Annotated in this window: 378 protein-coding genes, 1 tRNA gene and 1 pseudogene (2 of these 380 cut by a window edge); 231 read left to right on the top strand and 149 right to left on the bottom strand. The window is 46.9% G+C overall.

The annotated features are described in order from the left end of the window. Nucleotides 1–4, bottom strand: the start of a protein-coding gene (locus tag DF182_RS04000) for a LytS family sensor histidine kinase (RefSeq protein WP_147243341.1). It extends 956 nt beyond the left edge of the window; the window shows 4 of its 960 coding nt (coding positions 1–4); its start codon is at nucleotides 2–4; its stop codon lies beyond the left edge, outside the window. A gap of 311 nt (nucleotides 5–315) precedes the next feature. Here DF182_RS04000 and DF182_RS03995 point away from each other — a divergent pair, with 311 nt between their 5' ends. From DF182_RS03995 to DF182_RS03955, 9 genes are all read left to right on the top strand, one after another. Then, nucleotides 316–3,372 carry a SusC/RagA family TonB-linked outer membrane protein gene (locus DF182_RS03995; protein ID WP_161964040.1) on the top strand — a complete coding sequence of 1,019 codons (3,057 nt, stop codon included), beginning with the start codon at nucleotides 316–318 and terminating at the stop codon, nucleotides 3,370–3,372. Between the two features lie 12 nt (nucleotides 3,373–3,384). Continuing rightward, complete coding sequence (locus DF182_RS03990; RefSeq protein WP_113614378.1) at nucleotides 3,385–4,728, top strand: RagB/SusD family nutrient uptake outer membrane protein; 1,344 nt, start codon at nucleotides 3,385–3,387, stop codon at nucleotides 4,726–4,728. A gap of 38 nt (nucleotides 4,729–4,766) precedes the next feature. After that, a complete protein-coding gene (locus DF182_RS03985) occupies nucleotides 4,767–6,002 on the top strand; it encodes a TlpA family protein disulfide reductase (protein ID WP_113614377.1) in 1,236 nt (411 codons plus the stop codon). Nucleotides 6,003–6,019: 17 nt separating this feature from the next. Beyond that, nucleotides 6,020–7,189, top strand: a complete 1,170-nt coding sequence (locus tag DF182_RS03980; protein WP_113614376.1) for a TlpA disulfide reductase family protein — start codon at nucleotides 6,020–6,022, stop codon at nucleotides 7,187–7,189. A gap of 222 nt (nucleotides 7,190–7,411) precedes the next feature. Continuing rightward, the gene (locus tag DF182_RS03975) at nucleotides 7,412–8,017 is read left to right on the top strand and encodes an RNA polymerase sigma factor (protein ID WP_113614375.1); all 606 of its coding nucleotides are present in this window, start codon (nucleotides 7,412–7,414) and stop codon (nucleotides 8,015–8,017) included. A 120-nt stretch (nucleotides 8,018–8,137) separates the two neighbouring features. Further along, entirely contained in the window at nucleotides 8,138–9,334 is a 1,197-nt protein-coding gene (locus DF182_RS03970; RefSeq protein WP_113614374.1) for a FecR family protein, read from the top strand. 119 nt (nucleotides 9,335–9,453) lie between these two features. Beyond that, nucleotides 9,454–12,831 (top strand): SusC/RagA family TonB-linked outer membrane protein, encoded by a 3,378-nt coding sequence (locus DF182_RS03965; RefSeq protein WP_113614373.1) that lies wholly within the window; start codon nucleotides 9,454–9,456, stop codon nucleotides 12,829–12,831. Nucleotides 12,832–12,842: 11 nt separating this feature from the next. Continuing rightward, entirely contained in the window at nucleotides 12,843–14,378 is a 1,536-nt protein-coding gene (locus DF182_RS03960) for a SusD/RagB family nutrient-binding outer membrane lipoprotein (protein WP_113614372.1), read from the top strand. A 7-nt stretch (nucleotides 14,379–14,385) separates the two neighbouring features. Then, nucleotides 14,386–15,420 carry an endonuclease/exonuclease/phosphatase family protein gene (locus tag DF182_RS03955; RefSeq protein WP_113614371.1) on the top strand — a complete coding sequence of 345 codons (1,035 nt, stop codon included), beginning with the start codon at nucleotides 14,386–14,388 and terminating at the stop codon, nucleotides 15,418–15,420. Nucleotides 15,421–15,452: 32 nt separating this feature from the next. On the opposite strand, the gene DF182_RS03950 is transcribed toward DF182_RS03955, so the two are convergent. Both DF182_RS03950 and DF182_RS03945 read right to left on the bottom strand, forming a co-directional pair. Continuing rightward, entirely contained in the window at nucleotides 15,453–15,869 is a 417-nt protein-coding gene (locus DF182_RS03950; protein ID WP_113614370.1) for a nuclear transport factor 2 family protein, read from the bottom strand. 101 nt (nucleotides 15,870–15,970) lie between these two features. Further along, nucleotides 15,971–16,651, bottom strand: a complete 681-nt coding sequence (locus DF182_RS03945) for a GNAT family N-acetyltransferase (protein ID WP_113614369.1) — start codon at nucleotides 16,649–16,651, stop codon at nucleotides 15,971–15,973. Nucleotides 16,652–16,772: 121 nt separating this feature from the next. Between DF182_RS03945 and DF182_RS03940 the strand changes: the two genes are divergently transcribed. Then, entirely contained in the window at nucleotides 16,773–17,333 is a 561-nt protein-coding gene (locus tag DF182_RS03940) for a peroxiredoxin (RefSeq protein ID WP_113614368.1), read from the top strand. Nucleotides 17,334–17,363: 30 nt separating this feature from the next. Beyond that, nucleotides 17,364–17,768 carry an NUDIX hydrolase gene (locus DF182_RS03935; protein WP_113614367.1) on the top strand — a complete coding sequence of 135 codons (405 nt, stop codon included), beginning with the start codon at nucleotides 17,364–17,366 and terminating at the stop codon, nucleotides 17,766–17,768. Nucleotides 17,769–17,808: 40 nt separating this feature from the next. On the opposite strand, the gene DF182_RS03930 is transcribed toward DF182_RS03935, so the two are convergent. Continuing rightward, nucleotides 17,809–18,531, bottom strand: a complete 723-nt coding sequence (locus DF182_RS03930; RefSeq protein WP_113614366.1) for a hypothetical protein — start codon at nucleotides 18,529–18,531, stop codon at nucleotides 17,809–17,811. 56 nt (nucleotides 18,532–18,587) lie between these two features. Further along, the gene (locus DF182_RS03925) at nucleotides 18,588–19,538 is read right to left on the bottom strand and encodes a helix-turn-helix transcriptional regulator (protein ID WP_113614365.1); all 951 of its coding nucleotides are present in this window, start codon (nucleotides 19,536–19,538) and stop codon (nucleotides 18,588–18,590) included. Nucleotides 19,539–19,684: 146 nt separating this feature from the next. Here DF182_RS03925 and DF182_RS03920 point away from each other — a divergent pair, with 146 nt between their 5' ends. Continuing rightward, the gene (locus DF182_RS03920; RefSeq protein WP_113614364.1) at nucleotides 19,685–20,509 is read left to right on the top strand and encodes a siderophore-interacting protein; all 825 of its coding nucleotides are present in this window, start codon (nucleotides 19,685–19,687) and stop codon (nucleotides 20,507–20,509) included. Nucleotides 20,510–20,529: 20 nt separating this feature from the next. On the opposite strand, the gene DF182_RS03915 is transcribed toward DF182_RS03920, so the two are convergent. The 6 genes from DF182_RS03915 to DF182_RS03890 all read right to left on the bottom strand — a co-directional run bounded on the left by DF182_RS03915 (nucleotide 20,530) and on the right by DF182_RS03890 (nucleotide 27,085). Next, nucleotides 20,530–21,282: a metallophosphoesterase family protein gene (locus DF182_RS03915; RefSeq protein WP_113614363.1), complete on the bottom strand. Its 753-nt coding sequence runs from the start codon at nucleotides 21,280–21,282 to the stop codon at nucleotides 20,530–20,532. Nucleotides 21,283–21,428: 146 nt separating this feature from the next. Beyond that, nucleotides 21,429–22,193 (bottom strand): glycosyltransferase family 2 protein, encoded by a 765-nt coding sequence (locus DF182_RS03910; protein WP_113614362.1) that lies wholly within the window; start codon nucleotides 22,191–22,193, stop codon nucleotides 21,429–21,431. Continuing rightward, nucleotides 22,162–23,454, bottom strand: coding sequence for a hypothetical protein (locus tag DF182_RS03905; protein ID WP_147243340.1), 1,293 nt, complete (start codon nucleotides 23,452–23,454; stop codon nucleotides 22,162–22,164). Before DF182_RS03905 ends, DF182_RS03910 begins: the two co-directional genes overlap by 32 nt. Then, nucleotides 23,447–24,508, bottom strand: a complete 1,062-nt coding sequence (locus DF182_RS03900; protein ID WP_113614360.1) for an NAD-dependent epimerase/dehydratase family protein — start codon at nucleotides 24,506–24,508, stop codon at nucleotides 23,447–23,449. Before DF182_RS03900 ends, DF182_RS03905 begins: the two co-directional genes overlap by 8 nt. An 8-nt stretch (nucleotides 24,509–24,516) precedes the next feature. Continuing rightward, entirely contained in the window at nucleotides 24,517–25,578 is a 1,062-nt protein-coding gene (locus DF182_RS03895) for an NAD-dependent epimerase/dehydratase family protein (RefSeq protein ID WP_113614359.1), read from the bottom strand. Nucleotides 25,579–26,107: 529 nt separating this feature from the next. Next, the gene (locus tag DF182_RS03890) at nucleotides 26,108–27,085 is read right to left on the bottom strand and encodes a 3-keto-disaccharide hydrolase (RefSeq protein WP_113614358.1); all 978 of its coding nucleotides are present in this window, start codon (nucleotides 27,083–27,085) and stop codon (nucleotides 26,108–26,110) included. A gap of 163 nt (nucleotides 27,086–27,248) precedes the next feature. Between DF182_RS03890 and DF182_RS03885 the strand changes: the two genes are divergently transcribed. From DF182_RS03885 to DF182_RS03875, 3 genes are read left to right on the top strand one after another with little or no spacing between them, the layout of a single operon-like run. Next, the gene (locus tag DF182_RS03885) at nucleotides 27,249–27,998 is read left to right on the top strand and encodes a hypothetical protein (protein ID WP_113614357.1); all 750 of its coding nucleotides are present in this window, start codon (nucleotides 27,249–27,251) and stop codon (nucleotides 27,996–27,998) included. Between the two features lie 54 nt (nucleotides 27,999–28,052). Beyond that, nucleotides 28,053–29,153 (top strand): Kelch repeat-containing protein, encoded by a 1,101-nt coding sequence (locus DF182_RS03880; protein WP_161964039.1) that lies wholly within the window; start codon nucleotides 28,053–28,055, stop codon nucleotides 29,151–29,153. A gap of 47 nt (nucleotides 29,154–29,200) precedes the next feature. Beyond that, nucleotides 29,201–30,034, top strand: coding sequence for a helix-turn-helix domain-containing protein (locus tag DF182_RS03875; protein WP_113614355.1), 834 nt, complete (start codon nucleotides 29,201–29,203; stop codon nucleotides 30,032–30,034). An 11-nt stretch (nucleotides 30,035–30,045) separates the two neighbouring features. Here DF182_RS03875 and DF182_RS03870 read toward each other — a convergent pair whose 3' ends face one another. From DF182_RS03870 to DF182_RS03845, 6 genes are all read right to left on the bottom strand, one after another. After that, a complete protein-coding gene (locus DF182_RS03870; RefSeq protein WP_113614354.1) occupies nucleotides 30,046–31,377 on the bottom strand; it encodes a hypothetical protein in 1,332 nt (443 codons plus the stop codon). Between the two features lie 368 nt (nucleotides 31,378–31,745). Further along, the gene (locus DF182_RS03865; protein ID WP_113614353.1) at nucleotides 31,746–32,204 is read right to left on the bottom strand and encodes a copper resistance protein NlpE N-terminal domain-containing protein; all 459 of its coding nucleotides are present in this window, start codon (nucleotides 32,202–32,204) and stop codon (nucleotides 31,746–31,748) included. A gap of 83 nt (nucleotides 32,205–32,287) precedes the next feature. Next, nucleotides 32,288–32,620 (bottom strand): DMT family transporter, encoded by a 333-nt coding sequence (locus DF182_RS03860; RefSeq protein WP_211327125.1) that lies wholly within the window; start codon nucleotides 32,618–32,620, stop codon nucleotides 32,288–32,290. Nucleotides 32,621–32,699: 79 nt separating this feature from the next. Further along, nucleotides 32,700–33,791: a Kelch repeat-containing protein gene (locus DF182_RS03855; RefSeq protein WP_161964038.1), complete on the bottom strand. Its 1,092-nt coding sequence runs from the start codon at nucleotides 33,789–33,791 to the stop codon at nucleotides 32,700–32,702. Between the two features lie 209 nt (nucleotides 33,792–34,000). Continuing rightward, the gene (locus DF182_RS03850) at nucleotides 34,001–35,623 is read right to left on the bottom strand and encodes a flavin monoamine oxidase family protein (protein ID WP_113614351.1); all 1,623 of its coding nucleotides are present in this window, start codon (nucleotides 35,621–35,623) and stop codon (nucleotides 34,001–34,003) included. 30 nt (nucleotides 35,624–35,653) lie between these two features. Further along, complete coding sequence (locus DF182_RS03845) at nucleotides 35,654–37,612, bottom strand: thiamine pyrophosphate-binding protein (RefSeq protein WP_113614350.1); 1,959 nt, start codon at nucleotides 37,610–37,612, stop codon at nucleotides 35,654–35,656. Nucleotides 37,613–38,394: 782 nt separating this feature from the next. Here DF182_RS03845 and DF182_RS03835 point away from each other — a divergent pair. Both DF182_RS03835 and xth read left to right on the top strand, forming a co-directional pair. Continuing rightward, a complete protein-coding gene (locus tag DF182_RS03835) occupies nucleotides 38,395–38,877 on the top strand; it encodes a hypothetical protein (RefSeq protein ID WP_147243339.1) in 483 nt (160 codons plus the stop codon). A gap of 72 nt (nucleotides 38,878–38,949) precedes the next feature. Next, entirely contained in the window at nucleotides 38,950–39,726 is a 777-nt protein-coding gene (gene xth, locus DF182_RS03830) for an exodeoxyribonuclease III (RefSeq protein ID WP_113614348.1), read from the top strand. Between the two features lie 16 nt (nucleotides 39,727–39,742). Here xth and DF182_RS03825 read toward each other — a convergent pair whose 3' ends face one another. Both DF182_RS03825 and DF182_RS03820 read right to left on the bottom strand, forming a co-directional pair. Beyond that, nucleotides 39,743–40,318, bottom strand: coding sequence for a thioredoxin family protein (locus DF182_RS03825; RefSeq protein ID WP_113614347.1), 576 nt, complete (start codon nucleotides 40,316–40,318; stop codon nucleotides 39,743–39,745). A 12-nt stretch (nucleotides 40,319–40,330) separates the two neighbouring features. Beyond that, entirely contained in the window at nucleotides 40,331–40,936 is a 606-nt protein-coding gene (locus tag DF182_RS03820; protein ID WP_211327048.1) for a 5'-methylthioadenosine/S-adenosylhomocysteine nucleosidase family protein, read from the bottom strand. Nucleotides 40,937–41,129: 193 nt separating this feature from the next. On the opposite strand from DF182_RS03820, the gene DF182_RS03815 reads away from it, so the two are divergent. Next, on the top strand, nucleotides 41,130–41,564 hold the full coding sequence (locus tag DF182_RS03815; RefSeq protein ID WP_113614346.1) for an SRPBCC family protein: 435 nt from the start codon (nucleotides 41,130–41,132) through the stop codon (nucleotides 41,562–41,564). On the opposite strand, the gene DF182_RS03810 is transcribed toward DF182_RS03815, so the two are convergent. Then, entirely contained in the window at nucleotides 41,561–41,917 is a 357-nt protein-coding gene (locus DF182_RS03810) for a winged helix-turn-helix transcriptional regulator (RefSeq protein WP_113614345.1), read from the bottom strand. The genes DF182_RS03815 and DF182_RS03810 overlap by 4 nt on opposite strands. A gap of 94 nt (nucleotides 41,918–42,011) precedes the next feature. On the opposite strand from DF182_RS03810, the gene DF182_RS03805 reads away from it, so the two are divergent. The 5 genes from DF182_RS03805 to DF182_RS03785 all read left to right on the top strand — a co-directional run bounded on the left by DF182_RS03805 (nucleotide 42,012) and on the right by DF182_RS03785 (nucleotide 49,149). Then, a complete protein-coding gene (locus DF182_RS03805) occupies nucleotides 42,012–42,428 on the top strand; it encodes a putative quinol monooxygenase (RefSeq protein ID WP_211327047.1) in 417 nt (138 codons plus the stop codon). Nucleotides 42,429–42,498: 70 nt separating this feature from the next. Then, the gene (locus DF182_RS03800; RefSeq protein ID WP_113614344.1) at nucleotides 42,499–42,798 is read left to right on the top strand and encodes a hypothetical protein; all 300 of its coding nucleotides are present in this window, start codon (nucleotides 42,499–42,501) and stop codon (nucleotides 42,796–42,798) included. Nucleotides 42,799–43,083: 285 nt separating this feature from the next. Next, the gene (gene asnA, locus DF182_RS03795) at nucleotides 43,084–44,064 is read left to right on the top strand and encodes an aspartate--ammonia ligase (protein ID WP_113614343.1); all 981 of its coding nucleotides are present in this window, start codon (nucleotides 43,084–43,086) and stop codon (nucleotides 44,062–44,064) included. A 340-nt stretch (nucleotides 44,065–44,404) separates the two neighbouring features. Beyond that, the gene (locus DF182_RS03790) at nucleotides 44,405–47,500 is read left to right on the top strand and encodes a SusC/RagA family TonB-linked outer membrane protein (protein ID WP_113614342.1); all 3,096 of its coding nucleotides are present in this window, start codon (nucleotides 44,405–44,407) and stop codon (nucleotides 47,498–47,500) included. An 11-nt stretch (nucleotides 47,501–47,511) separates the two neighbouring features. Continuing rightward, entirely contained in the window at nucleotides 47,512–49,149 is a 1,638-nt protein-coding gene (locus DF182_RS03785) for a SusD/RagB family nutrient-binding outer membrane lipoprotein (protein WP_113614341.1), read from the top strand. Nucleotides 49,150–49,212: 63 nt separating this feature from the next. On the opposite strand, the gene DF182_RS03780 is transcribed toward DF182_RS03785, so the two are convergent. Genes DF182_RS03780 through DF182_RS03770 form a run of 3 tightly spaced genes read right to left on the bottom strand, consistent with a single transcriptional unit; the run spans nucleotide 49,213 to nucleotide 51,351 of the window. After that, nucleotides 49,213–49,968 carry a tRNA(His) guanylyltransferase Thg1 family protein gene (locus DF182_RS03780; protein ID WP_113614340.1) on the bottom strand — a complete coding sequence of 252 codons (756 nt, stop codon included), beginning with the start codon at nucleotides 49,966–49,968 and terminating at the stop codon, nucleotides 49,213–49,215. Then, nucleotides 49,958–50,404 carry an ATP-binding protein gene (locus tag DF182_RS03775; protein ID WP_113616764.1) on the bottom strand — a complete coding sequence of 149 codons (447 nt, stop codon included), beginning with the start codon at nucleotides 50,402–50,404 and terminating at the stop codon, nucleotides 49,958–49,960. Before DF182_RS03775 ends, DF182_RS03780 begins: the two co-directional genes overlap by 11 nt. A gap of 50 nt (nucleotides 50,405–50,454) precedes the next feature. Further along, a complete protein-coding gene (locus DF182_RS03770) occupies nucleotides 50,455–51,351 on the bottom strand; it encodes an alpha/beta fold hydrolase (RefSeq protein ID WP_113614339.1) in 897 nt (298 codons plus the stop codon). Between the two features lie 224 nt (nucleotides 51,352–51,575). Here DF182_RS03770 and DF182_RS03765 point away from each other — a divergent pair, with 224 nt between their 5' ends. The 3 genes from DF182_RS03765 (at nucleotide 51,576) to DF182_RS03755 (ending at nucleotide 54,462) form a co-directional block, all read left to right on the top strand. Further along, nucleotides 51,576–52,652 carry a hypothetical protein gene (locus tag DF182_RS03765; RefSeq protein WP_147243338.1) on the top strand — a complete coding sequence of 359 codons (1,077 nt, stop codon included), beginning with the start codon at nucleotides 51,576–51,578 and terminating at the stop codon, nucleotides 52,650–52,652. 80 nt (nucleotides 52,653–52,732) lie between these two features. Next, the gene (locus DF182_RS03760; protein ID WP_147243337.1) at nucleotides 52,733–53,761 is read left to right on the top strand and encodes a sensor histidine kinase; all 1,029 of its coding nucleotides are present in this window, start codon (nucleotides 52,733–52,735) and stop codon (nucleotides 53,759–53,761) included. Beyond that, nucleotides 53,758–54,462, top strand: coding sequence for a LytR/AlgR family response regulator transcription factor (locus DF182_RS03755; protein WP_113614336.1), 705 nt, complete (start codon nucleotides 53,758–53,760; stop codon nucleotides 54,460–54,462). Before DF182_RS03760 ends, DF182_RS03755 begins: the two co-directional genes overlap by 4 nt. Nucleotides 54,463–54,465: 3 nt before the next feature. Here the strand turns inward: DF182_RS03755 and DF182_RS03750 are convergent, their stop codons facing one another. Continuing rightward, nucleotides 54,466–55,377, bottom strand: coding sequence for a serine hydrolase (locus DF182_RS03750; protein ID WP_113614335.1), 912 nt, complete (start codon nucleotides 55,375–55,377; stop codon nucleotides 54,466–54,468). A 333-nt stretch (nucleotides 55,378–55,710) separates the two neighbouring features. Between DF182_RS03750 and DF182_RS03745 the strand changes: the two genes are divergently transcribed. The 8 genes from DF182_RS03745 to DF182_RS03705 all read left to right on the top strand — a co-directional run bounded on the left by DF182_RS03745 (nucleotide 55,711) and on the right by DF182_RS03705 (nucleotide 70,875). Then, nucleotides 55,711–56,292 carry a hypothetical protein gene (locus DF182_RS03745; protein WP_113614334.1) on the top strand — a complete coding sequence of 194 codons (582 nt, stop codon included), beginning with the start codon at nucleotides 55,711–55,713 and terminating at the stop codon, nucleotides 56,290–56,292. A gap of 212 nt (nucleotides 56,293–56,504) precedes the next feature. Next, nucleotides 56,505–57,443, top strand: a complete 939-nt coding sequence (locus tag DF182_RS03735; RefSeq protein ID WP_113614332.1) for a hypothetical protein — start codon at nucleotides 56,505–56,507, stop codon at nucleotides 57,441–57,443. A gap of 25 nt (nucleotides 57,444–57,468) precedes the next feature. Continuing rightward, the gene (locus DF182_RS03730) at nucleotides 57,469–58,749 is read left to right on the top strand and encodes a MutS-related protein (RefSeq protein WP_113614331.1); all 1,281 of its coding nucleotides are present in this window, start codon (nucleotides 57,469–57,471) and stop codon (nucleotides 58,747–58,749) included. Between the two features lie 10 nt (nucleotides 58,750–58,759). Beyond that, on the top strand, nucleotides 58,760–59,536 hold the full coding sequence (locus DF182_RS03725) for an alpha/beta fold hydrolase (RefSeq protein WP_113614330.1): 777 nt from the start codon (nucleotides 58,760–58,762) through the stop codon (nucleotides 59,534–59,536). Nucleotides 59,537–59,807: 271 nt separating this feature from the next. Then, entirely contained in the window at nucleotides 59,808–65,138 is a 5,331-nt protein-coding gene (locus DF182_RS03720) for a hypothetical protein (protein ID WP_113614329.1), read from the top strand. 60 nt (nucleotides 65,139–65,198) lie between these two features. Then, entirely contained in the window at nucleotides 65,199–69,128 is a 3,930-nt protein-coding gene (locus tag DF182_RS03715) for an RHS repeat domain-containing protein (protein ID WP_113614328.1), read from the top strand. 104 nt (nucleotides 69,129–69,232) lie between these two features. Beyond that, nucleotides 69,233–69,718, top strand: a complete 486-nt coding sequence (locus DF182_RS03710; protein WP_113614327.1) for a type II secretion system protein — start codon at nucleotides 69,233–69,235, stop codon at nucleotides 69,716–69,718. 8 nt (nucleotides 69,719–69,726) lie between these two features. Next, complete coding sequence (locus DF182_RS03705; protein WP_161964037.1) at nucleotides 69,727–70,875, top strand: type II secretion system F family protein; 1,149 nt, start codon at nucleotides 69,727–69,729, stop codon at nucleotides 70,873–70,875. A gap of 11 nt (nucleotides 70,876–70,886) precedes the next feature. Here DF182_RS03705 and DF182_RS03700 read toward each other — a convergent pair whose 3' ends face one another. From DF182_RS03700 to DF182_RS03640, 13 genes are all read right to left on the bottom strand, one after another. Further along, nucleotides 70,887–71,360, bottom strand: a complete 474-nt coding sequence (locus DF182_RS03700; protein ID WP_113614325.1) for a hypothetical protein — start codon at nucleotides 71,358–71,360, stop codon at nucleotides 70,887–70,889. Nucleotides 71,361–71,362: 2 nt separating this feature from the next. Continuing rightward, entirely contained in the window at nucleotides 71,363–72,316 is a 954-nt protein-coding gene (locus tag DF182_RS03695) for a fibronectin type III domain-containing protein (protein ID WP_113614324.1), read from the bottom strand. Then, nucleotides 72,300–72,863, bottom strand: a complete 564-nt coding sequence (locus DF182_RS03690; protein WP_113614323.1) for a hypothetical protein — start codon at nucleotides 72,861–72,863, stop codon at nucleotides 72,300–72,302. Before DF182_RS03690 ends, DF182_RS03695 begins: the two co-directional genes overlap by 17 nt. After that, a complete protein-coding gene (locus tag DF182_RS03685) occupies nucleotides 72,860–74,071 on the bottom strand; it encodes a hypothetical protein (protein ID WP_147243335.1) in 1,212 nt (403 codons plus the stop codon). Before DF182_RS03685 ends, DF182_RS03690 begins: the two co-directional genes overlap by 4 nt. A 3-nt stretch (nucleotides 74,072–74,074) precedes the next feature. After that, the gene (locus tag DF182_RS03680; protein ID WP_113614321.1) at nucleotides 74,075–75,955 is read right to left on the bottom strand and encodes a secretin and TonB N-terminal domain-containing protein; all 1,881 of its coding nucleotides are present in this window, start codon (nucleotides 75,953–75,955) and stop codon (nucleotides 74,075–74,077) included. Between the two features lie 76 nt (nucleotides 75,956–76,031). Beyond that, nucleotides 76,032–77,456: a GspE/PulE family protein gene (locus DF182_RS03675; protein WP_113614320.1), complete on the bottom strand. Its 1,425-nt coding sequence runs from the start codon at nucleotides 77,454–77,456 to the stop codon at nucleotides 76,032–76,034. Next, entirely contained in the window at nucleotides 77,446–77,985 is a 540-nt protein-coding gene (locus DF182_RS03670; RefSeq protein ID WP_113614319.1) for a hypothetical protein, read from the bottom strand. The genes DF182_RS03675 and DF182_RS03670 overlap by 11 nt, the downstream gene beginning before the upstream one ends. 6 nt (nucleotides 77,986–77,991) lie before the next feature. Beyond that, the gene (locus tag DF182_RS03665) at nucleotides 77,992–78,408 is read right to left on the bottom strand and encodes a type IV pilin protein (protein WP_113616763.1); all 417 of its coding nucleotides are present in this window, start codon (nucleotides 78,406–78,408) and stop codon (nucleotides 77,992–77,994) included. A 33-nt stretch (nucleotides 78,409–78,441) separates the two neighbouring features. After that, nucleotides 78,442–78,801, bottom strand: coding sequence for a hypothetical protein (locus DF182_RS03660; protein ID WP_113614318.1), 360 nt, complete (start codon nucleotides 78,799–78,801; stop codon nucleotides 78,442–78,444). After that, a complete protein-coding gene (locus tag DF182_RS03655; RefSeq protein ID WP_113614317.1) occupies nucleotides 78,789–80,030 on the bottom strand; it encodes a hypothetical protein in 1,242 nt (413 codons plus the stop codon). Before DF182_RS03655 ends, DF182_RS03660 begins: the two co-directional genes overlap by 13 nt. Then, nucleotides 80,030–80,602, bottom strand: coding sequence for a toxin-antitoxin system YwqK family antitoxin (locus DF182_RS03650; protein WP_113614316.1), 573 nt, complete (start codon nucleotides 80,600–80,602; stop codon nucleotides 80,030–80,032). The genes DF182_RS03655 and DF182_RS03650 overlap by 1 nt, the downstream gene beginning before the upstream one ends. 33 nt (nucleotides 80,603–80,635) lie before the next feature. Next, entirely contained in the window at nucleotides 80,636–81,277 is a 642-nt protein-coding gene (locus tag DF182_RS03645; protein ID WP_113614315.1) for a hypothetical protein, read from the bottom strand. Nucleotides 81,278–81,296: 19 nt separating this feature from the next. After that, complete coding sequence (locus DF182_RS03640; protein ID WP_113614314.1) at nucleotides 81,297–81,839, bottom strand: OmpH family outer membrane protein; 543 nt, start codon at nucleotides 81,837–81,839, stop codon at nucleotides 81,297–81,299. 160 nt (nucleotides 81,840–81,999) lie between these two features. On the opposite strand from DF182_RS03640, the gene DF182_RS03635 reads away from it, so the two are divergent. Then, a complete protein-coding gene (locus tag DF182_RS03635; protein ID WP_147243334.1) occupies nucleotides 82,000–83,103 on the top strand; it encodes a hypothetical protein in 1,104 nt (367 codons plus the stop codon). Between the two features lie 114 nt (nucleotides 83,104–83,217). On the opposite strand, the gene DF182_RS03630 is transcribed toward DF182_RS03635, so the two are convergent. Further along, the gene (locus tag DF182_RS03630; RefSeq protein WP_113614312.1) at nucleotides 83,218–83,583 is read right to left on the bottom strand and encodes a hypothetical protein; all 366 of its coding nucleotides are present in this window, start codon (nucleotides 83,581–83,583) and stop codon (nucleotides 83,218–83,220) included. A gap of 690 nt (nucleotides 83,584–84,273) precedes the next feature. Between DF182_RS03630 and DF182_RS03620 the strand changes: the two genes are divergently transcribed. Both DF182_RS03620 and DF182_RS03615 read left to right on the top strand, forming a co-directional pair. Then, the gene (locus tag DF182_RS03620) at nucleotides 84,274–84,546 is read left to right on the top strand and encodes a DUF4242 domain-containing protein (protein WP_113614310.1); all 273 of its coding nucleotides are present in this window, start codon (nucleotides 84,274–84,276) and stop codon (nucleotides 84,544–84,546) included. Nucleotides 84,547–84,675: 129 nt separating this feature from the next. Continuing rightward, the gene (locus DF182_RS03615; RefSeq protein ID WP_113614309.1) at nucleotides 84,676–85,560 is read left to right on the top strand and encodes an alpha/beta hydrolase family protein; all 885 of its coding nucleotides are present in this window, start codon (nucleotides 84,676–84,678) and stop codon (nucleotides 85,558–85,560) included. A gap of 159 nt (nucleotides 85,561–85,719) precedes the next feature. Here the strand turns inward: DF182_RS03615 and DF182_RS03610 are convergent, their stop codons facing one another. The 4 genes from DF182_RS03610 to pxpB are packed head-to-tail and all read right to left on the bottom strand — an operon-like array spanning nucleotide 85,720 to nucleotide 89,318. Next, nucleotides 85,720–86,895 (bottom strand): NRAMP family divalent metal transporter, encoded by a 1,176-nt coding sequence (locus DF182_RS03610; protein ID WP_245957365.1) that lies wholly within the window; start codon nucleotides 86,893–86,895, stop codon nucleotides 85,720–85,722. Further along, nucleotides 86,892–87,632, bottom strand: a complete 741-nt coding sequence (locus DF182_RS03605; RefSeq protein WP_113614307.1) for a 5-oxoprolinase subunit PxpA — start codon at nucleotides 87,630–87,632, stop codon at nucleotides 86,892–86,894. Before DF182_RS03605 ends, DF182_RS03610 begins: the two co-directional genes overlap by 4 nt. Further along, complete coding sequence (locus DF182_RS03600) at nucleotides 87,619–88,611, bottom strand: 5-oxoprolinase subunit C family protein (protein WP_113614306.1); 993 nt, start codon at nucleotides 88,609–88,611, stop codon at nucleotides 87,619–87,621. The genes DF182_RS03605 and DF182_RS03600 overlap by 14 nt, the downstream gene beginning before the upstream one ends. Then, entirely contained in the window at nucleotides 88,608–89,318 is a 711-nt protein-coding gene (pxpB, locus tag DF182_RS03595; protein ID WP_113614305.1) for a 5-oxoprolinase subunit PxpB, read from the bottom strand. Before pxpB ends, DF182_RS03600 begins: the two co-directional genes overlap by 4 nt. 281 nt (nucleotides 89,319–89,599) lie before the next feature. Here pxpB and DF182_RS03590 point away from each other — a divergent pair, with 281 nt between their 5' ends. The 16 genes from DF182_RS03590 (at nucleotide 89,600) to DF182_RS03515 (ending at nucleotide 103,234) form a co-directional block, all read left to right on the top strand. Next, a complete protein-coding gene (locus DF182_RS03590) occupies nucleotides 89,600–90,034 on the top strand; it encodes an RrF2 family transcriptional regulator (RefSeq protein ID WP_113614304.1) in 435 nt (144 codons plus the stop codon). Between the two features lie 105 nt (nucleotides 90,035–90,139). Continuing rightward, the gene (locus DF182_RS03585; protein WP_113614303.1) at nucleotides 90,140–90,580 is read left to right on the top strand and encodes a c-type cytochrome; all 441 of its coding nucleotides are present in this window, start codon (nucleotides 90,140–90,142) and stop codon (nucleotides 90,578–90,580) included. Between the two features lie 8 nt (nucleotides 90,581–90,588). Further along, a complete protein-coding gene (locus DF182_RS03580; protein WP_113614302.1) occupies nucleotides 90,589–91,926 on the top strand; it encodes a cbb3-type cytochrome c oxidase subunit I in 1,338 nt (445 codons plus the stop codon). A 43-nt stretch (nucleotides 91,927–91,969) separates the two neighbouring features. Then, nucleotides 91,970–93,421: a copper-containing nitrite reductase gene (gene nirK / locus DF182_RS03575; protein WP_113614301.1), complete on the top strand. Its 1,452-nt coding sequence runs from the start codon at nucleotides 91,970–91,972 to the stop codon at nucleotides 93,419–93,421. Between the two features lie 22 nt (nucleotides 93,422–93,443). Further along, nucleotides 93,444–94,298 carry a formylglycine-generating enzyme family protein gene (locus tag DF182_RS03570; RefSeq protein WP_211327046.1) on the top strand — a complete coding sequence of 285 codons (855 nt, stop codon included), beginning with the start codon at nucleotides 93,444–93,446 and terminating at the stop codon, nucleotides 94,296–94,298. 12 nt (nucleotides 94,299–94,310) lie between these two features. Beyond that, nucleotides 94,311–94,916, top strand: coding sequence for an SCO family protein (locus DF182_RS03565; protein WP_211327045.1), 606 nt, complete (start codon nucleotides 94,311–94,313; stop codon nucleotides 94,914–94,916). Next, on the top strand, nucleotides 94,909–96,174 hold the full coding sequence (locus tag DF182_RS03560; RefSeq protein WP_113614299.1) for an alginate export family protein: 1,266 nt from the start codon (nucleotides 94,909–94,911) through the stop codon (nucleotides 96,172–96,174). The genes DF182_RS03565 and DF182_RS03560 overlap by 8 nt, the downstream gene beginning before the upstream one ends. Before the next feature lies 1 nt (nucleotide 96,175). Then, entirely contained in the window at nucleotides 96,176–96,979 is an 804-nt protein-coding gene (locus DF182_RS03555) for a CbbQ/NirQ/NorQ/GpvN family protein (protein WP_211327044.1), read from the top strand. A 1-nt stretch (nucleotide 96,980) separates the two neighbouring features. Then, on the top strand, nucleotides 96,981–98,741 hold the full coding sequence (locus DF182_RS03550) for a nitric oxide reductase activation protein NorD (RefSeq protein WP_113614298.1): 1,761 nt from the start codon (nucleotides 96,981–96,983) through the stop codon (nucleotides 98,739–98,741). Next, the gene (locus DF182_RS03545) at nucleotides 98,716–99,321 is read left to right on the top strand and encodes a cytochrome c oxidase subunit 3 (RefSeq protein ID WP_211327043.1); all 606 of its coding nucleotides are present in this window, start codon (nucleotides 98,716–98,718) and stop codon (nucleotides 99,319–99,321) included. Before DF182_RS03550 ends, DF182_RS03545 begins: the two co-directional genes overlap by 26 nt. 9 nt (nucleotides 99,322–99,330) lie before the next feature. After that, nucleotides 99,331–99,564, top strand: coding sequence for a hypothetical protein (locus DF182_RS03540; protein ID WP_113614297.1), 234 nt, complete (start codon nucleotides 99,331–99,333; stop codon nucleotides 99,562–99,564). Between the two features lie 121 nt (nucleotides 99,565–99,685). After that, the gene (locus tag DF182_RS03535) at nucleotides 99,686–100,162 is read left to right on the top strand and encodes a hemerythrin domain-containing protein (protein WP_113614296.1); all 477 of its coding nucleotides are present in this window, start codon (nucleotides 99,686–99,688) and stop codon (nucleotides 100,160–100,162) included. Beyond that, nucleotides 100,159–100,953, top strand: coding sequence for a DUF2249 domain-containing protein (locus tag DF182_RS03530; protein ID WP_113614295.1), 795 nt, complete (start codon nucleotides 100,159–100,161; stop codon nucleotides 100,951–100,953). The genes DF182_RS03535 and DF182_RS03530 overlap by 4 nt, the downstream gene beginning before the upstream one ends. 6 nt (nucleotides 100,954–100,959) lie before the next feature. Next, nucleotides 100,960–102,246 carry a hypothetical protein gene (locus DF182_RS03525; RefSeq protein ID WP_113614294.1) on the top strand — a complete coding sequence of 429 codons (1,287 nt, stop codon included), beginning with the start codon at nucleotides 100,960–100,962 and terminating at the stop codon, nucleotides 102,244–102,246. Further along, entirely contained in the window at nucleotides 102,213–102,542 is a 330-nt protein-coding gene (locus DF182_RS03520; protein ID WP_211327042.1) for a metal-sulfur cluster assembly factor, read from the top strand. Before DF182_RS03525 ends, DF182_RS03520 begins: the two co-directional genes overlap by 34 nt. A gap of 32 nt (nucleotides 102,543–102,574) precedes the next feature. Beyond that, complete coding sequence (locus tag DF182_RS03515; protein ID WP_113614292.1) at nucleotides 102,575–103,234, top strand: Crp/Fnr family transcriptional regulator; 660 nt, start codon at nucleotides 102,575–102,577, stop codon at nucleotides 103,232–103,234. 26 nt (nucleotides 103,235–103,260) lie between these two features. Here the strand turns inward: DF182_RS03515 and DF182_RS03510 are convergent, their stop codons facing one another. Further along, a complete protein-coding gene (locus tag DF182_RS03510) occupies nucleotides 103,261–103,719 on the bottom strand; it encodes an OsmC family protein (protein ID WP_113614291.1) in 459 nt (152 codons plus the stop codon). Nucleotides 103,720–103,913: 194 nt separating this feature from the next. On the opposite strand from DF182_RS03510, the gene DF182_RS03505 reads away from it, so the two are divergent. Then, a complete protein-coding gene (locus tag DF182_RS03505; protein ID WP_113614290.1) occupies nucleotides 103,914–107,084 on the top strand; it encodes an HD domain-containing protein in 3,171 nt (1,056 codons plus the stop codon). A gap of 52 nt (nucleotides 107,085–107,136) precedes the next feature. Here the strand turns inward: DF182_RS03505 and DF182_RS03500 are convergent, their stop codons facing one another. Next, nucleotides 107,137–107,661, bottom strand: a complete 525-nt coding sequence (locus DF182_RS03500) for an SRPBCC family protein (RefSeq protein ID WP_113616759.1) — start codon at nucleotides 107,659–107,661, stop codon at nucleotides 107,137–107,139. Between the two features lie 112 nt (nucleotides 107,662–107,773). Then, nucleotides 107,774–108,340 (bottom strand): Crp/Fnr family transcriptional regulator, encoded by a 567-nt coding sequence (locus tag DF182_RS03495; RefSeq protein ID WP_113614289.1) that lies wholly within the window; start codon nucleotides 108,338–108,340, stop codon nucleotides 107,774–107,776. A gap of 125 nt (nucleotides 108,341–108,465) precedes the next feature. On the opposite strand from DF182_RS03495, the gene DF182_RS32925 reads away from it, so the two are divergent. The 4 genes from DF182_RS32925 (at nucleotide 108,466) to DF182_RS03480 (ending at nucleotide 111,022) form a co-directional block, all read left to right on the top strand. Further along, the gene (locus DF182_RS32925) at nucleotides 108,466–108,633 is read left to right on the top strand and encodes a DUF3885 domain-containing protein (protein WP_449384898.1); all 168 of its coding nucleotides are present in this window, start codon (nucleotides 108,466–108,468) and stop codon (nucleotides 108,631–108,633) included. Between the two features lie 155 nt (nucleotides 108,634–108,788). Continuing rightward, nucleotides 108,789–109,325: a hypothetical protein gene (locus tag DF182_RS03490; RefSeq protein WP_113614288.1), complete on the top strand. Its 537-nt coding sequence runs from the start codon at nucleotides 108,789–108,791 to the stop codon at nucleotides 109,323–109,325. Nucleotides 109,326–109,546: 221 nt separating this feature from the next. After that, nucleotides 109,547–110,245: a hypothetical protein gene (locus tag DF182_RS03485; RefSeq protein ID WP_113614287.1), complete on the top strand. Its 699-nt coding sequence runs from the start codon at nucleotides 109,547–109,549 to the stop codon at nucleotides 110,243–110,245. 210 nt (nucleotides 110,246–110,455) lie between these two features. Further along, nucleotides 110,456–111,022 (top strand): hypothetical protein, encoded by a 567-nt coding sequence (locus DF182_RS03480; RefSeq protein WP_113614286.1) that lies wholly within the window; start codon nucleotides 110,456–110,458, stop codon nucleotides 111,020–111,022. Nucleotides 111,023–111,113: 91 nt separating this feature from the next. Here the strand turns inward: DF182_RS03480 and DF182_RS03475 are convergent, their stop codons facing one another. After that, nucleotides 111,114–111,983: an alpha/beta hydrolase gene (locus DF182_RS03475; RefSeq protein WP_113614285.1), complete on the bottom strand. Its 870-nt coding sequence runs from the start codon at nucleotides 111,981–111,983 to the stop codon at nucleotides 111,114–111,116. A gap of 116 nt (nucleotides 111,984–112,099) precedes the next feature. On the opposite strand from DF182_RS03475, the gene DF182_RS03470 reads away from it, so the two are divergent. Then, entirely contained in the window at nucleotides 112,100–112,456 is a 357-nt protein-coding gene (locus DF182_RS03470) for a winged helix-turn-helix transcriptional regulator (RefSeq protein WP_113614284.1), read from the top strand. Nucleotides 112,457–112,920: 464 nt separating this feature from the next. Next, nucleotides 112,921–113,460 (top strand): hypothetical protein, encoded by a 540-nt coding sequence (locus tag DF182_RS03465; protein ID WP_113614283.1) that lies wholly within the window; start codon nucleotides 112,921–112,923, stop codon nucleotides 113,458–113,460. A gap of 289 nt (nucleotides 113,461–113,749) precedes the next feature. On the opposite strand, the gene DF182_RS03460 is transcribed toward DF182_RS03465, so the two are convergent. Beyond that, entirely contained in the window at nucleotides 113,750–115,192 is a 1,443-nt protein-coding gene (locus DF182_RS03460; protein WP_262511094.1) for a glycosyltransferase family 39 protein, read from the bottom strand. A gap of 308 nt (nucleotides 115,193–115,500) precedes the next feature. Further along, nucleotides 115,501–116,634 (bottom strand): hypothetical protein, encoded by a 1,134-nt coding sequence (locus DF182_RS03455; RefSeq protein WP_113614281.1) that lies wholly within the window; start codon nucleotides 116,632–116,634, stop codon nucleotides 115,501–115,503. 406 nt (nucleotides 116,635–117,040) lie between these two features. On the opposite strand from DF182_RS03455, the gene DF182_RS03450 reads away from it, so the two are divergent. Next, nucleotides 117,041–117,322 carry a hypothetical protein gene (locus tag DF182_RS03450; protein ID WP_113614280.1) on the top strand — a complete coding sequence of 94 codons (282 nt, stop codon included), beginning with the start codon at nucleotides 117,041–117,043 and terminating at the stop codon, nucleotides 117,320–117,322. A 250-nt stretch (nucleotides 117,323–117,572) separates the two neighbouring features. On the opposite strand, the gene DF182_RS03445 is transcribed toward DF182_RS03450, so the two are convergent. Beyond that, nucleotides 117,573–117,646 (bottom strand) — tRNA-Pro (locus DF182_RS03445). A 173-nt stretch (nucleotides 117,647–117,819) separates the two neighbouring features. Between DF182_RS03445 and DF182_RS03440 the strand changes: the two genes are divergently transcribed. Together DF182_RS03440 and DF182_RS03435 are read left to right on the top strand one after the other, a co-directional pair. Continuing rightward, nucleotides 117,820–118,857 (top strand): aldo/keto reductase, encoded by a 1,038-nt coding sequence (locus DF182_RS03440; RefSeq protein WP_113614279.1) that lies wholly within the window; start codon nucleotides 117,820–117,822, stop codon nucleotides 118,855–118,857. Nucleotides 118,858–119,267: 410 nt separating this feature from the next. Next, nucleotides 119,268–119,783 (top strand): RNA polymerase sigma factor, encoded by a 516-nt coding sequence (locus DF182_RS03435; protein ID WP_113614278.1) that lies wholly within the window; start codon nucleotides 119,268–119,270, stop codon nucleotides 119,781–119,783. Between the two features lie 365 nt (nucleotides 119,784–120,148). Here DF182_RS03435 and DF182_RS03430 read toward each other — a convergent pair whose 3' ends face one another. After that, entirely contained in the window at nucleotides 120,149–121,048 is a 900-nt protein-coding gene (locus DF182_RS03430) for a helix-turn-helix domain-containing protein (protein WP_161964036.1), read from the bottom strand. Nucleotides 121,049–121,148: 100 nt separating this feature from the next. Here DF182_RS03430 and def point away from each other — a divergent pair, with 100 nt between their 5' ends. Both def and DF182_RS03420 read left to right on the top strand, forming a co-directional pair. Further along, nucleotides 121,149–121,721 (top strand): peptide deformylase, encoded by a 573-nt coding sequence (gene def, locus DF182_RS03425; protein ID WP_113616758.1) that lies wholly within the window; start codon nucleotides 121,149–121,151, stop codon nucleotides 121,719–121,721. A gap of 15 nt (nucleotides 121,722–121,736) precedes the next feature. Further along, entirely contained in the window at nucleotides 121,737–122,246 is a 510-nt protein-coding gene (locus tag DF182_RS03420; protein ID WP_113614276.1) for a hypothetical protein, read from the top strand. On the opposite strand, the gene DF182_RS03415 is transcribed toward DF182_RS03420, so the two are convergent. Continuing rightward, nucleotides 122,243–122,695, bottom strand: a complete 453-nt coding sequence (locus DF182_RS03415) for a hypothetical protein (RefSeq protein WP_113614275.1) — start codon at nucleotides 122,693–122,695, stop codon at nucleotides 122,243–122,245. The two genes, DF182_RS03420 and DF182_RS03415, sit on opposite strands and share 4 nt — an antisense overlap. 86 nt (nucleotides 122,696–122,781) lie before the next feature. Here DF182_RS03415 and DF182_RS03410 point away from each other — a divergent pair, with 86 nt between their 5' ends. From DF182_RS03410 to DF182_RS03395, 4 genes are all read left to right on the top strand, one after another. Next, the gene (locus tag DF182_RS03410) at nucleotides 122,782–123,708 is read left to right on the top strand and encodes a LytR/AlgR family response regulator transcription factor (protein ID WP_113614274.1); all 927 of its coding nucleotides are present in this window, start codon (nucleotides 122,782–122,784) and stop codon (nucleotides 123,706–123,708) included. Nucleotides 123,709–123,868: 160 nt separating this feature from the next. Continuing rightward, a complete protein-coding gene (locus tag DF182_RS03405; RefSeq protein ID WP_113614273.1) occupies nucleotides 123,869–126,619 on the top strand; it encodes a carboxypeptidase-like regulatory domain-containing protein in 2,751 nt (916 codons plus the stop codon). Nucleotides 126,620–126,643: 24 nt separating this feature from the next. After that, nucleotides 126,644–127,933, top strand: coding sequence for a parallel beta-helix domain-containing protein (locus DF182_RS03400; protein WP_113614272.1), 1,290 nt, complete (start codon nucleotides 126,644–126,646; stop codon nucleotides 127,931–127,933). A 32-nt stretch (nucleotides 127,934–127,965) separates the two neighbouring features. Beyond that, nucleotides 127,966–129,018 (top strand): SO2930 family diheme c-type cytochrome, encoded by a 1,053-nt coding sequence (locus tag DF182_RS03395; RefSeq protein ID WP_113614271.1) that lies wholly within the window; start codon nucleotides 127,966–127,968, stop codon nucleotides 129,016–129,018. A gap of 52 nt (nucleotides 129,019–129,070) precedes the next feature. Here DF182_RS03395 and DF182_RS03390 read toward each other — a convergent pair whose 3' ends face one another. Then, nucleotides 129,071–129,532: a YybH family protein gene (locus DF182_RS03390; RefSeq protein ID WP_113614270.1), complete on the bottom strand. Its 462-nt coding sequence runs from the start codon at nucleotides 129,530–129,532 to the stop codon at nucleotides 129,071–129,073. A 115-nt stretch (nucleotides 129,533–129,647) separates the two neighbouring features. On the opposite strand from DF182_RS03390, the gene DF182_RS03385 reads away from it, so the two are divergent. The 4 genes from DF182_RS03385 to DF182_RS03370 all read left to right on the top strand — a co-directional run bounded on the left by DF182_RS03385 (nucleotide 129,648) and on the right by DF182_RS03370 (nucleotide 134,504). Continuing rightward, entirely contained in the window at nucleotides 129,648–130,490 is an 843-nt protein-coding gene (locus tag DF182_RS03385; RefSeq protein WP_211327041.1) for an NAD(P)H-binding protein, read from the top strand. 283 nt (nucleotides 130,491–130,773) lie between these two features. Further along, nucleotides 130,774–133,158, top strand: coding sequence for a TonB-dependent receptor (locus DF182_RS03380; protein WP_245957364.1), 2,385 nt, complete (start codon nucleotides 130,774–130,776; stop codon nucleotides 133,156–133,158). A gap of 136 nt (nucleotides 133,159–133,294) precedes the next feature. Then, on the top strand, nucleotides 133,295–133,969 hold the full coding sequence (locus DF182_RS03375) for a hypothetical protein (RefSeq protein ID WP_147243331.1): 675 nt from the start codon (nucleotides 133,295–133,297) through the stop codon (nucleotides 133,967–133,969). Between the two features lies 1 nt (nucleotide 133,970). Next, on the top strand, nucleotides 133,971–134,504 hold the full coding sequence (locus DF182_RS03370; RefSeq protein ID WP_113614268.1) for a hypothetical protein: 534 nt from the start codon (nucleotides 133,971–133,973) through the stop codon (nucleotides 134,502–134,504). A 44-nt stretch (nucleotides 134,505–134,548) separates the two neighbouring features. Here the strand turns inward: DF182_RS03370 and DF182_RS03365 are convergent, their stop codons facing one another. From DF182_RS03365 to DF182_RS03355, 3 genes are all read right to left on the bottom strand, one after another. Next, nucleotides 134,549–136,033 (bottom strand): S8 family serine peptidase, encoded by a 1,485-nt coding sequence (locus tag DF182_RS03365; RefSeq protein ID WP_113614267.1) that lies wholly within the window; start codon nucleotides 136,031–136,033, stop codon nucleotides 134,549–134,551. 337 nt (nucleotides 136,034–136,370) lie between these two features. Beyond that, nucleotides 136,371–137,318 (bottom strand): DUF6268 family outer membrane beta-barrel protein, encoded by a 948-nt coding sequence (locus DF182_RS03360; RefSeq protein ID WP_113614266.1) that lies wholly within the window; start codon nucleotides 137,316–137,318, stop codon nucleotides 136,371–136,373. Nucleotides 137,319–137,359: 41 nt separating this feature from the next. After that, nucleotides 137,360–137,848 (bottom strand): hypothetical protein, encoded by a 489-nt coding sequence (locus tag DF182_RS03355; protein WP_113614265.1) that lies wholly within the window; start codon nucleotides 137,846–137,848, stop codon nucleotides 137,360–137,362. A gap of 44 nt (nucleotides 137,849–137,892) precedes the next feature. Between DF182_RS03355 and DF182_RS03350 the strand changes: the two genes are divergently transcribed. Further along, on the top strand, nucleotides 137,893–138,834 hold the full coding sequence (locus tag DF182_RS03350) for a DUF6528 family protein (protein ID WP_147243330.1): 942 nt from the start codon (nucleotides 137,893–137,895) through the stop codon (nucleotides 138,832–138,834). A gap of 21 nt (nucleotides 138,835–138,855) precedes the next feature. Continuing rightward, nucleotides 138,856–140,184 (top strand): DEAD/DEAH box helicase, encoded by a 1,329-nt coding sequence (locus DF182_RS03345; RefSeq protein ID WP_113614263.1) that lies wholly within the window; start codon nucleotides 138,856–138,858, stop codon nucleotides 140,182–140,184. 50 nt (nucleotides 140,185–140,234) lie between these two features. Here the strand turns inward: DF182_RS03345 and DF182_RS03340 are convergent, their stop codons facing one another. From DF182_RS03340 to pepE, 3 genes are read right to left on the bottom strand one after another with little or no spacing between them, the layout of a single operon-like run. Continuing rightward, nucleotides 140,235–140,573 carry a hypothetical protein gene (locus tag DF182_RS03340; protein WP_113614262.1) on the bottom strand — a complete coding sequence of 113 codons (339 nt, stop codon included), beginning with the start codon at nucleotides 140,571–140,573 and terminating at the stop codon, nucleotides 140,235–140,237. Next, entirely contained in the window at nucleotides 140,570–141,157 is a 588-nt protein-coding gene (locus DF182_RS03335; protein ID WP_113614261.1) for a TetR/AcrR family transcriptional regulator, read from the bottom strand. Before DF182_RS03335 ends, DF182_RS03340 begins: the two co-directional genes overlap by 4 nt. Nucleotides 141,158–141,190: 33 nt before the next feature. After that, nucleotides 141,191–141,904, bottom strand: coding sequence for a dipeptidase PepE (gene pepE / locus DF182_RS03330; RefSeq protein ID WP_113614260.1), 714 nt, complete (start codon nucleotides 141,902–141,904; stop codon nucleotides 141,191–141,193). Between the two features lie 154 nt (nucleotides 141,905–142,058). On the opposite strand from pepE, the gene DF182_RS03325 reads away from it, so the two are divergent. After that, complete coding sequence (locus DF182_RS03325) at nucleotides 142,059–143,216, top strand: aldose epimerase family protein (RefSeq protein WP_113614259.1); 1,158 nt, start codon at nucleotides 142,059–142,061, stop codon at nucleotides 143,214–143,216. A gap of 42 nt (nucleotides 143,217–143,258) precedes the next feature. Here the strand turns inward: DF182_RS03325 and DF182_RS03320 are convergent, their stop codons facing one another. Further along, nucleotides 143,259–144,734 (bottom strand): RagB/SusD family nutrient uptake outer membrane protein, encoded by a 1,476-nt coding sequence (locus DF182_RS03320; RefSeq protein WP_113614258.1) that lies wholly within the window; start codon nucleotides 144,732–144,734, stop codon nucleotides 143,259–143,261. 11 nt (nucleotides 144,735–144,745) lie between these two features. Then, a complete protein-coding gene (locus DF182_RS03315) occupies nucleotides 144,746–147,814 on the bottom strand; it encodes a SusC/RagA family TonB-linked outer membrane protein (RefSeq protein ID WP_113614257.1) in 3,069 nt (1,022 codons plus the stop codon). A 773-nt stretch (nucleotides 147,815–148,587) separates the two neighbouring features. Between DF182_RS03315 and DF182_RS03310 the strand changes: the two genes are divergently transcribed. Continuing rightward, nucleotides 148,588–149,631, top strand: a complete 1,044-nt coding sequence (locus DF182_RS03310) for a hypothetical protein (RefSeq protein ID WP_113614256.1) — start codon at nucleotides 148,588–148,590, stop codon at nucleotides 149,629–149,631. A gap of 65 nt (nucleotides 149,632–149,696) precedes the next feature. Here the strand turns inward: DF182_RS03310 and DF182_RS03305 are convergent, their stop codons facing one another. Next, nucleotides 149,697–150,320 carry a DUF4159 domain-containing protein gene (locus DF182_RS03305; protein ID WP_113614255.1) on the bottom strand — a complete coding sequence of 208 codons (624 nt, stop codon included), beginning with the start codon at nucleotides 150,318–150,320 and terminating at the stop codon, nucleotides 149,697–149,699. A gap of 151 nt (nucleotides 150,321–150,471) precedes the next feature. On the opposite strand from DF182_RS03305, the gene DF182_RS03300 reads away from it, so the two are divergent. The 9 genes from DF182_RS03300 to DF182_RS03260 all read left to right on the top strand — a co-directional run bounded on the left by DF182_RS03300 (nucleotide 150,472) and on the right by DF182_RS03260 (nucleotide 163,655). Beyond that, a complete protein-coding gene (locus DF182_RS03300) occupies nucleotides 150,472–151,455 on the top strand; it encodes an AAA family ATPase (protein WP_211327040.1) in 984 nt (327 codons plus the stop codon). Nucleotides 151,456–151,459: 4 nt separating this feature from the next. Continuing rightward, nucleotides 151,460–152,344: a DUF58 domain-containing protein gene (locus tag DF182_RS03295; protein ID WP_211327039.1), complete on the top strand. Its 885-nt coding sequence runs from the start codon at nucleotides 151,460–151,462 to the stop codon at nucleotides 152,342–152,344. Between the two features lie 2 nt (nucleotides 152,345–152,346). After that, nucleotides 152,347–153,675, top strand: coding sequence for a BatA domain-containing protein (locus tag DF182_RS03290; RefSeq protein ID WP_262511070.1), 1,329 nt, complete (start codon nucleotides 152,347–152,349; stop codon nucleotides 153,673–153,675). Further along, nucleotides 153,668–155,809 carry a DUF4175 family protein gene (locus tag DF182_RS03285; RefSeq protein ID WP_113614252.1) on the top strand — a complete coding sequence of 714 codons (2,142 nt, stop codon included), beginning with the start codon at nucleotides 153,668–153,670 and terminating at the stop codon, nucleotides 155,807–155,809. The genes DF182_RS03290 and DF182_RS03285 overlap by 8 nt, the downstream gene beginning before the upstream one ends. Then, a complete protein-coding gene (locus DF182_RS03280; RefSeq protein WP_113614251.1) occupies nucleotides 155,806–157,254 on the top strand; it encodes a hypothetical protein in 1,449 nt (482 codons plus the stop codon). Before DF182_RS03285 ends, DF182_RS03280 begins: the two co-directional genes overlap by 4 nt. Nucleotides 157,255–157,438: 184 nt before the next feature. Further along, a complete protein-coding gene (locus DF182_RS03275; protein WP_211327038.1) occupies nucleotides 157,439–159,076 on the top strand; it encodes a TldD/PmbA family protein in 1,638 nt (545 codons plus the stop codon). 10 nt (nucleotides 159,077–159,086) lie between these two features. Beyond that, nucleotides 159,087–160,421: a TldD/PmbA family protein gene (locus tag DF182_RS03270; RefSeq protein ID WP_113614250.1), complete on the top strand. Its 1,335-nt coding sequence runs from the start codon at nucleotides 159,087–159,089 to the stop codon at nucleotides 160,419–160,421. Nucleotides 160,422–160,679: 258 nt separating this feature from the next. After that, on the top strand, nucleotides 160,680–162,314 hold the full coding sequence (locus DF182_RS03265) for a TldD/PmbA family protein (RefSeq protein ID WP_113614249.1): 1,635 nt from the start codon (nucleotides 160,680–160,682) through the stop codon (nucleotides 162,312–162,314). A 3-nt stretch (nucleotides 162,315–162,317) separates the two neighbouring features. Next, the gene (locus DF182_RS03260; RefSeq protein ID WP_113614248.1) at nucleotides 162,318–163,655 is read left to right on the top strand and encodes a TldD/PmbA family protein; all 1,338 of its coding nucleotides are present in this window, start codon (nucleotides 162,318–162,320) and stop codon (nucleotides 163,653–163,655) included. A 62-nt stretch (nucleotides 163,656–163,717) separates the two neighbouring features. On the opposite strand, the gene DF182_RS03255 is transcribed toward DF182_RS03260, so the two are convergent. Further along, complete coding sequence (locus tag DF182_RS03255; protein WP_245957363.1) at nucleotides 163,718–164,131, bottom strand: hypothetical protein; 414 nt, start codon at nucleotides 164,129–164,131, stop codon at nucleotides 163,718–163,720. Nucleotides 164,132–164,230: 99 nt separating this feature from the next. Here DF182_RS03255 and DF182_RS03250 point away from each other — a divergent pair, with 99 nt between their 5' ends. The 3 genes from DF182_RS03250 to DF182_RS03240 are packed head-to-tail and all read left to right on the top strand — an operon-like array spanning nucleotide 164,231 to nucleotide 166,420. Then, nucleotides 164,231–165,049: an alpha/beta hydrolase gene (locus DF182_RS03250; protein ID WP_161964035.1), complete on the top strand. Its 819-nt coding sequence runs from the start codon at nucleotides 164,231–164,233 to the stop codon at nucleotides 165,047–165,049. A 60-nt stretch (nucleotides 165,050–165,109) separates the two neighbouring features. Further along, the gene (locus DF182_RS03245) at nucleotides 165,110–165,466 is read left to right on the top strand and encodes a hypothetical protein (RefSeq protein ID WP_113614246.1); all 357 of its coding nucleotides are present in this window, start codon (nucleotides 165,110–165,112) and stop codon (nucleotides 165,464–165,466) included. A gap of 3 nt (nucleotides 165,467–165,469) precedes the next feature. Then, nucleotides 165,470–166,420 (top strand): hypothetical protein, encoded by a 951-nt coding sequence (locus tag DF182_RS03240; protein WP_147243329.1) that lies wholly within the window; start codon nucleotides 165,470–165,472, stop codon nucleotides 166,418–166,420. Nucleotides 166,421–166,664: 244 nt separating this feature from the next. Here the strand turns inward: DF182_RS03240 and DF182_RS03235 are convergent, their stop codons facing one another. Continuing rightward, nucleotides 166,665–167,381 carry a 3-ketoacyl-ACP reductase gene (locus DF182_RS03235; protein WP_113614244.1) on the bottom strand — a complete coding sequence of 239 codons (717 nt, stop codon included), beginning with the start codon at nucleotides 167,379–167,381 and terminating at the stop codon, nucleotides 166,665–166,667. 91 nt (nucleotides 167,382–167,472) lie between these two features. On the opposite strand from DF182_RS03235, the gene DF182_RS03230 reads away from it, so the two are divergent. Both DF182_RS03230 and DF182_RS03225 read left to right on the top strand, forming a co-directional pair. After that, entirely contained in the window at nucleotides 167,473–168,342 is an 870-nt protein-coding gene (locus DF182_RS03230; protein WP_113614243.1) for an aldose 1-epimerase family protein, read from the top strand. Nucleotides 168,343–168,350: 8 nt separating this feature from the next. After that, the gene (locus DF182_RS03225; RefSeq protein ID WP_113614242.1) at nucleotides 168,351–169,034 is read left to right on the top strand and encodes a hypothetical protein; all 684 of its coding nucleotides are present in this window, start codon (nucleotides 168,351–168,353) and stop codon (nucleotides 169,032–169,034) included. A 41-nt stretch (nucleotides 169,035–169,075) separates the two neighbouring features. Here the strand turns inward: DF182_RS03225 and DF182_RS03220 are convergent, their stop codons facing one another. The 5 genes from DF182_RS03220 to DF182_RS03200 all read right to left on the bottom strand — a co-directional run bounded on the left by DF182_RS03220 (nucleotide 169,076) and on the right by DF182_RS03200 (nucleotide 176,110). Next, a complete protein-coding gene (locus DF182_RS03220) occupies nucleotides 169,076–169,585 on the bottom strand; it encodes an outer membrane beta-barrel protein (protein WP_113614241.1) in 510 nt (169 codons plus the stop codon). 84 nt (nucleotides 169,586–169,669) lie between these two features. Beyond that, a complete protein-coding gene (locus DF182_RS03215) occupies nucleotides 169,670–172,783 on the bottom strand; it encodes an efflux RND transporter permease subunit (RefSeq protein WP_113614240.1) in 3,114 nt (1,037 codons plus the stop codon). Between the two features lie 11 nt (nucleotides 172,784–172,794). Further along, the gene (locus DF182_RS03210; RefSeq protein ID WP_113614239.1) at nucleotides 172,795–173,844 is read right to left on the bottom strand and encodes an efflux RND transporter periplasmic adaptor subunit; all 1,050 of its coding nucleotides are present in this window, start codon (nucleotides 173,842–173,844) and stop codon (nucleotides 172,795–172,797) included. Nucleotides 173,845–173,858: 14 nt separating this feature from the next. After that, on the bottom strand, nucleotides 173,859–175,304 hold the full coding sequence (locus DF182_RS03205) for a TolC family protein (protein WP_113614238.1): 1,446 nt from the start codon (nucleotides 175,302–175,304) through the stop codon (nucleotides 173,859–173,861). 191 nt (nucleotides 175,305–175,495) lie between these two features. Next, nucleotides 175,496–176,110, bottom strand: coding sequence for a TetR/AcrR family transcriptional regulator (locus tag DF182_RS03200; RefSeq protein ID WP_161964034.1), 615 nt, complete (start codon nucleotides 176,108–176,110; stop codon nucleotides 175,496–175,498). A gap of 408 nt (nucleotides 176,111–176,518) precedes the next feature. Between DF182_RS03200 and DF182_RS03195 the strand changes: the two genes are divergently transcribed. From DF182_RS03195 to DF182_RS03180, 4 genes are read left to right on the top strand one after another with little or no spacing between them, the layout of a single operon-like run. Beyond that, nucleotides 176,519–179,509, top strand: coding sequence for a response regulator (locus tag DF182_RS03195; RefSeq protein WP_147243328.1), 2,991 nt, complete (start codon nucleotides 176,519–176,521; stop codon nucleotides 179,507–179,509). A 23-nt stretch (nucleotides 179,510–179,532) separates the two neighbouring features. Beyond that, entirely contained in the window at nucleotides 179,533–180,354 is an 822-nt protein-coding gene (locus DF182_RS03190; RefSeq protein ID WP_113614235.1) for a CheR family methyltransferase, read from the top strand. A gap of 4 nt (nucleotides 180,355–180,358) precedes the next feature. Then, entirely contained in the window at nucleotides 180,359–180,946 is a 588-nt protein-coding gene (locus DF182_RS03185; protein WP_245957362.1) for a chemotaxis protein CheB, read from the top strand. Then, nucleotides 180,936–182,039: a sensor histidine kinase gene (locus tag DF182_RS03180; RefSeq protein ID WP_113614233.1), complete on the top strand. Its 1,104-nt coding sequence runs from the start codon at nucleotides 180,936–180,938 to the stop codon at nucleotides 182,037–182,039. Before DF182_RS03185 ends, DF182_RS03180 begins: the two co-directional genes overlap by 11 nt. A gap of 3 nt (nucleotides 182,040–182,042) precedes the next feature. Here the strand turns inward: DF182_RS03180 and DF182_RS03175 are convergent, their stop codons facing one another. From DF182_RS03175 to DF182_RS03165, 3 genes are all read right to left on the bottom strand, one after another. Next, nucleotides 182,043–182,888: a hypothetical protein gene (locus tag DF182_RS03175; RefSeq protein WP_147243327.1), complete on the bottom strand. Its 846-nt coding sequence runs from the start codon at nucleotides 182,886–182,888 to the stop codon at nucleotides 182,043–182,045. 19 nt (nucleotides 182,889–182,907) lie between these two features. Then, complete coding sequence (locus DF182_RS03170; protein ID WP_113614231.1) at nucleotides 182,908–183,708, bottom strand: alpha/beta fold hydrolase; 801 nt, start codon at nucleotides 183,706–183,708, stop codon at nucleotides 182,908–182,910. Nucleotides 183,709–183,829: 121 nt separating this feature from the next. After that, nucleotides 183,830–184,822: a YncE family protein gene (locus DF182_RS03165; protein WP_113614230.1), complete on the bottom strand. Its 993-nt coding sequence runs from the start codon at nucleotides 184,820–184,822 to the stop codon at nucleotides 183,830–183,832. 73 nt (nucleotides 184,823–184,895) lie between these two features. Here DF182_RS03165 and DF182_RS03160 point away from each other — a divergent pair, with 73 nt between their 5' ends. Both DF182_RS03160 and DF182_RS03155 read left to right on the top strand, forming a co-directional pair. After that, nucleotides 184,896–185,546: an HAD family hydrolase gene (locus tag DF182_RS03160; RefSeq protein WP_113614229.1), complete on the top strand. Its 651-nt coding sequence runs from the start codon at nucleotides 184,896–184,898 to the stop codon at nucleotides 185,544–185,546. 81 nt (nucleotides 185,547–185,627) lie between these two features. Continuing rightward, on the top strand, nucleotides 185,628–186,332 hold the full coding sequence (locus DF182_RS03155; protein ID WP_113614228.1) for an NUDIX hydrolase: 705 nt from the start codon (nucleotides 185,628–185,630) through the stop codon (nucleotides 186,330–186,332). 116 nt (nucleotides 186,333–186,448) lie between these two features. On the opposite strand, the gene DF182_RS03150 is transcribed toward DF182_RS03155, so the two are convergent. Continuing rightward, on the bottom strand, nucleotides 186,449–188,290 hold the full coding sequence (locus DF182_RS03150; RefSeq protein ID WP_161964033.1) for an alkaline phosphatase: 1,842 nt from the start codon (nucleotides 188,288–188,290) through the stop codon (nucleotides 186,449–186,451). 137 nt (nucleotides 188,291–188,427) lie between these two features. Next, nucleotides 188,428–188,973 carry an RBBP9/YdeN family alpha/beta hydrolase gene (locus DF182_RS03145; RefSeq protein WP_113616752.1) on the bottom strand — a complete coding sequence of 182 codons (546 nt, stop codon included), beginning with the start codon at nucleotides 188,971–188,973 and terminating at the stop codon, nucleotides 188,428–188,430. A 543-nt stretch (nucleotides 188,974–189,516) separates the two neighbouring features. Between DF182_RS03145 and DF182_RS03140 the strand changes: the two genes are divergently transcribed. Continuing rightward, a complete protein-coding gene (locus tag DF182_RS03140) occupies nucleotides 189,517–190,317 on the top strand; it encodes a DUF4350 domain-containing protein (RefSeq protein ID WP_113614226.1) in 801 nt (266 codons plus the stop codon). Here the strand turns inward: DF182_RS03140 and queG are convergent. Continuing rightward, a complete protein-coding gene (gene queG, locus DF182_RS03135) occupies nucleotides 190,314–191,237 on the bottom strand; it encodes a tRNA epoxyqueuosine(34) reductase QueG (protein ID WP_113614225.1) in 924 nt (307 codons plus the stop codon). The genes DF182_RS03140 and queG overlap by 4 nt on opposite strands. 76 nt (nucleotides 191,238–191,313) lie before the next feature. On the opposite strand from queG, the gene DF182_RS03130 reads away from it, so the two are divergent. The 8 genes from DF182_RS03130 to DF182_RS03095 all read left to right on the top strand — a co-directional run bounded on the left by DF182_RS03130 (nucleotide 191,314) and on the right by DF182_RS03095 (nucleotide 209,529). Continuing rightward, nucleotides 191,314–193,326, top strand: a complete 2,013-nt coding sequence (locus tag DF182_RS03130; RefSeq protein ID WP_113614224.1) for a transglutaminase domain-containing protein — start codon at nucleotides 191,314–191,316, stop codon at nucleotides 193,324–193,326. Between the two features lie 3 nt (nucleotides 193,327–193,329). Continuing rightward, the gene (locus DF182_RS03125) at nucleotides 193,330–195,237 is read left to right on the top strand and encodes a DUF3857 domain-containing protein (RefSeq protein ID WP_113614223.1); all 1,908 of its coding nucleotides are present in this window, start codon (nucleotides 193,330–193,332) and stop codon (nucleotides 195,235–195,237) included. A 183-nt stretch (nucleotides 195,238–195,420) separates the two neighbouring features. After that, nucleotides 195,421–198,684: a hypothetical protein gene (locus DF182_RS03120; protein WP_147243326.1), complete on the top strand. Its 3,264-nt coding sequence runs from the start codon at nucleotides 195,421–195,423 to the stop codon at nucleotides 198,682–198,684. Nucleotides 198,685–198,705: 21 nt separating this feature from the next. Continuing rightward, nucleotides 198,706–202,329, top strand: a complete 3,624-nt coding sequence (locus DF182_RS03115; RefSeq protein ID WP_113614221.1) for a DUF6443 domain-containing protein — start codon at nucleotides 198,706–198,708, stop codon at nucleotides 202,327–202,329. A gap of 801 nt (nucleotides 202,330–203,130) precedes the next feature. Then, complete coding sequence (locus DF182_RS03110) at nucleotides 203,131–206,298, top strand: SusC/RagA family TonB-linked outer membrane protein (RefSeq protein ID WP_113614220.1); 3,168 nt, start codon at nucleotides 203,131–203,133, stop codon at nucleotides 206,296–206,298. Nucleotides 206,299–206,317: 19 nt separating this feature from the next. Then, nucleotides 206,318–207,823 carry a RagB/SusD family nutrient uptake outer membrane protein gene (locus DF182_RS03105; RefSeq protein ID WP_113614219.1) on the top strand — a complete coding sequence of 502 codons (1,506 nt, stop codon included), beginning with the start codon at nucleotides 206,318–206,320 and terminating at the stop codon, nucleotides 207,821–207,823. Nucleotides 207,824–207,841: 18 nt separating this feature from the next. Then, on the top strand, nucleotides 207,842–208,534 hold the full coding sequence (locus tag DF182_RS03100; protein WP_113614218.1) for a fasciclin domain-containing protein: 693 nt from the start codon (nucleotides 207,842–207,844) through the stop codon (nucleotides 208,532–208,534). Nucleotides 208,535–208,542: 8 nt separating this feature from the next. Continuing rightward, a complete protein-coding gene (locus tag DF182_RS03095) occupies nucleotides 208,543–209,529 on the top strand; it encodes a DUF5007 domain-containing protein (protein WP_113614217.1) in 987 nt (328 codons plus the stop codon). A gap of 132 nt (nucleotides 209,530–209,661) precedes the next feature. Here the strand turns inward: DF182_RS03095 and DF182_RS03090 are convergent, their stop codons facing one another. Then, entirely contained in the window at nucleotides 209,662–210,942 is a 1,281-nt protein-coding gene (locus DF182_RS03090) for an OmpA family protein (RefSeq protein WP_161964032.1), read from the bottom strand. A gap of 506 nt (nucleotides 210,943–211,448) precedes the next feature. On the opposite strand from DF182_RS03090, the gene DF182_RS03085 reads away from it, so the two are divergent. From DF182_RS03085 to DF182_RS03070, 4 genes are read left to right on the top strand one after another with little or no spacing between them, the layout of a single operon-like run. Beyond that, nucleotides 211,449–212,552: a porin gene (locus DF182_RS03085; RefSeq protein ID WP_211327037.1), complete on the top strand. Its 1,104-nt coding sequence runs from the start codon at nucleotides 211,449–211,451 to the stop codon at nucleotides 212,550–212,552. Nucleotides 212,553–212,590: 38 nt separating this feature from the next. After that, nucleotides 212,591–213,796: a quaternary amine ABC transporter ATP-binding protein gene (locus DF182_RS03080; protein ID WP_245957361.1), complete on the top strand. Its 1,206-nt coding sequence runs from the start codon at nucleotides 212,591–212,593 to the stop codon at nucleotides 213,794–213,796. Between the two features lie 12 nt (nucleotides 213,797–213,808). Beyond that, entirely contained in the window at nucleotides 213,809–214,639 is an 831-nt protein-coding gene (locus DF182_RS03075) for an ABC transporter permease (protein ID WP_113614214.1), read from the top strand. 10 nt (nucleotides 214,640–214,649) lie between these two features. After that, a complete protein-coding gene (locus DF182_RS03070; RefSeq protein ID WP_211327036.1) occupies nucleotides 214,650–215,495 on the top strand; it encodes a glycine betaine ABC transporter substrate-binding protein in 846 nt (281 codons plus the stop codon). A gap of 50 nt (nucleotides 215,496–215,545) precedes the next feature. Here the strand turns inward: DF182_RS03070 and DF182_RS03065 are convergent, their stop codons facing one another. Then, a complete protein-coding gene (locus tag DF182_RS03065; RefSeq protein WP_113614213.1) occupies nucleotides 215,546–217,879 on the bottom strand; it encodes a PDZ domain-containing protein in 2,334 nt (777 codons plus the stop codon). 188 nt (nucleotides 217,880–218,067) lie between these two features. On the opposite strand from DF182_RS03065, the gene clpB reads away from it, so the two are divergent. Both clpB and DF182_RS03055 read left to right on the top strand, forming a co-directional pair. Continuing rightward, complete coding sequence (gene clpB, locus DF182_RS03060) at nucleotides 218,068–220,665, top strand: ATP-dependent chaperone ClpB (protein ID WP_113614212.1); 2,598 nt, start codon at nucleotides 218,068–218,070, stop codon at nucleotides 220,663–220,665. Between the two features lie 141 nt (nucleotides 220,666–220,806). Continuing rightward, entirely contained in the window at nucleotides 220,807–221,259 is a 453-nt protein-coding gene (locus tag DF182_RS03055; protein ID WP_245957360.1) for a nucleoside deaminase, read from the top strand. An 81-nt stretch (nucleotides 221,260–221,340) separates the two neighbouring features. On the opposite strand, the gene DF182_RS03050 is transcribed toward DF182_RS03055, so the two are convergent. The 4 genes from DF182_RS03050 to DF182_RS03035 form a co-directional block, all read right to left on the bottom strand. Next, entirely contained in the window at nucleotides 221,341–221,694 is a 354-nt protein-coding gene (locus tag DF182_RS03050; protein ID WP_113614210.1) for an anti-sigma factor family protein, read from the bottom strand. Nucleotides 221,695–221,711: 17 nt separating this feature from the next. Then, a complete protein-coding gene (locus tag DF182_RS03045; protein WP_113614209.1) occupies nucleotides 221,712–222,290 on the bottom strand; it encodes an RNA polymerase sigma factor in 579 nt (192 codons plus the stop codon). Between the two features lie 138 nt (nucleotides 222,291–222,428). After that, on the bottom strand, nucleotides 222,429–223,571 hold the full coding sequence (locus tag DF182_RS03040; protein WP_113614208.1) for a tetratricopeptide repeat protein: 1,143 nt from the start codon (nucleotides 223,569–223,571) through the stop codon (nucleotides 222,429–222,431). Next, nucleotides 223,564–224,133: a sigma-70 RNA polymerase sigma factor region 4 domain-containing protein gene (locus tag DF182_RS03035; RefSeq protein WP_113614207.1), complete on the bottom strand. Its 570-nt coding sequence runs from the start codon at nucleotides 224,131–224,133 to the stop codon at nucleotides 223,564–223,566. Before DF182_RS03035 ends, DF182_RS03040 begins: the two co-directional genes overlap by 8 nt. Nucleotides 224,134–224,224: 91 nt before the next feature. Here DF182_RS03035 and DF182_RS03030 point away from each other — a divergent pair, with 91 nt between their 5' ends. Further along, on the top strand, nucleotides 224,225–225,004 hold the full coding sequence (locus tag DF182_RS03030; RefSeq protein WP_113614206.1) for a C40 family peptidase: 780 nt from the start codon (nucleotides 224,225–224,227) through the stop codon (nucleotides 225,002–225,004). 45 nt (nucleotides 225,005–225,049) lie between these two features. Here DF182_RS03030 and DF182_RS03025 read toward each other — a convergent pair whose 3' ends face one another. The 4 genes from DF182_RS03025 to purE form a co-directional block, all read right to left on the bottom strand. Beyond that, a complete protein-coding gene (locus DF182_RS03025) occupies nucleotides 225,050–225,589 on the bottom strand; it encodes an inorganic diphosphatase (RefSeq protein WP_211327035.1) in 540 nt (179 codons plus the stop codon). Between the two features lie 232 nt (nucleotides 225,590–225,821). Next, nucleotides 225,822–226,301: a DUF4878 domain-containing protein gene (locus DF182_RS03020; protein ID WP_113614204.1), complete on the bottom strand. Its 480-nt coding sequence runs from the start codon at nucleotides 226,299–226,301 to the stop codon at nucleotides 225,822–225,824. A gap of 243 nt (nucleotides 226,302–226,544) precedes the next feature. Beyond that, nucleotides 226,545–227,504 carry a PhoH family protein gene (locus DF182_RS03015; protein WP_113614203.1) on the bottom strand — a complete coding sequence of 320 codons (960 nt, stop codon included), beginning with the start codon at nucleotides 227,502–227,504 and terminating at the stop codon, nucleotides 226,545–226,547. 97 nt (nucleotides 227,505–227,601) lie between these two features. Further along, nucleotides 227,602–228,057, bottom strand: a complete 456-nt coding sequence (gene purE / locus DF182_RS03010; protein WP_113614202.1) for a 5-(carboxyamino)imidazole ribonucleotide mutase — start codon at nucleotides 228,055–228,057, stop codon at nucleotides 227,602–227,604. 298 nt (nucleotides 228,058–228,355) lie between these two features. Here purE and DF182_RS03005 point away from each other — a divergent pair, with 298 nt between their 5' ends. Next, a complete protein-coding gene (locus tag DF182_RS03005) occupies nucleotides 228,356–230,992 on the top strand; it encodes a PAS domain-containing protein (protein WP_161964031.1) in 2,637 nt (878 codons plus the stop codon). An 8-nt stretch (nucleotides 230,993–231,000) separates the two neighbouring features. Beyond that, the gene (locus DF182_RS03000) at nucleotides 231,001–231,390 is read left to right on the top strand and encodes a response regulator (protein ID WP_113614200.1); all 390 of its coding nucleotides are present in this window, start codon (nucleotides 231,001–231,003) and stop codon (nucleotides 231,388–231,390) included. Here DF182_RS03000 and rpe read toward each other — a convergent pair. The 6 genes from rpe to DF182_RS02970 form a co-directional block, all read right to left on the bottom strand. Then, entirely contained in the window at nucleotides 231,371–232,036 is a 666-nt protein-coding gene (gene rpe, locus DF182_RS02995) for a ribulose-phosphate 3-epimerase (RefSeq protein ID WP_113614199.1), read from the bottom strand. The genes DF182_RS03000 and rpe overlap by 20 nt on opposite strands. 65 nt (nucleotides 232,037–232,101) lie before the next feature. Further along, entirely contained in the window at nucleotides 232,102–233,118 is a 1,017-nt protein-coding gene (locus DF182_RS02990; RefSeq protein ID WP_113614198.1) for a tetratricopeptide repeat protein, read from the bottom strand. A 23-nt stretch (nucleotides 233,119–233,141) separates the two neighbouring features. Continuing rightward, entirely contained in the window at nucleotides 233,142–234,437 is a 1,296-nt protein-coding gene (gene thrC, locus DF182_RS02985) for a threonine synthase (protein ID WP_113614197.1), read from the bottom strand. An 18-nt stretch (nucleotides 234,438–234,455) separates the two neighbouring features. Further along, nucleotides 234,456–235,382, bottom strand: coding sequence for a homoserine kinase (locus DF182_RS02980; protein WP_113614196.1), 927 nt, complete (start codon nucleotides 235,380–235,382; stop codon nucleotides 234,456–234,458). Nucleotides 235,383–235,476: 94 nt separating this feature from the next. After that, a complete protein-coding gene (gene thrA / locus DF182_RS02975) occupies nucleotides 235,477–237,921 on the bottom strand; it encodes a bifunctional aspartate kinase/homoserine dehydrogenase I (RefSeq protein ID WP_113614195.1) in 2,445 nt (814 codons plus the stop codon). Between the two features lie 480 nt (nucleotides 237,922–238,401). After that, entirely contained in the window at nucleotides 238,402–239,259 is an 858-nt protein-coding gene (locus DF182_RS02970; RefSeq protein ID WP_113614194.1) for a hypothetical protein, read from the bottom strand. A gap of 418 nt (nucleotides 239,260–239,677) precedes the next feature. Between DF182_RS02970 and DF182_RS02960 the strand changes: the two genes are divergently transcribed. The 22 genes from DF182_RS02960 to DF182_RS02850 all read left to right on the top strand — a co-directional run bounded on the left by DF182_RS02960 (nucleotide 239,678) and on the right by DF182_RS02850 (nucleotide 265,976). Then, nucleotides 239,678–240,835: a homogentisate 1,2-dioxygenase gene (locus tag DF182_RS02960; protein ID WP_113614192.1), complete on the top strand. Its 1,158-nt coding sequence runs from the start codon at nucleotides 239,678–239,680 to the stop codon at nucleotides 240,833–240,835. A gap of 90 nt (nucleotides 240,836–240,925) precedes the next feature. Then, nucleotides 240,926–242,056: a 4-hydroxyphenylpyruvate dioxygenase gene (gene hppD, locus DF182_RS02955; protein WP_113614191.1), complete on the top strand. Its 1,131-nt coding sequence runs from the start codon at nucleotides 240,926–240,928 to the stop codon at nucleotides 242,054–242,056. A gap of 343 nt (nucleotides 242,057–242,399) precedes the next feature. Further along, nucleotides 242,400–243,218, top strand: a complete 819-nt coding sequence (locus DF182_RS02950; RefSeq protein ID WP_113614190.1) for a hypothetical protein — start codon at nucleotides 242,400–242,402, stop codon at nucleotides 243,216–243,218. A gap of 278 nt (nucleotides 243,219–243,496) precedes the next feature. Next, nucleotides 243,497–244,246 (top strand): L,D-transpeptidase family protein, encoded by a 750-nt coding sequence (locus DF182_RS02940; protein WP_113614188.1) that lies wholly within the window; start codon nucleotides 243,497–243,499, stop codon nucleotides 244,244–244,246. A 181-nt stretch (nucleotides 244,247–244,427) separates the two neighbouring features. Further along, entirely contained in the window at nucleotides 244,428–245,003 is a 576-nt protein-coding gene (locus tag DF182_RS02935; RefSeq protein WP_113614187.1) for a gluconate 2-dehydrogenase subunit 3 family protein, read from the top strand. Nucleotides 245,004–245,079: 76 nt separating this feature from the next. Further along, nucleotides 245,080–246,777, top strand: a complete 1,698-nt coding sequence (locus DF182_RS02930; protein WP_113614186.1) for a GMC oxidoreductase — start codon at nucleotides 245,080–245,082, stop codon at nucleotides 246,775–246,777. A 160-nt stretch (nucleotides 246,778–246,937) separates the two neighbouring features. Beyond that, complete coding sequence (locus tag DF182_RS02925; RefSeq protein WP_113614185.1) at nucleotides 246,938–248,635, top strand: GMC oxidoreductase; 1,698 nt, start codon at nucleotides 246,938–246,940, stop codon at nucleotides 248,633–248,635. A gap of 118 nt (nucleotides 248,636–248,753) precedes the next feature. After that, on the top strand, nucleotides 248,754–250,562 hold the full coding sequence (locus DF182_RS02920) for a glycoside hydrolase family 35 protein (protein WP_113614184.1): 1,809 nt from the start codon (nucleotides 248,754–248,756) through the stop codon (nucleotides 250,560–250,562). 137 nt (nucleotides 250,563–250,699) lie between these two features. Then, entirely contained in the window at nucleotides 250,700–251,143 is a 444-nt protein-coding gene (locus DF182_RS02915) for a CBS domain-containing protein (RefSeq protein ID WP_113614183.1), read from the top strand. 221 nt (nucleotides 251,144–251,364) lie between these two features. Continuing rightward, complete coding sequence (locus DF182_RS02910) at nucleotides 251,365–251,841, top strand: NADH-quinone oxidoreductase subunit A (protein ID WP_113614182.1); 477 nt, start codon at nucleotides 251,365–251,367, stop codon at nucleotides 251,839–251,841. Nucleotides 251,842–251,887: 46 nt separating this feature from the next. Next, nucleotides 251,888–252,526, top strand: coding sequence for an NADH-quinone oxidoreductase subunit B (locus DF182_RS02905; RefSeq protein WP_113614181.1), 639 nt, complete (start codon nucleotides 251,888–251,890; stop codon nucleotides 252,524–252,526). An 85-nt stretch (nucleotides 252,527–252,611) separates the two neighbouring features. After that, on the top strand, nucleotides 252,612–254,357 hold the full coding sequence (gene nuoC / locus DF182_RS02900) for an NADH-quinone oxidoreductase subunit C/D (RefSeq protein ID WP_113614180.1): 1,746 nt from the start codon (nucleotides 252,612–252,614) through the stop codon (nucleotides 254,355–254,357). Between the two features lie 20 nt (nucleotides 254,358–254,377). Continuing rightward, on the top strand, nucleotides 254,378–254,842 hold the full coding sequence (gene nuoE / locus DF182_RS02895) for an NADH-quinone oxidoreductase subunit NuoE (protein ID WP_113614179.1): 465 nt from the start codon (nucleotides 254,378–254,380) through the stop codon (nucleotides 254,840–254,842). A gap of 19 nt (nucleotides 254,843–254,861) precedes the next feature. Then, nucleotides 254,862–256,142, top strand: coding sequence for an NADH-quinone oxidoreductase subunit NuoF (gene nuoF, locus DF182_RS02890; RefSeq protein WP_113614178.1), 1,281 nt, complete (start codon nucleotides 254,862–254,864; stop codon nucleotides 256,140–256,142). Beyond that, complete coding sequence (nuoG, locus tag DF182_RS02885) at nucleotides 256,123–258,813, top strand: NADH-quinone oxidoreductase subunit NuoG (RefSeq protein ID WP_113614177.1); 2,691 nt, start codon at nucleotides 256,123–256,125, stop codon at nucleotides 258,811–258,813. The genes nuoF and nuoG overlap by 20 nt, the downstream gene beginning before the upstream one ends. A gap of 4 nt (nucleotides 258,814–258,817) precedes the next feature. Further along, nucleotides 258,818–259,768, top strand: a complete 951-nt coding sequence (nuoH, locus tag DF182_RS02880; protein ID WP_113614176.1) for an NADH-quinone oxidoreductase subunit NuoH — start codon at nucleotides 258,818–258,820, stop codon at nucleotides 259,766–259,768. A 10-nt stretch (nucleotides 259,769–259,778) separates the two neighbouring features. After that, on the top strand, nucleotides 259,779–260,294 hold the full coding sequence (nuoI, locus tag DF182_RS02875; RefSeq protein ID WP_113614175.1) for an NADH-quinone oxidoreductase subunit NuoI: 516 nt from the start codon (nucleotides 259,779–259,781) through the stop codon (nucleotides 260,292–260,294). 10 nt (nucleotides 260,295–260,304) lie between these two features. Beyond that, nucleotides 260,305–260,835, top strand: coding sequence for an NADH-quinone oxidoreductase subunit J (gene nuoJ / locus DF182_RS02870; RefSeq protein ID WP_113614174.1), 531 nt, complete (start codon nucleotides 260,305–260,307; stop codon nucleotides 260,833–260,835). Continuing rightward, nucleotides 260,832–261,140, top strand: coding sequence for an NADH-quinone oxidoreductase subunit NuoK (gene nuoK / locus DF182_RS02865; RefSeq protein WP_113614173.1), 309 nt, complete (start codon nucleotides 260,832–260,834; stop codon nucleotides 261,138–261,140). The genes nuoJ and nuoK overlap by 4 nt, the downstream gene beginning before the upstream one ends. 35 nt (nucleotides 261,141–261,175) lie before the next feature. Continuing rightward, nucleotides 261,176–263,068 carry an NADH-quinone oxidoreductase subunit L gene (gene nuoL / locus DF182_RS02860; RefSeq protein ID WP_113614172.1) on the top strand — a complete coding sequence of 631 codons (1,893 nt, stop codon included), beginning with the start codon at nucleotides 261,176–261,178 and terminating at the stop codon, nucleotides 263,066–263,068. Nucleotides 263,069–263,095: 27 nt separating this feature from the next. Next, nucleotides 263,096–264,547 carry an NADH-quinone oxidoreductase subunit M gene (nuoM, locus tag DF182_RS02855; RefSeq protein ID WP_113614171.1) on the top strand — a complete coding sequence of 484 codons (1,452 nt, stop codon included), beginning with the start codon at nucleotides 263,096–263,098 and terminating at the stop codon, nucleotides 264,545–264,547. Continuing rightward, the gene (locus DF182_RS02850) at nucleotides 264,534–265,976 is read left to right on the top strand and encodes an NADH-quinone oxidoreductase subunit N (RefSeq protein WP_113614170.1); all 1,443 of its coding nucleotides are present in this window, start codon (nucleotides 264,534–264,536) and stop codon (nucleotides 265,974–265,976) included. The genes nuoM and DF182_RS02850 overlap by 14 nt, the downstream gene beginning before the upstream one ends. On the opposite strand, the gene DF182_RS02845 is transcribed toward DF182_RS02850, so the two are convergent. Both DF182_RS02845 and DF182_RS02835 read right to left on the bottom strand, forming a co-directional pair. Then, complete coding sequence (locus tag DF182_RS02845; protein WP_113614169.1) at nucleotides 265,973–268,414, bottom strand: outer membrane beta-barrel protein; 2,442 nt, start codon at nucleotides 268,412–268,414, stop codon at nucleotides 265,973–265,975. The genes DF182_RS02850 and DF182_RS02845 overlap by 4 nt on opposite strands. 553 nt (nucleotides 268,415–268,967) lie before the next feature. Beyond that, nucleotides 268,968–270,236: an aspartate kinase gene (locus DF182_RS02835; RefSeq protein ID WP_113614167.1), complete on the bottom strand. Its 1,269-nt coding sequence runs from the start codon at nucleotides 270,234–270,236 to the stop codon at nucleotides 268,968–268,970. Between the two features lie 144 nt (nucleotides 270,237–270,380). Between DF182_RS02835 and fbp the strand changes: the two genes are divergently transcribed. From fbp to DF182_RS02810, 5 genes are all read left to right on the top strand, one after another. After that, nucleotides 270,381–271,391, top strand: a complete 1,011-nt coding sequence (fbp, locus tag DF182_RS02830) for a class 1 fructose-bisphosphatase (RefSeq protein ID WP_113614166.1) — start codon at nucleotides 270,381–270,383, stop codon at nucleotides 271,389–271,391. A gap of 166 nt (nucleotides 271,392–271,557) precedes the next feature. Continuing rightward, nucleotides 271,558–272,049, top strand: a complete 492-nt coding sequence (locus DF182_RS02825) for a CAP domain-containing protein (protein WP_113614165.1) — start codon at nucleotides 271,558–271,560, stop codon at nucleotides 272,047–272,049. A gap of 166 nt (nucleotides 272,050–272,215) precedes the next feature. Then, nucleotides 272,216–272,980: an ABC transporter ATP-binding protein gene (locus DF182_RS02820; RefSeq protein WP_113614164.1), complete on the top strand. Its 765-nt coding sequence runs from the start codon at nucleotides 272,216–272,218 to the stop codon at nucleotides 272,978–272,980. A 13-nt stretch (nucleotides 272,981–272,993) separates the two neighbouring features. Further along, nucleotides 272,994–273,521 (top strand): YfiT family bacillithiol transferase, encoded by a 528-nt coding sequence (locus DF182_RS02815; protein WP_113614163.1) that lies wholly within the window; start codon nucleotides 272,994–272,996, stop codon nucleotides 273,519–273,521. 9 nt (nucleotides 273,522–273,530) lie between these two features. Then, nucleotides 273,531–274,088, top strand: coding sequence for an NUDIX hydrolase (locus DF182_RS02810; RefSeq protein WP_245957359.1), 558 nt, complete (start codon nucleotides 273,531–273,533; stop codon nucleotides 274,086–274,088). Here the strand turns inward: DF182_RS02810 and DF182_RS02805 are convergent, their stop codons facing one another. The 3 genes from DF182_RS02805 to DF182_RS02795 all read right to left on the bottom strand — a co-directional run bounded on the left by DF182_RS02805 (nucleotide 274,089) and on the right by DF182_RS02795 (nucleotide 277,873). Beyond that, complete coding sequence (locus tag DF182_RS02805) at nucleotides 274,089–275,378, bottom strand: bifunctional folylpolyglutamate synthase/dihydrofolate synthase (RefSeq protein ID WP_113614161.1); 1,290 nt, start codon at nucleotides 275,376–275,378, stop codon at nucleotides 274,089–274,091. 9 nt (nucleotides 275,379–275,387) lie between these two features. Beyond that, nucleotides 275,388–276,818, bottom strand: a complete 1,431-nt coding sequence (locus DF182_RS02800; RefSeq protein WP_113614160.1) for a DUF5723 family protein — start codon at nucleotides 276,816–276,818, stop codon at nucleotides 275,388–275,390. A gap of 164 nt (nucleotides 276,819–276,982) precedes the next feature. Then, the gene (locus DF182_RS02795) at nucleotides 276,983–277,873 is read right to left on the bottom strand and encodes a hypothetical protein (RefSeq protein ID WP_113614159.1); all 891 of its coding nucleotides are present in this window, start codon (nucleotides 277,871–277,873) and stop codon (nucleotides 276,983–276,985) included. Nucleotides 277,874–278,013: 140 nt separating this feature from the next. Between DF182_RS02795 and DF182_RS02790 the strand changes: the two genes are divergently transcribed. Together DF182_RS02790 and DF182_RS02785 are read left to right on the top strand one after the other, a co-directional pair. Further along, nucleotides 278,014–279,243 carry an MDR family MFS transporter gene (locus DF182_RS02790; RefSeq protein ID WP_113614158.1) on the top strand — a complete coding sequence of 410 codons (1,230 nt, stop codon included), beginning with the start codon at nucleotides 278,014–278,016 and terminating at the stop codon, nucleotides 279,241–279,243. 68 nt (nucleotides 279,244–279,311) lie between these two features. Further along, on the top strand, nucleotides 279,312–280,241 hold the full coding sequence (locus DF182_RS02785; protein WP_113614157.1) for an AraC family transcriptional regulator: 930 nt from the start codon (nucleotides 279,312–279,314) through the stop codon (nucleotides 280,239–280,241). 2 nt (nucleotides 280,242–280,243) lie between these two features. On the opposite strand, the gene DF182_RS02780 is transcribed toward DF182_RS02785, so the two are convergent. The 3 genes from DF182_RS02780 to DF182_RS02770 all read right to left on the bottom strand — a co-directional run bounded on the left by DF182_RS02780 (nucleotide 280,244) and on the right by DF182_RS02770 (nucleotide 283,239). After that, a complete protein-coding gene (locus DF182_RS02780; protein WP_113614156.1) occupies nucleotides 280,244–281,539 on the bottom strand; it encodes a radical SAM protein in 1,296 nt (431 codons plus the stop codon). A 64-nt stretch (nucleotides 281,540–281,603) separates the two neighbouring features. Continuing rightward, nucleotides 281,604–282,191 carry a hypothetical protein gene (locus DF182_RS02775; RefSeq protein WP_113614155.1) on the bottom strand — a complete coding sequence of 196 codons (588 nt, stop codon included), beginning with the start codon at nucleotides 282,189–282,191 and terminating at the stop codon, nucleotides 281,604–281,606. Nucleotides 282,192–282,195: 4 nt separating this feature from the next. Beyond that, complete coding sequence (locus DF182_RS02770; protein WP_113614154.1) at nucleotides 282,196–283,239, bottom strand: agmatinase family protein; 1,044 nt, start codon at nucleotides 283,237–283,239, stop codon at nucleotides 282,196–282,198. Between the two features lie 236 nt (nucleotides 283,240–283,475). Here DF182_RS02770 and DF182_RS02765 point away from each other — a divergent pair, with 236 nt between their 5' ends. From DF182_RS02765 to DF182_RS02680, 18 genes are all read left to right on the top strand, one after another. Next, nucleotides 283,476–283,874 (top strand): cytochrome c maturation protein CcmE domain-containing protein, encoded by a 399-nt coding sequence (locus DF182_RS02765; protein WP_113614153.1) that lies wholly within the window; start codon nucleotides 283,476–283,478, stop codon nucleotides 283,872–283,874. Between the two features lie 105 nt (nucleotides 283,875–283,979). After that, nucleotides 283,980–286,508 carry a cytochrome c biogenesis protein CcsA gene (gene ccsA / locus DF182_RS02760; RefSeq protein ID WP_113614152.1) on the top strand — a complete coding sequence of 843 codons (2,529 nt, stop codon included), beginning with the start codon at nucleotides 283,980–283,982 and terminating at the stop codon, nucleotides 286,506–286,508. 62 nt (nucleotides 286,509–286,570) lie between these two features. Beyond that, complete coding sequence (locus DF182_RS02755) at nucleotides 286,571–287,572, top strand: alpha/beta hydrolase (RefSeq protein ID WP_113614151.1); 1,002 nt, start codon at nucleotides 286,571–286,573, stop codon at nucleotides 287,570–287,572. Nucleotides 287,573–287,637: 65 nt separating this feature from the next. Next, on the top strand, nucleotides 287,638–288,285 hold the full coding sequence (locus tag DF182_RS02750) for a DUF4294 domain-containing protein (protein WP_245957358.1): 648 nt from the start codon (nucleotides 287,638–287,640) through the stop codon (nucleotides 288,283–288,285). Between the two features lie 17 nt (nucleotides 288,286–288,302). Then, on the top strand, nucleotides 288,303–288,800 hold the full coding sequence (locus tag DF182_RS02745; protein ID WP_113614149.1) for a hypothetical protein: 498 nt from the start codon (nucleotides 288,303–288,305) through the stop codon (nucleotides 288,798–288,800). Between the two features lie 48 nt (nucleotides 288,801–288,848). Then, nucleotides 288,849–289,577, top strand: a complete 729-nt coding sequence (gene bshB1, locus DF182_RS02740) for a bacillithiol biosynthesis deacetylase BshB1 (RefSeq protein ID WP_113614148.1) — start codon at nucleotides 288,849–288,851, stop codon at nucleotides 289,575–289,577. Between the two features lie 912 nt (nucleotides 289,578–290,489). Beyond that, complete coding sequence (locus tag DF182_RS02735) at nucleotides 290,490–291,044, top strand: peroxiredoxin (RefSeq protein ID WP_113614147.1); 555 nt, start codon at nucleotides 290,490–290,492, stop codon at nucleotides 291,042–291,044. A gap of 74 nt (nucleotides 291,045–291,118) precedes the next feature. Beyond that, nucleotides 291,119–291,706, top strand: coding sequence for a carboxymuconolactone decarboxylase family protein (locus tag DF182_RS02730; RefSeq protein ID WP_113614146.1), 588 nt, complete (start codon nucleotides 291,119–291,121; stop codon nucleotides 291,704–291,706). 205 nt (nucleotides 291,707–291,911) lie between these two features. Further along, on the top strand, nucleotides 291,912–292,148 hold the full coding sequence (gene rpmB, locus DF182_RS02725) for a 50S ribosomal protein L28 (RefSeq protein WP_113614145.1): 237 nt from the start codon (nucleotides 291,912–291,914) through the stop codon (nucleotides 292,146–292,148). A 30-nt stretch (nucleotides 292,149–292,178) separates the two neighbouring features. Then, nucleotides 292,179–292,361, top strand: a complete 183-nt coding sequence (gene rpmG, locus DF182_RS02720) for a 50S ribosomal protein L33 (RefSeq protein ID WP_089896023.1) — start codon at nucleotides 292,179–292,181, stop codon at nucleotides 292,359–292,361. A gap of 70 nt (nucleotides 292,362–292,431) precedes the next feature. Next, complete coding sequence (locus DF182_RS02715; protein WP_113614144.1) at nucleotides 292,432–292,605, top strand: DUF4295 family protein; 174 nt, start codon at nucleotides 292,432–292,434, stop codon at nucleotides 292,603–292,605. Nucleotides 292,606–292,843: 238 nt separating this feature from the next. Beyond that, nucleotides 292,844–293,806, top strand: coding sequence for a signal recognition particle-docking protein FtsY (ftsY, locus tag DF182_RS02710; RefSeq protein WP_113614143.1), 963 nt, complete (start codon nucleotides 292,844–292,846; stop codon nucleotides 293,804–293,806). 213 nt (nucleotides 293,807–294,019) lie between these two features. Beyond that, entirely contained in the window at nucleotides 294,020–294,898 is an 879-nt protein-coding gene (locus tag DF182_RS02705) for a cupin-like domain-containing protein (RefSeq protein ID WP_113614142.1), read from the top strand. Nucleotides 294,899–295,146: 248 nt separating this feature from the next. Beyond that, a complete protein-coding gene (gene rimO, locus DF182_RS02700) occupies nucleotides 295,147–296,454 on the top strand; it encodes a 30S ribosomal protein S12 methylthiotransferase RimO (protein ID WP_113614141.1) in 1,308 nt (435 codons plus the stop codon). Between the two features lie 79 nt (nucleotides 296,455–296,533). After that, nucleotides 296,534–298,303, top strand: a complete 1,770-nt coding sequence (locus DF182_RS02695) for a DEAD/DEAH box helicase (RefSeq protein ID WP_113614140.1) — start codon at nucleotides 296,534–296,536, stop codon at nucleotides 298,301–298,303. Between the two features lie 143 nt (nucleotides 298,304–298,446). Further along, the gene (gene glgB, locus DF182_RS02690) at nucleotides 298,447–300,387 is read left to right on the top strand and encodes a 1,4-alpha-glucan branching protein GlgB (protein ID WP_113614139.1); all 1,941 of its coding nucleotides are present in this window, start codon (nucleotides 298,447–298,449) and stop codon (nucleotides 300,385–300,387) included. Nucleotides 300,388–300,689: 302 nt separating this feature from the next. After that, nucleotides 300,690–301,595: a DUF4382 domain-containing protein gene (locus tag DF182_RS02685; RefSeq protein ID WP_113614138.1), complete on the top strand. Its 906-nt coding sequence runs from the start codon at nucleotides 300,690–300,692 to the stop codon at nucleotides 301,593–301,595. 115 nt (nucleotides 301,596–301,710) lie between these two features. Continuing rightward, nucleotides 301,711–302,310 (top strand): toxin-antitoxin system YwqK family antitoxin, encoded by a 600-nt coding sequence (locus DF182_RS02680; RefSeq protein WP_113614137.1) that lies wholly within the window; start codon nucleotides 301,711–301,713, stop codon nucleotides 302,308–302,310. A 1,109-nt stretch (nucleotides 302,311–303,419) separates the two neighbouring features. On the opposite strand, the gene DF182_RS02675 is transcribed toward DF182_RS02680, so the two are convergent. Together DF182_RS02675 and DF182_RS02670 are read right to left on the bottom strand one after the other, a co-directional pair. Next, nucleotides 303,420–305,822 carry a glycoside hydrolase family 31 protein gene (locus DF182_RS02675; protein ID WP_113614136.1) on the bottom strand — a complete coding sequence of 801 codons (2,403 nt, stop codon included), beginning with the start codon at nucleotides 305,820–305,822 and terminating at the stop codon, nucleotides 303,420–303,422. Nucleotides 305,823–306,061: 239 nt separating this feature from the next. Further along, nucleotides 306,062–306,937, bottom strand: coding sequence for a WD40/YVTN/BNR-like repeat-containing protein (locus DF182_RS02670; protein ID WP_147243325.1), 876 nt, complete (start codon nucleotides 306,935–306,937; stop codon nucleotides 306,062–306,064). Nucleotides 306,938–307,309: 372 nt separating this feature from the next. Here DF182_RS02670 and DF182_RS02665 point away from each other — a divergent pair, with 372 nt between their 5' ends. From DF182_RS02665 to DF182_RS02655, 3 genes are read left to right on the top strand one after another with little or no spacing between them, the layout of a single operon-like run. Beyond that, complete coding sequence (locus DF182_RS02665) at nucleotides 307,310–308,563, top strand: ligand-binding sensor domain-containing protein (protein ID WP_147243324.1); 1,254 nt, start codon at nucleotides 307,310–307,312, stop codon at nucleotides 308,561–308,563. Then, nucleotides 308,526–310,418, top strand: a complete 1,893-nt coding sequence (locus DF182_RS02660) for a sensor histidine kinase (protein ID WP_113614133.1) — start codon at nucleotides 308,526–308,528, stop codon at nucleotides 310,416–310,418. Before DF182_RS02665 ends, DF182_RS02660 begins: the two co-directional genes overlap by 38 nt. Nucleotides 310,419–310,465: 47 nt before the next feature. Further along, on the top strand, nucleotides 310,466–311,134 hold the full coding sequence (locus tag DF182_RS02655; RefSeq protein ID WP_113614132.1) for a response regulator transcription factor: 669 nt from the start codon (nucleotides 310,466–310,468) through the stop codon (nucleotides 311,132–311,134). 268 nt (nucleotides 311,135–311,402) lie between these two features. On the opposite strand, the gene DF182_RS32265 is transcribed toward DF182_RS02655, so the two are convergent. Beyond that, a complete protein-coding gene (locus DF182_RS32265; RefSeq protein ID WP_153259993.1) occupies nucleotides 311,403–311,552 on the bottom strand; it encodes a hypothetical protein in 150 nt (49 codons plus the stop codon). Between the two features lie 328 nt (nucleotides 311,553–311,880). On the opposite strand from DF182_RS32265, the gene DF182_RS02650 reads away from it, so the two are divergent. The 4 genes from DF182_RS02650 to DF182_RS02635 are packed head-to-tail and all read left to right on the top strand — an operon-like array spanning nucleotide 311,881 to nucleotide 317,671. Further along, nucleotides 311,881–313,788 (top strand): DNA topoisomerase IV subunit B, encoded by a 1,908-nt coding sequence (locus DF182_RS02650; RefSeq protein WP_113614131.1) that lies wholly within the window; start codon nucleotides 311,881–311,883, stop codon nucleotides 313,786–313,788. A 45-nt stretch (nucleotides 313,789–313,833) separates the two neighbouring features. Next, the gene (locus DF182_RS02645) at nucleotides 313,834–314,721 is read left to right on the top strand and encodes a DUF1835 domain-containing protein (RefSeq protein ID WP_113614130.1); all 888 of its coding nucleotides are present in this window, start codon (nucleotides 313,834–313,836) and stop codon (nucleotides 314,719–314,721) included. Further along, the gene (locus DF182_RS02640; RefSeq protein WP_113614129.1) at nucleotides 314,718–315,119 is read left to right on the top strand and encodes a hypothetical protein; all 402 of its coding nucleotides are present in this window, start codon (nucleotides 314,718–314,720) and stop codon (nucleotides 315,117–315,119) included. The genes DF182_RS02645 and DF182_RS02640 overlap by 4 nt, the downstream gene beginning before the upstream one ends. A gap of 20 nt (nucleotides 315,120–315,139) precedes the next feature. Further along, on the top strand, nucleotides 315,140–317,671 hold the full coding sequence (locus DF182_RS02635) for a DNA gyrase/topoisomerase IV subunit A (protein WP_245957357.1): 2,532 nt from the start codon (nucleotides 315,140–315,142) through the stop codon (nucleotides 317,669–317,671). A gap of 48 nt (nucleotides 317,672–317,719) precedes the next feature. Here DF182_RS02635 and DF182_RS02630 read toward each other — a convergent pair whose 3' ends face one another. Genes DF182_RS02630 through DF182_RS02590 form a run of 9 tightly spaced genes read right to left on the bottom strand, consistent with a single transcriptional unit; the run spans nucleotide 317,720 to nucleotide 325,545 of the window. Further along, the gene (locus tag DF182_RS02630; RefSeq protein ID WP_147243323.1) at nucleotides 317,720–318,709 is read right to left on the bottom strand and encodes a hypothetical protein; all 990 of its coding nucleotides are present in this window, start codon (nucleotides 318,707–318,709) and stop codon (nucleotides 317,720–317,722) included. 26 nt (nucleotides 318,710–318,735) lie between these two features. Then, nucleotides 318,736–319,257, bottom strand: coding sequence for a D-glycero-alpha-D-manno-heptose-1,7-bisphosphate 7-phosphatase (locus DF182_RS02625; RefSeq protein WP_113614126.1), 522 nt, complete (start codon nucleotides 319,255–319,257; stop codon nucleotides 318,736–318,738). 2 nt (nucleotides 319,258–319,259) lie between these two features. After that, entirely contained in the window at nucleotides 319,260–319,958 is a 699-nt protein-coding gene (locus DF182_RS02620) for a nucleotidyltransferase family protein (protein WP_113614125.1), read from the bottom strand. Continuing rightward, nucleotides 319,955–320,533, bottom strand: a complete 579-nt coding sequence (locus DF182_RS02615) for a D-sedoheptulose-7-phosphate isomerase (RefSeq protein ID WP_113614124.1) — start codon at nucleotides 320,531–320,533, stop codon at nucleotides 319,955–319,957. Before DF182_RS02615 ends, DF182_RS02620 begins: the two co-directional genes overlap by 4 nt. 17 nt (nucleotides 320,534–320,550) lie before the next feature. Beyond that, entirely contained in the window at nucleotides 320,551–321,576 is a 1,026-nt protein-coding gene (locus DF182_RS02610) for a GHMP family kinase ATP-binding protein (RefSeq protein ID WP_113614123.1), read from the bottom strand. A 42-nt stretch (nucleotides 321,577–321,618) separates the two neighbouring features. Then, nucleotides 321,619–322,755, bottom strand: a complete 1,137-nt coding sequence (locus tag DF182_RS02605; RefSeq protein ID WP_113614122.1) for a glycosyltransferase — start codon at nucleotides 322,753–322,755, stop codon at nucleotides 321,619–321,621. Nucleotides 322,756–322,774: 19 nt separating this feature from the next. Next, nucleotides 322,775–323,722 carry a glycosyltransferase family 2 protein gene (locus DF182_RS02600; RefSeq protein ID WP_113614121.1) on the bottom strand — a complete coding sequence of 316 codons (948 nt, stop codon included), beginning with the start codon at nucleotides 323,720–323,722 and terminating at the stop codon, nucleotides 322,775–322,777. A 15-nt stretch (nucleotides 323,723–323,737) separates the two neighbouring features. Further along, nucleotides 323,738–324,274 (bottom strand): DUF4199 domain-containing protein, encoded by a 537-nt coding sequence (locus DF182_RS02595; protein WP_113614120.1) that lies wholly within the window; start codon nucleotides 324,272–324,274, stop codon nucleotides 323,738–323,740. A 5-nt stretch (nucleotides 324,275–324,279) separates the two neighbouring features. Next, on the bottom strand, nucleotides 324,280–325,545 hold the full coding sequence (locus tag DF182_RS02590; protein WP_113614119.1) for a dihydroorotase: 1,266 nt from the start codon (nucleotides 325,543–325,545) through the stop codon (nucleotides 324,280–324,282). A 165-nt stretch (nucleotides 325,546–325,710) separates the two neighbouring features. Here DF182_RS02590 and DF182_RS02585 point away from each other — a divergent pair, with 165 nt between their 5' ends. Further along, nucleotides 325,711–326,658, top strand: a complete 948-nt coding sequence (locus tag DF182_RS02585; protein ID WP_113614118.1) for a hypothetical protein — start codon at nucleotides 325,711–325,713, stop codon at nucleotides 326,656–326,658. Between the two features lie 91 nt (nucleotides 326,659–326,749). Then, on the top strand, nucleotides 326,750–328,924 hold the full coding sequence (locus DF182_RS02580) for a S9 family peptidase (protein WP_211327034.1): 2,175 nt from the start codon (nucleotides 326,750–326,752) through the stop codon (nucleotides 328,922–328,924). Between the two features lie 92 nt (nucleotides 328,925–329,016). Here DF182_RS02580 and DF182_RS02575 read toward each other — a convergent pair whose 3' ends face one another. The 4 genes from DF182_RS02575 to DF182_RS02560 form a co-directional block, all read right to left on the bottom strand. After that, nucleotides 329,017–329,685: a DUF1349 domain-containing protein gene (locus DF182_RS02575; protein ID WP_161964030.1), complete on the bottom strand. Its 669-nt coding sequence runs from the start codon at nucleotides 329,683–329,685 to the stop codon at nucleotides 329,017–329,019. 139 nt (nucleotides 329,686–329,824) lie between these two features. Next, entirely contained in the window at nucleotides 329,825–330,256 is a 432-nt protein-coding gene (locus DF182_RS02570) for a hypothetical protein (protein ID WP_113614115.1), read from the bottom strand. Between the two features lie 237 nt (nucleotides 330,257–330,493). Then, entirely contained in the window at nucleotides 330,494–331,585 is a 1,092-nt protein-coding gene (locus DF182_RS02565) for an SGNH/GDSL hydrolase family protein (RefSeq protein ID WP_113614114.1), read from the bottom strand. 264 nt (nucleotides 331,586–331,849) lie between these two features. Then, nucleotides 331,850–332,875, bottom strand: a complete 1,026-nt coding sequence (locus DF182_RS02560; RefSeq protein WP_113614113.1) for a LacI family DNA-binding transcriptional regulator — start codon at nucleotides 332,873–332,875, stop codon at nucleotides 331,850–331,852. Nucleotides 332,876–333,160: 285 nt separating this feature from the next. Here DF182_RS02560 and DF182_RS02555 point away from each other — a divergent pair, with 285 nt between their 5' ends. After that, on the top strand, nucleotides 333,161–334,021 hold the full coding sequence (locus DF182_RS02555; RefSeq protein WP_113614112.1) for an OmpA/MotB family protein: 861 nt from the start codon (nucleotides 333,161–333,163) through the stop codon (nucleotides 334,019–334,021). A 95-nt stretch (nucleotides 334,022–334,116) separates the two neighbouring features. Further along, nucleotides 334,117–335,037, top strand: a complete 921-nt coding sequence (locus DF182_RS02550) for a DsbA family protein (RefSeq protein ID WP_113614111.1) — start codon at nucleotides 334,117–334,119, stop codon at nucleotides 335,035–335,037. Here DF182_RS02550 and DF182_RS02545 read toward each other — a convergent pair. After that, a complete protein-coding gene (locus DF182_RS02545; RefSeq protein WP_147243322.1) occupies nucleotides 335,022–337,727 on the bottom strand; it encodes a carboxypeptidase-like regulatory domain-containing protein in 2,706 nt (901 codons plus the stop codon). The genes DF182_RS02550 and DF182_RS02545 overlap by 16 nt on opposite strands. Before the next feature lie 282 nt (nucleotides 337,728–338,009). Between DF182_RS02545 and DF182_RS02540 the strand changes: the two genes are divergently transcribed. Together DF182_RS02540 and DF182_RS02535 are read left to right on the top strand one after the other, a co-directional pair. Continuing rightward, a complete protein-coding gene (locus DF182_RS02540; protein ID WP_113614109.1) occupies nucleotides 338,010–338,459 on the top strand; it encodes a DUF2867 domain-containing protein in 450 nt (149 codons plus the stop codon). An 11-nt stretch (nucleotides 338,460–338,470) separates the two neighbouring features. Continuing rightward, nucleotides 338,471–338,947 carry a DinB family protein gene (locus DF182_RS02535; RefSeq protein ID WP_113614108.1) on the top strand — a complete coding sequence of 159 codons (477 nt, stop codon included), beginning with the start codon at nucleotides 338,471–338,473 and terminating at the stop codon, nucleotides 338,945–338,947. A 2-nt stretch (nucleotides 338,948–338,949) separates the two neighbouring features. On the opposite strand, the gene DF182_RS02530 is transcribed toward DF182_RS02535, so the two are convergent. Genes DF182_RS02530 through DF182_RS02510 form a run of 5 tightly spaced genes read right to left on the bottom strand, consistent with a single transcriptional unit; the run spans nucleotide 338,950 to nucleotide 345,082 of the window. Further along, nucleotides 338,950–339,945, bottom strand: coding sequence for an L-histidine N(alpha)-methyltransferase (locus DF182_RS02530; protein ID WP_245957356.1), 996 nt, complete (start codon nucleotides 339,943–339,945; stop codon nucleotides 338,950–338,952). Between the two features lie 33 nt (nucleotides 339,946–339,978). Further along, nucleotides 339,979–341,127, bottom strand: coding sequence for an ergothioneine biosynthesis protein EgtB (egtB, locus tag DF182_RS02525; RefSeq protein ID WP_113614107.1), 1,149 nt, complete (start codon nucleotides 341,125–341,127; stop codon nucleotides 339,979–339,981). 11 nt (nucleotides 341,128–341,138) lie between these two features. Continuing rightward, the gene (locus DF182_RS02520) at nucleotides 341,139–342,707 is read right to left on the bottom strand and encodes an ABC transporter permease/substrate-binding protein (RefSeq protein ID WP_113614106.1); all 1,569 of its coding nucleotides are present in this window, start codon (nucleotides 342,705–342,707) and stop codon (nucleotides 341,139–341,141) included. Then, the gene (locus DF182_RS02515) at nucleotides 342,694–343,656 is read right to left on the bottom strand and encodes an ABC transporter ATP-binding protein (protein WP_113614105.1); all 963 of its coding nucleotides are present in this window, start codon (nucleotides 343,654–343,656) and stop codon (nucleotides 342,694–342,696) included. The genes DF182_RS02520 and DF182_RS02515 overlap by 14 nt, the downstream gene beginning before the upstream one ends. Nucleotides 343,657–343,702: 46 nt before the next feature. Then, nucleotides 343,703–345,082, bottom strand: a complete 1,380-nt coding sequence (locus tag DF182_RS02510; protein ID WP_113614104.1) for a mercuric reductase — start codon at nucleotides 345,080–345,082, stop codon at nucleotides 343,703–343,705. Nucleotides 345,083–345,336: 254 nt separating this feature from the next. On the opposite strand from DF182_RS02510, the gene dusB reads away from it, so the two are divergent. Then, the gene (dusB, locus tag DF182_RS02505) at nucleotides 345,337–346,374 is read left to right on the top strand and encodes a tRNA dihydrouridine synthase DusB (RefSeq protein WP_113614103.1); all 1,038 of its coding nucleotides are present in this window, start codon (nucleotides 345,337–345,339) and stop codon (nucleotides 346,372–346,374) included. Nucleotides 346,375–346,458: 84 nt separating this feature from the next. Further along, nucleotides 346,459–347,013, top strand: a complete 555-nt coding sequence (locus tag DF182_RS02500; RefSeq protein WP_113614102.1) for a nuclear transport factor 2 family protein — start codon at nucleotides 346,459–346,461, stop codon at nucleotides 347,011–347,013. Nucleotides 347,014–347,116: 103 nt separating this feature from the next. Here DF182_RS02500 and fusA read toward each other — a convergent pair whose 3' ends face one another. Further along, on the bottom strand, nucleotides 347,117–349,171 hold the full coding sequence (fusA, locus tag DF182_RS02495) for an elongation factor G (RefSeq protein WP_113614101.1): 2,055 nt from the start codon (nucleotides 349,169–349,171) through the stop codon (nucleotides 347,117–347,119). Between the two features lie 544 nt (nucleotides 349,172–349,715). On the opposite strand from fusA, the gene DF182_RS02490 reads away from it, so the two are divergent. From DF182_RS02490 to DF182_RS02470, 5 genes are all read left to right on the top strand, one after another. Then, a complete protein-coding gene (locus tag DF182_RS02490; protein WP_113614100.1) occupies nucleotides 349,716–350,549 on the top strand; it encodes an aldo/keto reductase in 834 nt (277 codons plus the stop codon). Between the two features lie 125 nt (nucleotides 350,550–350,674). Next, nucleotides 350,675–351,328 (top strand): FadR/GntR family transcriptional regulator, encoded by a 654-nt coding sequence (locus tag DF182_RS02485; protein ID WP_113614099.1) that lies wholly within the window; start codon nucleotides 350,675–350,677, stop codon nucleotides 351,326–351,328. 46 nt (nucleotides 351,329–351,374) lie between these two features. Continuing rightward, the gene (locus tag DF182_RS02480; RefSeq protein WP_113614098.1) at nucleotides 351,375–352,208 is read left to right on the top strand and encodes a sulfite exporter TauE/SafE family protein; all 834 of its coding nucleotides are present in this window, start codon (nucleotides 351,375–351,377) and stop codon (nucleotides 352,206–352,208) included. Between the two features lie 9 nt (nucleotides 352,209–352,217). Further along, entirely contained in the window at nucleotides 352,218–352,613 is a 396-nt protein-coding gene (locus DF182_RS02475; RefSeq protein WP_113614097.1) for a DUF1634 domain-containing protein, read from the top strand. A gap of 145 nt (nucleotides 352,614–352,758) precedes the next feature. Continuing rightward, complete coding sequence (locus tag DF182_RS02470) at nucleotides 352,759–354,915, top strand: glycoside hydrolase family 3 N-terminal domain-containing protein (RefSeq protein ID WP_113614096.1); 2,157 nt, start codon at nucleotides 352,759–352,761, stop codon at nucleotides 354,913–354,915. Between the two features lie 79 nt (nucleotides 354,916–354,994). Here DF182_RS02470 and DF182_RS02465 read toward each other — a convergent pair whose 3' ends face one another. The 5 genes from DF182_RS02465 to DF182_RS02445 form a co-directional block, all read right to left on the bottom strand. Continuing rightward, nucleotides 354,995–356,230: a cation:proton antiporter gene (locus tag DF182_RS02465; RefSeq protein WP_113614095.1), complete on the bottom strand. Its 1,236-nt coding sequence runs from the start codon at nucleotides 356,228–356,230 to the stop codon at nucleotides 354,995–354,997. Nucleotides 356,231–356,350: 120 nt separating this feature from the next. Next, nucleotides 356,351–356,692 (bottom strand): TfoX/Sxy family protein, encoded by a 342-nt coding sequence (locus DF182_RS02460; RefSeq protein ID WP_113614094.1) that lies wholly within the window; start codon nucleotides 356,690–356,692, stop codon nucleotides 356,351–356,353. A gap of 39 nt (nucleotides 356,693–356,731) precedes the next feature. Next, entirely contained in the window at nucleotides 356,732–357,805 is a 1,074-nt protein-coding gene (locus tag DF182_RS02455; protein WP_113614093.1) for a serine hydrolase domain-containing protein, read from the bottom strand. Between the two features lie 110 nt (nucleotides 357,806–357,915). Further along, nucleotides 357,916–358,923, bottom strand: a complete 1,008-nt coding sequence (locus DF182_RS02450; RefSeq protein ID WP_113614092.1) for a hypothetical protein — start codon at nucleotides 358,921–358,923, stop codon at nucleotides 357,916–357,918. A gap of 444 nt (nucleotides 358,924–359,367) precedes the next feature. Then, on the bottom strand, nucleotides 359,368–360,609 hold the full coding sequence (locus DF182_RS02445) for a multidrug effflux MFS transporter (protein ID WP_113614091.1): 1,242 nt from the start codon (nucleotides 360,607–360,609) through the stop codon (nucleotides 359,368–359,370). A 204-nt stretch (nucleotides 360,610–360,813) separates the two neighbouring features. Between DF182_RS02445 and DF182_RS02440 the strand changes: the two genes are divergently transcribed. Then, a complete protein-coding gene (locus tag DF182_RS02440) occupies nucleotides 360,814–364,434 on the top strand; it encodes a T9SS type B sorting domain-containing protein (RefSeq protein ID WP_113614090.1) in 3,621 nt (1,206 codons plus the stop codon). 76 nt (nucleotides 364,435–364,510) lie between these two features. Here DF182_RS02440 and DF182_RS02435 read toward each other — a convergent pair whose 3' ends face one another. Further along, a complete protein-coding gene (locus DF182_RS02435) occupies nucleotides 364,511–366,013 on the bottom strand; it encodes a succinate CoA transferase (RefSeq protein ID WP_113614089.1) in 1,503 nt (500 codons plus the stop codon). A gap of 194 nt (nucleotides 366,014–366,207) precedes the next feature. Here DF182_RS02435 and DF182_RS02430 point away from each other — a divergent pair, with 194 nt between their 5' ends. The 3 genes from DF182_RS02430 (at nucleotide 366,208) to DF182_RS02420 (ending at nucleotide 369,617) form a co-directional block, all read left to right on the top strand. Further along, entirely contained in the window at nucleotides 366,208–366,621 is a 414-nt protein-coding gene (locus tag DF182_RS02430) for a hypothetical protein (RefSeq protein WP_147243321.1), read from the top strand. A gap of 279 nt (nucleotides 366,622–366,900) precedes the next feature. Beyond that, the gene (locus DF182_RS02425) at nucleotides 366,901–368,325 is read left to right on the top strand and encodes a DNA/RNA non-specific endonuclease (protein WP_113614087.1); all 1,425 of its coding nucleotides are present in this window, start codon (nucleotides 366,901–366,903) and stop codon (nucleotides 368,323–368,325) included. Nucleotides 368,326–368,822: 497 nt separating this feature from the next. After that, nucleotides 368,823–369,617: a glycosyltransferase family 2 protein gene (locus tag DF182_RS02420; protein WP_211327033.1), complete on the top strand. Its 795-nt coding sequence runs from the start codon at nucleotides 368,823–368,825 to the stop codon at nucleotides 369,615–369,617. Here DF182_RS02420 and DF182_RS02415 read toward each other — a convergent pair. From DF182_RS02415 to DF182_RS02400, 4 genes are all read right to left on the bottom strand, one after another. Continuing rightward, nucleotides 369,573–370,697, bottom strand: a complete 1,125-nt coding sequence (locus DF182_RS02415) for a glycosyltransferase family 2 protein (protein WP_113614086.1) — start codon at nucleotides 370,695–370,697, stop codon at nucleotides 369,573–369,575. The genes DF182_RS02420 and DF182_RS02415 overlap by 45 nt on opposite strands. 48 nt (nucleotides 370,698–370,745) lie before the next feature. Further along, nucleotides 370,746–372,590: an ABC transporter ATP-binding protein gene (locus DF182_RS02410; RefSeq protein WP_113614085.1), complete on the bottom strand. Its 1,845-nt coding sequence runs from the start codon at nucleotides 372,588–372,590 to the stop codon at nucleotides 370,746–370,748. A gap of 204 nt (nucleotides 372,591–372,794) precedes the next feature. Further along, nucleotides 372,795–374,066, bottom strand: coding sequence for a hypothetical protein (locus DF182_RS02405; protein ID WP_113614084.1), 1,272 nt, complete (start codon nucleotides 374,064–374,066; stop codon nucleotides 372,795–372,797). Nucleotides 374,067–374,149: 83 nt separating this feature from the next. Next, complete coding sequence (locus DF182_RS02400; RefSeq protein WP_245957354.1) at nucleotides 374,150–375,673, bottom strand: sulfatase family protein; 1,524 nt, start codon at nucleotides 375,671–375,673, stop codon at nucleotides 374,150–374,152. Between the two features lie 170 nt (nucleotides 375,674–375,843). Here DF182_RS02400 and DF182_RS02395 point away from each other — a divergent pair, with 170 nt between their 5' ends. Together DF182_RS02395 and DF182_RS02390 are read left to right on the top strand one after the other, a co-directional pair. Beyond that, nucleotides 375,844–376,281, top strand: a complete 438-nt coding sequence (locus DF182_RS02395) for a hypothetical protein (protein ID WP_113614082.1) — start codon at nucleotides 375,844–375,846, stop codon at nucleotides 376,279–376,281. An 8-nt stretch (nucleotides 376,282–376,289) separates the two neighbouring features. Then, nucleotides 376,290–376,670, top strand: a complete 381-nt coding sequence (locus tag DF182_RS02390) for a hypothetical protein (protein WP_147243320.1) — start codon at nucleotides 376,290–376,292, stop codon at nucleotides 376,668–376,670. Nucleotides 376,671–376,862: 192 nt separating this feature from the next. Here DF182_RS02390 and DF182_RS02385 read toward each other — a convergent pair whose 3' ends face one another. Further along, the gene (locus tag DF182_RS02385; RefSeq protein ID WP_113614080.1) at nucleotides 376,863–377,339 is read right to left on the bottom strand and encodes a group II truncated hemoglobin; all 477 of its coding nucleotides are present in this window, start codon (nucleotides 377,337–377,339) and stop codon (nucleotides 376,863–376,865) included. A gap of 23 nt (nucleotides 377,340–377,362) precedes the next feature. Then, nucleotides 377,363–377,731 carry an antibiotic biosynthesis monooxygenase family protein gene (locus tag DF182_RS02380; protein ID WP_211327032.1) on the bottom strand — a complete coding sequence of 123 codons (369 nt, stop codon included), beginning with the start codon at nucleotides 377,729–377,731 and terminating at the stop codon, nucleotides 377,363–377,365. 85 nt (nucleotides 377,732–377,816) lie between these two features. Between DF182_RS02380 and DF182_RS02375 the strand changes: the two genes are divergently transcribed. The 13 genes from DF182_RS02375 (at nucleotide 377,817) to DF182_RS02315 (ending at nucleotide 393,089) form a co-directional block, all read left to right on the top strand. Then, entirely contained in the window at nucleotides 377,817–378,182 is a 366-nt protein-coding gene (locus DF182_RS02375; RefSeq protein WP_113614079.1) for a winged helix-turn-helix transcriptional regulator, read from the top strand. Nucleotides 378,183–378,309: 127 nt separating this feature from the next. Further along, nucleotides 378,310–378,639: an ArsR/SmtB family transcription factor gene (locus DF182_RS02370; RefSeq protein WP_113614078.1), complete on the top strand. Its 330-nt coding sequence runs from the start codon at nucleotides 378,310–378,312 to the stop codon at nucleotides 378,637–378,639. 25 nt (nucleotides 378,640–378,664) lie between these two features. Further along, nucleotides 378,665–379,096, top strand: a complete 432-nt coding sequence (locus DF182_RS02365) for an SRPBCC family protein (RefSeq protein WP_113614077.1) — start codon at nucleotides 378,665–378,667, stop codon at nucleotides 379,094–379,096. A 209-nt stretch (nucleotides 379,097–379,305) separates the two neighbouring features. Continuing rightward, nucleotides 379,306–379,884, top strand: a complete 579-nt coding sequence (locus DF182_RS02360; RefSeq protein WP_113614076.1) for a TlpA family protein disulfide reductase — start codon at nucleotides 379,306–379,308, stop codon at nucleotides 379,882–379,884. A 95-nt stretch (nucleotides 379,885–379,979) separates the two neighbouring features. After that, a complete protein-coding gene (locus DF182_RS02355; protein ID WP_113614075.1) occupies nucleotides 379,980–380,618 on the top strand; it encodes a GntR family transcriptional regulator in 639 nt (212 codons plus the stop codon). Nucleotides 380,619–380,982: 364 nt separating this feature from the next. Next, on the top strand, nucleotides 380,983–384,057 hold the full coding sequence (locus DF182_RS02350) for a SusC/RagA family TonB-linked outer membrane protein (RefSeq protein ID WP_113614074.1): 3,075 nt from the start codon (nucleotides 380,983–380,985) through the stop codon (nucleotides 384,055–384,057). Between the two features lie 18 nt (nucleotides 384,058–384,075). Further along, nucleotides 384,076–385,542 (top strand): RagB/SusD family nutrient uptake outer membrane protein, encoded by a 1,467-nt coding sequence (locus tag DF182_RS02345; protein WP_113614073.1) that lies wholly within the window; start codon nucleotides 384,076–384,078, stop codon nucleotides 385,540–385,542. Nucleotides 385,543–385,576: 34 nt separating this feature from the next. Beyond that, nucleotides 385,577–386,827, top strand: a complete 1,251-nt coding sequence (locus DF182_RS02340) for a glycosyl hydrolase family 28-related protein (protein ID WP_113614072.1) — start codon at nucleotides 385,577–385,579, stop codon at nucleotides 386,825–386,827. Nucleotides 386,828–386,874: 47 nt separating this feature from the next. Further along, nucleotides 386,875–388,200, top strand: a complete 1,326-nt coding sequence (locus DF182_RS02335; RefSeq protein ID WP_245957353.1) for an aspartate aminotransferase family protein — start codon at nucleotides 386,875–386,877, stop codon at nucleotides 388,198–388,200. Then, the gene (gene dgoD, locus DF182_RS02330; protein ID WP_113614071.1) at nucleotides 388,197–389,375 is read left to right on the top strand and encodes a galactonate dehydratase; all 1,179 of its coding nucleotides are present in this window, start codon (nucleotides 388,197–388,199) and stop codon (nucleotides 389,373–389,375) included. Before DF182_RS02335 ends, dgoD begins: the two co-directional genes overlap by 4 nt. Nucleotides 389,376–389,385: 10 nt before the next feature. Next, a complete protein-coding gene (locus DF182_RS02325; RefSeq protein WP_113616745.1) occupies nucleotides 389,386–390,150 on the top strand; it encodes an SDR family NAD(P)-dependent oxidoreductase in 765 nt (254 codons plus the stop codon). 12 nt (nucleotides 390,151–390,162) lie between these two features. Further along, nucleotides 390,163–391,521 (top strand): neutral/alkaline non-lysosomal ceramidase N-terminal domain-containing protein, encoded by a 1,359-nt coding sequence (locus DF182_RS02320; RefSeq protein ID WP_113614070.1) that lies wholly within the window; start codon nucleotides 390,163–390,165, stop codon nucleotides 391,519–391,521. Beyond that, entirely contained in the window at nucleotides 391,518–393,089 is a 1,572-nt protein-coding gene (locus DF182_RS02315; protein WP_113614069.1) for an SLC5 family protein, read from the top strand. Before DF182_RS02320 ends, DF182_RS02315 begins: the two co-directional genes overlap by 4 nt. Before the next feature lie 75 nt (nucleotides 393,090–393,164). Here DF182_RS02315 and DF182_RS02310 read toward each other — a convergent pair whose 3' ends face one another. Genes DF182_RS02310 through DF182_RS02295 form a run of 4 tightly spaced genes read right to left on the bottom strand, consistent with a single transcriptional unit; the run spans nucleotide 393,165 to nucleotide 398,530 of the window. After that, complete coding sequence (locus DF182_RS02310) at nucleotides 393,165–394,268, bottom strand: LacI family DNA-binding transcriptional regulator (protein WP_113614068.1); 1,104 nt, start codon at nucleotides 394,266–394,268, stop codon at nucleotides 393,165–393,167. A 34-nt stretch (nucleotides 394,269–394,302) separates the two neighbouring features. Continuing rightward, on the bottom strand, nucleotides 394,303–395,679 hold the full coding sequence (locus DF182_RS02305) for a putative oxidoreductase C-terminal domain-containing protein (RefSeq protein ID WP_211327030.1): 1,377 nt from the start codon (nucleotides 395,677–395,679) through the stop codon (nucleotides 394,303–394,305). Nucleotides 395,680–395,697: 18 nt separating this feature from the next. Then, nucleotides 395,698–397,239, bottom strand: coding sequence for a PQQ-dependent sugar dehydrogenase (locus tag DF182_RS02300; protein ID WP_113614066.1), 1,542 nt, complete (start codon nucleotides 397,237–397,239; stop codon nucleotides 395,698–395,700). 25 nt (nucleotides 397,240–397,264) lie between these two features. Next, the gene (locus tag DF182_RS02295) at nucleotides 397,265–398,530 is read right to left on the bottom strand and encodes an Nramp family divalent metal transporter (protein ID WP_245957352.1); all 1,266 of its coding nucleotides are present in this window, start codon (nucleotides 398,528–398,530) and stop codon (nucleotides 397,265–397,267) included. A gap of 353 nt (nucleotides 398,531–398,883) precedes the next feature. Here DF182_RS02295 and DF182_RS02285 point away from each other — a divergent pair, with 353 nt between their 5' ends. The 9 genes and pseudogenes from DF182_RS02285 to DF182_RS02250 all read left to right on the top strand — a co-directional run bounded on the left by DF182_RS02285 (nucleotide 398,884) and on the right by DF182_RS02250 (nucleotide 407,905). Further along, nucleotides 398,884–399,894, top strand: a complete 1,011-nt coding sequence (locus DF182_RS02285) for a Gfo/Idh/MocA family protein (RefSeq protein ID WP_113614063.1) — start codon at nucleotides 398,884–398,886, stop codon at nucleotides 399,892–399,894. 37 nt (nucleotides 399,895–399,931) lie between these two features. After that, nucleotides 399,932–400,417, top strand: a pseudogene (locus DF182_RS32825) (Gfo/Idh/MocA family oxidoreductase); the annotation flags it as partial. A gap of 6 nt (nucleotides 400,418–400,423) precedes the next feature. After that, a complete protein-coding gene (locus DF182_RS32820; RefSeq protein WP_394337283.1) occupies nucleotides 400,424–401,272 on the top strand; it encodes a Gfo/Idh/MocA family protein in 849 nt (282 codons plus the stop codon). Nucleotides 401,273–401,298: 26 nt separating this feature from the next. Next, nucleotides 401,299–402,633: a sugar MFS transporter gene (locus DF182_RS02275; protein WP_113614061.1), complete on the top strand. Its 1,335-nt coding sequence runs from the start codon at nucleotides 401,299–401,301 to the stop codon at nucleotides 402,631–402,633. Further along, entirely contained in the window at nucleotides 402,614–403,813 is a 1,200-nt protein-coding gene (gene nagA, locus DF182_RS02270) for an N-acetylglucosamine-6-phosphate deacetylase (protein ID WP_113614060.1), read from the top strand. Before DF182_RS02275 ends, nagA begins: the two co-directional genes overlap by 20 nt. Before the next feature lie 16 nt (nucleotides 403,814–403,829). Beyond that, nucleotides 403,830–404,612, top strand: a complete 783-nt coding sequence (locus tag DF182_RS02265) for a glucosamine-6-phosphate deaminase (protein WP_113614059.1) — start codon at nucleotides 403,830–403,832, stop codon at nucleotides 404,610–404,612. Nucleotides 404,613–404,619: 7 nt separating this feature from the next. Further along, nucleotides 404,620–405,639, top strand: a complete 1,020-nt coding sequence (locus tag DF182_RS02260) for an NAD-dependent epimerase/dehydratase family protein (protein ID WP_113614058.1) — start codon at nucleotides 404,620–404,622, stop codon at nucleotides 405,637–405,639. A gap of 21 nt (nucleotides 405,640–405,660) precedes the next feature. Continuing rightward, nucleotides 405,661–406,725: a dihydrodipicolinate synthase family protein gene (locus DF182_RS02255; protein WP_113614057.1), complete on the top strand. Its 1,065-nt coding sequence runs from the start codon at nucleotides 405,661–405,663 to the stop codon at nucleotides 406,723–406,725. Beyond that, nucleotides 406,718–407,905, top strand: coding sequence for a M20 metallopeptidase family protein (locus DF182_RS02250; protein ID WP_113614056.1), 1,188 nt, complete (start codon nucleotides 406,718–406,720; stop codon nucleotides 407,903–407,905). The genes DF182_RS02255 and DF182_RS02250 overlap by 8 nt, the downstream gene beginning before the upstream one ends. Here the strand turns inward: DF182_RS02250 and DF182_RS02245 are convergent. Then, the gene (locus DF182_RS02245) at nucleotides 407,902–409,500 is read right to left on the bottom strand and encodes an ABC-F family ATP-binding cassette domain-containing protein (protein WP_113614055.1); all 1,599 of its coding nucleotides are present in this window, start codon (nucleotides 409,498–409,500) and stop codon (nucleotides 407,902–407,904) included. The two genes, DF182_RS02250 and DF182_RS02245, sit on opposite strands and share 4 nt — an antisense overlap. A 249-nt stretch (nucleotides 409,501–409,749) precedes the next feature. After that, the gene (locus DF182_RS02240) at nucleotides 409,750–411,057 is read right to left on the bottom strand and encodes a sensor histidine kinase (protein WP_113614054.1); all 1,308 of its coding nucleotides are present in this window, start codon (nucleotides 411,055–411,057) and stop codon (nucleotides 409,750–409,752) included. A gap of 150 nt (nucleotides 411,058–411,207) precedes the next feature. Here DF182_RS02240 and DF182_RS02235 point away from each other — a divergent pair, with 150 nt between their 5' ends. The 3 genes from DF182_RS02235 (at nucleotide 411,208) to DF182_RS02225 (ending at nucleotide 415,721) form a co-directional block, all read left to right on the top strand. Then, a complete protein-coding gene (locus DF182_RS02235) occupies nucleotides 411,208–412,422 on the top strand; it encodes an MFS transporter (RefSeq protein ID WP_113614053.1) in 1,215 nt (404 codons plus the stop codon). 73 nt (nucleotides 412,423–412,495) lie between these two features. Then, a complete protein-coding gene (locus DF182_RS02230) occupies nucleotides 412,496–415,150 on the top strand; it encodes a PAS domain S-box protein (RefSeq protein ID WP_113614052.1) in 2,655 nt (884 codons plus the stop codon). A 97-nt stretch (nucleotides 415,151–415,247) separates the two neighbouring features. Beyond that, nucleotides 415,248–415,721 (top strand): inorganic diphosphatase, encoded by a 474-nt coding sequence (locus DF182_RS02225; protein WP_113614051.1) that lies wholly within the window; start codon nucleotides 415,248–415,250, stop codon nucleotides 415,719–415,721. Here DF182_RS02225 and DF182_RS02220 read toward each other — a convergent pair whose 3' ends face one another. The 7 genes from DF182_RS02220 to DF182_RS02190 form a co-directional block, all read right to left on the bottom strand. Then, nucleotides 415,722–416,129: a response regulator gene (locus tag DF182_RS02220; protein WP_113614050.1), complete on the bottom strand. Its 408-nt coding sequence runs from the start codon at nucleotides 416,127–416,129 to the stop codon at nucleotides 415,722–415,724. 243 nt (nucleotides 416,130–416,372) lie between these two features. Beyond that, nucleotides 416,373–418,592: a glycosyl hydrolase family 8 gene (locus tag DF182_RS02215; protein ID WP_113614049.1), complete on the bottom strand. Its 2,220-nt coding sequence runs from the start codon at nucleotides 418,590–418,592 to the stop codon at nucleotides 416,373–416,375. 293 nt (nucleotides 418,593–418,885) lie between these two features. Next, the gene (locus DF182_RS02210; RefSeq protein WP_113614048.1) at nucleotides 418,886–419,833 is read right to left on the bottom strand and encodes an endo-beta-N-acetylglucosaminidase H; all 948 of its coding nucleotides are present in this window, start codon (nucleotides 419,831–419,833) and stop codon (nucleotides 418,886–418,888) included. 262 nt (nucleotides 419,834–420,095) lie between these two features. Continuing rightward, nucleotides 420,096–421,730, bottom strand: a complete 1,635-nt coding sequence (locus tag DF182_RS02205; protein ID WP_113616744.1) for a SusD/RagB family nutrient-binding outer membrane lipoprotein — start codon at nucleotides 421,728–421,730, stop codon at nucleotides 420,096–420,098. 30 nt (nucleotides 421,731–421,760) lie between these two features. Beyond that, nucleotides 421,761–425,108, bottom strand: coding sequence for a SusC/RagA family TonB-linked outer membrane protein (locus DF182_RS02200; RefSeq protein ID WP_245957351.1), 3,348 nt, complete (start codon nucleotides 425,106–425,108; stop codon nucleotides 421,761–421,763). Between the two features lie 183 nt (nucleotides 425,109–425,291). After that, entirely contained in the window at nucleotides 425,292–426,485 is a 1,194-nt protein-coding gene (locus tag DF182_RS02195; protein ID WP_113614047.1) for a FecR family protein, read from the bottom strand. Nucleotides 426,486–426,585: 100 nt separating this feature from the next. Continuing rightward, nucleotides 426,586–427,182: an RNA polymerase sigma factor gene (locus DF182_RS02190; RefSeq protein ID WP_147243319.1), complete on the bottom strand. Its 597-nt coding sequence runs from the start codon at nucleotides 427,180–427,182 to the stop codon at nucleotides 426,586–426,588. Nucleotides 427,183–427,346: 164 nt separating this feature from the next. Here DF182_RS02190 and DF182_RS02185 point away from each other — a divergent pair, with 164 nt between their 5' ends. From DF182_RS02185 to DF182_RS02170, 4 genes are read left to right on the top strand one after another with little or no spacing between them, the layout of a single operon-like run. Next, complete coding sequence (locus tag DF182_RS02185) at nucleotides 427,347–427,892, top strand: hypothetical protein (protein ID WP_113614045.1); 546 nt, start codon at nucleotides 427,347–427,349, stop codon at nucleotides 427,890–427,892. A 2-nt stretch (nucleotides 427,893–427,894) separates the two neighbouring features. After that, the gene (locus tag DF182_RS02180) at nucleotides 427,895–428,875 is read left to right on the top strand and encodes an HAD family hydrolase (RefSeq protein ID WP_113614044.1); all 981 of its coding nucleotides are present in this window, start codon (nucleotides 427,895–427,897) and stop codon (nucleotides 428,873–428,875) included. 40 nt (nucleotides 428,876–428,915) lie between these two features. Next, nucleotides 428,916–429,761: a HipA family kinase gene (locus DF182_RS02175; RefSeq protein ID WP_245957350.1), complete on the top strand. Its 846-nt coding sequence runs from the start codon at nucleotides 428,916–428,918 to the stop codon at nucleotides 429,759–429,761. Then, nucleotides 429,739–430,122, top strand: coding sequence for a DUF3037 domain-containing protein (locus DF182_RS02170; protein ID WP_113614043.1), 384 nt, complete (start codon nucleotides 429,739–429,741; stop codon nucleotides 430,120–430,122). Before DF182_RS02175 ends, DF182_RS02170 begins: the two co-directional genes overlap by 23 nt. An 11-nt stretch (nucleotides 430,123–430,133) precedes the next feature. Here the strand turns inward: DF182_RS02170 and DF182_RS02165 are convergent, their stop codons facing one another. Continuing rightward, a complete protein-coding gene (locus tag DF182_RS02165; protein ID WP_113614042.1) occupies nucleotides 430,134–431,654 on the bottom strand; it encodes a DUF6630 family protein in 1,521 nt (506 codons plus the stop codon). Between the two features lie 81 nt (nucleotides 431,655–431,735). On the opposite strand from DF182_RS02165, the gene DF182_RS02160 reads away from it, so the two are divergent. The 11 genes from DF182_RS02160 to DF182_RS02110 all read left to right on the top strand — a co-directional run bounded on the left by DF182_RS02160 (nucleotide 431,736) and on the right by DF182_RS02110 (nucleotide 450,498). Further along, nucleotides 431,736–432,452, top strand: coding sequence for an SGNH/GDSL hydrolase family protein (locus tag DF182_RS02160; RefSeq protein ID WP_113614041.1), 717 nt, complete (start codon nucleotides 431,736–431,738; stop codon nucleotides 432,450–432,452). Between the two features lie 249 nt (nucleotides 432,453–432,701). Then, nucleotides 432,702–433,019: a hypothetical protein gene (locus DF182_RS02155; RefSeq protein ID WP_113614040.1), complete on the top strand. Its 318-nt coding sequence runs from the start codon at nucleotides 432,702–432,704 to the stop codon at nucleotides 433,017–433,019. 103 nt (nucleotides 433,020–433,122) lie between these two features. Further along, complete coding sequence (locus DF182_RS02150) at nucleotides 433,123–436,203, top strand: SusC/RagA family TonB-linked outer membrane protein (protein ID WP_113614039.1); 3,081 nt, start codon at nucleotides 433,123–433,125, stop codon at nucleotides 436,201–436,203. Nucleotides 436,204–436,206: 3 nt separating this feature from the next. After that, nucleotides 436,207–437,901 carry a RagB/SusD family nutrient uptake outer membrane protein gene (locus DF182_RS02145; protein ID WP_113614038.1) on the top strand — a complete coding sequence of 565 codons (1,695 nt, stop codon included), beginning with the start codon at nucleotides 436,207–436,209 and terminating at the stop codon, nucleotides 437,899–437,901. Nucleotides 437,902–438,050: 149 nt separating this feature from the next. Further along, the gene (locus tag DF182_RS02140; protein WP_113614037.1) at nucleotides 438,051–439,775 is read left to right on the top strand and encodes an FAD-dependent oxidoreductase; all 1,725 of its coding nucleotides are present in this window, start codon (nucleotides 438,051–438,053) and stop codon (nucleotides 439,773–439,775) included. A 159-nt stretch (nucleotides 439,776–439,934) separates the two neighbouring features. Beyond that, nucleotides 439,935–440,528, top strand: a complete 594-nt coding sequence (locus tag DF182_RS02135) for an RNA polymerase sigma factor (protein WP_113614036.1) — start codon at nucleotides 439,935–439,937, stop codon at nucleotides 440,526–440,528. A 69-nt stretch (nucleotides 440,529–440,597) separates the two neighbouring features. After that, a complete protein-coding gene (locus DF182_RS02130; protein ID WP_113614035.1) occupies nucleotides 440,598–441,764 on the top strand; it encodes a FecR family protein in 1,167 nt (388 codons plus the stop codon). A gap of 316 nt (nucleotides 441,765–442,080) precedes the next feature. Then, complete coding sequence (locus DF182_RS02125; RefSeq protein ID WP_161964029.1) at nucleotides 442,081–445,332, top strand: TonB-dependent receptor; 3,252 nt, start codon at nucleotides 442,081–442,083, stop codon at nucleotides 445,330–445,332. Between the two features lie 18 nt (nucleotides 445,333–445,350). Beyond that, on the top strand, nucleotides 445,351–446,937 hold the full coding sequence (locus tag DF182_RS02120; RefSeq protein ID WP_211327029.1) for a RagB/SusD family nutrient uptake outer membrane protein: 1,587 nt from the start codon (nucleotides 445,351–445,353) through the stop codon (nucleotides 446,935–446,937). Between the two features lie 46 nt (nucleotides 446,938–446,983). Next, on the top strand, nucleotides 446,984–449,044 hold the full coding sequence (locus DF182_RS02115) for a glycoside hydrolase family 2 protein (RefSeq protein WP_113614032.1): 2,061 nt from the start codon (nucleotides 446,984–446,986) through the stop codon (nucleotides 449,042–449,044). Between the two features lie 14 nt (nucleotides 449,045–449,058). Beyond that, on the top strand, nucleotides 449,059–450,498 hold the full coding sequence (locus tag DF182_RS02110; RefSeq protein ID WP_211327028.1) for an alpha-L-fucosidase: 1,440 nt from the start codon (nucleotides 449,059–449,061) through the stop codon (nucleotides 450,496–450,498). 109 nt (nucleotides 450,499–450,607) lie between these two features. On the opposite strand, the gene DF182_RS02105 is transcribed toward DF182_RS02110, so the two are convergent. After that, entirely contained in the window at nucleotides 450,608–451,600 is a 993-nt protein-coding gene (locus DF182_RS02105) for a S1C family serine protease (RefSeq protein ID WP_113614031.1), read from the bottom strand. A gap of 107 nt (nucleotides 451,601–451,707) precedes the next feature. After that, entirely contained in the window at nucleotides 451,708–452,112 is a 405-nt protein-coding gene (locus tag DF182_RS02100; protein WP_113614030.1) for a VOC family protein, read from the bottom strand. A 236-nt stretch (nucleotides 452,113–452,348) separates the two neighbouring features. Here DF182_RS02100 and DF182_RS02095 point away from each other — a divergent pair, with 236 nt between their 5' ends. From DF182_RS02095 to DF182_RS02085, 3 genes are all read left to right on the top strand, one after another. Further along, nucleotides 452,349–453,512, top strand: coding sequence for a sialidase family protein (locus DF182_RS02095; protein ID WP_113614029.1), 1,164 nt, complete (start codon nucleotides 452,349–452,351; stop codon nucleotides 453,510–453,512). A gap of 359 nt (nucleotides 453,513–453,871) precedes the next feature. Continuing rightward, nucleotides 453,872–457,147, top strand: coding sequence for a hypothetical protein (locus tag DF182_RS02090; protein ID WP_113614028.1), 3,276 nt, complete (start codon nucleotides 453,872–453,874; stop codon nucleotides 457,145–457,147). A gap of 38 nt (nucleotides 457,148–457,185) precedes the next feature. Continuing rightward, nucleotides 457,186–461,373, top strand: the 5' portion of a protein-coding gene (locus DF182_RS02085) for a DUF6443 domain-containing protein (RefSeq protein ID WP_113614027.1). It continues 213 nt past the right edge of the window; only the first 4,188 of its 4,401 coding nucleotides appear in the window; its start codon is at nucleotides 457,186–457,188; its stop codon lies beyond the right edge, outside the window.

Genomic DNA, 461,373 nt, shown 5'->3' with positions numbered 1-461,373 from the left:
GCATATGTTAACCGGTGCTGAAGATAGTATATGCCTGTTTTTTTTCTGCATAAAGTGAAAGCTATTTTTTTCATCCCTGTAAAGTGCCGGTTGGTACTTTTAAAAAGAACGTTGATACCTGTTAAATCCTTACTGCTGGCTGAAATGATGTCGTTGGCCCGGGAAGTGGTTCATCCCTGTAAAAGGCGGGAATATACATTTACGTGCCTGGTATGTCCATTATCCGGAGTGAAATATAGTGCGATCCCTATTTTGGCAATATTATCGGAGGACAATACAGTAACCATCGTAAAAATCAACCAACCAACCATTAGTATGAGAAAGTCTGTGTTATTTATCCTTTTATGCATGTCCGGTGTATCCGCCTATGCGCAACAGGTGTTAAAAGGGACGGTGAAGGATGCCACCTCCCGGCAACCGGTCCCGGGAGCGACCGTTAAAGTAGTGGGAAAAACCACGGGTGTGACCACCAACGAAAAAGGAGAGTTTCAGATCGATGTGCCAGCCAATGCACAGTTGCAGATCTCTTCCGTAGGATTTGAAAATGTAACGATCGCCGCCAAATTGATACAGGCAGGGCCGATATTGATGCAGATTAGATTGATGGATATGAAGGAAGCAGTGGTAGTAGGCTATGGTACCCAACAGAAACGTAATGTGACGAATTCTATTTCAACGGTGAAAAGTACAGAGCTGACGGCAGAGAAAAACATTGCCAGTGACTTCGGAAAAGCCTTGCAGGGAAGGGTTCCGGGCGTATACATCGCTTCCCGTGAAGGTACTCCCGGCAATGCGGCCAGCATTATGATACGGGGCGCGCAGTCAGTGAGCGCGGTAGCTACCAACCCGCTCATCGTGATCGACGGACTGGTGGTAGATGGTAACACCATCTCTATCAACAGTATCAATCCCCAGGACATAGAATCCGTGGAAGTGCTGAAAGATGCTGCGTCCGCAGCTATCTATGGCGCCAGAGGATCTACCGGCGTGATCATCATCACTACCAAAAAAGGAAGGGCCAACAGCAAACCCACACTGAATGTGAATATGTACACCGGTGTGAATAATGTGCCTACTTCCCGTCATATGATGAACACCGCGGAATATGCCAGTGCTTTCGATGATTCACGTAACAACCGTATCGGTGATATTGATAACAAACTGGCTAATCCCGGTAATCTCACCGCCGGACAGATCAAACAGCTGAACGATGAAAAGACCGTGCTGAAAAACCAGCTGGCAGGCTTTAATGTGGCCGACCGCAGCATCGACTGGCTGGACAGGATCAAACATAAAAATGCGCCTGTAAATAATCTGCAGGCCAGTATGAGCGGTGGTGGCGATAGAAACAACTATTATATGTCACTCGGCCGCTATGCTGAAACAGCTTCCATGGGTTCCGGAAGATATGAACGTATCACCGGCCGTCTGGACGTGACCCAGCAGGTGAACAACTGGCTGAAAGTAAACGGCAACATCAATATAACACAAGGTGTCAACAAAGACATGTCTAATCCTATCATTGCTGCGATGAGTGCACGTCCTGATACACCGGAAGATCCTATCATCCTGCCTGATGGCATGCTGGGTTATTATATCGGCATTCAGCAACATCCGCTGGGCGCTATGATGGACAATAAAAACAAAAACAAAACAAACATATACCTGGGAAGCCTTTCAGCTGACCTTCAGTTAATGAAGGAGTTATCTTTCCGCTCTGCTTTCAACGCTACCAAATACAATGGACTGAGCATTAACTTTATGCCACCTACCGGATATCAGGGTTATTTTAATAACGGTGTGTTCAAAACTACAGGTACTGATAACTTCTCCTATAACTTCGATAACTATTTTACCTACAATAAAAGAATCAGCAAGCTGGGTATCAATGCCACGCTGGGTTATACCTATTACAGTAATGAACTGAATTCTTTTGGTTATGAGCTGTATGGTTTCCCCAAAATTGACAATATCACCGGCGGTGGCGCTGCTGCTACTTATGGCAGTACTGCCAATATCGGCAGTATGAATACCAATAACAGGGAAATATCAGACGCTTATTTTTTTCGTACAGGTTTGGATTGGGAGGGTAAATACCTGCTGAATGCTTCCATCCGCCGTGATGGCTCTTCCAAGCTGGCGAAAGATAACCGTTACAGCTGGTTCCCTTCTGTTTCTGCCGGCTGGGATATGTCCAGAGAAAGTTTTTTGAGTGATGTGAAAGTTGTCAATCAGCTGAAACTGCGCACCAGTTATGGTATGAGCGGCAATATGCGTCCGCTGGGATACTTCGACTCACGTAACCTGATGAAAGCTACTTCCTATGTGGGCAATCAGGCACTGATCCTGAATACGATAGTGGGCAATCCCAGTATCCGCTGGGAGCGAACCAAACAGCTGGATGCTGGTGTGGATGTGGCTTTGCTGAATAACCGCATCACTTTCACCGCCGATTATTACAATAAAACTACCGACGGACTGATGACCAGCAACGATGTGTCCTGGATCTATGGCGCCGGTAATATGCCTGATAACATCGGCAGCATCCGCAACTACGGCGTGGACCTGCAGCTGGCCGTAAGCAGCCGCCAGGGCGCTACCATTGGCTGGAGAGTGAGCACCAATATGAACATCAACCGCAACAAGATCCTGTCTATGAAAGACTCCACCGCTCTTTTCGGAGCGCTGGTGTTTGGCGGTCCTCAGTCCAGATCTAAAGTAGGACAGCCGGTAGGTTCCGTGATGCTGTTTGAATCGCAGGGTGTAGATCCTCAAACAGGTGATATGATTTATACTGACCGCAACAAAGACGGTAGATGGGATTCCAACGACTATGTATCTGTTCCGATTGCACTACCCACTTTTACAGGAGGTACCACCCTCACGCTGTCGTATAAACGTTTTACGCTGGATGCCCTGTTTACCTATGTGGTGGGCAACAAGGTATATGACTATTATGAACAGACGCTACGCAACTACAGCCTGGATTATACCGGCGCGATGCCTAATAAATTTGATAATCTGGCCAACCGCTGGAAAAAACCGGGTGATGTATCTGATGTACCCAGAGCTATTACAGGTGTGCATGGAGCGGGCCAGACAGCTGACTGGAACAGTAAACCATCCACGCAGTTTATTACCGATGCTTCGTATATGCGACTGCGTAATATTTCCCTCGCTTATGTAGTACCGGCGGCTGTGTTGCAGAAAGCAAAAATCAACCAGGTACGCGTATATGCTTCGATGGAAAATGTGTTTACCATCACCAAATACAAGGGCTTTGATCCGGAAGCTGTGTCCAATACAGGTATCGTTTCTACCAATCTGCCCAATCCGCGCGCTGCTGTAATTGGTATCGACCTGACCTTCTAATTGAAAAACATCATGAAAAAATATTCTTTATTTCATATAGCCGTTGCCGGTATTACAATTTTTTCTTCCTGCAGTAAAAATCTGGATGACGTGCAACCCAATACGCAGGTGACTTTTGACCAGATTAACCGCAGCAATCTGCCACTGGTACTTAATGGGGCCAAACTGGCACTCACCAACAATGCCCTGTACCAGATTTTTGGATTGCAGGATGTTATGAGCGATGATTTTCAGTCGATTGCCTATGTGACCTACGAAGGCAACAATGTACCTTCCACGGATAATTCACTGACTTTCGCCTACAAACAGCCCTACCAGTGTATTGCCAATGCTAACATGGCTATCGGCTTTGCAACACAACAACCTGCGGGTGACAGCCTGATAACTACCAATATGGGGGAAGCTTACCTGCTGCGTGCCTATTCCTATATGCTGCTCACCGAAATGTTCGGAGATGTGGTGATTGTAAAAGGAGGGGAGAATCCCAAAGCACATCCGGTACGGAATGCGGTAAGTGAAGTGCGGCAGCTGATAGAATCCGACCTGAAAGCTGCTGCTGGTGCTCTTCCGGATTATGCCGGGCAGTCAACGATGGGTTCTAAACAAGCGGCACAGCTGTTGCTCGCAAGACTGTACCTCAACACCGGCCGTAATGATGAAGCGCTTTCCATGGCCAATGCAGTGATCAATTCCAACAAATTAAAGCTGCAGTCCAATTTTGGCGATATTTTCAAAGCTACCGTCAACAGTCCGGAGGCGCTGTATAAAATCAATGAAATATCTACCAATAACTCCACGCTTTATGGCCTGCCCAGCACTTTCGGATCAGGGAAATACGGAACAGTAGTGAGAGCCGGTTCCGGCAATACCTGGGTAGACAGTATGCTGGTGAAAACATATGAAGCCAGTGATATACGCAGAGCTTATTTCCTGCGCAACAAAGGTGGCTCCATCCTGGATACCGTGTATTTCGTGACCAAGTTTCCGGAAGAAGTTACACCTTCCTATCCGATCTGCCGTTACAGCGAAGCATTTCTGATTGTGGCGGAAGCCAATGCCCGTAAAGGTGTGGTGGACCTAACTACGTATAACCAGCTCCGTTCGGCCCGCAAAACAAGCATCCGCAACAGTGCTGATTTTGCTGATGCACCCGCATTTCTGGCAGAGATAGAAATGGAACGCAGAAGGGAGTTTTTGGGTGAAAGGCTGCGCTGGAGCGATATGCAGCGCTTCGGTAAGATGAACAGCTGGTTACAGTCTTTCGGTCAGCCTGCATCTCATGTGCTGCTGCCTATTCCCAGCAGAGAGTTTCCTATTAATCCAAATCTGACACAAAACCCTGATTACAGCAAGTAATCAGGCGGAAATCATAACTATAAAAACAAAACAACAACATGAGAAAAGTATTATGCAGAACAGGTGTGGCCTTAGCTCTGCTGGTAACTCCGGCAGTGCTGAAAGCACAACAGAATAAACCGGTAAAATCCATTACGGTACAGGGAACGGTGCAGTTCACCGATCCTAAGTCCGAAAAACAAATGGTATGGCTCTCCAAAGACAACTTCAAAGGAAAACCTGTGGTGGTGGACTCCGCGGTTGTGGGTAAAGACAATACTTTCAGTTTTAGAATAAAACAAGACCACCAGGGCGTATACATCATCAACGCTATGAACTGGGACAGGGCTACCTTCTGGAGCGATGCAGATGTGAAGGTGGATATGAGAGGTTACGATACAGCCCTTTATAAAGTGAAAATACCACATTACAACTATGTGGAAGGATCTTACGATAACAACTTCATCAATCTGTCTGTACTCAATAATGAATTGTCTTATCGTCGTTTGATAGATGAGTACAACATGGAGTATTATGCCAAAAAAGCAACAGATACTACCTGGTACCACTATATGCAAAGCACAAAGCGGTACAATCCTATGAAGGAAGATAACAAGCAGCGGGAAGAAATACTGATACGTGCCTATAGCGACCGCCCTGTAATGGTATATGCACTCCGTGGTATGGCCAGCACAGAAAATACAGCCCAGTATGAGAAAGCGATGAAGATGCTGGAAACGTTGATTACCCGCTATCCCTGGCTCACAGAAGCACAGCAGCTGAAGCAGACCATCCTCACCAACAGGGCACAGGCCATGAAACTGAAAACCGGAGAGCCGATGCCTTCTGTTAAATACCCGAGTGCTCAGGGTTCTCTGGAAGGTTTGGAAAAATACAAAGGAAAATATCTGCTGGTGGATTTCTGGGCCAGCTGGTGTGGTCCCTGCCGTCAGGCCATCCCTAAAGTAAAAGAACTGTACACTGCCTATAAAGACAAAGGTTTTGAAGTGGTGAGCATCTCGATTGATACAGATAAAAATGCCTGGAAAAAAGCGATGGCCGATGAAAAGATGCCATGGGAGCAACTGTTGAGCGATGATAAAGATAAAACCATGGAGCAGTTCCAGTTTTCCGGTATTCCTACCATGTATCTGGTGGATAGAGAAGGTAAGATCGTAGAACGTTTAACCGGTTACACAGATGAGGCAGAAGCAAAGGTAAAAGCTGCGATTTCTCAGGGCACGAAAGCCGCACCCGTTAAAAGCACCACGTCTGTTCCAATGACAGGCTTCTAAAAATCAATACACCAACCATGATAAAAAAAACAATGATTGCAGCCTGCAGCTTATTGCTGGCTGCAACAATGCAGACCATCGGTCAGCAGAAAACATTTAAGGTAACCGCTGAAGTGAAGGGGCAGGATACTTATAACCTGGCCATCAGCCGCCTGTCTGATGGTAAGCGGATAGTGGATACGGCTATCTCTCGAGCGGGAGAACATTTTGTTTTTAGCGGCAGTGTAACTGAGCCCGTGGTGGGCACACTGACTTCTTCACATCCGGCTGCCAGATTTGAAGTGGTTAAAGGAGGTATGTTTATGCCTGCTCCTTCACTGGATTTTATTATCACCGGTGGAGAAATCACCATCTCTGCCAATGCAGAAGAACTTTATAAAGGCACTGTAAAAGGTGGTAAAGAAAATAAAGAGCTGGATGAATTGCATAAGCTGGAAGAGCCGCTGGTAGCCAAAGAGTGGGAGTTACGAAGAAAATCGATGGGCCTGCGCAAAGACACCGTGGCACTTAAAGCAGTATTGGCAGAGAATACCAAAGTAAAAGCAGCGTTGATGGCTATGCGTAAGCAGTTTATCGAAAAGCATCCTAAATCATTTGTCAGCATGATGCTGCTCAGCCGGATGAATGGTGATTATGAGGCCACTGCTTATGAGCAGGCTTACAATAAACTGGCGGATACCTACAAAGAAACTTATATCGGCAAATACGTAGCTTCCCGCATCTCCGGCGCCAAGGCTACAACAGAAGGCGCCAAAGCGATCGGCTTTACCAAAATAGACAATCACGGTCAGCCGTTCACGTTATCCTCCCTCAAAGGAAAATATGTATTGCTCGACTTCTGGGGTAGCTGGTGCGGGCCTTGCAGGGCCAGTCATCCGCATCTGAAAGCAGTGTATGAAAAATACAAAGACAAAGGATTGGAAATAGTAGGTATCGCTGAAGAAAAAACAGATGATCTGGAAACGGCTAAAAAAAGTTGGTTGAAGGCGATCGAATCAGATGGTATGACCTGGATTCAGGTACTCAACAACTACGACAAAAAAACATCTAACATGGTGATGGCCTATGGGATTGACGGTTTTCCCACCAAAATATTACTCGACAAAGAAGGTAAGGTACTGTTCAAACTCGTTGGTGACGGCGGGGATGAACTCGATCAGAAACTAAAATCGGTGTTTGGTTTGTAGAAATGAGAGCCCAGGGCTCTAGCCTTGGGCTAATTATCGATTTGTTAACTCCCGCCCCCACATCCTCGTAACTGCCTGTAAGACGCTTTAAGGCGCCATCATTATCTTTGGGTTAATTATGGCCGGTTTTGTCATTTTCCCCGGTAATTCTTTTCAATTTTGAATTTTATTACTATTTTTCATTGACAGTGAACAGCGGCCTATTGGTGTTAAAGCAGTTACATGCAGGTAAGAGAGAAAATCAGGACAGATGAACAGTGCTTTGCATTATTACAGCAAGGCAATAGTGATGCGTTTTATTACCTTATCCGCGTCTATTTCCCTATTTTCTGCGAAATATCCCGGAAAATGGTACAGGATGCACATGCAGCGCAGGACATCACCCACAATATATTTATAAAGATCTGGGAATCTTCTTCCCGTTTCACCGATTTTGATGCTATTAAGAAGTTTCTGTATGTATCAGTAAAGAATGCTTCGCTCAACTATCTGCGGAGCAAGCAGCGGGAAAAAGTCCGCCATGAGACATTTATGTATTATCAGGAGGACAATATGCTGGCCGATACCGGCGAGATCATTCATGCCGAACTGATGGCGGCCGTGCGGCGCGCGATAGAGCAGTTGCCCGATAAAATGCGGCGCGTATTTATATTAAGTTACGTAGAACAACTAAGCAATGAAGAAGTAGCCGACCGGCTACAACTCTCCAACCAGACAGTCCGGAACCAGAAAAGCCGCGCACTCCTTATTCTCAGAAGTATTTTGAAAGACTACACGGTGGCTCAGATACTGGCCGCAGCCGCCCTACTGTCGGACCTCCGCTCCTGACGGTGATAACCATATCTGTCCTTACATTTCCCTGTTGATTTATTTTTTTTAAAAAAAGTTTTTAAAAGGCTGGTACAAATGCCTGTTGATGGTGTTTACAGTTAAAGCCGTTTTATTTTGATGATGGATGATGAACAGATAAGGGAGGCGTTTGAGATAGCGAAACTGATCAGCAGTGAACAGCTCACCGCAGAAGAAGCCACCAGGCTGGAAGCGTGGAAAAGCCGCTCTGCAGCACACCGGCAGTTGGTAACGGAAAGTATAGCCGCACCCGTAGTCCGGGAAGGTTTGTTGCAGCTGGAAACATATGACACGCACCAGATTGCAGCTGATCTGTTTGAAGCAGCCGGTATTGGAGCGGATAAACTACCAGGCCGTAAAGGCAGACTGGTACGCCTGCGTACCTGGTGGGCCGCTGCTGGTATGTTATTGCTGATGGCGGGTGCAGGCTACTGGTGGACACAACATCGTGTATCTTCCACAACCCTGGCTGTCAACAATGTAAGTACTTTGATACCAGGTAGCAACAAGGCCAGACTGGTGTTGCCGGGAGGGGAGGAGGTTGTGCTGGACAGTACCGGCAATGGTTTGCTTACACTGCAGGGCAATGTACAGGTGCATAAATCGGCTAACGGACAACTCACCTATGAAGGTAACAACGGAGAAGAGATACAGTATCATACCCTTGTAACACCCCGCGGTGGCCGTTTCCAGCTTACGCTGGCTGATGGTACTAAGGTGGTGCTCAATGCTGCCTCTTCCATCCGGTTTCCGGTGGCATTCTCCGGTAGTACCCGCAGCGTAAGCATTACAGGCGAAGCCTATTTTGAAGTGGCTGCCAACAAAAACAAACCTTTCATAGTGGATGCCGCTGGCTCCAGCATAAAAGTACTGGGCACACATTTTAATATTATGGCTTACGAAGATGAGCCCGTTATGAAAACTACCCTGGTGCAAGGCGCCGTGCTGGTAGAGAAAAACACACAACAGGTAAAGATCGTTCCTGGTCAGCAGGCTACGCTACATAGCGGCAGCGACGTCATTACAGTAGGCAATGCCAATCTGGAAGAAGTCCTTGCATGGACCCGCGATGAATTTATTTTCAAATCACAGAACATCCGCAACATCATGCGCCAGATAGCCAGATGGTATGATGCGGATATAGAATACCAGGGTGATGTAGCTGATATCAGCTTCTCCGGTGGCATGTCCCGTCATGAAGGGATACAACACCTGCTGGAACTGCTGGAAGCGGATGGCCGGCTTCGGTTCACAGCCACCGGCAAAAAAATCATCATCTCCCGGAAAGCTAAATGACATATTTATAAATCGAGCGAACATGAAAGAACCATAAACACCTATTGTACAAGCGGACTATTGGGTCCAACTACCAAATCGAATCGGGTCATCTAACACTTTACTAAAGATTATTACTTATGAAAAAAAATGTTGCCGGCACTCCCCGCCGCAGTGACAGCGTATTGCCGGGCAGTAAGCTGTTGTTGAAACTCTTCGCCTTACTGTTGCTTTGCCTGAGCCTACAGGTGAATGCAGGCGTAGCTGCCCAGAAAGTAAGCCTTAAAGCCTCCAACATCTCGTTGGAAGAGGTGTTTGGCGTGATAAAAAAACAAACAGGTTTTTATGTGCTCTATAATCCTGACTTATTAAAAGGTATCGCACCGGTAACGATAGACGCGCAGGACCAACCACTCAGCAATTTCCTCGATGTATGTCTGGCCAACAAACCACTGGCCTACGAGATTAAATACAACACCGTCGTTATAAAACCCCGTCCTGCCCGGAATACCGCCCGCAACCTGCTTGAAACCGCACCTGCAACTAAAGATATCAGCGGAAGGATCACCGACGAAAAAGGGATGGGCATACCCGGTGTATCCGTTTCCGTTAAAGGCACTCAAAAAGGTATCATCACCGGCGGCGACGGACAGTTTCATCTGGTGGCCAATCCCGGCGATGTGCTGGTAGTCCGTATGATGGGCTATGAAACACAGGAAGTGACAGTTGGCAGCGACGCCAGCATCAGCGTCACCATCAAAGAATCTGCTACCAGTCTGCAACAGGTAGTGGTAACAGCACTCGGTATTAAAAGAGAAGAAAAATCACTGGGATACGCTGTACAAAAAGTAAAAGGTAGTTCCCTGAATACTGTAAAACCAGTAGATGTTGCGACTTCTCTCACTGGTAAAGTAGCTGGTCTGAATGTAAAAAACAGTACTGAATTCAACGAAGCTCCCACGCTGCAACTGAGAGGCGGCAACGCTCTCCTGGTAATAGACGGGGTACCTTATGGTAACATGTCCCTGCGTGATATCGCCCCGGATGATATCGAATCCATTGACGTCCTGAAAGGTGCTACTGCTTCGGCACTGTATGGTTCCCGCGGTGGCAACGGCGCCATCATGGTCACCACCAAAAGAGGCAATAAGGAAGGCGGACTGGATATTGCTGTCAACAGCAGCAATATGTTCACTGCCGGCTTCCTGGCTTTCCCGAAAGTACAAAACAGCTACAGCTCCGGTACCGGCGGAAAATACGCAGTAGGTGATTATGTATGGGGAGATAAAATGGACATCGGCCGCACCGCCAGCCAGTACAACCCTTCCACCTATCAGTTTGAAGATGCACCACTGGTATCAAAAGGAAAAAATAACCTCAACAATTTCCTCCAGCAAAGTTTTGTCCTCAATAATAATATCAGTGTATCACAGTCCGGTAAGTTCGGCAGCTACCGCGCTTCTCTGACACATGTGTACAACCAGGGGCAGTATCCCAATACCAAACTGAATAAGATCACTGCCAGCATCGCAGGTGATATGCATGCCGGTAACTTTAATATGAACGGTGGCATCAGCTACAACCGGCGCTTTTATCCCAATAACGTGGGAACAGGCTATGGCGGCGGCGGTTATATGTACAACCTCGTCGTATGGACCGGTGCTGAATATGATGTGAGAGACTACAAAAACTACTGGATAGCCGGTAAAGAAAACATCCGCCAGAACTGGATGGAAAACAACTGGTACGACAACCCTTATTTCATCGCCAATGAAATACTGCATGGCAACACTTATGATATCACCAACGGTTATATCAATGCCAACTATCAGATAAAACCCTGGCTGAAAGCCACTTTGCGCAACAGCTTTGATGCCTACAGCAACACCGATACCTGGAGAAACGCCATCAGCGCCGTAGGCGGATGGAACAAAAAAGGGTATTACTCTACCAGCAAAGGTACCGGCTTCAGTACCAACCACGACCTGATCCTCTCCGGTAATGGTAAGATCGGCAACTTCGGCATCGATGCACTTGCCGGCGGTGCCCTCTACTATTATCAAACCGATGTGCTCAATGCCAATACACAAAACGGTATCACTATTCCCGGCTTTTACTCCATTCTTGCTTCTGTTGACCCCGCCTTTGTGGGTGTGTCTTCCTCCAAAAAACAGGTGAACAGCTTGTATGCCAAGGCTACACTGTCTTACAAAAGCCTGCTGTTCGTAGACGTGACCGGCCGTAACGACTGGTCTTCCACCTTATCCGCTGCCAACCGTTCTTATTTCTATCCTTCTGTGGCTTCCAGCCTGGTGCTTTCTGAGTTTATCCCTATGCCCAAATGGATGGACCTGGCCAAGGTGCGCGGCTCCTGGACCAAAACAAAAAGTGATCCGGCCGTTTTTGAAATCAACAACACCTATGGTATCAAAACCAACGTGTGGAACAGCCTTAACTCAGCCGCCTTTCCAACCACCATCAGAAGCAGCGACCTGTTGCCACAAACGGTGCGTACCTATGAATTCGGTCTGGCTGCCGGTTTCCTGAAAAATCGTATACACGTAGACGTGACCCGTTACAACCAGCTTAACTACAACCGTCTCGTCAGCTCTACTGTCAGCAGCGCTTCCGGCTTTGGCTCGGTACTGGTTAACAGCCAGGAACAAATACTGCGCAAAGGCGTGGAGATCACTGTAGACGGTACTGTTATCAATAAAAAAGATTTCGGCTGGGATGTGCAGATCAACTGGGCTACCGACAGAAGATACTATGCCAAACTGGACCCTATCTATTCTTCACAGAAACCATGGGTACAGGAAGGTGCACGCTACGACTGGATCAGCATTAACGACTGGTCCAGATCCCCTGATGGACAGATGATCATGCAGAATGGATTCCCCATTAGGAATACGTATGAAACCGTGTTGGGTTATTCCGATCCTAACTGGATCTGGGGTATGACCAACAATTTCCGTTATAAGACTTTTACTTTCAGCTTTTCCTTTGATGGAAGAGTAGGCGGTACTTCTTACTCCAATACCACACAGGCCCTGTGGAACTCGGGTGCCAGCAAGGAAAGCGATAACTTCTGGCGCTATGATGAAGTAGTGAATGGTAACAAGTCTTACGTGGCTCAGGGTGTAGTTGTTACCGGTGGTACCGTGGAAAGAGATGCTACCGGCAAAATCCTCAGCGATACCAGGACTTTTGCTCCCAATACACAGCAGGTATCTTACGAATCCTATATCAAACGTTATCACTCCAACGCCTATACGGGCGCACCACAGAACTACTTTTTACAAACATTCTTCAAGTTGCGTGAAGTGGCGCTCAGTTATGGTTTGCCGGCTAAAGTGAGCAAACGGCTGGGTATCCGGAATGCATCTGTTGGTTTTGTAGGACAGAATGTGCTGCTGTGGACGAAAGAATTTAAAAATGCAGATCCGGACAAAGGATCAGATAACCTGAACTCACCATCTGTGCGTTATCTGGGTTTCAACGTAAAAGTTAATATCTAAAAAATAACGGAATGAAAGCAATATATACTACCCTGTTTGCAGCAGCGGCCTACCTGGCGGTAACACCTGCCTGCAGCAAGTTTGATGCGATCAATACCAATCCAAACGCCACCAGCAGTGTGACGCCTTCGCTACTGGCCACCAATCTGATTTTGGATATCACCGGCTCCAGCGCCAGCAAAAGTTTTGTGACGCCGTATATGGTCAGCAAACATATCGCCTGGGGCGAACTGGCGCAAAGCGAACAATATAACAGCTTCGGCCGTACGTCGCTGGGCGGTATGCAGGTACTGACCAACGTGCAGAAGATGATCAGCCAGGCTGCTCCTGCAGATAAAAATGCCTACACCGGCCTGGGCCTGTTTATCAAAGCCTACAAACTGTACTACCTGTCTATGTCATTGGGAGATATTCCCTATTCTGATGCATTGAATGGCGAAACCGGTAATGTACGCCCCAAATATGACGAACAGAAAAAGGTGATGCAGCAGGTATTAGCCGACCTGGAGAATGCAGACAAACTGTTGTCTGCCGCTGGTAATTTCTCAGGAGATCCTACGCAGCTGGGCGGTTCAGCCGACCTGTGGCGCAGGGTGATCAACTCCTTCCGCCTGAAGGTACTCATCAGTCTTTCTAAAAAAGTAACGGATCCCGATCTACGGATAAAAGAACAATTTGCGCAGATTGCTACCACCAGCCCTCTGCTACGCAGTAATGCCGACAACCTGCAGACTGTATATTCCAACAAAGCCGGACAGATCTATCCGTATAACAACACCCTTTTTAAGGGAACAGCCTACGGCATGATCTCCAGCGTGATCATCGATACACTGAAAAAACTCAATGACTACCGACTGTTTTATTATGCCGCTCCTTCCGCCTATGCCATCAAAACAGAAGGGAAAAAAGCCGATGACTGGAATGCCTATCCCGGTACCGATCCTACACCTGAGTTTTCTACTATTGCTAAAATCTATACTGCCGGTAAACACTGTGCGTATAACCTTCGTTATACCGACAATGCACCTGGTGAGCCGGTGATCCGCATTGGTTATGCAGAACAGAACTTCATCCTGGCAGAAGCCGCCGTGCTGGGCTGGACCAGCGGTAGTGCCAAAACCTTTTATGAAGAAGGGGTAAAAGCAGCGATGAACTTTGTTGCCACCAACACACCTGATGATATACGTTATCATAGCGGCAGAAAGATCACTGCAGACTATATCAATAATACCTATCTTACCGGCACAGATGTTGGTTTTGCTACCACGGCAGATATGCAGCTGAAACAGATTTATGTGCAGAAGTATATCCTGTATTTTATGCAGCATCCCTGGGACGCGTATTATGAATGCCGGCGTACCGGTTATCCGGTACTGCCTGTGAATCCGGCTACCAGCCTCAATCAGGACGATAAAACGCAGATGCCTGTACGTTGGATGTATCCTCAGGATGAATACGACTACAACCAGGTGAACCTGAAAGAAGCCCTGCAACGGCAATACGGTGGTGCTGACAAAACCAATAATATCATGTGGATACTGAAATAACCCGCATATGTTGAACAGACTTATTATTATAACAGGACTGCTACTGTTGTTGATAGGCCGTGTAACGGCAAAGGATATACGTTTATCTGTTTTGCAGTTAAACATCTGGCAGGAAGGTACGATGGTGCCGGGAGGCTATGAGGCCATCGCCGAACAGATCAGCGCGCTGTCACCGGATTTTGTAACGCTGAGCGAAGTGCGCAACTACCGCAACACCCGCTTCTGTGACCGTCTGACAGCCACCCTCCGCGAGAAAGGTAAAACCTACTATTCCTTTTATAGTCAGGGTGCGGGCCTGTTGAGCCGTTATCCTATTATTGACAGTGCGGTGATCTTCACAGAAGGTGGCAGCATCTGCAAACTCACGGCAAAAGTAGGGGACAGGGAAGTGGCGGTATATTCCGCCCACCTGGACTATCTCAACTATGCCGTGTATCTGCCCAGAGGCTATGATGGCGTTACCTGGAAGAAGTTGCAGGCTCCCTGTACCAATCTGGATACTATCATGGCTTCCAACGTGGCCTCTAAAAGGGATGAAGGTATAGCCGCTTTTCTGCAGGCAACCACACATGATCTTGCGCAGCAACGCCTGGTATTCCTCGGTGGTGATTTTAACGAGGCCAGTCATCTCGACTGGACCGTTGCCACCAAAGATCTCTTCGATCATCATGGTATGATCGTACCCTGGACCTGCTCCCGTATGTTGTACGACGGAGGTTTCAGAGACAGCTACCGTACCATCTATCCACATCCGGAAAAGAACCCCGGCTTTACTTTCCCGGCAGACAATACAGCCGTAGAAGTGAAAAAGCTGGCCTGGGCGCCGGATGCCGATGAACGCGAACGAATCGACTTCATATATTTTTATCCGGATAAAGAACTTTCATTGCAACAAAGTACAGTGGTAGGCCCTTCAGGCAGCATTGTGCGTAACCGGCGGGAAGCGGATAAAAGCAATGACCGTTTTCTGTTGCCGGTAGGTACCTGGCCTACAGATCATCAAGGTGTGCTCAGTGTTTTTAATCTCAGAAATACGCGGTAGATGATATCATTTACTGTAAAGAACAAAGCGTCTCAAATTTTTGAGACGCTTTGTTCTTTGGTAGAACCTAATGCTACCACCAATCCATATCCTTCTTCCAGCAAACGGTATTTGGTAATCAGGTTATCCTCCACTGTAATTTCTGTAAAAAATAAAGATTCATATATCTGATCCGTTTGCAGCATTTTCACCTTAAAACGGCCGGAGGTTAGTGTAACGTTGCCCTGGGTAATCAAATGGAAAATTTCACCTGATATGGGAGTTGTATGTTGCCATAACATTGTATAAAACTGTGCCACGTCTGCCTTTGTGGAACGCCTGCCCAGCCATGGCGCCAGCGTTTCATTTCCAGGGATGTACCAGTCTATATTATCTGCAAACAAGGGTAAAATATCATCGAGATTTCTTTTTGCCAGTGCATTGAAAAAGTTATTTACAATCGTTCCCATTGTTTTTTTATGCAAAACTCTGAATTATTCACAGGTAACGTTTACCAATACACGCCAAGTTGTTACCATTAGCCGCCACTAACAGAAAAAGTCTTTCATCTTCACTTAGCATCCTGATATGTTTCATCTGCTGGGATAACCGCCGTCGTATACGGTGAATACAACTGCCAGCCGAGTGTTTCATACAGTGCTTTTCCTGCAGAAGTAGCTACCAGTATCCCTTTATTTTTTCCCATGGAGATGCCTTGTGCTGTGAGAGCATTCATTACAGCGCTGCCCAGGCCGCGACGCTGATGGGCGGGGTCGGTGGCGATACGGTCATAAATGATGTAGTCATCTACGATCACCATATGGCCGGTGGCGGCGACCGTTTCTTCAGCGGTGTATATGGATGCTGTGATAACGGAAGTCTCTGTCTGAATGTTCAGTCTGTATCCATCCGGTAAATGCAGGCGCGGAGGGCTGTCTGGCAGATGGTTGGTCATCATGAAACCGGGAGGCTGTATGATCCAGCGAGGCGGCAGATGCGGTTGTATTGCAGTAGCGGGAGCACATACTTTCAGGAAAATATAAGGCTCAGTGATGGTCTGTGCGAGGTGTAATAATCCTGCGGAGATCGCCGGGAAAACATAACGTATCTGCTGGTCGGCCCAGCCAACGTCTACGCGGAAGCCGTCATAGTCGGGAACCGGAAGGCCTACTCCTTTCGCCAGGGACCAGCCTTTCAACCATGTTTCCACCAGGGAAGGGTTAGCATGTTGGGATGATGAATGTATTGTCATGGGTGTAATAAAGGTAATTAATCCCCAGCTGCTATGTATATCTGTTATAGTGAAATATTCATTTTCTGTATCTGTTGCAGTTGGGCAATACGGGATAGTTTTGTCTTATAAACGAATAACCATGCAAACAGATCTTACCTATTTACCGCCCAATCTGCCGGAACCGGTGGATGACGGGGCTTGCGACCACCTCCGTGGAATGCGGATGCCGGATATAGTGCTGCGCTCTACAGCCGGAGCGATGGTATCGCTGAGTAATATCCCCGGCTGGCTGGTCATTTATTGTTACCCGATGACAGGGCCGGCACATGTGCCTTTGCCTCCCGGTTGGGATGAAATCCCCGGTGCCAGAGGCTGTACACCACAGGCCTGTTCTTTTCGGGATCATTATCAGGAGCTGCAGCAGTTGGATGCCACTGTTTTCGGGATGAGTACGCAAACGGCCGCCACCCAGGAGACAGAAAAGGAACGGATACATCTGCCGTTTGACCTGCTGAGTGATGAACAGCTGGTGTTCAGCAGCGCGTTGCAACTGCCTATGCATTACGTGGAAGACCTGGTGCTGATAAAACGGGTGACCCTCATCTTTAAAGATGGACAGCTGCAGCAATATTTTTATCCGGTATTTCCACCAGACAAAAATATTGATGCGGTACTGGCCTACCTGAAAGAACAGCAGTAGTCATCGACTGTTTTTGATTATTTTTGCGGCATGAACTATATAGATTGTGTTGGCCTGATTGTAGTTGAAAACAGAGAATTATTACTGGCTTTCAGTAAAAATAAAGGTGCCTGGTATCTGCCGGGAGGAAAAGTGGATAAAGGGGAAACGTCGCTGCTGGCCTTACAGCGGGAGATAAAAGAAGAACTGAACATGGAGCTGGAAGCAGAGAGCCTGCAATGGTATTATCATATCACGGCACCTGCTTTTGGTGAAAAAGACCTGCTGATGCGGCAGGATTGTTTCCGGCACCAGTTGAAACAAATACCGCAGCCTTCTGCAGAAATAGGAGCGGTGCGTTATTTCAGCCTGGAAAGCTATCGTAAGGAACAACACCAGGTACATGGGGTACTGCTCGCCTTTGAAAAACTGCAACAGGATGGTTTGGTTGACTAACCAACAACACCTTCCGGCATGCCGGAAGGTGTTGCCGTTATTAAGGTTTGATGCTATTGGCTTCCAGCTGTGCTACTTTGGCTCCCAGCTTGTCCATTTGTTTTTGTTGCTGAATGATATAAAGGGTCAGCTCTTCCACTTTCTCCAATAATTTACGGTTCATCTCACCGAGGTCTATTCCTTCTTTTTCTACTACAGTGGCTGCTGGTATGTTAGGCAGATGTTTGTTTTCCAGAATGAACTTTTCGAGTGACTGAAGAGATGGCAGATGGTATTGGTCTCCGAAAACATAGTCAGGCCAGTTGCTGATATTTTTAACGACTACTTTTTGTGCAAGCATAGTGCCGTTCACGGCCAGTTTAGCGCCGCCGGTTCTGTCGGTGCCGATGGATACATTTCCCTGCTGATCAATGCGCAGGCCATCATAATTATCAGCCCACGGAGTAATCACAAAGCTACCTTTGTTATCTAGGCCTCCGGAGTATACAATGCCCTGGTCACCGGGGTGCATCATCTGGGAATAGTTACCCCCACCAAAACTGCTTCCTATTAATATAAAATGACCATTATTGTTATACAGTGCCAGATTAGGATCTGGTGTAGAGACAGCCTTAATGGTGAAAGAGCCTGTACCTACTACATCCAGTTTACGGTTGGGTGTAGTGGTGCCAATGCCTACATAACCATCAGCAGGAAATGTATTGGTTTGGGCATAGGATTGAATAGCGGCCATGGTTAACAAAGCCAGGAAAACTTTTTTCATAAGGTATACAGTACATATTTGATGAAGTATGAAGATATGTGTTTAGCGGTAATAATTTATTTCTTCATCAGTTGTGCTGGTGTATATCCCCAAAATTTCCGGAAGGCGGCGGCAAAGTTTTTATTGTGCTCAAACCCGCAGTACATCGCTACTTCAGTGATATCCATTTTAAGATCCAGCAACATTCGTTTTGCATCCTGCATTCTTTTCTGGTGAAGATATCCGAAAACGGTGGTGCCAAAAAGTTCCCGGAAACCTTTCTTGAGTTTAAATTCATTGATACCGGCTTTATGGGCCAGGTCTATAAGCGAACAGGGAGTGCTGATATGTTGTTCCAGTATCTCCCTGGCATAATGGATTTTCTCGATGTCGTGTGATGGTAAACTGCAGACGGTTTTACATAAAGCAGAAGAAGCCTGTTCCAGTTGCAGCATTAATAGGTCCAGTATCCTGGATTCCAGGTATATGCGTCTTAATGCAGCTTTTTTATCACAATGCAGCATATCACGGATGGTCAGCTGCATCGCAGGTGTAATCGGCAGTTGCGGGCCGATGCTGTTAAAAATATCAGGGAGGCCAACGCTGCCGGCCAGTCTGGTGAAATAGGATCTGGTAAGCTGTATCTCCAGAACAGACAGCTTTTCATTCCCCTTCGGATAAATATATTCGATCGGGTTAGTACCGGCATCCAGTATAGCATGATGCCCGCTCTGCAGGGTGTTGTAATAACGTCCCATCCGGGTTTGTACACTGCCCTGCAACATATATTGCAGTTCTATCATAGGAGATTCGAAGCCTCCTATCACTTTTACAGGGGCAGATACCTCATAGCAGCCTCTGTTGATCAGTATATGATCAAACCATTCCTGCCCGAAACGAAAACAAAAGCCGGGCTGCCGGGCTATCGTATCCCTGGAGGCAAGGCCTTCGGCTACGATATAGTTGTCCGGATAGTCCAGGGCTACAATCAGCTCCTGGTCTTCTTTTTTTCTCAACACATATTGCATGCCTTTTCTGTTTTTGTCACATGGTAAAAGTAGTACATTGAAAAAACTGACTTTGCTCGAAAAAGGAAAAAATCCTTTTCCCAGTATGATTGATCCTTTTAGCAGTCATTTCCGCAAGCGGGAATAACCACCTTTGAAGGAAAAACATGAAGAAAGACAGCCGAAACGGCTATGCCGCCAATGCGGTATTGGTATTAAAAGAAAAAATTTATCTCACACCGCACTATATCCGCGCTACGTTTCATTGTGATGAGGTGGCGCTTTTCCGGGAATCAACGGTAGGTGTCAACAATAAAATCTTCATCCCGCCGGTGGGTGTAAATGATATTCATTTTCCTGAATTTGATTTTGAGGCTGGGAAATGGCTGCTGCCACCACCGGACGTTTGTCCGGCTATACGAACATATACTCATCGGGGCATTGATATCGTCCGTAAAGAGCTGGTGATCGACTTTGTAGCGCATGGTGATAACGGGCCGGCTTCCGCATGGATTATGTATGCGCAGCCGGGTGACAGGATAGGGGTATCCATGTGGACGGCTGCTACTGAACTATATGCACCGGCCGATTGGTATCTGCTGGCCGGCGATGCCACCGCCATTCCTGTATTGAGCGTGATTCTTGAAACACTGCCGGCAAGGGCCCGGGGACGTCTGGTGCTGGAAGTGTCTTCGCAGGACGAGGAGCAGCCGCTGTACACCTGTTCTCAGGTGCATATACAATGGATTCACAATGCGCATCCTGAAAAGGGTAGTCGTCTGCCGTCAGTGGTGCGTTTGTTGCCTATCCCTGAAGATGTTTCCCGTTATGCTTATGTGGCCGCTGAATTCACGGCTGTGAAGGAGATCCGGCAGTACCTGCGGAAGGAACAGCAATGGACACACGAAGAGCTCAATGCTTATGCCTACTGGAAAGCCGGAGTTTCGGAAGAGGGCTCCCAGATGGCCCGCAGGGCGGAAGCGCAGCTTTGAAGACGCTTCAGCTGCTTCGATCAGGAAACGGGCAGGGCAGTAGACAGGAAGTCTGCATAAAAATCAGGTACGGCACTTTTTCGTATAGCCTGTACCGTTTGCATGATATCGTATTCTACTTTGCGGATGTTGGCCGTTAATAGTTCTGCCAGCGTAGATGCGTGGTTGTTATGAATGGTTAACTGCAGATAGGCGGCCTTTCCGTGGGCTTCCCGGGTTCTGCCTACGGAACCGGTATTGATAACCAGTTGTTGCCCGTTGTTAATGCTGCGGATATAAGGGAGATGGGTATGGCCGATGATGAGCACGTTGGCACTGAAGGCATCCATCATCTCCACAAGGGCTGCTTCGGGATGTGTTTCGTAGAGATAGGTTTCGTTGCTGTGGGGGCTGCCGTGGGCGAGGAGGATATTGAGGTGGGCAAATCTGAGTTGCAGCAGAGAGGGCAGTGACTGCAGGAAATGCCTGTTTTCCGCGGTGATGGTGTTTTTGGTAAGCTGGATGGTGTCAGCGCGGGCGGCTTGTTCGGCCGGACTGTGTTTGGCCAGGGGGAATACAGGTAGGTCAAACGCGATCCGTTCGTCGTGGTTGCCCATGATAGTAGGGATGCGCAGGGAACGTATTTTTTGTATTACTTCATTAGGCCAGGGAGCGGCGTCTGTGAGGTCCCCCAGGCAGTAAACCTGATCTGCACCGAAGCGGGAAATGTCTGCCAGCACGGCCTCCAGGGCGGGCAGGTTGGCATGTATGTCACTGATAATGGCCATCTTCATCGTTCTTCAATTTTATCTGACAAAAGTAAAAAGGGCAGGAAAACAACAGTGGTATAAATCGTAATAATAGTGGTAAAAATAATATAGCCCTGGAGAAAAAAATCCCCCTGCGTTGCTGCAGGGGGATGGTATCATGTGTAGTGATCTTATGCTCGTTTGGCCATGGTGACCTTTTTAGCGTCGGCTTTTTTATAGTCTCCCCTGGAGAAGAATTTTTCTATCAGGCAGTACATGAGAATAAAAAAGTAACGGCTGCCCATTTCCTTGATCTTCAGTTTGGACTCTCCGTGTTTGCGGTTGTGCCAGCTATTGGGTACAATCGCATAGGAATAGCCTCTTACGATGGCTTTCAGCGGGAGTTCCAGCGTCAGGTTGAAGTGATGGGACAACAGCGGTTGCAGGCCCTGAATGGTTTCCTTCCGGTATATTTTAAAGGCGTTGGTACAATCGTTGTATTTGAGGGCGAACGTGTATTTCACGATCGCGTTGGCCATACGGTTGATGATCTTCTTCACGAAAGGATAGTCCACTACTTTGCCTCCGTTACTCCAGCGGGTACCGAATACGCAGTCATAACCTTCCATCAGTTTGTGATAGAACTTCAGCAGGTCATCAGGGGAATCGGAGAGGTCGGCCATCATGATGGCCACACAATCACCGGAAAACCGCGCCAGGCCATAACGGATGGCATTACCAAAACCACCGGGGCCGTCGTTGTTGTAATATACCAGCGTGTCCATTTCGGTGCTCATCCTGGCGAGGATGGCCTCCGTCGTGTCTCTGGAATGATCGTTCACAACTACGATCTCGTGGTCGATACGGTTTTCCTTCAGTTTGGCATATAGCGTACTGATTGTTTCCTCTATACTTCCCTCTTCGTTATGCGCGGGAATGACTATACTCAGTTTCATCTATATGAACGGTATTTTTTTGTTGTTCTTTAAAAAGATTAATCAACACAGCCGTATAGGATATAACCATGGCCAGCGAGAACAGCGAGTCCATAAACTCCGCCTGTGACGGTACCACTTTGCCCATCAAACGGCTTACTATTCCCAGTATGATATAAATGAGTCCGATGCGGATGCCATGTAACGGATAGCGGGTGCCGATGATGGTCACCACACATAAAAAGCCGATGTTCATCCTGTCAAGAGAACCGGCATTGAGCATGAGGTCTACAAACAGCATCAGCGCGCTGCAGCTGATCATCACCATGCCGATCTTCTTTTTGTACGCCGCTACCAGGTTAATCAGGATGAATATTACGAGCCCTGCTTTACGGATCAGCTCCCAGTGATCAGGAGCCAGGCGGTAACCCAACACCCATACGGCACTGTGCACCGGTACGCTGTCTATATTGGTGGACAGACGGGTATTCATCATGGAAAACACTTCCGGCATATAGGGCAGGAACCATACGAGGCAGGCGGCTACCGACAGCAGCACGTACAGTATTCCTTTTCTGATTTGCGTTTTATCGTAGAACGGAACACCTCTGTCGAGTATCTCAAAAAGGCAGAGTGGCGCGATAAATGCGCCCAGCCCTTTAAAGGCAACAGACATACCCAGTAATACGGCGCTAAGCAGCAAACGTTTTTCCCGTGCAAAATAAAAGGCGCCCAGCATCAGCAGGATCTGCAGCCCTTTTTCTTCAGGAATAATAGCGCCCCAATGTAGCAGGACAGGATTGAAGATACCAAGCCCCCCGATCAGTGCGATCCGGTACCAGGTGTTTTCTACCTTCCAGTATTTAAGGATGATCTGTGCAATGAGCACTGCCAGGAGCGAATCAAAAAAGACAAACACCAGCCGGTATAAGAGTCCGTTGGCAGTAGAAAAAGAATCGATAGCGCCGTAGAATAGCAGCGACAGCGGCAGGTTGCTGCTGGCATAGTCGTCCCAGCGTTTCTGGTCTGCGTCTACATAATCGTGATAAGCCACACTATCGGTGCGGAGTGCGTGCCGTACATCTACTTTATCCTGATGATTGTAAGGGTTGATACCGTGACTCACCAGCTGTCCACCATCCATATAAATGGATATGTCGATGTCCTTCGCTTTGCCGGGTGTTTTGACAATCAGAAACACTCTCGCGGCCATTGCCAGGAGAAAAACGACCAGGAGGCTGGTCGTTGCTGTGTTCAGTAACCTTTTTATTTTATTATACACGTTTGGTCATTTCAGTGAATATCTGATGGAGTGTGCTTTCCAGGTCGTATTTATAAGACCATTCCGGGTAGTCTGCCTGGAATTTTGATACATCGCTGATGTACCAGATATGGTCACCGATACGGTTGGTAGGACTATAGCTGTAGTTCATCTTTTTACCGGCGATGGTTTCGCACATCTGGATGGCTTCCAGCATAGAGCAGTTGGAGAAGCGGCTTCCACCGGCATTATAGCAGGCGCCTTGTTTAGGCTGCTGATAATAATGCCAGAACATGTTCACCAGGTCGTAGCTGTGGATATTGTCACGCACCTGTTTACCGTTGTAGCCATATATCGTGTAGGCGTTGCCGGTAATGGCGCATTTCATCAGATAGGAGAGGAAGCCGTGGAGCTGTGTTCCGGAGTGGTTGGGGCCGGTCAGGCATCCACCTCTGAAAACGCCTACGTTCATACCGAAGTAGTTGCCATACTCCTGGGCCATAATATCAGCGGCTGTTTTGGAGGCACCGAAGAGGGAGTGTTTGGTATGGTCGATGCTCATTTTCTCATCGATACCTTTGGCATGATAAGGGTGGGAGGCATCAATTTCCCAGCGTGTTTCCAGTTCTACCAGTGGCAGGTAGTTGGGGTTGTCTCCATATACCTTGTTGGTAGAGGTGAAGATAAACACGGCATTAGGGCAATGCTGACGGGTGGATTCCAGCAGATTGAGGGTGCCGTTGGCGTTCACGCTGAAGTCGGTGAAAGGCTCACGGGCGGCCCAGTCGTGGCTGGGCTGTGCAGCCGCATGTATGATCAGGGCGATGTCCTGGTTATATTCTTTGAAAATTTTTTCTACTTCGTTGTAATCTCTGATATCTACAGACAGGTGTTTATAGTTGGGCAGGTTTTTCTCCAGGCGAAGGGTATTCCAGCTGGTGGCGGCATCTTCACCGAAGAAATACTGACGCATATTGTTGTCGATACCGATGATCAGATCAAATTTATCGGAGAAGAAGGTAGCTGCTTCGCTGCCGATAAGCCCGCCGGCGCCTGTGATGATGGCAATTTTCATAAATGTGATTAAAGAATGTGTTTAAGATGGTTTTCATTTGTTCTCAGCCAGTTCAGAATATCGGTGATGAGCTGTTCTTTGGTGGCCATTGGCTTCCAGCCTGTCATTTGTTTGATCCGGGTGCTATCGGTGATAAACGTTTTGATATCTGCCGGTCTGGTTTCGGGCACCTGCTGAATCGGTACTTTGTTACCGGTGATCTCCTGGCAGAGTGCTGTCAGTTCAAGCAGCGAGGTGCTTGTTTCGCGGCCGCCGCCTACGTTGAGGCATTCGCCATCTACCTGGTCCATGTGATGGATCTGATAGTCGATACAGTTAAAGAGATCTGCTACGTGCAGTACATCGCGTGTTTGTTTGCCGGTGCCACCAAAGCCGATATAGCTGAGCGGCTGTTTCCAGAAGTGGCGGGCTACCCAGAGGCCTACTACGCCCTGATCGGATTTGCCCATCTGCCACGGGCCGGAAAGCAGGCCGCAACGGTTGATAACGGTCCGTATCCCATAAAACTGCCGGTATTCCTGGATAAAGTATTCAGCAGACAGTTTGGTGCAACCATACAGGGAGCGGTAACCATCCAGCGGAAAATCTTCAGCCAGGCCTTCAGGACCTACGCCCTGTATAATCTGTTCCTGCGATATTTCAAACCGGGTATCGGTTTCAAAGGTCGCTATTTTTTCAATCTGGTTAATGGGATAGATACGGCTGGTAGAAAGGAAGATAAAATCAGCCTTGTTTTTGGCTGCGAGGTTCAGACAGTTGATAGCGCCTACCAGGTTGGTGTTGATCAGATAGTCAGGGGCAGAAGTGATGCCCGCCAGTACGGAGGGTTCTGCTGAGGCTTCAATAATCAGGTCAAGCGCAGGCAGCTGGTTAAGGTCTTCTGCAGAACGGATATCTCCGTGAACAAACTCCACGCCTGCTTCCTTTAATCTTACCAGGTTCAGCTCAGAACCTCTTCTTTTCAGGTTATCCAGCACATAGAGCTTATACGCAGGATATTTCTCTTTTAACGCTATGGCCAGATAAGATCCTACGAATCCGGCCCCACCTGTAATCAGGATACTTCTCATCGATGTGTTTAATAAATGATTGATTGCCGGAACCAACCGGTCCTGCAGTACAGATCCGTTGCTGCAGGCATGGCAGTCCCCGCGGTATTTTTATTATACTACTGTACACTGATACAATAGTATATGCTTTAGTGTTAGTCGTTGGTTTGCAGATGCATTCAGGTTCATGGGACAAGGGGACATTCACAATTTTTTGTTGCAGATGATCGCCTCATGTTGACTCGTCATACTCGAAAATTGATATAATTACCGGGTTTTTAAATAATTTTTAAAAATTGGTGGTAAAGATAACAAGTTGTTTGTTACAATACCTTTCCGTTTTTGTTTTACTTTTTCACACTAGATAAGTTTGTTGGATAAAATCGGTAAGGTGGTATTGGAAAAACGTGTATGGGAGAGGGTTATACAGAAGAGCGCAGCAGGAGGAAGCGTAAAAACGGGTTGGAGCGGCAAAAAAAGCGGTGGGAGATAAATTATCATGAGCCGGACAGACAGGTTTGGGGCCTGCCTGTCCGGATAGGTAATAGTTTTATTTAGCAGGTGTGATTACCAGCTTACGGAACTCGATAGGACCGTGGTCGCCCTGGATATAGATAGGGCCTGGTTCTCCTTCACGGCTGTCGAGTGCGCCGCCGGTAATGCCGGGGATTTCCTGGTTGCTGATCACTGTTTTACCATTCACCACTACTGTCACCATTCTGCCGATGAGGGTGATATCGTAGGTCTGCCACCTATCAGGGCCGAGGGCTGCAATTTCACTCGGTGTCAGGAAGCCATAGATACCGCTGAACAGCACACTGGAAGGATGTGCGTCGGCGGGACTGTCTTCAATCTGCACCTCATGACGGCCTCTCAGATAGATGCCGCTGTTGCTGCCTTTCTGATATCTGAACTCAGCATGCAGCTTAAAGTCCGTAAAGGTCTGTTCGGAGATCAGGTTGGCGCCTGAATGCGGGCTGGTGAGGACACCATCTTTCACGATCCATTGGTTTTTATCGTTGCTGGGTTTCCAGCCGCTGAGGTCTTTGCCGTTAAACAGGTTAATCGGTTTGCCCCATACCGGCGCGCTGGTTCTTTTCAGATAAGGAGCTTTTACCCCTTTCCAGTTGTATTTTTTACCCTCGCTGGTGGTGATGGTGCCCTGAATACCGGTATCGGTCAGTTCGCCTTCAATGAGGAAGTCCTGGCTACCGCCTTCCCACTGGGGCGGAATCGAAAAACTGAATTTGCCGTTGTCAAAGTTCACTTTGGCTACCGGACGGGCAGAGCCGGAAGTGCCTACAAAATAACCCACGAGGGTACGAAATCCTGACAGCTTTACTTCCAGCCAGGAGGGTGCGGATTTGCCGTTTTCATCAATCGTGATGTCCCAGCGCCCGATCAGCGCTTTGGGATCAGCAGTTGCCTGCGTGGTGCCGGAGAGTGGCCGGCCGGTTGAAAATACAGGGGCCGTGGTGCCCATTGTCAATAAACAACTCATTCCAAATACCAGGATGTTTCTGCGCATATGTATCATATTTTTCTGCTACTATAAGCATGTTGAGAGAAAACAAGATAAAAGCTTATTTACTGTTATACAAATAATAAAAAATAACAATGTTTTTCCTGCGATTTTTTACTATTCTGTTTTAGGCAGATGATCAAACTTTGCTCTAACAAAAGTTTTTTTTATGCAAAAGTGGACTGTCAGAGCGGTATGGTCTGTAGGATGCTGGCTGGCCATGTGGCCTGGAATGAGGGCAATAGCACAGGAACATAGACCTCCGGAGAAGATCGTTTTTGATTACATCGTCACACAAACACAAACAGATACGGAGACAGGCAACACTACTTACTCCAACTACTATTTTACCAAAGATGGCAAATATGCGGCTATCAGCGGGCAGTCAGACATCAGCCTGGTGATATACGAAAAAGACCAGCCCAGCTGGATAGTAGATGATCACCGGCATACCATCACCGCCTATACGCTGCCAACTATGATGGGTGGCTTCGCTGGCATTGCCGGCGCCGGTGGGGCTGGCGGCAGGCATAAAATATCCCTTCGCCCATCTGGTCAAACAAAAAAAATATGCGGCCTGCCGGCAGTAGGATACGTGGCCGGCGACCAGGGAGGCCAAACTGTCAACTTCTGGTATGTGCAGCTCAACTTCGACCCCGGCCTGATCTACAAAATGGGTATGGGCAGTTATATGGGTAAAAAAATGGAAGGTCGCCAGCTGCCAGGCAATGACAATTCTCCCTTGGCCGTAGTGCTTAAAAACAAAAATTATTTTCTCGCAGAAGTCAGCGATGGCAGTAAAAAAGCAATAGAGACAACCAAAATAGATAAGTCGAATTTTGTGTTCATTTCTACCGGCTATAAAGTAAAGGACATGAGTTACAAGAGCCTGGGTGAAATGCTGAAAAATGCCGAGTAGTACATTTCCCCCAAAACAAAGGCTAGCCTTTGCCTTCAAAAATATATGCTTTATATGAATATAATAAACAGGCAGCATGGTTATGCTGCTTTGCTGATGATTCCGCTGGCGTTCGGCCTTTTATCCTGCAGCAAACATAAAGATGCCACCCCAACCCCGCAGACACTTACTTTCCAGCAGACAATATCTCTCCCGCAGTCCCGTGTTTATGGCAGCGGAGGAGCAATAGGGTCTAAGTTTGTCTTCGCCGGAGGAACATCCAACAATACCATCCAGAAAAGTGTGGACATCTATGATGTGCAAACCGGAGCCTGGACCCAGTCCAATCTGAGCCTTGGCCGGTGGATGATGACCAGTGTACAGACAGACAACGAAATACTGTTTGCCGGCGGCCTTACTACCAGCTCCTATACCAGTATCAGCGGGGTAGTGGATATTTTCAACCCCGGCAGTGGTACCTGGTCGCAAGCGACTTTACCTACTCCCCGTGCCAGCATGGCTGCAGCCAGCGCAGGGCGTAAGGTTTTCCTGGGCGGTGGTGCCGGCGCCAACATGGTTTTCAGCCAGGCGCTGGATATCTACGACCGGAACAGTAATACATGGACCAGTACTAACCTGATGGTTGCTCACCTTTCAGGTGCGGCGGCAGCTGCGGGCAACAAAGTAATGTTTGCCGGCGGCTACGGAGGTACGGCTGCGAGTCCGGTTATCAGTAATATGGTAGACGTATACGATCTGAACACAGGTAAGCTGACTACTGCCACACTTAGCAAGGGCAGGATAGCGCTGGCTGGTGTTGCATCGGGGTCCAGAATGTTTTTTGCCGGAGGGCTGGAAGCCCCGCAAACCAATATCGCTTCCGATGTGGTAGACGTATATGATGCTGCCGCAGACCAATGGAGTGTGATGCACCTGAGTGCGGCCCGTTGTAATATCGGTACGGCTGTTATCGGGACACTGGTCGTATTTGCAGGAGGCGATACAGGGGTAAAGACATTTGATACCATCGATATCTATAATACACAAACCAACACCTGGAGTACCGCCAGGCTTAGCAGTCCGCAAACATATTGTACGCTGGGAGTATGCAACCGGCAATTGATAGTGGCCGGCGCACAAAGCAAGACTGCAGACGTATTTCTGCTGTCCAATTAATCCCGAAAAGCCTTATCTTTAAAGGGCTACCGCTATAACATTACTTTATGGTCGTCACATATGCAAGCCCGCCAGCGCCGCCATTACAACGTTTCATCAAACGTTATTGTCTCAGAGAGATAGATACAGCAGGGGCGGACCTGCTCAAACCTCTTTTTGCAGATGATAACTCTATCCTGGCATTGTCACTAACGGACACGCCTGTATGGTATCATACACCCACTGCCTCAAGACTGGTGGATCTGAGAGACCGGCACCTGTTTGGGTTACAAACGGCTTTTAATGGCTATCAGGTCTTTAATGGTAAATATAAACTGTTGTGTATTGAGTTTAATGCCAACGGTTTTTTTTCGCTTTTTCATGTGCCGATGACCTATGTGAGAAATAACCTGTGGCGTTTTGATGATGTGGTAGGGCAGGACTTTTTTTACCTGAGTGAGCAGTTGTATGGGATGCAGGATTTTTCGGAGATAGTATCGCTCATGGATATATTTTTTATGCAGGCATTCACCCGTACAAAGGCGCCAGGTAAATATACCGCGCAGATAGCCTGGGCTTATCGTCAGCTGGTGGGCAATTATGCTACAGAGGTTCGTTCGCTGGCCGGGATGGTGAATATGAGTCTGCGGAATTTCGAGCAGCAGTTTACAGCGCAGATAGGGATGACTCCTGTATTGTTGAAGAGAATCAAAAGATTTCATGGCGCTGTGGCGTTGAAAGCACAAAACCCTGATCAGTCATGGACTTCCATCGCCTATGACTGTAATTATTTTGATCAGATGCACCTGATCAAGGATTTTAAAGTATTTAGTAGTATGTCCCCGAAAACTTTTTTCCGGCAGATGCCACCACCACGGGAGCGGGTGGTATTGGTCGGATAATCGCTTCTTATTTACTTCACTACAAACTGCAGGCGTTTGCTGAATACGCCCATGGTGGAAACACCTTGCACTACACAAACAAATACGCCGGGCAGATCATCAGAGCGGAAGGAGAAACTGGCGTGACCTTCCTGGTCGGTGTTGATTAGATAGTTCCAGTACAGGGTGGTGTTATAGTCAGGGATGGCGGAGGTGTCTGATGCTGTTCTGAATTCTGGCGGCTGGTATACCGGTTTTATCTTTTTTACATAGCCGGGTTCCTGTCCGTGAGGGGGCTGTTTTGTTTTGGTGGCGGCTGTTTGGGGGGCTGGTACCGTGTGCATCTCCATTTCTTCGCTGGTAAATATCTCGCTGTCTTCCATGTCTCCAAGGGTACAGGAGTAGTTGACCTGAGCCAGCTGATGGTTGATTCTTTCTACATCATTCAGAAAATTTATTTTAAACTCAGATGGATTGCCTTTCACAATGCTGAGAATTACGTCTGGCTGTCCGGGGGTACTGATGAGTTGGTAGGAGTTGAGTCCGAAAATACCGTCTTTATTGGTTTTCAGGGTGATCATCTCATTGTTTTTCATGAGTAGCAGGGGGATAGGTTTCTTTACTTTTTTGGATCCTTTGGTAACGAAACCACTGACGGGATTGAGTTCCTGCTGGGCAGTGGAGAGGTCTACCTGTCCGGGGAGTTTGTACTGATCGATGTAATAGTAGTGGCAGATATCCCAGTGGTTTTGTCTGCGGAGTCTTTTTTCGCATACGCAGGTTACGGAGAAGAGGCCCTGTATGGCTTTGCCGGCGGTGTCGGTGAGTTCTATTTTGCAGTTGATAACACTTCTTTTGTTATAGGTAGCGGAATCGGTGGTGAGATTGATTTTAAGGCCTGCATTCGGAATTTTGGCGGTGGTAGAGCGAAGGCTGTCAGCCGGTGTTTTTTTGATTTTATAGGAGGGCTGGTTGGGTTTGCGGATAGAAATCCATTGCTGGAATTCCTGTTCGTGGCTGTCGATGATGTAGTTGTTGGTATAGCCAACGAGTGCGTAATCGCCGGCAGGGAGGCTGTCAGGTAGTTCCAGCATACCTTTGCAGATGGCCCTGTCGAAGGCAAAGCGTTCGTATAGCACTGGTTTGTGCGTATTCTCATTGATCAGCGTGACAAATAGCGTGTGGTAGGGCAGGCTGTCTGTAGCCTGGATATTGAGCAGGTAGCCGGTAAACCATATTTTTTCTGCCGGCATATAGATGTGTTTGTCGGTGTGTATATACAGGCCGGTAGAGTTGATCTCTCTGTTTTGTGCAAAGCTGTGCAAGCTCATGATGGCAGCCAGCAGGAGGAGTGCGTTTCTCATAATGGTTTGGTTAGAGTAGAACAATACAGATTATCAGTTTCCGGTGAGTGAAAGAGACCTGCAAAGTTGAGTTACTTCGGGCGCTCTGTTATTAATACAATACTACAGCCTAAGATGTTGTATCCTGTTATATTTTCTGTAAAAATGATGCATTAACGGACGCATAACATAGGTGGTTTTTCTGATGAGCTCACTTTAAAAAATGCTTGTGCAGGAAATGATCGTTCAGCTATGCCATTCGTTTGATCGCAGGCATCAATATTAGCCCAGGGCTTCAGCCCTGGGAATAAAAAGGAGGCTGTATCAACATGGATACAGCCTCCGGGTTTATTGAGTGAATGAAGTTTAATGTGTTAGCAGCAGTTGTTTTACTTCCTGCGTAAATTGTATTCCGGCCCGGAAGTCATCGGGGTTTGCATACTGCGGTCATGCATCTGGATAGTATTGTCATCAACAATCGTAAAAGTGGTGCCTCTGTCTGCCAGGTTTCTGTAAGCGAGGGCAATTTCCTTTGACTGGCTGTTATAGCTCCATTTGCCGATATTCTCCATTTCATGTTCCGGTTTGCCTTCTTTGGAAAGGTAGGCCTCTTTCAGGCTGAAAGTGGAGTCGGCATTAAAGGTGATGGAAACCTCGCGTTTGGTGGCGCCACCGGGGATGGTCCCATTGAATACGCCGGCATTAAATGCGGCTGTTTCCATAGCTGGTGCAGGTGTGTTGGCCATAGCGTTGGGTTCTTCTTTTTGGGTGTTCTTGCCTCCGTTACAGGCAAGTATCATAGCGGCTGCAACAATACAGAAAGTGGCAATAAAGCTTACTTTTTTCATACAGCTGTGTTTTAAGGAGATGAGTAATTGTAATGTTAACAGCCGTACAAAGCGGTTTGTTGTCCGGATCAAACGATTTTATACTAGTGAACAGATGATTTGGAAAATACATTCACAATAATGACTCCTGCAATAATAAACAGCAAACCAATGATAGCCGGAGTGTCCAGCTTTTGTTTGAAGACTACCAGGCCGATGATGGATACCAGTACAATACCCAGGCCCGACCAGATAGCATAAGCTATACCTAAGGGGATCTGTTTTAAAGTAACACTTAAACAATAAAAAGCAACGCTATACCCCAGTACCACCAGCACAGAAGGCCATAGGCGGGTGAAGCCCTCCGATGCTTTCAGTGCTGAAGTGGCAATCACTTCCGCCACAATGGCGATGAATAACAATAAATATTTCATCAGCATTTCATTTGCAGCTAAAATACTGGTAACACTGCTGAAATAAAATTTTTTATCTGATGAAAAAAGGGGTGCAGGAATATTAATTTGAAAGCGTGTATACTTCCATGTTATTATATGCATTACCTTGTTTATCCACTCCTCCGGTGACATAGAGGTTGTTGCCATCTACTGCCAGTGAGAACCCCGAACGAAGTGTGTTTAAACGGATAGCAGACCAGGTATTGGTTTGTGTATCGAAAATATCAATGACATCGGAGATGACACTTCCTGCTTTGCCCCCGGCAAATATCAGCAGTCTTCCTACAGTGGCACTGGCAATATTACTGCGGGCCAGGCTAAGATGGGCAAATGTCCATTGTTGGGTACCCGGATCGTAAATATCCACCAGATCAGTGATATCGTTTCCCAGCGTACCACCGGCGAAGTATATCTTGTTACCGCCAGCGGCGCCGGCCATACCTGATCGCGGTTGCGATAGTTTTAAGGTACTCCAGGTATAGTTGTTGAGATCATAAACATCCACTGCATCAGACAGACCACTTGCGGTGTTGCCACCGGCAAAGTACATTTTACCGCCGGAAACAGCGGAGCCAATAATCGCTCTGGCTACACTCAGTTTGGCGGTGCCCCAGGTTTGAGTGCCGGCATCAAAAATATCAACAGCATTGGTAGGGCTGCTTGTGGTGTATCCACCCGCCACAACGACTTTGCCATTGAATGCAGCAATGCCCGGAAGGTAATGCTGAGCACTTAATATTGTTTTGTAATTACTGGTGGTGCCATCAAACCATTCGGCAATGTTGGACATTGACATCGCTCCAATAACACCGCCGGCAAACACGGCAGTGTTATTGGCTGAAACAGCCTTCAGATCTCTTCGGGCAATGATTTTCCGGGATGACCAGGTATTGCTGGTAAAGTCAAGTACGTCTACGGTATTGTCATCGGTTTGAGCAGGGGTGGAACCACCACCGATATATAGTTTGCCACCGGCTACTGTGCTGGCATGCTGCCACCTGGCGGTAGGTATAGCTAAAGTGTTTTTGTACTGAAGCGTAACCGTTGTAGCGGGAGGCGGGGGAGGCGGAGGGGTAGGATCGTTTTTACTTTTACTGCAGGCACAAAAAACAAGACCTGTAACACAAAAGGCAAGGTATGATAAACGTTTCATGGTAATGATGCTTGATAGAACGGAAGTATTATCCACCCTACAAAGTTTGCACATTACAGCTCTCAGAAATAGTAAAAAAACGCAGATGATTGGAAAAAGGGTGTGGGTAAAATAAGAAGGGCTGACCGGGTTGAAAATGCCTGAAGGCAGTATCAACTGATGGTCAGCCCGGTTGTATCCGGTGTCAGGGTGTATTCCCGGAGATCAGTTTATTTTACCATAACTGGTACTGACTGTTCAATCAGCTTTTTCAGCACGATATCAGCCGTCTGCAGTGCGCCTTCTACCCAGCCCTGGGCGTCGGAGTAGGCTTCTCCGCAGATATACATCGGACAGTCAGTGAGCGGATGGGCGATTTTGTCTCTCACCTCCCAGCTTTTAACGCCGATATTCCAGCTGTTCCAGCCGCCACCAAATGGATCTTCACCCCAGTCGCGGTAAGCGGCACTTTTTACCAGCGGGGTACGTTCTATGTCGTGCACCTGGGCGAGCTGACGGGATAGTTCTTCCACCATCCTTCTGGGGGCGGCATACGTGGTCCAGTCCTGGTTCAGACCAAACATGGCCAGTCCCTTGCGGACGCCCAGTTTGTCGTCTTTGCCGACATAAGGATCTGTCAGGGTTTTGGCTCTGCCGATACGCCATGCAAGCGAACGTTGTGCACGGAGACCATCCCAGAAACCGGTATTGTCGCCATCATCGTAACTGGCAAGCAGCATGGCTTTTCCCTGTGTTACAGGCTCTCCGTTGTCTGCGGGCCAGTAATAGGTTTGCCTTACGGGGATGTCAGTTACAGTGCGGCCTGCCACTATCGGAGGATATGGTGGGGCACTCACGATCTCTGTCCACCAGGGGGTGTCGTAGGTGCTGAAGAGTTTGAACAAGGCCCTGCCGGTAACGCTGGCGATCAATGGCTTTATCTCTTGCAGTTTGGGGCAGTTGGGCGCCAGCAGGTCGAGCGAACGCCGGGGCATGGCCAGGATCAGCTCTTTGGCGATAACGGTCTCCTGACCGAAGTACAGCTCGAAGTAGCCGTCTTTCCACTCAAAGCCTTCCAGCTTTTTGTTGAGGGTAATGGTGCCACCCATCTCTTCAAACAGCCGTGCCAGTGTGATCGGCACCTGTTGAAAACCATTGGTAAAGCCTTTGTACACAGGAGAAACACCAAAGTCAGACAGGTACCAGGGGATGGCGTCGGCAGCATTCCAGTTGACCAGTGTAGAGTCGTAGCCGCCGGCATCCAGGTTAAACTGATAACCTTCGCTGCTCATCACCATATACAACAGGTTCCAGAAGCCCCATTGGTAAAGAGGTACGCCATCATATTTGGCGGTCTTTACCATCTCGCGCCGTTCTGCATCAGTGGCTTCCACAATGCCAGGAACAGCTTTTTCGATGGCGTCTACGATAATGGCGCCAGGGGTCTTGCCGTATTCACCTTCAGGCAACACGTAAGGTACCTTTGAAGGGTCTTTGGTGAAGTCTTCCAGGCGCAGATATATGCCGCGGAGATAGGCGATATTTTGTGGTTCGTCTACCGGGAAGGGATACAGCGTGATCTGTTCTGCTGCCGGCAGTTTGCTGTTCAGCACATTGATCAGGGCTTTAATACGGGGTTGTACATCTTCGAGTATGCGCATACCACCCAGTTCTGCGATCATGTTGTCGATGCCCGGAGGCCTTACAGACAGCAGCCGGCCACCGATGTGGTCAGAGCCTTCAAAAACGGCGATCTTTTTTTTGTCGCCATATTTCTCTTTCAGTTTCCAGGCGCTGTATACGCCGGAAACGCCGCCGCCAATGATAGCGATATCCAGTTTTTCGTTTGTCATAGGACTATTTTTATTTGTTATAAGAAGGATTTAAAAAATAGCAGGCATATTGGCGGGCACATGACCGTTGCCATTTGTCCTGCTTGCAGCCTCTTTGGCTAACTGGGCGGTAAGGCCATCGCTGTGGAAAACGTCGAGAGCGGGCTGCATAAAATAGTGTTTGTTGATCTCTGCTTCCCGGACAATTTTGGAGGTATCCGTAGGGGTTACCGGCGTATCCTGAGCGATGCGCATATCCAGTATGTAAGAGGTCTTGTTGTTTAACACATGGTCGACCGCTTTTTCGATAGCTGCTTTCACATTACCGGGTGTCTCCACTTTTTCACCGCTTTGACCACCGAAAGCCTGTGCCAGGCTTACGTAGTTGATGATAGGTGCATCCAGCCGCAGATAGGAAGGGTCCATGGTTTTGGGATGCCAGTGATAACCGATCGCTTCTCCATAGGCAGACACCACCTGTTGCAGTCCTACTTGCAGGGTGTGGTATTCATGGTTGTTGGTGATGATGTAGAGGATAGGCAGTTGTTCGTGTGCGGCGGTCCACCATGTTTGCGGATAAAACAGCGCAGAGCCGTCGCCTACGGCATTGATGACCAGTTGTGGTGTGATGCCCTGAACGGTGGTTTGTTCCAGCTTGATACCGATGGAGGCCGGCATAGACCATCCCAACGAACCGCCAGCTACGCAGTAATAGCTGATAGGTTTGGCGCCGGTGGTGCCCAGAGGCAGATAATACTGGAAAGGAGCGCCGTCAGAAACAGCTTCATGCACATACACGTATTTGTCTACCAGGCCGCGTTTTTCGATCGCCTCTTTAAGGGCGCTGGCGATCACTACGCTCCATATTTTTTCTTCTTTCATGGCACTTTGCAGGTAAGCTTCCCATTTGCCGGCACGTTCGGCATCCATATCTTTCATTGCCTGGTTTCTTTGGGCCGCGCCCTGCGGAGGTTTGGCTTTCACGTATTTGTTCAGGATAGGCAGGGTAGTTTTGACATCGCCGAAGATGGCGGCTTCGCCGTAATAGTTTTTAGCGATGTCCCAGGTGTTGTTGGTGAGATATATCTGTTTGAGGTTTTCGGGGAAGAGGGGACCATCGGAATATTTGAAGACGGCCAGCTGTGCCTGTGCACCGAAGCCTACGAGAAAGGCCAGGTCGTGTTTTTTGAAGATGTCCTGTATGGCGCCCTGGCTACCGGGTAGTTCTCCCTGCCAGTGGTAGTCATTGTTAGGGAAATTGGCCACACTACTGAATGTCTGTAATACAACAGGTGCGCCGGTCAGCTCGGCGAGCTCTTGTAGTTCAGGCCATGCGTCTGCATAACCTACGGCATCACCGGCTACAATAACCGGGCTTTGGCTGGCAGCAAACAGCTCTGCAGCCTGACGGATGGTGGCATCGTCGCCGGTAAAATGAGGGGAGATACGGGTGACACCTTTTACCTTGTCGGTATCCTTGATGGCCACCATCGTGAAGTCCCAGGGGATGGAAATAAATACCGGACCGTTAGGCGGTGCCATCGCTTCTTTAAAAGCCCTTTGTAATACCATTGGTATTTCGGCAGGGGTACGTACTTCATGCGCCCATTTGGTATACTCACGGGCCAGTTCTACCAGATTGGAGGCAAGCAAAGGTTCTTGCGTCACCAGTTCGTTTTGTTGCTGGCAACAAAGTATTACCAATGGCATTTCAGAGCGATGGGCATTGAACAGGTTGCCAATGCTGTGAGCAATACCGGGGGTGACGTGAACTACCAGTACGCCGGGTTTACCGGTCATACGGGCAGATCCCATTGCCGCACCGATGGCAATGTTCTCGTGCAGGCATTCGATGTATTTTACACCGTTGGCCTCGTAGCTGGTACCGTCGATGATAGGGATTTCATTGGTACCGGGCACACCAAAGATGTAATGGATGCCCAGATCCTTCAGAATGTCGAACACGTAGTCCCGTGTCCAACGAGTCACGTTGGAGGAAGTTTTAGCCATAAGTAAAATGATGGTTTGGAGTTACAGAATTGACTTTTATTTCAAGCATGGAAACCTTGCTGATGTGCAGATCCCGGGATAAGCTTATCCCTGTTTAAATAACTGGAAATGGCGCCTCCTTCACCGGAAATATCATGGATCCAGGGTTTAAAAGTTCAAAATAGAGATAGTAACCGTTGCCCGTGCTTATGGTTTTATTTTGAGAGAACTCAGCAGGCGGAACACCCGCTGCTAACAAATGTTAATGCTTGTGATAGTAATGGGAAAATAGTTAGTTATCCTGATGAAATCAGTTTTACTAAGATAATTATATTTTTTCAACAGCCAATTTTTTCTTGGAGGGATTTTAATAGCAGCATCAGTCCTGTTGTGTAGGTGGGATATTTGATGCTGCCGCAAATAAAATACACAACCGTCAGCTGTTAATGGCTGTAGCTGCCGATGGTGTTTTTTGCATTCATAAAAATAACGGCAGGCATTGGTCAGCATAAGCTCATTTTTGCTGTGTCCGCAAATGCGGACAGGTGATATTACCTATTAATTGCATGCATGTAAAACCGTGTATGTGTAGATGTTTAAAGATAAAAACATATATGATTGATGAGTTTTTATTAAATTAGTGTCACCTATACTAGTATGTCAACAATGAAAACCGCTACAGTAGCTCTGATTGCTCACTTATTTTCACTCGCTGCATTCGCACAAAAAGATACAGCCAACGGTTTAAAAGGACTTGCAGCTGAAAGGAAATCTATTGCCACCGGTAAAATTAATGTTAGGTTATGTTATCAGATAAACGTAAACGGATATACGCTTTTTTAGTATTGTCAGCCGTGATGCTGACAGCCTGTGTTACTAATCATTCTGCCTCCAGCCGTGAGCGGAACGGTAGCGGGTTTTCTATCCCCACGGGTGTTAAAAAAGGCAGGAGGTTGATTCATCCTTCTATTCTTTTTAATGAAGCCATGCGTGAATACAGGGTCTCCAGGAAATCATTTCCTGCCACACTGCAACAGTTCGAGTATTCGGGCGATAAGGCCAGAAAAGCGGTGAAAGATATGCGGGAGTCTGGCTTTCTATCCCTGGAGATAGGTTATTCGCTGCTCGACTCTATGGAGATATTTTTTATACATAAACCGGTATATACCCAGCGTGTAGGCAAAACAGATCTGAGCGTCGACGCCAGAGGGGTGTTTATCTATACCGCGAAAGATTCTTCTGTAATGAGTATCACTAAACTGGAAAGAGGTTTGTTTGTTCGTTGAGAATACGTGTGTGCCACACCGTATTGATATTTTTAGTTAAATTGAAGGTGTAATCAACAGACAGACCATACTATGAAAATAGCCACCTATAATGTTAACGGGATCAATGCCCGCCTGCCGGTACTACTGCGCTGGTTGAAGGAAAGTGCGCCGGATGTGGCCTGCCTGCAGGAGCTGAAAGCCCCGCAGGAAAAATTCCCTGAAAACGAAATAAGGGAAGCAGGATATGATGTGATCTGGCATGGCCAGAAAAGCTGGAATGGTGTTGCTATTCTGTCGCGCGTAGGCACGCCACAGGAGGTTAGAAGAACATTGCCGGGAGATGAAGAAGATGTAAACAGTCGTTATATAGAAGCTAATGTCAACGGTGTATTAATCGGCTGTTTATACCTGCCTAATGGCAACCCTGCGCCGGGTCCTAAATTCGATTATAAGCTGGGCTGGTTTCAACGGCTTACGGACCACGCAAAACAGCTGCTGGAGCAGAAAGTGCCTGTGGTACTCACCGGTGATTACAATGTAATGCCAACCGATCTGGATGTATATAAGCCTGAGCGCTGGGTGGATGATGCGCTTTTCAGGCCGGAAGTAAGGGCCGCCTTCCACGCGCTGGTAGCACAGGGCTGGACAGACGCCGTCCGCAAGCTGCATCCGGGAGAAACGATCTACACTTTCTGGGACTATTTCCGTAATGCTTACGGACGGGATGCCGGCCTGCGGATTGATCATTTTCTGTTGAGTCCTGAACTGGACAAACGACTGACCGCCGCCGGCGTAGACCGCCATGTAAGGGGATGGGACAAATCCAGCGACCATGCTCCGGTATGGGTGGAGCTGAAAGACAAATAATAAAAGCTGCCTATCATCAGGCGACGCTGGTGCTGCAGGTGCTGTTGATAACGCTCAGAAGCTCCTGCTGCAGACTGCGGCCTTTATCTTCATTATACCACTGCTGCAGTTCAATTTTCATTTGTTCAAAATTTGCATTAGCAGCTTTGAGCTGGTCATACAGGGCCTGACAGCCTGCTGGTCTGGGCCCCCAAACGGCCAAGTCATTGTTTTCATTATCACGGATGACCAGTTTGGGAATGGACTTGCCGCCATTGGTCAGATATTGTTCTATCAGGAAAGGAGGAGTGTCACGCAGCTGAATGTCCAGCTGGATAAGTGGATTCAGCTCCGCGATCTTATAGAGGAAGGGCACGATGTGTGATGCATCGCCGCACCAGGGCTCGGTGATAACGATCCACTGCTGTGGTTCTGTAATATTTTTTACAGCGGAGATGATCTCCTCGTTGAGCACACCGGTTTTTAACCAGCGTTGTTGTCTCGACCAGTTGAGTTTTGTATAATTGAGATAGTCGGGATTGTTATAGGGAGCTGCTGGGTTGGCATCTTGCAGGATACTTTCAAAGACCTGCTGATAAGTTGTAAAATTCATCTGCACACAATTTTATTGTTGAAGGCCTGAAATGATTTTTCTGAAGGCGGCGGCAGCGTTATGTACCTGTACCAGCCATTCTTCGGCTGCAGTACCGTCGGCGCCGTCTGTGATATATTTCAGACACAGAAAAGGTATATTTTCCTTCATAGCCACCAGGGCGAGGGAATAGGCTTCCATATCGATTACGTTGTAATCGGAAGTGATATGGCCTGTTTCGAAGTTGTCGCCGGTGCCACAGATACCTTCCTGAAAGCCATGCAGCTGCAGGCCGTAGTTCAGTACTGGCTCGTGGCCGGAGAATGGTGTTTCATATTTACGGTAGCCCAAACCGGTAACGTCCATATCGCGCTGTATAAACCGGGTACAGCATACCACTTCACCGCGGTTAAAGGTGTTGCTGCCGGCAGAACCCAGGTTAACAATCAGTCCGGGTCTTTCTTCCTGGATCTTTTTAGTCAGGCTGAAAGTGGCATTTACTTTCCCGATACCAGCGATCAGCGTGTTATCGTTGTTAAATTCTTCCGCTGCTTCAGATTCCAGTGCAAAAACAAAAAGCGGTTGCTGTTTCATCAGGCCGGTGATCATTGTTAAATCTGCGAGAGGTCCATTGCTCATACGTATATTACAGTTGTGTTTGGTGGTATTAAGATGCCGCAAAATTACGTTAAAATGATGGATTGGCGCGGGTTTTTTGGTTACCTGTAAGATACTGCCTTTGTCAGCCGGTATAGTTATTTTCTATACGTACTATGCTTAAAATCGATAGGGTTATGAAATAATATAGATAGATATTGATATAAAAAACAAGATGTCTGATACTGTCCATAAAACCGTGGAAATACATGCTGCTGCCTCAAAAGTCTGGGCTTTCCTGACACAGCCGGACAAGATTAATTTATGGATGATGGATACGCCAACGGATATTCAGTCTGCCTGGGAAGTGGGCAGTCCGCTGGTGTTTAAAGGCGACCTGCATGGCATACCCTACGAAAATAAAGGTGTTATTCTGCAGTATGAGCCGGAAGTACTGCTGGCATATACGCACTGGAGCTCGCTGTCGCAGCGGCCGGATGAACCCGCGCATTATGGTGTGGTTACTTTCCGGCTGACAACCCATGGTGTAATCACGACGCTTGAGTTTACACAAACCAATGCCGGCGCTTATGCTACGGAGCGGCATATCAACTTTTACTGGACAACGGCATTGGGTCTGATCAAAAAACTAAATGAAAAAGCCGACTAAAGGCGGGATTTATGTCTTTCTCCCCATGCTTCCAGTTGTTTGAAAATGGGTATCAGTTCCATGCCACTTTCAGTAAGTTCATATTCCACGCGTGGTGGTACTTCAGGGTAAACGGTACGTATCACCAGCTGGTCTTCTTCCATCTTCCGCAGTTGCAGGGCAAGCATCCGTTCAGTAACCTGAGGGATACGTTTTTTCAATTCTCCGAAGCGAAGTTTTCCATTGGACAGATGGCAACAGATGGCTAATGTCCACTGTCCACTGAGCAGGTTGATGGCATATATTTCGGGACATATATCTCCCAGGCTGTTTTTGTTGGCGAAGTGGGTAGAGCTTTCCTTTATTTTACGCATACTTACACAACTGTTAGTATCATACAATTGCGTGCTAAGATACAAAATAGCGAATGATGGCTTTACATTTGTCCTGTCTTCAAAAAAAACAAAAATGTATAAACGTATCGTATGGGCCATGGCCCTTCTGACAGGAATATTCAGCATGCAGGAACATGCTTTTGCCAACAATAACGGAAAAGACTATATGATAACATCTGCAACAGATTCTACAGCCACTATCAGTTTGTATGGTTTTCTGCGGCCTAAAAAGGAATATGCAGCAGTGCTTCGTCAGGAATTGCTGGCGCTGGTGGCACCCAGCCGTGCCGAAACCGGCAACATCGTGTATAATATCCATGAAGAAAAGGACGGTGCCTTTTTTATATATGAGATATGGCGTTCACAGGAAGATCTGGACAAACATATGCAGCTGCCGTTGTTAAAACAGTTTATGAGTAAGGTCGGCACTTATCTGGCGGCTGATGTGCAGGCCTATCACGGACAATTAATCACGCCTGTTAAGAAATAGATGTCGTTGTCGGTTTTATTCTATTTTCCGGGAGTGCAGGGAACTAATTTTGGTAAAAAGATTATTATTTATGAAACACCTGATTATACTTTTTACCCTGATGATTTTCGCTGCTGTTGTTAATGCTACTCCCCGCCCGGTGCCGGAAGAAGATAAAGAAAAAGCCCTGCTGGTGCTGCAAACCAAATGTAATGTCTGCCATATTCGCAATAACCCTTTCCGTATTTTCAATAGCAGGAACATGGAAAGAAATGCCAGTGCTATTTATACACAGGTGTTTGTTAAAGGACGTATGCCTAAAGGGGATGATATAAAGCTGACTGAAGTGGAAAAAGAAACATTGAAGAAGTGGGTTGCAGGAAATATATAGAATGAACATAGTTGTTAAAAATTTTAAAAAACCTGACTTAGTCAGGTTTTTTATTTGTTATTTATTATATATGAAATGAATTGATTTTTAGATAATTAATTTATTTTAACAAGATCTGTATAGATAAATAGACAAAATTTGTTAAGTTTTACCTCTTTTCATCAAACGTATTTGACTTTTTATTGAAAAAATTTTCTCTGGTGTGTTATTTTGTTAGTGAATATTTATAGTTTTGCATTAAACATTGAAATTTATCCAAAACAATCTTTCATAAAGAGAATAAAAATGATCACAGTCACTACGAAAACAAACGATGTATTACATCTGGAAAAGGGCATAGCCCTGATAAAGGAGTTTTTCCCGGTACAATTGGGCCGGCTGCTTTCACTGACGAAAGTATCGGCTCCGCTGTTCGTTAAGTCCGGTACTGGATTCAACGATGATCTCAACGGTATTGAAAAACCGGTGAAGTTCAATCTGAAAGACATCCCATACCCGGTAGAAATTGTGCAGTCTCTTGCCAAATGGAAGAGGATGCGTTTGCACCAACTGGGTATGGAAGCAGGGCAGGGTATTGTTACCGATATGCGCGCTATCCGTCCGGATGAAGTAGTATCACCTATTCACAGTTTTTATGTAGACCAGTGGGACTGGGAGAAACATATTCAGGCTTCTGACAGACGCATCAGCTATCTGAAAGACACGGTAGAACGGATTTATCAGGCTATCCTGGACACTAACGCCCTGTTACAGGAACAACACGAGAGCGTGCTGGAACTGCCTGCATCTGTTTATTTCATTGATAGTGAGGCCTTATTGAAACGTTATCCTGGCCTGACTTCCAAAGAAAGAGAAAACAGGATCGCGAAAGAATACGGTGCTGTATTTATCATGGGCATCGGCGGCCCGTTGTCTGATAAGGCTGTTCATGATGACCGTGCCCCGGACTATGATGATTGGTCTACTGCCAATGAAGAAGGTTTCTTTGGACTTAACGGAGACCTGATTCTGTGGAACCCGGCGATGGACAGTGCACTGGAACTGTCTTCCATGGGTATCCGGGTTGATGCTGAGTCTCTGAAAGCACAGCTGGCCCTGAAAGATTGTGAGCATAGAAGTGAGCTGGAGTTTCACACGAATGTGTTAAACAGCGTGTATCCGTTAAGTATAGGTGGTGGTATCGGGCAATCCCGTCTTTGTATGTTCCTCTTACAAAGGAAACATATTTCGGAAGTACAGTCAGGTATCTGGCCTGAATCAAAATAATATATCATACCATAATCAGAAAAGTAGCCCGGGACTTCAGTCCTGGGCTATTTTTTTGATTGAATATTGAACAACAAAAATGAAAATTGTTTGAAAACCCGCGAATTTACTATTGTTCCATAGCCTCATTTACAATTATCTTTAGCTTTGCAAAAAATATGTCCAACTAAAATCTAAAAGCTAAAAAAATTTAGTAACCTGTACAATCCCGTCGGAGATGGAAATCTGCTGTTGTAGCCGAATTGCCATAGTCGCCTTTTTCAAGTCTGTAATGTAAATATGAAATCTATATCTAAACGCGTGTATCAACCAAATTTCCAGATCAATTAAAACGAAAAACATGAGAAAACTTCTCTGGTTATCAGCGATTTTTTCGCTGGTAACGTTGCTGTCTTCCGGGCTGGCCTATGGCCAGGAGCCTAAAACAGCTACCGGTACTGTGCTGGCCGAAGACGGCACCCCTATGCCGGGAGTAACAGTCAGAATCAAAGGCAGTAACCGTAACGCACAAACGGATGTAACAGGTAAGTTCCGTATTCAGGTCAAACCAGGAGAGAGCCTCGATTTCTCTTTCATTGGTTATGAAAACCAGAGCGTAAAAGTGGGAGAGCGTATTGTCTTCAACATTAGCATGCATTCTTCTTCCAGTGCATTGGAACAGGTGGTAGTAACGGCTATGGGCATCAAAAAAGAAAAAAAGGCCCTGGGCTATGCCGTACAGGACATCAAATCGGTAGAACTGCTCAAAAACAAAGATGCGAACCTGGTCAATTCCCTCAATGGTAAGATCGCCGGTTTGAACATCACCAATTCCGGTGGCGCGCCCGGATCTTCAGCTGCTATCATCATCCGTGGTGGTACTTCTCTGGAACGTGATAACCAGCCGCTTTTTGTAATTGACGGAATGCCGATGGACAACTCTACCGGACAAGGTGATAACAGTGCTTTTGATGGATCTGTCAACTTAGCAACTACCAATGGTAACCGCGCCATGGATATCAACCCGGAAGATATTGAATCTATCTCTGTGCTGAAAGGTCCTGCTGCTGCGGCTTTATACGGTCTGCGTGCTGCTGCCGGTGCTATTATCATCACTACCAAAAAAGGTACAGCAGGGTTGGTTACAGGCTCTGTCACCAGCCGTTATATGAACAACTGGGTGAACAGGCTGCCTAAACAACAGGGTGTTTATAAACAAGGTACTTATTATAAAGGCGCGCTGAACAAACAAACCAGCCTATCCTGGGGTGATAAATTTCAGCCGGGCGAAGAAGTCTTTGATAATATGGGCAACTTCTTCCAGCATGCCAGCGCATTTGATAACAGCTTCACTGTTTCCGGTGGTACCCAAAACGGTAACTTCTTTCTCTCTGGTTCCAACCTCAACCAGGGCGGCGTAGTACCTACTACCAACTACAATCGTTCTACACTCAGGTTTAATGGCGAACAGAAAATCGGCATCTTCACCTTTGGTCTGAATGCTTCCTATGCGACAAGCACCACCCAGAAAACCCTTACCGGTACTGGTTTGTGGAGCTCTGGTGGTACTGGCTACATGGAAAGTATCATGGCCTGGCCCCGTAATGACGATATGCGTGTATGGCTCAATCCCGATGGTACCAAACACCGGCTGCTTCCGGATATTGACCTGGATGCCGATATTGACAACCCTTACTGGGTGATCAACCGTATGCCGCAATCAGATAAAACCAACCGTTTAATTGGTTCCGCTTACGCGAATGTAAAACTCACCAGCTGGCTGGACGCTACCTACCGACTGGGTGTTGATAACTATACCACTCAGTTCGAGAACCTCGTTACTCCGGGTTCCAGTGTTAAAGTGGCCTGGCAGAAAGGTATGCTGTCGCAGACAGACCGGAATTACAACTACGTAAATTCCAATCTGATGCTCAATTTCCACAAGACTTTTCATAAGGATTGGGATGCAAACCTGATCCTGGGTACTACTTCGGAAGATACCTATATCAAATCCAATTCGGCCAGAGCAGAAAGTTTTTTGCTGCCTGATTTCTACGCCCTGAATAATGCAGACAGGAAAAATCAATACATCTCCCAGGCTGTTTCCCGTAAACGGCTGGCAGGCTTTTATGGAGATCTGCGTCTGTCCTACAGAAACATCTTTTACCTGAGTGTTACCGGTCGTAATGATATCTCATCTACGCTGCCGGTACAAAACAGGTCTTTCTTCTATTCTTCCTACAGCGGCAGCTTTGTATTTACAGAACTGTTGCCTAAAAGTGATATCCTGAGCTTTGGAAAGATACGTGCTTCCAGAGCACAGGTAGGTAAAGATGCTTCTCCATATCTCACCCAAACTTATCTGGAGGCGCCACAACTCACGATTGGCGGTGGTTTCCGTAATGGTGTGTCCCGTGGTAATCCCAACCTGAAACCGGAAAAAACTACTTCCAGTGAGTTCGGTGCAGAACTGCAGTTCCTGAGAGGCAGACTGGGACTGGATGTTGCGTACTATAAAAACGTAAGTACCAATCAGATCGTTACCCCGCGTGTAAGTAACGCTACCGGCTATATCCTGAACTCCGTTAATGCCGGAGAGATTGAAAACAAGGGTATTGAGATCAGCATTAATGCCAATCCGGTGAAGAAAAAATACTTCAACTGGAATGTTACCTTGAATATGTCCAGCAATAAGGGTACGGTAAGACAGTTGCCCGGCTCTCTTTCCGTGCTGTACGTGACTGATGCGCAGGTCGCCAATGCCAAGGCTGCTTCCTTTGATGGAGGTAATTTCCTGGGTATCAGCGGACAGAAATGGCTGACAGATGAAAATGGCAACGTGCTGCTGGACTGGAATACCGGCTTACCAACAGTGAGCGTGTCTACTACTACGTATATTGGTAACCGTGAGCCAAAACTGCTGGGTGGTTTGAACAACAACTTTACCTACAAGCAGTTTAACTTCTCCTTCCTGTGGGATTTCCGTGTTGGTGGAGATGTTTATAACGGTACCGACTATTTGCTGACGATGTATGGTCTGAGTGCGAGAACACTCAACAGAGGAGAAGATATTACGCTGACAGGAGTAGCTAAAAATCCTGCTACCGCTAAATATGAGCCGGTAACCAAAACGGTTAAGGCTACCGAACAATTCTATACCGATTATTACCTGAAAAACGCACCATTCTTTATTGAAAAGGTTAACTGGCTGCGCCTGCGTTCTGTCTCTCTTTCCTATGCGCTTCCAAAATCAGCGCTGCACCGGACTCCCTGGTTGAAAGAAGCTACGATCACAGCATCCGGCAGTAATCTGCTGCTCTTCACCAACTATTCCGGTATGGACCCTGAAACCAGTGCTGCGGGTGCTGGTTCTGCTGGGGCTGGTTCTTCAGGCATTGACTATGCCGGTGTGCCTGCCACCTCCGGATTTGCAATTGGTCTTAACCTTAAATTCTAAATGCTACGGAAATGAAAAAAGTTATTTGTCTCATAAGTTTATCACTTGCACTCAGCTCCTGCAAAAAATGGGTGGACATCAATGACAATCCCAGTTATGGTAACTCAACGGTACCTTCTGCAGACCAGCGCCTCCCGTCTATATTAGCCCAGTTTTCTGATACCTACGAAAGTACCGGTACACGCACAGCTTACCTCGGTCAGCAGCTGGCTACGGTGGTTGCTAGTGGAGGCAACAACTACAACCTTACTGCCTGGGTAACGAATGCTTCCAATATAGGCTGGCCCTGGCAGGCATGGTATGTGAATACCGCTGTGAACATAGCGCCGATGATCGCTGCTGCGGAAAAAGTACAGGCCTATCACTATATCGGTGTAGGAAAGATTATCAAAGCCTGGGGATTTGGAACGCTGGCAGATGTATATGGTATGCTGCCTTACGATGAATTTGATAATCCTGCCACCTTTGTACCGAAGTTTGACCAGGGTGATTATATCCAGGGAAAAGTGCTGGGGCTGTTGGATGAGGCGATCGCAGACCTGCAGAAAACGCAGGGACCTACTGCTCCGGCACTGTCCAAAGGAGATATTCTTAATAATGGAAATGTTGATAACTGGTTAAGGCTGGCTTATGGCCTGAAAGCCCGTTTTATGCTCCATGGTTCCCGGCTGGCCGGATTTAATGCCCAGGCCGTGCTGGATGCTGTTGCCAAAGGCCCGCAAACAGAAGCCCAGAGCTCTGTGATGCAGTATGTGGATGAAGGTCCGGATGTGCCGGCAGCCAACAAGGAAGCTTTACAATACACTAATACAAGTACTTCTGCCAGAATCACCAAACTGTATATCGATTACCTGACCAACAATTATACCGGTGCACCTACAGGAGCCAGTAACCTGGAAGACCCGCGTATAGATTTGCTGATACCCAGTCAGGCCGATGATGCCGGAGTACTGCGTCGTACACAGGGTGTAGATATGTCATCCGACTTTGTTAAAAAAGGCCCTTCCGCTTATAGCTATAATGCCACTACCAACAGCTTTAGCAGCGCGGATCACATTTATGTGATCCTGCGTAAAACGCCTTACGCTCCTGGGGTTAAAGACCGTATTCAGTCTACCGGTACCTGGTATACCCGTCGTGGAGCCAAAGGGCTGCTGCTGACAAATGCCGAAATGCGTTTTATTGAAGCTGAACTGTTCTTTAAACAAGGTAAGAGCATAGAAGCACTGGCAGCCTATAAAGCCGGTATCCGTGCGCACATGAGCCACATGAGCATACAGCCGGCCACTATCGATGCTTTCCTAAGCAGCACTTCAGTAGAACAGGATCCTGCAAAACTCACGCTGAGTAACATCATGATCCAGAAATACATTGCATTGTCCTATTCTCCGGAATTGTGGAATGATCTGCGCCGTATGAACTATTGTGCGGATGCTGGCGGTAACTACAACGAAGCTACTGGTGTATACAAAGGTTTTAAACGCCCAGCTCACGTGCCTGCGCAATATTATCCTGCACAAACAGACTGGCCCCGCCGTTTTGCAGTGGCCAACTATGAGATCAATTATAATGTTGAGCAGGTGTTGAAAGCTGACCCTGATGCCAATACGCCTGGTTATGTACTTAAACCAGTGTGGTGGAACAAGTAAGGAACTGATATACAGATAAACAAAACAGCCGTCTCCTATTATGAGACGGCTGTTTTTGTTTTATCATGGTATCCGTTGCAAAACAAAATCGTTGTAATTATCTTTCATCGGCAATTCATACGCTGTGTGTAAGACTCTTCTTTTTACCGTGACAGACTGTTCCTGCACAGGATTAAAGCCCGTTTTTTCCACTTCGTGCCAGTATACACCGATGCCTCTTTTTTGCCATGAGGGCAGATCATTGAAGTTGATGTTGTAGCTGAACAACAGTTCATTTTTATCGGCAGTACTTAGCCGTTCAATTTTCTCAGTGGCTGCTGTGGCAGAAAGTCCTTCTTTCCTCAAACGCCAGTAACAGTGTGCACTCAGGGAATTTCGGTGGGCATCTTCATTGCGCCAGCGAAAGTAATCGCTCACCAGCTGTTTGTTGGGCAACTCAGACAAACGACAATCAAAAGTGGCTACACTGCCCAGTAGTACCGAGAATTTGGCACTGGCTTCTCCGGCTAGAATGGAAGTGTATTTGCGGTGTTTGCGGGCAAAGGCTGTTTCATCCGGATGAAACAGCAGGGAAATTTCATCACTCTGCGTATATCCGTAAACGATATTAAAGCCTGTGTTCATCAGGTGTTTCACGGTTTCTACCATATAATCCCGGAATCGTTCATCAAAGGGGGCTTCAAAGGGATGTATTTCTTTTGTCAGCCGGGTAAAACCACGGCCGTCGATACGGGCTACTATATACATTCCTGGTAAAACCACCATATCGTTGGCAGATTCATAGATCCGCATCTTCTTGTCCAGTTCATCAAATTTCATTGGTCCAGGGTTTTATCACAAAGTTGTTGTCTTCAATGGTTACATAGTACAGTTCATCAAAACCTTCATCAGGAGAAGGCAGCTCCAGTTTTTTGAAAGCACCTCTGATACCGATTTCCGGAATACAGGCTTTCCCGCTTCGCTGGCTGTTTCTCAACAGTGCCTCTTCTATGCGCGACTGGAAATAATAACCGATGGTCCTGAATTTATGTTGTTTCGCCAGTTGTATGTACTTCTGGCGGTCTGCTTTTCCGGGATTGGTATTATCTACTACGAATGGCAGCTGGCTTTTGCAGCAGGCTTCGAGGAAGAGGTCTTCCCGGTGCCGGGTTTTAAAAAGGTCAAGCGAGATACGGAGGTGAGAGTGAAAAAAATGTTGCTGATAAAATGTTGATTTCCCTGTTGCCTGTATCCCGCAGAAAATAATCGTCTCCATAACAGGGAAAATAGAGAAAAGAAGGAAAAGAAAAAAGAGCATTCCTGGCCTTAATGGGCCAGGAATGAATCTACTTGTTCAATCAACCATTTGGGCTGATCATACATGATAAAATGTTTGGAGAGATCGTTCATGGCGATAACTGTCTGTGGCGCCTGCTGGTATTGCTTTTGGTAAGTTCCCAGGACCGCTTCGCGGGTAACGCCATAGTCTTTAAAGCCGGCCCAGTCGGCCAATACCAGGATGGGGCACTTGATTTTGTGGATCTCCTGGCGCAGGTCGGAGGTACACAGTTCATACATCACCTGGCCCTGGGTAGGGGAATCGGAGCTGGCGGCCATGGAGATCACTTTTTGAATATTGATACTGTCTGTGATCATGGAGGCGAGCATCGTGACTTGTTGTTTACGGATCTGTTCAGGTGTGAGGGTAGACATCTGGTTTTTCATACCCAATGCCATTGGCCGGGCACTATCGGCTGTGGCGTTGGGGCCCATCCAAAAGACCGGCAGAAAAGGAACTGCACTTACAGTGATCAGTTTGCCTGGTAAGTTGGGGTAAAGAACACCAAACTGCAGCGCCAGCCATCCTCCCAAACTATGACCAATGATAACTGGTTTGTCCAGTTTGTTGTCCCGTATAAAACCGGCCAGTTCATGTGCCACTGTTTGAAGAATGCTATCAGCCTTTATAGGAGGCTGGCCTGCGAAGCCTGGCAATGTCAGTTCATAACAAGTATAGTTGTTGCGGTAATGTGCTATTACCTCGTCCCAGACAGCACCGGAAGAATATAATCCATGTATGAAAATAACCGGTTTACCCCGTCCTTCTTTTTTGACAGCAAAAGAATAAGGCTGGCCGGCAAAAATGTCCTGTTGTGAAATGGCCATAAAAAGGCAGACCATTATCATGATACGTATGGGAACGAATTTGAAAAACGCAGTCATAAAAAATAATTTAGTGTGATAGAATGCTGGAACAAAGAGACATATTAACGGGGGAGATGGAAAATTATTTTGACGAGAAGCGGGTAATAGATGATGAAATAACTGTTGGATTTAATTCGGATGCAAAGTTTAATTATCTTGCTGCCACAAATGCCAATAATACTGCAACCATAGTCTTTAAGGCTGTTTGTACCCGTAGCGAGTTTTCTAAACCCGAAATATCTATGAAATATTTTTATCAAACGCTATTATGCTTGTTTTTATTTGTTGTTACCATACCTGCATGGGGGCAGACAACGGGCTCCTTTATGGTAAAAGGAGATCTGGACAAATTTTATCCGGTTTTATGGAAAGACAACCGCTGGTTTAATAACACTCCTGCAGAGCTGGAAATAGGGCGTTCATCAGTACATGTAGATGGTGACTGGAGAGGTTCATTGATGGCCAGATTCCGCTATCATGTCACCAACTGGGGAAATGGATCAAACTTTATTGAAGCGGATATCCATCGGGATGCCATATCAAACCCTGATTTTATTGCGGGTTGGAGAGATGCATCCGGCGCCAATCCTAACTATGCGATTGTTATATGGATGAGAGGAAATACCACTTATTTTTATACATCACCTTATACGATAGAGCCTCCGGTTGTATATGATGGCGTAGCCAATAGCTTGCCTTTAGTGCTCAGTAATGAGTCTCCATATACGTTTAAAACCACGGTGGATGATTATGTGAACCAGCAGGGCAAATCGATGGGGGCATTGTATCTAAACGGAGCCACTAACTGGACCAATCAAAACTGGCAAAAGGCCCTCAGGCTTCCTAAAGGAAATGCGATCGAGATGGATGGAGGAACTACCAAATATGGTATGGGCGCGAGCATCGATAATATATTTTATTTTTTCTCTACAACTGGTGAAGATGCCTCTCCTGCTCCTATCTACAGAATGATCATCAACAACAATGGAGAGATTGGTGTAGGAGTAATGCCTGTAGCCGGTTATAAGATGGTGGTAGATGGCTCACTGGGCGCTCGGAGAATAAAAGTTGTACAAGGCAACTGGGCCGATTTTGTTTTTCATGAAGACTATAAACTGCCTTCTTTACAGGAAACAGAAGCCTTTATCAAAGTCAACAAACATCTGCCTGATATCCCTTCTGAAAAAGAAGTAACCGAAAAAGGGCTGGACGTAGGTGAAATGAATAAACTGCTGCTGCAGAAAATAGAAGAGATGACCCTGCATATGATCAAAATGGAAAAAAGAATTCAGGAGCTGGAAAACAAGCAGGCAAAGTAAGCCTGTTTGATCCATCGGCAGTATGCTTTCGTCAATTAATATTGTTATATTAAGACGGGCATAATACCTTGCTGCTGTTTATGCGATTGTTTTTTACAAAATACAAAGGGGTACATATCCTCTTCTGGATGGCCAACCTGGTTTTCTGGTGTTATGCCACCTGTGCGACCTATCATGTGCCGGTGTGGGAAGGGCTCCGGAATAATGGACTATGGCTGCTTTTGCAGGCGGTGCTCGTGTATGCCATCATATACTGGCTGATGCCTCGTTATTTCTACCAGAAAAAATACCGGAAGTTCGCATTTACAGCCGCAGGCCTGTTGGTGGGCATCTCTCTGTTGATCGCCTGGATGACGGTCTCCCTGGTCAAGGGAGACCATCCCGATGCTAAGATAAGCAGCGTACTTTATTTCTCCCTGTATATCGGGATGACCAATCTTTACGTCGCATTTGTATTTATTGCTGCCAAAGCGATCAAGGACAAACTGACAGCAGACCGCCGCAACCGGGAAGCAGAGAAGGAGCGTGCCGAAAATGAGCTGCGTTTTCTCCGTTCTCAGATGAACCCCCACTTTTTGTTTAATGCGATCAACAGTATTTATGTGCTGATCCGGAAAGACCAGGAAATGGCCGCGGGCACACTGGCTACCTTTGCGGATATGCTGCGTTACCAGTTGTACGAATGTAATACCGAAACCATCTCAATAGACCGGGAAGTGTGTTATCTCAACAGCTATGTGCAACTGGAGCAGCTGCGAAAGGGAAAGGCACTGCAGCTGGACTACTACGTAGGGCCGGAAGTGAGGAATTTCAGGATAGCGCCACTGATGCTGATTCCTTTTGTGGAAAATGCTTTTAAGTACGTTTCTACCTATACTACTCGGGAAAACAGTATCCGCCTGCATCTGAATTACAAAGACGATACATTCCTGCTGGAAGTGGAAAATACGGTTGAACCGGTTACTAAGCCGGCCACCAATGGTGTCGGCGGAATCGGACTGGAAAACGTGAAACGCCGGCTGGACCTTATCTACAAAGGTGACTATAACTTACTGATCACACCTGGACCTTCTACTTATAAGGTGATGCTTTCTATAAAAATGTTATGAACCTACAGTGTATTATTGTTGATGATGAACCACTGGCCCGTGAAGGGCTGGAACTGCTGGTCAGGGAAACCGGATTTCTCCGGCTGATAGCGCTCTGTGGCAACGCTATGGAGGCCTCTCAGATATTATCACAGGAAAGGGTGGACCTGATGTTCCTGGACATTGAGATGCCCAGAGTAAGAGGTATTGACTTCCTGAAGGGATTAACCGTCCGTCCGGAAGTGATCATCACCACCGCATATCCTCATTTTGCGCTGGAAGGATTTGAGCTTAACGTGCTCGACTATCTCGTAAAGCCTATCACGCCAGAACGTTTCCTGCGGTCTGTGAACCGTGCCCGTGAGCTGATGGAGAGCAGGCAGGCTGCTTCCCCCGCAGTGGATTTTTTCTTCATCAAATGCAATAACAGTTACGAGAAGATCAACTACGATGATATTCTTTATATAGAAGGCTCACAGAACTATGTGACCATCAATACACGCCTGGGTAAATTTATGACACTGGCCACTATGAAATCTGTAGAGGAGCAACTGCCTCCCGGCAGATTTATGCGGATACAGAAATCATTTATAGTGGCCGTCAATAAAATTCAATCCCTTTCCGGTAACGAAGTCACCATCGGCACTTATAAAATTCCGGTCAGCAAAATTTATAAAGAAGAGCTGATGCAGCTGATCGACAAACATCTCATCAAAAGATAGTCATCAGAATTTATCCTTGCGAAAAACCGGTGTCCATGTGCTTTTGGGCTCAAAGTGTTTCCACAAGTAGGCAGAAATTGTTCTGATCATCTCCACGGCTTCATTATCGGCATCCCAGCGTTGGTCCTTGATGTTTTTGGTGCCTACATAAAAAACATAATCTCCGTGTGGTGCATTTACCAGTACCACTTCTGATCTGGATTCATCTATGGACCCTGTTTTTGCTGCAGCTTGTACATAAGGCGGGATCTGAGTGAGGGCCTGTTCATCATAATATCCTTTTGTCATGAGGCGGTACATTCTTTCACTGGCTGCACGGCTGATCACTTCTCCCCGGGAAATTTTGGCCAGCAGTGTCGCCATTTCACGGGGCGTGGTTTGGCCCCAGCCGTATATTTTACGGTTATCTTCCCTTCCGGGTGTACGGGAGTTGACACGGGTATCTTTTAATCCATATTGTTCCAGTAGTTGATTTATTGCTGCGCCACCGCCTGCCAGCTGCTGATTCAAGAGGGATGTGGTATTGTCGCTGTAAGCCATCATCAGGGCGGCCAGCACACTTACTTCCGTAACAGAGCTGTCTTTAAAGAACTGCATCAGTCCTGAGCCGCCATACCGGCTGGAATCACGATACACCATCGACTGATGGTATCCCAGCTCTCCTTTATCTATTTTATTGAACAAGCCCACCAGCAGGGGAATCTTTACAATACTGGCCGTCGGGAAAATAGTATCCCCGTTGATGGAAGCCCATTCGCCTGTCTGCAGATGCTGCACGTATATGCCGGCAGTACCTTTAAAATTATCTGCGATCTGTTGTAATCCTTGCTGTAACCGGGCATCAGGCTTCTTCTTCAGCTGGGCAAAGGTTATAAAAGGTAACAACAGTAATACAAAGAGACTTGTTTTTTGCATAGGAAAAGATGATAATGTCTGGCCAAAAGATAAAAAGAAAAGCAGAAATATACTAACGTATATTTGGTTTGAATCATCTGCCTATGCGTATTCCTGTAGTAGTCAGTACCTCTTTGATAATCTGTTTCAAAGGCTGCCTGCGCCTGCTGATGATTATTTCATAAAATATATCCGGGATAGTAAAGCGCTGAAGTTATCAGGTGACAGATATGCGTTGGCGTTAGACAATCATTATAACATAAGTGGTGAACATGTATTTAAAGATAGCCTGACATTGAATGAAATAAAGACACTGATAGTGTATATTAAACTGGCAGCAAAGCAAAAGGAAAGATGAAATTTTTATATACCGCAAGGGGAAAATATGGTCCGCTTAACGATGAAAATAATACCTGGAGCAGGTATATCCAATGGAGCAGACTGCCCCAGCTGAAGGAACTTGTTTCGCTGGATACCGGATTAAACGAGATATTGATAGATCGAAGCAGGGATGAGGAGGTCTACCGGAAATATCTGTTGACAGATGATTGTCACATCATAGATTTTTTTACCTCACAGGTGTATGTAATGGAATATATGGCCGGGGTTGGGGATTTTAACATGCTGGCGATAGTTATCGGGCCTTCAGAAAACTGTGCTTTGGTACAACCGCCAGGTTATGAGTTTATGGGCTATGAACTGCTGGATCAATATTATGATACCAGTGCCCTGACTAATTGTGGTGGCTTTGATGAAACATTCCTGCCTGCTGAACTGAATAGTGTTGGTTTAATTGATGATTACCATAAAGCGTATGATATCCGCCAACGGTTGTTGGAAAATAACCCGTATGAAGATCATGCAGATACCAATGTTATTGCGGTATGGCGTCATCAAAGAAACTTTCCGGCTGGAAGCTGTACAACAGATTTATAATGACCATCATGATAAGGCTAAGGACCGGGAACTGATTGTGCTGGATAATGGCAGCCATGGCTTTATTTATGAGCCGGAAAAGGGAAAGGGCATCGTGGAAAAAACAGTGCTGAAATTGTTAAAATGAATTCAGGTTTAAAAACCGGTATATTCGCTTTGAATGAACACATTTATCATGTGATATTTAGAATGAAAGTATTAAACCCTTACCAATGAAAAAATTCTTTACTGTTGCTTTTGTTATCCTGTTATCCTTCATCGTACCTCATTACTCACAGGCACAATCTGATTTCAGCTTTGTTGTGGGCGGCGACCTGGATAAGTTTTATCCGGTTACCTTTTCTGACCCGAATTTCTGGGGGCCAAACCGTGCCACAGAATTTGAAATAGGCCGTCAGGTCCATGATGACAGTCAGTGGCGTGGTAGTCTCATAGTAAGATTTAGATATCATATCAATGGCTGGGGATCCGGAGCCCAGTTTATAGACGTAGACATGAATCAGGGTTATAACGGCATTAACGATAACAAATTTATTGCGGGATGGGAAGATGTCACTTATGCTAATAACGCTAATTGTATTGTAGTATGGTTGCGTGGAGGCAATACCAGTTATCATTTTCACTCTGCTGCTACGGTGGCGGTTACAAAATATGATACACCTGAGCTGCTTCCTTACAAACCTGACAACCACGCGCCTATAACCTATAAAACCACATTGGATGATTATACGCAAATAGCGGCCAATATCACTGGCCGGAATCTCTATAACATGAGCCCCTATACGAATTTTTTCAACAGTGCTGTGGCCATCAATACGCCTGATGCAAAAGGGTATCGTTTGGCTGTTAACGGAGACGCTATCTTCACAAAAGTAAAGGTGAAGCTGTTGGGTAACTGGCCGGACTACGTTTTTAAAACAGGGTATGAACTGCCATCCTTACAGACTGTAGAGCAATTCATCAAAGAAAACCAGCGCCTCCCCGGAATTCCTTCTGCCGAAGAAATTAAAAAAGATGCGCAGGATCTGGGTGAGATACAACGTCTTCAGATGCAAAAAATCGAAGAACTAACACTTTACATTCTTGAGCTAAACAAAAAACTGGAAGCCCAGGCACAGAAGATAGAACAGCTGGAAGCCCGGAAAAAATAAACGGTATTGTTTCTTAAATTGGGTGATGACGGAAAATGCTTATCTCAACAAAGAGATTATTTCAATATTTGACTACACCAATAACACGGGTGCAAAGGAATTCCTGCGTGGTTTGTTTGAAAGGAAAGGAGTATCCTATGACGATATCATTTCCAGGCAGGCATTGCTGAGCACCTTTGTGCAGCATTGGGGTATCCTGGAAGGATTCAGTTATCAGCGATATGATTTTGAGGAGGTGTACAATTTTACAACGACCCTGAAAAGCAGCTATGAAGAAGAGAGTGTGGACTGGGTCAATTTAATTTTTAACAGAGACCGGCATAGGATCAAATCGCGTTGTTCTCAGGCTGTTTTGTTTCTGGATAAGTTGTATGTATCTTATTTTCAACGGATCAGCAGTATAGCATTTCCGTTATCGTTTCAGTTGTATCCTGATAGCATCATTTCGTTTATTAAAGTGCTGGAAATTGAGCCGCTGGCGGACAGTGTTAAAAAAGGTACTGGTTTATCTTTAACCGATATCCCCGGCTTTTTGAAGCGGCTGCTGAAAGCCGGCAAAAGTGGGGAGCTCGCTGCTTTCTGGCAATCATTGTTTGTGTTTGAAGCTTTTTGGTCAGTAGCGAAGGGAATTAAAGTCCGGAACTTTGTTTTTCCAGTGATAACGGCAGATCGTTTGCTGCTGGAAAAGTTTTATCATCCCATGATTAAGAACCCTGTAGCCAATGACTTTAGCAACTGTAATAATGTGATGTTGCTGACAGGTCCTAATATGGCGGGTAAATCCACTGTTCTAAAATCAATCAGTATATGTGTATTGCTGGCCCATCTGGGATTCGCTGTGCCAGCAAACAGATGTGAGGTCCCGTTTTATGATGACTTCCTTATTTCTATTAATGTAACTGATGATATTCAAAATGGATACAGCCACTTTATGCAGGAGATTGTCAACCTGAAAGAAATCCTGCAAAAAGCTGTAAACGGAAAAAAATGTTTTGCTGTATTTGATGAGATGTTTTGTGGTACCAATATCGATGATGCTATTGATATTACCTGTTCTACAGTCAAGGGGATGGTGCATTTAAAAGGATCGTTTTTTATTATTTCCACTCATTTATATCAGCTCAACAATCTGTTGCCCGAAGGCAGCTTTGAAGCCTGGCAGCTGGAAGCAATGGTTGATGACGGGATGCCCAGGCATACCTACGTACTGAAAAAAGGATGGTCCCAACTGAAGTTCGGAAAATTGTTGTTTGAGAAAGAAGGATTGAATAAATTACTGAAGGCAGGTGAACAGGAAATCATCTAAATGGCAGCGTATGTTAAAAGATGTCATCATATCGGGTGTATCACTCAAAGTAAAACACAAGGTGGAAGCGGCGGACAGACCAACGATCGTGTTTTTGCATGATTCACTGGGATGTATTGATTTGTGGCGTGACTTTCCGGAAAAGCTGGGAAAAGAAACCCATTGTAACATACTGGTCTATGACCGGCAGGGATATGGACAATCGGGTCCATTCACAGACCTGTCCAGAGGTAATAATTACCTCGAAAAGGAAGCGGATGTTTTGCATGAGCTGATCCAGCAGACTGGTATTCGGCAGGCAATTTTATTTGGTCATAGTGATGGTGCTTCCATTGCGCTGATAGCGGCCGCCAAATATCCGGCTGCTATCATAGGGCTGATTACGGAAGGCGCTCATATTTTTGTGGAGGACATTACGCTTAAAGGCATCAGGGATGCAGTAGTAGCTTACCGTACTACCAACCTGAAGGAAAAACTGACCCGGTACCATGGCGTCAAAATGGACGCCGTATTTGCAGCCTGGGCCGATACCTGGCTCTCTGAAACATTTAAATCCTGGAATATAGAAAAATTTCTCCCGCAGATCATTTGTCCGATATTGGTGATTCAGGGTGAACACGATGAGTTTGGAAGTATGAAACAGGTCACTGGAATTATTAATCAGGTGTCAGGAAAATCTACTCAACTAATCATGTCTTCTGTTGGGCATACCCCACATAAAGAAGCTGGAGATGAAGTGCTGTACCATGTTGTAGTGTTTGTGAAAAGCGTGTATAGTATACCGTAGTTTTTAGTATTCTATATATTTTTTCATTGAAAAATATATAGAATCAATTGGTTAATTTGTTTTTTTTCTATTCTTTTGTTTTTGTAGAAATGTGATCGTCTGAGATGATCCATAAAAACTGCTGTTGAAAACCACCAAAAGTGTTTAACAACTATTAACCCTGTCAGGTATTTTGTTATCCCGTTTTAGTACTATTTACCTGAGAGCATTTGTATGGTAAAATATTTTTAAAATAAAGATCAGTTACGGCTGGTCATGTTTTCCCTTGCCTATGATATACTGTAACAAACGAAGTAAGAAAACGATTGCTTTTTTTCTGCTTTCTATATTGGCCTATCAGATAGGATTCCCGATAGCAGCGTATGCATTAACGGCAGGTCCTACCTCACCGGAGACCAGTAGTTTTGAGCCTGTTGATACTACGGACATGGTAAATCTTCAGTCGGGAGATTTTAACTATAATATGCCCCTGGTGGAGGTTCCGGGACCAGAAGGCAATTTCCCGCTCTCTTTATCTTATCATGCTGGTATTACCACCAATGAGGAAGCCAGCTGGGTGGGATTGGGCTGGACATTAAATCCCGGTGCGATTAACAGAAGTGAAAATGGTTATGCCGATGATGACAACGCGAGTGACCAGTTTGCAAGAATGTACTGGAGTGGTACAGAAGGCCGGACGGTAGGATTGGGGCTGGGTGTTGCATTGCGCAGTGCTAATGTCTCTCTTGGATTAGGGGTGACCTTCACCAATAATAATAAGGGTTTTAGTGTGGATTTTGATGGTTTGACTGTTGGACTGAGCCAGTCATTCAGAACAATGGGTGGCAACAATGCTTCTATCGGGCTCAATACTAACCTGAAAACCTTAAAAACGAGCACCCGGCTGTCAACTACGATGGGCGGGGCGGGCTCGCTGGGAATTGACCTCAGTTCTGCAGGCGCCTCTGCATCTTTTAGTCTTCCCGGCCAACAGGTAACGGCTAATCTCTTTTCCGGTATGACCGGGAATGAAGGAATGCAGACGCAGACGTCTTCATGGGCATTCAATGTTCCACTGTTTGGAGGTCTTTTTAATATAGGGTTAAGCAGCAGTTATTACAGAACCTGGCAGGATTATTCGAGTAATACCAAATCCTATGGTTCATTATTTCTGCCCGAAGGCGCTGCTACAGGGACGCTGAGCAATCAGGCATTTGATACCTATCATATGTTCGATCTGTCGAATGGTATCAGTATGTTCAGGTTACCGGAGCCTTCTTTTCATGCCGGGCCAGGGCTTCCGGATTATGACCTCTATATGGTCAATGCGCAGGGCCTTAATGGTTCTATACGTCCATACCAGTTGCAGGGGTACGCCATAGGTGGCAACAGAGTAGCTGCTGACAACGTGACGATTAAATTTGTTAGTAATTACACAGGATTATATGGACAGCTGGCGCCGGGGATGTCATACAAAGTGCCTGAAACCTATAAAAGCAATGTGTTTGTAAGGCCGTCATTCCGCTTTATCAATGATTTCTCCAACTCGTACACACAAAACTTAAATAATTTCGTAACCAATTCGTTATACGCTCCCTTTGATCAGAATCCACTTACCGGCGATGGTATCGTTCCCGGATATGATCCGGCCAGTTTAAGGGTGGAAGGCTCCCGTCATATTGAATATTTTACAGAATCACAGATTATGGACGGAAGTGCCAAAAGCAAAGGATTTATTGATGTGGCGCCGGAAAATTCACTGGGGTTGGTACGTTATGCCAGTTCCAGAATTGGCGGTTTTTCCATCACCAATGAGAAAGGAATAACCTACCACTACGGACTGCCTGCTTATACCAATGATGGAGTGACCTATTCCAGAAATGTGAAGAAAGAGGGAGACACAGAAGAGAGGTGGAGCAAACAGGTAAGACATAGTCTGTATGCTTATACCTGGTTGCTGACCAGTATTACAGGGCCTGATTTTGTGGACAGGGATGGAAATGGTGTTGCGAATGAAGGTGATTATGGTTATTGGGTGAACTTAGGTTATGGAAAATGGACCGGTGCCTACAACTGGCGGACTCCTGCAACAGGCTTTACCAAAGATGTAGACGCCGAATTTGAAAGCTATTCTCAGGGAAATAAGGAGTTGTACTATCTGAATACCATCAATACCCGAACGCACACAGCTATTTTTGAGAAAGACATCCGGCAGGATGGGAAAGGGGTGGATTCTACCTATGCTCATGCGGGATTTAGAGACAACAGATTTGTATATGGCACTTTCTCTGCTCCCAAATCCAAGCCTGTGTTGAAGTTAAACAGGATCCTCCTCCTGAACAACAGCGATGCCAGAGCATTTAGCCCCCAGACCGGTGCAGGATTACAAAATATGGAAAATACCGACCAGGGAAAGAATGTATTTGATAAATACGATCTCGCCGGAACAGGGATTGAAAGCAAAGCATTGCGGATTATTCAGTTTAACCATGATTATTCGCTTTGCCCTCAAACACCCAATAGCTTTGACAATAGTACGCCTGCGATAAAAACCGGTAAACTAACACTTTTATCGGTAGCTACATTAGGCAAGCAGGGAGCTTCGGTATTGCCTCCCGTTACTTTTGATTATGAGTTCAGAGCTAATGAGAAGGCCAGTATCAGCGGCCCTCTGTCTTCCAGTGATGGTAAGAGCGGCAGTGTTAAAACCCTCTGGTTCCCTAGCCTTAACCTCCGACGTCTTAGTGAGGGGGACCTGATAACGGTTAAGGGACCTGACAATATGCCTTATACGGGTGTTGTTACTTATGAAACGCTATTACTTGAGGGCACTGGCCCTATCAAGACCATGAGGTATGAGGTGAGATTTAAAATGGCAGATCCGCTGCCGGTTGCTTTTAATGGTCAGTCTGTATCAGTGGAGACCACTAAAAATCCGCGGTTTAATCAGGATGCCTATGATAAATGGGGCTACTATAAATGTGATTATGATGCTGCAGCTGTAGATCAGAACAACAATGTGGGCCGTACTCCCACTCCTGCTTCAGCCCGAAATACGGATGCATGGTCCTTGCGTCGCATTTCAACGGCATTGGGTGCGAATATAGAAGTGAAGTATGAGTCAGATAGTTATTCCACATCTGTGTTGAATAACCGCTGTTCCATGATTGCTAACAATTTTTCATTTGATAAACCTGGCCAGCAGATTTCCTTTAAAGTGGAAAATACATATGGTGAGCGTTTGAGCGATCTATTACCCCTGAACACCAAGTGTGAGATGACGATGGGAATTATACCGGCAGGTGGAGCCAAGCCGGCGATAGCAGGAATTTCAACCGCCGATAATATGGCGTACGTGAGTACGTATCGGATGTATAACTATTACCCGGGTAATTATTTCTCAAAAAACCTCCCGCTTGTTGATAACTTCATCATCAAATCTGTCAATGATGCGACAGGGATGGTGACGATCAGTTGTACTGATCCTTTTGTGATGGGTAATTCCAGTATAGATGTGGGGTCCGTATCGATACAGCTTTCCACCAATGTAGTGGCAGGTAACGTGTATTTCTACCGTAATAATGATCCGGGCCGCGTGATGTATGGCGGCGGCATCAGAGTGAGAGAGCTGGGTATTAATAGTACGGACCGTATTACTTCAACTGTTTATGACTACCGGTCTGTTGCCCAGAATAACCTGTCTTCTGGCGTAACAAGCTACGAGCCTAATGTGATCCAGAAACATACGGAGAATTTTACCGGATTACAAAGCTCCGGAAATGAACAAGGAGATAACGTACAGAAGGCTGTATGGAAAGGAGAGTACCGGGAGTTGATAAACCGGGCCTCTACGAAAATTGTTTCCTTGTCGAGGATATTACCTGCTCCGGGTGTTATGTATAAAAATGTGGCAGTAACTACCAGTGTTGCCAACAAACAAGCTAATGGTGCCGCTCCGGTACGCTTTGAAGCACCTGGTGCAACCGTATACACATTCAAAACACCGGACGAAAATGCGGTTAATCTGGTGCAGCTGGGAGATGCATCCTGGTCTGAGAGCGGATGGAAAAAGGCAACACGAAACTTTGCCATTCAGGATAATACTGCTGGTATAGGTGCAGTGTTGGCCATAGACCAACTGGATAACAACGGAAAGTATCTCTCCAGAAAAAAATATAATTATGTGAGTGAGGTGCCTACTGCCGACCGCGATGCTGTTTACGCAAAGTATGGTAACCAGGGACGTATCGTAGAGCGTTTTGTTAACAGAAAAGGAGTGGACCTGATGGATGATGAACTGATTGACTGGGGTATCATGACATCAAAAACCGAAAATGCCAACTTTTTGACCAGTGAAACCAGCACTGATTATAAAACGGGCCAGACTACCACTACCAATTACCTGGGATATGATTATTACTCCGGCGAGGCTGTTAAAACAACAGCGCAGGATGCCTATGGTAATACATTCATGACCGAAGTAGTACCTGCCTACCGGAAGTACTCGCAGATGGGAATGAAAGTAGGTAATCTCAACAACAAACATATGCTGACCCAGTCAACAGGCAGTTATGTATACAAGGTAGATGCCAATAATAATAAGCTGGGATTAGTGAGTGCCAGTGTATCCACCTGGGGTAATGATGCCAAAGTAAAGGGCGCCGGAAATGCCGGACTATTACCGATACAAAATCAACCCGGCATCACAACAGGAAATGTATGGCGCCGAAAAGCTTCCTATGTATGGGCGCCGGCAGGTGTTTCAGCGGATGGTATCACACCGCTAAATCAGTTTACGGACTTCAACTGGACTAATCCACTGGCTAATAGTATAAGTTGGTTAAAGACAAGAGAAACCACGCTGTATAATGTTTATTCCAATGAACTGGAAGGAGTGGATTTATATGGTAATGCTGCTGCTACGCTTATGGGATATGATGAATCAAAAGTACTGATAAGCGGAACTTTTGCCCGTCAGAAAGATCTGGCCTTCACCGGAGCGGAAGACGAATTGTCTAATGGAATGTTTTCGGGTGGAATTGGTCTTGGCGATGGCGTTGTTGAAAAAAGTGCCGTTTCTCCTGCGCTTAATGCACATACAGGTTATAACAGTTTGAGAGTGGATGCAAATAAAGCGGGATTCAATTGTACGATTAATCTCGATGCTGCAGATGCTAAGAAAAGTTTTCTGGCCAGTGTATGGGTAAAAGGAAATGGTTCATCTGCACCAGTTGCCGGACTTTACTATAAAATAGGCAATGGAGCCCCTGTCAGTGCTAGCGTCAACACGTTGAAAAAAGCAGGTAATTGGTATCTCATTTCTTTCGTAGTGCCAGCCACTACGATTGCCGGTGCAGCTTCCATCTCTTTTGGTTGTATGAATAACGGCGCTGCCACTGTTTATTTCGATGACTTCCGTGTTCAGCCAGGTGAGTCCCTGACATCCGCTTATGTATATGACAAATTCAGCGGAGAATTGATCTATGTCCTGAACAACAATAATCTTTTCACCAGGTATGCATATGATGCAGCAGGTCGTTTGAAAGCAACCTACAAGGAAACTTTTGCTAATGGTGTGATGATGACAGGATCATTTGATTATAACTATGGTAAAGGTTTCTAAGCGAATGATACGAGTTCCTGTGGATGTTGGTATTACTATAACCAATTAAAAAAAGCTACCTTGAAAATAAAAAATCTCTCATACCTACTGGTGCTGACATTTGCGTGTCATTCAGTAAATGCACAGATTGTCCAAAGCCCCAATAAAATTGTGTTACCGGTACCTCCGGCTACCAGTATGGTGTTCCCTATAGGCCAGCCGGTCTATTATAAAAGTGGTACAGAAGTAGAAATCAATCCTGAAGTACAGACGCCGGATGGGGCGGAGGTGATAATAGAAACAGGTACTGTTGTTGGAGCGCCTGCAGACCTGAACCGGAACTGGCTGCTTTCCATAAAGTATGATGCGCAGGGTAGTCCCTGGTCTGCCTCCAAAATATTTTATGATAACAACGGAAAGTTGCTGCAGACACAAGCCAGAAATTTTACGGCATCAAAAATTATGACCAGCCAGGTAGTGTATGATTTTTTAGGCAGGCCTGCTGTTAATACCCTGGCTGCCCCTATCCTGGCGAACGACTTTTCTTATGTGGATAATTTTATCACATCAGGAGGAACCCCTTTCCGGTATGATCTTTTCGATAATGCTGTAGATGACACTACTCCCGGAACATTAGGCTGGTATTATAGCAATAATAATACGCTGGAACCCTGTGTGGCAACCACCGGATATCCTTTTACCAGAACGGAATTCCGTAATGATGGTACAGGAGAGGCAAAAAGTACCGCCGGTGTAGGGGAAGCGTTTAAGGTGGGTAGCGGGCATGATGTCCGTCAATATAGTATTCCCGCTCTCTTTGAACTATACCATTATTTTACGATAAGGAATAAATATTTCACCAATGCAGAAATAGGTGAGAAGCCGGAAAAAATAATTAACAAGGCCTATCAGGAAATTATCAGGGGAGCTGATGGCGATGAAAACATTGTGATTAAAGACCAGTCCGGTAACGTATTAATGACAGCCCGGCCTGGGAATGATATGCAGGTTGCAGTCATGGCTATTGTTTCAACTGCCCCCTATTACTTTAAATTGTATGAAAATACACGGATCAACCCGGCATATGTTACTTTCTTAGACATGGACCGCGGAGAAGTCCCCGTTTCGCCGGCAGCTGATGGCACCTTGCCTGCTGGTTACTATAAAGCTGTCGGTACAGGACCGAACAGTGGTTTTAGTTATATTTTAAACCTGGCGGATGTTTCCTATTTTTATTACAACCAGCTGGGGCAACTGATAGCCAGTATTCCACCGGAAGGCGTTAAGAAACTGGCCAATGAGGGATATAATAACTACGCCACCAAAACAGATATTCCGTTTATTTCCTTTTCTGAATATGATTTAAAAGGTCAATTGCGGGCCACTTCTTCTAAAGAAGCAGGACGTACAGAGTTCGTTTATCGTAAGGATAACAACCTGAGGTTTGCACAGAATGCAGAACAACGGGTAACAGGACGTTATAGTTATACCAACTTCGACGGCCTCGGCAGGGTGACTGAAAGCGGAGAGTTTGAGCCAGCAGGTGGAGTAGCTTTTAATGTCAATGGAATGGGCATTGAAGAAAATATTACGGATGGAGGAATGGGTGCCGGTACCAGAAAATCCTGGAAGAAAACAGTATACGATATCCCGGTAGCAACCGGAGTAGCCGGTTATATGCAGGAAGATGTGTACTTACCTGGAATGATTTCATATACTGAAACCTCAGATGGAGCCAAAAGCTGGCAAAACTTTAACGAAGAAGGGCTCGTTACCTGGTTGGTGCAGGAGATTCCGGGTCTGGGTAAAAAAACTATTGACTATAGCTATGATTTTAATGGGAAAATCACCAAGGTAATTTTCCAGAAAAATACACCTGCCGAAACCTTCGTTCACTATTACGAATATAATGCTGACATGCAGTTGGCCGCAGTATACACCAATACTGCTGACAACCGGTCTACCAGAAAACCACTGGCCAATTACAGTTATTATCTCCATGGAGCGTTAAAGCGTAAGGAGTTGGGCAACAAAGTACAGGGTATTGATTACACCTATACTGTACAAGGCCAGCTGAAAGCTATTAATAATGCCAACCGCGACCAGGACCCTGGACAGGATGGTATTTCCGGAGCCAACGCTGGTGTGGCCAGGGACATATTTGGAATGAATATCGAATATTTCAGCGGTGACTATTTACGGGCCAATACCAATATCGGAAGCCTGCCAATTGCTGCGGGAGACGCTGAAGACCACTTTAACGGCCTGATTAAAGCTGCCGGCTGGCATAGCCGCAAGCCTCAGAGTATCCTGGCAGTCCTTGGTCCAGGTGTTGAAAATCCTGTGATGTATGCTTATAAATATGATACTAAACAGCGTTTGAACAATGCTACCTGGGGAACACCTAACTACGCAGTCCCTGGCTTTACACAGAGTAGTTTGTTTAAAGAACATGGCCTGAGTTATGATGCTCATGGTAATATCTTATCACTGAAGAGAACAGACAATGCAGGCGCACTGACAGACAACTTTACCTACCAGTATCCGGCAGGAAGCAATCAACTGCAAGCGGTACTGAATGGAGGAACCCCTTTCAGCAGCTATCAGTATAATAATATTGGCCAGCTTAAGTCAGAATCTCCGGCTTCATCACCAACCCGGTACGTAAAATATACAGCTGCCGGACTGGTAGCTGGCGTATATGCCGATGCTGCCTTTACGCAACCTAAGGTTACTTACACCTATGATGGAAAAGGGGCCAGGATTATGAAAAAAGACTTTGTCAATAATACCACCACTTATTATGTTGTAAGTATCAGTGGCAACCCACTGGCTGTATACAGCCAGTCAGGTACGGGTACGATCGCGCAGATAGAAATACCCTTGTATGCAGATGCCCGTGTAGGTATATTCCGTCGCGGCTCCAACCTGGCTGATTATGAGATGACCGACCATCTTGGAAACGTACGTGCTGTAATTGATGATAATAGGGTGGTGAAACAATATGCTGACTATTATCCCTTTGGTAGTATAGCCCGTGACGGCGGTACCGGTGATTACCGCTATGGTTTTCAGGGACAGAACAGCGAAAAGGATAAGGAAACAGGATGGAATGCCTTCAGCCTGAGGATGTATGACTCCCGTATAGGCCGCTGGCTGACTCCGGATCCCGCCGGGCAGTATGCTTCTCCTTATGTAGGTATGGGTAACAACCCAGTGAACAAAGCTGATAAAGATGGCGGACTGGATGAATGGGTATATGCTAATGGCGATCTGTATTACGACTCCCGTGTTAATAATCAGACAGATGCTGCGTACTACTACGGTAAAGATGCTGTCTACATGCCTAATGGTTCAAACTATATTGATTATACTACCGGCTCACAGCTTTCTCTCCGGGATAATGGCGTGTATTGGAAAAATGGACAGTCTTATTCCTCGCTTGATTATGGGATGATGTTTGGTGTGTCAGATGCTGCATTCCGATCTCCTGTTATTAGTCAAAGCAATTATTTTTATGGATTGGGGGGAATCGTGTTTGAACCCCGGGCTGAAGCTTATGTGGTTAAAATGGCTATTGAAGGATGGCGCTGGTCATCTGTTTCAAATGCCAATTATCAGCTGACTGGTAGAAATGCCAATTTGTTTAAGAATTATCCTGTTTCGGAGGCAGTACAGCCTGTTTCTAAATTGGCAAGGTTTGTACGTGGTATCGGCACAGCCTCTTTTGTAATTGCGACAATATCCGATCTGTATGCTCTTGGGTTGCATGAGGGCAATCCTGATGCTGGAATTACAAAGGAGAAATTCATGCTGAATTTCGCTTTCGGATTAGTAGGTTATCTGGGCAAAGGATATGGAGCGATACCTGCTGCGCTTTATTTCGGCATGGATACATTTTATCCTGGTGGCTGGAACGGATATGCCCATGATTATGAAGCCCGTCAACGGGAAATTTCCAAATCAGACCCTACTTTTATCCTGGCTCCATCCGGTGCGATGAAACAATAATCACTTCTGCATAAGCAGTAAAGCAACTATAAGCAATTAATGTCCCTTGTTTTTATAACAGGGACATTAATTGCTTTTTTATATTTGCACTTTCCCTGTGTAATATGATGAATAGCCGGTTAAAAGCATTTACCATCCTGGAGCTGATCGTAGTAATGATACTGACGAGTATTATTGCCGGCATTGTGTATATGGCCATAGGGATATTTAATCATCAGTATCGCTTTTTTAACGGATCGGCTACCTATATGCTGCAGTATCATACCTGTAAACAACAAATAACCACGGATATACGAAACTGCAAAACCATGACCCAGGCGGGAGACTCATTGGTGCTGGCCGGCGATACCGCCACCACCGTTTATTATTTCCGCGGCGACAGCCTGATTTATCGCAAAGGTTATGAAGGTACACTGGATTCTTTTGCACTTCATTATTCAGGATTGCAATGGGAGCTCATTCGCTTCCGCAGTACAGACCGCACGCTGGTAGCAGGTTTTAATATGTCTATCCGGCATAACGATGAAGAATATCCCTGGTTTTTTAAAAAACACTATGATGAAGCCATTCTGTTTGGAATGGATAACTAATGCTTACTATGGCAGGACTGGATATCAATAAATTAAAAACGCCGGCCCGGACAGCGGCTGCACCAACCGGAGAAACGAAGGAACCATCAGTTCCCTGGTGGCAGAAGGATATACAATTGGGTTCCGGCATGTCTGATAAGATAAAAGCCGATTTTTTTCTGCAGCTGTATACCCTTACAGAAGCAGGAGTTGACATCCGTTCGTCTCTGGAGCTGATCGTCAATCAACAGAAAAAAAAGAAGGTCAGGGCAATATTTCAAAAGATATATGAAGATATCATCGGTGGGATGTCTATCTCCCAATCGATGAGAGCACAGTCATGTTTCACTGATTATGAGGTGTTAAGTATCGGTATTGGTGAGGAAACGGGTAGGCTGGCCATCGTTTTTAAGGATCTGTACAGTTTCTTCGACAGAAAAATCAAACAACGCCGGCAGATGGTGGGAGCGCTCACCTATCCGATGATTGTAGTGGTAGTGGCTATTGGAGCTATCGGGTTTATGGCAAATTTTATCGTGCCGATGTTTGCAGATGTGTTTAAGCGGCTAGGAAACAGAGACCTGCCGGCTATCACACAGCTGGTGGTGTCCATTTCTGATGGCCTTAAAAAAACAGCCTGGTTATGGATGCTGGGCTTTGCTGCAACTGCTTATACAGGCTGGAAGTACCGGAAGGCCACCTGGTTCAAACAGTATTCGTCCCGCCTTATATTGAAAATGCCCGTGGTAGGCAGTCTTACCTTAAAAATACATCTGGCCAGAATGTGTAATTCCATGGCACTACTCATCAGTTCCCGGGTGCCTGTTTTGCAGGCTATTCAGCTGGTGAGCCAGATGATACAGTTCCATCCTGTTCAGACGGCATTAAAGGAAGTAGAGACTGGTATTTTATCGGGTAAAAGCCTGCATGGCTGCATGCAGCAGTTTGATATCTTCCCGCCCAAACTGATAGCCCTGATAAAGGTGGGAGAGGAAGTGAACAAACTGGGCGATTTTTTTGAAAGGGTTAATGGGCAGTTGAATGATGAGATCATGCACGAAACAGCCCTGATCGGCAATTTTATGGAACCGCTGATTATTATCTTTCTCGGTTTAGTCGTGGGCGTTATCCTGATTGCTATGTACCTGCCTTTGTTCACAATGGGTCAAACGTTCTAGCACCCGGTGAATTACAGTTTCTTGACGGTAAAGCGTTTACCTTTATATTCAACAGTCATCGATGCTGGTTGAATGGTTTTGATTTTAACGTCGGTGATCACGTCGCCGGGTTGTATCATCTTTTCTTCGCCATGGAAACTGGCGAAAGCCGCTTTTTTAGGAGCATCTGTATTGCTGATCATTCCGTGATATTGGACAAAGTCAACGGAAACAGGTGGTGGGGCAGGCGTAGCCGGAAGCATTGGCTGCGTGAGCAGGACCGTATCTGTTTGTTTCGTTTCTTTTCTGAGGAATGGATCAGGATAATCCTCCAGTAATATATAGCTGGCGGGTTTGGTAACAGGCAAGGATACCGTTGCCGGGTTTTTAAAATACGCAGCATCCTGTTTGTCTCCGGAGCGGGCATCTATTATCTTCCAGATGATAGTGCCCCATACGACCACAGTGCCTATGAGCAACAGATATTTGGTGTATTTGTTTTTCATGTTTATTGTAAGGTAAAGTTCCTTTTTTCGCTGATGGTGCTTTCATTACCAGCTGCATCAATAGCTTTCACCTGCCAGTATATTCTATCCCGGCTGGAACCTTTATTAAAGGAAACACTGGTGCCAGTCAGGGTCTGAGGATAAGTGTTATCGAACAAGGTAGTGCCATCATTTTTATAAACATATAACATGTATTTCACTACATCGGCAGTGCCGGACCATTCCAGTGTGAGCGGCAGGGTGGCGTTCTGTAAATTATCCTGAGGTGCTTTCAGTACGGGAGCAGCGGGCGGAGTTCTGTCGAGGATGATTGTATACGTTGGTGAATATTGCGATACGGCGGTATCATTTTCCGCTCTCACCCGCCATTGGTAGGTACCATCATTTTGTAACGTATAGGCGTAGGTGTTAGTGGTTACATATTGGTCCAGGACAAAATTGCCACTGCCAAAGTTTTTGTCGTCGGCCTGCAGCTTGTATTTCCTGGCGCTGAAGAGGGCCTGCCATGAAAAGACCACTTTCGGATTGTTGGTCAGGAAGTTGTCACCGGGACTGGTCAGCTGAACAGCTTGCCTGCTTAGCGAGGCGGTATCAATGGAAATGTTCCGGGTGACATAAGCCGACTGGCTGCTGCCGTTGACAGCTCTTACCCGCCACTGATATTTTCCGGGAGACAGGGAATAGGTGAATTTGTTGCCTTTTATACTGCTGTCGAGCACAAACCTGACAGGCGCATCAAAATCAGGTGTAGCCAGCTGGAACTGATATTTCAGGGCGGCATCAGTGGGCTCCCAGTAAAATGTTTGCAGATAGTCGGTGCTTTCCGCATGGTCAGCAGGAGCCACCAGTTGTACCTGCACATTGTTTAAAGAGGGTTCTATCACTTCTGTACAGGCTGCCATCAGTAACAACAATGGCAGTACGAAGTAGTATGCTGTTTTATGGAAGCGGTTCATCTTTTTTATCATTTATAAGTTGAAGTTGCTGGAGGTAGATATCAGCGGTTAACGCTACCGTATTACTGGTATTATCAACAGTCGTTTTATAATGCATAGCGGCAATTCTCGCAGGCAGCTGGCCTTTTTCGAAATCATTGACAAAATGAAGCAGCTGCCTGAAATTGCCTTCCAACGTGATCAGGCTGGTGGTGGCATATATCTTTTCATATTGAAACTGATTGAAAGGCCGGTAATTTTTTAGTTTAATATGGTAAGTATTGCAGATGCCGGTTACTTCTTTTAATAATAGCTGGTCATTATCGGAAGACTGGCCCGGAGCCAGGGAAAGGACCATTTTGTTGATGATCTTTTCTTTGGCCTGCAATTGATGGTACTGCTCCATTTTTTGCTGTAATACATGTTCAGGCAGATAATTTTCTTTATACTGCTGATAGATATTGATGGTATTACGGATGCCGTATTGAAAGGTGGCTATCAGCAGTAATGGCACGCTGACAAGCAAAAGTTGAAGCTTCTTTTTTCCATTTAACTGATTAAACATCATTTTAGGACTAATTCAATTTGAAATTGACCTGTTTCATCTTCTTTTTTGTACCAATAAGTCAACAGCTTTGCTGACGCGATAATATCAGTTTGCTGTAAATCATTGATCCAGTCATTCAGCAACCACGGTGTATTGCAAGTGCCGCCCACCATAACTGTATCCTTTTGAAACCTGGGCATATCACCTCCTTTTGTCTGATCACTTAAAGGAAAAATAGTGAGTGTGTGTAAGGTTACTTCTTCGGGTACAGACATCGCTATTTTATCAGCAATCTCGCTGATGATGGTTTGTTTGGTCCAGCCTATTGTTTCAAGAAACTGTTCTTTCTTGTGTATTTGTTGTTGAAGGGTATCGAAGTTATTTAGTTTCTTCTGATACAGTTGGTGATTATTACTGGTTTGTTGTGCTAAGGTGTAATAATGTTGAAATAACAGGAAATTGATGAGCAGGATGAGAAAAATAACAGCTAGTGAACCTACGCCAACGAAGTTAAAAAGGCGTTGATACCGCAGCTCTTTTTTATTGCCGGAAATTGTTTCCTGAACAATCAGGCCATCCTGGAAGCCATCGAGCAGTGTATGTGCAGCTACCGCAAATGCAGGCAATAGGTTGCTTTTGACAGACTGGTCGCCGATCAATATTTCCGGGTGTATGATGGAGGGGCCTGCTTCCTGCAAAGAAGTATATCCTGTTAATTCCTGCCGGGTGAGTTGCAGGCTGAAGGTGGTTGTATTAACAGCGGCGCTGCGTTCTGTTTTAATATGAGCGGACAGGCCGGCGCTATAACCCAGTCCTATACCGGCGCCCACCACTTTATAGCCGTTATCGGAAAACAGGGAAATCATTTCATCCAGTTGCTGCCGGCGTACCAGCGCAACTTCCTGATTCTCGTTACAGGAAAATGGTTGAAAATAATAATCATTTTCATTCATCCCCGGAATGATGTTGGCTTTATCATTGCCGGTAGGGCGGTGAAGAATTCCTTTGCCGGAGATATTCAGTGCTACCGGAATGTCTTTGGGCAGATGCTGGAACAATGTTTCCCGGTTGCTGATGTTAATATACTCAGGACCTTTTATCAACAGATCTCCCTGCAACCGGACAATCACTGCATTTAGCAACAGTGATTTATCAGGCATCAGGCATATCTCCACACCTGCAATGGATTTTATCCTGATATATTTATCCAGTAGGTTTTTCCACATCATGGATTAATAAATAATAGTGGGTTTGATAAATACCAGGGAAACTGTTTTGGAGGTCGTTCTGGAACGGCTGCTGAATAACCATTTTAGTACCGGGATCCTGGAAAGAACAGGGATACCGCCTCCGGACTCACTTTTTTCATTTCTTTCAATACCGCCCAATACTACCATTTCCTCATTCTTTACACGGATAATAGATTTAAACTTGCTGTTGGAAGAGGGTGGAGGCGCATTGTTGGGAGGATCACCAATGAAGTCTGCAATCTTTACATCGATATTTAAAGTTACCTGTTCATCACCGGATACGATAGGCATAATGTCGATAGAAAGATTGGCTTCTACCGGAATATACTGCTGGGTGACCAGTGTTTGCGGGTTCAGTGATCCCATCACATTTTGTGTGCTGACCGTATAATAGCGTGTACTACCGATACTCAAGTTGGCGACATGACCATTTAAGGTAGATAGTTTGGGTGTCTGCCGGAGATCAATATTACTGTTGCTTTCCAATGCACTTAACTGTACATAAAAGTTGGGCGTTACCTTACCCAGGTTGAATATATTGTTAATACCGATGCGGCCCAGGAAATCATTAATGGACTTTGCTCCGAAGGTATAATCCAGTCCTCGTTCTCCCAGGAATGTTCCTCCTGTTTTTACAGAATCTGAAACGCCTGCCCGGATGCCTGTTTTAATAGACTTCCCTTTTTTAACGTCCATCAGGATGACCTCAATGGTTATCATAGGCACTACTTTGTCGATCTGTTTGACAAATGCCTGGATCATCTCTATATCAGGTGCACTACCGCTGAGCAGCAGGCTGTTGAGTTCCTTGAATTCCTTTACTTCCACGTTTTTCTTGAGTTCCGGGGGAAGCAGGTGCATTAATGAGTCCATGGAACGGTTCTGGAGCTGAACGATTTTATAGGTGCGTAGTCCCTCATTCAGCCGGTTCCCGATCATGTATATGTCCTTTTCTATGCGATAGGTGTATTCTGTTCCCTGAAAAATATATTGCAGGGCTTTCTCCAGCTCTATGTTCGAGAAGTTGGCGGTGATATTTCCCTGGATGTCGGTGTAAATAAAATAGTTCATCCCGGTTTGATCTGCGATGTTTCTTAATACATCCCTGATGGGCATTGCGTTTACATTCAGCGAAATCATTTTCCGGCCGGAATTATCATACAGCGCATCTATATTCCCAGAGGAGTTGCCATTAAATTTCCGGATCACCGTATTGCTGTTGGGGATGGGCTTGAGTTCCGGTTTAAGCAGTATTTTTTCTCCGTTGGCGAGTGGTTCAAGTACATACACCTCATCGTTAGTTCTGGTAAACTTAAAGTTATTGGTAAGCGCCAGTTTTTCCAGTGCATTCGGGATGGGCAGGTCCTGTATATAGCCGCTGACGGTTTTCCCAAAAAGATCCGGAACAACGACTACGTTTTTATTGGTCGTTACCGTAATTCTTTTGGCGACATTCATCAGACTATCATTATGAAGGTCGAGGGTGATATTACCGGTCGCATTGTTATAGTTAATCCGGAGTTCCTTGGGAGGAGGTGGCAGATTTTTATACGGGTCCTGGTAATGTGTGATATAGATAATGTTTCCGGTGAAGTTAAAATCCAGGTTATATTGTTTGGCCAGATAGATTAATACATTAGAAACAGTTTCGCCATCAAAGTAATTGGTGACTTTTTCTGTCAGCGAGGGATCTATATTCAGATTGAGGCGATGTGTATTGGCGATGCCACGGAGTACTTCCTGCAAGGTGCTGCCGGAAACGCTTATGGATGCTTTCTGCCGAAGACCCGGTACATTTATAGAGAGATCATTCAGGTTTTGTGTGAGGGTGGCCATACGATCTTTCACTGGCATCTGTGCCATGTTCGGTGAAAGATGTAGTATGAAAACGCTTAGCAGTAACAGTATTATTTTTTTCATTATCTTATTGACAGTGATATTAGTTAGTTAACAACGAATAGATTTCATCTATAGAAGTGTACCCTTTTTCAAAGAGGCTGAATGCATTCTCCGCCAGCGTTGATATTCCTTTTTCTTTTAACAGGGATGGTATATTGGTATTGGACTGTTTAATTTGTGTGGCCAGGTCACTGTCTATATTGATCACTTCGTAGACCGCCTTTCTCCCTTTGTAACCGGTATTGTAACAATGCTCGCATCCTACAGGTACATAGTGGGTATGTATTGCTTTATCCGGTTTGAATTTGGGAGGATATAAGGATTCATCAAATTCCTGTTGTGTTTTGCAGTGGTCGCAAAGTAATCGCAGCAGGCGCTGGGCAACAGCTGTGTTAAGTGTATTGGCAACAAGGAAGGGAGGAATGCCCATATCGGAGAGCCTGGATATGATACCCCATGCAGAATTGGTGTGGATAGTAGAAAGCACCAGGTGTCCCGTCAAAGCAGCGCGGATAGCCATGTTCGCCGTATCCGGATCACGTATTTCCCCCACCATGATGATATCGGGGTCTTGCCTGAGGAAATTGCGGAGTGCTGCCCCGAAAGTTAATCCGATGTTTTCCTTTAACTGCACCTGGTTAATACCTGCAAGCGTGTATTCGATAGGATCTTCGATAGTGAGGATATTTCTTGTGTCCTTGTTCAGCAGTTTAAGTGTAGCGTAGAGCGTAGTGGTTTTGCCGGAGCCAGTGGGGCCGCTGATCAACAAAAGCCCGTTAGGTTTTTTGATGCCTTCCAGATAGCTTCGCAGCTCTTCCTGTGCAAAGCCGAGTGTGTCAAGATCTATATTGGTGGCATCATTGCTCAGGAGACGAAGCACAATTTTTTCTCCATGAAGTGTAGGCAGAACGGATACACGAATATCTGTTTTGACCTGCTGATATTCAAAGAAAATACGTCCATCCTGTGGCAAACGCTTTTCCGCAATATCGAGGTTAGACATGATTTTTATCTTGTTGATCAATGACGGGTACTGGTTTTTATCCAGTAAGTATCGTTGTACCAGCAAGCCATCTATCCTGATCCTTACTCTGCAGGTCTCTTCATAGATCTCGATGTGTATATCACTGCTATGTAGATTTTTGGATTCAGCAATTAAATGTTGCAGGAAATTATCGGCATTTCCATTGTAAAATCTGTTCTGTAGTCTGCTGTCTTTCTGTTGTCTGGGATAATGTTTTTCCAGCAATGTGCGTAGTTCCGTTTCTTCCGCGGGAATCAGGTGAATGTCTTCATTCAACAGGAAGTTCAGCTCATGATGTAGTCCTTCGTGATCAGCAGTCCGGGCATAATAAAATGTTGGTTGTGCCCGATCAGTGATGGCAGGAATGATCCTGTAATGCCAGGCTTGTTCTGCGCTGATCACATGAAGGCGCGCTACATCTATGGACAGTTTAACGGACATAAGCGGTGTAGTTTAATACCCATTGTTCATCAAAAAAATTGAAGGAAGGGCGTAACATCGCCTGAATAGTAAGTAACAACAGTAAGACAGATTGTATCCCTGCCAGCGGAACAGATTGCAGCGCAAACTTATTCCGGAAGACCACGAATATCGCAGCCAGTAACAGACAGAGGGCAAGGCTCACCACATGAAAAGTAAAGAGGTTCAGCGGTGAAAAAGTAAAAATAAGTGCCAGGTAAAGCAGCAGATCTCCCAGGCCGATGAAACGGTCGATAATCAGATCAGTAGTCTTGTATCTGAAGGAAAAATAACATTGCAGTATCAGAAATTGTATGCCAACAAGTGCCAGATTGATTCCTGCCATACGCAATAACGATGCAGGAGCAACTTCAAATCGCCAGATGCTGCAGCAGATGTTGGCTATGATAATAGCCGGAAAAAATACCCAGCTGACTGCCCTGTCTTTGAAATCCTGAAAGGCAATGATGGCATAAATTAAAATTGGCAGTAGTGTGATACAGTAGTACATTATTTATTAATCCTTTACGGCCTCTATCAGCCGTTTATTGGCATCTATTTCCCATACATTGAAAGTGCCATCTCCATCAAAATCAACAACAGCAGTTGCTCTGGCTTTAAAGTCATTACTGCCTGCCTGTATGATCTCAATTTTATAATTGGCCTGACCTCCTTCTGTTACCAGCTTTTGTTGCTCAAATGAAAGTTCGATCAGATCCTTTGTATAGCGGGATTTTTCATAGAAAAAATTCTTTTCCAACATATGAATATGTTCCAGCTGTAACTTAGCTTCTGTGCTTTTAGCTTTGGTAATGAGCGGTAGCAGGTTGGGAATGGCCAGGAGCACCAGTATCCCTACAATGATAAGTACGACCAATACTTCTGTAAGTGTAAATGCCTTTACTTTAGGTTGTGAATACTTTCTCTTTGTCAAGGTATAGGATTTTAGCAAGTAAATTTACGGTAATTATCTGTTTAAAGGTTTGTTTATCAGCATTTTTTTGTTTGAAATCAGCTGTCCTTGATAACTAACGGAGCCTGCAACGTATAGTATAGCATTATTTCCCTGATAGGGAGTAATCTCAATCCGTATGTTAAAATCATCGGTATCATAATCAAAAGATCCGATCTCAGGTGCTCTGGCAATGGCTTCTATCTTGCTGTTAAGCAGCAGGCGTCCTTTCTCCTTTTTCAATCCCAGTGAAGGCTGGATGGTGTAGGCAAAAAAACGCATGACTATTCCGAAGGCAATCAGAATAATCAGGAGGGCGACGATACTTTCGACGATGGTAGCCGCCTTTACACGTTTTTTTATTAATTCAGCCATTGAAGGACTTTTCTTGCAGATTGTTGTTGATCTAAAACAGCCGGCAGCAGGTAATGCGACGAAAGAGCATTCCTGTCAATACTTGTATTGTGCAGCCTGTTATCGTATATGCTTCCCTGATGTTTTAAAATTGTATAGGCAGTCAGTAATGTACCGGTTATACTGCCATTGATTTCCAGATAACCATCACTATACACGGTGCCTGTGACCTTTGTCTGATCACCCAGGTATGTATATATCCTGAACAGGTCGTTGGAGTTGGCGGTATAGGTAAAGATACTTCCGTTTAGGTGCGATGCCTTTCCCAGCTGAAGTCGCGCAGTGAAATTATTGGCCTCGGTCCTGGATGGTTTCAATAGTACCAATGCACTCGGATATTCAAAAAAACAATCCTGTCCGGTAATCAGACTATCCGTGGCAATGGCTTGTAATCTGCCCCTGAAGCCGGATTCGATCTTAATATAAGGAGCCATGAGGATGACGTTTTCCAGTGAACAGTTCCCGGGGACGGTCAGTATGGAGTCTGCGCAGATGATAATTTGGCCGGCGTAAGTACCTTCATTTGGCAGCTTACCCTGGGTATACAGATGTCGCACGGAGTCTGAAAATGATTGCCGGATGGAGAGAGGCAGCTGATCGGGCTGTCCCTTTTTTATTGTTTTTTTCGGATCAGGAAGGGCTTCCAGGTTAACAAAACTTTTGATTTCCTTGGTGCTGGTGAATAATTGTCCGTTATACAATTGTTTTCCTTTAAAGCCATCCTTGTCAAGATAAGTTGGATTTATGCCGCTTTTAGGGAGGTAAACATTTCCGTTTAATACGGTATTCCCGCTTATCAGTAATGGTTTATTATGTTCTTCAAGATAAATACAGGCATTAAAGACACTGTCAGGAATGCCGCCTGTCATCAGGTTTCGGACCAGTGTGTCTTTTCCTACTATTGCTCTTATCGTGGCAATAGAAAAAATACCCCAGTTCCTGGATTGGATATTTGTTTCACCTGCTTCTTCTTTAAATAGCTGGGTCTGAGTGGTGAAGGCAGCGTTTTTGTTGCCTAAAACCAGTGCTACAGATGAGTTCAGCAGGTCATTGCATTTATCTCTGTTGTTCGTTTGCTGCAGGTACTCAGCATAATAAGAGAACTGTAATAGCAGCAATGCCGCCATGGTGGCAATAATGAAGCTGATAAAAATAGCAAGCAGCAAACTACCGGCATGTATTTTTTTCATTATTGTATCTTTTTCACGGAAGAATCCTTAGGTGCTTTTTCAGGGACTAGCTGTCCGTTCTTATAAATAATTGTCTTTTCGACACCCTTTGAAGAATAGGTCGTACTGGGCCCATGAAGTTGTCCATTGGAATACATGCTTTTACTGGTAAGGTGCCCGGTTGAATCATATTCAAAAGATTCACCGTTTTTTTCGCCACTTTTCCAGGTGGTGATCTGTATGAATTCTCCATTGGGATTCCAGGAGTGCCAGATACCGGTTTTAAGCCCTTTTTTGAAAGAGCCTTTGGCCTTGAGGTTTTTATTGGGATAGAACTCCGTGTAGTCGCCATCCAGCACCTGACCACTATAGCCTCCGTGGGTATATATTATCTGTTGGGTTTTGTACCAGTAATAATATTTATCCCTCTTCGGTACTATCTTTTTGCTTCTATTATATGTGTAAAAGGTATAAACGGTATCATTGCGCCGGATGGTAATATGGTTAGTCTTTATATCCGGCACCTGCTGGGCCTGGCTCTGGTTAAGCAGTGCACTGATACATATTATAACAGGAACGAGTATCTTTTTCATGATAAATAGATTAGAAAAGATGGTACCGGAATATTACTTCGCCGCTTGCTGCCTGATAATATTTTGTATGTCCAGCTCCGGAATGTTCGCTATATCTTTGGATTTGAACTCAAACCTTTCACTTCCTGTAGCAAAGCCGCATTCTGCAATATTTACATGAAAAGAAGAAGCCGTCTTGATTTTTTCAGCAGGGAATGCAAGCAGTAATGTGTTGGCATCACTTAAGCCATAGGTTTGCTGAAATGCATAATCGGAGAGCTGAACCGTATCATTGCTGGCGGTCGTAATATTTACGTATTCATTCATTCTGAATGCAAGCGTCTGCAGCATTTTGCTATAAAGGCTGTAATCCCCAAGTTGCCGTATGGCTTCTTTACCTTCTTTGGAAAATGACAACAGGAAGTAGTACTGTGAAGCATACTTTTTTTGTAAGGTGTCGACCGTCTGATGTGCAGGGTCCTGGTTTTTAGACAGTTCCTGAAGCACCAACAGGCTTTGAGGCATATACTTCAAACCAATATCGATCCCGTTCCGGGTACTTTGTTGTGTCAGATGATGGGATGATTTATTAAGATACGCTTCCATGCCAGCCTTGTCAAGAGGGGCGGGTCTGGAGCAACTGAAGAGAACTGCCAGTACACCTAATTGCGCGGTGCGGATAAAGGTTTTGACCATGTAAAAGAAGTGTAGAGGGTTATTTCAGCGGAATTTTATAATTTGAATTAAGATGATTCAGGATATCATCTGTAATATCCAGTGAAGGATCTGCATATCCAATATTTCCGTTGGTAGCAATTAATATCATTTTGTAATGATGTTCTTTTCCATAAGAAAGGAGATAGGCATTAACATCCGCGATTACTTTCTGCGTCAGGCGGTTTTCCTCCTGTTGAGCATTTTGTTGAACAGCCACTTGATAATCATTTAACTGTTTTTGTTTGCCTCTGATGATTTCCTGCGCCATTTTCTTTTGTGTGGCGGAGCCGGAATTCAATTCCTGTTCATATTTGAGAATAGTTTGCTGAAGGTCTCTGCTGAGGGTGTCAATGTTTGATTTCCATTGCTGGGTCTTTGTTTCAAGGGATTTTCGGGCATCAGTCATGGCATGGTAATTCCCCAGTAGTTTTCCTGAATCTACATAGGCTAACTTATTGCTTTTAAAAAACGATTGATAGATAACCACTGAAAGCAAGACAAAAATAACGACGAGAGCGGCCGGGAATAGTTTTTTTGACATAGGTATTTTTTATTGTAATGGGCTAAATTGCAGCAATACTTTTTACTTTGTTTCTTTAAATGTCCTCCTTTCAAACAAAGCGGTTTCGTATTGGTCGCTGGTTTGCGAAAGGTCCAAGGAGCGGCTAAGATAGCAAAAAATGATAATTATCCGGAAATTTATGCCAACTATTACATCGTTTGAAGAACTAGATAAAGAGATACAAAAGGCCGGGGGAAAGCCCTTGGTACTGGAGGCGCTATGGGATGGGGATACACAAGGATGGTACCTGATACTGAGTTTATATATAGAAACAGGTGTACTTTTCTGGAAGAAACAGGAAGTTGTACAGCTGGGTACTGTGAGTTTCGGAGGAGATATCAGGTTGTTTAATGGAGCCGTGCCGGCATGGCCCGAAGCAGAATTGACAAAAGAGTGGGGACAAAAAGCAATCAAAAAATATGGCCTTACATTTTACTTTCCTTCCGATAAAGAACCGGATGATAATTGTCCGGGTTGGACGGATCGGCATTTAGCGATCAATTGTGCTGACTGCAATAAACTGATTATCCCAACAGACAGTCCCTATTTACCCAAAGAAATTTGTTATCACTGCCATCTAACCAGGGAGAGCAATGAAAAAATAAAGAATGCTGTGCCCTATGATAATGGCGTCACCATGTATTTATTCAGGAACGAAGAATATAAACAGATAGGGTATTGTTCTTACTTTGAATCCTTCACGATTGCGCCCTTTATTCAACATCATGTTAAGCACCAGCTGATAGAACAGGCAATTAATGTAGTTACACTTGATCAACCGGATATTATTGCGCTAAAAGAGCAACTGGAGCATACGCTTGAAAATAAACTGGCAACCTATCAAAGAGGGGAAATCGAGGAAAGAATGAAACTCTTTGTCAGCTTTTACACGTGTACATATAAAGGGAAACAATATGAGCTGATGAACAAATATAACGAGGCACATCGCCTGATAATAGAGTTGATTTCAAGTTGGGAAACAGCTGAAGAGGCGATTTCAGAGAACTACAGTTATAAAATCATATTTAAGAAAGGTATCACCTATCGGGACGATGCTATACTGCGGTTTGTAAATTATGTTAGTAAGGGCACTGCAGCCATCTCAGCGATCAACAAACAATATACAGGTGTGCTTACTGAAGCAATAGTAATGGATACCATAAAAAAACTGGAACAGATCGGTTGCCTGGAAATATCCGGAGATGAAGTGAGTATCACCAGGACCGGCAAAAACATTGTATAAAAAGAAAACCAGGGCCGACTCTTTTTGAGACGGCCCTGGTTAACCGTTTCACATGAAGTGATCTTTCTTCTGATTACTTTGGGTAATAGGTACTGGAAAACGAAAAGTATATACTCAAATCATAAAAAAAGCATAAGATAGTATTCCACCGAAGATACCTCCAGCACCATCAATTAACCTGCGTGTTTTATCAGGATTCGCGGTAACGACCCAAACTTTGAGGCAAGTCAGAAATATAAGTAGTAAAAAATGTGGTTGAGTACCTACCATTTTGGTAAAAATATATTGGGCTAACCAATAGCCAACAAGAACCCAACAACAATTCCCCAGAAAAAAACTCCACTTCTCAATTCCTTGTTTAACCCGATGACTGAAAGGGACTATAAGTAATCCAATCAAAGAGAATTTGGACACATTGTAGCCAATTACTCCGCCAATAAAGAATACAAGTACAGATAGTAAATAGGCAAGAAAAGACATAAGTAGTGATTATTAATTATTAGTTATGGGCAATTTGCCCTGCCACGAGAAGCAATTGCTATTCATGGATTAATTTAGGTCTAACGTCATTGTCATAAATATAACAAATATGATCACATATAAAAAATGCTAAATTTCAGTCCCTATACTCATCGCAAATGTGGCCAGGTCACATGTTACGCCATAACGTAAAAGCCCTTGCCAGAAAGCCAGGGTAGCCGGATTGTTAGTTTTCCTGATGGCCCAGACCACAGCATAAATAATAGCACTAACCAACAGGACGAAGGGGACGATAGTGATAATCCCCATAGGGAGCTATGCTCTTATAAATGTAACGCATATACGTAATGTAGATGCACCGATTACCAACCCTGCCAGTGCGCAGGTGATAAGTTTTGGGAGAGAGGGATTTTCTGCATACAACATAAATTGGTTGATAAGGATAATATTCAAAATCAGATATATGAAAATAAGTTTTCCATAGGAATAAATCGTTATTAGGTACCTGAAACCCAGTAGTGGCTTATTTTCTTGTGACAAACCCGGAGGGTCTTTTGAAGTAATTGCTTATATTTGGGATGCACATTTTCTACTACTTCCTGGCTTCCCGTAAAACGCCAGAATCCGTAAAAAGCCCCGACAACGAGCTGGACGTAATTTTTATAAGATTAAAATTAAAAACTTAAAATTATGCCTAAGTATGTTATCGAACGCGAAATCCCAGGTGCAGGTAAATTGTCAGCAGAGCAATTGAAGGTAATCTCACAAACTTCCTGTAGCGTCCTAAGCAATATGGGACCACAAATTCAATGGGTACATAGTTATGTGACAGCCGATAAGATTTACTGTGTTTATATCGCACCTAATGAAGAAATGATCCGTGAACATGCAAAACAAGGGGGATTCCCAGCTAATGTTATCAGTGAAGTAGCTACCGTTATTGATCCTACAACTGCGGAGTAAAAATTAGAAATACTTTAAAGCGCTGCAACGTTTGTGTTTGGTTATCCTTACCGTACAATTTTTGAATGTTTTCAGAGAAATTCTCTGGCAAATTGTACATTTAGGTATTCAGACATTTAAACAACTTGTATGCCGCTTCTTCCCCAAAAAAATCCACTGCCAGCTTTGCTGCTGTTTGTTTTTGCGATCCTTTTCGGTTCAACACCCGCCAGTGCACAGACCGATTCTATTGTCATCAGGGACATTGTCTGGGATAGTAATTCCCCCGCAGGAATGACCGAATTATTTATTCCTTCAGATAATGCGCTTTTGGCCGGGTTTATATACCGGGCAAATGGGCCATCCAAACACCCTACACTACTGCTTTTACATGGCTACCCCGGAAATGAGCGCAATCTCGATCTGGCACAGGTAGTCAGGGCGCACGGCTGGAATGTCATTTATTTTGATTACCGTGGTTCATGGGGTAGCCAGGGTAAATTTGCTTTTAAACAATGTGTTGAAGATGTGGTCAATGTGGTGAGCTTTTGTAAAAAATACGCAGATTCTTTAAAGATCGACACATCGAACATCGTGTTGTTTGGGCATAGCATGGGTGGTTGGGTATGTCTGAAGGCATTGGAACAGTTGCCCGGAATAAAAAAAGGATTTGCCTTATCGACCTGGGATATTCATAATGATTTCAAAAAAGTGATGACTGAAAAAGAAATGATCGCGCTGGCCAGCGGTCCGGATTTTGGCGGAAGATATTTCGTTTTAAATTCTTCCATTCATGATCTTTTTATGCCGGTGCTAAAAGAACCGGATTATTTTGATTTGACTAAAGATGCAGGAGCGTTGGCAAACAAACAGATCGTGATGCTTGATGAGCATACCCGGAATAGTGCACTGGCTAATACGTTAAAATCCGCTAACAAATCATATTTCAAATATGAAGTTTGGCAAACGGATCATCCGTTTACCAACAAAAGGGTGGCGCTTATAAATAGTGTGTTGTCTTTTCTGGAAAAATAAAACGCACAAACAGCGATACCACCAGACCAGGTTTGTTCGTAGCGTTGTTCCAGAGATAAACTGATGGACGCATTGAGCCTTTTCAGATTGGCGAATGAATGATGCTGGTCCGGTTTTCTGGTTAGTTCATTTAGTGCGGTAATTTTCCTTATGTCGTTATTACTTTATCCACTTTATCAATGTAACAACACTTAGCCATCCCATAATGAGAACCACGCACCAACCTGCCACCTGCATCCATACCGGATACCGGTAGGTACCCATCAGTTTCTTTTTTGCAGCTGCTATCAATATGACGGCCAACGCTACCGGTAAGATAAGACCATTTAATGCGCCGGCTGTAATTAAGAGCTGTACCGGGTTTCCAACGAAAATAAAGAAGATGGTAGAGAAGATAATAAAGAAAGATATTATCCAACGTTCATATACTCGTATCAGTGGATGAAATGTTTTAAGAAAAGATACGGAGGTATAAGCGGCGCCTACAACAGAAGTAATAGCTGCGCTCCACATCACTACTCCGAAAAACCGATAGCCTGCCATACCGGCCACTATGCGGAATACCGAAGCCGGTGGATTGCTGCTGTCCAGTGTAATGCCTTTGGCCACTACACCCAAGGTGGCAAGGAATAGCACAGTACGCATAATACCGGTGATAATGATACCGCTGACGGCGCTCTTGTTGACCAGCTTTAGTTGTCCGGCTCCAACGATGCCTGCATCCAGCAGCCGGTGTGCGCCGGCAAAGCTGATGTATCCACCAACGGTTCCGCCTACCAGCGTAATGATCGCTTTGGTATCGATAACGGAAGGCCAGACGGTCTGCCGGATGGCTTCTCCGAGTGGGGGTTGGGAGCTGACAGCGATGTAGATGGTCAGCAATACCATCAACAGCCCCAGCCAGCGGGTAAACTGATCAAGCATATACCCCATCTCTTTTATCCAGAAAACGAATAATGCAATACCACAGCTGAGTAACGCACCATAAATTGTATCCATTCCTGTGATCACCTGTATACCAAGTCCGCATCCCGCTATATTTCCGATGTTGAAAGCCAGTCCGCCAAGTACTACCAATGCGGTCAGCAGGTAGCCCAGTCCAGGCAACAGATCATTGGCGAGGTCCTGCGCACGGCGTTCAGTGATAGCCAGTACCCGCCATATATTGAGTTGTGCGCCGATATCCAGTAAGATGGATATCAGCACTACAAAGCCGAATGCAGCGCCCAGCTGCCACGTGAAAACAGTCGTTTGCGTCAGAAAGCCCGGCCCGATAGCAGAGGTAGCCATCAGGAAAGCGGCGCCCATGATGGCGGAAGATTTTTGTTTACTCACGGATGTTGGATAGTTAAATGATGATGAAGTAAGGCTGTATGTATGGCGCGGGCATATTCCAGCGCATGCGCACCATCTCCGTGTATGCAGATAGTTTCTGCTTTCAGCGGAACAATTTTCCCGGACTGTGCAGTCACCTCCTGCCGGGTGACCATCTGTAATACCTGTTTAACTGCCAGCGTTTCATTTTCAATCATAGCGCCCGGTTGTGAGCGGGCTGTCAGCGAACCGTCATCCTGGTAAGTTCTGTCGGCAAATACTTCGCTGGCGGTCTTCAGGCCGGCTGCTGCCGCTGCACTGATTAATAAACTATTACTCAGTCCGAAAAGGCATAAACGGTTATCGACATCCTTTACTGCTTTTGCAATGATTTGTGCCATCGCTGGTATACGGGCGGCCATATTATACAGTGCGCCATGTGGCTTTACATGATGCAGGGGCACACCATGGGCGCGGCAGATCATCTGCAGGGCATGTATCTGAGTACACACCAGGTCATAAAGCGCGGCATCTGTGAGTTGTTGTTCCCTGCGTCCGAAGTTCTCCCGGTCTGCAAATCCGGGATGCGCTCCTATGGCTACTTTATGTTCCGTTGCCAGCAGCACGGTTTTTTTCATGGTGTCTGCATTGCCGGCGTGATAACCACAGGCAATGTTGGCACTGGAGATAAAGGGCATGATAGCTGCGTCATTGTCCAGTCCTTCGCCCATGTCACAATTAAGATCAATATAATTCATATGGTAATAACCATTTTTCCAAATGTAACTGACTTGCATGCCACAGGTAGCGTATCGCTTTTTCCTGTTGCCATAACGCTTCTTCTGCAGCTTCCCTGCTGATGATACTGAACTGCAATGATTGCCCCGGCTGATATTGAGCCAGCGCCGGCATATCGGCGGTAATGATATGTGCTGCTACCGGATAACCGCCGGTGGTCTGATGATCAGCCATCAGTATGATCAGCTGACCGTCGGGGAGGAGCTGTATGGCTCCTTTGCATATGCCGGCAGACAACTGTTCCTCTTTTTTATGGGTATGCAGTGGTGCGCCACTCAGCCGGAATCCCATACGGTCACTATGTTGGCCTATCCGGAAACTGCCGGTTATGAGTTGTTGTTGTGAGGGAGCGTCCAGCATATCCCAGCAGGCGCCAGGTAAGATGCGGATAGTGTCTTGTTTATTATACAGGTGATCAGTGGCTGCTGTCCATGGGAATATTTCCGGATGCCTGTCACTGATAAGCTGTGTTGATTTATGGAGGGGTAGTTTATCTCCTTTCCGGAGGGCCCTGCCTTTAAAGCCACCCTGCGCCACTTTAAGATGCGTGCTGCAGCTGCCTAACCATGGTGTCAGGGAAAACCCATGGCGGACAGCCAGGTAACAACGTGCTCCGGCCCGTAGTTTTTCAAAAGCAAGCGTAGCACCTGCACGAACATATAGTGGTTTGTGTAGCGGTACGGCCAGGCCGTCGATAGTAGCGCCGAAATCGGCTCCTGATAAGGCAATCAGGGCGGGTACTTCAAAGAGGTATTTGCCTGCGGGGAAATGTAATTCCAACAGCGCTTCACCAGCCGGGTTGCCGGTGAGAGCGTTGGCTACGGCCATGGCTATACGATCCATTGCTCCGCCAGGATTGATCCCAAGGTGTTGGAAACCATATCTGCCTTTGTCCTGTATAGTATCCATTATACCCTGTTGTAATACTACTATGCTCATTGCTCCTGTTGTATCTGTCTGAAAACTTCCAGTGTAACTGGTATAAACTGTACGCGGTCTCCGGGCCGGCAATAACAAGGGTCGGCATTGGCGGGATCAAACATCCGCAGCGGTGTTTGCCCGATTATATTCCAGCCTCCCGGGGAAGCGAGCGGATAGATGCCCGTCTGTACGCCTGCAATTCCAACGCTGCCGGCGGGCACCTGTAACCGTGGTTGTTGTCTGCGTGGGGTTTCCAGCGCTGCGCAGACTTCCCCCATATAAGGAAATCCCGGCAGGAAACCTGTCAGATATACCGTGTATATTGTTTGTGAATGCCAGGTGATGATATCCGCTATGGCTACATTCCGGGAAGCGGCCATCTCTGTTATATCCAAACCCAATGAAGGATCATAACATACCGGAATTCGCAGCTCCCTGGGGGCAGGGAAGGTGATGGCTTCCTGCGTTTTTGTTGTCTCCCGGATATAGGCCGTTATCCACTGCAATCCCGGTATACGCTCGCTGCACCTGAGCTGCGCCGCATCATATACTATGGTTAAAGAGGCATATGCAGGTATCAGATCAAGGATGTAGGGAGATGACCGGGAGCGGAGGCTATGAAAGGTTTTCATTACTTCCTGATGTATCGCCGTATTTATTCTCTGCTCCCATTTTAGGATAACAGCACTGTCTCCAAGTGGATGTATGACATAGTCAGGATTCATAGTAACAAGATAATGCTTTTACGGTGGGAAAAACAGCAGCGGCGATATTATTTTTGATCCTCTTCGTGAAGGGAGACACGCCTTGTATTCATGATGAAAGCATTTACTAAATAATAGGTTTCGTTATCATTGATCTCAAAAATAAATTTCCATCCCCTTATGTTTGACCTGGTAATGTAGTCTGCGGCAGATTTGATTGCTGATAAAAATCATAAAATAAAATAGAAGACAAATTTGTCCGTTATTTTAAAGCCATTATCTTTGTGTCATAAATCTGCAAGATGCTTTCCAAAGCCTGTAAATATGGAATTAAAGCAACACTCTTCCTTGCGCAGCAATCGAAGGAAGGCAGAATGTCAAATGTACGGGAGATCGCAGAGGCCATCGGTTCACCGGAAGCATTTACAGCAAAAGTGCTGCAACAACTTGTGCGTTGTGCGATCATCAGTTCCGTCAAAGGCGCCAAAGGCGGTTTCTTTATTGAGGAGCACAGGCTTAGCACGCTTAACCTGTTGCAGATCGTTGTAGCGATTGACGGGCGAGGCCTCATTGAAAACTGTATGCTAGGCCTGAGCGAATGCTCCGAAAGCCGCCCTTGTCCTGTACACCGCCAGTTCAGATGGATCAAGCAAGACATCGTGCACATGCTCTGCAAGTCGATGGTGAATGAGCTGACCATGGACGTAGCATTGAATTTGGCTGTATTAAAAAACTGATTTTTTTTGATTATAAACAGGATAAAAATGTCTTTTATTTAAGCCGGAGATTGAAATTATAGATAGTCGGTCCGTCGTATTCATAACCTATAAAAACCTACTGATATGCTTACAAAGAGTAGCGCCAGGATATTCTTCCTCGGCGGCACGATCGTCACGTTCCTTATATTCATTGGCTTATCGTGGCATACACTCAGCAAAGATATTCCTCATAGAACGCATCAGGAAAAACTGACTCCTTCTGTGATTGCAGGTAAGCGGTTGTTTGAAGCCAATAACTGCATGGGCTGCCATACTATTATGGGAGAGGGTGGCTACTATGCGCCTGAACTAACCAAAGTGGTTGAACGCAGAGGAGAAGCCTATATTAAAGTGGTGCTGGGCTCAAAGATGCCATGGGCGCCGAGGGGCCGCAAAATGGTGGCCTATGGTTTCAACGAAATGCAGGCGCAGGAGTTGTACGACTTTCTCAAATGGGTGGGAGAAATGGATCTCAACGGTTTTCCGCCCAAACCGAACTATAAATCTACTATCAACACCAAATAACCCTTTCTATGAAATATAAAAGTCAACAAGTCGCCTATTGGTTCTTTGCGCTCGCGATGCTGTTGCTGGCACTGCAGATCGTCTATGGTTTTGTGATGGGTTTTGCCCGGGTGGGTTATGATGTGTTGCATACGGTGGCTCCTTTCAACACTGCCCGCGCCGTGCATACTAATTTGCTCGTCGTATGGTTGCTGACTGGTTTTATGGGGGCGGCATACTACATCATCCCGGAAGAGGCGGAACAGGAACTGGTGAGCGTGAAACTGGCTTATGTTCAGCTGATATCGCTGGCATTGGTAGGTGTTACCGCCATCGTCGGCTACCATTTTAACTACTGGGAAGGCCGGAAGTTTCTGGAGATTCCGCGGCCGCTGGATTATCTCGTGGTGATCAATGTGTTGCTGTTCCTCGGCCTGATCCTCGTTACCTTGTTTAAAAGTGCGAAACGTACCACTACCTCGCTGGTGTTGACGATGGGGCTGGTGTTTGCTGCGCTGTTGTACCTGCCGGGAATGATCTGGTTCGACAACCAGGCGGTTGATTCTTTCTTCCGTTGGTGGGTGGTGCATCTCTGGGTGGAAGGCGTTTGGGAACTGATCCTGGGCGGAATCCTGTCTTTCCTGCTGATAAAGCTCACCGGTGTGGACCGCGAGGTGATTGAGAAGTGGTTGTATGTGATCGTGGGCCTGACATTCATTTCCGGTATTCTTGGCACAGGCCACCACTACTATTTCATTGGTACAGGCAAAACCTGGCTCATCATCGGTGGCATCTTCTCCGCACTGGAGCCGCTGGCCTTCCTTGGCATGGTGCTGTTTGCGGTGGCCATGTACCGGAAAGGTGAAAAGAAACATCCTAACAAAATTGCGCTCAACTGGACATTGGGGACGGCCATCATTTCATTCATAGGTGCCGGTGTACTTGGCTTTGCGCATACATTGCCGCAGGTGAATCTATACACACACGGTACGCTGGTAACGGCCATGCACGGCCATCTGGCCTTCTGGGGCGCTTATGCGATGATCGTGCTGGCATTCATCAGCTATGCGATGCCTAACCTGACAGGGCGCAAATTATATGACACATCCCGTGGTAACTATGCCTTCTGGCTCTCCAACATCGGCATGCTGGGCATGACCGTAGCCTTTGGTGTGGCCGGCGTGACACAGGTATACCTCGAACGCAAGATGGGCCTGGAGTTCGGTGATGTGCAAAATGAAATCAAAGTACATTTCGTAGTCCTCATTTTTTGTGCAATGATGTTCGCCACCGGCATCACACTGTACATCCTCGAGTTCCTGCGATATGGCAGACCAGTATATGATGCCCCGGAGGCAAAACCATAACATGTTATCGTTCCCTTACCGAAAAGAATTAAAACATTAACACATGATGAACAGGATCAAACCATTGCTTGGAACATTACTCGGCCTGTGGCTGCTGAGCGGCTGCACAGGCTCTGAAAAAGATGCAGGCCAAAAATCCACAACACCGCCCGCAGATATCAAAGTTGTTGGCCAAAGCGTAGCCGAAACGACTGCGCCACCACTGGTGCCAAAACCTGTTGGCTCGCGGGAAGCAACCAAACTTATCGTCAACATGGAGATCATGGAAAAAGAAGGAGAGATGGCCGACGGTGTGAAATACCTTTACTGGACCTTCAACGGTACCGTACCAGGTAGCTTTATCCGTACCCGTATAGGCGATGAAGTGGAATTTCACCTGAAGAACCATCCCAACAACAAACTGCCACACAATATTGACCTGCACGCTGTAACAGGCCCGGGTGGCGGAGCTGCCTCCTCTTTCGTAGCGCCAGGTCACGAAGTTGTATTCTCCTTTAAAGTGGTCAACCCAGGCCTTTTCGTTTATCATTGCGCCACCGCACCAGTAGCCATGCACATCGCAAACGGCATGTACGGCCTTATCCTCGTAGAACCTGAAGGAGGACTGCCACCAGTAGACAAGGAATACTACATCATGCAGGGTGACTTCTACACCAAAGGCAAAAACGGCGAACCAGGCCTGCAGCCCTTTGATATGCAGAAGGCGGTAGATGAGCATCCCGACTACGTGGTGTTCAACGGTAAAGTTGGTTCGCTGACCGGTGATAACGCTATCAAAGCGAATGTCGGTGAAACAGTACGCCTTTTCGTAGGCAACGGTGGGCCCAATATGGTGTCTTCATTCCACGTCATCGGAGAGATTTTCGACAAGGTACACGTGGAAGGTGGAGACCTGATCAACAAAAACGTACAGACCACACTGATTCCTGCGGGAGGAGCTACCATCGTAGACTTCAAGGTAGAGGTGCCAGGTACTTTTGTGATCGTGGACCACTCTATTTCACGCACTTTCAATAAAGGCTCATTAGGTATGCTGACCGTTACAGGTCCTGAGAATAAAAAGTTGTACTCTGGTAAACAAACAGATGGTATCTATCAGCCCGAAGGCGGTACCATTCAGTCTATGCCTGGAGAGAAGGCCCCGGCTGCACCTAAAGCTGCCAACCTCGCAGAGCGGATTGCCATGGGTAAAATGGTGTATTCCAAGACCTGTCTTGCCTGTCACCAGGAAAACGGTATGGGCATCCCCAATGCGTTTCCACCGCTCGCCGGATCCGATTTCCTGAACGCAGATGCAGGCCGTGTGATTGATATCGTGCTGCATGGTAAAACCGGTGAAGTCGTGGTGAACGGCGCCAAATACAATGGTGTGATGCCGGCTCAAACGCTGACAGATGAAGAGATCGCGAATGTGTTGTCATACGTCTACTCCAACTGGGGTAACAAAAAACAGGAAATCAAACCAGAAACGGTTGCGGCTAAACGTAAACATTAAATACTAACCATTAACCAATACTATGAACAACTTAGGGTTCTCCGCCATCTGCATGTGTGCTTCACTGGTCGTCTCCTGTTCCAACCTGACATTGCGACCGGACACGTTACCCATAGAAGCACCGGCAACCTCCGGTACAGGCGGAGAGCCCTTATCTATCCTGGTTGCTCCAACAGATACTACAAGTATGGCAGAAGTGAAAGGTGGCAGTTATGTCCCTTTCTACGGCAAGGCTGATTCTTCGGTAATGGTTAAAGGGTTTCAAATGGATAAGCACCCTGTCACCAACCGGCAGTTCCTGGCCTTTGTGAAGCTCAATCCACAATGGCGGCGCTCCGCAGTCAAACGGATTTATGCAGATGGTAATTATCTCGCCGGCTGGCAGAACGATAGTACACTGGGGCACAGCATGTTGGAAGATGCGCCTGTTACCAATGTATCCTGGTTTGCAGCAAAGGCCTACTGTAACGCCATCGGCAAAACGTTGCCTACTATAAATCAGTGGGAATATGCGGCCATGGCCGATGAAACAACACGTGACGCCCGTACTAAGGCGTCTTACAACCAGCATATCCTCAGCTGGTACGAAAAGCCCAATACCTCCGGCCTGCCTGTAGGCCATACCACGCCTAATTACTGGGGCATCATGGATCTGCACGGGCTGGTCTGGGAATGGACAGAGGATTTTAGTGAAGTAATGCTCTCCGGCGAATCACGGAGAGATGTGTCTACCGATAACTCAATGTTTTGCGGAAGCGGTTCCGTTGGGGCCAGCGACCTGATGAACTACGCAGCGTTTATGCGCTTCGCATTTAGGGGAAGCCTCAAAGCGAATTACTGCGTACAAAACCAGGGCTTCCGTTGTGTATCGAAATAAATTCATAAAACTATGAAAACGATGCTCTATTGTCTGGCATGCCTGCTCCTGACAGCAGCCTGTCATACAGACAAACAACAACAGCCAACAGCACAAAACGAACAAACTACCGTCGATAAAAACGCGGCCTCCATATTTGACCTCGCTTCTACCTGGAAGACGGAAGAAGGCAATACTATCCATTTGCGTGATCTGAAAGGAAAGACGCTGGTAGTGGTAATGATCTATACGAGTTGCAAATCTGCCTGTCCCCGACTGGTGGCCGATATGCTGGGCATCAGCGAAAAAGTGCCGGACCGTGCTAAAAACAATGTACAGTATGTACTCGTGAGCATAGATCCGGAACACGATACACCTGAGAAACTGAAAGAGTTTGCCATCAGTAAGAGTATGGACGGGAAAGAATGGACCTTTTTGCAAGGGAATCCGGAAACGGTGAGGGAATTCGCTAATGTACTTGCCGTAAAGTACAAGGAGATTTCACCTATGGATTTTTCTCACTCCAACATTATCAGTGTATTTGATCCCGCCGGTCGCCTCGTTCATCAACAGGAAGGGCTCGGCGTTAACAACCAGGCAACTGTAGATGCCATCATTAAAACTGCCGGCAATGAATAAGAAAACCTTACTTATATCCCTGCTATCCATCCCATTTTTCGAAGCAGCTGCGCAACAGGTAGATGTCAGCGCAGATATGCGGTTCCGGTATGAACACCGCAACGGCTACGGCGGCCTTTTACCCGATACAGCAAAGGCAGCTGACTTTGTAGTACAGCGCAGCCGTATCATCATCGACTATACCTCTCCACAGCTCAAGCTCCGCATTTCTCCGCAAAGCGTGCGTACCTGGGGGGATGTGGCCACTAATGCTAAAACCGATGCTGCCTTTCAGATGCATGAAGCCTGGGCGGAGGTCTCCTTTCATCAGAAATGGGCGTTGCGCGCCGGTCGCCAGGAATTCAGCTACGACGATGCGCGCATCCTCGGTAACGTAGACTGGACCATGCAGGCCCGCAGTCACGATGCTGCCCTGCTGCAATTCAAGCCTTCGGCTATGCATACATTTCACGCTGCCGCCGCACTCAACGCCAACCGGGAAAGTAACAGCAAAGAGCCTTATACTGTTCCACAGTACCGCTACCTGCAATTCGGCTGGTATCACGGCCAACGGAACCATCTCGCCTGGAGCTTCCTGTTCCTGAACCAGGGCATGCCTTATTTGCGGGAGCAGCACGAAAAAATCGCCTGGAACCAAACATTCGGTCCGCGACTCACTTTCCAGCAAAATGTTTTCAGTGCAGATGCGGCATTCTATGCACAAACTGGCGGGCTCGCTGGAGAGACACTCAACGCATGGTATTGCTCCGGCAATATGAGTTACAAGTTTGCAAAAGGCTGGCAAGCCGGTGCCGGTTTCGAATATTTATCAGGTAAAGCAGGCGACGATGCCAGCGCCAGTTACAAGAGTTTTACACCATGGTTTGGCACAAATCATAAGTTCAACGGCTACATGGATTACTTCTATGTAGGCAATCATCTTAATTCTGTTGGGTTGACGGACATATACGGTAATCTATCCTATGAAAAACCCGCTTTTAAAGCGCGGTTGACACCGCATTTTTTTTCATCGGCTGCGCCTTTGTTCACAGAAGGGCAGAAATTAAAAAGCTATCTCGGCACTGAGCTTGATCTCACCGTCGGATTTTCTATTATCGATTTCGTCTGGCTGAATGGCGGATGTTCGCAGATGTTCGCTACCGCTGCCATGGAGCATTTGAAAGGTGTTTCGAATGTCAACTCCGGCAACTGGATGTTCCTGGAATTGCAAATCAACCCGAAATTATTTACCATCAAAACTGTCAGGAAAAGTGAATAACATGAACATGGATGTTGCGGAAGCATGCGGTACGACTGCTCCTTTTTATCAGCCGACAGGGCAGGAAGAAGCCGTTTTTCGTCACGCATTTCGCAACAGGATACCGGTGCTGCTGAAGGGGCCGACAGGTACAGGGAAGTCGCGCTTCGTCGAATACATGGCCACGCAGTTGAGACAGCCGCTGATCACCGTCAGTTGCCACGAAGAAACATCTTCCACTGATCTGATCGGCCGTTTTATCATCAAGGGTGCAGAAACGATCTGGATCGACGGACCGCTGACAACTGCAGTGAAAACGGGTGCTATCCTGTACCTCGATGAGGTAGCTGAGGCACGGCCGGACGTAATCGTGGCCATCCACCCACTGACTGACCACCGGCGTGAACTCTTTATCGATAAGTTGGGCACAACGGTGCCTGCGGCAGAAAGTTTTATGTTGGTAGCGTCTTTCAATCCGGGGTACCAGCGCGGTTACAAAGAACTGAAACCATCTACGAGACAGCGTTTTGCGGGTATTTCCTTTCGCTATCCTGATGCGTCTTCGGAAGCCGCTATCCTGATACAGGAGAGTGGTGTGGAAGAAGGGGTGGCCACACGGTTGGTGAAGATCGCTGCCAGGATCCGCAACCTACGGGAACTGGGCCTTGCGGAAACTGTATCTACCCGGCTGCTGGTGGATGCCGCCAAGTTGATCCACAGCGGACTGCCCAGGCGACTGGCGGTACGCACCGCAATGATTGAACCACTTACTGATGATGATGAAACCATTGCCGCACTCTGCGACCTTGCTGACCTGATGATCTGATATGGCACTGGATGAACTGATATTCGCAAAAGTAGTACGCTATCTGAGAACCCGCAAAGCCACAGCGGCGCGTAATGCTCACGCTGTGCTTCTCGAAGAGGTCAGGCCACGGATGCTCATTCTCGCGAGGGCACTGACAGGACAGCCGGTGGAGTTATACCCGGCTGTCCGCGAAGGCGGTTGCAAAGGCAATGATTTTTTCCTGCCGGAAAAATCGGCCTGGTACGATAACCGCGAACTGAATTATACATTTTACCTGTTCCGCATTCTTTATCTGTCGGCCCAGCAAAAACTCAGACACAACTGGTACAAACAGGAAGTATTGTCTGATGACGACGCTTTGCGCCTGGCGCAGGAACATGCTCCGGACATACTTCGTTATCTTTTCGAAGAGTACCCTTTGAGCCGCGATTATCACAGCTTGTTGTCGACGAAAAACATGACAGGAGGGGAGATGCCGATATCCAACAACTGGCTGTATGGCCGGTGGATGGCCGACGAGCCGATGAAGGCTCCGCAGGAACCGCTTGCCTCCATCCCGGATGCACTTCCATCCAGGCTGCACGAACAGATGCCACGTACTATCGTACAGGCGACACCGGTAGAAGAGATCATTACATTGTCCGTTGATACTCATCAACAGGAAGACTATGTACTGACGCACAACTTCGAAAAAGTGGAAACGGCTGATGAATTCAGTGGCAGCTGGCGCGATTTCGACGGGGCCGACGAGCTGGAAGAACACGAAGAGGCCCTTAGGGAACTGAACATGAAATATACCGTGCGGGTGAACGATACAGCGCACAGCGTTTACGAGACCGGCTATACCGCCAACACGCAGGTTGCCGAAAGTAACGATGCGGAAGCGGAAGGACACTTTATCGCATACGATGAATGGGACTACCGCAAACGCATATACCGCAAGGATTTCAGCAAAGTCTTTCCGCGCCGGCAACAGGTTTCCTCTACGGCCTATTACGACCAGACCATCGCCGCCCACCGGGCGGTGCTTGAGCAACTACGCAGGATGCTTACGGGCATCCACAACAAATGGCTGCAACAACGGGGGCAAACGCATGGTCACACCATCGACATAGACCGCGTCACCGACCGCTTTGCCGACCTGGCGGCGGGCCACACGCCCGGAGAAGCGGTGTATATTGCCGACCGGAAAAGAGAAAAGGAGCTGTCCATCCTGCTGCTGCTCGACCTGAGTTTGTCGAGTGACAGCTACGCCAACGGCAACCGGGTGATAGACGTGGCCAAACAAACAGCTATCCTTTTCGGGGAGATTCTCGCGGAGTTTGGGATCGATTTCGCCATTGGCGGATTTTATTCCAGGACACGGCATTATACCCGTTATGTGACCATCAAAGACTTTGACGATCCCTGGGCCGCCACCCGGCATCTGGCCGGTGCACCTCAACCGGAAGGTTATACCCGCATCGGGCCGGCACTCCGCCACTCCGGGGCCTTATTGCAGGCACGATCAGCCAGTAACAAATGGATTATCCTGTTATCTGATGGCAAGCCGAATGATTACGACCGGTATGAAGGTCCCTATGGTATCGCCGATGTGAAACAGGCCTTGCGTGAGCTTACGCAGCAACATATCCACACATATGCACTGGCTATCGAAGCAACCGCACGTTATTACCTGCCGCAAATGTTCGGGCAGGACCACTATCAGGTATTGTCATCCCCCGCAGCATTGTTCACCACTTTAATCAAATTGTATGAACGTATCAGATATGCCGGTTAAGGCAGAGGAAACGCAGTCGCACAGGAATTTCTACTATCCGCCCGGCGGCCTCTTAATGTGGATCGTGATCCTGCTGGAGTTGCTAACCTTCGGTATCGCTATCGTGATCATGTTGTACTATGCAGGAGAGGAGCGGGCATTGTTCCACACCTCCGCAGCAAAACTCAACAGGACCATCGGTTCAGTGAATACTGTGGTCCTGCTGACAAGTGGTTACTGCATGGCGCGTTGTGTAGGATTGTTTCGAACAGGTACCATCAAACAGAGTGATAGGCAATTGTTGTACGCACTGATGGCGGGGATGGTATTTCTGACGCTCAAATCGGTGGAATACGGACAGAAAGCGGCAGAAGGACTCACGCTGGGTGAGAATACTTTCTTTGATTTTTACTGGATGCTGACCGGCTTCCACGTGATCCATGTGATCATCGGTATGGTAATCCTGATATACTGGAAAACTACCCGTTCCCGGCGCACGGACGAAGAAGCAATGCAACACCTGGAGGCCGGGGCAGCTTTCTGGCATTTATGTGATCTCATCTGGTTGTTGTTGTTCCCTGTTCTGTACCTCATTTTCTAAATCCTGCTTATGTTCCGTATACTAAATACTACCTGGATCCTGCTTATGCTGGCCGTGGCGATTATGACCGCGGTCGTACTCTACAAACAACCACTGGCCCTGATCATGTGCTTGTCTGCTATCAAGTTCATGTTGGTGGCATTTAATTTTATGGACATGGCCAGGGCGCATACTGCCTGGAAAACCCTGTTGCTCTTGTTCATAGCGATACTTTCGTTGGTGGTGATCGTGATGGCAAGTTGATGTGTGTGCCTTATCGGCACAGTACCAGAAAGATGACTAAAATCATATTAAAAAAACGGACAAAATTGTCCTTTATTTGATCTTGCATGTTTATTTTTGTGTTGTAAAAAATTGCGATGTTATGAAACGCTCGCCTGCTTTGGTTCCTCTTTCCAAAGATCATCATCATGGACTGTTGCAATGCTGGAAGATCCGGTACGGGCTCAGTCATCATATTCCTTTAGAGCGCATCAGTGCGTATGTACTGTTTTCTTTCGATAATGAACTGGAAGATCACTTTCAGCTGGAAGAGCATTTTGTATTCACGTTGTTGCCCGATGATCATCCAATGAGGGTACGGGCTGTCCGTCAGCATGCGACGCTGCGGAGTATAGTAGAAAGGCTGCAGCATGCACGGCTGGATGGAAATCTTCTCCACGGGTTTGCGGATGAACTGGATGATCACATCCGTTTTGAAGAACGTGAAATGTTTCCTTACATCGAAAAGATCAGTACAGAAGAAGCCTTGTCAGAGCTGGAGAAAAGGATTGACGCAGGCTGGCGGCAACCCGTTGCCCAGTGGGAAGACGAGTTTTGGTTAAACAAAGGTGGCTTATGATGCACATTTCCAACTCCACCCGCATCTCTGCCCTGATAGCAGCAAACGCACAAGTGATTGACCAGATCGCGGCGATCAGTCCGCATTTCCGGAAATTAAAAAATCCACTGCTGCGCAAAGTGCTCGCGCCCCGCGTGACGATCGCGGAAGCTGCCAAAATCGGCAATTGCAGTGTAGAGGATATTTATGCGGTGTTGCGGCCGCTTGGTTTTATCATAGACGCAGTGCCGCAATCCGTTGTACCGACTGTACAGCCGCAGCATGTCGTAGCAGAGCGGGCATTCAACCATTCACTTGATGTCCGTGAAATGATAGCTGCCGGCCACGATCCATTCCAGCGCATCATGCAGGAAGTCAGATTGCTGGAGCCCGGGCAAACGCTGTTGCTGATCAATTCCTTCGAACCAACGCCGTTGTTCCGTATCCTGCAGAAGCAGGGTTTTGAAATGGCGGTACGAAAAGTGGATACGGAAACAGTTTATTCTTATATCACCAAAATATCCGCCGGGCAGGAATCGGCACAAGAAGGCAACGCAGCTGAAGATCTGTTCCAGGTGATGGCCGACAAGTTCTGCGGCCGTTTTCAGAAGATCGACGTACGGGCGTTACCGATGCCTCAGCCCATGGTAGTTATCCTCCAGGCGCTGGAGACATTGCCGGAAAACATGGCCTTATTCGTAGAACATAAAAAAGTCCCTTTATTCCTGTTACCTGAGCTGAAAGAAAGGCAATATGCTGCGGTCCATCGGTTGGGGGATCAGGGCGTACAGCTCATCATTTACAAAACCTGATGCCAGATGATGCCGCCCGCACAACAGATACCTGCCAAACACACTGTGATTCCCTATTACCTGATAGCGGTGATCGCGTTTCTGATCGTCATCGGTCTTTGTATACCTGCGGCGGAGGTATTGACCGGACATCATTTTCATCCAAAGATTCTGGCGATCACTCACCTGGCCGTCCTGGGATGGGCCACCATGTTGATTTTCGGGGCTAGCAACCAACTGGCGCCCGTATTATCGGAACATGCTCTTTACAGCGAACATATTCCCTGCGCCGTACTTGTGTTACTGACAGCTGGTACCAGTCTGCTCGTGATCAACTTCTGGCGTTTCAGTTTCGGTGCCGCGATCTTTACCGGCGGTAGCCTGGTATTACTGGCTTTCGGGTTACAAGCATGGAACCAGTTTCATACATTCCGTGCGGGGAAGGAGAGTATCGCCACCCGTTTTATACTGACAGCGCAACTGTGGCTGCTGCTTACGGCGGCGCTGGGACTGCTGTTGCTCATCAACCTGCGCTATTCTTTCCTTCCTGCCAGTCACCTGGAATACCTGAAGGTCCATGCTGCTGTGGGTATGGCCGGATGGTTTCTGCAACTCGTCACCGGCGTCAGTTCAAAGCTGATACCAATGTTTCTGCTTAGTCAAACAACACCGAACAAACTGCTATCCTATACCTATTATTTTTTCAACGGCGGATTGGCGCTGTTCCTCATTACCGGAATAGTTGCCGGTCCCGCCGTTATTGCGCCTATAGCCCTGCTGCTGATCCTGGCCGGCGTTATCTTCTACAGCCGGTATGTGTACATCTGCCGCCGGTCTGCGATGCGTAAACGTTTGGACCACGGCATGCGGCAGACGTTCTTAGCCATTTCGCTGTTGATATTACCGTTGGTCTTACTGGGTATATCAGTGCTGGCCGGCCGGCGCCTGCCTGATGGATGGGGCACGGCTTTCGGCTACTCTTTCATGGCGGGGTTCATCAGTATCATCATTATGGGACAAACCTTCAAAACGTTGCCGTTCATCATCTGGATGCATATCAACAGTCCGGACGAACCGCCTGAGCTCATGCCCGCAAACCTATACCGGGAAGGCCTTGTACGTCTGCAGATGTGGTTGTATGCGCCAGGTTATCTTTTGTTGATTACCGGCATCCTGCTGGGTCAGGTGCGATTGCTCTATGCCGGCATCGGCCTGATGATGCTGGCGGCTGCAGTGTATGCCGGGCATGTATTGTACATCATCAGTAAACTAAAGTGTAAATGGAAATTGACATCCGCGATCCCGCATTTGTAGAAAAAACAATGCTCGTTAATGCGTTGGACAAAGTGATCGACCCTGAACTGAATATTAGTATCATCGACCTTGGTCTCGTATATGACTTGCGGGTAGATGTCCGGGCGAAAAGGATCGATGTGGATATGACTTTGTCGTCTCCTGCATGCCCGATGGCCGCCATGCTCACCGGTCACGTAAAGATAGCGGCCAATGGGGCATTGCCTGGTTTCGATACCACTGTCCACCTGGTATGGGAGCCGAAATGGAATGCTGACCACATCAGCGAAGCGGGAAGGAGTATCCTCGGCTGGTAAAAAACAACGGAACAAAAACAACTTGAATCAATATGGATATAGCCCATCAGGAGATCAGTACATTGCTCAATGAGAGTTATCCATTGCTGCCAGCGTCGGTGAAAGATATCATCAGCCAGACGGCCGTCCTGATGCAGGTAAAAAAAGGAGCGTTAATTACCCGTCAGGGGCAGCTGTTGAGAAATGCCATCCTGGTAGGAGCGGGATTTATGAAGGTATACCGGGAAGGGCCGGATGGAGAGATATTTATGTATTATCTCGAAGCGGGGCAAGCTTGCGCAATGTCGTTCGTTTGTGCGCAAGGGAGAGAAACAAGCGGGGTGATGATCAAGGCGCTCGAAGACAGCCTTGTCATCTTACTGCCGTTGCCGGTGATGGACCGGCTGATGCGGGAAAGCCACGACTGGAACCAGTTTGTGGTGAATGTCTATCGCGCGCGGTTCGATAATCTGCTGCAAGCCTTTGATGACGTTGTCTTCAAAAAACTCGATGAACGGCTACTGCGTTATCTCTACGATCAGTCTGCGAAAACAGGCAGCCGCACCCTTCAGATTACTCATCAGCAAATCGCCGACGACATGCATTCCACCCGGGAGGCCGTGTCGCGACTACTGAAAACCATGGAACAGCAAGGACTCCTGGCCATCAACCGCAACAGCGAACTGTTGAAGACCGGTATTGTCCGGTCGTAGTAACCGGACAATACCGCTTCGTTCTGTTAGACATTCACCACTTCCTCCGTTTTATTGGAAAATATCGTCACGTCATTGTACACCACATCCCAGGTTACCGGCATAATCTTCTTCAGCATGTCACTAACCCCGCAGAATTTCTCCTGTGACTGCGTCACAGCATCCAACGCTTCCTCCCTGCACGCTTCTGGCCCTTTGAAGATATAGACAAGGTGAATGGCCGTGTACTGCATCGGGTGCCCCTGGGACAATTGGCCGCATACCTCCACGTCAAAACTGTCAACTTCTTTTTTCGCTTTCCGTAACAGTGCTACAACGTCCATGCCTGTACAGCCGGAGAGGGCTGTCAGTACCAGCGGTTTGGGAATGGGGCCGTTGTCTTCACCACCAACTTTTTCAGGGCCGTCCATAATAATCGTATGGCCGTTGACGAGAGCGTTGAATTGCATTTTACCCATCCATTGAGAGACGATTTCGTGATGCATGATGTACTTGATTTTTAGATTGAACAATGTTTCACAAAGTTCTCTTTCATGTAGCTGGAATTTTGTAACATTGATCACACAGCGATGGAATTATTCTACCCATTTTGGATAACTGTTTTTAGATATGCAAGAAGAGTGTGATTTATTCACTATATTTAAAAGTAGTTACATCTCAAACCTCAAAACAAAAAGTAATGCCGAAATCTAATTGGAAAAATACATCCCTCTTTCGTGAATTGGAAAAGCGTAAGGGCGACATCGCTAAGAAATTGGTTGTTTTTCTGGAGCAGGATTTAGTCATGGATACCATTGAGAGTATTCTTGATAAGGGTGGTACTACTCCTAAGGATTTTACATTACATGATTCTGACCACTCATTCAGAGTGGCTAATAGAATGTGGGAATTAATACCTGATTTAACCAGGAAGCATCTTTCAGAATACGAGATTGCATTTTTATTGCTGTCGGCGTATTTGCACGATATTGGTATGAGCCCTGATTTTGAACTTGTCCTTAAGCATAAAGAGTTTTTGACAACAATGAATAAGGAAGGTTTGTCTGAGCATGAGATTGATGAGTTACAGAAATGGATTGACAATGAGCCTAAGACTTTATCCATTAATATAGCTGTTGATAAAATTGATGACCCAAAACTCTCTGATTATATTTTATCTTACTATGTTAGACATAAACATAATGATTGGAGTGGTAAATGGATTCAAGATCATCTTGGAAGTTTAAAATTGTACAATTACTTGCCTTGGAGTGATGATCTGATAAAGGTCTGCAAAAGCCATCACTATGGAATTGAGCATCTTTCAAGTGAGTTATTTGACCCTAAACCTATCGGAGGTGGCATTGTTCATTTACGGTATATGGCTATTTGCTTAAGGGTAGCAGATATTCTGGAAAATGATCCTGAACGTACGCCGGACGTAATACTAAAGCATAGGATGATTAATGTAGATAGTTTGAAATATTGGTTGAAGGACAGAAGGTTTAGCTTGACAAGACAGGATAACATGTTTTCAATTTATGCAAGGCCTGAAAAGGCATATTTGCATAAAGCAATAGAAGATACAGCAAATGCAATTGAGCAGGAATTAAAATTGTGTGATGAATTGGTTAAAGTAAAGCCTTTAAATCACTCTTCTTTTGCAAAGTTTTCTCACTATTTATGGAATATTGATGCGTACGTACATCGTGATATTTCTCCTAAAGAAGATACATATGTATACATTCAGGGGGCTTTCAAACCCAATACAGCAAAGATACTGGAACTACTTGGTGGTAATCAGTTATATGGAGATCCAATTTGGGCCCTTAGAGAATTAATTCAGAATTCTTATGATAGTGTAAGAGAAAGGATTGCCTATCAGATTATTAACGAAGATAAAGACCCCAATGAGTTCTTGAAGAAGTTCGGAGATCTATATGCTATAGATATATCATTGGATGAGAAAGAAGACGGCGTATGGCTTGTTTGTAAAGATCAAGGTGTAGGCATGACAAAAGCAATTATCGAGAAATTTTTTTTAGAGAGCGGTTCTTCCAGACGATATGAGATAAAAGAGTTAGAAAGGAAATGCAGCCGTAAGGGGTTTAAATTAAATCGTACGGGGCAATTCGGAATTGGAGTTCTTAGCTATTTTATGTTAGCCGATAAAATAATTGTAAAAACTAAGCGGGAGTTAAATACTGGTTACAAGGATGAAGATTCTGCGGCCTGGCGGTTTGAGATCAATGGTGCCCATGATTTCGGAGAGCTGATAAAATACAATAAGGCTAATATTGGTACTGTAATTGAGCTTAAGTTGAAGAGGTTTATTGAATCTGACATTGAAAAGTGGGACAATAAAATTCGTAATTTTATTAATGCGAATATCTCCAGATCTCCTTGTGAAGTTTCTTACAAGTCGTATTTGAATAAAGAACCGAAAATTATTAAACAGGGATGGCATTATTCGAAGGCTGATATAGTGGAGAAAGTTGTGGCTAATGCCAGGAGAGACATGCTTAAAGAACGAGACTACGAGAATGAGATAATTTCATCCAAGGAAAGAGAAGCCTATGAAAAAAATTATTTATTTAGGGAGGAATGTGTGATGGAAATGAGCGATATGATTGGCTTACTGGTAGAAGAAGGCGAAATAGAGGAATTGGGGAAGTATAGGATTCATATCCCCTACTTCAAACTCTCTTTGGGGAATTCCTTTGTGTATTTTAAAGAGAAGTTTGAGGATCAAAAGAATTTTATACAAAAATTTCATCATGGTTATCATTGGAACCCTCATTTCGGTGGGATTTCCTTTAGTTTGAAAGGAATCGCAATAAAGGTAACAGATACTAAAATTTTGGAAAATCGTTCCTGGGTTTCGCAACTTTCGTTTGCGTATATAGAAGTTGATATTGAATCAATTAATGATACCGCTATCTCTGTATCTCGGCACGGAATAAATGCAACAGATATTCTTCCCAGTCTATATAAAACTCTTAAGTCTAAATGTTTTAGCTTGATTTCAGATCATAAGGAACTGTTCAATAATAATTATGGACTTGTGAATTATTTTTATACAAGAGATCAGCCTAAAGATTTATTCTGGTTCTACCAGCAAGGGGCATTTAATCAAGATACGCTGATGTTTGATCGTTTAAAGATGCCTTTATGTGACCCTCCTGTTTCTTTTAGTTTGATGAAGAATCTTAAGTATAATGATCAAACACTTTACTGCATTGGAAATCTTGACTCTTTAAATAGATATTTGAAACTCAATTTGTTTGATAAGCTGAAATGTAATTTTAGAATTGGTTTTGTTGAAGATAAACCGCGGTTATTAAAAAAATGTGTTCCGGTATTGATGAATTACTCTTTTATTGGTTATCGAGGATACGCACGTTTCGATGAAATAGAATTGCCTGAGCACTTAAATGATGTTTTACTTTTTACTAGCGATAGGTTTGATAGGCGGTATGGAGAATATTTGATAAACAATAAACATAACTTATTTAAATATTTTGATTATATGGATTTTTTGGAAATTCGGGAAAGTGGTGTTGATATAGAGATGAGTCGATTGTCGAATGCGGTGTCATGTTTTTCCTTTTTACTGAATAGCGTAATTGGTTATTATAAAGGATCTTGGATAGGTTTGTGTGAAAAAAAAGAAGATATAATTAAGCATGTATTTTCAATGTTAGGTGTTGATGAGGTGATTATTCTTACTGCTTATAAAGAAGTAGCTAAGATTTCGCCAGGCCATTATAATGAAACATCTCTGACATCTTCTGGATTACCATTGGTTTCGCTTAACTTAACTCCTTCTTTTTATATCACTGGGGAAGCGTTATTTGCCATGGAAGAGTAGTGTGTATCGCTTTGCGATTGAATAGTAAATACAAGTTGGGGGACTTTATTTATTATAGACAATTCTTTTTCGAATCCAGATCATCTTTTAAGATTATCAAAGCATTTTCAAGCATATGCCTGATATCTTTGATCAGAAAGGCTTTGATAACGCCACGTGCAATAAAATTTCTAGGAACTACTTTGTAAGTCCATTCGATTTTTGTCTGCCCATTACCTATATCTGTAAATTTCCAATCTCCGTCTACTCTTTTGGCCAAAAACCTTAGCTGCGAGGTAAAGTTTTCAACTTTGTACGAAAACGAGCTATAAGGAGTAACCGTCAGCAAACTTTCTTTGGCCGTAGATCCATCCTCAAAAGAAATTGTCCGTGATAGACCGGGTTTTGTCCATTTTTCAGGTTCATCGGTTTTTACAATGGCTGGAAATTTTTTGTACCGCTTAAAGATATGTGGCAAACTAACCGGCACGATGTAAATAAATGTGCTTTCGGCAGAGGCGTTAACGGTTGCCTCAATTTTTATCTGTGCCACTTTGCTATTGCTTTGCGCGAATGCTATGGAAGTGAATCCTGTCATAATGATAATAAAAAAGGTTGTCCGGAATGTTGTCATTATGTTTCGTCTTGTGATGTAGCAAAGCTCACAAATTGGGAGTTAACAAGATTTGCCATTTGACAAAAAACAAAAATCAGAAATTTCGTCTAATCCGGCTTAAGGAGGATTGGGTTATACCTAAATAGGAAGCCAGAAATGAAAGAGGGATACGATTGGCAAGGACTGGAAAGCGGTCCAGGAAATTACGATATCTGGAACTTGCGTCTTCCGCCAACATAGGACTGATACGGTTGACCTTTTCGATCAATGATTTTGTGGTGATTTGGTTTATTATGGCGTCCCAGCCAGCTATTGTCAGTGATAATTCCTTTAATCCCTCTGTACTAAAGACTATTAGCCTACAGGGCATTATTGCCTGGATATATTCGGAAGAAAAGATCTGGCTGGAGAAGCTGTTTAAATCAACGGCAAAATTATGCTCATCTATAAAGTAGCGGGTGATTTCCATGCCTTTGTTGTTGTAATAACATACGTGGAGTATCCCTTCCGAAACAAATGCAACCTGCCGGGCGATTTTGCCTGCTTCCGAAAAATAATCACCTTTATTGAGATGAATGATTTTGACTTTGCTTTTCACTAACGTAATCTGTTGGCCGTTTAATTGACCGAACTGAAGTAAATAATTTATAAGGTCTTCCATAATACCTGGCTTAGTGGGTAAGGGATGGTATTGCCCGCGCGATTTAGCTACAGTTGCCAAACCCCGGCTGTCTACCTTAATGAAATTAACGTATTATTGTGGTTGATATACTGAAGTGCTCAAGGATGCCACAAAAATTCGCACAAGATAACCTTCGTGCATTTTTCATTTCAATAGGAAAAGAACTTGTAATTGCACCTTATGACGGTGGTATTGATTTCATTTTGAAAAACAGCGAAACAAGAGATAGTTACAAGGGAAAATATAGAAATAAGACGCCCTTTAAAAATTAATTTAGTTTCAATATCCCTACAAGGAACATAATAATTTTATATAGAACCCATTTATGAGAAATTTTATTCTTTTGACAATTCTTATTTTATCGTGTGGAAATCAAAATAAACAATCACGAGTTGACACATTAACCTTAAACCAACATAATAGGGAAATGAAATTTGATTGGGATATTTTGGATGCGTATAAGCTGGCAATCGGCAAAACCTTTTTATATGGGAATTATGGCAGTTTTGTTGCTAATATGGGCATTCCCTCCAGGGTGGCAACTAGCAAGGCGGCCTTTACTATTCAATCAAAAGCTGACCTGGACAAAGTTATTTCAATGGCTAAAGAGCCTGAGGTTGTGATACTTCATTATCCGGGTATTGACATGTGGTATGCCTATGATAACAACATTATTCCATCTGTCATTGACTTCCGTAAAACAGACAAGAGAATCACTTACGGAACAACGACTTTTGATACAAATTACACCATAAGCCAATTTAAAAAGCAGTTTCCCAACTCTGCAAAACCATTATTTGCATTACCACAATCATTTTTTGAAACTACGACGAAAGAAAAGGGGACTAATTTTGAACATTTCATACTGATACGAAAAACAAAAGATGATCCTAATGCCACACCGATGATTGAGTTGACCTTTGATAAAGGAAAACTGATCTATATATTTTTTGCAAACTTCTGAGATTGCCAACAGTGCGCTATTGCCTCATCCTGGAATAGCTATACAATAAATTAGGATTGTAGGGTAAACAGATCATCCCTGGCGACCCGATGAAGAGGCGGAAACGTATTAGTTCAAATGTTACTATGAATTTTTTGGAACATTTGATGGCTATTGAAAAGTTTCAGTTATAAACGAAAATAGCCGTACTTCGTTGTCAAATGATTTTATATTAACTAATTATGGTAGATCTATCTCATGCTGAGAAACACATTCATTATGTCACGAATTTTCAAGACCTTGTTTCTACGCCATTTAATGGAGAAATCAATGCGATTTGCTGGACTCGTAATCTGATAGGTGATTTTTCCGAGATTGTTAAACAGGTAGCGCTAACCGGAAATATAACGGTAATCGAACAGGAAGAACTTCGTGAACTTCAGCTGAGTGAGCAAGGGCAACTTGCCCGTGAAATTCTTTTAAATGACCTGAAGGCATTGGAAACTCATGGCGCATCGCCAATCCTTAATGTGATCAATCACTATGATCGGGATGATACCTACCCGTTTTTTCCAACTGATGTTTATTCTTTTCATGTAGATCGCTCTCCCGTACCAACCGATACATTTTTATGCACCTACTATGGCGAGTCCAGTGAAATATTACCAAATTCACAAGGCATAAAGAAAGTACTTATCCCGGAAATACGTGCTGAACTCAAAAAACTATATCATGGCGCGGATGAAGGTTTTGAATCATTTTTAAGTGAACATTTCTTTGATCTGCACTATCAGGCTAAACCTAATGCATGTCCAATAAGCTTAGGTATTGGTAACCTATGGAGGTTGGCGGTTGACCATCCTGAAAGTAAGGTTCCTCCTTGTCTTCATCGTGCACCAAAGGAAAAGCCTGGACAGAACAGGTTGTTGCTGATCTGCTGAGTACAATCCTTAATAGCCGATTTCCGAACCTTTCTGTGGTAGATTTAATACGCTTTAGGAACTTAGTGCCTCGAATTTTTAAATATTTGTTTTAAAGAATGGGACCGGAGCAAGGAACTGTGTCCCGGTCACGGCAAGGGGAAAAATTTGACAATAATTAAACACCAATGGCAGTGAGGAGCTAACACAGAAATACCTAATTCATAAAAGATGAAATACCTTTTAATAATATTTCCCCTATTACTTAACTTCTCTTGTAATGCCCAAACTGACTTGATTACAAAAGGGTTTCTTTTCATACCATACAAAAGCAATATTGAAAAACAATTGGACTATATAAAGCACACAAGTACTTTTCAAGAGATTAATTCCAGAACCACTAAATCCAAAACTATTTATAAAACAAAAGCTATCACCATTGATAGTTTTTGTAACTCATGTGACTCGATCATCGTTGGCCTGCTAGTTTCTTCCGACTCATCAGTGATTGAACAAAAAAGCTACAAAGTGTTACGAACATTTGTAGAGTATCATTGCCCATCAGCCGAAATAATGAATGCGCATTATGGTAAATTAATGACAGCGTTAAAGAAGAACTATAAATTTTCCAGGAACATAACACTGGGAGATGAAACAACAGCAATTGAAGAAAGATTTGATGGCCTTGAGTTTAGAACAAGTGAAAGTGTAATTATACCTTACATAGGTATATATAAAAGCAATATGAAAAATCAAAGCGTCTTGCTACTGGAATATGGTCAACCTTCCAGTGACTGACTCAACAAATAGTCATTTTAAACTGAGGATCTGAAAACTAAAAAAGCCTTCAAATACAATGACTTGAAGGCTTTTTTAGTTTTAGGCCGCCTTACGGATTCTGGAAAACTTTGTTATTAAGGAAATTGATTATTTCTAGTTGGGCAGTTGTGGCTGCGGTTTCGAGTGCTGTCCTTAAAAGAAAGGCGTGGCGGGTTCCAGGATAAAATGAATAGGTAGCTGCTACGGATGCTGCCATCATCTTTTCAAATAGTAGCTTGCCATCATCACGCAAAGGGTCTTCATCAGAGGCGATGATTAATGTAGGAGGATACCCTGAAAAGTCGTTTTGTATTACGGAAGCAAACCTGCTATCTGAGTCTTGTATATTGCCTAAATATGCGTCCCACAGTTTTTTCATCAGGTTTTTTGTTAATCCATAGCCTTCCCCATATTTATTGTAGGAGGGGGTATTGAAATCATAATTTACGGGCGGATAAGCGACAACCAGGCCTTTCAGCGCTATACCGTTTTCTTTCGCCTTTTGAGCTAATGCTATAGCAAGGTTACCGCCTGAACTGTCCCCGCCTACCGCAATCTTTTTTCTGTCTGCCTTGATTTCCTCTGAATGCTCCAATACCCAGTTAAGTACAGCATAAGCATTCTCAATAGCATGGGGAAAAATATACTCCGGTGCAAGATGATAGTCAACAGAAAGGACCATAAATCTTCCATCTGAAGCAAGTCTTCGGCATAAATCATCATGCGTCTCCAGATTGCCTCTTACCCAACCACCACCGTGTAAAAACAACAACACAGGTAGCTCTTCATAAGAATCATCATTGCGATAAATCCTAATCTGCAAACCATCGTATATTTGCTTATTCATAACTTCTTTAATGGGCTTTTTTTCTTTGGGAGCCCATTGAGCTGCAGCATTTTCCAATTCTTTTCTGAACTCAACAATATTTAGTTTTTCCATTATTTATGTGCTTATAAAGTAATTTTGTACAAATTTGCTCATTATAATCAACCCACGATAGTATATACTTTTTTGTGTGATACTTACTTTTTGGAAAGAATTGAAAAAACATTGATATGCCGGAATTTAAACACGATGGAAGGCTCTACTATAATCCTATTGAGTTTGCCTTGTCTCACATAGGAGGAACCTGGAAAATGCCCATTTTATGGCGTTTAAGAAATAGAACATTGCGTTATAGTGAGCTCAAAAAAGATATTCCACACATTACGCATAAGATGCTTACAACACAACTTAAAGACCTCGAAGCTTCCGGACTGATATATAGGGAAGTCTTTGCAGAAGCACCTCCAAAAGTGGAATACAGTATTACTGAAAAAGGGAAGAATGCCCTGCCGGTGATTGAGATGCTTATTCGTTACGGAAAAGACTTAATGTCAGAATACGGGGTTGACCATCCTGAAGAGCAATAACGCCGTTTATGCTAAGGCTGTGTCAGCGGCAGAATAGCGGTTAGTGGCATAATGAGCATAGCTTTATGTAATGAATATACAAGAACATGGTAAGAAGATTTCTGTTGGAAGATCCCGATAGGATTAAAGACAAAAAACAGATTAAAACCTCAGCAGGATTCGAACCCAGCTAATTAGCCATTATTATTGGGTTTTATTTAATAAGATACGCTTACAATCCAGGATATGCAGATTTTCTGAGGGCAAAAAAACTAATCGGAGGTTTTTAGTATTTGTTATCTATTTTCAAATATTTTATTTTACCCCGGTATTTTTATTTGCTATCCATTTGATGGAGCCATTTAAGAAATTTTTCTGGGAGGTTGAAAAATAACAAAAATTAGATATAACTGTTCTGAATGCAATTTCCAGAGACCTATGCCAGGCAAACAGCCTTCTTATTATAATCATATTAATCCCTATGTATGAAAACACTATCTATTATTGTATTGGCTTTATTTCTTGTTTCCTGTAGTTCAAAAAACTTGACCAGAGGCAAAGCTGCCGAATTGATTCAACCCAAATATCCCCGGAATATCGATTGGCCAATATTTACTACGGATCCTAAAGATGTAATAAAGTTCCTGCCAACTAAGCTCGAAGAGGAGGGGTATGTTATTATCAAGGAAAAGATAGTAGAAGGAGGATGGAGAAGGCCATATATCTTTTTTACAGATAAGTCAAAATCATATTTGCTGGAAACACCTGAGTATGATAGAAGTTCTGGTATTCAGAGAGTAAAAGTGGCAGAGCAGTACTTCAGTGAAATAACAGGTGTGAGAATGGTGAAGGATGGCCAGAAAGCAATTGTAGAGTATTCAGTGATTAATAAGAATGTAACTCCGTTTGCTCAGGTTTCCGCATTGAAAATAGTTCCAACGGAGAATTGTAAAGCTTATTTCGCCTTATATGATGATGGCTGGCGGCTTATAGATAAATTTGATCCGGATTTCAAGGGAGAATAAATAAAAGGGTTGTGGAGAATAGGAATAATCAAGGCTCAATGAATACATTTTTCCCAAATATAAATGTACAACTGACGTTAGGAGCCAGTTAAAATGGTTGGCGACTCAATTAGGAACCCCACAGATATTATCTGACCCGTTGGGTTCGGCAATTGAACGACAGGTTACCGACACTATCTCATAAATTGAGTAAATCATAAGAATCGAGGTGTTTCCACCTCGATTTTTTAACCTTTAAAGTCTTCCTGGTTTTTTACCAGCCAGTGAAATAAATCCCTTAAAGTAAAATTCAGTGCATGGCGCCACCTTGCTCCAGGGCATTGGGTTCCAGGGGCTGGATGGCCCCCTGTGCGGTGGTTTTCAGTTTACCCCGATCGATTTTATCTCTGAATGCTTTCCGGAAGGCATCGCTGGGGCCTTTCATCAGGATGATCAGCGAACCATCCTCGCGCGCGTAAGGGTTCGCGATGCTGTCTACCAGCCGGACCTCTTTGAACTCTTTGATGAAGGCGTGCTGCATTTCCTCCTTGTCATCCGTAACGAGCAGTAGTACCTCGAATCGATCGAAATCGCGGGGCATCCAGTAGAGAAAGCTGGCATTGTCGCTGTACGTCTGTGGTAGATGGTATTTCGGGCCATAATAATTCACACATCCTGCCTCACCGTAGTTGTCGCAGAACAATAACGTGTGGGCTTTCTCTGTGCTATCAAGGGATGCGTAGGCCTTAGCCACCTTTTGGGTCATCTCTTCCCAGGACAACATATCCGCGAAGTCCTGCGGCAAGGAATGGTCCTGGAGATCCTCCCAGCGAAGAGCCCCCACTTTACGGGCCAGGTGATGATGGACGTAGTATTCAGCCAGGGGAGCCGGCGCCTTGAAGGGAAGGAGGAGGGGAATTACACGGATGCCTATAAAGAGACTGAATGCCAGCATACCTATTTTCCACCATTTGCTTGCCCAGGCTTCCAGTCGGGGAGCACCGAATGCGAATAGAATTGGGTAAGCCCCCTGCGAATAATAACTTTTCCCATGGCCTAGCATCAGGAGTGCGATTGTGACGAAGAACGCCACGGCTATGAAACGGTATTGCTTCGTGCGCACCGCCCATATGAGGCCAGTCACCCAGGTAAAGAGGGTGGCGGCATTGTACAGCAGCTGATCCATCAAAAAAGTCCAGGGACTTAGATATTGCAGCTGACCGTCCTGGAGGGCCTTCATATGATAAACGACCGGAAAGCCGTAGCGGGCCTGCCAGAGCAGATTCGGGAGGAAAAGGAGGATGCCCAGGCCGATAGCAAAATAGAAATGGCGGTTAGTGAGCATCTTCTGCTCCCAGACGAGGAGGAGGCCTGCTATCAGGCCAGTGGCATAGAAGGCCGTAGTGTACTTACCAAGCATGCCCAAACCGAAGCTGATGCCTGCGATGTAAAGATGCATAGGCTTTCCGGTCTGCTGAAATCTGATCAGTCCATAGGCCATAGCCGTCCAGAAGAATATATCCAGGAAATTCGGTTGGAAGAGGAAGTGCATCCTGAGCCATGCGCCTGTCACGAAGGGCATCCAGGCCAGGACGAGGGCGAACCAACGCCCCCCCAGGTGCAGCACGAGTCTGCCCACGAGCATGTATGTCAGGGCGCCTGCCAGGGAAGGCCAAATCTTGATCGCCCACATGGCGCCGCCCATCAGGTTCGTCAGCCAGGCGAAGACAGAGAGGAGAGGTGGCGCTTCCATGTAGCCCCAGGCCATATGCCGTGCTTCCGCAAGGTAAAGGAATTCGTCCCGGTGAGGCCCCCATAAAGGATCCTGGAGCAGGAAGGGTAAGATCAGTTTGATCAGCGCGAGGAGAAATAGGAGATGAGTGGGTTTCATAGGAAAAAGGTAAATAAAAATCAGGGTACTCCTGAGCAATTTTGATCATTGGCACAAAATCGGTGCCCTCCTCCAAATCTTTCCCAAATTATTTCCGTATATTAATTCGATCACGGAAATGGATATACATTTTGTAAAGAATAATATTTTTGATTTGTCTGGCAGGAAAATTATTTAATCATCCACACCAAACTTGCCATCTTTATTAATAATAATACACTAAATATCATCCATATGAACGCGGCGTAGCCTACTACCGGCTGTATTATCCCTTTTATTTTCTCTCTGTTTGCAAGGTTATTGATGATCAGATAGTAATATAACAAATGGAGCATCACAAAGATGGCAACATAGATTATTATCATTCTAATTCTGAACTCATAGCCGTCAGGAAATACCATATTTACTACCAGGTAAGGGATCACAAAAAACAATACCCGCATAAAGTTATCCATTAATACCCGTTGACCATCAAGGTCGCCTCCAGCATGTGCTCTGGTGTGTGCATAGAAATTCTCGTTAACACGATAGTAGCCTTCAGGCTGGGGGAGGCTGTACAAAAAGGCTATTCCATTAAAAAATGTTACGATGCTAAAATATAAATATACCGGCACCAACAAGTAACCGAGCAGCATACTTACAAGTAAAAAATTGCCATCGTGGCTGGTAGGTGCAGGAGCATTTAATGTGGCCGAATCTGTAAAGCATGCCTGGTAAATAAACCGGGTAAGAGGATGATCCCCATCGTATAGTAAATGACCGTTGAGTATTATCAGAATACCTAGTACGCAGGCACTGACAAACGCCCAGGCGGATATAATTGGATGTACGCTGAGTGGTGCAAACCAGTGATAAAATTTTTGCCAAACACGAAAGCCGACTAATAACAAGAATATTATAGCTCCAAAAAAATACCATATCCACTTTTCCATATAATCCCTTACCCAGTGGGATTGGGATACCAGAGGAGGAGGAGGAGGAGCTTCACTATTTATTTCATTGTCGGTGGCATATTGGTTTTCGAGGTAATCAAGTTTGGACCGTCTAATTTGCATAGCAGGCAGCCAGGGTTTTCTGTAATACAGCACCTTTGCTACAGTATATGTTTTTCCCTTGACCTTTTCCTTAAAGGTTCCGATCTCTATCAGTGTATCCGTTGTCGTTACCCAAACATTGGAGCCAGATGCGGTGGAGTAGGCGAAAGAGGAGTCGTTCTTAGGAATACATAAAGGATATCCAACTTGTGCATGCAGCCGGAGATTAAACAGAAAGGTAATCAGGACAAAAAATAGAATTTTCTTCATAGGGGATAGCTACATTAATAAAATGTATTTAAAATTATGTAATATATGGTAATTGTCTGGTATTTTTTAAGAAAATGCGACTGTATGGTCGCGAGTTTAAAGGAGAAAAAGCCTCATTGTACGATTTACGAACCGGGCTTGGGGTGATGGGAGAACGCTAATAAACCTTTAGTGCAGGTAGCTTTTACCTAAAGAAATCTTACAATGGCTCCTGTCGATTGGAGACCTTATCCACGATCAGCCATTTTTCATCTAATTTTATCAGGTTAAAGCGATCAATGAACCGAAGGTAACAAAAGTCAATTGCAGGTGGGCTGACCCAGTGTCTCCGTCCTGAGAAACACATTCACTGTGTTGCGAATTTTCAAGACCTTGTTTCTTTTACAGCAGACCTGTTTATCTTCTAATGGGAAATTCAAGAGGAAATAAAAAAGCGGAGCAGCCTACTTTCTATGATAAATGTTTAAGGTGGCTGAAAAACAATAAAATCACAGCTATATTGTTGGGATGTTATATTGTCTTTGGGGGACTTGCGGAGACAGTTAAAAAAGCTAAAGAAATGAAGGAAAATCTTTTCGGTACTCAAGGATTGTTTAGTCCTCAGGATACAACTAAGATCAACCTACCAATTGCAGGAACCATTAATTATTTGTCAAAGGTTTTCTCAATAAATATTAGCGCGCAGTGAATTGAAAAGCATAAGGGATAATCAAAAATCCAGGTGCTTTACCTTCAGCCCAATGGCTTCAGCATTTCTTACACCAGTGGAAAAGATGAACAACAAAAAGGGTAGTAGTAGGAGTGTTTAAAGGAACATCTACCCATTTTTCCAGTAACCTTCTGGTATAGAAATGAGTTTATTAACTCGATCAAAATACAAGAAACAAAAAAGCCTTAAAATCCTTTATGGTAAAGAATCTTAAGGCTTTAATTACTTGTCGGGATGACTGGATTCGAACCAGCGGCCTCTTCGTCCCGAACGAAGCGCGCTACCGGGCTGCGCTACATCCCGTTGATGTGGGTCACAAATTAAACATGATTTTGTTAAATCACCAACTTTTAGCTGGAAAAATTATCATAGAAAACTGCTCTCTTAAAATTACAGAACTATCTCAGGAACTTACAGGTGTTATATGGCATTAATGGCGGACTTTTGCATGGATTGTCACTTAAAAAAAACAATTTATGGAATACAGACAGTTAGGAGCTTCCGGCCTGCAGGTGCCGGTGCTGAGCTTTGGTACAGCTACTTTTGGCGGAGGCAGTGATTTTTTCAAAGCCTGGGGCAGCACGCAGGTGGCGGAGGCTACCCGAATGGTAAATCTTTGCCTGGATGCGGGCGTCAATTTTTTTGATACGGCAGATGTTTATTCCGGAGGGATGGCCGAAGAGATCCTGGGCAAAGCAATCGAAGGAAAAAGAGATCAACTGATTATCTCTACCAAGGCTACTTTCCCTTTTGGTAAAGGTCCTAATAACCAGGGTTCGTCGCGGCATCATCTGCTGCGACAGATAGAAGGCAGTCTTCAGCGCCTGGGCACCGACTATATCGATGTTTATCATATGCACGGTTTCGATGGGGTTACGCCGGTGGAGGAGACGTTGCGTACGCTCGATGATCTGATACAAAGCGGTAAGGTGCGTTATATCGCTTGCTCCAACTTCTCTGGCTGGCACCTCATGAAATCGCTGGCTGTTGCTGATAAGTATGGGTGGAACAGATATGTGGCGCATCAGGTGTATTATTCGCTGGCCAACCGGGAGTTTGAATGGGAGCTGATGCCGTTGGGCATAGATCAGAGAGTAGGTAGTATTGTCTGGTCGCCGCTGGCAGCGGGCCGTTTGGGAGGTAAGTTCCGCCGTAATCAGCCTGTTCCGCCGGAAACACGTATAGCCCAGGGCGGTAGTCCTGTTCCGGAGTCGGCATTGCGGGAAGAGATATTTTACAATACCATCGATGCTCTCGACGAAGTAGCTGCCGAAACCGGGAAGACGATTGCACAGGTGGCCATCAACTGGTTGTTGCAGCGGCCTACCGTGTCCAGCGTGATTATTGGGGCCCGTAATGAAGAACAGCTCAAACAAAACCTGGAGGCTGTTGGTTGGAATCTCACCACCGATCAGGTGAAGAAGCTGGATGCTGCCAGTGAAGTGCCCACTATTTACCCTTATTGGCACCAGCAACAAAATCTTACACTCAACCCTCCTCCGGTTTTTTACTAAAACTTAAATAACCATCAAAGCCCGAATGCCAGGATGTTTAGCTAACATCCTGGCATTCGCTGTTATGTTTCTCCCTATATAATTGTGTAAAGCATACATCATCATTATCCTCATATATCCTTCTCCGTGAGTAGTCACTTCAACGAATACTGATTATAAACTATATGATTGATATTTTTAAAAACTTATCATATTGATAATCAATTTATTAATATGAATGTTGATAAAAATATCAGAAAAGTGTGTTACCGATTGAGCATCAGCACTGTTTTAACCTATGGAAACAAATACGATATGAAATCAAAAATTGAAATTTTTTTCCATAAGTGCTGCACCCCGGCATTTGTTGAGAGGTCTACTATCTGGCAGATACGACCAGCATACTTTATTAACCCTGTAAAAGCACTTGCATGGAGAGAGGCGATTTTATAGCCGAATTTAAGCAACAGACGCCCAAACTGATAGCCTTCTTTTCAAAGAAACTGAAAGCAGCGTCTTACAAAGGAAACAGGGAGGATGCAGCGGAACAGCTCCTGCAGTTCACCTCAGAAGCCGCCTACAGAAACAGTCTTAAAGAAAGTCTGAATGACTATACTACGAGTAAACTGATCTGGTTGAAAGCAGGCAATGTGTGGTCGGATTTTATGAAAAAAATCAGCAAACAAACAACCCATGCAGACCTTGACCTGGATAGCATATTACTCGACCCATCACCGGACCCACTGCAAAAATTAACTATACAGGAGGACCTGGAAAGAGTTAAAAAAGAAATCGGGGAAGAAGGCTGGGAAATACTAACAAGAAGAGCTGAAAAGACACCCTACAAACAACTGGCCGAGGAATATCAGACATCCGAGGGCGCCATGAAAGCAAGAGTATATCGTCTCCGGCTAGTGGCCCAGGCCATACTTGAAAAAAGAAAATGAAAATGTTGATTTAAATCGTTATCCTATGTTTAGTTGTGTTAATATAATTTTACTCAGGCAGATCCTGCAACAGCTGCATGAAAACGTTGCCATAGCGGATCATGAGCTGGCTGATCTTTATCAATACCTCTTTTACCGTGCCATGCCACTACCGGTGAAGCTTTCCGCCGAACTTCAGGAGTCGGCGGCATTTCTCAAAGAAATTATCGAAACAGAATCACTTACCTCCCCACTGGAAGTAGTCAATTATTTTGAATCGCGGAAAAAAGCAATCGGTCATTATATAGAAGCCATGATAGAAAGGGTGGACAAAGAGATGGCTGCCTCCGCAAATACACCGGCCGCCGACTGCAGTGTCAGCAACATTAACAGGCCCCTGGAGCAGTTGCTGCCCTGTTATGCGCTGGATGGAGAAGAGAGTAGGATGGTTTTACAGATGACACTACAGAAAAGGCATATGCTTTCAGATACTTTCCGGGCGACATTCCCGTAAATTTTTTGAAATCCTTTATCAGATGGTTCTGATCGTAATACCCCTGTTGCAACGCTATGCCCATAAAATCAACCGGCGCCCCATCCTGCAGCTGTACACAGGTTTGAAGAAAACGATACTGCTGCATATATTCTTTGGGAGAAAGACCGGTATAGCTGCGGAAGTTTCGCTCCAGCCATTTGTAACTGACACCTAGTAATCTTCCTAATTCCTGTACTGTAGACGGTTTCTCACGTTCACGGATATACGTGATGGCTTCTTCCAGCAGTCCGTTATGACTGGGCTGCCGGGGGAGCCGGGCCACTATAAAGGTTTCCAGCACTTTTATCTTGTCTGTGATACTTCTGGCGCCAGACATCAGCTGCAATAATAACATTCCGTCTTTGCCCGGCATATCCGGCAGACTGCAGATGCCCGCCCTACGTAACCGCTGTGGCAGCAACTGCCACAACTGATAAAACCATATCGGGTTAAACTGCACCACCAGCAGCGGTCCACAGTTTTGAGGCACCTGCAGCCAGGCCTTTTCCAGGTATGGACTGCTCACCCAGCCACCAGTAACCGTTACCGTGGTCTGTCCCATCGAAAAATGCAGCTGGTCATCCGTATGCGGCAGAAAAGCCATAGCCGGCATCCCATCACTGATAGCCAGACCATTCGCAGGCAGACTGCCCGCCGGCATGATATAAAAACCGGTTATCACCTGCGCCAGCGCAGCGCAGGGTGGTATCACCCTTATACTTTGCAGATATTGATATAAAGCCACCGGCATACCACAAAAATACATCAGCCTCCCAGGCCCCGGAAATAAATTAATGTCCAATATTTACTACCACCCCTTTCGGAAACATCTCACTTTTGTAATCAAAAATATGATCCTGCCAATAGTTGCCTATGGCCATCATCAGCTGCGCGCCCGCTGTAAAACAGTGTCCCCGGATTATCCACTACTTCCACAACTGATCACAAACATGTGGCAGACACTCTATGGCGCCAACGGTTGCGGACTGGCAGCACCACAGGTGAACGTGCCACTGCGCCTGTTTCTGGTGGAGAGCCAGTCCACTTTTGATCTGTTAAGCCCCGAAGAACAGACAGCCTTATTTCCGGAAGGCGCCGGTATCCGGGAAACATTTATCAATCCCGAAATAACCGCCCGCTCTGCGGAAACATGGGAAGAGGAGGAAGGTTGCCTCAGCATCCCCGGCCTCCGGGCCTCCGTCACAAGACCCTGGAGCATCACCATACGTTATGAAGATGCCGCCGGAACACAACATACCCGCACTTTTTCCGGCCTCACTGCCAGAATGATACAACATGAATACGATCATCTGGAAGGCCGTCTGTACCTCGATTACCTGGCGCCTATCAAAAGGAAATTAATGGCCCGTAAGCTGGAATACATCCGCACAGGCCGTTTCCATGCACCCTATCCCATGAAATAACTGTAACTTTCCGGCATGAAAATGAGCCAATACCTGCGGGAAGGAAAGTCAGAAAATTACCAGGATGCAGAAGCAAAGGGCCTCCTGAAAGCCGGGGCTGCAGCTCAACTGCTGTCAAAAAAATTCAACGAAAAAATCACGGCAAAGGAATTGGAACCTTTCTCTACAGAATGGCATCATGCCGGTATATTTAAATCAGGACATTCCCTCAAAGGAAAAAGAGTACACTTTTTTTCGGCGGCCGACCTGGAAAAAATAACGCTGGAGAAAATCATGGCCAACAGGACCAAAGCTGCTGCCAAAGCGGCTCCGGACACCAGTAAGGTACAGGGTTGGTTCCCACAGTATTTTCGTATGACCGATCCCGTGAGCAGACGTACCTTCAACAAACCTTTCATCGGAATTTACCAGGGACCTGCCCATAAAGCACCCAAAGGATTTAAAGCGTTGTCGGAAGAGGCTTTTGCACGTGCGGAACAACAAAGGGGCCGCGAACTAAAACCAGGACAAGAGCCTTCTTTTTAGGCATGTAATGTCTGGCTGAGTTGCCGGTATTGAGCAGTAAATACCGCTGCCGGCGCATATTTTTCCAACTGGTGCAGTATCTCCAGAAAAGGCTTTTTACGATAAAAACTCCGGGCCAGCTGCAGCTTGCGGTCGCTGTAATAAATGGTTACCTGCGGATCACTATACTTGCCTACTTTGGCCATATCAATACGGGTAATATCTCCCCAGCTGAACCGATGAGGTTTGAATCCTCCGGTGAAAACAACCATTTGGTTGTCCAGTACCAGCTGAAGGCGTGTATAGGCATACATGGACCAGCTCAGGAAAAAAAACGGCAGACTGAAAAAGATAAAACCCTGCGATTCCTTCTCTAAAAAAATCGAAGTGACAGCAATACCGAGCATCAGGGCACTCAGGATATAACAGCCTGCTTTAAATCCGCGGGGGATCGTAAATGATTCCTGCATCCTGCGAATATACGAAGGCTTGTAGTTTCACTGCTTTGTGTCTTACGTGAAAAAGTGTATCTTAATTATAGAAAATCATCCATGATATGAAAAGCTTGCCAACCTTGCCACTGATTGCAAAATTCGCAACAGAGCAGCCCCGCTTCAGTTTACTGGACCCGGTGCGGAACCGGATAGAGTTGATCGCCTTCTGCAGCATTTTCTGCTTTCTGTTCATGTATATTTTTCTGCCATTTAATATTAACATGTGGTATGAAGGACAACACCTGAGCCTGGCACCGCTATTCGGCATTTTCACTGTATGCGGGATGACCGCACTGGGCATATCCCAGTTCCTGCTGTTTAAATGGAAGTTGCGCCGCAAGCTGACAAACGCTACTTACCTGTTCTGGTTTTTGGGAGAAATTGCACTGGTAACTGCTATCGTGACTGCTGTAGATGTGTTGATCACCGATACCTTTTTTCTGACATGGGGCGAATTTGCTAATACCCTGCGTTATACTGCCCTCATCCTGCCCCTGCCATACCTGATATCGCTGCTATGGTTTTTTTCCAGGGAGAAGTGTGCGCAATTGAAATCACTGGAGAAAGAGGGGAGTCCGGCAGCAGTCATAACACCATCGGCGCCTGTGGCGGAATCCACCAGTGCCCGTTCCACAGCGGATACCTGTCTGCAGATCAGAGATGAACATGATAAGGTGGTATTGTCTGTTCACCCGGCCCGCTTACTGATGATCAAAGCAGAAGATAATTATGTGCATTTGTTTTATCGCAGTGGCCAAACCATCAGTAAGGAACTGGTCCGTACTTCCCTCAAAAAAATGGAGACCCAGTTAGCTGCAGTGGGTTTTATCAGAGCTCATCGTTCTTATCTGGTCAATATGTCAAGAGTGGTACTTTTTAAGAAAAATACAAAAGGACATTATCTGCATATAGAAGGACTGGAGGAAATGCCTGTTCCCGTCTCGGTTACTTACCTGCCTTTGTTTCAATCGGCCTTTAATGGCTCGTGAATGAGAGGGTGACGGACTGCCCGGTCATCCACCTAAAATCTCCCGGTCATTTTCACCCCGAATACTGACAGTTTCGCCCCAAATACGCTGTCAGCGGCCTTTTGCCACAAGTCTTTTTATTAATATCGCTGCTATCAACCTGTCTAAATTCCACCAGCCGATGTTAAAAAACTTGCTATCAACCATTATTTGTCTGATGGGACTTGTCCATCTGTCGCAGGCGCAGCAAACTGTCTCGGGAAATGTGCGCAATGCCACGACTAAAGAAGTAGTGCCCGCTGTTTCGGTCACTATGAAAGAAGCGCCTAATGGAGATTATACCAATGATCAGGGGAATTTCCGTTTTTCTACCAAAAGTAATTACCCGTTCACCCTTGTTTTTTCTTCTCTGGGATTTGAAACAAAAGAACTGAAAGTCACAGGCCCAGGTGCACTGAAAATAGAGCTCAGCCCCGCATCTGTATTAGGTCGTGAAGTGGTGGTGTCGGCCAGCAGGTCGGTACAAAAGAAAATAGAATCACCCGTGACCATCGAAAGAATCAGCACCAAAGAAATTATCAACTCACCCCAGCCCAGTTATTTTAACATGATCCAGGGCCTCAAAGGAGTAGACGTAACCACTTCCAGCCTCACCTTCACTACCATTACTACCCGCGGCTTCAACACCAGTGGCAACACCAACTTCACTCAGATTGTGGATGGGATGGACAACCAGGCCCCCGGCCTCAATTTCCCCCTCGGCACTGCCATCGGTCTCACCGAATTGGATGTAGACAACCTGGAAGTATTGTCAGGGGCTTCTTCTGCGCTGTATGGCTCCCGTGGCCTCAACGGCACCCTCGTCATGACCGGCAAAGACCCGTTTAAATACCAGGGCCTCAGCGCCCAGATCACCCAGGGCGTCAACCATGTCAGTAAAGGCAAGTCCAATGACCCTTTTGGACCATCACCCTACTACGACTGGACCGTTCGCTGGGCAAAAAAAGTAAGTGATAAGTTCGCCTTTAAAATCAATGTACAGTATATCCAGGCTAAAGAATGGATGGCTACGGATACCGCCAACACTAATGGTCCCGGTGGTCCGCTCACAGATCCCAATTACAATGGGGTGAACCTGTATGGTAGCAAAACATCTGTGGATATCAGCCCCTTCCTGCAAGCCGCCCTGGCCCAGACCCCGGAACTGGCACCCATCATCAACCCCATGCTCGAAAAGGGCAGCAACTATGTAGCCCGTACCGGTTATCCTGAATATGGTTACCTCAGCAACGATGCTAAATTATTAAAGGCCAATGCAGAGCTGCGGTATAAGATCAGGCCCCGGCTGGAGGCCATTATCTCCGCCACTTTTGGTAAAGGCAACGCAGTTTACAGTAATGATACCCGTTATGCCCTCACCAACTTCCGGCTGGGCCAATACCGTGCAGAGCTGAAAGCCGAACACTGGTTTCTCCGTGGTTATACCACCCAGGAGAATTCCGGTAATACCATCATTGCCAGTCCTACTGCGCAGCTGATCAACGAAGCCTGGAAGCCGAGTTTTAATGCCAGTACCGGCGACGGCTGGTATCCCCAATATACCGGCGCCCTGCTGGAAGCCATGGCCGCAGGTAAGAGTTTTCAGGATGCCAGCAGTATGGCCCGCAGTTTCGCAGACCAGGGCCGCCCCGATGCGTCCAGCCCTCTTTTTCAGCATCTGAAAGACAGTATCTCTTCCCTGCCCACTTCCAAAGGTGGTACACTCTTCCTCGACAAAAGCAAGTTGTACAACGTGGAAGCCCAGTATAACTTCTCCCATCTGCTGAAGTTCGCAGAACTCATCGCCGGCCTGAACTACCGTCTCTACCGCCTCGATTCCAAAGGGACCCTCTTCCCCGACAATGATGGCCCCATTGATGTGGCGGAGTATAGTGCCTATCTACATCTCACCAAAAAAATCATAAAAGATAAAATCAGTCTCAGTACGGCTTTCCGCTATGATAAAAATACACTCTTTGAAAAACCGCGTATCACTACCCGTGCTTCAGCGGTAGGGGAGGTCAACAGGGAAAGTTTTATCCGTTTCTCCTATCAGAATGCTTATAGCTTCCCGTCCAATATCCAGGCGCTGCAAAGTACGCCGGTAGACTATAACAGCTTTGCCTCCGGTGGCTCGTCCAGGCTGCTCAATGGCGTATACCAGTTCGACCGCTACCCGGCCTATACCCTGGAAAGCGTCCTGAAATACCAGAAGAGCAACAACCCGGCAGACCTGCAAAAGTTCGCTCTCAATGATATCAAACCTCAATCCGTAGATGCGTTTGAATTAGGTTATTCTTCCCTGATCGCCAAACGGGTTCTGATAGATGTACTGGGCTATTATGCCACCTGGAAAAACTTTATCGGTTATGTCAACGTGGCCAACACTCCCGGTACCGAAGATGTGACCGCCTTTAAAGACCACAGCACCTATATGGCTTACAACATCGCCTACAACGGAGCTGAAAAGGTGAATACCTACGGTTATGCTGCGAGCGTGAGTGTAGACATGTCACATAATTTTATGGCGAAAGTGAATTTTTCGTCTGACTTCTTGCTGAACCGGAACAACAGCCAGGTCAATAATTTCAATACGCCCAATTATAAATTCAATATAGATCTGGGCAACACCGGTTTTGGTAATAAGGAACGTTATGCTTTTAGTACCACTTTCCGTTATCGCCCTGGATATTTTTATCAGATAGGCTTTGGCAGCGGCACGGTGCCGGCTTCCGCCGTAATCGATGCCCAGATCAGCTACCGGTTGCTGAAGGCACATAGCCGGATCAAGCTGGGAGGTACCAATATCACCAATACCTATTACCGGAATGGGTTTGGTAGTCCGGCCATCGGCGCGATGTACTACGTCACCTATGCATACAACGTCTTTTAATCACTTTATAAAAATGGAAATCAAATGAAACGATATGTTCTGTATCATCTGTTAATGATAGCCCTGATAGGCTCGCTGGCTGCCTGCACGATGAGGAAGCCGGAAGACGTGAAGGGGTATAAAATAAGACTCTCCTTTGGTCCCGGTGAAGAAACCAAAATAGCGGAAGCATTTCTGTCTATAAAAGACAGCACCAGTATCTTCCTCAAAGCAGGAAAATACCGCTTCGATAATCTCAGTATTGCGCAGGTCAGTCATATTAAAATAGAAGGCGCCGGCCCCGACAAAACTATCCTGGACTTCTCCGCCCAGAGCCAGGGTGGTGAAGGTCTCCGCGTTACCGATGTGAAAGGATTTACTATCGCGGGCATGACACTGAAGGATTCAAAAGGAGATCTTATCAAAATAAATAAAAGTGAAAAGGTATTTGTAAGTTATGTGCACGCTGTCTGGTCAGTATCTGATTCCACTACCGGTGGTTATGCCATCTACCCAGTAATGTGTAAAAATGTGCTGATAGAAAACTGTTATGCGCAGGGGGCTTCCGATGCCGGTATTTATGTAGGACAAACAGACAGCGCTATCGTTCGTTACTGCAAAGCGTATAAAAACGTGGCTGGCTGCGAAATAGAAAATACTTCTCATGCGGAGGTATACAAAAATGAATTTTATGGTAATACCGCCGGCTTCCTGATCTTCGACTTGCCGGACCTCTCACAGCGGGGCGGACATGTAAAGGCTTATAACAACGACATCCATGAAAATAACGAAAGAAATTTTGCCAAAGCCGGCAGTTTCGGCTCTACCTGGGGGGTGGGTAATGCCGCCCCCGGCAGTGGAGTGGTGATCCTGTCTGCCTCCGATATTGAGCTGTACAACAACAACATCTTCAATAACAATTCCTGCGCCATCTCCGTGGTGTCCGGCTTTTTTATTGATCCCAATGCTGCCGCTAAAATGAATGACCACTATGACCCTATACCTAAAGACATTGTTATCCATAACAACGTGATGATCATGGCTGACACTTTCCCATCGGCGGTGTATGAACATCATACCGGTAAGATACTGGTAGCGATTGCAAAACAGCTAAAGGTCCAGGACCCTTCCCGCAACAAATCCAATCTGCCTTTCATCATCTACGATGGTATCACCAGTAATGTGCTCACCCACAAGACTGGCCCCAATCCGGATAACCTCTGTATCAAAGAGCAGGAGGAAGACCTGTTTGTGAATGCCGATGCATTACGGATGCAGACTAAAAAATGGCGTCCTTACACCGATGTGAGACCATTCCTTTGTAACCAATTGTAACTAGTTTTTGTATTTAAATTTTTTTCAGAGAGATGAGGAAGCCTTGTTTGCCGATTATCGCATTTGTTTTTTTGGTAGCCTGGCTGTATAGCTGTCAGCAACAGCCGGCCAGGCAACAGTCTGCCGTATTTGAGTTTAAGGAGAAGTTATCGGATTACGGATTTTTTACCGGAGCGCTGAAAGCGCTTACACCACGGAAAGGTGTGGTACATTATGAACTGTCTACTCCGCTGTTTACAGATTATGCGGTGAAAGACCGTTTTATAGTGCTGCCGCCGGGAACAGCTGCTACCTATACAGCCCACGGCCCGCTTGACTTCCCGGACTCCACTTTTATCATCAAAAACTTTGCGTATAACAATCCGCAACATCAGAAAGTGATGATAGAAACCCGGCTGCTGTTTAAAGATCCGGCAGATAAAAAATGGAAAGTGATGAACTATCTGTGGAATGAGCAACAGACCGATGCGGTAAAATGGATCATGGGTAAAAAGATTCCGATCACCTTACTGGATGATAATGGGGAAAAAGTTTCCACTGTATATCAGATGCCCAACACCAACGATTGTAAACGTTGTCATATTAATAACAGTGTGCTGACACCGATAGGTCCCAAGGCCCGTAATCTCAACTTTACGGTGGCAGGACAGGCTACGGGGCAGTTGCAGCAATGGGCTGCGAGTGGTTTATTACAGGGACTTCCAGCTACCGATGTGCCGCAGTTGCCCAACTGGAAAGACAGTGTACACTATACCGTTAACCAGCGTGCCCGCGCCTACCTCGATGTCAATTGTGCCCACTGCCATACTCGTGGCGGCGATGCCTTTAACACCGGCCTGTTCCTGGAATATGAACAGGCAGACAGCAGCCATCTGGGTTTTATGAAAGAACCCGTTTCCGCTGGAGGTGGCGCTGGTGGCCTCAATTATGATATTATCTCCGGTGATCCGGCGCATTCTATCCTCTTATATCGTATGAACAGCACCGAACCTGGTACCGCTATGCCAGAGCTGGCCCGCACCGTTGTGCATAAAGAAGCCATCACGCTGATAAGAGCATGGATCTCAACAACGGCTCATCAATAACTGGTGAATATTGTTTGATTTGTCCGCAGGTATCATGTACCTGCGGATTTTTTTATGGTGCTGCCTGAGCCATCTCCCGGATAGATACCCATTCGCTGGGGTTGTCTTTATCCCTGACATACACCACCATGGCTCTGCCATGTGATAGGGTAGGAGGTTCCCCGTTTTTAGGAGTTACCTTGATGGTGAAAATGCTGGTCTCCACGGCTGTGCCATCATGAATGACAAGGCTTTCCAGCTTGTGGTCTACAAATTCCATCCGGGCAGTGCGGAACATTTCCACGAGTCCTTTCTCCAGTGCCTGCCGTCCATCCACCACATTGTTGCCACCGAAATATTTAATGACGTGCGGATGATGAAACTTTACGAGTGCTGCCACATCGCCACGGGCAAAGGCATCCCGGATGGCCTGTGTGGTTTTTTTGAGCGATGCTATGTCAGCCTCATCTGAGGGGGCTTTAGTGGTACATCCTGCGAGGAGCAGTATTAATAGGAGGTTACCAATTATTTTCATAAGCGAAAAGGTTAGGGGAAGAAATTACTGATAAAAACAGAAAAAAATACACTTGTCGGTTTTGTTCTATTTTCCGGGCCCACTGCGTGCTAGTTTTGATAAAAAAAACGACAAGATGATGAAAGCAACAACTAATCAAGCGAAAGTCCTCATATTAGGTGGTACCGGTAAAACCGGCAGAAGAATAGCACAGCTCCTGAGCGAAAAAGAATGGCCCGTACAAATTGGCTCCCGTTCTGCAGATCCGGGTTTCGACTGGGAAAATCCTGCTACCTGGGAGCTGGTGCTGAAAGGAACAGAAGCTGTATACCTCAGCTATTACCCTGATCTGGCCGTTCCTGGTGCAGTAGATGCTATCAATACGTTCACGCGTACAGCTGTAACCTGCGGTGTGAAGAAGATCGTGTTGTTATCCGGCCGTGGCGAGAAAGAAGCAGAGGCCTGCGAAGAAATCGTGATGAATTCCGGAATAGACTGGACTATCCTCCGTTGTGCCTGGTTCAGCCAGAACTTCAGTGAAGGATATCTGCTGGAGCCGCTGCAGGCGGGGTTTGTAGCTCTTCCGGCCGGAGCGGTAGTGGAACCGTTTATTGATGCCGATGATATCGCTGATGTAGCGGTGGCCGCACTCACGGAAGAAGGTCATGCAGGGCAGCTGTACGAGCTTACCGGCCCGCGTTTGCTGACATTTGCTGAAGCAGTAGGAGAAGTGGCCAAAGCCACCGGTAAACCTATCCAGTACCAGGAAGTAAGCCTCGATGAATATAAAGCTATGTTACAGGAATATGGTATTCCGGATGATTATATCTGGCTGGTATCTTACCTCTTCTCTGAAGTGCTCGATGGCCGTAATGCCCATCTGTCTGATGGTGTACAGCGTGCCCTCAACAGAGCTCCCCGCGATTTCGCTGACTATGCCCGTGAAACTGCCGCTACTGGTATATGGAACCAACAATAATCTTTGTTGGAAAATGGAAACCATGCTGATGTAATGGATTACGGGAAGATCATATGATGGAATTTGGCATATGTTTTAGGGACGATGATGTTCCAATCGGGAAAATCCTTCCTTTAAAATCTTCCCGTAACCATTTTCCTTTTTTGATCAATAATATTTAATTTATTGGTAATCAATTGTTTTTGAAATTTTTCGTAACTTTTTCCGTTTTGCGTAAATGCTTTTCCCGATTCGCCTCGGCCAAAAACTCATCTTGGGGTTCCTTTGCAAAAAAATTACAGAGGTGAAGCATTTATACTTGATTATTGGTTTTGTTCTGATGAGTATTGCGGTGATGGCCCAGAATGGCGTTATTAAAGGCAAAATCAAGACTGCAGACGGAGAGCCGGCGGCTTTTGTTACGGTAGGACTCAAAGACACTAAAAGAGGAACAGTAACCAATGAAGACGGCACCTTCACTGTTAAAAATCTTAAACCTGGTACTTATACCATCGTAATATCCTGCACCGGTTGCCATAAAATTGAGCAAACGATCACTGTAGAAGCTGATAAAACAGCTGAAATGAACTTCGATTTACAGACTACTTCCAGCCAGCTGAATGAAGTAGTAGTAGATGGTACCCGCACCCGCACTATCAACCGCAGACCGGTATCCATCGGTAAACTGCCGGTGCCGGTGATGGACCTGCCCCAGAGTGTGGCCATTATTGGTCATGAAGTACTGGAAGATCAGCAGGCACAACGTCTGAGCGATGTGGTGAAAAATGTAAACGGTATTTACATGGCCTCTCAGCGTGCTGGTACACAGGAAACCTTTAACGCCCGTGGTTATGGTTTCTCCAGCACCAATATGTTTAAAAACGGTACCCGTGTTAACTCTGGTGCCATGCCTGAAATGAGCTCCCTTGAAAGAGTGGAAATCCTCAAAGGCAGCGCAGCTATCCTGTATGGTAACGTTGCACCGGGCGCGGTGATGAACATGGTTACCAAACAACCTAAATTCAACTTCGGCGGTGAAGTGAATCTGAGAGCAGGCAGCTACGGCCTCCTGAAACCAGCATTCGACGTATATGGTCCCATCTCTTCCAAAATTGCTTACCGTGTAAATGGTACCTTCGAAACAGCTGACAGCTACCGCGATCAGGTACATTCCAAAAGATACTATATTAACCCGTCTCTGTTGTTCAAACTCAGCGACCGCACCGAACTGCTGTTACAGGGCGATTACCTGAAACACGATTTTACTCCTGACTTCGGTCTGGGTTCTTTCGCTGATACTGTGATCAACAAGGCTCCCCGCAACACCTTCTACGGTGCCCCCTGGCAGTATGCACATACGCAGCAAAGCACTGCTTCTGCCAACATCAAACATAAATTCAATGAAAACTGGTCTATCAATGGTCTGATTTCCTACTCCAAATACGCACGTGATTACTACGCGATTGAAAGAATCCAGGCATCTGCCAATGGCGACTGGAATCGTCCACTCGGAAGAAACGCTACCAACGAAGATTATTATGCAGCTCAGGTAGACCTGACCGGTAAATTTAAAACCGGAAGCGTAGAACATACCGTGCTGGCTGGTGTAGATGCGGATCGTTACCTGACTGGTACTTATGCTTATAAGATCCCGGCTACCTACGATATCATCAATATCTTTGATCCTGCTAAATACACCCGTCGTACAGACATGCCGGGCGATACGTTGTCAACTGTAAATAACGTACCTATCAACAGAATAGGCGCTTATGTTCAGGACCTCGTGAGCATCTCCGAAAAACTGAAAGTACTGGCTGGCGTAAGAGTATCTTACCTGCAGAGTGAATCACCGGTTCTTTACGATTTCATCAAAGGTGGTAGTAAGCCAGGTGCCTCCAGATACGACAATGCTGTGTCTCCCCGCTTTGGTATCGTATACAAACCAATTCCAACCACTGCTGTGTTTGCAAGCTATTCCACCTCCTTTACGCCTAACACCGGCCAGGATATCTATGGAGAGAATGTTAAACCTTCTATCATCCAGCAATATGAAGCAGGTGTGAAAAATGATTTCTTCAAAGGACTGTTATCTGTAAACCTGACAGCTTACCGCATTCGCAACAACAATTATGCACAGACAGCACCATTTAAGGCAGATGGCACCACTATTAACACCGATGCTAACGTTAAATCGCTGATCGGTGAAACCCTCAGCCAGGGCGTGGAACTGGACATCGCCGGTCATCCGCTGCCAGGTCTGGACGTAATTGCCGGTTATAGCTACAACAGCATGACGGTAGAAAATACTCCTAAATCTCAAGGTTCTGTAATAGCCGGTCAGAGACTGGTGGGTAACCCTAACCATACTGCCAACGCCAGCGCATTCTATACCTTCCAGCAGTCAGCTGTGAAAGGCCTGAAAGTAGGTGCCGGATTCTACTATATCGGTCAGCGTTATGCCGGCTGGAACAATACAGTAGGCCAGAAGCTGATTCCAGCTGACCGCCTGATTTCCGTACCTGGATATTCTACGCTCGACCTCAGCGCTGGCTACACTTTCAAACGTTTTGCTGTAATGGGTAAAGTTTCCAACGTTACCAATACTTACAACTTCTACGTACACGAAAACTACAGCATCAACCCAATACCACCTACCCAGTTTGTAGGTACCGTTTCATACAAATTCTAAGCGGATACAGTTTTATACAATGAAAGGGCGTCTCCAACAGGAGATGCCCTTCGTCTTTTTTGGGAACTTTTACCAGTAACGCAAACTTTTTTCAGCAGGAACTGTTATGCTATTCTGACCGATAAATCAATTTCCCATGATGCGTTCCCTCAAATATTGTAGTATAGCCTTATTGCTGTTAGCGGGCTGTAGGGCTCATCACCACAGAGATTCCTGCGAAAGCTCTATCCCCCTGAAGGTATCAGATGCACTTCCTGAAATTGGTAAGTGGATGTACGAAAGCGGTTCGCACAATGATAAACCTGCACAGTGGCTGGGTTTTAAACTCAACCACAAAACCCTGTATGAACCGATTAATCTGATCATCGTTGATACACTCTCCACTTCAGAAAATGCTTCCCGCACGCTGATGGAAAAAAGATTTGGCACTGCAGGATTCAATGCCCGTCCCGGCCATACTGCAGCCTATAAAGGTAAAATGGACAACCAGGATTTTACGCAGCTGCCGGATACATCCAGCAACAAGGCTTTTTCAAATTATCTCTGGACGTTCACCAACGATCATGCACGCCTGTTTGGACCATATCTTAAAGATGGCATCTACTTCTGGATCGGCGCTGCTAGCAGGGAGAGAGGGCTGTCTCACGAATACGTCACCTTTAAAGCGGCAGAAAAAGAATTCGAAGATAAGCTGGTGAAGTTTGCTGCGGTGAAAAGGCTGGGGTGTTATAACCTGCACAATACACAAAACAATGAAACCGATACTACCGGTGACCATGACGGGTTTGCGGTGGTATTACAAATCCGGTAATATGATGTACACAATAAAACGGCTGCTTCTCCTTATTGGTCTGCTCGCGGTTTTTCTGCCGTTGCTGGCGCAGGAGCATTCTATGCTGAAAGTAACGATTGCAGGTAAGGAACATACTTTTTACAGAGATATCGTTGCAAGGCAACTGATTGCTCAGACCTTTATCGATCCAAATGCTACACTGGGCTTTTTTACGGACCGGAGTGAAATTATTCCCTTTTATTTTAGTTGTGTGATCACGGATATCGCTTCCGGGAAAATTACGCTGGGAGACTATCCTGTGATGCAGTTGGTGAATGATATGCCGGTGGCTGATAGCAGTACACGCAAGGCAGGTTTTCTGGCTATTAAAATCAATGATAAGGAACAGGCTAACCCTTTGGAATACACGTCAATACCTGGCAGCAAAAATATCGTTACCATCAATGAGATTACTGCAAAGGAAATAAAAGGTCTTTTTAATACACAGATGCAATGTGTCTCGGATGCTACCAAACAACTCAATGTAAGCGGTTCATTCGTGATTAAGAGATAGGGCGCCCCAATGATGGCAGCGCCCTTTTCGTATAGTGATTGATGTTATGGCTGAGGAGCTGCAACGCCAGAGGCGCTAAGTGATTCGATGGCCGCTTTGATATTGGGCAAAGGTCCGATATGGCCGCCGGTACCTTGAGGCGTGCCGGTATTGATCAGCAGGTTTCTAATGGCAAGTGGTGATAATACAGTGCCGGTGTGGGCTTTGTACCATGATTGCACTGCAATCACGGCAGAAGCAACAATCGGTGTGGCAGAAGAAGTACCTGAAAAATCCTTTGAATAGGTAGCGTCGGGACCACCGTTATAAAGAGATCCATAACCAGCGCTGACAACAGTCCAGTCGCCCCAGCCCTGCAGATGCACGGTGCTGCCATAGGTGGAGAAGCTGGCTTTATTGCGCGATACTTTGGTGCCAGCTCCCACAATAATCGCGCGGTTATCTCCTCTGGCCCGGTAACTGTTATAATAGGCGTCATCCAGGTTTTGATCGCCATTGCCAGCTGCGGCCACTACAATGATACCAGAGTCAGTGGCTGCTTTGGTGATATCCCATACAGCCTGATTAAAATCAGCAGGAACATAATTACCACCCGAACCGCTGGTCTGCATTTCATACAGGAACACATCGCCACGGCGCAGTCTTGCAAGCCCGGCTGCAATGCCGCCTGGTCTTCCAAGTACACGTTCGGAGACAACGAAACAACTATCCGCTCCGTATACCAGACCGGTTACGCCAAAGCCGTTATTTCTTCCCAGCAGTATGCTGATTACAGCGGTGCCGTGGTCTTTATACTGATCATCCGGCGGCGGTAATACTTCCAGCGCTCTTGAGCCAACAAGGTCTTCATGATTTTTATTGTATCCCCATTCAATGTCGGCAATACGAATACCGGAGCCGGTAACACCCACAGACCAGGCATAGATGGCGTTGATACCACGCACATTCGGATCGGTGGCATCTACGTCATTTCTGTAGTATTGCTGCGCGGAATAGTCGGGTGTTACAGGAGGAGGCGGTGGGGTTACTGGTTCTACGGCTGCATATTCCACGATATCCAGTTTCTCGAATTCGTCTGCGAGTTTTAATACATCGGCAGGCTGCATGGTGGGCGCTTCTTTTATATAAAGCAGGCCTCTGAAGGCATAGCGGTTGAAAACTCCAGGTGTTGCTGCTGCCAGGCGGCCTTGTTTCATAGCTGCTTTTTCTTCCGGTGCAAAGGGAATCGCCTGCTCATAAGTAAACGACTGAACATTGCCGGAGGTCCTTCCCCAGGTACTGGCAGCAGATGGGGCAAAGGTTTTAGCAAATACAGGCTGATTTTTTTCGACGGCCAGGATAGCAGCTGCTTTAAATTTTACGAGTAACCGATATTGATCTGTTCCGGGTAGAAGATGGTTCTGACCTTTCAGACTGCCTGGGGCTTGAAGCGGATCAACAGGGGTACTAATGGTTGGTTCCTGAATTTTTTTGGTACATGCCGCAGCGCTCAGACATAAAGCAATGATGAATAATAGGTGCTTTTTCATTGTTGGTTTTTATTGATTGATAAAAAATAATGTTATGGATTTCCGGCTGTCTGTTGGTGGCAGATCGCTTGCGTTTGGTCACTGTAAATAGCTGGGCACCTGGTTGGAAGTGCCGGTAAGTATAATGCTGATGTATGATGATATCAGATCCTGCTACTGCTGGTGGTGGGTAACCGGGAAAAGATATGGAAATGACGGGTTTTTAAACAATCAGTAATGGGCTATAGGTACTATGCTTGACGATTGATGGCGTGAATGTACGTAGTGACACTGCGATGGGATGGGTACTCAAAAAAGAAAGGTGTCTCTGTATAATGAGACACCTTTTCTTCCGCATTTATCTGAAATTCCACCTTACCCCTGCACTGAGGTAAAAGTTGGTGGCAAGCCGGTGGGATGGTACGTCGGAAAATATGGAAGACAGTTTTTTCTCACGAAACTGTACACTGCTGACCAGAACGCTGCCTCCGGCAATGTTGAAATCTACTTTACGTGTGAGATGGAAAGTGTTTTCCAGTCCGACAGTGATTTCTGAATAGCCTAATTGTCTTTTATTGTCAGGATGTTTTTCTACATCAAAGGCAGCGCCGGAAAGCCTTAGGGCAAGGGCGAGATCATCATATTTATTAAGTGTGCTGCTGACACTGATTTTTTCGGGGATGTTCACTTCAACTTTGAACCGGCCGTTGGTTTTCCATGACAGCAGGAAGGCTGGCAGCACCATCGGTGCGCCGAAGCTGTTGGTGAGTACGGCGCCAATACCCAGGCTGAATCTGGGGTTGTAGCGTTTGATAAAAATCACACCGCCGTTGATCACCACATCTTCGTAGTCTATTTTTTCCATATCGGTGAACACACCTGCAGATACCATCGCCATGAGGCTCCATTTGCTGTTGATGGTACGTTTGTGTAACAGACTTATTTGTGTTCCCAGCAGTTCATCAGGGAATATCTGTTTTTCATAATCCTTATTGGTAAACTTGGAATAGGTACCAAATGCTCCGAGGCTCCAGGTGCGTACTTTACCGGTGATCGTGTCTACATGGGAGGATAACAAAAATGCAGCGCCCAGGCTGATACGCTGTTGTGAAGTGGTGGCCGGCATCTTCAGGGAGTCTTCCGGCCGGATATAATGACTGGCAGGCAGGTAATCGACATTAATAGCTACACCAGGGCCGGTGAGGTTGCTGGCGCCAAGCTGTGCTTTTACGGCGCCAGCCATTAACAAAAGTCCGGGCAATAGCCAGGCAGTGCGCTTGTGACAAGCGCGAGGCAGGTGTGTCATATCGAAATTTTTGTAGGTGTTTCGATATCGACACGCTTGTGTTATTTTACCCCTATCTTGTCACAGGAAATTTTTAAAAGTGGTTCCGCTTCAAATTTTAAAGCGGTAGTATCGTTTGAAAAAACAAGCACACCTACCCGGTTGATACTATCTGTCACTGCTTCGTAGGCTTTATCGCCCACCAGGTGGAATATCACCGGACGGCTACTCATCGTCCCTTCACTCATAAAAGAATATTGTCCAAAGATATAATTGTTGCGGATTACCCCGGCAATGGCGCCTGCATTCTTATCTTTCTCAAAACGATTGTAGAAAAGTTGGCCCACTACCAGGGTGTCCTGCTTATGCAGCTCCAAAATGGTAGTATCCTTGCCATTGGCTTTCTGATAACAGATATCTTCGGTAAAAGTGGCCGGGGTTTTTACACTGTCGGTATTTTTATTAGCTTGGTTGCCGGATTGGTTGCCGGACTGGCCGCAGGATGCGAGGGCGCCAACAGCAACGAACGATAGGATTTGTAGTGTTTTCATATCCTGAAAGTAGTTAAAATGATGAAATGTACAAACACAACAAGATGAAGTATACCCTGTATTTAGTTACTGTTTTGTTATTTTTTTATAGTGAGATGCGGGCCTTCTCCCGCGATACTACGGTGACCGGTTGTCGGCGCTGCATCGTGCTCGCAGAGCAGGCGGAGCACCGTATAGCCATTGCCGATGTAAACGCCGGAAAAATTATCTGGGAATGGAAGCCAGCCCTGTGTGGTGTAAAACCTGAACATGTCAAGTGGTTCAATAATCCCAGTGAGGCAAAGCCTGTACTCAACGGCCGTTATATCCTGATGACGGCTTCCGGCGGAGGGGTGGCGCTGATCCGTATCGCGGATAAAAAAACAATGTTTTATGCTTATGCCGGTGGCAATACCCATTCTGCGGCGCTGCTGCCGGATGGTAATATCGTCAGTGCTTCCAGTACCGGTAATTTCCTGATGATTTTCAGGGCAGATACCACCGGATATAATGCCAACGCATATACGAAAAAGATACCGGTAGCCTTCGGGCATAATGTGGTATGGGATGCTGCCGGCCGGCGCCTGTGGACGGCCGCCATGGACTCCATGAAGGTATACCGTTACAACTTCAATAGGGATACCCCCGACCTGATCGCAGATACCAGCTTCCGCCTGCCAGGTACCGAAGCGCATGACCTGTACCCGGTATATGGCGAAAACAGTTTATGGCTCACCAACCTCACCCACGTGTACCGGTTGGATATTGGCTCCAGACAATTATCTCCCGGAGCAACGATACAGGAGAATATCAAAAGTGTTTCTTCCGGTCCGGCTGGCTTTCCGGTGATCCTCGGCAAGCCTAAGGAGTCCTGGTGGACAGACGAAGTGATAGATGCAAAAGGGCAGCGCGTGTTTATGCAGCCCGGGCTCCGGATCTACAAGGCGCGCTGGGTGTTACCGGACCCTTTCAGTGAGTCGAAAACGCCGATGCCGGCCCAAATTTAATTTTCGTACTTTTGCTGGCACATGCAAAAAGGAACATATTCATTAGAAGATATTCTTTCTAATCTCAAGATCAAAACGCTCAATGACATGCAGGAAGCGTCTGTTGCGGCCAACCGCCAGCATTCCGATGTCATTCTGCTCTCTGCTACCGGCTCCGGTAAAACGCTGGCTTTCCTCCTGCCCGTCCTCGAACGGCTCGACCCTGCCAATAAAAAGACACAGGCCATGATCGTGGCTCCTTCCCGTGAACTGGCCCTTCAGATAGAAAAGGTCTTCAAACTCATGGGGACCGGTTACAAGATCACCGCCACTTATGGCGGACACCTCCGTGAAACGGAAGAAAACAACCTGGTACAGCCGCCTGCCGTAATCGTAGGCACACCGGGCCGTATCTGTGACCATATCCGCAGAGGCAATATCACTACCGATACCATCGAAACACTGGTGCTCGACGAATTCGATAAATCACTGGAACTGGGTTTCCAGGAAGAAGTATCCTTTATCATTTCCTCCCTGCCTGGTGTAACCAAGCGTATCCTCACCTCCGCCACAGAAGCGGTAGACATCCCGGATTTTGTAAACCTGGATAATCCGCAGAAACTCAATTTCCTGCCGGAAGATGGAACTCCACAGGCCCGTCTGGCTTATCAACAGGTATTATCACCTGAAAATGATAAGGTAGAAACCCTGTTCCGCCTGATCTGCCACCTGGGCAACCGCTCTACCATCGTGTTCTGTAACCATCGTGAGGCGGTGGAACGCACCAGCACTATGCTGTCTGAGAAAGGTATCCTCAACGAATTCTACCACGGCGCCATGGAACAAAGAGAGCGTGACAGCGCCCTCTGCAAATTCCGTAACGGCACTGTCAACGTACTGGTGACCACCGACCTGGCCGCCCGCGGACTGGATATTCCTAATATCCGTTATATCGTACACTTCCACCTGCCTCATACAGAAGACAGCTGGACACACCGCAATGGCCGTACCGCCAGAATGGAAGCCAGTGGCACCGCAATCGTCATCCTCGCACCAGACGAAAAACTGATGCCGTACATTACCGAAACAGTGGACACCATCCAGCTGCCGGAAAAAGCGGTCCTGCCGGAAAAACCAAAATGGACAACCCTGTTCATCTCCGCAGGTAAAAAGGATAAAGTCAATAAAATCGATATCGTCGGTTTCCTCACCAAAAAAGGCATGCTTAAAAAAGAAGATGTAGGGCTGATAGAAGTGAAGGATTTCTTCTCTTTTGTGGCTATCGTGAAGTCAAAGGCATCCAATACTTTACACATCATCAAAGATGAGCGGATAAAGAATAAAAAGGTGAAAATAGATGTAGCGAAGTAAGTATAGTTATAGCAAAGGCCGGAAGCGATTCCGGCCTTTTTGCTGGTATATTATTCGTATCGTTGTGTTACCTCAATCAATCCCACAATATTTTCATTGAAGGCTTCCAGGTCTTCTGCCGGTATCCATAGCTCATCATGGATGATACCACCCACATTCTGTACAGGATAGGCCTGCAGAAATTCCGTGTTTACTTCAAACCGGGTAACATATCCTTTCCCATAAGCCGGTACATTCCATTGGGTGGATATTTGAATGGCATATTCTTCATTCATGACAGGGTAGAAGATGGGTTGGTCGGGAAGACGGGGAGGAAATTTTTTCCAGCCGGATTGTTCAATTAGTATTAGCTCAGCCAGGCCTACAGGGCGGAATAAAGTCGTTGTCATTTTTTTAAGGATTGCAGGGTTCTTGCAAAAGTTATGTTCATTGTTTCTTCACTCAGTTGGAATGGTTTGCCAGCCAGGGCTGCATTATGCAGGTGGAAGTTGACCAGTATATAAAAAGGCCCGTAGGCCAGCGCCCAGTATACTTCTTCAGGCAGGTCGGCAATCTGTTGTTTCCGGACGGCGTTAGCCACAAACTGCTGCATGGTGCTGCGGAAAACATCTTCTTTAATATCCGGATGATGGATCAGCGGGGAGTTACGGAACTGTTCCGAAAAATGATAATGCAGCGGATACTGCTGAATATAGCGGTAACGGTTCGTCCACTGCAGCCATAGGCCGGCTTCGAAGTCCATGTTGGGGTCAAAGTTGTGCAGGGTTTCTTTGGCAAACAGTGCTGATACAGCGATATACAGCTGATTAAGCAGGTCTTCCCGGTTTTTGAAATAGACGTATATGGTGGAAACAGAGATGTTGGCTGCTTTGGCCAGCTTGTGCATACTGAGGCCATCGAAACCTTCTCTGACGATCATTTCGATGGCCTTTTCCTGTATAGTAATTAGTTTGTTCTCATCTTTTAAGCGCATAGTCCAAAGATAAACGAATAACTATTCGTTTAATCAGGATTGGCGGAGAAAATTGAGGCTGCTGCCGGGTTCCACTTCATAAGGCGTTTTACCGGCTTCGAAGATACGGGCGCTTACTTTGCCTTCCAGGGTGATGGCTTCACCTTTGACATGTATCCAGCCGCCTTCGCGCAGGCCCAGCACAGGTGTGGTGTGTTGGGTATGGAATTCGCGGATGCGTGTCTCTCTGGTTTCTCCCATATGCGGCAGATCGGGGATAGGGTCGAGGTAGTGTGGATTCAGGTTAAAAGGCACCAGTCCCATTGTCTGGAATCCGGGAGGATAAACGATGGGCATATCGTTGGTAGTTTGCATGGAAACACCGCCGATGTTGCTGCCGGCGCTGCATCCCATGTAAGGACGGCCTTCTTCTACGGCTGCTTTTAATTTGTCCATCAGTCCGCGTTCCAGCAGTTCTTTTACCAGCAGGAAGGTATTGCCTCCTCCGGTGAAAAAGCCCTGTGCTTCCCGGATAGCGGCTGCAGGGTCGGCAAAGGTATGCAACCCTTTTACTTTTATCTGCAGCGGCTCAAATGCAGCCGCGGCTTTAGCAGTGTATTCATCATGGGAAATCCCACCCGGACGGGCAAACGGCACAAAAATGATCTCGCTGACGCCGGCAAACAGCGTCTTCATCACAGGCTGCAAATAAGCCAGGTAACCTTCACCATAAAGGGTGGAAGTGCTGGCCAGTACAATATGTTTCATATGTTGGTGTATTTCTCTGGCCGCCAAAATTAACCCTTCCGGAGAATAAATACTACCAAAACATATCACGGCGGGATTAACATTCACACATTTCTTCTTTTCCCTAATTATCACGATATTTAAAAATACTATTCACTTAACCACTATATACGTTATGGAAATCAATTTCAGGGCACTCCCCGCCCTTATGATCTCAGGCGCTGCAGTCCTGGCATCCTGTAACAACACTGCTACTCCCAAAGAAACCAAAGATGATGCTGCCGATTCAACCAGTATTACCGCTTCGACAGGGCATAGCTATGGCCAGGCATACGGACAGGAAGTGCTGCAATACACCCTGCACAATGATGCCGGCACAGAGGTGAAGATCCTCAACTACGGAGGTATCGTCACCGATATCATCACAGCTGATAAACAGGGCCAGAAAGGTAATGTGGTGCTGTCTTATGATTCTCTGAGCGGCTACCAGCAAAAAGGACAGCCCTATTTCGGAGCACTGATCGGCCGTTATGCCAATCGTATCGCCAACGCCAGATTTAAACTCGACGGTAAAGACTACACGCTCGCAGCTAACGATCACGGCAACACGCTCCACGGCGGTATGAAAGGATTTGATAAAGTGATATGGGCCGCCTCCCAGGCCGGCGACAGCAGCCTGCAACTGGAATATACCAGCAAAGACGGAGAAGAAGGTTACCCCGGCAATCTCAAGGCCACCGTGGTATACACCCTCACTCCCGATAATGCCCTGAAAATCAGCTATAGCGCCACTGCGGATAAACCAACACCGGTGAATCTTACCAACCACACTTATTTCAATCTGTCGGCAGGTAAAGACAGCAACATCCTCAACCAGGAACTGGAGCTGAAAGCCAGCCGCTATACACCGGTGAATGATAAACTGATACCATCCGGCCAGCTGCAGCCAGTGAAAGGCACCGTAATGGACTTCACCACCCCGAAAAAAGTAGGGAAAGATATTGCAGCCGTGAAAGGTGGTTATGATCATAACTACGTGCTGGATAAAACATCCAAAGACCTCGAAACAGTAGCCTCCCTTTATGACCCAATCAGCGGTCGTTATATGGAGATGGCTACTACAGAACCCGGTGTTCAGTTCTATTCCGGCAACTTCCTCGATGGTACCCTTGCAAACACCCGCAACGGACAGAAATATGTGCAGCATGCCGGCCTTTGCCTGGAAGCACAACATTTCCCTGATTCCCCCAATCAGCCCGACTTTCCGAATGTAATACTCAAACCAGGAGAAACCTATACCCAAACAACGGTCTATAGATTCTCCACCAAATAAAGCAAAAAGGGCTGACCAGTAACCGGTCAGCCCTTTTGATGTTTAGTAGTTAGGGTTCTGTATTAAAATGCCCTTGCTCCTGTCTATCTCCTGTTGTGGCATCGGGAAATAATAATGCTTAGGTTTGATAAACTTCCGTGGGGCACCGCCTCTGCTCATCACCGTACCATCATAAGCCAGTTTAGGCTGATTGTTGATTGCAACAATGTCTATCAGTTTGGCTTTGTCCCAGCGTAGCAGGTCTTGCTGCCTTTCATTCTCTCCGCATAGTTCCACCCTGCGTTCATGCATCAGCTCTTTCATGCCGGCATTGCTTACAGGAGGCAATGTAGCAGATGCACGCGTCCTGATGGCCTGTATCTCCGCATCACCGGCACCTGGGCCATTTAACCTGATTTTGGCCTCAGCCACCAGCAGATAGATGTCTGCACTCCGCATCAAAGGTGTTTTCAGCGAGTAGTTCAGCCCTCCGGAAGGTTTCCAGCTACAGAATTTTTTGTAATGATAACCTGACCAGGACAGGTCTGGCGTGGCAATCTCAATACCAGTGCCTACATTCACTTTGTCACCGGGTGCCATGATACAGATCTCTTTGCGCGGGTCGCCGGTCTCAAATTCATCTACCAGTCCTTTGGTAGGATAAAAGAAACTCCATCCGTTCCATTTGCGGGGTGCGTGATAAGTGATAAAATCAGAGTAGCCGTTTCCGTCAACGGTTTGTACCGCCAGCAGCATTTCGGAATTATTGCCGGTAGCCGGACTGAAATTATCGCTGTAACGTGGCGCCAGCGCGTAGTTTGGATTGCTGGTCACTTTGCTGCCATAGAGAATGGCTTTGTCCAGTTTGCCCCATTCCATATACAGTTTGCAAAGCAGACCCCAGGCTGTTCCTTTGCTGACGCGGCCTTTGTCGGTTTCGCTATAACTTTCAGGAAGTGCATCGGCAGCCGCCAGCAGATCAGCTTCTATCTGCTGCCGCAGCTGGTCTGAACTGACCTTGGGTTTGTTGTAGTTGACTTTCTCCACATCATCTTCTGTGATAACAGGTGCTTCCCCATAAATCAGTAGGAGCCGCCAGTAAGCGAAGGCGCGGAGGAAACGGGCTTCTCCCAGGCAACGCGCTTCGATCACCGGATCTATGTTAGTGATCTTCGGAATATTGATCAGTGCATTGTTGGCGCGGTTGATGGTTTCATATTTCCATCTCCATCCTGCTTTCACAGTAGGTGTGGAAGCATCGTAGGAGAAGGCTTCTATCGCATCGTCGTAGTCATGGTCTCCGCCACGGACCTGATCATCTGAACAGTTATCAAAAACAAATTCGTTAAAACCTGTATAGTCTTCTTCCAGTAATATGTTGTAAATACCAGTGATGCCATCTACGGCCTGGTCCTGATTACGCCAGTAGTTGCCAGTGGTAAAGTTGCCCTGCGGTTGTACGTCCAGTACATTTTTACAGGCGCACAGGAGGGAGGTGGTAATGATACCGATGGAGAGTATATGTTTGATACGTTGCATAGTGGTCTGTTTTAGAAGTTGAGCGTAGCGCCAAAAGTGAAGCTTCTGGCTTGAGGATAGGCGGCTACATCAACACCGCGCTGACGGTTGCCGTCTTTGGTGTTGTCGTTGTAGCCCAGTTGGGGGGTAAGCCCGGAGTAGGAGGTGAGGATAAAAAGGTTTTGTGCGGCCACATATACCCTGATGTCTGAGATGCCGCTATGGCCCCATACTTTCGCCGGAATCGTATAGCCGAGGGCGATATTACGCAGAGAGAAGTAATCACCTTTCTCTACGAAGCGGTCTGAAGTGCGGTTGTTGCTATTATCGCTGCTGAGTGACATACGCGGCACGCTGTTGCTGGTGCCGGGACCATGCCAGCGGTTGAGGGCTTCTGCATACATGTTGTAGGAATAGGTAGGGTCCATACCCTGCATTTTATCAGCGTTGTACAGTTTTACGCCGCCTACACCTGCAAAGGAAAGGTTCAGGTCAAAGCCTTTATACCGGGCGCCCGCCTGGATGCCATATACCACTTTGGGATTGGGATCTCCGAGGTAGGTACGGTCCTGTTCATTGATAATGCCGTCACCATTGATATCGAGGAAACGTACATCACCTGGTTTGATACTGCCCTTGTTGGGGTCTTTGCTGATGTTGGGATCATTGTCGATATCCTGTTGTGTTTGATAGATACCATTGGTTTTCCAGCCATAGAAAGACGCCAGCGGTTGTCCTTCGTAGGTGCGGGAAATTTCCTGGTTCTGCCGTCCGTAGTTGGAGGAGGAGATATAGGTACCAGCTTCGTATAGCCGTGTAACGGTGTTTTTAATAAAGGACGCGTTGGCAGAGACATTATAACGGAAACGGTCGTTGCCGCCCTGGTAGCTGACTTCCACTTCCCATCCCTTGTTGTTGAGCTGACCGATATTCTGATCAGGAATAGAGGCAGTACCATGCAGGTCCATAGCGGCGGCTGGCACCAGCATATCTTTGGTGTTTTTATTAAACCAGGTGATGACGGCGTTCAGTTTGTTCTGGAAGAAACCTGCTTCCAGGCTGACATTGGTCATCTCTGCTTTTTCCCAGGTGATGTTGGGGTTAGCCAGACGGGAGTTCCAGATACCGGTGTAAGGATTTTCGCCGAAGTTGTAACGTCTGTCTTTATCCACCGGCGCCAGATACTGGAAATCGCGAACATTCTGATTGCCCAGCTGTCCCCAGCCACCAGTGACTTTCAGGTTGCTCATAAAGGTTACGTTGTCTTTGAAGAAACGTTCATCGGAAACCCTCCATCCGGCAGAGAAAGCGGGGAAATAACCCCAACGCCTACCCGGAGCAAAGCGGGAAGAGCCATCCGCGCGGAAAGTGACCGTGAGCAGGTATTTGTCTTTAAATCCGTAGAAGCCTCTGATAAAGCCGGAAGCGATGGCGTTTTCCGGGTTGAAGTTCCCGCTGGCATCATGAATATCGTTGCCGTTATCAAGAACCCTTACGTCGCGGGACTCATCGCCGTAACCCCAGCGTTCTCCTTTAAAGTAGGAGCCTTTGGCCACCTGCTGTGAGTAGCCACCAGTGAGGGTAAGATGATGTTGATGGAAGATTTTGTTGTAGGTGAGAAACAGTTCACTGAGCTGGGAGCTGTTGGATTCGCTGCGGTTCCATAGTTCGGCGTGGTCGCGGGTACGGGTTTGGTCCAGTACCTTGGGCACAAAATTGGACTGGTTGTAGATGCTGCCATCGAAGCCATAGTTGCCCCGTAATGTAAGACCATCAAGGATTTCCAGCTCTCCGTATACACTGGCCAGCAGACGATAGTTTTTGGCCCAGCCGTCAGTTGTTTCCGCGGTGAAAACGGGGTTGTTGATGTCTCCCAGTTCGTTGCTGGCTTTAGAAGAACCGTAGCTGCCGTCGGGATTGCGTACCGGAATGGCGGGATTAAAACGCAGTGCGCTGAAGATAAGACCTGTCTGTGAAGAATAGGTATCAAAGCCTTCGTTCTGGCGATAGGTCAGCTGCATATTTTCACCGACTTTAAAACGTTTGCTCAGTTTATGTTCTGAGTTGATACGGATAGTATACCGTTTGAAATAGGTGTTTTCGATGATGCCTTTTTCATCGTAGTAGCCGGCACTGAAGAGGTAGTTGGAACTGTTGTTGCCACCGCGGAGGTTTACATCGGCGTTGGTCACCTGGCCGGAGCCGAGCAGGGCCCGCTGCCAGTCGGTGCGTTGTGTGGCATAAAAGGGATCGTTCCAGATAGGGTCTATTGTTTTACCGTCATTGGTATACCTTTCTTTTTTCAGCATTACCAGGTCTGGTGCGGTGAGCAGCGGAATATACCGGATGGCATTGGAGACACCTTTGTATAAGTTGACAGTCGTTTTCAGCTTTTCGCCGTAGTTACCTTTTTTGCTGGTGATGATGATAACGCCGTTGGCCGCGCGGGTACCGTAGATGGCAGAAGAGGAGGCATCTTTCAATACTTCCATGGAGGCGATATCGTTGGGGTTGATATCACTGAGGCCGCTGGCCGGAACGCCATCGATGATGATCAGTGGCTCTGCATTGTTGATGGTACCGGTGCCGCGTATACGAATACTGGGTGTGCTGCCGGGCTGTCCGTCGGAGCGGACGATATCTACTCCGGTAACGCGGCCCTGCATGGCCTGTGCGGCATCACTGACCGGGAGGTTGTTGATGTCGGCGCCTTTTACGGAAGAGATAGTGCCGGTTACATCCCGGCGGTTTTGTACGCCATAGCCCACCACTACTACTTCACCCAGTCCTTTGCTGGTGGATTGCAGGGCGACATTGATTACTTCTCTGTTGGCGATGGTGATGGTCAGTGGTTCATAACCCATAAAGGAAAACGACAGCGTTTGTGCGTTGGCGGGCGTCTGTAGCCTGAAATGGCCGTTGACGTCTGTTTGTGTGCCGGTGCTGGTTCCGGGCACGGTAATGGTGACGCCGGGCAAACCGGCCCCGTCGGCGGCGCCGGTCACTTTGCCGGTAATGGTCTTCTGCGCGATAGCTGTGGCCGTGGCTGTACACAGGACTATCAGCAGAAAGCATAGTTTTCTAAGAATGGAAGAACTCATAGTGAAATAAATGAACGGTGAATGAAAAAGGGTTTGGTTATAGCGTGAAGTATACAGCGTTGCACAGCAACGTGGTTTGCTGTGTGACGGGTATTACTTCCGGTGGTTTTTTAGGTGCTACTGGCAGACAATCTCTCGGTAATCAGCTATATCGATTTAGTTCACGGGCTCCGGAATTTGGCATTTTCTGCTTCATAGGACAGGGGTTTTATTAACAAGGATGAAAGAATAGGTTTTTCTGTTGGCAGATGAAATTTTGGTTTTAAACAAGTTAATGAATTAAGTAAATGTAAGTGTATAGTTTTTCGTGTGAAATACCCTTGGGGTTAATTATCTATTAATAGTTTAAAAAAGAGTATCAGTTATTGTTTTCTGCATCCTGATAAGTTGATAGCGTGTTCTTTTCGTATATTCGTTTATGTTTGTGGTATGAAAACCTTATCTATACTGGTTTTTAGAGAATTTTCCGTTACAATCAGCCAATTGCCACTCAATATGCTCATCAGGATGCTCTCTATCCCACCTGCGATAGGGTAGATGTCCAACAGCACTGCCATGGTGTTCCATGTAGCATCAGCATCGTCACCTTCCCGGGAGCAGAAGCCGCACTATTTATATTCAACGACGGCATCAGCATAACCATCTCCCCCGGGAGCAGATAGTAGCACAGTCATTTATATTCAACGACGGCATCAGCATAAAAACGTCAAAAAAATAATATACTTTGAAATACAAAGTACTTTCTATAATTTAGTGCTGTAAAAATTTAAAGTATGAAACTGGGATTTCTGGATGGCTCATCCAGGCTTTATCGCTTTGGTGTATTAGTATTGTTTGCTTATAGTATTGTCTTAATAATTGAACAGCAGTTAAGCTTGAGGGGAGAGCTATTTTGTACAGAGGTGCTTCTTTATTTTCTGGGTGGTATCTGGATGCTGACAGTCTTATTTTCCGGGAACCTGAGAAGCAGCAATCCTTATCGTCGCAAAATGGTGGCCGTTGTGCTGGTAATGTGGATGATCATATCTCTTATTGTGGACAAATACGCCGGGGCTTTTGCTACACCGTCACCCTGGTATGCTATCTCCTTGTTCCTGATAGGAGTGAACACGCTGGCCTTGTCTTATTTCAGGGAATCGCCGCAATGGGCCAGGGAAATACAGGCTTTTATATTAGGATTGACAATACTGCTGCCGGTTTACTTAACGCTATATCTGGGACCACTTTATCCCATCTGTGTGTTCGCAGGAATTATATTCGGGATCGCCTGGGCTGTTTTCTCACCATTGTTTCTGACCTGGTACAATTGGCGCGTGCTGAAAAATACCATCTGGCAGGAAAGAGCTGGCCGCACTGCTTTTGGAGCCGGATTGGGTATAGCCGTTACCGTTATCATTTCATTCTGTGCATATTATGCGGTTGTCAAAAGCAGACTGGATGATCATTATCACCGAATGGCTCATCAGGAGGACGTACAGCAGCCGGGTAAAAATAAGGAAGCCAAAGATTCTCTGATGACTCAAATGCTGGCTGTAGAACTGTCCTCCGGTTTTATGGAAAAATATATATTGAAAACAGATTTCGTTTATACTAAACCGTTATATAGTTCAATTGTCAGCCTCGAAGATGATAGTGGATTCTTGATGTTACAGCGGGAACGGCGTCATGATCCGCTGTTTGTGACAGCTGTATTCTTCTTTGGTCCAACGACCATACCACAGGGAGATAGAGAAGCGGCCGTCCTGTATTTATCTCCTAAAAACAAAAATCAATTTTCTCTCCCTCAGCCCGTCCGCAATAATCATCATCCGCAATAATCATCATCCGCAATAATCATCAGAATTATCATCAGAATTATCATTAATCATCATACCCATCACAGTTACAGGGCGAGGGCATATACAATTATATTCACTCCAAACTTGGTATTATCTTCCGCCAGAAAACGTTTGTTGCGGAAGTCATAATCCCATTCGCAGCCATAGTCCTTGTTACTATACAAAACGCCTATACGACCATTTATTTCTATGGCCTTGAGATAGTCGTGTATAAGATCATCGCCCCAGCCGTTGAGCTCAAAGGAGGTATTGGGCGGGCCTTTTTCGAATTTGAAAAAACTATTGTAGATGGCATGAGAAGATGGAATCTTTTTTAATGCATGTGCTCCAAACAGTTGTGTCATCTGCGTTTCAAACGAACGGGCAAAAAGACCGTCAATGTCGTGGTTGCAATCATCCACAAAAACAAATCCGCCCTTGCTGACATATTGTTTGAAATGTGCCGCTTCGGTAGTATCAAACTGCACCAGTTTGTGACCACTTAAATAACAGAAAGGATACTGGAAGATCTCTGCACTGCTGAGGTCTACGACTTTCTCCTGCATGGCTACAGGAATAGTGGTGTACTCAATTAGTGAATTGAGCAGGTTGGAGGGCATCCGCTGGTCTGTGTCCCAGTCGCCCGACCGGTATCTTAGCCTCACAAATGTAAATGTGTTCCCTTGCATACGTTTATCATTGGTTGTTGCCGCCAGTCTAAATTTTCTTCAATTTCATATTTTTATTTCGTTATTTACTAAAATATTATTTGGCTATTTTGTGGGACATCAAACCTGCCGCCAACATAATAACCCAATGCCAAAATCAGAACAATATCAAATGGGTATACAATTGCTGGAAAAGTTGCCGCTGTTAAAACAGGAAATCAGAAAAGTCATTGTGGGCCAGGAAGCGGTGCTGGATGAGGTACTGGTAGCCATGCTGGCCGGAGGTCACTGTCTCCTGGAAGGGGTGCCCGGACTTGCCAAAACACTGATGGTACGAACGCTTTCGCAGGCACTGCACCTGTCTTTCCGCCGTATACAGTTTACACCCGATCTGATGCCAACAGATATTATTGGTACAGAAGTGCTGGAAGAAGATCATGTGACCGGCAAAAGATTTTTTAAGTTCAACAAAGGCCCGCTGTTTGCCAACATCATCCTGGCTGATGAGATCAATCGGACCCCACCGAAAACACAATCTGCCCTGCTGGAAGCCATGCAGGAATTTGAAGTGACCTATGCCGGACAAACCTACGCGCTGGACAGGCCCTTCTTTATCCTGGCTACCCAGAACCCGATAGAACAATCCGGTACTTATCCGCTGCCGGAAGCGCAGCTGGACCGTTTTCTGTTATACGTGAAAATAGGCTACCCGTCTGAACAGGAGGAGACTGCTATCCTGGCTGGTACCACCGGCACACGCAAAGTGCAGGTGCAGCCTGTGCTTGATGCCAATGATATTCAGCAGCTGCAGCAACTGGTCCGCGAAGTGAGTATCGATGCTGATCTGGTGACCTTTGTAAGCCGCCTGGTACGCAGTACCCGACCGGATACTTCTACTATTGATTATGTAAAGGAATGGGTGCGTTGGGGCGCTGGTCCCAGAGCAGGACAGGCATTGATCCTTACGGCCAAGGCCCATGCCTTACTACAGGGCCGTTACGCCGTTACAATGGAAGATATTGCAGCCATGGCTTATCCGGTGCTGAGACATCGTATCCTGATGAATTTCAGGGCAGAAGCGGAAGGTGTCCATCCGGATAAGGTGACGGAGAAATTGTTGCAACAGGTGGAACGTACCGCCACCCGCTTATCGTGATATTATGAGTAACCTGCTTGATCCAAAGATATTACTGGCCATCAAAGACCTGCACCTGGCTGCTAAAACGGCTGTGGACGGGTTTATGGCGGGTATGCATACCAGCAGGGTAAAGGGAGCCGGGCTCGAATTCAGCCAGTATCGCAGCTATCAGCCCGGAGATGATCTCCGCTGGCTCGACTGGAAAATGTATGCCCGGTCCGACAGATATTATATCCGGGAATCAGAAATGGAAACCAGCATAGATGTGGGCTTGCTGATAGACGCCAGCAACTCCATGCTGCATACCGAAGATGGTATCTCTAAAATAGATTATGCCCGTTATCTCGCTGCTTCCCTCGGCTATCTGGCCCATCTGCAGGGAGATGCAGCTGGCCTCGCGGTATTGCATCACAACCAGCTCTTTAGCATGGCTGCCCGCAGGGAAGCACAGCATATGGCAAGACTATATTATCAGCTGGAAAAAATACAACCCGGCGGAACCTTCACCCAGCCGGTTCATTACCGGGATCTCTTTGCCGGCCCACATAACCGGCAACTGCTCATTTTTATCACCGATTATTATGAGCAATCCGGAGAAATCACTAACCTGTTACAAACACTGGCTGCGCTGGGACATGAGATATTGGTGTTTCACCTGTTAGGTAAAAAAGAACTGACCGGCAACTTTAAAGGATATGATGCAGTGGAAGACCTGGAAACAGGCCAACAGATTGAACTTACCGGCATTGCCGATACAGACTATCCTGTGAACCTGGAAACATATACAGCCTCCCTGCGTAAACAGTTATTACAGAAACGGATCTATTACCGCCAACATATATTGCAGGAGCCGATGGACGCTGTCCTGCGCGATTTTCTGAACCAGCGTAATAAAATGAGAAGATAGTTTTGCTACACCTGCTACAACCCATATGGATGATACTGACCGCCGGAATCGCCGTTCCGGTGCTGATTCATTTATGGCATCGTCGTCCGGGTAGGGTACTGAAGATAAGCAGTGTACAGTTGCTGGCCGCTTCATCGGTACGCCATGCACGCAGCTGGCGACTATCAGAATGGTGGCTGTTGCTGCTGCGTTGTCTGCTGATCCTGTTGCTGGCATTGTTGCTGGCCTGTCCTGTATGGCGCAAGCCTATCACAGCCCGCAATACCAAGGGATGGGTGATAACGGAGAAAGCTGTATACCCTGCTTTTAGTCAACGTATCGATTCTTTGATGGGAGCAGGCTTTCAGCTGCACACAGCGGATACTTCGTTTACTTTATTACAGCATCCTTCTGCACTACCACCGGATACGTCTGCACTGTCGTACTGGCAATTGTTGCAAATGCTGCCGCAAAAAATACCTGCCGATCTGCCGGTATATCTCTTTACAAGCAACCGGCTGGCTCGTTTTGAAGGCATCAAACCCGATGTGGCACTCGCGTTGCATTGGTATGCCGCTACGCCTGCAGATTCTGTTGATAACTGGAACGGATATACGTATTTGACTAATAATGACAGCCTTCGTATCCTGAAAGGCCATAGCACGCCAGCCGGCACTACCTGGCAAATACAGGATACCCTTCAGCAGGGAGATACGACTGCATTATACTGTACCATCTATACGGACAAATATCTGGCAGATGCCCGTTATCTGGAAGCTGCGCTACAGGCGGTACAACAATATACCCGTCGTAAAATAAAGATACAGACCATCCGGCAGCGGGATGCCCTTCCTGCAAAACAGGACTGGCTCTGGTGGTTGTCCGACAGTTCCCTGCCTGCCAATGCCCGCGCTGCCCGCATCATCCGTTATGCCAGCGGTACTGCGCAGCCGCTGACGGCATGGATAGCCGGCAGCGCTATCCCATTGTACAAACGGCTTCCTGTAAAAGATACCGCTGCCGTTTTATGGAAAGACAGCTATGGGGCTCCACTATTAACACAACAGACTTTATACATTCATCTGGACCCATCCTGGAGTGAATTGGTGTGGAGCAGCGAATTCCCGCAACGCCTGCTGGATCTGATGTTCCCGGCTGTTCCTGACAAAAAGCACGATCGCCGGATGATAGACCCGCAACAACTGCAACAGCCTTCTATACAACCAGCTGCTAAAGTTGCGTCTATCCCTCAGCAGGAAACATCACTGGAAAATATAAACTGGATATTATTGTTCCTCATCTTTTGTATGGAACGTTATTTTTCATTTAAGTCAAACAAAAAGAGTGTATAACAGCAACGGGCATACGAAATTGACAACGATACGTTCCGCATGGATACGTAGTCAGCTGTTGCGTTACTTGTTGTTGGCACTGGCATTGGCAGCCCCGTTGGCGCTGTTGGGTTGGATACCAGCTGTCACGGCGGCTTTCGTCTGCCTGGCGGCACTGCTCTGGTGGTATCAGCCCTGGCGTCTTCCGCTGGAGGAAGTTGCCACTTATCTGAGCCAGACATTCCCGGAGCTGGAAGACAGCACTTCCCTTGTTCTGAAACCAGCTGAAGAACGAAACCTGCTGGAAACACTACAGGTAGAGAAAATAAGCCCGGTGCTCAGCACATTGTGTTTGCCTGCCCGTTTTTACAAGCCGGTATACCGTGCTGCAGCTGTTGCAGGTTTTATGTTGTTTTTTACATGGGGTTGGTACTGGTTGAGTACTCATATGGCTTATCCGCTGGCAGGAAACAGCCTTGCAACAACCCAGGCTGCGGCCAAAGAGAAAATACTACCGGGTATTAGTCATGTCCGTATCAGCATTCAGCCACCGGCGTATACGCATCTGCCTTCCCGTGTCCAGCAGAGCTTTAATATCACGGCTCCGGATAGTACAGACATACACTGGGAGATACAAACCAGTCAACCGGTACAACATCTCTCTTTATTATTCAATGACAGCACCCGGCTGGAAATGAAGCCAGGGAAGGATAGCATCACCTGGACAGTTTCCCGTACCGTGAAAAAATCCGGCTTCTATCAGGTGCAGCTGAATGACCAGCAGTCTGAACTATACCAGCTGCAGCTGTTACCCGACCAGTTGCCGGTGATCCGTATTGCCAGCCCCCAACCCTTTACTACCATCGAATTCGGACAATCCACCAAAGTAAACGTACAGGCTGCGTTGTCTGATGATTATGGCATCCGGGATGCCCGGATAGCCCTCACCATCGCCAGCGGCAGCGGTGAGGCCGTGCGCTTCCACGATCAGGAAATATCTTTTGATAACAGCTTCAGTGCACAGTCACCTGCCTACCAGGTGAATAAAGTCCTTAACCTGGGCGCCATGGGAATGAAGCCCGGGGATGAACTGTATTTTCATATACGCGTCACCGATACCCGCCACCAGGAAACCCGCTCAGACGTATATATCATCACACTGCCGGATACAGCGCAGCTGTTCAGTATGGAAGGACTGGTCACCGGTGTGACTTTTAAACCGGAGTATTTCCGTAGCCAGCGTCAGATCATCCTCGATGCAGAACAGCTGCTCCGGGAAAAAGACAGCCTGGGGCCTGCCCGGTTCAACAGCCGTAGCAACGAGCTGGGCACCGACCAGAAACTGCTGCGACTCCGTTATGGTAAGTTTCTCGGTGAAGAATCCGAATCCAATATCGGTGATCCCAGAGCAGCCGCAGAAGAAGGTCATGATGATCATGACCATGGACATGATCATCACGGAGACGAACATAAGAATGAAGATCCCAAGGATTTTGGCAATGCAGAGAAAGTACTCAATGAGTTTACAGATAAGCATGATAATGCGGAAGATGCAACCTTCTTTGATCCGGTTATCAAACAACAACTAAAAGCCACGCTGACCGAAATGTGGAAGTCGGAGCTGCAATTACGTTTATATAAGCCTCAGGAGGCCTTACCGTTCGCCTACAAGGCTTTAAGGCTTCTGAAGGACCTGCAGCAGCAGTCCCGCGCCTATGTAGCTAAAACAGGCGTTAAAACCACGCCGCTGAAGCCAGAGAAAAGGCTGACGGGAGAACAGGACAAAATTCATCCTATGGTGAAAAAAGAAACCAGCACCTACAAGGATGAGCTGGAAGCCGTGCGTGCAGCCCTTTCCATACTGGATGCTAAAAGGGCAGGAGACAGTAGCGCCGCTCCGGATGTATTGCAGGAAGCTCTCAAACTGCTGACCACACGGGCAGCTGTGACACCGGCTGTATACCTGCCGGCGCTGGAAGCCCTGCGACGCATCGGACAGCATCAGGGAACACCCCGGGATATACTGACCGCCCAGCGTGGATTGCAGAAAATATTAAGCGCTCCGGCACAACAGCCGCAGCCCGCAGTCGCCCCGGTAGAAACCTCGCTGCCACAGCGTTATTTTAAAAACCTTAAAACCGGTGCCATCCCATGACAAGCTGGAGTTATATCGTCCTTTTGGCCGGGCTGGCGATCCTGATTGTACTGCTGATACAAGAGCTGCGCCGGGAAAACAAACGATGGCTGTGGTTACGTATAACCGCTACCGTTATTACAGTAGCAGGTGTTGTGTTAATCGGGCTACCCTTGTATCACACCAAAAAAATCAATACTTCAGCACCGGCGGATACGGCGATCAAACAGCCTGTGCTCACGGGTATAGTCACCTGCCACTGGCCGCGTACCCTGCCAGCAGGCCAGGAATGGCCGGTACAGGGCGTCTATAACAATGCAACTGCCCAGCCTGTAACATTACGACTGGCCGGGTTTGATACCGTTCTCGATTCGGTAGTGATACCCACCAGGCAACAACAAACTTTCTCCCTGAAAGCAATACCCTTGCATCAGGGCAGAGCCGTATACCGGATCACTGCTATCACTGGCACGGATATACTGGAACAACAACCATTGCCACTGGAAGTCAGAAAACAAACACCGTTATCGGTGCTGTTCCTGGCTTCATCCCCTGATTTTGAAAATCGTTTTCTGGCTGACTGGCTGGTGCAGCGGGGAAATGCAGTGGCGGTGCGTACACTTGTTGCCGGTAATAAATACATCACCCGTTTCGCTAATATCCCGCAGCTACCGCTGGAGCAGCTCACCCCTGCGTTGCTGGATAACTTTGACCTTGTAGTAGCCGATCCGGCAGCCATCAATAAAACAATTCGTAACTGGCTGGAAAATGCGGGCATTGGTTTGGTGCTGAAAGCCGACAGTACAGGGATATCTCAAAAGCCGGTATCTCTCTGGTTGTCGGCTGGCCGGCGACTGCCTGCGTTGCCTGTAGATCCTGCCGCTACCTTGCCTTCTGGCAGTACGGTGTTACCACTCGTACAGGACAGCCTGCATCGTGCCTACGTAACAGTCGCCCTGGCTGGTGCAGGTAAACTGGTGAGAACCCATATCAGTAATACTTTCAGCTGGCTGCTGCAAGAACAGGAGACTGTCTATCAGCAGTATTGGTCTGCGATCCTCCATCCAGCCGCCCGGAAAAAAACATCGGCAGAAAAAATCTCTTTTCTTCCGGAAATCGCTCATCAGCACCAGCCACTGGAAATACAACTGGAAACCACGATGGCACCTTTTCTGAAAGCCGGTAAGGTGACTTTGTATCTGGCGCAGCATCCATGGTTGCCATACCGCTGGAATGGTACCTGGTGGCCGGAAAAGGCAGGATGGCAGTCATTTACTACCGCTGCCGGTGTACAGTGGAATTATATCTTTCAGCCGGATGATTGGAAAAAGAGTACTGCGGTAGCATCCCGTCCGGCGGGCTTGTCCCCTCAGCCGCAAACAATCCGGGAACGCGTGTCTCCCTGGTGGTTTATCATTCCATTATTGTTATCACTTACTTTCTTATGGTGGGAAAAGAAAATGTGACGAGCGGCGAAAAATAATAAGGAAAAAAAATTAGTTTAGGCTTCTGATAGGGTTACAAGGTTTTATGCTCATGAGATGATACATCACAAGTGTTATGTCAGCTTGTTTTGTTGTTTGTGAATGAAATTACAGATACCTGTCTTCAACTAAAATCTAAACCAAACTAAACCGGAGGACTTTTCTATTGAAACGTAAAGACTTTATCCAGCTTTCCGCGATGGGACTGGGTGCGCTCGTCCTGCCGAACTTTTCTGCTTTCGGCAAATCCGTTGATCCATCTCAGTTTCTCAATGATGGCATCGATGTAAAATTGAAGAAACAACTGGCAGATGTGGCTTTAAATGCCGCCCGTGGTAAAGGTGCTACCTATGCCGATGTGCGTATTGGCCGCTATCTCAACCAGTTTGTAGTCACCCGCGAGGCTAAAGTGCAGAACATTGCCAATGCGGAATCATTTGGTGTGGGCATTCGTGTCATCGCCAATGGCTGCTGGGGCTTTGCTGCCACCAACGTAGTCACTAAAGAAGCGATCGCCAAAGCAGCAGAAAGAGCGGTGGCCGTAGCTAAAGCCAATTCCAGGGTGAATGCAGACCCCGTAAGACTGGCGCCGCAGAAGGGTTATGGGGAAGTGGCCTGGAAAACACCTATCCAGCAAAATGCCTTTACCGTACCGGTAAAAGATAAGGTAGACCTGCTGTTGGGCGTCAACAACATCGCCATGAAAGGAGGTGCCAGTTTTGTCAACTCCGCTATCCTGGCTATCAACGAACAAAAGTTTTTTGCTTCCACCGACGGGTCTTATATAGATCAGGACATACATCGTCTTTTCCCGACTTTCACCGTTACTAAAATAGACCGCGCCAGCGGTAAATTTGAAACCCGCAAATCACTCAGCTCTCCTGTAGGGATGGGATATGAATATCTCACGCCTACGGCAGATAATAAGGTAGGCGGTGTGGTGACCCGTTATAAAGACCGCTACGATATGCTGGAAGACGTGAAAAACGCTACCGCAGACGTAGATCAGAAACTGAAAGCCAAATCAGTAGAACCCGGCAAATATGACCTGGTACTCGATCCTTCCCATCTCTGGCTTACCATTCACGAATCAGTAGCACACCCTACAGAACTGGACCGCGTACTGGGCTACGAAGCCAACTATGCCGGCACCAGCTTCCTCACACTCGACAAATGGAAATCACGCAACTTCCAGTTTGGCAGCAAACTGGTGAATGTAGTGGCCGACAAACTGCAGCCCGGTTCTCTCGGTGCCGTAGGATATGATGATGAAGGCGTAAAATGTGGCCAGTGGGACCTGATCAAAGACGGTGTGCTGGTCAATTACCAGGCTATCCGTGACCAGGCCCATATCATCGGCCTCGATCACTCACAGGGTTGCTGCTACGCGCAAAGCTGGTCCGATGTGCAGTTCCAGCGTATGCCCAACGTATCCCTGCAACCAGGAAAAGAAAAGCTGAGCGTAAATGATATGATCAAAAATGTAGAGAAAGGTATCTACATCATTGGTGATGGCTCTTTCTCTATTGATCAGCAACGTTATAACTTCCAGTTCGGCGGACAAACATTCTACGAAATAAAGAATGGACAGATTGTAGGCATGCTGAAAGATGTAGCCTACCAGGCTAATACACAGGAGTTCTGGAACAGCTGTACCGCTATCGCAGACAAGAGCGACTACCGCCTCGGTGGCGCCTTCAACGATGGTAAGGGCCAGCCCGGACAGTCCAACGCGGTATCGCATGGCAGTTCCACTACCCGCTTCAATGGTGTAAACGTTATTAACACAGCAAGAAAAATCTGATCTAACGCACATGGCTATATTAAAAAAAGAAGAAGCAAAAGCATTACTGCAGAAAGTGCTCGCATACTCCAAAGCAGATGAATGCGAAGTGGCCCTCCGCGGAGAAGAAGGCGGCAACATCCGCTATGCGCGCAATGCCGTATCTACAGCCGGAGATATCGATAATGTCACACTCTCTGTCACCTCTTCCTTTGGCAAACGCTCCGGTACCGCCACCATCAACGAGTTTGATGATGCTGCATTGGAAAGAGTCGTGAAACGCGCCGAAGAGCTGGCCCGTCTGGCCCCGGAAAACCCGGAGTACATGCCGCTCCGTGGCCCTGCCGATTTTAAGGACGCCAAAACATATGTGGAAACTACAGCCGCCATGACGCCCGATACCCGTGCAGAGGCCGTAGCCCAAAGTATACAGGTAGCTAAAGAAGCAAGCCTTGAAGCCGCAGGCTTCATCGAAAACACCACCAGCTTCAGCGCTATCATGAATTCCAAAGGTCTGTTTGCTTATGATAGAGATACCAATGTAGTGTTTACCATTACTACCCGCAACAATGCCGGAACTGGTTCCGGCTTTGCTGCGCGGGGGTACAACGATATCAGCAAACTGGACACACTTGCCGCTACAAAAATCGCTGCCGCCAAAGCGAGCAAATCAGCCGGCGCCAGAGCGATAGAGCCAGGCAAGTATACCGTGATACTGGAACCGGTAGCTGCTACTTACATGCTCGAAAACATGTTCCGTGGCCTCGACGCCCGTAATGCAGATGAAGGCCGTAGTTTCATGAGCAAACCCGGTGGTGGTAACCGCATCGGTGAACAGCTCATGGACGAAAAAGTAACACTCTACTCCGATCCATTCCATCCCGATTTGCCTGCCAATACCTGGAGCCGCGATGGTTTCCCTCTCGAAAAAACAACCTGGGTAGACAAAGGAGTCGTGAAAAACCTGACCTATTCCCAGTATTGGGCTAAAAACAAAGGTGTGCAGCCTGTGCCGCAGCCCTCCAATATTATCATGGAAGGTGGCACCGCCTCACTGGAAGACCTGATCAAAAGCACAGAGAAAGGGATTCTCATTTCCCGTTTGTGGTATATCAGATTGGTGGATGCCCAAACACTGCTGCTGACCGGTCTTACCCGCGACGGAACTTTTTACATCGAAAACGGTGAAATCAAATATCCTGTTAAAAATTTCCGCTTCAACGAAAGTCCGGTCATCATGCTCAACAATGTGGAGGCGTTGGGTAAAACGGAAAGAAGCATCAGTATTGAATCCTACAGGAGTTATCTGATTCCGCCGATGAAGATCAGGGACTTTACTTTTACCTCCCTGTCAGACGCTATTTAGAAGGAATATTATTATAATTGAATGGATGGATGTTTTGTTCGCTGTAACTTGTTATATTTAAATAATAATTGCAGCCAACAGAGCATCCATCTTTTTTAGCCCAATGTACAGTTGTCCCTGAAGATGAACGATCAGCCCAAAGTCCCCGTGCAGCAACCCTTTTACCTGATTATAAAAGATTTACCATGTTATTACCAGAACTTAATGCCATCAACTTTAGAAATGAAAAATTAATGATCAACCTTTAATCCTGCTATAATGAAAAGAAGAGACTTCCTCCATTACACAGGCCTTGGGCTGGGTGCAGGTTTGCTGTCCCAGATACCCATTATCGGAAAAGCTGTTCCTTTAGACACTCCCTGGTATACAATCGACCCTGCCAGAAAAAAGGAACTCGCCGATGTGGCCCTTAATGCAGCCCGTAGTAAAGGTGCATCCTATACGGATGTGCGTATTGGCCGCTATCTCAACCAGTTTCTCATGACCCGTGAAGACAAGGTTGAAAATATTGTTAACACTGAATCTTATGGTATCGGCATCCGTGTGCTTGCCAACGGCTGCTGGGGTTTTGCTTCCACCGATCAGATGGATAAGGACAGCATCGCCAGAACAGCCGCCACTGCAGTGGCTATCGCCAAAGAAAACGCCCGTCTGCTCACCACCCCTGTACAGCTCGCACCTCAAAAAGGATATGGTGAAGTAAGCTGGAAAACCCCCATCGAAAAAAATGCTTTCGAAGTGCCGGTAAAGGAGAAGGTAGATCTGCTGCTTTCTGTCAACGATGTCGCTTTGAAAGGCAGTGCCGATTATGTAGAATCCAGAATGTTCCTGGTGAATGAACAGAAATATTTCGCCAGTTCCGACGGGTCGTACATTGATCAGGATGTACACCGTATCTGGCCTTCTTTCACGATCACCAAAATCGACAAGACCACCGGCAAGTTTGAAACACGTGATGCACTCAGCGCACCGCGTGGTATGGGATATGAATATATGATCCCCCGTGAGTCGGATAAGATTAAAGGAGTGACAACGTTGTACCGTGACCGTTATGATATGGTAGAAGATGCCCGACAGGGCGCTCAGCAGGTAGGGGAGAAGCTGAAAGCAAAATCAGTAGAGCCAGGCAAATATGATCTGATCCTCGATCCTTCCCATCTTTGGCTGACCATTCACGAATCGGTAGGACACCCCACAGAACTGGACCGCGTGCTGGGCTATGAAGCCAACTTTGCCGGTACCAGCTTCCTGACCCTCGACAAATGGGAGTCCAAAAAATTCCAGTTCGGCAGTCCGCTGGTAAACATCGTAGCAGATAAAACACAACCTGGTTCTCTCGGTGCTGTAGGCTATGATGATGAAGGTGTAGGTACGCAGAAATGGGACTTGATTAAAGACGGCGTGCTGGTCAACTACCAGGCTATCCGCGATCAGGCGCATATCATCGGATTGAATCAGTCTCAGGGCTGCTGCTATGCTCAACGCTGGTCTGATGTGCAATTTCAGCGTATGGCCAATGTATCATTGCAGCCAGGCGCTGCTTCCCTGACGCCTGCAGAAATGATTAAAAAAGTAGAGAAAGGCATCTTCATCGCAGGCAATGGCTCTTTCTCTATCGATCAGCAACGCTACAATTTCCAGTTCGGCGGACAACTCTTTTACGAAATCAAAAATGGCGAGATCGTAGGTATGCTGAAAGATGTGGCATACCAAAGCAATACACAGGAATTCTGGAACTCCTGTGCTGCTATCGCAGACAAAAGAGATTACCGCCTCGGAGGTTCCTTCTTCGACGGAAAAGGCCAGCCATCGCAGGTGAGCGCCGTTTCCCACGGCTCTGCCACTGCACGTTTTAACGGAGTAAATGTTATTAATACAGCTAGAAAAATTTAATATATGCCGATACTCAGTAAAGAAGCAGCGCAGGCATTATTGAAAAAAGTGCTTGCCCACTCAAAAGCAGATGAATGTGAGGTACTCCTCTTTGGTGGCGAATCCAGTAACGTGCGTTATGCGCGTAACGCGGTATCTACCAGTGGCGCCAGCAGCAAAAGTATGCTGGTGGTATCCTCTGCTTTTGGTAAAAAACTGGGAACAGCTACCATCAACGAATATGATGATGCTTCCCTGGAGAAGGTCGTAAAAAGAGCAGAAGAACTGGCCCGCCTGGCGCCGGAGAACCCGGAATATATGTCTGTTCTGGGCCCGCAGCAATATGCCACTGCATCTGCTACCTACAATAAAGAAACAGCTGCCATAGACCCGGCCTACCGCGCAGAAGCGGTAGCACAAAGCCTCTCTATTACCAAACAAAACCACCTCGTGGCGGCAGGTTACCTGGAAAACAATGTCGGCTTCTCCGCAATGATGAATTCCAAAGGACTTTTCGCTTACTATAATTCTACAGACGTCAACCTCAGCATCACTGTCCGAACAGAAGACGGTACGGGCTCTGGCTACGCGGCTAAAGCATATAACGACGTCACCAAACTGGATATTAAAAAAGAATCCAGCGCAGCGGCCATGAAAGCCGTCGGTTCTAAAGGCGCCAAGGCACTGGAACCCGGCAAATACACGGTGATTCTGGAACCTGCCGCTTCCATCGTGCTGCTGGAAAACCTCATCTTTGGTATGGACGCCCGCAGTGCGGAAGAAGGCAGAAGCTTCCTCAGCAAGGCTGGCGGCAAAACCAAGCTGGGAGACAAACTCATGGATGACAGTGTCACTATCTATTCCGATCCCTGGCATCCTGATATGCCTACTTCCTATTACAACTTTGATGGAAGACCACAGGAGAAAATCACCTGGATCGAAAAAGGGGTGGTCAAAAACATGTACTATTCCCGCTATTGGGCACAGAAGGATAATGTAAAGGCCGTCCCTTCTCCGGATGCCTTTATCATGGAAGGTGGTACTGATTCGCTGGAAGATCTGATCAAAAGCACAGAGAAAGGTATCCTCGTAACACGCCTCTGGTATATCCGCTCGGTAGACCCTCAAACATTGTTGTTTACCGGGCTTACCCGTGACGGAACTTTCTATATCGAAAACGGCGTGATCAAACATCCGGTGAAGAACTTCCGTTTCAATGAAAGCCCGGTGATCATGTTGAATAATGTGGAAGCGCTGGGTAAGCCTGAAAGGGCAGTGAGTGGTGAAAGTGGTGCCAGTGCTATATTGCCGCCGATGAAGCTGCGGGACTTTACCTTCACTTCTTTGTCAGACGCGATCTAAAAATCCGCTTCAACGAAAATAAAAAAGGCCTGAGCAGATAACATTGCTCAGGCCTCTTTTTATTAGTTGATGATCTCTTCAGATTCTTTATTTCTGGGTAGATAGTATAAATAATAGAAAGCCAGTATGAGCAGGCCGGATACAAAAGGAATCAGGGCCAGGTGTTTAAAGGTGATGGGACCTACTATCACCTGCGCATCAAAATGGAAAAACTCGCTGATCATCCAGTAAGAGTTGGCAGAGATCCATAAGGAGATGGCCACATTATGGCATAGCTCCGACATAAACTGTCTGGTACGCCAGGCTATCACCAGTGAGATGATAAGGGTAGGGAAGATCATGGCTATACCCAGTGGTTTCCAGATCATGCACCAGCTGATGTCTTTCAACAGCCAGAAAACAATATGAAGGTTTTCCATTTTCCGGTAACTTAAAGGAATAGTGTACACCGGCGCAGATTTGGCCTCTTTGATCATACTGTGCTAAAGATTAAAGTTGATAAGTTTGCAAAAATATAAAAACACCTTCACAGTGGCTGGAAAATTTGCGTGGGAATAATGTTTATATTCGCTGGCATGAACGCATTTTACTGGTCATTCCGCCATACTCGTTTTCACGGGATCAACTGGATTCCGGAAGAGTTCAGCCGTGTGATGATCATTATTCATGGTATTGGGGAAGATATCAGCCGTTATGCGCCGGTAGCGCGGTTCTTCAATCAGGAAGGATATGCGGTGGTAGGGCTTGATCATTACGGGCATGGTAAAAGTGATGGTAAAAGAGGTGCTACGCCCGGGTTTGATTATATATTAGACTATGAAGCCGCTTTCCTGGCGCATATAAAGGAACTATACCATAAACCGGTGGTGATGTATGGCCATAGTATGGGTGGTGGAGTGCTGACCGGTTTCCTGCTCAGAAGATCCCCGGATATCCTGGCTGCTGTTATCTCCGCTCCGGCACTGATTGTGGCCAAACGCCCGGGTGCCTTGCTCCGTGGCCTGCTGAAGATGCTGAACCGCGTGGTGCCCCATATCCGCCTCAGCCAGGGCCTGGATATCACCAAAATCTCCCATGATATAGAAGAAGTGGAAAAGTTCCGTCATAACCCACTTCGCCACGATAAAATAAGTATACGGCTGGCGAATGATATGATTCAGAATGGCCTGTGGTGCCTGGAACACGCCGATACCCTGAAAACCCGGTCCCTGCTTATTCACGGTGCCGATGACGCCTTCACTGCGGTGGAAGGCTCCCGCCTCTTTGCCGACAAAGCCCCTGCTTCTATGCTGACTTACCGGGAATGGCCCGGCGACTATCATGAGCTGCACAACGAATTTAACCGCAAGGAAGTGCTGAATTTTATTGCCGGCTGGCTCAGTGCGGTGCGTTGACAGTGTATACTATATACCTTGCGTAGTGAGTGCCTACATTCGCATAAAACAATACATCCTATGGCCATTAAATACCAAAAGAAGAGTGACGATCTGGACGTTATCCCGGGATCGGATGTCATTCTTAACATCAGCATCGGAAACGCCCAGATAGGCGCCAGCGTTATAAGCCTTGACGGTGTTAATACCCCCATTGCAAAAGGTGAAATCCGTAACCTCCAGCTCGGAAAGGCAGATGAACTGAAGGGTAGAGCCCTGCATGTGATTACTAACGTACTGGACACCAACAGCCTTACCAATGGCATCGTTGTTACTTACTCCTTCAGTGGATGTACTCCTTCCGTGAAACTATACCAGGATGAAGTAATAACAGACGGAGACATCATGTCCTTTTTGCTGGACTTTAATTTTAAATAGACCATGAAAAAGTTACTCCTATGGATGTTGCTCCTGGCAGCAACCAGTCCCGGCTATGCCCAGTTGAAAGACTCCCTGAAGATATCGGATATGACCATGCCTACGGCGCCCGGATTGATCCTGGCAGACAAGGCTCCGGCAGCCATCGACAAACCCGTCAACCCCAAAGCATTTGGTATCAGCCTGCTGAACCTGTGGCAGGGTGGCGCGGTAGAGGTCACACCATACTGGCTTACCAACAAACCCGGCCTGACCTTCGAACGTTATCTCAATAACCATTTCCCCATTCTGCAGACGTTTAATGTTTCCGCAGCCACCTTCAAAACAGACACTTCCACCAGTCTGTCTGCCGGCTTCCGTACACAGGTGTTCCGCTTTTTTTACCGCAAAAACCGGGATGCCATGCTGAAGAAAAAACAGGAAATAATAGACCTGCTGTCAGTGAGTCCTGATCAACTCGACACCGTAGCTATCGCCCGGAAAAATGCTGAACTGCGGGCTATGTTTGATGTACAGCGTAACCAGGGTCTAGTGATCGTAGAACTGGCAGGTGCCCTGGCCGGCGATGCGCCTAATAACAGGTTCAAAAACCTATCAACATCCCGCTCCGGTATCTGGACCAACATACGTTGGGCACCTGGCAACTTCCCGCTCGACTTTGTCGCCCTGGGCCGTTACACCTGGAGCAACACACCGGCCGACAGCAACCTGCTCGATTATGGTATGTCCGTCAATTATCAGAAAGGCCGCTTCGACCTCTCTGCCGAATACGTCAACCGCCACGATCTGAAGAACGCCATCAACTATGACCGCCTGGCTTTTATCGCCAACTTCATGATCAACGACAGCTTCTACGCCGTTGCTGCCTTCGGCAAAAACTTCGATAAACAGAATAACATCCTCGCTGTATTTGGTGTTAAGTTTGCCTTGTCAAGAGAACGACTCAAACTATAACGGTGATGATACTGATGCCGCTGATGCTCCTGATGAGCGAAGATATAAGCCAAAATAAAAAAGCGAAGAAGCCATTGAAATAAGATTCAATGGCTTCTTCGCTTTTTTATCATTACCTGATACATTAATAATCACTATCTCTTCGCTTATATCTCCGCTCATCAGGAGCATCAGCGATATCATAATAATCACAGTTCATATATTCGCCTATCAGGGAAATCAGCGATATCAGCATTCATCACAGTTATGGGTTGGTGGACCATAACCCCGCTGATTTCAGCAACACTCTTCTGTTCATTTTGAGCTGCGCTACAATGAACTCCGCCAGGTCTTCAGGCTGCAATACCTTCTCCGGATTACCATCGGTGAGGTTAAGTGCTTTAGCCATATCGGTGGCGATTGTGCTGGGGGTGAGGGCGCTGACGCGGATATTATGTTTTCTTACTTCAAGCATCAGCGATTCGGTAAGGCCCAGCAGGCCAAACTTGGAGGCGCTGTAGGCACTGGTGAGCGGAGCGCCACGCTGGCCGGCTGTAGAAGCTATGTTGATGATGTCGCCGGTTTGACGGGCTATCATGTCTGGTAATATAGCACGGGTTACATAGTATACGCCGAGCAGGTTTACACGGATAATGTCTTCCCATTGTTCGGGAGTGAGTTCCATAAATCCGCCGAAGGCGGCTATACCTGCGTTGTTGATCAGAATGTCGATGCTGCCCAGCTCTTTGGTAAGGCTGGCTACGGCTGCGTTTACGGCTTCCATGGAGCCTACATCAGCAATAGCATAGGTGGCTTTAACACCCAGCCCGCTAACAGCTTCTACCACTTCTTTCAAAGGCGCTTCACTACGACCTATTAAAGCAATATCTGCCCCTTCTTGTGCGAGGGCCACGGCTACAGCACGTCCTATTCCTTTACCACCGCCTGTGATCAGCACTTTTTTTCCTTGTAATGATTCCATATTTACTGCTTTTAGCACGCAAAGATAACCCCTATCGCCCGTAACAGGCGTTATTTTTTGTTTATCTTCGTTTTTTTAAGGCGATACACGTATGATAACTATTTCCAACGAACTGCTGACGATTCAACTGGCTGAGGCTGGTGCAGAACTGCAACATATTGTCCGTAACGATTCAGGACTGGAATACCTCTGGAGCGGAGATCCTGCCGTATGGGGTAAAAAAAGCCCCGTGCTGTTCCCTATTGTAGGCGGACTGAAAAAAAATACTTATACCTATAACGGTCACGAATATACGCTGGGGAGACATGGTTTTGCCAGAGAGCAGGTTTTTACAGTAGAAGAGCATACCAGTACACAGGTTACCTTTCTGCTGAAAGACAGCGACGCTACGTTGTCCGTATATCCGTTCCGGTTTGTTTTCAGGGTACGTTATGTGCTGGAAGGTGAGAGGCTGCAGGTGAGTTATCTGGTAGAAAATACAGACAGTAAGGAATTATTCTTTTCCGTAGGTGGGCATCCGGCTTTTAAGGTCCCGCTGGTGGAAGGCACCGGCTACGAAGATTATTACCTGGAATTCAATAAAACAGAAACCACCGGCCGTTATCCGCTGTCTCCGGAAGGGCAGATAGAGCTGACACCGGTACCGTTATTACAACAAACACAGGAACTGCCTTTAAAGAAGTCACTGTTTCTGGAAGATGCCCTGGTATTCAAAGCCCTGGCTTCCGATGCCATCAGTATCCGCAGCCATAAAACACCACATGGTCTCACGGTATCATTTAACGGCTTCCCTTATATGGGCATATGGGCCGCCAAAAACGCGGACTTCGTATGTATTGAACCCTGGTGTGGTATCGCCGATAATGTGGCTGCCACCGGTGAACTGAATGAAAAAGAAGGCATCAACCAATTAGTGCCAGGCGAAAAATTTGAACGTACCTGGACAGCCTCGTTTTTTTAATCTATGCCATGAATTATAAAATCATCACCGATGAACAGGCCCTGAAAGCGTTCATCGACTGGCTGCCGGCTTGTAATGAGCATGAGCAGTATTACCTATGCCTGCTGGCCCGCACCAAATACCTGGAAGGAGATCATGGTCTTAAAGCCGATAAACAACAGCTGAAACGTTTCACCAGCAAAAAAGAAAATATGCTGGAAAAAATAAGGCAGCTGGAATGTGCTGCCGGCGCCTATACACAAGGCGGTATCATCATCCCGCAGGAAGCACTGGCACTGTATATCAGCATAAATCCCCGCGACCTGTGGAAAGCTACCTATACATCACTGGTGACATTTGCCCAAAACATCCAGGCGGAGGCACGCGTGAAAAATCCGCATCAGGAAGTAATGAGCGCTATTCAGCAGTCATGCAGCAACAAATACTATATCGATATTGACGTGGATGCCAAAGATCCGGCCATCCTGCAACAAATCAGGGAATACATCAATCCTTCCTGCCTGACGGTCATGGAAACAAGAGGAGGCTATCATGTGTTGGTAGAACTGGCAGCAGTAGATCCGGCATTTAAAAAATCATGGTATCCCAATATCATGAAGCTGCCGAATGTAGATCAGAGCGGAGATAATATCGTTCCTGTGCCGGGATGTACACAGGGTGGTTTTACACCGAAGTTCCTTTCAGAAACGTAAAGAGGGCATACCGCACCTCTTTACGTTTTGAAAGAAAAAAATTAAAAGTTATATCCTGCCTTCAGGCCAAAGAACCCGTGGGTACCATCTTTAAACCAGGCTTCATATTTACCTTCCACATCCAGGCCCAGTAAACGGATACCCAGACCAGGAGCTACCAGCGCACCGGTACCATTGTTGTAATCACCGGTAAAGTTGGCGGTACCGCCTTCTACTTTCACATACAGGATAGATATCAGTTGATAACGCAGACCCAGTCTTACCGGTATTACTTTGGCAGAAGCAATTTTAGTATTGCCGTTGTCGATAGTCTTGCCCTTAAAGTAATCAAAACCTACGGAGCCTACGGCGGTAAGGCCGGCAATCAGCTTCACATCTGCGCCCAAACCAACACCAAATCCGGGGTTGTGGGTAGTGCTGAAATCACCAGTGGGGAAACCGGCTTCTACATAAGGACCAATACTGAATCTTTTTAACTGCGCCTGCGAAGTTTGTGCACTCATACATAACATCAGCATGACTGCCATAAAGGCCAGAATGTTTCTTTTCATAAGAACAAATTTTCAAGAGGAAATGGTGGTAGTATTCGTAACAGGTCCAAAAATAAGGAAGAATTACGAATTGCAAGCCTCCAATTAAGCCTCCGACTCCTGTAGGACCAGTTGTTTGTCTCCCCGGCCATTGGCGGAAGGCGTTACAGTCTGTTCGGGCGTTATCTTCGGTGGTATCAGTTTGTACACTACCGGTGTTACGATCCTGGACAGCAAGGTGGAACTGATAAGGCCACCAATCAGTACAATGGCCAGCGGGGCAATCATCGGGTTGGTGGAAATGGCAATCGGTATCAATCCTCCTATAGCCGTCAGCGATGTCAGTACGATCGGCAGGAAACGTATCTCTCCGGCTTCCCGTATAGCCGCTTCCAGTGACTTGCCCTGCATCCGCAGCTGGTTGGTAAAATCCACCAGCAGGATAGTGTTCTTCACTTCAATACCGGCCAGCGCTATCAGCCCCACAATGGCAATAAAAGAAAGGGAGTTGCCTGTAAGCCATAAGGCAACAGCCGCACCAACGATACCCAGCGGTATTACAGACAGCACGATCAGCGTACTTTTGAAGGTCTTAAATTCCAGTATCAGTACTGCAATGAACAGGAAAATTGTTACGATGATGATGCTCATAAAACCACCGAAAGAATTTTTCCGGCTCTCTACTTCACCACCCATCTCATAAGTATAGCCCGCAGGCAGCTTCAGCTGGTCCATCTGGCGGATCACATCATTGATAACCCGGTCAGGCAGAAAACCTTTTTTTACAAAAGCGCCGATGGTGACCAGCCTGTTTTTTTCCTGATGATTAATGCTCAGCGGAGAAGTTTCCAGTTGAATATTGGCTACCTGTGACAAGGGTACAGCAGTACCGGCCATATTATTGACATACAGGTCGCGGAAAACGTCCAGCGTGGGTTTGCCGTCTTTGTGTTTGGTTACCAGGATATCGTAGTCACTGTCGTTTTCGTCATTGTATTTCCCCAGGTTGATACCGGCAATGGCTAAACGAACAGCCCTGTCGATGTTCACCGTAGGAATTCCAAGCTGCTGTGCTTTCTCACGGTCAATGTTTACGCGTACATCCGATTTCAGGGTACTGACAGGATTGTTGATGTAAATAGTACCGGGTGTTTTTGACAGCATTTTTTCTACCTGACCAGCCAGTATACGCAGGCTGTCGAGGTTATCGCCAAACAGCCGTACTTCTACAGGAGCGGTCACCGGAGGGCCCTGCTCAAAATTCTTTACCTCCACTTTAGCGCCCGGATACGGCGTCCATTTATGACGGAGTTTTTCAATGAGGGCTATTTTGTCTGCAGGGCTGGTATGCTCATCCAGCTGAATGAACAGCTGAGCATAGTCGCTGCGTTCATTTTCCTGTGCTTCGTTGTAATAAATGCGGGGATTACCTTTGCCGATGTTGCTGGCGATGTAACGGATATTTTTTTCCTGCCGTAGTTCTTTTTCCAGCTGCTCCACGATATGATTGGTATAAGCGAGGTTGGACTGCGGCGGGGCCAGTACGTTGATCAGGAACTGTGGTTTTTCGGAAGCCGGAAAAAGACCAAAGCCAACAGCTTTCATTAGTACAACAGAACCGCCAAACAACAGCAGGGATACTATCATGGCGAGTACAGGCCGGTGCAGGGCTTTGTCCAGTAACCGGGCATAACTGCCATGGATCAGCTTTTTCAGCAGCCGCATAAAAATATTGCCTTCCGGATGACCACTATGTTCTTTCAACAAACGACTGGCCAGGAATGGAATAATTGTCAATGATACAATCATAGATGCCAGTACACTGAAAATTACGGCCAGTGGCATACTGCGGATGAAATCACCGCTACCTTCCGGCAAAAATACCAGCGGCATAAAAGCAATGATCAATGTGGCGGTACAACCTACCACGGCCATACCTATCTGACTGGTGGCCTTCAGCGTGGCTTCCATACGGGTATGTCCTTCCAGCATCCACCGCTCTATGTTTTCTATGACCACAATGCTGTCATCTACTAGTAGTCCCAATGCTACTACCAGGCCTACGATGCTGAGCTGGTTGAGGTTGTAGCCAAATAACTGTAACAACACAATGCCAATGGAGAGAGACAACGGTATCGAAATCATCACGATCAGGGCCGGGCGCTGGCCCAATGGCAACAGCGTAAACGCTACCAGTAGAATGGCAATGATAAAGTCTTTGCCCAGGCCGCTTAAGCGATGGTTCACTGCTTCCGCCTGATCAAAATAATGTATCATGTCTATGTTGGCAGGCAATGTTTTTTTAAACCGATCTATAACGGGTTTGTACAGCTGTTGTGTTTTACTGATGTTTTCTCCTGATTTCTGAGCGGCAGATACAGTAATACTACGATGGCCGTTTAATCTCGTAAAGTACTTCTCATCTTCAAACCCGTAGTACACTTTCGCAATGTCTTTCAGGAAGATGTTTTTTCCGTTGGCCGCTGTAACAATCGTATTGCTGATCTCATCAATGTTTTTGTAGTTACCGCTGGTTTTTATGTTGAAGCTTTTTTCTCCCGCATCAATACTGCCTCCGGGAATATTGGCCATTTCGCCCTGGATGGCTGCCAACACGATGCTGGAAGGAAGATGCAGCTGCGCCATTTTGTCCAGCTCCAGTTCCACCCGCACCTGCTGATCAGGCAGGCCGTGTATCTTCACATTTTTAAGGCTGGATATTTTCTCCAGATCTTCCTGCAGCTTTTCTGCATAATAACGCAGTTTGTCACGGGAGGCGTTTTCGGAGATAAGGGCTACCTGTAGCACATTCACATCTGAAGGCTCCAGCTGTTTTACTTCTATGCTGTAAATATCAGCGGGCAGGGAAGCTTTTTTATTGTTGACTTCTCTCACCAGTTCCTGATATTTCTGGTCTACGTTGGAACTGTATTTATATTCTACCCGCATAACAGCCACTCCATCGCTGATAGTGGTACGTAGTCTTTTAATATCGGCCAGCGCATAGACAGCTTTCTCCAGCGGGTTCACCACCAGGTCTTCCATGTCTTTGGGGCTGGTGCCGGGATAGATGACCGCAACCGTAAACTGCGGCGCTTTCATTTCCGGGTCTTCGGAGCGGGGCATATTGAGGATGGTTGTGATGCCGAGCACAATGATCATTAAGAAGATCACGAGGGTGAACTGATAGTTCTTAACGGCATAACCGGATATTTTCATGGCGGTAGTTGTTATTGGATGATGCGGATAGATGACTGGTCCTTGAGATAGGCGCTGCCTGAGATGATCAGTGATTTGGCCTGCTCCATGCCATGGCTGATAAGCACCTGGTCTTTTTCCATACCGGCGATGGTTACGGGTATGCGCCGGGCGGTTTTATTATCGTTGGTGACAAACACGTAGCCGTTGCTGCCGTTACCATCGAGCAGGGCGGCGTAGGGGATACTCCAGGCAGTACCACCGCCTGTACCGCCGGTGCTGATATGGCATCTGCCAAACATACCGGTGGCAATGGCGGCGGGCTTGCTGCCACTGAGCTGTACGTCTATCACGAAGGTGCCGCTGGCGGCATCGATGCCTTCGGATTTACGTGTAACCGTTCCCGGGAATGTTTCGCCGGGCAGGGAAGGGGTTTCAACAGTAGCCTGGTCGCCTGTTTTTACCTGGGCCCATTCTTTATCGGTAACGCCTATACGAAGTATCCAATGGGCGTTACGCGCACCATTGATCTGCAGTACGGCGGTACCGGCGTTAACAAACTGGCCGGGGTTGGCGAGTTTACGCAGTACATATCCGTCTTTGGTGGCTCGGATGGTGGAGTAGCTCCGGTTAAACTGTACGGTATTGAGTTGCTGGCGGGCCAGGTCCAGGGCGGTTTTGCTGTTTTGCAGCTGTTCCAGCGTGGCTACACTGTCGTTGTGAAGATTAAGTGTGCGCTGATAATCCCGCTGGGCTTTTTCAAGTGCAAGCTGTGACTGTTGTACCTGTGCATCTATTTCAGTGAGATTGAGCGTAGCGAGGACCTGGCCGCTGTGTACAGGATCTCCTTCTTTCACCTGTATGGAGTTGATGATACCATTGGTTTTGAAAGACAGGTTTACTTCATCATCGGTGGTAAACTGTCCGGAAGCATGGATAGATAAGGTACTACCCTGTTTTTCCAGTGACATCACTTTCACCGGTATCACATCGGTGGTGTCAGTGGTGGCGGTGACGGGTTTTTTACTGCCGCAGGAAAATAACAGCAGGGAGAGCGGAAGTAGGAGAATACTATTTTTCATGGGAGTATTTTTTATTATTGAACAGAGTCGATATTGTAAGATGCCTGTGCGCGTTCTACGGCGGCATAGGCGGTTTGTACGGCTGCTTGTGTAACGGCCATCTGTAGTTGTGCTTGTGTAAGCTGGTTCTGTGCGTCGAGCAGTTCTATGTAGAGTAATTGTCCTTCCTTGTACACCTTCAGCTGGTCGCGGTAATAACGTTGTGCAAAGGAAAGCTGGCTTTGCGCCGTAACGAAGTTGTGCAACGCTGTGCGATAGTTGTTGGTCGCCTGGTAAGATTGCAGCTGCATGGATTCGGTGGCTCTCTCGGTAGCATTGTTGATGGCTTGTATATCAAGGCCGGCCTGCTTGATCCGGTACTTGTATTTATGTGAGCCGAAGAGCGTCCATTCGAGATTTACGCCAAAGAGATAATAACGCGACTTGTCATCTAAATGTATGCCGGTAGATTGTGAGCCAAGATCGAGGAAGGTGCTGAGTTTGGGGATGATATAGGACTGCTGGAGTTTTTCGTTCAGGCGGTAGGTGGTAGCTGCACTTTTATATTCTAATAGTTCTTCTCTTCCCTGAATGCCGGAGGAGGGGATGTCACGGATGCCGGTGAGCAGGCTGCTGTCCAGTGTGATGTTTTCATCCAGGCCACGATTCAGCAGGAAGTTGAAATAGGCTTTTGCATTTTGTTGGTCATTGACAGCTTTGCTGATGGAAGCATCGGTTTTCTCTTTTTCAGTCTGGGAGCGGTAAACGGCTGTGTTGTTGCGGATGCCGTTGCGAACCATGCTTTCGTTGATCCGGATGTTTTCCTGGATGAGGGCGAGGGCGTTGTTGTAGATAGCTACAGCCTGAGTGGACTGATAGTATTGGTAGTACGCCGTTTTAATATCCTGTACCAGCTGTCTTTTGTAAACGTTGAGCGAAGCCTGTTGTCTGGTCAGCTGTTCTTTTTTGATTTTCTGGTTATAATAAATCTCAGCATTGATCAACGGCAGGCTGGTCCTGAATTTGGCGTCGTAGAAGTTGTCGGGGTTTAACAATACGGAAGTGTTCTCCACCTGTGGAAACCGGTGACTGTTAGTCAACTGGTTGAGGCTGGAGTATACGGAGTTCAGCATATCACCGATGGGAATATCGATGGTGCGGCCACCAGCTGCTTTGGTGTAGCTGCCCAGGAAGGTGACGTTGGGGCCAAAGAGGCTTCTGGCTTCCTGCAGAGCAGCCATCGCTTTCTCCAGCTGGAAATGCTGGTCTTTCAGTCCTTTGTTGTTGGTGAAGGCCTGTTGTATATACTGGTCCAATATAGTGTTTGGCGGAGAAGCCAGGACGCGTGTCTGTAGCGTGTCTTGTCGCGGTATATTAGTGGCGGACAGGAGTGATGCCGCGGGGTGATGAATGCCCGATACACTCAAACCCGCTGCCAGCAAGCTCGTTAACAACGATCCTTTTGTGATGAATGTCAACATAATGAACGGTGTTTATTTATCTCGAAAAAATAAAAGCCTGGAAGGCTTTGGTAGTCGGTGTTTATATACTAAACAGTGTTTAATGGTGTCGCTGAAAAAAGGCCCATGGCCTTTCTTAGACGGCAGTGACTGCCATTAATATTTTCTGGTCAGGTACCAGTTTCATCCTTCACAAAAGCGTTTTCACGCACCTAACATTTGATTACTTCAAGATAAGCCCGGATAGCATCGTCGATACTGATGTTGAGTGCTTTTTCCGGAAGCTTGCATACTTTCAGCCGTGAACGCAGGTCCAGGCTGATCAGTCCGTGGGCAAAGGCCCATATAGACAAAGCGGCGGTCGTTGGATCTGTAAAACGGAGACGTTTTTTCTCTATACATTCCGCTACCAGATGGTATAAAGCGTCATAAGCAGAATCTCCGTTCTTCCATTTCTCCTGTTCGCCTTCGGCATTCATCGGCGCTTTGATAATAAACATCAGGTCATACAGTTCCGGATTGGCGCGATAGAAGCCAATATAAGCCCAGGCCAGCTGTACCAACCGCTCTATCGGGTCGGCCGCTGTCAGATTATGTGCAAAATGGGCTGCCAGCTCAGTAAATGCTTCTTTCTGTACATCATACAACAACTCATCCTTGTCTTTGTAATACAGATAAATAGTGGCAGGGCTGTATTCTATTCTGTCCGCTATGTTCCGGATAGAAACCTTTTCATAACCCACTTCCACAAACATTGCCATCGCTGCATCCACAATTCGTCTGCGCATGTCCGCTCGCTCACGCTCTTTTCTTTCTGCTATGCCCATGTTAAATTGTTTACGATGCAAATATACTGAACACTGTTTACTTTCCAAATTTGAGTGAAAGTTTTTTAAAAGTTCCCATTCCAACTTGCGTAAAAGTGCCGTCCGATGCGGCGGATGGGTTTGACTGCAGATAGAATGCAGTGAAGCCTGAGTGACAAATGTAGTATGCATACAAGGTTTAACATTGGGGTTAGTAATAGGTGTGCAGTAATTATCTGGTTGTATCAGTTTCAAAAACTATTGAGGAGCCTTACCGCTCGTAAGGAATTATTTTATAACGGTAATGTATATACGTAGTTGTTCCTGGTTCAAAAGTATCCATCTGCACTAACAAAGTAATCCGCACTTTGTTTGAATGCGCTGTTTTACAGCGTATCAAAAAACAATGAATGGTTTCAACCGAACATAATGACGGATTGTTATGCCTATATGAAAATTTCTCCGGCTAACAGATTATACCTCGGCTTAACAGCTGTCATCGTATTGGTTGTCATGGGTGGCTTCCTCTCCTGGTGGACTTCCGGAAGGGGAGGAGGCGTTACCAATGCCATCCTGCTGCTGAACACCGCCATTATTCTGATAATAGGTCTGGTGCTGATGTTTTTTATTTATAAGGAATTTTATTACGGTCAGCATGTGAGGAAAAAACTCAACACCAAGCTGGAGGAAGTGGTGCGGTTAAATCGTATAGCCAACGACAGGAACTGGTTGCTGGGAGGCCTCAACGATATGAAGGAAAGCCTGCTGGGTATTCATAAACCCGAAAGCCTCGCATATAAATGTTTGCTCTCGCTGACAACGCAGGTAGGTCTTACAGCTGCGGCCCTTTATTTTTATGAAGAAGAGAAATTACGCTTATGCAGCAACGTTAATCTCCCTGGTGATGCACCGGCATCTTTTGTTGTAGGCGAAGGACTGCTCGGACATGCGGCCGCACAAAAGGAAATACAGGTCATCACTGACCTGCCATCCGATTACTGGCATCTGGCTTCTGCTACAGGCAACCTGCCACCCCGTACACTGGTGTTTGTTCCATTGTATATGGGAGATGAACTAGTGGGGGTGATAGAACTGGTTGCATTTAAAAAGGTGACACCCCTGCAGCTGCAGTTGCTGGAGCTGCTCTCTAAAGATATTGCGGTGGCGCTGCACGCAGCCAGTGAAAGAGAAAAAGCCATGCTGTTGCTGCAGCAGGTACAGGAACAGAAGGAAGCGCTTTACTGTCAGCAGGAAGAGCTGCGTCAGTCTAATGAAGAGCTTCACCGGCAATCAGAAATATTACAGGCCTCTGAAGAAGAACTGCGGGTGCAGGAAGAAGAGCTTCGTCAGGTCAATGCAGAGATGACCATGAAAAATGCGGAGCTCGAAACAGCCCGGCAGGCCCTTTCCCTGAAGGCTGCAGAACTGGAGGCCAACAGCCGTTATAAATCAGAGTTCCTGGCTAACATGTCACACGAGTTGCGCACTCCACTCAATAGTATCCTGATCCTGGCCAAGATGCTGGAGGAAAACAAAGAGTGTAATCTGTTCCCGCGTCAGGTAGAATATGCTACCATCATGCATAAATCAGGCTCTGATCTGTTACGTCTTATCAATGATATCCTCGACCTTTCCAAAATTGAAGCCGGTAAGGTGGAGCTGGCCATGGAGCCGGTACGCATCGCTGATATCATTGATGACCTGGATAGCCTGTTTGGCGTGGTAGCCCAGGAAAAACAGATAGAATATACTACTGAAGTAGCTGCCGGCATACCAGGTATCATCTTCACAGATAAATTACGTCTGGAACAGGTGATCCGTAATCTCCTGGCCAATGCATTTAAATTTACACCCAATGGTGGAAGCATCCGTGTGCTGTGGTACCGGCGTCCTGAAAATGCGCTCTGTATCAGCGTTGCGGATACCGGACCAGGTATCCCTGCGGAAAAACAACAATTGATTTTTGAAGCTTTCCATCAGGGAGATGGCGCAACCACGCGCCAATATGGAGGTACAGGACTAGGGCTGTCTATCAGCCGTGAACTGATGGTGCTGCTGAAAGGTGAAATCCACCTGGATAACAGTAGCCCCAGAGGTAGCATCTTTACGGTATTACTACCACTGACAACCGGCTCGCTGCATCTCCGGAAAGAACCGGCAACAGAAGGCCCCACCACGGTGCAGCCTGTTTTTCACGATGCAACAATACAATTTCCTGTCCGGCAAAAAGATGACCGTCATCACCTTTATAAGGGAGATCAGCTAATCCTGATTGTAGAAGAGAAAATATTTTTTGCGGACCTGGTGCGGGATATTGCCCGGCGCAAAGGCTTCAAGACCATTGTGGCCTATAATGTGCAGGATGGCCTCTTTTATGCCCGCAAATACCTGCCTGTGGCGATTATCTTGGATATAGACCTGCCAGCGACAGAAGGTTGCGATATCCTCGAAGGACTCCGCAGCAATGAAGAAGTGAGAAGGATCCCCATACATATGATATCTGCAGCGGAAGTACCTGCTGTAGTTATTGATAACGTAAATGGATATACGAAAAAACCGACTGTTTCAGACGATCTGGAACGGATGTTTGTCACAATCTCCACACAGATGCAGGCCCGCCTGAAACAGGTGTTACTCATCTCACACGGCCCGCTCACCAGAGATCCGCAACTCACCGCCAAAAGTGTGGAACGGCAGCTGGAAGCCCAGTACGATGCTGCAACTGGTATCAGCGAAGCCTTATCATTATTATCCCATAAAAAGTATGATGGCATCATCTTCGACATTGGTCCGGAACTGTCCCGTGAGCTGGCCCGGCTGGAAGAATTATCAAAAATGAACACAAGCGGCTATACGCCTGTTATAGTATACATAGACCGGGATATTACACCTGCTGAAGAACAACAACTGAAAAGACACGCGGCAGCCATCGTCCGGAAATCTGCCTGCTCTGCAGACCGCCTTATGGATGAACTGGAGCTTTTGTTATATCGTATGGAACACCCCGTGTTAGCCCCTGTAGCTCCCCTGCATCCGGCAATAAATATCCTGGAAGGTAAACAGGTGCTGTTGGTGGATGATGATATGCGGAATATTTTTTCTATCGGCGCACTGTTGGAAGAACAAGGCCTGAAAGTGTTTACTGCATCGGACGGAAAAGAAGCCCTGTCTGTGCTGGATGGTCATCAACAGATAGATCTTGTACTGATGGATATTATGATGCCCGAAATGGATGGGATCGAAGCAATGAAACATATCAGAGGAGATAAACGGTTTATGCAGTTGCCCGTGATCGCCGTTACTGCTAAAGCGATGCCGGGAGACAGGCAGCAATGCCTTGAAGCAGGTGCCTCTGATTATATCGCCAAACCGGTTGATAGCAGCAAACTATTGTCCCTGCTGCACGTATGGCTATCCTGATTATACCTTGACCTAAAATACCTATGATGGAAGATCTTACCAAAGATGAACTGGATACCCTCGTTGGCGTCATCCGTAAGCAGTACGGTTATGATTTTACGGATTATGCGCAGGCCTCCCTCAAACGCCGCTTTCAGCGCTTTATGGGACATTCCAGTATTGAAGAAGTAACGGAACTGACCGAAAGACTGCAGCAGGACCCGGATTTTTTTCTGCGAATGGCACAGTTTATTACCGTCAACGTCACTGAAATGTTTCGCGACCCCGTTTTTTACAAAGTACTGCGTGAACAGGTGCTACCCCGGCTTGCCACCTGGCCCATCATCAAAATATGGCATGCAGGATGTGCTACCGGAGAAGAAGTTTTTTCCATGATCATCCTGTTGCATGAGGCCGGCCTGCTGGACCGCTGCCGCATTTATGCTACCGACCTGAATGCGGCCAACCTGGACAGGGCCAGCAAAGCCATGATCCCGCTGAAATTTATGAAAGACTATACGCAGAATTATTTACAGACCGGCGGAACCGAAGATTTCTCAAACTACTACACGGCAGGCGATGATTATGCGGTGATCCGGCCTCACCTGCGCCGCAACATTATTTTTTCTCAGCACAACCTTGTCACAGACCAGGTGTTTAATGAGTTTCAACTGATCTGTTGCAGGAACGTATTTATTTATTTTAACCGGCAGCTGCAGAACCATGTGCTGCGGTTGTTTTATGACAGCCTTTCCCCGCTGGGCTATCTGGCACTGGGCCTCAAAGAATCCATGATGTTCTCCGAAGAAAAGAACCGGTTTGAAGCTGTCAGTGGACCACACAAGATTTTCAGACGTAAATCATAAACAATTGCAACCTCTAACCCCATTTGATATGATCGCCATTGGTGGTTCCGCCGGCAGCCTGCCCGTATTGGCAGCCCTGTTGGAGCAGCTCCCGCACCCATTGGAATGCACCATGATCATTGTGTTGCACCGCCTCAAAAATGTACCAAGCGACCTGGACCGGTTACTATCCTTCAAGACTCCTATCGTCGAACCGGAAGACAAACAGCCGGTACTGCCCAACAGGATTTATCTTGCTCCGCAGAACTACCACCTGCTGATAGAACAGGACTACACCTTTTCGCTGGACTACTCAGAGCCGTTGCACTACAGCCGTCCATCCATTGATATCAGCTTCGACAGCGTGGCGGAAACCTACGGCTCCAGAGCCCTGGGCATGCTGTTGAGCGGAGCCAGCAAAGATGGTGCTGCGGGCCTTCAGCGCATTGTCTCGGCAGGAGGTACCGGAATCGCACAACATCCTGGTACTGCTCTCTTTGATACGATGCCCCAGGCTGCTATGGACCGCTGCGCGGATATACAACCCCTCACAGTACCCGAAATGGTCCAGTTTTTACAGGAACTCAAAATGAGCCCGGAACATGACCGATGAACCTCAAAATATCTTTACCATTCTCCTGGTAGATGATAAAATGGAGAACCTGATTTCCCTGCAACATATGCTGGAAGAAGATAACCGTGTTTTTCTCCAGGCTACCTCAGGTAATGAAGCGCTGAAGATGGTGCTGAAGAATAATCATATCGGCCTGATACTGCTCGATGTGCAAATGCCTGAAATGGATGGCTTCGAAGTGGCCAGGCTCCTGCAACTGAATCCTAAAACCCGGGATATCTCCATCATCTTCGTAACGGCTATCAACAAGGAAGAACAAAACGTCATACGGGGCTTTTCCGCCGGCGCAGTTGATTATCTCTACAAACCACTCAATGTAAATGTTACCAGGGCTAAGGTGAATGTATTCGAAAAACTATACTTCTCCCAGCAGGACCTCAAACAGCTCATCGCTGATAAAGAAAAAATCAACAAACAGCTGGAGCGTTTCATGTACATCGTGGCGCATGACCTGAAGTCTCCGCTGGCCGGGGCTATCAGCCTGCTCTCTATAATGATTGAAGATGAAAGCGTACAGGCGTCACCGGAGTTAAAGGATTATATGGATACCGTCATGGGGGCTGCCCGGCATCTCTCTGCCATGATTACTTCCATGCTCGACTATGCCCGCCGGAGCGATACGGAAGGCATGGAGGAAACAGTAGATGTAGCACTGCTCATCACGGATGTTACCCGGTTGTTGTTCCCGCCTGCCCATATTAAGATCACTACCCGGGGCACCTTGCCCACAGTGGCTGCAAACCGCCTTAAACTCCAGCAGGTTTTCCAGAACCTGATCTCCAATGCGATCAAATACAATGATAAAACAACGGGACTGATTACGGTGGGTGCTGCTGAGAAAGAGGAGTTCTACGAATTTTATGTGAAAGACAACGGACCGGGTATGGAAAAAAGAGATACAGACCGGGTATTTCGTCTCTTTGAGCGATTGGATGATAACAGGAAGGAAGAAGGTACTGGTATTGGCCTCAACATTTTTAAGATGCTGGTGGAAGAACAGGGAGGTAAAGTATGGGTAGAATCTGAGCCTGGCCTGGGCAGCACTTTTTATTTTCAGTGGCGCAGAAGATAAAGTCTATTCTTCGAAGATCCACAGCCGCCCGTTGATCCGCTGGGATGTGACCGGTAAACAGGACACCCGGTAAGTCCTGGGATCAGCGCCTTCCAGCTTCCATTCCCAGTTGCTGATAGCATTCTCCGGCGAAGCAAAAAGTTCAATTGCAGTATTGTAAATATCATCGGTATTGACAGCTCTGTTGCGCAGCTGCGTCATAGCATCGGAGAGGATGGCCGGCAACTGTTCCCCTGGCCCCGAAAGCTCCAGTATGTCCGCCGCCTTCTGATTCACCCATCCGGAAAAACCATCGTTGTTGATAAAAATGACCGCATGCGGCAAACAATGCAGTATCGCGGCAAAACGCATGGCAATACCCTGAAAATACAGCTGCTGCTGCGTATGTGTCAATATCTCCTTCAGCCGCAGCCGGATTGTTTCTATACAGTCCTGAAAAGCGGTTTCAAATACCTGTTGAGTGGTCCAGCCCAGTATCAGCAGGCTGTTATGCGGTTCTGTATTAATAGGAATGATGACGGCAGATGAAAGGTCTCTCAACAGTTCATGTAACGGATGATCAGGTATCGCCGCTACCTCTGTCCAGTAAATGGTTTTAAAGGCATGACGATGCAACAGCTTGCGGACGGGGTCCGGGCTGATTACGATCTCATTCAGAAAATGAGGAGAGGCATTTTTAACCTTGGCTGTATTTTCATCTTCAAACTCCAGTTGCAGCGCGATGTCTGCTTCCAGGAGATTTTTAACCAGCGAGATACTGAAAGCCAGAAAGGAAGAGATATGTTTCTCCTTATCCCAGCGACTGGTCTGGTTGATAAAATTCAACGCTTTGTTTTCCCAACTGTTCACGGTAGGTAGATTGATAAAGTTAAACAAATGACTGTAGTGCAGCGATCACTTCCCCGGGAGCGCTTATCTGGGGGAAATGTCCTTCTGTATTAACTTTTATTCGTTTGCTGCCGCGGATGTTTTTTTCAAGGTATTCGCTTACCACGGCCGGAACGGCGATATCATTGGCTGTTTCAATGATCAGTGTAGGTTTGTTTACTTTAGATAGCTCATTACGGTGGTCGAGCAGGAAAATAGCTCTGGCCACCGAAATGGCAATATCAGGACGTAACCGTTGCAGGGAGCTGGCAAAGTCTTCGGCGAGTTTAGGTCGTTCGGGATTACGCATGGCCAGCAGTGAAAAGCCAATCGCCCATGCCTGGTAGTTGGTATGCATGGTCTCGAACAAGGCTTCCAGGGCTGCTTCGTCAAAGCCGCCGGTATAGAAGGCTGCCGGATCGTTGAGGTAACGCGGACTGGAACCCATCAGTACCAGCCGGTCAAACAGATGCGGCTTCCGGTTGGCAGCCATCAAACCGATCATCCCGCTTACGGAATGCCCGATAAAAGTGGTATTCTCTGCTCCCACAAACTCCAGAATATCTGTCAGGTCGGTCACATACCCGTTCATGGTGGCGTAACGCAAAGGACTGTACGAAGAAGGATCGGTATTACCACTGCCGGCATTATCATAAAGCACGATTCGATAGTCATGCTCAAAAGCGGGAAGAAGGTCTGAAAAAGAGTGCTGGTCAATGCCAAGACCATGTCCGAAAACGAGTGTCTGGCTGGCTTGTGGGTTACCGGTAATGCGGATGTTGTTCTTCTTCGTAATATCCATATGGTTAATAGTTTTTCTGAAGAGCAGGACAGACGTCTCTGTTCCGCTTGCAACCTGGAAGGAGCAGCTTTCATAACGGTCACTATTATCCAAATATAAGTAAATAGTTCCGTGAAAGGAACTATTTACGAACTGCCAGCACACGGAATGTTCCCGGTGCTATCACAGGTTTGCCGTCGGGTCCGCTATGACGGTCGGCAGCCGGAAGAAACACATTCTGTGTAAGCGGATCATATACCAGCGTCCTGGCGCCTTTGGCGGTAGGAACAGTGCCCAGGGACGTGTATTTGTCCGCACTATCTTCCCGGAATACAGACAGGGTGCCTTCTCCGTTGGACGCAAAAATGATTTTACCGGCAGCATCAAAAGCTACGCCATCACAACCGTCGCCAATAGGCAGCGTGGTCACTACCTGACCGTTGACAGCATTCATCACTACCAGTAACTTGTTGTCGCAACCCGCAAACAGTCGGTGGGTCACGGTATCAATGGCCAGTCCGGTAGGCGCTTCCCCTTTGCCCAGCGGCCATTCCTTTTCCACTTTGAAAGTGGACATACTGATCACAGCGATACTGCTTTTGTCTTCAAGATTTACATACAGGTGTCCGGCTCCGTCGGATACAGCTGTTTCAGGCCTTGCCTTTAAAGGGACAGTAGCCACCACCTTATTGGTGCCCGGATTGATGATGGTAAGATCTTTGCCGGCACCATCGCAGGTAATCACTTTGTCGGAGAACGGCTCAAACAAAATAGCATCCGGATTGCCACCGGTAGCAATTTCTGCCTGTACCTGATGGGTATTGATATCAAACACGGTGACCGTATTGGCTTTGCCGTTGCTCGTAAATCCTTTGCCAAAGCGGGGTGCGAAAGCAATACCATGTACGCCCTCCGTATGAGGAATCGTACCTGCTTCTGTACCGGTGGTTTTGTCAATAATATTTACTTCGGTACCGTGCGCAACATACAACTGTTGGGTAACAGGATTGATAGCAATGTAATCCCATTTACCATCACCTTTTACAGGATAAGTGGCAGCCACATGCCATTTCGGAGATTGTGCAGTAGCCATCAGTGTACCAAACAATAACACCGGAAACAATAGTTTTTTCATGGAAAGATGTTTTAATGTCAAAACTCCGGTTTAATTCTGGAGAGAAACTGTAGGTTGTAATATCTTTGCAGCCATGAAAGCATTTATTTTCGATCTCAACGGAACCATGATCAACGACATGGAATATCATCTGGATGGCTGGTACAATATGCTGAACAAACTAGGGGCCAACATGACCAGAGAAGCAGTCAGAGGACATATGTATGGAAAAAATGAGGAACTGCTGATGCGTATCTTCGGAAAAGAACGCTTCACCCTGCCCCAGATGCTGGAGATCGCACATGAAAAGGAAGTGCTGTATCAGGAGGCTTTCCGGCCTCATCTGGAATTGATTGCGGGTCTTCCGGCTTTCCTCCGCCAGGCCGCCGATGCAGGTATCCCTATGACCATCGGATCTGCAGCCAACCGTTTTAATATCAGTTTTGTACTGGACAACCTGCAACTGCATGATTATTTTAATGCAGTGGTAAGCGCTGAAGATGTGGCTACCAGCAAACCCAACCCGGAAGTGTTTCTGAAATGTGCTGCTGCCATCCATGCTACGCCGGCAGACTGCATCGTGTTTGAAGATGCACCCAAAGGAGTAGAGGCGGCCCTTAATGCCGGGATGCAGGCAGTAGTACTAACCACCATGCATACACGTGATGAGTTTGCGGCTTATCCCAATATCCTTGCATTTGTGGAGGATTACACCGATCCGGTGTTGCAACAACTGTTTGCCTGATAAAAATCAAATCAGACGATAATTTTTTTAATATCATGGGGTAGCCTAAATTGCCGGGCTATTATAAATTCTATCGCTGATATGAAACATAATTCCGGGCAATCCAGGATGCTGGTGGCTGTAGATTGCGTCATCTTTGGTTTTGATGGGCAGGATCTGAAACTTTTGCTGATCAAACAGAATAACGGGCCGCAAAAAAACAAATGGGGTCTGATGAGTGGATGGCTACAGCCCGGGGAGGATTTCGGAGAAGCGGCCTCCCGTATGCTGTATGAGCTGACCGGACTGGAAGATGCTTATCTCGAACAGGTATCTGCTTTTGCCGCAGAACCCAGGCAGCCGAAAGAAAATACGGTAGCAGTTGCCTATCTGTCGTTGCTTAATATCAATGCGTCCCAGTTGCAGCTCAACGATCAGTATCAGGCGCAATGGATATCCCTGCAGGATTTGCCTGGCCTGATTGCCGGACAGGTACGGATGGTGGAAGCTGCGTTGGAGCGTTTACGTTATAAAGCAGCCATTCATCCGCTGTTGTTTGAGTTGTTGCCAGCTAAGTTTACAATTCCGCAACTGCAGATCCTCTATGAAGCCATTTACGACAGTATTTTCGACAAACGAAACTTCAGCCGCAAAATCCTTTCTACCAATTTGTTAGTCAAACAAAAAGACAAGGAAAAACTTAGCTCCAAAAGAGGCGCATTTTATTATAAACTCAATAAACGCCGCTATAGCGCTACTTTCAATGCTTTCCTTCATTTTGTTGCGGATCCTGGCGACCTGAAATAGCCAGGGATCCGCAACAAATATTCATCTTCACAAAAATCTCTCACAAAAAATCTTTCAAAAAAATCTAATCTCCGCTTACATCTCCGCAATCAGGTTCATCAGCAACATCAGATCTATCAGCGGTTACGGTAACATTCCACTATCTTATGAAAGATCTCCTTGTTCTCGTACACACCGCCAAACAGTTGTGAGTTAGGTCCATAGGAGAATACCATCACGGGAATACCGGTATGGTCGTTGGTCGCGAAATGCCCGCGGAGGGTGCCGTTGGAGATGTTGCCGTCCATGAGGGCGAGGCCGCCGGTTTCGTGGTCGGCTGTAACGATAATGGTGGTTTGTTTGTCTTTATCAGCAAAACGGAGCGCTTCTCCGATCGTATCATCGAAGTCCAGCATTTCACGGACAAGATAATCGAGATCGTTGGCATGGCCGCCATGGTCTATGCGGGAGCCTTCTACCATCAGGAAGAAACCTTTACCGGAAGCGTTGAGTTGTTGCAGTGCTTTTTTCAGTGCTTCCTTGAGGTAGTTACCCCGGCCATCACGCATGGAGGTAACCGTTTTATCAGAGAGGATCACGAGAGTACGGCCTTGTGTGGCAGGATTCCAGCTGTTGAAATCTTCCTGAAAACGGATGCCTGCCTGGGACAGGGTTTGTTGGTAGTTGGTGCCCAGTTCGCGAACAAGTTCTTCTTTACCTCCGCCAACGGCCAGCTGCAGTTTGCTGCTGATCAGCTGCTGGTAAAGGATTCGGGTATTGTCGCGGTCAGGTGTATGGCCGTAGAAACCGGCAGGTGTGGCGCCTGTAATCTCTTCGGTGACAATGACGCCGCTCTGGATGCCTTTGGGAGCCAGTATTTCGGGCAGTACGGGAATGGCATGATAGGTATTGTCCATCCCGATAGCGCGGTTGTTGGTTTTGGAACCGGTGCTGAGGGCGGTGGCGCCGGCAGCGGAATCAGTGTGGTAATTATCTGTGGAGGCGGTTTTGGACAGTCCCAGCTGACGCATCTGGAATAAGTTCAGGGCGCCCTTGTTGGCGGTATAACCTGCATACATTTCTGCCAGGCCTGTGCCATCTCCTATAAACAGGATCACGTTTTTGGAACGTACACGGGTGGCGTCGGAAGCATACGTAGGTGCGTATACGTTATGGGTAGGCATGTTACCGGCGGTGGTGCGTGTGGTGTTTTTCAGTACGTCATACAGCTCTTCCGGATAGTCGGTACCGATAACGTCTGCGCCGAGGTCCATCAGTTTATAATAGCAGGATTTGGAAGAAGGGGCGCCCCAGAAACGGAAAGGAAAGCCCTGCTGATGTACTTTGCTGATTATGCCGGTAATCTTTTCCAGTTCCGCAGGCACAAAAGTGCCTTTGCCATTCCATTTGCTGTATTGGTGGAAGTCGGTGCTGACGAGGGCCACTCTTGATTTTACGGCAGCAGGGTAGGTGCTGTCTGGCCTGCCATCGAAGAAAAACAGTTTGTCAAAGTCTGACCAGGCAGCTACTGGCGGAATGTTACCGGAAAGAATAACCTGTACTGCATTAGCATTAACAGCCGGGTCGAAGTATTGCCGGTAGGGCAGCAGTAAGGACTGTAATGCTTTTAAGGTAGGAATGCCATCGGTTTTAATGTCTACCAGGAGGCGGAGCGGAGATCCGTCAGTGTAGGCTTTACCGTTATTCAGGGCAAACTGCCGGAGTACCGGCTGCAGATATAGTTCCCTGAAAGTACATAACGGCTGGATATCTTTACTATCGTGGGCCACATACAGTTCACCGTCTTTCAGGTGGATATCTGCTTCTATGTAGCCAAAGTGCAGGGCTGCAGCCTGATAGAAAGGCATGCTGCGCTCATAGTCGTTGTGGGAATGGGCGTTGGCAACGGTATAATTTTTCGTTTGTGCATAGGTGTTAACCGAAAGCCATACGCTGCAGAAAAGAATCGCTTTTTTCAATTGTCTGGATTTTAACATCTTATCAACAGGTCAAGGGTCAAAGGTAGTCGCTAACCATTATCCTGTTGGTCATCCTGGTTTATGTTTATGTTAATTTATCCTGAATTTTCCCTTTAAAAAATCGATTTAGGTGCGCTTCAAAGGGTAGGCTGGTTCTGTACCAGTTCTTTCAGTAGAAACTGTCCTTCGAGCCATGCGCCCAGGTTTGAGTTGGCATTGATATGACCTTTGGCGCCGGTATTCACAAAGCGGCTACCCCATTGCGATGCCAGAAAGGCCGCTCTGGTAATACTGCAGTATTCATCATTGGTGCTGGCCACTACAATACTCCGGAAAGGAAAGGTTTTAAGAGGAATGGGAGAGAAGCCCATTGCTGCTGCGGGAAAATTAGGCTCCTCGGCATCTGCAGGTGCTACCAGCAGCACGCCGGTGACAGACAACCGGGTATGCTGTGCCCAGTGGGCTATTGCCATACAGGCCAGGCTGTGTGCTGCAATCACTACCTGCGGTCCTGCTGCGGCCACCGCGTCTTCTATGGCAGCTACCCAGTCAGCACATACCGGCGCATCCCAGGACTGTTGTTCAATCCGCCGGGTACCGGGTATCGACTGTTCCCACAGGGTTTGCCAATGAAAAGGACCTGAACTGCCTAGCCCCGGAGCGGTTAAAATTTTAATCTCCATGACAAAATGTTGTGAAAGGTTAAAGTTGGTATTTGAAAGATAATGTTTTTGGAAGGATTTTGAAAGAATAGAAATGCCAGGGCGGAAAATAATATATGGCAGATTCCGCTGCAACAACGTCTGCAGTGGGAGAACGTTGTTCGGATCGTTAGTGCCTCACCGTCTCTTGTTTTATCTGTTCCGGATATAATAATTGTCAATTTGACAATCATTACATCCGGGAAAAAAGAAAGGTCGAAAGAATTCGACCTTTATTGCTAAAATTCCACGTTATGGCACTCAGGTCCATAAAAAGTTAATCAGCTATTTTCCGGTCTGAACCGGTATATATAATAATTGATGTTTCGATAATGGGGGTAGCGGTGAGGCTAGCCTGAATAAATGCAAAAGTAGGGTTTGCTAAACCTATTGTCAAGTATTTAGCATATATTATTTTGTTAAATCACAAATGTTTACTGTTAACAATATATGCATATAATTTAATACGATTCTATCAACATCTGTTGGATATAAGCTGTACTTTATGCCTCAATTCCATGTAGTATGAAACGTTTTTTTCTGTCTGTATTAAGCTGCGTCGCAGCTTTTACCGCCACTGCCCAGCAGGCACATAAAGGGATGACCGTTACCCTCGATTATCATTATAACTATGAGCATAAAAAGGATAAAGAAGGCCAGATGGTCCGCTGGCACTATATCTGGGACGAAGAAGACCAGAGTGGGCTGTCAGTCTGGGGGCATATCTTCGACTCACTCGGCATCAGCAGAGATACCTTGCATGACGAACCTACAGCGGCCAATCTGCGTAACTCAGATATCTATATGATTATCGACCCGGATACAGAGCGGGAATCGCCTAACCCGCATTACATGACACCAGCCGCCGCCCAAACGATTTATAACTGGGTGAAAGCCGGCGGAGTATTGGTATTGCTGGAAAATGATTCCCTGAATGCGGAGTTTGATCATTTTAACCGGCTCAGTGAAAAATTCGGGATTCATTTTAATGGTGACAGCCGCAACCGGGTACAGGGCCGCAACTGGGAACAAGGAGCCTTTGTTTTACCCCAGGACCATGAGATCTTCGCCGGCGTAGGAAAAGTATACATCAAGGAATTGTCAACCATGACCATCAAAGCTCCGGCCAGGGCTGTTTTCAAAGATGGCGATCATGTTATCATGGCCGTGGCTAAAGTAGGCAAGGGTACTGTTTTCGCAGTTGGAGATCCCTGGTTCTATAATGAATATGTAGATGGGAAAAGGCTTCCGGCTGAATACCGTAACTATCAGGCGGCCGCAGCCCTGACGGCCTGGCTTAAAAAACAGGTGCCCGCCCGCCGCTAGGATGACGGTGTCTGCAAAAACTGAAGGTTCCGGCGTATACCGGCGTACTTGCTGCGTTTTAAAGGAGAATGCCGGAAAATTTCCCGGAAAGCTTCTTCTGTCATATCCTCCCAGTCACGGGTGCTGAAATTCAGAATGGCCGGTACCGGCGTGAAAGCGGCCTCTGAATGGGCTTTGGAAAAACGGTTCCACGGACAAACATCCTGGCACGTATCACAACCAAACATCCAGTTGTCAAACTGGCCCTTCATAGGGTTGGGGATCAGCTGTTCCTTCAGCTCTATTGTAAAATAGGAAATACATCTGCTGCCGTCTACGACACCGGGAGCTACCAGGGCGCCGGTAGGACAGGCATCCAGGCAGCGGGTACAGGTACCACAGTAGTCACCTACCGGACTGTCGTAGTCCAGTGGTATATCCGTGATCAGCGTAGCAATAAAAAAGAAAGACCCCGCCTGCTTATGTATCAGATTACCATTTTTTCCTATCCAGCCCAAACCGCTACGCCGCGCCCAGCTCCGTTCCAATACCGGCGCCGAATCTACAAAGCCGCGGCCCTGCACCGGACCGATATGCTCCTGCATCCGTAACAGCATGGTTTTCAGGCGTGCCCGTATCACCTCATGATAATCCTGGCCGTAGGCATATTTAGACACCTTCGGTGCATCCGGGCGCTGCTGCTGGGAAGGGAAATAGTTGAACAGCAGCGTGATCACCGATTGAGCACCCTCGACAAGTTTGCGCGGATCTATCCGCTTGTCAAAATGATTCTCCATGTACTGCATGTTGCCATGCATACCCTTATTCAGCCAGCTTTCCAGTCTGCGCGCATCATCATCCAGCTGCTCTGCTCTGGCAATACCGCAGTGGTCAAATCCCAACTCCGCCGCCAGCTGCTTGATATATAAGGTATGGTTCATCCCCGCAAAATTACGGATTACAAAACGTTATCCATAATTTCCAGTATCTTCACGACCTTAATCCCCCTATACCTGTATGAATTGCAAATCTGGTTTATTAACCTTTGTAATCGGCTGTTTGTGCGCCATTACAGCCTGGGCCCAGGATGGTCCAAAAATCAAATATGGCAAAATCACTAAAGAAGACTTTGAACTGAAAGGAGTAACCCTCGACACTGGCGCCCACGCTATTGTCCTCTCCAGCATTGGATCCTCGCGGTTTGAATCCGATGGCAAAGAGCTCCGCCTCGTGTACAAAGTTCATACCCGTATCAAAATCATTGACAAAAATGCGTACGATCTGGCTACGGTAAAAATCCAACTGTACAAGGGAAGCAACGATGAAGAGAAGTTGCAGAACCTGAAAGCTTCTGCCTACAACCTCGAAAACGGGGAAGTGGTGGAAACAAAAATGGAGAGCAAAAACGTCTTCACCGACAAACAAGATAAGAACTGGGTAGCTAGAAAATTTGCTGTGCCTGCCGTAAAAGAAGGGACGATATTTGAATATACCTACACCGTCACTTCTCCTTTTTTTTCATATCTGCGCTCATGGGAATTTCAGGGTGAATATCCCATCCTCTATAGCGAATACAGCGTAGGTATTCCGGAATACTTCGACTATGTCCAGATTCCGCAGGGATATGAAAAATTTATCTCTTCCAAAGAGGTAACCCGCACCACCATGACCTTCCGTTCAGAAAGCGGAGGCGCGGCCGGTCCAACCAACCTCACAACCGTTACCCCGGCAGTGACCATTTATAAGTGGGCGCTGAAAGACGTGCCGGCTATGAAGGAAGAAGATTATATCACCACCACGGATAACTATATCAACAAGGTAGAATTTCAGTTGTCATCCATCAACTGGCCTGATCAGCCTTCCAAACCGATCAGAAGCTCCTGGTCCAAACTCATGGAAGAGTTGATGAAGGATGAAAACTTCGGCTCTGCCTTGAGTAATAACAACGGTTTCCTCGGAGATGTGGTAGACGGACTCGTGAAAAATGCCAAAACAGATGAAGAAAAAGCCACTGCTATCTATCACTGGGTGAGCAGCAACTTTACCTGTACACAGCAATCCGGTGTTTGGATTTCCAGAACGCTTAAAACCATCTTCAACAGTAAAAACGGTACTACTGCTGAGATCAACCTCCTGCTGGTAGCCATGCTGAAAAAGGCCCAGCTCGAAGCTTATCCCATCATCCTCAGTACCCGTGATAACGGTTACACCTATCCGTTTTATCCGCTGTTGTCCCGCTTCAACTATACAGTCGCTGGTGTCAACCTGGGAGATAAATTCGTGAACCTGGACGCTTCCGATCCGATGCTTGGCTTCAATAAACTGTCTCCGCAATGTTATAACGGACATGCACGTATTGTTAATGAAATGGCCACACCGCTCGATTTTCAGGCAGATTCACTGAGAGAGCAGAAGTTTACAAGCGTGATATTTGGTAAAGTTGAAAATGGTATGATGGAAGGCTCCTTCCAGCAAAGACCGACCTACTTTGAGTCTTACAAAGTGCGCAAAATGATCAAGTCCGAAAGTCTGGACGACTTTTTTGACGCCGTTCGTAAGAGTTTTACAGGAGAGGTGGAAATTTCCAATAAGGAAATAGAAGACCTGAAAACACTGGAGTCTTCGGTGATGCTGAAGTTTGATTTTAAAGTCAAACTCGACAACGAGGAGATGATTTATATCAGCCCGCTATTCACCGAAGCCTTCCGCAGCAATAAGTTCAGGGCTGCCGAACGAAAGTTCCCGGTGGAAATGGAATCTGTGTTTGATGAAATCTATTCCTTCAACATGGAAGTGCCGGAAGGTTATGTGGTGGATGAACTACCTAAATCTGCTATGGTTAAATTCAACGAAGACGAAGGAATATTCCAGTACCTGATCCAGCAACAGGATAACCATATTCAGTTGCGTTCCCGCGTAAAGCTCACCAAAGCCAACTTTGCGCCGGAAGAATATCCTTCCCTGCGGGAATTTTTTGATCACATCGTGAAAAAACAAGCTGAACAAATCGTGTTAAAAAAGAAAAAATAACTCATGTATAAATTTTTGTCATCCCTTGTCCTGCTGTTGTTCCTGTACACCAGCAGGCTGATGGCCGGTGATCCGGTATTCCCTGCCGGGGCTATTCCTGATTCCATGAAAAAGGATGCGCATCTGGTAAAAAGGATGGAGGAAGTTACACAGGTCATCGCTCCCAGCCTGAAAGAAGTGACACTAACCACTCGTTATGTGCTCACCGTGTTGGATGAAGCTGGTGCCCGTTCTTCCACACTTATCAAAATGTACAATAAGCACATGGATGTACGGTCCATCAGTGGTGCATTATACGATGCCGATGGTAAGCTGGTACGGCGGCTGAAACAGTCTGATATAAAGGATCTGAGTGAAGATGGCGACGGAAGCCTGATGACGGACAACCGGTATAAAGTACATCGGTTTTATCATAACGTGTTCCCCTATACGGTGGAATATGAAGTGGAAGAACGTGTTAGGGGTTCCTATTGGCTCCAGCCCTGGATACCACAGGATTCGAAAGACTGTACGGTAGAACAGGCCCGGTTCACCATTATGGCCCCGGCCGACTACCAGCTGCGTTATACCAATAATAAAGTAGCTCCCGTTATCACTACACAAAAAGACCAAAAGGTGTATACCTGGGAGGTGAAAAATATCCCCGTGTTCACAGATGAGCCTTTCTCCAAAGAGTTCCTGCAACTGTCTCCCGGTGTAATGGTAGCGCCATCCGTTTTTAAAATTGATGATTACGAAGGGAATGCTTCCACCTGGGAAGGGCTTGGCAAATTTGGCTATGCGCTTAATGCAGGCAGAGATGAGTTACCCGAGAATATCAAACAGAAGGTGCGGGACCTGATAGCAGGGAAAAATACGCAGGCGGAGAAAATCAAGGCACTGTATACCTGGATGCAGCAAAACTACCGCTATATCAGTATACAGCTGGGCATAGGCGGTCTACAGACATTCGACGCCAAAACCGTAGCTGCCAAAGGATATGGAGATTGTAAAGCACTATCCAATTATATGATGTCCCTGCTGAAGGAAACGGGTATCAAATCCTATTGTGCCTGGGTCAGAGCTGGTGCTGGAAAAAACTACATCAATGAAGCGTTTCCACGTGATCCTTTTAATCACGTGATCCTGTGCGTGCCGGGAGAGAAGGATACCACCTGGCTGGAATGTACCAGTAACACTTCTCCGGCAGGCTATTTAGGCAGCTTCACTTCCAACCGCGCTGTCATGCTGCTGACGGAAGAGGGAGGAAAACTGGTGCATACACCGGTTGCCCGTGAAGAGGATAATCAGCAAAACCGTACTATCACCGCCGTGGTAGAAGATAATGGTAACTTAAAACTAACGGCAAAGACTATCCGTAGCGGAGAGTCGCAGGAGGAGTTGCATGCATTGCTGCATGGACTGAGCAAAGAGAAACAGCTGGAATGGCTGCGCAAAAGCTTTGATTTGTCCAGTTATGATGTAGGTAAATTTGAGTGTAAGGAAATCCCTGCTGTGAATCCAGTAATAGAAGAACAGCTGGAACTGAACTGTAAAGCTTATGCTACGGTAACGGGTAAACGTATTTTTATTACGCCCAATGTCCTCGACAGAGATGTGCCCAAGCTGGAAGCCAATGATAAACGGGTTTCAGAGCTGGTGCTGAAATCCCGGTTTATATGTACGGATACGGTAAATATCACGGTGCCGGAAGGATATAAAGCGGAAGCATTGCCAGCCCCTGTTACTTTACAGAATAAGTATGGCGCTTACACTGCCGTGATTACCATGAAAGGCAATACCATCAGTTATATACGGAGGCTTGAACGAAAAGCAGGCGTATATCCGGCGGCAGAATTCAACGAATTCGCCAAATTCTATACCGCTATTTACCGGGCAGATCGCAACCGTATTGTCCTGGTGAAAGAATAACATCATCCTGTAATTTCATTAATTGTAAAGAGGTCGTCTCAAACAGAGCGACCTCTTTTGTATTATATCCTGCCTGTCATTTGCAGTCATAAGTTGTAACTTAACTATACAAGCCTGGAATTTGATATCCCCCGTTATGTAGCACTGATACCTCTTGATATTTATCCCCGAAATTCCCGTACTATGAAAATAATGTACCTGTTATTATTATTTTCCTGTAGTCTGTCTGCCTATGCACAACAATCAGCTCCTCTAAGCGTAGAAGTAGCAAGGGCTGAACTCAGATCAAGACAAATTATCTCTCCTGCGCCGGAAGCTGCCGAACTTGGAAAATATGGTAATGCGCCGGTAAGCCTTTATACAGGAACGCCGGATGTCTCCATTCCGATCTATACGCTGCAGGGTAATAACTTATCCATCGCACTGAGCCTTCACTTTGATGCGGGAGGTTTCAGACCGCAGGATGCACCTACCTGGGTAGGTCAGAACTGGTCTCTTTTTGCTGGCGGCGTGATTACAAGAGTCGTGCGCGGTAATCCGGATGATTATCGTTATACCACGCTGAACTTACCACCCGCTGGTAATTTTTTCTCCTTACAAGACACGCTGCAGCAAATTAAAAAAGGAGAACTAGAAATGGAGCCCGACCATTATTATTACAACTTCGATCAATATACCGGGAAATTCATCGTGACGCCATCCGGCCAGGTAGTCACCAAAACGCGGAATATGATGGACATCAGATTTGATTCCAGCGAAATAACCATCACAGATGATAAGGGCAACCGCTATCGCTTTGCAGATAGGGAATCCACCCGGATGGAACTGGGAGATGATCCCTATCCTGATTCTGCTACTGTTCGCACTTATCATTATATATCAAGCTGGTATCTGACCAGTATTTTTGCAGCCAACGGTCATGAGAAATTATATTTCGACTACGATTCTACCGGCGAATATCCCATCGATTTACAAAATACCAATAACGCAGCTGTTACCCGCAGTTACGCTACCATCCGGCATTATGATAGTACCGGTATGACTATCACTAATGCTGTTGATAGTAACCTCAACGACTATACGGGGCCCTTCACCTACAGCACGCGTAAATTTCTGAAGAAAATATCCCTGGTACGGGATGATAGCCTCATTGCCTTTATATCGCTGAAAGCTACAGCAGACATAGATTCCAGCGGTGGTCGTAAACTGGATACCATTGCTGTATATAATGCCATCGGCGGAAATCCGCAATTAGTGAAACAGTATCAACTGGGATACGGTTATTATGCTAACCCGGAAAACAGTTTCACCAAAACACGATTGAGGCTGGATAGTTTACAGGAACTCGCAGTAAGGCAGGATGTGGCTTCTCCTCCTCCGCATCTGTTCTTTTACAACATGAATGCCACTATGCCGGAAAGGTTCTCCAAAAGCATTGACCATTGGGGATTTTATAATCGCGCCAATAATTTATCATTAGTTCCGAATGTAAAAATAATCTCTCCTGTAAACCCTTCCGATAGTATAATAGGTGGAAATGCAAACAGGGAGCCTGATCTGGCAGGATCATCCTATGCCATGATCAACAAAATTATTTACCCAACAGGAGGCTATACTACTCTGGGATATGAATTACATACCACCTTAAATCAAAATCAGACTATACGGACATTAGGTGGCGTCAGGATCAAATATATTGCTGACTATGCTTTTCCGGGCAAGCCTGCTAAAGTGAAAGTTTATACTTATCTCAACGATTTTAATTATGATTATCTAAGTGGGAGATCGGATGAATCTTTTCCCGCTTATCTGGTGAAGTCTTCTTATAATAATCGTGATCAGGATACACTGTCCGGCGACTATCTTCAAAGCCAGACCAACTATACCGTGACAGCTAACGGATCATTTGGCCTGGGGGCCTTCCAAGGAAAACATGTAGGTTATATAGAGGTATCAGAATATTTGAAGGATAGCAGTAACAACAGTGGCTTCGGCAGAACCTTATATAAGTATCAGCTGGGAAACGTGAATACTGCAGATGAAGACATAGCCAATGGTGCTTTGATCCTCCTGCAGTTGTACAATAGAATCGGGGTGTTAAGATATGAATTGGCAAGCACCTACACTTACAACACGATAAGTACTTTTTCATCTACGCAGGTAAAGCCGGCTTTAAGTCAAACGAACGAAGTGTTATGGTGCAAGACACAGGACTCCGCCGGAAAACCTCTGTACAAAGCCTACACGGTGTTAAACGGACAGCCGCCCGGATGTATTGATTCAAGAAATTATCCTACTGCCCTGAATGCGAATACATATGCTTTTAAGGCTCAGGAAAGATACCTTTCCAAGCAGGTTGAGCGTCGTGCTGACGATCTTTCAAGCGTTATGATAAAAATCACTATCGAATATACTTATGGAAATCCGCTGCATATCTACCCTACGGCTATTGACAGGTATGGTTATCACAAAAGGGTAATCACCCGCAAAAAATACGTCGCGGATTACACAGGGCCGGCAGGCCCCAATGATGCTGGTATTCCGTTGATGCAGGCCAAACATTGCCTGGGTGCGGAGGTAGAGTCTTACGACTACCGTACAGTCGGAGATGGATCTACTAAACGGGTAATTAGCGGTATGATTAACTATTATAGTGTTGATCTGATGCCCGTAAAACAACTGGGTATAGAAGCCATAAAACCATTAACCACTATCCTGGAATCTGCGCTTACGGCAGGAGGTTTAACCTTTGACCCTGCTTACAAACCACAGGTCTATTTTACTTACCAAAATGGCGCGCTTGCGTCCAGACAAAAACATATGGGTGCCATTACCCGATACTTACGGGGATATAACAACAGTTATACCGTGGCGGAAATGATTGTTGGAAATTTAGTGCCGGCGGTATATTATAACTTCGAAGATGACGGACAAGCCTGGTACGGCTCACAGCTAACGGGGTATAAGATAACTGATACTGTTGCATATTCCGGCAACAGGAGCGGAGTACTCTCTGCAGACAGTATGATCCTGATTCCCACTTATAACCGGCGCGCAGCCTTGAAACTCTCCTTTTGGTTACATAGCGGCAGTATTGTTGTGAAACAGGGTGTTGTTACGCTAACGCCGTCTTTTACCGGTCCAACACGGAATGGCTGGACATACTACGAATATCAATTCGATGGAGCAAACGGGAATGTTCAACTGATAGGCGATAGTACTATTATCGATGAGCTACGTTTTACTTCCTACGACGCAACTATTGCCACCTATACCTACGCCCCCCTGGTAGGGACAACGAGCAGCAGTTCATCCAATAATCGCACTATTTTTTATGAATATGATGGATTAAACAGACTGGTAAATATCAGAGATGAAAATAAAAGCATCCTGAAGAATTTTAAATATAACTATGGCCCGGGCATCCCCGTGGATATCCCTCATTAAGTAACCGCTCAATGTGTTCGTATGAAAAACATACTGATCATCATAGGTCTGACTTTATACGCAGCAACCGCTTATAGCCAGTTCAGTACCGGCAACAATTTTATAATAGAGACAACCATTAAAACAACGGGTATTACCGATCAGGCTGGCGTAGATGCCTTACCGGCAGATAAGAAGACCAGTATGGTTACTTACTTTGATGGTCTTGGACGGCCACTGCAAAAAGTGAGCATACAAGGTAGCCCTGAACTAAAAGATATGGTCACACCATTCTATTTTGATAATCAAGGAAACAATACTCAAATCTATTTACCCTATACCGACCTGAATGGCAATAATTTTGGTAGTCTCAGGACCACTGCTTTCCAGGATCAGAAAACATTTTACAACCCGTCCAATGCTTCCGTGGTGGATATTGCTAAAGACAATCTCCCGATTACTGTACTACGGTTTGAAGACTCCCCGCTCAACAATCTGCAGGCACAGGGTGGCCCCGGTGCTACCTGGGACCCTTACGCTTACGGAGGTCGTCCTGCTATCACTTATTTTTCAGTTCCAACCGTGATGTCGTTTGATAGTTTATTTATCCATTGGATGATTACCTCCGACAGTGGTGCTGTTCCCTACGCCGATATACGGGTTCCGGAAGAAACTCGTAAGGTTATCTCTATAGATCCACAGGGAAATCAGACCATTGATATTTTTGATATTGACAATAAGCATACATGGATAAGAAAATATGCCGACACAGTAGCGCTGGATACCCATTACGCGTATGATGATTACAACCGTCTGCGTTATATAATGACACCCAGCGCCTCAAAACCATTAATGAACAAAAGCCCTTTGTGGACGGTTGACAGTATTCCTGGTATAAAAGAGGAGTTCTGTTATTATTATGAATACGATGAAAGAGGAAGGGTAATCAGGGAAAAAAAGCCAGGAGTGGGTCTTGTAGAGATGGTGTATGATGCAAGGGACAGGTTGGTTTACAAAAGAGATGGAAACCTTTTGGCAAAAGGACAATGGCAGTACTATGAATACGACAATTTAGGCAAGGTGATAGGAGGTGCCTTCTGGTTAACGAACGATTCCCGTAATGTTATGCAGGAAAAAGTAAACGGCTATTTCCTGGATTCGGTATATGGAAATCTCTCTATACCATTTTGGGATCGTACGCCACGTGTCGGTTCTGTCGGAGACCTTTATGGTAATTACAGCTACGATCCAAACATTTCGTATCCCTTTGTACCCGGTGAAATGACAAAATTACAAAATGGTAGCAGTACTACTGCCGACATAGTAACCACCTGGTCAAAACATACTAATGGATTAAAATGCACTACGCTGACATGGGTACTGGATAGCAAATTAATCCTTCATACTGCCTACTATTATGACGATAAGGGCAGATTAATCCAGACAATTGCGGAAAACCTGTATGGTGGCAAGGATATTAAAAGTATCCGTTATGATGCCGAAGGAAAGATACTGAGTACCTATGATCACTATAGTAATCCGAAAAGCTACGTCACGCCTGAATTGAGAATCCTTACCGTCAGATATTATGATGCCGTCGGTAACCTCATCCGGATAGATAAACAACTCAATGATGCCGGCCCACTGAAAACGATTGTTCAATTGCGCTACAATAGCGTTGGACAGCTCATTTGTAAAACCTTCGGCAACAACCTGGATAGTATGAAATATACCTACCATATTCAGGGTTGGTTAAAAGGGGTAAACAGGGAATATGTGCGCACCGGTACCGGTAACTATTTTGGCTTCGACCTCGGATATGATAGTGCTGCCTCTGTGATCCCTGGTGTTACTTATTTAAATCCGCGGTACAATGGCAATGTGGCTGGTACTATATGGCGATCTGCTAATGACAACATCTTACGCAAATATGATTTTAAGTATGATAAAATAGATAATTTGTTGCGCGCGGATTTTCTCCAGCAGGATGCCGGTACCACCACCTGGTCTAATAGTCAGGTTGATTATACGGTAAGCGGAATAAAATATGACTTCAATAGCAATATCCTGTCTCTCAATCAGAGAGGGCTTTCTGGCACTTCCTCCATCCTGATAGACAGCCTGAAATATGAATACTTCTACAACAGCAATAAAATACTGTATGTAACCGATAGAGTGAACAACCCGCTAAGCACATTGGGAGATTTTAAAGAAGCGAATACAGATCTTCAACAGGACTATGACTATGATGCCAACGGTAATCAGTACCTCAATATGAATAAACTTACAAGCGTACTACGATATAATTATTTGAACCTGCCGGATTCCATTTATATGTGGGGAAAAGGGTATGTGGTATATACCTACGATGGGAAGGGGAATAAGTTGCAAAAAGTAATTACGGACTATACCGGCGCCGGCAAATATACAACCATTAGTTATTTAGGTGACCTGGAATTCAGGAATGACACGCTACAGTCCATTGCACACGAAGAAGGCCGTATCCGTGTAGTGGTGAAGCCTGGCGAGCCAGTTAAATATATCTATGATTATTTTGAGAAAGATCAGTTGGATAACGTCAGGGTAATACTGACGGAACAAACAGATACCAGTGTTTACAGTGCCACCATGGAAACTGCCAATGCGGCCAGAGAAGAGCTTACGTTCAGTAATCTTGAGGCTACACGCAGTGCCAAACCTGCTGGTTACCCTGCCACAAATACAAAAGAGAAAAATGAATTTGTATCCTTATTATCCGGTCAGCCTGACGGCAAGAAAACAGGTCCATCTCTGGTATTGCGCGTAATGGCCGGAGATACGGTGCAGATTGGTGCAAATGCCTTTTATAAAAGCACTGCTGTAAAGAAAAATAATCCGTTGTTACCGCTGGCCGGTCTGTTAAACCAGACCTTACAAACCGCTTCAATTACGGCTGGAAACGGTTCTGCGCACACAGCTCCCTGGGCTGATCAACCACCGCTGTTCGCAAACAACCTTACTACAGACAGTTATGAACGCCTGAAGTCCGCAAACGATCAAAAAGCTGATCCACTACGTCCCAAAGCCTATCTGAACTACATATACTTCGACGAACACTTTAAGATGGTGGAGGATGGCAGTGGCGTCAAACAAGTGCAACCTATCCCGGATCAAATACAACAACTTGGCACAGATAAGATGGTTGTCTCCAAAAGTGGCTATCTGTATGTATTCCCCAGTAACGAAAGTTCGCAGCAGTTGTATTTTGATAACATCACCGTATCGCTTATCACCGGCCCGTTATTGGAGGTAACGCATTATTATCCTACAGGTCTCGTGATGGAAGGTATTAGCAGCAACGCTTTGAAAGGAACATCCTATCCGGATAATAGAAAAAAATTCAACAGTTATGAATTACAAAGCCGGGAATTTATGGATGGTAGCAGCTTAGAGTGGTATGACTTCAAAACATCGCTCTACGACCAACAGATCGGCCGGTATTTACAGTTCCGCGAGCGGGAAAAATTCCAGGAGTATCTGTCTCCATTTCATTATATGTTCAATAAACCAGCCGGATATGTTGCTCCTGTAAACCCGAATGCAGTACCGGCCGTAGATGTATTAAAAGGAAAGGATATAGGCGCAAACGCAGTGCATAGTGTGAGTCTCTCGCCTACAGAAAAATAGGAGACGGCTGACCAAAAAGTAAAACCTGCTTTTGGGTCAGCTTTCTTTTGTTGAACTGATTATCCTAAAGAGAACAATATTTGCATACTCTTTACCAATAAATGCAAGATAAATTGAATGTTTGTAAATAGATTGTCAGAAAACAGACCAATGCAGCCTGGGTACTGATTTAAGCCCTAATTTACTTGATAGTTTTAGTACTGGTCCGCAACGAATGAAGAGCATGAATTGTCTGTAGAAAATTGAACATTGAAAAAAGCGTTGTTATGCTATCCTTTGATTTCTCAGTCGCGGGCCGCGTGTAGTTAGCTTCTGAATTTTTATGTCAACCAAAATATAACTTGATTTAACCGTTCTTCTCACTTAATACTGATAATATATTGTTTCAATGATCTTTCCCTTGCGGGAATTGAGCTGAGTCTTTTTGCCTAAAGGGAAGGAGCTATTTCAGATTCCAATGCAGAGGATTTAACCGGTGAATAACATGAAAAAAAAGTTGTGCGGGCATCCTGCATAACCGCTTCCCATCAACCAAAAATCAATAACATGTCAACACTCCTTTTCCCAGACCACATTCGTGGCAGTTAAACTGTATCTGCACGGCATGCAGATGTAATTTTTTATGAACGATAGTTTGCTGTACGCTCTCCCTGTCATCACAGGGTGTGGCTGCTTATTGCCTGCTGAGTTCATAAAATCCTCCACCTGAAAGGCTTGTTGTATACAAGCGAAAAGCCCTGCAGCAGCAGGGCCTGGCCGTGCTATGCCTATTGTCAACTACATCAACCAAAAATCACTACAATGTTTAAAAAACTTTTACATGCTTTAAGCTTGTTGTGTCTCGCGCTATCAGTGCAGGCACAGGACCTGAAAGTAACGGGTATCGTCAGGGACGAAACCGGTTCGCCGCTTCCGGGTGTCACCATTATTGAGAAAGGGCTTTCATCCAATGGTACCACCTCAACAAGCAATGGTATTTTTACCATCACATTAAAGGGATCATCAAAAACACTGTTGTTCTCCTTTGTTGGTTATCTGTCACGCGAAGTGAACGTGAGTGGCAGGAACAACGTGAATATTACCATGTCGGCTGATTCCAAATCACTCAAAGACGTAGTGGTGATCGGCTACCAGGAGGTGTCCCGTAAAAAGAATACCGCTGCCATCGCCAGCGTAAAAGGCGATGTGATCAAAGACATCCCGGCACCTAGCTTCGATATGTTGTTGCAGGGCCGTGTGGCCGGCGTGAACGTGCAGAACTTTTCCGGTGAGCCGGGTGTACGCAACAGCTTCGTAGTAAGGGGTAATACCTCGGTGCTCAGAGGTTATGATGCTGCCAGGGCCGTCAGTTCGCCACTCTTCGTGATCGATGGTATCCCTACCACCACCGATGATATCAGCCAGATGAGTTACGGACAAGGCACCAATACCAATCTGCTGGCCGGTTTGAACCCGAACGATATCGAATCCATTGACGTACTGAAAGATGCTTCTGCCGCTGCGATCTATGGCTCCAGAGGCTCCAACGGTGTGATTATCATCAAAACAAGAAAAGCACATGCCGGAAAAGCGCAGTTCAATTTCAGCACCTACCATGGTATGTCTGAACAACGCAAGCTCACTGAACTTGTGACCGGTGCTGAAGAACGCAGAATGAAACTGGATGTGCTCAACCAGTACAATCAATGGGAAGATAATTACAAATTGCCGCAGATGCTTACCGACAGCCTCAACCCAACATTCAATAATAACACTGACTGGCAAGGGCTTTTCTATCAGCGGGGTATGATCCACAACTATGACATGTCTATTTCCGGAGGTACGGAACTGGTGAACTACCGTGTGAGCCTCGGTCACTATAACGAAGAAGGTATCCTGAAAAATACAGGTTTCAAAAGATACAGCATGATCTCCAATGTGAGCATACAGATCACGCCGAAACTAAGTAACCGTACTATCTTCAGGTTGTACCGGACAGACCGTCCGCGCTCTGTGAATGAACGTACCGGTGGCAACTTCTCTTTTAAAAGTGATGAGCTGCCCTCTTCCTTTTACAGACTCACCCCTGCCGGTGAAGAGTTCCTGGTGGGCAACAGCCGTAAGATGGACAAGAACATTAACAACAGCATGCAGCTAAGCACCGTGTTCAACTACGTAGTCCTGCCATCACTGTTGTTTAATACCACTGTTTCATATGAGACGTCCAATTCCAACCGCGACTACTATTCACCAGCCGTCGTCAGGGACAACGGTTTCGGCTTTGCTTCTTCCTTCGCAGATAAATCCGAACACCTGACCATCTATAACACCCTCGAATACACGAAAAAGCTGGGGCAGCATACCCTGAACCTGATCGGTGGCCAGAATATGGAATACAACGCTTACCGCAATACCTATGCAGATGCCGACTTCATTGCGAGCGACTATGTAAATACGGTAAACACTGCCAACAAGAACTTCAGCACTGCCAGTTCAGCCTTCCAGGAGTATGGCCTCCAGAGCCTGTTCGCAAGGGTAAACTATGACTTCAAAGCAAAATACCTGCTGTCAGCTGTATTCAATGCTGATGCTTCTTCCAAGTTCGGTAAGAACAACCGCTGGGGCTATTTCCCTTCCGTATCAGCAGGCTGGATCATCAGTGATGAATCCTTCATGAAAGGCACCAGTAACTGGCTCAGTTACCTGAAGATCCGCGGCAGCTACGGTATTACAGGAAGCCAGCCACAGGAGAATTATCTAGGTTACAACACCTACACGGTAAATGCCGCCAAGTTCGGAGATAAGGACAACTCACCGGCTACCACCTATAATGGCGGCTCTGTGATCATCCCCAACTATTCAAGCGGTATTGCACAACGCAACCTTTCGTGGGAACAATCCATACAAAGCAACATCGGACTGGAAGCCACCTTCCTCAAAGACCGCATCCGCCTGACGGTAGACGCTTACTCCCGTGGTACCAGCCGTGGCTTCTTTGACTACAGGCTGCCGATATATAGTGGTTATGATCTGGCAAAAACGAATGCCATCGGTATCCGCAATGCAGGGGTGGAGCTGATGATCAACAGCAAAAACCTGCCGGATAAAAGCGCCGTACAATGGTTCACAGACTTCAACATTTCCTATAACCAGAACGTCATCACCAGTCTCCCTAACGGTGGCAGAAGCCTGATCGTATCTTACGACGGCGGCGCCTATGGCTTCGACTATCTGCTGGATGTAGGAAAACCTGTCAACCAGATGTTCGTATTTGAAAACAGGGGCGTTTACTCCAGAGACTCCGACGTGCCTTTCAACTACATTACAGGCCAGCCGCTGAAAAATGTGGTGGGCGTGCCTTACAAAGCGGGCGACCCGATCATCGTAGACCAGGTAGGGAACTTTAATATCAAAGAACCAATGGACCAGATCGTAGGTGGTGACCCCAATCCAAAGTATACCGGTGGTATTAACAACACAATCTCTTACAAAGGATTTTCTTTTTCATTCTTTCTCACCTTCACCATGGGGCGCCAGATATTGAATTCATATAAGATCCGCCGCTATGTGAAACTGTTCGACGGTAGCGGAGACAATGGCGAAACCAACCTGGCAAGAGGTGCACTCTTCGATCTGAGCAAAGTGAACTACTGGAAGAAACCGGGTGATATCGCCGATATCCCTTCGCTCTCCCTGCGTTCGGCAGACCGTGATTATCATTATGCCTGGCTGGATGGTTCCACCATGTATATCGAGAATGGCTCCTATTGCCGCCTGAAGAACATCAGTCTTAACTACTCCTTTAATCCGCGGGTGCTGAAAACACTGCGCCTCAATCGCCTGCGTGTGTATGGCATTATGGATAATGTATTCACGTTGCAGCGATCCACTGTTCCGGACGCAGAAGCCGTGAATGCCTATGGTATTTATGATGGCGACGGGTATCCCATACCAACGAAATTTACACTGGGAATTGATCTGGGCTTTTAACGTTTAAAATGAAAAAGATATGAAACGAATCCATATAATCGCCTGCCTGTTATGCATGATCAGCATACTGGGGATGTCCTGTAAAAAAGTGTTGGAGCTGAATCCCCGGGAAACGCCGTCCAGCGGTGTTTACTGGCAGAATGAAAATGATGCGCTTGCAGGTCTGCTCGGCAGCTACTCGCTGTTGCGCGATGCCCTCACCGACCAAAACCGCTACTACGTATACGGTGATGCGCCCTGTAATACATTCCTGATCACTTATGGCAGTGACTATGATATACATCAGCTGCGTGACGGTTCTTTTGATGGGGTATATTACGGAGGTCTCGATAATCTCCAGAACTGGACACCATTCTATAAAGCGATTGCACAGGCTAACCTGTTGATCAAAAAAATACCCGCCATTCCTGCCAGTGCGTTTAAAGTACAGGAAAGGAAAAACTATTTTCTCGGTGAAGCTTACTATCTCCGCGCGTTCAACTATTTCTTTATTTCAAAGGTATGGGGAGATGTGCCACTGGTGACAGATGCGGTGGAAGATGTGTCAGAAGCGAGGAACTATGGCCGCGAGACACAACAGAAAGTGCTTGAACAGGCTATCGCCGATCTGGAACAGGCAAAAAAACTGCTGCCGGTAACAACGGAAAATACCGGCGACCGCGGCATCAGGGCCAGCCTCGCCACTGCATTGGCACTGGAAGCACATATCTACGCCTGGATGGGCAACTATGCCAAATGTGAAGAGAATACCCGCGATATCGTGAATAATCCCGGCAAGTTCAACCTCACGTTCATCACCGACTCTGCAGAATATGTGAAGATGACCGTCGGACATTCTACCGAAAGTATTTTCGAAATCAATATCAACTACAATCAGAACGAAGGCTCCAAAAAAGGCATCGGTGAAAGAACGCTATACGACCCGTTCCTGGCTACCCGCAAACCGGTAAACACCGACGATGTCCCCTGGCTCGTGAACATGGAGACCATCGGCAAAATCTACAATCGTTTCGGCAGCGACACCACCGATCTCCGGTTCAAAGTATGGTATTACGCGCTGGATGGAAGATGGCCAATGCTAAGGAAGTATGCCAGCGTCATCTATAAAGATGGCGATATCAAACGTGATCCCTGGTTCTCCAATAATATCCTCATCTCCCGCTTGTCAGATATCATACTGCTCCGCGCCGAAGCGCTCTTCAAACTTGGTGATGAAGCCGGCGCACGCACACTGGTGAACAAGATCCGCCAACGTGCCGGTGTGGCCCCTACCAATCCCTCTCTCTCCGGTGATGACCTCTTTACTTTCATTGTGTATGAAAGAGTGAGGGAATTATATGCCGAAGGACAGACCTACTGGGACCTCTGCCGCACTAAAAAGCTGGGAGATTTCAACGACAAATTCTCAGGCGCATTCACTCAGGGCAACGCCAACTACGGCAGAACATACTGGCCTATCAACAGGAACATCTTCAAAGACAATCCATTGATGAAACAAACACCTTACTGGAACGGAAGACTATAACCATCAAAAAAAAAGATCATGAAAAAGATCCGTAACTATATCCTTTTTGGCTGCATCATACTGGTGGCATTCCAGTCCTGCAAAAAGGACCATATCATCGGTGGAAGCCTGCATTCCGCCAAATTCAAAGGTACCACTTACGAATACCTGCATACCAACCGGCTCTTCGATACGCTCATCCTCCTGATCGATAAAACAGGATTAAAAGACGAAGTGAATGCCAGTAATACCACTTTCTTTGCACCTACCAACTATTGCATCTATAATTATGTGAAGAAGGTAGTGCAGACAAGACTGCAATTGCAGACAGGCAATGAGAATCTGGTGTTCAACTTTGACCAGCTGGATTTTCCCAGTCTGAAAGATTCATTGAGGGCCTATATCTTCCAGGGAAATATCATCCGTGATTCATTGAACAAGAACGGTACCTTATATACTGCCAAAGACGGAGAACAACGCCTCATCACACTGGAAGAAGACCCAAGCAACACTTATGTGAATGCCGGCTTCACTGACCGCCCCAAATACATCTATATCACCAAAATATTCGGCGCCCGGGACCCGGTAGATCCTGACTCGCTGGCGGCTTTGCCGGAATCACAGAGAGATGTAAAAGATATTATCCAGTCCTCGGGTATTATCACCAACAATGGGGTAGTACATGTAATAGGCAACTCACATATTTTCACTTTTGCCAAACAACCTAAATAAGTCAGGCTATGAAATCACTTCATCACATATACGAAAAAGGACTGCTGGTGCTGCTTGTCATCGCGGCGTTCATGTCCTGCAAAAAGGTTATACCAGGCTATATCAGCGACCAGATCAGATACGTGGATGATACCTTCCGGGTACCTAAAGGCACCTACTATACAGCAGATTCCCGCTCTTTCCAGGGGGATGGCACCAGCTATCCGCTTAATGTGAAGCTGGTGGATATCCGCGACCTTGCTACCGGCCAATCGGTAAAGGCCTTTACCGACTCGCAGGAAATACTTGTATTCACTAAGCTGTTTGATCCCAACAAAGACACCACTGTGGAGCAATTGAATGCTATCCGCACCAAACAGCGCGTCCCTCCTTTGCAGATCGTGGAGAAATCAGGACAACTAATCGTGAATAACGGATCTATCAATATCCCTAATGGCAATTATACTTTTGATATCAGCGTATCCAATGAAAGAGGTTCGAAGGTATTCAGGAATATATCCGTGCTTCAGTTATACCTGGTGGAGTTCCAGGACATCAGCAAAGGCTGCGCGTGGTTTAAGAACAATACCACCACCAGCGGTGATATCGGCTCTCCGGGCGTAACATATAGGAAACTGTCCAACGATGGCTTCCGTGTGATCCTGAAGATCACGGACAAAAACGGCACACCGTTCAACCCGAAAACAGGAGAGCTCATCAGACGTGGCGACAGACCGGTGTTTGAGAGCTATTCCCGCTTCCATCCAGTACAATACACCGACACTACCATGATCTGTGATTTTGAGGTAACACCTTTCCCTCTGATGGAAGTCCCGGGATATGGTTATCTTATGTATTACAGGATACCCAGCGACTTTGTGCAGATAGATCCCGGTGTAGCACCTACACCCGATCCTATCTATAGTGTGAACCCGAGATTTTCATTCAGACTATTGGTGCCGGGTACTTATGAAGTGACTGTCCAGGTGCCGAAAGTCACCAGAAAAGGCAGTTGATAATAAAAAAACGAGGGCTGACCAAAAAGTAGTTTTTTACTTTTGGGTCAGCCCTTTATAATCTGTACTGCTCCTTCATCTCCTCACATCATCTCCGCACATCAGGAGCATCAGCAAAATCACACATCACCGTTATTTTTCCCGGACGCTTACAGAAATATGTCTGTCTTTTTTCCTTTCTTCATCGGGAGCGTCAGCGGCGGCTTTAGCGAATTGGGAACCGTAGCCTTCGGCGCCAAGCAGTTGTGCAGGGTCTGTTTTAGCGTTTTTGAGGGCTGTTTCCACTGACATCGCACGTTCCTGGGAGAGTTTGAGGTTTTGGGTACTGTCGCCGGTGCGATCGGTATAGCCACCGATTTTAATTTTTGTTTTCGGGAAGGCTTTGAGGATGGCGGCGATGTTACCTACCTGTTTCATACTTTCTTCGGTGATTTGTGCGCTACCGGTTTTGAAGTTGAGGTCGTCGAAATCGAACCATACATCTTTGCCGGCGGGGCGGGTATTATCTTTCAGGAAGGTAACCAGCTGATCTTCGATACCGCCTTTATAGGCCTGGAGAACGGTGCCGTCGGGCAGTGATACCTTGATGCTTTCACGATTTACGGCACCACCTTCTGTAACATGGGAAGCAGAAGAATCGGCCAGCTGACTGGTGGTGATGCTATCGGTGACTACGGTGTTTTCGTGTTTGCCGCCACCACAGCCTTTCATCAGGTACCACAGCAATGCGATGGCTACGAGAATCAGGACGAGGGACAATAACCAGCGGCTGCCACCGCCTTGTTTTGCGCTGCTCAGAGCATGGGTTGCGGCGCCTATGCCGGCACCACCTATACCGGCAGCGATGCCACCGAGTTTCTTGCCTAGGTCGCCCAGACTGGAGAGGCCCAACAGGCTCGCGATATTCAGGCCGCCAGGAACGGCATTAAGGATACTGTCTTTTTGTGTATTGAGGAAAGAAAGAAATGAGTTGGGGGTGAGGTTGTTCTGTGCAGCATATTGACCGGCAACGCCCAGGGTGGCGGGTGCTGCTGACTGCAACAGCGTGCTCGCAGATGATTCCTTGATACCGGCAAAAGAAGATAACATGCCAGTGATGGAGCTGATCTTGTCTCCGAAAAGACTGCGCAGAAGGTCTGAGCCCTTGGCCAGCAGGCCACCACTACCGCCTTGAAGCGCTCCGCTTACGGCAGATGGGTTCGCATCACCTGCTACTCCTTTTATCATATTCAGCAGGCCGCCGGCATCAGCTCCTGAACCAGCTTTATTCAATAGCCCTGTTAACACCATCGGTACAATCCCACTTAATGCTTTTTGTATGCCGCCTTCACTTTCTCCTAATTGTGAGGAAGCCTGACTGACAACATTACTGTTAAAAATACTTTTTGCACTTTCAAGTAAGTCAAATGACATAATTGTAGGGTTTAATGATGAAGAAAATAAGCACGGACAAGATTGGAACACAACCAACCCTAATAACATTCCCTGCTTCAAGGTTGTTTGATTTTCTACCATAAGAAGAAAAGAAAATGCGATAATTAGATGTTGTGCCATCTGTTGTATTATGGATTTTGTTCTATAATTATATGATTTTTAATGGGATAGAAATTAAATTTTGAGAGAAAGTTGGCAGCTCTACCATTTTTTTGTACCTTTGCTCTGCTTAACGCAAAACCCGACTGTTTAAACGTGCCTTCCGAGCACACCGCATTACGCTATAACAGTCAATATTTATTGGTAATTGATCATTTGTCGGGCCATTTCGCGCCCGGTTTTCCTTTCCCGCTTGCTGTCTACAGTACAGTAGCATGCCCATAGGTCCCCTATGTCGCCCGGAAAAAGATCAGCTTAAACATATTAAATAATTAATGGCTATGATTAAATCATCGCATTGGTTGTTGCTATGCTTACTGCTCCTCTTGCCTAGTTTGGTTATTGTTGCACAGGATAGTACGGAAACCAGCAAAACGGATAAACCCACCTTCCATGTAGGAGGTGCACTACGCTTCAACTATAACCTGTCGTCCTGGAAAAAGGAACAGGTGAAACGAGGTGGTGACTTCGGTTTCGACATGTTCCGCATCAATGCTGATGCCGCCTGGAAAAAGCTTTCTCTCCACGCAGAATACCGCTTTTATTCGAAAGACTTCGGCGGCAGCTTCCTCAAGGAAGGTTATGTACGCTATCAATTCAATGATAGTACACAAATAGACATCGGCCTTACCCAGGTACCCTTCGGTAACATCACCTACAACTCACACAGCTGGTTTTTTAATCTGCCCTATTATGTGGGTAAGGAAGATGATTATGATATGGGAATAAAATTCCAACGCCGCAGCAATCGCTGGTTATATCAACTGGCTTTCTTTAAAAATGCGGAAGAGCTCAACTTCGGCGATAAGTCTGAAACAGACCCTGGCCGCTATTCCTACGATGTGGCCGGCCGCAATAAGGAAGTCAACCAGGGAAATGCCCGCGTGGAATATTTTCTGAATAAAAACAATAGTATAGGCGCTTCTGTTATGCTGGGGGGACTCTACAACATCCCCTCCGGAAACATGGGCAGCCACTGGGCTGCTGCCTTACACAGCAACCTCAACATGGACCGATGGAATCTTAAACTCCAGTCTATGTACTACCGCTACAACGTGGCCGATTCAGCACAGCTGGCTAACTATGTAGACATGGCCGCCTATGGCGCTGCCTACCGCGTGGCTGCAGAAGCTTTTCTACACACCGTATCACTTTCATACACGCAGCCTGTACACTGGGGCCCCATCAGCAAACTTACTTTTTATAACGACTACTCCTATATGCAGAAGCCGGCCAGCGGATTCCAAAATTCACAGATGAACGTACTCGGCTGTATGATCACTGCTGGTCATGTATTCTCTTATCTCGACTGGGCCGCCGGAAAAAATCATCCCTGGCTTGGGCCGGTATGGAATGAAGCGCTCGCCACCGGTACCCCGGATGCCCGCTGGCACAGCCGTCTTAACCTGAACATCGGGTACTATTTCTGATATACGCACCATGCGTCTTTCGTAAACCAAAAAACAAGATGATGCCTAAACTGAAAATAGAAAACCTCACCCTTATCTTCGGTCGTGAACAGCACGAAGCGCTGCAGCTGCTGGAGCAGGGGAAGTCCAAAGCAGAAATATTGGACCGCACCGGCAGCACCGTGGCGGTCAAAAACGCCTCCTTCGACATCGAAGCTGGTGAGTTCTTTGTGATCATGGGCCTCTCCGGCAGCGGTAAGTCCAGCCTCCTCCGCTGCCTCAACCGCCTGATTGAGCCCAGTGCCGGCAATGTCCTGCTCAACGGTGTAGATATCACCGCACTGCCCGATGCTGACCTGCAGGATGTACGCCGCAAGGAAATATCCATGGTATTCCAGAAGTTCGGACTCCTGCCACATCGTACCGTTTTGGAAAACGTGGCTTTCGGACTGGAGCTGCAAGGCATACCTACAGCCGAACGCCTCGAAAAGGCACGCAATGTGACCAGCCTCGTAGGTCTGAAAGGTTATGAAAACATGCTGCCTTCCGAATTGTCCGGTGGTATGCAACAGCGGGTGGGCCTGGCACGTGCTCTCGCCAACGACCCCGAAGTACTCCTCATGGACGAAGCCTTCTCCGCCCTCGATCCCCTCATCCGCACGCAAATGCAGGATGAACTGCTCGATCTCCAGGAGAAAATGCATAAGACGATCGTCTTCATCACCCATGATCTCGATGAGGCCATCCGCCTCGGCGACCGCATCGCCATTATGAAAGATGGAGAAGTTATTCAGATCGGTACACCGGAAGAAATACTCACGGCGCCGGCTAACGATTATGTCAGCTCTTTCGTGGAAAAGGTAGACCGCAAGGCTATCATCACCGCTTCCTCCCTCATGGACACCAAGCCCACTATGGCTGTATTCCGTAAAGACGGTCCCGAAGGTAGCCTTCGTAAAATGAGAGCCACCGGCCTCGATATTCTCCCGGCTGTCACCATCGATAAACATTTCCTCGGTTTTGTTTACCTGCGTGAAGTGCTCGAAGTAAAAAAACGTGGCGATAAAACCATCGAAGCCGCCATCCATCGTGATGTGCCCGTGGCAAACCCCGATATGACCGTAGAACAAATGCTGCCCTTTATCGCAGAAACCGATAAACCCGTGGCAGTAGTGAACCCCGACAATAACAAGCTCCTGGGGCTTATTTCCCAGACTTCCCTGATTATCGAAACAACCGGTAGTCAGACTAACACACAAGCATAAACGAAAAATTGTATGATTAAAATCGGAAAATATATTGAACAGTTCATCAATTGGCTCACACTCAATTTCGGCCCCTTTTTCAAGGTGGTGAAATCAGGTGTGGAATCAATGGTGGATGGTGTTTTATGGCTGTTCTCCTTTCTGCCCTTTTATGTGGTCATCGCCCTGCTGGCTATACTGGCCTGGAGAAGGGCAGGGTGGGGCGTAGGAATAGTCACCGCGCTGGGACTGTCCCTCATCTATGCAATGGGATACTGGGTGCCTACAATGGAAACCCTCTCCCTGATACTGGTATCTGCCTTTATCGCCCTCCTGATAGGCATTCCCCTGGGTATATGGGCAGCCAGAAGCAAAACAGCCGGTAAGGTGATGCGTCCGCTGATGGACTTTATGCAAACGATGCCGGCCTTCGTTTACCTGATACCGGCGGTACTTTTCTTCGGACTGGGGAAAGTACCGGGCGTGTTTGCCACTATCATCTTTGCGATGCCTCCTGCTGTAAGGCTTACCACCCTGGGCATCAGCCAGGTGCCGGAAGATATTGTGGAGGCCACCCGCTCTTTTGGGGCCACGCCCCGGCAGCTGTTGTTTAAAGTAGAGCTGCCACTGGCGCTGCCTACCATTCTGGCCGGTGTCAACCAAACCATTATGATGTCCTTGTCAATGGTGGTTATCTCTGCTATGATCGCCGCCGGCGGCCTGGGAGAAATAGTGCTTAAAGGCATCACACAGCTGAAAATCGGCCTGGGCTTTGAAGGTGGTATCGCGGTGGTAATACTGGCCATCATCCTGGATCGTATCACACAGTCATTCGGTAAAAGGAAACAAAAAGAAAAACGCTAAAAACAGACATATGAAAAAAATATTCATCTTCGGACTGGCAGCAGTCATGCTTGTCTTGGCCGCCTGCCAGCAGAACGGGAACCAGAGCGAAAAAAAAATAACTATTGGATACGTTAACTGGGCAGAAGGTGTGGCCATGACTCAGCTGGCCAAACACCTGCTGCAGGAGAAAGGTTATACGGTTACGCTTAAAAATGCAGACGTAGCACCCATCTTCGCTGCCGTAGCCGGCGGTGATGCAGACGTGTTCCTCGATGCATGGATGCCCGTTACCCATAAAACCTACATGCAAACATTCGGTGATAAAATCACCGTGCTCAATACCAACTACGACAGCGCCAGAATAGGACTGGTAGTGCCTGATTATGTGAAAGCCCGCACTATCGAAGATCTGGTCAAAGAAAAAGCCTCTTTCGGTGGTAAAGTAGTAGGCATCGATGCCGGCGCCGGTATCATGACCAAAGCTGAAGATGCTATCCGCGAATATAACCTGGGCTACCAGCTGCAATCATCCAGCGAAGCAGCCATGATGGCCACGCTGAAAAAAAGCATCGACGAAAAGCTGCCGATAGTGGTTACAGGATGGGAACCTCATCAAATGTTTGCAAGATTTAAACTCCGTTTCCTGGAGGACCCCAAAAAAGTATTCGGCGAAACTGAAAAGATTCAAACCATCGCAAACAGTGAGTTTACGGTGAAGGACACTACTGCGGTCAACTTCTTCCGAAAATTTAAACTGAACAGTGAAGAACTGAGCTCACTGATGAACGTGATGGCAGAAGCAGACGGGAAAGAAGATGCTGTCATCAAAAAATGGATCAGCGAGCACAAAGCACTCGTGAAAGAATGGATGTAATGAGGTGTTTTGAAACAACATAGCCCAGGGCTTTAGCCCTGGGATTTTTTTTAAATAACAAGTTGCTGCTGATTTCTGAAGATGGTCAGATGCACCGGCCAGCTGTTACCACGGGTTGTGATTTCCAGCAGCGCCGCTACGTTATGTACAGGTGTAGTACCCGCTTTTAAGATCACATCTCCTGCCTGCAGGCGATACCTGAAGCCGGCTGGCACACTCACTACATACACGCCATTGTTGTCGGGTAAACCGGCTGCAGAACGCTCTCCCAGAGTTTCAATGTTTTTGATTCCGGCGCCGCTCCAGTTGGTGGTGGCTGATGATAGCAGGTGTTGCTGTGCCAGCACTGGCAGCGGAGCCTTTTTAGCAAGCCGCCGAAGTTGCGGCGATACAACACCAAAATTGTCCATGGGAAAATTACGGAAACCTGTCCGTAAAGCAGGAGAGGACGGTATTACGCGATAATCGCCGCCCAATGGATTTACAAAACCAGGGCTGCCTGCCAGAGAATGTTTGTCGGTGAGGGGAGGCATGGCTGCACTGTCGGGAAAGCAGTTGTAATCTATCTCATCGCCCCAGTACTTGATACCAATAGGTTTATAGGCCGCCGTTACAAGGTTATGGCGGAAAACATCATGACTGTTGGCAAACCACACATGCGGATGAAAGGAATTGTTGAGGATTACATTGTTTTCTACTGTTCTGTAAAAACCTTCCCGCAGTTTTAATCCGCCGTTAAGACATACGTTGTTGTAAATATGATAGTTGGAGGAACCATCATCCAGGTCTATATCCCAGCCATGATCACATCGGAATCGGTTGTCGTGCAGCCGGATGGTATGAATGGCATCCAGTCTGATCAGCCAGGGATGGGCTGCCACAAGGCTGTCCATGGTCTGGCGGTTGGGGTGCCAGTATCTGTCCCGGCCCCAGGAGTTAAAAGCACCGTGGTCGCCGGTTTCCAGTACCGTATTAAATACATCATTGTACGCAATCTCATGCCCGCCCCAGGTACCTTCACTCACGTTGATGCCTGCACGTGGTACATCATATATAGTATTGTGGGATACTGTGATGTTCATAGCCATCGATAACTGTACACCGGCAGTTTGTTTTTCAATGGTACCGGTGCGGTAGATCAGATTATCGTATGCGGTGCAGGAGTCAGGATAATGGCTTGTTTTAGGCCCTGGAACGGTATCAATGGATGCCAGTGGTTGTGACTGGTTGTACTCAAACAGTGGTGAACGCACTGCATCGGGGTTCCCTACAAAGCAGATACCGCTGCCGCCTGCATCATGAATATGGCATCCGGAGATCTGGGCATGCCGGTTATAATTACTCACAAATACGGCGTTACCGCCATTGTGGTCAAACTCACAAGCCTTAATACTACAGTTTTCCGTGCCGTCCAGCAGAACGGTGCCGCCGCGATAGATCGTCCAGTCGCTGCGTAGCAGCGGTTCCCGTGTATCCATAAACGTGGGGGCGGTATGTGCAAACCGAAGTCCTGTTATCTCCACATTTCTTACCGGGGACTCTGCAGTACCTTTCAGTGCAATCACTGTGGGCAGCCGGGAAATCACTACCCTGGCGGAAGACAGCCGGGTACCGGGAGCCGGTTTATAATACAGTGTTTTATGCGGCTGGTCGTAATACCATTCGCGGACTGTATCCAGCTCTTCAAAAATATTCTCTACAAACCGGTGCTGGGCGTGCATGCCCATCTGCCGGTTATTCTGATAACCTCCTTCCAGCTGAAGTGTATAGTCGGAGTTGACACCTTTGATACGGTAATGATAACCGCCCCATTCTCCTTTATGTAAGGCATGCACATAACCTCCCTCCGGGTGCCGCCATGTTTTAATCCTTTCTGGGCTGAGAGCGTCTGCAGCGCTGCCATTATAATGACGGGCACTGCTGTCGTAGTTGGGATAGCGGGCACGTATCTGCAGCTCATCATTGATATATAATTGATCGAAGGTATAGGGCAGGTCCAGTGTGGCCTTATAAATACCATTCTTCCAAAGACTCCATTTTACCTGTATGGGCCGGCCTCCGCTTAAAGTGACCTTGTCTTCAGGATGAAGTTTGCTGAATAAAATATGTCCCTCTCCGTTAGCCAGCGTTGACGTAATGACCAGCGTCGTATCAAAATAATAGGTGCCCGGTTCTGTAAACACCACGGAGAGGTTTTTATCAGGATGTTGGGCCCGTTGTTGGACCAGCGCCTGTTGCAAATTGGTTGACGTATATACATTACCGTGGTTTTTAGTACCTACCTGCACCAGTATAGTGTTTTTCAGGACCTGTTCCTGTGCACTGGTGACCCGGCTACTCAGCAATGCCGCCAGCAGCAGCATATAGCTTGAAAATGTTTTCATTCACACAATATACGCTCTTGGGGCAACGGGATTAATGCAATTTTAGCAGTTAATGGACTTATCTTCTGCTAAAAATGCAGAAAGCTTATGCGTAATATGTCATAATTTCCGGAAAACAACATTGGTTCAGGGTTTGTTAATAAGAAAGCACGTTTGTAAATCACTAAAAAGGAGAAAAATAATAACATATGAATCTGAATAATTTCACTATAAAATCACAGGAAATAATACAACAGGCCCAGCAACTGGCGTTCAACAACCAGAACCAGGCCATTGAAACGGGGCATCTGCTGAAAGCGCTGTTGGAAGATAATGACAGCCCCGTAGAGTACCTGCTGAAAAAAAATGCGGTAAACACCTCGCTGCTCAATACCAAAGTAAATGAGCTGCTGCAGAAATATCCTAAAGTAAGTGGTGAAGCCGGACAGGTACTGAGCCGTGATGCTAATAACGCATTGCTGCGCGCCGGTGCAGGCATTAAAGAGTTTAAAGATGAATTTGTAAGTGTAGAACACCTGCTGCTGGCCATTTTAGGAGGTAGCGATGATACAGCTAAACTGCTGAAAGATGCAGGACTTACTGAAAAAGGCCTCAAAGCCGCCATCAAGGAATTACGTAAGGGCGAAACCGTTAGTTCACAATCCGGTGGAACCCAGTTTAATACATTACAGAAATACGCCAAAAACCTTAACGAACTGGCCCGCGAAGGTAAGCTCGACCCGGTGATAGGCCGCGATGAAGAAATACGCAGAACACTGCATATCCTCTCCCGCAGATCCAAAAATAATCCCATTCTCGTGGGTGAACCCGGTGTAGGTAAAACCGCTATCGTAGAAGGTCTGGCACATCGTATCCTCAATGGAGACGTGCCGGAAAACCTGAAATCAAAAACCATTTACGGCCTCGATATGGGCGCGCTCATGGCTGGCGCCAAATACCGTGGTGAATTTGAAGAAAGACTGAAAGCAGTCGTGAAGGAAGTGACCGATAGTGATGGAGATATCATCCTCTTTATTGATGAGATCCACACCCTGATCGGTGCCGGCGCCATGGAAGGTGCTATGGATGCGGCTAACATCCTCAAACCGGCGCTGGCCCGTGGAGAGCTCCGTGCAATTGGTGCCACCACACTCAACGAATACCAGAAATACTTCGAAAAAGATAAAGCCCTGGAACGCCGTTTCCAGAAAGTAATAGTAGATGAGCCCAGTGTGGAAGATGCTATCTCTATCCTGCGTGGCCTGAAAGAAAGATACGAAAGTCACCACCACGTGCTCATCAAAGACGAAGCTATTATCGCTGCGGTGGAATTATCCCATCGTTATATCACCGATCGTTTCCTGCCAGACAAAGCCATCGATCTGATCGATGAAAGTGCTGCCAAACTGAGACTGGAAATGAATTCCATGCCGGAAGAACTGGATGAACTGGAAAGAAGAATCCGTCAGCTCGAAATTGAAAAAGAAGCGATCAAGAGAGAAAATGATGAAGATAAACTGCGTGAACTGAGTGAAGAAATAGCCCGCCTCAGCGAAGAAAGAAACACTTTCAAAGCCAAATGGCAGGCCGAAAAAGAAGTAGTAGACAAAATCCAGGCTGCTAAATCAGCTATCGAAAACCTGAAGCTGGAAGCCGAACAGGCCGAACGTAACGGTGATTTCGGACGCGTAGCTGAAATTCGCTATGGTAAGGTGAAAGAACAGGAAAAACTGGTACACGATCTTTCTGAAGAGCTAAGTAAAATATCCGAGCATAATAAACGTCTTCTTAAAGAGGAAGTTGATGCGGAAGATATCGCGGAAAATGTGGCCAAGGCAACCGGTATCCCTGTATCTAAAATGATGCAGAGTGAAAAAGATAAACTGCTGCATCTCGAAGAAGAGCTGCACAACCGTGTAGTAGGGCAGGAAGAAGCGATCATCGCCGTGTCTGATGCGATCCGCCGCAGCCGTGCCGGTCTGCAGGACCCGCGCCGTCCGATAGGTTCTTTTATCTTCCTCGGTACTACCGGTGTAGGTAAAACAGAGCTGGCCAAAGCACTGGCAGAGTACCTCTTTGATGATGATCAGATGATGACACGCATCGATATGAGCGAATACCAGGAAAAACATTCCGTGAGCCGTCTGGTGGGCGCTCCTCCGGGATATGTAGGTTACGATGAAGGTGGTCAGCTGACAGAAGCCGTTCGCCGCAAACCCTACTCTGTAGTATTGCTCGACGAAATTGAAAAAGCGCACCCGGATACCTTTAACATTTTGTTACAGGTGCTGGATGATGGCCGTCTGACAGACAACAAAGGCCGTGTGGTGAACTTCAAAAACACCATCATCATCATGACCAGCAATATGGGAAGCCATATCATCCAGGAAAACTTTGAAAATATCGACGACTCCAACCGTGAGGAAATAGTAGACAAAACCAAAGAAGAGGTGATGTCACTGCTGAAAACAACCATACGGCCAGAGTTCCTGAACAGGGTAGATGAAGTGATCATGTTCCAGCCATTGATGAGAGAGGAGATTAAAGGAATAATTAACATTCAATTACAACAGCTCAAGGACATGGTGGCTAAAAATGGCATGATATTGGAATTTTCTGATTATGCTTTGGAATATCTTTCTGTTCAGGGTTACGATCCGCAGTTTGGTGCAAGGCCACTGAAAAGACTGATCCAGAAAGAGATCATCAACCTGCTGAGCAAAAAGATCCTGGCAGGAGATATCGATAAATCAAAGCCCGTACTGATCGATGTGTTCGACGGTGTGGTAGTAATAAGAAACAAATAATTCAAGTAATTCTAAATACGACGATACATAGTTAACGATAAACTCCGCGATTCTTCGCGGGGTTTTTTTATGCCTTCTTTTCGGTAAATTTGAATGAATTAATATTTAAATCCTATGATTGGTGAAAGGGAAAAAAAATTCATGCAACATGCAATTGCATTGTCCCGCAGGGGAATAGAGCAGGGAGATGGCGGTCCGTTTGGTTCTATCGTAGTAAAGGGCGATGAAATTATCGGGGAAGGGTGGAATCAGGTACTGTGTGAGAATGATCCCACTGCGCATGCTGAAGTAATGGCTATCCGGGATGCCTGTAGGAAACTGGGGACTTTTCAGTTGACAGACTGCGAAATCTATACATCCTGCGAGCCATGCCCCATGTGTCTGGGCGCTATTTACTGGGCCAGGCCATCCAGGGTGTACTATGCCAACACCAAGGAAGATGCCGCAGCCATCAACTTCGACGATTCATTTATTTACCGTGAGATCGCAGTGCCGCATGAAGAAAAAAAAATCCCGCTGATCGAACTGCGGGACGAAGAAGCGTTGAAAGTATTTCAGCAATGGGTGGGGATGAATAATAACACACTGCATTGAATTACGAATTACGAATGGTGAATTACGATTTCTTAAATTAACCCCTTGCTCCAAATTCATAATTCGTAATTCTTAATTTCCTTAATGTCTGATAGCAAAATGATACGCCCAGAACATGGCCAGAAGCAGGAACAGAATGCTGAGGATGATAACGGCCAGGGATATATAACTTTCCGTTTTCCTCCTGCTGCGGTAGCGCTTCCGTAATTTCTTCAGCACTTCCCATTTCATTTCGCGTATCCATCCTGGAATTTTCTCCTTATCTTTTATAGTGGCAAGACCTTCCAGGGCTTCACTGCAAAACGCACAATCGGTCAGGTGCATTTCCACCTCATGTTGTTCTTCAGCAGACAGCTTGCCCTGCACATAGTCCAGTAGCTGCTGTTGTGTCGGACAGCCGGTCGTTACAAATATATCGTTGAAATGCTCGTTCATATCACTATTGATGCAAATTAACGCTTGTTTGCGCGTTGTTGTTTTTCCAGTATTAATTTGAGATTACGTTTGCCGTTCTGGATATAACTCTTTACCTGTAACAGGCTAAAGCCCGTTTGGTCGGCTATTTCCTGGTAGGACTTTTTTTGCAGGTAGAAAAGGTCTACACAGATTTTCTGTTCCGGATTCAGCAGATTAAGGGCTTGCTCCATATTGGTGAGCAGGAGGTCTTTTTCCTGATATGTCCCTTTTTCTTCCTGCTCGGCTGCCAGTTCGCCATGTCTGTCGGTAATCTCCTCCTTGTATTTCATATGGTGTTGCCGCAACTGCATGAGGCAATAGTTTTTGCTTACCTGGTATATCCAGGCCCGGAAAAATTGTATCTCATGTTTGTTGATATCGGACAATACTTTGAGAAAAATCTGCTGCACGGCGTCGCGTGCATCTTCTTCATTTTTCAGGTATTTCATACACATACCCAGCAATAGCAGGGCATAGCGGTCAAAAAGCACACCTATCCATTCACTGTTATTATCAGCTTTGAACCGTTGTAGTAATTCCTGGTCTGTCAGTTGTTGTATATCTGGATTGTTCACAGGCTAAGTTGAATGCTGCATGTAAGATGCAGACATCGGGAAATTCCATAAAGATAAAGGAATAACAAATTATAAATACTAATTAAGAATGCCCGGGCCTTCTTAATAGTATTTCGCAATTGATAATTCGCAATTGATTTACATGCTGTCCAAAGCCTGCTGTGCAGTATTTTTGAGGGAGCCTTCCATACGGATCACTTCCTTAAACATGCGGCGGGCTTTAGCCATCTGGCCTTTGCTGCGGTAGCAGATAGCGAGCTGATAGCTGGCCATTTCCACGTATTTACCGGTGCTGTTGGCAGCAATTCGTCGGTATCTGTCGATGGCTTCGCCGAGATTGCCCTGTTGTTGGTACACCATAGCAGCCTTATAGAGATATTCGTCGCTGTTGATGGGTTCCTGTTTTCTTTCGGTATCTTTTTTAGGTTCAGTTTCTTTGGTATCGCGTTTTAGTTCGGGCTTGATCTCCGGAACGGGTACCTGCGATTTGTTCTCTGTATCTTTTACATTTTCCTTTGCTTTTTTGAGAGAATCCTGCTGCTGTCTCTGGATGAGGATTGTTTTACGGATGCTATCGGCCACGTGTTTTCTGTGCTGGGCTTTCAGGGCAGCAGCTTTGGCTTTGGCAATAGAATCTGCTTTCGTGACGGCGTTGGGCAGTGTGGGTACGGTGGCCGGGGCCTGAGGTGCTGCGGTGGCAGGTGTAGTATTGGAGCCGCCGGTTTTACCCGCTGATGTTGTGCCGGCATTCTTTGTAGTTGCCGGTGTATTGGGATGTCCTCCGGTCACGATAGGCTGTTCGGTTACTTCTTCCGCAGGGGGAGGGGCCGGAGTGGTATCTTTGGCTGCCGGTTGGGTAGAAAGCATACGGGGTGGTGCCGGTGGCTGGTTGCGCAGGTGTCCGCGCAATACATATACACTGGCTACACCGATAGCGATGAAGGCGATCAGCCAGAAATACACCAGCATGCTTTCTTTATTTTTCTCTTTTTTGGTGTATTGAGCTACCTTATGGACATGGGAAACCGGTTGTATACTGTCGTGTATATAACGCTGGAGTTTTCCGGTAAGTTCCTGGTATTGTTCCGGAGCGCCTTCCTGTTCCAATGCCTGGAGGGCGCCAAAACAGAGGTCGCAGTCGGCGAGGTGTTGTTCTACCAGGTGCTTTTCAACGTCTGTCAGCCTTCCATCCATATAGCGTGGCAGCTGGTCTTTGCTGAGGCAACGGATACTGGAAAATACCTTTAGGATTTTTTCATTGTTTGGTTTACTACTAAACATATCCCTGATTCATATATAGCTTGGCTAGTTTCCCCTTGGCTGCTTTCAGCTGGTTTCTGAGTTTTTCACGCGTTAATCCTTTGGCAGCGGTCAGATCGGCAAAGCTTTTATTGTCAATATAGAACTGTGTTATTAGATCGCGGTCATCTGCATTCATCCGTTGCAGCGCCTGTTCCAGCCTTACGGCCAGGTCCTGGCGGTCGATGATGTTGGTGCCTGCTTTCTCTACTTTGTTCTCAATATGCAGCAGGTCCCTGCCATCCCGTGACGGGTAGAATGGAATATTTTTGTCTGGATTACTGAAATATCCTTTCTGTACATGTAAAATCCATTCGTTGGCCTTGTAGATAGTCTGCGTTTTAAGACTGGCGCTGAGCCGTTGTAAAAGAGTGGGGAATACTACGTTGGGGTCCGGATTCGGAGATTTTTTCAGATAAGGCAGGGTAATGGCCACCAGTAAATGACTGTATCTGTCCATTAGTACGCCTTCTGCTTCCCTGTCTGCTTTACGGGCACGGGATATTAGCTCTTTATCTGATAAATTGGTTAACTGTTGATGCATAAACTTATTACTCTATATTTACGTATAAAAGCAGAAAAAGTTCATTCAGACGCGAGATTATTGGATTAAAAAACGGAATTATACAATTTATATGCCATACGCTATTGTTGTGGTGCCTGTGGCGCCACTGAGAGCCGCCCCTGCACACAGAAGTGAAATGATCTCTCAGCTGCTCTGGGGAGAAGGAGTGGAGATCGTCAACACAGCCCCCGACGGATGGGTGGAAGTGATCAACCAATATGACGGATATTCCGGCTGGGCCTCCCTTTCCCATCTGGAAGAAGTGCCAGAAGATGTTTACCACCATCCCGCTACCCATTATCTCTCCGACTGGATCAATGAAGTATATGTCAATGGTCGTCCGATGATGGTACCTTTTGGTTGTCTGCTGAAAGGATATACCAACAACCTCACCGCTAAATGGGGTAATGTGACGGTTTCCTTACAGGAAAAGCCGCATATATTGTTACCCACGGGTAGCCCGGTTGATCCTAAACGGTTGCTCGCTGATGCCATGAAATTCCTGAATACGGCTTATCTCTGGGGTGGTAGGAATGTCTTTGGGGTCGACTGTTCCGGTTTTGTGCAGAACGTATTCAAGTTGTCTGGTGTACCGCTGCTGCGGGATGCTTCTCAGCAGGCCACTCAAGGCACTACGGTTGACTTTTTACAGGAAGCCAGGCTGGGGGACCTTGCATTTTTCGATAATCCGGAAGGAAAAATCACCCATGTCGGACTTTTACTCGATGATCACGAAATAATGCATGCTTCTGGTAAGGTACGCATCGATCCTATCGATAACCAGGGCATCATTAATGCAGATACCCAGGTCAGAACGCACCAGCTGCGGATTATCAAACGACTGTTTTAGCAGTCAAGCGAATTGCGGATACCGCAATTCGCTTGACCATTGAAATTAGCTCTGTTTAAAGATCTTACGATAATCTTCAAAACTCTTAATGATAATCTGCTCAGCTTTTTCCTTATTCTGGAATTCTTCTACCGTTACAGATTTCTTTTCGAGTCTTTTGTATTCTTCAAAGAAGTGTCTCATCTCATCAATAAAGTGAGGAGGCAGTTCAGAGATATCATTGATGTGGTTTACGCTCATATCGTTGGCAGCCACAGCAATGATTTTATCATCAGCTTCTCCGCCGTCCACCATCTGCATCACACCGATTACTTTCGCTTCGATGATACACATAGGAACACATTCTACCTGTGAAAGTACCAGGATATCCAGTGGATCGTGGTCATCGCAGTAGGACTGAGGAATAAAACCATAATTGGCAGGATAATATACAGAAGAATATAATACGCGGTCCAGCTTCAGCAAACCACTTTCTTTATCCAGTTCATATTTGGCACGGCATCCCTTTGGAATCTCAATAATTGCGTTTACAATATGCGGCACCTCAGAACCAGGGCTCACACTATGCCAGGGATTTGTCATCATAATAATCTACTTTTCTACTTTATGGTTTATTGTTCAAATTGATTAATGTTTGAAAAGTGAATACAACATTCTCTTCACTTTTCATGAAGAATGGTTACGGTTTCCGGTCGTTGGCTACTGGAAATCAGTTACACATGCCATCCATTAATGCACGGCAAAATTAAGGGAACTCGCGGTTAATAGCTAAAAATTATCCTTTTCTTACCTATAAAAGTGTAAAAAGAGGCAAAAATTATTTAACTGCAGGAACCGCCATACCACTGGTAGTGGTATCTGGTGTCAGCACGGTGGTGGAATCCAGCCCCTGGTTGGCTGGTGGAATATAGTTAGGTATAATACTTTCAAATGTCAGTGAAATCTTCCATTGACCGCCTTCTTTTACCAGCTGAAGTACTTCCTCCTGGTGGGCGGATGAGTTAAGGATGGTAACAGAAGCCTTGTTTCCCTTTTCTTCTATGCCTACTACTTCAATTTTGGCTTTCCTGATTTTTTCGCGTTCCGCATCACTGCGGCGTCCGTCAAAAATGGAATAGATCTGTATTACCTGTTGGGATTCTTTGGTGGCATAATCCCTTGCCTGGTCGAAGTTCGAATCCTGTATAGCGTGCATAAACGCCAGTGCTACCTCTTGTGGGGTGGCCCGTTTCTTACAGCTGCTCAGCAGCAGTATTCCCATCACTGCCAGTGTCAGAATTCGACGATAATTGGTCATGCGGTCGATAATTATAATATCACAACAAAAATAGGGTTAAACATTCAAATCTGCAAAGTTGCTATCACCGCAATGCTGTATCACAGGCTTCCGAACTGAATTATCCCTTTGAAAAAACAGGTGAACTTACTGCAAAGACCGTTAAAAAAGCGTTAATATTAGAAAATTTTTGATTTTTGATTTAGAGATTCAATGATCATCTTTCAAATCAAAAAATCTCCAAATCAAAAAATCAAAAAATTCTTAATCTTTTTCCTTGTCCGCTTCGTATGCCCGTATAATGGCTTTTACCAGCCTGTGCCGCACTACGTCTTCCTCATCCAGTAGTACTGACCCGATACCATCGATATTACGCAGGATACGGGAGGCTTTTTCAAGGCCCGATTTCTGGTTCTTTGGCAGGTCAATCTGGGTAAGGTCGCCGGTGATAATGGCTTTGGCAGATGCACCGATACGGGTGAGGAACATCTTGAGTTGCAGGTCGGTGGCGTTTTGCGCTTCGTCCAGGATAATAAAGGAATTATCCAGCGTACGACCACGCATATAAGCCAGCGGCGCTATTTCAATGATACGGTTGGTCATGTAGTAGCTCAGCTTCTCTGCAGGGATCATATCGTCAAGCGCATCATACAATGGCCGCAGATATGGATCGATCTTCTCTTTCAGGTCCCCCGGCAGAAATCCCAGGCTTTCACCTGCTTCCACCGCCGGACGGGTAAGGATGATTTTCTTAACAGCTTTGTTTTTTAATGCACGCACCGCCAGGGCTACCGCTGTATAGGTTTTACCTGTACCGGCAGGACCAATAGCAAATACAATGTCATTCTTGTCCGCCAGCGCTACCATTTTTTTCTGGTTGGCAGTGCGGGCCCGTACTGTACGGGCATTAGGACCGAAAACCAGTACCTCATTGGGATTGCGGTCACTGAAATGATCCACCCGTGTACCTTCTTCATCACCCAGGATCTGCTCAAAGTAGTTCTCCGTCAGATTCCCGTTGCGCTCCAGGTACTTTACGATTTGACTGATTTTTTCCTCCGCTGTGGCCACTTCTTCCGGTGACCCACTTAATTTTAACTGGGTACCCCTGGACAGGATCTTCAGCAGCGGGAATTTTTTCTTCAGCAAATCCAGTTTTCCGTTGTTTACTCCGAAAAACTCAATGGGATTAATACTATCTAAATTAATAATGGATTCAGTCAACGATTCAATGATTTAAAGTCCAGGAAATAGTCGGAATTTCTTACTCCGAATATATGAATTTACGCCCAACCTGGAGAGCAGTATTGTTAAGCAATTACTAAATTCTGTAACCGTTTTGTTTGAATGCTTCTACTTTCGCGGCAACATCTTTATTGCCCAGACCCAGTATACGTGCACACAGAACAGCAGCATTGCGTGCTCCGGCTTTACCTACGGCCAAAGTGCCTACTGGTAAGCCTGCTGGCATCTGAACAATAGAATACAGCGCGTCTACGCCTCCAGGTAAACCTCCTTCCAAAGGTACGCCCAATACAGGTAATGATGTATATGCAGATACAACGCCAGGCAGCGCTGCAGCCATACCAGCCGCGGCAATTACCACTCCAAAGCCTTTCTCCTGTGCAGTGATACACAGTTCTCTTACTTTGTCAGGATTACGATGTGCAGAGGCTACAACCATTTCACTCTCAATGCCAAAGTATTGCAGATACTTCTGTGACTCTTCCATTACCGGTTTGTCACTCTCAGAACCCATGATAATCAAAACTCTCATTAATTTGTGTTTTATTTATGTGAAAATTAGTTTATTTGTAGTGGTCAGTCCTGCCGGAAATGAATGCGAAGATATTGATCAATTGACAAAAACAGAAAACTGAAAATCCACAACAGGTGGATAATTCACTGTATAACAGGCCGTACTGGATACCCCAGGCACCCTGGAAATGCGGAAAATACTGTGAAATTGGACCTTTTATCACTGCAATACCGCTTTTTACTATAATAATGTCTATTTTGGAGCAACAAAAACACAACGGTCTTAGAATCCCGCTATTAATTAAATGATGGATGTTATGCTGGAACAGCATTACCGGCGCCTGCAGCAACTCGAAGCTGCTGTCAATGCATGTGCATTGTCTGTGAATATAGATGCCGCTGAGTGCATTACTACCCTGAATACGAGGATGGCAAATGCTTTGCAACGATCGCCGGAAAATATCACCGGTCAGAACTTCAGGGAATTTTTAGCACCTGCCGATGAGGCACAATGGACACAGATATGGCAGCAACTCCTTGCCGGCAAACCCGTGCAGGAACAAGTCTGCTTTCTGTTGAACGGCCATACCGCCTGCTGGCTGGAACTGGCCATCAACCCCGTTATGGACTCCGGCGGATCCATGATGGAATGCCTCCTCATTGGCCTCGATATCACCGACCGCAAACTACCCGAACTCCAGTTAATGGAGGACGAACAATACTTCCGCCAGATACTCGAAAATCTGCCCATCGGCCTGCAACAGTTCACTCCCGATGGTGTATGCGTGGAAATGAACAGCCGCCAGCGCGAGATATGGGGTGCGCAACATGCCTTCCTCACTATCCCCGGCTATAAATGGCTGGAGGATCGTTTCTACCGGCTCAACGGCCTCGCCAGAATGTTTGAAGAAGCCAGAGATACCGGCAAAACACTCAAACGCGAAATACTGCTCAACTACACCGAAAAGACATACGGCAACGTCACCCGCCTCTCTCCGCTGTATTACGAAGCTACCATCTTTGCGGTCACTGACCGGCATAGCAGGATGTCCAACTACTTCCTCATCCTCGACGACATCACTGAAAAAAAAGTGGCCGAAATAAGCCTCCAGAAAAGCGAAAGACTGCTCGACAATATCATCGAAAACCTTCCCATCGGTTATATACAGTTTGATAATTTCGGCTTTATACGCCGGATCAATCAAACCCAGCGCTTTTTCTTCAACTCGCCACATCCCGCTGCCCGCCGCAATTTCAACGTGATGAACGATGAACTGGCCACCCGCTTCGAACTGGACAAACTTTTCCTCCAGGCGCTCGAAGAAGGAAAGCCCCTACGTGTAGAAAAACAAATCGATTTCAGCGAAGACGAACGCTGGACCACCGTCGGTCGTGAAGTATATCTCGACCTCACCGTCTTTCCGGTCATAGAACCGGTTGACAAGGAAATGATTGTCGTTGCCCTCGTGAATGATATCACCGATAAAAAAATGCAGGAGCTGGAAAATATCAAAAACCAGCAGTTCCTCCTGCAAACCGGCGAAATAGGCAGAATAGGCGGTTGGGAACTCGATGTGGAAACCAGAAAAGTACGCTGGTCTTACGAGTCGTACAAGATCCACGACTGTGACCCCAATACGCCCATCACCTTCGAATCAGCCATGGACTTCTATACACCGGAAGCCCGCCATATGCTGGATAGCCTGGTGAAACAGTGTCTGGAATCAGGTAAACCTTTCGATGCTCAACTGACCATCGTTACCGCCGGCGAACAAACCAAGAGAGTGCGCTCCATTGGACAGCCTGGCTACAGCAACGGTAAACTGGTACGTGTCTTCGGCGTGGTACAGGATGTTACCGAACAATCCGAGATCAAAGAGGCATTGACCCGGAACACAGAGCTGATGCGGCTTTTCTTCGATACCATCGATATGGGCTATGCGGCCATGGAAAAAGATGGCAAGCTAAACTTCCTCAATCAGAAAGCAGAAAAAATGATCGGACAGAAAGTAGAGATGGGCAGCAATATCTTTGAGGTGTTCCCCAGACTGTCCGGCACTGTGTTTTACGCCCGCTTGCAGGAGTGTATACATCTTCAGCTGTCACAGTCTTTCGGCATCTACTTCCCTAAACCCGACAAGTGGTATGACTTCCTGCTCACACCAATGCAGGACGGCGGTATCTCTGTGTTTATGCGGGATATCACTGAGAGCAGGAAAATGCAGAAAGACTTGCGCAAGGCCAACGATCAGCTGTCTAACCTGAATAAGAACCTGGTCAACCAGAACAAGCAGTTGGAAGACTTCGCCCATATTACATCACATAACCTGCGTGCACCTATTGCCAACCTGCGTGCGTTGATGCAGATGCATAATGAAGCTACCTCCCACCAGGAGCGGGAGTTGTATCTGGGCATGTTGCATGAGGTGATAAAGAAAATTGATGAAACACTCAATGATCTGGTGGAGGTGGTGCAGATACGGAAGGATGTGAATGTGGAAAAAGAAAGGCTGTCGTTTACCGATCGCTTACAGAAAGTAAAAGATATATTGCTGGTAGATATTGAAACCAGCAATATCCGGATCACAGATGACTTTGATCAGGCGCCGGTGATAGAGTATCCACGCGTATATCTCGACAGTATCCTGCAGAACTTTATTACTAACGCTATCCGTTACCGTTCACCAGAACGTTCGCCGGAGCTGCACATACAAACCAGGAAGGAAAGTGAAAACATTGTGCTGACAGTGCAGGACAATGGTGTTGGTATCGATATGGAGCGTTTTGGTAATAAATTATTTGGTTTCAGAAAAACATTTCACCGTAACAAAGATGCCAAGGGAATAGGCCTGTTTATTACTAAAACACAGGTAGAAGCGATGGGTGGAAGTATTAAGGCAGAAAGCAGCCTGGGCCATGGAACAAAATTTATTATTACATTTAGGCCGGAATAATCCCTTTTATGAAGCTGATCAATATGATTTTTATAGTAGACGACGATCCAATTCACCAGCAAATAGCTAAAATCATGATAGAGCGGCAGGGGATAAGCACCAATATCCGGGTGTTTTCCGATGCGCAGGACGTCCTTGATCATATCCGTTTACATGCGGATAACGAGGACGACCTGCCGGACCTTATTCTGCTTGATCTGAACATGCCTATTATGGATGGCTGGGAATTTCTGGACGAATACAGCCTTTTTCACGGGCAGCTGCCCAAAGAAATCCGCATTTTTGTTTTGACCTCTTCTATTGATGAGAAAGACAAAGAGCGGGTACGTCATTATGCTGTGGTAAATGGTTATCTTACCAAACCCTTGTCCAAAGAGATTATAGCGCACCTCTCTTAAGTGCTGCAATTGCTTTTTCCGGATCCGGTGAAGCAAAGATGGCGCTGCCAGCCACCAGTACGTTGGCACCTGCTGCTACCAGTTGTCCTGCATTTTCGGTGCCGATACCACCGTCTACTTCTATCAGGGCAGAAGCGTGATGGTCTTTTATCAGCTGGCGTACCTGTTTTATTTTCTGATAGGTTTGTTCAATAAAGGTTTGTCCACCAAACCCCGGGTTTACGCTCATTACCAGCACTACATCAATGTCACGGATTATGTTTTCCAGCATCACCACGGGTGTGTGTGGGTTGAGGGCTACGCCGGCTTTCATGCCCAGGCTTTTGATCTGCTGAATATTGCGATGGAGATGTACGCAGGCTTCTGCATGTACAGTCAGTATATCAGCGCCGGCCTTTTTGAATTCGGCGGCATATTTCTCCGGTTCTTCTATCATCAGGTGAACATCACAGGGCTTGCGGGCCAGTTTTTTGATCTGTGCGATTACAGGCAGGCCGTAGCTGATGTTTGGCACAAAGCGGCCGTCCATCACGTCCAGGTGAAACCAATCCGCCTCACTACGGTTGACCATTTCCACTTCTTTTCCCAGTTCAAGGAAATTGGCTGCCAGTAAGGATGGCGCTACCAAAACAGGAGAGTCTTTCAATAGTATTAATTTTTATGGTATAAATGTAAATAATGCATGGGATATTATGTACCCATGTGTCTGCCCTACTTTTTCGTGTTCACACGTTGCAGGGCATCTTTTGCCTCCGTGAAGTCTTTCTTAAAAGAAGAGGCTTTGGCATAATCAACAGCCGCTTCCTGTTTATTGCCCAGTTGTTCATGGCATATGCCACGGTGATAGTAGGCCAAGGCGTCTGTGGGAGCAACTTTGGCGGCCATGGAGTAGAAGTTGAGTGCTTCCTTCCATTGTTTTCTATCGCTGTGAATTTTACCGATAGCAAGATAGGCGGCTTCAAATCCCGGGTCTGCCACAATGCATTTGCGGTAGGTGGCAAGGGCAGCTTCTGTGTTGCTCATTATTTCTTCCTGTACCTGAGCGATATCATACAACGGGGCTGCGTTAAGGGAGTCCTGATGCCAGGCCTGGTCATAATACCGGATGGCTTCCGGTGTTTTGCGGGCACGGAGCAGGTCGGCCAGCTCCATCACAGCTTCAAACTCGGCATTGGGGCCGGCGGCAGCGATGGCGCTTTTCAAATGTTCTATTGCGGCGGTGGTATCGTGGCGGTCTTCTGCCAGGCGGGCTTTCAGATAAAAGGCTTTGTCCTTTCCGTCGGTAGTACTTGCCAGTACGTTGGCCAGACTGTCTGCCTGTGAGATACGTTTGTTCTCGATCATGGCGGTGGCCAGTTTGTACTGCAGGTACGTATAGGCAGGTGCGTGAGCCAACGCTTTATTGAAAAGAAGTTCTGCCTTATCGTAGCGATTTTCCAGCAGAGCGGCTTCACCGGCGCCGGCCCAATAGTCCGGCTGGTCCGGCTTGAGGCTGGCGGCCTTTTCAAAATCGGCCTGGGCCAGGCTGGGATTGGTATTAAAAAGCAGCAGGGCACGGCGGTAATAGAGTGCATCGTTGCCTGGATACTGTTGTATAGAGTCTGTCACCGGCCGGATAATATCGCTGTATAGCACGGAGTCTGCAGCTGTCAGCTGATGGTGCTGCTGAGGATTGTTGTTGCAGGCCATGGCTGCTGCCATGGCCGCCAGGATAGGTAAATATTTCATACGCCGTCAAAGCTAAGAAATCCTCAGCGCATTAACCAGTTTTTGAGAGCTGTATAGTCTGCTGGTAACAGGGTTGCTGTTTTTTCCTTGCCATACAACGACATTACACGCGGTGGCGTATAGATCTCATCTCTTACAGCCCGGGGGGCGGTATCCTCAAATTTCACCGGATGTGCTGTCTCCAAAAACACACCTGTGAGCTCCGGTGCGGAAGCCAGATATTGCTGCAGGCCCAGGTAGCCCACTGCGCCGTGCGGGTCGAGCATATAGTGGTTTTCTTTCCATACCTGCTCGATGGTGCGGATGGTGTCTTTGTCGGTAAAGGAAAACGCGGTGAATTTTTCCCGTAGCGATGGCAGGTTGTTACCGAATAACTGTAATATCCGTACGAAATTGCTCGGGTCTGCTACGTCCATGGCGTTAGACAGGGTGGGGACAGCCTTGCCTGGCTCATATTTGCCATTATGCATAAAACGGGGCACGGTATCATTGATATTGGTGGCGGCCACAAAATGTGATACCGGCAACCCGATAGCTGCGGCCATCATGCCCGCGCAGATATTGCCGAAATTACCGCTGGGCACGGCAAATACCAGCCGGGGATGGGCTGCTTTCATCTGTTTGTATGCAAGGAAATAATAGAACATCTGAGGCAGCCACCGTGCTACGTTGATAGAGTTGGCGGAGGTGAGCCGGCGGTAACGTTGTATATCGGCATCCAGGAAAGCGGTTTTTACCATCTGCTGGCAGTCGTCGAAGGTGCCCTGTATCTCCAGGGCCCGGATGTTGCCGCCAAGGGTGGTCAGCTGCTTTTCCTGCAGGGTACTTACTTTTCCGGAAGGGTAGAGGATTACCACGTCTACGCCCGGAACATTATAAAAGCCGCTGGCCACAGCACCGCCGGTATCGCCGGAAGTGGCTACCAGCACAGTTACTGGCTGGCTGCTGTTGCGCCTGAAGTGGCCCAGGCAACCGGCCATAAAGCGGGCGCCTACGTCTTTAAAAGCCAGTGTAGGTCCATGGAAAAGCTCCAGTGCGTACAGGTGCCCAGTTACCTTCTGTACAGGAAAGGGGAAATGCAGGGTGTCCTGCACGATCTTACGCAGCGTTTCTTCCGGTATCTCGTCACCAACAAAAGGCCGGATTACTTCGTAGCCTATCTCATGGTCCGTATAGGCATGCAGGTTAGTAATGAAGTCCGGGTCCAGGGATGGTATCTGCTCGGGGAAATAAAGCCCTTTGTCGGGGGCAATTCCTTGTACAACGGCCGTTTCGAATGATGCTTTGTGTTGCGGATCCTGTAAACTGAAATACTGCATGCTGAATAAATTGGAAAATTAGTCAATGATTTTAACGCCGGCGGTGTTGATACGGGACACGTATATCTTGTAGTCTACACCCAGTGGGGCATATACGATGTTCATAGTATCGGCTACTTTGCGGGCGTTTTCTTCGCCTTTGCTAAGCATAAACACAGAAGGGCCGGAGCCGGAGATACCGCCACCAAGGGCGCCGGCTTCCTTGCATTTGAGTTTAAGTTCCTGGAAGGCGGGAATAAGGATAGAGCGTACCGGCTCCACGATCACGTCTTCAAGTGAGCGGCTGATGAGGTCATAATCTTCCTGGTAAAGTGCTGCTACCATGGCGCCTACATTGCCCCACTGGCGGATGGCATCTGTCATCAGTACTTTTTGTTTCAATATTTCACGGGCATCAGAAGTTTTGACTTCTATCTGCGGGTGGATAACGGTTACCCACAATTCGCCGGGGGTATGCAAACTGGTGATATCCAGCGGGCGATAGCTGCGTACCAGTGTGAAACCACCCAGGATGGCGGGAGCCACGTTGTCGGCATGGGCTGAACCACAGGCGAGCCTTTCGCCTTCCATCGCAAAACGGACCAGCTGTTTTTTAGTGAAAGGCTCACCCAGCAGATGGTTGACACCTACTACGGCGCCGGCACTGCTGGCAGCGCTGGAGCCAATACCACTGCCTGGATGAATATGTTTGAAGATCTCTATTTCAATACCTACATCGGGGTTATCGTATTTCTGCAGCAGGGCCTGAACCGCTACGCTGGCCACATTTTTGGCCGGGTCCAGCGGCAGGTCGGCGCCATGAACGGCTTTGATCCGTATACCGGGTTCGCTGGTTCTGCGAAGGATCATTTCGTCGCCAGGGGCGTCCATGGCCAGGCCGATGACATCAAAACCGCAGGCTACATTGGCTACGGTGCCGGGGGCAAATACTTTTATACATTCCATATAAGGCTATTGCGTTAATTAATTTAATCATTCCTTTTGGGGCCGGCAACCTGATCACACAGATTTAACATCGTGGAGAGGGCCGTTGGTAATATTATAACCGGGCCGACCGGATAATGTCTGCAAATATGCCGGAGGCGGTGACATCTGCGCCGGCGCCAGCGCCTTTTACGATCAGCGGTTGTTCCTGATATCGGTTGGTTGTGTACAACACGATGTTGTCTTTTCCTTCCAGCTGATAAAAAGGATGGTCGGGGGCTATGCATTGCAGCCCTACGGAAGCCTGGCCATCTTCATAACGGGCCACAAACTTCAAACGCTTGCCGGCGCTGGCGGCATTGGCATACAACTGCTGGAAATGTTCGGCATGTTCATCAAGCGTTTCGTAGAAATCCGCTACAGAAGGAGCTTGCAGACAGGCATCCGGCAGGAAGGAATGATTAGTGATGTCATCCATTTCAATGGCGGCACCGCTCTCCCTGGCCAGTATCAGTATTTTACGCATCACATCCTTACCACTCAGATCTATGCGTGGATCTGGTTCTGTATAACCCTCGTCCTGTGCGGCTTTTACTACTTTACGGAAACTGTTGCCGTTCACAAAATGATTAAATACATAATTGAGGCTGCCGGATAACACGGCCTCAATACGTTGTACTTTATCACCGCTTCTGACCAGGTCGTTGAGGGTATTGATCACCGGCAGTCCGGCGCCCACATTGGTTTCGAAGAGGAAGGAGGCATTGTATTTACGGGCAAGGTCTTTCAGTTGTTTGTAATACTGATAGTCTGATGAACAGGCTATTTTATTGCAGGTGACCACAGAGATACCATGCTGCAGAAATTCGTGGTAGATGGCCGCAACTTCAGCGCTGGCGGTGTTGTCTACAAATACGCTGTTGCGGAGGTTCATCGATTTCACCCGCTCTATAAAAGCATAGAGGTCCATGTTGTCGCCCTGTGCCAGCTGGTTTTTCCAGTCATATAGTCCGATGCCGTATTCGCTGAACAGGGTGTTTTTGCTGTTGGCCATACCAGCCACACGGATCTGGAGGCCCAGCTCTTCCTGCAGGTAGAGCTGTTGCTGCTGCAGCTGTTCCAGTAGTTTGCTGCCTACGTTGCCCACACCGGCCACGAAGAGGTTCACCTGTTTGAGCGGTGCTTCAAAGAAGGCTTCGTGGATAAGGTTGAGCGCTTTTTTTAAGTTGGCTTTGCTGATTACAGCGGAGATGTTTTTCTCTGTAGAACCTTGTGCAATGGCCCTTACATTGACACCATTGCGGCCAAGGGTGCCAAACAGTTTGCCACTGGTGCCGTGATGGTTTTTCATTTGATCACCTACTACAGCTACGATGCAAAGGTCTTTCTCTACCAGTAGCGGGTCGATGCGTTTCTCCTGTATCTCCTGCGCAAACTCACTGTCCACTGCAGTTTTGGCTTTCAGTATGTCTGCCTCGTGTATGCCTACTGTGATAGAATGTTCCGAAGAACTCTGGGTGATGAAAATTACGTTTATGCGTTCCCGTAATAATGCTTCAAACAGTCTTTTGGAGAAGCCGGGGATCCCTACCATGCCACTTCCTTCGAGGGTAAGCAGGGATATATGTTGTATACCGGAGATGCCAGTCACCGGGAAACTGCGTTCCACGCTGCTTTGTATGAGGGTGCCGTAATCTTCCGGAGCGAAAGTGTTTTTGATTCGGATAGGGATACGTTTGTCCATCACGGGCTGGATGGTGGGCGGGTATATTACTTTGGCGCCGAAGTGTGACAGCTCCATTGCTTCTTCATAAGAGATGTGGGCAATAGGAATAGCTTGTGATACCAGGCGCGGGTCGGCGGTCATCATGCCGCTGACGTCTGTCCAGATGTCCAGTACTTCGGCCTGTACGGCTGCTGCGATGATGGCGGCGGTATAGTCGGAGCCACCGCGGCCGAGGGTGGTGGTGTCGCCATCAGGGGAGGAGGCGATAAAGCCGGGCAGCACTACATAATCAGCAGGCTGCTGGGCGAAATATTCTGCGATATTATGGTTGGTAAGCTGGAAGTTAACAGCAGCATGGCCAAAGTTACTGTCGGTGATAATCAGTTCCCGGCTGTCTTTACAGGTGGCAGAGAAACCCAGTTGTTTCAGCTTTTCTGCCACGATTACACAGGAGATCAGTTCACCGTAGCTCATGATTTTATCGAGGGAGCGGGCACTGAGTTCACCTACCTGGAAGACACCGTCACAGAGGTTTTCCAGGGTATTGAGTTTCTTTTTAAGCTGACTGATGATGCCGCTTTGGGCGGTGATGGGAAACAATTCACGGATAGTGTCGAGGTGCCGGGTTTCTATTTCCTGTAATACGGATTTATACTGTTCCTGGCTTTGGCCGGCGAGTTGTCCGCAACGTATAAGCTTGTCCGTAGTGCCGCCGAGTGCAGATACAACGATGGCGAAACGGCCTGCCGGTTTATGTTTTTTCAGGATGTCACAAACTTGATCTATGGCTTTGGCGCTTCCGACCGAAGTGCCGCCAAATTTTAATACTTGCATAAGGAATAAAATTTATACGAAAAGATGTTCCGGGTTCTTCCCTGTAGTTACCACATCTGTGGTCGTTGGATGATATGTGTATATTAACCCCGCAGTGGGGTTGTAATGGTGGTCGTAATAATAGTGCTCATGCATTCCCCGCGGGAGGAGGGAGTGGAGGAGAGGTGATATGTAGCGATTGTTTGCACTATTTTATGACGATTGTGTAACAAAAGTCTAAAATTCTACCGGTAAATAAAAGTGCAGTGGCGATATTTTTAAATAATTCAAATTTATGCCTGTTTTTTGGATAATATTCTGTTTTTGTGCTGTATTTGTGCGTTTTTGTGTTTATTTATTGTCTTTTTGTTGGGTTTTTTGTTTTGGTGAGATGATTGATGGAAGATTTCTTTGTTTGTTTTTAAGACAATTTAATGACAAATAAAGCCCAAAATGTTCTTTTATGATGGGCTTTATTTGTCATGAAGTGTATGACAATGTTTAAGCTTCTTCCAGGGCTGGAGTGTCTGATTGTTTTTGCTCAGCCGGCTGTTGGTGGTGAGCAAAGGAATACCCGGAAATACCAGCCAGTGCCGGCAACAGGTAGGCCATCACCAGTAATGAAAGCGTGTTGTTAAACAGGTAGGGAGCCAGACTGGCCTTCACCAGCAAAGTGAATGGGTAATATACATACCAGTTGTAACCTTCCAGTTTGGAGAAAAAAGCCCAGGCGATGATAGAAAGAAGTAATACCGCCCCTTTTGCTGGTTTGTACCGGCGTGAATTAAACTCACCGGCCTTCTCACTATGATGGTGTGTTACAATGAAAAATGCCAGTACACAGGAAAGAAGCCAGAAGCCTTCCTGAAACACCGTATCGACATATTGCCGCCACTTGCTGGCTTCCGGGGCCAACTGATGATCAAAATTGTAAAGTGGGGCAAATATCCCATTGAAGGTGACTGTCATCAACACACAGTAACCCATCACACATAAAAAGAAAAAATTCAGGCTTCGTGTGGAGACCGATTGTATAAAATCAGCTATGGTGGGCGGTGTCTCCAACTTTTCCAGTTGTGGCAGATACAAAGCGTACAAACCCGTACCGATCGTTATTACACCGCGGACCACTATTGCCAGTTTGAAGTGAACGAGACTACGGGAAGATGTAAATGCATCTGACAAAGACTCGGTGTAAGGCCAGATACTGGTGGCTACTATAATAACACCGCAGCCCAATAGCGTGCCCAGAGCAAAAAGAATCACCAGTAAGGTGAGGTTGAAATTAAACAGGCGTATTGCCTTTTGCGGATACCAGCGCAGGATGCACTGTACCGCCGCTGTAAAAATGCTGTACATGATGATAGATTATAGGGATTTTGGTAACCAATCTAATAATTTACTTGGAAGAAAGTAAAATATCCTTAACTTTAGCTGTCTAAACTTTTTGCCTCTTGTCCGTTTCGTTGAAATATACAAGCAACAGTCAACTCAACTACTACTTTCTCATGGCCACCCTCGCCATGGATTCGGCTCTGGCATAACTCTTCCGAAACAGCCCCTTCCGGCTGCTTTTCCTGTTTATATCGCGTAACTTTGTAATAGTAGATTTCTTCATTCGCTATTGCTGCATTTGCGCACATCGTTTTACCGGCAATTTGTCTTAAACATCAGCCTTTCGTGCTGCATGATAGTTTTCAATACAATTAAGTTTTAGCTTAATCATACACCAAAACAATTTCATACACCAAAGCAATCATTTCAATAACTACCCGTTATGCCACATTATCATAAACTTGGACAAATACCTCATAAACGCCATACCCAGTTTCGCAAGCCGGACGGGGGACTGTATTCGGAACAGCTGTTTTCAACGGAAGGTTTTTCTTCCCATTCCAGCCTCTTATACCACTGCCATCCGCCTACAGAAATCGTAAAGGTAGATGAGCCTTATTCAGTAGCTCCCAAGGTGGCGGAAGAAAAAATGCTGAAACACCGCAGTTTCCAGGGCTTCAACATACAGCCGGAAAATGATTTCCTGCAAAGCCGCAAAGCCGTGCTGGTCAACAACGACCTGCATATTGTACTGGCAGCACCCCGCAAAAGCATGGAAGATTACTTCTATAAAAATGCCGATGCGGATGAAATGATATTTGTACATGAAGGCAAGGGCGTGCTTCGTACACAGTACGGCCAGCTGGAGTTTGGTTACGGTGATTACCTCGTGATTCCACGCGGTACTATCTACCAGATTTCTTTTGCAACAGAAAATAACCGTCTGTTTATTGTAGAATCGTTTAGCCCTCTCCGTTATCCCAAAAGATATCTGAGCAAATACGGTCAGCTGCTGGAACATGCCCCCTTCTGCGAAAGAGATATCAGGCAGCCGCAAAACCTGGAAACAATCGACCAGGAAGGCGATTTCCTGATCCGTATAAAAAAGAAAGGCGTGATCTATCCAATCCACTACAAACATCATCCTTTTGATGTGGTGGGATGGGATGGTTGCGAATATCCGTTTGCCTTTTCCATCCACGACTTTGAGCCTATTACCGGGCGTGTACACCAGCCACCGCCGGTACATCAGACATTTGAAGGCAACAATTTTGTGGTTTGCTCTTTCTGTCCGCGTCTGTTCGATTACCACCCGCAGGCCATCCCGGCGCCTTATAACCACAGCAATATCGACAGTGATGAAGTATTGTATTATGTAGACGGTGATTTTATGAGCCGTAAACATGTTACCCGCGGAATGATCACCCTGCACCCCGCAGGAATTCCGCATGGACCTCATCCTGGAGCCGTGGAAAAAAGCATTGGTGCCAGAGAAACCAAAGAGCTGGCCGTAATGGTAGATACCTTTCATCCGTTACAGATCACAGAAGCAGCGCTGGGCATAGAAGACGGAGGTTATGTCATGAGCTGGGCAGAATAGGAAGAATAACAACACATTAAAATACACAGACAAACACCAAAACAAACAACACCAAAACAACTAACAACAAAAATCTAAAAAACTGAATTTATGGAAACCGCAGTAGCAAACGCTTCCAATGTAACCGGTCAGCAGGATTTCTTACCACTGAACGGTACCGATTATGTTGAATTTTACGTAGGAAACGCCAAACAGGCAGCCCATTATTACAAGACCGCCTTCGGTTTTCAGTCTGTGGCTTATGCAGGCCCGGAAACAGGCGTAAAAGACAGGGCTTCCTATGTGCTGGTGCAGAACAAACTGCGCTTTGTGTTAACTACTTCTTTAGTGCCTGATAGTGAAGTCGCCCGGCACGTAGCCAAACACGGCGATGGTGTGAAAGTACTGGCGCTTTGGGTAGATGACGCCCGTTCTGCATTTGAAGAAACTGTAAAAAGAGGAGCAGAGCCTTTCCTGGAGCCGGTAGTGGAAAAAGACGAGTTCGGCGAAGTGGTGCGCAGCGGTATCCGTACCTATGGTGATACCGTACACCTGTTCATCGAACGTAAAAACTACAATGGTCCGTTCCTGCCAGGTTACAAGGAGTGGAAAACAGTATACAATCCTACTGAAACAGGCCTGCAGTACGTAGACCACTGCGTAGGTAACGTAGGATGGAATGAAATGAATACCTGGGTATCTTTCTACGAACGTACCATGGGCTTCAAAAACCTGATCTCCTTCGACGACAGCGATATCTCTACCGAATACTCGGCACTCATGAGTAAGGTGATGAGCAATGGCAACGGCCGTGTGAAATTCCCGATTAATGAGCCCGCTGAAGGTAAAAAGAAATCACAGATCGAAGAGTATCTGGACTTCTACGGTGGCCCTGGTGTACAACACGTAGCCATCGCTACCAACAATATTATAGAAACCGTGTCTGAGCTCCAGGCCCGCGGCGTGGAATTCCTCACTGTTCCTGGCAGCTACTATGATACCGTGCTGGACAGAGTAGGTAAGATCGATGAAGATATTGCTCCGCTGCGTAAACTGGGCATCCTGATAGACCGTGATGATGAAGGATATCTGCTGCAGATCTTCACCAAACCTATTCAGGACAGACCAACTGTATTTTTTGAGATTATCCAGCGCAAAGGCGCCCAGTCTTTCGGTAAAGGCAACTTTAAAGCTTTGTTTGAAGCCATCGAAAGAGAACAAGCGCTGCGCGGTAACTTATAAATTATCGTCGGCCAAGGCCTTACGACCACTGTTTGTTACAATTTCTATTGAATTCCCTCAAAGTCGCCGGAAGGCTACAACAATTCAACGCGTGACCCGCACCATTTGGTGCGGGTTTTTTATGATCCACTTTCCACCGGTTTTTCTATCCGGATGAGTCTGTTAGTCTGAAATATCTTTGTAAGGCTGTGCTTGCTTTATTAATATGTATAATAAATAAATATATTTTATTAAAACCTTTTCATGTTTTTTTCCGTAGATATGATTGATTAATGCCGACTTTATTTTAACCTGGGTCCACTGACCATTTCTTTAGCATTTTAATTTAAAAAATATCATACCTATGCTCAGCCACAATTACACCCATTGGGTTTCCCGTGCCATGTTGGTAGCCACCCTGGCATGTACTACAGCCTTCCGTGCAGACAAAGGCACTCCCGGAGGCACTTATCTGTATAAAATCTCTTCTCCTGCAGGCCATACCACGCTGGAGTATAATGCAGACAAATCCCTCCGTAAGCTTATCCGGGTACATCAGTCAGAGGATGCTGCTTACCAGGATATATTACTGCCGATGTATGAAAACGGCCACCTCTTGAAAACCTTTTCCACTGAAGACGGGACAGCTCTCACCGGCGACCTGAATACCACCCTGGAATATGCCCCATCAGGTAACCAGGTCCGTAAAATCAGCTACTATCGCAATAATGCAGTGTACACCATCGACTCCCTGGCATTTAATGCCGATGGAAAAATCAGCACCCGCTACCATCTGGCCCTTAATCCTGCCACCAGTGCCTGGGAAATCAGTGGCTATCAGCTGTATTCCTGGGATCAGCATGGCGACGTAACTCGTATGGACAACTTCGGTAAACAACCGGGAAGAGAAGACTTTCAGATGACATCTTCTGTTACTTATAACTACGACAACGGACAAAACCCGCAACAGTTGCGTCCCGAACTGGCCTATGTACTGGATGCGACCGCCGCCAACCTGTCTGTCCACAATATTTTATCTGAAAAAATCAGCATCGAGGGCGCTTCCAGTGCGGTCATCCATAATTATTCCTATACTTATAATGCAGATAAATACCCTGTGAGCGCCACTTTCAGCGGCGGAGTCAACGGAGAAACTGTTAAACTGGAATGGGTGAGGCTCTGAAAAAAACAATTATCGTGTAACTTTACGGTACAATATTACTGCTAACCGTTCCGTTTTTTTTATGAGCTTACAAACGCTGTTTGGAATACTGTTTTTATTAGGAGGGATTTTTCAGGCATTTACCGCGATTCTTATCTATCAGGGGCATCAACATTACATTTTGAAGATAGCTAGCAGAAAGGTAAGTCTGGTAATATATTTTATTTTTGCGCTCTTATTGTTTTATCTTGCCTACATAAACCTGGTGTGAGAATCTTAAAATTTTGTGAAAATCAGATATGAAGCGACTTGTAGTTTTGGTCATGATGCTGTTGGGCGTGGGTACCCTCTCGGCACAACAATCATTCCTGGAGAACCAGAAAATGTTCCCTAAAGTAGGGGAGGCCTACCGGGAAAAAGAAGAAATGCTGAAAAGGGAATTCGCCAAAAAAGGATTGACGTACCCCGCCAAATATATATTTGTCCGCTCTTTCAAGCTGGACAGTGAAATGGAAATCTGGGTAAAAAACAGTGCTACAGATACTTTCCGCCTGTTTAAATCTTACCGGGTGTGTACGCTCTCCGGTAAAATGGGCCCCAAAAGAAAAGAGGGCGACCGTCAGGTGCCGGAAGGCTTCTATTATATCAATGATTTCAATCCCAACAGTAGTTATCACCTGTCACTGGGTATCAACTATCCCAACTTCTCCGACCGCATCCTGAGCGATCAGAAAAAACCAGGTGGTGAAATCTATATCCACGGCAACTGCATCACAGTGGGTTGTATCCCGCTGACAGATGAGTTTATTGATGAAGTGTATATCCTGGCTGTCAACGCTAAAAATGCTGGTCAGGACTTTATCCCCGTGCATGTGTTCCCGGTGAAGTTTGGAAATCCCCGTTCTGTCGACTATCTGAGCAACTTCGCCCTGACTGATAACACCTCCACCGCATTATGGGCAGAGCTGAGAACAGCGTACGACTATTTCGAAAAACACCACCGTCTGCCGGTTGTCCTGGTAGACGATAAAGGCAAGTATATTATGTAGTTACGGGCCAATCACCTGACTGACTGCAACCAAACGAAGATCCGGGCATATAATAATTTGCCCGGATCTTCGTTTTTTTCTACTGTTCGGCATCCATAGCCGGCGTTTCATCAATATTCTATTTGTTTTTTAGATTTTTTTTTTGAAACTTGTCCGAAGGTCAAATCAATTTTACTATTTTATGCACAGAAGAGACGCAATCAGGAATGTGGCGATTTTGTTGGGGACTGCCATTTCCGCTTCCACGTTATCAGCTTTAGAGAGCTGCACAGGTTCCGCTCCGAAAAACTATGATCTGAACAAGCCTGAAACCAAAGTGTTGCTGGCCGAAATCGCGGAAACCATCATACCCACCACCAGTACTCCTGGTGCCAAAGCTGCAAAAGTAGATGAGTTCATTGTGGTAATGATGAATGACTGCTACAAAAAAGCGGACCAGGACATCTTCCTCGATGGCCTGAAAAAAATTGATACTGCCAGCCAGCAGAAGTTCAAAAAGAACTTCATGGACATCACGCCGGAGCAACGTACTGAACTGCTCACCCAGATTGATAAAGAGCGTGTGGAGTACAACAAACGTAAAGACAAGAAAGAAGGAGATCCTACCCATTACTTCCAGTATCTGAAAGAACTCACATTGCTGGGTTATTTCACCTCTAAGGAAGGTGCTACACAGGCATTGCGATATGTACCGGTACCGGGCAAATATGAAGGCTGTATCCCTTATAAAAAAGGAGATAAAGCCTGGGCTGTTTAATCATAACACCCTCATTTGCCGTTGGCCGACAACCGTCGGCCCCTGATTTCTATCTTTCAAATCAAAACGACTTCACATGAACTTAAACATAAAAGCACAGGAGCAGAATACCTACGATGCTATCGTTATCGGCTCCGGTGTGAGCGGCGGCTGGGCTGCTAAAGAACTGACCGAAAAAGGGCTGAAGGTGTTGATGCTGGACCGTGGTAAACAACTGGAACACGTGAAAGATTACGACACGGCCACCAAAGATCCCTGGGAATTCAAACACCGTGGCCGCCTGACAGTAGACCAGCGCGAAACCCATCCCAAACTGAGCCGCGACTACCCTTATAGTGAACACAACGAAAAATTCTGGATCAACGATTCAGAAAGCCCATATAACGAAGTAAAAAGATTCGACTGGTACCGCCCCGATATCGTAGGCGGTAAATCCATTATGTGGGGCCGTCAGTCTTATCGCTGGAGTGACCTGGATTTTGAAGCCAACCTGAAAGATGGTATCGCCGTAGACTGGCCTATCCGTTATAAAGAAATTGCGCCCTGGTACGACTATGTAGAGAAATTTGCTGGTATCAGCGGTACCCGCGAAGGGCTGCCACAGCTGCCTGATGGCCAGTTCATGCCTGCCATGGAAATGAACTGTGTGGAGAAAGACGTGAAAAAAGCTGTAGAAGGCAAGTTTAAAGGCCGTATCATCACCATGGGCCGTGTGGCTAACATTACCCAGCCACTGCCTGGCCGAACCAGCTGCCAGTTCCGTAATCTGTGCAGCCGCGGATGTCCGTTTGGCGCTTATTTCAGCACCCAGTCTTCTACCTTGCCGGCAGCCATGGCTACCGGTAATCTCACCCTGCGTCCGGATTCCATTGTGAATTCCGTGATTTATGACGAAAAACAGGGCAAAGCCACCGGTGTGCGCGTGATCGACAAACACACCAAGGAAATGGTGGAATACTATGCTAAAATCATCTTCATCAATGGTTCTACCCTCGGTTCCACCTTCGTGATGCTCAACTCTACCTCTTCCCGTTTCCCGAATGGTTTGGGCAACGACAGCGGTGTACTAGGCAAATACCTGATGGACCACCACTTCCGCACCGGCGCCTCCGGTACTGCAGAAGGGTATGATGATAAATATTTCTTCGGACGTCGTGCCAACGGTATCTACGTTCCCCGTTATCAGAATATCGGTAACGATAAACGTGATTACTTACGTGGCTTCGGTTATCAGGGTGGTGCAGGCCGTGGCGGATGGAGCCGTGGTATCGCCGAAATGGGTGTGGGTAAAGACTTCAAGGAAATGCTGACAGAACCAGGCAAATGGAGCATGGGACTGGGTGGCTTCGGAGAATGTCTGCCTTACGAAGATAACATGGTAACGCTCGACAAATCTGTTAAAGACGCCTGGGGCCAGCCGGTACTGAAATTCGACTGCGAGTTCAAAGAGAACGAAAAGAAAATGAGGGTAGACATGATGAACGATGCTGCCGAAATGCTCGAAGCTGCAGGCCTCAAAAACGTTAAAACATATGATAACGGTTCCTTCCCCGGTATGGCTATCCACGAAATGGGTACCGCACGTATGGGTCGTGATCCTAAAACGTCTGTGCTCAATGGCTTTAACCAGATGCACGCTGTGAAAAACGTATTCGTAACAGATGGTTCCTGCATGACTTCTGCTGCCTGCGTAAATCCTTCTCTCACTTACATGGCGCTCACTGCCCGCGCAGCTGATTATGCCGTGAAAGAACTGAAGAAAGGTAACATTTAATGATGTAGTTTTGGAAGACTTTAATATGAATACGATTATCTTGATTTAGTAAAATTTAGGAACAGAAATGCAGCGGGTCGCTCCGCTGCATTTCAAATTTTAAATCAGATAAATCTATCATCAGCCTTCCTTCCTGTAACCCAATCTCAAAAGTGAACGTATGAATCTTAATATAAAAGCTGATCAACAAAATACATACGATGCCATCGTAGTCGGCTCCGGCATCAGCGGTGGCTGGGCTGCCAAAGAACTGACCGAAAAAGGATTAAAGACACTGGTGCTGGAAAGAGGTCGCAACGTAGAGCATATCAAAGACTATACTACCGCTACCATGGACCCCTGGGAGTTTAAACATCATCTGAACACCAGCAACGAAATGCGGGAGAATCACCCGATACAAAGCCGTTGTTATGCTTTTGATGAAGCTACCCAACAGTTTTGGGTAAACGATAAAGAGAACCCTTATAACGAAGTAAAGCCGTTTAACTGGCTGCGTGGTTATCACGTAGGCGGCCGCTCGCTGATGTGGGGCCGCCAAGTGTATCGCTGGAGTGATCTGGATTTTGAAGCCAATGCAAAAGACGGACATGGCGTAGACTGGCCCATCCGCTATAAAGACATTGCACCCTGGTATGCCTACGTGGAAAAATATATCGGTGTGAGCGGACAGGCCGAAGGTCTGCCACAGTTGCCCGACGGCGTTTTTCTGCCACCCATGGAAATGAACTGCCTGGAAAAACACGTGGCTGCCCGCATTAAGGAAAGGTATAACGATCGTATCATGACGATCGGTCGTGCTGCCCACCTGACCAAAGGACTTAACGGCCGTGGCCCCTGCCAGTATCGTAGCATGTGTGCCCGTGGTTGTCCTTTTACAGGGTATTTCAGCAGCAACGGTGTAACATTGCCTGCTGCCGCAGCTACCGGCAATCTCACCTTGCGCCCTGATTCCATCGTACTCGAAGTACTGTATGATAAAGATAAAAGTAAAGCTACCGGTGTGAGGGTGATGGACTCCCATACCCTGCAAACGGTGGAATACTATGCCAATATCATCTTCCTGAATGCGTCCACACTGGGCACTTCCTGGATCATGCTCAATTCTGTGTCCGACAGATTCCCCAATGGCTTTGGCAACGACAGTGGCCAGCTGGGTCATAACCTGATGGACCATCACTTTGGCGTAGGTGCCGGTGGTGAATTCGACGGTTTTGAAGACCAGTATTACAGCAGCGGCCGTCGTCCGAATGGTATCTATATTCCGCGTTTCCGTAACGTCAATGACCAAACGAAACAGAAGGATTATGTACGTGGCTTTGGTTACCAGGGTGGTGCCGGCAGAGACAGGGGTGAAAGCTTCGACGGCATCGGAGTGGCATTGAAGGAAGCACAGACCGGCCTCGGCAAATGGGGCATGGGCATTGGCTCCTGGGGCGAACACCTGCCATACTTTGAAAACAAGGTATCACTCAACAAAGAGAAAAAAGATAAGTACGGACTGGCTACCCTCGACATCGATTGTGAGTTCAAGGAAAATGAAAAGGCAATGCGTAAGGATATGCAGGAGAGCGCGAAAGAAATGCTGGAAGCTGCCGGATTGAAAAACGTTCATGGATATGATGCTGCTCCGCCTCCGGGACACTGTATTCATGAAATGGGTACTGCACGTATGGGTAAAGATCCCAAAACCTCTGTACTCAATGGTTTCAATCAGGTGCATGCTGCCAAAAATGTGTTCATTTCCGATGGTTCCTGCATGGCTTCTTCTTCCTGTGTAAACCCGTCTATCACCTACATGGCATTAACAGCGAGAGCATGCGATCATGCTGTAAGTGAACTGAAAAAAGGAAATATTTAAGATAATTACGAATTATCAATTACGAATTAAAGCGAAGACCTTAGCGTATGTACTATTCAACAGCTAAAGTCTTCGCTTTAATTCGTAATTGACAGTTCGTAATTGATAAAAGTGGACTATGAAAAAAATAATTCTCAGCCTGGCATTGTCCTGTTGGATGGGGCATGCCGTACAGGCACAACAAAAACATTCCTTTGCACTCAGTCAGTCTGACTTTATGCTGGACGGTAAACCGTTTCAGATGATCAGTGGTGAGATGCACCCGGCGCGTATCCCGCATGAATACTGGCGCCATCGTATACAGATGGCTAAAGCGATGGGCTGTAATACAATTGCTGCCTACGTGTTCTGGAACTATCAGGAACCGGTGAAAGGACAGTTTGATTTCAGCAATGGCAATCATAATATCGCGGAGTTTATCAAAATAGCGCAGCAGGAAGGGATGTGGGTGATATTACGCCCGGGCCCTTATGTATGTGCTGAATGGGAGTTTGGTGGTTTGCCGCCTTATCTGTTGCAGACACCGGATATCAAAGTGAGATGTATGGACCCGCGTTATATGGAAGCGGTAACCCGTTATGTGCAGCACCTGGCTGCTGAAGTGAAACCCTTGCTGGTGACTAATGGAGGTCCGGTGGTAATGATGCAGATAGAGAATGAATATGGAAGTTATGGGAATGATAAAAACTATCTGAATGCGCTGAAAGACCTGTGGGTAAAGAATGGTATTGATATTCCCTTCTATACAGCAGATGGTCCTACCGCGTACATGCTGGAAGCTGGCACTGTAGCAGGCGCCGCTATTGGCCTGGATTCCGGTGGTTCGGAGGCTGACTTTGCTGCAGCAAAAAAACAAAATCCTAACGTACCAGCTTTTAGTAGTGAGTCTTATCCTGGCTGGTTAACACATTGGGGTGAACAGTGGCAGCGTCCGGGTGCAGAAGGCATCGTAAAGGAGGTGAAGTTTCTGATGGACACCAAACGATCTTTTAATTTATACGTGATCCATGGTGGTACCAACTTCGGATATACGGCGGGTGCCAACTCCGGCGGTAAAGGCTATGAACCGGATGTGACCAGTTACGATTATGATGCACCTATCAGTGAGCAGGGCAGGGTAACGCCCAAATATCAGGCATTGCGTGCATTGCTGGCTTCTTATCTGCCCAAAGGGAAGAAATTGCCACCTGTTCCTGCACCGGTACCTGTTATCAGTTTTCCGGAAGTAAGCTTAATGCCTTTCACCAGCATATGGGATCATTTGCCGAAGGCGGTGCATGATGTACAACCCAGGCCGTTTGAGGCTTACGGCCAGGACTATGGGTTTATGGTGTATAAGACAACGTTGATAGGTCATAAGAGCGGTAAGCTGGTGATAAAAGATTTGCATGACTATGCTACGGTGTTTTTAAACGGGAAATATGTTGGTAAGATAGACAGAAGGCTGGGAGAGAAGTCGGTAGACCTGCCCAAGAGCGATGTAGCTGATCCGGTGCTGGAGATACTGGTGGAAGGAATGGGACGCATCAATTTTGCTGATGGTATCATTGACCGTAAAGGGATCACAGACCGTGTTACGCTGAATGGTATGACGCTGATGAACTGGGATGTTTATGGCTTGCCGATGGCAGAGAAGGATATTGCAGAACTGACTGCTTCCGGAACTGAAGGTGATAAGCCTGGTCGTTTCTTTAAAGGAACTTTTACGCTTTCCAAAACCGGTGATACCTATATTGATCTGTCGGCCTGGAAAAAAGGTGTGGTGTGGGTAAACGGACATAACCTTGGCCGTTATTGGGAGATAGGTCCGCAGCATCGGTTATATTGTCCTGCGCCTTGGTTGAAGCAGGGTGAAAATGAAATTGTTGTATTTGATTTGCATCAGGATAAATCCGCTGCTGTAAGGGGTTTGGAGACTTTAGAATGATGACTTTATTTCCAGGGCTCCGGCCCTGGAAATGTGTATATAATACACATTATACTGCTATTGCTTTTACAGGGTAAAATGCTTAACTTAGGTAAGTTGGTTTTTCATATTTTCTAACTTTCTAAAACAGGCTTGCCATGGGAAAAGTACGCAACATCCTGCAGGCTAAGGGTCGTGCCGTTTACTCTATACGCCCGGATAATACCGTTTTTGAAGCGCTGCAAATGCTGGTAGACCGTAACGTAGGGGCGCTCACAGTAGTAGATGAAAACGACAGGTTCCTTGGAATTTTTTCGGAACGAGATTATGCCCGCAGAGTAATTTTAAAAGGTCGTGCCTCCAAAGAAACACTCATCCGTGAAATTATGACCGAAAGGCCTATTACGGTCACAGAAGATGACTCTATTGAAGACTGTATGGTGAAGATGACAGATAAACGTATTCGTCACCTGCCGGTTACAGATGAGCAGGGTAGATTGATAGGACTCATATCTATCGGTGACGTGGTGAAATTTATTATAGACGATCAGCGCCATATCATCACCAGTCTTGAATGTTACATCACCGGAACGCACACCTGATTCAGTGGAAATCATTTTTGTTTTTTTGCTGGATTGTTTGTAATTTCAGTTAGCATATAGCCTATACCGTTATGAGGTTTCTGACGTTATGATATGACTACGAAACAATATTTCTTCCTACCCCAAAACGGTTTGATCAAAGACACAATTCCTAATTAAGCAGACTCATAAGATTGGTAATAACGGAACTTTAAAGTAAATCGCTCGGGAGGGCGAACACCTTGCAAAGCGCTGTTGAAAATACCATCCCCGTTTGGCCGTTTGTAGCATATAGCGGCATCGTATTGATACTGGTTGGTCTCATCCTCGGACTGTCCTATGTACTTGGGCAGCGTCATAAAGACAGAGCCACCGGTGAAGCTTACGAATCCGGTATCGTTTCCACCGGCTCTGCACGATTGCGATTCCCTTCTCAGTTTTATCTCATCGCCATGCTGTTTGTGATCTTCGATATCGAAACAGTCATGATCATCTCCTGGGCCATCGCCTACCAGGAAACAGGATGGATCGGATTTGCAGGCGTATCCGTTTTTATTGTTATTCTCCTGGCCGTGCTGATTTATGAGTGGCGGAATGGTGCATTGGACTTCGGTCCGGATGGCGGGAAAATATTACGGGCATACAAAAAGCAACAAAAGAAAAGACTGGCTCACAACGATAACAGTACCCATCTCCAACAGCAACAGGTCGTTACCTGACAATGTATGCTTCTGCTCATTTTTCAGCATTAAGATCAGCATTCATATGAAATGGTGGTTAAACAAAGCCGGGGAACCCTCAGGTAAAATAGCCGGAAATACTTCCATAGAAGAAGTAATCCAGCAGAGCGTTATGCTCACCAGCGTAGAACGGCTGCTGGGATGGGGACGCAAGAACTCCATGTGGCCCTTTCACTTTGGGCTGTCCTGCTGTTTTGTAGAGATGGCTACCGCCATGACCCCCAAATACGACCTCGCCCGCTTCGGCGCGGAAGTAATCCGCGGCACACCCCGTGAAGCAGATGTAATGATCATCGCCGGTACTGTATTCATTAAAATGGCACCGGTCATCAAACGCCTCCATGATCAGATGATGGAACCCCGATGGGTGATATCTATGGGCTCCTGCGCCAATTCCGGCGGTATGTACGATATCTACAGCGTTGTACAGGGAGTAGACAAATTCCTGCCGGTAGATGTGTACGTACCCGGCTGCCCGCCACGCCCCGACGCCTTCATGCAGGGACTGCTCCTGCTGCAGGACAGTGTTGGAAAAGAGCTGAGGCCGCTCAGCTGGGTCATCGGTGATCATGGCGTTATCCGCCCCGACAAACCTTCTCAGCGGGACTTGTTGCACGACAAACGGCAACAAATGACACAATTCAAAACACCTGATGAAATATAGGCATTAACTAACAGTTACGGTTATATGAAAATGTAGACGGCAAACGCATCAACATTCCCTTTACTCAGTCTAAACTTAATACGCTATGCCAGAGAGCATTGCAGCGGAATTAAGCTCCCGTTTTGGTGAAGATACCATCAAGCCATTGGTTACACGGGATGAGACGCCCACCTTCAGGACGCCACAGGAGAAGATTGTGGCTATACTCCAATACCTTAAGTCTGAAATAAAAATGCCTTATCGTATGCTCTATGACCTCACGGCCATTGATGAGCGTGCGTACAAAAAAGAGCAGAACGGGCACAAACCCTTCGACTTCACCCTGGTATATACCCTCTTCTCCTTCGACAGAAATCAATTCCTGCGCCTCAAAGTAGGCCTCCACGGCGAATACCCTTCCCACAACACCATCACCCACCTATGGCCCGCTGCCAACTGGTACGAAAGGGAAGTGTTTGACATGTTCGGCATCCGGTTCAATGGTCATCCTCATCTGCAGCGTATCCTCATGCCCCGTACCTGGCAGGGACATCCCCTCCGCAAAGAACATCCTGCCCGTGCCACTGAAATGGGCCCTTTTAAGCTCTTCGATGAAAAGGTAGATATGGAGCAGGGCGCCCTGAAGTTTGAGCCCGAAGAATGGGGCTTAAAACGCCATAGCGAGGATTCAGACTTTATGTTCCTCAACATCGGCCCACAACACCCCGGTACACACGGTGTGTTACGTATCATCCTTCAGCTGGATGGGGAAAATATCGTGGACGCTGTGCCCGACATCGGTTTCCACCACCGTGGGGCCGAAAAAATGGCCGAACGCCAGTCATGGCATACCTACATTCCCTACACCGACCGCATCGATTATCTCGGTGGCGTCAACAACAACCTGGCTTATCTCCTCGCTGTTGAACAACTCGCCGGTATCGATGTACCCCTGCGCGCACAAGTGATCCGCATCATGTTGTGTGAACTGTTCCGCATTGCCAGCCACCTGGTTTGGTATGGCACTTTCGCTCAGGACCTGGGCCAGCTATCCCCGGTGTTCTATATGTTCACCGACAGGGAAAAGGTATTCGAAATCATTGAGGCCATTTGTGGTGGCCGCATGCATCCCAACTGGTTCCGCATCGGCGGCGTGGCACAGGATCTGCCCCGCGGCTGGGATACACTGGTTAAAAACTTCGTAGACTATTTCCCGCGCAAACTGCGCGAATACGATAAAATGGTAATGAAAAATTACCTCTTTAAAATACGCACCAAAGGTATTGGTATCTATACGCTGGAAGAAGCTATCGAATGGGGGGTGACCGGCCCGGGCCTGCGCGCCTGCGGCCTGGAATGGGACATGCGTAAAAAGAGACCCTACAGTGGCTACGAAAACTTTGCTTTCGAGATCCCGGTCGCCCACAATGGTGATTGTTACGACCGCGCGGTAGTGCGGGTGGAAGAAATGCGGCAGAGCCTCCGCATTGTACAGCAATGCCTGGAATACATGCCTGCCGGCGATTTTAAATCGCACCACCCGTTGGCTACCCCGCCTGTAAAACAACATACCATGCAGGACATCGAAACACTCATACACCATTTTCTCAATGTCAGCTGGGGACCGGTAATACCCGCCGGCGAAGCAATGGTTTGCACGGAAGCTACCAAAGGATGGAACAGCTACTACCTGGTAAGCGACGGCAATACCGCTTCATACCGTACCCGAATCCGTACCCCGTCATTCCCGCATATGCAGATGATCCCCCTGATCAGTAAAGGTTACACCGTAGCAGACCTGTTATCTATACTGGGAGGAATGGATTATGTGCTGGCAGACATCGACCGGTAAAATAACCAAATCAGACAAACATGCTTACAGCTATCGAAATAGAAAAAATTACCCATGAGCTGCAACAGGTGCCCGTTAAAAAGGCTGCCTGTATCGAGGCACTCAAAATTGTGCAGCAGCAGCGCCGCTGGATCTCCGATGAGAGTGTGGAAGATATTGCGGCCATGCTGGAAATGAGCACTGCAGAAGTCGATAGCGTAGCCACTTTTTACAACCTCATCTTCCGCCAGCCGGTAGGTCGGCATATCATCCTGTTATGCGACAGCATCAGCTGCTATGTGATGGGCTTCACCGCTCTCCGGCAGCAATTGCAAAATCTCTTGCATATCAACTACGGCCAGACCACTACCGACGAACGTTTTACGCTCCTGCCCAACGCCTGCCTGGGCACCTGTGATCATGCGCCCGCGCTGATGATAGATGAAGACCTGTACAGAGATGTAAAAGCGGAAGACCTGGAAAAAATACTGGAAAAATACAGCTGAACCCAAATCATGAGATACTATGGAACGACCACTCACACAACATATTCCTGACTCCGGTGCCACCCTGCATATAAGGGAGTACGAAGCCGTGGGTGGTTACACTGCCCTGAAAAAAGTTTTACGGGAGATGGAGCCTGCGCAGGTGACCACACTGGTGAAGGATAGTAAGTTGAAAGGTCGTGGGGGTGCGGGTTTTGACACAGGTATGAAGTGGAGCTTTGTACCGATGAACATGCCCGGTCCCAAATACCTGATCGCCAATGCCGACGAAATGGAGCCCGGCACTTTTAAAGACCGTTGGCTATTGGAAGGTAATCCGCATCAGCTGCTGGAAGGTATGATCATCGCTGCCTACGCTATACAGGCTACCGATGCGTTTGTATTCCTGCGCTGGGCCTATAAGGATGCGGCCCGTGAAATGCGCCGGGCTATCGCCGACGCCTATACGGCCGGCTACCTCGGGAAAAATATTCTGGGCAGCAGCTTCAGTCTGGAGATGCAGCTACATACCGGTGTAGGTCGCTATATGTGTGGTGAAGAAACGGCCCTGCTCAATTCTCTGGAAGGCAAACGCGCCACTCCACGGGCCAAACCGCCCTTCCCCCAGGTAAGCGGACTGTTTGGAAAACCCACCATTGTCAACAATGTGGAGACATTAAGCTGGATCTCTCATATTGTCAATAAAGGAGAAGCCTGGTTTAAGTCATTAAGTTATACCGCCGATGGAGGTACGAAAATATACGGCGTCAGTGGCAGGGTTAACAAACCCGGTGCGTGGGAGTTGCCGATGGGGATTACTATGCGCGAATTACTGGAAGAACATGCGGGTGGCATGCGGAACGGTTATCGTTTCCGCGGAGCCCTGCCTGGTGGCGCTTCTACCGATTTTCTCACCGAAGTCCATCTGGACGTAAAGATGGACTTCGCAGGAGTGACTGCTGCCGGCAGCAGATTAGGTACCGGCACCATGGTCGTTTTAGACGACCATACGTGTCCCGTCGGTTTCGTACACAACCTGGAACATTTTTTTGCACAGGAATCATGTGGTTTCTGCACGCCCTGCCGGGAAGGATTGCCCTGGGCGGAGAAAATATTATGGTCGCTGGAGAATGGTACCGGAGTGCCCGCAGATCTGGATTTGCTGGAGATGCATACCCAAATGCTGGGGCCAGGCAATACCTTCTGTGCCCTCGCCCCGGGAGCTATGGAACCCCTGCAGAGTGCCCTGAAATATTTCAGGGAGGATTTTGAACAACATATCAAAGAAAAAAAATGCCCTTATGCCCATCATCAACATTGATAATATTCCATATGAGGTAAAGGAAGGTAAAAACCTGCTGGAGGCTTGTTTGTCGCTGGGCCTCAACCTGCCTTATTTCTGCTGGCATCCAGCCCTCGGGTCTGTTGGCGCCTGTCGCCAGTGTGCGGTGAAGATCTTTAAAGATGCAGAAGATACCCGCGGAAAACTGATGATGGCCTGTATGGAGCCTGTAAAGGATGGAATGCGTATATCCATTAACGATAGTGCAGCTGTCGCTTTCCGGAGTAACATCATTGGATTGCTGATGACCAACCATCCGCATGACTGCGCGGTATGTGATGAGGGCGGGTCCTGCCATCTGCAGGATATGACCGTCATGACAGGCCATGCGTACCGCGACTACCACTTCAGTAAAAGGACCTACCGGAATCAATACCTGGGACCTTTTATCAACCATGAAATGAACCGCTGCATTCAGTGTTACCGCTGCGTGCGTTTTTATAAAGACTTTGCCGGCGGAAAAGACCTGGATGTATTTGCCGCCCACAACCATGTGTACTTCGGCCGCCAGAAAGACGGCATCCTGGAAAATGAATTCAGTGGTAATCTGGTAGAAGTATGTCCTACCGGCGTGTTTACAGATAAAACACTCAAACAACATTATACCCGCAAATGGGACCTGACGACCGCGCCTTCTGTCTGTCAGGGCTGTGGCCTGGGTTGCAATATTATCGCCGGCGAACGTTATGGTTCCCTGCGCCAGATCACCAACCGCTTCAACGGTGCTGTCAACGGCTACTTCCTCTGCGACCGCGGTCGTTACGGATATGAGTTTGTTAACAGCAAAGACCGTATCCGCGAGCCACAGGTAAGGCATGCCCCCGGCGATAATGCTAATGGCCTTCCGGTATTGCAGCATGTACGTAACCGTATGAAGCCGGGAAAAGTAATCGGCATCGGCTCTCCCAGAGCTTCCATAGAATCCAACTATGTACTGAAAGAATTGGTGGGGCCTGATAATTTTTATTTAGGCATCGGGCAAACGGAACATGAACTGATCCACTTAATGTTGAAACTCCTGCAACAGGGGCCGGTTAGGGCTGCCTCTATGCAGGAGGCAGCTACAGCCGACGCTGTGATCATCCTCGGGGAGGATCTTACCAATACTGCACCTATGCTGGCGCTCTCTGTGAGGCAAGCAGTACGCCGCATGCCGGTGGAAAATGTTATCAATACCATCCATATGCCCGCCTGGCAGGATGCTGCCGTGCGGGAAGCTGTACAGGAATCCAAAGGTCCGCTGTTTATCCTCAATGTACTGGAAACAAAACTCGATGAACTCGCAACAGGAGCCTATCATACAGCTCCTGATAATATTGCGCGTATAGCCTTTGCTGTTAGCCACCTGTTGGATGGTACCTTACCGGAAGTGACCGGTATGTCGGAGGAAGGAAAACAGGCTGCTGCCACTATCGCCGCAGCACTGAAAAGCGCCAAAAAACCGCTGATCATAGCGGGTTACGGCGGAGGTAGCGAGCAGGTGATCAGGGCTGCGGCCAACCTGGCCTGGGCCCTGAAACAGCAAGGCGCCGATGCTATGCTGTCATTTACGGTGCCCGAATGTAATAGTATGGGGCTGGAGATGCTGGGCGGCTGTCGCCTGGAATCCGCGGTAGACGTGGTGCTCAATGGAAGTGCTGATACAGTGCTCATCCTCGAAAATGATTTGTATCGCCGCCTCGATCATCATACCGCCCACCAGTTTTTTGAGCATTGCAAAGATGTGATACTCATCGATCATCTCTACAATGCTACTGCTGAAAAAGCGAGTATCCTGTTGCCTGCAGGAACTTTCGCGGAAGCTGATGGTACCCTCGTCAACAACGAAGGACGGGCCCAGCGTTTTCTGCAGGTATTTAATCCCGGCGGCAGCATTCAGGAAAGCTGGCGCTGGCTGTTGCAGCTGGCTGATATTATGGGACATGAACTACGATCCCTGCTGCATTTTGATGATCTTCTCAAAACAATCGTTGCCAAATATCCGGTTTTTGCCGGTATCGAAACGCTGACACCGCCAGCAGATTTCAGGATTGCAGGACAGAAGATCCCACGTGAATCTCATCGCTATAGCGGCCGTACAGCCATGCTCGCCAACCTTAATGTCAGCGAGCCCAAACCCGCTGAAGACCCTGATACGCCATTGTCTTTTACCATGGAAGGATACCGGGGCGAACCACCTTCTTCTGTGATCCCTTTCTTCTGGGCGCCGGGATGGAACTCCGTACAGTCGGTTAATAAATATCAGGTAGAAACAGGCGGCCCCCTGCATGATGGTAACCCCGGAAAAAGACTGCTGGAGCCTAACGTAAACGGGCAAACGAAGTTTTATACCAATATACCGGATCCGTTTATCCCGGTAGGTGGCCATCTGTTGCTGGTGCCTGTTTATCATATTTTCGGATCGGAAGAACTGAGCGTTTATACACCAGGCATTGCCGAACGCATGCCTGCACCATATATCATGCTGCACAGCGAAGATGCACGCCGTTTTCAGGTGACAGCAGGAAGTCTGCTTTATTTCATGAACAAAGGACACCAGTATGCGTTGCCGGTAGTCATCAATGATACTCTCCAGAAAGGGGCTGCAGGTATCCCTGTGGGCCTGCCGAGTATGCAGGTGTCAGAGGCGCCACAACTGGTTAAAATATAATATTATGACAAACGCGTGGTGGATCATAGGTGGAGTACTCTTTGTACTCTTAAATACAGCCGCTGGGCTGATATGGCTGGAACGCAGGATGCTGGCTCTCTGGCAAGACCGCTATGGGCCTAATAGAGCAGGTCCCTTCGGACTGTTCATCGTTTTGGCGGATACCCTGAAACTGTTTTTTAAGGAAGACTGGATTCCTCCGTTTGCAGACAAGGTAGTGTTTGTGTTTGCACCGGCCGTAGTGGTGGCCAGTGTATTGATGAGTTTTGTGATCGTCCCTTTTGCGCCGGGCATTGTGGTGGCTGATATGAATATCGGTATCCTGTTTTTTCTGGCGATGTCCTCGCTGGGTGTATACAGTATTGTACTGGGTGGCTGGGCTTCCAATAACAAATATGCGCTGTTGGGCGCCATGAGAGGGGCTTCGCAGATGATCAGCTATGAAGTGTTTATGGGACTGGCCCTGATGGGCGTAGTCGTGCTCAGCGGAACTTTTAATCTTCAACAGATTGTGGAAGCACAACGAGGCCTGTGGTTTTTTATTCCTCAACTATTAGGGTTCATGATATTTATGGTAGCCGGTATCGCCGAAACACACCGCCTTCCATTTGATATACCGGAAGCGGAGAGCGAACTGGTAGCCGGTTTTCACTCGGAGTATTCCGGTATGAAGTTCGGTATGTTCTTCATTGGTGAATACCTGGGCATAACCCTCATCTCTGCCATGGTGGTGACCTTGTATTTCGGTGGCTGGTTGGGCCCTGCCTTTCTTCCGCCAGTCATATGGTTTGTGATCAAAACATTTGTTTTCATTTCGCTGTTCATCCTGTTGCGGGCATCGCTGCCAAGGCCGCGTTATGATCAGTTGATGGAATATGGCTGGAAGCTGTTGTTCCCATTGTCGCTGTTGAATTTGCTGATAACAGCTGCAATCAAATTATGGTTAAATACTTAAATGTAATGTTATGCTGAGTCTATTGCGTAGTATGTGGCTGGTGTTTCTGCATATGTTCCATAAGCGGGATACTTACCAGTACCCCGAACAGAAAGCACCACTGCCGGCACGCTGGAGGGGACGTATTGCATTAACGCGCGACCCCGACGGAGATGAACGCTGTGTGGGCTGTTATCTCTGTGCTGCAGCCTGTCCGGTAGACTGTATTTCGCTGCAGGCCACGGAAGATGAACATGGCCGCCGCTACCCGGAGTTCTTCCGGATCAATTTCTCCCGTTGCATCTTCTGCGGTTTTTGTGAAGAAGCGTGTCCTACCTATGCGATACAGCTGTTGCCTGATTTTGAAATGGCAGAATACAACCGCCAGAACCTGGTGTATGAAAAACAGGATCTGCTGATTCCCAGTCAGGGCAAATATCCGGGCTACAACTATTACAAAGTGGCTGGTCTGGCTATCAAAAACAAAGACAAAGGAGAAGCGCAAGACGAAGAACCACCGGTAGATATCAAAAGTCTGTTACCATAAATCACATCGTATGGACATCACCTTCCTCATCGCCGCGATCATCGCTGTGTTGGCTACGGTAAGGGTCATCACCTGTTACCATATCATGCATGCCCTTTTATACCTGGTAGTGTCGCTGCTGGCGGTGGCGGTGGTGCTGTATACTTTCGGCGCTCCTTTTATGGCTATCCTGGAAATCATCATATATGCCGGTGCGATCATGGTACTGATCATATTTTTTGTGATGATGCTCAACCTGGGACTGGAAACAGTAGAACATGAAAAGGCATGGCTAAGGCCCAGGATCTGGATTGTACCAGGGCTGTTTTGTCTGGTACTGCTGGGTGAACTGTTGTTCCTGATCCTGCAAAACAGACAGCCCGCTGCTGGTATACAGGTCGTCAGTCCCAAACAGGTGGGCATGGCCATGTTCGGCCCCTACCTGATAGCGGTGGAACTTGTCGGTATCCTGCTGATGGCCGGTATCGTAGGTGCCTATCACCTGGGACGACAACAGGGTAAAACATTACATCGTTTTCTTGAAAATAATCTCGACACATGAACATACATCCCACTACAGCCGGTTTGTTGCTGGCAGGAATCCTGTTTGTGCTGGGCCTTATCAGCGTATTGATCAGACGCAACATCATCTTTATGCTGCTGTCTGTAGAAATCATGCTGAACGCTGCAGGACTCGCATTTGTGGTGGCTGCTTCCCACTGGGGACAACCAGATGGACAGGTAATGTTTATGTTTATCCTGGCAATGGCTGCCGCAGAGGTTTCGGTAGGGCTGGCATTGATACTGCAGCTCTATCACCAGCTGCGTACGCTCGACAGCGACGAAGCCAGCAGGATGAAAGGATAAAAATATCTGCATAACCCGATAAAAAATATGATCAGATGCTGCCTGCGCTAATCCCTGCTATTCCTTTCTTCAGTGCATGTATACTCATGCTCTGGTGGAAACGTATTAATCATACAGCCGTTACCGTTATAGCCTGCGGCAGTATCGCCTTGTCATCGCTCGTTGCGCTGATAGTGGCAGCTACGGTGGCTGGACACGACCGGCTTCCGCTTGTGCAGCATGTATGGCAATGGCTGCAGGTGCCAGGTTTTACTGCAGGGATCGACTTTCGCATGGATGCATTGTCGGTAGTGTTCACCCTGGTGATTACGATAGTAGGATTGCTGATACATGTGTATGCTACAGGTTATATGCAGGAAGATGAAGACTATGGCCGCTTTTTTGCCTGTATGAACTTGTTTGTAGGCTCCATGCTGGTACTGGTAATGGCCGACAATCTGTTGTTGTTATACCTGGGTTGGGAAGGCGTCGGACTATGCAGTTATCTGTTGATCGGCTTCTGGTATAAAGATCCGGCCAATGGTTATGCGGCTCGCAAAGCCTTTATCGTGACAAGGGTAGGGGATACTGCAATGGCAATCGCTTTGTTTATGTTGTATCAGTATACTGGTACGCTCAATATTCCTGAAATACTGCAGCAGGTAGGTGGATTATGGACCCGTGGAGATGGAGTGATCACACTGATCGCGTTGCTGTTGCTGGGTGGTGCAGTGGGCAAATCAGCACAACTGCCACTGCAAACATGGTTGCCCGATGCCATGGCTGGTCCTACACCAGTCAGTGCGCTGATACATGCTGCCACCATGGTAACAGCTGGTGTATACCTGATTGCCCGGATGCACAGCGTTTTTGAACTGGCACCTGCCGCGCAAACAACTACCGCTGTAATAGGTGCTGCCACATTAGTCATAGCAGGTTTCAGCGCACTGGTGCAGACAGATATAAAAAGAGTGCTGGCTTATTCTACTATCAGTCAGATAGGGTATATGTTTCTGGCGTTGGGATGTGGAGCCTGGTCGGCAGCAATCTTCCATTTTGTGACACATGCTTTTTTTAAAGCCCTGTTGTTTATGGGAGCTGGTGCCGTGATTGTTGCATTACATCATGAGCAGGACATGTTTAAAATGGGAGGGCTGAGGAAACTGCTACCTGGCGTGTTCTGGGTGTTCCTGATCGGTTCTGCTTCGCTGACGGCCATCCCGTTTGTTACAGCCGGCTTTTACAGCAAGGACCAGATCATTTGGTTGTCCTGGTCTGCAGCTGGCGGCCACACCGGCTACTGGCTGGCTGGACTCCTGGGAGCCTTGCTCACAGGTATGTATACTTTCCGTATGGTTTTTCTGGTTTTTTATGGAGAAGTGAAAACGAAGGTACATCGTATACCCGGCTCCGTTATGATGATGCCGTTATATATACTGGCCTTTCTGTCTACAGTAGCTGGTTTTATAGAGCTACCGCATACGCTGGGACATGTAACGCTTTTCAGTAACTGGCTGCAGCCGGTATTACCGGCGGTAGAGATATTACATGAGTCGCTGGCCATGGAATGGCTGTCACAGCTGATATCAGCGGTGCTTGCCCTGGGCGGCATCTGGCTGGCCTGGTGCTGGGTGATACAAAAGCCTCGTGGTATGACCGAGTTTCTGTCAATGCCCGGCCAGCTATGGTTGCAGGGTTTCTGGAGAAGAGGCTGGGATATGGATGCGCTGTATGATGCGCTGATGGTGAAACCTTTTGTATATCTCTCTGATATTAATAGTAAAGACCTGATCGATAAAATCTATACCGGTTTGGCGCAACTGATGGAATGGTGTCATAACATGATGGCCCGTACGCAGAGCGGTGTGCTTCGCTGGTATATCATGGGCGTGGTGTTGGGCGCTGTGGCCGTGCTGTCGGTATTGATATGGCGGCTATACGAAGTTTAATAACGTTAACGGTTAAATGTTTTCACAATGATCCTGCTATTGCTGATATTAATACCCCTGGTTGGCGGGCTGTTATCCTGGATAGCAGCGTCCAGGAGCGCATTGTGGTCCCGGTGTATTGCGCTGGGATGCCTGTTGATCAATCTGGTGATTGTGTTTCAGATATGGGCCACGAAGCCCGCTGCCGGCGGAAAATGGCTGTACCAGTTTAAAGCTGCATGGGTACCGCATTTCGGGATCAGTCTGAATCTGGCAATGGATGGGTTATCGTTGCTGATGCTGGTGTTGACTTTTTTCCTTGGAGCATTGTCGGTATTAATATCCTGGAAGGAAATCAACTATCGGGTTGGTTTTTTCCATTTTAACCTGTTGTTTGCGCTGACGGGCATTACGGGTGTTTTTCTGACGATGGACCTTTTTCTGTTTTATTTTTTCTGGGAGATGATGTTGATACCGATGTATTTTCTGATTGGTATCTGGGGGCATGCCAACCGGGAATATGCAGCCAATAAGTTTTTCATTTTCACACAGGCGGGCGGATTGCTGATGTTGCTGGCCATCCTGGCGTTGTATTTTATTCATGGTGCCAATACCGGGGTATACACCTACGATTATTTTGCATTGCTGCATACGCCAATGCAGCAGGAAACGGCCCGCTGGCTGATGTTGGGATTTCTCACCGCTTTTCTGGTGAAACTGCCGGCGGTGCCGTTTCATACCTGGTTGCCGGATGCGCACACAGAAGCGCCTACTGCCGGTAGTGTAGTACTGGCAGGCCTCCTCCTGAAAACAGGGGCTTATGGTATTCTCCGTTTGGTACTGCCGCTTTTCCCGGAAGCTTCATTGCATTTTGCACCCTGGATCATGCTGCTGGGAGTGCTGGGTATCATTTATGGTGGTATGCTGGCCTATGCACAAACGGATTTGAAAAGACTGATTGCCTATACGAGTGTCAGTCATATGGGGTTTGTGCTGGTAGGTGCCTTTTCTTTTAATCCCCTGGCCTATGAAGGTGTGGTGATGCAGATGATCGCGCATGGCATCAGCACAGGGGCGTTGTTTATCATTGCCGGGGCGCTGTATGAACGGATTCATACGCGCAACATACAGGAGATGGGCGGCTTATGGTCTAAGGTGCCGGTGATGGGCAGTGCGGCCATGATCTTTGTGATGGGCTCTCTGGGGCTGCCCGGGTTGGGTAATTTCGTGGCAGAATTTCTTATCCTGCTGGGTAGCTGGCAGGCCAACCGCTGGATCACAGTTTTTGCAGCCATAGGACTGGTGGTGGCAACTGCTTATTCACTTCGTATTATGCAAAAAGTTTTTTTCGGTCCCAGCCATGGCCAGCATGTATTGCCCGATCTGAACAAGCGGGAACTGGTGATTATTGTGGCGTTAGTGATGGCCATCCTTTTATTGGGACTTTATCCACAACCGGTATTAAACACCACCCAAAAAACTGATTATGTCGTTCGCTGATTTTATAAGCCTCGGCCCGTTGATCACGCTGTTTACAGCAGTAGTGATTTCCATGCTGCTGATTGCCATCAAACGTAATCACCGCATAACCTATGCTTTTTCCCTGCTGGCTTACCTGATGGCACTCACTGCCATCATTCCGGCCATGTTGTATATCCCGCATACTGTGCCGCCTTTGCTGGTGGTAGACGAATTTTCGCTTTTTAATACAGGACTGGTACTCGCCGCCGGCTTCATCATCTTATTGTTATCCTACAACTATTTCGAAGAAAGAGAAGAGCGGAAAGAAGAGTATTATCTGTTGTTACCGTTGGCTACTACAGGTGCATTGGTGCTGGTAGTGAGCCGCCATTTTATGTCGCTTTTCCTGGGACTGGAAATTCTGAGTATCAGCCTGTATGGGCTGATCGCCTACCTCAGGGCCCGGGAGCGCTCTGATGAAGCCGGTATTAAATACCTGATCCTGGCTGCTTTGTCTTCTGCCTTTTTATTGTTCGGGATGGCGCTGGTATATGCTTTTACCGGGCATATGGATTTTCCTGGTATCGGCGCCGCACTGCGTCAGGCGGGTTATATTCCGGTTACAGTATTGGCAGGTTTTGGTATGATGCTGATCGGTATTGGTTTTAAACTGGGTATTGTACCGTTTCATATGTGGGCGCCGGATATCTATGAAGGCGCGCCTTTACCGGTGGCAGCGTTTATAGCCACTATCTCCAAAGGAGGTATGCTGGTGGTGCTGATTCGTTTTTATCTGGATATTCACGGTAATGACTATACGATGATATGGTGGATGCTGGCCATTATAGCAGTGGCTTCCATGTTTGTGGGCAACTGGCTGGCACTCATGCAGCAGAACATCAAAAGAATACTGGCTTATTCTTCCATTGCACACATGGGTTACATTCTGGTTGCTTTTTTATCAGGTGTGCAAACGGGGCTGGAGGCTATATCCTTTTACCTGGTAGCTTATTTCATCACGAGTATTGGTGCTTTCGGTGTATTGATTGTAATGAGCAGTAGTATCCAGGATGCAGAAACGTTACACGATTACAGTGGTATGTTCTGGCGTTATCCCTGGGTGGCCACGGTGTTTACGGCTATGTTGCTGTCTTTGGCCGGTATTCCGCTGACGGCAGGGTTCATCGGTAAGTTCTATATTGTAATGGCCGGTGTGAACGGACATATGTGGTTCCTGTTGTTTATGCTGGTGATCAATAGTGTGATAGGGTTGTACTATTATATACGAATTATTGCCATGATGTTTAAAACACCGGCTACAGGGGAGGAATTGACGTATATCAAACCCTCGCTGCCTGTAGCCGGTAATATCACACTGATGTTGCTGACTTTGGTGCTGATAGGACTGGGAGTATATCCCACTGCTATGATGCAACTGATACAGCAGATGATGAAAATAATTGTTTAACCCGCTCTTTTCTGTTCATCAGAAGTGCCGGTTTTTCTTTCGCGGGCAGCTTTGATGCTGCTATTACCGAAGCGGTAGCTGAAGTAGATGCTGGCGGTCCTGAACTGCCAGGTGTTGAAGATATGCAGTGCCATATTGCTGGTTTCTGCAATGCCGCGATAGGCTTCATTCCGCAGGATGTTGTTATAATTCAGTTTGATAGTGGCAGCTTTGTTCCAGAACGTTTTTTGTATGCCCAGATTCAGGTTGTATTCTCTATAACCTCTGAAGATGGCATATACAAACGGAGAGTTATAGTAACCTGCTACTTCCAGCTTAAAATCATGTGGCAACGTGATGGTATTGGTGCTGTTAAAGTTGTAGGTGAAACTGTTCGTCGTCTCTGGCTTGTTAAGTGTCGGATGAGTGAAATAATAATCGTTGTATGCGGTGTTGATGTTGTTATCGCTGCTCCACCATTTGGTTACCTGGAAAGGCAGTGTGATGGCGAGACTGTATATCTGACTTCTTTTGTAGTTGATCAGCGTACTGATAGATGATTTGGTATTGTCATCCTGCATAAGGAATTCATTAATGACGTCGGTGGTGCGGTTGTATCCCAGGGTGGCAATATACTTATCTCTGAAGGTATAGGCCAGTTCTACGTTGTTAGTGTACTGCGGCTGCAGGTAAGGGTTTCCTTTGAAGTAAGTATATCTGTCAAGATAAAACATGAATGGATTCAGCTGAGCATATTCCGGACGTTCAATGCGGCGGGAGTAAGCGAGACTAAGTTTATTTTTGTCATTGAGCTTCTGATCGATCGTCAGGTTGGGAAAGAAGTCGGTATAAGAACGTTTTACCTGACTTTTAAGCGTAATGGAATAACCATCTGACTGGGTGTTTTCTATACGCAGGCCCATCTGGATACCTGTTTTCGGTGTAAGCTGTTTTCTATAGCTGGCATAGGCTGCGTAAACATCTTCCTGATAATTGAATTCATTGCTCTGGCTTGGGGCATTGATGTATTGTCCGCTTTTCAGGGAGTCGTAGTACAGTTTATTGGTAGTTGTTACCAGGCTGGCTTTTAGTCCGGCTTCTATTTTACCGTTTTTACCGAGCGGCCAGGAGAAATCACCTTTCAGACTTTTAATGGTGATCTCTGTGCCGCCCATATTGCGGATACCATTCGGGTTGCGTGTTAGTTGCTTGGCAACATCAAAAAGGCTGTCGTTCAGCATCAACGTACGATCGCTTCTAAAGCGGGCATAATCTGCGTCGATGCTGTACTCACGGCCAGCCGTGTCCAGTACAGCCTTATAGTTGACGTTGACGGCAATATTATTGAAATGGTTGTTGTTGGTGGTGTAGGAATTGACAATAGAATCGGCGGGCATATCAGGAAGACCCATAGAGGTCGTGCTGTAAATCTGGTTGCTGAAGCGGTTTTTAAAGCCGTTGACCAGTACGCCTACGGTATGTTTGTCATTGATGGAATAATCCAAACCGATTTTGGCAGCATTGCGCTGAAAACGGTTGCGCTGAAAAATGTCCTGTGATTGCGCAGTAACGATGTTGTTATCATGGAAGGTCCTGCTGTATTCACGGGTCACCTGAAAAGGACGGTCGGCTATACCGAGGTCACCGAAAAGGTTGAACCGGGTAGTGCGCCAGTTAAAGGTACCGTTTGCATTGTAGGTGCCATAACGGGCCTGTGACAGCGTAGCATTCACCGTACCATTGATACCGGTGAGTTTTCCTTTTTTTGTTTTTATGTTGATAATACCGCCATTACCGGAGGCATCATATTTGGCAGATGGACTGGTAAGGATTTCTATCTGCGCGATAGACTCTCCTGGTGTGTTTTTCAGGAGATTGGTAAGATCTTCCCCGCTGAGGTAGGTGAGTTTACCATCTATCATAACAGTTACGCTCTGGCCTTTCATCTTCACGTTTTCACTGTTGTCTATCTGCACTCCGGGAGCCCTTTTCAGAATATCGAGGGCGCTGTTGCCCACGGCTGTGACGCTGTTTTCTACGTTGAGTACAGTCTTGCCGGCACTTTTTTCAATGAAAGGTTTTACCGCAGTAACATTAACAGCCTGAAGGTTTTGGGATAACGTTTGCAAAGCTATAGCAGGCAGTGTGAGGGAGGTATGTCCCGCATCTACTGTAAAGCCGGGCACATAGTAGGTGGTATAACCCATCTGGCTGGCCTGGATAAAATATTGTCCGAAAGGAATTTTTTCGAAACGGCAGTCGCCGGCTTCGGTACTTAGTTCTCCTTTTACCATGGTGGAGTCCTTCACCTTGCGTAAAAGCACGTTGGCAAAGGGCAACGGCTTGCCTGCTGCATCAGTTATTTTTAAAGAGATATTACCGGTGGGGTTGTTTTTTTGTGCGAAAGAACACATGACATAGGACATGAGTATCCCCAGCACGATGATGAACTTTTTCATACTATCGTTTAGATTTTCTCAGAAGCGTTTCCAATAAGTTGATTAGGAAGACAGTGTGTTATTTACTGCTTATCTGGTTTCGGTATATATTGAATATAGTTTTTACTACATCATTGAATTGTTGGGTCCGTAGTTGTGTATCATCCGGGTTAACTGCTGTACAGGCCTGTGAAGCGGGTGGAATTCCAGGGCAAGTCACATGGGTAATCACGAATAAAGGCAACACATCCGGCGGACTGGTCTGCATCGGCGCTGTATCTTTTAATAGTCCCTTGCATGCCAGGACCAGCACGAAACAGGAGGTAATTATCAGTAACAGGGCGACTTTTCTCATAGCGCTTTTTTCTTAAAGACGCTCGTCCTGAAAAAAGGTTGCACGCCCGTAAAAAAAATTTGCAGCAATATAAAATTAAGGATGTCTTTAATTAAAAGCAGGAGATTGGTATGGTTGTCTGAATACGGGGATAAACGGTAGCGGCACGATGATTTTCAAAAAAAATCAGGGGAGCAAACTATTATTGCACCCCTGATTTATTACAAGATAAATATACGCTTATTTCTTCAGCAGTCGCTGTACTGTCACTCTGGAACGTTGTTCCAGCAATACCGTATGATGGTTGCTCAGTTCTTCCAGCAGTCCGTCCTGGTAATACCGTACGGTAAGCAGCTCAAGGCCTTCATTATAGGCGATTTTAAATCCGCTGTGAAGGGCTTTGATCAGCAGCTCTATCTTTTCCGGGTTATGGTCTATACAGCAGGAAAAACTGATGGCGCCGTTCTGCATCAGATTGATTTTCACTTTTAAACGGTGAAAGGTTTCATAGATATCGCTGATCTTGTCTTCTGTGATAAAAGCATAGTCTTTAGATGTGATAGTCAGCAATACCTGGTTTCGTTTCAGCACAATAATAGGGGGCAACTGCCTGGTGTCTGCCTGTTCTTTGATGATGGTGCCAGGCAGGTTTTTATCAAAGAAACATTTTACCAGCAGCGGTATCTGTTTGTTCTGTAAAGGTTTGATGGTTTTAGGGTGGATCACCTGTGCACCATAGTAGGCCATTTCGATCACTTCCCCGTAACTGATCTCAGGAATATTGATAGTGTTGGGGAAAAGTTTGGGGTCAGCATTTTTGAGGCCTTCCACGTCTTTCCAGATAGTCTGGCTTTCAGCATCGAGCATATTGGCAAATACAGCGGCGGAATAGTCACTGCCTTCCCTGCCCAGCGTCACGCTTTCGTTCTGGTCGGTACTTCCGATAAAGCCCTGAGCGATCACGATACTGGTTTCGTTGAAAAGCGGAGCCACTTTATCGGTCACCTGTTTCTGGGTATAGGCCCAGTCAATATTGGCATCCCTGAAGTTATCATCGGTACGGAAGATATCTCTGACATCGAGCCAGGTGTTATGAAGGCCTACGGTGTTAAAGAATGCGCTCACAATAGCAGTGCTGAGGAGTTCTCCCATGCCTACCAGCTGATCGTAGTAGTAGTCATAGGAACGTACGGGTTTTTCACCCAGGGTCCATTCGGCTTCTGTAAAGAATTGTTGCAACTGCTGAAAAAGAGGATGCTGGCGGGTACCCAGCAGGGCTTCTGCCACCTGTATATGATGTTGCTCCACATTATACAGCAACTGGGCCGATATTTCCCTTTTGCGCATGTAAAAGTTCTGGGCCACCTTTTCCAGTTCATTGGTGGTTTTGCCCATCGCGGAAATAACGATCAGGAGTTTGTCGTCCGGAAACGACTGAACTATTTGTGCTACCTGCTTAATGCGTTCAACACTTTCTAAACTTGCGCCGCCAAACTTGAAAACCTTCATATGATAGTTTATCTTCTTTTAAAAAATTATTTGGCAAAGTAAGGCAAGTTTAGAATTGTTTTAAAATCTGTTTACACATAAATGACATTTCCATTAAAATAATCCCATTTCCTGTAATTTCGTCCAGGAAAACTGCAATACGTTATGAATCACAAGCAAAAAGTAATGACCCTGGATGAGTTTACCATCCAGGAGTTGCGTAATTATCCGGGGGCAACTGGACAGTTGTCAGGTTTGCTGCGGGACATCGGGCTGGCAGCAAAGCGGGTGAACGTAGAGGTAAACAAAGCCGGTATCGCCGATATCCTGGGGGAAGCTGGTAAAACCAATGTACAGGGCGAATCCGTGAAAAAGCTGGATGAATTTGCCAATGAACAGTTTATCAACTCTTTGCGCGGTAGCATCTATTGCTGCGGAGTGGCCTCTGAAGAAGAAGAACATTTTATCGCTTTCACCGACGAATACTCTAAGAAATCAAAATACGTGGTGTTGCTTGATCCTTTGGACGGTTCCAGCAATATTGATGTGAATGTGTCCATCGGAACTATCTTCTCCGTATACCGCCGCCTGTCGCCGGAAGGAGAGGAGTGTAATCTGGAAGACTTCCTGCAGCCAGGTACCCAGCAGATCGCTGCCGGATATATCATCTATGGATCATCCACTATGATGGTATACGCCACCCGCCGCAGTGTGCAGGGCTTTACGCTCGACCCTTCCATCGGGGAGTTCTGCCTGTCACATCCCAATCTGAAATGCCCGCCGGAAAGTGATATTTTCTCCGTTAACGTTGGATACTACCATCTGTACGAAGAGAAAGTCCGCCATTCCATCGATCATTTTATGGCTAAAAATGAAAATGATCGTATCTACCGCCATCGTTTTGTTGGCTGTATGGTGGCGGAAATTCACCGTACACTGATACAAGGTGGTATCTTCATGTACCCTGCCTTCGGCAAATACATCTCTGGCCGCCTCCGGCTTTGCTACGAATGTAACCCGATGTCTTTTCTCATGGAGAAAGCTGGCGGTATAGCGATGGCTAACGGTCGTCAACGCTTGCTGGAACTGAAACCAGCTCAACTGCATCAGCGTGTACCTATCTTTATCGGGTCAAAAAATATGATGGAAACCTGGAAAGATATCATGAATAAATAACAACGGAATTTCTTTTATTAATTGCACCTTAACGAAGACCTGAACGTACAATAGCAACGCTCAGGTCTTCGTTTTTTTATTGAAGCAGAAAAAAAAATTCAGCTTTGATTTTTTGGTACAACACTTGCTAGAAGCGAACTATAATCATTATTAACCATCAATTTCTATGTCGATTTTGAAAAGCCGCAGTATCCTTGTATTACTGCTTGCCCTGTTTGCCGCATTCCAGGTAAGCGCGTGTTCACGTGCAGCCAGCCGCGCAGACAGCACCACATCAGGAGGAGGAAGCCTTGAAGAAGAGATCCTCTATTACACCAACAAATTCCGCCAATCCAAAGGACTGAAACCGCTGCAGCTCGATGAAACCATCAGCCAGCAGGCTCGCCGCCATAGCCGCGACATGGCTAATGGCAGCACCGGCTTCGGTCACGAAGGCTTCGAGGAACGCGTGGCCAATGTCTCCAAAAAAATGGGCCGCGTAGGAGCTGCCGCTGAAAACGTTGCCTATGGCACCCTCGACGCGGAAGCCGTAGTAGACGGCTGGATCAAAAGCCCCGGCCATCGACGCAACATGCTCGGTGACTATAACCTCATCGGTATAGGCACAGCCGGCAAAGGCAGAATTACCTTCTTTACCCAGGTGTTTATTAAACACTAACGAAAGCAAACTGTCAACAACGTACTTACGGAGTTGTTCGTAGAACGAAGCGAAAATCAAATTGTAACATATAAATATTTTGTTTTTATGTTAATGTTCGCTCTGCTCTCCGGGCAACTCCGTAATTCGTAAGGCATAATTCGTAATTCTTCTTTAATTTGGCAGCATGGAAAAGAACAAGATCATTGAGGTGAAGAACCTGGTGAAAAAATACGGGGAATTCACCGCTGTAAAGGGTATTAGCTTTGAAGTATATGAACATGAGATCTTCGGCCTGTTAGGGCCTAACGGCGCCGGAAAATCCACTACCCTTGAGATCATTGAAACACTCCGCGAGAAAACAGAAGGCAAAGTGACCGTAGGCGGATTCGACCTGGATACTGCTCCCAACAATATCAAAAAAATCATCGGTGTACAACTGCAAAGCTCCGGTTATTACCCCGGACTTAACCTGGTAGAGCTGATTGAAATGTTTGGCGGCCTGTACAACCAGCCTGTAGAACCGATGGAACTGCTGCGACTCTTTAACCTGGAAGATAAAGCCAGATCCAAATACAAAGAGCTCTCCGGCGGACAGAAACAACGTTTCTCTATCGCCACCACCCTGATTAATAAACCCAGGATCATCTTCCTGGATGAACCTACCACCGGCCTCGACCCGCAGGCAAGACGCAACCTCTGGGACCTGATCCTGCAGGTAAGGGCTCAGGGCACCACCGTCGTTATTACCACCCACTACATGGACGAAGCTGAGTTCCTCTGCGACCGCTGCGCCATCGTAGACAGCGGTCAGGTCATCGCTATCGACTCACCTGATGCGCTCATCGACAACCTGGTGTCCAAAGGGTTTGAACGCAGTAAAGAAGTGAAGAAGGCCAATCTCGAAGATGTATTCATCCATCTTACCGGGAAAGACCTTCGAGAGTCTTAATAAAACCCCGCTTATGGAAGCATTACAATATCCTATCGGTCGATTTGAACCGCTCCCGGATTACAGCCCCGCCATGCTGCGGGAACATATCTATGATATACGCGACCTGCCTACCCTCGTGGAAATGGCGGTGCAGAATCTGGACGAGTTTCAGCTGCAAAAGCCATACAGGCCCGGTGGATGGAATATCACACAGGTAGTGCACCATCTGGCAGACAGCCATATCAATGGTATCATCCGCATGAAAATGGCGCTGACAGAAGAAAAACCTATTATTAAACCGTACGACGAAACAGCCTGGGCTGAGCTGGAAGATGTGAAAAATACACCCATCAACGTATCGATCACCCTCCTGCATGCCCTGCACACCCGTTGGGCCAACCTGATGGAACGTCTGACTCCCGAACAATGGGAACGTACTTTTATTCACCCGGAACATGGCCGGCGCTTTAACCTGAAAACACAGGCTGCCAACTACGCATGGCACGGAAAGCATCACCTGGGCCATATCCAGGGACTGAAAGAACGCATGAACTGGTAAAGTATTATTATGAATATGGATTGGACACTGTTGTCATCTGAATATCTCTTCAGAGACAACTGGTTAACCGCGCGTAAAGACAGATGCCTGACCCCGCAGGGGAATATTGTAGAGCCTTATTACGTACTGGAATATAGCGATTGGGTAAACGCCGTGGCCCTCACGGAAGATAACCAGGTGATTATGATCCGTCAATACCGTCAGGGCGTTGGCAGAACATTACTCGAAATCCCCGGCGGTACCATGGATAAAACAGACCCCTCTCCGGAGTTTGCCATGGAACGTGAACTACTGGAAGAAACCGGCTACGCTTTCAAAGAGTTAATACCAATGGGTAAAGTTGCTGCCAATACAGCTTCCAGCAATAACTATACACACATGTTCCTCGCCACCGGTGGCCGTAAGGTGAAAGAACAGGACCTGGATGATAATGAAGAAATAGAAGTGGTATTGATGTCCATTCCCGAAGTGCAGCAACTGCTTATGGATAATAAAATCATCCACAGCCTGCATGTTACCGGCCTTTGTTACGCCTTGCTGCACCTGGGAAAAATGGAAATGAAGTAATTACATCGCTTCTGCTACAATAAAGAAACTGCCGCAAACCAGTATCATGTCTTCCGGTTTGGCATGTTGCCGTGCGGCCTGCAGTGCAGCCTGTACCGATTCGTAGGCACGGCCCTGCAGTCCTTTAGCCATGGCCAGTTGGGCTAGTTCCACTTCGTCCATGGCACGCGGTATCTGTGCGCGGCAGAAATAATAGGTAGCCGTATCTGGAAATAACGGCAATACGCTTTCCACCTCTTTATCCTTCACAAAGCCAGTCACAATATGCAGCCGCTGGTAGTTGACATGTTCCAGCTGCTGCACTACTTCCCGGATGCCGGCTTCATTATGACCTACGTCCATCACGGTCAGCGGATGCTCATTCACCACTTCCCAGCGTCCCCGCAGTCCGGTAAGTTTACGTACATGGGATAATGCTGCACTGATATGCTCCCAGGTGATATGCCAGCCCTGTTGTTGTAATAGTTTAACGGCAGACAACACACCCATCACATTTTTTTCCTGGTATTGCCCGCTCAGGTCCAGCCGTACATCATACATTTTTCCCTGTCGTGTATCCAGCAGCGTTAGTTCCAGATGATTGCTGACAATAGCGCTGCCGTCCACCATCCATTCCTGGTCGGCAAAGTGCAGTGGTGCGCCCATTTCAGCGGCTTTGTCCCTGAACACATAGGCGATCTCGGGCTGTGTTTCACTGATCACTACAGGCACACCGGCTTTGATAATGCCGGCTTTTTCAGAAGCAATAAGGGGCAGTGTATCGCCCAGGATATGTTTATGATCGAAACTGATATTGGTGATGAGAGACAGTTCCGGCGTGATTACATTGGTGCTGTCCAGCCGGCCGCCAAGGCCTACCTCAACGATGGCAATGTCTACCTGTTCCTGAGAAAAGTAGTTGAACGCCATCGCTACAGTCAGCTCAAAAAAGGATGGAGAGATGCTTTCTATATAAGGCCGCATCTTATTGGTGAAGTCCACCACAAAATCTTCGGGCGCTACCTGTCCGTTGATGCGGATACGTTCCCGGAAGTCGAGCAGGTGGGGGGAGGTGTAAAGGCCCGTTTTATAGCCCGCCTGCTGCAGGATGGCCGCCAGCATATGGCTCGTAGAGCCTTTGCCGTTAGTGCCGGCTACATGTATGGTTTTGAAGGTATGCTGAGGATTGTTAAGCTGATCTAATAAGGCAATAGTATTATGCAGGTCTGTTTTATACGCGCTGGCACCCACTCTGGTAAACATGGGCAGCCGGCCGTAGAGATATTCCAGTGCTTCGTTATATGCGTTCATAAGGGTAAATTAAAAATTTACCGGGCAGCCCAACTCTTTTTTATCGCCATTGCGACGTCCCAGCATGCCCGGATTCAGCCGCAAAGCTACGAAAGCGTCCGCATGGTTGATGCGGCTTTGAAAAAGCGTGGTAAAAAGACTGTAAGAGCCCAGTACCAACGGTCCGAAACGTACGGCAGCCCCTACATCTGCCTGTCCGTTATGGTTGATTACAAACGGCATATAGGCCCCGAACCGCTCTGTTTCATACCGCGGTGTTATTAACAACTGGGTCAACGCATATGTTTTGTAAAAATTCCTGTTTCCTGCATTCAGGGCAATGACTGCATTGGCACTGACAAAAAAACGGCTGTCAATATTGTAATCCCCCATCAGGTTCAGCGCGGCAGGCAGAGACATATGGAAGGTACTGTCGCTGGCCATAGGCGTGAAATACCGGTTGAGCCGGGTGGAATATTGTTTCAAACTTTCTTTGTCACGATAGGTAATCTGCCTGGGATCGAGGTTGTCTTTTACCAGGCTAAGGTCTGTATTATTGGCACTTTTGACATATTTAATCCTGCCGATATCGGTGATGGAAACACCCAGGCGGAATTTATAGTCATCTGCGTCGGTGCCTTCGCGTTTGCCCCAACCGCCATTGTCCGGACGGTATTCATAGATAACGCCAAGATCAAGACCTATACCGTTGTTTTGAAAGAGCTGTATATTACTGAGGTCCGGCTTTTTCCAGTGGTCCAGCTCCTGGCTATAACCATAACGGAGCGTACCGCTGGTAATATCTGCATTGCGTTTGGTGTTAAGCACAAAGTTGGTGTTTGCCACCTGCGAGTAACCAGCTGCCACACCACTGAGTAGTTTTACGGTGATACCGGCTTTCCAGCGGCTGGTATAACCTTCTTTAATAACCCGGGCATAACTGAAGCCCAGTTCATTCCAGACATGCATGCTGGCAGCAGCTTTTTCTATGGTAAGGCTTTTGCCGCGGTATTGCAGATTGGGAAAGTCACTGAAGAAGTTAGCCAGCGGAGTAGGCAGGTTGCCGGCACTTCCGCTGCTGCGCATACGCCACACAAAGGAGACCGATTGTTTTTCATCAATAGCATATAACACAGAAGGCAGTACGATTTCCGCCATCATCCAGCCGTTCTGTTTGCGCTGGGCGGTGGTGTCCAGAAAATAATCCTGGTTAGGCTTCCAGTTCTTGGGTATGTGAGTGAGTGTGGACTTGGGCACACGGGCGTAGGTGTTGCCCGCCTTTACATCAGCCCCGATAATATTGACATCCCATTTATAACGGTAGCCTGCAGCACTGGCGGGGTTGCTGAGAACACCGTGAATGCCGGCATAAGTGCTGACGTTATAACCGGGAAAAGTTTGTGCTATCGCGGCACCTGCCAGCAATAACAAGAAGATAGTGTTTAATAGGATACGATACATGCTGACAATCAACGTTGGCTTTAAATAGACAGGTTTCTCATGACTACAGTTTTCCGTGACACACGGAAAAGTGATGAAACATGCGGTGAACAGTTGTTGGTATCATCTTCACGGCATCTCTCACGCACTAATCCGGGATCAGGAAAATCTGCTATATGGTTTTTTTATTCTGCTTTGAAATAAAAACGGATAGTTCCGAACTGCACTTCAGGTGCGTCCGGGTTGGCATTATATTTTAACTGACCATTCAAAGCTGCTTTCCGCGCAATGTCTATCAGTTGTGGATTGCTGAGGGTAGAACCTTTCATGCTGAAAGTGGCTGCTATCACGTTCCCCCGCTGGTCTACCTTTATATTGATGGCTACATAGCCGGATTCTGTTCCGTCGTAGGTAACGCTAGGTCTGCCGATAAGGTTTCTTCCGTTCAGGTGAAAGTCGGAACGGCCCCCACCAAGTCCGCCGCCCGTATATCCTTTAGCGTTAGGATCACCATTGATCTGGCCACGGTCGCCGGGTTTACCGGTATTTCCTTCACCGGTGGAATTGTTGGAGCCCTGCGCGCCATTACCACTGTTGGCATTGGTGCTGCTACCGCCAGCATATACCGCTTTGGGTTTGGGTGCTGGTGGGGCAGGGGTAGGCGGATGTTCTGCCGCCGGTTTTTTTACCGGTTTGGCAGGTACTGGCGCTGGTTTTTTAGGAAGCTCTTTAGGCTTTACCACAGGCTTCTCAGGTTTTTTAATCTCCGGCGCTTCTTCATCGTCCTGTGTGGCTACTTCCTGGTGTTCACTATTATCTTTTTCAGTGGCAGCGGCTTCATTTTCTGCAGGCGCAGGGGTAGATGCATCTGCACTGGGAGGATTTGGGTTAAGTGGTTGTACATCGCCCATTCCATCATCAGAAGTACCCAGATTCACTTCCATGCCCAGGTCCTGGTCGGGGAGTGGCGGCGGCGCTGAAAAACCGGCAAACATTAATGCTGCTAACAGCAGCGCATGTACGCCGATTGTTACTCCTAAAGCCTGAACATTTTTTTTACTGTTTTTTTCCTCCATGATAGCTGGTTAAGCGCCTGTAAGCGTCAAAGTTAATCTTTTGAATGAAAAAAAATATACATACTGAAAGCTGAATTTATCATCTTTGCAAAAACTATGCAGTTAATCCCGAAGTATGCATTTTATTTTGCGTTGTTTTTATGAATCCGCTTAAACAAACGATCCGTCTATATCAGAACGCCTACACAGGGCTTTCTCCCGCTACCTGGTGGTTATCACTGGTGCTACTGATCAATCGCAGTGGCACGATGGTGATTCCCTTTATGACAGTATACCTTACCGTAAATCTGCATTTCACGATCGCGCAGGCTGGTCTGGTGATGGCCTGTTTCGGCACCGGCGCTATTGCTGGCGCGTTGCTGGGCGGTTGGCTATCAGACCGTATAGGCTTTTACCAGGTACAGTTCTGGAGCCTGTTCTCTAACGGAATATTGTTTATTTTATTGGGACAGGTGCACACCTTTCCTCAGATATGCGCTTTTGTTTTTATCATGAGTTCTGTAGGCGATGCTTTCCGGCCGGCCAACAGTATTGCAATTGCGGCGTATAGTGCGCCGGAAAACCGTACCCGTTCGTACTCGCTTAATAGGTTGGCGGTCAACCTGGGCTGGTCTGTTGGCCCGGCCCTGGGTGGTATTCTGGCCAGTGTCAGCTACCAATTATTATTTTGGGTAGATGGTTGCACTTGTATGCTGGCTGCTGTTTTAATGCGCATCTTCCTGCCGCCGGTACCGGCACCGGCCAAACCGGAAAAAGCAGCACCCACCGGGCAGTGCGAAAAAGTATGGCAGGATGACCTGTATCTCTGGTTCCTGTTTTTCGGAATGATCAATGCGATCTGCCTGTTCCAGTTTTCCAGTATTGTACCCTTGTATTTTAAAGAAGTGATACATATGCCGGAATGGGCCATCGGACTCAATATGTCTATCAACGGACTGCTGATCGTGGCGGTGGAAATGGTGATGGTATACCGGCTGGATGGTAAGCTGCCGAACCTTGTTTTTGTAGCCAGAGGCGCAGTCATGGTTTGTGTGTCCTATTTGCTGCTAAGCCTTCTGCCTCCGATATGGGCGGTGGCCGCTATTTTTATGGTCGTGATTACTTTCGGGGAGATGTTTTGCCTTCCGTTTATGAACAGTTTCTGGATCAGCCGTAGCCAGGAACATAACAGAGGACAGTATGCGGCACTGTATACCATATCATATTCCCTTGCCAATGTTATATCCCCTACCAGTGGTGCTTTTGTGGTGCAACGCCTGGGCTTCACTTCCTGGTGGATGATCACTGCCGGCGGCTGTATATTGTCTGCTGCCGGGTTCCTGTGGCTGCAGCGTAAAAGGGTCAGAAGTAAACAATTGGTGGCAGCGTAATTGTTCAAGAGTATACAAATATTGTCCTGAAAATACTAATTTTGCCGAAAAAGGAGTAAAATTGGTAAATGAAAGTAATTCAATTTACTGTTCCGGTTGCTGAGGAAGGGTCTGTGGTAATACAGGAGGACATACTTCCTTATTTTTACAACTACCTGCACCGCCATAAGGAGGCGCAGCTGACGCTTATTATCAAAGGAGAAGGTACTTTGATTGCAGGCAGTTATACCCAGCCATTCAAAGCCGGTGACGTATACGTGATCGGCGCCAATCAGCCACATATGTTCAAGGGCGATGCCCGCTACTTTGAAAACCTCAAAGAAAAAAATATCCATGCCATCCATATCTTCTTCGACCATGAAAATACGTTGAAGGGGATGCTGGCCCTGCCGGAACTGGAATCAGTCCGTAAATTCCTGCAACAAACACGCTCCAGTTTACAGTTGCCACCTGCCTTTGAAGAGCGGACAGCGACCGAAATATTACGTTTATCCAAACTTACCGGCGCTGAAAGATTATTTGCCTTTATGTCACTGCTGACCTGGTTTTCCCGACAGGTGAAAGACTGGAAATCGTTGTCTACCGGCTTCTCGCGTCATGCCTACAGCGAGTCGGAAGGACTGCGGATGAATGATATCTACCAGTATACGCTGGAACATTATGCAGAAAATATCTCCCTGGCCAGAATTGCAGCGGTGGCACATCTTACCACCTATGCTTTCTGTAAATATTTTAAGAAACACACCCGTAAAACCTATCTCGAGTTTCTGAATGAGGTGCGTATTAATGCAGCGTGTAAAAAAATCATTAACGGTGATGCGGAGAGTATAGCCTCTGTGGCTTATGCTACGGGGTATAACAACCCCATCACGTTTAACCGGGTATTCCGTAAAGTGACGGGGATGTCACCATCTGCCTATGCGCGTCAGTACCGTTTCGGGCAGGAGAACGCGCAGAGGAGTGGTTTTATTAATGAGTGGGAAGAAGTAGCCCTCTGATACTAGTGGGCAAAATCAGCCATATAATCGCCCTTGATACGTTCCATCGGTGGGTTGAAATAACCAAACTTCACATCAGGGAATTCTTCGTGTATAGCTTCCTGTAATTGTTTGATTCCCATGCACTGACCAGGATCTGTAATGCCCAGTCGGCCCAGGTACCAGTCCGGATCAATGTTGAAGTTCCTCCACTGGATCATGTTTAATTTGGTTTCCTTTATCAGCTTGCGCAGGGCTTCATACTCTTCTTCAGTATCTGTCATGCCCGGAAACACAAAATAGTTGATGGAGCTCCAGCCATTAAATTCCCGTACTACTTTCAGGCTTTCCACGATGTCGTCAAAAGTGTAGTTATTGGGACGGTAGTAAGGCGTGTAATATTTTTCCTGGGCAGAATTCAGACTTACGCGGATGCTGTTGAGGCCAGCCTCACAGAGGGCGCGCACCGCATCCGGCTTACTGCCGTTGGTGTTGATATTAATACTGCCTTTAGGCGTGTGTTTGCGTATTTCGATAATGGATTCGCGGATCGTCTCCCACATCAGCAGGGGCTCGCCTTCACAACCTTGTCCGAAGCTTACGATAGGGAAGGGGGCTGTTTCCAGATGGGGCACGGTATATTCCACAATTTCTGCTGCCGTCGGTTTAAAACGCAGACGGTCCTGAGTAGAAACGATGCTTTCTTCTTCCGGCTGGAAGGAGATACATCCTACACAGTTGGCGTTACAGGCCGGGGAAGACGGAATAGGACATTCCCATCTGCCCATAAAATAGTTACGGGCTGCCGGGCACTCGTAAGTGAGCGCACAGTTTTCTGCCAGGTGTTGAACCAGCCTGTTGTGCGGATAGGCGGCGGTCAGCTGTTTTACACCTTGTTTTACCTGTTTGGCATCAAAGCCGGCGCATTCCTGACGGATATCGGCTTCAATACGGGTAGCTGGTACATAAAACTTACCATCGAGCCAGCCAACAGCTGTATAACAGAACAGTGGCAGGGTAGGAGCGTCTGGCATGGTTTCATAGGCTGCCAGGTAAAAACCGGTATGGGCAGGCGGGATGAAAGCCGCTACGGCCCAACCTTTATCACACAATGCCATTTCTCCGCTGGCAGCGTCAATACCGATGCCGCGGCGTCCGGGCAGTTCATACAGATTACCTCCGTCGGGCAGCTCAATCCATTCCTCGGGATCAATAGGGTATGCATCCCAGCCGCTACGGCCGGTTACGTGCATGGAGGTATCCTCAAAGATGTTGCCTTTCCCGTCAGAGAATAATATGTAAGGTGTTTGTTTTAACATGCTAAGTGCTTTTAAAGAAACATTTGGAGAAGATATAGTTGTATACCTTCTCCAGATGTCAGAATCATTTCAGTCTTTCCTGGAAAAACCGGTTCATATCTTCACGTTGTTCCGGCCCTGGCTCGTCCAGCACTTCCAGCTGGATGATCTTGTTGGATTTTAAATCCAGGGTGAACAGGTCGTTGCGTAAAATTACATTATTCAGCTCGTTCCAGCCAATGCGCCTTTCAGAGAAAGTAGTCGGCAGGATGACGCCGGTATTATCAATTCTGATGTTGGTCGGTTGGAAGATTTTGTATTCCAGCCAGCCAATATAAGCCAGGCCAAGGCCTACTATGAGCATCAGCAGTCCGGTGATCGGTAGCTGATGACCAAGAAAATACAGGCTGCCGCTCAGGCAGATGAATGCCTGTATCAGCCTGGCAATACTGTTGACTTCGCTGAACTTGCGGGAACGCTTTACCACAAAGGGAAAGGCAAGGGAGATGAATCCCATCGCCATAAAAAAGCCTACCAGCAGCCAGTTAGGCTGAGGTCCCTTATAAATGCCGATCGCATTAAACAGGTACAGGATGCCCGCCAGGCCATGCATAACCGGCAGCAAACGAAGCCTGCTGGCAGTATTCGGATGCAGGATACGTAAGCTATACATAGGCTTATGAATTAGCGCTGATCAGAAGATTGCAAAGTTTGAACAGAACACGGGCTCCTACGTTGGCATCCCAGTCATCATGAGAAGCGCTCACCTCGTTGAGATCGAAACCAATCAGCTTGCGACCGCTTTCCAGTACCCGCTTGAACAGGTAATAGATCTGTTCTGCTTCGAAACCGCCAGCTACCGGTGTACCGGTATGCGGACATAATTTCGGGTCTAGTCCGTCAATATCAAAGCTGATATATACCTGCTGAGGCAGGGCAGCTATGATGCTGTCACAGATGGATTTCCAGGTCTCACCTTCAAACTGGCGTTCTTTGATCTGTTTGTCAAAGAAGGTCACCACACGGCCATTGCTGTCATTGATATAGTCTACTTCTTCTTCGCAATAATCGCGGATACCTACCTGTACCAGCTTCTGCAGCTGTGGTACTTCGGCCAGCGCATTAAACATGATGGAGGCATGAGAATACTTAAAGCCCTCGTAGCTGTCGCGGAGGTCACAATGAGCATCTATCTGCAGGATACCAAAGTCACCCTTGTGTTCGCCGATAGCTTTGAAGAAGCCCAGCGGAGTACTGTGATCACCCCCCAGCAGACCTACCAGCTTGCCTTTTTCCAGCAGTCCTTTGGTCTGGTTGTATACCCATTCATTCATGGCCCTGGTACCGCTGTTGACATCCACCAGCGTTTTCTTCAGGAACTCATTTTCTGAGATATCTCCACCTTCGGTCAGGAACTTCAGATATAATTCTGCTTCTTTACGCAGATAATCGCTGCGCAGGAGCAGGTGTTTGTCTGGTTCCCGCATAAAAAAGCCCTGTTTCCAACCGTCTTTTACGTCTGCATCGTACAGGTCTACCTGAAAGGAAGCTCGGAAAATATGTTCCGGTCCGCGGGCTGTACCATTACTATAAGATACGGTCACTTCCCAGGGAACAGGCAATAATACCAGTTTCGCTTCTTCTTCAGAAAAAGGTAAACCAAAAATGTTGTTGGACAACAACCCAACCGAGTTAGGGTCAAATTGAGATAAATCAGCCATGATAAAATCTTACTTTTCAAAATTCCGCGCAAAGATAGGATTATGTTTACTTAAGTCTCCTTTCCCGTAAAAAGAATTGCCTTTTATATAAATTTTGTCGGAAGAAGGTCATTTTGCGTTAATTTTGCCCCGATAATTGGAAAGAGATAAATGCAGGTAGGGTAAGGAGATGGGAGAAGCTTTGCTGGTGGAGGGTTTACAGCCTGTGTCACAACAATAGGGAAGATAATTTTCATATGAAAAAAACAAATATTATTCTGCTGGTGGTAATTGCTGTTGCAATAGGAGTGATCGTGACCATGGTGGGTGACTTCAGTACCTATGAAACTTTTGCTACTGCGCGTGAAAAAGAGGGGAAAGAGTTCCATGTGATTGGCAAACTGGATACCTTGCATGCTCTGCACTATGATCCGGTAAAGGATGCCAACTTGTTCAGCTTCTATGTACACGATAAAACAGGTGAATCCCGCAAAGTCGTTTTCTACGGCGCCAAACCTACAGATTTTGAAAAAGCGGAATCCGTGGTGCTCACCGGAAAAATGCAGGGAAATGAATTCCACTGCAGCAAAATCCTCATGAAATGCCCGTCTAAGTATAAAGACGATCAGGTAGTTGTGAGCAACAAACAGCTTTAAAATTTTTCAGGATTAGATATACAGGGCTTATAGCTATTTGATTTTTTTAGAATTGAATATCTATATCAGGACATATCTAAATTCTTCAATCTATATACCATTCTCATGAAATTTGAAGGGGAACACTTATTACCGGGCCAATTGGGCCATTTCTTTGCCATCCTGGCTTTTGTAGCATCACTGGTAGCCACCGTATCCTATTATAATGTCGTAAAGATCAAAGAGCCGTTAGCACGCGACTCATGGAAGAAGCTGGCACGCTGGGCTTTTGTAATCCAGTCAGCTGCTGTGATCGCTGTATTTACCTGTCTCTTCTATATTCTGTTTAATCACTATTTCGAATATAAATACGCCTGGCGCAATACTTCCCGCGACCTCCCCGTACAATACCTCTTTTCCAGCCTCTGGTCTGATCAGGAAGGTAGTTTCCTGCTCTGGAGCATCTGGAACAGTATCCTGGGCATTATCCTGATCCGTACGTCCAAAGACTGGGAAGCTCCGGTAATGACCGTCTTCTCCCTGGCACAGCTGATCATGGCGAGCATGCTCCTTGGTATCTTTATTCTCGGTTATAAAGTGGGCAGTAATCCGTTTATGCTGCTCAGACAGGCTACCGAAAACCAAGGTGCACCTATCTTCCAGCAGGCGGACTATATGCAGCATATCCATGATGGTAACGGCCTGAACGTGACCCTCCAGAACTACTGGATGGTGATCCACCCGCCGATCCTCTTCCTGGGTTTTGCCTCCATGATCATTCCGTTTTCCTTCGCCTTCGCTGGCCTCTGGACCCGCGATTATACCGGCTGGGTAAAACCCGTACTGCCCTGGACCCTTTTCGCAATTATGCTGCTGGGTACCGGTATCATGATGGGAGCGGCCTGGGCTTATGAATCACTCAACTTTGGTGGTTACTGGGCCTGGGATCCTGTGGAAAACGCGTCTCTCGTGCCCTGGCTGACGATGGTAGCCGGCCTGCACACCCTGCTGGCCTATAAGCATTCTGGTCATGCACTGAAATCCACTGTTTTCTTCTTCTTTATCTCCTATGTACTGATCCTGTACTCTTCCTTCCTCACCAAAAGTGGTGTGCTCGGAGATACTTCCGTACACTCTTTCACCGATATGGGAATGACTGCCCAGCTGCTCTTTTCCATGCTGGTGTTTACCGTTCCTTCTATCTACCTGCTTATTGCACGCAGGAAAGAGATTCCAGGCAACAATAAAGAAGAAAGTACTTATTCCAGGGAGTTCTGGTTGTTTGTGGGCTCGCTGATCCTGCTGATCGCAGCTATACAGATCACCTTTACCACTTCTATCCCCGTATGGAACAAACTGCTTGATCTCACCGGCCTGAAAAGTCTGTTCAAAATGGACGATATCGCTCCTCCATCTGACGTAATGTTCCACTACAATAAAATCCAGATCTGGATTGCCATTGTACTGGGCGCGCTGACGGCTGTGGTACAGTTCCTGAAATATAAAGACACCCCCAAAGGGTTTCTGACCAAAAAAATCTGGGTACCTACCTTGCTGTCTGTGCTCTTTACAGCACTGATTGCCTGGAAAGGGACTATTACTTACGATAACTATGGTGCCGGTTTCCTTACGGCTATCTATATTATGCTGTTTACCAGCATCTACGCTATTGTGGCCAACTTCACCTACATCTTTGTGGGCATCAAGGGTAAACTGAAAAACGCCGGCGCTTCCGTAGCTCACATCGGTTTTGGCATGGTGCTGCTGGGGGCCCTGATCTCTTCCGCTAAAATGGAAGTGATTTCCATCGACAGGATGAAGATGCTGAATGATGGTTTCTTCAGAAAGGAAAGCAAACAGAATCCGCGCGAAAATATTATGCTGCCTAAAGATGTGCAGGTACAGATGGGAGATTATCACGTAACCTATGTAGGTGATTCCACTGCCAAAGGGGATCCCAAAACCTACTACGTGATGAACTACGTGCGCAAGGATAAACAAACAGGAGAAGTAAAGGAAAGATTTACCCTGTATCCTGATGCATTTGTAAACAGGAAAGAGAATGCTTTGTCTTCCAATCCTGCTTCCAAGCACTACTTCACAAGAGATATCTTCACCTATGTATCTGCCGCGCCTAACAAAGCAGAAGCCGCTGCTGCCGATACTACCGGTTATACAGTCCATGAAATCAAAGTTGGGGACTCCGTATTCTTCTCCAAAGGTTTTATGGTGCTTAAAGGACTGAATACACAACCAGCCAGCAAAAACTACGTGCCGGAGAAAAATGACCTGACCGTAGGGGCTCAGCTGGAAGTGCATACACAAACCGACGACAGCTTCAAACTGGAGCCTATCTATTATATCCGCGACAGTAGCTACCAGTACAGTGTAGAAGATACGCTGGCTGCGCTGAATCTGAGCGTACGTTTTGCGAGGATCATGCCTGCAGAAAACAAGATAGAGCTGAAAGTGAAGGAAGCTGCCGGTTTCAGTGACTATGTAGTGATGAAAGCCCTGGTATTCCCGTACATCAATGTACTGTGGCTGGGTGTGATTGTGATGGTGATAGGTACAGGTATGAGCATTGTACAACGTACCAGAAGGACTGAAAAAGCCGGAAGACAGGAAAACCAGCGGAAAGCAGTCAACATTTAAGGATTTTTTGATTTATTAATACAGATCCCCTGATAATTTAATCAAACAGCAAGATCCTCACTATGAAGCGTTTGCTGCGCATATTACTGGTACTTATCGTCGTGCTGGCCATATTGTACCTGGTGGGGCCCAGGCCCGCCACCCCTGTTTATTCGGCGGTACTGCCGGCGGTGCCTCAGGATGGCCAGGCGCTGGAGCAATATATCCATCAAAAGGAATCCCGTCACCGGCTGAAGCCGGACAATGAAGCCCGGATTGTATGGGCAGATTCCCCTTTTCATAAAACACCTTATGCGGTTGTATACCTGCATGGCTTTTCGGCCAGCCAGGAAGAGGGCGATCCCATACACCGTGATTTTGCCCGCCGTTATGGCTGTAATTTGTTCCTCAGCCGCCTCGACGGCCACGGTATCGATACATCGGATCCATTGCTGACGATGACCGCCACCGGCCTCTGGGAAGACGCCAAAGAAGCCCTTGAGATAGGAAAAGCCCTGGGCGACAAGGTTATTCTGATGGGCACCTCCACCGGAAGCACCCTTGCACTTAAACTAGCTGCGTCCTATCCCAAAGATGTATACGCTGTGATTAATATGTCGCCTAATATAGCCATCAACGATGACCTGGCCTTCCTGGCCAACGATCCCTGGGGGCTGCAGCTGGCACGGCTGGTAAAAGGCGGCAAATACAAGGAGTCCAACGATACCAGCCGGGAAAGGGCCCGATACTGGAACAACAAATACCGGCTGGAAGCTGTCGTACAGCTGCAAAATCTGCTGGAAACCAGTATGAAGCCCTCCACTTTTCAGCAAATACATCAGCCGGTGCTGAACCTCTACTATTACAAGGATGAAAAACACCAGGACCCTACCGTACGGGTGTCTGCCATCCTGAAAATGGAACAGGAGCTGGGTACCCCCGATAGTCTCAAAGAGGCGATTTCCATTCCAGGCGCGGGAGCGCATGTGATGGGCAGCCGGCTCACCGGACATGATCTGCCTGCAGTGGCCGGTGCCATCAACCGGTTTGCCGATGTCGTATTGAAAATGAAGCCGGTACATTGACCGCTTTGTCCAGCACTTTTTTAGTTGTCGTTTAATCTGAAATGTTTTTTAACTTGTGGTAACATTTGCCCATTAGCATCGTTAGATATTGTATGCACTGCCGCCGTAAACTCATTTTATCCGCCATCCTGATAACGGGCATTTCCCTTTGCCGGCAGGAAGCCAGCGCGCAGGAAGCACACGGTGCTGATACAATCCCGCTCCATGCTGTTGTTGTAGGTACCGACACTATTCCGGTGATCACCCTCGCCATCTTTGATGTGGTAGACAAAATGCCCAAAGCCTTACGGAAAGAAAAGGAACGCTATAACCGTTTACGGAATGCCGTATACGTCACCTATCCTTATGCGAGAACTGCAGCCCGACTGCTGCAGGATGTGAACGGCCGTCTGGCTACCATGTCCAGAAGGGAGCGTAAAGAGTTCCTGGCATCCAAGGAAAAGGAAATGAAAGCGCAGTTTGGTGACAAACTGCAGAATCTCTCCGTATACCAGGGTAAAGTGCTGATGAAGCTGATTAACCGGGAAACAGGCCAAAACTGTTACGAAATCATTAAAGAGCTGAAGGGTGGTTTTAACGCCCGTTTATGGCAAACAGTGGCCTTCTTTTTCGGAGGAAATCTGAAAAGTGAATATGATAAACAGGAAGATCATGATATAGAAGTGATCGTGCAGGAGCTGGAAATGTACCAGCGGTACCGCGCTTATAATTAAATGGCTATCTTAGCTATATGAAAGCACGGATATTGTTATTTAGCCTGATATTAACTTCCTTCAGTGCCCTGGCACAAAACGAAGAAAATGATGTGCCGGTATATGTGGTAGACAGTGTATTAACCACACAGGCCGCTATGGAAAGCATCTCTCCAGACCAGATCGGTCTTATCACCATTGCAAGAGGAAAAAAAGCAATTCTGAAATATGGCAGCCAGGCTGCCAACGGGGTGGTATATGTGGAAACGAAACCATTTGCCCGCAAAAGGGTGCGTCATCTGCTTAGTATGGCTTCTCCGGCCTACGACAGCCTGTTACGCCGCTACGGCAGTGACAGCAGCTTCCTCTATATCGTTAATGATAAACCAGTGACTCCGACAGACGAGACCCGTCTCATGACGGTGGACAATAAAACATTTGTTTCAGTGGAAATACTGTCACCCAAAAAGGTGGAAGAGTTGTATCATATCAAAAACCGCCAGGCTGGCGTACGCATCATCAGTACAGAAGAATGATGCTATCAAAAATTATTTCCCATCTTTGCACCTCAATTTATTTACAGCATGAAACTGGACATACTCGCGATCGCTGTACATCCCGACGATGTTGAACTGGGATGTGCAGGCACATTGATGGTACATGCGCAGCAAGGCATGAAAGTAGGTGTAATAGACCTTACCCGCGGGGAGCTGGGCACCCGTGGTACGCCTGAATTGCGCGTTAAGGAAGCGCAGGACGCTGCCAAAATCATGGGATTGGAAGTACGGGAAAACCTGGAACTGGCAGATGGTTTTTTCAGAAACGATACTATGGAGCAGATGGCTATCATCAGGGCCATCCGCAAATACCAGCCCGATATTGTGCTGGCCAATGCTATGGACGACCGGCATCCTGATCATGGCCGCGCTGGCAAACTGATTGCTGATAGCTGTTTTCTGGCAGGACTACGTAAAATAGAAACCACCGTTGACGGCATACCGCAACAGGCCTGGCGTCCTAAGCAGGTGTTCCATTTCCTGCAGGACCGTTATCATGAACCCGATTTTGTGGTAGATATCACGCCAGTGATGGAAAAGAAACTGGATGCAATCAAAAGCTTCAGTTCCCAGTTCCTGACTGCTAAAGACAATGAGCCGCAAACCTATATTTCAGGCAGTGGTTTCTTTGATAGTGTGGTTTATCGTGCCAAAATGCTGGGTAAAATGGTAGGGGTGGACTACGCCGAAGGATACACGTCCGCTAAAATGATGGGTATCCGCAATTTCGCTGACCTGATTAATGAAGTGACCTGATCAACGAAACGCTGATATAACGTTAAGGACAATACGTAATCGGCCATCTTGTCTGAAAAATATCCGGGGCTGACCATTGGTCAGCCTTTTTCATTGGATAAGGTACAAACTGTCATCTCCCAACAAAAGAAAAATCATCTCCACCAATCATCCCAAAAGAAAAAACATTCCATATGCCTATGTACCAGCCACAAACAATTGTTACAGAACAAAAGGCAAGCATCTCCACCAATCATCCCAAAAGAAAAACAGCCCCTAAATAATTAGCTATAAGTTATTCATCATCCTCTGTACCAGCCACAAACAATTTAGCCCCGGACTTTAGTCCGGGGAAAATTTATATGATGAATGATATAAAGCGAATCAATGCTGGGAACCGGGGGATAACAAGGGCAGGGGAGCTGCGGCGTATTTAGAAGTGCTAATGGGCAACATTACAAACCATACAGCAATAAAGTCCTGACCCCGGCAGGGGCATTTTTAATCGGCACAATGGGACCGGCTAAACACTAGATGAACAGATCCTTAGTAGCGTCAAATTCATCTGGTTTGATGATGCTGTTTTTAATAAACGGAATCAAAGCTAGTCCAATCGTAATAATCACCAGGAGTACGTATTTTTTTTTCATTTCCATGCTATTTGTCAGTTATAAAAATTCTCCGCTTATATAACTAAATAGCGTGCCAAAAAGTTACAGAAATGACATAAAAATGTTAAGTCAAGAAGAATTTTTTTGATTATAGGGAAATTGGGTGCAGATTGCTTTCCTGTCAGTGCGAAAATGGATATATATAGAGAAAGTCAATGTCTCATCTTAAAAATCTATTTGACTAATAATGAATGTAAAGTGATCTTTGCGCCGGCATTTAATACAAAGCCTTGACTGTAAATCAAAAAATCGAAATAGAATTATGAAAAATGTTATTTTATCCGTAGGGTCTGAGTTTCCCGAATTCAAAAAAACGGCAGTAGTTTCCATCGAAAAAGGTAAAGAGTTTTATGAGCTGACATCTGAGGAGCTGAAAGCTTCCGGTAAATGGATGGTGATGTTCTGGTGGCCTAAAGACTTTACATTTGTTTGCCCTACTGAAATCGCTGAGTTCAACAAACACTCACAGGATTTCGTTGACCGCGATGCAATCCTGATCGGTGCTTCTACTGATAGCGAGTTCGTTCACGCTGCCTGGAGAAGAGACCATGAAGATCTGCGTGATCTGAAATTCCCGATGCTGGCTGACACTTCCAAATCACTGGCTGGTGAACTGGGTATCCTGGAAACCAACGAAAAAGTGGCTTACCGTGCTACCTACATCGTAGATCCTCAGGGTATTGTACGTTGGGTTTCCCTGTACGACCTGTCTGTGGGCCGTAACGTGAAAGAAGTACTGCGTGTACTGGATGCTCTGCAGACAGATGAGCTGTGCCCTTGCAACTGGAACAAAGGCGAAGCTACCCTGGCAGTTTAATGTTATTTGAATAATTTTCGCAAAGCAGCAAAGCATCAACTTTGCTGCTTTGTTTTAAGATAAAGTGTATAACTATGTTTGCAACTACTAATCAGGATACAGCGGTACAACTGCTGGAAGCGGTAGGTTTGGCCGGTACGGCTCCTTCTGCGAGCCTGCAGGCGCTGGTGAATACCGATGCCCGTTACCTGAAAGATCTGAAGATAAATGTTACCAATGCCCTGAATGCGGGCACCCTTTCCAAAAAAGAGGCTTACCTGATCGGGGTGGCCGTGGGCGTTAATGAAAAACATGCCGGCCTGCAGGCTTCCTTCACGAAAATGGCTACTGCTGAAGGTGCTACTGAAAAGGAAATCGCGGAAGTGATCAGCTGTACTTCCCTGATGAATGCCAATAACGTGTTTTACCGTTTCCGTCATTTTGTGAACAAGGAGTTTTATACCACCACCCAGGCAGGTATACGGATGAGCATTATGGCCAACCCGGTTTTGGGCAAGGAGTTTTTTGAACTGTTAAGTCTTGTGGTATCCGCGCTGAACGGATGTGAAATGTGCGTAACTTCGCATGAGGAAGCAGTGGTGAAACATGGAACTGAGCCACTGCGTGTTTTAGAGGCGGTGCGCCTGGGAGCTGTTCTTCGTAGCCTGGTCGTATTAATATAAATTTTATATAAAAAAATCAACTTCGTCCGGACAGATGTAAATTCGTCCTGCAATTATTTGACTACCAATTAGTTGTACTGTGTTTATTGTTTAAGTAGACACCTGGGAATTAACAGATTTAGACGAATTGTGAATAAATTCATCTAATAATATTTGCAAAATCAATAAAATAGTTTGACTTTTGCATTCCTAAATTTTTTAAATCATGGCAAGAGTATGTCAGGTGACAGGAAAGAAGCCGATTACAGGTCACCATGTTTCCTTCTCCAACATTAAGACAAAGAGAAGGTTTCTGCCCAACCTGCAGAAAAAGCGCTTTTTCCTCGCGGAAGAAGACAAATGGATATCTTTAAAGGTGTCTGCTGACGGTTTAAGAACCATCAACAAAAAAGGTTTGTATGCAGTAGTCAAAGAATTGCGTGCAGCTGGTACGGAAATTTAATTCTAAGGACTCACTTAATTTGTATACAAAATGGCAAAAAAAGGTAACAGAGTACAGGTAATTCTGGAATGCACAGAGCATAAAACCTCTGGTCAGCCCGGAACTTCCCGTTATATCTCCAACAAGAACAAGAAGAACACTCCTGAGCGTCTGGAGTTGAAAAAGTACAATCCTATTTTAAGGAAAGTTACTGTACACAAAGAAATTAAATAATAATTGTTGATGGTGAATGGCTGTTCTGGGATAGCCATATAGCCATTAGACCATAAAAACAATCAATACAATGGCAAAAGCAGCTTCAAAGAACTCGAAAGTAAAAGATGCTAAAGCAGCAGCTGAATCAAAAGTGTGGACTAAGGTAATCAGAGCTGTACGCTCACCCAAAACCGGTGCATACACTTTTAAAGAAGCCATCGTGCACAAGGATAAAGTTCTGGAGCACGTTAACCAAAAGTAATTCGGCTTTACTAATAATACTGAAAAGCTGTCCCGTTAAAAGGACGGCTTTTTGTGTTGGTGCCAACAATACCCTCAAATATAACCGTAACTTTACCTCTTTATACATCCGGGTGCTATTGTTAACACAAAAGCTGTATTTTAGCAGCCTGTTTGGAACAGTTCGGAACAATGCTGCCTCAGCAGCCGGATAACTCAATAAAGGGAATCAATGAATTCCTGCCCAATTAAACTAAACTATGAGCTTTTTCAATAAACTTTTTTCCAGGGAAAAAAAGGAAAGTCTGGATCAGGGCTTGCAGAAAACCAAAGAAAGCTTCCTGAGCAAAATCGGACGTGCTATTGCCGGTAAGTCAACCGTTGACACTGAAGTGCTGGATAACCTGGAAGATGCGCTGGTATCGGCCGATGTAGGTGTAGATACTACCGTAAAAATCATTGACCGCATCGAACAACGGGTGGCTAAAGATAAGTACCTGGGAACCAGTGAGTTGAATAGGATATTAAAGGAAGAAATTTCATCGATACTGGTAGATGCACCCGATAGTGGTTTCCGCGATTTTGATGTGCCCGCTGATAAAAAACCTTATGTGATCATGGTGGTAGGAGTGAATGGTGTGGGTAAAACCACCACCATTGGTAAACTGGCCTACAACTTCAAAAAAGCAGGGAAATCCGTGCTGCTGGGTGCTGCCGATACCTTCCGTGCTGCAGCCGTGGATCAATTGACCATCTGGAGCGAAAGAGCCGAAGTTCCCATCGTAAAACAGCAAATGGGCTCCGACCCCGGTGCTGTGGCTTTTGATACCGTACAGAGTGGTGCGGCCAGGGGAGTGGACGTTATTATTGTGGATACTGCCGGTCGTTTGCACAACAAAGCCCACCTCATGGATGAGCTTGGTAAGATTAAAAGAGTAATGAAAAAAGTAATCCCGGATGCTCCTCACGAAGTACTCCTGGTACTGGATGGCTCTACCGGACAAAATGCAGTAGAACAGGCACGCCAGTTTACCGCAGCTACCGAAGTGACTGCCCTGGCTATTACCAAACTGGATGGTACAGCCAAAGGTGGTGTCGTACTGGCCATTGCTAACCAGTTTAAAATTCCGGTGAAATACATTGGTATTGGTGAAAAAATGGAAGATTTACAGGTTTTCAATAAAGAAGCGTTTGTTGATACGCTCTTTAGCATAAATGATTGATTTTTATAAGTTTGTGTGTGCTGTTTTTGAGATTAAATTAAGCCCACTTACAATTTTACTTTAGGTAAATGAAATATCCGGGCTGATCATGATAGTCCCGGATATTTTTTTTGGCCGCATTTTTGGCCCTGTGCAATTGGTTCGTTTATAAGCTGCATTTGTTACATTTGAATTATAGTATTTTTTTGTAATCCTACTTAACAATTCGTAGTTATGATCATAAGCAACATAGACCGAGTTGATGATATCACACCTGAGGAGTTTCGCAAAAATTATTATTTACCCCGTAAACCCGTTATTATCTCAGCAGCAGGGCTGAGCGAACAATGGCCTGCCTTCAGCAAATGGACCTGGGACTACTTCAAAAGCATCGTCGGCGACAAACTAGTGGGCGTTTATAACAACGAACGCGCAAGCGCCAGTACCCTGGTAAATGGAGCAGATGACTATATCACGTTTGGAGAATATATTGATATGCTGAAAAAAGGCCCGGTATCACTCCGGATCTTCCTGTTTAATATCTTTCAGCATGCTCCCCAGCTGGCACAGGATATTGTATGGCCCGACCAGTATGCCAAAGGATTTCTGAAAAAGTACCCCATGTTGTTTGTAGGCGGCGGCGGATCTGTGGCGCATATGCACTACGATATCGACTTGTCGCATATCTTCCATACTCAGTTCCTGGGACGTAAACGAGTACTGTTGCTGGAAAATAATCAGTCTCCCCTGATTTACCGTATGCCTTTTACCGTGGAAAGTGCGGCATCCTTTGTTAACTGGCACGAAAAGCTGGATACCGAACATTTTCCGGCACTGGCCCATGCCAAAGGTTATACGACCATCCTCAATCACGGTGATACCATGTTTATGCCGGGCGGCTACTGGCATCATATGGAATACATGGACAGCGGGTTTGCCATGAGCCTTCGTGCGATGGATGCGTCCCTCGCTGGTAAGCTAAACGGACTTTACCATATAGTGGGTCTCCGGGGTATGAATAACCTGATGATTAAACTGGCCCCCCAGTGGTGGTTCCACTATAAGCGTAAACTGGCCCGTGATCGTGCTGAAAAAGCACTCCATTTTATTTAATTATTTTGTTATTTGATTGTTTGGGCATTTACTTTTCTCTGACAATCAATGATCAAATAATCAAATAACAAAATCTCCAAATTTTATAATTCCCATTTCTTTTCATACCTTTGCACCTTCCTTACTCAACCCCCACTAAGGCTCAAAGTCACGTACAGTAAGTCTGCTGTTTTATTCAATTAGTGTCTGTGTGTCTTCGTGGCGGTGCCGGTCAAAAAAAATGACCGCATGCTCTAAAACATTCGCCCTTGAAGACGAAAACTTTAAAGAAAGACAAGGTTAACATTATTACGCTTGGTTGTTCGAAGAACATGGTAGACTCAGAAGTGCTGAGCGGGCAACTGCTGGCCAATGAGATCGATGTGGTGCATGAAAGCACTAAACGCGACCACAATATTGTGGTGGTAAATACCTGCGGTTTTATTGACAAAGCAAAAGAAGAATCCATTAACACCATCCTGGAACAGGTAGAACTGAAACAACGTGGTAAGCTGGACAAGGTTTATGTAACCGGTTGTCTGAGCGAACGCTACCGTGGCGACCTGGAATCAGAGATTGGCGGTGTGGATGCCTGGTTTGGTACCATGGAACTTCCTTTACTGCTCAAAAAATTTGACGCTGACTACAAATCCGAACTGATAGGAGAACGTTTGCTGAGCACACCTTCTCATTATGCTTATCTGAAGATCGCGGAAGGTTGTAACCGTACCTGTTCCTTTTGTGCCATCCCCCTGATGCGTGGTGGACACGTATCCCGCCCCATTGAGGAGCTGGTAAAGGAAGCCGAAAAGCTGGTACGCTCCGGTGTAAAGGAAATTATGCTCATCGCACAGGAACTGACCTACTACGGTCTGGATCTGTACAAACAGCGCCGCCTGGCCGACCTCATGAGGGCACTGGCCGCCGTGGAAGGACTGGAATGGATACGCCTGCACTATGCTTATCCCACCAAGTTCCCAATGGAAGTGCTGGACGTGATGAACGAATTCCCTAACATCTGCAACTATCTGGACATGCCGCTGCAGCACGCTTCCAATGCCATGCTGAAAGCCATGAAACGCCAGATTACCCGTGAAGAGATAGAAGAACTGGTTCATAACATCCGCGCCAAAGTACCCGGCATCTGCTTGCGTACCACCCTGATCGCCGGATTCCCCGGTGAAACGGAAGAGGATGTAGAAGAACTGAAAGGCTTCCTGGAAAGAATGCGTTTTGACAGGGTAGGGGTATTCACCTATAGTCATGAAGAAGGTACCAGTGCTCATGCACTGGAGGACAACATCCCTGCTGAAGAAAAAGAAAGAAGAGCACAGGAGATCATGGAAGTGCAGCAGGAAATCTCCCTCGAAAAAAACCAGGAAAAGGAAGGTAAAGTATTTAAGGTAGTCGTAGACAAAAAAGAAGCAGGCAGATACCTTGCCCGCACCGAATTTGACTCCGTGGAAGTAGACAATGAAGTGATCATTAATACCACCAAACGCCTGAAACCGGGCGACTTCGTGGAAGTACGTATCACCAAAGCGTTTGATTACGACCTGGAAGGTGAATTAATTTAGAAAATATTTCCAACGGCCGGTCGCCAAGGTGGCGAAAGGCTTTACATGGCTCCCGACGGAGCCCGATTAATGCAAATCAATGACAACATTCGAATCACTGGGCTTACAAGAGCCTATTTTAAAGGGAATTACGGACCTGGGTTTCGTTTCCCCAACGCCCATCCAGGAACAGGCTATTCCCGTACTTTTAAGTGGTGACCGCGATTTCGTAGGACTGGCCCAGACGGGCACCGGTAAAACCGCTGCTTTTGGCTTACCATTGCTGCAGCAACTGGACCTGACGATCAACAAACCACAAGGCCTGATCCTGTGCCCTACCCGTGAACTGTGTCTGCAGATCACTAATGACCTCAAAAATTTCAGCAAATACCTCGGCGTAGTAAATATTGTGGCGGTATATGGCGGTTCCAGCATCGTGCAGCAGCTGCGCGATCTGAAAAGAGGTGTACACATCGTAGTAGCTACTCCCGGCCGTCTGCTCGACATCATTGACCGTGGTGCCATCAACTTCGATAACGTACGCTACGCCGTACTGGACGAAGCAGACGAAATGCTGAACATGGGCTTCCAGGAAGACATTAACAGCATCCTGTCCAACACTCCGGAAGCTAAAACTACCTGGCTGTTTTCTGCTACCATGCCCCAGGAAGTGCGTCGCATTGCCAAAAAATACATGGAAGATCCCTTCGAACTGACTGTAGGGACCAAAAACAGCGGTAACGCCAACATCGAACATGAATATTACGTGGTACGCCCACGCGAAAGATATGCTGCCCTGAAACGTATCGTGGACTACAACCCCGATATCTTCGGTATCATCTTTACCCGTACCAAAATTGAGTCTCAGGAGATTGCAGAATCCCTGATCAAGGACGGGTACAATGCAGACGCTCTGCACGGTGACCTTACCCAGCAACAGCGTGATAAGGTAATGAAACGTTTCCGCGAAAAAGCACTGCAGGTGCTGGTAGCGACCGACGTTGCTGCCCGTGGTATCGACGTAGATAACGTAACACACGTTATCAACTACGATCTGCCTGATGACGTGGAAAACTACACACACCGTAGTGGTCGTACCGGAAGAGCCGGCAGATCTGGTGTCTCTATCGCTGTTATCGGCGGCCGCGACATCGGTAAAATCCGTCAGATCGAAAGAGTAATCGGTAAAAAATTCGTGAAAGCAGAAGTGCCGGATGGTTTCGCCGTTTGCGAAAAACAACTGTTCGGACTGGTACATAAAGTACACAACGTAACTGTTAACGAAGAACAGATCGAACCATACCTGGAACGCATATACGAAGAGTTTGCATCCATGACCAAGGAAGAGCTGATCAAACGCTTTGCTTCCCTGGAGTTCAATCAGTTCCTTGAGTACTACCAGGATGCACCAGACCTGAACGTAAAAGACGACAAACGTTCTGGCGAAGAAGGCCGCGATCGCAGAAGCAGCGGTAAATTCACCCGTCTGTTCATCAACCTCGGTTCTGTAGATGATTTCACCCGCGGTGATATGCTCCGCTACCTGTGCGACAACACTGGTTTGCGTGGTAATAAAATCGGCCGTATCGACCTGAAAGGTGTTTACTCTTTCTTTGAAGTGGAAAATGATGAAGTAGAAAAAGTGACCCAGAGCTTCAAAAAAGTAGAGTACAACGGCCGCAGCGTGCGGATCGAAATGTCTCAGGACGGTGATAAACGTGGTGGTGGTCGCAGCTATGGCGGCAACCGTGAAGGTGGTGGCGGCAGCCCTCGTAAGAGAAGCTGGTCTCCTGGCGGCGGTGGTGCCCGTACCGGCGAAAAACGCGAGTTTTCCGGTGGTGGCAGACCTCCGTTCAAACGTAAGTACTAATTAAGTATTTAGATAATTTAGGAGATAGGGATTTGGATTTATCCAAATCCCTATCTTTTTTGTCATCTATCCGACAAGTATCCGGTCATTTCGCGAAATTTAAACTATCTTGTTTATCAAGAACACCCAATTCACACGTTACTATGACCGGAGTTATCAATCGCCCTTTGCAGACTGTACAACCATTTTCCCTCTTTTCTTCCGGTGATATTGCCTTGTTTCAGGCAGGCTCTCATTACCGGCTATACGAAAAATTCGGCGCACATACCCTAGAATACGAAGGAGTGCCTGGTACCTATTTTGCGGTATGGGCACCCGATGCAGCATTCGTAGCTGTTATGGGTGATTTTAATCAATGGGACCATTACACCCATACCCTGTTGCCCCGCTGGGACAACTCCGGTATATGGGAAGGTTTTGTGCCAGGTGTAGAAGCCGGCTCGCTCTATAAATATTTTATCCGCTCCAATAGCGGAGAAGTATTGCAGAAAGGTGATCCCTTTGCCACCCGCTGGGAAGTACGCCCCCAAACAGCTTCCATTGTGCATCCCCTTGATCATACCTGGAACGATAAAAAATGGATGCAGGGCCGTAAAGCCCACAACAGCCTGAATAGCCCTATTGCTGTATATGAAGTACACCTGGGCTCCTGGCGCAGGCCAGACCCTGCCAATGAAGAGCTCTATTATTCCTATGGTGAAATAGCAGCCATGCTGGTGCCATATGTGAAAGAAATGGGCTTTACCCATGTGGAGCTGATGCCTGTCATGGAACATCCGTTTGACGGTTCCTGGGGCTACCAGCAGACAGGATATTATGCTGCTACCTCCCGGTATGGCACCCCTCAGGAATTTATGGATATGATAGAGGCCTTCCATCAGGCAGAAATAGGGGTGATCCTGGACTGGGTACCTTCCCATTTCCCCCATGATGCCCACGGCCTGTACCGGTTTGATGGTTCGCATGTGTACGAATATGCGGATATGCGTAAGGGTTATCATCCGGATTGGAACAGTTATATCTTCAACTATGCACGCAGTGAGGTCCGTTCCTTTTTGTTAAGCAACGCTATCTACTGGCTGGACAAATTTCATATAGACGCTCTGCGGGTGGATGCGGTAGCTTCTATGATCCATCTGGATTATTCCCGGGAGAGAGGCGCCTGGGTGCCTAATGAGCTGGGTGGTAATGAAAACCTGGAAGCCATTAGTTTTCTGAAGAAACTGAATGAGACCGTTTATGCGTTGTTCCCCGATGTGCAAACCATCGCGGAAGATTCTACCAATCATTATGGCGTGTCCAGACCTACTTTTATGGGAGGACTGGGATTTGGAATGAAGTGGATGATGGGATGGATGAATGACACGCTGGACTATTTTAAGAAAGATCCCATACATCGTAAATGGTACCAGAACGATCTCACCTTTAGTCTGGTGTATGCATTCAGTGAGAATTTCATGCTGCCGCTGAGCCATGACGAAGTAGTACACGGCAAGTCTCCCTTATTATATAAGATGCCCGGCGATGAGTGGCAGAAATGCGCTAACCTGCGATTGTTGTACGGTTATATGTATACGCATCCCGGTACCAAGTTATTGTTTATGGGTGGTGAGTTTGGGCAGACTTCAGAATGGAATCACAAAGGTGAACTGGACTGGCATCTGCTGAAATATGCAACACATAAAGGGATTCAGGATTTTGTAAAAGACGTCAACCTGGTGTACCGTCAGTCTACCGCTTTATATGAATTGCAGTTTGAAGCAGAAGGATTTGAATGGATGACAGTGAATGATTATGATAATTGTGTGCTGGCCTATGTTCGTCGTGGTAAGGCTGCCGGTGATTTGTTGCTGATAGTACTGAACATGACACCGGTGCCCCGTGAGCAGTATTCGGTGGGCATTCCACAGGGAGGAATATGGGAAGAAATATTAAACAGTGATCATTCTAAATATTATGGAAGCGGGGTGATAAATAGTGGTCCCCAGAAAGCGGTGAAACAATTTTATAACGGACGGGAATACACCCTTACCCTGCGTCTTCCGCCATTGGGTATAACCATACTGAAACCTGTTACTGTATAATTGTTTGACATACACTCATTTTAAATCCTGTGACGGTAACTGCCGTCGCAGGATTTTTATTTTAACATTGTTTAAACTTTTATCTGTTTACTCCATCTATTACATGAACGTTTAGTGCAATAGCAATAAGAGGAGAGATACTAACGTTTCTTTATAGCATTTAGCATTAGTCATTAGCTTCAATACAGAAGTGCCGATGAACCTGAACCTACAGCTGGACACACATCAACAGACAGGTATATATGCTGCTACTTGCTATTTGCATCAGCCATATATTTTTTATTGTATAAAACCATCTATTTATGAAAAATGCTCTCCTGAAGCGAGGTTTGCTGGTAGTTTCTATTGCGCTATTGGCAGCCGTACTCTTGTATTCCTGTAAGAAAGACCAGTCTTCATCCAATGAGCCGATTCCCCAAAATCAGCAAAAAGTAAGTTTGTTTCTTTCTGATGATCCTGGTTTGTTTGACAAAGTATTGTTGGACATCCGTAAGGTGGAAGTGTTGGTAGACACTTGCGGTAACAAGGATGATGAAAGCTGGAACGACCGCGATCGTTGCTGGTGGGATGAAGATCACGATCATGATCGCCAGGGCCGGGACAGTTGCCTGGTATGGGATTCGCTGAACATTCATCCTGGTGTGTACGACCTGCTCACACTCAGAAATGGTGCGGATACTTTACTGGCCGGTGGTTTGGTCAAAAAAGGTGTGATGAAACAAATCCGTATCACTATTGGCAACAACAATTCCCTGGTGAAAAACAGTGTAACCTATCCGGTTGCTTCTGTTGCCGGACAATCCAAAATTATTATAAGGATAAGGCATGATGAATGGGACGAAGTATCTTCCAGCAATCTGCAGCTGTGGCTGGACTTCGACATTCAGCGTTCCATCATTAAGACATGGAATGGCAAGTTTATCCTGCGTCCGTATATCAACGTATTCACTATCCTGAAAATGGGCAGTCTTTCTGGTCGCGTTACACCATGGGATGCCTACCCTGTGATATCTGTTTATAACAGTAATAACGACACACTGTATGCTTTGCCCTGGAGAAGTGGCGAGTTTAAAGTGCGCGGTCTGAAAACAGGTACCTGGAACGTATTTATAAATACTTCCAACGGGTACAAAGACACGACTATTACGAATGTGAAAATTGAAAGGGGTAAGGATACCAAGCTGGGAGATATCAAGCTGCATCAATAGTAACGCAACTAAAAAAACAAAAAGCCGGTGTTCAGGAGAAGGAACACCGGCTTTTTTATGTCATTATTTTAAATATATGGTTAAAATATTTAACTTGTGATAAAACAACGGTATTATGAAGCAACTGTTTATCGTGGTATTATTACAGATGTTGATCGTGGCAGCTGGCCAGGGCCAGGCGCGGAATCAGAAGGATGCACAGCAGCGCCGGCAGGGGTATTGGGTGGAAGAAGTACCGGAGCTGAGAGGAGAGCCGGGTTATATCTGGGAAGGGAATTATAAAAACAGTCGTAAAGAAGGTCTCTGGAAAAAGACTTCGCTGGGAGGCAATATTATGGCCGAAGAAACCTATAAGAACAATGTTCTGGATGGTTATTGCAAATACTTTTATCCAAATGGTAAACGAAGTGAAGAAGGTGCATATCTGGCCACAGAAATAGAAGGGCAGCGGGATACCGTGATGGTAGTAGATCCGGTGACACAGCGGGAAACACCGGTAGAGATAGTGCGGCAGGGCAATTCAGTGAGGAATGGGGTGTGGAAGCTGTATGATGAAGAAACAGGAAAAATGGTAAAGGAATACTATAAAAGAGGTGAGCTGGTAACACCGGAGGATATGGGAGAAGATAGCACAAATGTCGCAACACCCCCTAAGACTCCTGCTCCTGCGCACTTGCCTCATGAAGATGCCAACAAGCGGAAAAAGCGAGGCTAAGCGGATTGAACAAAATGAACGGGTTTCTGCCCTAAAATGACCGGCAAAAGTTGTCCATTTTAGCTATTTATTTTGTACTTTCATAAAAGAGGATGTGAGGAATAAGGCTTTGGTGGCAAAATGTGACCTATTTATTGTGAATCCTTTTTTAATTTGTTTGTATGAAAAACCTGATAATCAACCACGGAGATGGACATCATGAGTTGAATGGCCTCGAATCCACTCCAGACAGAACAGAGATTTTGTTTCGCGCAATTTTTATTTTACTTGTTTTTTGCGCATTGATATCTATTTTCTTTTTGTCGATCTTTTACTAAGACGTAGTATATAACTGCCGGATATTTTATTACGCGGTTATCACCTGATAACAATCCTACAGGTATAACAGCGTTATAGAATATCCGGTTTTTTTTGTGTTTTGCTAAATTGATTTTGCCTATTGAACGCTTTATAGTGGCATATTTGGTGGGATTACTTTAGAGGGATGTTTCTTGGATTTCTAAATTCAATGTAAACGTTATTGTTCATTTTGTTCATTCGTGACTTTACTGCTCCCGGGATTTTGTACTAAGCCATGAAGCCTTTACTTTTACAATCTCTAAAGTTGGCATAGGTTAGGAACCCGGCGGCAGATCTCTATCTGAGAGCCTTTTTCTTTTAAAACCTGCTCCACTGAATGTTATAATTTCTTACCACTTTTACGCATCTCATTTTAAAGTAACTACCTGCATTGATGATACATTATTCATGTGTCTGGTATGCTGCTAAATCTTGCCCTGTCTGGATTGCGAGGTATGCTGCTTGTTGGAAAATTTGAAATATCAGCAGGTGGCTGAGTATAGGAAGAGTCATGGTGTTGTACCAAAGACCTGAAGTGAGTAATAAGTCTCGTCGTGTTGTGCTGCGATCATTTTGGTAGGAATCCAATTTAATGAAGGGTCTTTTGTGGCAGAGATAATTGTATTACCGTGCAGAAGCTTATTGGTGTAATCGCTGATGATGGATGGTTGGCTGGATATTGCTCATGATGTGAAATGTCTTCCTGAAAATAAAAACCGGTCATGTCAATCTAAAAACAGATTCACATGACCGGTATAATAAAATCAGCATCAACCTCTGTTGATCACGATTTGTTCAAACCCACGGTCAGCTATAAACGAAATCGAACCATCTGACAAATAGTTATCGCTGTTTAAAGAGATAACGGTGCCGTCTACCGTTACAGTAGCTGCCTGGAAAGGGAGCCCGTGCAGGAAAATACGGTGATGGGTATACGATACTTCATAGTTAACGTAATATTTCTTTTTCAGTACAAACTGATCGGCAGTAGAAACTTGTTTAAAGTTGATAACATTGTACTGTCCGTTTTTATAACCATAATGATCACCGGCATCTTCATAGAGTACACTTTTCACGACTCCTTCACCATAGTAGACATGCAGCAACATTTCGGTGACAGGTGTTTCGTGGGTATACTGCATTTCCGGGTAACGGGGCACTACTGCGCCAGCTTTTACAAACAGTGGCATCTCTTCCAGCGGTGTGGGTACAGTTATATTTTGCCGGCCGGTGTACACCTTATCATTCCAGAAGTAATACCATTTCCCTTCAGGCAGGTAAACGTTTTTTTCCTTCATACCTTCTTCGCTGACATGGCTGATCAGCAATGCATCACCCAGCATAAATTCATGGCTGCAATTATGTGTGGCGGGATCATGCTGAGCAACAAATGCCAGCGGACGCAGCATGGGCGTACCGTTGGTCGCATATTGCCAGAAGGTGGTATACATATAAGGGAGTAGCTGGTAGCGTAGGGAAATGAATTTGGTGACTATTTTTTCATATTCCGGTCCAAAGCTCCAGGGCTCCTGATTAAAGCCGGTTTCGTTACTGGCGGAATGGGTACGCATCAGCGGGTGGAAGGAGGCCAGTTGTATCCAGCGGGTGTACAGTTCTCCATCAGGCTCGCCAATGAAACCGCCGATATCGCTGCCGGCGAAAGAGATACCTGATACGGAGAGACGTTGACACTGGATGGTGGCCAGCCAGAGATGTTCCCAGCTGGAGACGTTGTCGCCGGTCCACACTGAAGACCAGCGCTGGGCACCGGCATAGCAGGAGCGGGTGATGAGGAAAGGGCGGTTGGGCAGCAGGTATTTTTTCATACCGGCGGCAGTGGCTTTACTCATCAGATGGCCATATACGTTGTGTGCCCTACGGTGACTGACTTCTTCGCCGTCGTAGTCGTGGCGCACATCTTCGGGGAAGGTCCCCATTTCAAAAACGGCAGGTTCGTTCATATCGTTCCATACGCCACGTACACCTGTTTCGGCGAGACCCTTGAAGAGGCTGCTCCACCATTCCCGTACTTCGGGGTTAGTGAAATCAGGAAATACACATTTGCCAGGCCATACATCTCCTTCCATCAGCGCGCCATCGGCACGTTTGCAGAAATAGTTGTTTTTGATGCCTTCCTGGTAGATCGTATAGTCCGGATCTACCTTGATACCCGGGTCGATGATGACTACTATTTTGAAACCCTGTGCGGCGAGGTCTCTGATCAGGCCGGCCGGGTCAGGGAAATACTCTTTGCTCCAGGTAAAACAGCGGAAGCCCTCCATATAGTCAATGTCGAGATAGATGACATCACAGGGGATGCGGCGGTTCCTGAATTCGGCAGCGATCTCACGGACTCTTTTATCGGGGTAGTAGCTCCAGCGGCACTGGTGATATCCGAGGGTCCAGATGGGAGGGAGCTCCGGGGTACCGGTGATGCGGGTGTAGGCGGAGGCTACGTCCAGCAGTTCGGGACCATAGATGAAATAATAGTTCATTTCGCCGCCCCGGGCCCAGAAGCTGCAGGCATCTTCTCTTTCTTTCCCGAAATCGAAGATGGTACGGAAGGTATTGTCGAAGAAGATGCCGTAACCGATGCCGTTGTGTAGCCCGTAATAGAACGGGATGTTTCGGTACAGCGGATCTGTATCTTTCTGATAGCCGTAGGCGTCGGTGCCGTAGTTTTCGAGGCGTTTACCGCGAAGGTTCAGCTCGGTGGGTTTGTCGCCCAGTCCGTAAAAGCATTCATCTTCCTGTACCAGTTTGCTGCAATAAACGATTTTACCGCCTTTCTGCAGGTAGTGCTGCCAGTGGAAGCCCATTTCATCCTGGTTGATCACCTTGCCGTCTTTGTCGGTGATGGTGATGCGAAGGTTATCTCTGGCAATGAATACTTTCAGTACATCGGTATATATTTCAAAAGTTTCTTCCCATTCCTTGATGCCAAAAGTGATAGGAGATTCTTCGAGTGTGTCGCTGGTGGCGTAGGAAAAGTCACGTTGAAAGGTGCCATCGGCAGCATATCGGAAACGGATGATCTTGTCAGCGATCACCCTTACTTCCAGGATGGTTTCACTTGTGTAAAAGCAAAAATAGTTTCCTTCTTTTTTCCATTCCCTGATCGCGTCAGGATAGTGTTTGATACCGTATTTACTGGACGAGGTTTCAACTTGCATAATCTCTTTTTGTGAATCACGGGCAACAGATCCTTCTGTTGTCAACGGGCTTAAATTACATAAAAATTCGGGTAGTAGCAGTGTATCGCGTTAGAGGCCGATAATCCTGCGTTTACTGTTTAATTCTCTCGTTTGGCAAAAAAGACTGAAAATTGAGCGTATTAGTTACTAACTTCATATTACTAAATGTACTTTTTGCTTTAACCTATTTTTCGGTGCGCCTTTCCAGGAGCACCTTTTTATTTATGCCGGGATGGTGTGATTTCGAGCCTGCCAATAGTTTTTCCTGCTAAAAATACACGCTTCCCGTTTCTGGCTTTAGCGGCACAATTAAACCCTTCTCCAATTTTTTTCCAGTCCATTCCGCTGTTAACGGAAATATCGGTGCCGGAAGTGCCGGTGGTAATCAGCAGTTGAGGTGTAATATACGTTACGCAGGATTTGTACCCGCCGGGGGCTGTGTGTGGGGCGGTCCAGGTATGGCCGCCATCGCTGGTGAGCAGGCAGTTGTTGGCCCGAAGGGTATCATTTTTATAATCACCACCTACCGCAATGCCTCTGCGGGCATTGAGAAAGGCGATAGAAAAGACGCCGGTACTGGCTTGCCCCTGGATGATGGGAATCGGGAGACTTTCCCATTTTTTGCCGGCTTTATGAAGACGGGCCACTGTGCCACCGGTAGCAAAGCAGCGGTTGTCTCTGGTGGCTATCAGGCTGGTGCCGCTGGCGGCGAAGATGGCTTCTCCGGTGATCGCTTCGGGGGATATGGAAGGAGGATCCAACTGCCAGGTTTTGCCGCCGTCATGTGTGCGAAGCAACGTAAAATGTTGTTGCAGCGGATCGCCGATGGCTATTCCTTCCTTTTCATTATAAAAAGTCATGGCGTCGAAGAAGATGCCAGGTGTGGCATTGAAGTATACCTGTTGCCACGACTGGCCGCCGTCTTCAGTGAGAAAGAGATGGGCGGGTTCTCCGGCGTTGAGCACCAGCGCCTTACGGTCGTTGAACGCATACAGCGAGCGCCAGTCACAGCTATCACAGCCTTTTACCTGATGCCATTCCCAGCTGTCGCCGCCATTGATACTACGGCCTACCATGCCGCCGGTTCCAGACACCCATACTACATTATCGTCTACAACACTAAGGCCGCGTATGCTTTTAATGGGAGGATTATTAGTGATGATTTGGATATGATATGCTCCATTAGTTTGTTGGGCTCGTAAAAGTTGCAGGCCCCCTGCATATAGGAACAAGATCAGTGTAAGGCAAGTGCATTTCGCTGTAAGTGTCCACAGTAAAGCTTTTGAAGCAAATGAGCGAGGTCTTTGAATAAGTATGTTCATTAATTATAATGTTTATTTCCAATCTGTTAAACGGAAGAAAATTACAAAATAGCTACAAAGTGTGGAGCAGAATTATATATTTGCAAAAACAGCCTAAACCAGCTTACTGTCAATAACATAATCAGCGTGCTTCATTCCCGCCACTTGAAAAAACTTTTTCACCTGAGCCTGTGCGTCCTGATGGGCAGCATGTTGCATGCCCAGGAGAAACCGTATATTTTTGACAGCTATAGTGTAAACGACGGGCTATCACAAAGTACTGTTTTCGATATTACCCAGGATGATCAGGGTTTTCTTTGGATTGCCACACGGGACGGTATCAATCGTTTCGATGGTTACACCTTCAATGAATACCGGTACAAGCCCAGTTCCCAGCTCCGGGCAGGAGAAGGGAAGGGGGAGCTGGTACCACGGGGCAGCAATGGCAACAGGGCTGTTATCAACCGTTTCGATCTGAAAGGGTACAAAGGCTACTCCTTTTACAGAGACAGCCATCATCAGTTATTGCTGGCGCATAACAATGGCATCAGCATCTATGATAAATACCGCAACAATTTCCGTAATGTGTTGATCGACACTTCCAATGTCAATCCGCAGGAACGGGACAACAATATTAAGTTTAAAATACTGGGAGAAGATGTTGCTACCCGCTCGTTATGGGTATGGCGTCCGATGAAAGGGCTGTATGTGCTGGACGACAGCACTTATGCTACCCGCCGTATTATTATGTATCCGCCGCAGTTTCAGCGGATGGGTATTATTCCTGCAGCGTTACTGAAAGATGGGAATTCCATCTGGATGAATGGTGATGAGGGGGAGCTGCTGGCACTGGATATTAAAACATTGAGGTTGCATACCTATTGTCTGCCCGGAGTGGGTAAGAACCCGATCATGCGCAACCTCAATGCCGATTCATTGCTTATTGTGAGTGAAGGTCATATCACCTTGTTCAATAAACGCAAAAATAAGTTCAGCGATCTCAACTATGACTATAAGAACGAATGGGGAGAAGCTTTTACGCCCAATGTGATGGAAATAGATCATGAGGGAAATGCGTGGATTGGAGGAACAGATGGAATATTAATATATAGTATTGCCAGGAATGAAATCATACGGCATATTGTAAGCTTCAATACATTTGAGACGAGGTCGTTCAACCTGGTTAGCTACCTGTACCGGGACGGTTCTGACAATATGTGGGTAGGCACGGATGGAGACGGGATGAAAAAATATTCTCCGCATAAAAAGGTCTTTAATCTTTATCGTTCTCCCTATATCTCGCACAATATGGTGCATTCCGTATATAAGCACGATGATGGCAAACTCTATGTGGGCCTGGTGCGTGACGGACTGAACATTTATGGGGAAGGGGGGGCGTTTTCTGGAGCGTATCAGTAATGAATTGTATCCGCATAAGTTTCCGGGTAATGATCTGGGCGCTATCTGCCGGGAAAATTTTGAACATCTGTGGCTGCATTTTTCCAGTATGCATATTGGGTTGTTTAATGTGCAGACCAAAAGTTTTTGGGACCTTACCAATAAAGTGATGGCGCTGGGCCTGCCGGTGCAGAGAGATATGTTTCCTTTCCTCTTTAAGCGGGCCAATGGAGAGCTGTATTTCAACTATGGCCGGTATTTGCTGCGTTTCGAGGAGAAAGGGAATGACTATGTGGTGTCTGTGGTGCATGATTTTAAGGATGAGTTGCTGACCACCTATTATGAGGATCATATGGGCAACCAGTACATCGGTACCAAGTCGGCGTTATATGTAAAACAGCTGACGGATGCCCGCTGGAAATATGTAGGGCTGCCGGAAGGTACTACGGTAAAGGCGATTAACAAGACTCCGCATAAAGAGCTGTTGGTGGCCACCAATAAGGGGTTGTTTATTTATGATGCCGCTGGGCGTTTGAAGATACATTATAACAGTTACGACTATCCGAAGCTGATCAATGATTATATGTACGGGGTGTTGCTGGACGATAAAGACCGTATCTGGGTGAGTCATAACAAGGGTGTGACACAGATTAATCCGGTAACAGGTGAGATCACGACCTTTAATCATGAAGACGGTTTGCAGTCCAATGAATTTAACACCGGTGCATTTTATAAATCGATAGATGGGGAGTTGTTTTTCGGCGGTATACGTGGAGTGAATGGTTTTTATCCGAAAGATTTCCGGAAAAACCCTTTTAATTCGAAGGTGATCATTCGTCGGATGGAGGTGCTGGACAAGCCATACGAGTCGGATACGGCTATTTCGTTGCTGAAGCGGGTGGAGCTGCCTTATAATCAGAACACTATTGCGATCGAGTTTGTGCCGCTGGAGTATACCAATCCGTTGAAGAACAAGGTGCAGTATAAGCTGGAGGGGGCTGACGAGGATTGGGTGGAAGCCGGTACTTTCCGGATGGCGCGTTATACCAATCTGCATCCGGGCAGTTATGTGTTTAAGGTGAAGGCTTCCAATAATGACGACAGCTGGAATACGACGCCTACCACGTTGGAGATTGTGATACGGATACCATTCTGGCAATCGTTATGGTTTAGATTTTTATTGTTATTGTTGCTGTTAGGTATTGCATATTATTTCTCTACATTGTATCTTGATTATAAAATAAGGCACGAAAAACTGAAACTGGAAAAAGAGCAGGCGGTAGATCAGGAGCGGGCGAGAATTTCCAGTGATATGCACGATGATCTCGGTTCTGGTTTGTCCACGATCAGACTATTGAGTGAAATTGCCAAAAGAAAGATACCGGATACCTCACAAACAAAGGAGATTGAGCGTATTAGTGAAACAGCCGGGGAGATGATCGACAAGATGAGTGAAATCATCTGGGCGATGAATTCTTCCAATGACTCCCTGGCTAACCTGATTGCGTACATGCGTAGTTTTGCGGCCGACTTTCTGGAGCATGCGCATATCTCGCATCAGTTCTTTATTCCTGAGGCAATTCCGGACATCAAACTGAGTGGGGGAACCCGCAGAAATATCTATCTTGCTGTAAAAGAATCATTACACAATGTGGTAAAACATGCAAAGGCTACAGAGGTGATGATAGAAGTGAAAATGCATAAAAACATGACGATAATGATCAAGGATAATGGTAAGGGGTTTGATCAGGAGAAGGTCCGCTTATTCGGCAATGGTTTGAAAAATATTCAGAAACGGATGATGGCAGTAGGGGGCAATGCTGACATAACTTCGAACAATGGAACAATAGTTTTTCTCGATATCCCACTAAATTAACATACATTTGTTTTAAGTAACATTTAAGTGTTATAATTCCTATAAACATGACGGTATACTCAAAGAAGAAGTCCCAGGATAACATGGACATCATTTCTATTGCAATAGTAGAAGACAACCATGATATCCGCACGGCTATGGAATTGCTGATTAATGGTTCTGACGGTTATGCCTGTGTTGGCACCTTCAATAATGCAGAAACCGCACTGGAGCAGATCCCTCAACTGCTGCCCAACGTAGTATTGATGGATTTTAATCTTCCAGGTGGCATGAATGGTATTGAATGTATTGCCCGGTTGAAAGCAGAGTACCAGGATATGCAGTTTATGATGCTCACTGTGTATGAAGATGATGACAAGATTTTCATGGCCCTGGAGGCAGGTGCAAGTGGGTACATCCTTAAAAAAACCTCTCCGGGAGAGCTGTTGGAGGCGATTCGTGATCTACATGAGGGCGGTTCACCCATGAGTTCCCAGATAGCGAGAAGGGTAGTGGCATTTTTCCAGAAACAAGCCAAACCCAACCCGGCGCTGGAAGCGCTGACCACCCGTGAAAAGGAGATTCTGGACCAGTTGTCAAAAGGATTTCTGTACAAGGAAATTGCCAGCAATCTGTTTATCAGTATAGAAACGGTGAGAAGACATGTGCATAATATCTACGAAAAGCTACATGTGCGCAGTCGGACGGATGCAGTCAATAAATACTACAACCGATAAACATAACGAAGAAGGAGTTGCAGGTTACCTGCAACTCCTTCCCGCTTTTATAGTTCTTTACTTCATTGCGTGTTTACGCAATAAATGCACACTTAATACCACAGTGGCAATGACAATGCATGCCAGTCTGAATAATAAACCAGTTTTCATAGGATAGGGATTATATGGTTCAATAATTTTTCCCTGTGTATAAAACGATCCCTGAAGGCAATAGCCAGACTGATGATTATTTACCGGTATATTGAATGAAGACCTTTTAATAGAATGTTTATCTCATCATCTGCCACGAGTCAAATTTCCGGATGAGACGGAGGAATTTGTTGCCAACGTTATTTTCCTGTTCTTTGCGGATCAGGATAGTTGCGATCACAGCGGCCAGCAGCACAGCCAGAAAGAGAATAATAAAAAGTGTTTTCATAGGTCAGGATTTCAATAAAATGTTGTGTGTAGTAAATATAATATATTCTATAATATAAAAGACATTTTTCATAGGATTTATTTTATATAGATGTAAAAGAAATCCTACAGGCTCCCCAAAGTATCCCCTTTTTATGCTCCCTTTGAAAATTTAACACTAGTAACATATTGATAATTAATGATCTAAGCATAAAGTATAACTAATACTTGGGATGATTCAATGAATCCTTTATTTTTGCCAGCAATCGGATTTTGCTAAAAGATTTAGTATCCTTGCAGCAGGATCATAAATCCGAAGAAAATAAATATTTAGGAAACTTTAATATATTATGGCAAACACGGATAAAACGGATAACAAGGATCTATTTGCTTCCTATACGGAAGACTCCATACGGTCATTGGACTGGCGGGAGCACATCCGCCTCCGGCCTGGTATGTACATCGGTAAATTGGGAGACGGTTCCAGCATGGACGACGGCATCTATATACTGTTGAAGGAGGTTGTGGACAACTGTATCGATGAACATACGATGGGTTTCGGGAAACAGGTAGACATAAAAGTGACCGAGCACAGTGTGACCATTCGTGACTTTGGCCGTGGCATTCCGCTGGGCAAAGTGGTGGACGTAGTGAGCAAGATCAACACCGGTGCCAAATACGATAGCAAGGCCTTCCAGAAATCCGTTGGTCTCAACGGGGTGGGTACCAAAGCGGTGAACGCCCTCTCCAGCTATTTCCGCGTACAGTCTGTTCGTGACGGCCGCGCCAAAGTAGCCGAGTTCGAACGCGGCATACTGGTAAAGGAACACAAAGAGGCAGGCACCGCCGAACAGAATGGTACACTCGTAACCTTTACGCCCGATGATACCGTTTTCAAGAACTACCGCTATATTCCCGAGTTCCTGGAAAACCAGATATGGAACTATTGTTTCCTCAATGCTGGTCTGACGGTGAACTTCAACGGAAAAAAATATCTTTCTAAAAACGGTCTGCTCGATCTGCTGCAGCGCAAAACCAACGAAGAAGACCTGCGCTACCCGATCATCCACCTCAAAGGGGAAGACATCGAAGTGGCCATCACCCACGAAAACCAATACGGAGAGGAATACTATTCCTTTGTAAACGGTCAGCATACCACCCAGGGAGGGACTCACCTGGCTGCTTTCCGTGAGGCCTTCGTTAAAACTGTGCGTGACTTCTACAAAAAGGATTATGAAGCTACTGATATCCGTACTTCTATCTGTGCAGCAGTGTCTGTAAGGGTACAGGAACCGGTGTTCGAGTCTCAGACTAAAACCAAGCTGGGTTCCCAGGTAGTATATGAAGGTGGTCCTTCTGTAAAGGCTTTCGTACTGGAGTTCCTTTCCAAACATCTGGATGACTATCTGCACCGTAATCCAGCCATTGCTGATGCACTGAAAAAACGCATCGAGCAGAGCGAACGTGAAAGAAAAGAACTGGCCGGTATTAAAAAACTGGCCAATGAAAGGGCTAAAAAAGCGAACCTGCACAACCGTAAACTGCGCGATTGCCGTATCCACCTCAACGATGAGTTTACCGGTAAGGATAAGGCTGAACAGGAATCACGCAGCAAAGAAACGATGGTCTTTATCACGGAAGGTGATTCTGCCAGCGGTTCCATTACCAAATCCCGCAACGTGGAAACACAGGCGGTGTTCAGTTTACGTGGTAAACCGCTGAACAGCTTCGGTCTTACCAAAAAGATCGTATACGAAAACGAAGAGTTTAACCTGCTTCAACACGCCCTCAATATCGAAGAAGGGCTGGAAGGGCTGCGTTACAATCATATTGTGGTAGCTACCGATGCCGACGTGGATGGTATGCACATCCGTCTGCTGATACTGACCTTCTTCCTGCAGTTTTTCCCTGATCTGGTGAAAAACGGGCACGTATATATCCTGGAAACACCATTATTCCGGGTACGTAACAAACAGGAAACCATTTACTGCTATTCTGAAGAAGAAAAACAGAAAGCAGTGAGGAAACTGGGTAACAAACCAGAGATCACCCGCTTTAAAGGATTGGGTGAGATCTCTCCGGATGAATTCGGCCGTTTTATCGGTGACGATATTCGTATTGACCCCATCATCCTCTCTAAAGATATTCATATCCAGAAGTTGCTGGAATACTATATGGGTAAAAATACTCAGACCCGTCAGGAGTTTATCATCAACAACCTGCGGTATGAAAAAGATCTGATCGAGGAAGCAATCTAAAATTACTATGGCGGTGCGTAGTTTTTCCGCCATTAAAAGAATACTATGGGGCTTTTACACATTGTGTTTGGGGAGGCATCTGTTCCGGTGATGACGGAAGCCATCGGCATGGACGAAAAATTGCAGGGCGAACTGTTCTTTTTTGAAGACGACCTGTCTGTTGGGCCGCTGTTTATACTGGATACTAAAGAAGGGCAAGCCAATCGCCGCCAGTGGTGGCAACAATTGGCAGCCACCCCACCGCAGCTGCAGCCTCAGCTGTTGCCGGAAGAAACAAGCCAGGAAGCCGCACTTCCTGTAGAAGAAGAGGAGGTTCCCGGCGATTCAGACCGTTTAAAAGCACTGAAGGCACAGCTAAAAGAAGATCCGTCCCTTGAAATATGGGTATGGGCCGGCCAGAATGCACGCGATGTTTGCGGCTACTACTGGCTGATCAGCCAGCTGTATGACTTTGCCGGACGTATCTATATCATCTACCTCAACAACCTGCCTTTTCTGAATGAGAAAGGTGCTGTCTTTTATCCTACTCATCTGCATCAGATCCTGCCCAAAGAATTCCTGAAGGCAAAGAAACTGGCAAGGGCTGTATCACTGGCCGAATTTGAGCTGGATGGTGAAGAGTGGCATCGCCTCATGAATGAAAACGCGGGCATCCGGATGCTGGAAGGTGGCAAAAAAATAAAAGGAGAGCCGACACTCTTTTACGATAAAGAGCTGCTTGCACAAACCGGTAAAGAGTTCGTAAAAGCCTGGCGCGTAGTGCAGCAGGTGACCGGCAAACTCAAATATCCTGTCATGGACCAGTTTCTGGGATGGCGTCTGAAAGAGCTCGTGAAGGAAGGTAAAGTAGAAAGTAAAGGAGAGCTGAAGACCATCCGTGATTTTGAAGTGAAATTACCAGGGGAAGACCCCGCAAACACTGCTACGGAATGATAAAAGTAACCGCTGTACAGCTCGTAGGTCAGGATGACCGGGGCACCAACTATCTATGGGATTGTACTCGCACAGGGGAGTTTATGCTTTGTTACCGTCATGCCGGCAGTAGCAGTGGTCAGCATTATCACACCGGTATCAGCGATAATAAAAACCCGGAGATCATGTTCCTGCTTACAGGCAAGGCGCTGATCCACTGGTGTCCGGTAGGAGGTGACGAAATTCAGACTACGGAATTAGTAGCACCCGCAAGAGTGGAAGTGCCTATCAACATCTGGCATCAGCTGATTGCAGTAACCGATTGCTGTTTTATAGAACTGAACTCTATGGACGATGTACAAAAAGATAGCGTGCGGGTATGGAGAACAGATTTTGAAAAAATGATTGTAGAAAAATAGTAAGTGTATTATACATGGATATGGAAAATATAACATCAGACGAATCGCTGCATAATATCACCCATGTGGGTGGTATGTATGAAAGCTGGTTTCTGGACTATGCATCCTATGTAATCCTGGAGCGGGCCGTGCCCAGCGTAGAAGACGGGTTAAAACCTGTTCAGCGCCGTATTCTCCACGCCATGAAAGAAATGGACGATGGTCGCTTTAATAAAGTGGCCAACGTGATCGGACAAACCATGCAGTACCATCCGCATGGTGATGCTTCTATCAGTGATGCTATCGTAAACTTAGGTCAGAAGGATCTGCTGATTGAAACCCAGGGTAACTGGGGGGATGTGCGTACCGGTGATGATGCGGCAGCTGCGAGGTATATTGAGGCACGCCTTTCCAAATTTGCGCTGGACGTGGGCTTCAATCCTAAAACTACCGTATGGCAATTAAGTTACGATGGCCGTAAGAACGAGCCTCTGGCACTGCCTATGAAGTTCCCGCTGCTGCTGGCACAGGGTGCGGAAGGTATCGCGGTAGGTTTGTCTACCAAAATATTACCTCACAATTTTATAGAGCTGATCGACGCTTCTATCAAATATCTCAAAGGGAAAAAATTTGAACTGTTTCCCGACTTTGCAACCGGCGGTATGGTCGATGTAGCTAACTACAATGATGGCAAACGTGGTGGTAAAGTAAGGGTAAGGGCGCATATTGAGGAGAAAGACAAGAAAACCCTGCTGATCAAGGACGTACCATATGGTGTGACCACGACACAGGTGATGGAGTCTATCGTAAAAGCCAATGATAGCGGTAAAATCAAAATCCGTAAAGTGGTAGACAATACTGCTGCTGATGTGGAAATTGAAGTGCAGCTGGCTCCCGGTATCTCCCCTGATATCACCATCGATGCGCTATATGCGTTCACCGACTGTGAAATCTCCATTTCACCCAACGCCTGTGTGATCGTTGAGGATAAACCGCATTTCCTCACAGCCTCTGACCTGCTGAAAGCTTCTGCAGACTATACCAAAGACCTGCTGAAGCAGGAGCTGGAAATCAAACTGTCGGAACTGCAGGAAAAATGGCACTACACCTCTCTGGAAAAGATCTTCTTCGAAAAGCAGATCTACAAGGAGCTGGAACAGAAACACAAAGATTGGGAAACTGTACTGGCAGCCATAGACAAAGGATTCACCCCCTATAAGAAACAGCTGAAGCGTGAAATCACCCGCGAGGATATCGTGAAACTCACGGAGAAGCCTGTACGTCGTATCTACCGTCTGGATATCAACGAGCTGAATGAGCAGATCAAAGGGCTGGAAGCTGATATCAAACAGGTGAAAAACGACCTGCAAAATCTGGTAGACTACACCGTAAACTACTATGAGGTTTTGTTGAAAAAGTATGGTAAAGGCCGTGAACGCAAAACAGAAATCAAAACCTTTGATACTATTCAGGTACAACAGGTGGCCATCGCCAATGCCAAAATATATGTAAACCGTGCAGACGGTTTCATTGGTACCTCCCTGAAGAAAGATGAGTTTGTGGCGGACTGCTCCGACCTCGATAATATCATCGTATTCCGCCGGGATGGTAAGATGCTGGTGACCAAGGTTGCGGATAAAACCTTTGTTGGTAAGGATATCATCCACGTAGACGTATTCCGTAAAAACGATGAGCGTACTACCTACAATATGATTTATGTGGAAGGTAAAACAGGGGTGAGCTATGCCAAACGTTTTAATGTGACTGGTGTTACCCGTGATAAAGAGTATGATCTCGCCCATAAAGGAGAGAAAAATTCGAAGGTGCATTATTTCTCTGCCAACCCCAACGGGGAAGCGGAAGTGGTGACCATCAAGCTGAGCCCCAACTGCTCTGCACGTAACAAGGAGTTTGACCTCTACTTCGAAACCATTGCCATCAAAGGACGTAACTCCATGGGCAACCAGGTGACCAAATACCCCATCCGCGGTGTCAAATTCAAAGAGAAAGGTGTGTCTACGCTCGCAGGCCAGAAGATCTGGTATGATGCAGAAACCGGCCGTCTGAATACCGAAGAAAGAGGTGTTTATATTGGTAGCTTTGAAGGGGAAGACAAGATCTTTGTGGCTTTCAAAAACGGAACCTATGAGCTGACCAACTATGAACTCACCAACCGTTACGAATCCAACGATGTTGTATACATCGAGAAGTTCAATCCGGAAAAGATCGTAACTGCCATCTACTTCGATGCCGATAAAAAACAGTTCAACGTAAAACGTTTCCGTATAGAAACCCAAACGCTGAATAATAAATTCCTTTTCATCAAGGAAGGCAATGGCAACTACCTCGAAATGGTGACCACCCATACGCAGCCGATTGTATTACTGAAGACCGGTAAAAAACGGAGTCCCGAAGAGGAGGAGATCGACCTCTCTGAGTTTGTGGAAATAACCGGCTGGAGAACAGTTGGTACCAGGATTGCCGGAGATGATCTCATCAGTGCTGAATTGCTGTCTGAAGATGAAGATCCGGATCCGAATGAAGAAGGACAAGTACAGGGAGAATTATTCTAAACAACAGTTAGATAAATGAAAAGCCCGAAGCGATTGCTTCGGGCTTTTTTATGATTTCTTTTTTATAGGTTTTGTTTGTTTTTCTTGTTTGGCAGCATCTTCGGCCTGGAAATCTTCGATTGATTTAGGATTAGTCATGCTTTTTCTTTTCTGGTCAAGTGGTTGCGGAACCGGAGCACCTTTTCCCAGCGGGATGGCGTCATGGAATATTTTATTGACGTGTACCCATTTTCCTGCCTGCCATTTAAAGCCTTCATAGTCCATGTCGGATACATAGGTATATTTTTTGGCCGGCTCATTGGTTTCAGACACGAGATGATCATATACGATCATGTCCAGTTCCTTGTTGTAATTGAGCGTAGCCGTGCTTTCTTTTTTGTATTCCAGGATAAAGCGGTTTTTGGATGGCTTAGGTATGGAGTCTTCCGCGAAGCTGAAGAAAGGACCACCAAAAACAGGCGTACCGTTTTTGAAGGTGAGCATTTCCACCAGTTTCTTCTGGCTGCGTGGATTATTGGCATCCCAACCGAAAAGGGTATAATATTCCTGGTTGAAATAATGACGCTGTACAATATTATAGTACAAACAGCCATACCATGCTTTGTTGTTAGCGATGGTGTCAGTGTTGGTGATATAATCCGATACATCAAACAAGGGGAACAGTTTCAGCTGGCCATCGGGCGTATTCATCTGAATAGCACCATAGTGACGGTAGAAGCCTGTTTCCCTTTCCAGGGCCCACGTGAAAATCCGAAAGCTGCTGTCTTTGGGATAGAGAATAGACACTGTACGCAGGGAATCGAATGAAAACCGGAAGGAGTAAGGGGTTTTGAGTGACCTTACGAGGGTAGGGATAAACTGTTCGATAGCTGCTTCTCTGCCGGCATCGCCTTTACCAGCGAATATGTTCTGGCTAAGCTGTTGCAGGGTGTCCTGACCTTTTAATAGCCGTGCGTTACCGGTTGCATCCGGTTTTTGTGCCCATAAGCTACATAGTGGTACAAGGAACAATAGTGACAGTATTAATTTTTTTACCATATCTATTATACGGTTCTGACTTAAAATTATTGTATGGCCTGAGCGAACTGCAACAGGCTTTCATATCTTTTGTCGATGAGTGGATGAGGAAAAGGAGTGTCAGGCAGGGTAGAGGCAATAAAAACGGTTTGCATGCCGGCGCTTTTGCCAAACTGCATATCGCTGAGCGTGTTGCCTACCATGACAGACTGCCTGAAGTCTGTTTCCGGAAAATCCTGTTGTGCCTGAGAAGCCATGCCTGTAGCAGGTTTGCGACAGGGACTAGTACTATCAAGATCCGGGCAGAAATAGATTTTGTCTATACGTCCACCATGTTGTGTGATGGCGTCGAGCATATGGCTGTGTATTTCCTGCAGACCATTGATCGTAAGGAGGCCACGGCCGATGCAACGCTGGTTGGTGACGATAAAGATCCGTTCGAAATGTCTTGCCAGCAGTGGCATCGCTTCCAGGACACCTTCGCTGAAACGGAACATACCTGTGTTTAAAACATATCCGTCTTTAATTTCTTCATTGATAACACCGTCCCGGTCCAGAAAGAGGTACATACTTATAGTTTAGTAAAATGGTGGATTGCTTTTGAATAGTCTTCAGGAATGCCAATATCGATGAAATAGGTATCGCTGATATGGCCGTTGATCTGTCCTGCGGCGCCCTGTGGCTCAAGGACAGCCTGTTCGAATGAAAATTTTACGGGCAGGCACAAACTATTCAGGAAGCTGGCGCTGGTGAAGTAGATACCACCGTTGATCAGTCCCTGGTCGCAGTATTGTTTTTCCCTGAAGGCGAGTATTTTATTTTGAGGGCCCAGTTCTATGCTGCCATATCGGTCAAACTGCTGCATGGGTTTAAGAGCAAGCGTCAGCGGACAGTGTTGTGTGGCGTTGAAGGCAGCCATAGCCTGGAGGTCCACGTCAAAAAAAGTGTCGCCGTTCACGATAAATACCTTATCACCTTCCAGCAGGGGCAGAGCATGTACGATGCCGCCTCCGGTGCCTAATGGCTCCTGCTCTACGCTGAAGGATATACGTAGAGGGAGTGGTGTTTGCCGGCACCAGCTGATCACCTGTTCTGACAGGTAGCCCAGGGAAAGGACCACATGTTCTATCCCTTGCTGATGCAGATATTGCAATAGAAAATAGAGGAAAGGTTTGTCGCCGATGGGCGCCATACATTTAGGTTTATCGGCTACAGCGCTGCGTAGGCGGGTGCCCAGACCGCCAGCTAATACGATACACTCATTAGTCATTCGCCGAACAGATTGTTTTCCACTAGTTCACAGATAATATGGCCTACCGTGATATGGGCTTCCTGGATACGGGGAGTATCTGTTGAAGGCACATTGATCAGGTAGTCGCTGCCATCTTTCATTTTCCCGCCGGTGGCACCGGTCAGGCTGACGATGGCCATGCCCTTTTCTTTGGCCACTTTTATGGCTTCGAGGATATTGGCGGAATTGCCGGAGGTAGAGAGGGCAACGAGTACATCGCCTTCACGGCCTATGCCTCTGAGCATACGGGCATATACCTGATCATAGCCATAGTCGTTGCCTACAGCAGTGAGATAGGATGTGTTGCAGTGGAGCGCTTCAGCATAGAGTGGTTCACGATCTTTATAGAAACGGCCAGAGAACTCGGCAGCCAGATGCTGGGCGTCGGCAGCGCTGCCGCCATTGCCACAGAAAAGCACTTTATTACCTTTTTTCAGACTGAGGCCTATTAGCTCTGCAACCTGTTCTATTGTACTTAACAGCCTTTCATCCTGACAGATGGCTTCTTTCACAGCAATGCTTTCCCGGATGGTATTGGCGATTTTAGCTTTCATAATGATACTTTTTAAGGTCACATACTCCAGGTTTGAATACCATGGTGGGTGAAGGTATAACGTTTTACATCACCACCAAAGCCGCTGAGTGCGTCTACTACTGCAAAACGGGTGTTTTTGGGGCAGTAGAAGATCATAAAGCCACCACCGCCGGCACCGGAGATTTTACCACCGCTGGCGCCCGCCTTACGGGCTGCATTGTAGATCTCGTCCAGCTGGGGATTAGTGATACCTTTGGCCATCTGTTTTTTGTATTCAAAGCCGTAATCGAGGATTTCCCCTATTTTATCGATGGTCCCGCGCAGGAGGGCTTCTTTCATCATGACGGCCTGTTCTTTCAGGTGGTGCATGGCTGCGATGGAGTCGTCCTTTTTGTCGGTCACATTTTTCTGCTGTTCAGAGATGATAGTGGAAGACAGGCGGCTGGTAGAAGTGTAAAACAGTACCAGATTGTTTTCCAGCTCATGGAGATGTACTTCTTTAATACGCAATGGGTTGACGATTACTTTATCATCTCCATAAAACTCCATAAAATTGACACCGCCGAAAGTCGCCGCATATTGGTCTTGCTTGCCACCGGCCTGCTTCAGGTCTTCCCTTTCAATAGAGTAGGCGAGGTGGGCCATATCGTATTCTCCGAGTGGTAATTTGAGCCATTCGGCAAAGGCACCCAGCACGGCCACTACCAGCGTAGAGGAGGTACCCAGCCCTGAGCCTGGGGGAGCGTCCACATAGGTGGTGAGTTTAAATCCGGAAGAAGGGAGTCCGCCATAGTCCTGATATACCCTGTTGATAACCCCTTTGAGGATGTCCAGTTTGCCGTCTAACGGTAGCGGGTATACGGCATCGTAGGTCAGTTGTTCCTTTCTGTCTGCAGATTCAAAAATAATTTTCCCATTAGGCAGCGGTTCTATGGAAGCGCGTGCATAGAGGGAGATAGTGGCATTGAGGATGGCACCGCCATAGAGATCGGAATACGGACTAACGTCTGTACCGCCACCGGCAAGGCCTATACGTAATGGTGCTTTACTTCTGTAGATCAATGTTGTAATATTTTTAGCTGCTGGCAGCTGTTTTTAGCTTCTTCATTGCTCCGCTAATGTATGAATTTCTTTAGCGAGGCGGGACCAGGAGTATTTTAGTTTTTCCTGTTGCAGTGCAGCGGTCATGTCTGCTTCCCGGTTATCCATAAAATATTTTTCAATGGCTTCAGCTATGGAAGCGGGGTCTGGCTCACATTGGAAGCCCACCACACCATCGGGTACCATTTCCAGCAGGCCGCCTACACGGGTTACCACCATGGGTTTCTCAAAGTGGTAGGCTATCTGGGAAATACCGCTCTGCGTGGCGCTTTTGTATGGTTGTACCACCAGATCGGCAGCGCAGAAATAGTTTTTTACTGCATCGGTAGGGATGAAGTCGGTATGCATAAGCACACGATCGCCCAGTTGGAGCTCCTGCAGGAGTTGCTCGTAAGGGGCTGCATCTTCATAGTATTCTCCGGCCACGATTGCATGTACATCGAGCTTTTTCATCCTTTCGTCGGTCATGGCTTTCAGTAGGAGGTCCAGCCCCTTGTACTGGCGGATAAAGCCAAAGAAAAGGATGTATCGTTTGCCGGGCTGCAGTTTAAGCCGGGTACGTGCTTCCTCTTTAGATATTGCTGTACCATAGTTGTCGTATATCGGATGAGGAATCAGCGAAGCTTTTTTATGTGGCTCAAATACCCTAAGGTCGTCAAGCACGGATTGGCTCATGGCGATGAAGGCATCTACGGGCTTGAGGAAATACCTGGTAAAAGCCACGTCGCCGGGGCGTTTTTCGTGAGGTACCACGTTGTCAAGCACCGCGATTACTTTTGTATTGCCGCGTTTGCCCAGCCGCAGGATACTTCCGAGGGAAGGGCCCATTACAGGCAACCAGTATTTGGATATAATAATATCAGGTTTCATTTTCCGTATCCTGCGCCCTACCATGAGCCAGTTGAGTGGATTGACGGAATTGATCAGTCTGGTGATCCGCAGGTGTTTGGGAGGAGGATCGGTGGAGTACTGGCTTTTGCCGGGAAACAGGAAGCCAGGGTATTGCACCGTAAAAGTGAATATTTCCACGTCATCGGTCAGCTGCAGTTCTTCTGCCAGTCGTTCATTATAAGCAGCCAGCCCACCCCGGAAAGGATAGGCTGTGCCGACTATGAGTATTTTCTTTTTGGTCCGGACCATTTAAAAAAATTACGAATTATCAACTTGATTTATCCAATCTTGCTTCCACGAGGTAAGCATTCCTTTCAGGAGCATTGCGGGTGACCAGTTCTCCGATAAAGCCGGTGAGGAACAGTTGGGAACCGATGATCATGAACAGGAGTGCCAGGTAAAAGATAGGCCTGTCTGTCATGTTATATTGATCCTGGAAGATTTTTGCAAAGGCCAGGTAAAAGGCGATGATAAAACCAAAGAAGAAAAAGAGGGATCCCAGGGCACCGAAGAGGTGCATGGGACGTTTCCCGAACTTGCTGATGAACATGATGGAGGCCAGGTCGAGGAATCCGTTGACAAAGCGTTCCAATCCGAATTTGCTGACACCATATTTGCGCGACCGGTGTTCCACTACTTTCTCCCCGATATTTCGGAATCCGTTCCATTTGGCGATAACGGGGATGTAGCGGTGCATTTCACCGTATACTTCTATAGACTTCACCACTTTTTTGCGATAGGATTTGAGGCCGCAGTTCATGTCGTGCAGCTTCACGCCACTCATGCGGGTAGTGGTGTAGTTGTATAGTTTGGAAGGCAGATTTTTGGTGAGCGCATTATCGTAACGTTTCTTTTTCCAGCCGCTTACCAGATCATAGCGGTCTTCCACTATCATTCGGTACAGTTCAGGAATTTCATCCGGACTGTCCTGCAGGTCGGCATCCATGGTGATGACAACATCGCCCTGGGCGGCACTGAAGCCTTCATTGAGGGCGGCGGACTTACCATAGTTGCGCTGAAACTTGATGCCTTTGATATGGGGGTTCTTAGCGGCCAGTTGCTGTATCACCTCCCAGGAATCGTCGGTGCTACCGTCATCTACCATCCATACTTCGTAGGTAAAGCGGTGCTCCTGCATCACCCTTTCAATCCAGGCGGCCAATTCAGGAAGTGATTCTTCTTCGTTTTTTAAAGGAACGATTACGGATATGTTCATCTTAATAGAATAGTATTATACATGTTGCTGCTCTGGTGCCTTTTTACGAAGGATGAGCGATATGATCGCAGCTATAGCGAAATAAAAAGTGACTGACTTGAGATAATCCATCAAGGATTTGGTAATAGTTACAGAGAAATCGGAGGCATTGATACTGTCCAGCTGTTTATCGATTTCTTCCTGAGGAGCTTTCATGCGGCTCAGGATTCTTTCTGTCATTGCCAGTGTGTGCTCTTTCATTGTTTCGGACAGGTGCGGATCAATCAGTTTGTACAGAACAAATTGATATACAGATATCATTAACAAACCGATCACAAAAGTGGTGAACACGGGCTTGATCAGATCTTTGAAGCCAATGTATCCTCCGACTTGTTTTTTGCGTTCTTTCCCAGCCAATACGCCGAAGACAATAAACAGTATCAGTTGGCAAATACCGTTCCACCAGGCAAACAGGACGTCGGAGCCAGCTACCCAGGAAATAACATTCAAAAGAATAAGGACTAAACCGGAAATAATCCCCCATTTAATACCGGGATTCGATGATTGTTGCATAAAGGTTATTTATTGACATGAAAAATAGGACCGTTCACAGTGGCAATTACTTTGCCCTTCAGTACGCTGCCAATATAAGCCGAATTTTTTGATCTGGAAGCGATATGCTCCCGGGTAAATTTCCATTCTGCTGCCGGATCGAAGATGGTGAGGTTGGCAGCGGCGCCATCCTGGATAGCTGGCAGCGGCTGTTTAAAGATAGCACGGGGCTTTTCAGTAAGCATAGCAATCAATTGTTCAAGTGGCAATTGGGGCAGGTATTGCCTGATAACGCCGAAGCTGCTTTCCAGACCGATCATGCCATTTTTGGCGTATTCAAATTCCACCTGTTTGGCGTCCCATTCTTGTGGTATGTGGTGGCTGGCAAAGCAATCGATAGTGCCATGTAAAATGGCATCCTGAATAGCTTTCACATCGTCTTCGCTGCGCAGGGGCGGATTAACCTTCAGATGGGCATCATAGTTTACCAGCAGCGCATCGGTGAGCGACAGGTGGTAGGGGGCTACAGAGCAGGTCACTTTTATACCGGCTGCTTTGGCGGCGGCAATCAGTTCCACGGATTTGCGGGTGCTCACGCCGGTGATATGTATACGGGAATCGGCATATTTAGCCAGTTCCAGGTCTCGCTGTATAATCAACTCCTCTGCCAGGGCTGGTTTTCCGGGCATACCCAGCAGTGTGGAATAGATACCTTCATGCATGAGGCCATGAGCTGAGATGCTTTGATCGTCGGGCAACTGGATAAGGGTGCCGTCGAAGGCTTTGATATATTGTAAAGCTTTGAGCAGCAGGCCGGGAGACTGAATGGGCCGGAGACCGTCGGAAAAGGCTACGGCGCCGGTTTGCTGCATTTCATACATCTCTGCGAGGCTTGTCCCTTCAAGATTTTTGGTAACGGCGCCAATTGGCAGCACAGTGGCGGCGGCATGGCGGGTTTGGCTCAGCACATATTCTATTTGTGGTTTGGTATGCAGTGCCGGTTGCGTATTGGGCACTACCATCACAGTGGTATATCCACCTGTAGCAGCAGCCTTTACACCGGTATGCAGATCTTCCTTGTGTTCCAGTCCGGGATCGCAGAAATGAGCGAAAATATCCATCCAGCCCGCAGATACATGCAGATTTTCACCTGAAATCACTGTTGCACGTGCATCTTCCAGGTTATTACCTACCTGTTGAATGATGCCGTTTTGAATGGAAATGTCTTTTTGCTGCCCGTGAAAAGGGGAGGAAGGTGCTATAACCTTTACGTTTTTGAGTAATATGTGCATGCTTTACGTTCTATGTCAGTATCAAAACCAGTCCAAAAAATACAGGGGCAAATGTAACATAAAACTGTTAATTGTTGAAGTCCCTCCTGTCGCCCTTTTCACGCTTTTTGTTCAGGTTGGTATGATAATTGAAAATAGAGGGGTAGCAGATCAAAATAACTGAAGATGAATGATTATCTCACTAACCTCGTCACACGTATATGCGACCGCTCGGACCAGTTAAATAACGCCCCAACAATCGGCTGGCAGGCCCTTCGGGAAGCCGAACAACTAGCCAACCATGCATATATTCCCATTCTGTATCAATACATCCAGACAGAAACCGATAAAGAAAAACGCCGCGCCGCCGGTTATATCATTATCCAGCTTTCCAGGAATACCAATGATCCGGAAGTAATCCGTTTTATGCTGGACCGCCTGCGGATCGAGCAGGATGCCGATATGATCACCGCTATCCAGCAAGACCTGGAACGCGGCCTGCCTATTCCGGGTTACATGAATCTGGAACCTTTGCTTAACAATACTTTATCTCTCAATAATAATGTACGCCGTTCCGCTTTACTGGCTTTAAGAGGCAGCCATAATCCTCAGGTGGAAGGTTGGGCGCTGGATCTGTTGAAACGGACTGTAAATGAATATGATATATATTATATTACATTCCTGTTGCATAAAGTTGCCACCCGTAAAAGCCTGCCGGCACTGAAAAGATTGCTGGAGCATCCCCGCCAGGATGTAAAAGGGCTGGCTTTTGCGACTATCGCCGACATAGAAAAGGAAAAAGAAGCCATGTTTTACGCCCGGTGTTTGCTCCGCGGACAGCTTAAATTTGAAGCGATGGAGGCTATTTATAAATATGCCGACGAAAGCGCTATCCAGGCTGTTATCACCCGTATCACTGAACTGTTATCCAAAAGACGCAGCAGCCCCCGGCTCTCCCTGGAAAACTTCAAAAATGGTTTTACAGACCTGATGCTGGGAATGGAATTCCTCTTCCGCTTCCGTACTGCCAAGAGTGAAGTGAAAAGAACATTTTCCTGGATTACGGAAAAAAGGGCCGAATATCTGCTTCCTGAAGAAAGGGAATGGATACAACGTAACCTTGTCAACGGATAGGTCCCTTTTATCCAGCTATTTCTCCGCATAACTCCCTTTCGGATGGTGCTTACCCCTTAATTCTTTACATTTGGAACCTTAAAATGTAAGGATGAAAAGAGGATTGTTATTGCTTTTGACAGGTTGCATGGCAGGTGGGATACAGTTTTCCTATGCTCAGCAACAAACATACACTATGGCGCAGGCTACCAACGGACTTCGTGCGGAGCTGGCGCCGGAAAGATTAAAACAATTTGAATGGGTGCCTGGTGAAAATGCCTACACCAGAGTTGTCGCTGCCAATGGCAGCCAGACATGGGTAAAATACAAAGTGCTGGGAGGAAAAGCCCTTCCCGCCACAGACACATTGCTTACCTTGTCTTCTCTCAATCAGCAACTCGCTTTCACAAAACCTGTACGGACATTGCCCGCACTACACTGGCTGGATAACAACACCGCCTGGTTCAGCATCGGTAATATCCTGTATACCGGAAAACCGGAAAACGGCAGGATGACTTTCCAGACATGGTGTACCTTGCCCGCCAGCGCTGAAAATATAACTGTCAACAGCCAAAGCCGCCAGATTGCATATACGGTTAACAATAATCTTTTCCTGCGTACCGCAGATGGAAAGGAACAGACTATCACCCGGGATGAAGATATCAATATCGTCAACGGGAAAAGTGTGCACCGCGATGAGTTTGGTATCGACAAAGGAATCTTCTTCTCTCCCAAAGGGGACCTCGTAGCTTTCTACCGCATGGACCAGCGTATGGTCAACGACTATCGGATCATGGACTGGTCAGTTACCCCGGCACATGCCAATACTATCAAGTATCCCATGGCAGGTGGTAAATCGCATGAAGTAACATTAGGTGTGTATCAGCCTTCCACCCAAAAAACAGTTTTCCTGAAAACAAGTGGTGAAGCTGATCATTATCTTACCTGTGTTACCTGGGCTCCCGACCAGCAATCGGTATATGTGGCATTGCTGAACAGGGACCAGAATCACTTATGGCTCAATCAATACAGTGCCGGCACCGGAGAACTGATCAAGACACTTTTTGAAGAAACAGACCCTAAATATGTACATCCGTCTCACCCACTGAGCTTTGTGCCCGGCAAGCCGGACCAGTTTATCTGGTGGAGTGACCGTGACGGCTATACGCACTTGTATCTGTACAATACTTCCGGTAAGCTACAAAAACAGCTGACCAAAGGAGCGTGGGTAGTGAATGAATTGCAGGGTTATCATACAGCCTCCAATGAGGTGATCATCACCGCAGCGAAGGAAAGTCCTATGGAAAAACATGTATATGCAGTCAATCTCCAGTCAGCGGCACTACGCCGCCTGGACAAGGCTGCCGGCTGGCATGACACACAGGTAAGCAGCAATGGTGATTATGTACTGGATGCCTATAGTTCTAAAGATATGCCTTCAGCGGCCGTTATTACTGCGCTTAACGGCAAGTATGAAGAACCCATCCTGCAGGCGGCAGATCCGCTGAAAAATTTCAAGCGTCCTGAAATCCGCCAGGTGACACTGAAAGCAGACGATGGCACTCCGCTTTATGGTAAACTGATCCTGCCGGTGAACTTTGACAGTACCCGTCAGTATCCGGTGATTGTGTATCTCTACAACGGTCCGAACGTACAACTGATCCGTAATACTTTCCCCTATAGCGGCAACCTCTGGTATGAATACATGGCCCAGCGCGGGTATGTTGTATTTACGATGGATGGCCGTGGCAGCGCCAACCGCGGAATGGCCTTTGAACAGGCAACCTTCCGCCAACTGGGTACTATAGAAATGAATGACCAGCTGCAAGGCGTTGCTTATCTCAAATCACTTCCTTATGTGAACCAGCAGAAAATGGGTGTTCATGGATGGAGCTTCGGTGGTTTTATGACAACATCCCTGATGCTGCGCCACCCTGGCGTATTCCAGGCAGCCGTGGCTGGTGGCCCGGTGATAGACTGGAGCATGTATGAAGTGATGTATACCGAGCGTTATATGGATACACCGCAACAAAATCCGGAAGGATATGCCAATTCCAATCTGCTGACCAAAACCAAAAATCTGCAGGGGCATCTGATGCTGATACATGGTACCAATGATGATGTAGTAGTATGGCAACATTCTATCGATTTCCTGAAAGCCTGTGTGGACAATGAAGTACAGGTAGATTATTTTGTGTATCCCGGTCATCTGCACAATGTGCTGGGTAAAGACAGGGTACATCTGATGCAGAAGATCACAGATTATTTTGACGCGCATCTGAAATAGGCGTATAAAGCAATAAAATAAGAAAAGACGCAAGGGGCTTCAGGAAAGCCTTTTGCGTCTTTTCTTATTTTAAGTTTTTTCGTCAGTAGATATTACATATCTCCTGTTTTCGGGTTTTTAAAGGCTCCCGGGGTATATACGATCTCTGAAAAAATACTGGTGCAGGATTCGCCCAGTGGAGACTGGGAAGAAAAGCCTATGCTTACCGGTCCTTTGGGAACGAAATTCACCAGGCGTATCGCTTCCCAGCGCTGGCCATCCGGAGAATAAAAGAGTCCGTATAAATTACCGGATTTTGCAAGCCGGAAATACACTTCATTTTTTGTAGTCACGGCATTGTTACTGTCGTCGGTGTAGGTATTGGTAACCCCAGAGCAAACAGAGAGCGTGCCATACTGGCTGTTTTCGAAGAGGAATTTGATATACTGGGTAGAATCTACCATGACATAGATGGCTCCGCCGTCGTACATCTTTTTAAAATCCACCTTTATTTTGGCCGTGAGCACAAAGTCTTTATCCGGCTTAAAAACGAGGATAGGAGCGGTGGCGATGTTATAGCCGCCGCCGGGATAATTGTAAAAATCAGTGCCTTGTGTTGCGGTGATGGACAGTCCTTCAGGAGTGACTTCAAAGTTTTTAGGTGGATTGATCCAGGTGCAGGGATGTGGTATGCCTTTGATCCGTACGCTGTCTGGGGGAGCTGCTACAGCGCTGAAAAAACAGAGGACCAGGCTGGCGAGTACAAAAAGTTTCTTTTTCACTATCGTGGGTTTAAAATAAAATACTGGCGCCTAATATATAAACTAAATAATAAGGAAACGAGAAAACTACAGGGAGGGTAAAAAACAATAACCTGGCAGGTGTCTGCCAGGTTATTGAGTGGAAAATGATTAATACTGTTTACTGTGTTACGGTATTACCAGATGCATTTACTACGATAGTCTGTACAACACCATTCTGGATAACGCGAACTGTATAACAATCGCTGCCATCCCTGCATTTCATGCTGGTGATATCGTACAGGTTGGACCCGTAAGTGTTTTTAAGGCTATTCACTATGTCGGAAGGAATATAGTCTTCCATTACTGGCAAGGCTGCCTGCGGATACCACATAGTGTTGTAGTTGGTGGTGGTAGTCGTCGGCATTTCTTCCATTGGCATTCCTGTTTTTTTAGCCATTCTTTTTTCTGCTCTTGCTTCTTTCTTTTCTGCTCTTGCTTCCCGTTTTTCTTCCTTAGTCCTGTGACGGTGGGCTGCCAGGCTTGTCTGTAACGGAACAACTGTAAACACTCCAATTCCTGTGGCTAACAGATAAATCATCATCTTTTTCATAATCTTAAGATTTTTGTAGATGAATGGATTTTATGTAACCTAAAGTTCGGGCATTTGTATGGATTAAAGCTCAAAATCCTTGCCGGGCAAGGATTTGATGGTAGAGCAGGGTTTGTTGCGAAACGCATTGCCGGACTTATATCCCAGTGGATGAGGGAGCTATAGCCGGCGGGTAAATTTTAACATTCATTAAACAGGAATTGTGATGATTTATAATGCTGAATGATGTTCCTGATCTTATTTTTCTTTGATCAGTTTTCGGAGGGTAGGGAGTATATGTGCAGCAAAACGTTCCATGCCTACGTCTGTAGGGTGTACGCCGTCTACTGTTCCTTCGTGGTCTTCTCCGAGAAAGCCTTCTCCGCTCAGGTAGTGAAGGTTTTTGACACCGGCTTTGAGTAGCTCATCATAGGCTTTTCTGAGTTCTGCTCGCTTACGGAATACAATCTCGCGGACATCCTTTTCAAAATAGCCATTTTCGTACATGTAGTTCTCTACGAGGAGTATGGGTATTTGTGGTTTGCAGGCGCGTAGTTGTTGTACAAGTTTAACAGCTCTTTCATGTATCTGTTCGGGCACTGTATTCGGATTACAATCGATAACAATCAGCGATGGGTCTGTTTCGCAGATAGCTTCGCCTACAGCGGATTCAAACATACCATTGCCGCTGAAACCGAGGTTGATAATCGGGCGTTGCAGTTGGCGGACAAGTATATTGGTGTAAGCCATACCGGGTCTGGTAGCGCATCCGCCCTGTGCGATGCTGCTGCCGTAGTATACTATTGGCTTTTTATCGGACAGTAGTGTTTGCTGGGGTTTTTCGATGGAGGCGCCGGTGTTCACTCCGATAGACAGCGAATCTACTCCATCATAGAGTGGGAGGAAAAGCAGGTATTCGCGCCAGGTGGTTTCTCCGTTTTTGAGCAGTGTACGTTCGGAGCGATTGCTGTTGTCGGGGATGGCACTGTTGACAAACTGCCATTTGTTATCGACGAGAGCGTAGAGGTCGAGGCCTCTGATACCAGTAGCAGTCATGTGGTTCATGGAGGCGTTGTTCAGCACTTTCCATCTGGCTCCGATGGTGGTGGCGTTGGAGCGGAAACGTACAGCGATGCCGGCAGCATTGCGGCTAAGTGCCCATACAGCTGGCCTGACGGTTGATTCAAATCTGGCTGGTAGTCGGTTGTAATTATGTTCCTGATGATATTTACCGATCAGGGGAAATTCCATGGCATCGTGATAATCAAGGGGAGCCGGAGTGGGTGATTGTGCAAACAGGCGGCTGCAGCACAGCAGCAGTGCCATCAGGGATAGCATCGTTCTATTCATAGTACGTGTAATTAGTTAGCAGCAGACAAGATACAGGGATTTTGAGAGAAATGCACTTTTGGGGGTTTTACGCAAACGCTTGCGCGGATAACGCAAGCGTTTGCGTATGCAGAATGTAAAAAGATTTCTCTAAAATAGTGGTGCAATTACAGAAAATAGATTTCAGCTCGAAAAGCAGCAATTACAGAACAGCGAACAATGAGGTCGATTAGCCTGTGCCACGGTATCCTGCTGTGGCAAGGTTATCGCCAAGGTTAACCCATATTACCGGTTATGTATAACCAGTTGTGACTCCATGATCATATTCGTATAATCATTCAGTGCATGTTCACCATTCAGGAGTGATAGCAGCATGTTGGTGGCGGCCTGTCCCTGCTCGTAGGGGAATTGTTCTACGGAAGCAGCAGGAGGGAAGGCAGTATATCCACTTACCGGAGTGTTAGCGTAAGATACGAAAGTAATGTCTTTGTTTATTTCCAGTTTTCTTTTGAGTGCGTATTGTACAGCGTCCATGGCTACATAGTCGTTGAAGGTAACAACGGCTGTCACTTTCCGTTTGAGAGAAAGAAGGTATTCCATGGCAGTGTCGGTACCGGCAGCGGTCAGGTCGGCATTGACGATCAGTTCGGGGTCATATTTGAGCCGATGTTTGCGGAGGGCTTTGATATAGCCGGTAGCTCTTTCTTTGCTGGCTACCAGTTGTTCAGGACCATTGATCATGCCAATAACGCGGTGGCCTTTTTTCAGGAGAAAATCCACCGCCTGGATGGTGCCGGATTCCAGGTTACAGGAAACGGCGTGGATATTGGGAAGGTCGGGCACGCGGTCAAAGAAAACGACCGGAATACGCGCCTGCCGCAGCATTTCAAAATGTTCGTAATTGCGGGTGTTTTTTCCAATAGATACAATGCAGCCGTCTACGCGGTGTTGTTTCATGCTCTGGATGATCTGTTTTTCTCTGGCTTCATCATCATGCGACTGGCCCAGCAGAACAGTGTAGTTGTTGCTGTAGGCAGTATCTTCAATGCCGCTGATGGCACTGGAAAAGAAGGCTTCAGACAGTTCCGGAAGTAAAATGCCGATAGTGAAGGTTTTGCCCTGCTGGAAAAAAACTGCGGTCTGGTTACGTTCATAATTCAGTTCAGCTGCCAGCGCTTTCACTCTGGCTTTGGTTCTCAACCCGATACTGTGATGATCATGCAACGCTCTAGATACAGTAGATACAGAGATATTAAGCCTTTTTGCAATTTCCTTTATCGTTGGTTGCCCCGAAGAAACCCCCTTTCTCATACATTTTCAGCAATTAATGGAAAATAGATACAGCAATATACGCCTGGTTGCCAAGTTACTGAGTTATTGTATAATATTAACTTTTTTTTATGGGTCCGTTCAACGGGTTGAATTTACAATGGTTAAATGGATATATGTAGAAATAAATTAATGCAATTGAATTAGAATTCTTTAATACCACTTGTCTTCGGCCTGTTATTTGTTACTTTCGTGCATCTTCCATTGTACCTCTGCCAATTTTTATATATTAAATTTGTTAGATTAGTTTTATTTAAAATTCGTTTTATGAAGATTGAACATTTAGCCTTACCTGTGGCGCTGATCACCATCATGGCTTCCTGCTCTGCTCCTAAAAAATTAAGGGAGTCTGAAGCGCGCAACGCAAGATTGGACAGTCTTTACAGGGCAAGTGAAAGCCAACGTAAAAAATGTGAGGAAGATGCCGCCAGGGCCACTGCTGCTTACAAAGACAAGATGGAATCATTCCAGGACCAGCAGACACAGTTGAAAGCCAACAACTCCCAGATGCTGGAGCATCTGAAAGAGCTGTCTGTTATCTCCAGTTCACAGGCTGAAAGTATCAAAAAATCTCTCGACAACATCGGCGCCAAAGATGCCTATATCAAGGACCTGCAGTCAGCTATTGCACGTAAAGACTCTCTGAACATGCAGCTGGTAATGAACCTGAAAGGAGCTGTCGGCAACATGGATGATAAAGACATCAACATCAAGGTAGAAAAAGGCGTAGTATATATCGATATCTCTGACAAACTGCTGTTTAAGAGTGGTAGTTATGAGGTAGCTGACCGGGCAAAAGATGTACTGGGTAAAGTGGCCAAAGTACTGATCAACCAGCCGGACATTGAATTTATGGTGGAAGGCCATACAGACAATGTGCCTTATCGTCCGAATGTATTGCTTGACAACTGGGATCTGAGTGTGAAAAGGGCTACTTCGGTAGTACGTATCCTGCAGAACCAGTATCAGATACCTGCTGCGCGTATGACAGCTGCGGGTAGAGGCGAAAATGTACCTGTTGCTTCCAACGAAACTGCAGAAGGCCGTGCTGCTAACCGCAGAACAAGAATTGTTATTCTGCCGCAGCTCGACCAGTTCTTCAAATTACTGGAAAAACCAGCTAACTAAGCGCTGTAAAATGATAAACATAAAGGAGTGAAGATATTGTTATCTTCACTCCTTTGTGTTTTTAGGATACGTTGCAAAAAATAAACCTGATACCCATGAGCGCACCTTTATTCTGTGACCCGGTAACCGGCGTATGTGAAATTCCTGGAGCTGTTACTACAGCTGTTTCAGCAGCTACTGCGGGGATGCCTGTTTCCAAACCCATAAAACTCATTTATTTTACAGATCCGATCTGTTCTACCTGCTGGGGCATTGAGCCGCAATGGCGCCGGTTAAAGCTGGAATACGGGCATTTACTGGAAATTCATTATCACATGGGTGGCCTACTGCCCTCCTGGGAGGTGTATAATTCCGGTGGCATCAGTGGCCCTGTTGATGTGGCCCATCATTGGGAAGAAGTAAGCCACTATTATCAGATGCCCATTGATGGCAGTATATGGCTGGAAGACCCGCTGGACTCATCCTATCCGCCATCTGTATGGTTCAAGGCAGCCCAGCTGCAGGATGGGCCCAGGAGTATTATATTCCTACGGAGGTTGCGGGAGATGGTGTTTATGGAAAAAAAGAATATCACCCGACAGGAACATGTGAAGGATGCAGCGGCATATGCACAACTGGATCTGACAAAACTGGAGCAGGATTTTAATCAGCAGGCGCAGCTGCTGTTTGAGCAGGATCTTCAACTGGGCCGGCAAATGGGTGTAAGAGGATTTCCCTCTGTGTTTATGATCAATCAGGCAGGCCACAGGGAATTGGTATATGGAGCCAAGCCTTACGTCGTATTTACCACTGCATTGCGTAAGCTGTTGCCAGAGGCACTTCCGCGTACTTATCTGAAAGGGTTGGATATCTTTTCCTATTTTCCTACGCTGACAACCAAAGAATATGCGGTATTGCACGATATAGCATTTGAAACTGCTGCAGCGCAACTCGAAAGCTTCCGGCAGCAACAACAGTTATCTGTTGTAAAAGCTGGCGGTGGAGAGTTGTGGCGTCGAAGTTATCTGGACTTCTGAGGCAATGTATTTTTGGAGCCTTTCCTGCCATAAGTGTAGGAAAGGCTGAACATAAAATATTGCGAGAGATTGGTTGTTTGTAATGTTTCGCGGTAGGTATTGCCATAGTAGGCCTGAATACTTTTATTTTGGTGCAGGAGGTCAAATGCAAAGAATTTAGCCAGTAAGGATTTGTTATGCAGAAAGCTTCTGCCAAGCCAACCATTGAATAGTGTAAAATGTGCGCGGGCTTCGGTGTTATTGGTATAGTTAACGTTGGTGCCTATATTAAAATCCAGGGGAAGCCATGCGTTTACATTCAATCCCAGGGAGTACTGGATATAGTCGTTGTAGTAATCTCCCTGCAGGGAATACAGGTTGCCTTTGTAATCTATGATCGCTTTGACACCTATTTCTATTGTTTTTTTCAAGGTGAAGGAGGTTGTCAGCGCTTGAAGGATAGAGAGTTTCTTGGTGATGTTATCGAGGCTGTTGATCTTCGTTGTACTCCGTGCGTAATCAAAGGAATTTCTGTAGTTGATTGTAAGGCCGGGTTTTTTGAGCCGATATCCAAAGATCATAGTGTTGGTTGCGTCCCAGTTACCGGACACATTGATAGGCATAGTTACCTGTCTGCCGATAGAATCAGTGAAAACAGCTGTGGAGAAATCATTTTTTATATGTTTTACTTGCATGATGTTCCCAAATACATTCCCCCTGATACCGTTAGAGAAGTAGGATACAATCAGAGAACTTATAAAGCTGTTGATAAGGTCCGGATTGCCCAGCTGGACATACAGGGGATTGCTGTTGTTGCTAACCGGCCATAACTGTTTGGGATCAACAGGCGCGGTCATGCCACCATAATTGATGGTTAGTGTTTTGTAAGGATCTATTTTTACAACTGCTGTTAAGGCATGGTCTACGTAGGTAGTCTGGTTGGTAAATTTCTGGTGACTGGAAAAGTTGTCACTGTTCATGTTATTGAGAGAAAGTCCTACTGCACCTATCACCATTAATTTCCCCTTGTTATAGGTAAGGGATGGTTTGACAAGATGGTTAATGACTTTGCTGTTAAAACAGTAAGTCAGTGAGTCATTGGGTACATAACCGTGTATGATATTGCTGAAGTCTGAAGTGTTCTGGCGGTTATTGGTATTATAATCTCTCAGTGTGTAGTTGACCGATGCCATCCAGTTTCTATCTATTGGTTCACTGTAGCTGGCTCCGAGTGCCAGCTGGGTAATATCATTTTTGGGACTGACTTTCTGATTAAGGGAGTCGGCTGTGGTAAAAGGACTAAAAACATTGTTGTTATTGATGTTGAGCTGATAGCTATATATCCAGTTTTTATTGAGTTCCCCATGGAAGGCCAGCACGCGCCCTGTTCTGCCGAATTTATGGGAGTAGTCGACCATGGTTTCGAGTGTTTTGCTGATGGCACTGTCGTTGTTGCTGAGTGTTCCGCTGTTTAATGTGTTCATGCGGGAGCCGGTAGTACTATAGGAACGTGTATTGTGTTGTTCCTGTTTTTCTCGATCCACAGTAGTAGATACAGTAATTTTGTTGTTTATATCAGGTTGGATATCGAGAAAAAAATTGCCGCCGGTATGTTTGATGTTTTGATGCCTTAGGTTGTTGCTGTGGTAAAAAGTGCTGCTGTCCTGGAAGATGTTTTCACGTTGTTGCAACTCATTGGTTATTATATCCTGTTCCTGGTGTTTGAGATTGACAGTGAGTTTTATTTTCTTATTGACTTCCATTGTGATGTAGGTACCAATATTCAGGAGTTTGTTGATGCCTTGCTGGTTGTTGCCCAGGAAATTAACAGAAGGGTTTGTTCCAGCATCACTGAGTGTATTGTTGTTATTAGCCAGTACATCTCCCAGCATGGTATTTTTTTTTCGGAACATGTTGAAGGTGGTATTGGCATTGTATCTGTCGTGAGTGCCGTAGCCCCCGGTGACGGTGCCGCGAACGCCTTTTCTCATTTCCGCTTTAACAACAATGTTCAGCACTTTTTCATTTCTACCGGGTTCTGTCAGGCCTGAGAGATTTTTTTTGTCGGAGATCTGAATTTTATCTGCCAGATCTGCTTTGAGTATTTCCATGAGGCGTTTGGCACTATTCATATTTTGAAGTACAGAGCGGCCATCGATAAACAATTCCTTGATGGGTGAGCCCAGGTAAGACAAATTTCCGTTGTCATCTATCGTAAGGCCTGGAATTTTTTCAATGAGATTTTGCATATTGGCATTCGGCAATGTGGGCAGATCACCAGCACTGAATTCGACAGTGTCTTTACGGATGGCCATTAGTGGTCTGTCTGCTTTTACTTCCACTCTGCTAAGGCTGATACTGGGTGAGAGCTGAATATAGTTGAATGTTAATGTGTTTGTTCTGGCAGTGATTTCTACAGGAATCATTTCTGTTCTGTTCCCCATAAAACTCACAAGTAATCTATAGAAACCAACCGGTACATTATTGATAAGGAAATTGCCTTGTTCATTTGAAATTGTCTGGGCTTTTATTCTGGCTTTTTCATCATACAATAATATGGTTGCGCCGGAAAGGGTTCTTCTGGTATCTTTCTGGTAAACAGTTCCCTTAATAGCATGTTGTGCGCTGAGGGAAAGATATGAGCAACAACAAAGCAGAAAAAAGGTTAAATAGCGTATGATCTGGTTGAATTTGGTTACTGGATCGTGCATCAGTTTTTCAAGTAGGTTGAATATATCTGCATACTGCAGATTCAAAGTCGTGATTCTTCCACAATGCTAAACAGATAACAGAAGGAATTTGTTAACCAAATGTAATTGTTGGAAAATTTTATATTATTTCTGACTGATTATCAATTTGATAGAAATTGTGTCAGACGTTAATCAAGTGTTAACGACCGATGGTTAACGCTCGTATGATATAGGAGGGATAAGGGTTTGAGGGTTTGAGCGATAATTGTTTTGTCTGTAACTTCGCGCAGATAAAGGTAAGCAATGGCAATGAAAAAACAGTATACCTATTTCGAAGATGTTAGACAGATCAGGATTAACGACAATGACTGCACTTTGCAAAAGATATGGGCTATAGGAGGACAGAACGGATGGTATTACGGCAACTGGATGTGGCAGCTACGGGGATACCTGGATGAGCTGGCAGGAGGACCAGGACTCAGGCGGGGAAGAAGACATCCCTCTGAACTGGTGGAAGGTGACTATCTGGATGTATGGAGGGTTGCAGTAGCAGATAAAACGGGCAGAAGATTATTGTTGCAGGCTGAAATGAAACTACCGGGTGAGGCCTGGCTTGAATTCACTATCAAGGAAGATATACTGGTACAGACCGCTTCCTTTCACGCATATGGTTTAGCAGGAAAATTGTATTGGTATCTGATGTTGCCCTTCCATGGATTTATATTTCCGGGCATGATCCGCAAACTGATTTAAACTGTTTTATTATGGATATCAAAAAGGAAATCGTCAAAACATTGAAGGATCTTTTACTGAAATCCAATGCACATGTCAATTTCGCTGCTGCTGTCAAAGGCTTGCCCGCGGAGTTAAGGGGCGTAGTGCCGGCACAGTTGCCTTACAGTGTCTGGCAGCTGGTAGAGCATATCAGGCTCACCCAGGCAGACATTCTGAATTTCAGTCGTAATGCTGACTATCAATCACCAGCCTGGCCGGAAGGCTACTGGCCCAAGAAGGCGGCGCCGGTCAATGACGCAGCATGGGAGCAGAGCCTTAATCAGGTCAAGTCGGATACCCATGCTTTCATTGCATTGCTGGAAGCCCCTGAGGCAGACCTTTTCAGGCCTTTCCCCTATGGAGATGGACAACATCTTTTCCGGGAAGCACTGCTGATCGCGGACCACACTAGTTATCATACCGGTGAAATCATTGCGGTGCGTCGTTTACTGAATGCCTGGAAATAATTTCAGTCACACTGCCAGAGGCAGTCTACAAACCATTTTTTACTATCGAAGAAGCGGGCTACTGGTTTAAAGCCTGCCTGCAATGCCAGTTGCTCTGTCTCTTCCAGAGAATACTTTTGGGATATTTCCATGTACAGTGGTTCATTTTCCGCGAAGTCGATGTATAAGTTATCACCGATTTTTACCTGTTGTTTTTCGAGGCTTATCAGATAACTTTTACAGGCTCCGGTACCAGGATCGTAAGTGGGGTAATGCTCGAATTTGGAGAGGTCAAAATTGGCTCCGAGCTCCCGGTTGATACGGGTGAGCAGGTTAAGGTTAAATGCTTTTGTAATACCTGCATCGTCGTTATAGGCATGGAGGATCACCTGTGGGTGTTTTTTCAGGTCGAAGCCGGTCAGTAAGAGGTCACCGGGTTGCAGCAGCTCTTTTAATTCCTCGCAGAAGCTATGGGCTGCCGCAGGATCGAAGTTGCCGATGTTGGCCCCCAGAAACAGTACTACTTTCTTTTTACGGCTATAGGTGTTTGCTGCTTGCAGCATTCCAAAATATTCGCCATTCAGGCCTTTTAACTGCAGGTCAGGGAGGGTTGCCGGCAGTTCCTGTTCCAGGTGGCGGATTACATTGGCGGATATATCAATCGGAAAATAGGTGAAATCTACTTCGCTGGCCAGCAGCTGACGCAGCAGGTGTATAGACTTGGTAGCATCTCCGGCACCTAGTTCTACTACGTCGAAAGTACCGGCCTGCCGGATGATGGCATCAGTGATTTCTGCTGCGCGGGTGGTGAGGATCTCCATTTCACAGCCGGTCAGGTAATATTCATGGCATTGCATGATCTGCTGAAACAGCTGATCACCGGTAGCATCATAAAAATATTTGGAGTCCAGGTATTTCTGCGGAGCGGTAAGGCCGCGGACAACTTCTTCATAAAAAGTGCCGGTCACCGGCTTGCTTTTGTAAAAGACCATGTGGCCAGGAATTACAGGGGATTGCATATGCTGTCTTTTAGAAATGAATGATGCCATTGTTTATTTTGCGAGCCTGATACCGGTAAACTGCCATCGCAGGGAAGGATGGAAAAAGTTGCGGTAACTGATGCGGCTATGATGTGGAGGTGTGACTTCCGAAGCGCCTCTGAGCACAATCTGGCTGACCATGAACTTACCATTATACTCACCGATTGCACCTGGGGCTTTGGTGAAGCCGGGATAGGGAAGATAGGCGCTTTCTGTCCATTCCCAGCGTGCTCCCCAGGAGAGTGATGGTGCAGCAGCCTCCCATTCAAATTCAGTGGGCAGCCGAAATCCTTTCCAGGAGGCGAATGCAGCTGCTTCGTAATAACTGATATGACACAAAGGAGCATCAGGTTGCAGGGGTTTTAGCCCCTGCCAGTTGTAATGCAGCCATTGTCCATCCACATGATACCAATACATGGGCATTCCCACCTGGTTTTTCTTCACCCAGTCCCATCCTTCTGCATGCCAGTGGCGAAAATCATTGTAGCCGCCGGCTTCTATAAAACCCAGATATTCTGCATTGGTGACCAATGTTTCACTGATAGCATAATCACCGAGGTATACTTTATGTTTACCCAGCTCATTATCAAAGCAGAAACCGTTGCCGGCATAACCTATTTCATAGAGGCCGGCCTGCATCTTTAACCAGGAAGCTGTGGGTTTTGTTGCGGAGACTGCTGTTTTATTTGGGTCATAAGCCGGGAAAAGCGGATTATGGCCCAGAATGTATTTGATGTCTGTGTATAATAATTCCTGATGTTGTTCTTCATGATTTAATCCAAGGGTAATGAGCGCATTGAGCTCAGGTGTTTGTTCCTGTTCAAGGAATGTTGTCATGGCTTCATCTACATGCCGGCGGTAATGCATAATATCTTCCACAGAAGGCCGGCTCAGGTTGCCCCGGTCGGTACGGATAACCCGTGCACCTACAGATTCATAGTAACTGTTGAAAACAAAATTATATTGTGGATCAAACTCCGTATATCCTTTAGCGTTAGGTGTTAATACAAAAGTTTCAAAAAACCAGGTGGTATGCCCGAGGTGCCATTTGGGGGGGCTTACATCTGCCACGGGTTGTACTACGTAGTCTTCTGTTTTGAGCGGTGCGCAGATATCTTCCGTTCTTTTGCGTACTTTGATATAGTCATTTTTCAGTTGCATAAATACGTCGGTTAGTGATGGTGTATATAGTTTGTTAAACCGGATATTGTGCTAATATGCAGCCTGGATGCCTGTTCGCGGCGCATCATCAGGGCGTAGGTATTATTAAAGCCGATAGGGTTGAGCCATTTCACGTGGTATTGTTTATCAAAGCCATCCTTTACATAGTCATATACTTTTTTGCTGTCGCCGATGATACTGTCTACAGTGTGTTGTGGCGCCTGGAGAATCACCAGCAGGCCCGTACCGGTATATTCCGGATAGAGGTCTATCTGATCGTTGACCAGTGCGTCGAATACGATTTTAGTGCCACCGAGTCCTGTTTTGGTGGTGGCGGTGAGATCGGTATATCCTGCTATCAGCATCTGATACATGTTTGCCAGGATATAGCCATCCCCGAATATTTTAGCGCCGATGCGGACAGTACCTTTAGTGCCGCTTTTAGCTGGTTTCCATAGTCCGGTTTTGACCAGGAAATCTTTGGCTACCTGCTGCGGGTTTTGTTTGAGATAATCCACGCGATAGTTCAGATCCGTCATTATGCTATCATTAATTGTACCAGCCAGGAGGTTGAGTACCTGCTCCAGTTCGGGATATTTATCCAGGACCTCCTGTCTCACTATCGGGGCTGCATAATAAGGCGGAAAGATGTGTTTGTCATCTTCCAGCACTACCAGGTCAAAGGCTTTTACTCTTCCATCAGTGCTGCTGCCGCTGATCACATCGAGTTTTTTTTCATAGGCGGCCTTATACATGATCATATCGCTGATAACGAGTGTTCGCAGGTGTAGCCCGTATACGGTGCGCAGCCCGATGGCGCCATCTTTTCTGCCCATAAACTCAGGGGTGAATCCTGCTTTAAGGTGAGTGCTGTAACTATCTGGCAGCAAGTAGAAAGAGGAGAGGAGCAGGAGCAGGGCGGGCAGTACCAGTATTGTTTTACGTGCTTTCCTGCTATTGAGACGCTGGAGCTGTGCCAGTCCCCAGTCGAAGAGGATGGCCAGCAATGCAGCGGGGATGGCACCTGCGAGCATCATGTTGGTATTGTTGAGGGCGATACCGCCGAAGATAAATTCACCCAGACCGCCGGCAGCGATGTAAGCCGCCAGTGTGGCTACTCCTACATTGATGACCGTAGCGGTACGAATGCCAGCCAGTATGACGGGCATGGCCAGTGGTAACTGTACACGGAGCAACAACTGTCGCCGGTTCATGCCCATACCGGTAGCAGCCTCCATGACACTGGTATCTACACCCAATATACCGGTGTAGGTATTACGTACCACGGGGAGCAATGCATAAAGGAACAGGGCCACGATGGCGGGTTTGGGGCCTATACCCAGTAAGGGGATCATAAAGCCCAACAAGGCAATGCTGGGGATGGTTTGTAGTATACCTGTGATGCCCAGTACAGGGCCTGCCAGTTTTTTGTGACGGGAGATGAGGATGCCAGCGGGCACACCGATGCATACGGCTATCAGCACAGAGATAAATGTAAGGCCGGTGTGGGTGAGGGTTTGTTCAAGCAGTTTACCCGATTGCTGCCGGACGAAGTCGAAGAATGTTTCAGGCGTGTCCATGTTGGCTGACAGTTTTTTTAAAGGCGGTGATGGCATTCATCAGTATGTTTCCGTCCAGGTGTTTGTTTTCACCCCTGAATATGGCAGTGGCGGCAGAAGTGGTGAGGTTTTCCAGTGTGTCCCAGCAGCTGGTTTCGCCGGGCAACAATATACCGGTTGTTTCACCGGTGCCGTTGAGATAAGGCCATATATCGAGCAGGCGGAGTGATTTAAGCTCCAGCTCCAGCCGCTGTTTGTCGAGAAAATTACGCACAAAATCATTGGCAGGGCTGAACAGCAGTTCAGTGGCGTTCCCCAGCTGTTGTATGCGGCCTTCATTCATTACACAGATACGATTACCGAGTTCAAAAGCTTCTTCTATATCATGCGTAACAATGATGATGGTCTTACTGTTCAGTTCATCCAGCGCTTTAAATTCCTTTCTGACACTGATGCGTGTGAGTGGATCGAGGGCGCCGAAGGGCTCGTCCATCAGGAGAATAGGCGGATCGGCGGCGAGGGCGCGGGCCAGTCCCACCCGTTGCTGTTGTCCGCCGCTGAGGTGCTGCGGATATACATGGGCGTACTGTTCCGGTGGCAGCCGCAGCTTTTGCAGCAATGTCCATACTCTGTCGCGGATATGCGTTTTGTTCCAGTGCAACAGCTGTGGTACCACCCCGATATTTTCCTGGACGGTATAATGCGGAAACAGCCCGGTATTTTGCATGACATAACCGATATTTCTGCGCAGGTTTTCCGGGACCTCTTCCCTGATATTTTTTTCTCCGATGAAGATATCTCCCTGATCCGGTATGAGCAGGCGGTTGATCATACGGAGGGTTGTTGTTTTGCCGCAGCCGCTGGTACCCAGTAGTACCAGTGTTTCACCGGCCTGTACTTCAAATGAGAGGTCGCTCACCGCATTTTTGCCGTGTCCGAAATTTTTAGAAACATGAGATAGTTTAATCATAGGAAGCTGATAGCATATATGGGGAAAAATATACTCATATTGACCTTTATTTTTCCAGTGACATAAACAGGTTATTCAATGATTCAGCATAAAGGGGATGGGCAAATATCATATCCCGTATCTGCGTTGCCGTTATACCGCCCAGCATGGCCATCTGCAGGATAGACATGATTTCGCCGCCGGCGGTACCAATGATAGATACGCCCAGTATCTGTCCGGTGTGTTCGTGTACAATGGCTTTCATAAAGCCCTGTGTTTCGCCGGTTTCAATAGCACGCGCCACTCTATCCATACCAATGCGTGCTACTTTTATCGGATAACCTTCCAGTCGTGCCTGCGATTCAGACAGTCCGATACGGCCCAGCTGCGGATCTGTAAACATACAATATGGCAGCTGTCTGGTTCTGACAGTGAGTTCAGCTTTTTCGAAAAGATTTTTATAGATCAGCAGATGATCATTGTAGGAGATATGGGTGAAGGCGGGGCCGGGCTTTACATCTCCCAGTGCATAAATGCCAGGGCAGGAGGTTTCGAGTTGTTCATCTACCTGAATATAACCCTTTGCATCCAGGGTTACATTGGTTTTTTCTGCCTGCAGTGTGGCAGTTTGCGGTTGCCGTCCGGTAGCTACCAGTATATGCGATCCCGTTATAGTAAGGGAAGTGCTGCCGGTCTTCACTTCTACATGCAGGTGGCCATCTACAATCATTACCTTTTCAATATCGGCAGAGGTGATCACCTGTATATCTTCAGCTTCCATCATGTTTTTGAGTACGGCGGCCACATCCGGATCTTCCTTTGACATCAGCCGCGGACTTCGTTCTATGATGGTAACGTTGCTGCCTAAACGCCGATACAGCTGTGCCATTTCCAGTGCGATATAACTACCACCCATAATGATCAGTTCCGGCGGCGCGGCGTGCATATCAAGCAGGGTAGTGGAAGTAAGATATGGCACGTCCCTGAGGCCGGGAATGTCCGGTATAAAAGGAGCTGCGCCAGTATTGATAAAAATATTTGGGGCGGTAAGTTCCATGATGTCGCCGTCATGCAGGGCCACATTGATTGTTTTTATACCGGAGAAGGCAGCACTGCCATAAATAATGCTCACGCCCGCTTTCTGAAGCGCTCTGGTGGTGTTGTTTCTGAATTGCAGCACCACTTCCTCTTTGCGGCCCATCACTGCCGCCATATCGATAGTATACCCCTGATTGTTAATGCCCCAGTCTTCACTATGTGCTACGAGATAAGCGACCCTGGCGCTGGCAATCATTGTTTTGGTAGGTGTGCAGCCGTCATTGATACAAGTACCGCCCATCTGGCGCTGTTCTATCAGGGCTGTTTTCCATCCGTTTTCAGCCATTTTCCTCGCCAGCGGATTACCTCCCTGTCCTGAACCGATTACAATTGCGTCGAACTTTTCCATGAGCTTATTTTTTGTCCCAGGGCTGAAGCCCTGGGCTATGTTTGTTGGGGATTGTACGATGGTTTTTAGTTTGGTTTGTTTTCCTCTTTTTATAGAGAGAATAACTGATCAATATTCGTTCCTGATCATAGCCCATCAGCACCTGGATCTTTGTAAAACTGATATAGTTAAATTATAAGCATCAATAATAGCCCAGGGCTTTAGCCCTGGGAGACAAAATATGCTTTATCTTTGCGCTTCTGAAAATAACGATTTTGGTTAAGATTGACAACATAACACTGCCTGATTTTCCGCTATTGCTGGCTCCTATGGAGGATGTGAGTGATCCTCCGTTTCGTGCAATCTGTAAAGATGCAGGCGCGGACCTGATGTATACTGAATTTATTTCAAGTGAAGGGTTGATCCGGGATGCGATCAAATGCCGGCGTAAGCTGGACATATTTGAGTATGAAAGGCCGGTAGGCATTCAGATTTTTGGGGGTGATGAAGACAGTCTGGCTATGGCCGCTAAAATTGTGGATGTGACCAATCCGGACTTGCTGGACATCAATTTTGGCTGTCCGGTGAAAAAAGTGGCTGGCAGAGGTGCAGGTGCTGGTGTATTAAAAGACCTGGACCTGATGGTAAGGCTGACTGAAGCCTGCGTAAAAGCCACCAAGCTGCCTGTTACCGTCAAAACCCGCCTCGGCTGGGATGATGATACCAAAAATATAGAAGAAGTGGCCGAAAGGCTGCAGGACGTGGGTATCAAGGCGCTGGCCATTCACGGACGCACCCGTTGCCAGATGTACAAGGGGGAAGCCGACTGGACCCTGATTGGTAAAGTGAAGAATAACCCACGTATCCATATTCCCATTTTCGGAAACGGTGATATCAACAGCCCACAAAAAGCTGTGGAATACAAAAACCGGTACGGTGTCGATGGTATTATGATCGGCAGGGCTGTGATCGGCTATCCATGGCTGTTCCGTGAGATCAAACATTATGTAAAAACAGGCGAGATAATGCCCGGGCCTACGCTTGAAGAGCGTATCGCCGTCAGTAAAAAACACCTGCGCCTCTCCGTGGAGTGGAAAGGCCCTATCGCAGGCATCAATGAGATGCGGGGCTGTTATGCCAACTATCTGAAGGGACTGCCCAATATTAAAGAGTTCCGCAGCCGGCTGGTAACTCTCAAAACCGTTGAAGAGGTAGAAGCCGTACTCGACGAAATAGAAGCCTATTACAAAGGCATTGAGCTGGAACAAACACAGATAGAGCTGATTGATTACCATCAGAACTGCCCGCTGTAGACCATTTTTCAGGCATATATAAATACTGTCATATTCGCAAACTTTTAATGCGTGTATTTTGTTATGTCCTGAAAATCTGCACTGATGGTAAGATTCTGTCTTTTTATTGTTATCATTTCCCTGCTGACTATTGCATGTAAGCAGGTCGTCAATCCCAACCAGAACCCTTTACAGCAGTCAGCCGACTCGTCGTACAGGGATGTCCGTTACCGTGATCAGCAACATATAGAAAAAGTAATCCTTGCTTTCTGCGAACATTTTGATAACGGAGAGCTGGTAAGATGCATGGAATATATGACTGATAGCATCCATGGAGAAATAGATGGTATAAAGATCCTGGGCAAACAAAACTGGGGCGATAAAATCACGAAACTATATTCCAGCGCCGAGAGCAAACATTTCCAGACCAGGCATATCCTCAGCAATATACAATACTTCACAGGCGCCAATGATACCGTGAAGGTAAGCATGTACGCTTCCGTGTTATGGACCGACCTTGAATCAGGACAGATACAGCTGATGTCTGTAGGTTATTATAAAGGAAAAATGGTGAAAAGAGAGAATAAATGGCTGATCGCAGAGTTGAACTCCCTGCCGGACAGCAGGCTGGTGAAGTATTATTACCACGACCAACCATGATTTGTTTGATGTAACGGATGCTCCTGATGAGGAAGATTTATTTTCTTCCTTTTATCAGGAGCATCCGTTTTTAGATTATTATCATCATTTTACATCAAATCCATCAGCGGTTCCTGTTTTGGAGCTGATACTCGCTAAACGTTACCGATGCGGTGGCCCGGCCAGAAGAGAGTGTACGCAACACCGTTATATAGCCGAATAATTCGGCCAGTGGCACGGAGGCCGTGATGTTTTGTACGTTGTTCTTTATCTCCATGTGGCGGATGAGGCCGTGGCGTCTGTTAAGGTCGCCGGTGATGGCGCCGGTGTACTCTTCCGGCGTGGTCACTTCTACTGACATCACCGGTTCCAGGAGGCGAGGTGCAGCCTGGGTGGCAATGTTGCGGAATGCGATCATGGCTACCTGTTCGAAGTCCTGTGCATGGGAATCCGTTGGATGGATCTTGCCGTCGAGCAGACGTATCTGCATGGAGTGAACAGGAAATCCTTTAAGGGCGCCGTTTTTCATGGCCGATTCAAAACCTTTGCTGATGGAAGGAATGAACTCTTTCGGTATGGCACCGCCTTTGATTTCATTGATAAATTCCAGGCCCGGGTCATCGTTTTGCCGGGGTGCCAGTTCAAAGGTGATGTCTGCAAAGCTACCGGAGCCACCCGTTTGTTTTTTAAACACTTCGTGGTGTGTGACCGGCTGCGTAAATATTTCCTTATACGCAATCTGCGGAGCGCCTTTGTTGACCTGCACCTGATATTCACTGGCCAGTTTCTCCAACACTACTTCCAGATGGAGTTCGCCCATTCCTTTCAGGATGGTTTGACCAGAAGCCTTGTCTACTTCTACAGACAAGGTGGGGTCTTCATCCAGCAGACCTGCCAGTGCTTCACTTAGTTTGTCTGTATCCTTGGACGCTTTGGCTTCTATAGCGTAACCGATCATCGGTTCGGGGAAACTGATTTTTTCGAGTAGCACGGTAAAGTCGGTATGGGTCAGTGTGTCGCCGGTTTTTACATCTTTCATTCCTACTACCGCTCCGATGTCACCTGCACCGATTTCAGTTACGGGTTCAAATTTATCTGACATGATACGCATTAGTCTGCTGATGCGGACTGTTTTGCCGGTACGGCTGTTCCACAACATATCACCAGTGCGTAATACGCCGGCGTATACACGAACTAACGTTAACCTGCCTACGTAATCGTCTACCATGATTTTAAATGCGAGTGCCGCCACGTGTCCTTCCTCTACGGCCGGGAACGTTATGGGTTCGCCGGAATCGGCGTCCATAGCGTGTACTACGGGTATGTCTTCCGGCGAAGGAAGATAGGCCGTTACGGCATCCAGCAGAGGCTGTATCCCTTTGTTTTTATAGGCAGCGCCAGCCACTGCCGGTACTGCCAGCATATTGATAGTGGCAGCACGCATGGCTTCACGCAGGTTTTCTTCCGTGATGCTTTCCGGCGCGTTGCTGTATTGTTCCAGTAATGGTTCATGCAGCATAGACAGCTCTTCTATCATCCACCGTCGGGCTTTTTCAGCAGCGGGAAGCAGTTGCGCAGGTATCGGTTGTTCTTCAAAACTTTTTCCGTCATCATCATGCCAAAGCAGGGCCTTCATCCTGATCAGGTCTATCACTCCGGTAAAAGTATCTTCCTGACCTATCGGCATCTGCAAAGGAATAACATTTGCGTGTAGTCGTTCCCGTATTTCATTCACTACGCGCTGGAAGTCGGCTCCCTGGCGGTCCATCTTATTGATCATCACAATACGGGGTACCCGGTAGTGGTCTGCCTGCCGCCAAACGGTTTCAGACTGAGGTTGTACGCCGGAACGTGCACAGAAGACGGCGATGGCGCCATCGAGTACACGCAGGGAACGTTCAACTTCTGCCGTGAAGTCTACGTGTCCGGGTGTATCAATAATATTGATCTGGTATTTGTTGTCCGCAAAATTCCAGTAGGTGGTGATGGCAGCAGATGAAATGGTGATACCACGTTTCTCTTCCTGGGGATCTGTATCCATCATCGTGTTGCCTTCGTCTACGTTGCCCATTTTATGGGTAAGGCCGGTATAATACAGCATTCTTTCGGTGAGCGTTGTTTTACCTGCGTCGATGTGGGCCATGATGCCTATATTTCTGAATTGGGATAATCGTTTCATACAATCTTTGTTAATAGAATAAAAAAAGCCTTTCATGCGGTAATGAAAGGCTATGCGTGATGCAATAGAATGCCGTACATTACCGGTGTTGCCGGATGTAAATCATCATTGTTGTGATCAATAATTTCATGGTTATGATCAGTCTGTTAAAGGAAATTGTCGGGGTCAAAGGGGGAGACAAAATAAAAAGGCCTCTTCGGGTGAAGAGGCCTTCAATATTATGATGCAGGTGTTATTACATGCTCATAGATGATACCTCTTGTATCCGGGATGGATTTGCCTCCCCGTCTTGAATAAAGACAATGCGGGTGCTTGCAATTACCGCTCTGATAACGGAATTGTTGTTCCTGCGTGTCTGATATGTCAAGGTATTTTTCATCTTTTGGTGCAATTAATTTCGCGATGCAAATATAGTATTTTTTCTGATATCAACAATGTAGTGGTATCTTATGTTTTTACAGAAAATTCACAGGAATATACCGAAGGTGTGGTTATATAGCTGTGTAAATTTGTATTCCGATTCAATGATTAAAACTTTAAGCGAATGAATATTACAGATCTTACAGGCACAGCACAGCTGGCTAACGGCCTGCAGATGCCATATTTCGGATTAGGTGTCTTTCAGACAAAAGAAGGACAGGAAGTGATCGATTCAGTAACATATGCGCTCGATGCAGGTTATCGCCATATTGATACTGCTGCCGTCTATCAGAATGAAGAAGGGGTGGGTCTCGCTATCGACAATCATAAAACAGACCGGAAAGATATCTTTATTACCACAAAAGTATGGAATGCCGACCAGGGCTATGACAGCACACTGAAGGCATTTGATACTTCCCTGCGTAAGCTGAAAACAGATTATCTGGACCTTTACCTGATCCACTGGCCGGTAAAAGGAAAGTATAAAGAAACCTGGCGTGCACTTGAACAACTTTATGCAGACGGAAGGGTGAAAGCCATCGGGGTGAGCAATTTCTTGCAACACCATCTGGAAGACCTGTTTCATGCTGCCAAAGTACTGCCGATGGTTAATCAGATGGAGTTCCATCCGTACCTGGTACAACAGGCGCTGCTGGACTTCTGTCGTCAGCATCATATCCAGTATGAAGCCTGGAGCCCGCTGATGCAGGGTAAAGTATTTAATGTACCCCTGTTGAAAACGCTGGCGGAAAAATATGGTGTGACTATCACGCAGCTGGTGTTGCGCTGGGATCTGCAAAAGGATGTGGTGACTATTCCTAAGAGCGTACAGCAGCAACGAATCATTGCTAATGCTGAAGTTTTCAATTTTAATATCTCTCCGGAAGATATGGCCGCTATTGATGGACTGGACCGCAAAGAGCGGATCGGACCGGACCCCGACAATTTTGATTTTTAATATTTGCAATACGGATCATGCTTGTCAGCTGTCTCTTCACAGCAGAGACGGCTTTTTTTTGTCCAAAAATAAAACATCAGATGTTTTGTTTAAACATCATATCTTTGTGCCGTTAATGTAAATTTATGGACCAGACATCGAAACTATCCAACCGCGTTATCAACGCCATTCAGAAGGACATTTCACAGGGAATTTATAAACCCGGACAGAAAATACCTACAGAACCCGAACTGATGGTACAGTATGCCGTAGGGCGTTCTACCATCCGGGAGGCCATCAAAACGTTGGCTATGTCTGGGGTATTGCGGGTACAGCAGGGATCCGGCACTTATGTTAACGAATCTGTTCAGGCCGAATCACTGGACCAGCGGCTGCGCCGCGCCGACTTCGAGGAAATCAACCAGGTAAGGCGTATGCTGGACTATGAGATTGTGAAACTGGCGGCCCAGCATCATACCAAAGCAGGTCTTGCTGATATGAAAAAGTTCCTGGAGCAGCGTAAAAAAGCTATTCTGGAACAACAGTACAATGCCTGTATGGAAGCAGACATTGCATTTCACCTGTCTATAGCCAAAGCCAGCGGCAATCATGTGCTGGCAGATCTTTATCGTAGTTTCACCGCAGTGATCCGTGATTTCTTTGCTAAAAGAGATACAGAAAGTATCAGCCATTTTGCGATCAGTCATCATCTGCATGAGCAGTTGTATGAGGCAATCAAAAGCGGCAACGTTAAACTGTCGCGGCAGGCGATGGAAGACATACTGGACAATAACTACTAGGACTATTGGCGTATAGCCGTTATCGTTAACCATAATTTTCCGGAAGATGAACGTACTTATTTTCAGCCTGATACTGCTGGCAGGGGCCTATGTGGCGGGTTTGCTGGGCGCAATGACAGGACTGGGCGGGGGCGTAGTGGTGATCCCGCTGTTGACACTTGTTTTTCATGTAGATATCCGTTATGCCATAGGAGCCGCGCTACTGGCTTCTATCGGGAATTCTTCCGGTGCAGCCTCGGCATATATTAAAGAAGGTATTACCAATGTTCGGTTGGGCATGTTTCTGGAAATAGCCACCACGGCAGGCGCTGTTGGGGGCGCATTGATAGCAGTTTTCACGCCTACTAATACTATCGCTATTTTATTTGGGGTGGTATTGATTTTTTCAGCCCTGATGACCATCCGGAAAAAAAATGAACAGGCCGAACAGGAGGGCAGCCGTCTGTCATATGTACTGAAACTCAACAGCAGTTATCCAACAAAAGAGGGAATAGTACATTACAAACTCAAAAATGTGGGTGGAGGCTTTTCTATCATGCTGCTGGCGGGCGTATTGTCGGGCCTGTTGGGCATTGGTTCCGGCGCCCTTAAAGTGCTGGCAATGGATGGTGCCATGCGTATACCCTTTAAGGTTAGTACCACTACGAGCAACTTTATGATAGGTGTTACTGCAGCGGCCAGCGCGGTAGTATACCTGCAGAGAGGTTATATCGATCCAGGCATTGCATTTCCGGTGGTACTCGGCGTATTGGGCGGCGCCTTTACAGGCGCACGTTTGCTGACAGTACTGAATCCTAAAACATTGCGTTACATCTTCTGTGCTGCCATCTCTTTTGTGGCCATGGAAATGATCTACAACGGATTACATCATCAGTTTTAATGCATTCCAATGAAGTTTATCAAGACATTGACAGGAGACAGAGATATTGCCCTGCTGGTAGGACAGGTGCTGCGGACAGGGGTGATCACTGCCAGTATCATTGCATTTGTGGGCGGGATATTGTATCTCGCCGCCCATGGGGCGGACAGTGTACCGGATTATAGCAATTTCACCGGTGAAGGGCAGGAATTTACCACCTTTACTGGTATTTTCGCTGGCCTGGCCACCTTCAAACCTTCGGCTGTTATTCAGTTTGGAGCCCTCATTTTACTGGCCACGCCAATCCTGCGTGTGTTCTTTTCTCTGATTGGTTTTGTGATAGAGAAAGACAGGATGTACATTTTTATCACCCTGATCGTGCTCTGTATTATTTTTTTCAGCATGTTTGGTGGGTTGAAAATATAAATGGTTACATACTATTTTCTTAATTGCTGATTGAGAATAAACAAATGTGCTGCTGCAGCGGTGATACTACTTTTTTTACTGCATAAACATGATAACTTGCAATTTCCGAGGGGAAATATTATCATAAAAATTTAAGGATTTCAGGATGCTGAGAAAAAGAAATCTTCTGCTGTTGGCTCTGGCATTGTTGCCGGTAAAGAAGCTGCTGGCACAGGAACAACCACTGTTTAGAAAAGCGGATGCACCTGTTGAGCAACGGGTGAATGATTTGTTGCACACGCTCACATTAAAAGAAAAAATATCGCTGCTGGGTTTTAATAGTCCTGCTGTTGAAAGATTGCAGATACCGGCGTATAATTGGTGGAATGAGGCATTACATGGTGTTGCCCGTGGTGGTGAAGCGACCGTGTTTCCGCAGGCGATCGGTTTATCTGCCACTTTTAATGCGCCACTGGCAAAGATGGTAGCTGGCAGCATCGCTACGGAAGCCCGTGCCAAATACAATATTGCTACCGCAGCAGGTCGTCATGTGCAGTATATGGGGCTTAACTTCTGGACGCCTAATATCAATATTTTCCGTGATCCGCGCTGGGGCAGGGGACAGGAGACTTATGGTGAAGATCCTTATCTGACAGCTACGATGGCCGGCGCTTTTGTGAACGGATTGCAGGGCGATGAACCCGGCAAACTGAAAACAGCGGCCTGTGCCAAACATTTTGCGGTGCACAGCGGCCCGGAAGCCGACCGTCATAGTTTCAACGCTATTGTAGATGAAAAGGACCTGCGTGAAACCTATCTCTATGCCTTCAGGAAGCTGGTAGACAATCATGTGGAGTCTATTATGTGCGCCTATAACCGTGTCAACAGTCAGCCTTGCTGCACCGGAAACACTCTGTTGCAGGACATCCTACGGCATGAATGGAAGTTCCGTGGTCAGGTGGTGACTGATTGCTGGGCGCTGGATGATATCTGGCTGCGTCACAAGGCTATCCCTACGCGGGAAGAAGTAGCAGCTGCGGCTGTTAAAGCAGGTGTCAACCTGGACTGCGCCAATATTCTGCAGGCCGATGTGCTGAAAGCGATGGACAAGGGCTGGCTCAAACCTACAGATGTGGACAGCGCGCTGATTGCGAGCCTGCGTACGCAGATGAAGCTGGGATTGTTTGATGCAAAGGAATTGAGCCCTTACAGTCGTTACGGAGCCGACAGTGTGAACAATGACTGGCATACTACCCTTGCATTGCAGGCAGCCAGAGAAAGTATGGTATTACTGAAAAACGATGGCGTGTTACCCCTGAATAAAGATAAATATGCTTCCATGCTGGTAGCCGGTTCCAATTCGGCTTCACTGGAGGCCCTGATGGGCAATTATCACGGAGTATCCGGCAATATGGTGACCTTTGCCGCTGGTCTGGCCAAAGCCGCCGGTCCGGGTATGGCCTTGCAATATGATCAGGGTTGTGACTTTACGGATACCCTGCATTTCGGAGGTGTCTGGGCATCTGAAAACTGTGACGTGACAGTGGCGGTGATTGGGCTGACGCCTTTACTGGAAGGGGAAGAAGGTGATGCTTTCCTCTCTTCATCAGGCGGAGATAAAAATACGCTGAGTCTTCCCCGTTCGCAGGTGTTGTTTATGCAGAAACTCCGTGCTGCACATAAAAAACCGATTATTGCGGTGGTGACAGCCGGCAGTGCCGTAGACGTGGCAGCCATCGAGCCTTATGCAGATGCTGTGATAATGGCCTGGTATCCCGGAGAACAGGGTGGTACCGCACTCGCTGATATCATCTTCGGTAAATATTCGCCCGCAGGGCGCCTGCCAGTAACTTTTTATCACACACTGCAGGACCTGCCGGATTATAAGGATTACAGCATGAAAAACCGCACCTACCGCTATTTTACCGGCAAGGCCGCTTATCCTTTTGGTTTCGGACTCAGTTATACTTCCTTCGATTATGCCTGGAAACAGGCACCTGCCAACACGTACAAGTTGAATGATACGATTCGTATGACCGTCAACGTTAGTAACACCGGCAAGTTCGATGGTGATGAAGTATTACAGGCCTATGTCACCTATCCCAATATGGAACGGATGCCACTGAAAGAGCTGAAGGCATTTAAACGAGTGTCAGTGAAACAGGGTAATACTACTGCCGTAACGCTGGAAATACCCGTAACAGAACTCCAGAAATGGGACCTGCAGCAACATGCCTGGAAGTTGTATAAAGGCACGTATGGCATCCATATAGGGGCCTCTTCAGCTGATTTTAAACTGAGCCATAAAATGACCGTGAAATAATACTGAATGAGCATGTATAAAAAGAATAGCCCCCGGAGTAATTTTCCGGGGGCTATTCTTTTATGTTTCAGTAAATGGATTACCGGACCATTCTGTTCACCACACGTTTGAGAGTGAGGCCCTGAACGATGATGGAGAAGAGCACTACAAAGTAACTGCCGGAGAGGATGATTTCCTTGTAAGGGGACTCTGGCAGCGACATTGCCAGTGCCACGGAGATACCTCCCCGAAGACCGGCCCATACCAGGATGGTGATGCCTCTGTAAGTTGTTTTCAGCGAACGTTTGAGCAGCAGGGATGGAATATAGATACTCAGGGCCCTGGCCACCAGTACAAAAGCTACGGCAAACAGGCCGGTGAGCCAGTAGTTTTTCAGGAAAGGCATTACCACTATCTGCAGGCCTATCATCACAAAGAGGATGGTATTGAGCAGTTCATCGATGAGGTGCCATACGTTATGGAAGTAACGTTGTAGGTCTTCCGACTGTTTGGTACCCAGAGAGGTGTTACCCAGGATAAGACCGGCGGAAACGGCCGCCAGCGGGATGGATACGTGCAGCATGGCGCCCAGTACAGAGATAACCATTACCATCGACAATGACACCATCACAATGATCTGGAAATCGTCTACCCGTTTCATGGTACGGTAGGCAACCAGGCCGGAGATCACGCCCAGCAATATTCCGCCAAACACTTCCTGCGAAAAAAGTGATATAGTGTGGGCCAGTGATACATGCGCATCTGCCTGACCGGCAAGTTCTTTCAGAATAACAAAAAGCAAAATACCGGTACCGTCATTCAGCAGGGATTCTCCACCAATAATGGTTTCCAGGGAAGAAGGTACTTTTGATTTTTTCAGTACGGACAATACTGCCACCGGATCCGTCGGAGAAATCAATGCTCCAAATAACAGACAATAGAGCAGTGGCAGATCAATACGCAGCAGTTCAGTGGCCCAATACAGCAGGTAGCCGAAAATAAATGTAGAGCCTATCACTCCCACCGTACTTAGTATTAGTACGGGGTATCGCTGTTCTCTCAGTTTCTGTAAATCGAATTGAAGGGCACTCGCGAAAAGGAGGAAGCCTAACATAATGTCCAGCAGGGTTTGGGTAAAGTCGATGCTGCTGGTGAGGTCTTTGATGAAAGTGTAAGCACCGGGAAAAATTTTACCGGTAAACAAAATCAGCAAGGACAGAAACAATGAAACCACGATCACGCCTATGGTTCCGGGCAATTTGATAAAACGGTTATTGATATACGAAATGAGTGCACTGATGGTAATCAAAGCCGTTATAATCGTAAATGTGTTCATAAGCTATCCAGATAATGCCAGTTAAGAATATAGATTTAAAATGATGCTAATCAATAATGCCAGGGGGCGTTAAAGATAGAAAAACATTTGTAAATCACTTTGCTGGCTGGCCCGGAGCATTTACTTTTTTTTGGAGGGAGGAGCGATTTTGTTATATTCTAATGCCATTTTAATCCAATGCTCCAATTGTTTTTTGGTACGCAGCACTGTATTATCCACAAACACATATCCCTTCGCTATTCTATCACCCATCACCATCTGTGTACAGCCTTCTTCTTCCAGCAGAGTGTCTACATGGGCCGGATCGAGGCGGAGCATAACGGTTTCTGCTTTCACACCGACGCACATTTTATCATTCACCATAAAACACAGACCGCCGAACATTTTTTTCTCTTCTACTTTTTTTGCTGCCGGTGCAATTATTTCTCTGACGCGGTCAGCCATTTTTTCATCGAAAGCCATAGGGGAGTTTTTTTAATATGATTAAAGATACTTGGTTTTTTATTGACCATATTTTTTTTCCATGGCTTTGACTACTGCTTCCACAGCCTCTTCTGTATTGTCTTGTTGTACATTGGTAAAGACGATATAAGCCCGGTCCTGCTCACGTACCAGTTGCACATGGGTAACGAAGGTACCGGGTGTGCCGGTGTTCCAGGAGATATGTTCTCCTTTGTTGTTTGTTTTCCAGAACCAGCCATAGGCGAAGGTTGGATGGCCGTAGTGCAGTTGTTCAAAGATAGTTGCGGGCAACAGGGGAGATCTGCCGGCGAGGCCACGCAGCTGAAACTGTATAAAGCGGGCATAGTCTTGCAGGCTGATATGGATATTGCCGGCAGCCTGTAGCCAGTTGAGTTTGGGATTGTTTGCCGGAGCTTCCGGTTGCAATTGGTGGTCATGTCCCCAGGGCTGGGTGCTGTCGACGGCGTTGGGGCCTCCCAGTCCGAAGTGGATACCCAGTTGTTGTCCGAGTTGTTGTAACAGCTGGAGATAACTTTTATGAGCGGCTTTTTCGAGCATGAGGCCGGCGAGGACGTAGCCGCTGTTGGTGTAGTTAATGGCGTTGGTATCTGATACAGGTGGTTGTTGCAGCAGCCAGGTGGCAAACTGCCGGCGTTGGGCGGCTTCATTACCGGTAATGTTTTCGGGGCGGGGGAGCGGATTGGTATAGGTATACCGGACCAGTTTGTTACGGAAAGTAAGCAATTCTTTCAGCGTGAGATGATAGTAGGCGGGATGGCTTTGGGTTTTGAGATCAGGGAATAGGGAGAAAAAAGGGGTGTTCCAGTGTAGTTTATTTTGCTGTACGAGCAAAGCGGCCATGGTACAGGTAATGGCTTTGGTATTGGAGCCGATACGGAACTGATCTTGTAGGGTGGCGGGGGATGGAGTATTGATTTTTTTGTTGCCCAGCATTTGTATTTCGAGGATGGAATCTGCTGATACGACAGCGTATCCCAGGGCAGGGATATGGCAGGCGGTGCGGATACTATCTGCAAAAAGGTGGAGTGATTGGGCTTTCAGTGTGAACGGAAGAAGCAGGCAGCAAAGGAAAGCGGGGAAAGGTTTGCGCATAGGATAATAAAAATTTCCGCAAAGGAAAGAAAAGCGGCGAAGATGTCAATGAGGGGCTCCGTTTTTGCCGCCTGAAATTTTCAGGCGGCAACGGATTGAGGAGGATATGGTCATTGTGCGTTCCGTATAAAAAGCGGATCGCAATGGAAATAGTTGATAAAGGCGACGATCAGTGCTTTTTCACCGGGCAGGCCTATGTTTCTGGCAATATCGGCCAGGGGAGTGTCTTCATACACCAGGCAGTTGAAGGCTTTCAGCATTTTCATCTGAAAGGCAAAGTCTTCCAGGGGGATGTAAAACATATTTTCGAAGGCGCCTGCGAGTACGGGGCTGGGCACGTTGAAGAGGAAAGACACATGCATCAGTGGCTTTTCCAGGTCTACGTTTTCCCGGAGGTAATGAAATACGTTGATCAGCGTGTCGTTGTCTACCGGACGTTTTTCGCAGGTGGGCGTGGCGTCCTGGCAGAGATAGTTGCTGAAGATGGACACGCAGCAACGGCGAAGCAGGCATTCGGCCTGGTCTTCTATGAGGCGGCAGCCATTGATAATAGTCAGCAGCAGCTGGATAGCAATATTGGTGGTACAATCGCGCTGATTGAGTGGTTCGCTTTGGTCGGTTATTTTTTTAGAGAGCAGTCCTTTCAGTTCCGGAAATTCCCGTACAAGGGCACCCATACAACCGGGTATGATGTTGATATGAAAACTGCTGATTTGTTTGCCGGTAACCACAGGTACGGTATGCATCTGTTCCGGTAGGTTAAACAGGCAGATCTGACTGCCTATCATGTTAAAATCACCTCTTCCATGGATATTGGCCACTACTTCGTCGGCCTGGTTAAAATGGAGGGCCAGTATATGCCGGGGGGAGTAGGGGGTGAGCAGAATGTTTTTCTTGGCCAGTATTTCATGGTGCCAGATAGAGAAGTCCCTTACTTTAATGTTCTGGCAGAACATGTCACATTCAGTATCCTGTTTAAAATACTGACGTGCAAAGCGGATAACAGTATCGCTGTAATCTTCCGGAATGAGTTCTAAAGGTGTAAAATATTGATCATCTCTTTCAATCAGAAGAATCTTGCGTTCCGGAATGGGCTTAATGGTATTTTGTTCTTCCATATAATGCGATTAAACAAAAAGAATGGTATACATAATCCTCTCTTAACAGGATAGGCACAGTACAAGTTATGGTCGTTCTTGCATGTCATATGCTATTAAAAAGTTTTCATCTGTTATTAAAACAGCATATCACATCGAAAAGTACTATATCAAAATCGGGTTTTTTTTCAAACAAAAAAGAATGCTATTTCTCCTGCTTTTAAATATTTTGATAAAATAATATCTTTTCTTTCATCCGGAGAAATTTTTTTAAAAAGGATGTGTTATCAATGCCTGAGGCTGGTAGGGGTTGGGGGGCAACTGATCAAGATCTGAAAAAAGAAACCCGGGCCGGCCGTTTCCGGAGGCCCGGGAGTAATGCGTTGAATGGTGTCTTTATGAACACCTTGTATGTCATGTGATTAATGCGTCAGCACGGCGCCCATCACCTACGTATACCCGTGATTAATGCGTCAGGACGGCGCCTGCCTGGTCGGGTGCTGCCATAGCGGTTCCGATTTGTTTGCGGCCTGCCATCAATATTGTCAGCGCCATCACGGAAGAACCGGCAATGGTAAGGGCCAGGGGCAGGGTTGAATGACTATCAAACAGGCTGACAAAGGTAGATGCCAGTGCGCCTATGCCCATCTGCAGTGCGCCCATCAGGGCGGAAGCGGTGCCGGCATTTTTCCCGAAGGGAGCCAGGCAAAGGGCGGATGTATTTGGATTGACATATCCCATACAACAGAGATACACAAATAGTAGCACCAAAAGGCCGGTAAGACTCAGCCAGTTGTTCCAGGCGCAGAAGGCCAGTATCAGTCCCGTTATTACATGAAGCGTCAGTGCTACCAGTACTATCTGTTGGCTTTCAAAGCGTTTCAGCAGCAGGCTGTTGATCTGGCTGGAGCCGATAAACCCAATAGAGAGGCCGGCAAAGATCCAGCCGTAGGTTTTACCGTCCAGGTGGTAAACATCCATAAATATCTGCGGAGAGCCGGATACGTAAGCAAACAGACCGGAGAAAGCGGTAGCTCCGGCAAAGGCGTAGGTGTAAAACTGTGGTGTGGTGGCTACTGTCCAGAAGCTACGGGTAATAGGCCCGGGTTTGAGTGACAAGGAGGTATCTGGCTGATAACTCTCCGGTAGCCACAGGATGGTGGCCAGCAGGATCAATACCCCCATCGCTGCCAGTACAATGAAGATCGTATGCCAGTTGAAAGCGGCGGTCACATAACTGCCTATGGTAGGGGCCAGCATAGGGGATGCACCTAATACCAATACCAGCAGGGCAAATACTTTGGCATTTTCCTTCACCGGAAAGAGGTCACGTACCATCGCTACAGAAGCTACAGTGGCAGCACAGCTTCCGATGGCCTGTATAAATCTCAGGATCACCAGGCTGTTCAACGTGACCGCATATACGCAGCCCAGCGATGCGGCTATATAAACCAGCAATCCCAGTATCAACGGTGTTTTCCGGCCAAATCGGTCGAGCAGCGGGCCATACAGTAGCTGCCCTGCGGAGATGCCTATAAAAAAGCTGGAGAGCGACAAGCCTACCCTGGCTTGCTCAACACCAAAGTCGGCGGCAATCGCCGGAAAGCCCGGCAGGTACATGTCTATGGAAAAAGGCGCCAATGCAGTCAGGGTGCCTAAGATTAATATCAGAAAAAAATATCGGGTTCTCGTATATTCTTGTGTCACAGTCTGTCGGTTTTGAATGGGTCCAGGAATTTAAAATCGGGTACAAAAGTAGAACAACAGTTTTGTTTGAAGAATCTTACAGCCAGCGATAATATTGATGCGCCCATAGATGAAAATGATAACTCCTGGAAATGATATCAGAAAAGGGATTGATGTTATTTATTATAATTATTATATATATTTGCGCGTCCTATACTTGTCGAGATGAACACCCCGTTATTGAGAAAACTGATTTTTGGGTCAGTCATATTGACCCTGCTGGCTCTACGTTCCTATGCCCAGGAAGGGATGCCATTATCCGTACGTGCCTGCGGCACAGACAGACTATTGCAGCAATGGCGCCAGAACCCTTCGTTTGTGGCCAGGGAACAGGCCATTAATCAGGCAATCCTGCAGCAGCGGTATGTTCGGGTACCTGGTGCTCCGGCTGTTGATGCGGCGATTATTACCTTGCCGGTGGTAGTGCATATACTCAATGAAAACCTGAGCGCCTATACGGACCTGGACGTGGCCAATGCGATCCAGTCACTTAACGAAGCCTACAGCGCTACCGGCGCTTTTACCGGTGGTCGTACTGATACAAAAATCCGTTTCTGTCTTGCTAAAACAGCCCCTGATGGCGGCCGTACCACCGGCATCATCCGTTCCTATTCCTACCTGAATGATTTTGATGTAGACATGGAAGGTGGAAATGTTACCGGTATGGGAGCGTGGGATCATAGCCGTTATATCAACATATGGGTGGTGTCTTCCATTCGTTCCGACTATATGCAGGAATTCAACTGTGGCAGCTGGAGCCGTCTTACCATGGGCGGATATGCCAGTGCCGGCGGAGATATTGTGGTGGCCGGCCTCGGAGTGGACGTACTGGCTCATGAAATGGGACATTACCTCAGCCTCCTGCATACCTTTGCAGCCAGGGATTGTAAAAACGATGACTGCACCACCGATGGAGACATGGTTTGTGACACCCCTCCGGAGAAGACCATCACCGGCGGTTATGCCTGCAGCGCTCCGCAAAATTCCTGTGACACCGATACCTTGTCTGGTTTTACCACCGATGTGCCAGACCTGCCGGATAACTTTATGGATTATGGTCAAGGCACCGGTTGTATACTGGGCTTTACACAGGGCCAGGCCGACAGGATGCGGAACTTTATTACCACCTCGCTGTCGCTGATGCAGCCCAGTATGGTTTGTAATGATCCCTGTGCCTCCACTGTTACCGCTGCTTTTACCCGCGACATTGCCTATCCTGTAGTAGGACAGACTGTCACCTTTACGGCTACCGTCGCTGCGGGTCAAACCTGCGCGTGGCTGGTAGATGGGGTAGCCACCGGCACCGGAACCACCTTATCGCTGACGGTCACCAGTCAGAAAACCTATCTGATAGAACTACGTGTAACCGATGGCGTTAGTGGTTGTCATGCTACCACCACAGACGCCATGCCTGTCAGTTGCGGCGTGGTTGCACGTTTCTACCCCGACAAACGCAAGATCGCTTCCAAAGCAGGCATTCAAACAGACCACGTGGTGTTTACCAACCGCTCCCGCAACGCTACCTCCTGGAAATGGCTGATCAGTAATGATAAAGGCATGGCGGAACAGGTGGTGAGTACGGATGAACAGCTGGACTATATTTTCCAGACACCCGGCAACTATAAAGTACGCCTTTACGCTACTGATGGTCACTGTGAGGACTATACGAACCCGGTCACCATTGTAGTGGACGATCCTACAGCTGACGGTGTGGTATATGTGTCTGCCGTAGAGTGTTACCAACAGGATAAGCTGCGTGTAAAACTGTATTTTGAGAACAAAGGATACCAGACTATTCCCAAAAACACACCTGTGTCTTTTTATGATGATGATCCACGGCTGGGAAAGGGACATCTGTTAGGAATCCCGTTTTTGTTGCCGGCAGATCTGCCAGGTAAATGCGTTTCTGTATTATATACCACGATTGTTCAGGCCGGCCGCGCCAATGTAGATACACTGGTAACGGTGATGAACGATAACGGCGGTACTTTTCCGCTGGCACTGCCCAATACCGGTGTGGAAGAGAGTAATTATAACAATAATGTGAGCATCAAGCGAGGATTTAAGTTTCATGTATCTCTGGCACCAGGAGATTATACCGTGTTGCCGAAAGCGCAGCTGGTACTGAAACCCAGCGCTACCGGTGGTACTATCAGCTCCGCCACCTGGGAAACTTCTTCCTATCTGAACTGCAGCAACTGCATCAACACTACCTTTACTGCACCGTACCGTCAGGATACCGTAACAACTGTGAAAGTGCGGGGATATTCGCAGTACGCCTGTTACAGTGATACGCTGGCTACCGTACATATTCCGGTGGTGGATGACTATACCGTGAAATTGAACAGCGTGGACTGTTCCCGGGGAGACAGCCTGCATGTGGACTTCTCATTGTGCAATGCCTATACTACCGGTAATGTACCAGCTTCACTCCAGGTGGATTTTTACGACCGGCTTCCTGGAGATCCTGCGGCAGTACAGCTGGGTACCCGTTTTCTAACGCCCATGGCTTCTCCCGGCAGCTGCAGCCGCTATGGCCAGTATATCCGGAATGCTCCCTCCGGCCAGGTAGTGGCGGTGGTAAACAAAGACCAGCAGGCATATCCGCCGGCCACTGGTTTGAATGAAGCAGATTATTCCAACAATACTTTTACCTGGAACTATGTTCCGCCTGTATTGAACGTCTTTCCGAAAGATACTACTGTGTATCGAAAGGCGCCGTTTCACTTCTATTACAACATAACGGGTTTCACACCTGCAACCATTCTGTGGGATAACAGTGACGCCTATACGCTTAGTTGCCTTTCCTGTGCCGCTCCTGCGGTGACTATGCTGGACAGCAGCCAGATAGGTGTACAGCTGACCAATCAGTATGGCTGTGTGCTGAAAGGGCAGGAGTACGTACATCTTGTGCCACCTGATATGACGGTAGACCTGTTGTCTGCGCACTGTTTCGACAATGGGCATATTCTGGTGAAGTTCAAAGTATGTATGTCTAATGGTTATGATACTGTATTTCAGAAGATACCGGTATCTTTTTACAATGGTGATCCCGGTAATGAGCGGTCTGTGATACTGCAGCCTGTTTATTATACGCCGGCGCCCAAATTTGGCGACTGCCGGGAGTTTACCCATGTGTTGAGTGCTCCGGGTACCAAAGCGGTGGTGGCCGTAGTGAATGATCGTCAGGGGCCTGTGTTTAACGAAACGGATTATTCCAACAACCGGAGTGACCTGGACTATGAGCCGTTTACTATAACGGCCACGCCTGAACTGATATCGCTGCCACGTCCTGCCAGTGTGGGATTGCGCACCAGCATCACCGGCGGGCCTGCAAGTTCCTATCTGTGGGAACCGCAGACAGGGCTTTCCTGTACCAGTTGTCCTAATCCGTTTGCTGCTGCTACCTCATCTATGAAATACCAGGTGACCGCCACCAACGATTATTACTGTACGGACACTGCGACTGTGCACATACAAACATTTGTGAATGCCGGTATCAGCATGCCTAACGCATTTTCTCCCAATGGAGACGGACAGAATGATTATTTCTATGTGATTGGTAGTTGGGATATCCGTCAGGTGAAGAATCTGTCGGTGTTCAACCGCTCTGGCAACAAGGTTTTTGAGACAGTGAATACACCGGCTAATGATCGCAGTTATGGTTGGGATGGTACTGTGAATGGTAAGCGGGCAGATCTGGGGAGTTATGTTTATTTCGCGATGGTGGAGTATCTGGACGGTACCACACGGATGATAAAAGGAACGGTATTGCTGATACGTTAGTTTTTCTTCAGATAGTTTTTAAAAAGAAACCGGCTCCCAGTGAAGAGCCGGTTCTTTTTTTCATTCATCACACACACTATACATGAACAGTTTTAAGCATGGTCCCGTTTTCGTTAAAGCGGCTATGCCAGCTAAGTGCCTCCTGTAGCAGGTGAGGTGTTTGACCTCCTCTCTTACAGGCTTCGGTAAAATAGTTGTTCAATTCGTCTTTGTAGCTGGCATGCGCGCAGTTGGATATGATTAGTCTGGCGCGTTCGCGCGGTGCAAGTCCTCTTAAGTCTGCCAGACCGTTTTCAGTTACTATAATGTCTACGTCGTGTTCTGTATTGTCTATATGGGAAGCCATTGGAACAATGTGCGAAATACCGCCGGCTTTTGATGATGACTGTGTTACAAATATGCTCAGGTAAGCATTGCGGGCAAAGTCGTTGGAGCCGCCGATTCCGTTCATCATGGCGGTGCCGCCGATGTGGGTGGAGTTGACGTTTCCATAGATATCACATTCGATGGCTGTGTTGATGCTGATAATACCCAGCCGGCGAATGACTTCGGCCGCATTGCTGATATCCTGCGGACGGAGGATGATATGTGGTTTGTACTTTTCGAAGTTGCTGAAAACCCGGTTGTAGCAGGCTTGTGAAACGGTGATCGAAGAGGCGGAAGCAAAATCCAGTTTGCCGGCATCTATCAGGTTAAAGGCACTGTCCTGTATCACTTCAGAGTACATGGTCAGGTGATGGAAGTCGCCGTCAATAAACCCTTCGAGAACTGCGTTGGCCACTTTGCCGATGCCTGATTGTAAAGGGCGCAGGGAATGAGGTAATCTGCCTTTTTTGATTTCGTGGGAAAAGAATTCCAGGAGATGAGCAGCGATGGCGCTGGTTTTTTCATCTCTTTCATTGATGGATGCCGGGCTGTCGGTAGTATCCGTGAGTACGATGGCCACGATTTTTTCCGGATCAACCGGGATGGCGGGCTGGCCTATGCGGGAGCCTGCGTCGGTAATCGGAATGATACGTTTGTGAGGCCATACACCAGTAGAGAAGATGTCGTGTACTCCATATACAGAGAGGGGTACGGACATATTGATCTCTACGATGATTTTGTCGGCGGCGGCCGCAAAAGCAGCAGAGTTGCCGACGGAAGTGGTTGGTACGATGCTGCCATCTGCCTCAATCATCAGTGCTTCAATGACCGCGATATCTACACGGGGAATGATTTTTTCATTGATCAGTTCGGCGCTTTCGCCGAGGTGCTGGTCTACAAAAAGTACATCGCCGCTGTTGATTTTTTTGCGGAGTGCCGGATCTACCTGAAACGGCATGCGTTTGTGCAGTATGCCCGCTTCAGCGAGAGCCCCATCTGTATCATGGCCCAGAGAGGCCCCGGTGAGCAGTGTTATTTTGAGAGGGTTAGCAGGAGCTGAGGCTGCCAATGCTTTAAGTACTGCTTTGCTATCGCCGGCTTTGGTGAATCCGCTGGAGGCCACTACCATCTGGTCTTTGAACAAGGTGGCAGCCTGGTCGGCGCTGATAATCTTCTGTTGTAATTCCGTTCTTTTAATGCGTTCTTCGTACATGGTGCAGTTATAAGACAATGGCAATTGTTGATTGCGGATTGCGGGTACAATATTAGGACGGTTTGTGTTGGCTGATTTGTGTATCTGGGACAAACTTTTGTTCGTTCCGGTCAGGGGGAAGCATCGAAATTATTGGTATATTTATAGTGTCGCACGTCCAATCCAATTTCTATCATTTTAAATCCCCATTCAGCATGAAAAAAGTGATCTTCCCGCTTTTATGTGTCTGTTGTGTTTCATTAACTGTGAATGCTCAGAGTTTGCTGGATCCTCCTAAAAAAACGGCTACCGGTTTGCAAAAACAGCTGGGTAACGCCGGAGGATTATCAGGTAGCATCCTTGCAAAATTAACGCCAGCGCTGGGATTGACAGCAGAACAACAGCCAAAGGTATCCAATCTTCTCACCAGCTTCATTCAAAGGAAAGCAGGTATTCTACCCTTACAACAAAGCAACCCTGCGGCATATGCATCTAAGTTTGGTTTGCTGCAGAGTGGACTATTCTCCAAACTTAAACTGTTGCTCACAGCGACGCAGTACACCAAATTCCTGGGGCTTAAGCCAAAGACAAATGATGCGACAAATGTATTGTCGCAATTGTTTTTCTAAGGATGATGATGATTGAACGCAGCTATGATGAATGTTGATAGACAGGATGGATAATGTTTGTTGAAGAATGTTTGGTGAAATGCAGGAGGTTTGTTGTTGAGTGTTTTGAAGAAATGAATTTTTTATTTATTTGACAACGCTTGTTTCTTTGAGAGATAAGCGTTGTTTTTTTACATGATAATCTTGCAGAAGAAAAAAAACTGATGAAATGCTGTGTGGGAAAAATCTTGCAGCGGCAGGCATTGAAATCAGTTTAATCATAATTATCTTCGCGGCCCTATGCCAAAGAAGAAATCGACGAATAAATCAAGCAATAGTTTAGCCTTAGCTGTTATACTGATCATTGCCACTTTTATAGTTACTACCTGTTCCCGGAAAATAGCCGGGATAAAGGAAAAGGAGAAAACTCATTCTTCAAAAAAATCATCTGCCTCCAGACATGGGAAAAAGAAGTCTGCAAAATATCTGTTGCAGGAAGACTTTGAAAAGGGCAGTAAAACCAATTACAATACAGAAGAAATTTCGCTCAGCAGCGGTAGCTGGGAGTTCAAGGATGCTGTGACCGGCGGCCTGGATGAAGATCATAAGGTTGGTACAAAGGCCTTACGCATCCGGAGTAATGGTATGGCGAATATGGAATTTGATGTTGCTGTGAAAGGAACGGTAACAGTTACGGTGAAATATGCGCTGTACGGAGAAGATGAAAAAGGTGAGTGGGAGTTATGGGCATCAGTGAACCGCGGACAACGTTATACCAAAGTAGGCAATACCGTTAGTGTCAGCTCCAATACGCTGAAGACGGCCACTTTCACTGCTACTACCAATGCTACCATTCGTTTTTCGATACGGAAAACGGATAAGACGAGCAGCCGGTTGAACTTTGATGCCTTTGCGGTAGAAGAGGGAGGCAAAGCGCCAGTAGTAACGCAGCCTTCAGAAGGGGCGGTACCAGGCGATGATGATAATATGTTGCTGGGTAATCCGAGCAATGCCACGGCTTCGCTGGCGATGGTCAACAATTACCTGATGGACAAAGGATATTACAAATTGTCTTACAGCCGTGATAACGGGACCCCTAACTGGGTAAGCTGGCATATTTCATCCCGTGATCTGGGGGATATGGCCAGGGGTAATGATTTCCGGCCGGATGCAGATGTGCCGGATGATTGGTTCCAGGTGACGCAAACCAGTTATATTGGCAGTGGTTTTGACCGTGGTCATAACTGTCCTTCGGGCGACCGGACGGCTAGCCGCGATGCCAATGAAGCTACCTTCCTGATGACCAATATGATTCCACAGGCACCCAATCATAATCAGCATCTGTGGTCTAATCTGGAAGGTTATACCCGTTCACTGGTAAGAGAAGGGAATGAAGTGTATGTGATTATGGGAAGTTATGGTACTGGCGGAACGGGCAGTAAGGGGCTGACAAAAAAGATTGCCGGAAACAGGGTGAATGTGCCGGCGAGGATCTGGAAAGTGATTGTGGTATTGCCTGAGGGCAACAATGATTTGAAGCGGATTTCCCGTTCTACCCGTGTTATTGCAGTCAATACGCCCAATAACAATAACGTTAATACGAAATGGTCGGCTTATCTCACTTCTATAGAGGAAATTGAAAAAGCTACGAATTACAAGCTACTGGCCAATGTGCCCGAAGCTGTAAGGCAGGAGCTTATCAAGAAGATTGATGCAGGGGAGTAACCTTAGCATGATAGTTGCTAAGTGATTTCCCATTGAATGGAAAACGGAGATTTTAATGCAGTTAAAAAAATTATTATGTCATTGTGATAATTAATTATAAATTGCATAAAATTGCCATATTTTTAATTGTAGAAACTTTTTATATTGCCATTAAAAATAAGGGTGAAAAGTACATTCAATCGTTATTGTCATTCATGATGTTTGACTTTATTGAAAAATTTAACCTTTTGTACTGAAAGTATGTGTAACATATGAAGACCTTAATTCGTTAGCTTACAATAGAATAATCGCTAAATGATTAACTGACCAAAAGACAATCAGATGATGGACCTACAATACTCACTGTGTATATTCAACGATAGACCTGTAACAGGTGTATCTGCTTGTGCTGAAATAAACGGTGGAAAGAGGGCTTTAATCAGGATGGTGCTGACTGGTCCAGGGAGAGAAAACAGTGAGAAGCAACAATTACAAAAAATTATATAAGATTCAGATATATGGGTGATAGCATGTCCGTGGCCTTATTGGTAACTACATACAACTGGCCAGAAGCGTTAAAACTTGTTCTGGAGAGTGTGCTGAGACAAAGTGTTTTGCCTGATGAGGTCATCATCGCTGATGATGGATCGGGAGATACTACAAGATATGTTATTGAAGCGTTCAAACGGAGCACCAATATTCCTGTAAAACATTTCTGGCATCCGGATGAGGGTTTCCGTAAAACGATCATCATCAACCAGGCTATTACCGGTACTGACTCTGACTACATCATCCAGATAGACGGAGATATAGTATTACACGAAGACTTTATTAAAGATCATAGAAGTGAGGCTGAGCAGGGATTTTATATCCGTGGTAGCCGTGTGCTTTTGCCGGAAGACAAGACCCGTTATTTTTTGCGTTCCGGCGAATTTGATAATGTAACAGCTTTTGGCCGCGGTGTGAAGAATCGCTTTAATGCGCTCCGTATCCCGTTTCTCGCGCCATTACTGATAAAAAAGAGTAAACGTTCCCGTAACCTGATCGGTTGTAACTGCGCTTTCTGGAAGAAAGATTTCCTGAAGGTGAACGGTTATAATAATGAACTGAAGGGTTGGGGACATGAAGATATTGAACTGGCGGCCCGTTTTATCAATTCGGGACTGAGCCAGAAGAAGGTAAAGATGAAAGCGGTATGTTATCATCTTCACCACCCACTCAACGACCGGGTATACGAAAATGTCAACTACCGTGTATACCTGGATACCTTAAAAAGAGGAATTACTTACTGCACAAACGGCTATCACCACTAAGAGCAGTAACAGTACCGTTTTTACAATTTTCCATCTGTTAGTGCGGAAGGAAGACGGATGTTCCTTTACAAATCCCATGTCTATTCTTTTCGCAAAGCCACCATACCGGCCGGCAAATAAGGCATCATAAAGGTAGCCGGCCTCCCAGCAGTTTTTTACCCACATCAGTTGAAAGGCCACTGCTGGTGAAAATGTTTTCCCGACTGAAATGGCTTTAAACCAGTTAGTCAGATATTCTGCCACTGGTACAGCCACTGCGATGCACAGCCAGAGCCGGAAATAGCCGGTAATCCATGCAACAGGCATTAATAAGATGAGTAACAGCAGTGTCTCCAGTGTATTGGTGAAATCCCTGTAAGTATATTTTTTTTCGGGTTCTTTGTGGGAGAGCTGATTGGCAGCAATTCCATAGCGGAACATGCGCCTGGTTTGCATTGCCCCGTTGTCGTGCCATGGGTGGGTGACAGCTGCAGCTGGTACAGACAGATATTTTTCCCCGAATTTCAGCCAGTGGCGCACAAAAAAGTCTACGTCTTCCCCGCCAGCCTTCAGGTTAGTATCGAAGAGTTCCGGGTCCAGTTTTTCCCGGTTAAGCATCATGTTGGTGGTAGGAGCCCAGGTAATTTCAGGATAGTAGAGTGCTAATTTGAAATGGTGTACCGAACCGTTGATTTCCAGTGCGCGTGTGGCGGCATTGATTGCTTCCGGAAAATAAGTGACACCGGCAAAGCCCAATACGTTGGGATTGGACTGTATAGCTGCCACGTAAGCCTTCAGCAGTGCGGGTTCCGGCACAATATCGTCATCGAGCAATAGTATCCATTTGCCATGCCCAGCGCGGATGCCCCTGTTGCGGGTGCCGGAGAAGCCCAGGTTCACCTCATTGACCAGCAGGTGGATTTCCCCTGCCTGGTCCAGTTGTTTCAGCTTTTCAGGAATGACGGCGGCAGGGTTGTCTGCCACTATATAGGTATTTACTTCAAAGCCTGCCGGTTTCTCCAGCCGGATAATATTGAGCAGCAGTTCTTCAGTCAGCCGGAAAGAAGGAACTACGATATCGATAGCGTTGGACTTTATCATTATCGCAAATATACATACAGATAAATTAATATATAGATAGTCGATAATCTATCTGGTTTCGTTCACTGCTTCTTCCTTATTGGAGGAGAAAGTCTGCATGTCGATCAGTTTTTTATACAGACCGTTATGGGCCAGCAGTTCGAGGTGTGAGCCCTGTTCCACGATCTGTCCACCTTCGAGCACTACGATGAGATCGGCGTTCTGGATGGTGCTGAGGCGGTGGGCAATCACCAGGGAGGTACGGTTTTTCATCAGGTTGTTGAGAGCGTCCTGTACCATTTTTTCGGATTCTGTATCCAGTGCGGAAGTCGCTTCGTCCAGCAGCATCAGCGGCGGATTGTTGAGTACGGCGCGGGCGATACAGATACGTTGTCTTTGTCCGCCGGAGAGTCTGGAGCCTTTGTCTCCGATATTGGTCTGGTAACCATCGGCGGTGCCCATAATAAATTCGTGGGCATTGGCGATGCGGGCAGCAGCTTCTACATCAGCGGGAGAGGCGTCGGGTTTACCGAAAGCGATATTGTTGAAGATGGAATCATTAAAAAGGATGGATTCCTGATTGACGATGCCCATCATTGACCGGAGAGACTCCATGGTAACGCTCTGCAGGTTGCGGCCATCGATGAGGATGGTGCCGGACTGCTGCTGGATAAAGCGAGGGATCAGGTCCATCAGGGTGGATTTACCACCGCCGGAAGGGCCTACCAGCGCAACCGTTTTACCTTTAGGAATCGTCAGGTTCACATTTTTGAGGATGCCTTTTTCGCCGTAGGCAAAGTTTACATCACGGAATTCAATATTTTTTTCGAAGCCGGTAATGTTTACGGCGTCGGGGGCGTTGGTGATGGCGGGTTTTTCGTCGATCAGCTCCAGTACACGCTCACCGGCAGCTACACCGGAGTGGATGTTGGTAAAGGAAGCAGAGATTGCTTTGGCCGGGCGCATGATCTGGGAGAACAGGGCGATATAGGCGATAAATGCTGCCGCACTGAGGTCGCCCTGATTGGAGAGTACCAGGGTACCACCATACAGTACGATGCCGGCAACCATGATCACACCGAGAGTTTCAGAAACCGGAGACGCCAGCTGTTGCCTTTTGGACATGGCGCGCACGATTTTGGAATACCGCAGGTTTTCGTTGTTAAAGCGGTCGGTGATAAAGTTTACCGCATTGAAAGCCTTGATGATACGGATACCATGGAGAGCTTCATCCAGGTAGCTGATCATGATACCGTAGGTGCGGTGGGATTCTACGGCATGTTCTTTCAGTTTTTTAACAATTTTGGAGATGATGAAACCAGCTACTGGTATTACCAGCATGGATGCCAGAGTGAGTTTGTAGGAGATGATAAAGAGCATCACCAGATAGGTGAGCAGGGTAACAGGCTCCTTAAAGACCACCTGGAGGGTGCCGGTAACGGAATATTGGACAGTTTGAACGTCTGAAGCTATTTTGGAGATGATGTCTCCTTTTCTTTCGTTGCTGAAATAGCCAAGGTGGAGGTTCATCACGTTGTTGAACACTGCGCGGCGGAGGTTCAGCAGGGTGTGGATACGGAGGCTTTCCATGGTTTTGTCTGCAAAATAGCGGAACAGGTTGCCCAGCAGCACAGACACCACGATACAGCCACATACGAACTGGAGCGTTTGTACGGCGCCGTATTTATTAAAAACGAGGGCGGTATAATAGTTAAAAACAGCGAAAATGTCGGCCCAGTTGGTCGGTTTTACCGGTACTCCTTTTACGTTGCTGAAGATGGTGGCCAGCAGTGGAGCCAGCAGCGCCAGATTCAGCGTACTGAAGATAATGGACAACAAGGTGCAGATGATATAGGGGATGGCAAATTTGTTAATAGGTCTCGCAAAAGCTAAAAGTCGGAAGTACGTCTTCATATCACAGTATAATACTCGAAATTATAATTAATTCATCTCCATAAAAAAACCGCATCAAAGCAAAGCTGATGCGGCTTCTCTCATAGCGGGCGAAGATAAATCTTTTAGCGTAATTGGCAAAGTATTTAGGACAAATCATTGTGGCCCTGCAGCTGTACTGGCCGGAATTTGAACGATGCCGGCTTTTCAGCACCCGCAGGCGGGCTAGATCCGGGTGAATACAAATCCTGAAGTATCTACCTTGTTCTGATGTAACAGTTGGTTCAGCGCTGTTACTGCATCTCTAAAAGCCACTTCATTCATGCCCTGTTTGACTTTGCCGGTCAGGTAGAGGTAAAATGCAGGACGCAGCCTTATCTGGCTGAACATCACATTTACTGCGGGGATGCTCCGACGGATGGCATTGACAATATTGCCGGTATCTCTGAGCACTACGTTCCAGCTCATGTCAAAGACAGGGTAGCTGTTTATGTCTGTTGTATCGCCGGGTTTCAGGTAGCTGGGCTGGATATGTTGTGACGGATCATACGTCCGCAGAAAAAACTGGCGGGTAGTGGTGTCAGTCCGCATACGGCGGATGGAACTATCGCCACTGATGATGAAGATATCCAGCTGAGCCGAATCGGGATTGGCCAGAATGGCGGTCATGTCTTTAATGGCAGCCAGGTGTTCAAACAGGTCGATGTTGAGCGGATTGTCTGTGTGGATATAAGGGAATAGTTTTATCGTAGCTGCGTGATCGTTGGTATACAAAAAAGCGCCGCCTTCTTTTTCCAGTCTTTGGGCCACCAGCTGGTCTATTTGTTTTTTGCGCTCGTAGAAAATTTGTTCTGATGCGGTTTTCATACTGCGGATCTGGCTGTTATGTCGGAATTGGGGAAGGCAGGCCCGGATGAGGAATACGAGGCCGAATATCGCTGAGATACCGATGATCAGGCCGGTGTGGCTCCTGCGGGTATTGTTGATTTGATGCAGTTGAGTGACTGGCGCCGCATGGGTATCGTTCGTTTTGGGCTTTTTTTTCTCCTGCAATTGAAGCCGCTGCTCCAGCTCCTGCAGGAATTTTTCGAAATCGGAGACTTCTTCCAGCGTATTCTGAATGAGGGCCCGGCTGCTTCTCAGCATGGCCCAGGATACTTTTCTTTTTTCGAGGTGTAGTTTGATAGCTGTACTGCTGGCCATCCAGGGGCTGGATATTTTTCTGATTTCTGAAAAATATATTACACCATATAATGCTGACTCGATCCGGTCGTGATAAAGGGTGATCGTTTCTTTTCTCCACATCCATTTGATGGTCAGGATTATGGAACCCAGGAAGATAACAAGCATTGTTATCATCAGCAGCGTAAGGTTTACATTCAGTATAAGGCCGGTAAGTATTAAAGCAAGGATACCCAGGGCTATCAACACCGTGCTCCAGGCGGCTTTTTTCTGGTCTCCGATATTAAAATGCCAGGTCAGGGGAGATTGCATCATCCGTCGAAGGTACTTTTTTTAGCAGACTTTTGAAGGAAAGGGCAGTCACGTAAAGTACATCTGCTTTACGTGACTGCCGCTGGTTAGCGGGATTCGAGTATTTTCAGCGCTTCCTCGTCTTTGTATTGCAGCATCAGTTTTTTTAGTGTTGCTTTCAGGTTGGCCGTAATTTGTTCGGTGCCTTTATTGCCATAGATATTATTCACCTGGTGCGGATCTTTTTTCAGGTCGTAGAGTTCCCAGGAATCACCAGCGCCATAGAAACGGATAAGCGTATACTGTTCGGTACGTACACCGAAATGGGGGTATACATGATGTGGTTCGGGAAACTCGTAGTAGTGATAATAAGCAGCCTTGCGCCAGGCGACTTTACCTGTATTGGGCTGCAGGAGCGGCAGGAAAGAGGTTCCTTGTATATCCGCAGGTACCTTAACGCCGGCGATCTGCAGGATGGTAGGTGCCCAGTCTATATTCAGCATCAGCTGGTTGACTGTACTACCGGGTTTGGTGACGCCAGGATATTTGATGATAAAGGGAGTGCGAAGGGACTCTTCATACATAAAACGTTTATCAAACCAACCGTGTTCTCCCATATAAAATCCCTGGTCAGAAGCATAAATAACGATCGTGTTGTCTGCCAGTCCGTTTCTATCGAGGTAGTCGAGCAGGGCGCCGATGTTGCGGTCCAGTGAACGGGCGGTAGAGAGGTAGTCTTTCAGGTAGCGCTGGTACTTCCATTCCACGAGTGCGTCGCCGCTGAGTTTTTTCTCATCGAACTCTTTGCTGATTTTATCTTCGTAGTAAGCCTGATATACCTTTTTTTGTTCCGGTGTAAAGCGGCCATAGATGCCCTTTTCGTAGTTGACATGTACTTTCAGATCTTCTTTCAGGCGCATGGTTTTGTCGATGGTCATGTCCTGATTCTGAGCAGCAGTTCTGTTTTTATAGTCATCCCGGAAAGTGGGAGGTAGCGGGAAGGTTTTGTTGTCATAGGCGCCGAGGTCCTGCAGATCGGGGAACCATTCGCGGTGAGTAGCTTTTTCACCTACCACCAGGAAGAAGGGTTTGGAGGTATCGCGGTGATTGAGCCAGTCAACTGAAAATTGTGTGATGATATTGGTGACATACCCTTCTACTTTTGTGGTGTCAGTAGGACTGATAAAATCAGGATTGTAGTATTGGCCCTGGTTGTTGAGGATACGCCAGAAGTCGAAGCCCTCAGGGAGATTCCCCAGATGCCATTTTCCTATCCATGCTGTTTGATATCCGTTTTGTTGCAACAGTTTAGGGAACAGCTGCTGTCCGACATTGAATTTTTTTTCATTAAGCGTGTAGCCGTTTACGTGACTGTATTTACCGGTCAGTAATGTGGCCCTGCTGGGGCCGCAGATAGAATTGGTGACCAGCGCATTTTTAAACAACGTGCCCTGGCGGGCGATACGATCGATGTTGGGCGTTTGCGCCAGTGTACTGCCATAAGCGCTGATAGCCTGATAGGCATGATCATCAGAGAAGATGAAGATGATGTTGGGCTGTTTTTTCTGTCCGAAGCTGGAGTTGGCAATAAAAGCCAGCAGCAGCCAGGAGAGGCGTTTCATTGTTTTCATACTGTTGTTGTCGAAATGATGGATTAGGACGTGGTGGGAGATAAAGATATTTATTATTTGTTATGGTAGGTAATATTATGATTTATTGATATTTTTGGAGGGTTGGACTTTCGTATTCCCTTTACCGTGAGTAATGTAGTGTTATTAATATTTTGCAATGTCAACTGAATATGGATTGGATTATTTCCAGGGAAGAGGCTATTGGGCGGCTTCGAAATACTAAATTAGATTTTCTGGTTTATGAAGACCTTATCAGCAGCAACGCTTTGTTTGATGCAATGTTGGGGCTCCGGTTTAAGAAGATCGAGCGAAAGGCGATAGAAGGATGGAACGCCAATAAAGACCTGACCCTACTGGATTTTGCTGACTTTTTCTTTCCGTCGGTAGGAGAGCGGGAAAGTATCTTATTAATTTCTGATGAAGGACATGTGAAGAAGTGGGTGTTTGCCCTGTCTATAAATGAGATGACCAGTTTTGCCAACTGGTACGAGGATTATTTCAACAGGGAGTTCTTTGAGTATGGTGATTATCTGGTTGTGTTTCCCTGTTTGAATATGATAAGGCATATAGACGATGAAGGGGGAATGAATGAATATATTGTTTATTAATGCATTCAATGGAAATAGAAAAAATTCTTCAAAGTAGCTTTACTCTTGAAAAGTTACGGTTAGACTTGTTTGGTTATTGTAATGATAGGGATTACACAATAAATAGTAACGGAGAATACTGTGTATCTATACCAAATATTGGTACTAATATTTATACGGAACAAATTTTAAGTCAAAAAGATGACATTCATGTTATTAAGTATATTGTGGACTATGATGTTATTGGAGGACTACATTATTATATAATAGTAGGGATTGGTAAATACGTTGAATATGATTCAGGTTTATTTACAGTAGATAAATGTTTAGTTGAATTAAGTTATAATGGTGATTTAACCTTCTATGATGCAGAATTGTATATAGAAGAGTTACATAGACAGCGTGAATGATTAACTGTCTTGTCCTGAAATGGATTTACATATTTGATGTAAATCTATTTCAGGACAAAACAGTTTTCTTCCAATTGTAACTGACCTGATTATGAAAGTTCTTATGGTATGTTTTCTTTAGAGAGAAAAAATAAAATGCAATAAATACTGTTCAGGGACTGATGTATATAAAGCATCAGCCCCTGAACAGTATTAAGGTATATACGGTCCACCTGTCTCACCCCAGCCCCATTTAGGCATGGGTTGTTCCTTATCCATATCCAACGTGTTTTCCCGGGAGTTGATCACAGCAATACGGGTACCCCATTCGATGTATCCTACAAACGCGGAGCGGAATTCCGGATCATCGGGCAGTTGCAGTTCATCTGCGGTTTCGAGGAGTAGTGTTATCCATCTTTTACGATGTTCTTCGGTGAGATGTTTGCCGAGATGTTTATGGACCATTTTAAAATGAGATCCTTCCTGTTCGCTGTAGGTCTTGGGGCCACCGAAGACTTCTGCGATGAAGTGAGCTACATGTTGCTGGTGTTCCGTGCTCATGTGTTTGAATACGGGCTCTAGTAAAGGATCTGCGAGTACTTTTTTATAAAAGGTATCTGTCAGTTTTTCAAATACCGGCATGCCGCCAGCCCATTCGTATAGTGTGGGTATTTTTTTGTCGTTTGTCATGTTTCTAAATTAGCGAAAAAAGGCTATTTTCTTACCCATTGGATAGGAGTAGGATCATAGTGTTTCATTTCTTCAATATTGTTGTAAAATGGTTTTACGAGGTTGAAGAAAGGCGGGAACTGCTGACTTTTACGGAATCCCTGCAGATGGTCTGTCTGTGAGGTCCAGTGGATGACTACGATATAGTGCTGTGGTTCTTCGTTGCCATGTAGTACCTGGTAACTTAAACAATACGGGGAGGCTTGCAGGTATTTACCGGCTTCAGCATAGGCTGCTTCAAAATGCGGACGGTCCTGTTCCGGGATGTTGTAGCGGATGATTTCCGTTGAGAAGGTGGTGGATGTGAATGGGTACATAATGAAAAGTGTGATAATGGTGACGAGTGTTTTCATATTTTTATGATGGATATTGACTATCACAAAGCTAAGTGGCTTTGTGGTGGTGATCAATAACTTACCAAAAAGTAGGATACCGGTTATGATAACCTTAAACGATAAAACATACACCTGTCCGGTAGATGTGACGCTGGGCTTTATCGGAGGCAAATGGAAACTGCTGATACTGGCGCATTTGCATCAGTTCGGACAGCGTAGTTATGTACAGTTACGGGAGAATCTGCCGGGTGTCTCTGAGAAAATGCTGAGCCAGCAATTAAAAGAGCTGGAGCAGGATTTTCTGATCACTAAAAATATTTTGTCTAAGAAGCCTTATCGGGTGGAATATGCGTTGTCGGAGGATGGTAAGTCTCTGGCGCCTTTGTATGAGTTTGTGAGTGACTGGGGTATTCGCTACCTGAAAAAACATGGCATCGATTATATCAAGGACCAACATCTTTACAAATAACTTAGCCCCCTCTCTTCTAAATACTTATCTATAGCGGTTTAAGAGGCATCCGGAAAATAAATTTTTCCGTAACCATTCGGTTACCTATATTTGTAACCGAACGATTACAGAATTTTAAAAGTTATTTATGCGCAGAGACGTTTTTCAGGCGATTGCTGACCCAACGCGGCGGGACATCATTCATTTGTTGGCCAACCAGTCGTTGAGTCTGAATATGGTGGCTGATCATTTTGATATCAGCAGGCCAGCTATATCCAAACATGTAAAAATACTGACAGAATGTGGCCTGATTATCATACAGCAGCAGGGAAGGGAGCGGTATTGCAAGGCTAACCTGCGTCAGCTGAAGCAAGTGTCTGAATGGGTGGAACATTACCGGAAGTTCTGGGATCGTAAACTGGATGCTCTGGAAGCATTTCTGGAAGAAGATAATCATAAGAAGAAAAAAAAGAAATAGTTCATCATCATTAAAAATCATTGTTATGAAAAACGAACCACTGATAGTAGAGCGTACCATTAATGCCCCGATGGGCAAAGTTTGGGAGGCACTGACAGTAAAAGAGAAAATGAGGGAATGGTATTTTGATGTGTCAGATTTTAAGCCGGAAGTTGGCTTTTCCTTCACTTTTGATTGTGAAGACGAAGGAATATTATATGTTCATCATTGCGAGGTAAAGGAAGTAGTGCCTGGCAGGAAACTATCGTACACCTGGAAGTATGAAAATTATGAAGGCGAATCACTGCTTACATTTGAACTGTCGCAGGAAGGAAACCAGACAAAACTGACATTAACCCACGCCGGATTGGAAACATTTCCACAGCACCTCAAGTCCTTCACCCGCGAAAGCTTCACTGGTGGCTGGGATCATATCATCAATATTTCATTGCCTAAATATCTCGGGCCCCAGGGCTAAAGCCCTGGGCTATATTGGATGATTAATGGAGCTTTATGCAACAGTTCATGTTTGTTTTAGGCAATTTTTTAGCACTTTTATACAAAAGGCTCTGTTTATGCATTTATAGCACTTTAAGTAAAACATCTGTATAACCATAACATGCCGTCTTTTAACAAAACAATTATAGCCCAGGGCTTCAGCCCTGGGATTTTTGTTATATTGAGCTTATGAGAGCTTATTTTTCGTTATCCAATATTTTATATGGCTTGTTGCTGGCGGGGGTGTTATCTGTGGCGTTGATCCCTGGTGGCAAGGTATGGTTTCTGCAGCAGTTGATGAAGATCGGGCTGTTTCAGCCTGGAGTGCCTGCTGATGGGCATGGTGATATGGCGCCGGAGATGCAGTTCCTGACGGCGGAAGGTTTGCCGGTGGTTTTGTCTGAGTTGAGAGGGAAGGTAGTGGTTATTAATTTCTGGGCTACGTGGTGTCCTCCCTGCAGGGCGGAGATGCCTTCGCTGGATGGTTTGTATCAGGAGCTGAAGAGTAGACCGGATATTGTTTTCCTGATGGTGGATGCGGATAGTAATGTGGAGAAGGCGAAGGGGTTTATGAAGGAGCATGGTTATCAGCTGCCGGTGGCGCTGATGGCCGGTGAGGTGCCTGACAAGGTATATTCCGGTACGCTGCCTACTACGCTGGTGATTGATAAGGCGGGTCGTATCGTTTTCCGGGAGACAGGGGCTGCTGACTATAGCAGCCGGAAGTTCCGGGATTTTGTGGGGCAGTTACTGGAGGCAAAGCAGTAGTTTTCTGTAAATTTTAGGAATGTTGACCGCCAAAACTGGATCGCTATTCTAAAATTGTTTACTTTTGAATAAATATTTCGTTTACATTATTTACTATGAAAACAGATTCGTTAGCTAATAAAGTATATGTAGAACTGCGTCGCAAGATACTGTCCAACCAGCTGGTGCCGGGCATGCGTCTGAAGGAAGATGTGTGGGCTAAAAAGACCGAAGTAAGCCGTATGGCTGTGCGGGAAGCGCTGACGCGCCTGCTGGGGGAGAACCTGGTGGTATTTGGTGAAAAGGGTGGATACTTCGTGAAATCCATGACTGCAGAGGATATACACCAGGTGAGGGAGTTGCGGGAGCTGCTGGAGCTGGGCGCTATCCGCTTGGCTATTCAGAAAGCAGACAAAGAAGATATTGCTGCATTGGAGAAGATTTGTGATGACTTTACCAATATGGTAAAGAGTGGTTATCTGGGCGGTGCCTGTGAGGCGGATATGAAATTTCATGAAACGCTGGTGGCCATGGCTGGCAATGCCAAGCTGATGGAGATATACCAATCCAGTAATATACCCCTGTTCCATATGAAGCTGGGTAAGATGTTGGTGCAGATGGATGACTATGAACAAACCGATGAAGAACACCGGGCTATCCTGCATGCACTGAAAAATAAAGACGTAAAAAAGGCGGAAGAAGCGCTGGTAAAGCATCTGCTGCGTGGTGAAGTAACTACCCTGGAGGTAGAGTAACCCCTTTTCTGTATCACTAAAACTGTACTTTTCTCCCTTCTGATAATTTCCTTCAAATATTTTTTTGTTTACAAAATTTGAATATATTTGTAAACAAAGTGGCGAACAACTGACCATTCCTGGTTGGTACTAAAGCTAACGTTATGTGAAACTTACGGGCGGTGCCGAAGCATCGTGTAGTCGTGCCCGTATCATCCACCTGTAATGCCGACATGTATTCTTGCCACATAAGAACACAGTGAACGGTTCAATAAAACGCGAATTAATTTATTCAACCATCATGAAGGATGGTATGTCAACTGGTGCATTGATGTAGCAATGCGCACGGGCACATTTTATCTAACCATTTTATCTAACCAGAATTATGAAAGGAAAACACCTTTACCTATTTGCAACCCTGCTGGCGATCCTCGCAGGTATTTGCAAGTCACAAAAGCTGATAGCGCAGGAGGTCAGGGAGATAAAGGGTACTGTCCTCGACAGCGCCACCCAGATGGCCCTTCCCGGTGTAAGCGTCTTCATCAAAGGCACTAAAACCGGCGTTTCCACTACCGCAGAAGGCCATTTCACCATCCGCGCCAGCAGTGCAGACGTACTTTCCTTCTCTTATCTGGGTTATGATAAAAAAGAAACAGCCATAGGCAACCGCAATAATGTTTACATCTCTCTGCCACAAAGTAAAACCACCCTTAATGAAACCGTAGTGATTGGTTATGGCGCCGTGAAAAAAAGCTCCGTGACCGCAGCTGTTGCGAAAGTAGAAAATAAAATACTCGACCAGGTACCCGCCGGCAGGCCGGAAGCAGCCCTGGTTGGACGTATGGCCGGAGTTAATATATCCCAGTCCAGAGGCCAGGCCGGTTCAGCACCCACTATCCGTATTCGCGGTATAGGCTCCATCAGCGCCGGCAACGATCCCCTCATCGTCATCGATGGTATCCCCGGCGGCAACCTGGGCATGATCAATATGAACGATGTACAGTCCGTAGAAGTGCTGAAAGACGCGTCTTCTGCCGCTATATACGGTTCCCGTGCAGCCGGTGGCGTTATACTCGTGACCATGAAAAAAGGCGTGGCAGGCAAACCCAAATTCAACTTCAACGGATATGCCGGTCTGGGTAAAGCGATCGTGCATCACGACTGGATCACCGGTGATGAATACTATCAATATGCTACCAAATACCAGAACAGGGAATACGCCTGGGTAGGCGGCGAGGTAACACTGCCTGTATGGGGCGATGGCAGAAGGCCTGCAGCCTATCAGGTAAGTGATGTACTTAAAACAGGCCATGTGGTATGGCAGGATGCCGTGATGAGAACAGCTCCCATTCAGAGTTACAATATCTCCGCCAGCGGCGGTACCGATAAAGCCACTTATTATGTGGCAGCTACCTATAAAGACGAACAAGGTACCATGGTCAATACCTGGTTCAAAACCTACGGCCTGAGAGCCAATGTGGACGTACAGGCCAGCAAAGCTGTCAGCGTGGGTTTTATGCTCAATCCTTCCTATTCCAAACGCCGGTATAATCCTTCTGAAATTCCTAACTATTCCAAATACCCTTCCTTTGCAGAGGTACAGCGGCCCAATGGTACCTATCCCAATGCCCGTGATTACTGGGGCGCCGTTGTAACAGGACAGGTAAATCCAATGGCCACCCTTCAGGGCTCTGAATATTATGGCAGCAGTTTCAGTAATATCGGTGAAGCCTATCTGAAACTACACCTGGCCAAAGGATTGTCCTTCCGCTCTTCTGTAGGTACTACCATGGACTTCAGCAACCGCGACGAATTCCAGGCTTCCTGGGCCACCAGTGCCGCTAAAAACTCCGGCACTGACATCACCAGCAACAACATCAATGTGCTCAATGAAAACGTACTGAGCTACAATACCACCTTCAAAGGCGGCCACGATCTCTCCGCTATTGCCGGTGCTTCCTATCAGCGAAACGACAGCAAGTCCGTCAACCTATATGCAGTAGCAGGTAGCTATAATAACGATATCGTACATACGATGGGCAACGCCACCCTGGCACCCAACAGCAATACCGTCAAAAGTAAGTGGGGACTCATTTCCTATTTCACCCGGGTAAACTATGGTTATAAAGACAAATACCTGCTGTCTGCCTCCATCCGTACAGATGCCAGCTCCCGCTTCGGACCCGATAACAGATGGGGTTACTTCCCTTCTGTATCTGCCGCCTGGCGCGTAAAACAGGAAAGTTTCCTGAAAGACTTCAAACCTGTTAGTGACCTGAAAGTAAGGGTCAGCTATGGCGTGACCGGAAACTTTAATATTGGCGACTTCCAGTATCTGGGCCTGATGGGCAATACATTCTATTCTCCGGGTAATATCGTCACCAAAGGTCAGGCGCCTGTTAGTTATGGCAACAGTATGCTGGGATGGGAAAAAACGAAAGGCATAGACCTCGGTGCTGAACTGTCTGTGCTGGACAATCGTATAAGCGTGGTGTTTGATTATTACGATAAACGTACCAACGATCTGCTGTACAGTATGCCAGTGCCGGCCACTACCGGTTTTAGCACCACCATGACCAATATCGGGCAGATACGCAACAGAGGAATAGAGTTTGAAGTGAATACCCGAAATATCGTGGGTAAGTTCAACTGGCAAACCTCTTTCAACTTCTCCCAAAATAAAAATACCGTGGAAGACCTGGGTGGTGTAAACAATGTGATCATCGCAGATCCTTCATCCAATATGAACTGGATACTCAGAGTAGGAGAGCCGATGTTCTCTTATTATGGTTATAAGATTACGGGTGTTTATCAGGATGCTGCTGATATCGCCGCCAATCCCGGTATTGCAGGCACCAGACCCGGCAATCCTAAATTTGAAGATAAAGACGGTAATAAAAAAATTGATGCCAATGATAAACAGGTCCTGGGCAATTTCCAGCCCAAGGCTATTCTTGGAATGGTGAACAATTTCTCCTACAACAATTTCGACCTGAGCATTGCCATGCAGGCTTCGCTGGGTGCGAAAATGTACAACTACGAAAATCAGTTCTACCAGGGTGCGCTGCTGGGCGCTATGCGCCGGTCCCTGGTAGAAAACCAGTGGTGGTCTGCCGCCGATCCGGGTAATGGCAAAGTGCCCGCCAGCGCGCTCAACACATTGGGATTCCAGACAATGTCTGACGCTTATATAGAAGATGCCTCCTTTCTCGCCATTCGTAATGTGAACCTGGGGTATACCCTGCCGGAATCCCTTATCCGCAGGCTGCGGGTAACCAACTTCAGGGTTTATCTGTCTGCCAGCAACCTATTCATCTTCACCAAAAAAGAATTCCATGGGTATAACCCGGAAGGACATACGAAAGGTGAGGTGAACGGTGTTGCCAGCATGCCCGGCGCCAACTACGGAGCAGAGCCTATCAGTCGCATCTACGCGCTGGGATTCAATTTTAACTTCTAATCAGCAAAAGCGTTTTCCATGAAAAAAAATAAAATCTATATACCGCTCCTGCTCCTGTCGCTCGCCGGCAGTAGTTGTACTAACAGTCTGCTGAACATGACACCCGATTCTTCCCTGACCACCACCAACTTTTATAAAACGGCCAATGATATGGACCAGGCGGTGATCGGCATCTACAGCAGCATGCAGGACCGCAAGCCCAAAGATTATATCCTGATGGAAATGCCCGGCGATAACCTGTATATGGGTACCGCTATGCCTGGTGTCAATGATCTGGACTACCTGACTGTAAACGCCGAAAATACAGCGGTGGCAGACTTCTGGGAAAAATCCTACTATGGTATCGGAAGAGCCAATGCTGTGCTGGAGAATATCGACAGGCCTATAGATTATGCTGCAGGTAAGAAAGAACAGTTTACCGGGGAAGCAAAATTTATGCGCGCGCTCTTTTATTTTGATCTGGTAAGATTATATGGAGGTGTGCCGCTGGTAACGAAAACACCTTCTATCAGCGAAGCTAAAAATATGCCCCGCGAATCAGCCGACAGGATCTATAATATGATTATCAGCGATCTGAAAGAAGCCATCGATCTGCTGCCGGCGCCAGCCACGGCTATACGCGGCCGCGCCAGCAAAGGCGCTGCCACCGGCCTGCTCGGAAAAGTTTACATATATCGTAAAGATTGGACCAACGCTAAAACCTATCTGGAGAAAACCATCCGGGATTTTAACTACCAGCTGGAACCTAACTTCGCCACACTCTGGAGCCTGGCTACAGAAGATAACAAGGAGATCATACTGGCGATTAAATATACAGACGGCTCCAACGGACATTCGCTGGGCATTGACTTTGCACCTATCGGAGGCCTGGCTGGTATTGTGGGCTCCGGCAACCAATACGCATTCCCTTCCTGGAGCCTCAATAAAAAATATGTAACTGGCGATACCCGTAAAGCATCTACTATTTCAGACTATGTGGTGAAGGCTACTTCTCCCAACGATCCCCCGGCATGGGGCCCTTACGTGAAAAAATACGCTACGAAATTTACGGGTTCTACTTCCGGACAAGACCTGCCGGTATTGCGGCTGGCAGATGTAGTGTTGTTGTATGCGGAAGCATTATACAACACCGGTGATAAAGGCAATGCCTTATTACAGCTCAATGCTATTCGGGAACGCGCTTTTGGAGATGTTTCCCATGATTACACTGCGGCAGATATCGCCAGTGCTGATAGTTTCCTCGATCTGTTGTTGCAGGAAAGACAACTGGAACTGGCCTACGAAAATGAACGCTGGACAGATCTCGTACGTACCGGCAGATTCATGACGGTCATGACCAGCGAAGAAAGAGATTACAATCCGGCTACCAGTACCGCTACTAAAGTAACACTGTCTCCCAAGGCTACCATGGCGGTTTTTCCGATACCGCAACGACAGATCGATCAATATACGCCTGGAGTACTCAAACAAAATGAAGGATACTAAATCATAAACCAATTATATACTTTAAGCACACGGGATGTTATACCGCATAAGCATAGTTAAACGGATTATCTTCAGTGGCCTCCTTGTCGTGGGCTGTATGACATCCCATGCGCAGCATGCCACAGATGTGCGTGCCTGTGGTGCCCTGGCGGACGGAAAAACAGATGATAGCAAGGCTTTTCAGAAAGCAATCAAACAAGCTGCAAAGACCGGTACACGAAAAATATTTGTTCCAAAGGGGCACTATCTTATTACACAATCTATCAAACTACCATCCCGTTTTACGCTGGAAGCCAGCCCGGATGCATATATAGAACTGAAGCCCTCCGCTAATACCTATCTTCTGCAAAACGAAGACCTGACTAACGGAAACGAATATATTACCGTAAAGGGTGGAAAATGGAATGGCAACGGCTGGAGCCAGACACGTACCATTCGTAGTACAGTAGACAGTTCTGCCTTTTGTTTTGGTATGTTTTTCTACAAGGTGAAAAACCTGGAAGTGGCGGGTCTGCAGATAGATAGTACCCGCAGCTGGGGTATTGCTTATATGGAATGTGACACTGTACATATTCACGATATTCACTTTCAGCAAAACCCTTTTAAAGATGCACAACAAACCAGCGCGCTGATGCAGAATGGTGATGGTGTGACCGGAGGAGGCAATCATGTCCTGATAGAAAATATCGCTGGTTTTACTAATGATGATCTGGTCGCTTTTGCCGCTGGTGGCGCTTCTTTCCAGGGAAGGATGTCTCCGTTTCCGGCTTGTGATTATCAAGACATCACAGTCCGTAATATTACCCCGCAAAATATCTATGATTCCATTCCTGCACTGAAAGCGGTGGCTTTTTACACGTTTGAAGGCAGGAAGGTGAGTGATATCCATATCGAACAGGTGCATGGTAATACGGCCATGGCTTCTGTACTGTTTTACAGTCTTTTCGATAAAACAGGTTATTTCTCCAATGTGAAAATATGGGATGTGTCGGGAACAAATGTTTATGCCCGTTCCTCCCATCCGGGGCTGGCTTCGGTATACGGCGTTATTAGTGTGAAGTGCTCAGTGATAGACCGGCTGGATATCAGTCGTGTGCGCAGGGAGGAACGTCGTTACGCCAATCCGCAGTTTTTATTTGACGAACGCACAGTCATCGATTCGCTCAACATAAACCAGGTAGACATCCACTATCAGCACATACAGGGCGACCTGCTGATGAAATCTTCCGGCGCCGTTATTAAAAACAGCCGCATCAATGGGGTGTCCATCAGCAATGTGGAATAGGTGAGGTGGAGACAGGTTTTTTAACTCAAAATTTTAACAACATCGCTATGATGAACGCATGGCCCAAATCATCCTCGCTTTTAAAAAGCAATGAACAATGGATACCCGGTGGCGTGGTATCGCTCAACCGGAAATCAGACCCCAATATCTGTTTCGTTAGCGGACAGGGTAGCCGTGTCCGTGACCTGGAAGGAAATGAATACATCGACTACCAGGCCGGCTTTGCGGCCTCTTTCCTGGGGCATAATGACCCTGATGTAAACAAGGCGGTGCGTGCCGCGCTGGACAATGAAACGCTGTTGATGGGTGCGGGGCCTACCAACCTTGAAGGGGAGTTTGCCCGATTGTTTTGTGAAAGTGTGCCTTCGGCAGAAAGTATAGAGATCACCACCACCGGATCAGAAGCTACCTATCATGCTATTCGTATAGCCCGTGCCGTTACTGGTAAAGAACATATTATCGTGATGCAGGGCGGATATAACGGCTGGCATAACGATGTGGCCTGTAATGTGATCAGCAGTCTGGCAGATATAGGAGAAAGGGTGAGTCCGGGTGAATATCCGTTTGATTCCCTTTCTGCGGGTATTCCGGAAGGACATTCTTCTCTGGTGCATGTGATCAACTATAACGATATTGACTCTGTAACGTATATCCTGCAACGTTATCCGGTGGCGGGCATACTGCTGGAGCCTATCCTGCAGAACATCGGTGTGGTGAAGCCTCAGCCGGGCTATCTGGAGGCATTACGCCGACTGGCCGATGAACATGGTTTTCTGCTGATATTCGACGAAGTGAAAACAGGCTTCCGTCATGCGCTGGGTGGTTATCAGCAGTTGTGCGGTGTTACGCCTGACCTCAGCACTTTCGGTAAAGCTGTTGCCAATGGTTATCCGGTGGGCGTTATCGCCGGAAAGAAAAAATACATGGACTATTTCATCCATCCTGATAAAAACAAAAAAGTGCTCATCGCAGGAACTTTCAATGCGCATCCGCTGACCACGGCGGCAGCTATCGCCACTGTACGAAAGCTGGCTGCTCCTGAGTTTGGTGTATACGACCATGTCAACGCGCTGGGACAGTTGCTGGAAAACGGCCTGCAGGACATCTTCCGGACTACAGGCCGTCCTTTTCAGATTGCGCGCCAGGGTTCCGCTTTTTGTGTGTATTTTATGGACCATATGCCAGTAGATTATCACGACATATTGAAGCATCATGATTTTGCGTTTGATAAAGCATACAGGCTGAAACTGATCGAAAAAGGGATCTTTAACTTCCCCTTACCGATCAAACAAGGCAGTATCTCCTATGCGCATACGACACAGGACATCGAAGAAACACTGGAAAAAACCCAATCAATATTAGCAGCGCTATGAAGATAACGGCGATAGAAACACAGGTTTGCCACGCGCGGATGCGTAACTGGATCTTTATTAAAATTGTGACAGACCAGCCCGGACTGTGGGGCTGGGGAGAAGCCACACTGGAATGGCATACCAGAGCAGTAGTAGGTGCGGTGGAAGATATCAGCCAGCTGCTGATAGGAGAAGATCCACGCCGTATTGAATATCTCTGGCAGATGATGTACCGTCAGCATTTCTGGCATGGCAACGGCATTGTAAGGGGCACGGCTATCAGCGGTATCGACATCGCGTTATGGGATATCCTCGGCAAAATACATGGTGTACCTTGTCATGAGCTGTGGGGTGGAAGAGTAAGGGATTACATCCGCCTGTACTGTCATCTGGGTGGTGGTAAGATGGAAGATTTTTATGAGACGAGGCCGGATGATGCAGCCCGTTTTGGGGAGCTGGCGCAACGTGCCGTGGAAGAAGGGTTTACCGCCTTTAAATCCATGGCCGTGCCGGAAACAATGCCATTGGAAGGGTTACGTCCCATTCGTTATGCGGAAGCCTGTGTAAAGGCCATGCGTGATGCTGTAGGAGAAGATATTGATATCATGGTGGACTGCCATGCACGCCCTAGTCCGTTGATGGGGCTGCAGTTTGCAAAGGCGCTCGAGCCATACGGACTTTATTTCTTTGAAGAGCCTTGCTGGCCGGAAGCGATGGATGATATTGCCCGCATACAACATGCGGTGAAAACGCCGATTGCCAGCGGTGAAAGGCTGGTGGGCGTACATGCTTTCCGCGATATGCTGGAGAAGCGCGCGGTGAGTGTTATACAGCCGGATATCACCCATTGCGGCGGATTAAGTGAAGTAAGACGTATTGCTGCGCTGGCAGAAGCTTACCGTGTGGCTGTAGCGCCACATAATCCGCAGGGACCGGTGAGTACAGCTGCTTCCATTGAACTGGGCTTTGCCACACCATCTTACAGTATTTGTGAAAGTGTGCACAATGATGTGCCCTGGCGCGAAGAAGTAGTGAGCGAAGGGTTTACGGTAGAGAAAAAGGGAAGGATTGTGAAACCCAATGCCCGTCCGGGTTTGGGAATAGAAATCAATGAAGCGGTGGTGAAAAAACATCCTTTTCAGCAGGAAGTATTACAGCGTACTTTTTATAAAGACGGCAGTGTAGGTGACTGGTAAAATAATGGGTATGAAAAAATTATTGAAAGAAAAAACAGTCCTGATCAGTGGCGCCCTGGGCGACATTGGCAGGGCTGTGGCCATTGCGTTTGCGGAGCAGGGCGCAGGTGTTGCATTGGGAGATATTCAGCCCGCAGAGAAGGCAGAGCCTCTGCTGAATGAACTGAAGGCTATCGGTGTGCCTTGTCATTATACACAGGTAGATGTGTCTGATGCAGCGGCGGTAGACAGTTGGTTACAGGCTGCTGAAGCAGCTCTGGGGCTGGTGAGCATGGTGGTGGCCAATGCGGCTACTGTCACTATTGCCGGTCTTTACCAGATTACAGCGGAGCAATGGAGTAAAGAGCTGCGGGTAAACCTGGATGGTGCTTTTCATATAGCCCGTGCCGTTACCAGTCGGTTGCTGGAAAAGGCTGCCATGGGGAGTGTGGTGTTTGTGGGCAGTTGGGCTGCTGAAGCGGTGCACAGTCATATTCCGGCCTATTCGGTATCCAAGGCTGGTTTGCGGATGTTGTCGAAATGTATGGCACTGGAACTGGCTCCGCATGGTATTATGGTCAACGAGATCGCGCCGGGTTATGTAGATGCCGGACTTAGTCGGACGGTATGGGAACAAGCACCGGAGCAGAAAGAGCTGGCTCGTCTCAGAACACCGGTACGGCAGCTGATTACGCCGCAGCAGGTGGCCCGGGAGGTAGTACGGTTGTGTGATCCGGAAAACAGACATATCACCGGCAGCGTATTGCTGATGGATGGCGGATTGTCTTTGTTGTAACAAAATTGAAACATGACGAACTATCACGGAATAATAGGCCTATCCAGGGAAGACATTACGCCGCCGGTGGGCATCTTTGCACGCAATTGGGGAGCTGCCACCCATGATGTGGCGGCAGGTGTTCATATGCCGTTGACCCTCACCTGTATCACTTTTCAAACCGATAAGAACGTACAGCCGTTAGTGTTAGTATCTGCTGACCTGGGCTGGTGGAAAAGTGCTGCCGATGAAAAAACACTGCGGCAGGGCATATTACAGGCCTTGTCCCTGCCGGAAGAACGCCTGATGTTTTGTTTGACTCATACCCACGCGGGCCCCAGTACTTTCAGTGAAGATGCGGGCAAACCCGGTGGTCAATATATCATTCCATATCTTCAGCAGTTGCAGGAGAAGGCTGTCAGCTGTATCCGCCGCGCACTGGCAGATGCACAGCCGGCAACGCTCACCTGGCAATATGGGAGCTGTAACCTGGCCGTGAACCGCGATTTCCCAGAGCCTGGCGGTGATCGCCTGGTAGTAGGGTACAACCCTGCTGTCAGCGCTGATGATACGGTGCTGGTAGGCCGTATTACAGACAACGCCGGTAAGGTGACCGGCACTATTGTAAACTATGCCTGTCATCCTACCACGCTGGCCTGGGAAAACCAGCTGCTGTCGCCCGACTATATTGGTGGAATGCGTACCGTAGTGGAAGCTGCTACTGCGGCTCCCTGCCTCTTTTTGCAGGGCGCTTCCGGTGAGTTATCGCCTGCAGAACAATACAGTGGTGATACTTCGCTGGCCGATGGTTATGGCCGTCAGCTGGGTTATGCTGTGCTCTCTGTACTGGAAGGGATGCTGCCACCGGATACTACGCTTACTTTTACCGGCGTGGTGGAATCCGGTGCTTCGCTGGGTATCTGGAAAAAAACACCCGCCCCGGCGACTACCACGCTGCTGGCTGAAATGACGCTGGTGGAAATGCCGCTGAAACCGATGCCTTCACTGGCGGAGATAGAAGCTGCATGGGCCACCTGTGAACATCATGTGATCAAAGAACGGCTGTGGCGTCAGCGAGGTATCCGTAAGACTGTAGGCGAAGGCACTGTGGCAAAAATGCCGCTATGGATATGGAGGCTGGGAAATACGATACTCGCCGGACAGCCCAACGAGGCCTATTCTTTGCTTCAGCAGGAACTACGGCAACAGCTGGCTCCGGCAACTGTGGCCGTTATGAATATTGTAAACGGTTATGCTGGTTATCTGCCACCTTCAGCATCGTTTAGCCATCACAGTTATACTGTATGGCAAACACCCTTTCAGCAAGGTTCGCTGGAACAATTGATCCACACTGCCATCACTATTTCACAACGAATGATCCAATCCGCATGAACCTTAACCTGACCTTACTCGATGCCATCATCTTTGGAGTGTATATATTGGGCGTAATTGGCCTGGGCATCTATGCCTCCCGCAAAGGCCAGCAAACAAAAAGGGATTATTTTCTGGCCGGTGATAAACTGCCCTGGTGGATGATCGGTGGCAGCATCATTGCTGCCAACATCAGCAGCCATCATCTGGTAGGGGCCATGGGCGTAGCCTATAGCCGCGGTTTTGTGGCTATTGCCATGGAATGGGGCGCCATCCTCATGGGCTTCAATGCCTTGTTATGGATCTTCCTTCCATTTTATATCCGCAACGGATTTTATACAGTACCTGAATTTCTGGAGAAACGTTTTGGAACGGCTGCAAGAACTACTTACGCCAGTCTGATCCTGCTTACTTATGTGCTCGTAGAAATAAGTGCAGTATTATATCTGGGCGCGTTGTCATTACATTCTCTATTAGGTATTTCAGTGATGACCAGCGTGGTGATATTGGCGTTGATCACCGGTGTTTATACGATTGCCGGCGGTCTGCGGGCGGTGATATACACAGAGATGCTGCAGTTGATTGTACTGGTGATGGGGGGTATTGCACTCACTATTGCAACCGTCAACGCTGCAGGAGGTGTATCGGCCATTACAGATACCGTAAAGGATTGGGACCTCATTCTACCTGCCAACGATCCCGATTTTCCCTGGACCATGTATCTGGGGGGTGTATTGTGTATCAGTGTATTTTACTGTGCCACCAATCAGTTTATCGTACAACGGGTGCTGGCCGCCAAAAACGAATGGCATGCGCGCATGGGCGTGGTCTTTGGCGACTACCTCAAATTCCTGATTCCTGTTATCATTACCGTGCCGGCACTAGTGGCACCTAAACTATTTCCTCATCTTGAAAAACCTGATCTGCTGTTCCCCACACTGGTAGAGAAACTGTTGCCCACCGGCCTGGTAGGCTTGGTGATGGCCGGTTTGATAGCTGCCGTGATGTCACATCTTTCGGGAGCGATCAACTCCTGTACAACGATTCTTACCGTAGATATTTATCTTCCCTATTTCCGTAAAAAGGCTACGGAAGCAGAAGCGGTGCGCTTCGGCAGATGGGCCGGTGCTGTCATCATTGTGATCGGCATCTTATGCACAGGGTTGTTTCTGACACAATCCAAAAAACCGGTCTTCCTGTATCTGATGAATGCTTATGGTTTGTTTACGCCTGGTATTGCAGCCATGTTTCTGTTGGGTATTCTGTGGAAACGTACTACGCATGCAGGTGCGCTGGCAGCTGGCTTACTCACAATCCCGTTGTCTATCGCCATGGAAATCATCTATCCGGCTATGCCTTTCTTTAACCGTACCGGCATCGTTTTCTGGAGTTGTATGCTGGTATGCGCCGGCGTGAGTCTGCTCACCAAACCTGTGCCTGAAGCCCGTCTGGAAGGACTTATCTGGAACCGCGAAAGTTTAAAACTGCCGCCGGACCTGCTGCGTCAATCCCGTGGCTGGCGTAATCCAACACTCTGGTGGGGATTTATAACAGCGCTGGTGTTGTACTTCTATATCCGTTATGCGTAACTGTGATTGATATGATTTTACTGATTCTCCTGATAAGCAGATATAAGGGCGAAAAACTAAAATCATTTTTTAACCTCACTTTCTTCGCTTATCAGGAGAATCAGTAAAATCATATAAATCACAATAAAACTGATGATTTTCTTTGGTGATGATATCAATAGGCATAAAATGTGTTTTTTCTACCGGTACTTTCAGCACAAGACTCTGATATAAAGCCATGATGCCGCGATAGCCCTGTTCTTGCGGCTGCTGACAGATGAGGAAATCGATGTGGCCCTGATCGAGGCGTAGCACATTTTCCTGCGTGAAGTCATAACCAATGAGCAGGGTATCTTTTTTGCCTTTTTTTTCGAGATAGTGGGAAACAGCCGCTACTCTGGAGTTGGTGACAAAAATGGCTTTGATGCCGGGGTGATGTTGCAGCGCTTTCGATAATTCTTTTTCGATAGATCGCTGGTCTGTTTGCCGGATATCGCATTTGATGACCGGCCTTTTGCTGTCTTTGAAGTAGGCTCTCAACCCTTCTTCTTTTCGCAGGAGGTGGTGATGGTCTTCTATTTCCCGGGAGATGTTGAGCACGAGTATGCCGCTGTGGCGCGGTGTGCAATAATGGACGAGCTGTCCGGCCTGATAACCGCTGCGAAAGAGGTCGGGACCTATATAACAGAGGCTTTCCTGTTGAGGAATATCTGAATTGATAAAAACGTAGGGGATGTTCAGTTTACTACAGGAACGGATAAACGAAACAGATTCTTCTATAAACGAAGGAGCCAGTAAAATGCCATCAGCAGGATCTTTCAGCATCTGTTTGGCCGTCTTCACAAAAGATTTCCGGTCATTCAGGTCAAAGTAATAAGGTTCTATTTTTACCCCAAACTGTTTGATCTCTTCTTCTGCTTTCTGAATGCCGGCCAGTGGCAGGGTCCAGAAGTCGGTTTCTTCGGAGGAGACTTTCGGGATAAGCGTAGCGAGACGCAGCACCTTTCGGGATGCTAGTCGTCTCGCCAGTATATTCGGTTGGTAGTTCAGTTCCTGTATGATCTGTTCTATTTTGTTTTTTGTTTTGAGGGAAACACCTGGCCGGTTATGGATAACCCTGTCCACTGTAGCGATAGCTACATTGGCTCTTCTGGCGATTTCCTTTACGCCGAGGGGTTGTTCGGCCGCTTTTTTCTTCATGATAAAAATGGTTATAATTTTTGCAAATATAAGGCTACTGACGGGACGCTGTTTGTTGGGCTAAAGTGAGCGCCTGTGTGGTAGTGTAGTATTTGGCCAGCATATTGGGTACTTCCCAGGCAGGCATGTTGTTGTTCCGTATATATTCCAGGAACTGCTGCATCACCTTGCCGAAAAGGGCTTCGTGTTTTTTAGCCAGTGTTTCCGGTATTACCACTTCCCAGCCTTTGTCATTTTTTTTGAGAGACAGGCCTGGGTATTTATGTGTCAGCGCAGCAATACGGGATTCCACCATTTTCGTATAGGTGCTGTCGTGACAGTGAGTGGATTCTATGTACAATACTGGTTTGTATTGTTGTTCGGCGCCCTGGCGGATGATCAGGGATGCGAGGCTTCCGCGGAGCAGGGAATAATGTGTGTCGCCGGTACCTTCAGGCGCCTGGTAGTTCCAGGTAACGGATATATTGGCATGTATTCCTTTGATGGTATAGTCAAAGGCGCCATTGGCATATACTTGCAGTATGCTGTCTTTGCTGATGTTTTTATGCAGATATTCAGGGAAGCTGTTTTGTCCGGTAATGTCTGAATACTGTTGCAATGTCATGGGAGTGGCCCAGCGTCTGGCGCTGTCTACGTGTATGTCTGTACGGTAGTGGATGGTTTGCTCCGGGAAACAAGTCCACTGCACGAGATCTACAAGGTGGGTGGTCACATCTACAATCCCTTCTCCCTGCTGTGTTTCATCAACATACCATGCAGGACGTACCATGGTTTTGCCGGCTACCAGTTTTTTGAAATGATGAACGCTGTTTTTTACCACAGAAGGGTCTTGCTGACTGCCTGGCTCCAATGTGCCAAATACATCGGGGAGCAGTGCCAGTTCACGCTGGAGGGTATTACGGATTTCATAACGTTCTGTCATGATATCATACAGCTGTACTTTTTTATCGGCGGCTTCCTGAAAGGCGGCCTGCAGGGAATCGAAGCTGGCGGCGTCTATAGCCATGGGCTTGTCTGCCAGCACATGTTGCCCGGCATGTACAGAACGGCGTATATACGTTGCCTTTAGCCGGTTGTTACCGGCGATCACCACAATATTTCCGGGCGGCTGTTGCAGCATTTTCTCCAGATAGTCGTGACCGGTATATACGTCGGTAGCCCAGTGTACGGGCGGATCGGTTTGTTGATTGAACCGCTCAATACTGGCCAGGTATTGTTTTACTTCCGGACCTTCCGGTGTAAACACCCGGATGGTGGAGTCTATACCGGGATACATCTGTTGTTGTACCAGAGAGGCATGGAAGTGCCCGGGATCTAAAGCGATCAGGTGCATGGCGGATTGTTTTTGATGGCTAGTACCGCAAGACAATAATGCGGTGGTTATGGTGGCAAAGATAATATTTTGCTTCATGGTGGCAGGTTTCATTTGTCAGTGCTGTTTTGTTTTGGTGACGGTGTCAGTGCTGATGCTGTCGGCGCTGTTGCCCCAGCTGCTGCGGATGTAAGTGGCCACGGCCGCGATCTCTTCATCTTTCAGGAAGTTGAAGGCGGGCATTTGTTCACTGTAGGTGCTGGTTTTGCTTTTGGTATCGCCGCTGCGGCCCTGCAGGATGGTTTGTATCAGCGGCTTCGCATCGCCGGTCACCAGCTTATTGCCTGCCAGGGCTGGGAAGGAGGACGGTACACCTTTGCCATCTGGTTTATGACAGGCTTCACAATAATTTTTGTAGATGCCGGCGCCTGAACTGGCAGCAGTTACGGTAGCAGCTTTGGCTGTTTCGCGTGTAGCCGTGGCCGGTACCTTCTCTCCCGGACGGAGTGCAGCGATGCGCAGGATACGGTCGTCATGTGGCAACGGGAATCCTTTACCCGGGTTCCAGTCGCGGTTACTGGTGGCGATATAGACATCGCCTTCCGGAGAAATGCAGATATCCCGCAGACGGCCGTACTTACCGGAGAAATAGATGTCTTCACTGGTAACAGCATCCTGGGTGCTGCTGAGGTGTATCACATGGAGACTGGCAGCTTTCAAAGTGCCCAGCAGGAGGCTGTTTTTCCATTCCGGTATTTTATCGGAGTGATAGTAGTCTATACCTGCGGGTGCTATCGTAGGTGTCCAGGCTTTGAGTGGTGCGATGAAAGGGAAGGAGTCGGCATGGGCTTTTTCATCCGGACGGTCTGCATAACCTTCTATGCTGGGCCATCCGTAGTAGCCGGCTTTTTGAATGAGGTTCAGTTCATCATCGGTGGCGTCGCCATGTTCGGAGGCAAAGAGCCGGCCTTTATCGGTAAACACGAGGCCCTGAATATTACGATGTCCTCTGGACCAGAGGTAGTTGCCAGGATAAGGATTATCTGAAGGTACTGTACCGTCGATGTTGAGGCGTAACACTTTACCATTCAGCGATGCAGTGTCTGGTGCAAGCTGATCATGGGCGGCATCACCGGTAGAAAGCAACACTTTACCATCCGGAGAGATGGCCACACGGGAGCCGTTATGTCCGGTATTACCGGGCAGCTCCAGCAGTAGCAGCGGGTCTTTCAGGGTATCGGTGGTATAGGTATAACGCACCAGCCGTGATACGATGGAAGAGTCTTTGTTGAGATGGGTATAGTCTACAAAAACATAAGGCAGCTTTTTATCCGGATGTATGGCCATACCCAAGAGGCCCAGTGTGCGCTGACGGTATACATCAGGGATGCTGAGTAACAGTTTTTTTACGCCGGTATGCGGATCTACTTTACTGATAGTGCCGCTTTGTTCGGTGTACCAGATCTGGTTGTCGGGGCCCCAGGCTATTTCCCAGGGTACGTTTAGGTCTGATACGATGGTGCTGATGCCGAGTGTGGTCTTGTCCAGTTGAAGGGTAGCTTCTATCGGCTGTTGAAAGCCGCTCGTGGAGGGTCTTAGCAGGAAATAGATGCCTGTGGCAAATACCAGGATCAGCAGGAGGATACGGATACGTTTCATATACGCGGTAACTTGTAAGGATGGTTTACGAAAAGAACAGGGTGATGGCGTTGCTTACGGCCAGCAGGAGCATCACTATCAGCCCGATGGCGCCGGCGATGTTGGTGAAGGTGTTGTTTTTCAGCGGTCCCATGACGGTGGCGTCATTGGCTACAAGATAGAGCGCAATGCCGATAAACGGTACGATAAAAATGGTGACAGCCTGTGCAAGCACAATCAGTTCCAGTGGCAGCTTGCCAAAAGTGATAGCCACACTGGCGCCGATGATCATGATAACGGCAATGAATGTACGAACTATGCCGGAGCTGAGTTGCCCGCCATAACCGAGGGCGTCTCCCAGTAAGGTGCCACCCAGGGCTGCATTACCTAGCAGGGAAGAAAAGGAAGCGCCAAAGAGGCCTACCAGGAATAATCCGGAAGCGGCGTTGCCAAATACGGGTTCCAGTGCGATGGCCATATCGGTGGCGTTATTGATTTTGATGCCGGCGGGGTGTAATACCGTAGCGGCGCAGATCATCACGGTGGCGCTCATGAAGCCAAGTATCAGCATACCGGGCAATGTCTCTTTTCCGGTGAGGCTAACCTCTGGTCTTAAACGTTTACGCTCCTGTACCAGATAGGATTGATAGATAGCGCCCACAATAGAGAAGCAGGAGGCCATAAAGGCGATGATAAGTTTTTGTGAACCCGTAGGTACGGTCGGAACAAAACCGGTGGCAATGCCCGTTACAGGGGGGTGGGAGAGGATCATCGTTACCATAAAGGCAAACAACATCATGATAATAAGTCCTATCATAATTTTTTCCAGCATCTTATAGAAGGTGCGGAAAAACAGGATGCTGATACCAGCGATATTACAGACGATGATCCAGATGGTTTTGCTGGAATGGGTGGCTTCTGCCAGTGTGATACCGGCGCCAATAGAGTTGCCGGCCTGAAAGGAGGCTGTTACCAGGAATACACCCACTCCGATGACGATGCGTGCCGGTATCCCCCATTTGCGGCTGATGGTGCTGAGTAAGGATTCGCTGGTGGCGATGCCCACCCGTGCAGCCATGGTGGTGAAGATGATCATGAAGAAGATAGCTACCGCCACAATCCATAATAAGGAGAAACCATAGCTTGCGCCCATAATAGAAGCGATGGTGACTTTGCTGGGTCCGAATACCAGTGCGGCGGTGATGAGTCCTGGCCCGAGTGATTGTAACCAGGCCTTATAGCTATGTTTTTTTTGAACGTTGCCGTTGGCAGTTGCCGGCGTTTTTTCCATTGTTGTTCCAGGTGATGACATCAGGTTGATTTTTACTTTTTTCAGATGTATGCAGATACCTGCTGATATAGGGATGATATCCCTTGTAGTATTGATTTTGGATGATGATCGGCATTTTTCCGGGTACGTTACCGAAAGATAGGTACATTCTTCGGGAAATAAAAGAAAGCGTTTATCATTTTTTATAAAAAAACATTGTGCAATCTCAAAAAAAGAAGTATTTTTCGGGTACGTACCCGGAAAATGAAATTTATTACTCCGGAATGAAGTGATCAACTGAAATTTACAAGAGAGGCCAACTGTGAACAGATATATAATAGGACACCGGTAAGTGTAGTCCTTACAATTATAAAAGTATCCGCAAAAATTCCAACATGAAAAACAGTCGCCGCAACTTTATCCGTAATACCGCGCTGGCCGGCATCGGAGCAGGTTTATTAGGAAACCTCCGGCCCTTGTATGGCATGAATACCAGTCATTCTGATAAACTGATCCGCATCGGTATCATCGGCCTCGATACTTCCCATGCAATCGCTTTCACCAAAAATTTCAACAACCCGGTAACAGTACCCGGTCTGGAAGGAATGAAAGTAGTGGCGGCCTTTCCGCAAACAAGCCCCGACATCGAGCTGAATAAAAAACGACTGCCAGGGTATATCGAACAAGTAAAAGCAATGGGAGTGGAGATCGTGGATTCAATGGCTGCACTATTGGAAAAAGCAGATGTGATATTGCTGGAATCCAATGATGGCCGTCCGCATCTGGCACAAGCTATGCCGGTCATCAAAGCAGGGAAAAAAATCTTCATTGATAAACCCCTGGCGGCATCACTCGCAGATGGTATTGCCATTGTAAAGGCAGCAAAAAAGTACAACGCACCAATGTTTTCTTCTTCTGCCCTGCGTTTTATGGACAGCGTCAAACAAGTACAACAGGGAGCTATCGGTAAAGTAACCGGTGCTGATACTTTCAGTCCTGCCGCCCTGGAAAAAACACATCCCGATTTGTTCTGGTATGGTATCCACGGAGTAGAAACGCTGTTCGCGGTAATGGGCAGCGGCTGCAAAACCGTTACCCGCTTTAATACCCCCGGTAATGATGTGGTAGTAGGACAGTGGAGCGATGATCGCATCGGCACGTTCAGAGGTACCCGCAACAGTCCCGATGATTTTGGCGGCCGCGTATTCGGCGAAAAAGGCAATCAGCTGTTAGGCCCTTTTAAAGGCTACGATGCACTGCTGCAGGAGATCGCCACCTTTTTCCGTACAGGCGTGCCTCCGGTAAAACCGGAAGAGACACTGGAGATCCTGGCGTTTATGGAAGCGGCCGAAGAAAGCAAACGTAAAGGCGGAAAACCCGTTGCCCTGCCCGCCATCAATATTTAATAACCTGTAATTCCAATACCCAAAAATCTGAAAGCTTATGAAGGCGTCCCGTAGAGACTTCCTGAAAAAAACAACCAAAGGTACTGCTGCCATCATGCTGGGTGGTATGCTGCCGGGTTTCAGTGCAGCCAGTTATGCACGTATCATGGGTTCCAACGAACGTGTACGTGTAGGTATGATGGGCGTAAATTCCCGCGGTCTTGCATTGGCCAACAACTATGCCCGCCAAAAAAATTGTGAAGTGGTATCTGTTTCTGATGTGGATACCCGCGCAGCAGAAAAATGTATCGACAGCGTTTTTAAAATCACACAGGCCAAACCCAAGGCAGTACCCGATTTCCGGAAAGCCCTTGAAAATAAAAACATGGATGCACTGGTGGTAGCGGCACCAGACCACTGGCATGCACCGGCCGCCATCCTGGCTGCCAAGGCAGGCAAACATGTATACCTCGAAAAACCCTGTAGCCACAATCCGTATGAAGGAGAGCTGCTCGTAAAAGTAGCAGAAAAATATAAAGCGGTCATCCAGATGGGCAATCAGCGCCGTTCCTGGCCAAATGTGGAAGCTGCCATCCGTGAGGTACGTGGTGGTACTATCGGGCGGGCTTACTTCGCTAAAGGCTGGTATACCAACAACCGTGAATCTATTGGCCGCGGTAAAGAGATCGATGTGCCGGCATGGCTCAACTATGACCTGTGGCAGGGACCTGCGCCCCGCCGCCCGCTCAAAGACAACCTTATCCATTACAACTGGCACTGGTTCTGGAACTGGGGTACCGGTGAAGCACTCAATAATGGCACCCATATGATTGACCTCATGCGTTGGGGCCTTGGCGTGGAATATCCCAGCCGCGTTACCTCTGCGGGGGGCCGTTACCGTTACCAGGATGATTGGGAAACCCCTGACACACAAGTGATCACGCTGGAGTTTCCCAATAATACCAGCATGACCTGGGAAGGCCGTAGCTGTAACGGGCGTACCGTGGAAGGTAACTCTGTAGGTGTTATTTTCTATGGAGAAAAAGGCTCTCTGGTAATCGACGGTAACGCCTATACGATTTATGATCTGGAGAATAAAGTAGTAAAAGAAGTAAAAAACCAGGTTATCATCGATCCGCGCAATCTGATGAATCCCGCTGAAACACTGGATGCGCTGCATATTCAGAATTTCTTTGAAGGTATCCGTAAAGGCTCTCCACTGAATGCAGACATTCTGGGTGGTTATCAAAGTACACTGTTATGCCAGCTGGGCAATATCGCACTGCGTACCGGCAATGCCCTGCATATCGATACCAGCAACGGGCATATCCTGAATGATGCCGCGGCACAACAATACTGGAAACGGGAGTACCAGCCAGGATGGGAACCAACCTTGTAATTCTAAAATCGTAATTCGTAATTGATATGAGTCGTCGTGATACCGTGATTTCTATCCTGATCATCGGAATGCTCTTCTTTATCTTCGGCTTCGTAACCTGGGTGAATGCCATTCTGATACCGTATTTTAAGATTGCCTGTGAGCTGACCAATTTTCAATCTTACCTTGTAGCCTTCGCTTTTTATATTTCCTATTTTATTATGTCGGTCCCTTCTTCTTACCTGCTGAAGGCAGTGGGATTTAAGAAGGGCATTATGATCGGCTTCTGGACGATGTCTTTGGGTGCGGCTATTTTTATTCCGGCAGCAATGACCCGAACTTATGAGGTGTTTCTGTTAGGACTATTTACCATCGGGTTGGGGCTGGCGGTATTGCAAACAGCTGCCAATCCCTACATCACGATACTGGGCCCTAAGGAAAGCGCGGCACAACGTATCAGTATCATGGGGATCTGCAACAAGGGCGCAGGTATTATCGCGCCGTTGATCTTTGCTGCTGTGATATTAAAGCCTACTGACAGCGGTTTGTTTGCACAACTGCAACATGTGACGGGCGCCGCTAAGGAAGCAGCTCTCGATGAACTGATCCGCAGAGTGATCACGCCTTATACTGTAGTGGCAGCTGTCTTGTTTATGTTGGGGTTGCTGGTGCGTTATTCTCCTTTGCCGGATATTAATACTGAGCAGGAAGACGGGGCGGTAGCGATGGCCAATGCGGGCAAGAAAAATATTTTTGGATTCCCGCATCTGATACTCGGAGCTGTGGCCATTTTTCTGCATGTAGGCACGCAGGTGGTAGCTATTGATACCATTATTGGTTATGCCACCACCATGCATATTCCCTTGATGGAAGCCAAAACATTTCCCTCCTATACGTTATTTGTCACCATCTGCGGTTATCTGCTGGGCATTATAACGATCCCGCGTATACTGAGTCAGGTCAATGCTTTGCGTATCTGTACGGTATTAGGCGCTTTATTTACACTGGGCATTATTTACATGCGGGGAGAAGTAAAACTGCTGGGACATACTACTGATATCTCCATCTGGTTTGTAGCGCTGCTGGGTTTTGCTAATTCGTTGGTATGGGCTGGTATCTGGCCACTGGCGCTGGATGGCCTGGGACGTTTCACTAAATTGGGAGCTTCCCTGATGATCATGGGGTTAAGCGGCAATGCTATGCTGCCTCCTTTGTATGGTTATTTTGCAGACAGGTATGATGTGCGTCATGCTTATTGGGTGCTGTTTCCCTGTTATCTGTACCTGATTTTTTACGCGTTTTATGGTCATCGTATCAGACAGTGGACCAGTTCTATAAAAATTCAACCGGAAAAACAGTTGCATGGAACAGAGAAAGTATAAGATTGTCAATGGCCATATTATCACACCTTACCGGATCATACGTAATGGTACGCTGATTACAGAAGGCAGGCGTATTCTGGCGGTGAGTGAACGGGATGTGGAAATGCCTGATGCGACGGTGATAGATGCAGGTGGACAGTATGTGTCTCCGGGGTTTATAGATCTGCATATCCATGGTGGCGGTGGTTATGATTTTATGGATGGTACGGTGGAAGCTTTTCTTAAAGTAGCGGAGAAACATCTGGAATATGGTACCACTACGATGGTGCCTACTACACTGAGTAGTGACAGGGCCAGTTTACTCAAGGCGCTCGAAATATATGAAGCCGCACATGCACAGAATACTACCGGCGCCCGTTTTGCCGGGCTTCACCTGGAAGGTCCTTATGTAGCCATGAGCCAGCGGGGAGCACAGGACCCGCGTTATATCCGTAATCCGGAAGAAGCCGAATATATGGAAGTGCTGGCCGCATCAGATGCAGTGGTACGCTGGAGTGCTGCCCCGGAGCTGCCGGGAGCATTACCTTTTGGCCGTTATCTCCGTTCCCGCGGTATACTCGCCGCCGCCGCGCATACTGATGCTATTTATGAAGAAATGCTGGAAGCTTACGAGAACGGCTATACGCATATTACCCATTTGTATTCTGCCATGTCCAGTGTCACACGCCGCAACGCCTTTCGTTATGCCGGTGTGGTAGAAGCAGCTTTCCTGATTGATAATATGACAGTAGAGATCATCGCTGATGGGATTCACCTGCCGGCTCCTTTATTAAAGCTGGTGTATAAGATCAAAGGACCAGGTAAAACGGCGCTGATCACCGATGCCATGCGTGCCGCGGGAATGCCGCCAGGGGAGAGCGTTTTAGGGGGATTGCATAATGGTATAAAGGTGTTGGTGGAAGATGGAGTAGCTAAACTGCCGGACCGTACTTCATTTGCCGGCAGTGTGGCCACAGCGGACAGACTGGTGCGTACCATGGTGCAACTGGCCGAAGTGCCCTTGCAGGAGGCCATACAGATGATCACGGCCACACCGGCGTCTATTGCTGGTATAGATGACAGGAAAGGATCTCTGGTAGCAGGTAAAGATGCTGATATTGTTTTTTTTGATGAACAGATACAGGTAAGTACCGTTTTTATAGAAGGAGAACAGATGTACGGTAAAGAGACAACGTTGTAAAAGAAATTTCTTAGTCATGCGATCATTTAAGACAGATACATTAGAGGTACAGATACATCCTTCCCGTATAGTCATGGGCGTTGTTGCTGCAGACAAGGTCGCCACCAGGATCTGGCAGCTGCTGAAAGAACAGCCTTTTGTCAACATCATCTTTGCTGCCGCGCCTTCCCAGCAGGAGTTCCTGGAAGCGTTGATATTGCAGCCGGGAATCGAATGGGAGAGAGTGAACGCTTTTCATATGGATGAATACGTAGGTCTGGCGGCCGATGCTCCACAGGGCTTCGGCAACTTCCTGAAGGAACGTATTTTTTCCAGGCTCCCTTTCCGGGAAGTGTTTTATCTCGATGGCAATGCTGTGGATACGGCTTCGGAATGCAGTCGCTATGCTGCTTTATTGCAAGCGTATCCTCCCGATATCGTGAACATGGGCATCGGCGAAAATACACACATCGCCTTCAACGATCCGCATGTAGCGGATTTCAACGATCCGGCTTTGGTAAAGGTGGTGGACCTTGATGAGGCTTGCCGCCAGCAACAGGTCAACGACGGCTGTTTCTCCAACATCACGCTCGTACCACGTTATGCCCTCACGCTTACGGTTCCTGCGTTGATGCGTGGCCGTTATATCTATTGTATGGTACCTGGCAAAAATAAAGCTGCTGCCGTAAAACATACAGTCCATGGCGCTATACAGGAACAATATCCATCTACCGCGCTGCGCAGGCATCCGGCAGCCATACTGTTTCTGGACAGCGACAGCGCGCAACAAATCAGTTTATCATCTTTCAACATAAAATAAAAACAATATGAGCGAAAATATACAGGCGGCAGTGGAAACACTGCTGCAGCCGTCAGCTGCGCTGGTGGCGGAAATGGCGGCACTGGAAGGAGATATCCTTATCCTGGGTGTGGGCGGTAAAATAGGCCCTAGTCTGGCTAAACTGGCCAAACAGGCAATTGACAAATCCGGTGTGCCCCGCAAGGTGATAGGCGTATCCAGGCTTACAGAGCCAGGTTTAAAGGAACAGCTGGAACAAGATGGTATCGAAACCATCGCCGCTGATCTGATGAATGAAGAAGATCTGGCTGCACTACCGGACGTAAAAAATGTATTATACCTCGCCGGTACTAAATTCGGTACCACCGGCAAAGAAGCCTTCACCTGGGCTATGAATACCTATCTGCCGGGAAGAGTGGCGGAAAAATACCGTAACTCCCGGATTGTGGTGTACTCTACCGGTAACGTATATCCGCTGACACCGGTGCTGGCTGGTGGCGCAGATGAATCGATGGCGCCCGCTCCGGTAGGAGAATACGGACAGTCTTGTCTGGGAAGGGAAAGAGTGTTTCAGCATTTCTCCGGAAAATACAATACGCCGTTGCTGGTATACCGGCTCAATTATGCCAACGATCTGCAATACGGCGTACTGCTCGAAATCGCTAAGTCCGTACGCGATGGTAAACCCATCGATTTGCGCATGGGGCATGTGAATGTTATCTGGCAGGGCGATGCCAATGAAATGGCGCTGCGTAGTTTTACACATTGTGCCGTGCCAGCCAAACTGCTGAATATCACCGGGCCTGAAACAGCGCCGGTACGCTGGATCGCCGGAGAGTTTGGTAAGATCTTCGGAAAAGCACCGGTATTTCTGCATGAAGAAGAAGCCACTGCCTTGTTAAGTAATGCTGCAGAAAGTTTCCGTTTGTTTGGTTATCCCAAAGTATCGCTGAAGGAAATGATAGGGCTTACTGCGGCCTGGATGGAACAGGGCGGCCGTACTATCTCCAAGGCAACTCATTTCCAGGAAAGGGAAGGACAGTTCTAACATCAATGAAAAAATAAAAAAATGAAAATGATTCCTGATTTATTATATAGTGGCACTGTAATCCCAGCGCACCCGCTGGCTTTAAACCAGCACCGGCAGCTGGACGAATACCGTCAACGCCGCCTAACCCGTTATTATATGGCTAGTGGCGCCGGTGGCGTAGCGGTAGGTGTACATACTACCCAGTTTGTTATCCGTGACCCACGGGTAGGGTTATACGAAACGGTGCTGCGGCTGGCGGCAGAAGAGATAGAAGTGGCACAGCTTACCCGTCCTTTTATCCGGGTGGCAGGCCTCTGCGGGCCTACAGCCCAGGCGGCAGATGAGGCCAGGATCGCTTTAAAATATGGTTATCATATGGGGCTGTTAAGTCTGGGTGGGCTTAATCATCTTTCGGAAGGAGAACTGATTGCACATGTGCGTACGGTTTCTGAGATCATACCGGTATTTGGTTTTTATCTGCAACCCTCTGTGGGCGGCCGTATTCTGAGTTATCGCTTCTGGGAACAGCTGGTGGAAATCCCCGGAGTGAAGGCTATCAAAACGGCGCCTTTTAACCGTTACCAGACACTTGATGTGATGAGGGCAGTCTGTCATTCATCGCGCTGCGAAGACATTGCATTGTATACCGGCAATGATGATAATATTGTGGCGGACCTGTTGACGACGTATCGCTTTACTGTCAACGGCCGGGAGGTAATCAAACGATTCGCCGGTGGTCTGCTTGGACATTGGTCTGTATGGACCAGTCAGGTAATACCGCTCTTTGAAAGGATAAAAAGGTGTATACTTGAGGATTATTCAGGAGCAGGAGAACTGTTACAGCAAGGTATCGCTGTCACAGATATGAATGCGGCCCTTTTTGATCCGTCTAATGCGTTTAAAGGCTCCATTGCGGGCATCCATGAGGTATTACGGCGGCAGGGGCTGATGGAAGGTATCTGGTGCCTGGATGAAGCAGAAACTTTATCCCCCGGACAGCTGGAAGAAATTGATCGGGTAGTGGCTGCCTGGCCGCAGTTAACCGACGACAATTTTGTAAAAGCTTTTCTGGCAAAGGAAACAAACATTGTCACCCATGCTTAAAGAAAAAATCCGCCAACTGGCAAACAGTATTCAGGAAGAAGCAGTGGCCAACCGCCGCTATCTGCATGCGCACCCCGAGCTGTCATACAAGGAAATAAATACGGCCGCATTTATTGCCGGTAAACTGAAAGAGCTCAATATTCCTTTTGAGCCGATGGCCAATACCGGACTGGTGGCGTTGCTCAGCGGCAACAAACCAGGCGATGGAAAGGTAATCGCTCTACGGGCAGATATTGATGCCTTGCCGATCAGGGAACTGAATGATGTGCCCTATAAGTCCATGCATGATGGTGTGATGCATGCTTGCGGTCATGATGTGCACACTTCTTCGCTGCTGGCTACCGCCAATATTCTCAGCAAAATGAAAGATGATTTCTCCGGTACGGTGAAATTTATTTTTCAACCGGCAGAGGAACTGATTCCTGGCGGCGCCAGTATGATGATCAAAGAAGGGGTGCTCGAAAACCCGCGTCCGCAGAATATCCTGGGACAGCATACCATGCCGGAGCTGCCGGTAGGTAAAGTGGGTTTCAGAGGTGGTCGTTATATGGCGAGCAACGATGAAATATTTATCACAGTCAAAGGCAAAGGCGGACATGGTGCGATGCCTCATCTGGGCATCGATCCGGTGGTGATAGCCTGTCATATTGTGATCGGGCTGCAACAGATTGTAAGCAGAAGGGCCAACGTTATGTTGCCTTCTGTACTTTCTTTCGGGAAGATGATAGCCAACGGCGCCACCAATGTGATCCCCGACGAGGTAAGGCTGGAAGGTACTTTCCGCTCGCTGGACGAAACCTGGCGCCGCGAAGCACATGAGAAGATCCGCAAAATGGCCATCTCCATTGCCGAAGGCATGGAAGGACATTGCCATATTGAAATACATCAGGGTTATCCCGTGCTGGTCAATAATGAAAAACTGACCGACATTACCCGCGCCCATGCAGCAGCGTACCTGGGCGCAGATAATGTAGTAGACCTGGACATCTGGATGGCAGCAGAAGATTTTGCTTATTATACCCATGCTGCAGATGCCTGCTTCTACCGGCTAGGTGTCCGTAATGAGTCGAGAGGTATTATTTCCGGTCTGCATACTGCCACTTTTGATGCAGACGAGCATGCACTTGAAACCGGGTCCGGCCTGATGGCCTACCTGGCGCTCAAAACACTGGGCAACTAATCAGTCAGATATAAGGTTTCTGTTACGCCCGTTTCTTCCAGGAAGCGGGCATCGTGTGATACTACGATCAGGGTGCCCTGGTACGCAGCGAATATCTGTGTCAGCATCCGGATGTTGGTCAGGTCCAGGTTGTTGGTAGGCTCGTCAAGAATAATCATATCGGGAGCATGGCTGTTGAGGGTCATGCAACATAATGCCAGCCGTAGTGTTTCTCCGCCGCTGAGGGTACTGCAGGGCTTATCCCAGCTGTCGCGGTCAAACAGAAACCTCACCAGTACCGTGTTCAGCCTCCCTTCATCCAGTTGTATTTCGTTGTTGTCAGCAGCCTGTTGCCACACGGTTTTGTTGCGGTCAATGGTGCTGTAGTCCTGGTCAAGTACGAGGCTGCGGAATGGTGCTACGTATAGCCTTCCCTGTTGGGCGGGCAGCTGGCCTGTGATTAGCCGTATCAGAGTTGATTTGCCGCTGCCGTTGTGGCCGGCGATGGCCAGCCGGTCGCCGCTTTTGACGAGGATGTCCAGTGGCTTGGGCCATAAGGGACTGTTGTCGGTATAGGCGAACTGCAGTTGTTCTGCCTGTACCAGTATTTTGCCTTTATGTCCTGGTGGTGTGGAGAAATGGCCTTTCATGATGCGGGCCACCTGCTCGCCGGCGCTGGCGGAGTCCAGTGCAGCCTGGAGTCCGGCTACTTTTTCAGCATGAACATCCTGTATTCTTGCAGTGGTGCGGGCGGCCTGGTCTCTGCGGCCGTTCATCAGAATTTTTGGTATGCCCCCATCTTTACGGCTCTTTTGTGAGCGGGCATTTTCCCGTTGCTGCCTTTCCATAGCCTGCTGCTGTTGCTGGCGGGCTTCCCTTACTGTTTTCTCTGCATGGGCAATCTGCTGCTGCAGTGCGGCCGTCTCTTCTGCTTTTTTCTGCTCATAAAAAGTATAGTTGCCACCATATATCTGCAACCGGCTGTCGGAGAGCTCCCAGATGGGATTACACAGCTCCAGCAGCTGCCGGTCGTGGCTCACGATCAGCAATGCTTTGTTGCTGCGTTGTACCCAGTCGTACAGCTGGGCTCTGGCAGTTTTATCGAGGTGATTGGTGGGCTCGTCGAGCAGTATGGTGGCAGGGGCGGAGAGGTCGCTGCCAGACAGGAACACCCGGGTTTTTTCGCCACCACTGAGCTGGGAAAAAGAGGCGGTGAGTGGGATATAGGCAATACCCCATCTGTCAAATACCTGTTCGCAGCGGGCGATGATATCCCAGTCATCTTCCAGCGCTTCAAAATGTTGTTCCTGTGTGTCGCCTTCGAGGATGGCGTTCAGCGCATGTATTTTGGCATCGATGCCCAGTACCTGTGCTACTGTACGGTCATTAAACTGCCCGAAATGTTGTGGTACATAATATAGTGGTGCATGCGCGGTCACTGTGCCACGCTGAGGCAACAGCTGCCCGGCTAAAATCCGCAGCAGGGTGGATTTGCCGGCACCGTTGTCTCCGGTAATGGCAGCATGATCATTTTTATCCAGTGAAAAATGAAGGTCATCGAATAGGATCCGGTTTGGCGGCAGTTGAAAGTGGATATGTTGTGCAGTCAATAGCATGATAAAGTTGTTTTCTGGTCTGAGTAATGTTCAACATAGGTTGATGTTTGCGGGTGGAAATAATGACTGCTAGTCTCATTGGTTTAAATATTAAGATGAAAAAATCGTTGCTGGCCTTGCCAGAAGACGGGTTTGATAAATAATAAATATGATGAAGTGCTTGCTGAAAGCAAGGTTCCGGAGCGGAACAGGTTTAATATGTGGGTGGATTAGATCACATGGTGAGGGCAAAGATACTATTTTTTAAATTCATGCCAAAGGAAACACCAGATAAAAGGAACAACCCTGGTCGGCATTGTTTTCAAACCATATACGGCCATGCTGTGCGGCGGTATATTCTTTACAGAGATAAAGGCCCAGCCCTATTCCTTTTTCGTTGCTGGTGCCGAAAGTAGACCGTGCTTTGAGTGAAAATATTTCATGTGCTCTTTTCGCATCAATACCGGTGCCGGTATCACGGATGGTGATGAGGCATTCTTTCCCTTGCCTGGAGGCTTCTATGAAGATATGCCCACCGGGTGCCGTGAATTTAATGGAGTTGCCTATCAGGTTGCGGATGATCAGCTGCAGCATGTTAAGATCGGCCATGGCCATCAGCGTCTGGTCTATACGTGTTTCCAGATGTAAGCCTTTGTTGGTGATCAGCGAGGTGTTAATCTCGAGGACGGGCATCACGGCATGATATACATTCACCGGGGAGAGATGTACAGTAAGGCCCTGCAACTGTGTTTTAGACCATAACAACATGTTGTAGAGCATGTCCTGGGTATTGTTCACCATCTGCAGCAGTTCGGCTTCCAGTTGTAATTTCTGTTCAGCCGGCAGCTGTATATCTTTCATTAGTTCAAGATAAGATTGTATGGAGGCCATCGGGCTGCGCAGGTCGTGGGAAATGATGGAGAACAGTTTGTTTTTTTCGGTATTCATTACTTCCAGTACCCTGGTTTTTTCCTCTCCCTGTTGCTTTTCGCGGTTGTAGGCGTTTTTAAGGTACAGGGTACCAAAGAATATCACCAGCACACTGGTGAGGTAGGTGGCGGAGAGGTCTACCATCTTCGACTGACGGTCAGGGTACATGTTGGGCACCAGCTCCGGGTAATAATATTCCGTCAGCACCAATGCAGCCACCAGCAGGAGGTTGAAGCCCAGCCACCAAATGTATTGCCCGCGCGGGGATACAATCATCACCAGAAAAAAGGTCAGCGTGAAAGTCATCAGGCTGGCACCGGAGATACCGGAGCTGACAAAATACACCATACCAAACAACAGGTTGACTGTTATCACGGAGATGGCTATACTGAGTGATGCCCTGTTTTTGAAGCGGGAGAGATAATACAATACCGCTAGCGCCAGGAGCAGTACGCCAAACAGCAGGCCGGTCATTTTAAGTCCCGTGAAATAATTAAAAGGAATCTGTACAGCACTCACTAGTATGGCTATCAGGCACATGGAGTTGAATATGCGGTTTTCCAGGGTTACTTCTTCGGGCGGGCCCACCAGGTACAGGATTCTTGCTTGCAGTCTTTTACTGTAATCACTTATCATAGAATGTGGCATGTGCAAAGCTAAATAATTGGCAGGTTAGAAACTGGTCTACCTGAATTTTCGAAACTGGACTAATCAAAACTAGCGGCTTAGTGTGAAATTTACATACTAAAAAGCGTACCACATTTTTTTGAAAAGCACGACGAACAACGAAATAGGATAATGTTAGCAAAGATAGCCCAGACCTATCGGTCTTCTTTCAGCGGCCTTAGTAAGGAAACCTGGTTGCTGAGCCTAGTGATATTAATTAACCGTACCGGAACGATGGTGGTGCCTTTCCTCAGCATGTACCTCACCCAAAATAAACACTGGACCATTGCGGATGCAGGCGTGATCATCACGCTCTTTGGCATAGGAGCGGTAATGGGCTCCCTGGCAGGAGGTTATTTTATTGACAAGCTGGGATTCCGTTCTGTCCAGATTTTTACTTCCATTACAGGCGGGGCGCTGTTTATCGCCTTTGGTTATATTGACCATTTTGCGGTATTGTGCGTGATGACAGTAGTCCTGAGTTTTGTAGCAGAAGCTTTCCGGCCGGCCAATGGGGCTGCTATCGCGGCTTATTCCAAACCTGAAAATCTTACCCGTTCCTATTCTCTCAACCGCTTTGCCATGAACCTGGGTTGGGCGCTGGGCAGCTCTCTTGGTGGGATACTGGCAGCCATCAACTATCACCTGTTGTTTTGGGTGGAAGGCTGTGTATACATACTGGTGGGACTGTTGATCACAGTACTGTTGCCGGCTGATGGTGGTCATCCCCGTACGAAGGCGGTGGCTTCCGCTGCTCCCCGTGACCTGCCGATCTGGAAAGATGTTTTCCTGTTCCGTTTCCTGGTATGGATTACTTTGTACACAACTTCTTTCAGTTTAATATTCAGACTGGTCCCTATTTACTGGAAAACAGACTGGCATATCGACGAATTTGCGATTGGCCTGTTGCTGGGTATCAATGGGGTGATTATCGCCTTATTTGAAATGGTACTGGTAAGGCGCTGGGAAAGCCGTAAATCGGCCATGTATTACATCGTTGGCGGAGTGATCGTGACAGCACTGGGTTATTTGTTCCTGTTGTTCCCGGGCCATGTGCCCATCACGACAGCTTTGATGGCTGTTATATTTATGACCGTAGGTGAAATGATGGTCTTCCCCTTTGTAAATGCGGTCATCATGGGGCGTTCGAATGATACCAACAGAGGACGTTATGCAGCCGCCTACGCCCTTACCTGGTCTGTTGCCCAGGTGGTAGGCCCGGGTGGTGGCGCACTCATCATTGAACGCTGGGGCTTCGTGGTATTATGGATAGTGATGGTGGTGTTATGTTTGGGCTGTGCATTAGCGTTATGGCGTCTCCCATTTAAGAAACCTGTGGTGGCCTGATATACCACTCTTCCCTTAGCTGAGTGTTTAAATCATTATATTTATAGCTGATTTAACCCCTAAAACAGTTTAGATGGGAACCATGGATACAGTTACTTCTGGTAAGTATCATTTTCTGGCTGGCGGTGGTGAAACGGGTGAACTAATACGCCACTATCCCTGGGAAAATACTGTGCTGGGCGCTGTGGACCAATGGCCGCAGCCCTTAAAAACCTGTATCAGGATTATCCTGACATCCGGTCTGCCGATGTTTGTTTGGTGGGGACCGGACCTTATCAGTTTTTATAATGATGCCGGCCGGATACTGGCTGGCTGCAAACATCCTGCTGGCCTCGGACAGCCCTTCAGGACTGTCTGGAAAACCCTTTGGGAGCGGATAGGCACCCAGGCAGAACAAGCCCTTCAAAACAATGTGGGTACCTGTAACGAAGCATTGCTGTTTTTCACAGAACGTAATGGTCATTTACAGGAAAGCTATTATACTTTCTCGCTGAGTCCTATTCCCGGCAGCAATGGTGTGCCGGAAGGTATCTTGTGTACGGTCTCTGATGAAACTGATCATGTAGTGCAGGCCCGTCAGATGAAGACCCTGCAGGACCTGACAACGTTTAATCTCAACAGCCGGCGGATACAGGACGTATACATGAATAGTTTGCTGGCCCTGCGTGAAAACCGCCACGATTTTCCTTTTGCTGTTTTTTATGAGACAGATCACGATACTCACCTGAAGGGTTATACGGCAGATGACCTGCCGGAAGCCGCTTTCCCCGGTGCTGTAGCCTTGACAGATGAGAATTTTTATTGGCCTGTTACAGAGGTGTTACGATCCCATCAGATAGTAAAAGTACATCAGCTGCGGGAGAAGCCATGGCAGCTTCCAGCAGGAGCATGGGAGCAGCTACCGGACCAGGCAGTGCTGATACCGGTGATACATCATTTTACAAATACACTTTATGGCGTACTGATAGCAGGAATCAACCCTTATCGTCAGCCGGATGACGCCTACCTGGCTTTTCTCCGGCAGGTGAGTGATCAGCTGACGGCTACCATTACCAGTGCCCGGACCTATGTGGCCCATCAGTTAGGGGATCTGTTCCGTCAGGCGCCAGCAGCCATTATGTTACTAAAAGGCGTGGATGATATTGTGGAAGTGGCCAACAGCCGGTATCATCATTTGTTGCAAGGACTGCCGGCAGCCCTCTATACCTGCGACAAAGCCGGTCGTATCCTGTGGTTCAACCAGGCTGCCGCTGCGTTGTGGGGACGAGAGCCAGTGATAGGCTACGATATGTGGTGTGGCTCCTGGAAAATATTTGAACCGGATGGCATCACACCACTGCCACTCGATACCTGCCCGATGGCCCGGGCGTTGCAACAGGGAGTAGCGGTAAGAGACGTAGAGATAGTAGTGGAGAGACCCGACGGAACCCGACGGAATGTGCAGCCCTACCCAGATCCTATCTTCGACGAAGAAGGGCGTGTAGCCGGCGCCGTTAATATGCTGATAGATATTACAGAACTGAAAATGGCCCAGGCACATATGGGCAGACTGGCAGCTATCGTGGAATCCACCGATGATGCTATTATCAGCAAAACACCGGAAGGTATCATCTCCAGCTGGAACCCGGCAGCAGAAAAACTTTTCGGTTACACCAGCGAGGAAGTGACCGGAAAACCCATCCTTATACTGATACCACCCGACCGCACAGCAGAAGAAAAAGAGATCATGGACAGACTGAGCAAAGGCGTCTCTATTGATCACTTCGAAACCCAGCGGGTAACCAAAGACGGGCGGCTCATCGATATCTCCCTGACCATCTCCCCGTTGAAAGATGCACATGGCCGTTTTATCGGAGTGTCCAAAATAGCAAGGGACATATCTGAACAGAAAAAACTGTTCTCCGCTCTGCAGGAAAGCGAGGCCCGTTATATGCAGGTGGCCATGGAAATGGAAGCCATCGTGGCACAACGTACCCGCGAACTCACCGAAGCCAACTTCTACCTGGAGAAGTCCAACAAGGAGCTGGAGCAGTTTGCATTTGTGACCAGCCACGATCTTCAGGAACCGCTGCGTAAAATCCATACCTTCGCCGGTTTGTTGTGTGAGGCTGTTGGGCCGGCGCTGGACGCGACTTCCAGAATGTATGTCGAAAAGATGATGATCAGTGCCCGCCGGATGTCGCAGTTGATTCATGACCTGCTGAACTTCTCGCGCCTGAATCGCACCGAAGATATATTTGTGCAGACAGATCTCAACGAGGTGATGGCACATGTGCTGAATGATTTTGAAGTGACCATCAGTCAGAAAAAAGCGCTTGTCACCATTGATGCCCTGCCGGCCATACAAGCGGTCCCTTTGCAGATGAACCAGCTGCTGTATAACCTGCTGGGCAATGCCCTGAAGTTTACTGCGGAAGACAGAACACCGGAAATCCGCATCAGCTCAAGGGTACTGCCGGAACATGCATTGAAGGATTATCCTGAACTGGACCGCGGCCGCAGTTATTACGAGATTACCGTGAGTGACAATGGTATCGGTTTTAACCAGGTGTATGAAGACAAGATCTTTCAGATTTTTCAACGGCTCAACAACCGTACTGCCTATGAAGGCACTGGTATAGGGCTGGCATTATGTAATAAAATTGCTACTAACCATAAGGGCTGTATCCGCGCGGTGGGCCAGCCGGGCGAGGGCGCCGTTTTTAACGTTGTTTTACCTGTCATGTAAATAATCTTCCTGTATCGACGGATTGGTATTTTTTTTGAGTGGTGCAGTTGTATGCTATTTATCTCTTTTATTGTTGACCAAGTTTAAGCGCGTATTCATGATTATAAAAGAGCTGCAGGTGGTGATTGAAACACCAAGAGGAAGCAGTGAGAAATTTGATTTTGACCCGGTGTCCCGTTTTTTTGTATTGAGTAAGGCATTACCCGCCGGGATGGTGTTTCCCTTTGACTTCGGATTTATTCCCGGTACCAGGGGAGAAGATGGGTGCCCGCTGGATATATTGGTACTATCGGAGTTTAAAACGTTCAGCGGCTGTATGCTCAAATGCCGGTTGATAGGAGCCATCAAGGGTATACAACGGGAGGCCGACGGCACACAGATCCGGAACGACCGCTATATTGCGGTGCCATTTGTTTCTACTGTATACAAGGAGGTTGATGTGATGCCCGATAAACTGATACGGGAGCTGGAAGTTTTTTTAATGGCCTACCATCAGCTGGAGGGTAAACAATTCAGGCCCATGGGTTATCTGGATGCGGCGCCGGCTTACGAACAGATAAAATTTGTCTGATCACCGGAAACATTTCTGCCATTTTTCTTCGAGGACATCTTTCAATATTTTGCAAAGTGCATCAAAGGAATCTGGTTTGGTGAGGAATAACCTTGCGCCCAGCGCCATGGATTCCTGTACATCTTCCACCATATCAGAAGTGCTGAGAATGATGATTTTTGTAAGTCCTCTGTGAATGACCTTTCCGAGCTCCTGCAGACATTCCTTGCCATTCATCATCGGCATATTCATGTCCAGGAAGATATAGTCAGGACTGGCAATTTTTTTATGGGAGAGAAGGTCAATGGCTTGCATGCCACTTTCACAATAATGAGTCTCTACTTCGGGCGAGACTTTTTTTATGGCTTCGCTGAAGAAGATCCGGTCATCCGCATCATCGTCAATCAGCAGAACGGTATGTGGCTTCATATTGTTACGGTTCACTAAGGTTTACAAATGAAAAATTCTCTATAAAAAATTTCTCAGTTGATGTTTTCAAGGATTTATAAATATCGGTCAATAAAAAGATAAAGTCAAATAGTAATATCAGTAATATAATTTAATGATAATAAACAACCCCGGCCACTGGTCGGGGTTGTTTATGTAGAAGAAATGTTACTTGTTACAATTGAAATATCCAAATAATAAGATATCCGAATTATATCATTTGTTTTATTCTTTCACGATCCGTTTGCTGATGATATTACCGTCCTGTGCCAGTTTGATGATATAGATACCGGAAGCATGGTTGCCACTGCGGAAGGTAGCCTGATAGGTACCGGCAGACAGCTGTCCGTTGGCGAGTACGGCCACGGGTTGTCCGGCAAGATTATAAACGGTAAGGTTGGCTATGCCGGTTTTTTCCAGGGTATAAGTGATGCGCAAATCTCCACGGAAGGGGTTGGGGAAAGCATCTATACTCAGTTTACCGGCTTTTGGCGGCGCATCGTTGACTGGCGTGAAGGCCATTGAAGCACTGGTGCTGCCTGCGAGTGCTGCTACCGTTTTAACTTTTACTTCCGCATAACTGTTCCATGCGTTGAGATTGTTGCCATGTCCCAGAATTCGTACATACTTCGCCGTTATAGCGGTGAAGGAGAATGATTCGAGGGCAAGGGAGCTGCCGCTGCTCTGCAGATTGGACGCTACGGCTGTCCAGTTGGCTGCATCTGCGCTGACAAGTATATCGAACTTAGCTTTACGGGAGTCTCCTTTATAGAAGGCGATGTCTACTCCATTAACAGACTGGGAGCTGCCCAGGCAGAACTGTATCCATTGCCCGTCGCCGCTGGCAGACCAGCGGGTGTTGAGATCGTTGTCGATGGCGTTGGCGGCTACGTTGCCATCATCGCCGCTGGCTTCGGCGGGATTGCAACCCGGGGCAGAACCGACGGTAATGGTTACAGGTGCGGAAGTGCTGCTGCCATTACTGTTGTCAGTGGCTTTGGCCGTGAGCGTGTAAGTGCCGGCTGCTATGTTGTTCCAGGTCCAGGCGTAGGGACTGCTGGTAGCTTCTCCCAGTTTGGTACTGCCATTAAAGAATTCCACTTTGGTAACGGAGCCATCGCTGTCTGTGGCGGTAGCGTTAATGGTCAGGGAAGCCGGCGACGTATAGGCGCTATTGTTAGTCGGTGCGGTGATGCTGACGCTGGGCGGTACGTTGGAAGGGCTGCTGTTGCCGGGTATCCACCAGTTGCCGGAGATGAAGAGCTGGCATAACAGACTGTAGGAATCGCTGTAATAGCCGCTCTTAGCGGTTTTGAGATAGTTCCATCCGCTGTTGAGCCAGGCCTGGTTGCTACTGCTTACTACAGAGGCGGCCACAAAAGGTCCGATGAACACCGCTTCCTGGCCGGTGCCGGAAGCGGTACCGTTCAGTTTATAACCATCTTTGATATTGGCGGGATTACCGCTGGTTTTTGTTTTGATCCAGTTCACCATTTTATTGCTGAGGGAGAGGGCGGTGGTATTGCCATACATGGCGTAGTCCATTACAATGCGAAGTGGTACGCGGCAGGCGTTGTAATTGTATTCATTGGTGGGAGGATATTCGTCGAGGAAGTTCTGTGGCGCTGGTTCCGGCGGGTTTTTCACAACAAAGTCGGAGATAAGTCCTGTGCTGGGGGAGTAGGTGGCGGAAAACTGTGTATACACGTTGTAAAGCGCATCGATGACATTATTCCAGGTGGCATCATTGGTTTCCTGGTAAAATGCCCGCATATGGTCCATCATCCAGTCGGAGGGGCGTGTGTTGAGGGCGGTCTTGGTGTCCCAGTCGCCGAGGTTGAGGCGGTTGCTGCTGGTCACATAACTTGCTTTCAGCCCTTGATTGATCATGGTTTTGGCTTCATTGAGGTAGTTGATTGTACCAGCAGAACCCCACTGGTAGTGGGCCAGAATGAGCGAGTAGGCGATGTCTATGTCACCATCGGTAGCGGAGTCAAAGTGGCCCTGAGCCCCGGTGTTATCCGCTACTACCCAGCCCATTAGTTTGCTGTTGTTGACGCTGCGGTAGGCTTTGAATGTTTTGTACAGTCCATCATAAATGGTTTTGGCGGCGGGGTCGTGGCCGGCCATCAGCACGGTGATCACCATGCCGTAACCGTGCCCTTCGGAAGAACCCAGCGGTGTATAGCCGTCGGCACCGCCGGTGATGTCTCCTTTTACATAATAGCCACCCGGGAGTGAGCTGAGATTATGTTTGAGGTAGGTGGCTTTCCAGTAATCGTAATAACTGGCTACGCTGGCGTTCATGTCTGCCTGGGTAACGTTGTTGGGTTTGATACAGTTGGGATAACTGATGGCTTGCGGATAAGGCTTGTTCTGAGCCTGTACCAGAAGGCTGGCGACACTTAACAGGCCGGCCAGAAAAAACAATAAATGTCTGGTCATAGAGGGTTTGTTTTAGGGGTGAGTTATTGAGAAATAGATCTTGGGTTGTTTGGGTTAATGCACTAATACTACAGGTCTCCTTTGAAGCTACAGGTCTCCGGGTTATCAATCTTCAATCGATTGCATGTAATTTCAAATTAAGTATTTTTTATCAGATTTGATGATGGAAATTTATGAGGGGAGTGACTTTTAACATGGAGTAGCTTGATAATGATGAAATTGAAGGGATAAAAAAAATTACAGTCTCCGGTAAATAGGCCGGAGACTGTAAGAATAGCGCACTAGCAGCGGTATCAGGGTGTATAGGTCACATTGCTGCCATACAGTACACTGGATACTGCGGAGAAATAGGTGGCTTTGTTGGTGCTGGTGAGATTATACCAGAGGTAGATACCATAGCCATTGTTTTTGGTTTGGGTGGCGAGGGATTTAGCGGTAGTCTGGCTGGTAGCCTGGATGTCTACTGCGGCAGGTCCCAGATTGGCCTTGCTGAGGCCAGCCACGTTAGGTACTGAATAGCTGCCATATATGGCATTCCAGCTGTAGTCAACGAAATCACCTGCTTTTTTGCCGCCCCAGGATAAGCGGGAAGCTGCCGGCCCGTAATAATAAAACGATATTATTTTGGTGGGCATCAGCTGCCGCAGTTCATCGAGCAGCATTACAAAAGAGCTGTCGTTGGGCTGAGGCAGACCATTGTTACCATAGTCAGCATACTCATCATCAAAATCGATACCATCAAGACCGTAGTAGTTGGCAGTATCGGCGAGCTGCTGCGCAAAAGCCCTGGCATCAGCGCGGCTGGTGAAATTGCAGAAGCCTGCACCCTGATGGTTTCCAAGGATAGATAATAATACTTTCATGCCTTTGTTTTGTAAAGGCACAATCTGTGTGGCTTTGTTGACCAGCACATTGGTAACATTCGGGTTGTTGTACAGTACTGCTTTGCCGGTACTGGTGTTGTAATTAATGTTGGCTGCAAAAATGATGGCGATGTCAAACAGTTGTTGACCGCCGGTAGTCAGGGTATACTTGCCGGTGTTGAGCAGGCTGTTACTGTTGACTTCTACATAGCAGACAGATTTGCCGCCGGCTTTGGTAACACTTTCTACTTTGGGTTGGGAGCCTTTTTGAGGGGCATCAGCCGGGGTTTCTTCTTTTTTACAGGAGGCTGTAAAGAGCAGGGTTGTACATGCGGTCAGTACTGCGACCGACGACCATACGCGGAATTGTTTTTTCATACCGGAATTTTTAAGTGGTTAAAAATGGAAGTAAAAATTCCCCGGAGTTAAGCCAGTAACATTGGTTCAGATATTGGTTGAAACGCTGATTTAAAACTGATATTGCTGATCTCCTGATGAGCGAAGATTGGAGCGAAGAAGAGAGACGGAAGAGAGAGAGCATCCGGATATTACTGCGTGATATGTTAACCTATACAACTATTCAAGCAATTATCTCCGCTCCGCTCTCCACTCATCAGGAGCATCAGCTACATCAGATCAATCAGGGTCTGTCCCACCATAATCTGGTGCCACCGTTGTCGGCCGGTTGGCTCAGCAGGCCAATGGCTTTGTTAACGGCTGCACCGTTGGTATTATATTCATTCTGGGGGAAGGGGAGTCTTCTGACTTGTATTTTGCTATCGATGGTGTTACCACTGTTGTTGTTGACAACAGGGAACAGTTTAGGATAACCGGTACGGCGGAATTCCGTCCAGGCTTCCTGTCCTTCGGGGAACATGGCCAGCCATTTCTGGGTGCTGATACGTTCCTGCTTTTCCGCAATGGTGGCACTTTCCACCCATTTCACGGTAACATGGGAAGGGGTGTCGATGTTGTTTTGCGTGTTTTTCGGATCAACATAAGCATCTGGTGTATTGGTGCTGTTGTTGATATAGTTGGCATCGGCTGCATGCCATTGGTCCAGTGAGGTGTTGATACCTTTTTCATACATTTCCTGCACACTGCCGCCGGCATTGTTGAAACCATTGAGGGCTGCTTCTGCCCGCAGGAAATATACTTCTGCAGCGGTCATCAGCTGCACAGGGGTATTGAGTGTAAAAACACCGTCTTGATAGTTGATAGCGGAATAGCCTACATAATCACTTTTGCTGTTGGAGCTGGTGATGCTGCCCAGGCGTAAACCTACATACTGTTTAGGGATGCTGGCGTCGGTAGACAGCGACATGTATTTAGCCAGGCGCGGGTCTTTGTAGCCGGTCAGATAACACTGCAGGGAAGCGTTGATCTGAATATCATTCCAGTTTTGTGCAATGAACACCAGCGGATTCGTATAGCCGGCACCGACCACTTTCACGTTCATGTTGCCATCGTTGCTGGTGATCACGCCTCCTTTGGCAGGGTCCAGGGCTTTTTCTGCCTCTGCCTGTGCAGTTGCTTTGTCTGCCTTGATGATATGCATGGCCAGACGCAGGCGCAGCGAGTTGCTAAACTGCAGCCATCTGGTGAAGTCTCCGTTATATACCAAATCAAAATCACCGAATTTGAAAGGCAGTGTTTTACCGCTGCTGATAAAGTCGCGCAGGGTGATGTTAGCAGTATCCAGCTCTTTAAAGAAGCGGGTGTACACTTCCTGCTGACTGTCGTAGTCGATGCTGGTTTTGCTGGTGCCGGCTTTACTATAGGGGATAGGCCCATAGATATCGGTCACACGGCTCATAGCGGTTACCTGTACAATCTGTGCTACTGCCCATACTGCCGGAAAGTCTTTCGGAATATTGGAAGCCCGCAGTTTGGCCAGTTGTCCCATCACGCTGAGATAGCCTACTTTAAAGGCTTCGCCGTTCCAGCTACTCATCATAAAATAACTCAGGTTGTTTCTGCCACCGTTAAAGGCAGTGGGAGAAGCCATATAACCCGAGAAGCAGTCAGCATTCAGATTTTGTTGTACCTGGAAAGAGTTGGGATCGCCACCACCGGAGAAGTTGTAGATCGCCATGGTAGCTGTTTTTAAATAGCTGAGGTTATAGAAGTCAGCTTCCAGCATCTTGTCAGGAATGCCGGTATTATCCGTATTATACAGGTCAAAGTTTTTGGTGCAGGCGGTCATGGCCAGCAACAGCCCTGCTGCTATGGCCGGCAGGCGGTATTTACCGGAAAATATAGTGGAACGTTTCATTTTTTCTTTTTTAATGGTGACAAACATCGGTTAGAAGGTAGCATTCAGCGTCAGGCCATAGCTACGGGTAGCTGGTGGCATGAAGATGTCTACACCAGACATACCATTGAAAGTAGACATGGTCATTTCCGGATCGTACGGCGCTTTCTTGTAGAAGTAAAGCAGGTTGCGGCCGGTGAGTGACAGGCGCAGCGCTTTAAACACATTGTTTTTTACCGGGAAAGTATATCCAAGCGACAGCTCCCGTAAACGTACTACTGTAGCGCTGTACATATATTCGCCGGATACGGCTTCACGGCCACCGATAGTACCATACCATTTCTGTGGGTCTACACTGGTAACTGCTTTCTGGTCCGGACTTATACCGTTAACGGCTACACCGCCTGCATCACGGGCATCGCCGGTAGCTTTGGATACGCCATACTGGTCCATTACAGACTGGGTTACAGACATCACCTCTCCGCCAAATTTGCCATCTATCAGGAAAGACAGTGTCAGTGCACCATAGGAGAGATTGTTATTCCAGCCCAACTGCCATTTGGAGTTGGGGTTGCCCAGGTATACAAAGTCACCGCCCTGTTTGATAGGCGCGCCTTTATCATCGATCATGATACGGCCCTGTGCATCTTTCTGCAGCACGGAACCATAGATGTCACCAAAAGAACCGCCTACCTTGAATTTAGATACATAGTTGGCGCCGGAAGCACCACTCAGCACAAACTCGGGATTAGTAGTGGCCAGTTCTACAATGCGGTTATCGTTTACAGAGTAGTTAATGCCAGTGTTCCACTGGAATTTACCTCCGCGGAAAACATCATAACGTACTACTGCTTCTACACCTTTGTTCTGCACATTACCGGCATTGAAGTAAAACAGCTCTGAGTAAGAAGCCCAGGGAGACTGAATACTCAGCGTCTGATTGTGGGTGTTGGTTTTATAGTAGGTAACGTCTGCAGTCAGCCTGTTGTCAAGGAAACGCCATTCCATACCAAATTCCAGTGATTTTGTTTTCTCTGGTTTAAGTTCAGTGAACGGAGACTTGGTGTTACCGATAGGCGTTCCTACGCCAAAAGTGTTCTGAGCGGGGTTGCTTTTATAAGGGTCCGGAGAGTTGCCTACTTCTGCATAAGAACCTCTCACTTTGGCAAAAGTGATCACCTGTGGCAGTTGTACCATCTGGCTCAGTATCAGGTTGAGGCCCACAGAAGGATAGAAGTAGGAACCGTTGGGTGTATAAGAGAGGTTGGAAGACCAGTCGTTGCGGGCAGTCAGGTCAAGGAAGGCCATTTCTTTCCAGGAGAGGCTGGCGCTACCAAAGGCTGACTGGAACTGGCCATGGTTTTCTGGCAGCGTGCCGGAATTGAGGGCATTCAGGGTATTGAAGTTCTGAATATTGAAGACGTTGGCGATTTTCAGACCGTCCTGACCGGAGCCGAACTTAACGCCTTCTGTTTTGAGATCACGGATACTGCCACCCAATACGCCGGTTAAACGGATATCTTTATTAACAGGCAGGTTGAAGTTCAGCAACAGGTCTCCATACTGTTGTGTGGTAGTGGAGTTGTTGTAGTTGTATACACCATTAGCGGGAGACAACACTTTGTAAGTACCTGCGTACAGCTTTTGTTCATACACATCATTGATGCGGTCGATACTACCACGGCCCTGTACATTCAGCCAGGGAGTGATTTCATATTTTAAGCTGGCATTGAGTAACAGTCTGTTACGGTTCAGTGAATTGGTGTTGCGTTTGGTGATCCACCAGGGGTTTTGCTGGATATCATCCAGGTAGGCCCAGTTCTGCACTGGCAGGAAGTTGCGGGATGGGTCCGGTACTTCAAACTTGTCTTTGAATTGCTGGATGTTTTGTCCGCGTGGGAAGAGATATAAACCGGTGAGTGGATTAAAATACAACCCTGACAGCGGTGTGTTGTCAATCTTCTGGGTCACATAGTTTACATCTGCTTCTGCCGTCAGTTTATTGTTCAGGAAATGTCCGGTTTCCTTAAAGTTGATGTTGTTGCGGCCCAGTTTGTTGCCTGGTTCAATACCGGTAGCGGAAGTGTTTGCGTAAGAGAAGTAGGTCTGCAGCTGTTCGGTGCCGGCCGAAAGGCTGATAGCATTGGTATAGGTCTGACCTGTCTGGAAGAAGGAAGACAGGTTGTTACCTGCAGGGCTGTTGAGTTTAGGACCCCAGCTCTGCGGCGAAGTGGCGTTAGCCGGACCGTAGTTGTTCTGAAACTCCGGTTTATACGCTGCCTGGGCGATATTGACACCAGAGGAGAAATTGATGGTTGTTTTACCCGCTTTACCGCTTTTGGTGGTGACGAGGATCACACCGTTGGCACCCTGACTACCATAGAGTGCTGCAGCGGAAGCCCCTTTCAACACGGAGACGTTTTCAATGTCTTCCGGGTTCATGTTGGAGATAGGGTCGCCACCGTCGTAGGCGGAGCTACCGCCATAAGCGGTGGTAGGCTGATTGGTGAGATTGTTGTTCATGGGTACGCCGTCTATTACGTACAGGGCCTGGTTACTGCCGATACCAGATTTATTACCGCGTAAAACTACTTTGGCAGAACCGCCTATACCAGAGGCGCTGGGGGAGATGGAAAGGCCGGCTACTTTACCGTTTAAGGTATTGATGAGGTTGGGGTCTTTGGCTTTGGTCAGTTCTGCGCCGTTTACCTGCTGCATGGAATAGGTAATGGCTTTTTCGGAGCGTTTGATGCCGAGGGCGGTCACCAGTATGCCTGTCAGCTGGGTGTTGGAAGGCGCCAGGGCTACATTCAGTACTTCGTTATTGCCAACGGGTACTTCTTTGTTTTCATAACCCAGGTAGCTGAAAACAAGGATATCCTTTTTATCGGCCTGGATGGTGAAAGCACCTTTTTCATTGGTGATGGTGCCTTTGGTGGTGCCTTTAATCTGGATGCTTACGTTAAACAGGGGTTGTCCGTTTTCGCCGGTCACGGTACCACGGATGGGAGCAGCCTGTACTACCGGTATTTCCACCGGTTTGGGGCTGATCACAATGATCCGGTTGACGATGGCGTAGTTGAGCGGTTTCCCTTTCAGGCATTTGTCCAGCACCTCTGTGAGGGGGGCATTGTTCACGTTCATGGTAACAGGACCGGAGCTTTGCAGGAGTTTTTCATCATACACAAACTCGTAGCCGGTCTGTTTGCTGATATTATTGAACACATCGTAAAGCGCCAGCCGTTTGCCCTTGAGGGTAACGGTCTGAGAATAGGTTTTAGCGCTCAGGTGAAGGGTGATGGCCAATATGAAAGTGGCAGTTAATTTCATAACCAACAGAAATTTTCGCTGCAAAGGCCCGCGGTTGATACGGGCTTTGCCAGTAGTAAGTTGTTGCATACTTTTGTGTTCGTGGCTTTTTAATAATTCAGTTTCTAATGACAATGCGAAATTGGGTAGCCATTTAGTGCCGGGCTCTGACTGCAATCGGGGTCCGGTTTTTCTACCCGCAAATGGTTGATGCGACTACGTATTCATAACATGAAATCTTTTAAACGTTAATAATTCTTACAGGTATAAGTGTTACTGCGGCGCAACGGGCCGGGCTGTTATAGTATGGCCATCTACAGTGAATTTTACTCTTTGTGTGGTTTCCAGGGCTTTGAGCAGGGCGCCTGCATCTTCCCTGCGGGAGATGACACCTGTCAGGTCTATATCTGATACGTTACCATCATAGGCCACATCGATATCGTACCACCGTGACAGCTGACGCATAATGGTTTTGATATTGGTGTTGCGGAAACGGAATTTACCTTCTTTCCAGGCCAGTGTTTGTTCTATATCGGCTTCGCTGATTTCAAAAGTTCCGCCGGCAGATGGTATAGAGGCCTGATAGCCGGGTTTGAGCAGGCTGCTTTCGGTGCCGCGGGCTACCTGCACCGCGCCTTCCACGAGGGTGGTGCGGATTGCCTGCTCGTCCGGATAGGCCATCACGTTAAAACTTGTGCCCAGCACGGTAACGGTCATATCATTGGCGGCCGTTTTTATTTTTACGCGGAAAGGCATTTCCGCATTTTTAGCGATTTCGAAATATACTTCTCCGGTTACTTCCACCAACCTTTCCTTACCAGTGAAGGCAGCTGGGAAACGTACGCTGCTAGCTGCATTTAGCCATATTCTGCTGCCATCGGCGAGGGTGAGCTGATATTGTCCGCCCCTTGGAGTAGCCACTGTATTGTACAAGGGTTGTTTGTTGCTACCATTACCTTTGTAGGTGAGGGCGCCATTGGTATTGACGATTTGTGTACTGCCTTGTGTAGCCAGCGCGCCATTATTACTGCTGTCAAGGGTGATGGTACTGTTATCAGCCAGTGTCAGCATTGCTTTGCTGGAGCCAGGGGCCAGCGGTACCTTTGGGTGGACAACGGCTACCGGCGCAGGTTCCTGTCTGCGCATCATCAGATAGGTGCCGCTGGTAATGATACCTGCTGCCAGGACGGCGGCTGCAGCATATATCCAACGTTTCCGAACGGTGTTGTTCCGCACCGGGCGCATCGGAGCGGTATACAGTATCTGTTGCAGCAATGCAGCCTTTTTCTCTTCCGGCCAGTTGGCATCCGGAGCTGCATGGGTATATAGGGTATGCAGGATATCTGCCTTTATTTCTTCTTCAAAAGAACCTGCAACAACAGCCTCTTCCAGTTGCGACAACTCTTCCGGACTCAATGTCCCTTGCTTGTATTTTTCCAGCAGCTGTCTGATTTCTGTGACGGTCATTAATAGCGACTTTAGAATTGGTGACAGCTATAAAGACGAACGTCGGAAACAAAAGGAGTATTCCGAAAGAAAATTTTTTTTAACGCTGATAATGAAATGATTAGGAGAGAAGGTATAATAATAGTAGCAACAGCAGCAACCAGCTACGCAGCTGTTGGTTGACAAAACTCCGTAAAAACTGCAATGCGAGTTGCATCTGTTTTTTAACGGTATGAACAGAGATATTCAGTTCCCGGGAAATTTCTTCATTGCTCAGACCTTGTTTACGGGCGAGATAGATCTTCCTGCGTGCAGGGGGCAGCGAAGCAATGGCGGTCTGCAGCATTTGTTCGTACTGATGTTCACGGACAGCATGGTCCGTATCATTGGCATAACCCGGATGCTGCATCTCGAGATAAGCCATGGCCTTCTGTTTGACCAGTTGCCGGCGGAAGCTGTCGTAGATGTAGTTACGCGTAAGGATAAAGAGATAGTCAGCAAAGTCTTCTACGGCAACAAGCGCATCCCTTTTTAACCATACTTTCAGGAATATCTCCTGCACTACTTCACCTGCTGCGGCTTCATCTTTCAGATATAACATGGCTACATTAAACACCTGTTGGCTATAGGCGTGAAAAATACGCGTGTAGGCGGCATCGTTACCTGCTGCTATTGCTTTTAGTTGCTCTCTTTCATCCGGCATAGATGACCTGGACAATATCTGTTTGGATTTTTTCTTCCGCCTAAATATAGCAAACAAATCGGAATCTGTATTTCATCCCCTGATTTTAGCAGTAAGCAGTGGGGAAACGTAAAACTATTTAGTGCCGGTAGCTGTTCTAACAAGATACGGTTGATTATAAACGATAAAAAACATAGTATATGAAAACAGTGAAAGTATGTTTCGTGCTGCTGCTGTTATGTGCCCTCCCTGGGTTAAAGACTGTAGCCCAGGACCAGGAAACCATACTAAGAGCAGAACGTATCAATAAACAAGACCTGCCGCCGGAAGTGGTGGCTGCCTACATGCAGAAATTCCCTACTGCCAACCTCACCCAGATCATGAAACTCCCTCCGGCAGTATTTAAAAGAGAATGGCTCATAGAAGAACAAAATACGCCCAGCCCCAATGACCAGTATTACACACTTAGCATGACGGGAAAAGGGGTAGATATAGAAGCGGTTTATGATGCGCAAGGCAACCTGATCAGGGCCAGTGAAAGAGCCAGGGATGTAACACTGCCGGTAAAGATCGATGACTACATAGGTAATCACTACGAAGGATTCCGCATTCTCAAAGACAAAGTGAGAAGGCTGATCACCCCTACCAAAATAAAAGCAGAATGGGAAGTGCTGATTGTAAAAGGTAATGATATCAGACGTCTCTTTTTTAATAAAGACGGGGACTTCCTCAAAGAAAGAAGATAAGTATGATAAAGCTGTTTAGGGGCGTAGCCCTGTTGTGGATTATATGCACGTGGCTGCTGCCCCTGTCTGGCCGGGCACAGGGAGATCCTTTGCCCTCCTGGAATGATGGTTATGCCAAAGAAGCTATCATCCGTTTTGTGACGGCCGTCACCACCGAACATTCAGCCCAGTACGTACCACCGGAAGATCGTATCGCCACTTTCGATAACGATGGAACGTTGTGGGCCGAAAAACCAGTAGTGCAGGAGATGTTTGTGATGTACCGTATCAACCAGATGGTGATGCAACACCCGGCACTGAGGAATAAACAGCCTTTCAAGGCCATAATCGATCGGGATAAAAAATTTCTGAAGAACATGGGCCGTAAAGAGCTACTGGAGCTGATGGACCTTACCCATACCGGTATGACAGAAGCTGACTTTCGCAAGGTAGCCCTGCAATTTTTTGAATCGGTGCGTCATCCCGTATTAAACGTGCCCATCGCACAGCTGGTGTATCAGCCTCAGGTGGAACTGCTCAATTATCTGCGTTACAATCAGTTTAAAACATTTATCTGTTCAGGTGGCACCGCTGAATTTATGAGGACCATATCCTGGCAGTATTACGGTATTCCGCCGGAACAGGTGATAGGCTCTAGCTTCAGATATCAGTATGTAGATAGTGCAGGCGTAAACGATATTATACGACTGAAAGGACTGAGCACACTCAACGATAAAAAGGAGAAGCCGGTGAATATCCAGTATTACATCGGTAAACGTCCCATTCTGGCCTGTGGTAATGTAGGCGGTGGTGGTGATATCTATATGCTTCGCTTTTGTCAGGGAAACACTTATCCCTCCCTGCAGTTGCTTATTCACCATGATGATGACGACCGGGAATTTGCTTATGAAGAAGATGATAACCTGTCGTTGAACTGGGCCCATCAATATGGCTGGAATGTGATCAGTATAAAAAACGACTGGCAGGTTGTTTTTGTAAGATGAAACCCCTCTTAGGCTCCACTGTTCCTGATTTCTGAAAAAAATGATCTATTTTCAGGCCTTCCCGTATGGGAAGGAAACAGTAACATCAGGTATGAATCATCAGTATTATCCACTCAGGACCGTACAGGTAACCAGGTACGTGACCCCGCTGCGGGAAGGCGGTTCGTTGCCAGCCCTTGCAGAGGCCGACGACGGCTTCCTGTATGTGTTGAAATTCAGAGGCGCAGGACAAGGCGTAAAAGCATTGATTGCAGAACTCATTGGCGGAGAAGTAGCCCGGGCACTGGGCCTGAAAGTGCCGGAAATTGTATTTGCGGGCCTGGACACCGATTTCGGCCGTACAGAAGGAGATGAGGAAATACAGGACCTCCTCAAATCGAGCGTAGGACTTAACCTGGCACTGCATTATCTCTCCGGCTCCGTAACTTATGATCCGGTAGTCACCACTATCGATCCGGTCCTCGCTTCAAAGATCGTATGGATGGATTGCCTGCTGACCAACGTAGACCGTACAGTACGCAATACTAATATGCTCATGTGGCATCAGGAGCTGTGGCTGATAGATCATGGTGCGTCTCTGTATTTTCATCATTCCTGGGACAACTGGGAAGAACAGGCTATCAGGCCATTTGCCAAAGTAAAGGACCATGTGCTGCTGCCGCAGGCTTCCGAACTGGAGGCAACAGACAGTGCTTTCCGTGCTATCCTTACACCGGAGCGTATCCGCGCTATTGTAGACATGGTGCCGGAAGAATGGCTTGATGGTCCGGAAACCATTACGGTGGCGGAACGCAGGGAAGTATATGCACAGTTTTTAATCACGAGGATAGCCTCCTCAGCAATTTTTGTAAAAGAAGCAGTATATGCAAGAAAATCACTTATATGAGTACGCCGTTATACGCGTAGTGCCACGGGTGGAGCGGGAGGAATTTCTCAACGTAGGTGTTATGCTCTATTGTAAAAAACAAAAATTCCTGCAGGCAAGCTATCACCTCTGTGAGACACGGTTGCGTGCATTATTTCCCGATATCAATATCCCGGAAGTACAGGCTTATCTCTGTGCTATTGAAAAAATATGTGCAGGCGGCCCTCAGGGTGGCCCTATCGGTATGCTGGACCTGGCCTCCCGTTTCCGCTGGCTGACTGCTACCAGAAGCACCATTATACAAACCTCCAAAACACATGGCGGCCTGTGTACAGACGCAGCAGCCACCTTGCAAAGGCTGCATCAGCAGCTGGTGCTCTGAGATAAAAAATTTTAGATGAGGTAATCTGTCTGGATCTTAAATAATAACATCTTCTCCGTGATAGCTGTCAGTTCACGAAGTGGAATACAGGCCAGGATATAATTGTCTATGCCAGGATTCAGACGGATGATCCCCATTTCATATTGCTGTAGCTGGCTGTTTACAAATTGCAGGTATTGGGCATCTATCGGTGTGCTGGCATAACTTTCCGGGTATTGAAACGTGGTGTTCCAGTACAAGGTACCCAGCTGGTTGAGTGCTGTAATTTCATCGGCAAGTGGTCGGTGGACGGGTATTTCAGCCAGTAGCCCATGTGAGAGCAGGCCGTCGAGCAATGCTATGGGTACACTAAAGGCGGGCGCATCGGCCAGCCCTCTTTTTTCACTGTCATCCTGATACGTGTTGTGGATGTAAGCATAAGGGTACTCCGCTGCCAGCACAACCCGGTTGAAGATAGCCGTGGCCGTTAGTTTAAATGCTTCCACGTCATCAGTAGGATTCAGCATCCATATCAAATGCCATAGTTCTTCTTTATTGATGGCCGTTTTGTATTGCGCATTCCATTTCTCTTTGGTACTTACTATTTCCTGTGCTCTGGAGAAATAACGGCGTAGTTCCCTTTCCTGTGGCGAATCCCGGACTATATCTTCATATTCATTATCTCCCTCATCACAAAGACAAATCAGGTGGTCATTTTCTTTCATCATAAAAAATGACAGGTCTGCACGATGATTCATGATAAAGATGGAGCCGTGTTCCTGATCACCTGGTAGGTGTCCGGACCTCATACAACTGACTACCCACTTGTCTTCCACCATGGTGAGCTTATCCATGTCCGGTGGATAGAGATTGTTTTGATGCAGCTGGTAAAAGTCATCCAGGGTAATGCGGATGTGCTGGAGTACTTGTTTAAAAACAGGCTGGCCTTCTTTTATTTTATGGATCAGATCTACATTTCCGGAAAAAAGATAATCATCCTTCATCAGTTCAGCGGCTGCTTCCGGCAGCAGGATGTCGCGCCAGTCAGTGAAGTCGGGTGCTGCTATATGCCAGCTTCTGCAAAAGGTAACAGCATTCACTTTTCCGTTGACGGTGGTATGATGGTCATCTTCTATCCATAAGCCTGCGTGAAGATCTCCTTCAATGTGTACCTCACCATGGTTGTAATATCCGATGAAGGTATGAAGAACATTTACATCGCCTTTGACATGTATTTCCGTACAACCCGCTACCAGATTGTCGCAGGTGAGATTGCCCTTTACCAACAGAAAGGCGGAATAGGTGTCCAGCTCATAATCGATGATGGCATTGCGTACATGAAGATGGCCGTTAAAAATCATTCCGGCGATATCATCTTCAGCATAAATATCATAGAGGTCTATATACTGGTCTGTTTCCACATCTGTTTCAAATACCAGTATTTTCAGCCCGGGACAACTGCTGTTGAGCAGCCGGAAGTCGTAGTGGAGTTCATCAATAAGCCCCGTGTTGATGGCATCGGTTAATAGTATCGGGTTACCTTGACTAAACATGTGATGAAATAGTTTATTTAAACCTGTGTTCACTGAAATAATAGAAAGATAAAAATACTGAAAAGAATTATTTTGTCTGCCATGAACTTCAGAATCCTTCTCCTATGCACCTATGTGGTGGCCTGTGTTTCCTGTACCTCCCGTTCTTATACGGTGATCAATAAAGGTATTGCCGATAATAATACCAGCGATCTGCTGACAAGAGTTGATAAAGATGTGCTGGCGTTGCATCCTGACCTGGTAGTGATGATGGTGGGGACCAATGATATGGTTAATTCCAGTAAGCTGGTGAGTGAGGAGCAGTTTGCAACGCAGTACCGGAGCCTGGTGCAGCAGTTGCGAAAGGAAGGTGCGGTGGTGGTGCTGATGAGTTCTCTGCCGGTAGATACAGGGTATCTGTTTCAGCGTCATCCGCGTGCGTTGTATCCGGTAGATCCTAACCGGAAGCTGGATAATGTCCGGACTATTGTACAACAGATAGCTGTTACGGAACAAGTGTATTTCCTGGATCTGCGGGATATTTTCCAGCGGCGTGGGGAGCCTGTCAGAACGGCCTCTTCTCTGATTGTGAATGCAGCTAATATGGGCAAGGAAGATGGTATTCATCCTACCGCAGAAGGGTACCGGTTTATAGCAGATCAGTTGTACCGCTATCTGAAGGCGCACCGGCTGTTACGCAAACATCATCGTATCCTTTGTTTTGGAGACAGTATTACTTATGGGGCATTTATGGAGGGGGCAGGTACTGATAACGGGAACACCTATCCGGCGTTTCTGAAAAGAATGTTGAATCGTTAGCTATTTATAATATTCATGAGGTGTTGAGGTGCTTTTATACGGCGCCGGTTGTCTTGCTGCCTATAGGATAACTTGCTAAAAACCACTGCCAGCCAATATTTTTTCTTTGTTTTTAAAATAATTAATTAATTATAGGTTTGTTTTTTAAAAGAATTACTATATTGAGGTCTGTAATGGCAATTATGTTATAAAGTATGCTCTTTTGGCCATTTATTTTATAAAAGCAACCAAAATTCTACACACGTTCTGATGAAACTAAAGTTATTAGTCACCAGTGTATGGCTAGTGCTGTTCCTGTCTGTCTATGCTGGAAATGATCATCAACTGATCTTCTGTGGCAGCACACACAATGACCTGTACCACCTGTCGGAAAACCGCTGGGAATACCGGGCCTCCAACGCCGGCATCGGCCGGGGAGCCTGGAATACCCTCGCTGCCCGGACACAAAGCCGGATCGTGGCTGTCCGGGTACCAACGATAAAACCGCAAAGTTTCCGGGATCTCTTCCGGCAGTCTAACGTTAAAGCCTATATGAATACTGTAACCAAAATAATGTTCGAAGCATAAATTAATCATCAACCTGTAATTATCCGGTACAACCATAATGCTGGACTATGTCAACCATTAATTTTTAAGTCAAGTTCATTTTATCAATCAAAATTCGTTTTCTATGGGAAAACTTGCACGCCGCTGGCGAACAGGCAGTATCCTGCTGCTGTTGCTCGCCATCCTCCAACATCCGGAGGCCTTTGGGCAGAAAAGCTTTTTATTTAAAGGAAGAGTAAAAGATGCTGACGGGACACCGCTCATCGGTGTGAACGTAGTCATGAAAGGCACCGTTAAAGGTGGTACTACCAATGCCAATGGCGATTTTCAGTTTTCCGGAACTACGGCAACGGCTACACTTGTTTTCTCATTTGTGGGATATAAGACAACGGAAGTGGAAGCCAGCAGCCAGCAGGAAGTAAACATCTTCCTGGAACCGGCCAATAAACAAATTGGGGAAGTGGTAGTGGTAGGTTATGGTACCCAGAAAAAAGTAAACCTTACAGGCGCCGTATCAGTAGTAGATGGAAAAACGATGAACACCCGTTCTGTGGCTTCGGCCTCCCTGGCCTTACAGGGCGTGGCGCCGGGCGTAACTGTTACACAGCAGTCCGGTGTGCCGGGTGGTGATGCAGGTACTATCCGTATCCGTGGTATCGGCTCCATCAATGCCGGTCAGAACCCGCTGGTACTGGTAGACAATATCGAGATGAGCCTCGATGCGATTGATCCTAACAACATTGCCAGCATCTCCGTATTGAAAGATGCTGCTGCCGCCGCTATCTACGGTTCCCGTGCAGCCAACGGCGTTATCCTCATCACTACCAAAAGAGGGATCAGCGGCGTGAACATCAGTTATAATGGTTATCTCGCCAAACAAACACCTACCAATCTTCCTAAAAAGGTGGATGGTCTGGACCATATGAAACTGTGGGATGTGGCACAGGTAAACAGTGGTTTGCCTCCTGCTTTTACCCAGCAGATCGCTGACTATGAAAAACTGGGACCAGATAATTTCGCCCGCTATAATACCAACTGGAAAGACCTGATCCTGGTCAACAATGGTATCATGCATAATCACAACCTGAGCCTGTCGGCTGGTACAGATAAAATCAAAGTATTTGGCTCCGGTGGTTACCTGGATCAGAACGGCCTCACCGCCAACACTAACTTCAAACGCCTCGACCTACGTTTTAATACAGATATCGCGCTCACCAGCAAACTGTCTGCTTCTGCCGATGTAGTAGTAAACAGGTCTGAACGTTCCTGGCCCGGCCAGTCTACTCCGCAGGGCATTATCCGCGCTATGATAGGTCTGCCGGCTATTGCGCCCGGTCAGTTTAATACCGGTGAATGGGGAGAAGGATGGTCTAACATGAACCCCGCTGCACAGGCTAAAGACGGCGGCTTCGACAAACGCGTCACCGATTCCCGTATCCTCACCGGCACCCTTACTTACAAACCAATCAAAGGCATGGAACTATTGGCCAGCTACAGCTCCAACACTGCCAATGGCCATGCAAGACAGCTGCAGGACCAATACAAAATCTATACAGCAGATGTGGCCAACAACAAACTGCTCTTTGCCCGCAACTGGCCTGCCAACAACGCTTTGTACGACAATACTTCACAAACTACCCGCAACGTATTCCGTTCTCAGGCCAGCTACAACTGGAATATGGGCCAACATGGTTTCGCTGTATTGGGTGGTTTCACCACAGAGTTGTTTAAAACAAGTTATATCAACACACAACGTCAGAATCTGATTTCTCCTTCACTGCCATACCTGGATGCCGCAGACCCGCTGGGGCAAACACTCTCCGGGTCACAAAGTGAATACGCCATGGCTTCTGCCTATTCCAGGATCAATTACAATTACAAAGAAAAATACCTGCTGGAACTCAACGGTCGCTTTGACGCGTCTTCCCGCTTCAGAAAAGACAACTGGTGGAAACTCTTCCCCTCCGTGTCTGCCGGCTGGAGGATTTCAGAAGAAAATTTCTGGAAGTCTATCAGTAATGTCATTAACAGCGCTAAGATCAGAGGCTCCTATGGTGCATTGGGCAACCAGGACCTGGTGGTAGATGGTGTGGCCAACTATTATCCCACTTATGCGATGTATAGCACCGGCAACGCCAACAACTATTACTTCGGTAATGTGGTGAATGCCGGTTATGCACTCAGCACTGCTGCCAACCCTTACATCCGGTGGGAGACTTCCAAAATCATGGACGTAGGTATTGACTTCACCACACTCAACAACCACCTGACTGTTACTGCCGACTACTTCAAACGCAACATCATTGACATGTTGCAGTTGGACGGTGTACCTGCTTATGTAGGACTGGGCGCGCCTTTTGTAAACATCGGATCTATGCGCAACACCGGTTGGGAACTCGGTATCGGCTGGAAAGACCGTGCCGGTGAGTTCACGTATTCTGTACAGGCCAATCTTTCTGATGTGAAGAATGAAGTGGTGAGCCTGGGTGGTAAAGAATACATCAATGGTGCACTGATCATGCGGGAAGGTTATCCCTTGAATTCCTACTACGGCTATCAGGCTGAGGGCCTGTTCCAGTCGCAGGAAGAAATAGATAAAGCACCTTTCCACTTCGCCAATACAAAACCCGGCGATATCCGTTATGCAGACATCAGCGGTCCTAATGGCAAACCGGATGGTAAAATCGATGCCTACGACCGCGTAGTGCTGGGCAACTCCTTCCCCCGTTATGAATACAGCCTTAACCTCAACGGCCAGTATAAAGGATTTGATCTGAATATATTTTTGCAGGGTGTAGGCAAACGTAACAACTATATGTCCGGTACCGGTGCACAGCCTTTCTATTCCGCCAATTTCCAGGGAACGATGTTTGAGCACCAGAAAGATTACTGGACGCCAGATAATCCCAATGCAGCTTATCCAAGACTAACAGCCAACAGCATCGCCAATAACTACGTGACTTCTTCCTACTGGATGCGTTCCGGTGCTTATCTGCGACTCAAAAACGTAGTACTGGGTTATACAGTGCCTAAATCTCTGACCAGCAGAGCAAAGATCAAATCAGTAAGGGTATATGTGAGTGGACAAAACCTGTTCACCTGGGATAAATTCTTCCCTGGTTTTGATGTAGAGCAGACGAATACTGCAGGAGAATTTTACCCGATCATGAGAACTTATACCGTTGGCCTTAACGTAAATTTCTAAGCCATGAAAAAACTTATTTATAAAATAATTGGTTGCACTTTTTTCCTGGCCAGCATGTCGGGTTGCAATAAGTTCCTGGACAGGGCGCCGCTGAGTGCTCCGGCCACCGGTACTTTTCTGAATAATGAAAATGAAATCAATGTTTCCCTGACAGCGGTGTATGCCTCTATCAAATGGGAGTTTGGCCTGGTGCCTTACCAGTCTGGTTCTGATGCATGGACCGATCTGGCTATTCTGCGTGCCAACGATCTGGGAGAAGGAACTTTTGACACCTACAACGCACACCCCAAAGCACTGTGGACATTTGCCTATGCTACCATTCAGCGTGCCAATACCATGCTCGATGGTATGGTGAAAGCCAAAGCCAGTGTGCCGGCGGCCACTTACAACCGTATGGAAGCAGAAGCCAGAGTACTGCGCGCCTGGTCTTATTTTTACCTGGCCTTTATGTTTGGAGATGCGCCACTGATCACCAAACCACTGCAGCCTACTGAATTTTACAACCAGAAACGGGCGCCCAAACAGGATATTGTAAAATTCATTTATGCTGAACTGGATGAAGCCGCCAAATCACTGGACTGGCTGCCATCTGTGAGAGGCAGAGTAAGCAAGTCTGTAGCTATGGGCCTGAAAGCCCGTGCTGCCATAAATAATAAAGACTATCAGATAGCTGCCGATGCGGCCAAACTTGTGATAGACAACGCAGGCATCTCCCTGAATCCAAAGTTCCAGGATCTGTTTACCCGCAGTGGTCAGAAACCTAATGCTGGTAATGAAATCATGCTGGAAGTGCTGTATACCGATGCGCTGGCAAGCTCCATCACCTACCTGCCGCTGGGTAATGCATCCCGCGCTGCTGGCGGACAGTCCGGCCGTTTTCCTACACAGCGCCTCGTGGATATGTTTGAGTGCAACGATGGTAAGAGAATTGATGAATCACCCAAATACGATCCGCAGAACCCTTCCAAAAACAGGGACCTGCGCCTGAAATACACAGTGTCTCTGCCTGGTGATACGCTGACGATGAACAACACCACTTTTGTATATGATATCTACAAGAACACTACTTCGTTCAAAAATGGAGATGGTACCTGGTCGGTAAAAACCAATGCAGACTATGATAACGCCTTTGGTCCTTCCAAAAGCGGCGTCGGTTATCTGTGGACCAAATACACCATGACGGATGAAAATGTGTTTCTGGCTAAAGTGAGTTTTATTCTGATGCGTTATGCAGAGGTATTGCTGACTTATGCCGAAGCAAAAATTGAACTGGGTCAGCTGGATGGTACTGTGATAGCGGCTATCAACAAAGTAAGACAACGTGCCGGTCAGCCGGTAGTATCTACCGCTATCGAAACAGACCAGACAGAGCTGCGTAAACTGATTCGCCGCGAACGTACAGTGGAGCTGGCAGTAGAAGGTTTCCGCTGGTTTGATATCCGCCGCTGGGAGATTGCAGACCTGGTGATGCCCGGCAAAGTAGTGGGGATCGCCAAAAGCCCTGCAGCCATGCCATCCATCCCTAATTTTAAAGCTTCCCCGGTACATGACCTGAACAGTATTCCGGATTACACCGGCCAGCTGGACCTGCGTTACACCAGAGAAACACGTTTCTGGACACCGAAACTGATGTTGTTGCCGGTACCGCAATCAGAGCGGGATATTAATCCGGGGCTGAGTCAGAATAAAGACTGGTAACTGTGATTTTTGTGATGAATCATGATGAATATGATGATCATGATTTGTTGATCATTTAAGACGCTCATCATGTTCATCATGATTCATCACAAAAATCACAGTTTTAATTAGATCATAAAAATCAGTTTAAATCATATTAATCACAGTTCATGAAGAGAAGGAATTTTTTGGGAATGCTGGCACTGAGTGGAGGAGCTGTTGTTGCCAAACCTGTATTGGGACTGGCTGAGCAGAACAAAGGGGCAGTAACGGCAAGGGGTAAACGTAGAGTGGAGAAAATAACAGCCGACCTGGTGATTGCGGGTGGCGGGCTTGGGGGAGTGGCGGCTGCATTGGCAGCACTGCACAACAAACAAACCGTGATCCTGACGGAGGAAACAGACTGGATAGGTGGGCAGCTGACGCAGCAAGGTGTGCCACCGGATGAACATCCGTGGATTGAAACCCATGGTGCGCCGGCACGTTACCGCGAATTGAGAAACCGTATCCGTGAATATTATGTACGCTACTATCCGCTCACAGCTGATGCCCGGCAACGGCCCCAACTCAATCCGGGTGACGGTGCCGTGTCGAAGCTTTGTCATGAGCCCAGAGTGGCATTGGCTGTGATGCAGGATATGTTGGCGCCTTTTATCAGTAATGGCAGTCTGGTGTTGCTCACAGAACACAAGGTGGTACGTGCACAGGTAGAGGGGAATAAGGTGTTGTCGCTGGTAGTGCGGAATCTGCGTACCGGTGAGGAGTTGATTTTAAAAGGCAGTTATTTTTCGGATGCTACCGAAATGGGTGATCTGTTGCCTATGACAGGGACCGAATTCGTGACAGGAACAGAGTCCAGACGGGATACCGGTGAGTTGCATGCACCGGAAAAGGGCAACCCTGAAAATAATCAGGCTTTCACGGTATGCTTTGCGATTGATTATGTACCGGGTGGCAACTTCGTGATCGACAAACCGGCTGAATATGATTTCTGGCGTAATCACGTGCCGGCGCTGACACCCGCCTGGTCGGGCAAGCAGCTGGACCTGCACTATTCCGATCCCCGTACGCTGAAACCCAAGCTGTTGGGCTTCCATCCGGAAGGCGTCAAAACGGGCGATGCGCTTAACTTGTGGAACTACCGCCGTATCATCAATAAAAACAACTTCGAAGAAGGGCTGTATGCCGGTGATGTGACCATCGTCAACTGGCCGCAGAATGATTATATGCTGGGCAACCTGATCGGCGCCAGCCCGGAGAAATTTCATTATCATGTGGGAAGGGCCAAACAGCTCAATCTCTCCCTGTTGTACTGGCTGCAGACAGAGGCTCCGCGTCCGGACGGCGGCAAAGGCTGGCCTGGCATCCGGCTGCGTAAGGATATTATGGGCACCGCCGATGGTATGGCAAAATATCCATATATCCGGGAGGCGCGGCGTATCAAGGCTAAATTCACCATCCTCGAAGAACATGTAGGAGCCGAGCAGCGGACGCAGAAAACGGGTCAGACCCAAGGCGTGAAAGCCGCTACTTTCCACGACAGCGTAGGAGTGGGGTATTATCATATCGACCTGCACCCCAGTTGTGCAGGTGTGAACTATGTAGACTTCGGGTCTTTGCCTTTCCAGATTCCTTTGGGCGCCTTGTTGCCCAAAAGAATGGAGAACCTGCTGCCTGCCAACAAAAACATTGGTACCACACATATTACCAATGGCTGTTTCCGCCTGCATCCGGTAGAATGGAGCATAGGAGAGGCCGTGGGGCTGCTGGTGGCTTTTGCCCGCAGCAAAAATGTGACACCCGGGCAGGTATGGGAACAGGCATCACTGCTGAAGGATTTTCAGGATTATATCCAGGCACAGGGCGTGGAAACGGCCTGGCCGGCACAATCATAGGTCGTTACCATTTTTTCACCTTTATGCGAGCAATGCCGCCTTTTTTCTAAAAGGCGGCTTTTTTTATGGTAGCCCATATGCAAATGCAAAAAATATCCAAGTGACCAGATTATCTGATTTGTTTTATATTAGTCCCGGAATGAAAATTTAGAACGCACTGTGAACATACACGAGGACAGGATACTTTTTTCGCGGATTGCAAGTGGGGATGAAGCAGCTTTTCGTATACTGTATCATCGTTATAATGCAGTGCTGTCTGTTTCTGTACGGAAATTGCTCCGGTCAGAAGAAGCTGCAGCAGAGGTGTTGCAGGAAGTCTTCCTGAAGGTATGGCTGTTGCGACATACCCTTGAAACCATTGAAAACCCCGCCGGATGGATGTATACCATGGCATCCAATTACTCCCTCTCCATACTCAGAAAAGTTGCCCGCGAGAAATACCGGGTGGAAGCGATTACCCATGATGATATAGAAGATAGCCTGGATGTAACAGAAAAGTTCCGGGTGAAGGAACTGCAGGGCCATATTAAAAATGCCATTGAACAACTGCCGCCGTCCCGGCGGGAAGTATTTGTGATGAATACACAGGATGGAAAATCCCGTAAGGAGATTGCCGAAGCGCTCGATATTTCAGAGCATACGGTTAAAAACCAGCTGGTCACCGCCCGGAAGTTTATACGGGAATACCTGGAAAAGCATACGGGAGAAGGCTTGCCGGTATTGCTGATAGGAGTGTTGTTAAGAATTTTTTAATTTTTTTTCAGATGGCATAGTACAGTTGGTTTTTTTATGCGTCTGAATGAGTAAAAGCGGGAAGCGACAGTGGAAGCAAAAGAATATTACAGGTTTTTGTTGCAACGTTATTACGAGGGTTCTGCTACCGCGGCAGAAGAGGAAGAGCTGTATGCAGAGCTGAAGAAACATGCCGATGATGAAGCGTGGGTAGCATTAATGGATGAGCTGCATGCCGGAACTGTAGCAGATCCGCAATATAATCCGGTGGAGTATGAGCCGATGCTGCAGGGTATTTTGCAAGCCGGTGAAGGTCCGAAAGTGCGCCGCATAGCGGGCTGGCGCCGATGGGCAGCTGCAGCTGCGGTGTTGTTGTTTTCCGTTGGCGGTTACTACTGGTGGCAGCATGGGCAGCGCAACGTATTGTCAGATGCGCCCGTAGCGGTGGCGGCAGATGTATTGCCTGGTAAAAACGGGGCGGTCCTCACACTGGCCAACGGCCAGCAGGTGGTACTGGACAACCACGGCGATGGCCTCATCACCAGCACCCAGGGCACACAGGTAGTATTAAAAAATGGACACGTAGAATACAAGTCTTCCGGCACAGGCACCCCTGTTAATAATACCTTGCACACACCACGTGGACGAAAGTTCAGAATGCAGCTGCCGGATGGTACACAAGTATGGCTAAACGCCGCCAGCTCCCTCTCTTTCCCCACGGCCTTCACCGGCAAAGAAAGGAAAGTGGAACTAACCGGGGAAGCCTATTTTGAAGTAGCCAAAGACCAAACGAAACCTTTTGTGGTAAGCCTCAGTAACAATACTTCAGTGAAGGTACTAGGTACCCACTTCGATATCAGCGCCTATACCGATGAACCGGGCATCAGCACTACCTTGCTGGAAGGTGCCGTACAGGTGAATGTTCCTGAACATAGCAGCACGCTCAAACCAGGGCAGCAGCTGCTGTTTAATAAAAATGCCGGCACGGTGGTGTTAAACAAAAACATCGATACCGCTGCGGTGATGGCCTGGAAAAATGGTGTGCTGAGTTTTCAGGATAAAAAACTAACTGCTGTGATAGCCATGATAGCGCGCTGGTACGATATAGAAGTTATCTATGCTACCACGCCGCCGGATATCACTTTCGTAGGAGAAATAGGCAGTGATGTAAATCTTTCCAGTGTCCTTACATTTTTGAGAGAGTCAGGGATACAATTTAATCTGGAAGGAAGAAAACTGATCATAGGAAAACAGTAATCAATAATAAACAATCAACAACAATCAGCCAACAAAGCGTATCTGTCGATACGTTGTGAAAAAACAGTGAACAACCAATTCAAATATCAATTTATTGTCTGCCTGTAATAGAAAACCGAAAGTGCTTCGACCCACTTCCGGCTGGATGGTTACAGCCATGCAAAACAGTTGAGAGTTCTGGTACTCTATCATTTTTTACAAGCCAAACCGCTACAAAGTTATGCAAAAAACTGCTCTTTGTAACCAGGCGAGCTATGTCCCTAAGTCAACCGGGGCGCGTAGCAGAAGCTGGTTACCAACCAAAATGCTGCTAGTCATGAAGCTGACGTTTTTCTTTCTTACTGCTGTTATGTTGAATGTAAGTGCTGCCGGATATGCACAGCTGATCACCTGGTCGGGTAAGAACGTGCCGGTAGAGAAGATTTTCAGTATTATCCGCCAACAGTCAGGCTACACAGTGGTAGCCAGCCGCGAAGTGCTGCTCAAAGCACATCCGGTGACGCTGAACGCGGAGAACATGCCGGTAACAGATTTCCTTGAGCTGGTGCTGAAAGACCAGCCATTGAAATATGTAATTGAAAACAAATCCATCTTTATTTCTCCTAAAACAACATCCCGCAACGTAGCTCCGGCTATTGGTATGGAAGCCGCGCCACAGCTCAATATCAGCGGTAAGGTTACCGACGAAGCCGGTAACCCCCTGCCTGGTGTGTCTGTGCGGGTAAAAGGTACAGCACTGGGTATTTCTACCGGTGCTGATGGTAGCTACTCGCTGCATATCCCGGCGGAAGGCCCGCAGGTATTACAGTTTACTTACCTGGGGATGATACCCCAGGAGGTAACTGTTACCAACAGCACCAGCATTAATATTGTGATGAAATCTTCTGTGGAACAACAGAACGAAGTGGTGGTAGTAGGTTATGGTACCAAAAAAAGAAGTGATGTGACCGGGTCTATCTCTTCTGTTCCTACAGAAAGACTGAAGAACCAACCAGTGAGCAACGTATTGCAGGCGATCCAGGGTTCTGCTGCCGGTATCAATATCGTTAATAACACCAGCAAGCCCGGTAGTTCTCCGGCCTTTTATCTCCGTGGTATTAAATCCATCAATGCCAGCAATGCACCGCTGATCGTGCTGGACGGAGTACCCTTCAGTGGTGATTATAATGATATCAACCCTAATGATATCGCCGCTATTGATGTACTGAAAGATGTTTCCGCTTCCGCTATTTATGGTGCCAGAGGCGCTAATGGCGTTATCATGATCACTACCAAAAGAGGTAAATCAGGAAAACCGGTAATCGCCTATAACGGCTATGCAGGTGCAGAATTTCAATCGAATGTAATGAAGAATATGGACGGTGAGCAATACCGTACCAAAAACCACTGGTACAATATTCAGGCAGGACGTCCTACTGCACCGGACCTGCCTTATCTCACCGAACAGCAGAACTTTGCCAACGGTATGCCGGAAGTAAACTGGCAGAAGGAAATCGGTCAGCAGGGCTTTATTCATAGCCATGAGCTGAGTATCTCCGGTGGAACAGACAATGTAAAATATTATGTGTCTGGTACCTATCTGAAACAGGATGGTACGATCAAAGGCTATCAGTTTAATCGTAGCAGTATCCGCGCCAACATCGACGCTAATGCTACCTCCTGGCTGAAGACCGGCCTCAATCTGTTTTTGGTGAACAACAACAGCGATGGCGGCAGGGCAACCCTGTTTGATGCCAACTCCCTCAGTCCTTATGGCTCACTCTATAATGCCAAAGGAGATTATGAAGTATATCCGATTGCGCCGCAGACATTATATCAAAGCCCGCTCATCAATGTATACAATCCGGGCCTGAACCGTAGCAAAAACGTGACTGCCAGCGGTTATGCAGAAGTAGCGCCCACATTCCTGAAAGGTTTAAAGTATCGTGTGAATGGTTCCTATGCTTTCAGACCTGTAAGGCAAGCCGACTACTGGGGCCGTAAAGCCGGTGATATGCTGGGTACAGCCAAAGTATACAACGAGGAGAAAAGACAATGGATCGTGGAGAATCTGTTGAGCTACGCTACCAGCTTCGGAAAACACGGACTGGACTTCACCGCTTTATATAGTGCGCAAAAGGATGAGAAATTCACCTCACAGCTGGATGCCAACACATTTATCAACGACAACCTCGATTTCAACAATCTGAGCAGCGGCCAGGTACAGAAAACAAAATCGGAATATTCAGGTAGCAGCCTGCTGTCACAGATGTTCCGCGCCAACTACACCTATGACAGCCGTTATCTGCTGACCGCCACCATTCGCCGCGACGGCTTCTCCGGTTTCGGCGCCAGCAACAAATACGGTGTATTCCCATCCATAGCTGCCGGCTGGAATGTACATAATGAAAAGTTTATGGCTGCAGTGCCGGTGATCTCACAACTGAAACTCCGAGCCTCCTATGGTAAATCCGGTAATCAGGCCGTAGGCGCTTATCAGACCCTGACCCGCTTAAACACTGTTCAGTATATCTATGATGGAACGACTGTAATCGGTGTGGTACCCGACAAACTGGGTAATGCAAACCTTAAATGGGAAACAACCAAAGGTCTTAACGTAGGTATTGATTTTGCCTTGTGGAATAATCGTCTGAGCGGCACCGTAGAAACCTATAGCACCAATACCTACGACCTGTTGCTCAGCAGAAGGATTCCTGCTATCACTGGTTATACTTCTGTATTTGATAATATCGGTAAAACTGCCAACAGAGGATTGGAAATTCTGTTGAACAGCCGTAACATCCAGGGTAATGACTTCACCTGGCAAACTTCTTTCAACATCTCTTTCAACAAAAACAAAGTAGTGTCTTTGTATGGAGATAATAAAGATGATATCGGTAATAACCTGTTCATCGGAAAACCGCTGCTGGGTATCTATGACTACACCATGACGGGTGTATGGCAGGAAGGGGAAGATATGAAGCTGGACCCTGGTGTGAAAGCCGGTTATCTGAAATTTGCAGATCTCGATAACAATGGAAAAATAGACGCCAATGACCGCTCTTACCTGGGTACACAACTGCCTAAGTATATTGCCGGCCTGACCAATACTTTTACCTATAAAAATTTCAGCCTCAATATTTTTATTCAGGATGTACACGGTTCCCTGCGTCCTAATTATCTCCTGGACAACCGCGATCAGGGTGGCACAGTAAACCTGCCTGCTGATATTCCTTACTGGACTTCTGAAAACAAGATCAATACCAACCCTTCGCTGATATATACCAATCCGAGGGGATACAAGTATGCACAGGACGCTTCCTTTATCCGTATCAAGGACGTTACCTTCAGCTATACCTTCGATAAAAAATTACTGGAGCGTTATAAAATCGGTAACCTGATGATGTACCTCAGCGGCCGTAATCTGGGCACCTTCACCAAATGGAAAGGCTGGGACCCTGAAACAGCACCCATCGGCGCTGTTAACTCTAACGCAAAAATAGATAATGGGCAGGGTGTTGGTTCGCAGAGTTCCGATTTTTATCCGCTGACCGCTACCATTGTGTTTGGTGTTAATATCAGTCTGTAACTTTTAAATGCTTTTGTAATGAAAAAATCATCTTATATATACGGCATGCTGCTGGCTGGAATGGTAGCCACCGGCACCACTTCCTGCAGCAAACATTTTCTGGATGAAGAGCTGAAATCGAGCTACGCACCAGACAATACACTGGTAGACGAACTGGGGTTTGAAGCCGCCAGTACCGGAATGCTAAGCATCATGCGCAATGATTACGGCAATATTCAGGGATTGCTGGCTACCTTTTATGTAGGCACAGATATGGCTATCACAGGGCAGCCGAATACCACACAGGCGCCTTATGAAGACTACCGCAACCTCAACTCCCAGACCGGTTCTGTTTCTACCATCTGGACATGGAACTATAAAGTGATCAACGCTGCCAATAACATCATTGCCGGCGTTGACAATCCTAAAGCCATCCTCACGCCGCAGCAGCGCGCTTTTTATAAGGCGGAAGCCAGCTTTTTCAGAGCTTATGCCTATAATCAGCTGTCTATCCTCTATGGTGGCGTGCCCCTGATAAAAGCACCAGTGACGGTGCCCCGCACAGATTATGTACGTGCCACTGAAGCAGAAGTAATCCAGCTGATCATCGACGATCTCACCTTTGCGGAAGCCAATCTGCCTGATCCCGCGAACGTAAAGAAACAGGGTCGTATTAATAAATTTGCTGCTTCCCAGTTGCTCGCAGAAGCGCTGCTGCGCGCCAATAAGCCGGCAGATGCAGAAGCTGCAGCCAAAAGAGTAATCGATGGTAAATTTTTCAGCCTTACTACCGCCCGCTATGGTGTAAAAGCATCCCTGCCTGGTGATCCGTTCGCGGATATGTTCACCTACGGCAATATGCGCCGCAGCCAGGGTAATAAGGAAGCGATCTGGGTGATAGAGCAGCAGTATAACATCCCCGGTGGTGGCAGTACTGAATTTGATCAGCGCAGACGGGAATGGGGACCTTTTTATGTAAACGTGTCCGGTATGAAGGTATGTGACTCCCTCGGTGGCCGCGGTATCGGCAGGATCAGACCTACCAACTGGTGGACTTATGAACTGTACGAGAAAAACGATATGCGTAATTCTCCCTACAACATCCGTCGTACCTATTACTACAACGACCCCGCATCTGCTAAATATGGCCAGCAGGTGATAGTAAGCGGATTCGATACCATTCAGAACATCTACGCACATACTACCAAATGGTATGAGTTCCAGCCACAGGATATTCAGGGTGCGCAGTCTTATAAAGACAGGATTCAGATGCGCCTCGGCGAAACGTATCTGCTCCTCGCTGAAGCGCAGCTGCTACAGGGCCGTCCGGCGGATGCTGCTGCCAGCATCAATATGATCCGTGCCCGTGCAAACGCTACACCAGTGCAACCTGCCGAAGTAACCATGGATTACATCCTGGATGAAAGAGCCAGAGAACTCACGGCGGAAGAACTGAGAAGACTAACCCTCATCCGCACCAAAAAACTGGTAGACCGCGTACGCAAATACAATCCTAAGGTAGCACCTACCATCAGCGACTTTAACATTCACCTGCCGATTCCGCAGTCCGAAATCGATGTGAATAAAGATGCGGTGTTATCGCAGAATGATGGATATCAGAAATAATTGTTTATTTGACATTTAAATTTTTCAGACTGATTCTATTTTCATCATGAAGAAATTTTCAGCAGCAAGCATCCTGTGCGCATTCCTGTTTTTACAGGGATACGCACAGGAAAGCAGAAAAGTGGTCCCTTTTAATGACAACTGGTCTTTCAGAAAAGGAGCGCTGACCACCGATAAAAACCAGCCCGACACCGGCTGGGTAAATGTAACGGTGCCGCATACCTGGAATAACAAGGATATGCAGGAAGGTAAAAACTTCTATGCAGGGGAAGCCTGCTACCGTAAAGTGTTTACGGTAGATTCCTCGTTGAAGGGCAAAAGGTTGTTCCTGCGTTTTGAAGGAGTGGGATCTGTTGCGGGTCTGTATGTCAACAATCGTTTGATTGGTGAACATAAAGGCTCTTATTCCGCTTTCTGTTTTGAGATCACACATTCTGTGAAGTATGGTGCTGAAAATACCATTGTGGTGAAAGCCAATAATACCGCAAGGGAAGATGTATTGCCTATCAATCATTTTCTATTCGGCATCTTCGGTGGGATTTACCGGCCGGTAAGCCTGCTGGTTACCAATGATATCAATATCACCACTACAGATTATGCTTCTCCCGGCATTTATATCCGCCAGGGAGAGATCAGTGATAAAAAAGCAGCGATCAGTGTTACAGCCAAAATCGAGAACAAACAGCTGCATCACAAAGACGTAGTGATACAAACCATCATCAAAGACCGTCAGGGCAAACAGGTGGCCATCAACAGCAAAAAGGTGAATGTCAGTCCACAGGGCATCAATATCATTCATCAGGATCTGGTGGTAGGTAATCCGCATTTGTGGAATGGTCTCAAAGATCCCTATCTCTACTCATTGACTACCTCCGTGGTGGCTGATGGTAAAGCACTGGATGCTGTAACACAACCGCTGGGTATCCGCCGCTTTGAAGTAGTGCCAGGCAAAGGATTTTTCCTGAATGGCAAACCCTATATCATGCATGGTGTCACCCGCCACCAGGAATGGCAGGACTGTGGCAATGCGCTGACCAACGCACAACACAAAGCCGATCTGGACATGATCCGGGAAATAGGTGCTACCACCATCCGCTTTGCGCATTATCAGCAGGCCGAATATCTGTACTCCCAGTGCGACAGTATGGGCTTTGTGATATGGGCAGAAATTCCTTTCGTTAACAACGCATCCGGCAAAGAAGGAGATAACGCCAAACAGCAGATGACAGAACTGATCCGCCAGAACTTTAACCATCCTGCTATCTACGTGTGGGGACTGCACAATGAAGTATATTCCAAAACACCGGACGAACATGTGGCAGTGCTCACCCGTCAACTGAATGATGTGGCCAAAACAGAAGACCCTGACCGCTATACCACCGCTGTTACCGGTTATGGAGAGATGGACCGCCCCGCTAATCTGGCTGCAGATATACAAGGTATGAACCGCTACTACGGCTGGTACGAAGGGAAAATCGAAGACCTCGAAGGCTGGGTGAAAGGCCTGGAACAAAAATATCCGGACTATAAACTGATGCTCACCGAATACGGCGCAGATGGCAACATTAACCAGCATACAGATACGCTGTCTACCAACTTTAATCCGGTAAACGGACAGTTTTTCCCGGAAACCTATCAGACGGCGACGCATGTTAAACAATGGGCTATCATAGAAAAACATCCGTATATCGCAGCTTCCTATCTCTGGAATACGTTTGAATTTGCAGTGCCCATGTGGAATAGGGGAGGCGTGAATGCCCGTAATCTCAAAGGGTTGATCACTTACGACCGTAAACAAAAGAAGGACGCGTTTTTCTGGTACAAAGCCAATTGGAACCCGGAACCGATGATTTATATCGCCGAACGTCGTAACAATATCCGTAAGCAGGCGAATGTAAAAGTGGAGGTATTCAGTAACCTGGAGAAAGTCACCCTTAGCGTGAACGGTGGCGCTCCGATGACAGCCAGCGCGGGCGCTAATAACAAGGATTTCCTGTTTGATCCTATCGTCCTGAAACCCGGCAATAATACTATCACTGCTACGGGTATACGAAATGGTAAAGTGTTCACGGATACGATAACCTGGCAATTACAGGCATCGGAATAAAACATAATGATATCATGAAAAAAATGATCTCACATATACTTGCTATAGCCTGTAGCTGTTTGTGTATACAGCCGGCAGCACATGCACAAACAACGGTGCCCGCAAAGGATACAATAGCGCTGCAACATGGAGCTCACCGTATAGGGGTAAGAACAGATGCTGACATGGCCCGTTGGCGCTCGCTCCGCTTCGGACAGTTTATACACTGGGGTGTGTATGCTATCCCCGGCGGCGAATGGAAGGGCAAAACCTACAATGGTGCGGCCGAATGGATCCGTTCCTGGAAAGAGCTGCCACATGAAGAATATGATAATCTGTATCGTCAGTTCAATCCGGTAAACTTCGATGCGCAGCAATGGGCTTCCCAGGCGAAGGAGATGGGGGCTAAATACATGATCATCACCACCAAACACCATGATGGTTTCTGTTTATGGCCCAGCAAATATTCCAAATACACCATCGCTGCTTCCCCTTATAAAAAGGATTTACTGGGGCCGATGGTGGCTGCTTACAACAAAGCGGGTATCGATGTATATCTCTATTTTTCTATCATTGACTGGAGCCATCCTGATTACCGGGCTTCTTTGAAAACAGCCGCGGATTCTGCCGCCAACAAACGTTTTCAGGTATTTGTAAAGAATCAGTTGGCTGAACTGTTGCAACGTTATCCTACTGTAAAAGGTTTCTGGTTTGATGGTACCTGGGATGATTCCTGGAAAAGAGACGGTGCCTTTACAGATGAACTGGAGCAGTATCTGCAGTCCATACATCCTGGTTTAGTGATGGGGAGCCGTTTACGGGCAGATGAAAAAGGTGCCCGTCATTTTGATTCCAACGGTCGCCTGATGGGGGATTATGAACAGGGCTGGGAGCGCAAGCTGCCGGAGAAAATTGAAGACGTGCATGGTAACGACTGGGAGGCGGTGATGACCGTTCCTGAAAACCAGTGGGGATACAATGCCCAATGGGCCGGGCATATCAAAACGGCGAATGAGTTACTGGAGATGCTGGTGAAAAGTGTATCCCTCAACGGTAACTTTGTGCTCAACTTCGGGCCTAAGGCTGATGGTACTTTCCGTACTGAAGAGCAGCAGCTGATGACACAGATTGGTCAGTGGATGAAGATAAACGGAGAGGCAGTTTACAATGGTACCTATGCCGGTTTTGAAAAACAGGATTGGGGTTATTATATCCGTAAAGCGGGTACTGATAGTGTATACATGGTGGTATTTAATATACCCGTTTCCGGTAGTCTGCGGGTAAAAATGCCTGCACATACATCATTGGTGAGCGTGTCGTTGCAGCAGCAAACCCTGACACCTGAATTGATTGGCAGGAATGAATATTTTATTCATCTTTCCGGCAAACAATCAGATACGCCAGTGGTGATTTTGCTGAAAACTACCAGTGGTGAGAATAAAGAGAAAGGAAATTTCGAGAAAGCAAAGACATAACGGTGATAAATACTGATTAAGGCTGATAAAAACTGATGCGCCTGATGTAGTTTGTTTTGGAATTTATATTACTAACGAACTACATCAGGCGCATCAGTTTTAATCAGTATTAATCACCGTTACCGGGGGTGACGGTGATAGTCACGCTATGCCCGCCTCTGAGTACATCTACCAATACTTTCCGGCCGATTTGTTTTTCGGTAAGCAGCAGGTGCATATCATCTACGGTGGCAACGGGTATGTTGTCGAATGCGATGATGATGTCTCCGATATGGAGCTGGCTGTTATCGTAGTTGCCGTCGGGGATGGTTTCAAAAACGTAGACGCCTGTTTGGATGGTGAGTTTGTTGGCTGCTATCATCCGGTTGGTGAGTTTAACGGGTTGGGCGGCAATGCCGAGTTGTGCCCGTTTTACTTTGCCGTGAAGGATGAGCTGGCCGGCGATCTGGGCGGCGAGGTTGGATGAGATGGCGAAACAGAGTCCCTGTGCGGCTGGTATCATGGCGGTGTTGACGCCAATGATCTGACCGAGGGAGTTAACCAGTGGTCCGCCGCTGTTGCCTGGGTTGAGTGCGGCATCTGTTTGTATCACGTTGTCGATGAGCCTGCCGTTGCTGGCGCGGAGTGTGCGGCCTAACGCACTCACCACACCGGCGGTAACGGTATATTGCAGGCCCATGGGATTACCGATGGCAATAGCGATCTGTCCTACCTGCAATGCTGCGGAGTCGGCGAATGATAAAGCTTTGAGGCCGGTTTCATCAATCTTGAGAACGGCGATATCAGTAGAGGGATCGGTACCTTTTATTTCTGCGTTGACTTTTCTGCCGTCAACAAAAGAAACACGGATGCTTTCCGCCTGTTCTATCACGTGATTATTGGTAATGATAAAGCCGTCGGAAGAAATGATGAAGCCCGATCCGGCGCCTGTCTGCGTTTTTCTTTCGGGATTCCGCTTGTCATTGACTTTGCGTTGTACTTCAATGTGCACAACTGATTCGGCGACCGTGCCTACTACACCGGTAACCGTTTTAGAATATGCGTCCAGTAAACCGGCATCGTTTACAGGATGGCTCGTCAGAAATGTTAGTGCGTTTTCCATACCGGAAATCGCTCAAATATGCATCCAGATTCATTTTGTGCCTTTTTGGCAAACTTTTTTTCTTCTTCCTGACATATTGTTCAAATCTATGTAATTCTTGCAGTGTATCACTGGTTGTTATAATATAATAACCAGTTGAAACCATATTTATCCCTGAGGACGCCAATTTTTCCGCCGAAGAAATCATGTACAGGCTGGAGTTGTTCACCACCGGCTGACAGTTCTTCGAAAGCAGTTGCCAGTTCTTCCGGAGTGTTGCAGGTAAGGCTGATGCTCACGCTGTTGGTCATTCCTGCAGGATTAGCGCCCATGTCGGAAGCCAGTAGTAATAATGGCCCATTGGTAAGACTGGAATGCACTATGTAGTCTTGTTTGTGTGCAGGCCACTGATCGGCCATGGGAGACGCTTTTATTGTTTGCAGAAAAAGTTCTCCTCCGAGGCAGTGCTGGTAGAACTTCATAGCTTCCGCGCATTTGCCATCAAAATTGAGGTATACATTGATCTGTGACATGGTATTCCTTTTCAGCAAAGCTATTGTATTACCACTCCTTGGGGGAGGGGTTAGTACGACAATTTGAGGGTAACAATGCGACTTAATTTTCAGGAGGAGTATGTTTATCCACTTTCAGTGGGATGGAAAAACCATTTGTAAAAGAAGATACGCTTTTAGGAAACTTTTGCCGTTATTGCACTGGCTGCCTATGCCAAAGCCTGTGGCAGCGGGAGAAACCTCCTGATAAAAATTACATGATGAATAAACTGAAACTACTGACAGGTCTGCTATTATGCACCAATCTGTTGTTCGCGCAGATGAAAGCAGTACCGGTGTTTACCTCCGGTACCGAAGGATACAAAAGTTTTCGTATACCGGCGATTATCCGTTTGCCCAACGGGCCGCTGCTGGCCTTCGCGGAAGGACGGGTGAATAACAGCGGCGACTTCGGAGATATCAATATTGTCATGAAACGCAGCAATGACAATGGTGCTACCTGGGGGCCGCTGCAAACAGTAGTGGACAATGATTCCTTGCAGGCCGGCAATCCGGCGCCGGTAGTAGATGTTACGGATATGTCTTATCTGCAGGGACGGATTTTCCTCTTTTATAATACCGGTAACAACCATGAAGGCGAAATCCGCAAAGGAAAAGGGCTGCGGGAAGTATGGTATAAAACATCCGCAGATGGTGGTGTTACCTGGTCGGAGCCCGTAAACATCACCACTCAGGTACATCGCCCACTTCAGCCGCAGATCAATCCGGCCTATAACTTTAAAGAAGACTGGAGAAGTTATGCCAATACACCCGGCCACGCTACGCAGTTCCGTAATGGTCAATACCATGGCAGGATATACGTGGCTGCCAACCATTCCGAAGGAAATCCACAGCCACATTTTAAAGACTATTTTGCACACGGTTATTATACCGATGATCATGGTAAAACGTTTCATCTGGCAGCCACCATGCCCATGCCGGGTGGCAATGAAGCTACCGCTGCGGTTTTAGATAACGGCCGGCTGATGCTGAACGCCCGTAACCAGCAGGGTAATGTAAAAGCCCGTATGGTGGCTACCAGTAAAGATGGTGGCGCTACCTGGGACCAATACGCGTTCGACCCGCAGCTACCAGACCCTGTATGTGAAGGTAGTTTGCTGGAGATCGGGTTTAAGAAAAAGAGGACTGTGCTGGCTTTCTGTAATGCAGCTGATACCCTGCAAAGAAACCACCTTACTTTGCGGATTAGTAACGATGGAGGCCGTTCCTGGCCTAAGTCCTATCTGATCGCCGCCAGCGACAACAATAAAAGAGATTATGCCGCGTATTCTGATATCGTAAGAATTGATAAACAGCGTATAGGCGTGCTGTTTGAACGGAATGACTATCGTGAAATTGTATTCACCGTTGTAAAATGTTGATGTGAATAAAGGAAACAGAATTGCCGCGATAATCTTTGGCAGTACAAAAGGAAAGAATATCGCCTTCGATTGATATCATATCAGCTAACACTAAAGTATAAACGATTCGTTATGGATGGACACTGTATACTGATGCAAACCTGTGTGATAATGGAGAATTCCTGGCATATCCCTTTGAAATATCGGTAAGCAGTTCTCATGAGCTTAATTCACTTTTTGATGAATCCTTTTTTGTGTAAAGGTGGTATTTATGTGTCAGAAATATATTTTCTGAGATACAAATCCTATCTTGCAAAAAGAAATAGCCCGAATCCTATTGCCAAATTTAGCACGTAATAAAGTAAAATATAGCCTATATTATGAAATTTTTCTCTTTATGGATAACCCTTGTTATTTGTTTGTTTATCCAGAGTTATAGTCAGAATGCAGTTCCTCAATTGATCCCTCCTTCGCCTCTGACCCAAGAGGTTGAAAAATATATTAATTACAATGTTTCGATGTATAATGGTTTGCCGGAAATTTCCATCCCACTTTATACTATTGAATTAAAAGGAATGAAAATTCCTATTAGCTTGAGTTATCACGCTTCTGGAATCAAATTCCAGCAGAATAGTGGAGAGGTTGGTTTGGGTTGGGTCTTGAACCCTAGTTTTCGTGTAAGCAGAACGATCTATGGACAGCCAGATGATTGGTATGAGATGCCTGGTTATGTGCTGGATAGTATGAACTATTATGACCTTTTGAATGAAGAGAATAAAGTACGGGCACCTAAACGAGATCAGTACTTATCCCGGTTTGTAGATAAGGATTTTACAGGGATACCAACTCCCGCTAATGGACTGAATCGAATAGATGGAGAGTATGACTATTTTAATTATTCACTTCCAACGGAGAGCGGCGCATTCATTATACCAGATCGGAAAAACAAGATCATAAAACCCATGGAGTTAACAAACACCATGTTTAATTATGAGAGTGGTACGAGCCAGAGCGGGATATTGAATGGATTCAAAAAATTTGATATTACAGATGATCAGGGTAACATATATCTTTTTGGAGAACGAGTAGCAGCAGATACCAACGTATTTGAATCAAGTTCTAAACATAACGGACTATTGGCGAATGCATGGGCGATGACCAAAATGGTTACAGCTTTGGGGGATGAACTGAATTTTAAATATATAGGGGTTGATGTTGGTATGTATACTGGTTCTTCGCTAGCATTATTCGAAGCTCCTTTTTGCGCTGCTGGTCGTGTTTTATCCGGCAGTAGTAGAAGTTATGCTACTTTTAAGCATTATAGATCTTTTTTAATACAGGAAATTAAAAGCAACTATGAAAGTGTAAAAATGACTCACAAAGATGGGATGACCCTATCGAAGCTTGAAATATTCGCAGATGATAATTCCTTAATTAAGGCAGTTGATTTTTATTATTCTTTTAATGGGGTGCATAATTTTCTTGATTCTATAAAAATTGCCGATAGTAAGAGAAGTACAGTTGAAGTATATAAATTTGATTACTATGAGAAACAAGTATATCCAGGTGATATCTATATTGCAGATCAATGGGGGTACTACATCACTTCTGTTAATGGGTTAAACGAATTCCATAAAGAATTTAAGAGTGACGATATAGACGTCGTCGATGAGCCGGGGGCTGATAGGTATCCGACGAAGCAAACTGCGGGCTATTTATCAGGTGATTTTTCGGATAGAACTACTTATAATGGTACACGTGATATTTTTTCTTTAAAATCAATTACATATCCTACAGGAGGACGTGTATCATATCGGTATGAATCCAATTTATATCAGGATGGTTTTCGCCAACGTAAAGCTGGAGGGGGGCTTAGAATACAGAGAATCGAAAGTGAGGATCTGATAAATAATTCAACACTCGTCCGAGACTATGTTTATGGAGAAGGTGAAAGTGGTTATGGACAAGCTATATTGGATTTGGATAAAAACTACTTTGTAAATGAAGAGGTGGATTTTATGCAGGATCCGATTTGGCTGCAGCCTGATTATCCCCGTAGAGTTCTTAATTATTCTAAATCAATAGTGGGAGATGTAAGTGCAACTGCTAACCTGTCCAGTTTTGTTGTATATCCTGAAGTGGCGGAATACGAATACTACAGTCTTGGAAAAAATGGTAAAACTGTCTATAAATATGAGCTTGACACATTTTACAGAGCTGGTTCTTTCGATTTTCCTGTATTAAAGGTGGATGAGTGTCTAAAACGAATGCAATATGGAACTGATTATCCAAAGTATACAAACTATTATAAATTTTGGAATAAGCCATTGTTGTCCGAAAAGAGTAGTTATGTGTGGTATAAAGACCAATATGGTCAGGATCAGTATAGAAGAATAAAAGTTGACTCGTTTAGTTATAGGTCGATTTTTTCTAATATTTATAAAGGTCTTAAAGTTATACCGTTTGCAAATAATGGCACTTATCACCCGCTTAAAAATGATTTACACTATTATTATCTACTCTCTTTTTTCAAAAAAGGTGAATATATTATTACAACAGGCAAACGTTATTTGACACAAAAAAAGGAGACTGAATTTGATGAAAATAACCGGTCTTTGAGCAAACTTACTACATATGAATACAATGATAATTATCGAGTAAAATCAGTCAAAACAGACAACGGGTTGGACATTGACCTCGAAGAATACACTTATCCAACCGACTTGTCAGGACTTAATCCGAATAATGAAATAAATAGACCGCTGTTGCTTTTAAAAAGCAAAAACATATTAACTCCTGTAGTTGAACAGCGAAAATATAGGCTGGACAAAAGTGGCAGTAACAAACGCCTACTATCAGCTGTGTATACGACATATAAGCCGTTTCAGCCTGTACCGGATAAAATATTGAGAACAGAAGAGGCAGGAAGAATAACTGATTTTGTGCCTTTAGGAGCAACGAATAACATTTTGACAGCGGATAGTCGGTATAAACCTGTGATTTTGTTTGAATCATATGATGAAAAAGGCAATGTGAAAGAAGTCAGAAAGGAAAATGATTACCCTGTTAGTTATATATGGGATTATAAGAGTAAATATCCTATTGCCAGAGTTTATAATGCGAAGTCGGTGGATGTTGCATTTACTTCCTTTGAAGCTGATGGAGGTGGAGGTTGGGGCTTTCCGGGCAGCGGACAGACAGAGGCATCATCCCCTACTGGTAAGAAGTGCTATGAACTGGGAGCTGGCGCTGGAATGCTGATGTATATGACCAAGGTAGGATTAACACCTTCCACTTCATACATAGTTTCTTATTGGAGTCGGAATGGAAAGTATACTGTAAGCGGGGAAGTTTCACACAAGGAGGGACGAACGCTAAATGGTTGGACTTATCATGAGCATAAAATTCAAAATGTAAACCAGACTGATATAGGTGGCAACGGATTGATTGATGAAGTCCGTTTGTATCCGGAGGGTGCGCAGATGACAACTTTTACCTATCAGCCATTAGTTGGCATGACTTCGGAATGTGATCTTTCCAGTAAAATTACAATTTATGAATATGATACTTATGGTAGACTAAAGATAATCAGGGATATGGACGGAAAAATATTGAAGCAGAATGATTATCAATATCAGAAACCTGTGAATCAATAATTTTTTCCTGTTGATTTTTTATCCAACAAAGAGGACCTATGAGAAAAAAAAATAAATGCTGCTTTAAAAGCTTTTATCCGGCTTTGCTGATAGGCTTATTGTTAACCCCGTGGAAAGAAGCAGAGGCACAACAACCGGGAGGTTCCGGCCTTCCAACTGCATCCCCGAGAGTTTTACCTTATGCTTATACAAATCCGACCATAAATTATATTCGTACCTGGGAGCCTGCTATGCCGACGACAGATTCAGCAGTGGTAGCTGCCAGTAGTCGCACAGTAGCGGAAGTAAAACAAACTACCCGGTATTTTGATGGACTAGGACGACCGTTACAAACTGTTGCAAAAGGAATGAGCGCTTCCGGTAATGATATTGTGGTACCTGTAATATATGATCCTTTTGGTCGTGAGCAGTACCAATACCTTCCGTACATGCATCCAGCCAGTGACGGTAAGTTTAAATTATCCCCTTTCAGCCAACAGCAACAGTTTTATCAGAATGAAGCTTATAATCCCGGCGCTAAAAATGAAACGATATTCTACGGTCAGACTGAATTCGAAGCTTCTCCTCTGAACAGGATATTGAAAACATATAGTCCTGGTAACAGCTGGGCTTTTACAGGAGGTAACCATCCGGTGACTCACCAGTACCTGATCAATACTCTCAGTGATTCGGTACGTATTTGGAGTATTCCGGCCCTTGGCGGTATTCCAGTTAGCAATAGAATTTTTGATGAGGGACAGTTATTGAAGGATGTTGCCACGGATGAAAATGATAATCAAGTGGTAGAATACAAGAATAAGTCTGGCCTTTTGGTATTAAAGAAAGTACGCGTATCATCAGCTTCGAATACAGCGCATATGGGTTGGCTGTGTACTTACTATATTTATGATGACTTTAATAATCTCCGTTTTGTTATCCCTCCATTGGGGGTAGAAAAAATAACATCGACCTGGAACGTAATCCCGGTTGCAAATGGGCTTTGTTTTCAATATACTTATGATGGCCGGAACAGGATGGTGACAAAAAAAATGCCTGGTGCGGGATTGGTGGAGATGGTATATGATCTGCGGGACCGGCAGGTGTTTACACGAGATAGTAGCCAGCGAGCGCAACATCTATGGCATGTTACTTTTTATGATCAGTTGAACCGGCCAGTGGAGACAGCCTTGTACAATAGCAATGCTTCCCGTGAAATATTGCAGCTACAGATGAACGGAGTTGTTAACAATAGTGGAACCAGCAGTTATACTTTCCCCGGTACTGCAGATTTGGTCACAGCTAAGCACGATCGAAGTATTTATGAAGCAACCAAGTCTGTATCACTGGAATCTGGTTTCGATACTGGTTCTGATACTGGAGTAGATATCAGAATCAATCCTTCATTAAACGGTGGTTCAGCGAATATTACTGTCAGCAATGCATTACCAGATATTTTTAATAGTAATACACTGACACCACTGACTTTTACTTTCTACGACGATTACAGCTTCTCCGGAAAACAAGATTATCTCAGCTCAGACTTTGGGAAACTGGATGATGGGGGTAATCCTTATGCTGAGCCGGTGACTGTCGGAAATCAAACGGGAGGGATGGTAACAGGAACCCGCACACGTATATTAGGTACGGATACCTGGTTGACCTCTACTATCTATTATAACAACAAAGGAAGAGTAAGTCAGGTAGTAACAGATAACATAGCTGGTGGTATCGATGTTCTTACGACTCAATATAATTTCAATGGGAAGGTATTAAGTACCTATCACCGGCATAAAAATAATCGTAGTGGCCTCACTCCACAGACAACTATACTGACGTCGATGATTTATGATGCGCAAGGCAGGCTGAGGATGATCAATAAACAGTTAAATGATAACCCGGCACTAAAGCGTACAGTTGTTAATAATACATATAACGAAATGGGGCGACTTGCAGCAAAGGAATTGGGTATTAAGGGGACTGCATCCCCACTGGAAAAACAAACATATGAGTACAATCTGCGTGGCTGGCTGCGAAATATTAGCAAGGAATATCTGAAAGGTGGATCAGGTGGTTCTCACTTTGGTCAGGAATTAAACTATGACAATGGTTTTACCAGCGCGGCCTTTAATGGTAATGTCGCTGGGATACGTTGGAAGGGGTGGAATGATACAACTCAGCGTGCATATGGGTTTATCTATGATTCAACCAATCGTTTAACTGGGGCTGCTTTCTCCCAGAATGCGGGCGGCAATTGGCTAAACAACCAGGTAGATTTTACAGTAAGTAATATTTCATACGATGCTAATGGTAATTTGTTGAGTATGAACCAACGTGGACTTCTCAATAATTCCCCTGATGATGTGGATCGGTTGGTTTATCGATATTACGATAATAGTAATCAACTGAAATCAGTGTACGATGGTGTAAAAGTCAATACTGGTTTGGGCGATTTTACTAATGGACCTGTTGATGGTGATGATTATAGCTATGATGGTGTTGGTAACCTTACTCGGGATGAAAACAAACAAATTACCACCATTAGTTACAACCATCTTAATCTTCCTGAATTAGTTACAACTAGCAAAGGGAATATTCGTTTTGAGTACAGTGCAGGTGGTAACAAAGTAAGGAAGATCGTAACAGATAATTCTGTTACTCCTTCCAGAATAACTACTTTTGATTATCTTGGAGACTTTCTGTATCTGAACGATACACTACAGTCGGTGGCGCATGAAGAGGGTAGGATAAGGCCCGTTTACCAATCTGGGCAAACACCTGAGTTTGTATATGATTATTTTGTGAAAGATCATCTTGGGAGTACCAGACTGGTGCTTACTGAACAAACAAGTCATACACTGTATGCCGCTACTATGGAGACCTCCAGGTCGGCTAGTGAAAACATCCTGTTCAGTAATATCGATAATACTCGGAGTAACAAACCAGTTGGTTATCCAGCTGACGGAAGTGCTGGCAAGAATGAATCAGTATCCAGGTTGACAGCTACAAGCTCCGGTAAAAAGATAGGCCCTTCCATTGTTTTAAGGGTGATGGCTGGTGATACTGTTCAGCTCAGTACCAAAGCATTCTATAAATCCACCGGCCCGGTAAATCAAAATAATCCCGTAGCACCGGTTGAAAATATGGTTGCTGATCTTATCGCGGCTTTTGGAGGAACGGTACCAGCAGAGGCTAATCATGGGAATTCTTCGCCTATCGCTCGTACACCTTTCAATACGAACTTCTATAATGGTGACTATCATCGTTTAAAGGAAAAGGAACCAGGTCCGCAACCTGGTAAACCAAAGGCTTACCTCAACTATGTATTGTTTGATGACCGTTTCAAAATGGTGGAGGATAATAGTGGTGTGAAGCAGGTAAAGGCAGAGCCAGACCAGCTGCAGACTCTTTCCCAGGATAGGATGGTGATAAAAAAGAGTGGATTTTTGTATGTTTATACCAGCAATGAAAGTACACAGGAAGTGTTCTTTGATAATTTGATGGTGGCACATAATGGCGGACCAGTAGTGGAGGAAACGCATTATTATCCGTTTGGGCTCACCATGAGTGGGATATCTTCGAATGCGCTCAAAGGGTCGAATTACTCGGAAAATAGGTTAAAGTATAATGGGAAGGAGTTGCAGAACAGAGAGTTCGCGGATGGTAGTGGGTTGGAGCTTTACGATTATGGAGCGAGGATGTATGACGCGCAGATAGGAAGATGGGGAACGATTGATCCCAAAGCTGATAAACGAGAGTGGTTGTCTCCATATAATTTTGTTCAAAATAATCCTCTTTTAAAAACTGATCCCGATGGTGAGTTGGATGGGGACTATTATGACACGCAACATAATTATTTAGGAAATGATGGAATAGATGATAATCGAGTGTATGTTGTTAATAATAAGCCTACTACTAGTGTAGATCAATCTGTATCCGGAGCGCCTGCACAGACAACTATAACCTATGTAGGTCAAACGGCAGATGTTTTTAAAACCGGAGATAAGGGTACGGATCAAAAAATAGCAAGTCTTCACCCTGCAATTAGATGGAAGGCAACTGATTTTATGAAAGACGCAAATGCTGTTTCTGACGTGAAAATTATAATGGCTCAAGGGCTGAGAACTTTTGAAGAACAGGATGGCTTGTATGCTAAAGGCAGGACAGAGCCAGGAGGAAAGGTTACAAACGCTAAAGGTGGAGAGAGTAATCATAATTATGGATTGGCATTTGATATTGCAGGAGTAGTG

Origin of the sequence: Chitinophaga flava, from assembly GCF_003308995.1 — a bacterium.
Taxonomy (GTDB): Bacteria; Bacteroidota; Bacteroidia; order Chitinophagales; family Chitinophagaceae; genus Chitinophaga; species Chitinophaga flava.
Note: the sequence above shows the minus strand (reverse complement) of the source record. Positions and strands in the feature narration are given on the sequence as shown.

What these genes read in the sequence shown, in the direction of transcription:
- fbp (WP_113614166.1), top strand. Translation starts at nt 270,381, where the DNA reads ATGAATCACAAGCAAAAAGTAATGACCCTGGATGAGTTTACCATCCAG.
- DF182_RS03200 (WP_161964034.1), bottom strand. Translation starts at nt 176,110, where the DNA reads ATGGGCATAGCAGAAAGAAAAGAGCGTGAGCGAGCGGACATGCGCAGA.
- DF182_RS03635 (WP_147243334.1), top strand. Translation starts at nt 82,000, where the DNA reads ATGCCAACTATTACATCGTTTGAAGAACTAGATAAAGAGATACAAAAG.
- DF182_RS02115 (WP_113614032.1), top strand. Translation starts at nt 446,984, where the DNA reads ATGAAGAAATTTTCAGCAGCAAGCATCCTGTGCGCATTCCTGTTTTTA.
- DF182_RS03945 (WP_113614369.1), bottom strand. Translation starts at nt 16,651, where the DNA reads ATGACAATACATTCATCATCCCAACATGCTAACCCTTCCCTGGTGGAA.
- DF182_RS02105 (WP_113614031.1), bottom strand. Translation starts at nt 451,600, where the DNA reads ATGGAAAACGCACTAACATTTCTGACGAGCCATCCTGTAAACGATGCC.
- DF182_RS03500 (WP_113616759.1), bottom strand. Translation starts at nt 107,661, where the DNA reads ATGACAGGATTCACTTCCATAGCATTCGCGCAAAGCAATAGCAAAGTG.
- DF182_RS03955 (WP_113614371.1), top strand. Translation starts at nt 14,386, where the DNA reads ATGTTGAACAGACTTATTATTATAACAGGACTGCTACTGTTGTTGATA.
- DF182_RS03800 (WP_113614344.1), top strand. Translation starts at nt 42,499, where the DNA reads ATGAAACACCTGATTATACTTTTTACCCTGATGATTTTCGCTGCTGTT.
- DF182_RS02175 (WP_245957350.1), top strand. Translation starts at nt 428,916, where the DNA reads ATGATCTATTTTCAGGCCTTCCCGTATGGGAAGGAAACAGTAACATCA.
- DF182_RS02615 (WP_113614124.1), bottom strand. Translation starts at nt 320,533, where the DNA reads ATGAAAGCTAAAATCGCCAATACCATCCGGGAAAGCATTGCTGTGAAA.
- DF182_RS03250 (WP_161964035.1), top strand. Translation starts at nt 164,231, where the DNA reads ATGAACGCATTTTACTGGTCATTCCGCCATACTCGTTTTCACGGGATC.
- DF182_RS03460 (WP_262511094.1), bottom strand. Translation starts at nt 115,192, where the DNA reads ATGGAAGCGCCACCTCTCCTCTCTGTCTTCGCCTGGCTGACGAACCTG.
- DF182_RS03210 (WP_113614239.1), bottom strand. Translation starts at nt 173,844, where the DNA reads ATGAAAAATAGTATTCTCCTACTTCCGCTCTCCCTGCTGTTATTTTCC.
- DF182_RS03490 (WP_113614288.1), top strand. Translation starts at nt 108,789, where the DNA reads ATGAAATTTGATTGGGATATTTTGGATGCGTATAAGCTGGCAATCGGC.
- ftsY (WP_113614143.1), top strand. Translation starts at nt 292,844, where the DNA reads ATGAGCTTTTTCAATAAACTTTTTTCCAGGGAAAAAAAGGAAAGTCTG.
- nuoM (WP_113614171.1), top strand. Translation starts at nt 263,096, where the DNA reads ATGATCCTGCTATTGCTGATATTAATACCCCTGGTTGGCGGGCTGTTA.
- DF182_RS03165 (WP_113614230.1), bottom strand. Translation starts at nt 184,822, where the DNA reads ATGAAAAAACTATTGTTTCCGGTGTTATTGTTTGGTACACTGATGGCT.
- DF182_RS03710 (WP_113614327.1), top strand. Translation starts at nt 69,233, where the DNA reads ATGATGAATAGCCGGTTAAAAGCATTTACCATCCTGGAGCTGATCGTA.
- DF182_RS02360 (WP_113614076.1), top strand. Translation starts at nt 379,306, where the DNA reads ATGAGAGCTTATTTTTCGTTATCCAATATTTTATATGGCTTGTTGCTG.
- DF182_RS02365 (WP_113614077.1), top strand. Translation starts at nt 378,665, where the DNA reads ATGAAAAACGAACCACTGATAGTAGAGCGTACCATTAATGCCCCGATG.
- DF182_RS03620 (WP_113614310.1), top strand. Translation starts at nt 84,274, where the DNA reads ATGCCTAAGTATGTTATCGAACGCGAAATCCCAGGTGCAGGTAAATTG.
- DF182_RS02565 (WP_113614114.1), bottom strand. Translation starts at nt 331,585, where the DNA reads ATGAATAGAACGATGCTATCCCTGATGGCACTGCTGCTGTGCTGCAGC.
- queG (WP_113614225.1), bottom strand. Translation starts at nt 191,237, where the DNA reads ATGAACCATACCTTATATATCAAGCAGCTGGCGGCGGAGTTGGGATTT.
- DF182_RS02315 (WP_113614069.1), top strand. Translation starts at nt 391,518, where the DNA reads ATGAACCTTAACCTGACCTTACTCGATGCCATCATCTTTGGAGTGTAT.
- DF182_RS03570 (WP_211327046.1), top strand. Translation starts at nt 93,444, where the DNA reads ATGAACAACTTAGGGTTCTCCGCCATCTGCATGTGTGCTTCACTGGTC.
- DF182_RS03915 (WP_113614363.1), bottom strand. Translation starts at nt 21,282, where the DNA reads ATGAAGATGGCCATTATCAGTGACATACATGCCAACCTGCCCGCCCTG.
- DF182_RS02150 (WP_113614039.1), top strand. Translation starts at nt 433,123, where the DNA reads ATGGGAAAACTTGCACGCCGCTGGCGAACAGGCAGTATCCTGCTGCTG.
- DF182_RS03675 (WP_113614320.1), bottom strand. Translation starts at nt 77,456, where the DNA reads ATGTCCGTTAAACTGTCCATAGATGTAGCGCGCCTTCATGTGATCAGC.
- DF182_RS02660 (WP_113614133.1), top strand. Translation starts at nt 308,526, where the DNA reads ATGGGGAAGGGGGGGCGTTTTCTGGAGCGTATCAGTAATGAATTGTAT.
- DF182_RS03115 (WP_113614221.1), top strand. Translation starts at nt 198,706, where the DNA reads ATGAAAAACATACTGATCATCATAGGTCTGACTTTATACGCAGCAACC.
- nuoI (WP_113614175.1), top strand. Translation starts at nt 259,779, where the DNA reads ATGCTGAGTCTATTGCGTAGTATGTGGCTGGTGTTTCTGCATATGTTC.
- DF182_RS32820 (WP_394337283.1), top strand. Translation starts at nt 400,424, where the DNA reads ATGGGCAATCAGCGCCGTTCCTGGCCAAATGTGGAAGCTGCCATCCGT.
- pepE (WP_113614260.1), bottom strand. Translation starts at nt 141,904, where the DNA reads ATGAAACATATTGTACTGGCCAGCACTTCCACCCTTTATGGTGAAGGT.
- DF182_RS02545 (WP_147243322.1), bottom strand. Translation starts at nt 337,727, where the DNA reads ATGCACGATCCAGTAACCAAATTCAACCAGATCATACGCTATTTAACC.
- DF182_RS02090 (WP_113614028.1), top strand. Translation starts at nt 453,872, where the DNA reads ATGAAATTTTTCTCTTTATGGATAACCCTTGTTATTTGTTTGTTTATC.
- nuoJ (WP_113614174.1), top strand. Translation starts at nt 260,305, where the DNA reads ATGGACATCACCTTCCTCATCGCCGCGATCATCGCTGTGTTGGCTACG.
- DF182_RS02405 (WP_113614084.1), bottom strand. Translation starts at nt 374,066, where the DNA reads ATGATGCAATCTCCCCTGACCTGGCATTTTAATATCGGAGACCAGAAA.
- nuoL (WP_113614172.1), top strand. Translation starts at nt 261,176, where the DNA reads ATGCTGCCTGCGCTAATCCCTGCTATTCCTTTCTTCAGTGCATGTATA.
- DF182_RS02425 (WP_113614087.1), top strand. Translation starts at nt 366,901, where the DNA reads ATGCCAAAGAAGAAATCGACGAATAAATCAAGCAATAGTTTAGCCTTA.
- clpB (WP_113614212.1), top strand. Translation starts at nt 218,068, where the DNA reads ATGAATCTGAATAATTTCACTATAAAATCACAGGAAATAATACAACAG.
- DF182_RS03230 (WP_113614243.1), top strand. Translation starts at nt 167,473, where the DNA reads ATGATAACTATTTCCAACGAACTGCTGACGATTCAACTGGCTGAGGCT.
- DF182_RS03410 (WP_113614274.1), top strand. Translation starts at nt 122,782, where the DNA reads ATGAAAAGCTTGCCAACCTTGCCACTGATTGCAAAATTCGCAACAGAG.
- DF182_RS03245 (WP_113614246.1), top strand. Translation starts at nt 165,110, where the DNA reads ATGGCCATTAAATACCAAAAGAAGAGTGACGATCTGGACGTTATCCCG.
- DF182_RS02500 (WP_113614102.1), top strand. Translation starts at nt 346,459, where the DNA reads ATGGTAAGATTCTGTCTTTTTATTGTTATCATTTCCCTGCTGACTATT.
- DF182_RS03190 (WP_113614235.1), top strand. Translation starts at nt 179,533, where the DNA reads ATGATGGAAGATCTTACCAAAGATGAACTGGATACCCTCGTTGGCGTC.
- DF182_RS02095 (WP_113614029.1), top strand. Translation starts at nt 452,349, where the DNA reads ATGATGAATAAACTGAAACTACTGACAGGTCTGCTATTATGCACCAAT.
- DF182_RS02930 (WP_113614186.1), top strand. Translation starts at nt 245,080, where the DNA reads ATGAACTTAAACATAAAAGCACAGGAGCAGAATACCTACGATGCTATC.
- DF182_RS02835 (WP_113614167.1), bottom strand. Translation starts at nt 270,236, where the DNA reads ATGAAGGTTTTCAAGTTTGGCGGCGCAAGTTTAGAAAGTGTTGAACGC.
- DF182_RS03235 (WP_113614244.1), bottom strand. Translation starts at nt 167,381, where the DNA reads ATGGAATCATTACAAGGAAAAAAAGTGCTGATCACAGGCGGTGGTAAA.
- DF182_RS03605 (WP_113614307.1), bottom strand. Translation starts at nt 87,632, where the DNA reads ATGAATTATATTGATCTTAATTGTGACATGGGCGAAGGACTGGACAAT.
- DF182_RS02265 (WP_113614059.1), top strand. Translation starts at nt 403,830, where the DNA reads ATGCGATCATTTAAGACAGATACATTAGAGGTACAGATACATCCTTCC.
- DF182_RS02825 (WP_113614165.1), top strand. Translation starts at nt 271,558, where the DNA reads ATGTCGATTTTGAAAAGCCGCAGTATCCTTGTATTACTGCTTGCCCTG.
- DF182_RS02145 (WP_113614038.1), top strand. Translation starts at nt 436,207, where the DNA reads ATGAAAAAACTTATTTATAAAATAATTGGTTGCACTTTTTTCCTGGCC.
- DF182_RS03745 (WP_113614334.1), top strand. Translation starts at nt 55,711, where the DNA reads ATGAAATTTTTATATACCGCAAGGGGAAAATATGGTCCGCTTAACGAT.
- DF182_RS03520 (WP_211327042.1), top strand. Translation starts at nt 102,213, where the DNA reads ATGGAAATTGACATCCGCGATCCCGCATTTGTAGAAAAAACAATGCTC.
- DF182_RS03980 (WP_113614376.1), top strand. Translation starts at nt 6,020, where the DNA reads ATGATAAAAAAAACAATGATTGCAGCCTGCAGCTTATTGCTGGCTGCA.
- DF182_RS02735 (WP_113614147.1), top strand. Translation starts at nt 290,490, where the DNA reads ATGAAAAATGTTATTTTATCCGTAGGGTCTGAGTTTCCCGAATTCAAA.
- DF182_RS02170 (WP_113614043.1), top strand. Translation starts at nt 429,739, where the DNA reads ATGCAAGAAAATCACTTATATGAGTACGCCGTTATACGCGTAGTGCCA.
- DF182_RS02640 (WP_113614129.1), top strand. Translation starts at nt 314,718, where the DNA reads ATGATAAAAGTAACCGCTGTACAGCTCGTAGGTCAGGATGACCGGGGC.
- DF182_RS02795 (WP_113614159.1), bottom strand. Translation starts at nt 277,873, where the DNA reads ATGGAGGAAAAAAACAGTAAAAAAAATGTTCAGGCTTTAGGAGTAACA.
- DF182_RS03395 (WP_113614271.1), top strand. Translation starts at nt 127,966, where the DNA reads ATGAGGAAGCCTTGTTTGCCGATTATCGCATTTGTTTTTTTGGTAGCC.
- DF182_RS03560 (WP_113614299.1), top strand. Translation starts at nt 94,909, where the DNA reads ATGAATAAGAAAACCTTACTTATATCCCTGCTATCCATCCCATTTTTC.
- DF182_RS03360 (WP_113614266.1), bottom strand. Translation starts at nt 137,318, where the DNA reads ATGACACACCTGCCTCGCGCTTGTCACAAGCGCACTGCCTGGCTATTG.
- DF182_RS03880 (WP_161964039.1), top strand. Translation starts at nt 28,053, where the DNA reads ATGAATATAATAAACAGGCAGCATGGTTATGCTGCTTTGCTGATGATT.
- DF182_RS02490 (WP_113614100.1), top strand. Translation starts at nt 349,716, where the DNA reads ATGAATATTACAGATCTTACAGGCACAGCACAGCTGGCTAACGGCCTG.
- DF182_RS03660 (WP_113614318.1), bottom strand. Translation starts at nt 78,801, where the DNA reads ATGGCTGAATTAATAAAAAAACGTGTAAAGGCGGCTACCATCGTCGAA.
- DF182_RS02165 (WP_113614042.1), bottom strand. Translation starts at nt 431,654, where the DNA reads ATGTTTAGTCAAGGTAACCCGATACTATTAACCGATGCCATCAACACG.
- DF182_RS03920 (WP_113614364.1), top strand. Translation starts at nt 19,685, where the DNA reads ATGAAGAAAGACAGCCGAAACGGCTATGCCGCCAATGCGGTATTGGTA.
- DF182_RS02340 (WP_113614072.1), top strand. Translation starts at nt 385,577, where the DNA reads ATGTTATACCGCATAAGCATAGTTAAACGGATTATCTTCAGTGGCCTC.
- DF182_RS03630 (WP_113614312.1), bottom strand. Translation starts at nt 83,583, where the DNA reads ATGTCTTTTCTTGCCTATTTACTATCTGTACTTGTATTCTTTATTGGC.
- DF182_RS03345 (WP_113614263.1), top strand. Translation starts at nt 138,856, where the DNA reads ATGCAAAAAGGAACATATTCATTAGAAGATATTCTTTCTAATCTCAAG.
- DF182_RS02625 (WP_113614126.1), bottom strand. Translation starts at nt 319,257, where the DNA reads ATGTACCTCTTTCTGGACCGGGACGGTGTTATCAATGAAGAAATTAAA.
- DF182_RS03110 (WP_113614220.1), top strand. Translation starts at nt 203,131, where the DNA reads ATGTTTAAAAAACTTTTACATGCTTTAAGCTTGTTGTGTCTCGCGCTA.
- DF182_RS03485 (WP_113614287.1), top strand. Translation starts at nt 109,547, where the DNA reads ATGGTAGATCTATCTCATGCTGAGAAACACATTCATTATGTCACGAAT.
- DF182_RS02300 (WP_113614066.1), bottom strand. Translation starts at nt 397,239, where the DNA reads ATGAAACGTATCCGTATCCTCCTGCTGATCCTGGTATTTGCCACAGGC.
- DF182_RS03525 (WP_113614294.1), top strand. Translation starts at nt 100,960, where the DNA reads ATGATGCCGCCCGCACAACAGATACCTGCCAAACACACTGTGATTCCC.
- DF182_RS03040 (WP_113614208.1), bottom strand. Translation starts at nt 223,571, where the DNA reads ATGTTTAGTAGTAAACCAAACAATGAAAAAATCCTAAAGGTATTTTCC.
- DF182_RS02195 (WP_113614047.1), bottom strand. Translation starts at nt 426,485, where the DNA reads ATGACCGTCACAGAAATCAGACAGCTGCTGGAAAAATACAAGCAAGGG.
- rpmB (WP_113614145.1), top strand. Translation starts at nt 291,912, where the DNA reads ATGGCAAGAGTATGTCAGGTGACAGGAAAGAAGCCGATTACAGGTCAC.
- DF182_RS02905 (WP_113614181.1), top strand. Translation starts at nt 251,888, where the DNA reads ATGAAATGGTGGTTAAACAAAGCCGGGGAACCCTCAGGTAAAATAGCC.
- DF182_RS02450 (WP_113614092.1), bottom strand. Translation starts at nt 358,923, where the DNA reads ATGGAAGAACAAAATACCATTAAGCCCATTCCGGAACGCAAGATTCTT.
- DF182_RS02440 (WP_113614090.1), top strand. Translation starts at nt 360,814, where the DNA reads ATGAACACCCCGTTATTGAGAAAACTGATTTTTGGGTCAGTCATATTG.
- DF182_RS02470 (WP_113614096.1), top strand. Translation starts at nt 352,759, where the DNA reads ATGCTGAGAAAAAGAAATCTTCTGCTGTTGGCTCTGGCATTGTTGCCG.
- rpmG (WP_089896023.1), top strand. Translation starts at nt 292,179, where the DNA reads ATGGCAAAAAAAGGTAACAGAGTACAGGTAATTCTGGAATGCACAGAG.
- DF182_RS03775 (WP_113616764.1), bottom strand. Translation starts at nt 50,404, where the DNA reads ATGGAGACGATTATTTTCTGCGGGATACAGGCAACAGGGAAATCAACA.
- DF182_RS03845 (WP_113614350.1), bottom strand. Translation starts at nt 37,612, where the DNA reads ATGGCTAAAACTTCCTCCAACGTGACTCGTTGGACACGGGACTACGTG.
- DF182_RS02730 (WP_113614146.1), top strand. Translation starts at nt 291,119, where the DNA reads ATGTTTGCAACTACTAATCAGGATACAGCGGTACAACTGCTGGAAGCG.
- nuoC (WP_113614180.1), top strand. Translation starts at nt 252,612, where the DNA reads ATGCCAGAGAGCATTGCAGCGGAATTAAGCTCCCGTTTTGGTGAAGAT.
- DF182_RS02180 (WP_113614044.1), top strand. Translation starts at nt 427,895, where the DNA reads ATGATAAAGCTGTTTAGGGGCGTAGCCCTGTTGTGGATTATATGCACG.
- DF182_RS02185 (WP_113614045.1), top strand. Translation starts at nt 427,347, where the DNA reads ATGAAAACAGTGAAAGTATGTTTCGTGCTGCTGCTGTTATGTGCCCTC.
- DF182_RS03495 (WP_113614289.1), bottom strand. Translation starts at nt 108,340, where the DNA reads ATGGAAGACCTTATAAATTATTTACTTCAGTTCGGTCAATTAAACGGC.
- DF182_RS03170 (WP_113614231.1), bottom strand. Translation starts at nt 183,708, where the DNA reads ATGGATATTACGAAGAAGAACAACATCCGCATTACCGGTAACCCACAA.
- DF182_RS03140 (WP_113614226.1), top strand. Translation starts at nt 189,517, where the DNA reads ATGAAACGTTTTTTTCTGTCTGTATTAAGCTGCGTCGCAGCTTTTACC.
- DF182_RS03455 (WP_113614281.1), bottom strand. Translation starts at nt 116,634, where the DNA reads ATGAAGAAAATTCTATTTTTTGTCCTGATTACCTTTCTGTTTAATCTC.
- DF182_RS02560 (WP_113614113.1), bottom strand. Translation starts at nt 332,875, where the DNA reads ATGAGAAAGGGGGTTTCTTCGGGGCAACCAACGATAAAGGAAATTGCA.
- DF182_RS02780 (WP_113614156.1), bottom strand. Translation starts at nt 281,539, where the DNA reads ATGTTAAAACAAACACCTTACATATTATTCTCTGACGGGAAAGGCAAC.
- DF182_RS03640 (WP_113614314.1), bottom strand. Translation starts at nt 81,839, where the DNA reads ATGTCAAAAAAACTATTCCCGGCCGCTCTCGTCGTTATTTTTGTCTTG.
- DF182_RS02595 (WP_113614120.1), bottom strand. Translation starts at nt 324,274, where the DNA reads ATGCAACAATCATCGAATCCCGGTATTAAATGGGGGATTATTTCCGGT.
- DF182_RS03480 (WP_113614286.1), top strand. Translation starts at nt 110,456, where the DNA reads ATGAAATACCTTTTAATAATATTTCCCCTATTACTTAACTTCTCTTGT.
- DF182_RS03760 (WP_147243337.1), top strand. Translation starts at nt 52,733, where the DNA reads ATGCGATTGTTTTTTACAAAATACAAAGGGGTACATATCCTCTTCTGG.
- DF182_RS02925 (WP_113614185.1), top strand. Translation starts at nt 246,938, where the DNA reads ATGAATCTTAATATAAAAGCTGATCAACAAAATACATACGATGCCATC.
- DF182_RS02680 (WP_113614137.1), top strand. Translation starts at nt 301,711, where the DNA reads ATGAAGCAACTGTTTATCGTGGTATTATTACAGATGTTGATCGTGGCA.
- DF182_RS02100 (WP_113614030.1), bottom strand. Translation starts at nt 452,112, where the DNA reads ATGTCACAGATCAATGTATACCTCAATTTTGATGGCAAATGCGCGGAA.
- DF182_RS03650 (WP_113614316.1), bottom strand. Translation starts at nt 80,602, where the DNA reads ATGAAAAAGATACTCGTTCCTGTTATAATATGTATCAGTGCACTGCTT.
- nuoF (WP_113614178.1), top strand. Translation starts at nt 254,862, where the DNA reads ATGGAACGACCACTCACACAACATATTCCTGACTCCGGTGCCACCCTG.
- DF182_RS03810 (WP_113614345.1), bottom strand. Translation starts at nt 41,917, where the DNA reads ATGCGTAAAATAAAGGAAAGCTCTACCCACTTCGCCAACAAAAACAGC.
- DF182_RS03050 (WP_113614210.1), bottom strand. Translation starts at nt 221,694, where the DNA reads ATGAACGAGCATTTCAACGATATATTTGTAACGACCGGCTGTCCGACA.
- DF182_RS03090 (WP_161964032.1), bottom strand. Translation starts at nt 210,942, where the DNA reads ATGTCATTTGACTTACTTGAAAGTGCAAAAAGTATTTTTAACAGTAAT.
- DF182_RS03870 (WP_113614354.1), bottom strand. Translation starts at nt 31,377, where the DNA reads ATGAGAAACGCACTCCTCCTGCTGGCTGCCATCATGAGCTTGCACAGC.
- DF182_RS02250 (WP_113614056.1), top strand. Translation starts at nt 406,718, where the DNA reads ATGCTTAAAGAAAAAATCCGCCAACTGGCAAACAGTATTCAGGAAGAA.
- DF182_RS03875 (WP_113614355.1), top strand. Translation starts at nt 29,201, where the DNA reads ATGGTCGTCACATATGCAAGCCCGCCAGCGCCGCCATTACAACGTTTC.
- DF182_RS03690 (WP_113614323.1), bottom strand. Translation starts at nt 72,863, where the DNA reads ATGATGTTTAATCAGTTAAATGGAAAAAAGAAGCTTCAACTTTTGCTT.
- DF182_RS03435 (WP_113614278.1), top strand. Translation starts at nt 119,268, where the DNA reads ATGGAGAGAGGCGATTTTATAGCCGAATTTAAGCAACAGACGCCCAAA.
- DF182_RS03055 (WP_245957360.1), top strand. Translation starts at nt 220,807, where the DNA reads ATGCAACATGCAATTGCATTGTCCCGCAGGGGAATAGAGCAGGGAGAT.
- DF182_RS02805 (WP_113614161.1), bottom strand. Translation starts at nt 275,378, where the DNA reads ATGAACGCATATAACGAAGCACTGGAATATCTCTACGGCCGGCTGCCC.
- dgoD (WP_113614071.1), top strand. Translation starts at nt 388,197, where the DNA reads ATGAAGATAACGGCGATAGAAACACAGGTTTGCCACGCGCGGATGCGT.
- nagA (WP_113614060.1), top strand. Translation starts at nt 402,614, where the DNA reads ATGGAACAGAGAAAGTATAAGATTGTCAATGGCCATATTATCACACCT.
- DF182_RS02815 (WP_113614163.1), top strand. Translation starts at nt 272,994, where the DNA reads ATGGAAGCATTACAATATCCTATCGGTCGATTTGAACCGCTCCCGGAT.
- DF182_RS03440 (WP_113614279.1), top strand. Translation starts at nt 117,820, where the DNA reads ATGGAATACAGACAGTTAGGAGCTTCCGGCCTGCAGGTGCCGGTGCTG.
- DF182_RS03655 (WP_113614317.1), bottom strand. Translation starts at nt 80,030, where the DNA reads ATGAAAAAAATACATGCCGGTAGTTTGCTGCTTGCTATTTTTATCAGC.
- DF182_RS03300 (WP_211327040.1), top strand. Translation starts at nt 150,472, where the DNA reads ATGGGTATACAATTGCTGGAAAAGTTGCCGCTGTTAAAACAGGAAATC.
- DF182_RS03750 (WP_113614335.1), bottom strand. Translation starts at nt 55,377, where the DNA reads ATGCAAAAAACAAGTCTCTTTGTATTACTGTTGTTACCTTTTATAACC.
- DF182_RS02260 (WP_113614058.1), top strand. Translation starts at nt 404,620, where the DNA reads ATGAGCGAAAATATACAGGCGGCAGTGGAAACACTGCTGCAGCCGTCA.
- DF182_RS02295 (WP_245957352.1), bottom strand. Translation starts at nt 398,530, where the DNA reads ATGTCATCACCTGGAACAACAATGGAAAAAACGCCGGCAACTGCCAAC.
- DF182_RS02510 (WP_113614104.1), bottom strand. Translation starts at nt 345,082, where the DNA reads ATGGAAAAGTTCGACGCAATTGTAATCGGTTCAGGACAGGGAGGTAAT.
- DF182_RS02635 (WP_245957357.1), top strand. Translation starts at nt 315,140, where the DNA reads ATGGAAAATATAACATCAGACGAATCGCTGCATAATATCACCCATGTG.
- thrC (WP_113614197.1), bottom strand. Translation starts at nt 234,437, where the DNA reads ATGCAGTATTTCAGTTTACAGGATCCGCAACACAAAGCATCATTCGAA.
- DF182_RS02230 (WP_113614052.1), top strand. Translation starts at nt 412,496, where the DNA reads ATGGGAACCATGGATACAGTTACTTCTGGTAAGTATCATTTTCTGGCT.
- DF182_RS02705 (WP_113614142.1), top strand. Translation starts at nt 294,020, where the DNA reads ATGATCATAAGCAACATAGACCGAGTTGATGATATCACACCTGAGGAG.
- fusA (WP_113614101.1), bottom strand. Translation starts at nt 349,171, where the DNA reads ATGAAACGATTATCCCAATTCAGAAATATAGGCATCATGGCCCACATC.
- DF182_RS03315 (WP_113614257.1), bottom strand. Translation starts at nt 147,814, where the DNA reads ATGAGTTCTTCCATTCTTAGAAAACTATGCTTTCTGCTGATAGTCCTG.
- DF182_RS02285 (WP_113614063.1), top strand. Translation starts at nt 398,884, where the DNA reads ATGAAAAACAGTCGCCGCAACTTTATCCGTAATACCGCGCTGGCCGGC.
- DF182_RS02355 (WP_113614075.1), top strand. Translation starts at nt 379,980, where the DNA reads ATGAAAACAGATTCGTTAGCTAATAAAGTATATGTAGAACTGCGTCGC.
- DF182_RS03550 (WP_113614298.1), top strand. Translation starts at nt 96,981, where the DNA reads ATGGCACTGGATGAACTGATATTCGCAAAAGTAGTACGCTATCTGAGA.
- DF182_RS03970 (WP_113614374.1), top strand. Translation starts at nt 8,138, where the DNA reads ATGATGGATGATGAACAGATAAGGGAGGCGTTTGAGATAGCGAAACTG.
- DF182_RS03145 (WP_113616752.1), bottom strand. Translation starts at nt 188,973, where the DNA reads ATGGAGATTAAAATTTTAACCGCTCCGGGGCTAGGCAGTTCAGGTCCT.
- DF182_RS03470 (WP_113614284.1), top strand. Translation starts at nt 112,100, where the DNA reads ATGCCGGAATTTAAACACGATGGAAGGCTCTACTATAATCCTATTGAG.
- nuoG (WP_113614177.1), top strand. Translation starts at nt 256,123, where the DNA reads ATGCCCATCATCAACATTGATAATATTCCATATGAGGTAAAGGAAGGT.
- DF182_RS02785 (WP_113614157.1), top strand. Translation starts at nt 279,312, where the DNA reads ATGAAAGTAATTCAATTTACTGTTCCGGTTGCTGAGGAAGGGTCTGTG.
- DF182_RS03265 (WP_113614249.1), top strand. Translation starts at nt 160,680, where the DNA reads ATGAAAAGAAGAGACTTCCTCCATTACACAGGCCTTGGGCTGGGTGCA.
- DF182_RS03415 (WP_113614275.1), bottom strand. Translation starts at nt 122,695, where the DNA reads ATGCAGGAATCATTTACGATCCCCCGCGGATTTAAAGCAGGCTGTTAT.
- DF182_RS02235 (WP_113614053.1), top strand. Translation starts at nt 411,208, where the DNA reads ATGTTAGCAAAGATAGCCCAGACCTATCGGTCTTCTTTCAGCGGCCTT.
- DF182_RS02620 (WP_113614125.1), bottom strand. Translation starts at nt 319,958, where the DNA reads ATGACTAATGAGTGTATCGTATTAGCTGGCGGTCTGGGCACCCGCCTA.
- DF182_RS02240 (WP_113614054.1), bottom strand. Translation starts at nt 411,057, where the DNA reads ATGCCACATTCTATGATAAGTGATTACAGTAAAAGACTGCAAGCAAGA.
- hppD (WP_113614191.1), top strand. Translation starts at nt 240,926, where the DNA reads ATGGAAACCGCAGTAGCAAACGCTTCCAATGTAACCGGTCAGCAGGAT.
- DF182_RS02155 (WP_113614040.1), top strand. Translation starts at nt 432,702, where the DNA reads ATGAAACTAAAGTTATTAGTCACCAGTGTATGGCTAGTGCTGTTCCTG.
- DF182_RS03340 (WP_113614262.1), bottom strand. Translation starts at nt 140,573, where the DNA reads ATGACAACGACTTTATTCCGCCCTGTAGGCCTGGCTGAGCTAATACTA.
- DF182_RS02645 (WP_113614130.1), top strand. Translation starts at nt 313,834, where the DNA reads ATGGGGCTTTTACACATTGTGTTTGGGGAGGCATCTGTTCCGGTGATG.
- DF182_RS02275 (WP_113614061.1), top strand. Translation starts at nt 401,299, where the DNA reads ATGAGTCGTCGTGATACCGTGATTTCTATCCTGATCATCGGAATGCTC.
- DF182_RS02245 (WP_113614055.1), bottom strand. Translation starts at nt 409,500, where the DNA reads ATGCTATTGACTGCACAACATATCCACTTTCAACTGCCGCCAAACCGG.
- DF182_RS03130 (WP_113614224.1), top strand. Translation starts at nt 191,314, where the DNA reads ATGAATTGCAAATCTGGTTTATTAACCTTTGTAATCGGCTGTTTGTGC.
- DF182_RS03465 (WP_113614283.1), top strand. Translation starts at nt 112,921, where the DNA reads ATGAAAACACTATCTATTATTGTATTGGCTTTATTTCTTGTTTCCTGT.
- DF182_RS03685 (WP_147243335.1), bottom strand. Translation starts at nt 74,071, where the DNA reads ATGATGTGGAAAAACCTACTGGATAAATATATCAGGATAAAATCCATT.
- DF182_RS03855 (WP_161964038.1), bottom strand. Translation starts at nt 33,791, where the DNA reads ATGAAACGTTTATCATACCTTGCCTTTTGTGTTACAGGTCTTGTTTTT.
- DF182_RS03720 (WP_113614329.1), top strand. Translation starts at nt 59,808, where the DNA reads ATGATATACTGTAACAAACGAAGTAAGAAAACGATTGCTTTTTTTCTG.
- DF182_RS03960 (WP_113614372.1), top strand. Translation starts at nt 12,843, where the DNA reads ATGAAAGCAATATATACTACCCTGTTTGCAGCAGCGGCCTACCTGGCG.
- DF182_RS03885 (WP_113614357.1), top strand. Translation starts at nt 27,249, where the DNA reads ATGCAAAAGTGGACTGTCAGAGCGGTATGGTCTGTAGGATGCTGGCTG.
- DF182_RS03365 (WP_113614267.1), bottom strand. Translation starts at nt 136,033, where the DNA reads ATGAAAAAGCACCTATTATTCATCATTGCTTTATGTCTGAGCGCTGCG.
- DF182_RS03180 (WP_113614233.1), top strand. Translation starts at nt 180,936, where the DNA reads ATGACCGATGAACCTCAAAATATCTTTACCATTCTCCTGGTAGATGAT.
- DF182_RS03220 (WP_113614241.1), bottom strand. Translation starts at nt 169,585, where the DNA reads ATGAAAAGAAACATTCTGGCCTTTATGGCAGTCATGCTGATGTTATGT.
- DF182_RS03510 (WP_113614291.1), bottom strand. Translation starts at nt 103,719, where the DNA reads ATGCATCACGAAATCGTCTCTCAATGGATGGGTAAAATGCAATTCAAC.
- DF182_RS03985 (WP_113614377.1), top strand. Translation starts at nt 4,767, where the DNA reads ATGAGAAAAGTATTATGCAGAACAGGTGTGGCCTTAGCTCTGCTGGTA.
- DF182_RS03530 (WP_113614295.1), top strand. Translation starts at nt 100,159, where the DNA reads ATGATGCACATTTCCAACTCCACCCGCATCTCTGCCCTGATAGCAGCA.
- nuoK (WP_113614173.1), top strand. Translation starts at nt 260,832, where the DNA reads ATGAACATACATCCCACTACAGCCGGTTTGTTGCTGGCAGGAATCCTG.
- DF182_RS02140 (WP_113614037.1), top strand. Translation starts at nt 438,051, where the DNA reads ATGAAGAGAAGGAATTTTTTGGGAATGCTGGCACTGAGTGGAGGAGCT.
- DF182_RS02485 (WP_113614099.1), top strand. Translation starts at nt 350,675, where the DNA reads ATGGACCAGACATCGAAACTATCCAACCGCGTTATCAACGCCATTCAG.
- DF182_RS03310 (WP_113614256.1), top strand. Translation starts at nt 148,588, where the DNA reads ATGAAACTGGGATTTCTGGATGGCTCATCCAGGCTTTATCGCTTTGGT.
- DF182_RS03400 (WP_113614272.1), top strand. Translation starts at nt 126,644, where the DNA reads ATGAAACGATATGTTCTGTATCATCTGTTAATGATAGCCCTGATAGGC.
- DF182_RS03950 (WP_113614370.1), bottom strand. Translation starts at nt 15,869, where the DNA reads ATGGGAACGATTGTAAATAACTTTTTCAATGCACTGGCAAAAAGAAAT.
- DF182_RS03935 (WP_113614367.1), top strand. Translation starts at nt 17,364, where the DNA reads ATGAACTATATAGATTGTGTTGGCCTGATTGTAGTTGAAAACAGAGAA.
- DF182_RS02430 (WP_147243321.1), top strand. Translation starts at nt 366,208, where the DNA reads ATGAAAAAAGTGATCTTCCCGCTTTTATGTGTCTGTTGTGTTTCATTA.
- DF182_RS02460 (WP_113614094.1), bottom strand. Translation starts at nt 356,692, where the DNA reads ATGGCTTTCGATGAAAAAATGGCTGACCGCGTCAGAGAAATAATTGCA.
- DF182_RS02465 (WP_113614095.1), bottom strand. Translation starts at nt 356,230, where the DNA reads ATGAACACATTTACGATTATAACGGCTTTGATTACCATCAGTGCACTC.
- DF182_RS03850 (WP_113614351.1), bottom strand. Translation starts at nt 35,623, where the DNA reads ATGACAAACGAAAAACTGGATATCGCTATCATTGGCGGCGGCGTTTCC.
- DF182_RS03125 (WP_113614223.1), top strand. Translation starts at nt 193,330, where the DNA reads ATGTATAAATTTTTGTCATCCCTTGTCCTGCTGTTGTTCCTGTACACC.
- DF182_RS03105 (WP_113614219.1), top strand. Translation starts at nt 206,318, where the DNA reads ATGAAACGAATCCATATAATCGCCTGCCTGTTATGCATGATCAGCATA.
- DF182_RS03215 (WP_113614240.1), bottom strand. Translation starts at nt 172,783, where the DNA reads ATGAAAATATCCGGTTATGCCGTTAAGAACTATCAGTTCACCCTCGTG.
- DF182_RS32265 (WP_153259993.1), bottom strand. Translation starts at nt 311,552, where the DNA reads ATGAAAACACTTTTTATTATTCTCTTTCTGGCTGTGCTGCTGGCCGCT.
- DF182_RS02320 (WP_113614070.1), top strand. Translation starts at nt 390,163, where the DNA reads ATGACGAACTATCACGGAATAATAGGCCTATCCAGGGAAGACATTACG.
- DF182_RS02970 (WP_113614194.1), bottom strand. Translation starts at nt 239,259, where the DNA reads ATGTACAGCATTTTTACAGCGGCGGTACAGTGCATCCTGCGCTGGTAT.
- DF182_RS03820 (WP_211327048.1), bottom strand. Translation starts at nt 40,936, where the DNA reads ATGAGCAATGGACCTCTCGCAGATTTAACAATGATCACCGGCCTGATG.
- DF182_RS02845 (WP_113614169.1), bottom strand. Translation starts at nt 268,414, where the DNA reads ATGAAAAAGTTCATCATCGTGCTGGGGATACTCATGTCCTATGTCATG.
- DF182_RS02960 (WP_113614192.1), top strand. Translation starts at nt 239,678, where the DNA reads ATGCCACATTATCATAAACTTGGACAAATACCTCATAAACGCCATACC.
- DF182_RS03540 (WP_113614297.1), top strand. Translation starts at nt 99,331, where the DNA reads ATGTTCCGTATACTAAATACTACCTGGATCCTGCTTATGCTGGCCGTG.
- glgB (WP_113614139.1), top strand. Translation starts at nt 298,447, where the DNA reads ATGACCGGAGTTATCAATCGCCCTTTGCAGACTGTACAACCATTTTCC.
- DF182_RS03590 (WP_113614304.1), top strand. Translation starts at nt 89,600, where the DNA reads ATGCTTTCCAAAGCCTGTAAATATGGAATTAAAGCAACACTCTTCCTT.
- DF182_RS02555 (WP_113614112.1), top strand. Translation starts at nt 333,161, where the DNA reads ATGAAGATTGAACATTTAGCCTTACCTGTGGCGCTGATCACCATCATG.
- DF182_RS03030 (WP_113614206.1), top strand. Translation starts at nt 224,225, where the DNA reads ATGCCATACGCTATTGTTGTGGTGCCTGTGGCGCCACTGAGAGCCGCC.
- DF182_RS02770 (WP_113614154.1), bottom strand. Translation starts at nt 283,239, where the DNA reads ATGGCTGATTTATCTCAATTTGACCCTAACTCGGTTGGGTTGTTGTCC.
- DF182_RS03505 (WP_113614290.1), top strand. Translation starts at nt 103,914, where the DNA reads ATGCCGAAATCTAATTGGAAAAATACATCCCTCTTTCGTGAATTGGAA.
- DF182_RS03260 (WP_113614248.1), top strand. Translation starts at nt 162,318, where the DNA reads ATGCCGATACTCAGTAAAGAAGCAGCGCAGGCATTATTGAAAAAAGTG.
- DF182_RS03770 (WP_113614339.1), bottom strand. Translation starts at nt 51,351, where the DNA reads ATGACTGCGTTTTTCAAATTCGTTCCCATACGTATCATGATAATGGTC.
- DF182_RS02650 (WP_113614131.1), top strand. Translation starts at nt 311,881, where the DNA reads ATGGCAAACACGGATAAAACGGATAACAAGGATCTATTTGCTTCCTAT.
- DF182_RS03735 (WP_113614332.1), top strand. Translation starts at nt 56,505, where the DNA reads ATGAAAAAATTCTTTACTGTTGCTTTTGTTATCCTGTTATCCTTCATC.
- purE (WP_113614202.1), bottom strand. Translation starts at nt 228,057, where the DNA reads ATGAGAGTTTTGATTATCATGGGTTCTGAGAGTGACAAACCGGTAATG.
- DF182_RS03075 (WP_113614214.1), top strand. Translation starts at nt 213,809, where the DNA reads ATGATTAAAATCGGAAAATATATTGAACAGTTCATCAATTGGCTCACA.
- DF182_RS02385 (WP_113614080.1), bottom strand. Translation starts at nt 377,339, where the DNA reads ATGACAAACGACAAAAAAATACCCACACTATACGAATGGGCTGGCGGC.
- DF182_RS02435 (WP_113614089.1), bottom strand. Translation starts at nt 366,013, where the DNA reads ATGTACGAAGAACGCATTAAAAGAACGGAATTACAACAGAAGATTATC.
- DF182_RS02415 (WP_113614086.1), bottom strand. Translation starts at nt 370,697, where the DNA reads ATGATAAAGTCCAACGCTATCGATATCGTAGTTCCTTCTTTCCGGCTG.
- DF182_RS03515 (WP_113614292.1), top strand. Translation starts at nt 102,575, where the DNA reads ATGGATATAGCCCATCAGGAGATCAGTACATTGCTCAATGAGAGTTAT.
- DF182_RS03430 (WP_161964036.1), bottom strand. Translation starts at nt 121,048, where the DNA reads ATGCCGGTGGCTTTATATCAATATCTGCAAAGTATAAGGGTGATACCA.
- DF182_RS02675 (WP_113614136.1), bottom strand. Translation starts at nt 305,822, where the DNA reads ATGCAAGTTGAAACCTCGTCCAGTAAATACGGTATCAAACACTATCCT.
- DF182_RS02980 (WP_113614196.1), bottom strand. Translation starts at nt 235,382, where the DNA reads ATGGAATGTATAAAAGTATTTGCCCCCGGCACCGTAGCCAATGTAGCC.
- DF182_RS03000 (WP_113614200.1), top strand. Translation starts at nt 231,001, where the DNA reads ATGAAGCTGATCAATATGATTTTTATAGTAGACGACGATCCAATTCAC.
- DF182_RS02515 (WP_113614105.1), bottom strand. Translation starts at nt 343,656, where the DNA reads ATGATTAAACTATCTCATGTTTCTAAAAATTTCGGACACGGCAAAAAT.
- DF182_RS02685 (WP_113614138.1), top strand. Translation starts at nt 300,690, where the DNA reads ATGAAAAATGCTCTCCTGAAGCGAGGTTTGCTGGTAGTTTCTATTGCG.
- DF182_RS03405 (WP_113614273.1), top strand. Translation starts at nt 123,869, where the DNA reads ATGTTAAAAAACTTGCTATCAACCATTATTTGTCTGATGGGACTTGTC.
- DF182_RS02535 (WP_113614108.1), top strand. Translation starts at nt 338,471, where the DNA reads ATGGATATCAAAAAGGAAATCGTCAAAACATTGAAGGATCTTTTACTG.
- DF182_RS02370 (WP_113614078.1), top strand. Translation starts at nt 378,310, where the DNA reads ATGCGCAGAGACGTTTTTCAGGCGATTGCTGACCCAACGCGGCGGGAC.
- DF182_RS02820 (WP_113614164.1), top strand. Translation starts at nt 272,216, where the DNA reads ATGGAAAAGAACAAGATCATTGAGGTGAAGAACCTGGTGAAAAAATAC.
- DF182_RS02605 (WP_113614122.1), bottom strand. Translation starts at nt 322,755, where the DNA reads ATGGTCCGGACCAAAAAGAAAATACTCATAGTCGGCACAGCCTATCCT.
- DF182_RS02765 (WP_113614153.1), top strand. Translation starts at nt 283,476, where the DNA reads ATGAAAAAAACAAATATTATTCTGCTGGTGGTAATTGCTGTTGCAATA.
- DF182_RS02570 (WP_113614115.1), bottom strand. Translation starts at nt 330,256, where the DNA reads ATGAAAAAGATGATGATTTATCTGTTAGCCACAGGAATTGGAGTGTTT.
- DF182_RS03670 (WP_113614319.1), bottom strand. Translation starts at nt 77,985, where the DNA reads ATGTACTACTGTATCACACTACTGCCAATTTTAATTTATGCCATCATT.
- bshB1 (WP_113614148.1), top strand. Translation starts at nt 288,849, where the DNA reads ATGAAACTGGACATACTCGCGATCGCTGTACATCCCGACGATGTTGAA.
- DF182_RS03350 (WP_147243330.1), top strand. Translation starts at nt 137,893, where the DNA reads ATGAAGTATACCCTGTATTTAGTTACTGTTTTGTTATTTTTTTATAGT.
- DF182_RS03420 (WP_113614276.1), top strand. Translation starts at nt 121,737, where the DNA reads ATGAAAATGAGCCAATACCTGCGGGAAGGAAAGTCAGAAAATTACCAG.
- xth (WP_113614348.1), top strand. Translation starts at nt 38,950, where the DNA reads ATGAAAATAGCCACCTATAATGTTAACGGGATCAATGCCCGCCTGCCG.
- DF182_RS03755 (WP_113614336.1), top strand. Translation starts at nt 53,758, where the DNA reads ATGAACCTACAGTGTATTATTGTTGATGATGAACCACTGGCCCGTGAA.
- DF182_RS03005 (WP_161964031.1), top strand. Translation starts at nt 228,356, where the DNA reads ATGCTGGAACAGCATTACCGGCGCCTGCAGCAACTCGAAGCTGCTGTC.
- DF182_RS03730 (WP_113614331.1), top strand. Translation starts at nt 57,469, where the DNA reads ATGACGGAAAATGCTTATCTCAACAAAGAGATTATTTCAATATTTGAC.
- DF182_RS03815 (WP_113614346.1), top strand. Translation starts at nt 41,130, where the DNA reads ATGTCTGATACTGTCCATAAAACCGTGGAAATACATGCTGCTGCCTCA.
- DF182_RS02400 (WP_245957354.1), bottom strand. Translation starts at nt 375,673, where the DNA reads ATGAAAACAATGAAACGCCTCTCCTGGCTGCTGCTGGCTTTTATTGCC.
- DF182_RS03240 (WP_147243329.1), top strand. Translation starts at nt 165,470, where the DNA reads ATGAAAAAGTTACTCCTATGGATGTTGCTCCTGGCAGCAACCAGTCCC.
- DF182_RS02390 (WP_147243320.1), top strand. Translation starts at nt 376,290, where the DNA reads ATGGAAATAGAAAAAATTCTTCAAAGTAGCTTTACTCTTGAAAAGTTA.
- DF182_RS03765 (WP_147243338.1), top strand. Translation starts at nt 51,576, where the DNA reads ATGAAATATTTTTATCAAACGCTATTATGCTTGTTTTTATTTGTTGTT.
- DF182_RS03900 (WP_113614360.1), bottom strand. Translation starts at nt 24,508, where the DNA reads ATGAAAATTGCCATCATCACAGGCGCCGGCGGGCTTATCGGCAGCGAA.
- DF182_RS03785 (WP_113614341.1), top strand. Translation starts at nt 47,512, where the DNA reads ATGAAAAAAGTTATTTGTCTCATAAGTTTATCACTTGCACTCAGCTCC.
- DF182_RS02745 (WP_113614149.1), top strand. Translation starts at nt 288,303, where the DNA reads ATGAAAGCACGGATATTGTTATTTAGCCTGATATTAACTTCCTTCAGT.
- DF182_RS02215 (WP_113614049.1), bottom strand. Translation starts at nt 418,592, where the DNA reads ATGACCAGACATTTATTGTTTTTTCTGGCCGGCCTGTTAAGTGTCGCC.
- DF182_RS02950 (WP_113614190.1), top strand. Translation starts at nt 242,400, where the DNA reads ATGCTCAGCCACAATTACACCCATTGGGTTTCCCGTGCCATGTTGGTA.
- DF182_RS02205 (WP_113616744.1), bottom strand. Translation starts at nt 421,730, where the DNA reads ATGAAACGTTCCACTATATTTTCCGGTAAATACCGCCTGCCGGCCATA.
- DF182_RS02540 (WP_113614109.1), top strand. Translation starts at nt 338,010, where the DNA reads ATGGCAATGAAAAAACAGTATACCTATTTCGAAGATGTTAGACAGATC.
- DF182_RS03100 (WP_113614218.1), top strand. Translation starts at nt 207,842, where the DNA reads ATGAAAAAGATCCGTAACTATATCCTTTTTGGCTGCATCATACTGGTG.
- DF182_RS03545 (WP_211327043.1), top strand. Translation starts at nt 98,716, where the DNA reads ATGAACGTATCAGATATGCCGGTTAAGGCAGAGGAAACGCAGTCGCAC.
- DF182_RS03295 (WP_211327039.1), top strand. Translation starts at nt 151,460, where the DNA reads ATGAGTAACCTGCTTGATCCAAAGATATTACTGGCCATCAAAGACCTG.
- DF182_RS03965 (WP_113614373.1), top strand. Translation starts at nt 9,454, where the DNA reads ATGAAAAAAAATGTTGCCGGCACTCCCCGCCGCAGTGACAGCGTATTG.
- DF182_RS02755 (WP_113614151.1), top strand. Translation starts at nt 286,571, where the DNA reads ATGAAGCGTTTGCTGCGCATATTACTGGTACTTATCGTCGTGCTGGCC.
- DF182_RS03070 (WP_211327036.1), top strand. Translation starts at nt 214,650, where the DNA reads ATGAAAAAAATATTCATCTTCGGACTGGCAGCAGTCATGCTTGTCTTG.
- DF182_RS03825 (WP_113614347.1), bottom strand. Translation starts at nt 40,318, where the DNA reads ATGAATTTTACAACTTATCAGCAGGTCTTTGAAAGTATCCTGCAAGAT.
- DF182_RS03475 (WP_113614285.1), bottom strand. Translation starts at nt 111,983, where the DNA reads ATGGAAAAACTAAATATTGTTGAGTTCAGAAAAGAATTGGAAAATGCT.
- DF182_RS02325 (WP_113616745.1), top strand. Translation starts at nt 389,386, where the DNA reads ATGAAAAAATTATTGAAAGAAAAAACAGTCCTGATCAGTGGCGCCCTG.
- DF182_RS03680 (WP_113614321.1), bottom strand. Translation starts at nt 75,955, where the DNA reads ATGGCACAGATGCCAGTGAAAGATCGTATGGCCACCCTCACACAAAAC.
- DF182_RS02420 (WP_211327033.1), top strand. Translation starts at nt 368,823, where the DNA reads ATGGGTGATAGCATGTCCGTGGCCTTATTGGTAACTACATACAACTGG.
- DF182_RS03370 (WP_113614268.1), top strand. Translation starts at nt 133,971, where the DNA reads ATGATGTACACAATAAAACGGCTGCTTCTCCTTATTGGTCTGCTCGCG.
- DF182_RS02350 (WP_113614074.1), top strand. Translation starts at nt 380,983, where the DNA reads ATGAAAGGAAAACACCTTTACCTATTTGCAACCCTGCTGGCGATCCTC.
- DF182_RS03890 (WP_113614358.1), bottom strand. Translation starts at nt 27,085, where the DNA reads ATGCGCAGAAACATCCTGGTATTTGGAATGAGTTGTTTATTGACAATG.
- DF182_RS03065 (WP_113614213.1), bottom strand. Translation starts at nt 217,879, where the DNA reads ATGAAAACATTTTCAAGCTATATGCTGCTGCTGGCGGCATTGCTGAGT.
- DF182_RS02220 (WP_113614050.1), bottom strand. Translation starts at nt 416,129, where the DNA reads ATGAAGCCACATACCGTTCTGCTGATTGACGATGATGCGGATGACCGG.
- asnA (WP_113614343.1), top strand. Translation starts at nt 43,084, where the DNA reads ATGATCACAGTCACTACGAAAACAAACGATGTATTACATCTGGAAAAG.
- DF182_RS03080 (WP_245957361.1), top strand. Translation starts at nt 212,591, where the DNA reads ATGATGCCTAAACTGAAAATAGAAAACCTCACCCTTATCTTCGGTCGT.
- DF182_RS02310 (WP_113614068.1), bottom strand. Translation starts at nt 394,268, where the DNA reads ATGAAGAAAAAAGCGGCCGAACAACCCCTCGGCGTAAAGGAAATCGCC.
- DF182_RS03930 (WP_113614366.1), bottom strand. Translation starts at nt 18,531, where the DNA reads ATGAAAAAAGTTTTCCTGGCTTTGTTAACCATGGCCGCTATTCAATCC.
- DF182_RS02940 (WP_113614188.1), top strand. Translation starts at nt 243,497, where the DNA reads ATGAAGCGACTTGTAGTTTTGGTCATGATGCTGTTGGGCGTGGGTACC.
- DF182_RS02655 (WP_113614132.1), top strand. Translation starts at nt 310,466, where the DNA reads ATGACGGTATACTCAAAGAAGAAGTCCCAGGATAACATGGACATCATT.
- ccsA (WP_113614152.1), top strand. Translation starts at nt 283,980, where the DNA reads ATGAAATTTGAAGGGGAACACTTATTACCGGGCCAATTGGGCCATTTC.
- DF182_RS02935 (WP_113614187.1), top strand. Translation starts at nt 244,428, where the DNA reads ATGCACAGAAGAGACGCAATCAGGAATGTGGCGATTTTGTTGGGGACT.
- DF182_RS02475 (WP_113614097.1), top strand. Translation starts at nt 352,218, where the DNA reads ATGAAGTTTATCAAGACATTGACAGGAGACAGAGATATTGCCCTGCTG.
- DF182_RS03700 (WP_113614325.1), bottom strand. Translation starts at nt 71,360, where the DNA reads ATGAAAAACAAATACACCAAATATCTGTTGCTCATAGGCACTGTGGTC.
- DF182_RS02915 (WP_113614183.1), top strand. Translation starts at nt 250,700, where the DNA reads ATGGGAAAAGTACGCAACATCCTGCAGGCTAAGGGTCGTGCCGTTTAC.
- DF182_RS02600 (WP_113614121.1), bottom strand. Translation starts at nt 323,722, where the DNA reads ATGAACATATCCGTAATCGTTCCTTTAAAAAACGAAGAAGAATCACTT.
- DF182_RS02480 (WP_113614098.1), top strand. Translation starts at nt 351,375, where the DNA reads ATGAACGTACTTATTTTCAGCCTGATACTGCTGGCAGGGGCCTATGTG.
- DF182_RS03780 (WP_113614340.1), bottom strand. Translation starts at nt 49,968, where the DNA reads ATGAAATTTGATGAACTGGACAAGAAGATGCGGATCTATGAATCTGCC.
- DF182_RS03805 (WP_211327047.1), top strand. Translation starts at nt 42,012, where the DNA reads ATGTATAAACGTATCGTATGGGCCATGGCCCTTCTGACAGGAATATTC.
- DF182_RS02715 (WP_113614144.1), top strand. Translation starts at nt 292,432, where the DNA reads ATGGCAAAAGCAGCTTCAAAGAACTCGAAAGTAAAAGATGCTAAAGCA.
- DF182_RS03035 (WP_113614207.1), bottom strand. Translation starts at nt 224,133, where the DNA reads ATGCATCAACAGTTAACCAATTTATCAGATAAAGAGCTAATATCCCGT.
- DF182_RS03975 (WP_113614375.1), top strand. Translation starts at nt 7,412, where the DNA reads ATGCAGGTAAGAGAGAAAATCAGGACAGATGAACAGTGCTTTGCATTA.
- DF182_RS02630 (WP_147243323.1), bottom strand. Translation starts at nt 318,709, where the DNA reads ATGGTAAAAAAATTAATACTGTCACTATTGTTCCTTGTACCACTATGT.
- DF182_RS03160 (WP_113614229.1), top strand. Translation starts at nt 184,896, where the DNA reads ATGAAAGCATTTATTTTCGATCTCAACGGAACCATGATCAACGACATG.
- DF182_RS03580 (WP_113614302.1), top strand. Translation starts at nt 90,589, where the DNA reads ATGAAATATAAAAGTCAACAAGTCGCCTATTGGTTCTTTGCGCTCGCG.
- DF182_RS03565 (WP_211327045.1), top strand. Translation starts at nt 94,311, where the DNA reads ATGAAAACGATGCTCTATTGTCTGGCATGCCTGCTCCTGACAGCAGCC.
- DF182_RS32925 (WP_449384898.1), top strand. Translation starts at nt 108,466, where the DNA reads ATGCCACAAAAATTCGCACAAGATAACCTTCGTGCATTTTTCATTTCA.
- DF182_RS03645 (WP_113614315.1), bottom strand. Translation starts at nt 81,277, where the DNA reads ATGGTCAAAACCTTTATCCGCACCGCGCAATTAGGTGTACTGGCAGTT.
- DF182_RS03095 (WP_113614217.1), top strand. Translation starts at nt 208,543, where the DNA reads ATGAAATCACTTCATCACATATACGAAAAAGGACTGCTGGTGCTGCTT.
- DF182_RS03335 (WP_113614261.1), bottom strand. Translation starts at nt 141,157, where the DNA reads ATGCGCTTAAAAGATGAGAACAAACTAATTACTATACAGGAAAAGGCC.
- DF182_RS03385 (WP_211327041.1), top strand. Translation starts at nt 129,648, where the DNA reads ATGATGAAAGCAACAACTAATCAAGCGAAAGTCCTCATATTAGGTGGT.
- DF182_RS02395 (WP_113614082.1), top strand. Translation starts at nt 375,844, where the DNA reads ATGGATTGGATTATTTCCAGGGAAGAGGCTATTGGGCGGCTTCGAAAT.
- DF182_RS03450 (WP_113614280.1), top strand. Translation starts at nt 117,041, where the DNA reads ATGGGAAATTCAAGAGGAAATAAAAAAGCGGAGCAGCCTACTTTCTAT.
- DF182_RS03355 (WP_113614265.1), bottom strand. Translation starts at nt 137,848, where the DNA reads ATGAAAACACTACAAATCCTATCGTTCGTTGCTGTTGGCGCCCTCGCA.
- DF182_RS03725 (WP_113614330.1), top strand. Translation starts at nt 58,760, where the DNA reads ATGTTAAAAGATGTCATCATATCGGGTGTATCACTCAAAGTAAAACAC.
- DF182_RS03705 (WP_161964037.1), top strand. Translation starts at nt 69,727, where the DNA reads ATGGCAGGACTGGATATCAATAAATTAAAAACGCCGGCCCGGACAGCG.
- DF182_RS03120 (WP_147243326.1), top strand. Translation starts at nt 195,421, where the DNA reads ATGAAAATAATGTACCTGTTATTATTATTTTCCTGTAGTCTGTCTGCC.
- DF182_RS03025 (WP_211327035.1), bottom strand. Translation starts at nt 225,589, where the DNA reads ATGATGACAAATCCCTGGCATAGTGTGAGCCCTGGTTCTGAGGTGCCG.
- DF182_RS02580 (WP_211327034.1), top strand. Translation starts at nt 326,750, where the DNA reads ATGAAAAGAGGATTGTTATTGCTTTTGACAGGTTGCATGGCAGGTGGG.
- DF182_RS02590 (WP_113614119.1), bottom strand. Translation starts at nt 325,545, where the DNA reads ATGCACATATTACTCAAAAACGTAAAGGTTATAGCACCTTCCTCCCCT.
- DF182_RS03205 (WP_113614238.1), bottom strand. Translation starts at nt 175,304, where the DNA reads ATGTTGACATTCATCACAAAAGGATCGTTGTTAACGAGCTTGCTGGCA.
- nirK (WP_113614301.1), top strand. Translation starts at nt 91,970, where the DNA reads ATGATGAACAGGATCAAACCATTGCTTGGAACATTACTCGGCCTGTGG.
- DF182_RS03600 (WP_113614306.1), bottom strand. Translation starts at nt 88,611, where the DNA reads ATGAGCATAGTAGTATTACAACAGGGTATAATGGATACTATACAGGAC.
- DF182_RS03835 (WP_147243339.1), top strand. Translation starts at nt 38,395, where the DNA reads ATGTTATCAGATAAACGTAAACGGATATACGCTTTTTTAGTATTGTCA.
- DF182_RS02775 (WP_113614155.1), bottom strand. Translation starts at nt 282,191, where the DNA reads ATGTATAGCTTACGTATCCTGCATCCGAATACTGCCAGCAGGCTTCGT.
- DF182_RS03990 (WP_113614378.1), top strand. Translation starts at nt 3,385, where the DNA reads ATGAAAAAATATTCTTTATTTCATATAGCCGTTGCCGGTATTACAATT.
- DF182_RS03895 (WP_113614359.1), bottom strand. Translation starts at nt 25,578, where the DNA reads ATGAGAAGTATCCTGATTACAGGTGGGGCCGGATTCGTAGGATCTTAT.
- DF182_RS03555 (WP_211327044.1), top strand. Translation starts at nt 96,176, where the DNA reads ATGAACATGGATGTTGCGGAAGCATGCGGTACGACTGCTCCTTTTTAT.
- DF182_RS02120 (WP_211327029.1), top strand. Translation starts at nt 445,351, where the DNA reads ATGAAAAAATCATCTTATATATACGGCATGCTGCTGGCTGGAATGGTA.
- DF182_RS03280 (WP_113614251.1), top strand. Translation starts at nt 155,806, where the DNA reads ATGACAAGCTGGAGTTATATCGTCCTTTTGGCCGGGCTGGCGATCCTG.
- DF182_RS03585 (WP_113614303.1), top strand. Translation starts at nt 90,140, where the DNA reads ATGCTTACAAAGAGTAGCGCCAGGATATTCTTCCTCGGCGGCACGATC.
- egtB (WP_113614107.1), bottom strand. Translation starts at nt 341,127, where the DNA reads ATGCAACTGAAAAATGACTATATCAAAGTACGCAAAAGAACGGAAGAT.
- DF182_RS03390 (WP_113614270.1), bottom strand. Translation starts at nt 129,532, where the DNA reads ATGAAAATAATTGGTAACCTCCTATTAATACTGCTCCTCGCAGGATGT.
- DF182_RS03375 (WP_147243331.1), top strand. Translation starts at nt 133,295, where the DNA reads ATGATGCGTTCCCTCAAATATTGTAGTATAGCCTTATTGCTGTTAGCG.
- DF182_RS02810 (WP_245957359.1), top strand. Translation starts at nt 273,531, where the DNA reads ATGAATATGGATTGGACACTGTTGTCATCTGAATATCTCTTCAGAGAC.
- DF182_RS03535 (WP_113614296.1), top strand. Translation starts at nt 99,686, where the DNA reads ATGAAACGCTCGCCTGCTTTGGTTCCTCTTTCCAAAGATCATCATCAT.
- DF182_RS02550 (WP_113614111.1), top strand. Translation starts at nt 334,117, where the DNA reads ATGAGCGCACCTTTATTCTGTGACCCGGTAACCGGCGTATGTGAAATT.
- DF182_RS03225 (WP_113614242.1), top strand. Translation starts at nt 168,351, where the DNA reads ATGAATTATAAAATCATCACCGATGAACAGGCCCTGAAAGCGTTCATC.
- DF182_RS03790 (WP_113614342.1), top strand. Translation starts at nt 44,405, where the DNA reads ATGAGAAAACTTCTCTGGTTATCAGCGATTTTTTCGCTGGTAACGTTG.
- DF182_RS02455 (WP_113614093.1), bottom strand. Translation starts at nt 357,805, where the DNA reads ATGCGCAAACCTTTCCCCGCTTTCCTTTGCTGCCTGCTTCTTCCGTTC.
- DF182_RS03270 (WP_113614250.1), top strand. Translation starts at nt 159,087, where the DNA reads ATGGCTATATTAAAAAAAGAAGAAGCAAAAGCATTACTGCAGAAAGTG.
- DF182_RS02520 (WP_113614106.1), bottom strand. Translation starts at nt 342,707, where the DNA reads ATGGACACGCCTGAAACATTCTTCGACTTCGTCCGGCAGCAATCGGGT.
- DF182_RS02410 (WP_113614085.1), bottom strand. Translation starts at nt 372,590, where the DNA reads ATGAAGACGTACTTCCGACTTTTAGCTTTTGCGAGACCTATTAACAAA.
- DF182_RS03305 (WP_113614255.1), bottom strand. Translation starts at nt 150,320, where the DNA reads ATGCAAGGGAACACATTTACATTTGTGAGGCTAAGATACCGGTCGGGC.
- DF182_RS02160 (WP_113614041.1), top strand. Translation starts at nt 431,736, where the DNA reads ATGAACTTCAGAATCCTTCTCCTATGCACCTATGTGGTGGCCTGTGTT.
- nuoH (WP_113614176.1), top strand. Translation starts at nt 258,818, where the DNA reads ATGACAAACGCGTGGTGGATCATAGGTGGAGTACTCTTTGTACTCTTA.
- DF182_RS02375 (WP_113614079.1), top strand. Translation starts at nt 377,817, where the DNA reads ATGATAACCTTAAACGATAAAACATACACCTGTCCGGTAGATGTGACG.
- DF182_RS02200 (WP_245957351.1), bottom strand. Translation starts at nt 425,108, where the DNA reads ATGCAACAACTTACTACTGGCAAAGCCCGTATCAACCGCGGGCCTTTG.
- DF182_RS02695 (WP_113614140.1), top strand. Translation starts at nt 296,534, where the DNA reads ATGACAACATTCGAATCACTGGGCTTACAAGAGCCTATTTTAAAGGGA.
- DF182_RS03255 (WP_245957363.1), bottom strand. Translation starts at nt 164,131, where the DNA reads ATGATCAAAGAGGCCAAATCTGCGCCGGTGTACACTATTCCTTTAAGT.
- DF182_RS03325 (WP_113614259.1), top strand. Translation starts at nt 142,059, where the DNA reads ATGGAAATCAATTTCAGGGCACTCCCCGCCCTTATGATCTCAGGCGCT.
- DF182_RS03865 (WP_113614353.1), bottom strand. Translation starts at nt 32,204, where the DNA reads ATGAAAAAAGTAAGCTTTATTGCCACTTTCTGTATTGTTGCAGCCGCT.
- DF182_RS02790 (WP_113614158.1), top strand. Translation starts at nt 278,014, where the DNA reads ATGAATCCGCTTAAACAAACGATCCGTCTATATCAGAACGCCTACACA.
- DF182_RS02110 (WP_211327028.1), top strand. Translation starts at nt 449,059, where the DNA reads ATGAAAAAAATGATCTCACATATACTTGCTATAGCCTGTAGCTGTTTG.
- DF182_RS03020 (WP_113614204.1), bottom strand. Translation starts at nt 226,301, where the DNA reads ATGACCAATTATCGTCGAATTCTGACACTGGCAGTGATGGGAATACTG.
- DF182_RS03615 (WP_113614309.1), top strand. Translation starts at nt 84,676, where the DNA reads ATGCCGCTTCTTCCCCAAAAAAATCCACTGCCAGCTTTGCTGCTGTTT.
- DF182_RS03925 (WP_113614365.1), bottom strand. Translation starts at nt 19,538, where the DNA reads ATGCAATATGTGTTGAGAAAAAAAGAAGACCAGGAGCTGATTGTAGCC.
- DF182_RS03195 (WP_147243328.1), top strand. Translation starts at nt 176,519, where the DNA reads ATGACGGATTGTTATGCCTATATGAAAATTTCTCCGGCTAACAGATTA.
- DF182_RS02530 (WP_245957356.1), bottom strand. Translation starts at nt 339,945, where the DNA reads ATGCAATCCCCTGTAATTCCTGGCCACATGGTCTTTTACAAAAGCAAG.
- DF182_RS02225 (WP_113614051.1), top strand. Translation starts at nt 415,248, where the DNA reads ATGATTATAAAAGAGCTGCAGGTGGTGATTGAAACACCAAGAGGAAGC.
- DF182_RS03695 (WP_113614324.1), bottom strand. Translation starts at nt 72,316, where the DNA reads ATGAACCGCTTCCATAAAACAGCATACTACTTCGTACTGCCATTGTTG.
- DF182_RS02800 (WP_113614160.1), bottom strand. Translation starts at nt 276,818, where the DNA reads ATGTATCGTATCCTATTAAACACTATCTTCTTGTTATTGCTGGCAGGT.
- DF182_RS02585 (WP_113614118.1), top strand. Translation starts at nt 325,711, where the DNA reads ATGAATGATTATCTCACTAACCTCGTCACACGTATATGCGACCGCTCG.
- DF182_RS02305 (WP_211327030.1), bottom strand. Translation starts at nt 395,679, where the DNA reads ATGAAGCAAAATATTATCTTTGCCACCATAACCACCGCATTATTGTCT.
- DF182_RS03910 (WP_113614362.1), bottom strand. Translation starts at nt 22,193, where the DNA reads ATGAAACTGAGTATAGTCATTCCCGCGCATAACGAAGAGGGAAGTATA.
- DF182_RS02210 (WP_113614048.1), bottom strand. Translation starts at nt 419,833, where the DNA reads ATGAAAAAACAATTCCGCGTATGGTCGTCGGTCGCAGTACTGACCGCA.
- def (WP_113616758.1), top strand. Translation starts at nt 121,149, where the DNA reads ATGATCCTGCCAATAGTTGCCTATGGCCATCATCAGCTGCGCGCCCGC.
- DF182_RS03320 (WP_113614258.1), bottom strand. Translation starts at nt 144,734, where the DNA reads ATGCAACGTATCAAACATATACTCTCCATCGGTATCATTACCACCTCC.
- DF182_RS02335 (WP_245957353.1), top strand. Translation starts at nt 386,875, where the DNA reads ATGATGAACGCATGGCCCAAATCATCCTCGCTTTTAAAAAGCAATGAA.
- thrA (WP_113614195.1), bottom strand. Translation starts at nt 237,921, where the DNA reads ATGCAAGTATTAAAATTTGGCGGCACTTCGGTCGGAAGCGCCAAAGCC.
- DF182_RS03940 (WP_113614368.1), top strand. Translation starts at nt 16,773, where the DNA reads ATGCAAACAGATCTTACCTATTTACCGCCCAATCTGCCGGAACCGGTG.
- DF182_RS03995 (WP_161964040.1), top strand. Translation starts at nt 316, where the DNA reads ATGAGAAAGTCTGTGTTATTTATCCTTTTATGCATGTCCGGTGTATCC.
- DF182_RS02920 (WP_113614184.1), top strand. Translation starts at nt 248,754, where the DNA reads ATGAAAAAAATAATTCTCAGCCTGGCATTGTCCTGTTGGATGGGGCAT.
- DF182_RS02850 (WP_113614170.1), top strand. Translation starts at nt 264,534, where the DNA reads ATGTCGTTCGCTGATTTTATAAGCCTCGGCCCGTTGATCACGCTGTTT.
- DF182_RS02345 (WP_113614073.1), top strand. Translation starts at nt 384,076, where the DNA reads ATGAAAAAAAATAAAATCTATATACCGCTCCTGCTCCTGTCGCTCGCC.
- DF182_RS03155 (WP_113614228.1), top strand. Translation starts at nt 185,628, where the DNA reads ATGAAACATAATTCCGGGCAATCCAGGATGCTGGTGGCTGTAGATTGC.
- DF182_RS02125 (WP_161964029.1), top strand. Translation starts at nt 442,081, where the DNA reads ATGAAGCTGACGTTTTTCTTTCTTACTGCTGTTATGTTGAATGTAAGT.
- DF182_RS02255 (WP_113614057.1), top strand. Translation starts at nt 405,661, where the DNA reads ATGAAAATGATTCCTGATTTATTATATAGTGGCACTGTAATCCCAGCG.
- nuoE (WP_113614179.1), top strand. Translation starts at nt 254,378, where the DNA reads ATGCTTACAGCTATCGAAATAGAAAAAATTACCCATGAGCTGCAACAG.
- DF182_RS02380 (WP_211327032.1), bottom strand. Translation starts at nt 377,731, where the DNA reads ATGAAAACACTCGTCACCATTATCACACTTTTCATTATGTACCCATTC.
- DF182_RS02990 (WP_113614198.1), bottom strand. Translation starts at nt 233,118, where the DNA reads ATGAAATATTTACCTATCCTGGCGGCCATGGCAGCAGCCATGGCCTGC.
- pxpB (WP_113614305.1), bottom strand. Translation starts at nt 89,318, where the DNA reads ATGAATCCTGACTATGTCATACATCCACTTGGAGACAGTGCTGTTATC.